This window comes from Fluviispira vulneris (assembly GCF_014281055.1).
Taxonomy (GTDB): Bacteria; Bdellovibrionota_B; Oligoflexia; order Silvanigrellales; family Silvanigrellaceae; genus Silvanigrella; species Silvanigrella vulneris.
In genome coordinates this window covers 230,686-692,058 of record NZ_JACRSE010000001.1, presented here as the reverse complement: position 1 = coordinate 692,058, position 461,373 = coordinate 230,686, and the positions used below count along the sequence as shown (strand labels likewise).

Genomic DNA, 461,373 nt, shown 5'->3' with positions numbered 1-461,373 from the left:
TCATAGATGTTTGCGAAACGGAAGAAACAAGCATACTTTTTGGATGCCGCGACGGTGCTTGTGGGGCTTGTATGATTCGAGTTCTTGAAAATCCAGAGAATTTGAGTCCCATGGAAGAGCATGAACGTGATTTCTTAGAGACCATGGCTGCACGTGAAGATGAACGTCTTGCTTGTCAGTGCAAAGTTCTTGGTGATGTGACTGTAGAAGTTTCCGAGTGAATTTTGGTTAGATTTCCACTCATTGTTAAGAGGAAATATGGCAAAAATTTTAGAAGAAATGCATTTCGAAAAAATGCATGGTGCTTCAAACGATTTTATTTTTTTAGATGTCAATCTCTATTTAAAATTCGTAGAAATATCATTTGCTAAATCAAGTGCTAAAGTAACTAATAAAACATTATTTTTAAGAGAATTTGTAAAAAATATCTGTCACCGTAGCCAAGGCGTAGGTGCAGATGGAGTGGTTTTCTTTCAATATCCGCAAAAATCAACCAAAATAGCAAAAAAGTCTAATTATAAATCAGTAATTCAAATATTAATAGTGAATTCCGATGGCAGTTTTGCCGCCACATGTGGAAATGCCTTGCGTTGCTTGGGACTTAAACTCATGCGGGATAAATTGTGGAGCGGATTAGAAAAATTAAAGATAGAGCGTATTCATCCAAGTATTTTTAACTTCAAAACATCAGAACTGAATAAAGACGAAGAATTTATATCAGACCAATCTCCGTTTGCTGTCCTAATTTCTGGGAACTATACAAAAAAGCTTGATCAGGCTTTAATCAGCGTTGCTATGGGCTCTGAAAGAAATGTATTTTTAACACCGTTGGTTGAAAATTCATTGATTCATTTTGGCAATGATATTGATTTTCTCACACCCGTTTTTGTCCAATTATCGAACCCACATTGGGTCTTTATTTCTTCTCGCTTTAATCATTTTTCTGATAAGCAATTTGAAGAATTCGGGCAATTGGCCCAAGGAGAATTGCGAAAGAAAGTATTAGGTGAACAAGTTCCTTTAGCTAATATTGGCATGTTATCAATGAGTGATAAGAATAATTTAGAGAATTGTACTGAAAAAAATATCTTTGCTAAGAACACTGAAAAAAGCACTCAACTAGCAGCACAAAACTGGAATTTACATGTATATGAACGTGGTGCTGGTTTGACTGCATGCTGTGGATCGGGTGCGACTGCTGCTCGAATTGTGCTTGAGTTTTCAGAACGCATAGCTAAAGATCTTTCACATGTTTATTTTAAAATGCCAGGTGGGATAGTTAGTATCGAAAATAAAGTTATAGAAAACGAAGAACAAAGAATTTTAAGTGGAGAAGCTCAATTTGTCTATCAAGGTCTTGGTAAACTCACATCTTTTTCCAAATGATTTTTGTCTCTATAAGCTTTGAAATTTATATTTATGTCTTGCAATAAATTTAAAATATTTCTCTGAGATTTTTCTTGAATTTCTATAAATTCAATTGGTCTTTCGGGATTGATAGATATGAAGAAATATTTTGGATTTTCTATAAATTTATTAAATTCAAATATTGCTTTTTCTAGAGGAGTTTTACTAACAAAAATGAGCATAGTATTATTTTGCTGGATTGCTCTTCTTTTTTCTTCTTCAAAAGTAAGATTATCTTCTAAAGATTTTCGCCAGAAATAATTATTTATAAAATTCAAATCTTCAAAAATTATATTCGATTTTATAAATTTAAAATGATTAAATGAAAAAATATCTTCGATATAAAATGAAGCGTTCATAAAAATACTGAATATTTTATGTGTGGTTAAGTTTAGGTTTATTACATAATTATTGTCTTTAGTTTTGTTAAAATTGAAATTAATATTTGCATAAATTGTATCAACTGAGGGGCCAAGAACATCTTTCAGTGCATGATTGGTTTTTAAATTTTCTTTTAACGAAATTGGCATATTTTTAATATTTAAACTTAATTTTTTTATAAAAAATTTTAATGATGAATTATTTCCAACAAATGGTAAATCGTTCGACACCCATTGACAATCTATTAAATCTCTTTCATTCTGTTTTAAGTTTAGTTTAAATTCATAGTTGTTATTGAAGTATTCTCCTTTTAAATCAAAAGTTGATTGATTGAGTAAGTAATCCAAAGTTTCATTAGATATTTTATTGTATTTATCAAGTGATTTTACAAATTCTTTTAATTTATCTAAATAAAAAAACTTAATTTTATTTGCTTCAAAACTTAAAGGTTGAAAATCCGTTCCATTTTTGACAAATCGTTTCACACTTAAGTTTTTTATATATATATTTAAATTATGCTCTTTTGAAATAAATATAAGATCTTTTATATAAAAATTTTTATTGATGAAGAAAATTGGGGAAAGGGTAATTCGACTAAATTCAATATGATCTGGATAAGGTGGTTTTTGTTTTATCGCTTGAATACTTTTATCAAGCCCCACTGTTAATTGGTATTGTGCATATAACATGGCTAGCGAGTATAAAGTGCAGGCGAACACAAAAAAGCAAAGTATCGCTATGGCTTTTTTTCTCATTTCAATGAATTTCCTTAATTTTTTTGTATTAAAAAATTGAAAATAAGATTGCATATGATAATATAAAATTAATCATACACATTAACTTTGTAAGAGTACAGTAGATGAATCCTATGTACAAAAAACTTATCTTGCTTATTCTTTGCTTCATATTCTTAAATATTGGGGCAAAATATTCAAGTTTTTGGGGAGAAGAGCAAGCTCAAGGTTTATCGAATGAAAATACATCCATACCAAATGGTGTTTATGTATTAAAAAAAATTAATATTTGTAAATTAAAGCATAATCATCAGGAAGGTTGTCGGTTTGAAAATATGGTTTTGTCAGGTACAGCAAAAATATCTTTGACAAAAATTCTTGATGGGCAATATTGGTTGGTTTTTCAGGGCTATTCTAAAATAAAATTGGATGATAAAGATATCAGCTTCGGTTGTTTAAAAGGAATCATAGATTCTCATATTTTTTTTAATAATATTGAAAAAAATTCTAAACAAATTGCAGATTCAAAAGAAAATGAAATTTCTGCAATATCAAGTCAAGTGAGAATATTTGAAAATACCTGTGTCGCAAGTCCGCAAGCAAAATCACAGTTTTATGTTTGCGATGGCAATTTTTTGGGACAGTATTCATATTTACAAAGATCAAAAAAACTTTTAATCCAACAAACACGTATGTTAAATGGAAAAAAAGTCAAAATGTTTAGCGTATATGAAAAAACTTAATCAGCTGTTGCCATCGTGTGAAACGATATAAAGATCTTTTCTCAAATGAATATCCATCGGATTTTTAAAACTTGCCCCTTTTACATAGGGTTTTATCAAACGCATACTTGTTCCAGAGGCAATTGGCGCAACGGGATAATCTTCAAGTGCCATTTTGAGTGCTTCTTTCATTAATATTTTCCGTTTGTCGAGATTCAATTCCAAGTTCGTCGCGGCCAGCAGGTCGTCAAAGCGCTTGCTTGCGTAATTGGTTTGGTTTTGAGGATTTTTGCCTTCTATTAAAACTGCGAAGTTATAGGGGTCGTTAAAATCAGCACCCCACAAAGAGAGTGTCACTTCGTATTTTTTTTCATGTAGGTTTGTTAAATGCACTTTCCATTCAGAACTGATCAATTCCACTTTAGCACCCAAGCTTTTCTCCCACATAGAAGCAATTGCGGTGGCGTATTTTTTACTCGTATCATTGACATCGAGACTGTATTTGATTTTGAGAGGATTTTTCTCTGAAAAACCTGCTTCTGCATAAAGTTTTTTGGCTTCAGTTATGCGTTTTTCGCTGCTCCACTTGGCCCACTCAGGCTCATAGGGGCTGTAGTTGGCTATGCCAAGCGGAGGAAGATCATAGTGAGCTTTTTCCCCTTTGTCCATAATGTGTTTGGCTAAGGCATTGCGATCAACAGTCATGGAAAGTGCTTTGCGTACGCGCACATCGCTGAGGGCAGGGACTTTTGTGTTAAACATAAAGTAATGGGTGGAAAGAGATGGAGACGCGTGAATTTCGTTTGGATATTCTTTTTTGAGTTTTGCCGATTGTCCTGGAGGCAAGCCATAAGTCCAATCGATTTGCCCAGCTTGGTATAAGCGCAGCGAAGCAGTTTTGTCGGTGACGACGAGAAAGTTCACATTTTCTATCACGGTGTTTTTGTCGTCCCAATATTTTTTATTGCGGACTATGCTTATTTTATCTCCTACTTTCCATTCCTTTAAGACATAAGCTCCATTGGTGACGAGGTATTGGGCTTGTACCCACTGATCGCCGTGTTTTTCTATCAAGTCTTTCCTTAACGGAACGAGCTGGGGTATAGCTACTAACCCTAGGAAATAGGGTGTAGGAGTATCTAGTGTCACTTGGAAAGTGTGTTTGTCGAGTGCTTTGACCCCAAGGCTTTCGGGTTTTAATTTCCCTTCGAGTATCTTATTCGCATTTTTAACCATATTGAGCATAAATGCATATGTTGCAGCTGTCTTTGGATCAACTAAGCGGCGAAAACTATAAGCGAAATCCTCTGCCTCCACAGGTTTTCCATCCGACCAAAGAGCATTTTTTCTGAGGTGAAATGTATAAGTGAGGCCATCTTTGCTCACATCCCAACTTGTAGCAGCACCAGGCACATATTTTCCTTCGGAATTGTTAACGATGAGCGGTTCATAGAGATCGAACAGAATATTATTAGCTAAATTGTCAGAACTTTTGTTTGGGTCGAGTGAAGTAATCTCACTCTGATTGTCTATATTAAGAACTTGATTTTTTGCTAACTTTGTACCAGCGGGCACGACAGCAGCAAAACTTTGTGAGCAAAGGAGCAAGGACAAACCTGTCCATAATGATAATTTAAAATGCTTTTTTTGCATAAGAAAAACCTCGAAAAATCATAAAATGAGTTTTTTAATACAGAAACTTTAATGAAAGACTGTTCGAGGCTAGCAAAAATTATATAATTGTCAATTAATTCCTTGTGATAAAGGACATGAATTCATTGCGTGAGGCAGGTGACTCTCTAAAGAGACCAAGCATGGTGCTTGTGACCATTTTTGCAGATTGTTTGCGAACACCGCGCACGCACATACAACTGTGCATTCCTTCAAACACGACAGCAACACCCTGTGGTTTTAAATGGGTTTGAATGGCTTCTGCAACCTGTTGAGTCAGTCTTTCTTGCACTTGCAGGCGTTGGGAAAACGTATCTACTATGCGAGCAAGTTTAGACAGTCCCACAATACGTCCTTCAGAAGGAATATAAGCCACATGGGCTTTGCCGCTAAAACTTAAGAGATGATGTTCACAGGTTGAAGTAAACTCAATGTCTTTTAGAAGCACCATTTCATCGGATTGGGATTCGAATGTCGTGGAGAGAATTTCTTCGGGATTGGCACTGTATCCTTCTGTGAGTTCTAAAAGAGCACGGCAGTAGCGATCTGGGGTTTCAATTAATCCTTCCCTATTAGGATTTTCTCCAATATAACGTAACAAAGTGCGCACTGCGTCCGTTGCTTCTTGTGCTGTTACATTATTTGAAGAAACTGCCTTTTTAAAAAATGGACTCATTGCTTGACCCTCTCATAAACTTTTTAAAGTGATTTTTGCCTCACTGGGTTCTTTTTCAAAATAAAGAATAAGACTTCTGCCAATCCTTCCTATCACATGTGTATGCTTTGGCAACAATTGGGCAATTTCATCTTTCTGAGAATTTTTAGCTTCTGCATCACTGTTTCCTGGCAATTGCACTTTTATAAGCTCATGTTTTTCAAGAGCCAAGAGGATTTCCTTGACAACGGTTTCTGAAAACCCTTGGGAACCAACTTGCACAAACGTCTTTAAATGGTGGGCTTTTCCCTTCAGTTTGGCTTTCTGCTCACTGGAAAGTATCTCACTGAATTTATGTTGTTTATTATCTCTAGCCATGCTCAATCGCTCCCTTCTCAAACGTAAAAAATGTAGCTTGCCCCAAAACTTTCTGAAATGCCATACTTTTTGCATGCTCATAATTATAACAAAATGCCTTAATTTCTAAATTGAGTTGACGATAAACACTCTGCAACAGGGAGGATGGCAATGGCCAAGAAAATACTCATCGTGGATGATTCTCGTACGATTCGTCAGCAGGTGGGTTTCACCTTGACTAAGGAAGGTTTTGAGGTAGTCGAAGCCGAAGATGGTCAAGATGGAATCAACAAACTGCAAAGTTCTGGTGAAATCAGCATGATCATTTCCGACGTAAATATGCCGAATATGGGTGGACTCGAAATGGTTGAAGCCATTCGCCAAATTGAGCAATTTAAATTCCTACCAATCATTATGCTTACGACCGAAAGCAGCGGCGACAAAGTCGAACGCGCTAAGAAAGCAGGAGCAAGTGGATGGCTTGTGAAACCCTTTAATCCAGAGCAACTTGTCGGCGCCGTTAAGAAATTAGCGCGTTGATGAAAGGATAGATACATGGCAAACAATCCTAATGATGCAAAAGGGGGTAAGGGAGCGAAGCTCGACGCACTTCATAAATTAAAGCATGACAACTCCGGTGTGAGAAAAAGAATTGCTCCTACCATTGAAACTTATAAATTAATTGGCTTTAAATTAAATGAAGAAGAATTTGTAATTGAAATTGAAAGAGTCAAAGAAATCGTTCGTGTTCCATTAGTCACGCGCGTTTCTAAGGCTCCTCATTTTGTTGAAGGTGTTGCAAATCTTCGCGGAGATATCTTACAAATAGTTAATTTTCACAAAATAATGGGTCTTGAAAATCCTGTTATTTCTGAAAGAAGTCGAATCATCGTATTGGATGATAAGAATGTTTTAGCAGCAATTATTGTTGACGGAGTCAGTGAGGTTATTGAAGTTGAAAAAGAAGCTGTTCAACAAACTCCAGATATTGTTGCAGGGGAAAGATCAAAATTTTTAAAAGGAATTATCAAACCACACAAGCATAGAAATATTCTTTGGCTTGATTGTGGTGCTATTTATTCTGAATTCAGTGCACAGAATCAAAAATCAACAGCTTAATTTAGAGGTTTTTATGTCATCATTAGTTACTTATGCAAATAGAACATTTACCTTTACAGGCAAACTCACTATTTACAAAGTCTCTGAATTGAAAAATAAAATACTCGAAGGTTACAATGGTGAAGCTACAAAAGCAGGGGATTTTTTCCTTGATTTATCTGCAGTAGAAACTGTTGATGCAGCTGTATTGCAATTATTAATTTCTTTTAAAAATATGCTGGTAAAAGCTCAAGGGAATTTAAAATTGAAAGCCAGTGCTCAAACATTTGATTCTTTACTTGATTTATTTGGAATGCCTGCAGATACCTTTCCTAAAGGAAAGTAAATGGATTTTTTAGGATTATCTCAGTGAAGAGGTGCTAAGTCGTGAGTTATAATGAAGAACAGATGCAAGAAATATTCTTTCAAGAGATGCGAGAAGTCTTCGAGCATATTGACAGTTGTATTCTTGTGCTTGAAAAAACTCCAGGTGATTTAGAAATCATTAAAAACCTTTTTAGAGAAGTGCATACTTTAAAAGGGTCAAGCGGTGTTTTTGGTCTGCGTGAAATTGCCGATCTAACCCACCATGCAGAAGACCTTCTTGATAGAATGCGCGAAGGAAAACTTGATCCAACTGAAGAAGTGTTTTCCGCATTGCTACGTTGTTTTGACCGCTTAAAAGAAATGATGAGCGGAGCACAGAAAAAGCAAAACTTAGCAAGCTTTGACAATGCCGATATAGTACGTCAATTATGTGATTTTAAAGAAATAACGGGTGAACAACTCCAACAAAAAGTGGCTGCTGGAGAGGTGGCTCCAACTCCTTCAGCTGAAAATATCAAACCAGGGGAATGTCCATACCACATTTCCATTACAGGTGCTGATCAATTCTTTTTAACAGGAATAGATCCAATTACTTTAGTATTAAATTGTCGTGATATATCAACAGGAACATTTTCTTTATTTACTAATATTTCACGTATACCATCATTGGCAGAACTTGAGCCAGAACGTTGCTATTTTGAATTTACTTTCAATTTTGTTTCAATGGCTGAGTTTAAAACAGTGCAAGATATTTTCGAATTTGCCATAGGATCAAGTAATGTAAAAATTGAAATGGATGGAGTCGTCGCAGGAAAAGGAGATGCAAAAGCAAGTGAGGCGAAAGCAACTGTCGTACAAGCTCCTGCTCCTTCGGCTCCAGGAGCAAAAGCAGCTCCGGCCGCGGCGGCAGCTCCAGCAGCAGCTGCCGCAAAACCTGGTGCTCCCGCTGTTGCAGGTAAACCCGGTGCCCCTGCAGCAGGTGGAAAACCAGCTGATCCTGCGCACGGTGGAGGCAGTGATGCCAATGACTTTGTCCGCCTTAAGAAAGAGAAACTTGATCAATTGATGAATCTCGTAGGTGAGCTCATTACGGTTAAAAACCTTTTTGTTCACCTTTCAAATAGACTTGAAGAAGTCCTTCCAGAAAACGAAATCACTAAAGGATTTAAAGAAGGAACAGGACATGTCACACGTCTATCTGCACGTTTACAAGAAAGTGTAATGAATGCACGGATGGTTCCAGTGGGAAGTGTATTTACAAAATACACACGACTTGTACGTGATGTTGCTAAGAAACTAAATAAGAAAATTAATTTTGTAATAGAAGGTGAAGATACAGAACTTGATAAAACTGTAAGTGAAGCCATTTCCGATCCAATTATGCACCTCATTCGTAACTCAATTGACCATGGAATTGAAACACCCGAAGTTCGCAAAGAGCGCGGGAAAAATGATACAGGAACTTTGTTACTTAAAGCGGGTTATGAAGGTAACAATGTGAAATTAGTTGTGCGTGATGATGGTAATGGAATTGATTTAGAAAGAGTTAAAAATAAAGCTGTTTCTTTAGGAATTGTTACTCAAGAACAAGCAGATATGCTTGCGAAAAAGGATATTATCGAATTTATTTTCCACAGTGGATTTTCCACTGCAGCTGAAATCACTGATGTGAGTGGGCGTGGTGTGGGAATGGATGTGGTGCGTAATAATATCCGTAAATCAAGTGGATCTATTTTTGTAGACACTAATCCTGGTCAAGGGACTGAATTTAAGATTATTTTACCACTGAGTTTAGCCGTTATAGAAGCACTTTTAATTGGTGTTGATGGAGAAACTTATGCGCTTCCGCAGGAAGTGATCACCGAAACGGTGCGGGCAGAGAAGAAAGATGTTGTTAATTTAAATAATCAACCAAGTATTAACTTACGCGGGGAAGTGATCCCACTTTTACGTTTAAATGAAGTTGTTAACTTAAGACCTTCCATACTGGATGATTTTATCCATGCTGAAAAGAAGAAAATGAGTCAGGCAGGGGAAGAGGCAGAGGAATCTGAGAATAACTCTGCTGATCAAGATGATGGTTTAACAAACCCAGTTGTGATCGTACAAATTGATGGCTTAAAAGTAGGAATTCTTGTGGATGTCTTGTACTGGCAAGAACAAATAATGATCAAACCACTGGGTGGTTTTTTGGCAAATATTCCCGTATTTACAGGGGCTTGTATCATGGGGAATGGCTCAGTTGTGCTCGTGCTCGAGCCAAAAGAGCTTTATTATGCGGCCTGTCATGTCGATGCTAAAGCAGCATGAGAAATGATCCGGTCCATATAGGAGATATGCAATGGCAATTTATATCGCCAAGAGCAAAAAAGAAGAACGAATGCTGCAGATCGGGAGTAACAAGTTTGAACTTGTTGACTTCAGATTGAAAGATTATCCTATTGGCGCTGAAACCACCGGACCTGCTCAATATGAAGGTATTTATGGGATAAACATTGCAAAGGTTCGTGAAATTAACAAAATAAGTCAATTTACAAAAATGCCAAACTGTCATGAGTGTATTGAAGGCTTACTTGAACTGCGTGAAGAAGCTATCCCAATTGTAAATTTAGCAAAGTATTTAGGCTATGCTAATCATGCATTAAGAGCGACTGATAATATTATTATCTGTGAATTCAATGGCTTGGTAACTGGGTTTGTTGTTCATCAGGCTATGCGTATCCGTCGTATTTCTTGGGAAGCAATCTTGCCACCAACACGTCTGATCGGGCGTGAAGGGGGATGCGTCACTGGTATGCATAAACTCGCAAAAGGACAGGACAACGAGCGTGACCTTATGCTTCTTATCCTTGACTTTGAAAAGATTGTGGCTGAAATCAACGGCGAAACCGATGCCCTCAACCGCTTTACAGAAGATAAGTTGAACAACCGTGTTCAAGGCTCAAACGACGAAACAAAGACTGTTCTTGTTGTTGACGACAGTATGACTGCACGTACGCAAGTTGAACTTTTCTTAACGCAACATGGCTATCGTGTGATCACGGCAACGGATGGTGAAGAAGGCCTCTTTACATTGGCTGCACTGTACGAACAAGCACAAAAAGATGGAAGAGAACTCACAGATCTTGTGCAAGTTATTGTGACAGACGTTGAAATGCCTCGTATGGATGGCCACGCATTTACACAGACTTTAAAGAAAGATCCTCGTTTCAACTCTCTACCGATTATTATGCACACTTCACTTTCTGGTAGAGCAAATCAAGAAACAGGTAAGAGTTTGGCGGACGAATATGTTGTCAAATTCAATGGTGAAGCATTGATTGCGACAGTTAACCGTATTTGGAAAAAATTAATGGATAAATTAGAATCGAATAGAACCGATGAATTAACAGACGATGAAGATATGGCATCTTAGCTAATGGAGTTTTTCTCATGGCAGTAAATGTTCTCATCATTGATGACTCAACTACAGTGTGTGCAATGTTAACTCAAATGTTGACAACAGCTGGATTTACTGTTGTGGGAGTTGGCAAAAATGCAGATGAAGGCTTACAACTCGCAGGGAAACTGAAACCGGATGTCATTACATTAGACATCGAAATGCCAGGGAAAAGCGGCTTACAAATCCTGCCACAATTACAAAAAGTGTGTGATGCAGCGGTCATTATGTGTTCTACATTAACCAATCAAGCCGCTTCTGCAACGCTCCAGTCCTTGGAAAAAGGTGCGTTTGACTACATTCCTAAAACAGAAATTGGTAAATCATTTACTCCAGATATGTTAAAAGAAAGAGTAAATAACGCTTATGTTTACGTGATTGGCAAACGTAAAGGGGAAGTTGCACAGTATAAGCCCACAGTGCCTGTGACTTCATTGCCATTTATGGCACCAAAGGCAATTGTGATTGGTGTTTCAACAGGCGGGCCTGCTGCGCTGCATAAGCTTTTTACGATGCTACCTGTTATGCCAGTGCCAATCGTTGTTGTTCAACATATGCCCGCAGCTTTCGTTGCTTCTTTAGCGGAACGCATTGCTCAACAATCCAAACACAAAACTTCAGTGGCGAAAGATGATCACACCTTTGTTCCAGGCGAAGTTTGCTTTGCTCCAGGTGATAAACACGTTGTTTTTAAGAAAATTCAAAATAGACTTTACTGCGATCTCAGCGAAGAACCCAAGAATATTCTCCACAAACCTTCTGCAGATGTTTTGTTTCAAACAGCCGCAGAAGTCATGGGCAAAGACCTCTTAGCAGTCGTTTTAACAGGTATGGGTCGCGATGGTGCCGATGGTTCAAAAACAGTGCGTTTGCGCGGTGGGATGGTCTTAGCTGAAAGTAAAAGCTCCTGTGTCGTTTATGGCATGCCAAAATCTGTGATTGACGCAAAAACAGCGAATTTTGAATTCGATTTACAAGATATGGCTGCAGCAATTACAAAAATTGTAACAGGCAAAATACTTCCGCCGCAGTCGACTTAATTTACATTTATCTGTGTTTCGCAGTTTACTGAAGAAATATTCTTTTAATTAAAAACAATAACATCTTGCTTTTATTATATATTTTGCTTCAGATATATGCCTGCACATTCATTGCAAAACTCTTTCCACTCTTGCTTCAATTCATAATTCCATTTCAAACTAGCAATCAATTAAGTTATGATTTCGAAAATAAGTTACTTAAAAAATAGCAAAGAAAATTAGCTCGTTAAAAAGGGATCTATACAATGATAGAAATACCTATTCTAACCATATAAAGAAATTAAGAAGATCGCCTGAAGAATAAAACCAATATCTAAGCTGTGAATAGTTAGCTTATTTTTTACAAAATCGTTTTATTTGAAAGAAAAAAAGATAAGAAAATAGTTATCTAGCTAACCAAAAGTTGTAATTTTTTTTGACATTCATGGTTTTTAATGATTATTATTTTAATAATATGCTAATATTTATGGATAAATATATATATAATATACTTAAAATGAGTAAAATAAATTTACAAAAAATAAAATCGTGCCTAAATCAATAATCAGGATTTAATAATTTATCATCTCTATTAAGAGGTGTATTAGTACTTTTATAAGGAATATAGAAATGACAATGCAAAAATATAGTAAAATTATTTCATTGCTTGGTATTGCTTTTTTTTCTGTTACATCTTCAAATCTTGCATATTCAGTGGAATTAGCTCATACAAGTCAATTACAACATAACACTCAAGACAATCAAAATGGAGTTTATAATATTTATGTAGGTAATAATTTAATAAAATCAAACAATAAGAATAGACTGAAAAGATCTTTATCGAATGATTATTATGCACAAAACTTATTAAATGGTTACCAGCTACCAAGTTTAGAGCATATTCAGGAATATGTTACTGAACATAATAATGCGTTACCAGATACGTGGGGTGCTGAAGAAGGTAACAAAAAAACCTGGGCTCAGCCGAAATTATTAACAGAATTAGGCAAAAATATTTCTACTGAGCTTCTTTGCACGAATGTAAGCGGTTGTAATGGCGAAATTGCCTTTTCAATGATTGGTGGTTTCTTTTTAAGCAATTATGAAACTCAACAATCTTTCTATGCTTCATTAGTGGCTAAGACTTCAGATGGTTCAGATTTTAAATTCATATCTGATGCTTATTTAGCAGATCCAAGAAAGCCAGGCAGCTATTTCAAAGCTATTATTCCTAACAATGATTGGTCGACGCATTATAGTTACAAAGTAAAATATGGGGATCCAATTGCTTATTTCATGATTGATCCGAAACTAAAAACACTTTCTGTTAACGGTAACAACAATCAAATCTTTGATGGTACCGAAACACAAAGTGCTGGTACTTTCTGGAAACTACAATGGGATAGCTTGATGGGCGCTGGTACACAAATTGACAATACTTATTCTATTTCACACGGGCTGACAACCACCGACACAGCAAGTTTAGGCTACCAACTTGGAGTGTCAATGGGAACAGATGAAGGTTTTTTTAATGCTAATATATCTACGACTATTTCTCAGTCATGGCAGCATTCAGCATCTGTACAAGACATTAAAACCTATTCAACACATTTGATCTTTTTGCCAAAAGAGTATGATCAGGTCGTTGGTTATTATAATTTAATGCTTGGTTTTTATACACAAGCACCTTTACTTGAGCATTTTTTAGATCCAAATAATTCAAATGGATTTAATTACCTCTTAAACAATTCTTCTTTAGGTTCTTCTTTTGCAAAATTAGAACTTGCAAGAGCAATGCCTGTTACAGACAAAGGTGTTCAATCTAATATTGATGCACAATCTCCTTCGGGCGAGTTTATACATGCAACAGTTGAAGAAAAAGCAATATAATATTTAGAAATTTTATTTAATTTGATAATATTTATAATACAAACGCCACTTGAGATATAGTATTTATCTATATCTCATTCTTGCATATTTAAATTTATTACTGTACATTTCTCACTTGGTTACATTAATAGAAAACAATCATATATTTTATTAAGTGAGATTAAGTGGTATGTTAAAACATATTCTAAACTTTTCTTGTGCTTTTTCAAATAGTACAGTTAATTTGAAGTATAAGATTAATACATCTACTAATATACAAAGAGCGGAATTAATATATAAGAATACAAGAATTCCATTGGCATCTGCTGGAATATTTGGTCGATATACTTTTTTAAATCCTGATATCCCTAGTATATTTAAAGATACTATAAGAATTATTTTTTTTACATTAGATAATAACTTAAAAAGTGGTGAATCTACTCTCATTTTTTTAAACAAAGACCCAAATTCAAAATATCAGTGCATTTTAAGTAGTTCTAATTCATAAATAAATATGTTTTGAATTTCATACTTGCTTAATTTTTTAGAAATTGTAAATGTCAGATATAAAAAGGTGAGTCAATTTCTTTTGGCTAATTTATTATTTTATACTGACATTTAATTGAGATTGAGGCTTTTTTTGTAATTCAATTTTCAATTCTTTACCATTCACAAGTCCGGAATCTTTATCTTTGCCTTTATTAATAATTTCTTGTGCGATTTTATTTTCTATTTCTGTTTCGAGTAATCTACGCAAAGGTCGAGCGCCATAAATGGGATCAAAACCTTTTTCTGCCAAGAATACTTTTGCATCATCATTTATGATTAAATCAAGTCCTTGGTGTTTTACTTTTTCGGATAAATGCTTAAGATTGAGTTCAAGAATTTGCAAAATATCTTCTTTGTTTAATTTTTCAAAGACAATCACTTCGTCCAGTCGATTTAAAAATTCGGGTTTAAAAGATTTTTTAAGTTCAGCCATGACTAGATCGCGAACTTCAGAATTGCTTAGGTCTTTATTAAAATCACCGAGGCCCACCCCTCTTTTATTTTCACTGATATATTCGCTGCCAATATTACTTGTAAAAATAATAAGTGTATTTTCAAAACTCACATATTGGCCTTCGGCATCGGTCAGGCGTCCATCGTCTAGAATTTGTAAAAATAAATTGAACACATCGGGATGCGCTTTTTCCACTTCATCAAATAATAAAACGCTGTAAGGTTGACGTTTGATTTTCTCGGTCAATTGTCCACCTTCACCATAGCCAACATAACCGGGAGGAGAGCCGATCAATTTTGAGGTTTCATGTCTTTCCATAAACTCCGTCATGTCAAAACGTAACAAACGGTGCTCATCGTTTAATACATATTCAGCCAAGGCTTTAGCTAACTCTGTTTTTCCCACACCCGTTGGTCCTAAAAAAAAGAAACTGCCGATCGGTGCTTTGCGCTCGCGCAAACCAATTCTATTTCTACGCAACGCATTGGCCACGGAATGTATGGCATGTTTTTGTCCGATCAGTCTTTTTGCCAGTTCATCTTCTATATGAGCTAATTTTTCAAGATCCTCTGCTTGTAATCTTTGAACAGGTATTCCTGTTACCTTAGAAACTAAAGTTGCAATGTCTTCAGCAGTGACCATGCGATCTTCGTGTTTCATTTCGAGACCCCACTGCCTTCTGCGTTCAGTTATTTTGTTTTCTAAAGTGAGAAGTTCCATTTGTGCATTGGCAACCATAGCAAAATCTTGGCGATTAAAATAATCACTACGCTCCAATTCTTTTTTACTTTTTTCTCTTTCAAGTTTTTGAATGTCAGCAGGGATACTGACGACTTTAATTCTTTTGAGAGCTCCGGCTTCATCAATTAAATCGATTGCTTTATCAGGTAAGCTTCGACTGAAAATATATTTGTTACTTAATTCAACTGCAGCGTCGAGAGCATCGGGACTAAAATGTATTTGATGATGTTTTTCATATTTTTTTGCAATAGATTTTAATATTTCTTTTGCACTTTCTAATGAAGGTTCTTCAACTTTGATGGGTTGAAATCGACGTTCAAGTGCTCTGTCACTTTCGATATATTGCTTATATTCTTTAAAAGTTGTTGCGCCAACACATTGTAATTGCCCTGTTGCCAAGGAGCCTTTTAATATATTCGAGGCATCAAGGGAACCCATCGTCCTTCCTGCTCCGACCACTGTGTGAATTTCATCGATAAATAAGATGACTTGTCCTTCGAGCGCAATGATTTCTTCTTTTATTGCTTTTAATCTTTCTTCAAACTCTCCATGCATTTTACTGCCAGCAACAAGATCAGCCATTTCTAAACTGAGAATTCTTTTGCCAACAAGATGATCGGGAACTTCGAGGTCGACGATTCTTTGTGCCAATCCTTCAATAATGACTGTTTTTCCAACCCCAGGCTCACCGATAAGAACGGGGTTGTTTTTCTTGCGGCGAGAAAGCACTTGAACGACTCTTTCGATTTCATTGTCCCGGCAGCTTACGGGATCGAGTTCTCCACGCCGAGCCATTGCTGTGATATCACGGGTATATTGACTTAAAGCACTTTGTTTAGCTTCGTCATCCCGATTCGTAACGCGGTGATTGCCGCGCAGGTCAAGCAGTGCCTTTCGGGTATCTTCATAAATAAGACCTGATTTTAATAAGATATCTCTAGAGTTTAAGCGCGTATCAAAAAATGCCAGAAATAAAGTACCTGTGCTGATATAAGCATCACCAAAATTTTTTCTCTCGAGATCTGCTCGTTCAAGGAGATATGCAACTTCAGGTGAACCATACATACCTGTTGCATCGCGCATGTGTGGAAAATGCGTTTCTTGTTTCTTCTGGAGTTGGTTAATACTGTCGTATATTCCGTTTATTATTGATGTTTTAACTAAAACTTCATCTAGTTTGCATTCAACCGCAATTTTTAATGCAATGGAATCCTTTTGCTCCATCAGAGCAAATAAAAGGAATTCAGGAATTAGCATTTTTACTTGTGCATTGAGAGCTTCTGTTATGCCTGCCTGAAAGATTTCATTTACACGATGGGTCGAGTTTTTCAGAAATTGTTGAGCCATATAATATCACTCCGCATTGTTTGATTCTTTTAACATTTACGGAAAGAGCTTGGTGTCAATCTTTTTTGAGTTTTCTTAATTTTCTTGCTTGTAATTCTTCACGCACAGTATCGATGAGAAGAATAATCACCCCAATCGTTACACAGCAATCAGCAATATTAAAAACAGGATAATCGTATTGCCAACTCAATAAACTCCATTCTACATGAATCCAGTCTATTACATAATGTAACCACATACGGTCTATGAAATTTCCTGCAGCCCCGGCAAAAATAAATGCAATACCTAGGCGTGTGAATGTCAGATCGGCTTTTGTTTTAAAAAAGAAAATCAAGATAACAATCATAGCAACTATTGTTAAGATAAAAAAGAAGTATGGTCGAATATTTTCTGGTAAATTTCCTAGAAACCCCCATGCTGCGCCTGTATTTCTTACATAAGTTGTGTTAAAATCGAGCCAATTTATAGGAGAGCCCAGTGTAAAAATATGCTGTGAGCTTGGTGAATAAGTGCGGATATCAGTAGCAGATGAGCTTACCAAAAAATGTTTTTCAGACCAAAGTTTGGTAGATTGATCCAATAAAATAAAACCAATGCACAAAAAGAAAAAACCAAGCAAAGAACGTTTAGGAGACTTTATCGTAACAGGAGCTGAGAGGATGTCTGAGGAATCTTTTTGCATTTATAATCCTTTGAAAAAAAAATCAAACAAGCATATAATTAATGCAAATTGCATATATAGGCAAGTATTCAAGTCAAATAAATAGAGAAAGGTTACTCTTTCTTCCTTGAACAGAATGAGATATTAATAATTAATCTTTAATGAGTAGGTCTAAAATGAGTGAATTTCTTAATGCCGATATTTTGAAACTTATGGTCAAACAAAAACAAGCCCTCATAACCGTCAATCCAAAATTGCAAAGTTTTTTTATTGATATTTATTTTTCGAATCCAAATATTAAAAATAATTTACCTTTTTTACCAATTCGCTGCTTTCGCGATTTTAATTTGCATGTTGGCACTGAACTAGATGAAAATACCATTTTTTACTCAAGTGGTAGCACAAATATAATTCAAGCCAAACATACTTTTACTCCTCAGAGATTAGATTTGTATGCTAAACATTCTCTTGAAGGATTTAAGCGCTTTTTAAAAAAGCAAAATCTTGATAAAAATATACCAATCATCAGTCTTATTCCTCCAAAGGAAATTTGGAATAAAAGTTCATTAGCAGCAATGATTTCTATGTATAAAAGCTATGGAGTTAACATAATATATTGTGATGTAGAAAAAGATTGTACGAATCTAATTAAGTTATTATCGAATAGCTCTGCATACAATCAGGTGGTTATTTTTGGTACAACATTTCATCATCTGCTTGTGACAGAATATGTGCAGAAAAATAAAATAGATAAATTATTTAAAGGAAATAAATTGGTACTTATAGATACAGGAGGTACCAAAGGAAGAACACAACATTTTTCTCTTGAAGAAGTAAAAGTTATTTTTAAAAAAACTTATGGATCAGTGAATGATTTTTTATTTTTATCTGAATATGGTATGTGTGAATTAGCTTCTCAAGCTTGGTCATATAAATCTCCGCATGATGGAACATTTATATGCAATAAGACTCTAGTGCCAATAGCAATTAATTTAAAAGAAAGAAAAATTTTAAAAGTAAATGAAGTTGGTTTTTTAGGTTTCATTGATTCACTGAATATGGAGTCATGGCCTTCTATAATAACAGAGGATATAGGTTCCGTTATCGATCAAGAAGAAGGAGTTTTTAAATTAAATGGAAGATCTCCTGATGCGACTTTAAAAGGTTGTAGTTTAAATGTGAGAGAATCATTTTTCTTTTCTGAATTTGACTTTGATACAGAAGCTCCTCAGGCACAACCAATAAAGACAACAGCTTTAGAAAATTTTTATTCACCTTCAGATGTATTTAGTTTTATTGAAACTTTAGATTCAAAAGCTTGGACTTCTTTTTGTTGGGCCGATTTATCCACGACTCTATTTTCTTGGAATGAATCTGAAATAAAAAATCATGAGAAATTAAAAGGTAAAAATATATTAATTATATCTTCGGCAAATATACCGATCACGTGGGTCTATCCAGCGCGTATTGCTCAACTGTTAGGAGCAAATTCAGTGCATATTAAATTGCCATCATTGCGCAACGATGATCTCGCTGCGAATCGAGTGAGGGCAAAAATTGAAGATTTAGCGAATAAATTGGCAGCTTATTTATATCCAACCCAAATTGTCGTTGAAAAATCAAGAAATTTATCGAATGACCTCTCTTATTTTGATGCTGCTATTGTTTTCGGCACAAATATTACCATAGAAACATTTACAAAAAAATTAAAAAATTCTAAAACTTATCTAATTCCTCAGGGCGATGTAAAAAACAGTTTGAAAGTTGGACTGCAATACTCTACGGAAGAAGTTGCAAAACTTTGTAGCCTTTGGTTAGGAAGAGGATGTTTAACTCCCATCTGCCTCTTTATGAGTGGTCGATCGGAAGAACAAACTCATGATTGGCTTAAAGAATTTCAGCAAGTGCTTGAGCAGAATTTTATGGAACGCTTTCGATTAGAAGGTTTACCTAAAGATTTTATTCATTCGACTCATCTTCTCTATACCGAGTCGATCGTAAAAAACCTAGGTCTCGACCCAAATGAAGCAGTTTTTTCAGGGAAAATAGCTCAAGTTATCAATCTGACAAAATTGAGTGCGGAAGAGATCCTTCGCAGTCGTCTTGATTTTTCTTTTGGTGGATGTGGATTCGTTTTTGCATTAGATGAATCACTGAAGTCAATATTCCCTCAGTTTGCTAGTGAGAAAGTTGTACCAACATTGACTGATAAGCATGGGGGCAAAACTTGGGAAGAGTGGTTTGATTTTTAAAGAATAATTTTTTAGCAGTAAGGATTTGCATGTGAAAAAAAATCCAAAAGGACATTCATTTAAAAAGTTTGCCTCTTTTTTTCCAACACTCAACGAAGAAGAAATTGAATTATTATACCAAAGTTCTTCTGAGCTCTCTGTAAAGAAAGAGCAAAATATTTTTATTGCGGGAGAAAAATCTTATTCAATATATTTGATTGTTTCTGGTTGTGTAAAATTTACCCGTGAATTTGAAAAAGATAAAACAATTATCAGTTCTCTCGCAAAAGAAGGTGATAGTTTTGGAGTGCTCGAAATATTTTCAAAATCGCCTTATTTTGAAAGAACATGTACTGCAATAACTCATTGTGATTACTTTGCAGTACCGAACGTTGCCATTTTTGGCATTGCGGAGAAAAATCCCTCCTTATATTTTGATTTCTTAAAACGTTTAAGCAGCGTTTCTTCTCGCTTATACAATAGAATTGAAGGTGTACGTTACAAATCTGCAAAACAAAGGTTAGCTTCTTGTTTTCTAGATTTCTCGCCCTATTTGAAAAATAAATCGCTCTATAAAAAAGCCCTGCTGAGTCGCAGTGATTTTGCCGATTTGGCAGACATGACACCCGAAACAGTGAGTCGCGTGTTTGCAGAACTCAAACGTTTGGGGGCAGTTGAAGGTAGTATTTCTGATTTTAATATTCTTGATCAAAATATATTGAAAGAAATATCTGAATTTAATAATCTAAGAAATTAGATAAAAAATAAGGTATATTTATTACAACGGTCCCCAATTCATTGGGCACATATTATATTTGAATTTTGATTCTGTACAGGACTCATAATTGCAAGTTTTGAATGAAGTGCACGATGCTTATAATCGTAAAACTGATCATCAAAATGTTCGAAAACCCAATCCTATTTATTTTGTAAAATACTTTGAATTACTAAGAATTGCTGTGCAAAAATATTATTATCTTCTAGAATTCTTGACTGAATTAATGCGCCTTGTAATAAACTTAATGCTGTTTGTGCCTTTCTTGCAGCATTTTCTTCACTATGTCCAAATTCTTTTGACATTTTATAAAAAATATTGGTTAAATTTAGGAGAATATTTTTTGACTCTATGAAAAAATTATTATTTGAACAGTTATCAATCGTCATGACATCAAGTAAACAAGCATTTTTTCCATTTTGATAAAATTCTGATAAAATATTTACCAGTTTTTCTAATTTTTTCTCAGGAAGAAGATCTGAATCCATCAGAGAGTCTAAATCATTTTTTATCCATTCACTTGCTGCTTTCATAACTTCTAATGCCATTTCTTTTTTACCACTTGGAAAATAGTGGTAAAGACTGGCTTTACCTAAACCAGTTGCTTCTGAAATTTGCCTCAAGCTTAAGCCTTCATAGCCAAACTTTCGGAATTCATTTATAAGTTTCTGTATTATCTGATTTTTCAACGTCTTACCATCCTTACTACAAGTGCACCAAATATTTGGTTCAAAAAACTTGACCAATTATAATTTCCATGTCAGAAAAAAATTGCACCGAATGTTCGGTTCATTTGCGAACTATATATAATTTCTACGTTGACGTAAAGTATTTTTCAATATTTTAAATTCAATATATTAATTTGTTAAATAAATTTATTAAATTAAAGGGTTAATAGATGAGAGGATTTTTTAAAATTATTTTCAAATCAACAGTAATATTTTTTAGTACGACTTCATGTGTTTTTGCTGCGGAAAAAAAATCTCCAATTATTTTAATCCACTCTGAATTCTTAGGACCTTGGTCTATGGAGCTTGTTGCTAAAGAATTACGCAGTAATGGTTATAGCGTTATTATACCTGCATTGCCTAATCTCAAAAATGATAGTCATATTTCTTCAGTTAAAAGCATAACCTTTGATGATTATGTCAATACAATTGTAAATGAATTGGACAAGCAGAATGGAAAGGCTATTTTATTAGGTCAAGGATTTTCTGGAACAATAATTAGTGAAGCTGCCGAAAAAAGACCAGAAAAAATAAAGACATTAATATATTTGGCAGGAGGTTTACTACCAAAAGATACATCCTATTATGATATTATTATAAATTCAGATTCTCTTTTAAAGAGAAATTTAATAATAAATGATGCCAATGGAACTATCACAGTAAATAGTGATAATTTACAAGAGACATTTGCTCAAGATTTTTCTAACGAAAATTTAAAACTCATTGAAAAATTTAATATTTCTAGTCCAATGCTACCTTTTCTACATAGAGTCGTAATGAGTGAAGAAAAATCTGGTAAAATACCAAAATATTATATTCAGACATTAAGAGATAATGCTCTTCCTCAAAGTGAGCAAAAATATATGTATTCTAACACCCAAGTGAAACAAGTATTTTCAATTACTTCAGGACATTTTCCTAATTTGTCCCAGCCTCAAAAAGTAGCAGATATTATTAAAACTATAAATATTATAGAAAATAATCCTGTTGCGAAGAATACTGAGCTCAAAGTCACAAAAGATATTATTGCTGCTACAGATAACTGGGAAAGAGGTTTCAATCTTGATGCAGAAAATAAAATTGCAAAAAATACTATCAGTGTTTACTCTGAAGATGCAATACTTCAGTCGATTCCAGTTTCCTTTGGAAATGCTGAGGGTAAAGGTAATATTCAGAAATATTGGCAAACTGTTTTAAATACTGGCGCTAATAATATGAAATATCTTGATAGAAAAGTTATTGTGGTAGATGAAAATACAGCATTATTAAGCTCACCTTGGTCTATGAATAAATTTAAAGGTATAATAACTTTGGAAAAATGGATTAAGAAGAATAATAATTGGACTCTAGTTGAAGACAATTTTGAGGCTACCGAGTTTTTAAATTAATTTTCAAGTATTCTAAAAAAGTCAAAGCAAGAGCAAAACCTTTTGCTTTTGCATTAGATGTTTAACTTTTCATTCCTTTTAATTGATATTGTTGTTCGTGGATGTTTGAGCTACTAAATTGTTTTTACTATAGATATCAGACAGTCATCCAAATTAAAATTCATTTAAAATATAGGTAATTCTTTTAAAATCACCAATTATTTCATCAAAATAAAAAAATATTGGTAAAATATTTTGAATAGAAATAAGCTCTATTGGTATTTAATTATATAGAAAATATATCTAAAATAACCAGTATTTTATAATTTGACAATTTAAAAAAATAATTTTAATATTTTTTTGTTGGAAAAAATATTGTAAATTTATTTTCTGTATTTTTCTAAATATAAAAAAATATATATCTTCCAGGTTGAGAATTGCAAAGTAAATTAAGGCTATGAAAATATAATCAGTCATTATTTTCTATTAGAGATTCTTTTTTAGTTCGATGATATATATATTATCGATTTTAAGTAATTTTGTATCCTTAATTTATAATTTTTGGAATTCCAATCTAAGATTTTTTGTTACTTAAAATTTTCCAATAAATATTTTTAGACATATATTATTTTAGGGAGTATTGTTATGAAAAAAACTCTTGTCTGTTTCTACATTTTTATTTTTTCAAGCGCACAACCGTTATATGCTAGAATAGGGGATGCTAGTGAAGACATAAAATTTAAACATGCTTTAGATCCTGAAGTAGACGAAGAAGCGCAAATTCCACCTCCACAAAGACACATACCAAATTTAGTTTATAGAGCTTCTATAACACCACCAAGTCAAATTGCTATTAATGGTGGATTCCCTTACCCACCAAATAGTCAAAATATTGATTTATCAAACTATGTGAACCATCATTATTTGTATTTAACAAATATAGTACCCCCATTACAATATTCTTACTTAGAATATAATTTCCCAGCAGCAAGCAGCAATAGCGAGCGTTTAATTAGTCAGTTTGAAATTGATAGAGAATATTTGCGTACAACACCAACTGTTCAATACCCTATAGTAGACTACTACAATTACTTTAATGCAATTAATTTTGCTTCAAGAAACCCTGCGCATCCTGCATTCACTGCAACTTATTCAAACCCGGCCTATGCATTAAGAGATGCTTTTTATTATGTTGCCGCATATAGTCGTTACTTTATGAACAGCCCAACAATAATGACAATTTACTTATATGCTATTAGACCCAATGAAAGCTTTGTCAGTGTCACAGATACTTACCGAAGAGAATTAGAAAACTTAAGAAATGATCCAGCTCGAGTGAATGATTTTGAGCATTTGGAGCGATTAAATGATTTATACACACAAGAAGATCAATATTTGGCTTTGGGTAGAATTTCGACAAATCAAATTGCGTATGTAGATTCATACTATTATGATTATTCAAGCCGATCTTATAGATATAGATATTTAGATGGCTCTGGAAATATTAATAGAGAAACGTTTGAAACATTTAGTAATACACCAGCAAACCTATATCCAAATGATTTTCCAATTGGCACTATTCCAAATATTGTTCCACAACAAAATGTGAGTGAACCTGTTTCTGTTTGTTACATTGAACCACAATCATCTCATAATAACACAGCTGAGCGGCAACGCAGATATGCGATTTTATCAATTACTGATAAGGAACTATTAACTAGTAATTCATGCTTAAATGAACCACTTGCAAATTTCAAAAATATATTTGATGAAAAAAGCATTCACATCGCTATCAGCGACATGCAGGGAAATAAGTACTGTTTAGATACAAAAAACTATTATTTATCCTTTAATGCTAAATGTGATGATTCTGTAAAATGGTTATACACAGAAGCAGGACAATTAATAAGTGGTGTCTTTGATGGAAAAAACCAACAAATTTATTGTTTAACTAAACCATTATCAACTGATACCAAGAATACAAGACCACGAATGGAAATCTGTGATTTAAGCAAAAATGAGCAGAGATGGTATTTAAACCAAGATAAAAATAATAATTATATTTTCAATACAGAATTAGCAGATAATTTAAATTTAAATGATTCTGAAAGCTATCTTAATATCTCAGAGAATAAATCAAATTATAAAATACTGAATTATGATACAATTTCTAAAAATATCTCACCAAAATATACTCAGTTCAGTATTTCATTAAGTCTAAAAGATGAACATGAATATGAAATATATCCCACTTTTAATGGATATTTAAAATTGGATAAAAAAGAAAATCTTTTAAAATCTGGTTATATAAATTATTATAATGCACATAATAACGCCATATTTTCAAATTACGGATTTTCAAAAACGGTCGGTCCCCAAGTTTGTTATGCTTCACTATTAATTGAAAACGAAGGAAGTAGTTGGGACTATGCTGAAAATAAATATTGCTCAACAATAGGTGAAGTTGAGCATGAATTTAAATGGTTCTTTGCTTTGAAAAACGATGAATTACTCATTCATGATTTTGGCAAAAATACATTGAGATATAGTACATCTCGATACTTCTATATCGGTGGTAAGAATTGGTACGATTCTTCAAGATATAAAGTGCCTAGTTTTGCTAGTGCTGGCTCCTCAAGCAATTTGAAACAAAATTTTTCAGTTGCCAATTTAAATATTCATTAACTGAATAATAACTCACCGGCCTTTTATTAATTATGCAATCATTTATAAAAATATTTTAAATATTTAAAATATTTTTATAAATTTTATAACAATGATAAAGTTAAGCATTAATGTTTTATGTTAAAAATAATTAAAGTTAAAAATTAAATAAAATTAATGGACGAATTATTTTAAAAAAAATTTTCATCGCTTATTTTTTGTTATATTCTCTTTTATTGTATTTGGAGGGGATTAAACATGACTCAACATGAAAAATTTAAAATATTAAGAGAGCAATTTGCTGAAATAACAGATTTGCGAGCAGCATCGTCGGTTTTGTATTGGGATCAAAATACTTACATGCCTCCTCAAGGAGCAGAATCAAGAGGGCGACAAATGGCGACTTTACGTAAGGTTGCCCATGAAAAAGTTGCAAGCGCACAAGTTGAGAAATTATTAGATGATTTAGATGGTTTTGAAAAAGATTTTCCCTATGAGTCAGATGAAGCTTCTTTTCTTCGTCTGGCACGGAGAGAATTTGATTTAGCAACAAAAGTTCCTGCCGACTTTATTTCGGAAATTGTTCAGCATTTTTCTATATGCTATGAGGCTTGGATAAGAGCAAAAGATGAAAGTAATTTTAAATTAATAGAGCCATTTTTAGAAAAATCTGTTGATCATTCTCATAAGTATTCTCAGTTTTTTCCGCATAAACACGTTTTAGACCCCTTAATTGCAGAGCATGATTATGGTTTTACTACAGAAAGTATCACAAATATTTTTTCTGAATTAAGATCAGAACTTGTACCATTTGCTAAAGATATAATATCTGAAAAAAAAGTGGAGTTTGAATTTTTAAATAAAATGTATCCAAAAAAAATTCAGCAGTTGTTTGTAGAGAAAATCTTAACTGAGATAGGTTATGATTTTTCACGTGGGCGCCTTGATCTTACTCATCATCCTTTTATGATCTCTTTTTCACGTGGAGATATTCGTATTACCAATCGGTATGATGAAAATAATTTTAACGATAGTCTTTTTGGTGCAATTCATGAATTGGGACATGCATTTTATGAATTGGGTAATGCAAAAGAATTGGATGGTAATATTCTTTTTGGAGGAACCTCTGCAGGAGTCCATGAAAGTCAATCGCGTCTATGGGAAAATATAGTTGGGAGAAGTAAGGAGTTTTGGGAATATTTTTATAAAGATTTTCAAATGCTTTTTCCAGAACAATTAAAAAATGTTTCGTTGCATACTTTTTATGCTAGCATTAATAATGTAACACCTTCTTTAATACGTACAGAAGCCGATGAAGTAACCTACAATTTACATGTGATGATTCGTTTTGACCTTGAAAAACAACTCTTAGAAGGGAAACTTAAGGTTAAAGATTTACCTGAAGCATGGAACGCTCGTTATTTAAGTGATTTGGGAGTTAAAGTCCCTAATGATTCACATGGTTGCTTGCAAGATGTGCATTGGTTTGCGGGATTGGTTGGTGGTTGTTTCCAAGGATATACTTTAGGTAACTTAATGAGCGCACAATTTTTTGATGTTGCATCCGCAGCTCTGCCAAATCTTAAAAATGACATTAAAAATGGAAATTTTGCCGAACTGCAAAAGTGGTTGATAGAAAATATTTATTGTCATGGAAAAAAATTTACAGGTCCTGAGATCTTAAAAAAGGTAACAAAGAAAGACTTAAATATCGCAAATTATATGAATTATCTTAAGAGAAAATTTCCTATCAAATAATTGACGATCCAGAAAGTTTTAATTGTTTAAAAATTTGCTAAACCGTCGAAAGTATGTGTAGCGGCTCACAGTCGTCAAGCAAACGACCTTCAGGAGGAAGGTGAAAAGGAAACCTAATTTGTGCCATTGTTTAGCAAGGCACTTTGGACATCAGCTTTGAAATCAGTTGATTTGCCTAAGGATGGGTTCAGATTCTCAGGATGGAATCTTGGTTGCGGTTTGCAAGAAAACTGTGCTCCGCTTTTTTTATAATCGGTTGCATTTAGATGATTTTGCCGTTACAGAGTAAAGGTCTATGTGTCATTATTTTACTCTATTTTAGCGGGTTAATCATATGGAAAGTGAACTCCTTATATTTTCAGGCAATGCAAATCATGAATTGGCTCATAAAATATGTCAATATCTAGATGTTCCAATTGGAACTGCTCTCATTGGTCGGTTTTCTGATGGAGAAACTCGTATTGAAATTGAAAGCAATGTGAGAGGGCGGGATGTCTTTATTATTCAGCCTACTTGTGCACCGACGAACGAAAATGTCATGGAACTTCTCATCATGATCGATGCCCTGAGACGAGCCAGTGCTCAGCGTATCACTGCGGTTATCCCATATTATGGGTACAGTCGCCAAGAACGCAAAAGTGCTCCAAGAACGCCGATTACGGCAAAATTGATTGCCGATCTTCTCGTCAGTGCTGGTGTAAACCGCATTCTTACCATAGAGCTCCACACGGGAGCTATTCAAGGCTTCTTTAACCTTCCGGTCGATCATCTCTTCAGTAAACCCGTCTTTGTTGAACACTTTAGTAAAATGAATTTACAAAATGTCATCACAGTTTCACCCGATGCAGGTGGTGTTGAGCGTGCAAGAGCACTCGCTAAAGTTTTGGGTTGCGGACTGGCCATAGTCGATAAGCGACGTGATCGCCCGGGAGTTTCACAAGTAATGAATTTAATTGGAGATGTTAAGGATAAAACCGCTATCCTCGTCGATGATATCTGTGACACAGCTGGATCATTGACTTCAGCGGCTGCCGTTCTAAGAGAAAGAGGAGCTATTAAAATTTATGCAGCCATAACCCATGGAGTTCTTTCTGGCCCTGCCATTTCCCGTTTAAATGATAGCTGTATAGAGAAACTTTATATCACCGATACCATTCCTTTAAGTGCTGAGGCTAAAAAGTGCCCTAAAATTGAAGTGTTAAGTGTATCTGAGCTTTTAGGTAAGGCAATTCGTCGTATTCACAACTCAGATTCTATCAGCAATCTTTTTATTTGAGGGCAGAGAGTGGACATCGACTATCTTGAATTTTCTTCCTTGCCTCTTTCCCTATTCGATGTTTGTCTGAAAGACGAAGCAGGTCTTCAGTTTTTAGAATTTGAGGGAGCTCGAATTGCGTTTGACTTTATACCTGCGCAAGAAGCCTGCCATCGGCTGCTTATTTTGGTGAATGGCTATCAGCGCACGCGCCAAGATTTTAGAGCTTTTCGTAAAAAAATTGAAAAGATATCTCCAAACACGGCGACCCTTTCGCTCGACAACCGTTTTTCGGGTGAAACACTAGATACTGGTGACGACAAACTTACAGTTGAGAGAATGGCACGAGATGTCAGCGCGTTAGCTGCTATTTATTGCAAAAAACTCAATCTCACTGCCTTTTCTCTTCTTGGTATCAGTATGGGTGGAATGATTGTCCAAACCTTAGCTGCTTACAATGGAAATGTGGATAAGCTTTTTCTTGTAAGCACCACTGCTGGGGGAAGCGGTCGTAAATGGCCAGTTCAGGTAACAGATCCGAAAGAGCTTAAGTATAAGAATCCTTATGTAACTTTAGAGTCTACAAAAGAACAGATGGCTCGTTACTTTGGCAAAAGATTTTTGCAAGGATCACCATTGCTTTTTGATATGATGTGCAAATCTATTTTAAAAGCTCGAGCAGAAAATGAAGCTAGCAGTGATAAATCTGCAGAAATTCAATTTTATACATCAGCTATTTTTGATGGGACATCTTTTCTTACAAAGATAAAAGCAAAAACTTTTATTATTTCTGGAGATGAAGATCATATTATTCCATTAGAAAATTCTCTTTATTTAAAGTCGAATATTGAGAATTCTGTTTTGAAAGTCTATGAGGGAATTGGGCATCTTATTCTCATAGAAGAAGCCGATAAATTTGTTCAAGATGTGAGTGAGTTTTTAGTTTAAGGGTATTATGAATAAGAAAATTGCTCTTTTGATGAGCGAAAAAGATTGGGCTGAATGGTTTATTTCTAAAGGTGACAAGGGCTTTAGAGCACGACAATTGATCGATTGGTTGTTCTTGCGTCATTGTTTTTCTCCCCAAGATTTTTCAAATATTCCTAAATTATTACGTGATTTATTGGCTCAAGAATTTGATTGGTCTATTCCTGAAATAGATACAATTTTAGCATCTGAAGATGGCAGTGAAAAAATATTACTTAAATTATACGATGGTCGGTTTTCTGAATGTGTACTTATGCCATCTGACAATAGAGTAACATTATGTATAAGCAGTCAAGTGGGCTGTCGCATGGCCTGTACTTTTTGCCAAACGGGTAAAATGGGTTTAAGTCGTAATTTATCGATGGGTGAAATATTAATTCAAATTGTCATTGCCAATAAGAGACTTATAGAACGCAATATCTTAGAAAGAAAAGTAACTAATATCGTTTTTATGGGGATGGGTGAACCGCTCGATAATTATGACAATGTGGTTGCTGCTTGTAAATTAATGGTCGATCCAAAAATATTTGGTCTTTCAAAACATAAGGTCACAGTTTCAACTTCAGGACTTTTGCCTGAAATTACTCGTTTGGGTCAAGATGTGCCTGTGGCACTTGCTATTTCTTTGCATTCACCTGATGAAGAACAGAGATCATCTATGATGCCTGTTAATAAAAAATATTCATTGGCTGAAATGAAGAAAGTCTTGCTTGAATATCCGGTGCAGACACGTCACGGAATTACTTTTGAATATGTTATGATCAAAGGAGTCAATGACTCAATGACACATGCAAAAAAATTGGTTAAATTTCTGCATGGGATGAAAGCAAAAGTAAATCTTATACCTATGAATCCACATCCCGGAGCAGATAACATGGTTGCAACTGATTATGACCGTATGCGCGATTTTCAAAAATATTTATCTGATAGATCCATTCCAGCACCTGTTCGTTACAGTCGTGGACAAGATGTCAGTGCTGCTTGTGGACAATTAGCTTCGAAAAGAAAAGAAGAACTCGATTTACCTCCAAGAACCGTTGCTCTCGCTAGAAGACGGGAATATCTCGATTCAAAACAAAAATAAAAGATCGAATATATTGTTGGAAGTTGACTTTCTCTAGATATGACTCGCTTGTCGAAAATATATTCTCAATGATAAAGGCCTGTTGGTTTTATATTTTGTAATTCTCCTTCGTTTGAGTCAGTCTGCTCTTGCTCTGTTTTATTTTCAAACATATTTTCAAGCTTACTTTTCCTAATATCTTCAGCTTCTTGTGCTGTCGTTGCAACATCAAGTAAATTTACAAATTTCTCTAATATTTTATAATAGAGTGGAAGATTAACTATTCTTAAATCAGAACGATTGAGCATTTTCAAAATACCGATTAATTCACTTTGTAATAAATCACTTGTAGAATTTTTCATTTTGATACCTTAAAAAAAATTATTTTTAGACATTGAAAGTACCTTATCCTATAGATCGAGAATCGTCAAATTTTTTATATCAATTATTATTATATGTTAGTGGTCTTGGTTAGAGCAATTATCTGAATAAATTTTAATTAAAATAAATGGTTAGGCGCTATTTTTTAAGAAATCAAGCTTTTTTTTAAGTTACTGAAAAAGAAAGGTTATTTTACACGAAAAAAAATGAAAAATGAATGGAGAAAATATTTGTTAGCACTGTTAAAAAGTACAAAATGCAATTAAATATTTTATCCAAATTTTAAAATGTTTTGCTGATTTAATAATAGGTACTTTTTTACGCAAGCAGAAGCAAGGACATCATAAGAATCTGTAATATGAGCAAAGAGCTCACTTCCTTCATATTTTAGACAGTGAGAGATCTCGCTATTGGTATTAATAATGCTATCGCAATTGTTTTCTATGCAATAATTACAAATTTTTTTCCAAAGTTTTAATGAATGAGAAGATAAACCTGTTTGTTTTAATGAAATAATAAGTTGTGAAACATTATCTTGTAATTCATCATTATGAAAAAAATGTATATTATTTTTCTCTAATTCTATTTGATAAGATCCATTATCAATTGTTGAGTTAGCTGCAAGTAAAGCTAATTTATGATTATCTCTTGGCAGTGATTCAATTGTCTCATTTACAATATTTAATATTGGAATATTTATTATCTCTTTTATATAGTCAAAATAATGGTGAATATAATTGCTTGGTACTGCAAGAATATGAATCTGAGCATTTTTTAATCTATCAATTCCTCGATATAAGTGTTCTTTGATAATTTCGTTATCGCCTGTTTTGTTTGAGAAAAATGGAATTGGCAAAGAATAGATCAGCATATGTGGTAGATCGGCATCAAGCTTTGCACCATATAATTTTTGACAAAAAGTAACTATTCTATCTAAAAACGGCGCTGTGGTTCTGGGGCCATGGCCAGTGAGAATACCTAAAACGATTTCAGTTGTCATAAGAATTTCCTCTTAACTTTTATTCTAATAGAATTTTGCTAAGATTAAAATGTCAAATTATTATACGATAAAACATGTGGAATTGTTGAATCTGAAAATATTGTAATTAAAATATTATTTAATCTATTGGGATTATATTCTATGAGGTATTTGATTCATGTATAAGAAAATTTTATATACCATTTTCTTAGTTCTATATTTAATAGCAACAGATCAGATTACATCGGCAAAGCAAAAAATTTTGATCTATGCAGATGATGGTTATCAACCCTATTCATATATTGAAAATGAAAATCCAGCTGGAATTTATTATAATATTTTGAAAGAGGCTTTTAGCAAACTAAAAGACTTTGAAGTTAAAATTGAAGCTGTTCCCTGGAAAAGAGGGTTGGCTGAAGTGGAAAAAGGAAATGTTTTAGCTATATATCCACCATATTATAGACCGGTAGAGAGAGCTTGGATGAAATACTCTGAAAAAATTTTAAATGAACAATTAGCATTATTTTGCAGAGCAACAAAGAGCATTTTAAAGAAAAAAAAGTGGCCAGAAGATTATAAAGGATTAACTGTGTCAAAAAACTCTGGCTTTGCTATGCCTAAAATTATCATGGATGCAGTTGCAAAAGAATATATATTTTTAAGTGAAACAAAAGAAACATATCAAAATTTAAGAAAAGTAATTGCGCATCATATTGATTGTTATGTGAATGATGATATTGCTATAGAAATTGAACTTGAAAAATTGCGAAGAGGTGGATTCTATAATCCTAATAGTCCTGAAGAAAAGATAATAAAAATAATGGATCTAAGCAAAGAGTTTGGATATATTGGTTTTTTGAAGACTCAACAAAGCAAGTTCCCATTTAAAGATAAATTTATTAAAGACATTAATGTTATAATTAATGACATGAAGAAGAATGGGAGGATTGAAGAAATAAAACAGAATTATATAAGTAAATTATCAAGTAATCTTTAAAAAATCCATCGCAGCGATAAAGGAAAAATTTTAAAATCAACAATATTTCTCCCAGAAGCAACACCTACTGAATCATAAGTATAGGCATAATAAATAGATACATGTGGTATTAAAAATAAATGTGAACTTAATTTCTTTGCATAAAGTTCTTCAAAATAAAGACTGATTCCTTTTTGTTCAGTTATAAGAGTGTTGGCTCCATTTGTTGTTGTTCTTTGATCATAATATAAATAAGATATTCTTGTTGTAAATTCAAGATCATTATCTTCTAATAGTGTGTGAAATATTTTAAGGTATGGCCCTATTAGAAAATTTGAAGAAATGAGTTTATAAACAGAAGAACCATTTCCTGAAGATTCTTCTCTTCGATTTAAGGAAAGAAATATACCAAATTCATTGCTTTTATTTAGTAATTTGCCAACAGAGAAGGAGCCATTTGTTGAGTTTTCATATACATTAATTGAGATTGAAGGACGAAAAATAAAATTTTGACTTGCAAAACAAAAATTAACTGCTGGTCGCCCAGTGAAAATTTGGTAACTTTCTCCAGAGTTGTCGCTATTATCAGCAGAAATTGTTTGGTAGTCAAAAAGAAATGTATCTAACTCAAAATAATCACACAAATGGGAGTGATCTTTGACCTGAGAATGTGAAGGCGGTGTAAATAAAAAAAATAATATTAAAATTACTGTATTTTTCATATATTTTCCTTATTATATATAAAAGCAACAGGTCAACGAAGAAAAATAAGTTACTGGCTAGATTTTTTAAATTGTCTCATATATGTGTAGGTAAAAGCAAATCCCATATTTTTGGGAGATTGGCTTAAAAGATGTTGTACGTATAAGGCTAGAGGAGTGTGTTTCTATGGAAACCAACCGCATTATAAAGACTCCCAATGGAAAATATTCATTCACATACGAAGAAATTTTAAATGATTATCGCCTCGCAATGCGAAGTCGACTGACCAGTCTTTTGGGAAGGAAAGAAGTTCTGACTGGCAAGGCGAGTTTTGGTATTTTTGGAGATGGAATCGAATTGCCACAAATTGCGGTCGCAAAATCTTTTCAAAAAGGAGATTTTAGAACAGGTTATTATCGTGATCAAACATTTGAAATGGCAATTGGCAATGTTAACGTAACGCAGTTTTTCTCTCAGCTTTATGCCGATCATAATTTAATAAATGAGCCCAATTCTGGTGGACGTCAAATGAATTCTCATTTTGCGAGCAGATTATTGGACGAAAATGGAAAATACAAAAATCAATTAGAAACTAAAAATTCGATCTCTGATATTTCCCCCACTGCTGGTCAAATGAGTCGAATGCTTGGTCTTGCTTATGCATCTAAAATATATAGAAACAATAAAAAGCTTGAAAAATTTTCGAAATCATTTTCAAAAAATGGCAATGAAGTTGTCTTTGGTTCTATCGGAGATGCTTCTACTTCAGAAGGAGTCTTTTTTGAAACGATGAATGCTGCAGGTGTTTTGCAGGTTCCTATGGTCGTTTCTGTTTGGGACAACGGTTTTGGTATCTCAGTTCCACGTGAGTTACAAACTGTAAATAACTCAATTTCTCAAGCTTTGGCTGGGTTTTGTTCAGAAAATGCCAACCAAGGAATAACTATTTATCAAGTAGAAGGTTGGAATTATTTAAAGTTATGTGAAACATATTTAGAGGCAACTGAAAAATCACGTAATGAACATAAACCAGCACTTGTCCATGTCACAGAATTAACTCAACCACAAGGGCATTCTAGCAGTGGAAGTCATGAAAGATATAAATCTAAAGAAAGACTTGATTGGGAAAAGGAATATTGTTGTTTAAAAAAATTCCGCGAATGGATTATTCAAAATAAAATTGCAAAATCAGAAAAGCTTGACAAAATTGAAGAAGAAGAAAAAAAATTTGTTGAAGAATCAAGAAAGAAAGCGTGGAATTTATATTTAGATCCCATTAAAGAAGAAAGAAATTCCGTTGTCCATCTCTTATCGGAAATTAAAAAAACATCTCAAAAAACCGAAAAAATAAATTTATTAATTCATTCTTTAGAAAACTCTATTTCTTTAAATAGAAGATATATTCATTCTATACTTTTTAAAACTCTTCTACTTTTAGCAGATGAAGATTCGAAAGAAAAAGAGAAACTTGTAAAATTCTATGAAGAATATTCTGCTAAATTCAGCAATGTTTATGAAAATAAACTTTACAGTGAATCTGCTGAATCACCTCTAAAAGTAAAAGAAACTAAACCCATATATTCTGAAAAATCAGAAACTGTTGATGGGAGAGTTATATTACAGCGCTGTTTCGATCATCAATTAGCATCGAATCACTTATTTTTTGCTATTGGAGAAGATGTTGGAAAACTTGGTGATGTCAACCTCGTTTTCGAAGGACTAAATGCTAAATATGGAGATTTACGAATCACTGACACTGGGATACGTGAATCGACGATTTTAGGGCAAGGAATAGGTTCAGCCATTCGGGGGTTACGTCCGCTTGTTGACATACAATACCTCGATTATTTTCTTTATGCGCTACAAACGGCTTCAGATGATCTAGCAACCTTGCATTACCGGACTGCTGGCGGGCAAAAAGCTCCTGTTATCATCCGAACGAAAGGACACCGCTTAGAAGGTGTATGGCACACAGGCTCGCCCATGGGTGTGCTTCTCAATGCTTTACGTGGAATTTATATCTGTGTGCCGCGAAATATGACCCAAGCAGCTGGTTTTTACAATACACTTCTTCAATCAGATAACCCAGCAATTGTCATTGAAGTGCTCAATGCTTATCGTTTGAAAGAAAAAGTGCCTGATAATATTTCTTCATTCACTGTTCCTTTAGGTATTCCTGAAGTTCTTCGGGAGGGTCGTGATTTAACCGTGGTCACTTATGGTGCTTGCTGTAAAATTGCACTTGAAGCTGCTGAAGAATTAGAAAAAATTGGAGTGTCTGTGGAAGTGATCGATGTGCAGACTCTGCTACCTTTCGATATCACTGGAATCATAACAAAATCGATCCAAAAAACTAATGCAGTGCTCTTTTTTGATGAAGATGTACCTGGTGGAGCAAGTGCCTATATGTTGCAGCAGACAATAGAAAAAAATAATGCATTTCATTATTTAGATTGTATGCCACGCACTTTAACTGCTAAAGAAAACCGCGGAGCATTTGGGCGAGATGGAGATTTTTATTGCAAACCTCAAAGCGAACATGTAATTGAGGCATGTTATAAAATAATGCGTGAACGTGAACCTAAAAAATATAAGAATCTATTTTCATCGCAAATGAAAATCAAAGGGGCAAGCTCACTTGAAAGTGAATTAATTCTTAGCAGTGATTCCGTATTAACGTCGACTAAATGACCTTAATAAAAGAAATCTTTTGTAAGCAATTATAAATTTTAATTATATAGGGTATATAGAGTGAAAAAAAAATAGTATTTATTTTTTTAATTTGCATAATTTTTAAAGGTTGTAAAAAAGACGATCAAGTTAATTCTAATGACAACATTCAAGTTTACCCAGAAAGTTTTGAAATCAATAATATCAATGGAAACTTTGGGCGAACAATCATAAATAAAAATATGAAATTAAATTTTATTTTATTAAACAACCATTCTGGAACGGCGGAAAATATTAATGCTACTTTTGATAATAACAAATTTAAATTTTTAAATGGCTATCCTGGTATAAAATATACAAGTTCAAAATCAATTAAACCTCCTTGCACTTTCAATTTATCTAGCAAAAGCGAATGCACTCTTGCTGTGTCGTTTGTTCCAGATGATGAAGATTTTGTATTTGGAAATTTAATTATTACTTATGAGGTCAATTCAAAGAAATATGTCTTTAAATTTCCCTTAAAAGGGGTAGGAGTAAAGCAAACCAAAGCTCAAGAGCTATTGGGAAAATTAAAAAAAAGCTTTTCGCCTGTTGAAAAACTGACAAATCTTAATCCACATAAAGATACATTAATAGAGACTATTTTAGCAATTGGACATTCTCAAAAGTTTGCTTATGATGATTATTTTAAATCCTTTCCAAATAAGTATATTGAGGTTATAAATAAGCAATTATCATTAAAAAGAGTAATAGGATTTACTTTTCGAGGAGATACTCGAAGTCCAGTAATAGACTATAAAGATTGTGATAATGATTGGAAAGACGGATTTAATTTAATTGATCCAAAAACAGGAAATGAAATAAGTTACCCAGGACATCCTGGCACTGGTTGTGGAATAAAAGATGTTGGCGGATTTTTTCCGACGTTTACAAGGAAAAAAGATATTGAGAAGATAAATGATTTATTTATAAAATACAAAGAAGAAAATGGAAAAGATTTTGATCCAACAATTGATAATTTTAGAGTATTGACTTTATACCCAACTTCTCCTTTTACTTTTTTTTCTAAAATTTCTAGGACTGATGAACTGAACTGGTGGCTTCAAAGTACTCTAAATCTAGCAGCACATGCAGCTGGATTTTATCAATATAAAGGATTTATATCTACAACAACTAATATATTTATTGCAGATAAATATAGTAAAAAAGGAACTGTATATGCATTGTATCAAGAAGGAGGCTATTTATTGCCTGAGTTATCAGATCCTAAATATCAATTGAGCGGAGGAGCAGCATTTACGACAGATAATGAATATGAAATCGCTGTTCCAGGTGCAGTTGATTGGGATGATATCGTCGCTTACTATAATAAATCAGAAAAAATTCTTATGGTCAGAGATGGGTTAAAAGAAATGGATTCAAAAGCATATGATGAAATTATTAATGCATTTTCACATATAATGTAATCTTATTTCTTGATCTATACGACTTTTCCTAGCTTTTAACTTCTTTCTCTCTTAATTCTTATATGATGAATGTAGATTGTATATTTTAGTATAAGCAATTGGATCCTTTTATTTATATTCTTTCTAAAATAAATTTCTTTATTAGATAATACACTTTTTCCGCTCAGGGTAACAATCTATGAACGAAACATTTGGAGTTCTTGTATCTGTTCTATATACATAGCCAATAACTCTTGGTACTTTAAGATGAAGTTGCTAGACTTTATAGCCATTATTGGAAGGTGCATTGAAAAAATCATCGTAATTGAATGTTTCAGAATGAAATATTTCTAAAGAACATTTTATTAATGCAGAGTCACTCTATTGCTTTCCTTTATGCATTGGATCAAGCTGTATAGCAATAAAATTGTAGTCAAGTTTTTCAAATGCATCTTGAACTGGGTTAGATTCTTTTCCCTTTCCTTTTAACATATAATTAGTATCCTTTATTCTGTAATCTTTCAAGTGAGGAAAATATTTATATAATAAATAAAAGATGAAAATAATAATTTTTTCATCACAAATGAAAATCAAATGGGTAAGCTCACTTGAAAGTGAATTAATTCTTAGCAGTGATACCATATTTGTTTAATATTTTTTTATATTCGCTCGTTCTCTTCAAATTAATAATTCCTTTGTCATAAATATCTGCCAATTTTTGGATCATAGAGCAGAAGTCTACTTCCTGAATCATTTATGAAAAAAATCCATCTTATTCTAACCTATGTCTTATTTATAAAATAAGCAATTTATGTCAACCAAATGACATAATTAAATAAAATCTTTTGTATGATAAAATAATTTTTAATTATTATATTTAGGAAATATAGAGTGAGAAAAAAAATAGTGTTCATTTTTTTGCTTTGCATAATTTTTAAAGGTTGTAAAAAAGACGATCAAGTTAATTTTAATGACAACATTCCAGTTTACTCAGAAAGTTTTGAAATCAATAATATCAATGGAAACTTTGGGCGAACAATCATAAATAAAAATATGAAATTAAATTTTATTTTATTAAATAACCATTCTGGAACAGCAGAAAATATTAATGCTACTTTTGATAATAAAAAATTTAAATTTTTAAATGGCTATCCTGGTATAAAATATTCAAGTTCAAAATCAATTAAACCTCCTTGCACTGTCAATTTAGCTAGCAAAAGCGAATGCACTCTTGCTGTGTCGTTTGTTCCAGATAATGAAGATTTTGTATTTGGAAATTTAATAATTACTTATGAAGTCAATTCAAAGCAATACGTCTTTAAATTTCCTTTAAGAGGGGTAGGAGTAAAGCAAACCAAAGCTCAAGAGTTATTGGGAAAATTAAAAAAAAGCTTTTCTCCTGTTAAAAAAATGACAATTCTTAATCCACATAAAACTACATTAATAGAGACTATTTTAGCAATTGGACATTCTAAAAAGTTTGCTTATGATGATTATTTTAAATCCTTTCCAAATAAGTATATTGAGGTTATAAATAAGCAATTATCATTAAAAAGAGTCATAGGATTTACTTTTCGAGGAGATACTAGAAGTCCAGTAATAAACTATTATAATTGTGATAATGATTGGAAATACGGATTTAAATTAACTGATCCAAAAACAGGAAATAAAATAAGTTACCCTGGTCATCCTGGCGCTGGTTGTGGAATAAAAGATGTTGGCGGATTTTTTCCGACGTTTACAAGGAAAAAAGATATTGAGAAGATAAATGATTTATTAATAAAATACAAAAAAAATAATGGAAAAGATTTTGATCCAACAATTGATAATTTTAGAGTATTGACTTTATACCCAACTTCTCCTTATTATATTTTATCGAGTACTGATATACTGAATTGGTGGCTTCAAAGTACTCTAAATCTAGCAGCACATACAGGTAGCTATTATCAATATAAAGGATTTATATCTACATCAACTAATATTTTTAAAGCAAATAAATTTAGTAAAAATGGAACTGTATATGCAATGTATCAAGAAGGAGGCTATTTATTACCTGAGTTATTAGATCCTAAAAATCAAATGAGTGGAGGAGAAGAAATAACGAAACATGCTGAAAATGAAGTCGCTGTTCCAGGTGCTGTTGATTGGGATGATATCGTCGCTTACTACAATAACTCAGAAAAAATTCTTATGGTTAGAGATGGATTAAAAGAAATGGATTCAAAAGCCTATTATGAAATTATTAATGAATTTTCACATATAATGTAATGTCATTTCTTGCTCTATGCGACTTTTCCTAGCCTCTAACTGCTTTCTTGCTTAATTCTTATATGATGAAAGTAGATTGTATATTTTAGTATACGCAATTGGATCCATATATTTAAACCCTTTTCTAAAATAAATTTCTTTATTAGTAGCATCACTGCTTGTATAAGCTATGACATCCTCCCATGGAACACCCCCAGGAATAGTAATCTCAAAAAAATCAATATGAGTAAAAGTAGTCCAATTTTGAGGTTTGTTCTTGCTTTTAGCTTCAGATTTTAAGTTGAATGTCGGATCTGTACTTTTAGGTAATTGAAATCCACCTTCTTGATAGATGACATATATCCAAGATTTACTTGAAAGCGTCTTTGAAAAGTCCATAACCGCCTTTAACTGTGAAGATGTCGAGATAAAACCTTTAAAATCATACCCTACATGTGCATGTGCAGACGTGTTTAAAATATTTTGTAGATACCAGTTTAACTGTAAAGTCATTAGAGTTTCACTTGGGGGAATGTATGAGTTAAAAGTCTTAGGATTTCCAGGTTTGTGTCCTGGGGAATAAGGGAAATCATCTAAAGTATTTTTGGTTATATCAAATTCATGTCCCGTTTTATTTTTATATAAAAATTCCATTTCATTAATAAATTTAAGATCTTTTGGCCTTGTTGCAGTTGGCCAAAATCCTCCAACGTCTTTTACGCCACAATTTATTCCATTCCCATATTTATCAATTTGAGCATTGTAATGGATTATTTTTCCAGTTTTTATATTTTTAAGATTATACCCATTTTTCCACTCAGGGTAACAATCTTTGAACGAAACTTCTGGAGCTCTTGTATCAGCTCTAAATACATAGCCAATAACTCTTGGTACTTTAAGATGGAGTTGCCAGACTTTATAACCATTTTTGGAAGGGTCATTGAAAAAATCATCGTAATTGAATATTCCAGAATGAAATTTTTCTAAAGAGCATTTTATTAATTCTGAGTCACTATATTGTTTTCCTTTATGCTTTGGATCGGGCTGTTCAGCAATAAAATTGTATCCAAGTTTATCAAATGCATCTTGAATAGGGTTAGATTTTTTTCCCTTTCCATTTAACATATATTTAAATGTATAATTAGTTTCCCTTAATTTGTAATCAATTATTAATGCGCCTGACTCGTCATTTTCAGAGTTCGGTTGAAATGTTATAGCAAGTAAGCAGACTTGATTTGTTTTTAAATAATCCGAACATGGAGGATAGACATTTGCATTTGTACTTGCAGAAGATATTCCGGGATAAGGAAGATCAAATTTGAATTTATTATTTTCAAATGTAGCTTTAATTTCAGATATATCTTCGGAATGGTTGTTTTTCAATTGATAAGTTAGCTTAAATTTTTTGTTAAACGTGACGAGTCCAAAATTCCCGCTTAAATTTAAAATTTGAAGTTGAGATTTGTTTTCATTTGTGGAATTTGTACTTTCTTTTTTACATGAAATTAATATTATTGAGAAAAGTATTATTAAACTTTTTTTTCCCATACTATTTTCCTTTAAAATAAAATCTTGAGCCATATCGGCTTATTTTATAAGAGAGTTTATAAAATTGAGAATAAAAATTGACATGTAGGTTGCATTAAATGGCTGGACTCGCAGTTTTTACAAAAAAACAAATCTTTCAAGTGAATTAATTCTTAGTAGTGATTCCATATTTGTTTAATATTTTTTTATATTCGCCCGTTTTCTTCAAATTAATAATTCCTTTGTCAAAAATATCTGCCAATTTTTGGGAATTGGGTTTCTCTTTGGGGAAACCTAAATAGAGACCTGATTTTTTACCCAAGTCACCTACGAATTTCATTGATTTATTAAATTCCATTTTATTTAGATGATACACTAGCACATTGTGTTCATCTAAGTTTGCATCAATTTCATTGATATTTAAGCGAACTAAGTTCTTTTGGATGGCGTTTTCACCTCCAGATTCACTTATTTTTTTTGCGTATTTTTTTATATTTGCTAGGTTTCCTCCGTATATATAACCCAAAATGAGACCGAGATGAATATTTTTGAGCGATTCAAAGTCTTTATATTTCCATGTAGAATTATTTTTAACCAAAAAAGAATTTATGCTTTGTATAAATGGTTCTTTAGGAAATATAAATTGTTCTCTCCCTTCTTTATAGGCTCCAACAATTCCATCTATCTCTCCTTTTTCACCCCGTTTTAAAACACGCGCCCAGGGCATCAATTCAAAGTGGACATTGTAATTTTGATTTTTAAAGATTTGTTCCGCAATTTCTACAAAAATTCCTTTCCCAATTTCGGATTTTTCGTCACAGGTATAAGGACACCAGTCGTCACTTTCAAAATTTAAGACTTTTTTTTCTTGAGAAAAAACTTTGTTTATAAAAATTAGATTTATTAAAAAAAATAAAAGAATAATTTTATTATCAATTTTCAATGTGACCCCTTCCTTCTTACGATTTTGCTTTAATCTCACTTCATAATGTTATATCTCTTTTTTAACTTTTGAGAGTGTTAAAAAATTGGCTTTTCTTTTTATAAGAGGTTGGAAATGCTTAATGTTGTGAGTTTTATTGTATTATCTATGTTTTTTTCTTTTGTTTATTTTGTTACGATTAAATTGCAACCATATAGACTTCATTGGCTGATAAAAGGGTGCTCTATCAGCTTTCTCGCAGCTTTTGCTTTTTTTAATTTTCCCAATTCAATAGCTCTTGTTTTTACAGCTGCTCTTGTCTTCTCAAGCGTAGGTGATATTTTTCTTGCTTATTCTGAAGAAAAATATTTTGTTCATGGCCTCGTTTCTTTTTTATTATCACATATTATTTATTCTTTTATATTTATTAAATATGCAGGGAATATATCTGAGAATTTTTGGCAAAAATTAATATTAGTAATCACTATTTCTATTTATTTTGTTGTTATGCTTAGAGTTCTGTATAAAAGATTAGGTAATTTGAAAATTCCAGTCTTTATATATATGGGTGTTTTGGCTTGTATGGTTATTGGTTCAATTTTTGTAATAAATTTTAATTATATTTTAATAATTGGTGCTTTCTTATTTGCTATTTCTGATTCAATTTTAGCGATACAAAAATTTGTTAAGACTATTAAAGGAAGTGCATATATGATTTGGGCTAGCTATTATCTAGCTCAACTTTTTATATGTTATGGAATGCTTCTTGCCCTCATCCATTGACTTATTTTATTAGATTCTTGTATGCCTCACTGACACCTATGATGATAAATTCTACTGCAATCGCTGCTATAAGAATCCCCATAATTTTGCCCATTAAATTGAGACCGGTTTTTCCTAATAAGCGATAAAGATATTGACTGTATTTGAGAAAGATAGCGGTGACCCACATAACTAAAATAATAGCGATTAAAAGCAGTAGAAAGTCTAGCCAAGATTTGCCACGTGTGGCTTGGGTCACAATTGTTGAAATGGCTCCTGGTCCAGCAAGCAGTGGCATTGCTAAAGGGACAATTGAAATGTCATCTTTTGTTAGGCTTTCATTTTCTTCATCGCTTTTAATTTTTTCTGAATCACCTTTCAAATGATCGAGGGCAAATTTTAGGAGTAAAATCCCTCCTGCTATGCGCAATGCTGAAATAGAGATACCAAAAAAGTTTAAAACGCTCATACCAGTTATGGCAAAAGTGAGCAAAATTGCTGAGGCAACAAGGATGGATTTGCGTCGTGTTTTTTTGACATCGGCAGGGGTGAAACGCTCTGTCAGAAGAAGATACACTGGTATTGCTGCAAAAGGATCCACCATTACAAAAACGGAGACAAATGTGCTAAAAAGATAAGTAAAGGAAGATCCAATTGTAGAATTTTGTTCCATCAGTGCCGTGATGAAGCTCATAATCTTTTCCTGTCTTTGTTTCAAGTTTGCAAAGTTGCGAAATATGCTTTGCAAAGGAGGATACTAGTGAAATTTCTTGCTGTGAGTCAAGACAAGTCTTTATTAAAATCGATGTGCACTGAGTTTGAACATCAAAAATACGCTGTTTTTAGTGCGAGTTCACTGAAAGAAGCAGCAGAAGTCTGTGAAAAAGAAAAACCTGAAGTTATCGTTGCAGATCATATTCAAACTGATGGAAATTTCTTTGATTTTTATGATTCATTAAAAATGGCAGCAAAAACAGAAGCCCCACCTGTGGCAATTCTTTTAGTTGATCAAAAGAGCACTCTTACGCCTGAAGTGGCCATTGCTATGGGGGCTTGGGCTTTGTACACAAAGCCATTTAATATAAAATCTCTTTACTATTCTGTGGAAGATGCGGTCTTTTCACGTAGAGCTGGATATACAAAAAGATTGGATGAGCGGGTAGAACTGATTTCGCGCTTAGAAATTAAACTCGAGTCAGCCTCTGAATATATCTCAACTTTTTCGACAAATATCAGTTTTGGCGGTTTCTTTGCGGCGCTTACTTCAAATATTCCTGAGTTAAATGAAAAAGTAGATTTTAAATTGAAGTTTACAAATTCTGATGTGATTGAAGGAAAAGGCAGAGTTGCTTGGGTGCGTAAAACCCCAAAAGTTGGGGCACAAATGGGTTGTGGCATACAGTTCAGCGCGGGTCGGGAAAAATATGTGAAAGTGTTGGTACCGATTATAAATGAAGCAAGGACAAGACAAATTGAAACAGCATCTTTTCAAATAGAAGATTTAAAAGAGCTATTAGCTTTATCCATTCAAGCAGCAAAAGAAAAAATATCTAAAAAATTATCGGAAATAGAATATATCCCTCCTGCAGAAAAAATAACAATTATGTGTCGACTTCCGCAAATACACAGCGCATTCACTGAACTGATGTATGAACTTATTTATCCAATGCGTGAGATTCCAAACTCAAAATGCACAGTGGAAATAAAAAATCTAGATGAGAAAAATGTACAAGTTATATTTACTTGTATACCAAGCGGAACTTCACTGTATATCGATCAACTCATTGCAGAAAAAGTTCAACCAATTCTAGATTTACATAAAGCTTCGATTGAAAGTGAATTTAATTCTATAAATTCAACAGTTACAATAACATTGCCAAAGAATTAGTTAAAAAACTTTTTGATTAATAATAACCTTTTCTTCATACTCAAGGTTTCTTTTTGGGGTAATTTCCTTAACGATACTATCATCGATCATTGAAAAACTCATAAATGTTTGAAAAGCAGCTTGCAAGTGTGTGTATGTATGAGGAGATGATTTCTTTTTAAATGAAGGATCATTAAGTACTAAAATAAGATCTTTAATTGCCTTTTCTTCAAATAAATTTGTTTCTTTAGCTTTTAATAATATATTTTGTTGACTTTTTTTTATTTCCTTCTCTTCAAAGAGAAAAGGGGCACCAAATTGTTTTTTAGGAGCCATAGCATAATGTGAATCAATTTTGCTTTTATAGCTTCTGCGTAAAATTGATTTGTTTTCAAAACCTCTTATAAGCATATTATCTTTTAAATTATAAATAAAATTTTTCATTTCCATAGATAAAAATGGAGTACGTCCTTCTAAAGTATTTGCCATTTCCATTCTATCCCCAACCCAATTAAGAACTTGCACTGGTAGATGGGTTCTTGCAAAGTAATTTTGCCAAAGTAACAAGGAATTATTCGGATCTGTGAGAAATTCATCACTATTTTTTAGACCAAATGCAAACCAAGAAGAGACAGATTCCCTCTGTTCTTTTAAAAATTTATCTGCTTCATCTGCGCCTAAAAGGGATGTTGCAATAGTTTTTATCTGAGTGAAAAGGGGATGAGGAACTCCCCAAACAGTAAGACTTTCAATAAAATCTTCTCCCAATCCTTCTGCACTTGAGCCTGCGGCCCAAGGATCTTTACTTTCATTTAAAAACTTCTTTGCATAAACTGAATCGCGCCAATTTTGACCTAAAGGCGTTTTTGCAATTTTGTCGAATAAATTTTTTTCTTCACGATTGTGTAAAGCAAATTTCCACCAATTCACATATTGGAAACTTGGATAACCACAAAGTAACTCATCGGCTCCATCACCGGTTAAAACACCTTTAACATATTTAGCTGTAAAACGGCTTAACCACCATTTTGCAGCTCCATTTGTATAGGGTTGAATATTCTCTGAATGATATACTGCATGTTTATAAGAATACGCTAAATCTTGATCATGAATTTGAAGCACATGTGGGGTAAAATTTAACTTATGGGCGTAAGCAAGAGATTCATTGGCCTCATCAAAGACTTCGTTTTTAAAACTAATTGTAAATGATTTTAATTTTTTATTAATTTTATTTTTTAAATAATATTGTGAAGCCTCATAAGCTATAACTCGGGAATCTACTCCTCCGCTTAAATAAACTCCGAGTTCTGTTTCGGATAGCATTCTGTTGTGTACTGAACGGCTTAATCTTTTTGAGAATTCACCATACAATTCATTATCATTTTTTTCTTCTGTAATAAAAGCATTTCGAATAGGTTTATTATTAATTTGAATTTTTGTATTGAATGTATTACCGCTTTTTTTTGCGTATAAGAAAGAATTTGGTGGCAATTGAATAATATTTTGAAACGGTGTTCTAATTGGTTCATATAATCCAACAAATTGCTTGATAAATCCATTGCGATCCCATTTTTTTTCACACATCAGTCCTTTTATTTCACTGGCAAAATGAATGGATCTCGTGTCAAATAAATATACTTCTTGTGCATTGGCAAAAATTTTGCTGTCGACACCTTCAAGGGCTAAAAAAAGAGGTTTCACTCCATAAGGGTCACGCATAGCAAAGATCTCTGTACCATCTGTTCGACTGATCACGAAACTGTATTCACCTTCTAAGAGATCTTTTATTTGTTGACCATAATTTAAAAAACCAGCAAGAATGGCTTCAGTATCGCCTTTTGTTTGAAAATTATATTCAAATTCTGTTTGGATTTTTTTTCTCAATTTTGGGAAGTTATAGATCTCACCGTTGAAGGTAATTACCCATTTTTTATTTTGATTGAACATGGGTTGAATATTTGTGGCAATTCCTTGGAATGCCAAGCGAAAATGAGCTAATAAAAGGTTATTAAATGCTTCTTTGCGCATAGGTTCATTGCCACGATGCTGCAAACGTGCAGCTGCAGCAAAGAATTTTTCTTTATTTTGTGAATCTTTTGCATAAGTACTGCTAGGAGAAAAAATAAGACCAGAATAACCACACATATTATTTTCTTATTTCTTTGAAGTTTCCTTAGCGAGCCTTGCAAGCACAGCAAGTGCTCTCGTTATGGGATTGTTACCTAAGTTTTCTTCAATGTTCGGGTTGAGAATTATTTCTTTCCACATAGCAAATTCAGCAGAAATCTCATGATTATTGTGTGAGTTTGCGAGCTGCGATTGAAAACGTGCTTCGGCACTTGCATATTGCATAGCTTCTGTTCGTGTCAATCGAGAGAGTAGATGAAGCGCATAGAGAGATTCTGTTCTACTGGCAAAAAAGGGTGATTTTTTGCGCATTGATCGTGCAATAAATTCGACATAGTCATAATGCTGTTGAGCAGGTTCAAAGTTTTCAACGAGAGTTTCTTGGTAAACTTTTTCAAGTAAACGGAATGAGTGCTCTTGTAGCCATTGTGCAGGTGCAGTTTGAAATATTGTTGCACAGTATTGGCTGCCACCCTCAATCACCCAATTTGGTGGTTCACGTAGGCTTGCATCCCAAATATGCGCCGCGAGTGTTCGAATCCAACGCCAATGAATTCTTTTAAAGAAACGACTTTCTTCATTTTGAATAGGAATTTCAATAGCCCAGTTTGCAATATATTTTGCTGTATAATTGTTATCTTTTTCGGCTAACGTAACAATTGATGGAAAGATATTTTGCGCAAGACTCAAAGCCCTTTCAAGTAAACTTGGTTTATATTCTTGTATCTTTTGCATAGGATGAGATGCTAAAAAAGAAAAATCTTTTTGTATGGCTTTAATAAGTCCACGAAGAATATGGAGTTGATTTCCCATATTTATGCTGATCATTTTAATTAAATTAATATAACTAGTATGATTTTCTTCGTGTAAAATAGCTTCCACTAAAGCTTTATCAAAAATCCATTCAACGATAAATCCGGTTTTAAAATCCGATGCCTGAGTTGATTTTAAAATATCCATTGCTGTATTAAAATGCTTAATTCGACCCGATGTTCCTTGGCTCGTTGGCTCCGTTTTATAATAAGAAGTGCCATTGCGTAAAAGATGATCGTCCGCAGTTTTTAAAATGATATTTAACATTTCTAGTGGTTGAGGGCGAACGGATGCTACACTCGTCTCATTCATATAATCATTAGGAGACATGAGCATAAATCTAAGGTGCTGAAAATGCGGAGAATTTCGCATAAGTTTAGCAAGGGTGGGATTTGTTGTTTTTATTAAAATTGTTAAATTTGCTTTATCATCTAGGTCAACTGGTTTGCGTGCGTGGAAAAAAGATAGGATTCTTTCAGAAAGTAATTCAATGATGGAATCTATTCTGATATTGCCTAACAGTTCTTGCGACATATTTTTTTGAAGGTAGCGCAATAAGGCACGAAGAGAACCAGAAGCCGCTTTAAAAGACAAAAACTCAGGAAATTGAGGATGTGACGAAAGATAAAAGACGAGATCGCTACAATCTTCTGTAGAGTTTGCTTGGGTAACGGCTTCTAAGATGCCATTGCATGTAGCAATATTTAAGAGGTGTGCTGGTACGTGAGACTCAAAAATTTGAGCACGTAAAACATCAGCAATTGTTTGCGGAGAAATTTTTCTTTCCACAAAGCCCATTAACATATGAGAAACAATTCCATCTGTGGAATGATTTTCTGCAGTCATTTGAAATTGGCTGCGTAGATTCTTCATTGTTATCTTGACTCCTGACCATTAGTTAGTGTTACTCTGTGTTCCCGTGTCGAAACAAGATTATCGAACGGAGTAAGTATAATGCAACATCATGATAGTAAATCCCCCAAACGTTTCTCTCAACACCCTGTAAAATATATATTTGTTACTGGTGGCGTGGTCTCAAGTATCGGAAAAGGGCTCGCTGCGGCCAGTATTGGCGCACTGCTCGAAACCCGCGGATTGCGTGTTTCAATGACAAAAATGGATCCTTACATAAACGTTGATCCTGGGACAATGTCTCCTTTTCAGCATGGAGAGGTTTTTGTTACAGATGACGGAGCAGAAACGGACCTTGATTTAGGGCATTATCAGCGTTTTACCAAAGCGAATTTAGCGAAACGCAATAGCTTTACCTCTGGCCAAGTCTACGACACAGTCATCAATAAAGAACGCCGTGGAGATTACCTTGGAGGAACAGTTCAAGTAATTCCTCATATCACAGATCAAATTAAAGCAAACATCGTGACAGCATCAGAAGGCGCGGATGTTTCGATCGTTGAAATTGGCGGCACCATTGGCGATATTGAAAGTCTACCATTCCTTGAAGCTATTCGCCAGTTCCGCAATGATGTGGGTAAAGAAAATTCTATTTTTATTCATGTTACCCTTATTCCATATATTCGTGCTGCGGGTGAGTTGAAAACAAAGCCCACGCAGCATTCCGTAAAAGAATTGCGTTCAATCGGTATTCAACCTGATATTTTAATCTGTCGTGCCGATCAGCCTATGTCACAAGATGTGCGCATGAAAATATCGACATTTTGCAATCTCCCTAAGGAAAGTGTCTTTGAAGCTCTTGATGCCGATAGCATTTACAAAATGCCTATTATCTACCATGAGCAAAGAATGGACGCTCGTATTGTCGAGCTTCTTGGCATTTGGACAGCTCAACCAAATTTAAGTGAATGGAATAGAATCATTGAATGTATAGAAAGACCAAAACATTCTTTAAAAATTGGCGTCGTTGGTAAATACATGGGTACACGGGATTCTTATAAATCCGTGTATGAAGCTTTAACTCACGCAGGCATAGCAAATGAAGCGCATGTTGAAATTATCGGAATAGATTCAGAGCAACTCAGTGTGGCAAATACAAAAGAAATTTTGAGCGAATATGATGCTATTTTGGTTCCTGGAGGTTTTGGCGATCGGGGTGTCCTTGGGAAAATGGCAGCAATTCAATTTGCTCGAGAAAATAACATTCCATTTTTTGGTATATGTTTAGGTATGCAGCTCGCTTGTCTTGAATATGCTCGTAATGTTTTAGGTATTGCAGATGCCACTTCCGAGGAGTTCGACACCAATGCGCGCAATAAAATTATCCATTTGATGGAAAGCCAACAAAGTGTGGATAAAAAAGGCGGGAGCATGCGCTTAGGCGCTTATGACTGTATTGTGCGCAGAGGTAGCAAGGGCTTCCAAGCTTATGGGAACGATCGTATTAGTGAGCGCCATCGCCATCGCTATGAATTCAATCCAGAATTCCGCTCACGCTTTGAAGCGTCTGGCTTTATCGTTTCAGGAGAAAGCCCAGATGGTACGTTAGTTGAAATGATGGAATTAAATAATCATCCATGGTTTTTAGGTTGTCAGGCACACCCTGAGCTCAAAAGCCGTCCGATTGCACCTCATCCCTTATTTAAGGACTTTGTTGCGGCTGCTTTGGAAAGATCTATCCATAAATAGGAGAATTAAGCTTTGAAAAATAACGAACTCAATTTCTCTCACTCAATTTCTGTTATGGAAAGAAGCTATCGAGTCTTTCCAGGTGGAGTGAATTCTCCAGTGCGATCCTTTCGCTCGGTTGGAGGGACTCCCATTGTCTTTTCTGCTGGGAAAGGCAAATATCTGTACGATGTCGATGGCAATGAATTTATAGATTTTTGTTCATCTTGGGGACCACTCATAGTTGGTTATTCCAACCCTGCGATTATTGGAGCTATGCAAGAGCAACTTTATAAGGCTGTTACTTTTGGTGCTCCATCCGATCTCGAAGTGAAATTGGCTGAAAAAATTATGGATTGGGTGCCAGGGCTTGAAATGTTGCGCTTTGTCAGCAGCGGTACAGAAGCAACGATGAGTGCCGTGAGAGCTGCACGGGCGGCCACCAGAAAAAATAAATTTATTAAATTTGAAGGCTGTTACCATGGACATGCGGATCAATTTCTCGTGAAAGCAGGTAGCGGATTGGCAACTTTAGGCAATCCAAGTTCAGCAGGCGTGCCAGTTGGCACAACTGCAGACACATTAACTGCTATTTATAATAGCGAAGAAAGTGTGCTTGAATTGTTTGAAAAATATGGAGACGACATTGCAGCTGTTATAATTGAGCCTGTTGCTGCAAATATGGGATTGGTTTTACCTAAGCCTGGTTTTTTAGAATTTTTGCGTAATGTAACAGAAAAATATGGTGCAGTTCTAATTTTCGATGAAGTTATGACAGGATTTCGCTTAGCACGTGGCGGATGTGCTGAAATTTTTTCAGTTGAGCCAGATATGTGGACTTTTGGAAAAATAATCGGAGGTGGAGTTCCTGCTGCAGCATATGGGGGGAAAAAGCAAATAATGCAACAAGTCGCTCCTTTGGGAGCAGCGTATCAAGCAGGTACCTTGTCTGGTAATCCACTTGCTATGGTTGCAGGATATGCTACACTTTGTGAAATAGAGCAACAAAATGCTTTTACTAAGCTTGAAAATTTAGGACAAAAATTAGATTCTATAGTTGATGCAGAATTAAAGAGCTTTATAGAAAAGTCAAAAGTTTGTTACGTTCGCATAGGCTCATTTTTTTGTTTCTTTTTTGGAACGAATAAATTGCCGACTCATTTCTCTGAAGTTGCTTCCACAGATATGAATCTTTTTAATAAAGTTTATCATGCATGGATTAAACAAGGGATTTATTTGGGTCCAAGTGGATATGAAGTTGGGTTTTTAAGTACATGTATCGAGGAAAATGATCTGAAAAAGATGGTGGAAGTCGTTAAGAACGTTTTAATAACCGAAGAATAGCTCTTCGGTTTTTTTAAAGGATCTATTCTTATGCTGAGTACCAATCTCCTTTTTGCCCTTGTTTGTTTATCTTCTATTTCTCTTTGGTTTTTTGTGAAACCAATTGTCCCAATTGCAATTTCTTATATTTTTCTTTTTGCTTCCTTTTACGAAGGATATATTTCTTATCAGTCATTGATTTTTGTCCTGTTATTTACATTTTTCTGTTTAGTTTATGAAAAGAAAACCAGTTTATTTATTAAGAATTTTTCTTTTATAGTTTTACTTTGTTTTATGTATATTTTAGTTGCAGAAGATTTTCCTTATTCAACTGAAATTCCTATATTTACAGGGGTGAGATTTAGTCCTATTTCGAAACCATTTTGGCTAGATATCAATGTCGAGAAATCAGTTTGTGCCATTATTTTTGCAGCTATATTAATTAAAAAATCAGATAAACTTTCAGATTGGAAAAAGGTATTTAAAGATTTACTTTTACCTTTAGCAGTTATTTTAGCCATTATAATCCCTACAGGACTAATAACTGGATATATTAAATTTGATTTTAAATTACCAAGCGGTTCGTTTTATTTTCTTTCGATAAATTTATTTTTAGTGTGTGTTGCAGAAGAGGTCTTTTTTAGAGGTTTTTTACAACGAAAAATCTTTGAATTCCTTTCGAAATATTTTAAGGCAAAAGTTTCTGCCCCTGTTCTGGCCAATGTTTTCGTTGCTGTATTATTTGGGTATGCACATCTTTATTCAGGTTATCTCTTTGCTATTTTTGCATTTATAGCAGGATTAGGATATGGTTATGCCTATCAAAAGTCAGGGAAGATTGAAGCAGCAATTCTTGCCCATTTTGGCTTAAATTTAATTCATTTTATCTTTTTCACTTACCCTGCGTTTCAAAGCTTGCCTTAATAAGGAAAATTAAGAATGCATGAAGAGCTTCTTGTTAGGTGTGTTGTGCAGAGAGCCACTCATGCTGAAGTTGTGATCGAAGGAAAATCCCAAGGCCGCTTAGAGAATGGTTTGGTGATATTGTTTGGAGTGGGTAGCTATCAATCCCTCCCAGATATACCAGAAACAGACATACCTATTCTGTTAAAAAGTTTTTATCCCAGTCTTGAAAAACTTGCAGAAAAACTAATATCACTGCGCATTTTTAATGACTCCAATGACAAAATGAATTTGTCGGTACGTGATATAAAAGGTGGTTTGTATTTAATCAGTCAATTCACTGTTTTTGCAGACTGCAAAAAAGGCAATAGGCCAAGTTTTACTCTATCAGCTAAGCCAAATTTAGCAAAAGCTATTTATGATCTTTTCTTAGAGACACTTAAGAAAAAAGCAGAAGAACTTAAGGTTTTAAGTGGAATTTTTGCTGCTGATATGAAAGTTACATTCTGCAACGATGGTCCAGTTACTTTAATAATCGATGCAGGTGTGAAGGGGCTTTTGTGAATTTAGAATCAAAATTCACAAGAATAAAAGCTAATCTTCGCCCGCTAATTTCAGTATTTTACCCAAGTACAGTAAAACAAAGAATCTTTCTAGGTATTATTTTAGGATCATTTGTTTCAATTTCTCTAGATCAATTCTTTCCAGTTATTTTTATTTTACCAGGGTTTTTTATTTATTGTTATTATATTTTATATATTTTGGTAGACAAACCAACCCATTCTTTATTGCAATTGACCCGACATGGTGGTTTCGATGCAGGCATTGATAAATTGCGCATCGTTGGAAATGATGAATTTTCAAGGATAGCGCGCGCTGTGCAAGATATGGCGAAACGCATGCGTTTTAGCATTCTCGAAGCTCGTGAACAAAATACACGTCTTGATGAAATATTTGGTGCCATTGGCGAAGGGGTCGTAATCCTCAATTCAGAAGGCAAAGTCATAAAAATAAACAACACGGTGAGGCGATGGATAGGTTGGTACAGTGAAGTTGTTGACCGTAATGTCCTTGAAGTTCTTAGAAATGTTGAAATATCTGCAATCATTCAAAATATGATTAGGGATATGAATGAAAAGTCTCACATACCTGCTCAAATCATTGAGTCCATTCACCTTGATGGCCCTGAAATCCGCCGCGTGCGGGCAAAAATTGTGGCCATTCAATCGGAACAGCAGAATCCTGTTTTTATGATATTTTTATTTGATCTCACAGATATTCACAAAGGAGAAGAAATACGTAGAGAGTTTTTCGCTAACGTGAGTCATGAATTAAAAACACCCATTGCGGCTATTCGTGGTTATGCTGAAATCATTCAAGATATGCCCGACCTCCAAGCAAATGAACGAGCACAGAATTTCCTTTCAGTTATTGTGCGCAATTCTGAAAATCTCACAAAATTAATCGATGAAATGTTGATATTAACTGGGCTTGAATCAGGTGCTCTAACTCTCGTAATAAAACCTTACGATGTGCATGCGGGATTTAACCGTGTGATAGAAAATATTTTACCAAAAGCCAAACAAGCGGGTGTTGAATTGCTGGCAGATGTCGACCCAGATATCCATGAAATTTTGGTCGATGCCCAACGGTTTGATTCCGTCTTGGTGAATTTGGTCGACAACGCAGTCAAGTACAATCGCCCTGGTGGCATAGTCAAAATCAGTTTGCGGCAAAATGAAACTCACCATATTATTTTTGTAGAAGATTCAGGCATAGGTATCCCAGACAATGCCCGTATTCGTGCTTTTGAACGTTTCTATCGCGTTGATAAGTCTCACAATCGTCTCGGCGGTGGTTCTGGATTGGGGCTGGCAATAGTGAAACATGTGGTGCAAGCACATGGCGGAAGTATTTCCCTGCGCAGTGAATTGGGCTCTGGCAGTGTCTTTACAATTATGTTACCTAAAACTCCAAGTAAAAAGAAAATAGATCTTTTAACTCCCCTTTAGGAAGGAGTCATATGAAGGTTGCTATTATTGGCGCTGGAGTGGGTGGACTGACAGTTGCGGCTCATTTAGGGAAAATGGGTTTAGAAGTAGATGTCTTTGATATAGGTGAATATGTTGGTGGTAAAATGTACAAATACACCAATACAGAAGGACTCAATTGGGATACTGGACCAACACTGATTTCGTTACCTAATCAGATTTATAAAACTTTTTCTGAACTTGATTTTCAAGCTCCAGAACTTCTTCCTTTGACAGATGGTTGTAGACTTTTATTTGCTGATGGAACAGATTGGCAACTGCCCTTTGGAAAAGATAAACTTATTTCTTATTTTAAAGAGAGGGATTATAAACTTTCTGAACAATTGTCTAATTCATTGGATATCGCAAAAGATATTTTTGATTTTGCCGAAAAATTTATTTTTAATGATGAGCCTCCCTCTGCTTTATCTATTGGTCTAAAATCAATGGCATCAGGTGTTGTTTTTCAGCATCCCAAAACAATGTTAAAAAATTATGCAAAGGTCATTGAAGAGCTTTTTAGCGATCAAAATATGCGCGAGTTTTTCTTTCATTTTGCAAGTTATATTGGAGTGCAACCTACAGTTGCAGCTGGGGCTATTTTAAGTATTGCCCATGTCGAGCTCGGTTCTGAAATTGTCTTTCCACGAGGTGGAGTTCATAATATTGCAAAGTCTTTATATGAGGCGGGCTTAAAATATAAAGTAAAATATCACTTTCAAACTAAAGTAACAAATGCAGTCTCAATTGGCAGCGATTTTAAAAATAAAGGTTGGGAACTTGAGTTTGAACAAATTCAAAAAAAAGAAAAAAAAATATTCGATCTCATAGTAGCCAATGGAGATCCTTATGTTGCCAGTCAAACATGGATAAATAGTGATTACCTTCGCAACCATTTTAACAATCAATTAAAAAATAAATCGTTGAAACCATCAGAAAGTCAATTTGTCATTTTATATGATTGGCAAGATGATATAAATATATCACATCATTTGAAAATTTTTCCTAAAAGTTGGAGTGAAAGTTTTTATAAAGTGGGTGTTGAATTAAAAATTCCTGAAGATCCTTGTGTTTATTTGGTTTGGCCGCATGCAACAGATAAGAGTATTTCTAAAAGAGTTTTATTTATTTCAGCAATGGCGCCTAATATAAATTCCGGCCATATTTGGGACAATACATTTGCAAAAAAATATGCTGAGAAAATTTTGCAAATCTGTCGAGAGAGATTGAACATACCTTTCCAAGGACAAATATTTAAAATGGTAACACCGCAAGAATTAAACGATCGCACCCAAAGCCTCAAGGGCGGTTTATACAGTGCTACCAATGAAAATTTTCAACCACTCTTTTTCCATTTTTCTGGAGAATCAAAAGTTGAAAATATTTTTTTTGTGGGAGGTGGCGTTCATCCAGGTGCTGGTGTTACAATGGTCATGAAATCTGCTGAAAGAATTATAAGGTGTATTAAAAAGAAATACAGACTAAGTTAGGAAAACAAAATGACACTCGAAATTGCAAGTTGTATTTTCCTAGTTATTTTTACTTTAATTGCAACGATTGACGGGCTTTATTTTCATATTTTTAAATACCGGCTCTATGAAAGAAAAGAATCACAAAAAGAGCACTTGTTGCATTCATTTAATTCATTATTTTTTCCGTTTACGACTTTTTTGCTTTTTGCAGAAAACTTTTCTGGAGTTTTACTTTGGCTAGCGCTTATTCTCACCTTAATCACTTTATTTATTGAATTTTGGGATGTATTTGAAGAAAGGAAAAGTAGATCATCTTTGGGAGGTTTAACCAGTTTGGAATATTCTATGCATTTTGCTATGGCAGGAATGCGGGCTGTTTTCACATCGCTTATTTTAGCAAATAAGCCTTGGTTTGCGTGGTCTTTATCTGGTCCGATTATGCTATATAATTATGCAGATTATACGCGCTATATTGGATATTCAATCACTTTAGCAGGAATACCAATTTTTATATTGCATTTTTTCTTAATATTTAAGACAAAGAGAAATATTTTAAATTCTTTACCTTCTTAGGGTTTTGTCATTTCTGGAGTCAGCAATTGTCGCATAATAAAAATCAAAGGCAAAATGTCTTAAAAGATTTTAATTTTTTTAATACAAAATTGAATGAATATTTAAATAATCTTGAGAAACAAATGTCAGATCAATTTTTTTATAATAGTTATATAAAAGATTGTATAAAAGATAGTCTTTTAGTCTTAGCTAGAGATTCGCTCAATGCAAAAGCAAAAAGAATTCGCCCTTTATTGTGTTCATGGATTTTTAGAAATTATATTTTGGCGCATGATTTTTCAAAGGAATATCGAAGTTTAGTTAAGAAAGATAAATCATCTTTAAATAAATGTTTAAAAGTTTTGTTTTGTATCGAAATTCTTCATTGTGCGAGCTTAATTATAGATGATATTGAAGATGGAAGTCTTGAGAGAAGAGGACAGCAGGCGCTTTACTTGCAGTATGGCATTCCAAATACCTTGAATACAGGCACTTGGATGTATTTTTTAGCAATTAAAACTTTGCCAAAATCTCTTCATTCCATTGCTGTCAATACTCTCTATGACTGTCATATAGGCCAAGCGCTTGATTTAAGCAATAATAACCCCAAATTTATCGAATCGCTTTTCTTTGGGAGTTCTGAACACAGGTGGGAATATTATAAAAAATGTGCAGAATTAAAAACAGCACGGCTTCTTCAATTTTCCATCGACTGTTTAGAACAAATTCTAGATATTGATAAGAAAACAATAATTGCTCTTAAAAAATTATTTATGTATTATGGACTTTCTTTTCAAATGTTTGATGATATTAAAAATATTTTACCAGATTTAAGTGGGCATAAATCATATGAAGATTTAAATTCTGGATTACGTAGTTCAATTTCATTAACATTTCTGGATTTATTATCGTCACAGGAAAAGAGAGACGCTTATAATGAATTTATAAATTCAAAATATTCTGAATTTATGTTATCACATAATTTATATAAATATTGTCTTAAAGAATGTTATAATAATGCGCAAAATTATCTAGATCAGTCCTCACTTTTACTTGATGAAATTTCTTGTCATTCTGAATCACGAGAATATATACATTTTATTTTAGAGAACCCAATAGAAAATATTAGATATAGCATAGCCAACTTAATAGCGGAATCGCACATAAGTTTTAATGAATTACAGAGCTCAATTTTATGAAAATTCTAGAAATCGAGAATTCAGAAATTGCAAAAATTGAATGCCAAAGGCCTATATTGTTATCGAAGGTTATGAACAATATTCAATATGAGTGGTTGTACTTTGAAATCACTTATGAAAATCAGCATATTTTATGTATTATTTCACTATTGGATCCATTTTCTATTGAGAAAAATTTACAACAGAATTCTCCTACGATATATTTGACTTGGTATGATAACAAGAAAATTATTGCGTATTCTTATGCGGTTCTTTCATATAAAGATCGAGGAAATTTAGAAAATAAAATAGAAAACTGGCTCAATGGCATATCATCCAATCTTGAAATTGTACTCCCTTGTCATTCAACTCAGAAAATTATTCATCTCACTCTAAATAATCCTTTTCCTAAGGCAAATATTGATGATTTTTCAAGCGAAGGAATAAATAATTGTTCAAAGAAACATTTTTGGCAACTTTTATTGAAATCAGTAAAGGTTCAAGGATCTATTGAAACGATAGAAATACCTAGAGAAAAATTTTCAGAATTTTTTTCACGCTATTCATTATTTTATGACAAATATTTAGAAAAATTACTTAAAAATAAATCACCATGTCGTCTGCAATTCAAAGATGCTTCTTATTATTTAGATCACAATGCAGGTGTTGAAAAACTGTCTGAAATAAAGAATCATTGGTTTTGGTGGCACTCAGAACAAAATGGACTGTGGGAAGTTTGCTACTTCTTCCCAAATGCAAAGCAAATGTTTTATTGTCATAGCAATGCAAGTGAGCAAGCAGCAGAGATCCTATCAGTCGAGACAACTAAAATTGTCAAGAACTATAAATATTCCAATTTCTTTTTGCAATATCCTGCTTTGATGCTTTCCAGAATGTTTGGGACCATCTTAGTCGATTTTAAAATTGAATCAGCACCATTTTATTTACGTGCACGAAGTTTAGGAAAAGTAAATCTTACCCTCGAGTTATTGAAACCAAAAAATATAAGCAAAAAAATTACGCAATTTTTAATTGGCTCGCGCAAAATTAATTCAAAATATTTTAATATTGAATTAAACGATTTTGAATCTTATTTGGATTTTTTTAGTATCTGTAAAAATATCACAAAAAATAATGGTAAGTCATTCTTTTTGGCTTCGCATGTGCTTTCGAGAGAACAGAGAGAAGCGTCTTATTTTGTTTATACCTTATGCAGATTAATTGACGATGCTACAGATGAATTGGTTAATATTCCAACTCTCGATGGTGCATTGCAGGGGTCTTGTTTTTCCAATAAATTTTTAAATGTCTTATGGGGAAAAGATTTTTTGGTCGATGCTTATTTTTTAATTCAAATTAGAGAACGTATCTCTTTTTGTTTATTTAGAAATATTGATTTAAAATCAACTGAAAACTTTATTTTCGATGCTCGGCGTAAAATCAATGAATTTTATTTAGAGAAGAGGCATTTTGAAGAATTGATTTTTGGACAAAAAATGGATGAGAAGTTTTGTCAACCAAATAATTTTAATGAATTCTATTTGTATTGTTATCGAGTGGCAGGTGTTGTCGGCTTGCTCATGGCTAAAATGTTCAAAACACAGCAAAGTGAAGAAGCAGAAAAAGCGGCAGAACATTTAGGCATTGCTATGCAAATTACAAATATTTTAAGAGATATTAAAGAAGATTTTGAGAATGGGAGAATTTATATACCTAAATCATTTTGTCAATATTATAATTTAAATATTGATGAAAAGATTTTTTTTAATGGTGTGCAAAATAGAAATATTGATTTTATTGATAATCTTGCAAAAAGAGCTATAAAATATTATCAAAATGCCAATCAAGGAATAAAAACTATTCCATCTTTGCGTGCACGTTTTTGTGTTCGACTTATGCTTGCTATTTATGGTTCTATTTTAGGGAAAATTTTACTAGATAAACAGATTGTTTTTAAAGAAAGGGCGATTGTTTCAAAATTTGAAAGAATTTTAATTTTTTTCAAAGTCATTCTTGGATTTTCTCCTTTAAAGGTTGCAAAATTAAATAGAAATTTTACCATAGATGAAACTCTTATTTTGTAGAGAAAAGGTATTTTATGAGATCATTTGACATAGCGGTTGTTGGTGCTGGTTTTGGTGGTTTGTCTGCAGCATTAACCATGCAAAGCATGGGGATGTCGGTTGTATTAATAGAAGCTCTCGATAAAGTAGGAGGGAGAGCCTATGTCGAAGTGCAACAAGGTTATCGCTTTGATAGAGGACCTTCAATTATTACAGCTCCCTTTTTAATAGACGATATTTTTCAAATGTCAGGCGCAAAAAGAGAAGATTATTGTCAATTTGTTTCTGTCGATCCATATTACAATGTTGTTTTTAATGATGGCTCAAATATTGCACATTATAATTCAAAACAAAAATTGTTAGAAGAAATTGTCCGCGTCAGTCCAAATGATGTCGAAGGCGTGATTGCTTTTTTTGCGCATGCAGAAAAAGTTTTTCAAAAGGGATTCATAGAACTTGGAGATAAAGATTTTTCAAACCCAATGAGTATGCTTGGGGTTGCGCCACATTTATTACGTCTCGATGCCATACGTCCAGTGTATTCACTTGTCTCGCGTTACGTTAAAAGTGAAAAAGTCAGACAGTTTTTAAGTTTTCATCCTCTTTTAATTGGTGGCAATCCATTCCGCGCAGCTGGGGTTTATTCTTTAATAAATCGTTTAGAAAGAGCTTATGGTGTTTTTCATCCTATTGGAGGAATGCATGCGCTCGCTAAAGCATTTCAAACTCGATTTATGGAACTGGGAGGCGAGGTATTATTATCTTCCCCTGTAGAATCTATTCATAAAAATCATAATGATCAATTTGAAATACAAATGCCCTTTCAAAAAATTCAAGCAAATAAAATTGTAGTGAATGCGGATATGAACCGTTTTGTCCAAACAGTTTTAAAAGGAAATGTTCAACCTAAAAGACTTGCACGTAAATTAACAAAAGCAGATTATAGTATGTCTGCTTTTCTAATGTACTTTGGAACGAATAGACAATGGACGCATTTACCTCAGCATACAATTGCTTTAGGACCACGTTATAAAGAATTGCTTGAAGATATTTTCACAAAAAAAATTGTCTTCGATGATTTTAGTTTGTATTTACATATTCCAACGCGCACTGACTCATCTTTGGCTCCAGAGGGTGGTGAGGTAATTTATGCTCTGGTCCCAGTGGCAAATTTAGCAAGTGGTACGGACTGGGAAAGTTACAAAACGACTTTCGCTGATAAAGTAACAAATATGCTTGAAGATAAATTTTTACCAGGATTAAAATCTTCAATTGTAGTAAAAAGTATTTTTACACCTGATGACTTCGATCAGACATTACAAAGTCATTTAGGCAATGCATTTGGACTTGAACCATGGATTTTGCAAAGTGCTGGATTTAGGCCATCCAATAAATCAAAAGAAGTTGAAGGCCTTTATTTTGTGGGAGCAAATACCCAACCTGGTGCGGGTCTGCCAGGTGTATTATTGAGTTCAAGAATTACTTGCCGATTAGTTGCACAAGATGAAGGATTAAAATCCATGCCTGCTCTTTTATCGAATATTAAAAATGCATTTTCTTATGTAAATCCAAATTGATTTAGTTTCCGTCTCTTTTTATTTTTTCTTGCATAATCCTGTTTTGAATTAGAGTAAGTTTATTTAATTTTATTCTTTGTAGACCTGCACTGATTTAGATTTTGTTCCTTTAATATTTTCTAAGGAGTCATTATGACAGATCAAAATGAGACTGGTAAAGATGGACAAATTGATAGACGTGATTTTGTTGTTAAAACAGCTTTAACAACGGGTTTTGCCTTAGCCGTTATGCCTATTGCTCATTCGGCAATTTCGACGAATTTAAGTGGAATTGAGGCAAGTGATGTGCAAGTGCCCGTTGGGAAAGATAAAATACCAGCTTATCAAGTTATACCGACAGGCAATGGACCATTTCCAGTACTCGTAGTCTGCCATGAGATTTTCGGCTTACACGAACACATTCGCGATGTATGTCGCAGATTTGCTAAAGAAGGTTTTTTTGTTATTGCTCCAAATCTTTATTACAGACAAGGCGATGTTACCAAGTTAAAAGATATTCCAGAAATCATGTCTAAGGTGGTATCTAAAGTAACAACTGGACAAGTCAATGGAGATATTGACGCTACTTTAAATTTTATTAAAAACTCTAAAAAAGCGAATTTAGCTCAAACAAATATTGTTGGTTTTTGCTGGGGTGGAAAGACAGTATGGCTCTATGCAAGTCACAATCCAAAAATTAAAACAGGAATTGCCTTTTATGGACCTCTGTCGGGGACGTCTCCTGTGCAACCGCAATCCGCCATAGATATTGCACCAACATTAACTGTACCCGTGCTTGGACTTTATGGTGGCAAAGATAAATATATCACTTGGGATCATATTGCGCAGATGGAAAAAGCCTTAGAAAAAGGCAAGAGCGGATCGAAAATAATAGTTTATCCTGATGCGGACCATGGTTTTTTTGCTGATTATAGAGAAAGCTATAATAAAAAAGCTGCCACTGAAGCTTTAGAGCAGCTTATGCTTTGGGTAAGGAAACACAAAGGACGTTAAAGAAAAAGAATTAGGGCATTAAGGGAACAGACTTGGAGAGTAATGAACCATGGAAATTTTATTTTAAGCAATGCGAATAATAAACATATCCCTTATGGTGAATGGCTTTCTTCTTTAAAAGAGGAATTATTTTTAATCTGTGACAATGAATACAATGCCACTCATACAAAATTTACAGAAATAAAAAAGTTTTCTCAGTATGAAGACAATGAGAAATTAATGGAATATGCCCGTCCCATTATTACGGAATATAAGATTAAAACCATTCTGGGGAAATCAGAGTGCGATATATTACGCTGTGCACAATTAAGAGATGAATTTATTCTCCATGGGCAAAGCTATACGCAAGCTTTGCCTTATAGAAATAAAGTTGTTATGAAAAATATTTTGCACAGTCAGAATATTCCTGTTGCGCATTATTGTGAACCGAAGGCATTAAATGATGCTATTGCATTTGCAGAAATACATGGATTTCCTTTAATCTTAAAACCAAAGGATGGTTCAGGTTCCTTAAATACTTTAAAATTAAATAATCCAAGTGATCTTTTTCAAGTCAGTTCTTTCGCAAATACAATTTTAGAAGAATTCATAGATGGAAAGATGTATCATGTGGATGGGTTGTACTTAAATCATGAACTTATCTTTGCATCCCCATCTGTTTATGAAACAGGTTGTCTCGAATTTCAAAATAAAAAATCACTCAAAAGTCACACATTGCATATCGATAATAAACTTTTTACCAGACTGATAGACTTTACCCAGAGAGTTATAAAAGCTCTACCCTCGCTTAAAAATATGGCATTTCATGCTGAAATATTTCATACACTAGATGATAATCTTATATTGTGTGAAATTGCAAGCCGAAGTGGTGGAGGAAAAATAAGACAAGTTATTGAACACTCATATGGAATTAATATTGATTAATTCTGGATTCAAAGTCAATGTGGGATTGATTCCTATAAAGAAATGCAATTTCCACAAGGAGCAAATAAACTCTCAGGATTTATATTAATTCCTCCACAAAATGGAATAATTAAAAAATTTGCCAGCCTCGATCTACCGGAATGGGTTGTAGAATATAACGTTACTGGAAAAATTGGCCAAAATTATACTGCTGCAATGAAAAGTACAGATAATATTGCTTCTTTTGTAGTTGAAGGAGCAACTGAGAAAATTGTAAAACAGCGATTACTTGATATTGAAAAATGGTTCAACTGTGGAAGTGAGTGGATTTATGATGTGTTTTGAGTAAATTAAAGTACATAACGTGAAACAATTTCTAATAAATGAAGTTCCATTCTTTTAGATGGTATTGCTTATAGCTGTAGCAATACTCAGCTAGCTCTTTAAGGTGATCTTTCTCTTGTGCGTCCTGCAAGAAGAATTGACTTCTTTAACTATATCTTTAATATAATATTTAAATTTATGTTTTTTGTTTACTTGGTATATATTTTTAAAAATTTGCTTAAATTATATAAAAAATTTAAGCAAATTTTTAAATAATAAATTTTTTGCGACAAAATTAATCATGCATAACATATTAATAAAATAGAAAATATATCAAGAAATGCAAGTATATAAATAAAATTTTAAATATATATATTTGATATTTTAAATTTTTATAAATATAAAAATCATTTGCTAAATATTTATTATAGGATAAAAAATGAAAGTTCATATTAAAAAAATTTCTTTCTTTATTGCACTACTATCTTCTCCATCAATCGCTTTTGCTGGATCATACTTATTTTGTTCAAATGATAAATCAGAATGGCATTGGGCTTATAAACCAAGTTCACAACAAAATCATCAAGAAAAAGAATATTATTGGTTGCATGGGTCTTTAAATATCGTAAATGCTCCTGTCATGTTGCACAGTGCTTTAAAATTAGATTTTGCAGAAGATAATATGCATCAGACGGATGAAAATATTTTTTATGGTATAAAAATTAAAGGATTAAATCGCAAAAAACGTGCCAGTCTGAGTCAGCATAATAATAATTATGACTTTTTTCCTTCAGACGCAGCTTCGCAGAGAGGAATTTCTAAATGTCGTGAATTGGTGAATCATTGCACAAATTCTTTTGGACCATCTTTTCATTATGTTGGTGCTGCTGGCTATTCAATAGCTATCACGGATTGGGGATATGTCATTGCCGATAATATAATTTGTCCAAACTGGCATTATCCCTCGGGATTAATAACTGACACAATGTCAGTAGGCAGTCTTATTGGGCAAATAGCTTTAGATACATTGACTTCAGGCCCCATAGAAAAACCAGGAGTTCTGGTAGGAGAAAGTTCTGCAGGCGTTGGTGAAATAGCAATGGGAGCAGTGCATTCAATTGAGCAAACATCTATTGGTGAAGGCTTAACACCCGAAGCTCATAATTCGGCTCAAGGACCACAAATGCCATCTTATGCGAGCATGGCAAAAGCAGTCTCAATGTCCGATTTGAATAGCGGTGGAAGCGAATTCCATCGCACTGGAAGTTTAAGAAATAGTACAATTCGGAAAATGGGAATTCCTGCCCGTGCTTATAACGCTTCTGAAAAAATTGACTTTAAAACCGCTAAAAGATTTATGAATTATGAAAGAAGAATAAATGAAACTGGAGAGTTTTATGAAATCGACATCCCACTTGATCCAAGAGATAAAGATCAGTCTAGAGATGCAAAACGTGTGGTTGTAAATAAATTAAACGGAAATCGTTGGTATACAAATGATCACTATTTAACATTTAGAAATATGGGTCCAATCAGTCCTGAATTATTAGCTCAGTTAATAAAGTAAGTTAAATAATATGTGTTTTTAAAACTCCTGGAAATTAATCGTTTGTATTTTCTTTTCCTTATAGTTATGAATTCAGTTTTTTATAAATATATAGGAGTTTTTTGAACGCACAGATAATAAATATACATTTTAAATAGAAATGAAGAATTTTTTGATTTAAGATATTAAAATTATTAATAAAAAAATTAAAAATTAATAGATAGTAAAAAATATCAATTTATGTTACTTTAGAAAAGATTTATAAGTTGTTTACAAAGCATATTTTATATTTACTTTGTAATATTGAGGGCTTATATGAAAAACAATCTTTGTAAATGTATTTTGGGAATGTTTTTTGTTTTAATTACAGTATCCTGTGGCGATAAACAAGGGGGAAAGAATTTATTTTCTAACTGGAACAATTCTATTAATAAAGACACAGGAAAAAAAATTAACACCGGTGTAGTCGAATTAAATCTCTCGCAAAATAAGTTCAATAACAATGAAACTTTTGCAATTGTTGCTTCAGCCACAGGTTATGACAAAACTATATGTTCTATTTCAGCAGATATTAATGGCGAGCAAAGTTCTGGAACAATTACAAATGTAAGTAAAAGTAACATTGCAACAAAAGATTTTATTAACTTGTTCCGAGTATTCTATTTTGAAGATCCTGTTGCTGCAAGCAGTTTATTGAATACAGGAAAAGCATTTGCAATATGTAATGTTGTCTTATTAAAAAGTAATTATAAATATCAAAAATCAAGTGACACTTTAACATTATGTCCTATTAACAGCATTAATCCAGCGGACTGTTATTATTTTAAATAGTTTTATTTAATATTTTTCCATAAATAAAGAATTTGAATAAGATCCATTCCATCGAGTTTAAAAGGGCGTTCTTCGGTCGGTTCGGCGCCAATCATTTTATAAAAATCTGTGAAAGGATTGCCTTTTAAAATAAGGGCAGAAGCAGAGTGATAACCTTTTGATTTAAAGTATTTGACAATTTCTTTGATGAGAAGCTGTCCTCCCCCCATCCTTCTAAATTCTTTTAAAATATAAATACAATAAACCTCACCATGACCTGCAATAGGAGGATCCCTTTGTGGTCCTGCATTGGCAAAGCCAAAAACTTCTCCTTCATTTTCGAGGACCCAAGTGATGCCTTGACCATTTGGATAATCCAAACCCAACTTTTGCCATTCGAGTTCTTTATTTTTTTCAGATAGGCTTTCGAGATATTTTTTAGGGAGAATGCCCTTATAAGTGGTTTGCCAACTTTTGACATGAATTTGAGCGATGCGAGGAATATCTTCAGGTTTTGCTTTACGGATAAGCATAGAATTTCCTTCATGAGATAAATTTTGTGCCTGCGTTTTCTCAGCTATGAGTATTTTAACGAATGTCTACTCAATAATCACTATATTGCCGTTTTTTAAAAAAAAGCTTTATTTTTATAATCTTGCAAGGAGTTTCAAGCGATATTGTAATGAAGAGATCCCACTTTGAACTCCCGATTGTTAACACGCAATTTACGACACATCTTTGTTGTGTTAGAGCTCAGAAATCAATGAACATAAATAGATAGCGTTATGGACTCAACGAACACAAATGGAGAGGAGGAAAACGATGTAAGCATTATTTAAGCAATCCATGTTGGGATTCTTTGGTGTGAGTCTCAGTGACAAATCTTTAATTAAATAGATAGAGATATGATGAAAACAATAGCTTTTGTTGAAACAACGGCCTCGGAATTAGGTCTCTCTAATGTACATAAAGCAGTCGAACTTGGTTACCAAGTGATATTTGTTACGGAATCCCTAGACTTTTATTTAGAAAGGTCTGGCTCAAGCGGAAAAAAATATGTTGATGGTTTTCATGATATTGTGCTGTGTGAGAACACATATGATTGGATGAAAATTATAAGTTGTCTTGCCTGCAAAAACATCGATGGATTAATAACCTTCGGTGACTATCACTTAGAGGCGGTCTCAAAAGCTGCCAAACATCTTAAATTGCCTCATTGCGATGTGGCAGCGATTGTCAACTGCCGTGATAAATATATGGTAAGAAAAGTCTTGAGTGAGAATAGAATAACAATGCCTTTTTTTCAGCGCATTTCCAGTGTGAGTCAAATAGAATTTAGGAACTTGCCTTATCCTCTTATAGTCAAGCAATTAGCAATTCCAAGCGAGAAGTTTGAATTTTTTGTCTAATTCTTTGGTAAAAATAGCAATATGTTTGTCTTTGGGACAAACGATATAACGCTCATTTGAACGAATGAGCATGGGAAGGTCTGCTATATGATCGCTCCATGCACTGTGCCAGACGAATTGTTGGCCAAGTGCTTGGTGAATACGCTTGATTTTTTCTTCTTCATAACAATTTCTTGATTTCAGTACGACGCCGCCGGCAAAAAAGGTGAGTTTTGAGCCAATCACAGTTTTGCATTTTTGCCCGTTGGCGCTGAGCATAGCGCGCACCCAAGTCTGACCTGAGGCTGTCACAACAACGATTTCAACACCTTCTTTGCGTAATTTTTCAAATGTGGGATTGACTTCTTTAAACCAAATATTTTTGTTTTCTTCAACAATAGTCGAGCGTAAAAAGCGCACGGCATTCCGTTTGCTTTTTCCAACCGTGAGACTCCAGAGCAGAGCCGATTTTGCAGCCGTTTTGTTGAGTTTAAATATAAAAGTGAGAATAAGTATCGGAGAGAGTGCGACAAGGAATAAAATTCTCCATGGCTCGTGCTTGAGACCTTTGTGTAAAAGTGTCAGGAAAGAGTCTTGGCAAATGAGAGTGCCGTCGAAATCGAAAAAAGCGTAGCGTGGTAGGTTCATACAGTCTCCGGGTAAAATGGGAGTTCGCAGAGATTTCCCAAAGTGATGCTAGGAATAGTTATCCTTGTTTTATCTATTCTGTCAAAATTGAGATGAAAAGATGTTGAATGCAGAAAATGAAATTAAATATGGAAAATTTTTAGTTGTTGCGCAAACGGGGTTGTTGTTAACTTATTCTATTCCACAAGAATATATTTCCTTAACTAAAGGAACATTTTGTCTTCTCACTGTGCGAAAAGGGGGAGTCGTTAAGAAATATGTTGGGGTTTTTTTAGAGTTTTGTGTAAAACCAGAATTTAATTGTGTTCCCATTTTGGGTATTCTACCATTTATGAATGTATTGAGTGAAAATTTATTTTCTGTTTTGCAATGGACAGCAGATTATTATTTAACTTCAATTGAAAAAATAATTTCTATTGTTGCGCCCAGTTTTATTTGGGATGTGGCAAAGCATCAATTGTTAGAAAAAAGATTAGAAAAACTCAAATTAAATGACAGTCAATTAAATAATAAAAAGAATATTCACAAAATTAAAGGTGAAATTTTATTAGCAGAACGCAGTGAAATTCTTTTAAATGAAGAACAATATAAAGTATATGATTCTATATTAACTGATTTATCCGCTATCTATGTTTTGCACGGTGTAACTGGGTCTGGAAAAACTGAAATTTATTTAAAAATTGCCCAGTATATTATTCAACAAAATAAAAATGTACTTATTCTTGTGCCGGAAATAGTTTTGACCCCCCAAATGAGTGCAAGATTTCGTGCTGTGTTTAAAAGTGATTTAGCAATTCTACACTCAGGTCTTACCAAAGTAGAATATGAAAGAGATTGGTTTCGTGTGCATTATGGATATGCAAAAGTTGTTTTAGGTGTACGCACCGCTGTTTTTTGTTCATTGGAAAATATTGGTGTTATTATTGTGGATGAGGAACATGATGGCAGTTATAAATCCCATGAATTCCCAACTTATCATGCAAGAGATATAGCTGTTGTGCGTGCGAAAAAGGAAAATGCCTTGTGCATTTTAGGATCAGCAACTCCATCCATAGAAAGTATGTATAATGTAAAAAAAGAAAAATATAAATATTTAAGCTTAAAAAATAAATTTTCTGGCAATCAAGTGGAAAGCTTAATTGTTGATAGCAAAAAAGAATTATTAGGAAGTTATTCGCAAAAAAGATTGAGTTATGCAACGAAGTCAACCCAATTGTCCTTTCAAAATAATGGAATTTCTCAGGAAGTATGTTCTCTTCTCAGAGAAAATAAGGAGTTGGGTGAACAAAGTATAGTCATAATCAATCGACGTGGTTATGTTAATTTTGCAATATGCACTCAGTGTTCTACACCACTCAGTTGCCCTCGGTGTTCTGTTAGCACAACGTTACATGAAGGGGGGCGTACTGAAATATGTCATTATTGCAATTTTAAAGTGACAAGAAGAAAGACTTGTCTCAGCTGTAATGGAACAGAGTTTCTCGATCACGGGATTGGGACACAAAATATTGAAGAGCGTATTGCGGCCATGATTCCAGCCATGCGCATAGCACGATTGGACCGTGATGTTTTGACCAGCAATAGCAGAGTAACTGAAATAATTGATGACTTCCGTCTTGGCCACACCGATTGCCTGGTTGGAACTCAAATGCTTGCCAAGGGGCATGACTTTCCTAAAGTCACACTGGTGGTTATTTTACATGTAGAAGATGCTTTGTTTCTTCCAGATTTCCGGTCATCAGAGAGAACCTTTCAGCTTCTCACCCAAGCCATGGGTCGAGCTGGGCGTGGGAGCAAACCAGGTAAAGTTGTCTTGCAATCGCTTATCCTCGGCCATCCGATTATAGAAATGTCTTTAAAAAATGATATAGAAGCTTACTGGGAGCGGGAAATGCATTTGCGCCAGTTGGGTTTTCACCCACCTTTTTCTCGCCAAATACTGTGTGAGATTCGTCACAAAAATAAAGAAACAGCCTTTTCAATGATAACGAAACTTAAAAATTATTTAATTAAGTTTTGGGCTGAAAATAATTACACTGAAAATGAAGTGCGCTTGGCTGGTCCTTATATTGCAGCCCTTGAAAAAATAAATAACGAATTCCGTGTTCAACTTTGTATCTCCTCTCAAAAGAAATTACATCCTGCACATTTATTTCCAACCGAAGTCTTTCTGGATAAGGAAATCAATCGGCAAATTCTCCGGATAGATGTTGATCCATATACTTTTCTCTAGAGATTTAATATTCTTAGCCGATAATCGAAAGACGCTTCAGAAGGGGGCTTTTTTACTTATTTGGAGAGGAGAATGGCTGACGGGGAGGCAAATACAAGTGGCGGGGATAAGGTCTGTGTTCTTATCGTTGAAGAAAAATCCGATTTGCGTACTTTCTTTATGGGTGTGTTGACTAAAAGTGGAAATTTTGAGGTAAAGAACTCAGCATCCGCCAAAGAAGCTCTTGAGATTCTAGCAAAAGAGTCTGCAAGCATTCAAATTGTTGCATTTGATTGGCAAATGACAGATATGTCAGGATATGTTTTTATTCAACGCTTAAGACGTGATCCTCTTTATGATCACATTGAATTTGTTGTTTGTTCACAGGTGATCACTCCTGAAGATTCATTTTTAATGGTTGAGCTTGATGTTTACCACAGCATTATTAAACCTGTGAATGCCAATGATTATTTAAAAATGATGGAAGTTGTGAGAGCGGATTACAATCAGTCGAAATCAACCACTTTAAAATTAAAAGAATTGCATCATTTATTAAATGAAGAAAAAATTCTTGAATGTGATGAACTTTTAAAAACTCCTGGGATAGAAGACGAAATCAATAAAAATCCTCGCTATGTTTATTTAGGTGGTGAAATACGAATTTTAAAAAAACAATATGGAGAAGCCGTCGAGTTTTTAAAAAACTTTTTCAAAAATAAACAAGAGAATCCAGCGGAAGAGAATTTAAAATCTTTAAATACATTAGGAAAAGCTCTTTGCATGGTGGGGCGTTTTGATGAGGCATTGTTGATATATCAAAAATTAGAAAATAAAAGTCCAAACAACTTAAATCATAAAGTAATGGTGGGAGATGCGTTGCTGGGTTTAGATGATATTGCTGGAGCTGAAGAAAAATATAATGAGGCTTTAGATGCAGATCCTGCCCATAAAGATGCTCTCATAGGTATGACAAAAGCCAATTCTGTGAATGGAAATTTTGATAAAGCCAAATCTTTTTTTGAAAAAATAGAAGGAAATTTTGAAAGCCGCACGCTCGCAAGTTTTTACAACAACAAGGGCGTTGCATTGGTGCGAAATGGAAAAGTAAAAGAAGCAATTTTATTTTATGAAAATGCTTTGCAATTTTTTGATAAATTCAAAGGGCACGTTTATTTTAATCTTGGAATGGCGTACTATCGAGACGGCAATATTGCAAGTGCATTAAGCTGTTTTCAGGCTGCTTTAGCAACCGATGAGCTCGATCTGCTTGCTGAGAAGAAAATATTAAAAGAATTTCAGGAAAAAGGCATTGAAAAATTTACAGCTGATTACAAAGATAAAATGGCAAGAAAACAAAAATAAATATCGAATTGTGACTCTAATCTATATTTTAATAACTATATCTATAACATGGTGTGCACAAATTTATCTAAACGATAACTTAACAAAACAAAATTATATTTTAACTGTATTTTTACTTATATCTTTGATACCTTTTATATTGGGTTTTTTTATTTCTTTGTTTTTAAAAATTCCTATAAAAAATTATTTATTTATTCCAAATTTTTCTAAAAAAATCATTTGGGCTTTTCTAATTCCATCCATAGTGGCTTCAATTGCTTTATATATAAGCCAATATTTACTTACTATTAATATCGATGAACCAACTCTCGCTTTGCATATGGAAGGCGATCATATTGCATCAGCATTATTTTTGCTTTTTTCAGCGTGGTTACCTGCTGTTTTTTATTGCATAGTGGTTTCATTTGCTTTTGAAATCTCATTGCGTGGCTTTTTTATTGAAATCGCTAAGAGTGCATCTCTTCCATTTCCATGGTTGCTTGCTGGCCTGCTTCAGTTTATTATTTTGTTACCTTTTTTATGGTTTGGTTATTTAGGAGGTGGTCTCCAAAATATAAGATATATTTTATGTTGGTTGGTTTTGCTTATTTCATTGTCTGCATTTTATTTTTGGCTTTCGTTGCCTGAAAGAAAAAGTGAAGCTATGCTTACAAATGAATTGCAAATAAATAATGCAAATAGATCTCTTGTTCCAGTATTGCTTGCAGCATCAATTCAAAATATAGTCTATTATGTCATTGCCTCACGTTTTGTTATAGAATCTGGTCATTGGTGGATGTCTGGTCCTGCAAATGTTATAGCAGTTGTTTTGTATTTTCTAATTACTATTTTTTTGCTAACAACGAAAAGGTTGAAATACGAATATGTTTGGATTTCATAAAAAAAACTCTTGGTTTGTATTCGTTAAAGATTTTATTTCTGCAAAAAATTTAGATTCTACAGATGATATTTTTCGAAAAGTAGAGAATAGTAAAAAATCTTTTTGGTGGTTATTTTTTTATACATACAGACGGCAGATATTATTTGTTTCAGTTATACAAACATTTTTGTTATCATTTATATTATGTTTTCCATATGCAATTGATTTTTATTTGCAATTCTTTTTGCGTTCTACATCCCCTATTGCACAGGCACGTTTGTTCACGGCTTCTGTTTATTTATTGTTATTCATTGTGTTATTTTCCTTTATCTTGTATGTAAAAAATAAAGTTTTAATACAATGGGCTCGAGTGATTAAATATCATTCATTATTATTAATTGCAAAAATTTGTGAAAACTCAGAAAAAAACTCCAGTCAGTTTTTATATAGAAATTTTATCAACGGAAATGATGAGCAAATAATTGATAAATGCGCTTTTTTTCCTAAGATTTTAATAGGATTCTTTTCTATTCCAGCTCTTTTTGTTGCATATTATTTAATTTATAAGATAATGGGTAATATATTCTTTGTTCCACTTGCTTTACTTCTTTCTCTATTCGTATTTCAGTATTTTAGCAATAGTAAACTTACACATATTTTTCAAAAAATTTCTCAGCTATCCTTGTTTAGAAGTGAGTTGCTAAAGAAAATTTTTTCTTATGGAAATAGAGTGCGCTATTTAGCTATGGAATCCTTTTTTTTAAGGAAAATAAATCTATCACAGGAGTATGCACAAAAGATTAGTAAGGGTATACTTAAAAATATCGCTTTTTCTCGCGTTATTTATTATGCTTCAGGTTTTGTTATTGCAATACCAAGTTTAGCTATTTTTGCTTATCTCAATAAAAGTATGTCGTCTTCTGATTTAACTAAACTAGTCATACTTTTTATTTTAGTCGCACATTTTTATGCAAATACTCTTTATCTTCTTTCAACAAGTAAAGAATGGAAAAATCTTTTTGAAAAGTATCGTTTTCCTATTTTATTAAAGCAAAACTTTTCGAAAGATTCAAAAATACAAGAAAATTGGGAGCAAGAGTGGGAAAATATTCTTAACGATCCAAAAAATAAAAAAACAAATTCTTCTAAACTTTATTTACAAAATGCGTCTTTTTTTTCCCCAGAGGGTCTGTGTCTTTATAATTTGTCCTTTGAGACTAAACCAGGACAACTTATTGCCGTTGTTGGACATAAGTCAGCAGGAAAGTCAGCATTCCTCAATGCCTGTGCTGGAGAATTGCATTTAGTCAGCGGTGAAGCTTCATTTGCGCAGAATTTTGAGATTTTATCCAAAATGAATATTTTGTTTGAAGGAACATTGAGAGAAAATATTATTTTAGGAAGAGAATTTGAAGGTCGTAGATATATTGAAACCATACGTTCCTGTGCTCTAGAAGAAGAAATGAATGCTTTGGAAAATGGTGATGAAACAGTTGTTTTTCCTTCGGTGAATATCTTTACGAAAAGTTTCATTAAAAAAATATGTATTGCACGAACTATTTATGGAAAAGCTGATTATTATTACTTCAATGATCCTTTTCTTGATCTCTCTAAAGAAGATGCCTCACATATTTTCAATGAAGCTTTACAAAAACAACTAGTAAATTCAGTGCGTATTTTTGTGACAGAAAAATTAGAATTCGCTTCTCTTTGTCATCAGATTCTAGTTATGAAAGATGGAATTATTGTTGAACAAGGAGCGCATAGCTCGCTCGTAGAAAAATCTGGTGCTTATGCTCGATTGTACTATGCAAGTGCAGATTCTCGGCGCTTTGAATTTTCTCAATATCAGCAAATAAAGAAAACGCAAAACTTTAGATCTCCTTTATTAAATGTATCTCAAAAGCTAGACGATCCTGCTGAAAATGCCGAAGGCAAAAAAGTTGAAAATATTTATTATAAATCAGTGTTTAATTCATTAAAATATTTTGTAAAATATTTTTTTAAAGATAAAAGAGCTTGGCCGAGTTTTGGTTTAGCTCTTTTATCACAGTTTTTTCTCTGTTCTGCTTTCTTTATTTTGTTTTCCGAATATTTCCAAGAGAGAATGACACATTTTTGGCAAGTATCGTTATTTTGTACTTTCGCAATTTTTTCTTTAGTCAGTTTTTTCTATTTTCACTTAAAAAATGCTGGCATCAATAGTTTCTTAGGTTCTTCATTAGAAAAGAAAGTTTATGATATTTTAATTAAAGATCATAAACACGAAATATCTTACACTGCTCAATATATAGAAGAGTTTTCTCTGGTAAAAGATAAACTTTTTTCCACTTTTACCTCCTTGCTTGTGAGAAGTGTGTTTTTTTTAGCTGGTTGCTTTCTCTTAGCAATAACTAATCTATCTGCACTTTGTCTTATTTTAGGTATGATTGCTTTTGTTTCAGTCTTTATTTTGATTAATAAAAATAAGTTTTATCATGCCCTAACGAATATAAAATTGGAATTGAATAAACTATCGCATTTTTCAAAATATTTTTTCTCACTTTATACCCAAGCGCATTCCTATTCATTGCGCAATTATCTATTAGAAAAATTTCAAGCGGATATTAATAATACCCAAAAAATTGAGAGTGAAAAAGATAAAATTATTGTAAAGTTTTCTCTTTTTATTTTAGCCTTTTTTTGCTTTTTAGTCTGTGTTTCATTGGTTTATTTTGTGTCTTTTTATGACGTAATTTCTGCGGGGACAGTGACTTTAGTTGTTGTTGCTACTATATTATTTTTTCAAGCAATTTTTAATATAACAAATGAAATGAATACATTTATTGCGTGCTTGCCGCATTTCGAAAATCTAATACGCACTTCAATTATGCACGAAGAAAATGAAGATATTCGTTATTCTACTTCTGAGTATTGGCCACAAAAAGGCACATTGCGTATTATGTCGTTAACTTCACAGGGTACTGACTCATATCCTAAGCCGATTAAAAACTTAGATCTCTTTATTTCTCATGCGTCTCGATTGGCGATACTTGAATATGGAGATAATGCTAAATTATCTCCATTTTTTGCAACTTTATTGCAATTTGTTCCTTTTCAAGAGGGAACAATATTTTTAGATGATGAGGATATATTAAAAATAAATCCAATTGAGTTACGCAATCGTTTTGCATATATTTCATTGAATTCATTTTTTCCCTTTTTAAGTTTAAGGGAAAATTTAGATCCTTTCGAATATTTTGACGACTCAGAAATTTGGTCTGTGCTGAATCGTGTTGGTATGGCACAATCTGTAGCAATTTTGCGAAATGGTTTGAATTCAAAAATGGATGAGTTTCCCAATCAACTGCTTTGGTCGGGAGAACTCGTTCTTATTTCGTTTGCGAAAGCATTGTTGCATGGAAATAAAATTTTATTATTAGATAATGTTTCTGTTCCAGAAGAGATAGAAATGCGGATTATTGATCTTATTGAACGGGAATTTGTTGACTCAACAATTCTGATTTCTACCGACGCAAAGTCTCCATTAATACAATTGTGTCCTGACGTTATTTGTATAGAAAATGGGGAAATGCATCGAGTAAATGCAGAAAAAGGAAATTATCATATACCAATTTCTTATGAAGATATTGAGTATCATAAATTTCAATAATTTGTGTTAAAAAATATAAAATACACCACCATCATTTGGGAAATCAGGGTAATTCATATTTGGGCAGGTAGTTGATCTTAAATTTTTTCTAGATGTGTCAAATGTGTCAGGATTATTTTTGTCTCCTAGATAATAAGAAAAGCTGATATAGCCAAATTTAAACGGCAAATATTTAATTCCTTTAACGTGAACACTGGTATATTTAGTACCTAATTTTTGGCATTGCAGTTTTAATTCATTACAAAACAATTCTACAGTTTTTAGATCAAATTTTTCAGTATTTACATTGGCACTGAGTCCTGTGTGCCCTCTTTTATTGATATAGTGATCACCGTTGATCCAAGTACCTTCGTGGTTGATTGGTATAAATTGATTGCCAGTGCCCCAACGAGCATGTTCCATTTCAGTGATAGGTGGAGCCCAGCCCCAATCATCTTCATCATTTGGATTAACACAAGCTAAAAAACCACCGGCAATGGCATTTAAAGGGACTAAATAAGCAGCAACTAAGAACAGTTTGAACACAATCAATCTCCCTTAAAAATATATAAAATTGTTAAAATACCAAATTTATATTTTAGGGATTTATAAAAATATGTCAAATTATTTATTAAATTATTTTTAATAAATAATTATAAATGCTTTTCCATATTTGGGATTTTTTCGCGCCAAAAGGCATCAAAATCACTTTTATTCGGGAAAGCATTTTTCATTTTAAATTGTCCTTGACCACTTCCTTGTATAAAATATTGTTTAGTTAAATAAGCTGGAACAATTCGGACAGATGGGGATTGGATTGCACCGCTTTCCAATCTTTTATTTTTGTAATTTTGTGATGCCTCCATCATCAATTCATCAAGTAAACATTGTATCTGAAAATGAGAAATATTTTTTAGATTATCAGAACATAAAATCCATTCATAACGAGGTTTTTGATCATATATTTTAGGGTAAACAAAGAAATGATCGATTACTTTATTGAGTTTTTGTTGTAAACCTGCAATCACTTGCAAAATTGAATTTTGTGATACTTTCTCTGAAGCTATATTAAGTACAGCGTCTTTGCGACCTAAGACTTTGTAACAAATTCTTGGATCTATACTGAGAACTTTTATACTGTCTTTCATCGAGTATTGTAACAAACCACACATATTTGAAATATTAACATTGTACTCTCCTCCTGCTTTTAATTCATCGAGGGCCAGAGGAGTAGAATTCGGATGATCGACGTCGGTAAAAGAGAAAACAACATGCTCAGGAGTTGGTGTAAAAGTATGATTACCATGAGAATATTCAGGTATTTCATAACCCATTGGTCCTTCTGTTGCTGCATAAGCTCCCACGCAACTGACTTTATGTCCAATGGCATTAAACAAAGCTTGTTCATAATTTTCAATTGGAGTGCCCGAATAACCAAGAACTTTTAAGTTTGGCCATATTTCATTTAAACTTTGTTTTCCACTAATATTTAAAATATCGTGAGCTAAATTTAATATATGACATGGAAGTCCAAAAATCATTTGAACATCTTTATTTTTTGTTTCATTATAAATTCTCAAAGAGCGTTCACTATAATCTTCAATCATAAATGCTTTTTCCGAGGGATATCGCCCATTTTTTAATTCATCTGGAGGATTAACACCAAGAATTCCGCTTAAATATCCTTGGGGGATAGAGTCGATGTTTCTTAAAAAAGGTCTTGCTCCTAATGAAATATTAATAGAATTCATCGATATATTTGGTGAGCATGCAGACATAATTGAAATCAATTCACATTGAAAAATTTTAAAAATTTCAAACATTTCATTGCTGCAAGGAATGATTTTACTGACACCTGTTGTTGCTGAAGATGTCAAATAGAAAACCGGACGACCTCTAAAGAGTTGCCCAGAATGGCCATCAATTGTTTTTTTAATATAAGGTTCAAAAAAAGAGAATTCTTGTATTGGAATCTTTTTGATGAATTCTGAAACATTATCTATTTTATCTAATCTAAGAGCTTTATTGATTTCAGTTCCTTCGACTTGTGCTTTAATTCTTTTGAATGCATTCTGTTGTGCTAGCATAGGATTTTCAATACTTGAAAAAAGTTTTTTTCTAAAGCTATTGATTTTTTCACATTGGATATTATTAAATGCTGTATTGTTATTTGCATTATTATATAAGTTTTCCAAAATAAACTCCTCTAATTTTTTAATCTTAAGAACTATACTATTTAAATAATTAATAGCAGAAAATTTAAAAATAAAAAATATAAAATGAATTTTTTTGAGAGTTAAAAATAATTATTATTTTCTTCTGCCAAAAATCGCAGTACCGATTCTTAACAGAGTGCTTCCATGCTCAATTGCAATTTCGTAATCGGAACTCATGCCAAGTGATAAAATATATTTTTCTTTTGGTCGATTTGAAAAAGATTTCCAAAGATCTTCAGCATTCTTTGCAAACTCAGCATATAAATCACGGAGGCGGCTTTTGTCATTTTCTTCTGGTCCAATGCCCATAAATCCAGAAAAATCCATTTTTTGTGAATGTGCAAGCATACCACAAAGTTCTTTTGCATTTTCAAATGGAATACCAGATTTATTTTGATCGCTTTTATCAACCTGCAACTGAATAAGAACCTTTACTTTATTTTCTAAAGGAGATTTTTTTTCAATTTCTTTCGCTAAATTTAATTTATCAAGAGAATGTATACAATGTATGTGAGAATTGATTGATTTTGCTTTATTTGTTTGAATATGGCCAATTAGATGCCACTTTATATTCGGTAAATTGCTTAGAGCTTGGCTTTTTTCTTGCCACTCTTGAATATAATTTTCTCCAAAATTTTCTATTCCACATTTATAAGCTGCTTTTATACTTTCTAAGGTATGATGTTTGCTGACTGCAACCAATTGAATATCATTTGGATTTCTTTTATACTTCTGAGCTAAATATTTAATTTTATCTTGAATTTCTTTTATGTTTTTCTCAATATCATTTTCCATTTTAATATCTCTCTATTAAAATATTTAATCGTCGATTTGAGTATAGGTTTCAATTCCTGCAAAGTCTTTGAGATCAAGCAGCACTTGGCTTAAAGGGAGACCCATGACATTTGTATAACTTCCTTCAATTTTTTCAATAAATCCCATTGCACGCCCTTGAATCCCATAAGCTCCTGCTTTGTCAAAAGGTTCACCTGTTTTAATATATGCATCAATTTCTCTTGCACTTAAATTTCTAAAAGTAACAAAAGTTTCAATCACTCGAGAAACGATTTCTTTTTTATTTTGAAAAAGAGAATACCCACTTAAAACGAGATGTGTGCTGCCAGAAAGTGCTTCAAGCATTTTTTTTGCATGCTCTTTATTTTGTGGTTTTTCGAGAATTTTATCTTCATGTGTGACTACAATTGTATCTGCACTTAAAATAAAATCAGCACTTAAAGTTTTTTCCGAAACTGCTAATGCTTTCTCACGTGCATTTCTTTTGACATAGTCGTGTCCCCCTTCGTTTTCTAAAGGTTTTTCTTCAATATCAGCAATCACAATATAAAATGGGATACCGCTTGCTCTAAGCATTTCCTTACGACGTGGAGACGCACTTGCAAGAATTAATTGTTCATTTTTAATCTTTGTCATAATTTACCGCCAAATCCCTAACTCTAAAAAATGCATATACATATAATGCGTTTAAAATACGAATATATGGCATAAAACGCTTATGCCCTTAACGGGTATACATACGGGGGACAATGTGTTCTACGGTAACAAGAAAGTTTTTATCCAAACACCTGATGATGCATCATCTGACAACAGTCTTGCCGAAGAATTAAAAAACGAAGCCACTGAGCTTGTGGAACGATTAGCTGGTCTATGCCAAGGTTTTCAAGAGCACCTTATTGCCAATGAAGAAGTTCCTTTAGAAGAAAGCCAAGAACTTTTTAGGACTTTGCACACTCTAAAAGGTCTTTCGCAAATGGCCAACCTGAATGAAATGGTGGCCACAGCCCATGCTGTTGAAGATTATATCGAACTTGTCCGTTCAGAAAAAGTAAAGCTTGTTAAAGAAATTATTGAACTTGTCTCCGATGCTCAGAATGTTTTTGAACAAGTTTTTAAAGCCTTTCCAAAGGCGATCGATCCCGATGTGTTGATGGAAGCAGAAAGGGTTGCTCACGAATTTCACCAACGAACTGAAGTGGTTAAAGGTGGAGGTGCACCAGCCGCAGCCCCTGCAGCCACACCACCTGCGGAAGCTGCTCCTGCTGCAGCGGGTGGAGGAGATACTCTTGCTCTCACAGCAGAGGAAAATGCCGCCTTTGAAAAATTTAAAACCCGTGCTGAATTTTTATTTTCGTTGGTTTTACCTGCTGATAAATATAAAAGTTTAGATGAATTAAAATCAGGAAAGCATGTAGATGATATTTCTCGGGTGGGTGATTTCATTATTATAAAACACTCCCCACAGGGTTCTCTGCTTGTCTTTGCCGCTGAGCTTGATGAAAAATCTTTGTCAGGTATGGCAGAAGCTGAAGTTAAGAAACTTGAAAAAGATCCTAATTGTTTAAAAGCCTTAGGAGCACCTTGGGACACTTTGGTTTTTTCAGGATCCGCAGCACCTGCTACTGCGCCTGCGGCCGCTGCCCCACCCCCACCTCCAGCCGCTGCAGCGCCCGCTGCTGCCGCTGGGCATGGTGGTGGGGGAGATGAAGATGAGCAACCCGAAGATTTTGATACGAAAAATCTTTCAGGAGCCAATGCCGTCGACGTTCCCGATCTCGATCCTGAAATGCTGCAAGATTTCCTTTCGAATGCAGACGAACTGCTTGAGAATTTAAGTCAAGCCATGCTGGATTTGGAAGGCAATCCAGAAAGTAAAGAAGCGGTTGAAAACATTTTCAGAAATGCCCATACAATTAAAGGGACTTCTGGGATGTTTGGTTTTCGGGCGATTGAAAAAGTCACCCATAAAATGGAGAATCTATTTGATCGCATTCGGAAAGGAAATCTTAAGGTAACACCCGCTTTAATGGATGGACTTTTCTTTGGTCTAGACCGCATTCGTAGCATGTTTGAAGCTGTAAAAGCGAATAAATCTTCTGAGCAACCGATCAACGATGCGTTGGAGAAAATCCGGCTTGCCGTGTCAAAAGGGGGAGGAGCATCTGCTCCGGCAGCAGCCCCAGCCGCCGCACCCGCAGCAGCCCCTGCTGCAGCCCCGGCCGCCGCACCCGCACCCGCTGCGCCCGCTGCAGCGCCTGCAGCAGCACCAGCCGCCGCAAAACCTGCACCCGCAGCAAAGCCCGCCGCAGGAGGGGATAAGAAAAAACCAGACGAGAAAAAAGCTGAAGGAGGAGAAGCCGGAGGAACCATTCGTGTGGACCTCAAACGTTTGGACAGTCTTGTGAACTTAGTAGGTGAACTTGTTATTGATAGAACACGTTTTGCTCGTATTGAAGAAGAATTGCGTGGCAATGGAAACAGTGAACTTGGCCACTCGATGAGTGAAAGTGTGCTGCTTTTCGGGCGGCATATGAATGAAGTTCAAAGCATTATAATGAAAATTCGCATGGTTCCTGTTGGGAATGCATTCTATAAATTTACTCGAGTTGTTCGTGATTTGTGTAGACAAATCGGTAAAGAAATAGACTTGCATATAATCGGTGGAGAAACTGAGCTTGATAAAACACTGGTTGAAGAAATAGGAGATCCTCTTGTTCACTTAATCCGTAACAGTGTTGACCATGGGGTAGAACTTCCTGATGATCGGGAAAAACTAGGTAAAGCCAGAAAAGGAAATATACATTTAAAAGCAAGTCAAGATGGAAATATGATCGTAATTACGATTCAAGATGATGGAAAAGGGCTTCAGGTTGAAAAGCTAAGAAGTAAAGCAATCGAGAGAGGACTCATAAAAGAATCTGATCATCTGACTAATAAAGAAACATTTAATTTGATCTTCGAGCCAGGATTTTCGACTGCTGAAAAAATCACTAATATTTCAGGTCGTGGCGTGGGAATGGATGTTGTTAAAAAAAGTATTGTTAAGTTAAAAGGGATTATTGAGCTCGACAGTGAAATAGGAAAGGGTACAACAACCACAATTAAACTTCCACTTACATTAGCAATTATTCCTAGCTTAATGGTAGAAACACGAGGAGAAAGTTATGCAATTCCACTGGTAAATGTGATTGAAAGTATTCGCATTCGTCCAGAAGATGTGCAGAAAATGGGCACCGCTGATTTTGTTAAACTAAGAGATCGGGTTTTGCCTTTGTTACGTTTAACCGATGTATTTGAATTGCAAATGATGTCTGAGTTACTTTGGTATTCTGTTTCCGACATACAGAGAATAAAACATCATGATGATGAAGAAGTAAAAACAGATAAAGATAGCTTAGGTAATCCAGTAGAAAATAAAGAGAAAAAAGTAGAAGCTCCACCACCAAAAACTCCTACAGTTATAAATAATGCTTCATTTCGAGCGCGACATACAAAACCACGCATTATTTTTGTTGTCGTAGGAGTTGGAGAAAAACGTGTTGGTGTGATCGTTGATCAGCTGCAAGGTCAACAAGAAATCGTTATTAAATCATTGGGTCAATTGATGGGTAAAAGAAGAGGTGTTGCCGGTGGCTGTGTGCTTGGCAATGGTCGAGTCGCTTTGGTTCTCGACGTAGGCGAAATAATAGACGATTTTTCACAAACAAAAATGGGGTACTCAAACCGTGCTGCATTATCGAATTAAAAATATGCATGCATCAGGAGGAGATGCATCACAAGTTCAGTTACCTTATCAAGATGACACCACTAACAGTCAATATATCAATGACGTTACAGACGAAGGCGCCATTCAGACTCCTGGTGTACAACATATTGGTTTTAAATTGCACACAGAAGAGTTTTTGCTCCCAATGTCCCTTGTGCGTGAAATTATAATGCTGACAACAATCACTTTTGTGCCAAAGGCGACATTTTTAGTTGAAGGAATAATAGCGCTGCGTGGCGAAATCATGCCGGTGCTCAATTTAAGAAGGTTTTTAAAATTTGAACGTGGCAAAGCAGCTTCGACCACCCGCGTAATCATTTTGCAATGTGAATATGGTGGCTTCGGTGTTATTGTCGACGACATCACTGAATTTGTCCGATTGCAACAGACAGAAGTCGAATCTATCCCTCAGAACTTTTTCCCTGCTGAATATAAAATTTTAGCAGGTGTATCTAGGGTTGGCGATCGTATCCGTGGTATCATCGATATTAATAAAGTTGTAGATGAAATGACAGCAGATTTACAGAAGGAACAAGAGGATGAAGAGACTTCTTCACCTGAGCATTAGTTTTATCTTAATAATAAATTTGTTGGGTTGTGAACGGCGAGCGCGTCTGGTTGAAATCAAATTGCTCTTGCTGACGCCTGATGGATATTTTAATCAACCGATTGTTCTTTCTGGCAAGGTAAATGATATTGGTCCTGGTGGATTGTGGTTTATTTTAGAAGATAAAACAGGATACATACAAGTTACAACTGAAAATATTCCGCATCATAATGCATGTATAAAAAAAGGCAATGAAGTTTCATTGGGTGGTCATTTGGAACTATATGAGAATCATAAATATTTTTCGTTGAATACTTTGTTGAGGTGTTCGCATTGAAAAATAATTTATGTTTTTTTATTTTTTTTATTTTACTTTTATCTTCCTGTCGAAAAATTTCTTCAGACAATGAGCGGCAGTATTTTGTTTTTCAAGGATTAGCAAATAAAGATGTTATTTTATATAAAATAACTAAAGATGATAAGAAAAATAAAGTATATTATCCTATTATGAAAGTTTCAACCAATACGAAAGTTTTATTGCCAAAAGGAAAATATTTTTTAGCCAATGAATGTAGTTCTTACGAGTTCAATAATGAAAGTGAAAAAGAAGAAAAAGTTGTCTTAAGTCGTGTGAGTATAGTTTTAGGAAGTAAAAATATTGAGAAAAATCCTCTTGATCAAAAAGAAAATATATATAATAGTTATTGCATCGATCCCTTAGATGGAAAAGAACATTGGTTTATTAATAGAATGAATTTCGATATTCTACCTGGTAAAAATTCTCTGACTATTTCAGGGAGAAATATAGATCTGAATTTTCAAGCAGGATTATTTTCAGATAAAAAAATAGAACTTTGGCCTTTAAAACTTTCATCGCCAATAAATACGGATTCCAGTAAATTTTTTTCTTTGCCACTTGATTTAAATAAGAAAGATAAAAAATTCGTTATTTCAGCACCTGTGAATGGAACACTGTGGTTACAGGCAGGGCGATATCAAGTCGAAGTTAACGGTAGTAAGGAAGATATACAAATAAATTCAAATCCGTTAAATATAAAACTCGGAGTTCTAAGAATAGGATTGCCGCGGAATTTTCCAATTGAAGAGCGTTTAAAGGCAGGTGGACAACCTATTTTTGCCTATATAAATGAAAAAGTTTTATTCCGTTTGAATACTGATTATCCTGTGTTTCCAGGAAAGTACAGAGTGACTTTGGAAGGGACGGAAATTGAAAAAAATATCCAAGTGAATGAAGATGAATTAATCTCCGTAAAAACCCAAGGGGCCATGGTTGTATCACCACCATGCAGTGAAAAATATGAAAAATGTCGCCCTCCTTCAAGAGTCACAATTCATATGAATAGAATGCCTTTTGTTTTGATGACTGTTCCTGCGGATATGCCGTTTTTGGTATTTGATCAAAAATATGAATATGGAATTGAAGGGATCAAAGGGATATTTAAAAATCTTTATGCTTCAGAAGATTCTGTACGAGTGGATAAATTGGGACGGGTAAAAATAAAATGGGAGACACGCTACACAACTGGAAATACCAAAACAGATTTTGTCCGATTTGAGTCAAAGAGTATGAATATGTTTGGTAAGTCAATAGATATTATGTATTTTAAACCCGATGAAATTTATTTGCCGGAAGGAGATTATTGGCTCAGTTACTTTGTAGGGGATCAAAATTTAATTTTACCCAAAACGCGAGTAGATGTGTCACTTGTGGGTGGTATGACAAAAGAAGTTACAGTCCCTATTTATATGGAAAAGACTTCAGAAAATTTAACTGCAGAAAAAAATAAAGAAAATTCATCAATGAGCACGAAGACGACGTTATCTCCGATTAAGAACTAAAGACTTTAATTATTCTATGAAAAATAAAAATTTTTAATGTATTTTTAGGCAAAAAAATTTCTCAGTTTGCCCATATTTTGATACACAAATGGAATAAGTTCAAATGTAGTGTAAAATTGTATTTGGAGGTGAGTGAGGATTTTATGAAATTTCAAAAGATTAAAAATGATTTACGTACCCGTTGGACTTTACAACTTTATAAAGAATATGGAAATATTTGCTATCAATATGGTCTCTATCTTAAGAAACCTCTTATATTGATTGAAGATTTAAAGAGTACTTGGGGGAACTGGAATTCCCATGCAAAAATTATCACTTTGTCTACATTACTTATTGAAGAGTACCCATGGGAAGTTGTTATAGGTGTGCTGAAGCACGAAATTGCCCATCAAATTGTGACAGATGTGTTTTTTTCAAATGACAAACATGGAAAAGACTTTCAAAAAGCATGTGATTTAATAGGACTTCCCAAAGAGTTTTGTAAGTGCACCTTAGAGATTGAGCACAAGATATTGCATATTCGTAATGGGAAAAATGGCAGTGAAGATGAAAATATTCTTAGGAAACTAGAAAAATTATTAAGTCTAGCTCAATCTGCCAATGAAAATGAAGCGCTTTTAGCTATGGAAAAAGTTCAAGAACTTTATGCAAAATACAATATTAAAAGAATTCAAGAAGGAAAGGATTCAGAATTTTATTCACTTGTTGTGAATATTAAAAAGAAAAAAGCTCCAAGCACCTATGTTTATGTTACTTCTCTTTTGCAAGCTCATTATTTTGTCAATGTTATTTTTTCACAACTTTATGATCCTTTAGCAGATGATTCATTTCAGACCCTTGAAATATTAGGCACACGGCACAATGTGCTTATGGCAGAGTATGTCTTTCATTTTTTAGTTGAGCGGATGGAAGCATTATGGAAAAATTATCAAATAGAAAAAAAAGCTACTGCTCGACATAAAATGTCATATCAAAAAGGTCTTTTAGTTGGCTTTAGAGAAAAACTAGATCAATTGCAAAAAGAAAAATTAAAAAAGCAAAAACAATCTAAAAATAATTTAGATCCAGAGAGTGTGAATTCATTATTAGTTTTAGAAGACAAAAAATTACAAGATTTTACAAAAAAAATATTTCCACGTATTGTGCAGAAAGTCTCAAGTTCAAATCAAGTCTTCACAGAGCATTATGATAAAGGAAAAAAAGAAGGTGAAAAGATTATTTTAAATAAAGGTGTCACTCAACAAAATAAAGAAAAGCGTTATTTGAACTCTTAAGTACGAGAGTGGACTATAATTCATAATTTTTCGTGAAATATCTTTAACTAATTTCTTTTGGGTAATTTTTTATATTTCTTAATAAGAAAATAAATAAAATTAAGAATAAAATTCCAGAAAATATTTCAAAATAAGCTGCCCCGCGTAAAACTTTCACTGCCCCTATCTGGTCAGCGACTGCGGCTGCTCCAGCAGCAAGGGCCGCTCCGATCGAGTTCTTTGCCAATTGTATGATAGAAAATGCAAAGGGGCTGTATTTTTCTTCAAGGTCATTTTGCACTTTAGTTTCTACAAGAACGATGGCAATCGATCCCATCAGTCCCAAAATTGTGAATATTGCACAACTTAAGTAAAAATTTGTGCTTATCGTAAATAAAAAGACAAAAAGACCATCAAATATAACAAGAAACAAAATGGCTAAAGCCTCATTTTTTATTTTAATAAATATGGGTATAAGTGCCCCAATAACACCGCCAATTCCACAAACAGAAAAGAAAACTCCTGTGACACTGTTGTCACCATTGAATTTTTCTTTGACAAAAGGAAAGGTTAGTGGAGTTTGCATTTCGAGTATGATGACGACTAGACTATAACTCATTAATAAAAAAAGTACGATTTTCTTTGAGCATAGGTATTGAATATTTTCCTTAAAGCTAGCGCCTTTTTGTTTAACGACTTCTGCATAATTTCTTTTAATATTCTTAAAACTCAATAGGAAAAAAATTGGAACAGTGCTGAGAAGAGCTAAAATAAGACAGATATTTTTTAAACTAAAATAAGCTGCTGTGAGGCCGCCTAAAGCAGGGCCTATAATTAGAGCAATCTCGTTTAAAAAAGCTTTTTTACTGTTAAACTTTGTGCGTAAAGTGGGTTCAATCTGAGTTGCATCAAATGATTGCTTTGAAACAGCTATAACTTGATTGAGAATACCATTTAGGACAATTAAGCTGATTAAAAAATAAATATTCGTGTATAAAAAGTATAAAGAAAGAAGGGCTATTATTTTAATAACAGAGCAAGCATAAATATTTTTAAGTAGATTTGCCGATTTAAATAATTTTCCTGAGAAGAAACTGATTGCAATTGAAGGCAAAGTGATTGCCATAGCGATAAAACCTATTTGTCCAGCATTGCCATTGGCGTTATACACACCACCAATGATCGCTATATAATACAGAAAAGTGCAGATAGTTAGAAAACAATCTAAAAATATAAGTTTGTAGTACATGATATCCTCAACTTCAACAAATCAAAACTTTGTTCTTTATACAGGTTTTTATTTAAAAGGAAAGAGTATTTCCTATTATTAAAAAAATTAAAGCATTTTAGAGTTAAGTTTTAAACATTGCATTTTAAAAAAAATATTATATACTGAATTCAGACTTTATTGCAGGAGCATTTAAATATGTTAAAGTTTTTATTTGCGCTTTTTATTATAATGATTTTTCCTACCCAAATATTTGCATCAGAGCTGCCAAAATGTTTTAAAAAGTTTAATTTCTCCTATTTAGACTATGGTTTTATGTATGATATGAAAAAAGGAACCGGTATAGAAAAAGATTTACTGGATGAGATTAAAAAGCGTACACATTGTCAGTTTGAAAATGTCAAAATGACCCGTGCTCGTATGTGGATTTCATTTGCACACGGGGATCTGGATATCATGTTAGGTGGGATAAAAAATCCTGAAAGAGAAAAGGTTGCTTATATTTTTCCTTATGTAAAATTAAAAAATATGGCTTTAATCCGAAAAGATGCTAATGCGACAAGTATGGAAGATTTTATTGCCAATAAAAATTTACGTTTTGGAATTGTGCGAAGTTTTAAACATGGAAGTCAAACGCTTGATGATGACTTTCTTAAGAAACTTCAAGCAGCGAATAGAGTCGAAGAATTTGTTGATCAAGAAATTCTTTTCTTATATTTAAAAAATAATAAGATACAAGGAATTTTTTCTTCTAATATAATTTATAAAAAGCAATTTAAAGAAGATAAAAATCTGAATGATATTTTAAAGGTCGTCGATTGGATTCCAAAAGAAGAACCCTTTCATAGAGGGCTAATGTTTTCTAAATTAACATTTAATCAAGAAGAAGCTGATAAATGGCAAAAACTTATTAAAAGTGTGGTTCAGGATAAAACAATTTATAAAATATTTATAAAATATTTATCAAAAGAAGATACAAATAATATGATATTACAATAAGATAATTTGTATGACTCGTAGAACATTTTCTTCATTCTTTCCTTTTTTTGTCAACTTAAAAAATTCTCGTACACATACCAGTGTGATAAAAATGATCTTAGAAATAAAAAAACCCAAACAGAAGAAAATTCTAAACCAATTTTGACAAATACGGATCCACTTGCCCAGAGAAAAATAAAAATAGGAGGTATTTAGTATGTCTCTATCTTTTTATAATTACTCATTTTTTACCTTTTACGCTTTAAAACAAGCAGAGAAACTAAAAAATATATATCTCAACAAAAAAGTGATGGCAAATTTTTTTAGAGAAATTAAATCTACTCAATAGGACTAAAGATAGAAATAATATTTAATATTTTACAAAATATTCTAACTGAGGTCTATTTACTTTTTTTTAAACTTGACATATATTTCATGCGGGTATTCATACTCAAAGCTCTTTGTTTTATTAAAATAAGCGCCTTTTTTCTTTCAACAAATTTATATATTTACATTCATCTTTTCTATGGTTGAATAACTTTTTAAGTTATTTTTTGTGTATATTAATAGTAAAGGAAGAGTTTAATTATAGTGAAGAAGGTTTTTTAAATGATGAAAAATATGTTATTGATGTTTTTATTTGTTGTATTTATGGGTATGTCTTTAAATCTCTCTGCACATATAGCTAATAAAGAAGAATATAAAAAATATTCAGCCTATATTACAAATTATTTAAAAAATACAGTGGAACTTTGTAAAGTGAAAAAGGATGGCGTTTTTGCGCATTGTGAGTCCACAGGCAGTGGATTTCAGATGCCATATGCTATTGCCTTGCATAATAATTATGCTTATATTACAAATGATAATAATAGCGTAACTGTTTGTCATATTGAGCAAAATGCTAAGTTAACTCGGTGTGTATCCACAGGTACGGATTTAATCAGCCCTTTTGGCATTGCAATTTATAATAACTATGCTTTTATTTCTAGTTATCATAATAGCGTGAGAGTTTGCAGAATATTTGTTGATGGTAGTTTAAAAGAATGCCGAACCGAAGGTTCAGGTTTTAAAAATCCTTTTTCTATAGCTCAAAATAATGGATATGCTTATATCTCAAACTACAATGACACTGTTCCAAATAACTATCCAATAAGCTTTGGAAAAAACTCTATAAGCTCTTGCAAAATCAGTCCAAGAGGACATTTGACAGATTGTCAAAAAAATTCTGGTTTTCGCCTGCCAAACGGAATTGCTTTTTCTAAAGGCTATGCTTATGTAACAAATTTTTTAATCAACGAAGTGCGTAAATGTAAAGTAAATTTAAATGGCACACTCAGCGGGTGTGCTTCTACTGGTGAGGGGTTTCACCATCCAAATGGTATTGCAGTTCATGATGGATTTGCTTTTGTCTCAAATTATTATAAGAATACCGTACGCTCTTGTAAAATTGCTGATAATGCAGAACTGGTTGATTGCAAAACAAGCGAAAGCATGAATGGGTTTCGTAATGAAGTGCAGTACAATGGATTTAAATATACTGTGAATTATTATGAAAATACTGTTGATATTTTTGAAATTGGTAAAGATAATCTCTCTCATAAATCAAAAGAATCTGTCGGTGGGTTTCAAGGCCCAATAGGCATTGCCTTTTATAAAGACAATGCCTATGTGATAAATAATAACAATACGATTCGCTCATGTAAAATACGACTTGAAGATGGATATTTAAGCGCTTGTACCTTACGACCAAGAGAAAATCGCACGATGGGTATTGCTTTAAATTAAAAAATTTACATTTCGACTTGCAAGAAATAGTTACAATGATTATCTATAAAAAACTAAAATTTTAAAATTCTATTTTAGCAATTTTCATTGAGGATTATTTAAAATGAACAGCTCAAGATTTTCTGATATTCCTAAAAGAATTTGCATTGAAAGTTGTGCACTTTCATTGAAAGATATATTTATCAAAAATTTTGAAAACGAAGAACATATCAGAAAATTGCAAAATATAAAAAGAGAACCCAATTCATATGGCGTGTCAATGCTAAAATGGAGCGATAGTTATTTGTATTCAAATATCTTGTCTCTACTTTCCATAGAGTGCATTTTAGTAGATGGTTATGAGTTTTCTTATCAAGCAAAATATAAAAGCAAATTATCAATAGATTTAAATAAACTCAATCTCAATTACACAGAAAAAAATTATGTTTATCTTACAGTTATAAGCTTAACTAATGTTTTTAATAACAAAAAAAAAGAGCAAAATGACAACATACCTGTTTATTCGTTAGATTTTGTGAGCTCAGGAGATTTCACATATCAGTTCTATACATATGCTGACCATGCATTCTTAACGGTAGGTCAAAATATTCCTTCATATGGCTCTAGCTTACCAATTGCACTCTTGAAGAATGAAAATGGAAAAATACTTTTGGACGATTATGTTCCTCCACTTTTAAATATTAAGAACAATGATCTTATTATAGATTCAAGTTATAAAATATTAAGCAGTCTCAATAAAATTCTTTTTCAACTTAATGAAGATATTTCATATGTGCATAAATATAATGATATTTTGTATTGTAATGAATGGCAAAATAAAAAAAATATATTATTAGAATGTATTTCTGCTTTGGAAAATATATTAAACTCTCCTAGCACTAAACCGTGTGATTTTTACTTGGAATGTTGCAAAATACTTGCACAGTTGTCGGCAATAAATCCTACAATACCACTTCCTTTGTTTAAAAAATATGATCATTCAAATTTATTAGAATTGCATTCGGATCTTTACCATATAATGGAAAATATTTTAGAAAAAGAATTTCCAGAGAATTTTAAGCTCTATAAATTTAATCGAAAAGAAAATTATTTTTATTTTACTATTCCCAAAAAAGAAAAGAAAAATTATAAAATTGCTTTAAAAAAACCTAGCAATGGACAAATCGATGGTCTGCTAAGATGGATGCGCTCTGCTCTTATCTGTGAAAGTTCTGAATTAAATTCTTTAAAGGAAAAAAGAGCGCTTGGTTTTGAGAGAAAACTTGATGAACGTTTTTTGGGAGTGAAATTATCAGAGTATTATATTACATTTGAAATAGAAGTTACTACTGACCAAAACGACTTGTCTGAAAAAACTTTAATTATTTGTCAGACAAGCCGGAATTTGCATGATTTTGAACCTGAGGAAATTATTTTATGTCTTACTCAGGATTAAAAGTTATCTTTTATGAAAGATAACTTTATGCTCACTGTTTTCATCAGCCAGTATCGTGTCGCCTTCGCTGAATTTCCCATCCAATAATTCTATAGAAAGAGGAACTTCTATCAGCTCTTGTAAAGATCTTTTCAAAGGACGTGCACCAAAATTAATGTCCCAGCCTTCTTGTGCAACCCGTTTGATAAGGGCTGGTGAAACGTTTAATTGCATATTTTGTTGAGATGACAAGCGAGCACTTAAACGTGCTACTTGGATGCTAACAATTTTCTCAATCACATCTTCACCAAGAGCGTTGAAGATAACAGTTTCATCGATACGATTTAGCAATTCTGGTCGCATATGATTGAGCAGCTCTTTCATAACAGCTTGCTTTAATTTTTCGCCGTTGCGTTCATTTGCTGGTTCTTCAAGTATCCGATGCGCACCGATGTTGCTTGTCATAATAACAATGCAATTTTGAAAGCTGATTGTGCGACCTTGGCCATCGGTTAAGCGCCCATCGTCGAGCATTTGCAACATGACATTAAGAACTTTGGGATGAGCTTTCTCGATTTCATCAAATAAAACAACGCTGTATGGCTTTCTGCGAATGGCTTCTGTCAACTGTCCACCATCTTCAAAACCAACGTAACCAGGTGGCGCACCAATTAAACGAGATACGGAATGTTGTTCCATATATTCAGACATATCTATGCGTATGATAGCTTTTTCGGAATCAAATAAGCTTTTTGCCAGAGCTTTCGCTGTTTCCGTTTTACCTACCCCCGTTGGCCCTAAAAAGAGGAATGAACCCATGGGTTTGTTAGGATCTTTTAAACCGCTGCGGCTGAGGCGGATGGCATTTGCCACCGCTTTCAAGGCATGATCTTGGCCAACTACACTTTCGCGTAATTCATCTTCTAGTTTTAATAGGCGTTGGCGTTCAGCGGCAAATAATTTATTCACTGGAATGCCTGTCCATGTCGAAACAACAGCTGCAATATCGTCGGCATCGACTTCTTCTTTGAGTTGGACAGAAAGTTCGTCCCGTTTATTTTCATCGTTACCTAAGGAATTTTGAGTGAGATCACGCAGGCGCTGTTGAAGTTTAGGCATTTCACCGAACTTAATTTCGCTTGCACGAGCATAGTCCGCGTGGCGTTCGTATTCTTCCATTTTGACACGCGCTTGTTCGATTTCCTTTTTGAGCAAGTTAATTTCATTGACACTGCCCTTTGCAGATTGCCATTTTTGATGCAGTTTTTTTGCTTCTATTTCAAGCTCTTTTAGCTGATTTTCAATATCTGATTTGCGTGTGAGCGCTTGAGAATCTGTTTCCTTAGAAAGGGCTACCAATTCAATTTTATATTGAGAAATGCGTCTTTCAATCGTGTCAATCTTTTCAGGCACGCTGTCGAGTTGTATTTTGAGACGGCTGGAAGATTCATCAATTAAGTCGATAGCTTTATCCGGCAAAAAACGATCGGGAATATAGCGATCGGAAAGGGTCGCTGCTGCTACTAAGGCATTGTCTTTAATACGAATTCCGTGGTGGATTTCATAACGTTCTTTTAGCCCGCGCAATATTGTGATTGTGTCTTCAACGCTTGGGGGATTGACCATAACGGGTTGAAAACGGCGCTCAAGAGCTGGGTCTTTTTCAATAATACGATATTCATCAAGAGTTGTTGCACCTATGCAGCGTAGCTCTCCTCGAGCAAGAGCTGGTTTAAGCATATTTCCAGCGTCCATAGCGCCGTCACCACCGCCTGCTTTTACCATGGTATGAATTTCATCAATAAAAAGAATTATTTTGCCAGAGGCATCTTGAACCGCTTTTAAAACAGCTTTGAGTCTCTCTTCAAACTCTCCACGGAATTTGGCGCCAGCAACCAAAGCTGAAATATCAAGGCCTAACAGTTTTCTATTTTTTAAGGTTTCAGGTACGTCACCACGAATAATGCGTTGAGCAAGTCCTTCGGCAATTGCGGTTTTACCCACTCCAGGCTCACCAATTAAAATAGGATTATTTTTAGTTCTACGTGATAATATTTGAATAACTCGTCTGACTTCACTGTCTCGGCCAATAACAGGGTCAAGTTTATTTTCTTCAGCAAGTTTTGTTAAATCTCGAGCATATTTTTCAAGCACACCTAGTTTATTTTCTGGATTTTGATCTGTCACTTTATTATTGCCTCTTATACTTTGCACTGCTTTTTTGAGAGTATCTAAATCAAGATTATATTTTTTAAATAAGTTCGATACAGATGTTTGTTTACATATTGGAGCAGCAATTAAAAAATGTTCTACCGAAATAAATTCATCTTGGAATTCTTTTTTAATTTTTTCAATTTCATCAAGAAATGAAGATAAAAAAGAACTTGTTTGTGGTTCTGCCCCACCAGAAACTTTAGGTAAATTGTCTATAATTTTTTTAAATTCATTGGCAAAAAGTTGAGTTTTTAGACCAAGATGTTGAAAAGTCATTTTGACGATTTCTTCATCACTAAAAAAAATTGAGTAGAGAATATGTGAAGGGGTGAGTTCAGGATTTCCATTTTTGCGAGCAAGAGAATGGGCTTCATTGATTGCATTTTGAGCGTGGGTTGTAAAATTGTAAGCCATGAGCAAGATCTCCTTATATTTTGTAAAAATCACAATAAGTTAATTAGCTAAGCGCTGACTATCGTGTTTTCTCACAACATAAAAGATTTATCTCTGTGCTGATTTGTCAAGGTCTGGCCGCCGCGCTAAGCTCAAAATCTTTTTTAGTGTGATGTGGCTTCCTGTCTGAGAAGAATATGTTAAGCCTATCTGGATGATGTGTGTCCCAATAAAAAAGTGGATGGAAGTTGATTGTCGCAAGAGGTCGAAAATAGTGAACTTAATTACAAGATTAGCTTTTAATTTTATTTGTAAAAAAAATTCAAAAAAGTTGAGTTTTACTTCCCTTGTTTCTATTTTAGGAATAACTTTTGGAGTAGCTGCTTTTTTGGTTGTTATTACTGTGCTAAATAGTTTTCAAGCAGAAATTAAAAATATAATTTCGATGGTCAATCCAAATCTTATCGTATTTTCTCAATATGGAATTCAAGATGTAAAAACTACAGAAAAAGAATTAAAAAAACTCATTAAAGTACCAATAGAAGGTATGAGTCCGTTTATTTATCAAGAATCAGTTATGGGTCTGGGTCGACAAACATCATCTGTGTATATAAAGGCAATGAAAGGAACAGAGTCTGCCTCAATAAAAGAATTAAATAAGTTTATTTATCCAAAAAACGCATTGGATTCTATAAATATAGCTAGTAAATTGATCGATAATTTTCGTAATACACTTGACCCTGGTAGCAATCCTTCTTTATTACCTCATGTCATTTTAGGCAAAGAACTAGCTGAAGAACTCGATGCCAAGGTTGGTAGTACTGTTACTTTAATGACTTTTGGAGCCGGAAAAAGTGCATTGGGTGTTCGCTATAATAAACTATATGTCACTGGAATAGCTGCAACAGGACTATCAGAGTATGATCGAAAAAATGTTTTTATGAATTTTCAGGATGGTGTAAATTTATTTGGCAACGAGGGGTGGGCAAGTGGAGTTGAAATTAAATTAAAAGATCCTGCTCTTGCTTTGCAGGTTTCAAAAGATTTACATGGAAAAACTCCTTATAATGTTGTTGCATGGCAAGAAATAGACACCGGTCTTTTTGAACAAATTGAGCGTGATGGAACTTCAATTAAATTAATTGTTCTTATTATTTCTTTTGTTGCGGGTTTTAATATTATTGTTGCATTGAGTTTAACAGTTATCGATCGATCAAAACAAATATCTTTATTAAGAGCTCTAGGGGCTAAGAAAACTTTAATAATAAGTACATTTGTTTATTCTGGGCTTTTTCTTGGGATTTTAGGATCCACTTTAGGTGTGCTTTCTGGGCTTATCCTATTGAAAGTATTTTCAGGAATATCTCTTGGAGATTTTCAAAAATTTTACTATCTGGAAAAAATCCCAGTGCAAATCGACTCGCAACTCATCATATTTGCATTTATTACATCTATATTGTTATCATTTTTTGGTGCGCTTTACCCTGCATGGAAAGCATCTAAAGTTTCCCCCATGCATGGTTTAAAGCAAGGAAATTAGTGGAAAGGAATTTGGAATGGCTTTACTCCCTGGATATGCAACTGCAATAAATACAAAACCTTCAAAAAACTCGCTCGGAAGATTTTTTGAGTCGCGTAGAAGGACATTGTATAAGGGTGGTCCAAGCGTTACTCCTGTGGGTTTTGGTTCTTATCGCATAGGTATGTCGAAAGGTCTAGGTTATCCAGAGTGTGGCAATGCTCTTGAATTGGCTTTAAAAAAAGGTTTGAATTTAATCGACACAAGTACGAATTATGGCGGTGGGCAATCCGAAATGCTCATTGGGAAAACCTTAAAGAAATTGATCTCAGAAAATATAATTTTGCGTGAGAATATTGTTGTCGTATCGAAAGTGGGCTACATACAAGGCAGTAATATTGAACTCGCAAAAGCAAAAGAATTACAAGGTAATGGTTTTAAAGAAATAAGTAAATTTGGGGAAGAGACTTGGCATTGCATACATCCTGATTTTATTTTGGATCAAGTCGAACGTTCAAGAAGTCGCTTGGGATTAGAAACTATTGACGTGTATTTGTTACATAATCCTGAATATATGTTGAAAAAATTTGAGCTTGAAAAGATGGAACAGCAAGAAGCTCTTACAGTATTTTATTCGCGTATACGCGAAAGTTTTCTTACCCTCGAAAAATTAGTCAGTGAAGGCAAAATACGTGCATATGGTATCAGCTCTAACAATTTAGGCGCACCCCAAGAGGAATATTCTTCTGTCTCAATTAAAAAAATGCATGAAATTGCTCTCTCTATTTCGCCAGAACATAATTTTAGAGTTGTACAAATGCCAATGAATTGGCTTGAAGTTTCCCCTGCATTTTATGATGTCGAAGAAATTGGCGAGTCAACTCTTTCCTATGCGCAGAAAAACAATATTGGTGTTATGCTGAATCGACCATTTAATGCCATGTTTAATGATGGACTTATTCGTTTAACGCGACCACAAATTTCACAAGAGGACTATGAAAAACTTGATGACGGAATGAAAAAAGGTCTTGAAAACTGGACACAACTTTCTTCCGACCTAGAGCGGCTTGCAAAAGAACAGCTTGCCGATGTGCCTGGCTACGATGATGCCACTCTTTCTCAATTTGTTGTTTCAACGCTTGCATGGGTTCCAGGAGTAACGAGTGTATTGTGTGGAATTCGAAAAGAGAAATATGTGGATGATGTTGAGCAAGCTTTGGCACGACCTTCTTTGCCAAGGGCGCGGGAACATTTAAGAGGTATTTATGAAAACTTGGAATTTAAGTGTTAATAATATTTTTTTAATCCATTGTTTAAGGTGTGATATATGAATCTCACTCAAGAGTTTTTGAAATTTGCTCTCGCGACTGGACCACAATGGGTCATGTATCTTTTAATTCTTTGCAGTATAGTTAATATTGCAATTATTATTGATCGTATTTTATTTTTCCAAAAAATGAAGGGTGATTTTTCCGATTTCATTCGCAATTTAACTGATAGGCTCAACTCATCAGAATCACTCGAGAAGACATCGGCTTGGTGTTCAGGACAAAAAATGCTCGAAGCCAGTGTAGCTGCCGTAGGACTCGAACGGGGGATGGACAATATAAAAGCCGCTGAAGAGTCCATGCATGCCACGATGATTGCAGCAAAAATGCGTCTTGAAAAAGGCACAGTTGTTCTTGGGACTCTTGGGAGCAACACTCCTTTTATTGGTTTATTTGGTACGATCATAGGAATAATCGAAGCATTTCATGCATTATCCACTGCTGCCAATCCTGGGCCAGAAGTTATTATGGCATCTATTTCTGAAGCATTAGTAGCGACAGCTCTTGGACTTCTTGTTGCTATACCTGCAGTTATTTCTTATAATTTTTTCAACCGAGCAATTAAAAAGAAAATGGCAAACAGCGATGCAACGGCTCGAATTATATTGACACATATTGGCACTAAACGCTGAAAATTTGGAGTTTAAAATGGCAGGTGGAAGTAATTTGGGTGGTGATGATGAACCTATTGTTGATATTAATATCACACCTTTCGTAGATGTGGTGTTGGTTTTATTAATTATTTTTATGGTTACTGCTCATTTTATTGTTAATAAAGGAATGAAATTGCAACTACCAAAAGCAGCAACTGCGGAGAAACTGCAAAATCAAAAAAATTTTAATATAATGATCAATAAAAGTGGAGAATTTATGCTTGATGGGAAATCAGCAAGTCTCGACTTTTTAAAAAACTCTGCACGCAGTGCAATCACATCAAACTTAAAAGTTGTGGCCATGATCAGCGCCGATAAAGATGTCGTTTATAATTCCGTTGTACTCATAATGGATGCTCTCCGTTCAGAAGGGGTTTCAGATTTTGCCTTACAACTTGATCCTGCTCCACAAAAAAAATAAGGTGTAAATCCTTTGTCCTTTTGTTTGGAGTTTCTATGTCATTGCAAAACTCAACTGATATTGAAAATATATGTTCTCGTGTATGGATTAAGCCGATCAAAGGCAACCGTGCTGGAATCGAAAAAATGGGTCTTGAAATGGAAATGCATGCATTCGATTCTAAGACTTTAGCACCTATAGGCACTGAAAATTCAAAAATAAATATTCAAACTCTTTTAAAAAGAATTGGGGAAATTGCACCTGATGCTAAGTTAAAGTTTGATAAAGCTACAGGTCTTATCACCACTGTGTTTTTAAAATCAGGAGGAAATTTTAGCGCAGAACCGGGTGGGCAAGTTGAATATTCCTCAGATCCCTTTGAAAAATTATCGGATTTGAGTGCAAATGTAGCAGATGGATTAAAATTACTTGAAAAAGCATCAGCGGGTGATTTGGTTTTTTTATCGCATGGTACGAATCCAATATCAGCAGATGATCATCCTCTTCTGTTACCTAAAGAACGTTACAAGATTATGACCCGCTATTTTAATTCTGCTCCCCAAATTCGTGGCATTGATATGATGCGTCACAGTGCTACTGTACAAGCAAATGTAGATATCTTTGGTGATGAGAATTGGGAAGATGCAGTCAATTTAACTTTAGTTCTTATTCCTTTGACAGCAAAATTATTTGCAAATTCTAAATATTTTAAAAATAAAAAAAGCCAATTTTTTTCAGAACGACAAGAAATTTGGCAGAAAATGGATCCCAGTCGTTCAGGTATTCCTGCCAATTTACCTTTTGCAGAAAATCTTGAGTGCGAATATGCTACTTGGGGCAAAAAAGCTTTTGTCTTTTTTGTAGATGGTTTGCCAATAGAAGAACAACCTTTATTTGGTGAATTGACTTTTGAAGATTGGTTGAAAAACGGTTACAAAGGGACAAAGCCAACTGTTGAAAGCTGGGAAACTCATTTAGGTACGTTATTTCCTCATCTTCGTCTCAGGGATTTTTTGGAAATCAGACATATCGATGCCCAACCTTTTGAACATACATTTGCTCCCATCGCATTTTTCTCTGCAGTATTGAAGAGCAGTAAAATTCGCAGACAAGTTTGGGAAATTATTAACTCAGAAAAAATAGATTTAAAAAATTTATTTCATTCGCAGGAAGATTATTCAAAAATTCATTTTCCATTGCTCGATTTTGCATGTTCTGTCCTTGATGACCTGAATGAAAAAGAAGGCGTGCAAGCCCTTCAAGCTTATAAGAAATTTGTGGTACAAAAAAATGATTACTGGCAGGCTGAGAAAGCGCTTGAATTTGTGCAAAAGAATAAAACTCTTTTTCCTTCAGAAGAATTTCTCAAGCATTTAAAATAAATAATTTTTGTTTGCTTTTTAAAGGATTTTATGGAAACTGAGAATAAAAGAAATTATCTTATTGGCACATTGGAAATTGCCTTAGCTAATTCATTTGTAGGCGTAAATATAGTTATCAATAAATATTTGGTTGAGAAAGCTTCGGTTATACAATTACTTGAACTGCGCTATATATTTGGCACTCTTATTTTAGCATTTTTTTCTCTTTTTCTAAAAAAGAAAATTTCCTTTTATTTGACCGAAGAAAAGTTCGATTTTCGCAATTGGATACTATACATACTCATGGCTTTGAGTGGTGGGGTTCTATTTAATCTTATTTATATGTCTGGAATTGATCGAACAACTGCAACGTCTGTTGGAGTTATAAGTAGTGCAATTCCTACACTTATAGCAATTTTTTCTTTTTTTATCTTGCGTCAGTCACTTAAGCAAATTCATTTTATTTGTGTTTTGTTGGTTGTGATTGGTGTCATAATTCTTAATTTATCGGGTAATCAACTGCATAATACTTATAATCATAAAAGTTCATATGATGTATTTATTGGCAACTGTATTGTGTTTTTAGCTATGATTCCCGAAGCACTATTTACTATTTTAGCAAAGTTAATTAAAGTTAAAGTCTGTCCTGTCGTGTCTGGGCTCATAATTAATTTTATCAATATGCTTGTTTGCCTTCCCTTTGTGCTTTTTGCAGAAGCAAAAATTGGTTTTTTTGCCCTCGATGTATCTATTTGGATTTTCAGTTTCTTTATCGGTTTATTCAATGGCGCGCTTTTTTATACATTTTATAATAGAGGTATTGCAAAAATTGATTCCCAAACAGCAGCTATCATGACTGGTATGGTGCCGATTAGCTCTGCCATATTTGGCATAGTATTTTTAAAGGAACCATTTTACATGAATACAATTCTAGGAATTGTCTGTGTTTTGACTTCCATATATATAGGTGTGCGTTTTGGTGAAAGTTCGAAAGTAATACTTGCTCGCAGGATAAGACAATCATCAAAGTGATGAGTTATATAACAAAATTTAAAAAAATGACTTAAAAATTCGCATTAATATTGTAAAAAATATAAAATCTTAAATTTTATTAATAAAAACTTGATTGTTACTTTTAAAAATTATAATAAATCTATCTGAAACAATAAATAGAGTAAAAAGGTTTGAAATTATACAAACCTGACGCACTTGATTTTCTACTTATATTTTCAATCGCTTTTTATACATTTAAAGTTGGAGAAATTCATGAAAAAGTTGATTTTATGCTCTTCACTTATTCTGCTTTCAGCCTGTGGAAAAAAAAATAATGAGTTTGATGTGAACAGCGTGATAACAAATCCGGATCATGGTAAGGTCATAAACACTGTTGCTTATATGTTTGATAATTATTATGTGCATGACAAAGGGGGTAACAGTGCTGCAGATATTAGAAAAGTAAATAATTCATTTGGCAAAGAAATGTTTTACAATAAAATTGAAGAAGTATTTTTTAAACAAAAAGATGCTCACACAGTATTTTATAAGCCGAGTAAGTGCTTTTCAAAAGGTGTGCACCCCAATAACTTATCATTAGAATTAGCCGAAGAAAATGGGCAGAAAAAAATTGTAGTTGCTTCTTTAAATACGACAATGCATTCCGTTAAAAATTTTGGTGATAAAGATTTTATTAATTATATTCTATCGTTGTCGCAATTACGAGTTGGAGATGTCATAACTGAAATAAATGGAGTCAATGTTCTACAAGCTTTGAATAAGATTAAGACAATTACTTATGGTGCAAATTCAAACGCAGAAGAATTAAGAAGCTTAAATTATTTAATGTATAGAAATGGTGCCATTCATGAATTTCCAAGTGAAGATCAATTTGTCCTTTCGCTTGAAAGGGGGGGTAGAAAAATTCGCATACCATCACATTCATTTATAGATCCAAATTGTAATAGAGATGAAAAAGGCATAAGATTGCAGTCTGATTTTACGGATGACGAATTACCGAGTAAACCTTCACTCAATTTTTTAAAAAAAGGGTATAATCCAATATTAGACAATGATATTGTGAAAAAATATTCTAATATTGAAAAGTTTGAAAATATCGCTTATTTTAAAATATCAACTTTTGATTTAGATATAAATGATGATGATAAAGCGAGGGAAGAAGAAAATAGGATACTTTATGGACTCGATACAAAATTAAGCCAAATAGACTTAGACACGATTGTAATTGATCTAAGAAATAATGGTGGGGGATCGATTCGATTTGCTGATAATCTTGCTAGGCTATTTTATGACAAAGATTCGAAATACCCTTTTTATCCAATGGAATTTAGATTAAAAAATACCAAAGGTAACTTAGAACTAGTGAATAAATTCTTGGCTTATGAAAGGAATGTATTATTGGATTTTGCGAGTGAATATGCATTCTGGAAACAAGATTTAGAAGATGCTGCGCAAAATGGATGGCAATACACAAAGCCAAGAGCTTTAACTCAAGATTACGAAATCAATAAAGTATACAGAAGTCGCTTTACGAAATTGAATAACAAAAAAATTATTATTTTGACAAATGCTAAATGTTTTTCAGCCTGCGATCAATTTGTGGCAATTATGAAGGATCAAAATCTTGCAACGAAAATAGTTGGTGAAAACAAGTTCACAGCTGGAGGTGGAGCCAATGTTATATCTTGGGAATTGTTAGTAGAGAAAAATTTTGTCGAAAGATTACCAGGTAATACGGAAATGACCTTTTCCTGGCGAGATATGCAAAGCAGAATTCATAATGGCACAGCGCATCGTGCAATTGAAGGAAATGGTACCCAGGCAGATTGTGTCATCCCAAAAACGATAGAAGAGATTAAAGAAAAGACAGACAGTTTAAATTCAAAATATATTCAAAAAGTTATTTCAGCAGTAAAGGAAAATAAATGTTAAAAATGGAATAAATAAATACTAAGAAAATAAAAGAGCAATCAATAACTTTTGCAGTTCTTGAATCGTTATGATTTATCACAACGAATCCGCCAATAGTAAGAGCATTTCACTCATTTGTGCAACCGATAAAGTTTTTTCATTGCCAGCACGTACATAATTGTCGTCAATAATCCTAAATTCTTCAATAACATCACTTTTAAGAATAAATAGCTCAGGCCGGCTGCTTTCCCCCATTTCATTGCTCAATTGTTGCATGACTTTTGTAGCGCGATAAAGAAATATTTTATCAATATTAATTGATGGCTCTAATAAAAAACCTGCATGATTGGGAATATGGAGAAATAAATATTTTTTTTCATAGCGGATATATGGTTTATTTTTAAATTGATCTAATGACATAGATCCGAATGTTACTTTTATTTTTTCGAAAAAATATTTTTTTGGGAGATCTTTTTGTCCACTTAAATAAATAAGATCTTTGTCAAGTTGTTTATACAGGGCATGTAAAAATTGCAATCCAATTTCTTCTTGCGAATACGTAGGATTAGAAATTTCGGGTTTCTGTTGTTGCCAAAGTTTCGTCAAAACCATATGCCCGTCTGTCATTCCCAAGTGAGTCAAAAAAAGACTTATGTGGTCTAAATAATGTGCGTGGAACTTCAATAAATACTAGGTTAGTCGTTGCTGAATTGCCAATAAGTTCATGCAAGACAGTTTCATGATAGCACACAGGTGTGCCTTTGTATTCACGCTTGCTCAATAGCCAAAAACGTTCGTCAAAAAGTTTGGAAAATTCAACTTTTTTGCCCACAGAGGGTGTGTTTTCAAATGCACGCGTATGTGTTTTGAGTTCAAAAAAGGCGAGTACAGGATTAAAATGTGTTGCATTCCCACGTGGGCCAAAATATTCACTAGCGTCTTCTTCGTTGGCGTGAGGCATTTCAAGACAAAGTTTTATTGTTGTCCCATCAGGAAGGGCGGCAAAAACAGGACCTCCACCCACATCCGCCACTTCTTTGCGCACAACCCCGAAAACAGAAATAGGATTGTCGAGCCATTGCATGGTTTGTTCCCATGCCTCAAGTTCTGTGGTGTGATTTTCTAAAGGTTGCCAATGAAATAAATTGCCAAGTACTTTGTAGAGTGACTGATGTGCCAAGCCAATAAATGTTGATTGAGCATCGAAACAAGCATCAAGCGCTTCATTGGCAATACTCTCGTCGATAAAGTGAGCAAGGTAACTGAGCACTTGGAATGCTGTTTCATTATGCAATCTGCTGTCGGATTTCTTTTTTTGTTCATTAAATAAATAGTCTTCTACCTGAGCGCGTAAATATTCAATACAGTCGCGTATAATCTTAAAAAACTCTGCTGGAATATTAAGCTCTGCAGTTCTGTCGAGAGAGGAACCGATTACGTTATCAATATTACGGATATGCAAACACTCAGCTTCTGGAAACTGTTTGGTGAATTCATCAAATAAATGGATGAGTTCACCGTGACCTGCGGAAACGGGTACATATTTTCCATTTTCATCCGTATAGGGGGTGCCATCCATATTAAATCGAATGGTGGAAAGATTTCTACCTTGCTCAAAAACAACCCATTCTCCATTTATTTTGCGATTTTCTTTTAACCACTGTGGGGCAAATGGTGAATTGCGTAGTGCAAATATATCACTTATATTTTCTTGTAATATAGGTTTTAATCTATCAATTTCTTTTTCAAATTCACTTTTCATAAAAGCAGGGACGACAAGAATATTTCCAAGAGAAGGTAACAGACCAATTTGTTCTGCTAATTTGAGCATGAGAAAAGAATCACCTTCTGTAGTTGTTGGCACAAGTGCTTTTGGAAGGTGTGCATATTTTTGTAATAATACACAGCATGCAGCATAAGTTTTTAATATGGTTTTTTCTTGTGTACCTAAATATATAGAAGGGTCATGCGATGCGGTTGTTTCTTTATTTAAAAATAATGTTTGAGCCGAAATTCTCTCCATCCAATGGGAGTTGCTCAAGTTTTTATTTTTATTAAATGGCGTTTTAAAATTTGTAGTATTATCCTGACTTTTTATTTTTGTTAAATTCTTATTGTAGTCCCATGGAGTGCGGATACTGCTTTCCGATTGAGAAATTCTTTTTATATAATCTTTTTTTCTATTCTCTATGTCGCATAAATTTATTAAATTTTCATATTTGTTTATAAATTTTTCATCTGTTTTTCCTAATACAACAAATTGACTTAAAAAATTATAAAACTGCTCAATACATACTTTAATATTTTCTTTTTCTTGTTCATGCATGCCTTCATAAAGCGAAGACATTTCTGTTGTTATTTTTACATTTGCTAGGATGCTTTGTATTTGTTTTCTATTTTCTAATGAAAGCTTCTCTTTGAAATTGTGATTTAGAAATAGATTTAAAGAATTTTTAAACTCAGGGATTTTTGATTCAATTGCGATTGTAAATTTTTGTAAATCACTAAAGAAACGGGATGCTGCTCCTGCTGCTGGAATACAAGTTAATAAATAATTTTCTCTCCAATAGCGCATAGAATTTTTTTGAAATTTGCGTAAACTAGAATGAAACGTTGTTGATAATATTCGTGTAACAAGTTTCCAAGAAATGATCCCACCATTGTTGGTTGTGCATGCACCCATGATAGGAATAGTTGTATTTATTTCGTTATTAAGTGCCTGAATAATTCTAGAATGATGAATATTTATTTTATGAAAATCGAGATTATTTTCATTTATCAATTCTTTATTCAGCGAGCAGTTATGACTTGATTTCTTTTTTGAAGTCTTATCACTTTCAACTTGCATTGCATTTCCCCTTGAAAATCTTTAGATGCAGCCAAATAGCATAGAATGCAATTATTAGCAAAAAACTTCTTGACCACACCATTATACTTTGTTTGAAAAAAGATCACCTATTTTAGGTGGTATTTAAGGAAAAAAAAACAATGAATTCATTTTTCGGGACGGAGCGTAAGGAACTTGAGGGAAAAATTGCTGAATCATTTGGCGTTCCAAAAGCAAAATTACGGGCTGAAACCTTATTTCGAAAAGTCTATAAACAAAATCCACTCGCAGACTATGATTTTTCTGAACTGAACCAAGAAGTCATTGCATGGTTTAAAAACAATTACTTACTTTCTGTTCCCTTAGAGATCTCAGAGATTCAAACGAGTACCCATGATGGGTCGGTTAAGTTTGCAATGCGCCTAAAGAGTGATGGTAGATGGGTTGAAAGCGTGCTTATTCCAGAACGGGGGCGTTTGACGCAGTGTATATCAACCCAAGTTGGCTGTGCACAAGCCTGTCGTTTTTGTCAGACAGGTCGTATGGGACTCATGCGCAGTCTTTCGAGCGAGGAAATAGTAGGACAGGTTATTCTCGCTGAAAAATGGCGGCGTGAGAATCCCGATTTTCATGTGGCAAGTTACCAAAGAATCTCAAATATCGTTTATATGGGAATGGGTGAACCTCTTGATAATATAGATAATGTAATTAAAAGCACCCAGATTTTTTGCGACAATTTGGGGCTTAATTTCTCACCAAATAAAGTCACTGTCAGCACAGTTGGTCTAATGCCAGCACTTGATAGGATTTTAAATGAAACGAAAGTAGCTGTTGCTCTTTCACTCCATTCTCCCTTCGAGGAGGAGCGCTCAAAAGTCATGCCTGTGAACCTGCGCCATCCGTTGACTCAAGTGATTGATACACTGAGAAAGCATGCTTTATCTGGCACGCGGACTTCATTTATGATACAATACACACTCTTGCGCGGTATAAACGACAGCGAACAGCATGCAAAGGCATTAGTTTCCTTATTACAAGGAGTTGGGGCCAAAATAAACCTTATTCCTTTAAATGAACATGAAGGAGCTGCGTTTCGTAGACCTGACTTAGGCCGCGTATACCAATTTCAACAAATTCTAAAAAATTCTGGAATGGTTGCGACAGTACGTCTGTCAAAAGGCAGAGATATTCAAGCAGCATGCGGACAATTGATAAAAAATAAGGTAAAATCATGAGTTTTTTTAATCAACCTATTCAGTTGGGCAATCTAACCCTGAAAAATCGAGTGTTCTTAGCACCGCTTGCGGGAGTTACAGATGTGCCTTTCCGCCGAATTTGTCAGGAATTAGGAGCAGGATTAACATATGTCGAAATGCTTTCTGCCACTGCAATTGCTTATAAAAATAAAAGAACCTTCGAAATGATGGCGCGGCATAGCTCGGAAAGTATTTTAGGTGTGCAAGTCACTGGGCCTAGTGCTGAGCAAGTGGCACATGCCGTTTCGGTTCTTGATCAGCAAAGTTTTGATACTATTGATATAAATATGGGTTGCCCCGTCCGCAAGGTGGTGACTGCGGGCTGTGGCAGTGGTATTTTAAGAGAACCTGAAAGAATCAGCAAAACGGTTGAACTCGCTCGGAACGCAACATCTCGTCCCCTTTCCGCAAAATTTCGCTTGGGTTACACACGTGAGGAAGTTAATGTTGTGAACACTGTTGAACGAGTGTTGGCTGAAAACGTTGACATGTTTACAATTCATGGCCGCACCCGCTCGGAAAGTTATTCCACTCCCTGCGACATAAAGGGAATTAAGTTAGCCATGGATACCGCTCTCAGTAAGGAAAAGTCTGTTATTAAAGTTGGTAATGGCGACATTTTCGACTATGTCTCAGCCCATAAAATGCACGAAGAAACAGCCTGTGATGCTGTGATGGTGAGCCGCGGTGCACTCGGCAATCCTTGGATATTTAAAGAAATTTTACTTGGTCAAACTGTACAGCCAGAGTTCGCTGAATGGCTAGACCTTGTCCTCAGGCATTTGGCTTATCAAGAAGAGTTTTTTGGAAAAACAAAATTGGCTGCTATATTGGCCCGTAAACATTTGCTTTGGTATACGAAAGGTTTTCCTTCAAGTAAAAGCTTACGCGATGTACTAAATAGAGTTGAAGATCTCGATGAAGCCCGCACACATCTTAAAAATTATGCTTCGAATATTGCAAAAGACTGCATCCGCTTTGCAGGCTCTGCTTCAGAATTAACTAGTGACTATGATCCTAAATATGAAATGGATAGAAAACTCGATCGCGGAGTTGGGGATGAAGGAATGGAAGAGCAAGTGAATTCTTAAAATTGCTCCTTTTTGAGACTCTAGTAATCACTCTCTTGCCATTTACGTATATCTGTTTAAATTTTAAAGTGAGATTGGAGTTTTCCATTTGCTTTTTGAATCTTCATGAGAAAGGAATTTACACATGAGATTTAATCGATTTCAAAAGAGTAATGATAATTGGATGAATGTAGCGGTAAAAAATGAAGTTGTTCAATCTTCTGCAAGCAAAACGATTGCTGGGGTTTATGGTTGGATGACTTTAGGTGTGTTCTTAAGTGCACTTTCTGGGGTTGGGCTTATTCAAACAGGCGCTATTCAATCCATTTTAAGTTTTGGCAGTGGTGCTGTAATAGGTTTGTTCATCGTCCAAATGGCTCTTGTTATGGGAATGAGTTTTGCGGCAGAAAAGTTGAGTTCGCAAGCCTTAAAAGGAATGTTTTTGCTTTATTCCTTGCTCACAGGTGTTACATTTTCCATCATTATGGTTGTTTACCCAATTGGTAACGTTATTTCCCTGTTTTTTGTTGCCGCACTCGGTTTTGCAGGCTTAGCTCTATTTGGGGCTGTTACCAAAAAGAATTTAGGCTTCATGAGCACATTTCTTTTTATGGGACTTTTAATGGTCGTAGGAGCAAGCGTTGTAAATGTCTTTGTGCAGAGTGAAATGTTAAACTCCTTTGCAGGTTGGGCAGGAATCCTCGTTTTTTCCGGCTTAACTGCCTATGATTCCCAACGTATACGCGAAGGTTCTTATGCATTGGCAGAGCAAACCTCAGGCAACAACGAAGCTATGAGTAAATTCATGATCTTTGGTGCTTTGACCATGTATCTTAACTTTATCAACCTTTTTCTCAGTTTGCTCAGAATATTTGGCGGCAGAAGAGATTAAATTTATATTTAAATTTATCCCCAGAAGATTTTTTCTTCTGGGGATTTTTTTTATTTCTTTTTTGTTGTAGCGTAAATTTTTTAAACAGGCATATTTATTTCTATGAGATGAGAAAATGAAAAAGTTAATTCATAAGAATAGAATAAAATTTATTATCTATATATTAAGTGGTCTAGCTATTTTATTTTTTATCTTAGAAGATAAGGATATTAAAATCTTTATGAATACAAATAATTTTCCCCGCAATGAGACTCTGACAATTTCTTTGAGCGATGTGCAACAAATCCCTTGGGCAACTGCCGATACATATACATTTGAACTTGAAACATTTGGAGCAGCTGTTTTTGGCTCTCTTGTTGAGCTTAACGAAACAGGTATGAAAAGATCAACTCAAAATGATATTTTATTAAAAGAATATGTTTGTGATAGGAATATCTGTCACTTAGAATTAAAAAAAGGAATTTATTTTCACAATAGCCGTGAAGTCAATGCATATGACCTTGAATTCTCCCTCGTGCGTGAGCTTTTTTCTTACGAAAACGATTCCTTTGCTTATTCCATGTTAAAAGATATAGATGGAATAGAGGAGTTTTTTAAGCAAAAAGCAGAAATAAAAAATTATAAAGAATTTGAAAAAATAAAATATCCAACTGGCTATATTAAAGGTATAGAAGTTATAGATAAATATAATATTAAATTTTATTTAAAAAATTATAATAACTATATTGTTCAGACTCTTTCAACTGCATTTTTACCTATTGTGCCGATTGAAGAATTGAAGGAAGATGGTCTTGAGTGGAAGAACTTACCAATCGGTTTTGGACGTTATAAAATCATAAGTTCCGACCTTAAAAAATATCAATTTATGCTTGAACGTGTGAACAGCAATGATGATATTTGTAAATACATCCGTATAGTTTTTGGTCAGCATAAAGATATTGATATTCGAATTGCCACCCAGGATATTCCTTATAACAAAGAACATGAAGATATTTTTAAACTACCCGGTGTGTATGGCAATGGTGGCTTTCTGTTTAATTATAAAACCCGTCTGGGTCAAAATGAAAATTTTAGAAAAGCAATTCATTATGCATTAGATAGAAAAAAAATTGCACAATCGTCTTTGTTTAATGAAATTACTCCTGAAAATCAACTTATTCCTAATTATGGTTTGTTTGTTTTTTATAGAGCTGATGTTCCTATTTCAGAACAAAATATGCAAAAAGCTCTTTATCATTTGAGTCTAGTGCCTAAAGAACTTTGGCAAAATAAAGTTTTTACGGTTCATTCTTTTTGGACGGCAAATAAACATTTAGCTAAAACCCCTTATTTTATTGAGATGAAAAATCAACTAAAACAAATTGGTTTAAATATAGAATTTGTTGACACAGATATGGCTTATACAAAATTTAAAGAAAATGACGAAAATGTTTTGTGGTGGACAGGTTTTGATCTGCAAACACATCAGCCGAACAGTAATTTTTCATATTTCCATGAAGGTTCATTTTTTAACAATATTTATCCTGACGATCCTGAGTTCAGGCGTCTATATTCATTAACTGAACAAGAAACATTTTCAAATCCAAAACCAACACAAAGGTTAAGTCAATACTTTACAGAAAATAATATTATGGTTGTTGTTTTTAATTTACGTAATACTTTTTTATATAATAAAAATAGAATTCAAACTTTTGGAGAACAAAAAAGTTCTGTGAAACTTCAGCTCACAGAACTCAGATTAAATGAAAATAATTTATTATAAATTATTTTAAACTAAGCTTCTTTCACATCAGCGAATAATTTATTTACTTCTTTTAAGTAGACTTTTTTGTTACGATAAGTTTGACAAGTTTGAAAGAAATAAATAAATATTTGTCTATTGCTGAACATCAATTCCTTCGATTTTTGAATATTTAACCGACAGAATTTTTTCATGCCATTATAAAACTCTGGGTGAAATTGAACTCCCAAGACGAGTGAACCCATTTTTGTTTCTATAGATTTTACCACATAAGCATTGTCAGCAGAAACGGAAGTTACAGTCAGTTTATCGCCCAATTTTTCAATACACTGGCGGTGTAAAGAAACACCACTGTGCAGAGAATTTTCATCGAATATCTTAAAGCGGGTGTCTTCTTTGGCTACGACATTAAAATTTTTGGTATTGATAAGACTGTGTTCGTCATTGACACTTTCAATCGTTCCCCCAAAATAAACATTTATAATTTGACAGCCTCGGCAAATGCCAAGCAAAGGAATTCCCTTAGTGACACACCGGTGAATGAGAAAAAGGTCAGCCAATGTTCTTCTAATATCCAGGTATGGGTCACAGGTTTTATTCACATGGGAATAGACATAATCTTCAATATCACTGCCTCCGGGAATAATAATTCCATCGGATTTATCGGCATTTTCATAACAATATTTTTTTATTTTATTCACTTCAGGTAAGCTATTGGAATGTTCAAGCAAATACTCAAGAAATTCATTGGTGCTGAGTGAGCCTGAGCGTTTAGGAATAGATTTTATTTCTATTTCAAGTGCTGTGACATTGACCGACTTTAAAAATTGATCAATCAAGAGTGCATTGTAGAAAAATTGATTTTCTATTATATTCCGAACTTTAGGAGTCGTATAGCCATTGACTTCGAAATTCCACAGGAGACCAATGGTCATGGCATTTTTATTTTTGTGATATTCGAATTGGACTTTATTACAAAACTTTCGCCCTAAAGAGACTTTATTTTCTGTGTTTAGAAATATATTGCTGATATAATGTTGCTCAATAATATTTGTATAGGTCTTTTCCGAAAGATTGAGGTTCTCTTTCAGCCAGGCTTTAAAGGATTTGATATTGAGCAATTTAATATTGAGCAAGGATTCCTTTGGTTTGTCAAAAGTATTGCGATTGGACTCGAAGGTGATAAAGAGAAAAGCTAAAAATTTCTGTAAACTGCGCGGAAAAATTTTCTTAAATATAAAATTTTCATTTTTGTTCAGCTCTGTGATATTTTTTATAAAGTTTTCGCTAAAAATTTTTCTGTCATCTGTTTTTTTACACACACATATTCTTAAAATGTCTTGAATATTACGAGTGTGGATAGCTCCTTTGACAATATGTTCGTTGACTTCATTGACACATTCCTGCAGAGCTGTTTCTTTGCTTTTGCCTTTTTCAAGTTTCCGCCCAGTTAAGTACTGAGTGTAAGAATTTCGTATGGGTTGCATGCCTCTTCCTTTTCTTTATTTATTGGATAAATACTTAAATATTTTTAGGGTATTTAAGTATAAGACCATCAAAGCAATATATGTACCACTTTTTTTTTAATTAAAAAAGATTAAAAATGATGCGGATTCTAAATAAATTGATTAAAAGATAAATTCATATATAAATTTACTGAACAAGAAAAATTTTTTCTTAAATAAAATATTTTTTAATTATGCTTATTCAAGATGAAGTCTGAAGGAAAGAATAACTCGACTCGTAATTTTTGCTCTGCTTAACAAAATATTAAATAAAAGTTAAGTTGTTATAACGCTTTGCTTGTGACATCCTCTGCCAAGAAGCAGCCATTTCCTGACGGTAAAGGCCTAAATTGTTCATACTTTTATGCAAAAAAGCTTGATAGGAATGCGAATTCTCTGCAGCTATTTTTAATTCAAATTTACGCTCCAATATCTTTGTTAAGATTTTTAGATGCAATGATTTATTTTCTGTTTGTACAGCTTGATTGGCTAGTATCTGATACAATTCCGAAGGAGTGTTGATAATTTTAAAGATAGATTCACATTGATATTTCATCAGTTCATCATGATGTTGTGCAGAAAATGGAAAAAAATGCAACAGACGGAGATCGTAGGTTGGAAAAATGCTAGGGATAAACTCTTGAGATTTTATATAATTGATTCCATATTTTCCTTGAAGAAAGACCAATAAAAATTCATCTAAAAATTTTGCAGTTATTTTGTATTTTCGGAGAGTTCCTAGGTTGATTTTTCTATAGCCTTTTTCTTTGTAGGAACGATGCTGATCGTGTTTTGCATAATAAATTTCGTCATAATATTTAACTTCAGCAAGACTTAAGGAATTTAACTTTGACTTTTCTATGCGCAGAGTATTGAGAGATTGACCGTGGTCTATTTTCATCAATTTTCCATCGGCTGAAAAACCAAAATTTCCGTCGTGGAGATCGTTTTCTTCCAAAAACAAAGATGAAATTAAAATATTGACAAAACCTTTATAATCCTGTCTGAATTTTTGGATATATTCTTGATTTGTCCCTTTTTCGTAATAGTCGCGAATAGAAAAGTAACTGACTTTTTCAGAGATAATACCGAAACAGGGGGCTGTTTTTGTTTTCGGTTGGGAATTGCCAATGAGATAACGATAGATTTCCCCAGTTATCACTTCTATCATAGACTCTTGCTCGTTGTTTAATGGCTTATAAACAATTTCTTTGCTTATGTTATTTTCTTTCTTTTTTTCAATAAAAAAGACAGGATTAACTCCTTTACGCGCAGTGGGTTTCGTGTCAGAGTAATCTTTAAGACTGATATCTCCAAGATGTTTATAAATTTCATTTTTGCATTCATCGAGTGTTCTAAGTTTCACTGAAGAAGAGAAATTTTGAACAGGATCCTTTATAACAGTGATTTTTTTGTTAAAAACTAAGAGCTTGATTTTTGCATAAGGAGTATCCTTGCACATACGAATGGAATAAGCATTGTGTCCAATGGATTGATTGTTGATAGAAAAGAGAGAAATGCTGTTTAAGTAATTTGTATTGATACTTTTAAGAATCAAGTCATAGTTTTTAGCAGATTGTGTGTGGGTTATAAGAGATAATTTATTAAAATTATGACAACACTCTTCTAGCCATTTTTTAAAATGTTCAACATGAAAAAGGGGTACTTGATAAAAAACTTTTTCATGCTTCAGAACAAGAAGTTTTTTTTCAAATGTAAAGCAGTTAGATAAAATATGTGTTTGTTTTGAGTTGTTAAAGTTCTTATATATTTCTTTTATCATAAAAACAGCTGCAAGAAGTTTGGCTTGTCCACAAGTTATAGTGCGGGAAAAAAAATAAGATCTATTTTTACATAATTGAGTTATGTTTGCAGAAAATGCAGATGTAGGATTTAATATAAAATAGACAACTTTTACAGTATTTAAATCTATATCTTGTAAATTATTTTTATGATTATCATAAAATAAAAGAGTGTCTTGAATAGCACCTAATAACAATTCTTCTTTTGATAAATTTTGATTTGTCATAATTAATCCTTTATTTTAATATTAAATTTTTAAATTGCAAAAATAAATTGCAATTATTCTACGATTTAATCAGAGCAATTAATATGCCAACTGTGTTGATAATCATAAATATTTTGAGCAGAATAAATTCAAAAGTTTATACGTTTTTTTCTATGAAAAAATCTAGTATGAATTAAAATATAATTTTTTTCTTCTTTTTAAAGACGAAAAAAGTCAAGGGACAATCATCCATGTAATTCGTTTTATAACACCAACGCTGTGTTTTTCTCGCCATGCTGGGCTACAATTCAACTCTTTTGCTGCAGCTAAAGCCACTTGATCCACTTTGTATCCAGTGCCTTTTATTAATTTTGCTTCTGTTACTTTACCTTCGCTGTTTATTTGCACTTCAATTACTACAGATCCGCTTGTAACACCCGCATTGGCGGCATCGTCTGTGATATTGATTTCAGGTAAAGTGCATTGTGCCGTTTTGTCGACAGTGGATTCTGCAGAATAAAACTCCTTACTTTCATTAGTCGATTGTCCTGCTGGTGTGACTGAATCCATTTGCTTTTGTGGAGTTGTTACTTTTTCAGCAGGAATTTCACTGGGGGCTGCCATCGACTTTTGAGACGATTTAATTAATTCTTTTTTGGGTATAATTTTCTCACGATGTTTTTGCAGAGTGGGCTTATTCGAATTTGGTGTTTTGGATGAAATCTGCACGGTGTTGGTTGTCACTCTTAATTCAGTCGTATCGACAGGATTGGGGGTAAGAAAACTGAGACTCAGTGCTAAAAGAATATGAAATAAGAGGCTGTACCCGAGAACGAGAAGAAAGTTTAGATCTTTTGTGTTTTTGTTAAAGTAGAGAATATTTTCCAAGCCTTCTCCAGCATCAGTTTATGAAATAATTTATCATTTTTGAGTTTTTTTGCAATTGAGTGTGCAATTCTTGCTTCTCTCTCTATACTTTGGCAACTTAACAAAATATCACAGCCTGCAACTAAGGCATCAATCGCTGCTTGGTCAAGAAAAGAATCTTCCTCAGTTAACGAAACAGGATTTGTCTCTGTGATGGAAGATTCTACTGCACGTGCCTGTTGGTAAAAATTTGCAATAGCATTCATACGCAAATCGTCACTGAGCACGAGGCCCTTAAATTTTAAATTCTTTTTTAATTGTTTCGTTAATATTTCATAACTTAACGTAGCTGGGTATTTAGGATCGAGTTCAGGGATGATCACGTGCGCTGCCATAATAAATGGTACTTTTTCGCCAATTAAATTCTTAAAAGGAATCCACTCGCGGGTTTTAAGTGTGGTTAAACTCACATCGCTCACACTGAATTCTTTGTGAGAATCTGTTTTTGTATTGCCATGTCCTGGAAAATGCTTGGCACATGAAAATATTTGTTCACTCAAGAGTGTTTTATTTACGAGAGAGGAATATTTTAAAACCGTGAGGGCATCTCGGCCGAAGCAGCGATCACCTATAACGGGATTTGTTGGTTCGGTTAAAATATCGGCGACGGGACTCAGTATGCAGTTTATTCCCAATCCTTTTGCAACAAATACTTGATGAAGTACTTGATTGACTAAACCAAGTTCATCGTTATTGTCAGAAAATTCGAGTGCGGGTTTCCCTCGCAAAAAAGGCAGTGGCAAACGTGAGACTCTACCGCCTTCTTCATCGATTGAAACAATAAAAGGCATGCTGTATTTATGATTAGCTCTTTCACAAGATTTCTTTACATTTGCAATTAATATTTTTCCTTGTGCGAAATCAGTAAAATTTCTTCTGAAAAGAATACAACCCGAAGGTTTAATTTTTTTGAATAATTTAATTTCATTTTTATTGAGTTCACTTTTTCCTATGGAGGGCCAAAGAAAAAAACCTGCTTGTTCAATAAATGGTAAGGAATTAAAATATTTTTTAAAAGTATTTGGAAATTTTTCTTGCGCAACTAAACTCACATCATTATCCTCCGTAATTGTAAAAGATACATTGAAAAGCTTAAAAGGAGTAAACCTATGACCGATTTTATTCTATCCATAGACGAAGGCACCACAGGAATTCAAGCATCTTTTTTTAGCATGGATGATTTTTCTATGCTAGGTAACAATAAAATTGAATTTCCCCAGATTTATCCACGCCCCGGTTTGGTTGAACACAATCCTGAAGATATTTGGAGCACAACTTTAAGAGCCATTGAAAACAGTTTGAAATTTGCTGAAGGTGAAAAGAGCTCTTTTAAACAGAAAAAGATTGCAGCAATCGGCATAACCAATCAAAGGGAAACCTGTCTTGCATGGAATAAAAAAACTGGTGAAGTTGCAGGCAATGCTATTGTTTGGCAGGACAGACGCACAGCGGAATTTTGCGATCATTTAAAGCGTAACGAAACAGTGCGCAAAATGATTTTACAAAAAACAGGATTGGTTTGTGACCCTTATTTTAGTGCATCGAAAATGCACTGGATTTTAGAACAGAGTATGAAAGCCAAACAATGGGCGTTAACTGGTGAGCTTGCCCTTGGCACCATCGACTCATTTATTATTTGGCGCCTCACGGGCGGGCAGTCTTTTGTAACGGATCACACCAATGCCAGCCGCACTATGCTTTATAATTTACACACAGGATCTTATGACCCAGAGCTGTTAAAACTATTTTCGATTCCAGAAAGTGCGCTGCCAGAGATCAAACCGAGTATTGGTCGCTTTGGATTTACCAAAGGGGTACCAGGTTTGCCCGATGGCATTCCGATCACTGGAATATTGGGTGACCAACAGGCAGCGCTTTTTGGTCAAAATTGCGTGCAGCAAGGCGAAGCGAAAATCACTTTTGGTACCGGTGCGTTTTTACTTATGAATACTGGAGAAAATGTTGTTACTTCCGATGAAGGGATCTTGACCACGGTTGCTTATAGTACTGCGCAACGCAGAACCTTTGCTCTCGAAGGATCTGCTTTCATCGCAGGTGCTGCAGTGCAGTTCATGCGAGACAATTTCGGCTGGGTGAAGAATTCCTCAGAAAGTGCTGAACTTGCAATGGGCTATCCTCGTGATGAAGACGTTCTCTTTGTTCCATCGTTAGCGGGATTGGGAGCGCCTTATTGGAATCCAAAGGCACGGGGTGTTCTCTTTGGACTGTCCCGAGGTACGCAAAAATCACAGATAATTAGAGCTGTCTTAGAAAGTATTGCATTGCAAAATGTTCAGCTTCTACGCCTGATGGAAAAAGTCAGTGGACAAAAGATTGTGCGCGTAGGGGTGGATGGTGGAGCATCGCGCAACGATTTTTTAATGCAGTTTCAAGCAAATATTTTACAAACACTGCTCGCGCGTCCAGCAAATATTGAGACAACTTCGTTGGGTGCAGCGATGGCCGCATGTGTTGGAGTGCTCGAAGAAGACGTAACATTCAATAAAATAGAAATCGCCAGAGAGTTTCGTCCTGAAATGCCTGAAGCATTGGCAAATGCAAGCTTGTACAAATGGTTAAAAGCAGTTGAATGTGTCAATTTATTTTACAAGAGTTAATTTTTTGACATTAAACTTGATCACTTTTTTAATATTGAGAGCAAAAAAAAATTGCATTTCGAGTTTTATAGCTTTTATTCTCTATCCAGTGCACACTCCTTAAATTCTTAAAATTTTTAGTATTATAACAATATTTTTTTCGATTCTTCCTTCTCCTGTCACTAAAAATATTTTAATTGGCAAAAAAATAACAATTGATCTTTTATAAAAATGAAATCAGAGTCTTTGGCAGAGAAATCTTAAAATTTGACAAAAGAATGAATGACTTGAAAATTTTTTTGAAAATCGATTAAGTTAAAAAATTTTCTTTTTAAATTTCATTTTTATTTTTGTAAAATTCTTAGTTTTCTATAAAAATATTTCTTATACTTAGTCTGTTACTATAAAAAAGATCTTATATTATGCACTTAAAGATAAAAATTTATTTTAAAAGATCACCAAAAAAATTTATTTTATGAAAAAATTTGGAAGTATTGCTCGGAAAAATGCTCTCATGAACTTTTTTTGGGGATCTTTTGATGACAAAGGTGTCATTTTATTTTACATTAATATAAGAGTTAAATAATTAAAATATGTATTTATTTTGCGATTAAATTTGCTTTTTGGTAAGTTTATTTACAAGAAATTTATCTTCCTTTTCTTCTTCTCTTAGTTGTATTTTTAGTAATTATTTAATTGTAAATAAAACTTTCTTATATTTGTGTTTTAAAAAAAACTTCATATAAAAAAAATAATTTTTCTAAATAAATGAATGGTTAAATTGTATTCTCATTGATTAAGTATGAATCGAGGCGTATTAACGTTTTTATAAGTTCGAGATTTAGTTAGAACAGAAAAATATTTAACTCAATAATATAATTAAAAATAGATGTAAAAATTAATTATAAACTTGCTTTCCAAAATTTATTTAGTTATTCGACGCTAAGTTGTTAATCCTATATTAATTTATTGTGCTTTTATAAATATCATCTGTGATAATTTTATTTCTAAAAAAAAATTTACAATTATCGTTACATTAATTTATATTCCCCGGATTGCGGAAATATGGTTCTTGTGTCTGCAATTTTTGATAGTTATCTAATGTTTTTGTAATGTTTAGGAGAAAAATATGACGATAAGTAAGTCTTTAAAACTCACTGCTCTCGGCCTTGGTCTTGCATCAATTGCAATTACTGGTTGCAAAAAAAATGATAATAATAATAATGCGAGTGGAACTGGTAGTGATAAAAAGATCGACAATGTTTTAAGAACTGATCAAGAATTAACTGTTGAAATTGGTAATGGTAAAATGAGATACGGAGGTTGTGCACATTATAAAGTGCAAGTGAAACAACCAAATGGTAAATTAATAGATGTTACAACTGTTGCTTCTACGGCTGGTGGTGGCCTTAATTTAAATATTCAAGAAACGAATGTTAAAAAAAGATTTTCTTTAAATCCAGATAAACATGAAATCTGTGCAGTTGAAAATAATGGTGTTTTAAATAACAAAGATCCTGGTAATTCCACACATCAACAAATGGCAGCAGTAGGTGATAAAGTTACTTTAGTAGCTAAGTATGATGGTTTAACGGGTCAGGCTCAAGCAGAAGTTGTTGCTGATGCAGAGTATGCTGATTTAAGACTTACAAACAGTTTGAAAGATAAATCATCTGAAGAATTTGAATCTTTTATTGATGCTAAAACAAAGCTTGAACAAGCTGAAAAAGAGTATGCTGATGCAGATGAAGGTTCATCCAAAGAAACAGCTAAAACTAAACTTGATGCAGCTAAAGTAGAGTTTGAGGCTGCAAAAGCTCCTTTAGAAGTTTATCAAATTGCAACAAAAGATAATAAGATAGCACATTATGCAATGAAGCTGATCCCTGGATCAAAATCTCCATTGTTTCAAATTAAATATACGTCAAAAGTTGACCTATTAGATGAAAAATATGCTGAAAAAAAGATTGAGCAATCTTTAACTTCTGCTGAAGATGTTCAATTGGTTTATAATAGAGAAGTAATCAGCAAAGCAAAAACTGAAATAATAAATAAGGAAGTTTATTTTTATTTTGATGTGCCAAAAGACTTTGGAAATTTCATAGGAAAAGAAGTTACTCTTCTTCTTGAAATTACCAACAAACAAGGAGAAGCACTTCCTAATACTAAGGTCATATATGTTAAGCCAGAAGTAACTAAACTAGGTGCGTTAACAGATATTAAGCTAACTTCAGACTATACTTCTAAGGAGTCCATAGTAGATAATAATATTTTAGTGTCTGGCAAAAATTATGATGCTGATATTTCTGTTAAGTTTTCACATTTAGATGATTATATTGATATCACTCATTTATATGAAAACGTAAACAATAGATCTAATGGCTATAAAATTCAAGCAAAAAAGACGTTAGATACTAATAGTAAACTTACTTTAGAGTTATGGAACTCAAATGTTTCTGAAGATCTTACAAAAGAACAAGAAGCGTTTGACACACGTCTAAGAATGAATGCTACAAGAGGTGCTAAAGAATATCCTTATTTACCAATTAAGGTAAAATTTGAAGTAAGTAATTCTTCGGCTCATCTTGACGATTCTATAGATAAAACATATTATGTAGATCATAAGCCTGTTCTTACGGGTGCTACTTTTGCTAAAGTGGGCGCTACCGATAAAAATCCTGCGACAGTATTAACTGTTGGTGCGAAAAAATATCTTGAAGCCGATCTAACTAAGCATTGTGCTGAATTGACTGGAGTTAAGTATAAGTTTGGTGATGTTAAAGATCTAGACGCTACTGTATCAGACTTTAATGTTGTGTTAACTCCTGAATCGGCTCAATATTTTGAATTTGTGACAAATACTACTGATAAAAAAGAATATCTTTGTGCAAAAGAAAATGTTGTAGTTGGTGCTAAAGCAGCTGTTGAAGTTCAGCTTAACGCAGATGAGTCTGTTAAATATCCTGTGAATTTCACAGTAGGCGCTGCTGTGGAATCGAAATTTTTTAACTTTAGTTATGATGGTAAAACCCCGCTATTGGCTATCAATCTAAAAGGTGAAAAAGTTAAAAGTGATTGGTTCAGAGCTTATTTTGTAAATTCAGATGGTCAAGTTTCTAAGAAAGTGGTTCCATCTACTGAGTATAAAGTTGATAAGCTTTTAGGTGATTCTAATCTTGAGTTAGATGAAACAGGCACTGGAGATAATGTAAATTCATATAGAGTATCTGTAAAAGATCCAACTAAGATTAAAGTAAATGAAAAACTCTTAGGAACTCTTCAAGTAATAGAAGATAAAGATAAAACTGTAAAATTTGCTAATCAAAATGCTCACAGAGACATCCCAGTTACTTACACTAAGTAACAATGCAATTAAAAACTTAGGCCTTTGTGCTTGAGTTTTTAATAATCTTTATTTCGAAAAAAAGTCCTAAACATTCGAAGCTGAAAATAACGACGGAAAACCCCTTCTTGTGAAAGAAGGGGTTTTTTGTTTGGGAAGTTTTATTTTTGGGGTGGTAAATATTAATACTTATATTTAGTGAAGCGATTATGTTTATATAAAACTTGAAATAAATTTATTACTTTTTATTAGAAAAAAATTCGTTAATTTTTGAAATTTGCTCTGCATTGGAAATAATGATTGTGATGCAAATAATTAGAAGTAACAAGGAATGGTTCTGTATCTTTTCAAATAGGTCTCTTCTAGACGCAATTATCTAGGCAGGAAAATATAATGCTCCCAAATAAGCAAATGATTATTAAATTTATACTGCTCTTTGTACAGTAAAAAATGAACTTCTATTCCACATATGCTAACTCACGCTGATTTTAATGAGAAGAAACCAAGCATAGGCCTATCAATCTTTTTTTATAAATTGATGGTATTGTTCCATAAGGTTATTCAAATATTTATTTTGTTTAATCAGGATCTTATTTTTAGAATTAAAACCTTTATTACGGCCTTTAAAGCAGCAGTATTGATAAATAATCGTGTGGTCTAAGAAAATACCACTTTCTGCTAAAAGTTATTCTGCTCGTCGGCAACTCAAAGAGTCGCTTACAATCCCACATAATGCCATTATTATAATCATCTGATCGGTCTAATACCACTGGAATCCAACTATCAATGTTAATAAAACCTGTCAGAAGACTTTGACTATATTTTTCATGTTTCCGCCATTTTAGGAATTAATAGAGTTAGTAAAAAATCTTTAAATGCGTTAGATACGAACATTATTGGAACCAAGTCAGCTCTTGATTTTCTTAATAACAATACCTTAATAAATTCATATTTTTTAGTACAAGTAAAGTCTATAGACAAAAAGCAAATTCAAATATAACTCTAGATCACAAGGAATTAGCTTATAACCCTCAAGTGCAATTTGATGCAAGTATCAAATTGCTCGTTCAGTAGGCGGCAGGAATTATTTAAACATTGGAAAAGTTTAGTTATGATAATTCGCAAAACAAATAACCTTAGTTTAAAAAAGAGTTACATAAATAGAATCATCGAAGATTTAGGTTTAACTCAAGATGGCTCCCCAAGATCCATTTATGAGGGACGAATTGCATCAAATTTTACATTGCTAACTAAGGAAAAAGGAGAAATACTAGTTCGTTCTTATCCAGCTGGTTATTCGCAAGATCAAATTTCCTTAGAAATAGAATCACTTTTATTTTTTTCAAATCAGAAGGTACCTGTTCCTAATATTCTGTTGTTCCAAGATGGAGAGATACTTAAGTGCTATAAAAATCAATGGGTTTTTGCTTATCAAATGATTGACGGAAAAAGCCCATGCCAAGCAGATTTATCTAATGATTTGTCTAAACAAACTGCAGAGATTCTTGGCAGATTTTTCACAGCTTCGTCTCAATATATATCAAAAGATAAGATTGCTGTGAATGACCAAAAATTTATTCAAAATCTATTTTTTAAATTTAAAAAAAAATACTCTTTCCTTCTTAAATATCTGCCTATCCAAGAAATGGACAAATTACTTAAAAATAAAGACCTTGAAAATTGGCTAGATAAATCTAAAAAAGGCCTTGTACATGGTGATTACTTTTTTGAAAATATTCTTATCAAGAATAATAAAATAGTTGGAATAATAGATTTCGGTGATGTTTATTATGGTTCTATAGTAACTGATCTTATCATCGGCTCAATAGAATTTTCGGTAGATGCAACTGAAACATTCCGTATCGAATGGATGAAAACATTTCTAGAAAATTTGCATTCGTGGTTAATAATTTTTGAACTTTCAGCTGCAAGATTTGTGGATCTGCTGCGAATAAATTGCATTCGTTTCATGATTTATACCATACCCTTTGATCTGGCTGATGGTTTCCCTCCTGAAAATAACCGATATCTTACCCGATTTGTCACCTTGAATAGGCCAGAATTAACGACTGCTATAAACGAAATTTTTTCAGAATTAGGAGTAACTAGTTTGTGAGATTCTCGTTTCCTTTCCTCGCTACACACATTCAGCAAATGCCTCTGCGTGGATCTTTTAAAAATTTTGGCGTTGAAGTAACAGTTTTCAATAGAAGTGATCTAGAAAATGAATCCTTGCAATAATTCAGCTTGATTGCCTGTAACACCTAAAAAAAGTTAGTCTTTCTTTCAAACTAAAAGCAGATTTATCCTAAAATAGTTCATTTTGATTTGGGATAAGAAATATATTTGTATTATGATTTTCTAAAAGAGTTCGTTTAAATGAAATTATGGAAGTAATTTATGTGCTCATCATGCCAATGAAATTTTTTTAATCCCTCACCCAAACAATTTCTGAACACCCAACCCAAATAATTGAACACACCGCTCATCCTCTATTTATTAATATAAAATAAGTTTTACTAAATTATTACAGAACAATTTTGTTTTGTAATAATTTAGGAGCGTATCGTTGAAAAAATTGGATCTTCTCGATATTAAAACGGATTATGTTTTTAAAAAAGTTTTCACTCACAATCAAAAAACATTTATTGACTTTATCAATTGTGTTCTCAATTACCCAGAGAAGCAAAAAATAAAAAGCATAGAGTTTCTAAACAATGAACTCACAAAAGACTCTGAAATGGATAAGGAATCTAAGCTCGATATCATTGCTCGTCTAAACGATAATTCGTACGTGAATGTCGAAATGCAAATTCAAAACACCGGAGAGTACGAGAAGCGATCATTATATTACTGGGCAAAACTGTACGAAACACAATTACAAAAAACTCAGAATTATAAGGTTTTATATCCTGCTATTTGTATAAATATTTTAAACTTTAATTTCTTTAAGAATTCTGCGGATTACAACAGTGAACTTGCAATTTTCAAAGTGCAGACAATGGAGCGAATATATAGTGATTTTAAAATTATCTTTTTAGAAATTCCCAAAGTGAAGAAAAAGTTTTATAATGACTTAGACAAGTGGATGCAGTTTTTTAACGGAGCATCGAAAGAGGAAATAAATACAATGAACAACTCAGCAATCAAACAAGCATACGAAACATTAGAATATATCAGCCAAGATCCCGCAGAGCGTGCACGCTACGAAGCCCGTCGGAAATACCAACTCGACTATAACACGGGTATGCTCACTGCGCGTGAAGAAGGTAAAGAAGAGGGTAAAGAAGAAGGTATAGAAATTGAAAAAAGAGCAAATATTAAACAGATGTTAAAGCTCAATTTGCCCATTGAGCAGATAGCAGAAATCTCTCGCTTGAGTGTGGAAGAAGTTTGTGCATTGAAAAGTTAATTTTCTATTTTTATTTTTTGAATGATTTATTATTTCAAAAATAAGTGAGTTTTTAAATGTTTAATAAAGAAAAATATTTCTTTGTTTTTTCTTGGCAGTAAGTTTTCTTGAATTTTGGTATTAAAACGATAATTTTAATTATATATTATTTATAAGTATTTTAAAATTATTTTTTTAGAAATTCCCAAAGTGAAGAAAAATTTTTTATAATAAACGAGCAAAGTGGATGCAGTTTTAAAAAGGAGCAGCAAAAAAGAATTATGCGCAAAACAAAGCTCAAGTTTTTAGAATTAAACTTAGAATATAATAGAGAAGATCCTGCAGAGCGTGTGCGCTACGAAGCCCGTCGGAAATACCAACTTGATTACAACACAGCTTTGCTCACTGCATATGAAGAGGGATACAAAATTGGTTTTAAGATTGGTTTTAAGATTGGTTTAGAAGAAACATTTGCAGAAGGAAGACTCATTACAAGAAATGAAATTGCTAAACAGATGTTAAAGCACAATATCCCTGTTGAACAGATTGTAGAAGTCACTCGATTGAGCGTAGAAGAAATCTGTGTGCTGAAAAGTTAATTGATCCATTTTTTCCTCGTGAAAGCATAATTCCTATATATTGTCATATCGTTTAAGCGTAATTGTGATTTGCAAAACAAAAAAATACGCAAAAAACAAACACAACTTCTATGGCGGAGAACCTGGGGTGCGAAAACTATGCGGAAATGGGCTTGAACTGAGAATAGGAGTGTAAGGATTCGAAGATGAAGTATTCGAAGCCAAAAAGTTTTCGCTGTCCATAAGATATGCATCAAGGAAATAATAAGTTCCAGTCGTGAGTTGTGTAAAATAGGTATAAATATTTGGAATATTTAATGGACAGGTCTGATAAGGAACAACAACAGCTCCGTGACTTCCTGAAGTGTCTAAAGTTATTTGGCACTTGACCACATAGGAACGATTGCTCCCCGAAGTCTGGTTCGCTGGATAAAAACTTGTCATTCCAGTGGAAATATCAGGAGGATAAAAAGTATAAGTGTTGATGTCGGCATAACGTGGATTGCGATTCATAGAATCACGCCGATAGGCAATGGGATATCCATCATCTAAAAAACTATCTGTACTTTCATTCATGGCTGTCACTGCCCCCGAACCAAACTGCATAAAATAAAATTGAGCATTCGCCGCACCTTTTGGAAGTGTAGGGGTAAAAACTTGAGTTGTTCCATCCGCTGCAACAATACGAATACGGAACTGACTTGTGCTGCTGTAAATCGGAATATCTATAGGCAACCTTCCACCCGAGTCTATATTTTCAAAAAGCGGTGTGTTTTTACATGGGTCGACAATGGAACTTTTACTTATAACATCTTCAAAGTAGGCAACGGCATTGGCTGCGGGCGAGCCCGATGAGGTTTTAACTTTAAAACCAAAATGATCGAAATTCACCACCGTAAAAGGATTTGGGAAGTTAATATTGACTGAACTGGATGCCTCATCAATGGTAAATGAAGTTGTGTATTCTGTATATAAAACAGCATTCGGACCATTGTTATTTTGTGAACACTGCTGTGCAAGCGTTTGCCCAGCAGTTAAACCGTATGCCAAATAACCAATTTGCACTGTGAGAGCAGTTGCCACCGGGAGTGAGATGGTATTCGCTCCTGCTTTTAATGCGCCTGTGTATGAAAAGCCTGCATTGCTTGTGATGGAAACGGGAATATGAATTGGCGAAAAAGAAGTGTAGGTGATACCGTTGCTTTGAAATTTAGGTAGAGCAGGGCTCCGCAATTTAATACCTAAATTATGTTGTTTTAAATCGCCACAGCTTGCGATTAATACCGAGTAGAGAAAAACAAATAATATTTTAAAGTAACTACACATAGGTTTCCCATTCTTTATTTGAATTTAATTTCGATTTTTAAATATAAATATTAAGATGGGAAAGATTTATCTGACAAGAAAATGTTGGTTGGTAATTAAATTCTATTCGTCAATGATATGGAGAATATATCGTTTATTCATTTTGGCTGCACCGCAATTTAAGATCGTACGGATGGCGTCGGCAGTTCGCCCACTTTTACCAATTATTTTTCCAACATCTTCTTTTGCTACTTTGAGTTCGATTACATTTGTCTGAGCGCCGTTGATTTCGTTTATTTCGACTTTTTCTGCATTGTCTACAAGTGATTTGGCAACGTATTCAATTAATTCACGCATGGAGGCCGCTGCGGCAATGGACATGGACAACTCCCTTCCCAGTATTAACAAGTTCCACAAGAGCAAAAATACCACAAAGTATTGACTCGGTTTCTGGCGTTCGATGCTTTAGTAACCAAAAAAAAATTATATTTCAAGCAATCTATGCCGTCTCAAGTTCTCCTGCAAGCCTTACGATACCCAAGAGTGACGTAGTTTGGGGGAAAACAGTGGCTTCTGAGCAATTTGAACTTAAAAATGGAAATTTATTTGTCCTTGCTGAAGCTGCTGGAGGGGTTTACAATGGCGGGCAATTGCGCCTTATCTGCGAAGTTGCCGAAGATGTATCGGCTTTTTTAAAAGTCACAGAAGACCAACGCATTGGTTTTACCGTACCAAAAGAAAAAGTCGCTGACATTCAAGCTCGTCTTTCTAAATCTGGAATTTTAGTCAAACATTATCGAAGTTTTTCTACCCTCTCTCCCAAAGCTTGCCTTGGTGAGCTTTGTCCAAAATGTGAACAGGATGCTCTCGGCGACGCTATTGAGATTTCACCATTTTTGAACGAAAAGTTTAAATCCACTTTTTCGACTTTAAATATTGGCATGAACGGGTGTGCAACAGCGTGTGTGGCATCTGCAACCGATGAGGTTCATATCGTGGGTGATAAAGATGGGTATAAAATATATATAGGAGGACGAGCTTGCGAACCACCCCAAGTTGCTCAACTGGCCGTTGAGAAAGTCCCCCGTAAAAAAATTGGATTGGCCATCGCCGATATTTTAGATGTTTATTCAAAAAACAAACAAGATGAAGAAAAAATAGTCGATGTACTAGCAAGAATAGGGATGGAAGCTTTTGCCAGTGTTCTCATGAAGCATGTTGAAGGAGGGACCGAAGCGTCCGCAAGCGATAGCGAAATGCCAGCAGAGAGTGCAGTAGCTCTTCCTGTTGAAGCAGCACCTGCAGAAAGTGAAGCCCCAGTAGCTGATATGCCAGCAGAAGGTGCAGAAGCCCCTCCTGTTGAAGATGCTCCAATGGATGCAACACCAGCAGAAGCGGCTCCATCCGATGCCCCACCTGTCGAAGGCGAAGCTCCCGCGGCAGAAGTTCCTACAGAAATGCCGGCGGAAGGAGCGGAGGCTCCACCCGTCGAAGCGGCACCTGCAGAAGAGGAAGCATCTGCAGCCGAAATGCCAGCGGAAGGAGCAGATAATCCCCCCGCAGATGTTCCAGGAGAAGAAGCTCCCATAGCAGATGCTGCAGCCCCTGTCGAAATGGCAGGCGAAGCTCCAGCCGAAGCGCCTATGGAAGCTCCTGCAGAAGGAGAAGCGGAAATGAAAGAAGGAGAAGCACCTGTAGAAGCAGCAGCAGAAGGTGAAGCACCTGTAGAAGCAGCAGAAGAAGGTGAAGCACCTGTAGAAGCAGCAGAAGAAGGTGAAGCGGCGACTGATGGTGATGCTCCACCAGCGGAGGCCTCTGCAGAAGGAGCCAGTGCTCCTACTGAAATGAAAGAACTTGAAATTGTCGATGACACTGCTGAAGGCGATGCCGCCCCTGTTCCAGCTCCCGAACCGATAGACCATGGGATGGAAGAATCTGAAAGTCCTGCCAGTGGTTCTGAAGCGCCTGCGGCTGGTGGTGAGGACATGGGTGAGGCTGGTTTAGATGGTGGTCCATTGCCTGAGACGACTTTGCGGAACAGCCGCAAGACTCGAATTCAAATTCGCGGGGCACATTTATCGATCACTCTTGGTGATGGTTCAGACTTTATGGTTCCATTTAAGTCTTTCGAAGAAGGACGTATTATCGAGATGGAAATTGAAGATGAAAATTTTGTTATTGAAACTATAGATGGAAAACTCTGTGTTAAATCGGGCGAGTTCGAGATGCATATTCCTTTGACCCACGGGACGACTTCAGAGTTTGAAGAAGATGAAGTGGCTGCCACCGCTGCTTAATGCGTTTGAGTTTGTTAATTTCTACACATATAACAGGCAGAAGATCGTTACACTCTTCAGTCATAATTAATTTTTTTGGAAAATTTTTATCATACCAAATGATTTTATTTTTTGTTTTTTGCAGATAGTCTTCGTTGCTTAACATGCCAAAATGCTCCCAATAAAAAACTTTCTTACCGATGTAAATAGTAAAGTCAGGGAAATAAGTTTTTCCTTCGGCGGACAAAGGGATCTCATACCTAAAATCAATTTTGTGTTCAAAAAGCTTTTCTGCAATAAAAACTTCACTTTTACTCCGAACTTTCAATCCAAATGAAGTCAATATCTGTGGTGAGCCAAAAGAAGAATTTAATTTTGTTTGAGGCAAAGGGAGTGTTGAAGAAGATGTATTTAATAATGCTTGTTGTGTTGGAGTCATTGAGGTTTGAGAATATTTTTCTTTGTTTTTATTCCATGAAAATATAGATTTTATATTTAGTAAAAAAAATTCAATATTTTGTTTGAGCCAAGAGAGAGAGTATTGGAAAAGCCATAGGCAAAATAAAAAAAGAGAGTATTTAATAAAATACAATTCATTTTTCTGATAGATTAAGTATACAAAGATAAGATAAAAATTAGCAAATAATAAAAGAATCTTTATGCGTTTAAGCGTACCTTTAAAGAAAAATAAAGCATAAAAAATAATTGTGATAAAAGAACCGAAAGCAAACTTTATTATCAATATTTGATGTGCATGATAAATATTTTGAAGAGTCTGAGGTAACATCCTTGTTTCCTAACAGTTCTAATCACATTATATTAAAAAAGGGACTTATTTATCCCTTTTTTGCAATTTCACTCAGAGCAGTTTATCCTTTTTTGTAAGATTTTACCTACAATTATTTATTTCTTTTTGTACGGTCTCACAAGAAGCAAACCACCCACGCAACACAGTATGACTGCTGCAAACACATCATGAGGCCAGTGAGCAAAAGAATATATTCGGCTAAAACCAACAAAAGCTGCAAGGGGTACAGCTATAACAGCATACTTAATTCCATAGCGAATTGCTAAAAATACGGCACCCGAAAAAGCGCCTGCCGTATGTCCACTTGGAAAACTCATGTGCCCGCCGCGCGGACGTAGGTCATCAATTCCGACAAGATTGCTTAAGCCTAATTTAAATGCCCAGGTGATTCCAATTACAAAAATAAGGATTTTAATCATCTGCACAGCACCATCCTTATCCTTTTTCCATAGGACAGGCACAATTGCGTACATAGGAATGGCAATTTGAAAAACAGTGCCGACGATTTCTATCCAAGTATCAAATGGTTCTCTGTAATTGAGAAAAACATTTATCAGCATGACAAGGCCAAGACACACAAAAAATGTCAAGTTTGTGTTGTGTGGAGTGGACTTTTCAATAATCCTTTTCGAACGTTTAACAAGTGGAGACATAGCTTACCTTAAATTTAATTGATTGAGTACAAAGGAACAAAATGCTTCAGGTGTAAAACCAAAATGCTTTGCTAATACAGACGCAGGTGCTGAGCTGCCGAACGTTTTCAAACTGAAAATAGCACCATTTCTCCCGACAATCTCTCCCCAACTTTGTGGAGAGCCTGCTTCAATTGCGTAAATCGGAATTTCTTTAGGAACAAGTTTATTTAATGTCAGAGGATTTTCAACTAAAACCTGTGGACATTGAGAACTGACAACTCTGACGGACAGTTTTACTTTCTCGCCCGCAGTGTTTTCAACTGCTTTACTTTCTAGCAATTGACTTGCAGTTAAAGCTATTGAAACTTCAGATCCCGAAGCGATTAAAACAATTTTTTGTGAATTTTCTTCTACTGAGAATTCCTTCAATAAGTATGCCCCTTTGCTCAACCCCTCTTTAACGACTTCTTTGCTTCTTTGTGCAGGTAGAAGAGTATCGAGGTCTTCAAGGTCTTGGCGTGTTAGAAGTAAAGCCGAAGGCTTGTTTTCACAGAGCACAGCACTTTCCCAAGCAGCATAAGTTTCAAGGATATCCGCAGGGCGATAAACATTGAGTTCTGGAATAGCACGTAAAGCTGCTGCATGTTCGATTGGCTGATGGGTGGGGCCATCTTCTCCGACTGCATAACTGTCATGCGTCAAGATAAATAAAGTAGGAATTTTCATAAGTGCTGCAAGGCGAATAGCAGGGCGCATATAGTCTGAAAAAACTGCAAAAGTTGCACAATAAGCACGCAAGCCACCATGTAACGTGATTCCATTACAAATAGCAGCCATTCCGTGCTCACGCACTCCAAAATGGATATTGCGCCCCGAGAAATCTTTTGCATTGATAAATGTGGAATTTGGTAAAGTGGTCAAGTTGCTACCAGCAAGATCGGCTGAACCACCCACTAACCCAGGATTTTCCTGCGCAAGTTCAATAAGAGCCTTGCCGCTCGCTGTGCGCGTTGCCATTTTGCCCTTGGCTTGAGCAAAACTTTCTTTGCGCATTTCATTGTAAGTTTCACTTTCAAAAAGGTTCTGCCATAGTTTAGCTTTTTCTGGTTGTGTTTTTTCCCAGTGGATTTTAACTCCATCGAAGAGTTCAGACCATTTTTTTGCTTTTTGTCCACGGATGTTTGCTAATTTATAGGCTGATTCTAAACAGGCATTGGGCACATAAAAAGGTTCGGTGTGAGTTACTCCCAAATGCTTTTTGGCATCGATAACATCTTCCGCACTCATAGGGTTACCATGAATTTTAGGTTTGCCTTCCCACTTCGGTGAGCCTTTACCGGGGATTCCTTTGCAGATGATTAAGGTTGGACCCGATTCGCCGTTTGGCATGGAAGCAAAGTGATGAGCTTTGTCCATAGCTTTTGCAAGTGAAACAAAATCGTTGCCGTCTGCTTCGAGAATATTCCAACCATACGCTTCGTATCGTTTGCCAACATTTTCGCTAAATGCAATATCGATTGTGCCATCAATTGTAATATTATTTGCGTCATAAAGGACGATCAGACGGTTGAGTTTTAAATGACCCGCAAGGCTGCACGCTTCTGCACTCACACCTTCCATCAAGCAGCCATCACCCGCGATAACGTATGTTTTGTGATCTATAACTGAATGATTTGAATCATTAAAACGTGCTGCGAGCATCCGTTCAGCGAGTGCCATTCCCACAGCGTTTGAGATCCCTTGCCCCAAAGGTCCTGTTGTGCACTCAACGCCTGCGGTATGGCCGTATTCGGGATGGCCTGGGGTTTTGCTACCTAATTGACGAAAATTCATTAAGTCTTCTTTGCTAAGATCGTACTGAGCAAGATGCAAAAGTGCATACTGAAGCATGCTGCCATGACCTGCAGATAAGACAAAACGATCGCGATCGATCCATTGCGGCTGTTTAGCACTGTGATTCATCACAGCAAAATAAAGAAAAGTTCCTAACTCAGCTCCACCTAAAGGCAAACCAACGTGCCCGGATTTTGCTTTTAAAACGGCATCCATGCCGAGAAGTCTAACTGCGAGTGCAGTATTTTCTAAGTCATTTTTGTGCTCTGAAACAAACTGAGTAAACATAGGCGCCGTCTCCCGCTTGAGGTGGTGATTCTTAAAACGCCCCAAACCTACATTTACTAAGCTTATATTTCAACATTTCGCCGCATTTTTTTCACAAAAAGCTTATAAACTGTAGGAAATTTAATTTGAAATTGTGTTTTTTTGTTGCATAGATTTGAAGATAGTTTCTTGCACATCATTGGCAATAGCGTTGGAAAAGGCTTTTACAGCATTGTCAACGGCCTCCTGATACCGAAGGGCATGTAAGTCAGGTGACTGCTGCATATAATTTAAGGTTCTACCATCAGTATCACCAATTTCGTTAAAAACAGCTGGTGAGATATTACTGGCAGAGTAGCGTTTTGCCCACATTATATTGCCGGTATTGAGATCGATAGCTTTGACTTCAACGACAAGTGATAGCTGTTCGGTAGAAGGAGAAACAGTCGGCTTGTTAAAGTCAAAGGGGAGATTGGTTGTGGGATTGAGGCTTTCGGGATGAATTTTTGAACAGGAATAAGCACCGCTTGCCACATTTGGTGTGGATGGATTTTTACAGGAATCAACAGCTGTGATGCTTTGAATGCGATCGAGAATATTTACTTGTAAAGCCCAACGGGCATCTTCGAGTTTGCTAAAAACGAAATCCGTCCGTTCAGATAATTTGCTGCGAATGGCAAAAGACAAACGGGAGGAATTGCCACCGTAAATAGAAAAGTCATTTGCAGCTGGAATATAAACTTTTGCATATTCTTCTGGAACATGGTTGTGCATATTGGCAAAACCAATCACACAACCATTTAATGCAAAAGCCAATAATAGAATAAAGATTATGTGCATGAGATACTCTACAGCCACATTCTGCTAAATAAATCTAATTTAGCTTAATAATTTAGAAAGCTCGCCACTTTTATAAAGTTTATTGGTATCGTCGAAACCACCTATAAATTTATCGCCGATAAAGATCATAGGAACTGTACGCCAGCCATTATTTTCTTTTGAGAGCTTAGCTCTTAAATCGGGATCATTGTCCAAATTGATTTCTTCGTAATTTACGCCTAAGCTTTTAAATAAACTTTTAGCAGCATTGCAGTATGGGCAAACAGTTGTGGTATAAATCTTAACGACAGGCAATTTAAGACCCCTTATTTCTTGTAGTTCGAGGAGAGTCATAAAAAGACTCTCTTTAATGGTTATATTAATACATAACACTCAAGAATTGTCACGTATTTCTATTTTGAGTGTGCATGTGTTTTTAGCTAAGTTATGACTTGAGTATTTCATATGTCCTTGTATTATCACTCGTTATGACATGCCTGCGCGGTGTGTTGAATTATTTTTTTGTGCTCGAGAGGTTTCAAAACATGCATGTAATCTGGAAAAGACCTGACGGTTTTCAAAATGCTTTGCCCGATGATTTCAGGAGAATTGCTTTAAGTAACGGTGCACATTTGTGGCTCCATCGCCATGAACTCGATTGGTATCCGTTTCAAGTCAGTGGAGATTGGGAAGGTCAAGATCAAACAAAAAGATTGAATCGTCTCGTCAATATGCTCGACTCACCTAAGTCATCTTGGAAGTCTTATTTAGAGCATATGTCCGATGATGATCTCGATATTAAAGAAGGACATTCTATCAAAGATGTCACTCGGTCCATAATTGCTTGGATAGAAAACTTAGAAAGATTCGCTAAAGGACACACATGGGAAATTGAAATAGTACGCTGTGCTCTGCATGATGTTCTGCAAATTTTAAAATCATTTAATTGAGTTAAAAATTGATTTCATTTTTGCTTTTTTCATAAACCTCTTGAAGAATTTCTTTATTTTTCATTGTTCCTTTAATCAAGACTATTTTCGTATCGTCAAAAGGTGACAAATAAAAGTTTTCTAAATATTCTATCTTCATCACCTGCTCAATTTTCTTTTCATTATAATGACTTAAACTTCCGAGCACAATAAATTTACAACCAGCTAATTGAGTAAGATCGTCTCGCCATGTGTAAAATGAAGAGCTTGTGAAATCAAAATTATATATTTTGGGTTGTTCGTTAAAATGAAAAGCCATCTGAGCAGTCCAGTACCATCTAAGCGAAGCTATTTTATAACCATTTGCACACGAATCCATTTGTGGAAGTTTAGGATACGCTTGGGTTTTGATTTTAATATTGAGTTGATTTCTGAGCTCTGTTTGCAGATTTTGCCATAAAAAAGCTTGAGTCAGAGGATCGGCATTGCCAGTAAAGTACACAAAAGATTTTATGAGAAAATTGTTAAATTCTTTGATACTGAAAAGTGTTGGTAACACTGTGGATAGAAAAAGTGAGATAGAAATATATACTTTCCATCTGCGGGCTTTTGCTCCTGTAAAAGGTTGCCAGTTGAGGGCAACACATGGAATGAGCAGATAAAAACCAGGCATTGTCCAGTGGGGCAGGGCATCTTTGCCAAGTGCAGAATAGGAAATAATGCCGAGCAATATAAGAAACGGTAGAGTGCTTATCATATAAAATGAGTTATTCTGAATGCGTTCCTTAAAACTTTTAATAATAAAAGCTAAAAAAAGAACAAAAAACCAAGGTAACAAATAAAAGATTGTGCCCAAAATAAAGCGAAAGAAATTTTTATAACTTAACGAGAAATCAGCAAAGCCATGTTGGCTTTGAAAGTGAAATGAAGCAAAATTATTTTGATAATTCCAGATAAAGACTGGGCTTGCTACACAGATCGAGACAACAATTGCTACACACCAAAAGGTGAAATCAAAAGTTTTATTTATTTTAAGTTTAATATAGGCAGCAGCTAGAAAAAAACCAATTGCAATTGGCAGAGCATGGTATTTGGATAATGCAGAAATTCCTAAAAATAGACCAAAAAGAAATGCATTCTTGATTGGGAATTTATATTTTAATGAATTTACTTTAGTATTAAATGAACTTAGTAAAAAATAAAGCGCTCCTGAAATACCAAGTAATAAAGATGCATCTGGTAAAAGAAAAATACCTTCTAAGTTAAATACAGGAATAAGTTGTGTTAAAATTACGAGGGTGAGAGCAGATTCATTGTTAAATTTTTTTGCTGTTAATTCTGCATACTTTTGCCCAGATAAAACTAAAAATAATGTTGAAAAAACATGAATGATAGGTAAAAGAAAGCGTGCACCCAATGACCCAGAAAACATGAGTGAACCGAGATAGGAAATCCAAGCAACAAAAGGAGGAGCATCGAGATAACTTAGCTGTATGTTGCGTGACCAATCCCAATAATAAACCTCATCATTGCCCATAGGAAAATACGCAATCCAATAAAGTCTAAAGCATAAGAAAATAAGGATTGAGCCGATAAACCATTTGCTTCTAAACTGGAATTCTTGTTCTAAGTTTTTTTTTAAGAAAAAGTCTTTTGCAGGGAGTCGCATAAATGTGATTTTACCTTAGTTTATTAGTTTGTGGATTTTGTTAAAATCCAATAAAGATACCCTACAAAATAAGATCTGCAGGATTAAAGTTTTTTATTCTCTCCTATCTTATTTGTAAATTGCTAAAATTAAAATCTACATGGAATTGGCACTGATTTGATCTGATATTTGCTTAAAAATTTATCATTTTACGTGGAGGTGGATGTGAGTTTTTTTTATATTGGTGTTTTGGGTATGCTAGGGGTTTTTTGTCGATATTTCTCTGGTTATTTAATAAATAAAATATTTTCATCACCTTTTCCTATGAGTACATTTTTAATCAATGTGATTGGTTCATTTTTAATCGGTTTTATCTATGTCTTAGGGGTAGAAAAACTCCAGATTTCCCATGAGCTAAGGTTGGGAATTATGGTCGGTTTCTTAGGTGGATTTACAACTTTTTCCTCATATACCTTAGAAGCTGTAAAGTTATTGGAAGAAGGGAAATTGAGTTATGCATTTTCCTATCTTTTTTTAAGTCCTTTTGTAGGAATTATTCTTACATTTCTAGGAATATTATTTGCTAGGAAATTAATTATATTAAATTAAAAAGAGCCTATAAAAATTTTCCACAAGAATTCTTTAAAAAAAAAAATTCGTGCTAATATAAACATCATTTTTGTAACAAGCACAAAGAGAAGAGTTCTATGAAAAAATATTGGTTTTTAATCATAGCTATGCTCATAACCATAAATCATTTTAATGTATTTTCACAAAATAGAAATTCTGAAAAAGAAAGCAGTGCTCATGATATCATTCTCACAGGACAAGTGCGCCCACTCGGTAATTTATCACCAATTGAAAATGCGCTTATTATAAATTCAGATAATAAATTGAATTTTGTTCGCACAGATAAAAAAGGATTTTTTTCTATTAAGGTGCCAAAGAATTGTAAAGGACTTATTATACGTGCAGAAAACTTTCAAGATCTGCAAGTTCCTATTGAAAATGGGCAATTAAAAATGTCGTCTCCTTATATGCTTGAACCTTCAGCAGAATATGGTGGAACAGGAATTATTCGTGCTCGGCGCAAAAATGAAATTTCACAAAACACTTTTGATCAGGAAGAAATGGCGCATGTTGCTGGTACCGGCGGCGATGCAGTGAAAGCCCTTCAAACTCTGCCTTCCGTTCTCCCCGCAAACCCTGGCAGTGCTGACCTCGTTGTGCGCGGGGGAGCACCCGGGGACAACTCCTATTATTACGATGATTTATTGTTACCTTTTGTTTTCCATTTTGGTGGGGTGCAAACCATAGTTCCGACTCGAATGATTGAATCAATGGATTTTTATCCAGGAGCATTCAGCGCTTTTTACTCGGACTCAATTGGTGGGGTTATACAATTACGAAGCTTCGGCAATGTACCAAGCAGACTTTCCGGTGAAATAGAAGTGGGACTGCTCCAAAGCGGAATATTCTTAGAAGGAAATATGTTTGGCAATGAAGAAATTAATAATTCAGGAAAAATCGAAAATGTTTATTCTGAAATGAAAGTCGCACAAAATGATCAAAGTAACGGGAGTGAAAATAAGCTGAATAAAAATGATCAAAGTAACGGGAGTGAAAATAAAGCTGGACAAAGTCAATCGAATGACAACAGAGATATCATAAATAAAGCGACAGACAACCCTAATGACGCAATTGGTTATCGAGTAGGATTTCGCAGAACTTATTTAGAGTTATATAAGCCTCTTATAGCAAAATTATCAAATAATACAAGTTTTATAGCGATTCCTCAAGCAACTGATTATCAATTGATATTAAATGGCAATCATTCGCGCGGCACTTGGCAGTTGTATTTATTAGGAGCTGATGACTCTGCTTCACTTGCTGCGCCGATAGGAAATAGCACAACAGCTTCTGGACAAAACAGTTTTAGTTTTGAAAACTATATGGAAACAACAGGCTTAAGGTACAGCTTTAATTTAGGCAATGGTTTAGGTTTTCGTTTCACTGCACAACAACGTTATTATGTCTTAAATCAATCGATTTTTGGAAATAGTATTGATATTGCGAGTCAGTATTATGCACTCGGTTTTATTTTAGAAAAGAAGGTACATGAAAGCTTTTCCTTTACTGTAGGAGTTCGCCCTAAATATCAGCATTATGAAGTGACGATAGATGCCATTCAAATTCCAGGTGGTGGTTTTACACCATCATTTGATCCAGAGTTAGCTCCTACTGTGCAACAGACATTAAAAGTAGACAGTTTTTATGGAGATGCTTTTGTTGATATCACCTTTTCTCCCTTCAAAAAATTTATTATAAATCCAGGTTTAAATATGATTATCGGCTCGCATAGAAATGAGTTTGCCATCGATCCCCGCATTGGTGTGCGCTATGAGTTTATGGATGGCCACACATTGAAAGCAGGGGGAGGCTATTACAGTCAATACCCACAACCTCAATACATTGCCGAAGGCTATGGCAATACAAATCTTTCCCTCGAACGCAGCACACAGTATGTGCTTGGATATGAAGCTAAGTTTTGGAATGATTTCTCAATGGATGTACAAGGTTGGGTGAAATCGAGTCATTCATTGGTCGGTCCAGCAGTTATGAATACAGCCAATAAATATGAAAATAGTATCGAGTTACAAGCTCAGGGCTTAGAATTCTTTCTTAAGAAAAAGGCTTCTGGCATCTGGTTTGGTTGGTTGAGCTATGGTATCAGCGAAGCAAAAGAAAGAGATCCGGGTAGCGGTATCTGGCGGTATTCAAATTATGATAGAACGCACTCTATCAACTTGGTCTATGGTCAAAAAATAACCAGCCGTTGGAACGCAGGGACACGTGTTCAATTTATTTCAGGCACGCCTTATTCAACGATTCCTGGTGGTACTTATGATCAGAATACTGGGAAATATTCACCTGCGAGTGATGGGAATACCTATTTAATCAGTAAAAATGATGCACGCCTGCCTTATACTTTTCAAGTAGATTTTAGAACTGAATATGATTTTCTCTTTCCGGATTGGACTCTGACTTCTTATCTAGATATTTTAAATATATTCAATCGCAGCAACGTGGCTTACAATGGTTATAATCGAGATTACTCAAAACAAGTCTATGTTTCAGGATTGCCTATTCTGCCATCTATAGGTGTAATTGCTAAATTTTAAGAATTAAGAAAGAATTTTATAGCAAATGTTAAGAGAGTATTCAGTAAATGAGGTGTCTAACAATGATAAGATTTCTTTCTATATTTTTTATCATACTTTTCATTAGCAGTTGTAAGAAACCTGACTCAACTTATTACACCATAAACCAAGTGCGCGTGGTGGCGGTTCTCATGCAGTCAACCGCTCCCTTTACGGGAACAACTTCGCAAACAAGTACGCAGCAAATGCCCAATCGCCCAGGCTGCACAGCAACAGATTTATATTTTGTCGTGATTTCTCCTACAAATGAAACCCCAACCATGACAATAGACAGTCTCAAAATAGCGCCCATTGGTTTTTACTATTTAGCGAAGGGGGGAGGGGGAAGAGGGTTACCAAACGGAATTTCGGGCACAAGTCTTTCCTTGTCTGCAGTTTTTACGGGAGGTTCATCAACACCGACAACAACGACTAACGTCTTAACTTCACCCTTTAGACTAACAGTTTTTACTTACCCACTGAATTGCGCAGCTCTGACAGTTGGAAATTTGCAAGCCAATGTTACTCAAGTCAAAGATATTCCCGCTTTTATGATCAACTACACAGCCACCTCAGGCGTAAGCTCGGATAAAGGTTTTTATACATTTTACTTTTTGCCTACGAAAGGGGATGCTTTCTGGTCATCAACCGACGTTGAAGCTGTAACGAGTCAAGCTAAAAGAGATTCTATACAAAATGGCCTCGCCGTTACCAACAATCCAAGCCAATTCGGCACGCTTTCTCCTATTGCTAACAGCACCATCAATGCAAACTCTGACAATACAATCTCTGCGCCCGTAACTATTCCAAGTGTTCCAACAGGTCGTGATGCAAATAGTTCACTTTTTCAAGCGTCGACCCGTATTCAGTGGTATGTGAGCAGTGGCTCACTCGATCTCGATACGGCTTCAACCACGACTTGGAATCCAGAAACCACAGCTGGAACTTCTGTGGGGGGGGTGGTTGTAGTAAGAGATTTATTGGGTGGAGTTGATTTTAAAATTTTTGGCCCCTTTACAACTCAGTAAAAGATTTCATATGACCCTTTGGTGTTACTTAATTCTGCTATTTAGCAAAGACATAGGATTTATAAGATATGCTTCAGAACTCTTTTTTTTCAATAGAACAATTTAATCATCGATATGATGTGGTCGCAATTGAAAATGCTCTTATAGATATGCTTGTGAGAGCTAATGATTCTGACCTAAAATCCTTTGGTATGACCAAAGGAGTTATGCAGCTTGTTGATGAAGACACGCAAAAAAATGTCTTGAAAAACTTAGGCAATGCAAAGCCTGAAATTGAATTGGGTGGAAGTGCATCCAATGCAATTCGTGGATTGGCAGTTTTAGGTGCAAAAACGAGTTATAGCAGTTCTGTGGGCAATGACTCTTACGGCAAAGCATTTGCGAGTCGCATGAATGAACTCGGAATTCTCAATCGTTTGACGGTTGTCGAGAATGTTCACACGGGAACTTGTCTTGTTGTTGTTACGCCAGACAGTGAGCGTACCCTCAATACTTATCTAGGTGCGTGCCGTAGCTATACTGTAAATCACGTCCCTTATGATGATATTGCGAACACAAAGATTTTCTTTACCACAGGCTATATGCTCGATACACAAAATCAAATTGACGCCCTTCACTCAGCGATCGATCACGCTTTGAATAATAATGTTAAAGTTGCTTTTGATGTTGCTGATCCCTTTGTGATTGCTCGTCATGGTCAGAAAGCAATTTTGAGTTTGCTCGAAAAAACCCATCTTGTCTTTTTGAATGCAGAAGAAGCTAAAATGCTCGTCGGTTTGAGTCCAGATAAAGCAGCGCTCGAACTCGCTAAAACCATTCAGCTTGCAATAGTAAAGGATGGGGAAAAAGGAGCATATATTGCCCATGATGGAAATTTAACATTTATTCCTGCACTAAAAGTAGAAGTTGCCGATACTACTGGTGCAGGGGATATGTTTGCGGGTGGTTTTATGTTTGGTCTTTGTAAAGGGCTAACACTCGAGCAAGCTGGCCAAATTGCTACAGTTTTGGCAGCTGACACCGTTTCACATATGGGCGTGCGGCTTTCATCGGGAATCCGTTCACGAGTGGAGACTCTGCTAAGGTAAATACATCTGATCTTACGGGAGCTTGTGTATTGTGAAGACTAAATCCTATCGTATGTTCATCAAGTTTATTGTCATTCTTTTTAACATATATGTAGGAAATTTTGCTTTTGCAGAAAAGCCTTTTGGCCAAGCTTCAGTCACTGCGCTGAATGGAATTCCATCGTCATTTATTAGTTTAGGTGCTTATCATCCTACCTATGCCATGGTGGTTGAAAAAAACTTTCATAGACTGAGTGTTTTTAAACTTCTCCCAGATGGCAATTACACATTAGTTCGTACGTATTTGGCAATCACTGGAAAAGAACAGGGTGATAAAAAACACAGGGGTGACAATAGGACACCTGAGGGTATTTATTTTATTGTAGGCCAAAAAGACAGTTCAGAACTTTTGCGGCAGATGGGGCCGAGTGCACGAAAATATGGACCACGGGCATTTATGCTCGACTATCCAAATATTTTTGATAAACGGCAGCGTAAAACAGGTTCAGGAATCTGGATTCATGGCGTTGACAGCGATGCTCGTATGCTTCGTCCGTTTGATACCGAAGGTTGTGTGGCCTTAAAAAATGAAGATATTATTGATATCGCTCAATATGTCAGTGCATTTCAAACACCTGTTGTCATTGTTGACGAAATGCAGACGATCAGTATGGCTGCCATTCAAAAACAACGGCAAAATGTGATAGAAATGGTAGAAGCCTGGCGAAAAAGTTGGGAAAACTCAGATTTTGCAAAATATATCAGCTTTTATTCTGATCACTTTCAATCACTTGGTAAAAACAAAGAAGACTGGCGTGAATTTAAAGCAAAACTATCTGAGACGCGTAAAGGCTCAATAACTGTGCAAATCAGTGAACCCAAAATTCTAGCTTTCCGCAATCAATTGCTTGTCGAATTTTTTCAAAAATATTCTTCGCCAGAAAAAGATGATTTTGGCCGCAAGTTTCTCTATTTGCGCCAAGAAGATCATGGATTTAAAATAATTGCTGAAAAATGGTACAATTCACAAAAAGGGAAGACCGATCTCACCGTACTCAATGACACAAAAAAAAGGCAAGATTAATTCTTTTTATTCATATTTTTTACTACCCAAAAAATTTTTTTAACAGTGAACTTGAATTTTCTCTCTTTTCTTTGTCACATTTTATTTTGAGTGATATTGAGGGGACATGAGCTTTAAGAGGCGAGATTTGTCACTTAGAGTTTTTGCTTTTTTATGTTAAAAAGCTATATTTGAAGGTGAGTTTCATTTACAACAAGCTGTACTCTTAAAAAGAGTTAGGATAAAATTGTAAGTATTTACTTTCCCATGTTCCCTAATTCAAAAGGAATTGTCGCATGTCTAAAAGTTCTTGTCCTGCTCAAAATGCTCGCAGAAAGGTCTTTCTTTATGCTGCATCGGTTGTTGCTCCTGGAGCATCCAATTTGAATGAATTTCTTGACATGATAGCTAAGGGAAAATCTGTACTGTCATTAAAAGAGTCATTATCCAATGCATTTTTAGTCGGTGCGCCCAAATTCGATTTCTCCGTTTATAAGAATTGGTTGGAAGAAAGACATGGACCGAAAAGATATTCCTTATTAAACGATAAAAGTGGTGATTTAGTTAAATATGGAGTCGGTAGTTTAATCGATGCTATTTCTGCTAATCCTGCTTTAGAAAAAGCAATTAAAATTCTCGATCCAAAAGTAACAATTCAATATGCGACAGGACTCGCTGATCTACCTGTTAACTTTCAAGCAGCGCGTGAATTTGACGAGAGTCTTTTTAAATGGAATTCTTTTTGGGCAGATCCTAAACGCAATCAAGCGTGTGCTGATCATTTAAACAAAAACGCAATCGATCCCCATGCGCCAGAATATCCAGCATCATTTGCACCCGACTCTTACGAGCGAATAGCTGCTTTAAAAAATTGGAATGCATATTGGTGCAAAAAATCGAGCTTATTTGAAGAATATTTAACGGAATTAAAAGCAATTGAAAGTCAACCTGTTGTTGGCAACGATATTGAAAGTGCCAAACTGGGTTTGATTCGCGGAAAAACCAAAGCCCGTAAAGAATTATATGAAAAATATAAATTTCCTACTCCCCCTTGGGAAAGTATATCGCCAAATTTACTTTGGAACATCCCAAATGTAGCTGCTTCTCAGGTTTCTATGCTGTTAAATTTACATGGAACATCGAGTGGATCTAGTGCAGCATGTGCTTCTTTTGGAGCTTTAATAGACAATGCCATGCTTGAAATACAAAGTGGGCGTACTGACCTTGCTATTATCGGTGCGGTGGATGCAAATCCAACCAATGAATTGGTTTCCGCATTTTATGCAGGACGCCTTGCAGTTTTAGGTGACAGTCATGGGGTTCCATTTTGCGATTTGAGAGGCACACATATTTCTGGTGGAGCTTGTACTTGGATTATTGCAGCAGAAGATGCTATGCAAAAATTCGAAATACAACCTATGCCTGTTGAAATCTTAGGAGCTGGGGTCAGCAGTGATGCTGAGCACATTATCACTCCGTCTAAAGAAGGACCAAAATTAGCTATTCGCAGAGCTTTTGCTCAGGCGCAAATTGACCCGAGCCAAATTCAGCTTTGGGATATGCATGCAACAGGAACTCCAGGGGATTGGAACGAATTTTGTCTAATTGACGAATTTGTACCAAAAAAAGCATATATCTCTGCAAGAAAAGGCATCTTTGGGCACGGAATGTGTGTCGGAGGGGGATGGGAGTTGACCGCTCAACTTTTAGGCACAATCAAAACAGGAGCGAAAACATACAATGTTATGCCTTCTGGAATAGATCCTGCAAAAGTAAATCCAAAAATTGCTTCGCTGGATCGCAATCTCTTACTCGATAAAATAATTAACTTAACAACGGATAGCCAAGGAATTTATTGCGGTAAATTGAGTATGGGTCTTGGGGGAACTTCAAGTTGTGTGATTGCACGAGTCAACTAAGATATGCAAGCAATCTCTCAATACTGTCCAGAACTTGGATTTTTGGCTTGTTTATTTGAAAAACCAGTGGCTGTGATCGACTTTGAAACTTCAACTCATCCTACATCAACTTTAGGAGGGATTTTCGAGGTTGCAATTGCAAAAGTTGATTTGAACGGTAACGTTTCTATCCACTCTTCTTATGTGAATCCAGAATCTGAGATAACAGAATTTGTTAAAAAATTAACAGGAGTGGTTCCAGAAAAGTTAGAGACATTTCCCACATGGGGAGACACTTGGGCAAAAGAATTTATTGAAATAGCCAATGGCTGTGTCGTTCTTGGCTATAATATTTTAAGCTCCGATCTCCCTGCTGCACAAATTCAAAATAAAAGATATAAATTCCCCTTACCACAATTTCAAAATGCTCTGGATTTATATGAACTGCATAAGAAAATAAATAAAACCAATAAAGGCAAATTGCATGAATTGGCGAAGCAGTATGGTGTTAATTATGTTGGAAAAGAACATAGAGCTCTCGATGATGTTTTTATGACTTTATATTTAGCAGAGTCGATGATAGCTAAGCATGGTGTAGATGTTTTTGTATCTTCAGTCTGTCGGTATGTTACTTTATAAACAGGGCAATTCTATTGTAAAAGTAGTTTTTTTCTCATTTGATTGAAAAGTTATTGTTCCATTCATTTGTTCTATTATATTTTTTGCAATATTTAAACTGAGACCACTGCCCTTACCTGTTGGTTTTGTAGTAAAAAATGGTTCAAAAATTTTATTTTTATACTCTTCTAATATTTGTGCTCCATTGTTAGATAAATCTATAGATATTCTTTTTTCCTTTTTAGAAATATTTATTTCTATAAGTCTATTTTCATTTGTTTGGCTAATTATGATAGAGTCAATGCTGTTTAAAAATAAAAATCGAAAAGCAATATTAAAATTTATTGGCTGACATGATATTTCTTGTTCTTCAAGCCCTGAATAATTTATGTTTAGTTTAATATCAAATGCTTTGAGTTTATCGATTAAGACATTAAGAGTGTTTGATATTAAATCACTTATTTTTATATTTTCAACACGCACAGAAACATTGTTTTTGGCAATACTTCGCATGACTCTGAAGGATTTTTCTATTTTTTCTATGAAACTATCTATAGTTTGCAACGATATCTGCACAGTATCCAATTCAAGCGTATTGATTTCATTTTTATTTTGTCGCACATTATTCATGAAGTTCAGAATTAAAGTTAAAGGATTACGAAGATCGACTGCTGTTTTCGCAAGGATTTCTCCTAAATATGAAATTTTTCGATAATAATCTAAAACTTCATGGATGTCTTCGAGTTTCTTTTCTGTAACTTTCCATTTAGTAAGATTTTTAGAGATTATCAATTGCACCTGCTCGCCAAATGGCAATTGTATTGGAACTTTAGTGTTTTCAAACCAGATTGGATTGCCAGAGTGATCGGTGGTGAGCTCAACTTCTGAAATGGGATTTTGCACGATTTCTTTATCGTGTAAATCGTTGCCTGGTAAGGATATTTCTCCCTCTTCTATTAATTTATTGAGTTTCTCTATATTATTTTCATTATTTTTTCCAGCAAAATCATAAAGAGCTTTGTTAACAAATAAATAGTGTCCAATACGATTCACAATCCCAATTAAATTGGGATCGCTGTCAAAAATAATACGCATGAGTCCTTTGTGCAAAAGGAAATCTTCTGGAGAATATTGATGCAATTCTTCACAAGAAAAGGCGAAGTGTTCTGCATCTAAAAGTATGACTTTCCAAGAAGTTTGCAAAAGAAAATTGGGAAATGATGAGAAATCAATTTTTACGGAAAGACTGAGCGGCTCTTCATTTTCAAGTTTTTTTAATTTTTCTTTTGCTTGCTGAGCCTCTAATTCAATGACAAATGCAAATAAATCCGTATTTTCTTTTAAATTGTATTTATTTGCTGCCGAGTTTGCTTTTAATATAATGCCATTTTTTTTTAGAATAAACAGAGGATATTTTGAATTTTGAAAAAAATAAAAGAAATTTAGGTCATTCTGATTTGAGTTCTCAAATGTCAGTGTATGACCCATTCCTTACCTCATCGGGTTAAATTCCATTGCAGGACCTTGTCGGATTTTTGTGGAATCCAAGTTTCTTTTGGTCCCACAATACTTATGATTGGTAAATTTTCACATATTAAAGACTTTAGCACGTTACTGACCATTTCAGGAGTGACCGCATTGACACGTTCTGCAAAGCGCAAAAAGTTATCGAAAGTCAAACCGTATACGTCGCTCATCGCAAGTTGTGATGTTTGATAGTTATAGTGCTGAGATTCTATGCTTTGTGACCCTAAAACAGAATGTTGTGCACGCAATAGCTCCTCTTCACTCGGAGGTTCACAGGCAAGTCTTTCAATATGTTCCTTTAAACCTTCAATAGCTTCTTTAGCTTTGTGAGCAGAAGTTGCTATATAAGTTGTAAAGACTCCTGCAAGTAGATTGGGTGTCTGTGACGCACTGACGGCATACGCAAGGGAGCGCTTGTCACGCAGGTCTAAAAAGAGCCTACCACCTTGTCCTGCCAAAATATTTGCTGCAAGTTCAAGAGCTGTGCGTCTTGAGTCGGAGAGAGAAAAAGAACGGAAGGACAACATGATATGCGCCTGTTCTCTTTTCAACTCGTCAAAGCCAACTTGTTCAGCTGTCTCTTCAGGATGTGGGGCAAAAACAGGCTCAGGCCTACTTTTTTCTACATAATTTAAATCTAAGAATGTTTTAAATTCAGACTCAATTAAGTTAACAAAAGAACGGAGATCGAACTCACCCGAAATAGAAAAAACGAATTCCTTGGCGTGAAAAAGATTTGCCCAAAATTCCTGTGCATCTTCGCGAGTGACATTATTTAGTGATTTCTCTGTACCCATTCCTGATAATGCATATGGATGATTTGGAAATAACAGAGGTTGAGAAATACGTGCCAAACGTGCAGATGGACTGTCTTTTTGTGCAACAAGAATTTCAAGAGTTTCTTTATGAATGCGTTGCCATTCGGTTGCTGAAAATTCAGGACGGAACAGACAGTCAAGCATCATTTGTGCAGTGCGTAGGCTGTTTTCACTAATGGAATCAAAGCGCATGCCAAAGAGATCCCGAGATGAAAAAGCACTGATGCTCGAGGCATTGTCTTCGAGTTCATCAATAAATTTTCGATAATTTTGTCTTTTAGTTCCTCTTGTCAGCATGCTTGCGGTCAAGCCACCCACGCCATTTTTATGTTGTGGTTCATATACAAGTCCGCCTTTAAGCACCAACATTGCGCTGGTGATGGGCAATCTTTTTGATTCGCGATAATTGATTTTGAGAATTTTCCCAAAAGGCAATGGGATTTCAATTTGTTTTACATCCGTGTTCAATTTAGACACTTTTAAGTCGTAAGTATCTATCCAGTTATCTTTACTGAAGTCGGGACTGTTGCTCTTTTGTAAGCTTGTTTCAATGGGTTCAGTATTGTGATGTGTCATATTGACAGCATGTGTCACTGATTCTATAAAATCTTTTTCAGTGACATCAGGAAGAGTTTCATTGCCCAAAGCAACTGATATATGAAAATGTCCTGCTTCTAACTGATTGACAACTTTTTGAGCTATTTCTTGAATGTTTTTTGTGGTTATTTTCGAAACAGAATTCATATAAAAGTTTTCAAATTCCATTTTTTGTGAAGTTTGCAAGCTCATACCAGCACTTCTTGAAATACCATCCATACTTTCTCGCGAATAAATACGCTGTGCTTTGAGAGTATTGAGTACGCGATTGAGCTCTTCGTGGGTCGGTGGAACTTCAGCCAAGCGGCGAATTTCCTGTACGATTGTTTTTAAGGCTGCTAAGCAGTTGTGTGCCATGCCAAAAAAGCCAACTCCCAAAAGACCGCTGGGGTATTTTGGTGTGTAACAGGAGCAATCAATACTTGTGACAAGCTGAGTTTCTTCTCGTAAAATACGGATCAAACGAGAGGAATCAGATTCGCCCAATATCGAAGCAAATACATCCCAGCTTGGCATGTCAAAGTTTTCTAAGTTAGGAGCCAAGGTTGCCAATTGGACACGCGCTTCTTGCCAAGGGCCACGCTCTATTTTTGCTGTAGGATTCTTTTTTTGTGTATGGCTTAACTGCGCTGGTCGAGTGCGTTGTGGCACAGTTTTGGGTGGAAATTCATAACTGAGTTTTTCAAGATAATTATACATATCTTGAGAGTCAAAATCACCAGAAGCAATAAAAATCATGTTGTTGGGTGTGTACCATTTTTTATAAAAATTATGGACCGTTTCTCGTGTGAATTTTTCAACAACATTTTGATAGCCAATCACCGGCCTAGCCATATTTGTTCCCTCATAAAAGAGGGAAAATAAATTGTGGGAAACGACGGCATTGGGATTGTCTCTACTTCTTCTTATTTCCTCGATGACAACTTCGAGTTCTCGGGACAGTTCATCTTTATCGAGTAAGCTATTTTGCACAACATCGAGTAAAAGTTCAGCGCCTTTTTTAGCAAATGCAGCAGGTGCAGTGAGGTGGTAATTTGTGTGATCGAATGTGGTATAAGCATTGATATCTCCACCTTCAAATTCGACAGTGGATGCTATTTGTCCTGTTTCAGGAAATTTTTTTGTTCCTTTAAATAACATATGCTCAAGAACATGCGCTACACCTCCTTCAAACTCTTCTTCATCCAATGAGCCTGTTTTGACGAGCACTTGTATAGAAACGATGGGAGCAAAATCCGAAGGGTGTAAATAAATTTCCATCCCATTGGATAAATAGCGGTGAATAATCTTGTTTTTTGAATTGAGCATTTTTCCTCGTTATTCTTTTATTGTTTTTAAATAATCAATTGCGAGTCGAGTTCTTCTTTGGACAATATCTTTGCCTAAGACTTCAATGCATTCAAACAAAGGTGGAGTTTCTTTACTACCAGTCACAGCAACACGCATTGGCATAAAGACATCTTTTGGTTTCAAACCTTTTTCAGCAAGATATTCGTTAAATATGTTGTGGATCTCATCATGTTTCCAATTTTCACAGACATCAAGTTTTAACACAAGGTCATTTAGATAGCCCATGACTTCGGCTGCAGTGCGGCCTTTCGGAATAAGTGGGGCATTGTTATAGCTGAGATCGCCTTGAAAGAAAAAAGCAGTATTGTCTATAAAATCTTCAAATTTTTCAACTCTCTCTTTGATAAGTGGAATTATTTTTAATAAATAATCATCATTAAAAACAACTTCTTTTAGATTAGCGAGCCACTTTTCGTTACTATCTTGTTTTAAATATTGTCCATTTAACCAAGCTAGTTTTTTAAGGTCAAACACGGGGCCGCCCAGGGTCATTCTGTCCCAGGTAAAGCCTTCTATCATTTCGCTGGTGCTGAACATTTCGCGGTTGTCACCAAAATTCCAACCCATGAGCGCAAGAAAGTTGCGCAAAGCAGAAGGAAGAATTCCCTTACGACGGTAATAATTGATCGACGTAGGATTTTTTCGTTTCGAGATTTTTGATTTATCGGAGTTTCTTAAAAGCGGTAAATGACAAAATTCAGGTTGTTCCCAACCAAACATTTCATACAACATTACATGCTTAGGAGTTGAAGATATCCACTCTTCACCTCGAATAACATGGGTTATTTTCATTTGGTGATCGTCAACAACAACGGCAAGATGATACGTTGGAAAACCATCGGTTTTTAAGAGGACTTGATCATCAACACCATCGTTTTCAAACTCGATATTTCCACGTAATGTGTCTTTAAAAATAGTTTTACCAGTCATAGGCATCTTCATACGAATGACATGGGGGAGATTTTGCGCGAGTTTTTTATCCGCATCTTCTTTAGGTAAGTCGCGACAAAGTCTATCATAACCAGGGGGTAATTTTTGTGCTTGTTGCGCTTTCCGCAATTCGTCAAGGCGCTGAGGCGTACAAAAACAACGATAAGCATGGCCTTTATTGACCAAAACTTCAGCATATTCTCTGTAGCTCTCTTTTCTTTCACTTTGCTTATAAGGTGCGTAGGGTCCACCAATGTCAGGACCTTCGTCCCATTGAATTCCTACCCATTTGAGGGCACTGAGGATCATGGCTTCACTGTCAGCACGATAGCGTTTTTGATCGGTATCTTCAATACGGATAATGAATTTTCCGTTGTGCTTTTTAGTAAATACATAATTAAATAATGCTATATAAGCAGTCCCAATGTGCGGATCTCCAGTTGGGCTAGGTGCAATGCGAACCCGCACTTCTTTGTGCGCTTGTGTCATGAAAGAACTCCTGTATACGTGGGAAAAATGTGTCCCTGTTCCATATGGCTTTACAACATGTTGAGTTCTTTTGGCAACGACTTAAATAAATGGTTTGTTTAGGATCTCAGAAATAATTAAGTTGCAAAATAAGAAGCTCTCCTTATACTGCAATTGGAACATGAGCTTTTGAGTACATCTAAATTCATTTCCCGCATGGAATAGTGCGAATTTATAATGAATTAAAGTGAGTTTGAGTATTGTATTTATGGGTTATCAGAAAATTAAAACAGGGCATTATTTTTTAATTTTGAAGCAAGATTTTTTTAAAAGAGATCTGTGGCTCAAAGAAGCGGTTGTCTTCGCCTTAAACTCACAACAAGCAGCAGAAATTTATACTGAAGCCTATTGCCAAGAAACCGACCAAGTTCACAGTCTAAAAAAAGTTTCTGAGCTGGATTGTGAATTTATTTTAAAAGGCAATTATAACTATGAATGTAAATATAAAACGGAATTGGTGAAAGAGCTTGAAACAGAAATACCCGCCTATTTAAGAGAATATCAAAAGCGTTAAGCATTTTTTCTAAAATTAACATCTCTAATCAAACACTGAGAGTCAAAAAAATGACGCGCGGTGTCTTTTTTATTAATTACAATTTAAAATAAAATAATATGATATTTATTTAAAAAAATAAAGGAAAAACTATGAAAGAATTTTACACAAAAATTTCTTTTTCTTTCTTATGTATATGTCTTTTTCTGTCAGGCTGTGGGCAGAATGATAATTTATTTAAGCAAATTAATAGTAATATATCGTCAGCAAGATATAGTTTTTTAGAGCAAGAAAATTTAAATTATTCTATATTTAATGGAATATTAGATAAATCTTTTGCAAAAAAAGGAATTGTGCAAACAACTATCAATACAAAATCACAAATCTCATCACATGTGGTACTTGCCGATGGTTCGGTGATAGCAGGTGGGTTTTCAATATTAAACAATGGCACAAGTGTTTTTACCTTAGCAAAATATAATAAAGATGGTTCTTTAAGCAGCAGTTTTGGTACGGGTGGTATTGTGCAAACGGCCATTGGCGGAGAAGCGGCTATCAATGCACTTGTGGCAATGCCAGATGGATCTATCATTGCGGGTGGTTATTCTAAAAATTGTGCAAATAACTCTTTATTTACATTAGTTAAATACAAACCGGATGGCAGAATCAATCCTACCTTTGGTTCACGCGGAATTGTGCAAACATTAATTGGCAATTCTACTTCCATGATCCGCAGTCTCACTTTGTTAAATGATGGAAATATTTTAGCTGCAGGATATTCATTGCAGGACGATAAATCGCCAATAATGACTCTAGCAAAATACAATGGATATGGAACATTAGTTGAAGAGTTTGGTGATGATGGAATTGTTCTCACTCAGTCGGGACTTTCAAGTCAATTTTTCACTGCGATCACTTTGCCAGATAATTCTATCGTTGCTGGTGGCTATGTAAATATCGATCTATTTACTAAAGTATATGCACTTGCAAAATATAACTCTTTAGGCAAACTTGACTCAAGTTTTGGTGCGAATGGTGTGTCATTGACTCCGATAGGTATGGCATCCTATGTGCTTTCTTTAGCAGTGAGTGCAGATGGAGCCCTTATTGCGGGAGGATATTCAGAAGGTGTAGAACGTATTAGTTTCTTTACGATTGCTAAGTTTGATAATAAAGGTAATTTACAATCAAATTTTGGTGAAAATGGTTTAATTTTAAATCAAATTATCCCAAACTCAAATCGTTCTGCCTACACTTGTTCTGTGATTGTTTTACCTGAGGGGGCGATTTTAGCCGGTGGTTATGCTACAGGACCAGATATATCTTCTGTATTTACTATGTATAAATATGATCTAAATGGCAACGTGCACAATAATTTTGGCAACAATGGTATGGTACAGACTAAAATAGGAAATTATTCTTATTTACAGAGTTTGTCTTTACAAAAAGATGGCACAGTTGTTGCGAGTGGTTATGCAGAAAAATTGGGACGAGTTGCTTTTGCACTTGCTAGATATAAATAAATTTTTAAAAAATTTCGTCGAAATTAAGGCCAAAAGATAAACAAAAAATAAAATAATTACTAAAATCTTGATTGGCATGACCAAAATCAGCTGAAAAACCAAGATTAATATATTTCAGTTTGTTAATAACCCCAAAAGTCAAATGTGGACGTGACAGTGTATTATCTTGGGTTGCAGGCTCAAGATAGGTGCCAACGAGAAGTTTATAACTGTATTGTTTAGAATATTCTTTTAGCAAACGAAGGCCAATTTTCGGCACAAAGCGAGGAGAATGTGAATAACGCGAATTATTATCAGACAAAGTAGTTGAAAGTAATTGAGTGTTTAATGTATTTTCGTTTAATAGTGAGTAGGGTGAAAAAATAGTAAATTCAGTATTATAATAATAGAGTTGCAATTGAGTCATCAAATCCAACTTTGAAAAATAATTAAAATTAATATTTGGTGAATACATAGCACCAATTTGCAATTTTCCAGGTTCAATAAAAGAAATATCTTCATTTGGATCTATATTATTACTAAAGTAATCCGTAAAATATTCACCAAGTTTATTTTCTCTCGTTAAATTTTTTTGAACGTATGAGAATCCTAAACCAAGACTCAAATTGTCATTGATTTTATACCCTGCATTTAAATTTAAAAAACCAGTTCCAACAGTGACAGTGTCCACTTTAAAATTGCTAGAATATCCTTCATATTCTGCAAAATACGAAATAGACATGCCCAAACGCTCTGTGAATTTTGCTGATATACCAATACCAACACCATAAATATTATTTGCACCATTTGGAATAGAGTTATTCACAACTGGTAAATTATCATCCCCCTGATAAAAAATAAATTTTGGATCAACGGTATCTGTTTTCAAACCTAAAATGGACGGATTATTGTAATAAGTGAAGCTGACATCTTTTGATGCTTATGAAGTGCCTGCGAGACCAATAAATTCAGGATCTCCACTGTTTGTGTATCTATCGGATGCATAATAAATAGCAAACGAGTATTGTGTCCAAAAAAATAAATATAGTAATATTAAAATTTTAATAAATTTTGGCATTTTAATCCTGAATAATCTTTTATATTGCTATAAAAAAAATTAACAAAAAACTCATTTGCATTTTATTATATATTAGAAATTTCTCATAGAAGAATCAATTATAAAAATTACAAAAGTTGACGAAACATTATAAATATATTTTGCAATTTTTCTAATTTTCGGCAAGCTTTTCGAGTAGATTTACAATTGTCCGCGCTCCATAGGCTGCTGAAGAGTTTGGTGCCAAATATCCATTGTCTTTGGAGTTTTCGGATACATTGGCAATATCAAAATGTACCCAATCTGTATTATTCGGAACAAATGCTTGCAAAAAAGCGGCCGCATGCATTGTAGCTGCTCCTTCACTCCATTTGTTATTCATATTTGTGAAATCGGAAACAGTGCCTTTAATATTTTCAATTGCTTCCGGTAATATTTCGAGGTGGACAAACTTTTCTCCTGCTAGGGCAGAAGCTTCTTTCACCTGTCCAATCATTTGTTCATTATTTGAGCAAAGAATAGCTGCTAAGTTGCCTGCAATTTGGCTCGCACCCCCAGTTAATGTAGCAATATCTACAATTAAACTCGGTGCAAACGATGCTGAAAACGCAATAGCATCGGCTAAAATCAATCGTCCTTCTGCATCCGTGTTAAAGACATCAACTAGTTTACCATTCCAAGCTTTGTACACATCGCTCGGTCTTTGCGCATGATCGCCAATAGCATTTTCGACACAGACAATCATACTGATCACACGGATGGGTATTTCTTCGGCTGCTGCGGTATATGCGGCAGAGAATACGTTTGCAGCGCCAGACATGTCATATTTCATCTCATTGTGATGCTTTTTCCCTTTGATCGAATAGCCACCCGTGTCAAAAGTAACACCTTTGCCAATCACCACGACGGTTTTTTTTGCGTTGGGTGGGTTGTAATCAAAAATGGCTAAATAAGGTTCATGAACACTGCCTTTGCCAACAGCAATAATTCCTCCAAAACCTTGTTTTTCAAGTTCTGATTTATCTAACAAAGTGGTCTGAATATTTTTGAATTTTGAAAGCTGTTCACTTGTTAAAGTCACTAAATCTTTTGGTCGTAGTTGGTTAGCTGGTAGGTCGCTTAAATATCTGGCGAAATTTAAACTTTGACCTCTATTTATTCCTTTTGCAATTGAATTTAAAATAGTTTCTTGTTCAATGTTTTTAAGGGAAAACTTTAATTTAATATTTTCAACAGAAATCATTTTCTTTTGTGGAAAAGATTGATTCGAATAAATATGTTCAAATGAATAAAGAGCTAAAGTAACAGTTTCTGCAAAAACATAAGCAATATAATTTATATCTGTATTACGACTCGGAATAATTTCGACAATTATTTCGTGTAAATTTTGTTCTTTTGCTTCGCTAATAACTTTACCAATAGCTTTGCGGAATCCAGATAAATTATCGTTTTTTGCAGTAGAGCCAGCTCCAAATGAAATATAAGTTTGATTGTCTTGAGATAATGTTTTTTTATCTCCTACTTTACCAATGAAGTGGGCTTCTTTGTATTTCTCAATTATTTTTCCAAAATCTATGTCACTATTGCTGTCTTCACAAAAAATATTAAATACTGTTTCGCAGTTTACAGGAATTTTATTTAATAAATCGATAGTCACTCTTGTCTTCATTTTCTCACACTTCCTTAAGATTGAACACCCTTAAGCTGTTTTTTATAATTCACAGAGTAATATTTTTCTGCCATTCTGGAAAGACGCGCAAATGGTAATCCTATTAAAAAATACATTGCTGCTGTGAGAAGTCCAATTCCCAAATAATCAAAATAAGTTGATGCAAGTTGTCCGTACACAGTAGTCAGCTCAACCAATGTGATGACAGAGACTAGGGAAGAATCTTTGATCAGAGCAATGAAATCATTGGTAACTGGAGGAATTACAACACGCATTGCTTGTGGAATGACAATATGACGGAGAGATTCTAAGCGTGACATTCCGAGCGCAAAGGCTGCGTCCATTTGGCTGTGCGGAATAGAAGAAATTCCTGCACGATAATTTTCTGCTTCGCTTGCTGCGTAATTCATGCCAAGTCCAATAACTGCAGCTAAGAATGGATCTAATTTAATTCCCAAGTTTGGTAAACCATAAAATATAAGGTAAAGCTGAATTAAGAGAGGAGTTCCTCTTATTATTTCTACATAAGTTAAGGCAATTTTTGAGAGTATAGGATGTGCGTAAAGTCTTATCAGTGCAATAAAAAGGCCAAAAACGACTGCTACAACCATTGCTAATATTGAAATTTCCAAGGTACGCACAGCACCTTTAGCGAGAAGTGGAAGAAAATCGACATAGAGTTTTACTTTATCGATAAATGTACGTTCAAGATTCATACTTCTAAGGTAATCTTTATAGCCAATATCTTCGCTTTTGGGTTCAGGATCGACTCCCCAAGCTTCCGCAATTTTGCTATTCCAAAGGCCCCATTTTTCAAGAATGCTTTGAATTGTGCCATCTTTAATTAGCGCATCGAGGGCTTTATTAACTTTGTTTTTTAAGACAATATTATCTTTTTTAAAGGCAATTCCATATTTCATATAACCAATGGGTGGCCCAACAAACTTAAGTTTTGGATTGTGTTTTGCATAATACTGCGCAATAGGTGCATCAAGTAAAACTGCATCGAGACGATCTCCTGCTGCAAGATCTGCATATGCATTAACCTCTTCACCATATTTTTTTATGTTAACACCACCTACGTCTTCGAGAATTTTGTATGCTAAAGATGCAGGGAGAGTAGCGACTCTTTTTCCTTTTAGGTCATTTAATTCCGAAATTTCGTGATTATTTTTATTAACGACAAGTTGTTCGTAAGTGATATAATAGGGGCGTGAAAAGCTGATTGATTGTTTTCTTTCTTCGATTATTTCAAGACCATCGATCACCAAATCGTAATTGCCCGCATTGAGACCAGGAATAAGTCCATCCCAAAGATTTTGCACGAAAACAGGTTGCATATTGAGTTTTTTAGCAACTGCTTTAATAATATCAACATCAAGTCCAATTATTTTTTCAGGATTTTTAGCATCGCGAAAAACATAAGGGGCGCCGCTGTTCGCATCGCTGCCCCAGCGAAGAATTTCCTTTTCTTTACAAAATGCTTGAAGCGAAAAGAAAAAACAAAATAAAGTAACAAAAAAGTTTCGATTTTTCAGCATGTGCACTTAATCACCTTTCTTTTAAAGGAAATTTCTTAGAAAACGGCGTGTTCTTTCATCCTTTGGTGATGAAAAAATCTCTTCAGGGGTTCCCATTTCGACGATGCGGCCTTCTTGCATATGGACAATATGGTCTGCAACATCGCGCGCAAAACGCATTTCATGGGTGACCACGATCTGAGTCATCCCTTCGTCATCTAATGTGCGCATAACTTGAAGAACTTCGTGGACAAGATCGGGATCGAGTGCGGAGGTTGGCTCATCATAAAGGATGGCTTTAGGTGACATAGCCAAAGCTCTTGCGATAGCAGCTCGTTGTTGCTGTCCTCCGGAAAGTTGGCAAGGATAATGATCGGCATGACGTTCTAAACCCACTTTGATCAGGAGTTCTTTAGCTCTTTTGCGTGCCAAATCAACATTCATTTTCTTTACAACGACAGGAGCTTTTGTAATATTTTCTAATAAAGTGAGATGAGGAAAGAGGTTAAAACTTTGAAAAACCATTCCAACATTTTCACGTATAGCACGAGCTTTTTTATCAAAATCTCTCATATTAGATTTTGTATTTTCACTTCGTTCAAGTGCAACGCCATTTATAACTATGGACCCAGAGTCAAGCGTCTCGAGCCCGTTTAGACATCGGAGCAAAGTGGATTTACCACATCCAGAAGGACCAATTAAAACAGTAAGTTCTCCAGGTGTGACTTCGAGATCGATTCCACACAACACATCAAGATCACCATGTTTTTTTTTCAGATTTTTTACTGAAATATATGCGCCAGTTGCACTTATCATGATGGTATAGCACCCCCTAAAATCTAAAAGACGAACGAAGTAAAGGTAACAATAGGAAGGCATCAATTGCCGAGCATGCAGGTAACATATAATAATAAGATTTGGAAATAAAAGAATGACAAAATTGAGGGGCAGCCTCATTTTTTTTGTCTGGCAAGAGAGTCGATTGACAACTCAAATGCAGTGAGAAGCAAAATACCGTTGAAATTTAATGTAGGTTAGGCCTTATATTTTTTCTGAAATCAGTGTATCTATAACTTTTATAATGAGCTTCCAAAATGTCTTGTAGGAAGTAAAAATTGTGTCTAGAAATTCTTAATTTACATGAATAAGTGGGGGATTAATGTCAAAAAGATATATCCTAATATTAACTTGTGCCAGCGTCATTTTGCTGAGTTTGTTTTTTATTTTCTTTAAAAATAAAAAGCCTACTGCAAGTTTAGAGCGTGGGGCTCAGTCTGTTACTTTGCTATTGGATTGGATGCCCAATACAAATCACACTGGATTTTATGTTGGGAAAATAAGGGGTTTTTATGAGAAATTGGGAATAGATCTGAAAATTTTAAATCCGACTCAGACAACTGCGACGACATTGGTCGGAACTGGCAAAGCCGATTTTGGGATCAGCTATGCAAACAACATAATTTATGCTCGTAATATGGGCGTTCCTGTTGTATCGATAGCAGCTATTATTCAAGCGAATACGTCTTGCTTTGTCTGGAGAAAGTCAGCGAATATTTCTGATATTAAAGGGTTTGAAGGAAAAAGATATGGAGGTTGGGGGAGTCCAGAAGAAAACGCAACTTTAAAATATGTGATGGAAAATAACGGTGCTGATTTTTCAAAAGTGCAAATGCTCACAACTGGTACGCAAGATTTTCTCCAGGCTACAGTTAATAATGTCGATTTTACCTGGGAATATTTAGGTTGGAATATCCTTGCAGCCCAATTAAAAAACGTAGAAATAGAGACCTATTGTCCTGCCGATCAATTTCCTGTGTTTGACAAACCATCTCCACTTATTATTACCAGTGAAAAAATGATAAAAGAAAATCCGGAAAAAGTAAGAGCTTTTCTCAAAGCTACAGCTGAAGGATTTAATATTGCTATCGAAAAACCAAATGAAGCGGCTGAAGATGTGTTGCAATCCGTACCTGAGCTAGATCCAGTATTGGTTAAAAAATCTGCTGAATTTTTAGCTAATTTATATAAATCTAATGCGGAAAAATGGGGTTACCAAGATGTTAAAAAATTTAATTATTATGCTAAATGGATGAAAGATGTCGGACTTATTAAAGAGATCCCAAAGGCAGACAGCTATATAAATAATAAATTTTTACCCTAGAAAAAATATTAGTTTAATATTTTTTCTAAATGAATAATTTGTTTTTCAATTATTTTTAAGCTGCCTCGCCAGAACTCAGGTTTTTTAATATCCTCATTAAGGTGAGTTTTAACTAAATCTTCTGCTGTCATACGGCCAGTATCTCGTAATAAATTTATATAATTTTTATAAAAATCCTTGCCAAGTTTTTCCCTTTGCGCGTAAACACCTAAACTAAATAAATAACCAAATGAATATGGGAAATTATAAAAGCTTAAATCTGAAATATAAAAATGTAATTTACTCGCCCAAAATAATGTATTCATTTCACTAAGTGTATCGCCATAATAAAACCTCCAGGATTTATCCATTAGCTGCTTAAAATCATCTACGCTTAAGTTTTGATTGAGACGCATTTCATAAAATTCTTTTTCAAAGCGGAAACGTGCAGGGATATTGAGTAAAAAGGTAGCTGCATTTTCAGCATCATTGAAAGCTATTGGGAATTGCTCTTCTTTGCTTTTGGCTTTTTTCATCAGAGCATTGCTAACGACCGTTTCTGCAAAAAGACTTGCAGTTTCTGCAAGATTCATAGGGTAAGCGGTTTGAACCTGTGGCAAATCACGCATGACCCAGCTATGAAAAGCATGGCCGAGTTCATGGGCAAGGGTCGAAATATCTCCCAGCCCCCCCATATAAGTCATATAAACACGTGGTGTCGCTGATTTTTCAAAAGTTGTGCAATAGGCTCCTGGGCGCTTATTGTCTCCCACACTGCCTTCAATCCATTTGTTTTTATGCATCATTTCAGCAAATTCACCCATTTTGGGATCGACATCAGAAAAAGCATCAATGACGATTTGCAGTCCTTCTGCAAAGGTGAACTTTGATTGTGTTTCTGCTTCTGCAAATTTAGGAGGGGGAGCAAAAAGATCGCTTGGATGCAACTGTTTGAGTCCTGCAGCTTTTGCTTTTAGACGTAAGGCTTTTTGTCCTAACTCCTTGCCTTCGTGTATGACAGAAAACAAGGTGTCCAGGGTTTCAGCCGTCATTCTGTTTTCATGAAGAGGGGAACTGAGAAAGTTTTGAGGAATTTGGGTTGAACGTTTTTTACAAATTGTATGCCGCCAACCCGCCAGGGAATTGAGCGATTGGGCACAGACTTCGACGTTTTTTTCCCATCCCTCTTGAATTGCTTGGTACGCAGCACTTCTCACTTTGCTGTCAGAGTCTTGTAAAAGAGCCGTGGCTTTGGCAACGCCCATTTTCTCTCTGCCCGTAGGCAAATGAACATCGCATTCAATAAGTGATGCTATATTATTATATAAATTGTCCCAAGCTGTGTGCCCATCGATGGCGAGTGAAGTGATCAGAGTTTCTTCTTCGAGACTTAAAAGTGTTTCCTTTGTTTTTCTCTCATGCTCAATTTGGAATTTTTGTTCCTTTGTTTTTTCATTTTTTAAATACTCTTCAATCATATTATCAGGAGCTAATATAAGAAAAAGTGCTAAAGGTTTGTATGCCTGAGCAAGATGTGCATACAGCCCTTGGCATTTTACCATCATTTGTTTTGCTTGTTCATCTTTGCCATTCACAGATAAAATACATTGAGTAAAAGTGGATAAATTCATCGCCAGTTTGTTGGCCATGTCATAAATTTTGTATATTTCTTGGGCAGTCTTGATAATTTCTTTTGATTTTTCTGTAGCAATTTTTTCAATATTTTTTAACTGAATAGAAATAGTTTTAGATAATTCTTCAATCTGTGTGATTGCATGAAGAACAGACTGCATATCGTGGTCAAATTCTTTACTTTTAATGGCTGGATATTCTTGTGAGTTATCCCAATTTGGTCCTTGAATCATGTTTTGCACTCCAATTAAAATTGCCTGTTTTAAAACATTTATTAATTTTTATAAGACATTGGAAAAATACGTGCAATAAATGCAAGAAATTAATTTGCATTCACTATAGAAATATCCAAAGCCCAATATCCGTTGCGTAAATTGATATCACCTTCTTTTAATATAAGATTTTCTTTAAAGAAAGGAGCCTCATGCAAAATTGTTTGAAATTCCCCATTTTCACCCCAAATATCTATTTTTCGATTGCGAAACTCTTCAATTATATCTTTGTCTATATTCTTTCCTAGGAAATCTCTCGTTAAATTTTTTTCATTGATGGCAATGATTTTAGCTTTAAAACCCAATTCAAGCAATTCAGAAAGAGCTGCTTCCTTACTTTTTTGCCACAAAGGGAAAAAACTTTTCATTTTTTGTCGCTCGCAGATAATTTCATTTATATGTTTGCGCTCCTCTTGAGTTATTTCACTATAAAATCCACCTTCAATATTATGTTTTTTTAAGGATGCTATTGTCATTTCGTAATTTCTTTCAAATTCTTGAAAAGATGTATTAAAAATGAGCAAAGGTATTCCGAGAAGATCAGCTTGCGCCCGTAATATATGTGGAGACAAACCTTGTGATCGATAACCAACATTTGTTTCCATAATGGGTGTAATTATACATTTAACATGATTTGTTTTTTGTGCATAATAGAGTGCTAAACAGCTGTCATGGCCTCCAGACCACATACAAAAAAGGTTTTTTTGTTCCAAAACGGCATTTCCTTTAAAAGACAAAGTGAAAAAAGAAAAATAGAAAAAAGCAAATTAAATATAGCAAAAATTTCAATTTTGACAATCATTGAGATTTTGCTGAAAATTACTACTTTTTCTGTGACATTTATGTGTCTTTTTTGTTTCACATTTTATAAATTGGCACATTTTAGCCAAATTCTTTTAACAACAAACAAATATAAATTCCGATAAATTTATACTATCTCTTAAAAGGTAAGGCGCTTGAGTTTAAAACTCTCTAACAGGCTCATTCATTTTTTGTGAGGTTTATTTTTTATGAGACCTATTTTTTCTAATGTAACTCGTTTAATTACTTTGTCCGTTGCCTGTTCGAGCGGATTCTTAGCACATGCTACAAATTTAGTTACAGGAGCCGGCTCAACCTTTATTGCTCCAGTTTTATACAAATGGTCATCCGATTACAACAAAGAAACAAATATTAAAATCAATTATCAATCCACAGGATCTGGTGCTGGTCTTAAACAAATCGAAGCAAAAATCGTCGATTTTGGTGCATCGGACATGCCTTTAAAAAATGAAGAACTTGAAAAGAAAAACTTATTGCAATTTCCTGCAGTCATTGGTGGCATAGTTCCTGTTGTCAATATTGATAATATTACAAAAGGGAAATTGGTGCTTGATGCTAAATTGCTCGCAGAAATTTACAGCGGTAAAATTAAAAAATGGGATGATAAACGTATTCAGGAACTCAACCCCAGCCTAAAATTGCCTAGTAAAGCTATTACTGCAGTGTATCGCTCCGATGCATCTGGTACGACTTTCAACTTCACGTATTTTCTTGATAAAGCAAGCGGAGGCGAGTGGAAAGCAGGAACAGGAACAGCGGTCTCTTGGCCTGCGGGTGTCACTGGTTTTGGTGGTAAAGGCAATGAAGGCGTGACCTCAATGGTAAAAAGAGCTCCTGGCTCAATTGGCTATGTTGAATATGCTTATGCATTGCAAAATAAACTCGCTTGGGTTCGACTTAAGAATGCTCATGGAAATGTTGTGCCACAGATTGAAGCAAATGACCTCGAGAATCCTGCAAAAGTAAGCGAAGCCTTTAAAAAATCTTTTCAAGCAGCGGCTCTCAATGCTGAATGGGAAACAACCCCAGGGATGTATATTTTGCTTGCCAATCAAAAAGGTGAGCATTCTTGGCCTATCACAGCTTCCACATTTGTACTCCTTCACAAATATCAAGACAATGTTGATACGGGCAAAGACGTTTTAAAATTCTTTCATTATGTCTTTCATCATGGATCGAAATCAGCAGAATTATTAGATTATATACCAATTCCAGAAAAGACTAACAAATTTATTGAAAAAAAATGGTCTGAAGAGATAAAAGCGAGTAAAGACAAATCACCTATTTGGGTAAAGCAAGGAACTTAATTCAAGTTCAAAACTTGTTGTCTTTTTGCGTTATAAAAATGGAGATTGAAATTGGGCGATCTGGTTTTCTCTAACTTAACAAAAGCTTTTTCCTGGCTCGCGTTTTTGTTGTTAATTTGTGTTTTTTTGTCTTTAATAGTCGCAAGTGCTCCTGCTTTACATGCCTTTGGCTTTCAATTTCTAATCAGTGATGTTTGGGACCCTGTTAATGGAGATTTCGGAGCTCTCAGTGCTATCAGTGGCACACTCATGACTTCTATCATTGCTATGTTTATAGGTGTGCCTCTAAGTATTGGTATCGCTGTATTTATTTCGGAAATTTCCAAAGGGAAAATTGCGAAGATAGTGAGAACGCTGATTGATCTCATGGCTGGTATCCCAAGCATTATTTATGGAATGTGGGGCCTTTTAGTTTTAGCACCTTTTTTAGCCAATCACATTCAACCTCAAGTGATTGATTTTGTTCAAGATATTCCATATCTTAACATTCTGTTTGGAGGACCACCGCTTGGAATAGGTATTTTTACAGCGGGTCTTATCCTTGCCATTATGATCATCCCATATATTTCTTCTACTCTTATTGAAATGTTTCGTTCAGTACCTCCTGTTTTGAAAGAAGCAGCCTATGGCATTGGTGCAACCCGCTTTGAAGTTGTGCGGAAAGTTATTTTCCCATATGTGCGCAAAGGAATGATTGGGAGTCTAATGCTCGGCCTTGGCAGAGCACTCGGCGAAACGATGGCTGTTACTTTTGTTATTGGTAATGCAAAGCAATTAACAGCTTCTTTATTTATGCCAGGCACAACAATCTCAGCTTCTATTGCCAATGAATTTAATGAAGCAACGGGTCGTTTGTATCCTGCATCTCTGCTTGAACTTGGTGTTATTCTTTTTATATTATCTTGCCTAATCTTAGGTTTTGCGAGACTTTTTTTGTTAAAAATCAATAAAAAAAGTGCAGGAGCGTAAATATGAAAAGAATTCTGATTTTAAGAAAAACAAAAAATAATACTTTTAGTATTTTATGTATCCTAGCAGTGCTGTTTGGCATTACGATATTAAGTTCTATCTTCTATGCTTTATTGATAAAAGGATTACCCGCACTAAATTGGAATTTCTTTGTGGTAGATACCCCTCCACCGGAACACACAAGAGGGGGATTGCGCAATGCCATTGTAGGCAGCTTTATGATCACAGTTTTAGCTGTGGTAGTTGCAACTCCTGTTGGTATTTTTGCGGCAACCTATTTATCCGAGTATGTGCGTGGTAAAAAAATTGCTTCGACAATTCGTTTTGTGAATGATGTTTGGTTAAGTGCTCCATCCATTATCGTAGGATTATTTGTTTATACTGTTTTTGTGCATCCGATGGGTAATTATTCAGCACTAGCAGGGGCTATTTCCCTAGCTATGATTGCATGTCCTATTATTACCCGCAGCACTGAAGATATGCTCAATCTCGTACCCAATGAACTGCGTGAAGCTGCGATTGCCCTTGGCCTACCAAAATGGCGTGTCATTATCCACATTGCTTGGAAGGCGTCAAAACAAGGAATTTTAACAGGGATATTGCTAGCTGTCGCACGTATTTCTGGAGAAACGGCACCTCTGCTTTTCACATCCTTAAACAACCAGTTCTGGAGCACGAGTCTCGTTCAACCCATCGCAAACTTACCTGTGACAATTTATCAATTTGCCATGAGTCCATATGGTAATTGGCAAGAGCTCGCATGGGGGGGAGCGCTCCTGATTACTGTCTTAGTTTTATTTTTAAATATCTTAACTCGCTATTTTGCAAAACCTGGGGGAAATCGTTCATGAGTATTTTTTCTCGAAAGTCGAAACAATTAGAATTTGCAGGGCAAGCAAGTTCAGCTCTGACAAATTCACCTTCTGACTTAGACAATATTGTCGTATTGCGCGACAGTGCTCATATTTCACTTCAAGATGTTAACTTTTATTATGGTAACAAACACCGTTTAAAAAATATAAATATCGCTTTTAAGAAAAATAAAATTACTGCTCTGATTGGTCCATCTGGTTCTGGTAAATCCACTTTATTGAGAACAATTAATCGTATTTATAGCCTTTATCCTGAGCAAAAAGCTTATGGAACAATTCTTATCAACGGTAAAAATATACTTGATCCAAAAGTCGATCTCATTGAACTGAGAACTAAAGTGGGCATGGTCTTTCAAAAACCAACTCCATTTCCAATGACTATTTTTGAAAATATTTCTTTTGCAGTTAAAATGCACGAGAAATTAAATAAAAAAGATCTTGCAAAAAGAGTAGAATGGGCATTGCGAGCAGCGGCTTTATGGGATGAAGTAAAAGATCACTTACATACTTCTGGACTTGGACTTTCCGGTGGTCAACAGCAGCGTTTGTGTATTGCACGTACCATAGCAGTTAAACCCGATATTCTTTTACTCGATGAACCTTGTTCAGCACTCGATCCTATTTCGACACAAAAGATTGAACAGCTGCTAGCAGAACTCAAAAAAGATTTTACCATCGTTATGGTCACACACAATATGCAGCAAGCTATGCGTTCAAGTGATGACACTGTCTTCATGATTGGTGGGGAAATTGTAGAAGCTTCAGATACCAAAACATTTTTTTCTAATCCAAAAGATAAAAAATCTTTGGATTATGTGCATGGTAAATTTGGTTAAGGAACAAATTGGATTCTTTGTTCTGTTCGATGTATTCTTTCTAATTCTTTGCTTTCACTCGAAATCCAATCTTTATAAGCACCAATTCTCATATTCAAACTTACTTTCTCAGAACATTCTCCAGAAGAAGCATGCACAACTCCTGCACCTAAAAATTCATTGTTTCGTTTGATAAAAATAACTCCCCCTGAGTCACCACTGCAAATTCCTTCTTCATTTTTATAACCGTTGGTAAAAAGAAAACTTTCAGCAGGTGATTTTGTTTTATATTGCCCAGAGATATATTTAGACAAATGTTTGTTCCAGTAATCAATGATATCCCAAAATTTATTATTTTTATCTCGGAATCGTTTTTTATTTATATCCAAATTGTAGATTTGAGTCGTATAAGCTGTGCCCCATTTTTTTTCTTTAATTTTTGAATCATCATCTGTATCGGTCAATTGACCGTATCCTACGAAATACACTCTTTCATTGGCTTTTGTGGATTCACTTAGTGAAATTATTTTTGCATTTAATTCAGTGGCACTGTAAGTCGAATAAATAAGTGCAAGATCTGCAAAATCACTTATATCAAATGGTTTTGAATTATTTTTGTTTTTTGTTTCTTTGACGTATTTAGCATTGGCACTATAATGCGGATGAACAATATAAACAGGGTCATCTATCTGTTTTGCCATATAATGGGTATGCACTGTTTTTTTATTGTCGATCGCTATTTGTACTACTTTTAAAATTTCATTTTCTTCGTTTTTCTTTATAAGGCAATGGCCTGCCGTTAAAATTATATTTTCTGCAATAAAATTACCTGTACATATGCTAGCACGTTCAGTTTCTTGATAACTCGTTCTAATTAAAACACTTGATGATATTTCGGGTAGTTTATTCTCGACTTCTGCAGTTATTTCACATCCAGCGTATATGCCTTTTTCAATATTATTTGGATCACATTTTTTTTCAGTGCGTAATTTATACAATATTTCTCCACATCCAACAAGAGAAACAGAAACAATTGAAGCAAACGTAATTAATTTAATATGATGTTTCATGTGTTACCTTATATTATATAAATGAGAGTTGATCAATTTCTCAAAAATTATTTTTTGAGAAGTTAATCTAAATATTTAATTATAAAAAAGCAAGTGAGATAGAATTGAAAAAATCACAAAACTAAAGCGTAATATCTTTTAAAATCCTTGAAAGGCTTTCGAAAACAACTGTTTTTTGTAATTTATTGGTCGAAAAATTCACATTATTGTCTTTTTCGCTTAATATTCCATGCTGTATTAACTCTGAAACGATAAATTCACCATCTTCACGTCCAAGTTCTGTTTGTAATAATAGCGCTAAATCAGAGCGTTTAAAATTTTCTTGATTGTTATTTTTTTTGCTGATTCTTGCAACAGCACTCATCCAAGGATAAAATTTTTGTGAGAGAAATGTAAGCGATCCTTTTTTTGCAATATTAAGTGAAAATGCTGCAAATTCTTCCATTAAACCAGGGTTTGGTTTCATCAATATCTTGCCATATTTTTTATCATCCATTTCTTTTATCAAACCACATTCATTAAATGCTTTAAATATTTGTTCCAAATATGAATACTTTTTCATTAGAATTAATTCTGCACAGGTTATAAAATCTTTCGTTGGGTAAATAGAAACCTGAGTATCATTTAAAATAGCGCCTTTGCGCACTAAAGATGCTAATAAATAAGCAAGTTGTGCAGAATGGTGATGAGAAGAACCTACGGTGCGCAAAAGTTTCTTTTCATTTAATTTTGCTTCTATGAGTAATTCATTGACATGTTTAACTCGCCCAATGGCATCTTTTATAACAGCTTGGCTCCAGAGAGGAATTTCCTTAAAAGATTCTTTAAGACCTTGGCTTTGAAAAAAAAGGACTGTGCATTTTGCTGTCGCGCGTGCCGATGCTGTTCTGGGTTCTTTTGACAAAACAGTGAGTGTGCCTAAAACATCGTTTTGTTTTAAGGTACCCAGATTAACTTCTGTTCCTTCACGCACACGAAAGATTTCAACAACACCTTCTTGAATTAGATAAATACCATTACTCTCTTCACCTTCATTAAATATAATTTGTTGAGGGGCAAAGGTTAAGGTATCTGGTTTCATGCTGCGCCAGTCCAAGTGGGTGGGAGTGCTGCTTTGAGGGCTTCCACAATTTCTTTGCGATTCAGTTTACCAACATAAGCATCTGCTCCTGCTTGCTTAGCACGATCGCGGTTAACATCTCCTGTTAAACTGGAGTGAAGAATAATTGGCATTTTCTTCAGTTTTTCGTTGCCGCGGATACGTTTTACTAGAGAATAACCATCTAGTTTTGGCATTTCCACATCACTGACAATGAGTTGCACTTTACTCAGATCTGAGCCTTCTTCAGCGTTCAGCAAGTCTTTCCAAGCACTTTCACCATTTGTATATTCTATTATATCAAGCTGCATACCCCGCAGCATATCACAAATCGCACGCCGAGCGGTAGGCGAGTCATCGACAACCAGGATAAGTGGTTTTGTTCCTTTCCCTGCCGGTGCTCCTCCTTGCTGAGCGGGTGGAGCTTGTGCTCCTCCTCCTGCAGGTTGGATCATTCCTTCGTTTGCACTGTAACCAGAAGATCCTTGGCCTGTGCTGCGTCCTTCTATGTCTAAAAGAATGCGTTCAAAATCGAGAATAAAAATAAAATCTTGATTTTCGATCAGCATCATTCCTGTGATTGTATTAAACGCATCGCTTGACGGAGGTAAAACTTTATCCCAGCTCACCCGCCGAATCCTTCGAGTACCTGCAACAACGAAACCCGCACGGCGGCTTGAAAACTCTGTCACTATGACTTGACTTGTAGGTGTCACGGGTTCTTCATCATAACCTAAAGCTTTTGCCAGATGGATTGCGGGGATAGGCAGTCCTCTGAGATTAAAGACTCCTAGAACTTCTGGCGCATTGGTTAAGCAGGGTACAATAGTGGGAAGCCTGATAACTTCTCTCACTTTAGCAACATTGACTCCATATAATATCGGGGTTTTGCGGTCAGAAGCACCAGGAACACCTGTCTTCGTCGCAGTGAATTCAATCAGTTCAAAAATGTTGCTACCCACTTGAAACATGGGTCTGCCGATATTTACCACTTCAACTCCCTAAAAGTTTCACTTTTCTAATTCCTATCGGGATTTTTCAGGTAATCTTCACTCAACTCCGAGTAGAACCTTTTTTCTCCTCGGTTTTACCTCCTTCTTTTTTCTCAACAGCTTTGCCACTGTCGAGGTCGTTTACGGCCCGTGAAATGCTTTCAAAGATAATCCTTTTCTGTAATTGAATGGCATTATAGAAAATTCGTTTGCTGCCTTCATCTGCGCCTTTTTCTGTAATGAGCTTATAACCCATCAATTTATGCATTATCTCTTCACCATCTTGTCGACCGAGTTCACGATTGATCATATTTGGAAAATCTTTCTTCGGAAAAGCACCGTTGTTATCTTTATTTCGTTTGTGAATGCGTATAAGTCCGCTCATCCAATTATGGCATTTGATAGGGACAAATGCAGCAATGCCTTTTTTTCCTACATTTGTTGAGAATATGGCGAAATCTTCGATCAATTGTACATTGGGTTTTAGAATAATATTTCCATATTTTTTATCGAAAACAACTTTAATCAACCCACTTGTTGAAAAGGCTGTAAAGATTTTTTCCAAATAATCAAACTTTCTAAATAGAATTATTTCACCATTAATTAAAAATGATTTGAGTGGGTAAATTTTATTATCATCATGTTCTATAGTTCCTTGTCTGACAAAAGCAGCAAGTAAATGAGCAAGTTGTGCAGCATGTTGATGAGCAGTACCCGAATTTTTTTCGAGTTTTTTTTCATTCATTTTTCCTTCAATTGCTAGGTCACTTAAATAATTGACTCGTTCACAAATTGCTTTAATGAATGTGCTGACAATTGGATTTGCATCATTAAAAAACGGAATAATGGAATCTGTCGAATAAAAAAGAGCGACTGTCTGAACGATCGTTCTTGCAGTCAAGACGTGCCTCTCACGGCTCATGAGAGTGTTCATCCCAATTATGTCACCGCGTGATATTTCACCTAAACTGATTTCAAATCCTTCAACTGTTTTGATTAACTCGACTTTTCCTTCTTGGATCACATAAATACCTTTTGTCTCATCTCCTTCTTGAACTACTGTTGTTTTGGGTGGTAATACAATACTTGCTGTTTTCACTTTTATTGAGTCCATTCTTTAAGTGACTATGATCTAAATTGCTTTTCGGAGTTATCGATTAATTCTAAATTGAGAAGAATTTGACTCTAAAAGTTTTTCATTGTCTTTAAAACTAATTATAATTTTTTTGACTGCTCTTTATTTTGGGGAGAATATGCTTTTAATCGAAATTATTTTTAAAATAGCTTATTATTTACTCTATTTTTATATGCTTTGTTTAGTTATTACAGGTGTGTTAAGTTTAGTAGGCGCAAATCCTTTGAACCCAATTGTTGGTTTTCTCAATGCAATTACAGCTCCACCCTGTCGTGCTTTAGTCAAAAAGTTTCCAAAACTTTTAGTGAGGAACCAACAGGGTTATTACGATCTTTCACCTATGGTTCTCATCCTTGCTGTCGGTTGTTTAATGATTGTGATTCAAACCGTGGGAAGCTCGCTCGGGTTCTATATTTAACTTTAAGCTCCACTCTTATTTTTAGAATTTTTTTAATATTGAGCTTTTGGCAATTCGGATTTTTTCTCAGTGTTTATGATAAGACTTTTAGCAGTTTCACTTAGAATTTTTGAAGTACCACCGATAAATTTTTGCGAAAACAATTCTGAAAATGGTTGAATATTTTCGTAATAAAATAAATTAGGGGTCTTTTTCAGTTGAGCAATTTTTGCAATTTCCTCAAGCGCAGTCTGTTTTGTACCAATTCCATCGATTAATTTTAATTTTAAAGCTTCATTCGCTAAAACAACCCGTCCATCGGACATATAGCTAAGAGTGGAGTCGGGCATTTTGCGCCCCGCTTTCACATCGGCAACAAATTGTGAGCGCATATTTTCAATTAAGGTTTGCAAATATTTTTTATCGTTTTCATTCATAGGGCGAAGAGGTGAGCCTGCATCTTTGAGTGCACCCGTTTTTAAAGTCACTGGATTCAACTTAAGGAATGAAATAAGTTTATCTGTTTCAATATTGCTGAGAATCACTCCAATACTGCCAATTAAACTTCCTCTATTAGCAATGATTTTATCTGCTGATGCGCTGGAATAATAGGAACCGCTTGCGGCCATATCGCGAACATAAACAACCACAGGTTTTTTGCTGCGCACTTCACTTATTGCGTCATACATTTCTTGACTTGCGACGACAGCGCCACCAGGACTGCTCACTTCAAACAGAACACCCACTGCATTCTTGTCTTCTTTGGCAGTGTTAAGTTTTTCGAGCACTTCATTGGCAGTTTCTGCAGATATTTCACCTGTGAGTTTTACTCCTGCGATATATTCTGATGTTCCTGCGGGAACAGTAAAATTCGCACCTGAGCTTGCAGAAGAGTTATTAAAAGAGCTCGATAAATTTTTTACTCCACCTGATATAGAATGAATAGTATATGCTAACATTGAAATAAATAAAATAACAAAAATAATAGCAATAGAGCCTATTGTCGCTAAAACTGTTAAAATAATTCGAGGGCGTTTATTGTTTTGGTTCTCATCCATACTCGTTCTTTCTATTCTTGATTTAAAATAAAAAGCTTAAAAAAAAGCTCTCACAATCATGTGAACATAGCACATTCATGTGAGAGCTTTAAAGACTGGAACAAGCAAACTTTTTAGTTGCTGTCTTTAGTTGCCTTTGCGCGAGCAAAAGCTTCAGCAAAACTGTTTTGTGGAGCAGCTTCGTTGTTGAGAGCAGCTTGAATAGCCTTGTTGTGAGTTTCGTCAAGGCCGCGAGTTGCAGCTTTTTGTGAAAGTTCAAAACGGCGTTCTGCAAAGTCTACGCTGAGAACAACATAGTCGATTTCAGTGTCAACAGTTGCATTTGGATTTTCAAGTTCACTTGTGTGAATGAGTCCTTCTACGCCTGGAGCAATTTCAACAAATGCGCCGAATTCAGCGATGCGTGTGATTTTGCCTTTGCCTTTTGTACCAGGAACAAATTTCTTAGCAGCCAATTCGTATGGATCTTCGCCAAGTTGTTTGATTCCAAGGGAGAAGCGCATGTTTTCAACGTCGATTTGGAGAACCTTAGCTTCCACTTCGTCGCCTTTTTTATAAAGGTCTTGTGGGTGCTTAATGCGTTCTGTGTAGCTGATGTCAGAAACATGGATAAGACCATCAACACCTTCTTCAATACCAACAAAGATTCCGAAATCAGTGATGTTGCGGATTTTGCCGCGAATAACATCATTAACTTGGTATTTTTGTGTCACGATTTCCCAAGGATTTGGTTCAGTTTGTTTCATACCAAGAGAAATGCGGTGGTTTTCGAGATCAACAGCTAAAACAACAACATCAACTTCGTCACCGATGTTAACGATTTTGCTTGGGTGTTTGATACGACGGTTCCAAGTCATTTCTGTAACGTGGATAAGACCTTCAACGCCTGGTTCGAGTTCAACAAATGCGCCGTAGTCAGTTAAGCTAACGACTTTTCCACGAAGGCGTTGTGCGGAAGCATATTTTTCAGCAACAGAAACCCATGGATCATTTTGCAATTGTTTTAAGCCGAGAGAAACGCGGTTGCTGCCTGGGTCAAAGCTGAGAACTTTAACGTTGATTTCATCACCAACGTTGAGGATTTCAGATGGACTGTTGAGGCGTCCCCAAGACATATCTGTGATATGAAGGAGTCCGTCGATTCCGCCAAGGTCAATAAACGCACCGTAATCTGTAATGTTTTTAACAATACCGATCATGGAGGAGCCAACTTGAAGACCTTTGAGTGTTTCGCTTCTCATGCGTTCACGGTCTTGTTCAAGAAGAACACGACGGGAGAGAACGATGTTTCCACGTTTTTTGTTAAATTTAATGATTTTGAATTGAAGAACTTGACCAAGAAGTTTTTCAAGGTTGCGCACAGGGCGAAGGTCAACTTGGGAGCCAGGAAGGAATGCCTTCACACCGATATCGACAGAAAGACCACCTTTAACGCGACCAACGATTTTACCTTCAACAAGTTCGTCTTTTTCAAATGCTTCAGAGATACGATCCCAAGCTTTAAGCATGTCTGCTTTGTCTTTAGAAAGAACAAGCTCGCCTTCGTCGTCTTCAAAAACGTCAACAAAAACGTCAACAACATCACCAACTTTAAGTGAGAAAACAGCGTTTTCTGCTGTGAATTCGCTCTTTGGGATTTCGCCTGCAGATTTGTGACCAATGTCGATAACAACATTTTCGTCTTTGATTTCGATAATACGGCCTTTAACAACTTGGCCTTCTTTAACAACATTTTGTGACTCTTCTTGAGCTTTAAAAAGAGCAGCAAAACCATCAGGAATTTCTTCTTGAGATAAGAAATCTACGTCTTCGTCAAGCCATTCGAGGGAGTTGTAATTAACTTTTTTCTTTGAGACGTCGGAGTGAAGACTTGCCATATGAGCAAAATACCTTTCTATGGGCCGTATCAACTGAAGTTTGAAACTTTCAATTCTACGGGAAAAGCCAATAATTTGGCTATGTTAAATGATAAAAAACTGTGCGAGTTTCGAACCCGCACAAACCTAGCATGTTTATGTAAAACTGTATAGGATTTGTTACTTTTTCTTACTTGCTTTGTTGAAAGCAGCAGCAAAAATACTTGTATCTTCTCTATTCGCAGGTGTAAAGACTTTTGCTTCGTTTGCTCTATAATCTTCCCACTGTTTCATAAGATTTTTTTCTTCTTCGCTGAGTGAAGATTCATCGCGCTTTTTGCCTTTGAATTTATTTGCAAGTTCTTCAGGCATTGGACCCTTAATAGAAAGACTTAAACGATGAGCTCCCAAGTCCGCTGTGAGGACATGCACTTTTACAGCTTGGCCAATTTGCAAGATATCTTTGGGATGATTAATCCTTTTTTCCCAAGTAATCTGGCTAATTGGAACAAGACCATCCACACCTTCAGCCACATTGACAAAAGCACCTCCGTCGATCATGCGCACGACGGTCCCTTGTAATACCTCACCTGGGTGCAAACGTGTAGCATTGGCAATCCAAGGATCTTCGCCTGCATCTTTGAGACTTAGAGCAATTTTTAATTTCGGGCTGCGTTCAATTTTAATGATTTTAACTGTGACTTGTTCACCTAAACGAACGACTTCATCGGCTTTTTTAACGCGTTTCCAACCAAGTTCACTCAATGGTATGAGACCTTCTACCCCATCGATAGATGCAAAGGCACCAAAATCGACAAGACGCGTGATAGTCGCAACATGGCTTTGACCAATTTCAAGACCTTGGAGAACAGTTTGAATTTTGCTATCCATTTCTTCGCGTAAAATTGCTTTACGTGTCAATACAACATTACGGCCTTTGAATTCTGAAATTAAAAATTTAAAGGTATTGCCAACATAAACTTCAGGATTGTCAAAATGCATTATGTCCATTTGTCCAAGTGGAATAAAACAACGTTTTGCCCCAATGACTGCTTCAAAACCTCCTTTAATTGCTTTTTCCACTTTAGCTTCCACTGGAATGCGGGCTTCGTAAGCATTTCTTAACAAAGAGTCATCTGCTTCATTGCGTCTCAATGTGCGTGTCAATAAAATCTCGGATCCATTGTCGGAACGTACAAATGCGGAAATGTTTTCACCCACTTTTGGGGTAGAAAGACCTGCACTTGTGAATTCTTCTGTTGAGAGGGAGCCAGAGCTTTTCCCACCAAGGTCGACAAATATAAATTCAGAACTTGCTGAAATCACTGCGCCTGTAACAGACTCGCCCATACGGTAGCGACGGGCTGTTGGAATATTTTTGTCATCTTTAAGCAATTCTTCGAATTCATTGGTTGTGTCGCTTTCACTTGCGAAAGGATCACGGCTATTTTCTTCTGCATCGATATATCTAAACTTTGCCATTTCTCAATTTATCCTTGTTGGTTGCTTTAAGCTGTTCATCAAGCATCAAGAGTGCTTTTGTGCCATAATGTCACAGTAAGATCAATTGCAGATGAAAGGAGAAGTTATTTTGTTTCGTTTATATTTCATTGCAGTTTTATGTCTTGTCTCAAATATGAGTTGGGCAGTTGCTTATAAACCTGTTCTCAATATTCTTGCCCCAATTGGAGTTTTAACACCTAAGATTATTGCACAATTCGAAGAAGAGAGCCACTCAAATGTGCGAATGGAATTCATAGGGAGTCGTTTTGAATATGATTCCAGACTCAAAGCAGGATTAAGAAACTACGACGTGGTCATTGCAGATGAAAGAATTCTCCAAAGTCTATTTCTTCTGCGTCTTCTCCGTTCCATAACAGATGAAAGTATCGTTGCAGTGAAGTCACAATACCCCCTCGATCAGCGATCAAAGTTAAATGCAGATGGAAGATCCTATATAACCATGCTCATTGATCCCATGGGTATAGCCTACAATCGAAAATCTTTAACAATAAAAGGAAATGATTATAGCTGGGATTTATTAATAAATCAAGATGAAAATCCTTATTGGCGGCAAAGAGTATTTGTTTCTAATTCACCAAAACATCAACTTTTACTTGCATTACTTGCAACTGGCAAAGAAATCACGAGCACCTCTTGGTTTATTCCAGAAGCAAGTCTTAAATGGTTACAAAGTTTAAAATTGCAAAGTGCAAATATAGATTATCCATTAGAATTAGCATTTTTAGGCAATAAAATAGAAGCAGCAGTTGTCTTTCGATCCGATTATTTAAAGTATAAAAAAGTAGTGCCTGACTTGAAGTTTATAATACCGAAGCAAATCACATTTTATGATCGCATAGGTGCAGCTATTGTAGCCGATACTGTGCAGGATAATTTAGCACAAAGTTTTATTAAATTTTTAAAAATAAAAAAGGATTTTTTGATTTCAAATGATAATTATTTGAGTTATAAGACTCAAAGCTATGAAGGTTCATCTGCTAAAAATTGGGTTCTATATGATGATGATTTTCCTCTGCCGAGAAGAATTGAAAATATTCTCAATGATTTTTATAAAAAATAAAAAAAGGTTCGAAAATGCAAATAACTGTTTTTAGTCTACTTGTTTCTATATTTTTTATTCTAACATTTTTTTATTTGGTTCGTTGTTTCCTTATAGTCTTTAAACCAAAAAATAAATTCATCGTTTGGTTTAGTGTGTTTTTTTATATTCTTTTAATTGCGTTCGGATTTTTTGGTAATCGCTTAACAAGGATGCAAAAAATAGCTTTACCTGAATATTTTCCACAGATAGAGTGGATAAGTTATGTGCTCTTGGGTTTATTATTAATTCTAGTGACATTATTCTTCGTTGCAGACTGTCTTAATATTATTAGACGAATTGTTTATTATTTTAAAAGAAAAAACTACATAGATGAATTAAAAAAGCCAAGTCTAGAAGGAAATATTCATAATGAGAGAAGACGTTTTTTATTTTCAATAGCTACAGTTGTTGCTTTTTGCCTTTTTGGGCGTGCTTATAATAATGCCCGTCGCACACCAAATGTAAAAAACGTTAAAGTACCAATTGAGAAACTTCATCCTGATTTAAAATCATTTAAAATTGTTCAATTAACTGATTTTCATATTGGCATAACGATTGATAAAGAATATGTTGAGCGGGTAGTCGAAAAAGTTAATGAATTAAATGCTGATATTATTGTAATAACAGGTGATCTTGTTGATGGATATGTTGCTAAATTGAAAGATTGGGTTTCTCCCCTTGAGCGCTTAAAAGCAAAGCATGGTCTGTTTTATGTAAATGGTAACCATGAATATTATTGGGGTGCATCTGGCTGGGCTCGTTATATGGAAGAAATTGGTTTTACATTTTTAGAAAATGAACACCGATTATTAAAAATAGGCAGATCTCTCGTTGTCATTGGGGGAGTCACCGATCTCCAAGCAGAACGCTTTAATCGCTCTCAAAAATGCAGTCCTAAAAAGTCAATCATTGGTGCGCCTAAACTTGCAGATTTGAAAGTATTGTTAGCGCATCAGCCTGTGACTGCATATGATTCCGCTGAACTTGGTTACTACAACTTACAATTATCAGGACATACCCATGGTGGACAGCTCTGGCCTGGAACCTGGCTGATTCACCTTATACAGCCTTTTCATCCGGGTTTGACATTGTATCGAAAAATGTGGGTTTATGTCAGTCGTGGAACAGGATATTGGGGGCCGCCTGTTCGCTTGGATGCCGATTCTGAAATCACATTAATTTCTTTTGAGCAGGCTTAATTTTAAATTACTATGCGTAAAATCTTTTAAATTAAATTAATAATGAAATATAATAATTTCGTCTATTATAAGGTTTTAAGACTATATTTTCCGACATCATCGTCATCAATTGTTGGTTTTGTCACTTTAGGTATTCCAGGGATATCAAGCGATTTATCAGTTCCCATCTCATATACTTTTATTGGGTCGATGTGTTTGTAACGATAACTTCTTATTTCGCAGTAAGCGAGACCATGGAGAAGAGGTAACACATCATAAAATGGAGTCTCTGGAACAAAAGGAGAGATTTCCTCTTGGGTTCCCAAAGCCATGACAAGATTGCGAGAACTTATTATGCGAGGCATTTCTGCTAATTTTTTTGTTACGTTCAATAAATCAATTGATTTTTTTCTTTCGGCATTCTGAATTTGCAGCTTTTGTTCAGTCACAGAATAAAGTAACCCATTTCTTCTTCCGAGTTCTTCCCGCCAATCAATTCTATTCTTTGCTTGGCAATAACTATTGCCTTTTAAGAATTCATTTATATTTTTTTCAATAATATGCTTTACGAGTTTAGAATGTAAAATAAAAGCTTTGGTAAAATAATTTACATTGTCAAATGTGATTAAACGGCCTTCAAAAATCTGTTTGATATCAAAGCCTGCGAAGGAATATTCTGGCAAAGGATATACGACATCAATTCGATCCGCTAGTAAATCTGTTACGATAAGTGATTCATCTTTATGCGACTCTACTTGAAATAAGGAGTGGCGGAACGTTCTTAGTTGTTCATATTTAATAATATCATCCAGATTAAAACAGGACTGACCATTGTATAAAAAAGTTTCGAAAACGGTTGAACCAGAAAATCCCTCAGACAGTCTATATTCAAAAATAAAAAATTCTTGAAATGATGCCATTCTTTGTTCAAAAAAAGGATCATCATCGTTGACCTTGCCCGTGGCAATTGAAAAGAGTTCGCGAGCAATTTGTCGTTCGTGCTGAAATTCAGCTTTTAACGAGTATTCAGATAATATTCGAAGAATTTCTTGGCAGCGCAAAGCGGACATATTCAACCTCATTCTTACGAGTTTATAGCTCATAGTAAGCGATAAGCGATGGCAAGGAAAGGGGCAAAGAATGCTTAGATCACTCTGGTTTTTCTCTTCTCATCTTTAACAGAAGTCCAAATGAAATGAGCATTATGACACAGATAAAAAATGTAAATGAAAACATTTTTCCGTTATAAATTTCGCCATAAATTGCACATGTAGATGAGCCAATAGCAAAGGAAATAAAATAAAATAATGCTGAGGCTATGCCTTTAGAATGATGGGTTGAGTCTAGGACAATTCGATTCAGTGGAGCAGCAAGAATACCATAACCAAAGTCAAATATTGCTATAGAAATAATAAGAAGCAATATGCTTGTAGGATATAGGAAAGTCATGCCAATTAAGGTTAAGAAACCAAAAGAACATATAATCAATCCGATAAACATACATCTTTCGATTGTGAGTAAATTCGTAAGGTAACGAAGAATAAAAGTTCCTAAAATAAAAGATAAAAAGATAGGAATTTGTACCAAACTAAACTCAATGGCATTGAGACCCAGCATATCTTGTAAAATAAGTGGAGAGCTTGAGATCCAAATCATCAAAGCTCCGAATAAAAATCCATAGCTTAAACTGCCATATAAAAATCTTTTTACTTTTATTATTTCAATATAGTTTTTCAGAATGCTTATAAGATGAATAGGTCTCGCTTTTGTTTTGTTTAAGGTCTCTGGCATATAAAACCAAAGCCCCACAAGCCCTATAAAACATAGAATAAATGTGGTGTAAAATATCATCCGCCAGCCTTCGAATATCATAATAAGGCTGCCTAAGATGGGACCCATCATGGGGGCCAATAAAGCAACAGACGCCATCCACGAAATCACATGCACAGCTTCTTTTTCTTCATACAATTCATGCACGCACGCATATCCTGCCACGCCGATAAAACAAGGACCCATGCCTTGCATTATGCGGGCAACAAAAAAGAGGGGCATATTTGGTGCAACTGCTCCAAGAATATTACCAATTAATACAATTAAACCACCAAAAAACATTGTGGGTCTTCTGCCATAACGGTCAGAAAAAGGGCCCACAATGAGTTGGATAGAAAGGGATCCTACTAAAAAAATTCCGAGAGATAGAGGTATCAGACTCGTTGGCGCATTAAAATCCTTCACAACATTTGTCAATGCAGGAAGGATCATATCGTTTGATAAATAAACAGCAAATTCGAACAATACTAAATAAATAAGAAAGAAAATTTTTTTGCCGTTCTGTTTCATCATTCCACATCTGATAGGTTAAGTATTGCCATAAATGCTTCTTGTGGAATTTCAACACTACCAACTTGTTTCATACGCTTTTTGCCCTCTTTTTGCTTATCGAGCAATTTGCGCTTACGTGAAATATCTCCACCATAGCATTTTGCAGTGACGTCTTTACGCATTGCACTCAATGTTTCTCGGGCGATCACCTTCGAACCTATAGCTGCTTGTAAGGCTACTTCAAACTGTTGACGTGGAATCACTCCTCTTAATTTTTTAACGAGCAAGCGTCCTCGCTCAAAAGAATTGCTCCGGTGAACGATGCAAGAAAGTGCATCAAGGGGTTCACCATTGACAAGGATATCGAGTTTTACCAATTCACTCTCTCTATAGCAGAGGAATTCATAGTCCATGCTAGCGTAGCCTCTGGATATACTTTTTAAGCGGTCAAAAAAGTCAAAAACCATTTCATTTAAAGGCAGTTCATACTGAAGCATGACGCGACTTTGGGTCAAATATTCCATTTTTGTTTGCACGCCTCTGCGCTCTATGAGCAGGGACATAACAGCGCCTAAATGTTCTTGTGGCATATGGAAAGTCGCTTTTACAACCGGTTCTGAGAATTTAGCAATGTTCGTTGGTGGAGGTAAATTTGCAGGGTTATCGACTTTTAATTCTTCCCCTTTTGTTGTTTCCACAATGTAAACGCAAGTGGGTGCCGTGAAAATTACGTTCATATTGTACTCACGTTCAAGGCGCTCTTGAATGATTTCCATATGAAGAAGACCTAGAAAACCGCAGCGGAAGCCAAAACCTAAGGCCACAGAAGTTTCAGGTTCATAACTTAACGAGCTGTCATTTAACGTTAACTTTGCAAGGGCATCTTTCAAAGATTCATATTGATTGGTTTCAACTGGGAATATCCCTGCAAAAACCATTTGTTTTGCTTTTTTAAATCCAGGCAAAGCATCGACTTCGTCATTGGCATGACAGATCGTATCACCAACACGAGAGTCTTTAACGTCTTTAACATTTGCGATGATATATCCCACTTCACCTGAACTCAGGCTTTCTCTAGGAAAGGCTTTGACACACATAATCCCAAGTTTTTGCACTTCAAAGGTTTTTCCTGAGTGCATCATTTTTATTTGGTCACCGATTTTGACTTGTCCATCTACAACGCGCACAAGAACAATTACACCTTGATAGGTGTCAAACCAGCTATCAAAAATAAGCGCTCGTAAAGGCTTTTCACGCGTATCATCTGGTGCAGGAATATTATGTATAATCGCTTCAAGAATGTCTGGAACACCCATACCTGTTTTTGCACTGCATTTAATTGCATTTGTTGTATCTATTGCAAGTTCTTCTTCTATTTGTAAGCAAACTCTTTCATAATCTGCGCTTGGTAAATCTGCTTTATTAATGACAGGAAGAACTTCAACGTTGTTATCTGCAGCTAAATAAACATTGGCAACCGTTTGTGCTTCAACACCTTGAGTGGCATCTACGACAAGCAACGCACCTTCACAGGCTGTCAAACTCCGACTCACTTCATAAGTAAAATCCACGTGACCGGGGGTGTCTATGAGATTTAATGTGTATATTTGTCCATCTTTTGCTTTGTAATCAACAGTTGCTGTCTGAGCTTTGATGGTAATGCCTCTCTCGCGTTCGAGATCCATACTATCGAGAATTTGAGCTTGTTTTTCTCTATCAGCGACAGCACCCGTCATTTCGAGGAGGCGGTCTGCAAGGGTTGATTTACCGTGGTCGATATGCGCAATTATACAAAAATTTCTTATTAAATTCGGTTCTGCATTTGCTGTTTTGCTCATTCTGTTCTGCCTTAATTAAATTCGTTTCAATCCGATAGCGCAAAAGGGTTCCCAAGCGAGGTCATCACAAAGGTACTATGTGCATACGATACCATCCATCATTAGCAAAATTTTTGACTTATATGCTACTTTCATTTTTTATTTCGTGCCAATCCACAAAAAACCAAGGAAATACAGGAAGAAACAAATTTATTCAACCGATATTTATTCCTTTAAAACGCACGTGGTTTGAATATTATGATTTGGAAAAATGGCGTTTTGTCGTTCAAGAGGTTGAATATATTGATGGAAAAAAATTACGCTCCCTTGCAGCCATCTGGTATATGGATTTTATGCCTGTAGAAATTGTTGTTTTAGACAACCCCAACCCAAACGAATCTTTGCCATTTACTTTTAACAAAGAAGATAGAGTGGCTTTTCGCAATACAGACGTTTATTTGCCATTTAAATCTTTAGCAAAAGCGGAAGACTATATCGATCTCTTGCCAACCTGTGGTGGCGGAGAGTTTCGTGCCATTGCGAGAATTGTAAATAATATGCAATACGTTGGAGTCCCGAAAGAAACTTTCGAAGAATTCGAAAGTGTAAAACGCCCTTGGTTTGTTCTTGGCAACGTCATTTGCTTAAAAATTATAAAAAATTAATAATTTAATTAAAGTTCCGATAGTGATGTGGCATTTAATCAGTTTGGAATAGCTGATGAGCCGATCCGAGGGTGATATGTTAGATGGTTTTATTAAATTAATAAAAAATATTTTAATTTTATATTTTATTAGCTTTATCCCTGTTTACTCAGAAGAAGTTTGGAAAGGTGCATGTGAAGCAAATTTTCCACCATACAATTATATTAAAGATGGAAAAATGGTTGGGATGGATACAGAAATTGTAGAATTAGTTATGCATAAAATAGGAGTTAAATACACTAAAGAAACTTATCCTTGGCAAACTGTGGTCAATTATTTAGAAGATAACGAAATCGATTTTGTTTGGCAAATGGTAGAGACCAAAGAGAGAAGAAATAAGTTTATTCTTATAGGCCCAATTCGTGAAGGAATCATGGTCTTTATGGTGAGAACAGATTCAAACTTAAAAGATTGGAAAAAATTAGAAGACTTTAAGTTACAAAAAATTGGAGTGGTAAAAGGCTTTAACTATACAAAAGAATTTGATCAAAATAACAATTTAAACAAAGTTGAATTCACAAATAATCACAAACTTATACAGAAATTGTTAGAAAAAGATGTAGACGTTATCATAGGAGATCTTGCTACTCTAACTTACGAAGCAAAGGAACATGAGGTTTTTGATAAAGTGCGCTTTTTACCAAGTTCTATTAAAAAAGTTCCTCGCTTTGTTGCTTTTTCTAAGAAAAATATAAATAAATCGATTCTTTTTCAACAAGGACTTAATAATGTTATTAAGAGTCAGGAATACAAAGATATTATTGATAAATATTCAAAACTAAAGATTAAATAAATTTTAATAAATGCTCTTTTCCTAAGGGAGAAAGCATTCGTCCTCTTGCCGTTCTTAAGATAAATCCACGATAAACTAAATAAGGCTCATACACATCTTCTAAAGTGCTCTTTTCTTCATTGAGTGCTGCGGAAATAGCTTCTAGACCGACAGGTCCACCATTATATCGTTCATGCATTATTCTGAGAAAATCTCTATCCATATGCGAAAGTCCTTCGCAATCTACTCCCAATCGCTCAAGCGCTCTATCAATAATTTCCACATCGATAATCGTTTTATTAGCAACTAAAGCAAAATCAAGAACTCTGCGTAAAAGTTGGTTGGCAATACGAGGTGTTCCACGGCATCTTTTCGCCAAGCATTGCGCAGCGCTTTCTTCAATATTTGTATGCATAATACGCGCACTACGCATAATGATTTTGCAAAGAGATTCATTGGAATAATAATCTAGATGTTCTTGTATACCAAAACGATCTCTTAAAGGAGCAGAAATAGAACCGGCCCGTGTCGTGGCTCCTATTAAACAAAAAGGTGGAAGGTCGAATTTTACAGTTCGTGCAGTTGGTCCTTGGCCGATTAAAATATCTAAGCGCATATCTTCCATTGCAGAATATAAAATTTCTTCAACATTTGCTGGTAGGCGATGGATTTCATCGATAAATAAAATTGTTTTGCTTTCTAGACTTGCAAGAATACCCATAAGATCGGCAGCACGTTCAATAACAGGGCCAGAAGTTATTTTTATCTGACATTCCATATTTTCTGCAATAATACCTGCTAGTGTTGTTTTGCCAAGACCAGGTGGTCCATGAAAAAGGCAATGATCAAGCATTTTACCCCGCATTTTAGCGGCTTTGGTATATATTTTTAAATTTTCACAGATGCGCTCTTGTCCAGGATAATCTTCAAAACTTTTTGGTCTTAAGTTTAAATGTGGCTCAATGATTTCTTTAGCAAGTTCTTGCATAGTAAGAGCATTTTCCAGGTTTGCATGAACACTTGTTTCCATTGTTTATTACCTTAGTTTTTTTGGAGTATTCTTTCAGAAAGTTTACAGAGTGCTTCTTTTAATGCAACTTCTAAGGTGATTTCTTCGCCAAGTTGCATTCGTTGTTCGAAACTATTCACAACTTCAGTAAATTGCTTATCTTTATAACCTAAATTTGTCAGTCCGCTTTTGAGATCTTCAACAATTTGTCTGCGAATTATTTTTTGTTCAATTTTCTGGGTGATTTTATTTTCAGTTATTATTGAACCTGCAATGTTTTTAGTGATATTTGATTTTTGAATCTCCACATCATCTTTATGACGAGCCAATAATTTTTGCACTTTCGTTTTAAGTTCGAGAATGAGGCGTTCAGCTGTTTTTGGACCAATTCCAGGGATGGCTGTTAATTTTGCAATTTGTCCACAGTTGATAATTTCACAAAGATCGTGTCCATCCACAGAACCTAACAGGGCAAGTGCTGCTTTCGGTCCGACTCCTGAAACAGAAATGAGTTCTTGAAAGACTTTTTTATCGAAATGAGAAATAAATCCAAATAAACGAATAGCATCTTCTCTAACGTGTGTTAATACATAGATATAGGTTTCTTGGTTTGAGGGAGGAAGTAAGCACAATGTAGATGCAGGAACTTCTAATTCATAGCCAACTCCATTTACATCCAAAAGAATACTCTCTGGATTTTTGTTAATTAATATTCCACGCAAAGAACCTATCATTTATTTGTTCCTTTCTTGTATTACAATGATCTCTCATTTATACAATGCTGAATAAGTTTCTTCAGCTTTCATCATACATAAAGCAATCATTTTTGTATTAACTCTTGTATTTGCCATGTGTAAAGTGTGTGATGGAAAGATTAATTTTTTAAATGTGTTATAGACAAATAATTTAAAATAGTGTTTTTTAGAAACACTCATGAATTTTAAATCATGCTATAAGAATGGTTCCGTTTGTATCCATTGGTATATTTTTTTTTAGAACAGCAGGAGGTTCATATCATGGAAGATATTGTACTGGGTGAATTTTTAGGGTGCATTTTTTTAATGCTTTTTGGCGGAGGTGTCGTTGCGAATTGCGTGTTAACAAAATCAAAGGGTTTGAATACTGGGTGGCTGGCAATCGCGATAGGTTGGGGTTTTGCTGTCATGGGTGCTGTTTTCGTGGCTAAATCCACCGGTTCTGTCCAAGCAGATCTTAATCCTGCTGTAACACTCGCTAAGTATTTATTAGGGGGTATATATACATTAGAGCAACTCACACCAATCATTCTCGCTCAATTTCTCGGTTGTTTCGTTGGCTCTGTCATCGTTTGGCTTGCCTATTATTCACACTGGAAAGAAACAAAAGATCCTTCTACAATTTTATCCGTTTTTTCGACAGGACCTGCCATCCGTAGCTCAGGGGCAAATTTTATGAATGAAGTGATTGGCACCTGTGTCCTTGTTTTCGGTATAGGAGCGATTTTCGGCAAAGCGACAAACAATGGTGCGATTTCACCTGCTATGGGCCCATATTTTGTCGGTTTACTTGTTTGGGCTGTGATTCTTTCTTTAGGCGGGGCTACAGGTTGTGCAATCAATCCCGCACGTGATTTAGCTCCGCGCATAGCTCACTCTCTCCTGCCCATTTCAGGAAAAGGGAAATCAGATTGGGGATATGCATGGATTCCTGTTTTAGGTCCTCTCGTTGGTGGTATTTTTGGTGCTTTGCTTTGGAGAGCATTTTTGTAATTTGCTAAATTGAGCTAAGCTGCTTTTTCTGCATTGAGTGTGGTATCTAGCATTTATTTTCCTGAGGTTGGAAATGCTGTAGTTATCTGCAGTGGGTGAGAAAGTGAGTTTATGTCAAAGAAGTTAAATGAATCTCTAATTATGAAGGCACTCGATTGGGCTTATAGCAAAGCAATAACACAATCGTTGCCGGGGTTGGACAGCGCTTATTCGCTTGCAGAAGATTATTTAAAAGAAAAAGGGACACTTGCCGAGAAAGTGGATTCCCTTATCCGGTGGCAGAATACAAAAGCTGCGGCTTTTGGCTTTGCCTCTGGACTTGGTGGCTTTGTCACTGTGCCTGTAGCTATACCAGTAAATTTAGCGAGTGTTATGTTCGTTCAAGTGCGGATGATAGCAGCAATTGCGATTATGAACGGCTACGATGTGAAAGATGACAGAGTGAAAACGATGATCTTTGCTTGTATGTGCGGATCAGCGGGTGGTGATATTTTGAAAAATGTAGGGATCGACATTGGTTCAAAGTTATTGCATACAGTTATTCACAAATTGAGTTTAGAAACAATTCAACAAATAAATAAAGCCGTTGGTTTTCGTCTTTTGGCTAAATTTGGTGAAAAAAGCGCTGTCAATATGGGTAAAGCCGTTCCATTAATCGGAGCCGTTATTGGCGGAACATTCGATGCAGTCACGACGAATATCATTGGTGAAGTTGCAAAAAAAGCTTTTTTAAATGTAGATCCTGATATCAAATCTGAATAAAACCATTTGATTCATGCAAGATTTTATTCTGAGCTATATAATTTCGAACATGATTTCATTTCTGCGAAAAAAGGGAAGAGTCCATGGAGGATTGTAATATGCTAAGAAAAATGGCCCTTTTATTTTAATATTTTTTTCTTGCGCATATAATATAATTTTATCTAAATGAATTTGTATATTTTTTTTAGTATTTCTGCCTTTATATCTGACAACGAGAAAATTTTGTATGTCTCTTTCAATCAATTGAACCCTTGAATTATTAGGAATTGGAATGTTTTCTAAATTAAAAAAAGCGGGCATAATGAATTCAATTTGCCAATTGACCTCACCCGATCTTTTTTGGATGACTGGAATGGTCATTGGAATTTTTTCACTGCGCCGGCTGATGGGTGCTGTCATTGGAATTTTTTTCTGGGTCGTATTGTTTCCAAAAATATAATTTGCCAAAAGAAAAAAGCCTTCCTGTAATGCATCTTTTTGTTCACCCGAAGTTTCGACTTGTGCCACGATCATTTCTGCATATTCGCGGATTTCAAAAGCACCATCTGAGACAGTGACTTTATACTTTGCTTCTTCGCTTTTTGCCATAGAAACCCCCAATACTCTTTAAGAATAAATGGATTGTGATAAACATTCAATTGAAAATCCTCAAAGGATTTTTGACTGATTGGAAAACTGGTATGAATTATGTTGTACCTGAACTTGTTATTTTGTGATTTGCAATTTTTTTTATATTGACGCAATCTTTGAGCTACATTTTTATATAAGTTTTTTGAACTTATATAGAGTCATTTTTTCAATTTAAGTATTATTTTCGGAGTGAGTATGAGGATTCAGTTTATATGTTTTTCATTATTAACTTTTGTTTCTTGTATTTCAATAAATAAGAATAATCAGCAAAAAATTCTAAATGATCAAGCAATAATATCAAAAAACGGGATTATCACTTGTTTTCCTGAAGGAACAAGAACTGCCGATCATAAGGTTGCTCATTGTGAAGCTTCCGCCGTCGTCTTTTATGATAATAAATTGGTTTTTGGTAATGACAAACCTTTAAATCCTCCTCTTTCTCCTGTTTTTTCTATTGACTATAATTCTCTCTGGCATAAAAAACCACAAAAAGTAACATATCACACTCAGAGACATTTTATTCAACCAAGAAAAATTGAAGACATTACGGTTTCTTTTGACGAGAAATATCTTTTTGCTATCACTGCATTTGATTACCAGAAAGATGAAAAGTTCGATACAAATGGCACGCTTATTTATTGGAAATCACATGATTTCAATAAAGTAAATTATATGCAAATAAAAACGAGTGATGGTGAATCCAAAGATCTGCGTAAATATATTTCCAAAGCACTTGGCAGTCCTAATTATTTTAAAATTGAAGGTTTAGCTATCATGCCTACGAATCAATTTTTAATCGGTGTGAGAGAACAAGGTAACAGTTATAAAGATTTTAATTATACAATTAAATTTATATCAGTGAGTTACTGCGAAAATAATGATGAAATTTATTTAAATGATGATTTTAAATTAGTATATGAATTCAATGAATCAAAGAAATTCGTCAATGAAGAGATAGGTCTATCGAGTATTGAATGGGATAAATACAACAATAGACTTTTATTATTGACAAGTTTTGAATCGAAAAGTGGAAGTATTGGTGCTTATCTGTGGACGCTCAATCAAGATGAAATCAATCAAGGAAATGCTCCTCATCTTGTTATGCAAAATTCTGTTCCCTTAAAATTCAATAACAAATCAGAAGGTTTGACCATTATTAATGGTCAAATAGTTTTTATAATTAATGACGATGATAGATATGTTAAACCTGTAAACATAGATGGTTTTCAATATTATAAGAAAGCCAATGAAGCCGTTTATAATATCGTTCAATTTCAATCAGCCGAAAGCCAGTGACTTTTATATTTATGAGTTTATCACTTAGCAATACAGAGAGATAAACCTTCTTCTAATACTTCTTTTGGCAGATGTCTGCCAATAAAGACCATTCTTGTTTTTCTTTCTTCGCCCGCTCCCCAAGGTCTGTCTTCATTGCTTCCCATCGTCGTATGAACACCTTGAAAAACGATACGGTTTGGCTCATCTTTTACGTTTAAGACACCTTTATAACGTAAAACTTGATTACCTAATTCAGCAATTACAAGCTGCATAAATCTATTTAAGCGCTCCATGTCGAGAGGACGTTTTTCTTCAAGATAAATACTTTGAATAGCATCATCATGATTGTGTTCATGATATTCTTTTGTTATGTCTGGATTGAGTTCTGCTCTTGCTTGCAAATCGAATGCATTAATGCCAAGAACTTCTGCTATTTGAATATTGGAATTTACAGTTTTAAAAATGCGAGCAATTGAGTTAATATGTTTTATTTTTTTCTCAACTTCTGCAATTTCTGTTTCTTTAATTGTATCTATTTTGTTTAATAAAATAACATCTGCAAATCCAATTTGATCTTGCGTTTCTTTAATTTCAGATAAATTTTGATCGATATGTTTTGCATCTACAACTGTAATAACAGCATCGAGAAAGAAATACTTGCGCAGATTTTCGTCCATAAAAAATGTTTGTGCAACCGGGCTTGGATCAGCCATACCAGTCGTTTCAATGACAAGATGGTCAAAATCAATTTTTTTAGCAATGAGATCGAGGCAGATTTTTGTGAGATCACCACGGACAGTGCAGCAAACACAGCCGTTATTCATGATTTTAAGTTCTTCACCAATACTCTGCACAACCAATTCTGAATCTAAATTGACATCACCGATTTCATTTAAAATCACCGCAATTTTCTTTCCATGGTTTTCAGAAAGCATACGGTTAAGAAGTGTTGTTTTTCCTGAACCAAGGAATCCGGTGACAACAGTGACTGGATATTCTTTGTGACTCATAGTGTTCTCCATCAATTAATATAAGTGCATCAAGCAGCAAAGCTCTTTTATATCAAAGTCTCTTCCCATGGAAACACTATTTTACCCTCATCTTTCAAAGACAATGCTTTTTTTACAAGCAAAGAAGCCGCCTCTTCAGCCTCTTTTTTGCTAACTTTTCCTTCATTCAGGCTTTCTTCTAGCAAATGCCTCCTTTTTTTAGACACGGCACTTAAATATTTCTCTTTAATATCAGTGGGCTCGAGTCGGAGGGCTAAATTCAAAATTTTATCTGAGAGATTGCTGCATAAAATACCTAAATGCAGAGCATCCAGTTCGGAAATTTTTGCAACTGATATCAGCTCAAATTGTAGTTTTTGGGCTAGGTCTGGATCCCTTAAGGTGATTCCTTCAAGCAGTTTTTGTCTCTGCTCAACGGGTGAAGCTTGGAGGACTGCCAAAATTTTTTCGAATCCGCCTGCTGAGGTGATGACAGTTTTAAAATTCTTATTTAATTTTTCGAGTTCTTCATGCAAGTTTTCAAGTTCTAAGGTGTCAACGTGATTCATCTGACTGATGCGTAATATGAGTTCTGAGCGTATAGACTCAGGCATAAATTTAAAAAGTGCAGATGATTTTTCAGGTGTACATATAGACAAGACGAGAGACATGGTTTGTGGAAGTTCATTTTTGAGCCAATTTGACAGAGATCTATTATCAATTATTTCTAGGAGTCTTCTAATATCATCCACAATAAAAGCATCGGAAATACTCTCAAACCAATTGTCATCTTTTAATGTTCCATTTGCTGATTTTAATATTTTTTTTACTTTTTCAATAGAGAAATCATGTTTCTCAGAATTTATTTTTTTTATAATTTCTAAAAATTCTTTAGCAATTTTATCGATGTCTTTGTCTGTCATTTGTGGCAAACGGCTAAATGCTCGAAAAATTCTTTTTATCTCATGTTTTGGTATGTTTTGTACAAGTTGACTGGCGTTTTCTTCTCCTGCTAAGGCAAGAATTGCTGCAGCTTTTTGCTCTGGAGTCATTTCTCTGCTTTCTAAATAAATTGATTTTTCTACATTATAGCTCTATTTTTAACTTTTAGTACAACTATCCTAACGAAAGAGGATTTTTTATGTCAACTGTAGAACAAATCGAAGTCAAAAAACAAAGTGAAATTAAAATCAATGAAAACAAGTACACACGCGTAACATCGCATTTGGTATTGAGTGCACATCTAAATGCAGCAAATACACTTTTTGGTGGTTTGCTTATTCAGTGGGTCGATGAATGTGCTGGTATTTTTGTAATGGAAAAATTAAAAACACATCTTATTGTAACAAAAAAAATATCCGAGGTTTTATACAATGAGCCTTCTCGATTAGGCGATGTTCTTGAGCTATTATGTCGTGTAAAAAAAGTAGGTAAAACATCAATTACAGTGGAATGTGTGGCACGAGCAAAACAGATTGACAGCGATGACCGTCTCCGTATTATTCTAAACTGTGATCTGGTCTTTGTAAAAATAGATAAATTTGGGAAGCCCTCCCCGCATAATTTTATATTAGAGGATAATTAGCTTATGCTCTTGAGAAAAGCATTTTATTATTTGTCGAGTGATGAAGCCACTTGTTTATGGGAACCATCTAAAGAAAGATTTGAGTCTTCTAATCTTGTTCGATTTATCAAATATATTAACAATAAATATTCGCTTAATCTTTCAAATTATGAAGAACTTTATAATTGGTCTATCTCAACAAATACGAATGACAATGGGTGTGAAAAATTTTGGTCTAGCCTTTGGGATTTTTGCCAAATAAAAGCAGAAATAAAGGGTGAAAGCATTTTACAAAATGCGGATGATTTTATAAATGCTCAATGGTTTTCTCAAGCACGACTCAATTTCGCAGAAAATTTACTTAGAAAAAAAAACAATGAAACTGCTCTCTATTTTCGGGCAGAGAATATTTTTTCTCGGAATATTTCGTTTCAAGAACTTCAAATACAAGTTTCTAAATTACAACAGTTTTTAGTTGAAATTGGTATAACAGCAAATGATCGAATTGCTTTATTTGTGCCCAACTCAATTGAAGCCGTTGTTTTCCTATTAGCTGCTGCAAGTTTGGGAGCTATTTGTTCCTTTTGTTCACCAGATTTTGGAGTGCAAGGGGTTATTGACCGCTTTGGGCAAATAGAACCTATTTTATTTATTTACACAGATAAATGTGTTTATAACGGGAAAGTTATTGATAGCCAAGATAAAGTAAGTGAGATTATAAAAAATCTTCCTTCTCTTAAAAATATTATTTGTATTTCATATTTTAATGAAAAAATTTCTTTAAACATGCAGAGAAATATTCAAAATTATTCTCTGCATGTTTATCCCGAAATAATAGAGTTGTATAAAGAAAAAGAGCTTATTTTTAAGCAGCTGCCTTTTAATCATCCACTCTATATTATGTATTCTTCTGGTACGACGGGGATCCCTAAATGCATTGTCCATGGGGCTGGAGGTACTCTTTTACAGCATTTAAAGGAACATATTCTTCATTGTGATTTTAAAGCGAATGAAAAAATATTTTATTATTCGACTTGTGGTTGGATGATGTGGCAATGGTTGGTCTCTGCATTGGCGTCCGAATGCTCTTTGTTACTTTATGATGGATCGCCTTTTTCACCTGATTCGCAAGTTTTATTAAAATATATTGATGAAGAAAAAGCTCAATTTTTTGGAACATCTGCAAAGTATATTGATTCCCTTAAGAAATCGCATTGTCAGCCAAACACGATTTATGAATTTAAAACATTAAAAACTATTGGTTCAACGGGATCGCCGTTACAAGCAGAAAGTTTCGATTATGTTTATGAAAGCATTAAGAAAGACATCTGCCTCTCCTCTCTTTCAGGTGGAACAGATATTATATCTTGCTTTGTATTAGGAAATCCCATTGGCAAAGTTTATCGAGGTGAGATTCAAACCCGTGGGTTAGGAATGAAAGTTGAAGTATTTAATGAAAATGGAGAAAGTGTTGTTCAACAAAAAGGAGAAATGGTTTGCTCATTTCCATTTCCATCCCAGCCGATTTATTTTTGGAATGATCCGGAAAAAATTAAATATAAAGCGAGTTATTTTGAGCGCTTTAAAAATATTTGGCATCATGGTGATTGGATAGAAATTACACAACACAATGGGATTATTATTTATGGGCGCTCTGATGCCACTTTAAATCCTGGTGGAGTGCGGATTGGAACGGCTGAAATATATCGACAAGTAGAGCAATTTGAAGAAGTATTAGAATGTATAGCAGTCGATCAAAACTGGAAAAACGACAATCGAATAATTCTATTTTTGCGTTTGCGTGAATCCGTCACCTTAACAGAAAAATTAATAACTGATATTAAAAGTGCTTTACGGAAAAATTGTTCACCGAGACATGTACCTGCAAAAATTATAGCAATTCCTGACATTCCAAAAACGAAATCAGGAAAAATTGTTGAAATAGCTGTGCGTAATACAATTCACAATATTGAGATAAAAAATAAAGAGTCCATGGCTAATCCTGAATGTCTTGCTTTTTTTAAAAATATAATAGAATTAAATATGGATTGATGATTGATATTTTATTTTTTGGGAAATCCACTGAACTTAGTTTTATTAAATATATCTATAGCATTTAATTTAAACGATAAACCCTGAACGTTTGTCTGATCGCTTGAAAATAGAATAAAAAATAATCCAGGTTTTAATGAAACAGCATTGATATAGAAATTATACCCAAAAGCGGTTTTATATTGCTGAGGTTTATTTGGTAGGATAAAATCAAGATTCTTAGAGACATTTAGAGTTAATTCTTTTCCACTTTCTGGTAAATATTTGTTTTTCACAGTACTGTGACTGCCTAAATCAATTTCTTCAATTTTAACGGTGCAGGCTTTGTCTTTCACAACTTTTAGAATTTTTGGTCCATTGCTAATAGTTATTTCTTTGAAAGATTTTCCATCGCAGTTAATATCAAATTTTATAACATAATAGCTTAAATCACGACTTGTATTTGTGAGTCCGTCAGTCGGAAAAAAATGATAGAGCTCTATCCCAAAAGGAATTGGATGTTGAGGTGCGACAGTGGCGCTTTTCTTTCCACATGATAGAAAAAGAAAAGTGCAAAGTATTATGATAATAAACTGTAGTAATTTATTCGACATACATTGAGTCTCAAAGATAATTTTGAACATCTGAAATCTAACAAAAATAATAATTAAACGCTTCTTCTTAAATTTCGTCAAAATTTTAGCAAGCTTGAGCAAAGTTTATAGTGATCTTTAAGTTTTTAACCAATTGAGTGGATGAATAAGAGTCGGTTCTGCAATGACGTAAATCTCTCCTGGCAAGGGCAAAGATGCTTCGCCTAAGCTGTTTCGTATGGGATATTTTGGGAATAAAATATACCCATCTCTTGGGCATTCTAAGGGATTCTGCTTTTCATCCGCGCCTACGATCATATTTTTAGAAAGCTTGTGAAAATTACGGAACCCAGTATTTAAACATTTCTTAGGGGAGTCAAAGGGCTCTCTATGCGAAATAGTTAAAAACTCAAAGTCGCTATTTTTTCGACTCAGCTTTTCGATGGGGATACCACTTTTAAATACTTTATCCATGCAATTAAGAGCTCTTTTCAGAACAGAAAACGCAAGAATTTCTGCTGATTCTGAAAAACCCTGTTCACCCAGTTCAAGGGTAATGCCTACTTTATTCAAACTGCGGACATATTCGTCACTGCACATTCCAACTTGGGAAAAGGAAGCTCCTTTTTTACGAGTGACCAGTGTGGATGCTCCTCCCAGTGCCCGTGCCCAATGGTAACTATCATGATTCATTTCGAATATATAGAATGGTTTGAGGCTAGGCATTATGGTTTGATGGAGATCTATAAAAACATCTGCACTTTTTAAGAGTGGCATAAGTTCGATTGCGCGTTTCCGCTCATTGGAGAATTCGCCTTTATAGCTCTCACCGAAGCTACGGTTGAGATCGCTTTCAATATAACGCAAATCTTTTTGGGCAGCCTCAATATTGCCAAGGAGAAAAGTAACCTTTCCACCATAGCTGAGATCTTTATCTAAAAGTTTTTTTATACATTTAAGAACTGCGGGAAGTGAACCTGTTTCGTTACCATGGATAAGTCCAGCAATTACAAGATGTCCTTTATGCTTATTAAAATTTAAAGTGAGAGAGTTTGATGGATCCCCATGAAATTTTTTTTCTAATTGCATAAACTCTTTTAAATAAAAATCTAGTTTTTCTTTTTTAGAATTCAAAACAGGTTTTCCTTATCGTAAATAAAGAACGAAGTATGAACAAATAACCTACACATAATATATTTAATTTGCTAGAAAATCAATTTTTAAAATCTGAATTTTTCTATTGATATCAAAATAAAAAAAGCTATAAAATATATTAAATAGAATATGATTTGACAACTATTCATTCTGAATTTATATTTTTTTGTTTATAATTGATTTCAAATTTTATTTTGGAATCATACTCGTTTTCCTATATAAAATTATTTATTTAAGAGGTTAACTTTGCCAATATATGTTTACGAACCTACAATTTGGTCCGAAAATGAGCTTGTTAATGATTGCTGTTTTTTCGACTCCTTACAATCACTCAATTCCGAACCACTAAAAACGTGCCCAACTTGCGGTCACGCAGTTCATCGAGCAGTCGCTGCTTTTAATATTAACTCTCAAGCACAGACTTCAAGCGCTGTAGCAAATAATTATTCGGTCTTTGACAAATCCAAAGGAGACTCCCCGGCTGCAAAAGCTGCGCGCTTAGCTATGCGGCATGTCTGTGGGATGGGATGTAAACATTAATTCTATCCAACTGATTAATTAATTTCTTGCCCTATTATTTTAATTCTAATTCCTTTCATTCCGGCATTCAAATAAAAAAAATCGAGCGTCTCATTTTCGTATGGTTCTTTAGTGCTATTTAATATCGTTACTTTCCATAAACCTTTAGATGACTCCTGATAAAAAGCATTTGATAAGTAAGATAAATTTGATTCATCGTTCTGTGTTAATTGATGCATATAGAAAATTGGATAGTTAAGAGCACCTAAATTGTTATTTTTTTGCTTAAACAATGAATTTCCTGGATATAATAATATACTTTTAGTTTGAGAAGGAGATTCTATTTTTATACCAATCCCATCTGCTTGTGCAATATCAATAACAGGTGTAACTTGTATTGATTCAATCTTAATTTTTTTTGGTACATTAATTTCAAAAACTTTGCTTTCATTCGGTCCGATATATTCAGAAAACTCTTTTTCAAAAACAAATTCCTCTGCTCTTCCGATAAATTTTGGATATTCACTTATTTTACGAGCTTCCTCTATTGCTCTATTCGCATCGATTAGACCAAATCCATAATAATAACTAAAATGAAATTTTTCTGCTGAATGATTAACGATCCATTGATCTTCATCCCAAAAATCATTAAAATTATCATGAAAATGTTTCAGATCTTCTAAAACTTTTATACAGTATGGCTTTGGTTGAAATTGGGATACTTTGGAATGATTGGCTGTCTTTGCTAAAATATATTTTACATCGCGTAAAGATAAATTTGGATTAGCTTCTAACATAAGTGCAATCACTCCAGTCACCATAGGTGCTGCTGCAGAAGTACCTGAAAAACTTATTGTATAATTATTTCTCATTTCAGTTGGTAATTTACGAGTATCAAAGATGAAATCATAATTAAAAGGATTATTATGGATTCGCGTTGTGAAAATTGCAGGTAAATTTTTTTCCTCATTTAAATCACTTTTTGCCACAGCTGAGCGAAGATTGTCATTTTTTTGCGCACTTTGATTATTACCACCAAAGGCTGTTATCCAAAGGTTTGCGCCAATACTAGAAGAGTTATTTATAATTCCATGCGACATAGCATTTGCAACAGAAATAGTATACGGATTTGAACTAATTAAATTCACTTGAGACATAGTAGGACGTAACGATTTAAAGTATAACTTTTGCTCTTCAGTTAATGTTGTAACTCCATTATAAATCAGATACTCATCCATATTTTTTGAATTTAAAGCTTTATCAGAATTGCAAGTGTAATTCCCTCCAGATTTTACAATGATAAACCCTTCAGAACTGTTTGATAATTTATAGCTGTTTTTTATTGTATTATTTATAATAAAATTTTCTTTTTTATCATTTTCACTGTAATAACCTAAAAATGAGCCACCAAAGCTTTCATTAATAATATTGTATTTTTTTTTCAAAGCATAATCATAGGTTTTTAGTCTATCATTGATTAAAGAAACCGTGTTTTTATTGTTTAAAACACTTATTAAGTTTGCTGAACCTATTTTTACTCTAGGCGCTATACCTGTAAAATCATTTCCAAGTGGCCTTGCAGCAATAATGCCAGCGACACTGGTTCCATGGTTAGATTCTGTATCCTTTTCAGTGAGGCCGATATGGACTTCTGGATTCATATTTTCAGCAATAGGTGTTTGCAAAAAATCAAGTGAGCTGTCAGATAATAGACTATCTTGCAAGTTTGGATGATTAAAATCGACACCACTGTCTGCAATTAAAACTCTTACATTATTGCCAGTAATTGTGTTAGGTATAGATAGATTTATATCAAATCCAGCGCTTGATTTTGTATAATCTATCATAGTTTGTCCTGTATTTTTTAAATACCATTGTTGTTCAAACAGAGAAGAAATAATTATTGGTTTTTGTTGAAATGGTGGAAATTTATATGGATCTGAATAATTTAGAGTGCTTTTTTTTTCTAATAAATCACCACATGCTAAAATAAAAAGTATCGTTATAAAAAAATAGTAATTTTTTTAAAATAAAACATAAATTAGATCCTTCTATAACATTATTCTTCTTTTGGAAAGTGAGTTATAATCTCAATACTCAAGTTTTTTATCTTCTTATGAGTTTTTAAGTTCTTATATATATTCAAAATATTTGAATTTTTCACAGCTCTAGCAATTAGTACTTTTCCAATTGGATAAAAGGAAATTATTTTTATTTTATATTGCCTTTCAAAACGTTTTTGATCAGCTATATCTTCATTTAATAAGATTATAAAGTAACCATTTACAACACCTATTAAAGAATTTTTTTTATCATAACTAACTAAAGAATATTTTGGGTTGAAATGCTCATAAGAATTACGGATTTTATCGGAATAATTTGATAAATAATAAAAATTTTCATCTTCCCAAAGAACTTTTTTTGTAAAATTTTTGAAATAAATTTTATCAATTGCTAAAATATTTGAGGCAAAATACCATTGATATTCATTTGGCACCTTTTGATGAGAGGAATTGTTTAGAAAATCTTTAAAATTTTTTTCATCATATATAACTTTCAAATTAGATTTTTTTTGTTTTAAATTTTGAGTTTTTTGTTTTTCTTTTTCAATGAATCCCAGTTCAATACTTTTTTCTTTCTGTACAATGCTTTTGTTTTCTTGTTGTAATTGCTGCTCTTTCATCTCTTTTTTTAAATAAATAACAATAAATATTGTGACGATTGTGAGCAAAATTAGGAAGATAATTTTATTTATATTTTTCAATCAAGCCCCCAAGTATCATATGTTAAATAATGTCGGTATTTTTTTAATAAAATTTTTAAAATAGACATTTTCTTGGTAAAGCTGAAATAAGTATCTATAAGATATGTCTATTTTTTCTATTGTAAGTCATTTTTCTTAGCAGATAGTTACTAAAATAAAGCAAAGTTTTAATTTAGGATGTCTCCGAATTCTTTACACAAATTTATATTTAAAAATTGAATTAAGGTTATAAGACCCGTTCATGTATAATTTGATAATGTAACACTCTGATACTGAAAGAATTTCTTTCTTATGCTCTTCAGATTTGAGTGCACTTTCAGCCATACTAAATAAAGCCCCTTTTCCTTCAAATTAGTCTCATAGGCAGGATTAGATTCTTACGCGAAAGCATCTATAAATACAAATTTTAAAGCAAATAATTTTTAAATTTTCACATAATATTTAAAATATTTAATTCAATCGCTTAGTTCTGATTCTCTATCAATTAACAGGTGTTTTCCTATGAAAAAAGGGCCATCTTGAAATGGTTTAGAATCGCTTCTTTAGCCAAAACTTGCAGTTCTTTTATATAGGTGCAACTGCACAGCTGAAGTTCAATTCCGCTCAAAAAATAATATTGTTTTTGGTTTTTTCTGTAAATCGCGCATGGTTTGATCTCCTCGAGCAATTGCGGTTGCTCGGGTTATTTTCCCTTTTTCAACTTCAAAGATAAGGACGCCGATTTTTTGCATAACCATAAAAATACCGAGACCAGCACCAGCTGTATTTTGGCTGATACCGACTCGTGGTTCTTTTAGACCAAGGGCATGACAGATATATTTTTCAATCACCCCACCGTAAAAAGTACCAAATTGATCACTGACAGAGAGTATAAAATTTAATGTGTCGAAAATGCAGAGTAAATCAACTTTTTCATCTTCGTTTAAAGCAATTGGTATGCTTCTGTCCGTGTCAGCACGTTTGGGATTTGCATCCCAAATCGCATTCATCAAAAATTCATCGAGGATATCCCCCATGCTCTTTGCATAGGAACTTGTGCCGGCAACAAGTTTATCTTTATTTTTTTGAATTTCTTCTTGGAAAAAATCTGTAACTTTTTGTTGCAGAGTGCTTCTCTCGGAAGAGTGCATAACTTCATGTTTAAAATAGACATTATTTTCTTTATCAAAATAGGAACAGATCCCTTTTTTATCGGATGAATTTTTATAAGCAAATATATGCGTTAAGAAGATTTTCAGAAGATCATTTGGAGGATTTCCAATAATAAATCGGATCTTCTTTAGTTCATCTTTATGACTTTCGAGCTCAAAGGACTCTTTTTCCTGGGGCATTAAGATAAAGTTTTCATTTACCAAAGTATTATTTTTTTTAATAAAACAAATAAAATCATCCACATCTAGAATAAGGAAGGATTCAGGTTTTGCTTTGAGCTGGTTCATAATCTCAATATTGTTGAGATTTTGTTGAAGGGTAACTTTTGATTCATCACACACACTTTGAAAAGCATTCATCTGTGCAGGCGTAATCCGCTTATTCAGGTTTTCAGCAATATAGAAGAGAGTGGTTGATGTCATCATAAGCCTTATAATACAGGTTTAAAAAATTGTGACTCTTTTTATACCCTTGGTCAAAGTGATATGTCGGTTTTATTGAGAGAAAAGTTTACTATTTAAACAAATAAAGTGATTCTCCTGTCGCCAATTGACGCTTTGGCAAATTTAGATCCTCCCAACAAGATTCCTCTTTTTCATCGACATTTTTATTGTAGCAAAGAGCACTCAGGATAAGGTATTGGCGGTCTCTTTTAGATTTGACATCAATACGGGCAAGGGAATTTTTGTCTATAATATTCATATAGTTACGGATTTGATGAAGATGCTCTGGGTCTTTTTTTCCTGTTTTAAAATCGACTATCAGAGCAATGGTGGTTTCGGGAGAGCTTTCACGAATTGCTTCTTGCACTTTTAGACTTTTTTCAAGAGCAAAATCATAAACATATTCAAAGTCCGTCTTCACAAAATCCGCGAGCTTATACAAAGAGAGAAAATCGAGGATATTTCGCGCTGAATTTAAAAAATGCATTTTATCTTCACGTTTTGACCAAATTTCAAGTTCATGAAATGTTTGGTAGGAGTTTCTTTCTAAAAAGTTTAAAAGTGAAGATTTTTTTGATTTTTTATTTTCAGCAGCGGCATGATAAAGAATTCCTTTTGTAATTTGCATTCTTTGCAATTTTAATTGAGCTAAAATTGTATGTAAATCTTCCTTTTCAGGAGAAAGTAAAGATTCAGAAAAATTTGCTTTATTAATTGTTTCGAGTTGTGCCTCAATTTTAGGGCCTAATATATAGCTGACAGAATGTGGTTCTTCATTTTTCCTGTTGGGTGTTGAAATTTCATTAAGGAATTTTAATTTCTCTTTATAAAATGAGTAGAAATTTGGACCAAATTCATAATAAGATATATTATGACACTTAGATAAATATAATTTTGGTGTATTTTCATTTTCTTGATACCAAGGTTCTGGTGGAATGGGGGCAGGTAAATTTCTCGAGCCTTTTCCTTTTAATTTTTCAGGAGTTCTTAGCATAAAATGACTGTCTAAATATTTTAAGAAAACCTCTGTTTCCAAAAAACTTTGTACAGATGTTTCATTGCTTTTTAATTCATGAATATTATCACGAATTCCCTTTTTCTTGCCGCGAATGGGTTGAAATAAAATAAGATGACACTGTGCTCGAGTGAATGCTGTGTAAAAAACTCTTTGACGTTCAAAATCTTTTTCAACTTTATTTCTTAATTTTGCAAACCAATGAATTTTATTTAAGCTACCGTCTTTTTTATATTCAATAGAGTGATCTTCTTCATTGAAGTAAATATTTTTAATTCTCTTCATTACTGAAAGAGAATTATCATCGTCTTGTAACCAAGATATATCAAGTGTTTTTGATGATTGTGCGACAGTAAATTTCCCATAGCTTTTATCATTAGAACAATTTGGTAAGAAACAAACAATTTTCCACTGTAACCCTTTTGCGGAGTGGACAGTTTTAACTTCCAAAGCATCGGTTGATTGATCGATTTCTGTATTGAATGCATGAATATCCCAATTTTCAATAGAATCTGGAAAAAAATGATCGAAATTTCTAGCAGTGTTCTGCTTCAATTTTTCATCTATTTTATTCAAGAGTGATCTATTGAATGATGGAGAAGAAAGTTTAATAATGAGAGTTTTAGCAAAAGGATCCATTTTTGCACAGAACACAGAAGCAAGTAATTTTTCAGATTGATTCTCATGTAAATCAACAATACTCCATCGCAATAATTGCCAGGCTTTATAAAAATTCTCTTTCGCGATTTTTTGATAAGAATGAATTAAACTTAAAATGCGATTTTCAGGGTTAAGTCCATATTTAAATTGGACAAAATAATTTTCTGTTTCAATATGCGTATATGGAGAAAGTGAGCTTTGCATGATTTGATATAAATCATATGAATCACTTTCAAATGCCAAAGTTTTTGCTAAGGCCAAAGCTACATTTAGCTCTTGCTGATCCTGTTTAGCTTGAGTGTTTTTTGCTTTGCATTTAATAGGTATATTTAATGCTTTCAGCTTTTCGGTGATATAAATAACATCATTATTTGTTTCACATAAAAAAACAAAATCTGACCATTTATAAATTGAATTATCTTTGAAAGATTTTAAATAATGAGCGTAATAAGTGATCGCATAATCTTTGAGAGATGACTTGTCGGCATTCAATATTGCAATATTTTCAGCGTTACTTAAGCGTGCAGTGTTCAGTGACGCTGAGACTAAGAATACAGAGGATGAATAATCAATAGTATAATCCTCAAAAGAATTAATGTGAAATAATTCTTTGGTAGGATTCGTTTGTAGTCTAGTATCACCAACTTCAAGTGGATTGTCTTCAATGAATTTATTTAAAGATTCTTTATAAAAATATGAATTGATAAAAGTATTGGAAAGCTTTGGATCAGTCCAAGAGAATGTAATGTTTGCAAGTTTGTTAATTTCTTTTAAAAGGGCTGGTGTTGAGCGGAAATTCTTTTTAAGCTCAATGTGTTTCCAAGCACGATTCTTTTTTAAATTTTGAAAAACATCAACACTTGCACTACGGAATCCATAAATACTTTGCTTTGGGTCTCCTACGACTACCATTCGTGCTTGGCATTCATTGACAAGGTGAGATAAAATCGTATGTTGGATATGATTTGTGTCTTGATACTCATCGACTATGAGTTCCTGTATTTGTATTGGAATATTACTTTTTAAATTTTCTTTTAAAAAAACTGTTTTGTCTGCATAAGTGAGCTCACCTTTTAACAATCTTAATAGGTATTGATCTCTGGATATTTTATGCATATCTAATAATAGAAATAGTGTTGCTGGATGAATTTTTTGAGCTGAAATTCGGATTTCATTTTCACTTGCCGATAGGAAGTTTTCACTGCACATTGTTGATAATAGATTTTCTAATGTACCTTTATTTTTTTGATAGCCTTTTTTAAAACCCCCAGATAAAATAAAATCAATAGCAGAAAATTTTTGAAATTCATTAAATGAATTATTTTTAAAATAATTTGATAGCGCTCGATCAAGCTCTTGGCAAACTATATTTTCATTAACGAGTTGAAGTTTAGGAGGCATGGAGTTTATTTTATGCAAAGAAATTTGAGTACCCCACCAGGTAGGGTAAATACATTGTACAAGTTCTGCAAAAAAACTATCTATAGTAGAAATATGAATAAGAGGGAATAGATCTTTTGATTTCTGCTCTATTCGCAATTTATTTTCAACTCTCTCCGAAATTTCTTTTGCTGCATCCTTTGAAAAAGTTACTACAAAAAGTTTACTTGGATTGACAGCTATTGCAGGATTTTTATGATTCAATAACCAAAAAATCCGTTCTGTTAGAACTTGGGTTTTCCCTGCTCCTGCTCCGGCTTCAATAATGAGATGTTGTTGTTGATCAGATTTATTTGGATAAAATTCTATACAACTTTTTTGTTCTAAAGTGAGTTCAGCCATCGTTTTCGCTTTCTTCATTTTCAGCAATATATTTGTTTGAAACGGGGCAGATGCTTTTATAATCGCAAAATGTGCATTGTGCAGAATTAATTGGATTTGGGAAGAAATTTCCTTCTGCTAAATTAGTTGCATATTCGCTATATTCTTCATAAAGTTGAGTATAAAATGGTCCATCTTTTACCATCGGTGGAGAAAACTCATATTCAAGAATGATATTTTTATCTTCATCTAAATTTTTAAGTTGAAAAAGAGAAAAAGACTTTATACAATGATGATAATCTTCTTCTTCATTTAACAGCTTTTGTGCTGCCCATGCCAAAGAATAAAGTCCTCCTTGTACACTTAATTTATAACCTGATTGAGTGTGTTTAAATTTTGAGGGCAGTAAAGTTAATTTTTGTGTTTGCTTCGAGGCCTTTGAGGTTTTATAGTCAATAATATGCAAGCCATCCGGAGTTGCATCGATCCTATCAATTTTTCCAATAAAAGTTAATTGTCCGAGTTTAAGTTTAATATTTCGTTCACGTTCCACTCCTGTTTTTTTATTAGGAATATTTTCAGTAAAGATTTTTTCGAGCATAAGAAAACGATAAAATGTTCTCTTTACTGTTTCTCTTTCCACATTTTTTTCAAACAGACTTTTTTTGGATTCGGGAAATTGCCAGAGAAGATCTATTATATCTTTAAAAATTGTTATAATTTGTTTACCAGATTTACTATTTGTTTTGTCAATTGCAGATATAAATAAATTGTGCCATATTTCTTTATCAGGACTTATAAAGAGATTTTCGTCCTTTAAGTTTTCAAGAATATTTTTATAAATTTCATACATAACAGAGCTATAATTTTTGTTACCTAATGTTATAACCAACTTTGTAACAATCTGCTCAGCAATACTGTGCATTTTGCTACCAATAGCCATATTGTCAATACTTAAATTCTCATTTTTTATTTTTTTTATTGCTAAAAAATCTGAGAGAAAATATTGGAAGGGACACAATATATAACGCTCAAACTCTGTGATTGAAATAGAATCTTTTGTCTTGAAAAAGCGAGTTTTCCAATCCGGTATTAAAAAGCTTGGATTTTGACTCAATAGGTTCAATCGTGAATATAGATGTGAGTGCGAATAAGTAGGAAGCTTTTCACCCAAGGCTAAAATATTCTTCTCTGGTTTTAAATAACTAGGAAAATTTGCGAGTTCTTCACTATTTTCAAGCCAAAACTCGATTGGAATGTTCTGTGTGCATAAATTTTGCCAAAAACCTCGATACATGATTTCACTAGCTGGAAGATCAATAATAACACCTTGCCTGCGTAAAATAGAAATTGCATTGTTAAGGACTTTGACATGAAAACTTGAAGAGGTAGGGGCATGAGCGCGTCCAGCAGCGATAATTTTATTCGGAAGGTTTTCTCCATTAAGATAGGAGAGAGCTCTTGGACACTCTGCAATAGGGTGAGGACTTTCTAAGAAGATAGTTTCATTTTCAATATTTTTTTTGAAAAAATAGAGAAGAGAATTATTGTTGATTTTTTCATATTTTAAGCCATAATTATTAGAAATATAACTTAGGGTGTCTTCTTTGGAAATCAGAGAAATGGCATTTAAATAATTTTTAAATAAATCATTTATTTTTGGAAAAATTTTATCTGAATCGGTATAATTTATATTATTATTTTGCCATGCTTCAATGTCGTTGCATGTAATTGCATAGGATCCTCCTGCATCGGATCGTGTTTCTTTAAAACTTCCTGGGTCAAAATCAGCTAAGAGCGTGAGATTATTTTTATCTGCAAGAGTCAATTTTAACTGATCAAAATAGCTGTGTTTATTATCTGCAACCCAATATGAGATATTTGTTCGATTTATATCTTGTGAATTATTTTTTGCAAATTCTTGCGCATTTTGTTTATGAGAAATAATAGTCCTTGAATTGTAAAAAACACTTGTATTGAAATTTAAAATTTCGCGAGCTTCAAGAATCGCATTTTTAAATTCATGGACAATAATACTTTGGAAATTCCCAGGTTTGATGCAATCGTGTTCAGGGATTTCTTCTTTAAGACTTTTTTCCATCCCGGTATATTCTGGTGCTGATACCCATAATATATGACCTTTTAAAAAATGAATTGGCAATTCTAATTCAGCTTGCGTTTCTTTATTCATTAGGTGAGAACGAAAAGTTATTTGTAAATATTCATTTACTAAACTTTGCAACCTGGCGTAATTTCTTAACTCTAAAGTTGCATATTGGTAGACAGCCATTATTTGGCGGAGAGCTAATTCATTGATTTCTTGAATGGAACGAATATGTTCTTTTTCTTGGGTGTTGATCATCAATTGAATAAAATTTAAATCTTTTGGCCAACATGTATCGATGAGCGAAAGTATTTGTTTTGCAAGGGGAAGCGTATCACTGCTGGTGTAACCAAATAATTGTAGAATAATTTCAAGAAAATTTTCTTGAGTTACGACATCTATATAAGGTTTATTTATAAATTCTGGAAGTTCTGATTGTATTTTTTTATTATTTGTTGAAGCTAGAGTAGCACAAAAATTTCTTGCTAGGCTATCAAGTGTGTACATAGAAATACCCATCACGGAATTCGTTTTTTCACATGCTGGATTGTACTTTTCAATTTGATAAAATAATTGATTACGGATCACAATGAGATCTTCTTTTCTTTCGCAAACAACAGACCAATTCACATTTTCATCAACTTGTTGTTTCGCACAAAAATTCATTGCAAATTCTTTTATGCTTTTATGGCGACACAGAAACATTGAATCTTCATAAAAATTTTTCTTCACTCTGATTACCCTTAACTTATAAAATGCACAGTTCAAATGCGCATATCTAAGAAAGCTAATAGAATAGCTTAGACTTGACAATTAAAGCTAGTGTTTTTTTATTTTAATTATTTATTTTGATTCTTTGTAAAATATCTTGTGGTTTTTGAATACAAAAAGCACCATTTTTTATGAGCTCATGACAGCCTACGCTATTAATACTGTCAATGCTTCCAGGAATAGCACCAACATCAATTCCAAGTTCACATGCAGCATGCGCAGTGATTAGACTTCCACTCGTTAGGGTTGCTTCAATCACAAGAACAAAGTCAGCCATCGACGCTATCGTGATATTTCTTTGTGGGAAATTCCATTTCTGGGCACATTCTCTTAGGCAAAATTCACTTAAAATAAGTCCCTGAATTGATTTTTTTAAATCTAGAAAAAGTTGGGTATTGCTAGGGGGGTAGGGATTTAAAAGTCCATTTCCTAAGACACAACATGATTTTCCATATTGGAGGCCGACTGCTTGAGCTGTTGTGTCTATGCCAATAGCACCGCCCGAAACTATCGTACAGCCTTTGAGTGCAAGTTCTTTTGCGAAGCGATAGGCTTGTTCTCTTCCATATAAAGTGGGTCTGCGTGAGCCTATAATAGCAATTTTTGGCGAATTTAGGATCTCGGGATTTCCAAGATACTGTATTGCTAATAAATTCGGGTGTGGGATCTTTTTTGATAAAGTGCTCTCGAATTGAGCACGGGTGAACAAATGAGGTTCATTTGTAGAAGATATATTTGGTAGCAATTGATAATTTTGTAAGAGTTTTTTTTGTTTTTCTCTACTGGAACAACAGTGTGAAACGAGGGATGTGAAATCAATTGGTGTTGATTTATTTAATAGATAGTCGAGAGCATGAGCCCTTTCCAAGGGAGTTAAATTGACCTGCAATAGCCACAGATCTTGAGGACTTAGTTCTTTATTAGTGGAGTTTTTTTGCATTTAAACAGACCTTTTTAAAAAATAGCGACAAATAATTTGTCATATTTTTTATAAATGGATTAAATTGAAAAAAAAGGATATAAAAAATCGGATCAATTTTTTAAAAGAAATGATCATATATTGTACTAATATACTTTCACTTCATTAAAACTGCTTTAAGAAGCAGATATCTCAGAAATTGTAGATTTATAAATTTTAATATCCTTTTACCTAGCATTTACTTGTTTAGTTAATATAGAACCGCAATTCCATATTCTTTAAAAGCTAAATGAATAGATTCAAGGTTTCAAATCATAATTTCCTTATAATATTTAGTAATATTATTATGTTAAATGTTTTGGGAGGTTTGAATATTTAAATTGTTGGAATTTCTATTAAAAAAGCGATTAGAAAAATGACAAGAGGATAAAAGTGGTCTTACAAAACAAAGAATAATATAAATCGTTCATTTTTTTTATTTCATTTCCATTATTTTGTCATTTTTAAAAATATAAAAATCATTTTTTTTCTGAAAGAATCCATATTTTTGACTCTTTCAAAATAATGACATATGAGTAATAAGATAAGCTTCCCAAATTACATAGGAAAATATTTGACTGGTGATATGCAATATGATTTACTCTGTTTAAAGCCATGAAAGCTTAAATAACTGTCAATTTATATGTGTTTAAAAAATTTACACATTTAGCTTCTGTTTGTGATTTTTAGCTAAGGAGGGTAAAGAATGAAGGAGAGTCGTTGTCCTTATCATGTTAAACAAGGTTTGGTCGATGCTCAGGGGAAACTCGTTCTGAGCGAAGTCTGTGGTGTGAAATCAGCTTGCGGTGCGGCTTGCCCCTTTGCCCCATTTACAGAAAGTTCTCATAAAACTTGTCCAAGGTATCTTGCACATACTAGAGGTGGTGAACGGCAAGTGCTTGTGCCAAAGAACGATATAGAGTATTTGCCTGAAGTGAGTGGAATGGGTAACTTTAGTGAGATAGATCTTTTGTGAACACTTCTTTCGATATAAATAGCAAGAAAAGTCAAATGCAAGCAACGATTACTTCTGATATATTGGGAAGTGAGGTTGAAGCTTTTGATATTGGTACAAATGCTCTCTTTAAAATTGCTTTATATGTAGGTGTTCCTTCTGGTTCATCCGATGTGGATGATGTTTTTCTCGATATTTTGAAAAAATCTCTGACGCAAAGTTCTAAAATTTCATTTCAAAGATTATTTACCTTACTTTCTTTTCATTATTTTAAAAAAAGATTTGTCCCACAAGCTATCTATGAAGTTAAACTTTTAAGAACAGGCTGGTTGCTCACTCAATGCAATGTTGCAGAACTTTCAGGATTAGATTCCAAAGCAGCACAACATTATTTTAATACACTCGAGCAAAAAGTTTTTGTCGACTATATAGCGGGCTGGTCATCGCTCAATAATTGGCTTGAACTTGAGTTTCAAAAGGTACGAAAGAAATTCTTAATTTCGTTACTTAAAAAATATAGCAATTTTATATTATTTTGGTGCCTTATTCTTCTGGCTATTTTTATAGGCCTGCATATTACATCGAAAGAGAATTCTTTAACGATGTGGGAACAAATTCAAGGATGGTTTGGTTTTATCACACAGCGCTTGCATTAAACAATTTTTAAAACAAAATTTCTATGCTATGGATTGCAAACATTTTTTGGAACTAAAATAAATATATTGCCATTTTGTTGGGTTACTCCAGCAATTTCTCCAGCATGATTGCCTTCCCCCCAGAAAACATCAATTCGTTGAGCACCTTTAATAGCACCACCTGTATCTTGGACAAAAGCTAATTGTCTAAATTGCTCAGGTTGGAGATCTTGTAAGTTAGTTTCTGTTTTTAATGAAGGTGGCATTTTGAAATCGAGTAAAGTTAAAGTACCAGCAGGGTAAATGCTTTGATCAGCTGCTATGCTTCTTTCTTCTGTGAGTTTTACATTAATATTTCCATATGGCCCATCATTTTCTAGTGAAAAAAATACAAATGATTTATTATAATTTAACACACGACTTTTTTCATTTGGATTTTTTTCAAGCCATTCACGAATGCTTTGCATAGTGATTTTTGATTTCTCTAAATGTCCTTCTTTGAATAATAAAGCACCTATTGGACTGTAATCTCTTCCATTTTGTGAAGAGTAATGAATGTATTTTTTCTTACCATTTTCAAATGTTAATAAACCAGAACCTTGTATTTCAATAAAAAATAAATCAACTTTGTTCTTGACCCATGCAATTTCTAGATTTTTTCTTGATAAAACTTCCTTATCGACGATTTCTTCTCTTGTCCAATAGGGTATGAGTTGGTTTTTTTGTACACGCCCTCTTAATACTTTCCCTTTATAAATAGGGTTAAAGTCTTGTAAATACACTGAAACTAAATCAGGTGGCGTTTTATAAACTGGCGTTTGATATATTTTAGAATGTTTTTCGGATGCTTCTGCAACAGGAATATAATAACCAGTATATAAAATATCTTGGTTATCATCAGAATATACTTTATATAAGTCAAAATTATTTTTTAGAGATAAAAGTATATTTTCATTATTTTTGAGTGATTCTAGTAATTTTTTACTTGAACATAAATAACTTTCAGTAGAGAATTTAATATCTTTTAATTGAAAATAAGAACTGTTACTTTTTTTAGTAAGCCATTGTATATTCTTTTCAAGAGAAGTGATAAGAGTTTCTTTTTTATTATCTCCTTCATTAATAGGGGCATCATCCCAATCTTCTTTTTTAAAATAATATTTATCTTTTTCTTGAACAGTTTTGCAAGAATTGAATAGTAAAATAAAAATTATTATTATGGATATCTTTCTGTATTGTAGCATATTTAGGCCATTTTTCGCTAGAGTGAAACATAAAACAAAGACGGTTATAATATATCTCATTTTATATTTATTAGAAAGGATTTAGCAAGAATTAGAATTAATAATTATTTTTTTGTATCATTTAATTATTGTTTGTTCTATAAATTCAATCTATTTTTAGAAAGAATCAGGAGGGTTTGCATAAAAGAGTGGTTTGGGTTTTTTGCAGCATTTTAAATCAGGCTCTTGAAAGCCAATTTTACACGCTGGTACTGTAATGCAATATTTTAATGATTCCTTAAAGAATTCAAAACTTGGCATTTCCGAAAAATTATCTTTATTAGTAATAATTGGGCTCAAACTACTATCAGCTTGACTGTCGCTTTGGACAGTGCTGGTTTCTTTTTCTTTAATTTCCGGCGTTATCGCTGTTTTATTTTCCTTAGCAGGAATTGCTTTTGGGTTTTGTGGTAATGTGCTTTCATCGATAAAATTATTTTGATATTTTTTATCAACTTTTGATGAATTATTTTTATCGACAAATGTGCTTTGGGTTTCGTTACTTTTTTGTGGAAGCGGTGCCATTCCTACAGGCTTAACTTTTTGCGGTGAGGGTGCATCAACAACAGGCTTTGCTTTTTGTGGTGAGGGTGCATCAATAACAGGTATAACTTTTTGCGGTGGAGGAATTGTTGTCACAGACTTTCCCTGCTCTGGTTTTTGCACCATAGGCTTGTCAATTGATCTTTTCTTTTTTTGTTCCTTGGGTTGATTATCCTGAAGAGAGTCTGCAGCAATATCTTCTGGAGGACTCATTTGTTTTTTATGTGTCGGATCGTTATTTGAATATTCATCGTTTATATTTTTTTGGCGTTTCGAAATCTGTGTATTTTTCCAATTGTCAAAGTTGGGTAATTTTATAATCTCGCCAATGTATATTAAATCGCCATTGTGTTTCTTTTTTTCAGGATTTAACTCAAGAGTTTCAGCTAGAGATCCATTTGGTCCAAAAACCGGACGCAAAGAATGCCTTTTTAGGATGTGAATGAGAGTGTCATTTGCTTTCACTTTATATTCGTCGAATTTAAGTTCTTGAGAATACAACAAAAAACTCTTAACTAAACAAAATGTTACAACAAATAGTTTGACTATTGTTCTCAAGAAGGAAGACTGAATAACCCTCATTTAGGTCGATCTCCTTCATATCCAAGAATGTATCTGTCATTCTTTCGGTAGGAGATTTAGTGTTTATTAACAAAATATTAATAATTATTTAAAATTAATTTGTTAAATGTGTTTTATTTTTGATTTAATTAGAAAAACCCCATCCAAATCAGAAGTATAGAGAGGGGTTTGACTGTTGCTTAATGACTGTGAAAAGTACACTTTTGCGCATGCATTGGTTTGATGAGCCTGCCTTCGAATTGAACATCATTTAATTCAGTTCCACAGCTTGGACAAAGTCCTTTACAATCTTCGCGGCATAGCGGGAGTTCAGGGAGTGCTAAATAGAGAGAATCAATAATAAATTCATCGAGTTCAATCATATTATTGCTAAAAGAATATGTCTCCAAATCAGTTTCAGATAATTCAACTTCATCACTGGGATCAGAGTTGTTTAAGTATCTAGAAATATTTGAATTTTTATATACTGAAGACGTTTCTTGGACAAAAAAGGCATTGACAGGTGTTATTATTTTTTCTCTGAATAACGTTAATGAACGTACACATTCGAGCATCGGGGAAAACTCAATTTCACCTTCTACTCGGTACATATTGTGTTCTTTTGAGATTTTCAGCTGACCTTTTAAATTTGTATATTGATCTTCTTGTGTTGCAAGTGAAGTCGATTTTAGAAACTCTTGGGTCCACTCAGTTAAAATATCATCAAAATGTATTGAATTTAGGCTGTTAGATGGAAATCTACCAAAAGTTATATTTAAATTTTGTCCAATTTTTGCAATATTGATTGCAAGGGATTTTTTCATCCTTTTCTTTTCCTTTAACTCTTTATACCTTGTTTTCTTTAGGTAAAATGAAAGTGCTGCGAATTTTACGGAGAGTTTCAAAACTCACAATGATCCCAGTAAAAAGAATAAAGGCAGAGATGTAAAGAGATTTTTCACCTTTTAATGTATGGATTGAAAAACCACTTTCATAGGCAATGCCCATAAATGCTGGTCCAATTATTCTTGAAAATGCACCTATGGACTGAGATAGACCAAAGGCAAATCCCTGTGAAGAAGTGGGAGAAAGTCGGCTTACAAGAGCATTTATTGAGGGATTAGAAATACTTGTGCCCATACATAAAAAGCTAAGAGCAGTAAAAAGTACGTAAGGATTAGGGGCTAGAATGGGGATCAAAAAGATACCAAGAGTTAAACTCAGTTGACCAAATTGTAGAGTGATGACTTCCCCAAAGCGTCTAAGGAAATAACGTGCCAAAAATGCGTTCCCTAATAATGTCATAACACCAATAAATATATAGCTCTTATAGATCAGTGTTTCTTTAAAATGATAGGCATCGTTCAAAAGAATAGGAAGCAGCGTTTCCACTCCTGCAAAGGCAAAAACTTGTAGGAGCATGCATACCATAACCCCTATAAAAGGCCTGTTTTGTAAGTAGATTTTTAAGTTTTGTCTAAAAGAGAGATTTTTTTCAACATCAGACTCTTTATGTTCTGGATTATGATGAAACTCAGCAAATAGATTGCGAATATAGGGTTTTGCAAATTTTGGATGAGTTTCGGGTTGAAGCTTAAGGAGCAAAATCAAGTTTAGACAATTTAAAGCACAAGCTGCGATTCCGATCGCCTTAAAGTGACTGTTTGTAAAAATATTCAATGAATCGCACAATAATATCACGAGTGTACCTATTGCAGGACCGAAAGAAAAACCACCACCAAAAGCCAACCCAATAATAACCATGAACTTAGCTCTTTCTTTCTTATCCGTGATGTCAGCAATACATGCTTGAGCAGCTGACAAATTGCCACTGGCTAAACCGGCTAAGACCCTTGCTCCCACCAAAAGGAGATATGAAGTTGAAAAACCTGTGAGTAACTGAGCAATAGATGAGACTACTATAGTAGAAATCAGAACTTTTCTCCGGCCATAGCGATCCGAAAGATGTCCTATAAAAACGACTGAAAGAACTGTTGCAAGGGAAAACCATGTGGAAAGCAATGTAATCTGTGAGTCTGATGCATGAAAAGTGCGAGCAATTTGTGGCATGATAGGAATAAACATACCAAATCCAAGAAGATCGATAAAAATAATTAAAAAGACAGATAGCAATATTTTTTTTCGAACGGATTCAATATTTTGTGACATATAAATTTTCCAAAAAACTCGGACTGTTATAGGTTGAAAGAAGCTGTTACAATCTATGCTGTGCACAATAGATCTAAAATCTCAGCCTTGCAATGCAGCTTTGGTTTTTGCGGAGGTTCTTGCTATGATACGTGTGACTCGGCTTGATGGTTCGGATGTTTATATTAATGAAAATAATATCCAATGGATAGAGAATTTACCGGATACTACCATTACGTTTTTAAACGGCGCTCGCTTACTTGTTCGCGAACGTATCGTTGATCTTGTGGAAAAAATGGAACTGAAACTAAAAAAAGATCTACAAATGGAATCTCCTTCAAACTTAACAGAAATGTCAGGTAAATTGTAACCATTTTTTGCACTTTCTCCCTAAAAACTTAGGTCGATAAGTTTAAAAGGAGGTAAAGTGTGAAGAATTATTTAAAGCTGAACTATTTATTAACATTAAAATATTTCTACATTTTACTTATAATAACATATCACTTTTCTTGCTTTGCTCAGAAATGGCCCAGTCTCTTTGATAATGAAGATTTCATACCTTTAAATGCGACTGATTTGAAAAAAAATAAGAATATCACTCCTTATGATTTTAAAAAGATGGAAGAAGCTGATGTACGTAAAAAAATATTTGATTCATTTTATTTTATTGCCGATTTTGCAAGTAGTATTAAAGAAGAAGAACCAAGAAATTGGTTTGATTCTCATAAAAACCCAGCACAATCACTGATCGTCGGGTTTCCACCAACTATAAAAAGACCTACTGTAAAAATTCATTTTCCAGTTTATAACTTAACTAAATTAGCATATTTTAAGGCCGATGATAAATACACATCAAAGTTAAATATGTGCCAAGAGTTTTGGCTACAAAATCGTTTGCAAAATGCTTATGATTGTTTTTTCTTTTTGCAATTGGAACTGGCTAACGATAAAGTTTCGATTGAATCTATTATACGCATGAATGTTAATATTTTACATGGATTTTTTCTCATATTTTTATCATCTAATGACGAAACTAATCTACATATATGGAACGCAAACACCGTTCCTCCTTCAGAAAGAGAATACAGCGATGGAGATCATTATTCCATTGCACGTAGTTTATTTTCATATATTACAACACGAATGGATGATACAGTCTATTTTCCAACAAATAAAGAAGATGTGATCGATCCAATCTATAAAAGTATATTTAATTCACCGACATACTTTAAACTTTTGGCAAAAATATCAGGAGAAAAGGTAACTGTTTCTTTATTACCTGAACCTGTTGACCCGCTTGCCTGGATAAGAACGGTAATGCCGATCGTATATGCTGATGCAATGGCTATGAATCAAGGTTGGTTAATATGGCAACGAGCATTTACATCAGCCGGAAAAATGGAAGAATTTATTAAAAAATTTAATTATCCTTCCCCTGAAATATCTTCTCCTCTCATAGTGGGAAAAAATGCAACTGCAAGAACAGAAATATTTATGGCTCCTAAAAATAATACCGATCTTTTAGCAACAATAGATTTATTTAGGGCAGTTGCAATGGTTTCTTCTAAAGATCCCACAAAGGCAATCGAATATATTGCCAGTGGTATTTCTAGACAATGTCATCCAGATCTTGTTTCGTTATTGTTTACTTTATCAGGAGATATTTATTTTGATTTAGATATTTTGAGATGGGCTAGAAGATCTTATTCATGGTCTGAGCTTTACAATAAAGATTTTATTGAAAAAGCTCCAGCGTCGATATTTTTTGGAGCTGAAAGTGCCTATTGGCAAGGACAATATGACATCGCAAAACGAGGTTATGAGCGTTTTATTAAATCTGTTGGTGATCCAGAATTCGGACCTTGGGCACGTTTGAGAATAGCAGAAATTGCTGAATTAAATAAAAATATGGATTTGGCAAGAACAATTTATGAAGTGATTTTAAAAAATTTTGATAGACATCCGGCATCCCAAGATGCGCAGGTGAGACTATTTTGTATGTATGAAAAGAAACTCACGCGCAATGTTAAAAAAGTAGAATACAAAAAAGTTTTAGATAAAATAAAAGATGGGAGGGATGTTCTGAAAAAACAGGCAAAAGCCTGTTTATTAAATTCAGATTTAGTTGATATGAGCGAAAAATCAAAAGAAGAAATGAAAAAAACTGTGGTTGAAAAAGCTCAGGAGCAAAAAGATAGAATAGAAATTTATCGAAACGAATTTCCGAATAGTGAATTTTTAGTTCTTTTTTCTCAACGCCTAAAAGAGCTTGAACTCGCAGAGGGCACTCTTCTCGCAGAAAAAAACGAGTGTTTAAAACTTATTGATTATTATAATAAAAATAGAAAACGGCTGCTTAGTTTAGAAAAAAATAATCACAAGTATGTCTATGGATTAAAATGGGACGATAAGGATAAAACTAAGTTGTTACGTTGTAGCGCATTTTTAACTGATTTAAAAATATGGAAAGAAATGCGGAAGACAAATATTGGTCACGATGGAAAAGCCATGCACGAAATATTTTACAGCTTGACCACCCATCCTTCGGTTGAAAAAGCGATTGAAGGATACCAAATGCTCAAATCTACCAGTGCAGATTGGGGTAAAAAAGTGAAATTTTACGAAGGATCAGCCTTCGAAATGACGGATCGAGAGGACTTTTGGGAACTTTTAACGTTACAAAAATTATTAAAATATGAATTTGTCTCATCTGTTTCTGTGAAAAGTATTATTAATTCTGTTATTTCACGCGATTTATTGAGTCGACCCGAAAAAATATTTGAAACTCAAGTCTTTTGTAATTGGATGTTGAGAATGAAAGAACAGTTTAATGACGAGGAATGGGATACAATTGCGACAGCTAAGACAACGGAACAATGGATAAATTTAATTTTTAATGAAAAGGAGCAAAAAAGTCATTTGTGTGACGCAACTTTTGCCAAAACACTTTTGGCCGTTTCTATCACTCGACCAACACTTTTACGAGATAAATCAATCTTTTTACCTTATCTTGATAAAAAGGGGATTGCGAATGGTTCTGAAGAATGGCTGCGCTACGTTCAGCGGTTAGAACGGATGAGAAGTTCTCAAGATATTGAAGTACAAGGGATTTATAAGAAAATTGCCAAAGAGGCTAAGGACAAATTTGCTAAAGAATCCGCTCAGGCATGGATTAATAAGAATATTGATAAAGAAGTCGATAAATTACTATGGTAGAATATATATAGAAAAACCATAAGAGGTGTTTATGAATAATGTCGTAAATTTATCTCATAAAAAGATCCAGATGCAAAAGAAGAAAGAGCAAGAACAGTTAAATAAGCCAGATGCACTTACTGTTAAACTTTGGCGTTTCTCTATGGAAGTTGATGATTTGATTACAAAAGGGGCAATAGATGATTCCTTACCGCCCGATGAAATTGCGGCAATTCTTGCCCACAGACTTGGAACTCTCATCTCATGTTCCGATAAGTCGGTTGAACTCTCCGAGTTTTGTTGCCATATTATTGAAAGAATGAATTCTAGACGCGAAACAGGTGAACCTGCATGACAACAGATTTATCAATACAGTGGAAACGAGATGATTACGTATCTATTTCTGGAACTATTGATGAACATTCAAATTTTGATGCCTTACTGACTAAAAGAACAGACATACTTTTTATTGATTTAAAAGATATCACTCGAATTAATAGCAGTGGTGTGCGTAAATGGGTGAATGTTATTGAAAAACTTCAAGATGTTGAATTGCATTATATCAACTGTGCTTGTCCCGTTGTTGATCAATTATCAATGGTACCCGAATTCATTGGAAAAAAGTGTACAGTAGAATCATTTGATGCCGAATATGTATGTGAAACATGCAATAATACACAGATTTTCACCTTAGTGGTCGGTTATGACATCGAACCAGGTTTAAAAAGTTATATTGATGGTCCCGAAAAGTTCTGTCCAAAATGCAAAAATAAACTTGAATTTAACCATAATCCCGATAGCTATCTCTTTTTTTTGAGCAAACTATCTAAAAAACGTAAAAAATAACATCCACACTGTTCTTGTCTCACATACTCTCTCAAGCTATACCTAGTAGTTCCAAAAAGTGTATTCTATGTGAGGTCTTATAAATGAAAATAACTGAATTAAACTCCTGGTTACTTACACTTAAGCCATTTGCTTTGACAAAAAATGAAGATATAAAAGAAAAGCTCACCGCTCAGGGTATAGAAGTTTTTGATTTCACATTAGGTGATCCAAAAGAGCCCACACCTCAATTTATTAAACAAGCGCTCATAGAGGGTGTCGCTGACGTCAGTCAATACCCACAAAATCCTGGCTCACCTACATTGCGGAGAGCTTGTGCAGATTGGGCTAAAAAGCGGCTCAATGTTGATTTAAATTATCAAACAGAAATAATTTCTTCCAATGGCAGCAAAGAAGCAGTCTTTCATATACCGCAGTTATTGTTAAATTCTTCATCTATGAGAAGAATTGTCATATTCCCAGAACCAGGCTACCCGGTTTACAAAGCAGGAACTCTGTTGGCAGGTGGTATTCCTTATGAAAATCCTTTGAAAAGAGAAAAGAATTATGTCTTCGATCCCCTTGAAATTCCAACTGAACTTCTTTCGCAAGTGGCAGCAGTATGGTTATGTTACCCTCACAATCCCACTGGAGCTGTGATAAAACGAGGTGAAATGGAAAGAATTTATGAATGGGCTCTCAAAAATGACATTATGATTCTATCCGATGAATGCTATATGGACATGTTCTATGAAGGTAAAGAAGTGCCGATCTCATTTTTAGAAATTGCGAAAGACCAGCAATTTAAAAATGTTCTGTCTTTTTTCTCATTGAGCAAGCGCAGTGGTATGACAGGATATCGTTCTGGCTTTGTTGCTGGACAGGCTGATTTTATTGCTCAATTTGCTAAATATCGTCTCAATGTCGGACTAGGAACTCCAGATTTCGTTCAATCCGCTGCGATTGCAGCTTGGGGAGACACTGAGCATGTATATGAAAGAAACAGAATTTTTGCTGAAAAAAGAAAATGGGTCGATGCATTTATGCAAAAAAATAAGATCAAAGTGCTTCCCAGTAATGCCACATTTTACGTTTGGGGAGAAATACCTGAAAGTTATCAATCGGGGCGTGATTTTATTCATACACTTATGAGCACTACAGGGATTATGGCGACACCCGGAGAAGCATTTGGTAATTCATGTGATCGAAATTTTCGTTTAGCACTTGTTCCGACAGTTGATAAGATTAAACATTGTTTAGAAATTTGGCAGAATAAAATCGATTCTGGAGAGTTTAGGATATAATTTGATTTTTTTAGATCGACTTCCGCCAAGACAAGCTTCTTTCTAACCATCGGCTTAGACTTGTAAATGCAAAACAAATGATAAAATAAATAATTGCTAAAAATATAAATATTTCAGCTGAGTATATTTGAGTGCGATTGTTTATTTGCATGGCAACTTGAGTGATTTCCGACACACCTACAATGTATCCAAGTGATGTGTCTTTAATCAATGACACGAATTGATTTACAAAAGAGGGGATCATATTGCGCAAACCCTGCGGCAAAATGATGTAACGCATACTTTGCCAGTAGGTGAGACCTGTCGACATGGAAGCTTCTGACTGACCTCTTGGAATGCTCGCTATTCCTGCTACAACGATTTGCGAGATATAGCAGGATGTGAAAATACTGAGAGCACAGACCACAGTGGTATTTTCAGGAACCTTTCCTCCTGTTAGAGATGGAAGTATAAAAAACATCCAAAAAATGACCATCAGAAGAGGCATCGCACGAACGGTGTTCACAACAGCTGTAACTGGCAAACTAATCAATTTATTTCTTGAAATACAAAGCAAACCGAGAATGAGGCCACCAAAAATGGATAAAATCACGGAGATAAAAGCTAAAATAAGAGTAAGTGCAAGACCACCTAAAGGACCATGCGGATAGCGTCCAATTAAGAGTTGCAAAAAATTATTAGATATAACTGAGAAATCAAAAATATTATCCATTTTAATGTGTTCCTTTTCCGAGTGGATTAAGAACTTTTCTGTCATACCAGGTCACAAGAATTGTTATAAAAAATGATATACAGACATAAACAAAAGTGGCCGCAAAGAATGCTTCAAAACTTTTAAATGCTTGGCTTTCAATTTGCCGAGCTTGGTAAGTGAGTTCACCGACCCCAATCACCATTGCCATCGATGAGTTTTTTGTTAAGTTCAGGAACTGATTGATGAGTGGTGGAATCGTATGGCGCACGGCTTGTGGCAAAATAATATAATGCATAGAACGTATATATGAAAAACCACTGCTGCGAGAGGCCTCCATTTGCTCTTTTGGAATGGCGGTGATGCCCGAGCGAATATCTTCAGCAATAAAGGCTGAAGTATAAAATGTCAAAGCAATCACTGCCGCTACAAATTCAAAATTATAATTGTTTAAAAAAGCATTCACGGGTTTTGGGAGTATTTGATATGAGCCAAAGTACCAAAAGAAAAGTTGGACTATGAGTGGAGTATTTCTGAAAAATTCTAAGTAACACTGCGCAAACCAACGCACAGGAGAAAAAGCTGACATTCTCATAATGGCAATATTTAGCCCCAAAAAAAATGCCAAGACACAAGATATACTTGATAGCTCAATGGTTGTTTTTAAACCTTCCAATAACCAATCTGCATATTTTCCTTGCAGAACAACGGAAAGGTCAAATTGAGTTGCAGACATTCAATTCTCCTGAGTAGCTCTTATTTAGCAAATTTAGGGAGCGATCTTAAAATCACGAACGAGAGGTACTTGTGATTTAGGACCAAACCAATTGGTAAAAGTTTCTTTTGCTTTACCATTTTTTTCCATTTCCAACAGAGTTTCATTTACAACCTTAAGTAACTCGGGATTTTTTTTATTCACACCAATTCCATATGGTTCTTTAGAAATGTCGAAAGTAGACAATTCAAACTCTTTCTTTTTAGTAGATCTAGATAATATACCTGCAAGAATAGATTCATCTGTTGTGATGGCAAAAACTTTATCTTGTTGCATTGCTAAAAATGCTTGAGGATAGTCATCATAAGAAATTATTTTAGCATTTGGCAGTGCTACAGAAGCATTTTTTTCAGAAGTCGAACCTTTGGTTGTGCCTATTTTTTTATTATCTAGATCTTTTAATTCTTTAACTGTACCTTTTTTAACAATAAACTTTTGTTTAGAAATAAAGTATGGATAACTGAAATCAATTTCTTTTGCTCTTTCAGGTGTGATTGTCATTGTACAGATCAGTAAATCTACATTTTGTTCCGTTAAAAGAGGAATGCGATTAGCTGAAGTCACAGCTTTCAGTTCAACTTTAACTCCTAGTTTTTTTGCAATTTCATTACCGAAATCAATGTCGTAGCCTTTGAGTTTGCGAGATTTTTCATCAACAAAACCAAATGGGTACAATGAATCTTTCACACCGATAACGATTGTTCCTTTTTTCTTAATATCGGCAACATCTGCTTGCGCAGAATTTGTAAAGTTAAGAAATGCGAGGGAAGAAAAAGCAAGTAAAAAAAACCGTCTGTTCATTTTCATATGGAATTCCTTTCATTCGAATTGCATGGGAGTAAGAACTTGTTTTAAGAATTTTTGAGCGCGATCTGATTTTGGATGATTGAAAAAATCTTCAGGTGGAGCCTCTTCAACAATGCTACCTTGATCAATAAAAATAACGCGATCAGCTACTTCGCGCGCAAATCCCATCTCATGAGTTACAACCATCATTGTGATGTCACCCACAGCTAAATCCTTCATCACTTTTAAAACTTCACCGATCATTTCTGGATCGAGTGCTGAAGTTGGTTCATCAAACAACATAATTTTGGGCTGCATAGCAAGCCCACGTGCAATTGCCACACGTTGTTGTTGGCCACCTGAAAGTTGTGAAGGATGAGAAGTTTTTTTATTTTCCATCCCAACTTTTGTTAAAAGTTCCATAGCAAAGTCTTCTGCTTGCTTTTTTGGAATATTTTTAACTTTACGCGGCGCTAAAGTAACATTGTCAAGAACATTTAAGTGGGGATAAAGATTAAACTGTTGAAAAACAAACCCAACTTCGGTACGAAGTTTATTGATATCTGTTTTTGGATCTGAAACTTTGACTCCATCAACAGTAAGGATTCCATCACTAATCGGTTCCAGTGCATTCACTGTACGAATGAGAGTAGATTTTCCTGAGCCAGATGGACCACAGACCACAACAACTTCTCCTTTTTTTACAAGAAGATCAATGTTGTTTAAGACGTGGAGTTTTTTAAACCATTTGTGAACACCTTTAAACTCGATCATATGATCTGCCTTTTTGAAAGATTATTACTTTTATGTATATTAACACATCTTACTAGGAGGATATGTCTTGTTAAAAATTTTTTTTGACAAAGGAACTCTGATTGCTGAACAATGCATTGGTGAATTTAACAAATATTTTAAATTTTTCAAGTGGGACGAACGAATTCAGAAGTATAGAGCATGTGCATATCACTATCGCGAATTGATATTATCATTGCGAGAGAAGAAGATCTCTTATATTGATCATGCAAAAAATTTTTTTCCATGTACATTTATTTTGCAAGAAAAGATTATACCAAGAAGTTATCAAGTGGAAGCTTTGGAAAATTGGCTCCATAACGGTTCTCGCGGAGTTGTTACTTTACCAACCGGAGCTGGGAAAACAATTTTAGCAATTTTAGCTATTGAAAGAATTGGTAGACCAACATTAATTCACGTTCCAACTATTGATCTTATGCATCAGTGGTATCACATTTTAACGCGTTTTTTTAAAATTGAGATTGGATTGTTAGGAGGGGGTTATCACAATTTGCAAACCATAACCGTTTCAACTTATGATTCAGCTCTGTTGCATGTTCCCTATAGGGGAAATGATTTTGGTTTTCTCATATTCGATGAGTGTCATCATTTGCCTGGTGAGCAGTTACAATTTACTGCCATGAGTTCAATTGCTCCTTTTCGTCTCGGCTTAACTGCCACTCCTGAGCGTTCAGACGGCAAAGAAAATATTTTATATGATATCTGCGGCCCCATTTGTTACCAAACTGAAATTCGTGAATTAGAGGGTGTTACATTATCTCCTTATGAGGTCATAACTAAAGAAATTGCATTATCTGAAGAAGAAAAAGTTCTTTATGACGAAAATAGAACAAAATATTTAGATTTTGTTAGAGCAAACAATATTCAATTTTCACAAAAAAATGGGTGGCAGCAATTCTTAAGAATCGCACATAAAAGCCCTTCTGGAAAAGAAGCTTTTCAGGCTTATTTAAAGCAGAAAAAACTATCTCAAGGATCTTCTAATAAGGCCCACACAGTCTGGGAAATAATCAGTAAACATCGAAACGATAGGATCTTAATTTTTACACAGGATAATGAAACGGCCTATAATTTAGGAACAAAATTTTTCTTACCTGTTATCACACATCATACAAAAGTAAAAGAAAGAGAGCATTTTTTAACATCTTTTAAAAGTGGCCAATTTAATATTTTAGTCACTTCCAAAGTTCTTAATGAAGGAGTTGATGTTCCTGATGCAAATGTCGCAATTATTGTCTCAGGCAGTGGCACTGTCAGAGAGCATGTGCAGAGACTTGGTCGAATATTGCGAGCAAAAGAGGGGAAAAAAGCAATTCTTTATGAATTGATTTCCAAAGGTACCGGCGAGTATTTTGTTAATCAAAGAAGGAAACAGCACAGTGCTTACGAAAAAAGAACTGCTTCGTTATAAGAAGAGTAAAGGTAAAATTATTCCCCAATTTATCGATATTAATGATATTGTATTGTATGAATATGCTGAAAATCTTATTAATATATTTTTAAATGCTGTCGATAAAAAAAGAAAAGAAATTGAAGATGAAGTATTGCATTTAAATTCAGCATATGAACTCCCAGTAGAAGTGCAAAAAGGTTTTATAAAACTTTTGTTTGATAAAATTGAATTTAAATCTACACTTGGCGATGAAAATTCTGAATTCAGAAAAAAAATATTTCAAAAATCCTGTGAGTATTTTAATTCATCGAAACCTCTAGATATTGAAGAATATTATGAAAGTATTGCTCATGAAATGCACTTGACAATAGGTGAAATTAAAGAACACTTATATTCCGATCTCCCTGAATTTCATGTGGCAGTTAATTTCAAAGTAATGCCTGTAAGTGAATTTTTAAATTATTATAATTTGTCTCTTGTTCAAGGGTTATTATTTTACAGTGCAGGTATTCATATTAGAATACCTATAAAAGATCACGTTAAATTAGAAATTAGATACTTATTAAAACAAATGCGATTTTTTCAACTCGTTGCTAATATCCAAATTGTAAATGACCATTATGAAATTAGTTTGGACGGACCTCTGTCGCTTTTCGTTCATACACAAAAATATGGTTTTAATTTAGCCTCTTTTTTTCCTTCACTTGTGCTTCTAACAGAATGGGAATTATCTGTATTTGTAGAACTAGGTCACTCAGAGCGTTGTAAAGGAGAGCTTAATATATCACATAAAAATAAATTAATATCACATTATAAAAATTTTAGTGCTTATGTTCCAGAAGAGTTTCAACTTTTTTCAAATCTTTTTACAAAAAAAAATACAGAATGGTCCATTTCTCCTTATTTAGATGAAATATTTTTTGATGGTTCCCATTATTTTTTTCCTGACTTTGAATTTAAGAGACAAGATAAAAAAATATATATTGAATTATTTCACCCTTGGCATAAGAAAGCCTTAAAGCAGAGGATACGCAATTTAGAGAAGAATAATCAGTACAATCTTATACTTGGAGCTGCAAAAGTCCTTCTCAAAGATAAGGAAATACAAGCTTGCATTGATCAATCTCAATATTTTACAAATTTTGGCTTTGTTTTTCGAGAAATGCCAACGGTTTCGCAGGTTTCTGAACTTCTTAAAAAGTTTGAATGAAAACATTAACCTTTCTTAAATCATATCAATTACAAAAAAGTATAAATATTTAACCTTATGAATATGTAGATATATATACGCTTATTAAAGAAAAACTCAAAATAACTCGATCTATCAATTGGTATTGGAATGAAAGTTCTAATATGCAGGAGGATTTATGAGTTTTATGCAAACTATTTTTAAAATAGTTTTATTATTTCTGCTTTTATCTCAAAGCTCTGCTTATTCAAACAGTGATTCGAAGAAGCCGCATTGGGGTTATACAGGAGAAAATGGTGCAGATAATTGGGGTAAACTTGATGAAACTTATAAAATATGTTCTACAGGAATAAATCAATCTCCTATAAATATCCAGATGAAGCAAGCAAAAGAAAATGAATCTTTGCCAAAATTAGATTTCTCTTATTCAGGAATACCTCTTACCGTTTTAAATAATGGCCACACGATTCAAGTGAATTATCCTAAAGGAAGTAAAATAGAAATTGGTCGCAAACAATATGGCTTGCTTCAATTTCATTTTCACACACCGAGTGAGCACGCTTTTGATGGCAAAAGATCAGCAATGGAAGTTCATTTTGTGAATCAAAATGAAGATGGAAGCTTGGCTGTTATTGGAGTTTTAATGAAAAAAGGGAAGAAAAATAATGCCCTCGCATCAATTTTTGATAACATGCCTAAAAAAGAAAGTACATTGACCAATGTTAACAATGTTAATTTTGAAGCAGAAGACGTTATTCCAAAAGGGAGTAAATACTTCACCTACAGTGGTTCATTAACTACGCCTCCCTGCTCGCAAATTGTGACATGGTATGTGCTTAAAGAGCAAATCGAAGTGTCAATTGAACAAATTAAAAGATTCCAAAATATATTCAATATGAATGCTCGTCCAATTCAAGCATTGTCGAATAGAGCAGTTGAACGCAATGATTGAATAAATTTGAAATGCATCATTTTAAAAATTTCAAGAGTGACTGTAAATCGCTCTTGAATTTAATTTGAACTTTATTTTCGGAAAGTTTAAATATGCAATACCTAAATAGTGGAGCAGTTTCTAAATCAAAAGGCTCTGCGACTACTTTTTTTATTGTGTCTTTGTTATATTCTTTGTTATATTCTTTGTTATAAATCTTTTTTGATACATATCTGGAAGAAGTTGACAGCTTTCTCTCTTTCCGAAAAGGTATCTATTTTTGCTAAATATATCGTATATAAGATTGTGAAATATTTTGGGTGTGTATTTAAATAATTTAAATAGACTAAGTGGGAATTTTAAATAATTTGCCAATTCAATAATTGCGTCAAATTGAGTGTATATCATTTCGTTATGATATAAGATAATACTTTTGTTTCCGCCAAAATAAGCTCTTTTTTTTAAAAACTCTTTGCTTAATTCTAAATTGAGATCGGAAAAATAGAAATTTGCTCCATCGCGTTCAAATTTTAAACAGAGCAATGAGAAGCGAGTGCAAAATGCACAGTCTCCATCAATAAAGACAATGATTTTTTTCATAGATCTATTTCTTGAATAAGTTAGGTTAATAGTCTTCAATTCAATCACTTGTTATTAAATCTCTATTCGGCTCCATTTCAAGTAGTAAAAAATCTAGATATTTGACATGCTCTCTGACAAATGAAGCGCGCAAATGATTTGCATCTTTAAAACAATACTTTTATGACTTATTGCTATTTAAATTTTGCAGCATTTTTTTTAATTATTATCAATGAGTTTATTGCTATAATAAAAGAAAAAAATTTTAAAATCTTTAAGTTATTCCTGTTTTTCAAAATATTTCAGTTTTATTGACCAAGTTTTTTAGCAACATCTTGCCCACAAAGCCAAGCACCTGTCCATGCATTTTGAAAATTAAACCCACCAGTAACACCGTCAACATCTGTCGCCTCTCCTGCAAAATAAAGGCCGGGGTGGATTTTGCTTTCCATCGTGCGGAAGTCAATTTCTTCTCGTGCTACACCGCCTGCTGTGACGAATTCATCTTTAAATTCACCTTTACCTTTAACGTTGAGCTCATATTGGGTCATTCTTTGTGCAATTTCTTGCAGTTGTTTTTTTGTAACGTCACCGTAGGTGAGGTCGTCGTTCAGCCCAGATTCCCGTAAAATTGCGTCCCAGAACCGTTTAACGCATGGAAAAGGGTTCTCATTGCTTAGTTTTTTCTTAGGAGAATGAGTTTTGCAGACCTCAAGCAGAGCGAGAGCATCGTGTGGCTTGAGAGATTGTGTCCAGTTCATGATTAAAGTTGCTTTATAACCACTGGCATGCAGTTCTCTTGCTGCAAATGCAGAGAGTTTTAAGATAGCAGGACCACTGAGTCCCCAATGGGTGATAAGACACGGACCTTTTTGGATAAAATCCTGAGCAGATCCTTCCATTTTTAAGGTTGCTGTCACTTCACTAAAACTTATACCTGCTAAATCTTTGAGTAGAGGATTTTTAATTTGAAACGTAAAAAGGGATGGAACAGGTGTTACAAGTTTGTGTCCCATTTTGCCCGCGAGACTGACACCATAGGGCATACTTTGAGCTCGACTCCATGTGCTTGAAACCATTCCACAGTGTCTTTGGGCTGAAATTTGTGAAAGGAGCCAATCAATTCTTTTTGTCCCCTTGGGTAAAAAGAAATAAGCTGTTTGGGCTCATAAAGATTGTGAGTGACGTTGCAGCGCCCTCCTCCAGAAACTTTGACTTTTGTTAAAACTCTTGCTGTAGCTTCGAGTATAAGAACGCGTGCCCCTGGAAAAGCTTCAGCGCATGCAATTGCTCCAAAATATCCTGCTGCGCCGCCACCAATGACAACGAGATCCCATTCTTCCATGCTGATATATACTCCAAATAACCGTATTCTTTTAGCTTTTATTCAGCAGACACCGAAGCGCCTGCGCTGCGCCGGCCTGGCTTAGTTGGAGTGCTTGGTAAAGCTTGGCTTGCTCCTGGCAAAGACTTGATAGAATCTTCGCTGGTTTCATCTGCTGTAGCTGGTGTGCGGATGAGATTGGCCCGAGCGCGCACAGCCGCTTCGATTTTTGCCATGGTTTCGGGATGCTCACGCAAATACTCTTTTGCATTTTCGCGTCCTTGGCCAAGGCGTTCGCCATTATAAGTGAACCATGTTCCGCTCTTTTGAATGATTTCGGCTTCAGGAGCAGAAGCGAGATCGAGAATATCTCCTTCTTTGCTAATGCCTTGACCAAACATAATGTCGAATTCTACTTCTTTAAAAGGAGCTGCTACTTTATTTTTAACAACTTTGACTTTCGTGCGATGACCAATGGTGTCATTGGCATTTTTGATAGCGGCAGCTCTACGCACTTCAAGGCGGACTGAGGAGTAAAACTTGAGAGCCTGTCCACCCGTTGTGGTTTCAGGATTGCCAAAAACAATTCCAATTTTCATACGCACTTGGTTGATAAAAATGACACAGCAATTGGTTTTTGAAATACTTCCTGTCAGCTTGCGCAAAGCTTGGCTCATAAGGCGAGCTTGTAGACCCATATGGCTGTCACCCATTTCTCCCTCAATTTCCGCCTTTGGCGTGAGAGCTGCAACGGAGTCCACAACAATCAGATCCACAGCTCCACTGCGTACTAACATGTCTACAATTTCAAGAGCCTGTTCGCCGTTGTCCGGTTGGGAAACGAGAAGGTCTGAGGTGTTCACCCCAATTTTACGCGCATAGCTGACATCGAGAGCGTGTTCGGCATCGATAAAAGCAGCAATGCCTCCTTTTTTCTGGCATTCCGCAATGGCATGTAAAGTTAAAGTGGTTTTACCGCTGGACTCTGTTCCATAAATTTCAACCACCCGTCCTTTAGGTAAGCCTCCTACGCCCAAAGCAACGTCAAGACTGATAGAACCTGATGGAATAGCTTGAATTTCTTGTGCAATTTTAGAATCGTCGGAAAGACGCATGATTGTGCCTTTGCCGAACTGCTTTTCAACAGATTGGAAAAGTGTTTCTAGAGCTTTAAATTTATTGGTATTTGTATCTGCAGCTGACATGAGAGTCTCCTTTTATTGCAAAGATATGTTGCACGTGGTTAGATAAAGGTATGTGTTCAGAAATCGTGCAACCCATAATCGTATATAGACTCTTCCCAATGGAAGAGCTACCATACATTTGTACTGTCTATTCTTTCATAGCCCTTGTTCAGTTTCAATTCAAGTGAAGCTCGTGTATTTTCCTTTCCGGTCGTTATTGGAGAAAATTAGATGACTCAAAATCAAAAATCTGAAAATACAATTGCTGTTCTATTTGGCGGGCGTTCAAGTGAGCATGAAATATCTCTGCGCTCTGCGGTTTATGTTTTTAAAAATATTCCTGAAAAATATAATATTATTCCCGTTGGGATCAATAAAAATGGAAATTATTTTAGTTTAGAAGGCACCTTTAAAGCTAAGGACTTTTCAAGTATTACTGTTGAAGATCTTGTGGACATTGTTAATGGACAGGCTTTTAAACAAATGCCTGAACGTAAAAATCAAAAATGCGTTTTTCTACCTTATTTACGCGAAGAGATTGAAAAAGATTTTAAATCATTCCCTTACCGCATTCTCAATTTAGAAGCATCCTGTTTTTTTCCTGTTTTGCATGGACAAAACGGGGAGGATGGACGTTTGCAGGGGCTTTTTGAGCTCGCAGAGGTGGCATATGCGGGGTGCGACCTTCGTGCCAGTGCGGTGGGGATTGATAAAGACATAGCCAAACGGCTTGTCCGCGATGCAGGAATATCAATTGCAAAATATGAACGGGTTGACGCTGAAGCGTATTTAAAGAATCCGGATGAAACTATCAAACGGATAGAAAATGCAATAGGTTACCCATGCTTCTTGAAGCCCAACTCTTTGGGATCTGCTGTGGGGACGGGGCGGGCAAAAAGCCGTGAGGATCTAAAAGTTCTTTTAAGAGAAGCGCTTGTTTTCGATCAAAAGATATTGATTGAAGAACCTATGCGAGGCACTGAAGTCGAATGTGCCTTTTTAGGAACCTCAGTCTTTCCAAAAATAACGATCGCAGGGGAAATCATAGCCAAGGATTTCTATTCATATGAAGAAAAGTACTCGAGCACCTCTGAGGCGACGACCCGAATCCCAGCAGATATCAGTGCAGACAGAATGGATGAACTAAAAAATATAGCAAAAAAAGTTGCGCAGGTGACTGGTATATCAGGACTGTGTCGGATCGACTTTTGGAATTGTCAAGATCCCAATCGTTTTGTTTTCAATGAGATAAATACACTTCCTGGCTTAACATCCATAAGTATGTTTCCAAAACTTTGGGAACAAGAAGGTATTGTTGGTACAGTTTGGATAGAAGATGTGATTGGGCAAGCTTATGAGCGGCGCAAATGGGCGGCAAAAAGTCAGTATGGGATAAGAGCCTCAATTTAGAAGCTTCTCCCAACAAAAGCATAAAAAAGGCTATTGAAATTCAATTCAAAATCAGATAGCACAGAGCGTGTTTCCCGTCCTCTGGTTTGGACTGAAGTTTTAACCATTTTTATGTTGAGTTGGATCAAATATGACAATCAAAGACCTCTCCCGCGTTAGAAATATTGGTATTTCTGCTCATATCGACTCTGGAAAGACCACTCTTTCCGAGCGTATTCTTTTTTATACCGGTAAAATTCACAAAATTGAGGAAGTAAAGGGCAAATCTGGCGTTGGCGCGACTATGGATCATATGGATCTTGAGCGTGAAAAAGGCATTACAATTCAGTCTGCGGCTACATTTTGCCAGTGGAAAGATACTTGGATTAACCTTATCGACACCCCCGGCCACGTTGACTTTACAGTTGAAGTTGAGCGCTCTCTACGCGTTTTAGACGGCGCAATCCTTGTGCTTTGTTCTGTTGCTGGTGTTCAGTCACAGTCCATCACAGTTGACCGCCAAATGCGTCGTTACCGTGTTCCACGTATTGCATTTGTAAACAAAATGGACCGCCCTGGTGCAAACCCTTACCGTGTTTGCCAACAATTGCGCGAAAAATTAAATCACAACGCTTGGATGGCACAAATGCCAATCGGCGCTGAAGATCGTTTCCAAGGTGTTGTTGACCTTCTTACTATGAAGGCTTTCTATTTTGATGGTTCTAACGGTGAAAATATCCGTGAAGAAGAAGTTCCAGTAGATATGATCGACGAAGCAAAATCACGCCGCAGTGACCTTATTGGCGCTCTTGCGGACTTCGATGATGCCGTTGCAGAAAAATTCCTATCTGACGAATACGTATCTGCTGAAGAAGCAGCAAAAGCTATGCGTAAAGCTGTTATTAGTCTTCAGTTTACCCCAGTATTCTGTGGTTCAGCGTTTAAAAACAAAGGTGTTCAAGTTCTTCTCGATGCAGTTACTTCTTACTTGCCTGCACCAAATGAAGTTTCTAACGACGCTCTTGACCAGTCAAATAACGAAGAACGTGTTGTTCTCAAGTCAGACCCAGATCTTCCACTTGTTATGCTTGCGTTTAAGCTCGATGAAACACGTTATGGTCAGCTTACATTCATGCGTATTTATCAAGGGACAGTGAAAAAGGGTGAGATGATCACAAACATGTCCTCTGAAAAACGCGTTAAAGTTCCACGCATTGTCCGTCTTCACTCTGATGAAATGGAAGATATTGAAGAGGCATCAGCGGGCGACATCGTTGCTCTCTTTGGTGTTGACTGCGCATCGGGTGACACATTCACAGATGGTAAAATCAACGTAACAATGGCTTCAATGTATGTACCAAATGCGGTTATTACTTTGGCGATTGCTCCAAAGGACAAAGCTGCTCAAACTAACTTCTCGAAAGCTTTGAACAAGTTTACGAAAGAAGACCCAACATTCCGCGTTTCCCGTGACGAAGAATCCGGCGAAACTATCATTGCCGGAATGGGTGAGCTTCACCTTGAAATCTATGTTGAACGTATGAAACGTGAGTTTGGTTGCGAAACTATCGTTGGAAAACCACAAGTTAACTTCCGCGAAGCTCTCACTTCACGTGCAGAAATCAACTACACTCACAAAAAGCAATCCGGTGGTTCTGGACAGTTTGCGCGTATCATTGGTTATATGGAACCTTTGGCAGATGCTGGCGACAAAATCTATGAATTCACAGATGAAACTGTTGGTGGATCCATTCCAAGACAGTTTATCCCAGCATGTGAAAAAGGTTTTGCTGAGCAATTGAAAACAGGACTTCTTATCGGAGCTCAGGTTGTTGGCGTGAAATTGGTTGTTAATGATGGTTTACACCACCCAGTTGACTCGAACGAAATGGCGTTCAAAACATGTGCGATGACCGGTTTCCGTGAGTCCTATATGAGCGCTAAGCCAGTGATTCTTGAACCAATCATGAAAGTTGGTATTGAAGGACCAGAAGAATTCCAAGGAACAATGATGGGTCTTATCAACCAACGTCGTGGTGTTATCATGGGAACTGCTGGAAATGGTGGTTATTGCCAAATCGAAGCTGAAGTTCCACTCACAGAAATGTTTGGTTTTTCAACTGACTTACGTTCAGGAACTCAAGGAAAAGGCGAATTCTCTATGGAATTTGCTAAGTACGCTGCTGTTCCACGCAACGTTCAAGAAGATATGGTTGCTAAATACAAAGCAAAGAGAGCTGCTGAGAACAAATAATTCTCTCTGTCTTTCTAAATTTAAGCCACATGCAATCTAAAATTGTATGTGGCTTTTTTTCTGTGTGATAGAGTGATTAAGTCGCACAAATAGGTATAGTAATCTTTTTGGAGTATAAAGTTATGAAAATCACCGGTGAGTTGGCTATGGGTTTGGCTGCTCTTGTGCAAGTGCATGCGACTATATTGCAGCAATTACGTGTGCATAGAAATACTTGTAAACTGTGGGGGTATCAGAAATTATTTGATAAAATCTCTTCTCATCGAGAGGATGTTTCAGATCACTTAGACTCACTTATTTTAAGAATGCTCAGTGCTGAAATCAATTTTGATTTACAGAATATAAATAAACTCAATATTGGTCAAACTGTCGAAGAGATATTTGTCAGTGATCGTGAAATGGCTGAAAGTTGTAAAGAAGTTGCACTTAAATTATCAAATATTGCGAATCAAAATATCGACGTTCGACAGTTAACTGAAAAGATTGTTCTTTTACAGACAGCGCATATCAATTTTACAGGGCAGCAGCTTGAGCTTGTTCGGCAAATGGGCACTCAATTGTATTTAGCGACACGTTGTTGAACGAGAAACTCTGTATTTTGGTTTTTTTTGTGACCAATTTTTAGATTTCTGTATGTTTATCATATTTTTTTTCAATAGTTCTTTTAATTCATTATTTTCTTGAGATATTTCTGTTAATTTATTTTGAAGTGTAAAAATAGCATATTTAAGTTTATTTATTGAGTAATTATTTTCTCTTATTTCCTGCTGTTTTTTAAATTCTTCTTTTTTGAAAAACTCATTTTGACTAGATAGATTCTCTTCGTGCGCAAACATCTTTTGTTTTATAGACTCAATATCCGCCAATATTTTTTTATCATTCTCTAATTTTTTCTCTTGCTCGAATAACGCGGTGGCACATGACTTAAGGAGAGTTTGATTTTTTTTACTGTGTTTATAGGGAATACGAAGTTGTTTTTTTTCTTGTTCTAAGTTTTCCTGTAACAAATCAATATTTATCTCGCGCATAGAAGGTGATCGAAAAGTATTTTCTGCATTGTGGGTTTGAATAAACTCATAGGCATTACCAAGCATTTGAGCTCTTTGGTGTTGCAAGAGATCGTTTAATCGATAGAACAGTCGATTTCTTGTCTCAATTTTTCTTTTTTCATATGGAAAGACACCTTTACTGGTCAATTGTGACAAACGAGAGCGGTTGACCCCGAGTATTTTTGCGGCTTCTTCAACGCTGATCGTGAAGCTCTCCATGTTTTCTTGATTATTATCGTCTATTAAGTTGATTTTACTTGGGTAAAAGTTTTTATCGCTCAATTGTGTTTCGTTCATTTTAGACTCCGTTCACTGCGCAATTTTAGAGCAGCATATTCTATATTATTATATTAACACGAAGGTTTTAAAAATTCACAATCTATAAGAAGGTCTTATTTCTATTTATTATAATTAAAGTATTCAACTATTGAGAATTTTTTTTTTCAAATGTATAAATCCTCAAATTATTCTTTTAAATAATTTGAGGATTTTTAATTTATGAATGCTCAAGATTTTTTTCTCTTATTCTTCTTTATGATTGTCTTATTTATTCTTTCTTACCCACTGGGTACTTTTATCAAAAAAATTATGCTAGGGGAGAAAACATTTATCCATTTCATTTTTTATCCAATAGAAAAACAAATTTATAAAATTGCAAAAGTTGATGTAGGTGAAAATCAAACCTGGCAGAAATATACATTTGATGTCATTCTATTTAGCATTCTATTATTTTCGATCACATTTTTAATCTTGAAATTCCAACATATTTTGCCACTTAACCCACAAAACTTTCCTGGACTACCAACGGATCTAGCAATCAACACCTCTGTGAGTTTTTTAACAAATACGAATTGGCAAGCCTATTCTGGCGAAACTACAATGAGTTATTTCTCACAGATGGTGGCTTTGACTGCAAATAATTTCTTATCGGCTGCTATAGGATTTGCAGTTTGTATCGCTATTATTCGTGGTCTTAACCAAGAAAAAGCCAATGGTCTAGGTAATTTCTGGGTAGATTTAACTCGTTCGTCTCTTTATGTGCTCCTTCCATTGTCTTTTATTTTTGCAGTATTTTATATTTCCCAAGGTATGATTCAAAATTTTCAAGCATATATCCATATTAAACCATTGGAAGGCGGAGAACAAATTCTGCCTCAAGGTCCGGTCGCTTCGCAAGTTGCGATTAAACTTTTGGGTGTGAATGGTGGTGGTTTTTTCAATGCCAATGCTGCTCATCCCTATGAAAATCCAACCGCTTGGTCGCATTTCTTTCAGATGATTTCTATTTTTTTAGTACCAAGTGCGCTCGTTTTTACTTTTGGAAAAATGACAAAATATATGAAACATGCAGTCACAATATGGCTGAGTATGGCTCTATTATTTTTAGTTTCTGCTTTGCTCATCGCCTATTTTGAATACTTGGGGAATCCAAATTTTATCGATAAACTTGGTTTAGCAAATTCAATCAATATGGAAGGCAAAGAAACACGGTTTGGTATATTTGCCTCATCTCTTTTTTCAAGTGTAACCACTGCAGCTTCCTGTGGTGCGGTTGCAAATTCTCATAGCAGTTTAACTCCGATGGGTGGGATGTTTGCCCTTATTAATATGCTTTTAAATGAAGTTATTTATGGAGGCGTTGGTTCTGGGTTATATGGTATGATTTTATTTATTTTACTTGCAGTGTTTATTGCTGGACTTATGGTCGGTAGAACTCCCGAATATTTAGGGAAAAAGATAGAAGCAATAGAAATAAAAATTGCTATGATTCCTGTTATTGGTGTTTCCACAGTTATTTTACTTTTACTCGCTATCTCTTCGACTTTGCCATTAGGTTACTCTTCTATTGGAAATCCGGGGGCCCACGGATTTAGTGAAATGCTTTATGCTTACACATCTTCCGCACAAAATAATGGCAGTGCATTTGGCTCATTAAACGCCAACACACCGTTTTGGAATTATACGACTTCGTTTGCAATGCTTGCGGGACGTTATTTAAATCTCATACCCCTTCTTGCCATAGCCGGTTTGCTTGCACAGAAAATGAAGAAGCCCATAACCGAAAATACTTTTCAAGTGCATGGTTTCATCTTTTTATTGTTACTGATTGGGACAATACTTATTCTTGGACTTTTAGTTTATTTACCGGCTCTATCAGTCGGGCCAATAATAGAAAATATGCAAATGCTCAATGGAAAATTTCTTGCAATAGGTGGTAAATAAAAATGAAAGGAAATAATGTTTTTGTTTCAAATGAACTTGTTTTTTCAGCAATTAAAGAATCATTTGTCAAATTAAATCCATTTATTCTTTATAAAAATCCTGTGCTTTTTATCGTTGGATTGGGCGCCATTGTCACCACAATTGTTACGGCATATGATTTTGTTGTGAATAACATGAGTACTGTGAATTTTTCACTGCAAATATCTATCTGGCTTTGGTTTACTGTGATCTTTGCAAATTTTGCTGAAGCGTTGGCTGAAGGTAGAGGGAAGGCACAAGCAGAAAATTTAAAAAAAACCAGAAGGGACACTCAAGCAAAGCGCCTCAATAAGCAAAGTAATGAATATGAAATTGTATCTGCCTCGAATTTATTAAAAGATGACAGAGTTGTCGTTGTTGCGGGTGAAGTGATACCTGCCGATGGCACTGTTGTCGAAGGAATGGCCTCAATTGATGAATCAGCAATAACAGGTGAATCTGCCCCTGTTATACGCGAGTCTGGAGGGGATCGTTCTGCTGTGACTGGGGGTACGGTGGTGCTTTCCGATCGTATCGTCATCCAAGTTACAGCAGAGCCTGGTAAATCGTTTCTAGATAAAATGATTTCCCTCGTTGAAGGAGCAGAACGGAAGAAAACTCCTAACGAAATTGCGTTAAATATTCTTTTATTTGGCTTAACAGCTGTTTTTCTATTGGCAGTTGTGACCTTAAAACCATTCACTCTTTATCAAAACTTAAATATTTCTGTTGTGGTGTTGGTTGCCCTCCTTGTTTGTTTGATTCCCACCACAATTGGGGGGCTCTTATCAGCTATCGGAATTGCTGGAATGGACAGGGTTTTGCAGAGAAATGTACTCGCAATGTCCGGTAGAGCTGTCGAAGCTGCGGGAGATATCGACGTTTTATTGCTCGATAAGACGGGCACCATAACCGTAGGGAATCGAATGGCCAGTGAGTTTTTCTCCTCTGAAGGAGTCTCTGTCGATGAGCTTGCCCTTGCAGCACTGATCGCTTCGACATTTGATGACACTCCAGAAGGACGCTCCATTGTTAAATTAGCAAATGAGTTGCGGATCCACTATGTGAGAGAAAAAAACTCTACACCGATCCCATTTTCTGCAGAAACGCGGATGAGTGGGATAGATACAGTAAGTGAGAGCTATCGCAAAGGAGCATTGGAAGCGATTTCAGCTTGGGTGCGATCACTTGGTGGTGATGTGCCTAAGTCTGTGCATGAGCATTTTGTAAAAATTTCTAAAATGGGTGGAACTCCTTTAGCTGTAGCAAAGGGTTCAAAAATTTTAGGAGTTATATATTTAAAAGATATCGTGAAGCCAGGTATTCATGCACGTTTTGCCCGTATAAGGGCAATGGGGATACGCACTGTCATGATTACCGGAGATAATAAATTAACCGCCGCAGCCATTGCGCAAGAAGCGGGTGTCGATGATTTTCTTTCGGAAGCAAAACCTGAAGACAAATTGATGTTGATAAAAACTTTAAAAAAGGAAGGGCGGATGGTCGCGATGACAGGTGATGGGACCAATGATGCACCTGCACTTGCCCAAGCGGATGTAGGTCTTTCTATGAATACCGGTACGCAAGCTGCGCGTGAGGCTGGGAATATGATCGACCTCGACTCAGATCCAACAAAAGTTATTGAAATCGTCGAAATTGGTAAACAGCTATTGATCACAAGAGGTGCTTTAACCACATTTAGTATTGCCAATGATGTCGCAAAATATTTTGCTATTTTACCTGCTATGTTTTTAGATGTTTTCCCAGATTTTGCCAAATTTAATATTATGCATTTAGAAAGTCCAAATAGTGCCATACTGTCTGCAATTATATTTAATGCTTTAATAATAATTATTCTTATCCCGCTTGCATTGAAAGGGGTAAAATATAGGCCTAGAAATGCATTGAGTTTGTTAAGTTATAATTTATTTGTTTTTGGGGTAGGTGGGGTTATTGTTCCTTTTATAGGCATTAAAATTGTAGATATGATAATAAACAGTTTAAATATTATTTGAAGATATGAAGGATTATTTATGGGGCGTTCAATATATAGATGCATTGTTTTAACAGGACTTCTATTTATTATTTTAGGGGGAGTTTATCCTTTATTTGTAACTTTAGCCGGGAATATTTTTTTTCCTACTGAGAGAAATGGTGGGATTATTTATAAGGACAATATAGCAGTTGGGGCAAAATTAATTGGACAAAATTTTTCATCAGCAAAATATTTTCATGGTCGACCTTCAGCTGCGGGGGAAAAAGGGTATGATGGTTTAAGCTCATCTCCCTCAAATTTAGCTAGTACAAATATAAAATTATATGAAAATATAAAAAGCGAGATACAAAAAACTTTAAAAGAGAATCCAGAGATTAAAATTTCCGATATCCCAAATGATCTTGTCAGTTCATCTGGAAGTGGACTTGATCCACACATTTCATTACAAGCGGCTTTATTGCAAGTTCCACGGGTTGCGCAAGCTAGAAAAATGAGTGAAGATAAACTCAAGACCTTAATAAATTCTTTGCTTGAAAAACCTGCATTAGGTTTTATTGGCGAAGAAAATGTAAATGTGCTCCTGTTAAATATTCGCGTTGATGAAGTTAAAAACGAAGAATAAAAATGAAGACATTTGAAGAAATTCTTGAAAGCAAGCGAAGAGGCTCTCTCAAAATTATTATTGGATATGCTGCAGGGGTTGGAAAAACCTATTCGATGCTTAAGGAAGCACAGACTCTTAAGCAAAGGGGGTTTGATGTTGTCATTGGCTATGTTGAGCCTCATAAAAGACCTGAAACACAAGCTCTTGTTGCAGGACTTGAACAAGTCGAACTAAAAAAATGCATAATTGGGAGTAATGAATTTTTGGAGATGGATGTTGAAGCGATCATTAAACGTGCTCCACAAATTGTTCTGGTCGATGAGTTGGCCCATACGAATGTTGTTGGCAGTAAAAATGCAAAAAGATATTTAGATGTGCTTGAGATTCTTGATGCTGAGATCAACGTGATATCGACTCTCAATGTACAGCACTTAGAATCTGTTTCAGATAGAGTGGTGTCAGCAACAAAAGCACCTGTATTTGAGAGAATTCCAGACAAAGTTTTACAGATAGCACAGCAAATTGTCATGGCAGATATCAGTATGGAAGATTTGCGTGAGAGGCTCCGCCTTGGGAAAGTTTATGACAAAGAAAAGGTAGACAATGCACTCTCTAATTTTTTCTCATACAATAATTTAGCATTTTTACGCGAGATCTGCTTGAGAGAAGCTGCTGGTAATCAATTTCAAAAAATGCAAGAAAGCGAATTTGGCGATAATAAAACCTTTGCAGAAGAAGCCGTGATGGTTGCTTTGAGTTCTGATCCGACAAATGCTGCTATGCTTATACGTAAAGGAACAAAGTTGGCTGCCCGTTTATCAAGTCGTGTTTATGTGACTTATGTGCAAAAAAAGTCTGAAGATCCTGCGCATATTGACTCTCAATTGCAACGAAAAATTCAACAAAATTTCGATCTGGCAACAAAATTAGGAGCAGAGGTTAAAATTCTTTCAGGTGAAAGAATTTCAGATATTCTGGTTAATTTTGCATTAGAAAATAAAATCAAACATGCTGTTTTTGGAAAGTCAAGACTAACTCCTTTGAGAGAGAGAGTTCGTGGTTCAATTCTTTTAGAATTTATTCATGATGCTGTTGGTGTTGATGTGCATATTATCAATGTAGAAAGTGGAGGAAAGTAGAATGAATACTTTGCCTCCTATGCGACGAGGTATTCTAAGAGAAGTTTTAAAAATTGTTTTTCTCTTTGGCTTTTTAGGTTTTATTTTAATTATAATAATACATTTTAGCAGTAAAAACCCAAAAAATTTATATTTACTTAACTTTAAAAGCACAAGTTCAATTGTTACGATGTATGAAAATTGGGATACTCTTTATACGAAAAGATTAAATCATAGTGAAACAACTGTTGAGCATGTAAAAAATTTTCAGATATCTCTAGATTTTTTGCAGAATTATTATAGTACAAATCAATCTTATATTGTTCTATATGAGATTAAAAAGATATTCAGTAAATATAATAACAATGAAAATGCTATTCGTGTGGCAGATTATAATAAAATGAAAGATTTATTGAGAAAAATTATGCTTGAAAATCAATATAAACTTTCAAAATTTATTGTAGATCGTGATAGTTTCTCAAATAAAATGGTTTTATTGGCTTGCTTTATATTTCTTGTTGCATTGTTATTTTCTATATATTTTTCTGAGCGTTTGTCGAGTAAAATTGCATTTCCAATTAAAAAAATATCTGAAGTTTTACAATGTAAACCAGATTTAAATCATAAATTGAAATTTCCTGAACCTGAAACCCTTGAAATAAAATTTCTGACAATTGAATTGATATCTTTGTGGAAACGTCTTTCCGATCTGCATAAGAAAAATTTAAAGAATTTACGCATTCAAAGAAGTGCGATGAATACTGTTTTTGATGCGATGGAAGATGCTGTTGTTGTTGTTGATAGCTATGGAAAAATTGAGCATTATAATAAACTTTTTTTAAGTGTGATTGGAGCAAAGGATTTATCTCTTCTTTTTCAGATCTGGTACGATGTTTCATTGTCTTCACAAGCTTATATACATTTACGTAATCTTGTGAGGAGGGAAAACTTTGAAGAATCAAATTTCTGGGCGATTGTTGATGGTAATGAGTGTATATTTCGCGTAAGAAAGAGATATTTTTATGATGAAGATATGTCAAAAAGTGGTTTTATAATTGTCTTGCATAACCTTAATAATCGATTTTCTTCTATGCAATTTAAAGAAACCGCAATCAAACTCAAATCTGAACAAGGTTCTCATAGTATTTAATTAAAATATCTTGCTAAACATTTTCATATATAAATCACATTATATTTTTTTATTATTGTTTTTTTATTAAAAATGTGCTTTGTATAGTCGTCTGTGACTTTTTGTATGTTGGTTGCTTCTGTTATATCCTCTGTTACTTCTCTTCCTCCGTTTGTAGAAAGGTTCACATTTATGAGAAATATTATTATCTTGTCTTCTATTTCGTTTCTTTTTTGTGCATGTATCGTCAATTTGGATGACACCAACCCAAAGCAAAAAAGCTCAATTGAGCAGTTAGAGGAAGCTTGCAAAACAGGAAATCAAGAAGTTTGTGATCTCTTGGAGCAACATCAGAAAAAGATTGACGCAGAAAATCGCAAAAAACTTGAGCTCAGTGGGGCTCATGATAAAGGTCGAAAATAATTTTAATTAGTTATTGAGGATTTGCATGAAGTTTTTACTAGTTCAAAATAGAATTTATTTTATGTTATTTTGTCTCATCAATGTTTTATTGACTCTCTTCTTGTCTTCTTGCAGTACATTTCATACACAAACGGCAAAAACTACTCCACAAAAAAAATCGCAGCAAAACTCAATTTCCTTACAAAAAGCTCTTATTTTTTATGCGTCAGATGACCCTATTTTATTACCCTATTTTTCAAGCTCTTTTACCCGCCGTATAGCTGAAGATGGGATTTATCACGCGGTACAAAATAGAAATTTAAATAAAGAATGGATGGCTAATAGCAATGGGAGCAAAGCAGATATCGATGTAGAACATAGGTTTCAGCTTTATGCACAAAATATTAAAACCCATTTTTTAAAAAAGCGTACAGCCAAAGTGAGTTTTATGGCGCGTTCAGCTATGAAAGAAGCCTTGGTGCTTTTGTCAAACAATCCTTCTTCAGTGGGTTTTACTTATGCTGAACTTGCTTTTTGGGCGGCTGTAGCAAATTGGGATATTCCACATGTTGCTCGTTCATATGCTCTTATCTATGAGAAATATGCTACTTTTGCACTAAAAGATAAATTAGAATCGCAAGTCGACGTGTTGATAATTAATAAACTTAAAGACCTAACAAATCCTTATCTTGTAAAGCAAAAAACCGTAAAACTATTAAATACAAATAAATGTGCTGTGTTTTTAAATGGGCAGGAATTAAAAACAAAAATATTCCAACTTCCTGCTAAAATGACGAGTGTTATCTCTGCAAATTGCATTAATGGTTCATTTTCTCAAACTTTTTCAGCAGATAGGCAATCAGTGGTAAAAATTTCTCCATATTTTCCCACATCTTTTTACAGTATGCCTGATCCGCAAGGATTGCCTAAAGAAGAAATTTTAAAAGAGCGTGCTGCAGCTGTTATTTTGATCTACTGGTCTCATTCTGAGCGTTATTTAGATTCCCTTTTAATCGAACCAAAAGCATTTTCAATTGTCAAAAAAACAAGAATATCTTTGAGCACTCGTGAGGATCTCGATCAGGCGGGTGACAATCTAATGGCGTTTTTAAAATCTGCATCTGATAAAATTAGTAAAAATAAACCATCCCATTTGACGGCGGGGAATTAACTCTATAGTGTCCCCCCTGCGAATAAGGTTGGGCAAAGAGCATATTTCCATACAAATTTATGGTAGATGGTTTTCTCAAAGCCGTCGCTTGAAAGTACCTCTTTTTTTTATGTTTTTTTATCCATTTTATCTGCTTATATATTGAGCCTTTTATTTAAATACTAAAATAATTCGAGAATTTTTAGAGCAGCAAAATTATTTCCCACACTATTGACAGTGTCTTTCATTATAGGATAGCACTATATATGATAAGTGCAGACACTTTACGTTATCCAATTATGGTGTCGCAACTCCTCTTTTGTGAAGATTTGCGGCAGATGTGAGGTTATGCGCTCTATGCCATTCATTTGTATGGTATACTTATTCGCTTCCTATGTTTCAGAAAAGACAATGCTTTGTACTACCAGGAGAAATATTTCATGGCAAAGAACTCTTATAAACCTTTTCACCCGAAGGTAAATCTCACAAATCTCAATTTTTCCACGGTTGATTTCACCACAACTTTGCAAAATATTATTTTGAATGTGAGACCGCTCATAGAACAAGGAAGAGAGTATTCTTATATCGCAGCCTCCTTACTTGCAGAAGATTTACGTATAGAGGTTTTAAAAACAATTGGATTAGAAGCAACTCTCAGTGAATTGCCAGAACAAGAAAAGCTTTATCCAACATTGTCTGAGTATGTAAAATATGGAACAGAGCACGGACAGCTTTCCCCGAGATTGCGTGAACTTGATCTCGAATATTTAAATTCTTGTATTCGTCATGAAAGAAATTATCTATTTGATTATCTAGGTGCACATACACTTTATGATCGCTATTTATTGCATAAACAAGGACAGCGTTATGAGACTTTTCAACATTTTTGGATGCGTGTTGCGATGGGAGTCGCTCTTGCTGAGGAGAATGCTGCTGCTGCTACGAAATGTGCAGCAGAGTTTTATGAAGTCATTTCGCAAATGCTATATGTACCAAGTACTCCTACATTATTTAACTCAGGTACGAAGCACTCACAAATGTCATCTTGTTTCTTAACTACAACACAAGATGATCTACTTGATATTTATCGTCAGTATTCAGACAATGCCATGCTATCAAAATATGCAGGAGGACTTGGCAATGACTGGTCAAATATCCGCGCAAGTGGCAGCTGGATTAAAGGGACAAATGGTCGTTCACAAGGTGTTATTCCATTTATTAAAGTGCAAGACTCTTCAACAATTGCTGTTAATCAAGGTGGTAAAAGAAAAGGCGCCGTCTGTGCATTTTTAGAAACATGGCATTTAGACATAGAAGATTTCCTCGAATTGCGTAAAAATACGGGTGATGAACGCCGCCGTACCCATGACATGAACACAGCAAATTGGGTGCCTGATTTATTTTTAGAACGCGTAGAGCAAAATGCAGAATGGACTTTATTTTGCCCATCTGAAGTTAAAGATCTACATGACTCATATGGTGAAAACTTCAAAAAATTGTACGAAAACTATGAAAGAATGGCTGAGCGTGGAGAGTTACAAAATTTCCGCAAGGTTTCTGCAGTACAATTGTGGCGCAAAATATTGACAATGATTTTTGAAACAGGACATCCATGGGTAACTTTTAAAGATCCATGTAATTTAAGAAGTGCACAACGCCATATAGGTGTTGTCCACAGCAGCAATCTTTGTACAGAAATCACATTAAATACCAATGCCGAAGAAACAGCAGTTTGTAATTTAGGTTCCATTAACTTAAAAGCTGTTTTTCAATCTGAAAATCCAGCAAAAACATTAGCACATGCTGTGAGTGTTGGAATGCGGATGCTCGATAACGTGATAACAGAAAACTTTTATCCAATAAAATCGGCAGAAACTGCAAATCACAGACATCGTCCTGTTGGAATGGGCTTTATGGGCTTTCAAGACGTTCTTTATATGAAGAAAATCCCATATTCTAAGCCAGAAGCTATGTGGTTATCTGAAAAAATCACAGAATTTATCAGTTTTCATGCTATCAAAGCTTCTGCAAATTTAGCGCAAGAACGTGGTTCATACAGCTCTTATCCAGGATCCACTTGGTCAAAAGGAAAAGTGCCAAAAGACACTGTGTGTGAATTGGGAGCACACGTAAATTATCCTGTAGCACCAACAGAATATAAAGATAAAAATGGCGAAATGAGAGCATGCTCAGAAATTTTAGCCGCTGATGGATTTACAGAAAATCTGAACTGGGATGAAGTGCGCGCACAAATTGCACAGGGAATGCGAAATAGTTTGTGTTTAGCAGTGGCACCAACAGCAACTATTTCAAATATATCGAATTGTACACAGTCGATAGAACCAACATATAAAAATTTATATGTGAAAAGTAATATGGGTGGAGATTATACAATCATCAACGAGTATTTAATTGATGATTTAAAAGAACTTGGTCTTTGGAATTCCGAATTATCCCGTGAATTAAAGAGAGCTGATGGTGATTTAAATACCTTAAATGTTCCTCAAGATATTAAAGAACTTTATAAAACAGCATTTGACATAGAGCCTGAACAATTGATTCGTTGTGCAGCACTGAGACAAATATATATCGACCAGTCTATGAGCTTAAATCTTTATATGTCTGCACCGAGTGGCAGAAAAATAGATGAGATGTATCGCTATGCTTGGCACTGTGGCTTAAAGACAACATATTATTTAAGAACTAAGGCAGCAACAAGTGTTGAAAAATCAAGTCTTTCATCTAGGAAAAATGAAATCAAATTGCCAGTAGAGGCAAAAGCATGTTCGATTGACAATCCTGAATGTGAATCTTGTCAATAAATAATTGCTAAAGGAGAATTAAAATGTTGATTAACGAAACAAAAACTCAACTTATGCCTTTTCAATACCCTTGGGCTTGGGATGAATTTAAAAATCTATGCAAAAATCACTGGCTTCCACAGGAAGTTTCGATGGCGCAAGATATAGCTCAATGGAAAAATCAAGGTTACCTTACCAATGACGAGCGTCATTTGATTAAAAAAATTCTCGCATTTTTTGCCAATACCGATGTGTTAGTTGGCGATAATATTATTATGGCCATTTATAAACACATCACAAATCCAGAATGTCGTCAGTATTTAACAGCACAGGCATTTCAAGAGAGTATCCACTCATGGAGTTATTCACATATTGTCGAATCACTTTCGATGGATCAGCAAGAAGTATTTAGTGAATTTAAAAAAGTAGGAACAATTAAAGATAAGCATGATTTTCAAGCGCAATTTCTTGAAGGTATTTTAAATGCAGATTTCTCTACTCAAACAGCAGAAGGACGTTCTTTATTCTTAAAAAATCTTTGTGCTTATTATATAGGCATGGAAGGAATGCAGTTTTACAGTGCATTTGTTTTGTTACTTAACTTTAAGCGCCGTAATTTACTCGTGGGCACATCAGAACAACTTGAATATATCGTGCGTGATGAGAGTTTACATTGCCGATTTGGCACTAAGCTTATCAATCAATACATATCGGAAAATGCAGATATTTGGACAAAAGAATTGCAAGAAGAAGTCAGAAAAAACATTGAGCATGTGGTTGAACTCGAAGATGCTTTTGTTTCTGATGCCTTACCACGTGATGTGCTTGGCCTTTCCTATACGCAGTTTGCAAAATACATTCGTTATATTGCAGATAGACGTGTTGAGAGCATTGGTCTTGAACCCATTTATGGTGAAGAAGAAACTCCTTTCCCTTGGATGAATGAGATTATGGACCTTCCCAAAGAGAAGAATTTCTTCGAGACACGGGTGACAGAATATCAAACAGGATTTGGTCTTGAGTGGTGATCCTGCCACCGAGTGCCTTTGAAACAGAGCAAAAAAGAAGTAAGCTATGTAAAGTATCAATTTGAGGATATAAATATGTTTTTCAAAATACTTGCAGGAGCTTCTTTTCTTATCACAGCTCTTACTTTTGCTTCTTGTACAAAACAAGAGCAAATAGATTTCATTGTCGAAAATCCTGAAATGTTAAAAAAGGATAAAATTGCTACCTTTTATGGGGCAGAAGCTATGAAAAACTGTCAAGTCTATCGTAAAATCTATGCAGGTTTTTGTGATACCATCAACCAACCTTTCGTAAAATGTTTTGATCTCAATGATAAAAAATACAAATCGACGCTTTGTGAATAAAAATCTAATTCCAATCACCTAAATTTATTATTTCCAAATCATATGTTAAGACGAATAGGCATAGCCTTTTTTTATTATAAAAAAGGCTTTCTAATAAAACATATAATTGAAAGGAATTAAATAAAAATGGGTGATGCATCTATTATTTCCGAATGGAATTTAACCCTAGCAAGGATAATCAAAGAATTTACTTTTGATGCCGGTTTACCAACAATTATATTAGTAATTGCATGCATTATGTTGTGGTTTTGTATATTTAAAAAAGTTGTTAAATTATTGTTTACGTTTGCAAGTCTTTTTATTATTATATTAAGCTATAAAGAAACACCAAAGTTTTTATTATCACCATTATTAACTCGATCAGAAAGAAATCAACAAGAAAATATTAGTGAAATATTTAATAAAAGTCTTGTTGATGTTCCTTTGCCTGATTGCATAAAAGAAGTTGCTGGAATCGTTGTACTAGGTTCTGGTATATATCAGAAAAATATTCCAAGTTCAGTCGCACAAACCCGCTTAATGGGTCTCAGTCATTTGATAAAAAACTCAGGCTATGAAAATGCTTGGAGCAGACAAAGATTGCCGATTGTCTTTTCGGGCGGAAGAACAAACATAAACGTTGGGCAAAGTGAAGCAGAAGCAATGAAAAACTTTGCTTCATATACCTACGGATATGATATAAATAATTTTAGTTTAATAGCAGAAAAAGAAAGTAAAAATACTTATCAAAATGCCTTGTTCACCAAAGAAATATTTGAAAAAAAGAATTATGGAAAAAAAATTATATTACTAACCAGTTCACAACAAATGTTTCGTGCAAAAAGAGTTTTCAGAAATCAAGGATTTGAAGTCTGTCCTGTTCCGGTCGCAACCTTAGAAGGGTATGGTGAAGGGGTCTTTAACTTTGCCAATGCAGCAAAATCTGTATCAATTTTAAATGAATATTTTGGTGTGGTTGGCTATGCCCTAAAAGGTTGGCTTTCACTCTGAATAGTGCAAATTACCGAATAATTTGTCTTTTAAGCAAAATGCTTTTAATTGCAATTTTATATTTTAGGTGTTAATTCCTGCTTCGTCTGAAAAAGGAGTGTGCTTTATGAGTAGTATGTATGATACACGTGAGTTTCGTCGCGGACTCAAAGTTTTAATAAACAATGATCCTTGGGTTATCGTTGATTTTCAACATGTTAGCCCTGGAAAAGGAGCAGCATTTACCCGCACTAAAGTGAAAAACTTACGTACAGGTCAAGTGGTTGAGCAAAATATTAAGAGTGGTGATAAATTAGAAAAACCAGATGTGGAAGAAAGAAATATGCAATTTCTTTATGCAGATGCAGATGGTTTTAACTTCATGGACACAGCAAACTACGAGCAAATATCACTCACAAATCTGGAAGTTGGTGATACAAAAAATTATCTAATCGAAAACTCTGTGATTAAGGTTGTCTTTTTCAATGGCAAACCAATCGGAGTAGAAACAGACACTTTTGTAGAGCTAAAAGTTGTAGAAACAGCCCCAGGAGTGCGCGGCGATACGGCGACAGGTGGAAGCAAGCCCGCAATCCTTGAAACAGGTCTTGTTGTGAGCGTTCCATTTCATATCAATGAAGGCGACGTGTTACGTATAGATACACGTGAAAATGTTTATGTTGATCGCGTAAGCAGAAAATAAGTTTAGTAAAAACAGATTCTTCTGTATAATAGACACCGGTCCCGTCGCAAACGATGCCGGTTTTTTTTTTCAAAGAAATGATACAAATAAGCTTTACACGCGCTTTTATAGCACAAGGTCTTGACTTTGTTCTAAGAATTAGAGAAATCTGAGAGTGATTGACAAAGTGTTAAAATTATCATTTTAATCTGTCTTGGTACATTATATCTTAGCCCATGTTTTTTAGGCAAGGTATATATTTAGAGGAAAATAATAATGATTGATGTATCTAAAATTGAAAAACTCATGAATCTTATGGCAAAACACGGTTTTGATGTCGTGCAAGCTGAATCATCTGCAGAAAAAATATCTTTAGCACGAAATGTGGGGCAAACTTCACTTTTCCAACCACAAGCATATGCAGCACCATCGGTGGCTAAAGTTGCATCTCCGGCGCATGCACCACAGGTTAATTTAGAGAATATAGCATCTGCAGAAAATATGAATGAAAATCCATCTGCAATTGTGAAAACAGAAGATAAAAATGAACCTAAAAAGTTACCAGAAGGGATAACAATCACGAGTCCATTTGTCGGTACTTTCTACAGATCGCCCGGTCCCGATGCTCCTGTTTTTGCTGAGCTCGGTGCAAAAATTAAAAAAGGTCAATCACTTTGCATTGTCGAAGCTATGAAACTCATGAATGAAATCGAAGCTGAAATTGATGGGGAAATTGTTGCTATTCTAGTAGACAATGCAAAACCTGTTGAATTTGGCACTCCGCTTTTTATTGTTGCTCCATCTAAGTAAACAAATTAAATATTGCGAGTAAATTCACATGAAAAAAATTCTTATCGCCAATCGTGGTGAAATCGCAGTGCGTATTATTCGTGCTTGTCGAGAACTCGGTATTAAAAGCGTAGCTATTTATTCACAGGCAGATGCTCACAGCTTACATGCAAAATTAGCTGATGAAAGTATTTGTATTGGGCCTGCAGAGAGTAAGAAAAGTTATTTACATATACCTGCTATTATTGCAGCTGCTGAAGTCAGTGGAGCTGACGCAATACATCCGGGCTATGGATTTCTCTCAGAAAATGCAGGTTTTGCTGAAATATGTAGAAAATGTAATATAACTTTTATTGGGCCAACTCCTGAGCAAATGCGCCAATTAGGTGAAAAAGTGGCTGCACGTGATGTCGCACGCAAGGCTGGTTTGCCTTTTTTACCAGGATCAAAGTCAGCGATTGAAAATATCGAAGTAGCTAAAAAATCTGCAAAAGAAATCGGATTCCCCGTTATTTTAAAAGCCAGTGGTGGTGGGGGTGGACGCGGTATGAAAATCGTTCACAAGATCGAAGATCTCGAAAAGGCTTATTTAACTTGCCGCCAAGAGGCCTCAGCTGCATTTGGTAATTCTGAAGTTTATCTTGAAAAGTATCTTGAAAATCCGCGGCATGTAGAAATACAAATTATGGCAGACAAGCATGGTAATATCGTTCACTTAGGTGAAAGAGATTGCAGCGTTCAACGTCGCCATCAAAAGGTCATAGAAGAAGCTCCTTGCAATTTATTAAATGAAACTGAACGCAATCGTATAGGCGCATATGCAGTAGCACTTGCAAAAGAAGTGGGCTACCATGGCGCAGGAACAGTCGAATTTCTAATGGATGACGATAAGAACGTTTATTTCATGGAAATGAATACGCGTATACAAGTGGAACACCCTGTTACAGAGCAGATTACAGGTATTGACTTAGTCAGAGCCCAAATTCTTGTGGCAATGGGGGAATCACTTCCGTTCACTCAAGAGGATGTAAAAATCCGTGGCCACTCCATCGAATGTCGTATAAATGCCGAAGATCCAAAGAGTTTTGCTCCATGGCCGGGAAAAATCACGGCTTATTCGAGTCCAGGCGGACTTGGCGTTCGGGTAGATGGTTTTGTCTATCATGGTTATACAGTTGTTCCTTATTATGACTCCATGTTGACTAAACTTATCGTTACAGCTGACACCCGAGAACTGGCTATTAAAAAAATGGAATGTGCTCTCAAAGAATTTGTTGTAGACGGAATTCGTACCAACATTCCTTTTCATTTAGAAGTGTTACAACATCCAGATTTTATTCAAGGAAAACACTCAACACGATTCTTAGAAAGAGCTGGGTTTGTTAAGTAATATATTTAATAAATATTAATTTCTAAAAAGGATAACTGTGGCCATCGCATAATCGATGTGATGGCTCAGCGACACGTCAAAATCATCAATATTTTGTTCTTTAAGTTTGGCTTTAATATTGTCATTCAAATTCAAGAACGGCCTTCCATTTTCTTCATTTTCTATCCAAATATCTAAAAAAGAAACCCCCTGTGCATAAAGACCTGTGCCTAGAGCTTTTGCAAAAGCTTCTTTCGCAGCATAACGAGCAGCATAAGAAGCTGATTTTTGGGTAACTTTTTTCTCACAATAGAGGATTTCATCAGGGTGAAATATTTTTTGAATAAAGTTTCCCACAAGGAGCGAGCGCTCAAAGCGAGGAATATTTACAAGATCGTTGCCAATAAGAATTTTTTTTGTCATTTCTAAGCTTGTCTCACTTTCTTATTAGAATTATACTTATAGCTATGAATGTTTCTCATTTTGAAACACAAAGGAGTCCGAAAAATGTCGAATCTTGATGAACTCTCTTCTTTAATGGAATCAACAACCCACAAAAAATTATTTGATCAACGTCTTATCGTGTTGTCTGAGGCAATCACTTCAAAATCAGCAAAAAAAATAATTGAGCAATTGCTAGCTTTAGAAGCTGAAGATCCAGCAAAAGATATCTGGATATTTTTAAATAGTCCAGGCGGAGAAGTCAATTCTGGATTCGGTATCTACGATACAATTCGTTTTATCCGACCTGAAGTAAAAATTATAGTAACAGGCTTAGCTGCAAGTATAGCAACGGTGATCTTACTTGCTGCAGAGACTAAGCACAGATACTCACTTCCAAATGCACGTCTTTTGATTCACCAACCCTTGATTGGTGGAAATATACAAGGACAGGCTTCCGATATTGAAATTCACGCAAAAGAAATTTTAAGAACGCGTGAAAAAATTGCAGAGTTATACAATAAAGAAACAAAACAACCTTTGGAGCGTGTGCGGAAAGATATTGAGCGCGACTATTGGATGACGGCTCAAGAAGCCCAAGAATATGGACTTGTAAATAGTATTATTTCTTCTTGGAATGAAGTTCGTTAAATTTTGTCTAGATATTTCATAACTTTTTCTGAAGTTTCATTTGCTTGAAGGATACAATCGGGCACAGCAGGACCTTTTATATAATTTCCTGCAAAAAATAAACCAGGAATGAGTGCTTCAAGTTGCCAAATGGATTGTAGCACCTTATCTTGTAACTCAGTCGAGAGCGGAATATAATTATCCCATTTAATAACGTCAGTAAAATCAAATTCTGTTTTATCAGTTATGATATTTATTTCTTTTAGGCGTTGTTTTGTCAGTTCTATTAATTGCTCATTCGTTAGTAAATTAATATTTGGATGTCTATCTCCCCCTAGCATAACTCTATAAAAAAATGATTTTTCAGGAGCATGTTGTGGGTATATAGAATGAACAAATAGGACACCAAGAATATCTTTTGACCATTCACCAGCCAATGCGCCAAAACCTTGAGGTGCTTTATTTTCTATATTTTTTCCACCTAGTCCAACAACTGCAATGCTATGCGATTCAATATTTTTTAAAATTTGATAGGCATTGCATGCGACAGGACACTGAGGAGAAGTTAATATACCATTTTCGCGCCAGGGTTGTCCTGTGTAAATTACACTATCAAATATTGCATAGGAAGAATCATTATTAATAGTTGACACATAAACCAATTTAATTTTATTTTCCTGTTTACTTATTTCATTAATTTTTGTTAAAGATTTAAAGCTTAATTCGATATTATTTTTTGCACAATTAAGCTTTATTTCTTCGTATAAATTTTGAATTAAATAAGGAAGACCTTCAGAGAAACTAGCGAGTTCAAGACCTTTTTTCTTAGTTTTAGTAAATAATTTTTTAAATAATATAAAAATACTGGCCTTAAATAAACTACCATAACCGGATTCAAATTTTATTAATTGTGGAAAGGTATACCGAACTAATAATTTACGTGAACTTCCTCCCCAAATACCAAATGAGAGTGGGACAAGAAAAGTAGAGGCAAATTTATTACCAAAACGCCGAGAAAAAAATTCATAAAGAGATTCATTCGGATTATGTGTTTTAGGTTTTTTAATAAATACTTCAAGAAATATTCTTAAAATATCACGTATTCTAAGAAGTCCCTTTTTTTTATATTTGAATAAATTAGGAGTAATAGATATGATTTCTGAAGGAGTGATTAAGAATCTTTTTAATTTTGTTTTTCCCGGCAATAATATTTTATGATTGAGTTTTAGCTCATCGACGCAATTTTTAAAAGAATCTTTTGAGAGAAGGACTCCTTGAGCACCATGTTCAAGGCTATAACCATTTTGTTTAGTATTTTTTAAGACACCACCAATGGATTCACTTTGATCAAATAAAGTAATGCTTTTTATTTTTTTGTCTGTTCTTTTGCTTAAAAGGTACGCTGAGCGTAAACCTGAGATACCTGTTCCTATAACAGCAATATTGATTTCTTTTTCACTCATAAGCTGTTCTCTCCTATAGCATGGAATCGAGTAAATAGAAAACTATCAGATATCTTGTTAACACTTTTAAAAAGCAATAAGCGAGGGATCTAAAAAAATTTCTAATTAGATCTCAGAACATGGTATGAAAGCAGAGTCGAACTCTTGGCATTATTCTTAGTTGTTGTAATTATTATATTTTATTTTGATAATGAGAATAGTTATCAATCCCTCTTGAGAATTGTTCTCATATCATGTAGCTTTTAACCGATGCTTAAAAAAGCCGAATGAAAGGGAACTGATTATGCTCATGTGCTTGTGTTATGGGATTTCGTGTCATGAAATTAAAAAACTTATGGAAAACGGAATAACCACAACAGAAGACATACAACGGGAATGCAATGCAGGACTTGGTTGTGGATGCTGTCTCGACGCTCTCGTATCTATGGTGGAGTCAGAGGGATCGAAACAGGATAAACATTCTATGAGTTCTTCTCATGCAACTGTTGAGCTAAATAGTTCTCTAAACCGATGTCTTTGATAAGGCCAAGTTGAGCTTCGAGCCAATCGACATGCCCTTCTTCTTCTTCTAAAATATGCTCAAGAATTTCACGACTGGTGTGATCTCGAGCTGTGACACATATATCGATTCCTTTTTTAAGTCTTTCAAGTGCTAAAAATTCGAGAGCTAAATCGGCTTCAAACTGCTCTTTTACTGTTTCGCCGATATTAAGTTTATCTAATTTTTGGAGATTCGGAATTCCTTCGAGGAATAGAATACGATCGAGTAATGTTTGAGCGTGTTTCATTTCTTCGATGGATTCTTTATAAGTAAAATCAGCTACACGATTGTAGCCCCAATTTTTACACATTCTCGCATGTAAAAAATATTGGTTAATTGCTGTAAGTTCACCAGTTAAAACTTCGTTTAAAGCTTTTATAACTTGAACGTCGCCTTTCATATCTTTCTCCTTATTTTGAAAAACAAGACACCAAAAATAATTAACTAACAATTTTCATATCTTTTGTCTATGTTACTCATGAATATAATCTAGTAATTTTAAGTATTTGTAATTATTATTTGTTTATGCAATGATTGCCAATTTCATCTTGTCACACCATTATTAGACAGATTTAGAAAATTAGGTTAAGTCATATGTTGCTTTTACATTAGTGTTTTTTTGGAATGGAGACAATTTATGCAATTTAAGCGACAGATAGGAGCAGGGGGCGTTATGTTTGCCTCCATAGGGGCGATGGTGGGTTCTGGATGGCTATTTAGCTCTCATTATGCTGCCCAACTTGCTGGTCCTGCATCAATCATCACTTGGCTAATTGCCACAGTTATAATTATTGTGATTGCTCTTCCCTTCGCTGAGTTAGGAACTTTATTTCCAATCGCTGGTGGTATAGCCAACTACCCATTTTTTACACATGGAAAATTAGCTGGATTTCTTCTAGGCTGGATATCTTGGCTTTCTTTTTTGGTGCTCACACCTATCGAAGTGCAAGCTACTATTCAATATATGAGCAATTTTTTTCCTTCTCTCACTCGAGTTGAGGATAAAGTATATCATCTGACAGGTATCGGTTATGTTACTGCAACCTTTCTTATGCTTGCTTTAGTTTATGTCAATTCCAAGGGCGTAAAATTTATGTCCGACACTAATAAATATTTTAGTATTTGGAAACTTATTATACCAGCCATTGCGATTATTATTTTCTTTTTAGCATCATCTGGCACCAAAAATTTAAATTTAGAATCTGCGGGTGGATTTGCACCTTATGGCTGGCATGGAATTTTATCTGCACTTTCTTTAGCGGGTGTTGTATTCTCTTTTAATGGTTTTCAAATCGGTATAATGATGGCAGCGGAAACTAAAAATCCGCAAAAAAATATTCCAAAAGCTATTATTGGTTCAGTTTTCCTAGGTGCACTTTTGTATATTTTATTACAAATTTCATTTTTAGTCGCAGTTCCAGAAGCCAATTTAGCGAATGGTTGGGGAGCTCTCACATTTTCTGGTGATGCAGGACCTCTCGCTGGCTTAGCTTTAGTATTGGGTTTCAGCTGGGTAGCATGGTTATTGTATATTGATGCAGTTGTCTCTCCATTGGGGGCGGGAATCGTATATGCAGCCTCGAGTACACGAGTGCTTTATGCATTGAGTGCAAATGGTTATATTCCTGAGCAGATTAAAAAAATTGACAAAAATGGTATCCCAAAAGTCAGTTTGTGGGTGAATTTTGCCTTCGGAATGCTCGCCTTTTTACCCTTCCCCGGATGGCAAAGTATGGTTTCCTTCCTTTCATCCACTATGATTGCAGGCTATGCAATTGTGCCTATTTGTCTTGTTGCACTCAGAAAACAAGAACCTAAATTGGCAAGGCCATTTCGTTTGCCAAAATATATTTTTGTTTCGTTTATAGCCTTTTATTTTTGCAATTTAATGCTTTACTGGTCTGGATGGACAATCATGAGTAAGCTTTTTCTTGCAGTACTCCTTGGTTTTGTTATTTATGTTTCACGACTTATTTACCGTAGAGAGCTTAAAGAAAATATCAAGACATGGAAGAATTCATTGTGGATTTTATATTATTTGATTGGACTGTGTGGTCTCGCTAAGTTTGGTCAGTTTGCAGGAGGAAGTGGTGATATTACGGAAGGATATGACTTTTTACTCGTTGGAATATTAAGTATTATCATTATGTATATTGCTCAAAAATCCATCCTTACAAGCAAAGAAGCTAAAGCAAATATCAAAATGATTCTTGATGAGCACAATCAAACAAACACACATTAAAAAGAATATCCAACAGTGATACCATAATCAAATAGCACTTGCGACAGATTTAAATTCAATTTACGTTGAGCATCTGTCCAATCACTGTTAGATTGCTTCGCAGCTGGAATATTATCATACGGAAATCTATTATCTTTCGATTTTATTCCACCACCAATATAAGCAGAAAATGATAAATTGTTATTTGCTATAAACCGATAGCCAAACTGTAGGGTTGGGGCGACGTAAAAAATATCGTATTCAGAAGATGTATACCCGTCTGATATATAACTTTCAGAGGAAGTAAAATAAATTTTAATTCCAATAAATGGACCTGCTATATCTTTATCTATGAAATAATATCTTAATTTAGGGGCAATCGTATAAATGTTTCTTTTAGCAACAACAGCATTTTTGTTGTAGGGATTTTGCACAAATATTTCAAAATCGATTCCTTGTGATAACCAAAGCTTATCGTTTTTGTATTCAAGATTTAAGCCAATTCCTTGATTAATAAATAAAAGTCCATTCCCTTCGATTAAAAGGTGATCTTGTGAATAAATTTCATGAGTGTATAAGAGAAATAGGAACGGAATAAACTTAATCAGCTTTAATAAATTCATTGAAGGAGCTTCCTATAACTTTTCGCTAGATAAATTCTCTATTATAGAATGTATTATTTAGATAAAAAGAATTCAATAAAGAACTGTGTTTTATTTATGGCGAAGTATTTTCTTGCTATAGAAAAATTTTAAGATGTGATTTATTTTCATATCGATGGAAACGAAACAAAAAGTGATGAGGAAGAACAATGGATATATTAAAGAGTGCAAAAAAGTATACTTATGCAATTACTATTAAGGAATTTCATTTAGATACATTTGGGCATGTCAACAATGCCGTTTATTTACAACTTTGTGAAGAGGCACGTTGGGAGATAATAACTGAAAATGGTTTTGGTGTGCAAGATATACAAAAATTAGGGATAGGCCCTGTTATTTTAGAGGTTAATATTAAATTCCAAAAAGAGCTTAAATTAAGAGAAAAAATAAAAATTCAAACTCAGTGTGTCGCTATTCGGGGAAAAGTTTTAGATATTTATCATGAGATTATAAATGAAAAAAATGAAGTCTGTTCAACAGCTTTGTTTACTTTAGCAATTTTTGACACAAATAAAAGAAAAATAATATCACCCATTCCTCTTTGGTATGAATCCATAGGTGTTGAAGTAGAAAATAAGTAATAATATCAAGTCTACATTTAATAATTAATTTTTTTATTAAATTATAAAAATTATGATTGACAATTATTTTTTAATGAAATATTTGATAAACCGTAATGGATTTTCCGTACAAACAATTTGGAGAAATATAAATGAAATCAGCTAAATTTTTATTACCTCTTTTGGTATGCGTATCCTGTTCAAAACATGAAGAAAAAAAACCAGAATCAAAATTAAATGAAGTAATTGCAAAATCATCTTTCACGTGTGTAGATACTGATAATAGTGGATTATTTAACGACTGTAGATATAGTGTGAAAGACATAGAAAATGAATATTTTACAGCTAAAATTAACTTTTTGCCAGCTCAAACTGAAATTAGTTCCCTAAAGCTAAGCGATTTTGTCAAGAAAAAATCTGTAGAAATTATTGAAAAATTGAGTGAAGAGAATAAACTAAGTGCAGATGAATTAAAAGCAGTTAAATCATTGAGTGAAAATATTATCACACAGTTGCAATCTATTTTTGAAAAATATAAATTCATTTTGCAACCTAATAGATTAAAATATGAGTTTTTATTAGATCAGGATTTAATAGATACTTTTAAAGCAAGCAAAAGCAATTTCGAAAATGCACTGAAATATTTTAAAAAAGGTACAGAAAAATATAAAACATTAAAAAATATTATTGAATCATATGATGAACTCATCACTGAGTTGGAAAAAATTCCTGGTTCTGAATTAAATAAATATCATGATTTTAAAGATCTACTTATGAAAATGAATAAGCAAGAAAATATTGAATTAATTGATATGCTTAAGGATTTTGAAAAATCAAATATCACAATAAACAAGGATACTGTTGGAAATATAAATGTTAATTTTTATAGTTATGGCGCAATAAATACAGAGAAATTCACATTTAAACTTGAAAATGGAGAACGTGTTTATAAGTTAGATTAAAAATTATTTTACTTTCTTGGCCGCCAATTTCTTAACAACAAAGAATTGGAAACAACACATACGCTGCTAAAAGCCATTGCTGCGCCCGCTATCATTGGATTTAATAAACCCAATGCTGCTAGCGGGATTCCTATTATATTATAAATAAATGCCCAAAATAAGTTTTGCTGAATTTTTCTAAAAGTTTTATTGGAAATTTCTATTGCAGCAGAAACTAAGATTGGATTTCCTCTCATGAGAGTTATTCCTGCTGCCTGCATAGCTGCATCTGTACCAGAAGACATAGCAATTCCGATATCAGCAGCTGCTAGGGCAGGGGCATCATTTATTCCATCTCCGACCATAGCAACTTTTGTAAGCTTGTTTTTTAATTTATTTATACATGCAACTTTATCTTCTGGCAGAAGGTTAGCATAGACTTCATCTATATTTATTTCTCTTGCGATCACTTGGGCACTGCTTAAATGATCGCCCGTAAGCATTATGGTTTTAATTTCTAGAGCTTGTAAAAACGCAATCGCTTCTTTTGTCGTTTCTTTAAGCGTATCGCTGAAAGTGAGGAAACCAAGTACTTTTGCATACAGCTCTTTTTTTTCAAAGAGCCAAGATACACTTTGTCCCATATCGGCGTATTTTTTTGCAATATTTCTCGAATCATCACCAATTTGCACTGCAAATTCACTAACCAGCAGTTCACTGCCTAAGTAGTACTGCTTATCATTTAGAGTAGCAGTAATTCCTCTGCCAGAAATTGCTTGAGTATTTGTTACTTTAGGGATTGGAATATTTTTTTCTCGAACCGCAGATAAAACTGCTTTTGCATACGGATGCTCGCTGCCTGATTGTAAAGCAGCAGAAATTGCTAGCAATTCTTCTTCAGGTATTTCAATTGAATTTATTTCCATTAATTGAGGTTTTCCTTCAGTAATTGTACCTGTTTTGTCAAATGCTACTATTTTAATCGCATGCGCAGTTTCAAGAGCTTCTGCATCTTTTATTAAAATTCCATGCTTTGCTGCGGCCCCAGTGCCAACCATAATGGAAGTGGGAGTGGCAAGTCCCAACGCGCAAGGACACGCAATAATCATGACCGAAACTGAATTTATAATTGCTTGTTGCCAGTCACCCAAAAGTATTCCCCATAAAAGAAAAGTAATTATTGCAATTGCTAAAACAAATGGAATAAAAATAGCACTGACTTTATCAACTAGTTTTTGAATGGGAGCTTTTGCCATTTGTGCTTGTTCCACAAGTCGGATGATTCTAGCTAAAGTGCTTTCTGCACCGAGAGCATTTATTTTAACTTTAATCAAGCCATTGTAGTTAAGTGAACCACCAGTAACTTTATCGCCTGTTAACTTATCTATTGCTAAGCTTTCACCTGTTATTAATGACTCATCTACCTGAGAAAATCCTTCAATAATTGTTCCATCAACTGGAATTCTTTCCCCAGGTTTTATAACCACGATATCATTTAATTTTAAATTACTTAGTAAGACTTCAACTTCTTTGCCATCGGAAAACACCCGAGCCTTTTCTGGTTTAAGCTCTTGAAGAGCACGAATGGCTGAGGTTGTTTTTCTTTTTGCGCGCCCTTCAAGCCATTTCCCAAAGAGTACTAAAGTGATTATGACTGCTGAGCTTTCAAAATATAAATGAATTTTTCCATTTAAAACATCAGTGGGATGGCTGATAATCTGATATAGGCTAAGCCCATATGCTGAACTTGTTCCAAGAACAACAAGTAAGTCCATATGCGCTGATTTTGTCCAAAGTGCTTTCCAAGCAGAGATATAAAATTTTCTTCCAATAAAAAACTGAATAATACTTGCAAGTATGACTTGAGTCCAAACTGGAAGAGCAAAATCTATAGAAAAAGGTAACAAAAGCATGGGTAGAATAAGTGGCAAAGAAAGCAGCGCTGAAAAAATAATTAACCATTTACCGTCCTTTTGCTTTGGCGGCATTAAAGAATCCTTTTGTTCTTCTTCTAAAATTGGGATAGCTTTATACCCAGCTTTCTCAACTGCAGCTTTAATAGTAGCACTTGAAATTTTTTTTTCGCTTTGAATTTGAGCTTTTTCGCTAGCAAGATTAACGGACACTTCTAGAACACCTGGTATTTTTCTGAGCGACTTTTCTACATGGTTGACACAAGATGCACAATTCATCCCTTCGATATGATAGTTACTTTCAAAGTTTTTTATTGATTTTTTATTATTAATAAAATTATTCATATTTTGTGACATAAAATTCCCTTGCAATAAGCTCATTTACTATAGATGCATTTTCTCATATCATATTTAGATTTTAAAATCTTCTGAAATTAATTTTTAGAAAAACTTTTTATTATAGAGTTTATTTTTTCATTTTATGATCATGATACCAAATCACGAGTGTTGTTAATATGCTTTTAAAATAGTAACAAGATACAACCAAATTGGATGTGGTAGAGAATTGACTCCTTCGATACATATTTGGAGTAAGCCATGTTGATTATTTGCATATTGATTTAAAATATTTATTCCATCTTCAATTTCACTCATTGTAAATACATGATCATTGCTATTTTTCTCAAATGAACTTAATGATCTTATATTTGCTTTTAAATTATTTTTATTTGGTTTAATTTTCATCAATTCTAATTGCCCTTTATATAATAAATTTGAAAAATTCGTCCGCATTTGCTCCGAGACAGATTGTTTGATTTTATATTCTTGGGTTGCACTCGGAAGAGCCCAACTACCTACATTATTTAAGTGAAAATATTCGACATTTGCAGCAGTTGAACTAGACATTAAATATAAATAACACATAGGGCAACATGAAGCGGCTTGTTTGCCTCTAAGATAAACACTTTGGGAGTGAACCTCTCCACCCAGAACAGTAGCATTTTGGGCGAATGCAAGGCATTCTACGTGCATCATAAAATGTTCTGCATTAGAAATAAAACGATTAGGATTTTTATTAGTTGGAGATATTTCTCCAAAATATTGAATATTATTTGTTTGTGTTCTAAATTTTTTAGATGTATCAGACAATGGCCTATCTACATTTTTTAATACTACTTCGTCAAAATCATTATCGCATGTTGAATAAAATGCCATGAAAACATTTTTTTTACTAAAGTCTCTCAAGTCAGGGCTTATTCTATTTTCCTTACTTTCTGGGCGTAAATTAATTCTGATTCTTTTCCTCAATATTATATCATTCTCATCATATTCAATATTTGGCTCAATAAAAATTTTTGAGTTTAATTTTTTAAAAAATAAATCTGCAATGTCATAATTTGTATAATCCCAATCATTATTTAATTCAATGGTTTTATATTTCAAAATATTATTTGCCAGTAAAACCCTAGGAAATTTTAAGTTTTTATTTCTATTATTTATATATAATATTCCACCTAAAATTAAATGCATTGCGGCAAATGTAACTCCTGATGATTTTTGAGGCATTATGAAGTATCTTTTAGTATAGTAAAATTTTAAACAAAATAAAATTTATAAAATTACTACAATTCATTTTATAAATTAATAAAAATTATTTTTGATAAAAATCTAAAAAAAATCAATATAAAATTTAAAAATTCTAATAAAAAATTGATTTACTTGTTTTTTATATTAAAGAAGCAAGAATTAGGAGATTCATAATTTAAGAGAATGCTAAAATTTTTTGACGTGAAAATTTAGATATAAACTAGTTAACTTATTATGACACGTGATGAAGTCTTATTTGATTATCAGTTAAATCTATGATTGAGCTAAGGAAAATATCTATCACCAGAATTGAGTTTGGATATAAGCCCTTGGTTTAGATTTTGTATACAGATTTATTTTAGCGTATGAAGTTAAAAATTCTGGTTGTTTTGGAGCTAAAATTCCTTGCCATAAATCTGCAACTATTGACTTAGAGTTAAATTCAATTCCCCAATTAATTAAATTACTACTTCGATAAGTATTCCGTGAAAGCAAGACCATGGCTTGATTAGAGTCTGGCATTTGAAATGTATAAATATTCAGCTTATAATTTTGAGAAATTAAAGCCAATTTACTCGCTGCTAAAGCTGCCATTTCATTACATTGACCAAACCCATTCTCTTCAGCAGCTGCGGCTAATTTCATTAAATATTCTTTGTTACCTGGGCCGTCTGTAAGAGCTATTCCCATTTTTTTTGCGATCATCAGACGTGTGTTCCTAACCTTAAACCTAGAAAATAAATATTAAATTTCATAACTAATCTCATTTTTAATTTTAAGTCATTGCATTTATTTTATGCATCCCTTGAATTTGAAATTATGGGGGATAAATACTAAGTTTCAAAATATATTTCATATTCAATTTTTGATAAATAATCAAGGTGAGAAAAGTTTTCTACCGGAAACAAGCGCAGTGCTCCATCTATAACCGCTTGCGCAGCATAAGGATTAGATGGAGCTGAATTGGACGAGTTGTGGTAACAACGAAGTCCAAGTATTGTGAGCCTGTTATCAGCGCCAACTGAGCACGGCTTTGCCGCGCGGAAATTGAGTGCGATAACGGCGATATTGTTCCATTAATCCACGCCAGCTTGTTGTTCAATATATTGTTTAATAACAGAAAGAGGAGCACCTCCGCAAGTTAAAATACAATAAGATCGACTCCAAAAAATAGGATTTTTATAATAAAATTTTGAAAGATGATTAGAAAATTCTTTTCTAATGTAACGACTAGATACCGTTTTCAGGTTATTAATAAATGCTGAAAGTGTAATTTTTGGCTTCAGTTCAAGAAGCAAATGTATGTGATCAGGCTCACCATTAAATTCAATTAAATTGCATTCCCATTTTAGACAAAGCTCTATAAAAATTTCTTTCAAACGTATTATGATAGGATCTGTAATACATTTTCTGCGATATTTTGTGACAAGAACTAAATGATATTTTAAATTATAAACACAATGATGTAGCTTCTTAAAATCTTGAATTTTTACTCCGAACGAAGTACAATAATAAATGTACTGTGGGTAAGGATGAAATACATGCAAGACGTTGTCAATAGAAAAGTGAATTATAAGCTGTATCCAAGTAAGGCACAAAAGCTGTTGCTTGAAAATATGTTCAATAATCACCGAAAATTGTACAATGCGCTTCTTGAACAAAGAATTTATGCATGGAAAGGAATACAAAAAAGTCTCTCTTATGCTGAGCAATGCAAACAAATTACATTTTTAAGAAAAGAAATTGAAGAATTTAAAAATATAAATGCACAGTGTTTACAAGAAACAGCAAAACGTTTGGATAAAGCATACAAAGCTTTTTTCTCCCGTGTAAAAAACACGTGGCGGTACTGTACGCATTTCTGGAGTGGGCAAAATTCAAATTCGAGGAATGTCAAGAAATGGCGGTACCCCAAAAACAATGGAAGTTCTTAAAAAAGGTGAAGACTGGATTATTTCTGTAACATATCAATGTGTGCCAGAAAGAAATTCTGGCGAACATATCCATGCATTAGACTGGCGAGTAACAACTTTTTTAACCATAGCAAATGAAGCGCAGCAAATAAGTGCAGTTGAAAACCCTCGTTTCTCAAGAACAGCATCAGAAAAAATTGAAAAAGTTCAACAAAAACTTTCAAGAAAAAAATTAAGATCAAACAATAGAAAAAAAGTCAAAATTAGCCTTTCTCGTATTCATAAAAAAGTAGCAAATAAACGCCTTGGTTTCATACATAAAACTTCCTGTAAAATTGTTGAAAGCTCAAAAAGAATTATCACTGAAAAACTGTCAATTAAAAATATAACAAAAGCACCTAAGGCAAAAATTGATGAATTAACAGGGGCGTATCTTCCAAATTTGTAGATTTTCAATATCTCGTGATGTAAATAGTGCACTTGTTATGCTTAAATTTGCACTGGGTACTTTAAAAATAGACGAAAAAATTGAAACAAGATGCCGGGGACCGGCTCTGTGCAGAGGAACGCTGTCAAGCGTTCTGAATCACGAAACTCAATCCATAATTAAGCAGTAATTTGGTTGGAGCAGTTCATTACAAAGTTATCAAAGTAGCAGTAAAGAATTTTAAAAATAATTTTGACAAAATTTTTCAACGAAGGAGAATAATTTTTCCAATTTGATAAAAACCTTAAGAATTTTTGTTACCTTTTAGGAAACTTGTGGCACTTCTATTACACTTATACATGCTATAGCCGGTTTCAATGAATAGAAACCAAGAATTGGTTCTTATTCTAATTTATAAATAGAAGATCTTACCATATAGCTGGAATTTTGAGCTAAACGCTTAAAGCATTTGCAATAATTCTTAAAAATGGTATTGTTTTCAATGCCTATTGAAAATTATTTTTAATAAATTTCAATAAATTACTAAAAAATATTAAATTAAAAGGTTCTTTAATGCAGAATAAACTTTTTTCAGTGAAAAATAAAAAAATACTTATTACAGGTGCGTCAGCAGGTCTTGGCAAACATTATGCTCAAATCTTGGCAGAAGCTGGAGCGCATATTATTGCTTGTGCTCGGAGAGAAGAATTGTTAAATGACCTTGTCCAAGAAATTAAAAATAAAAAAGGAAGTGTCCAAGCGCTTGTTTTGGATGTGACAGATTTCAACGGCGCAGAGAAAAAATTAACACAACTCTATTCGCAATTAGAAGGAATAGATGTCCTTATAAACAATGCTGGAACGACAACGAAAGTAAAACGCCCCGTTCTTGATCTCACCCTCAAAGACTGGGATGACGTAATAGATACAAACCTAAAATCAATGTGGCATATTTCTAATATCACAGCAAAATATATGCAAAAATTCTCAATCAAGGGAAGTATTATAAATATCTCTTCGACAGCGGCAAATCGTGCAAGATCAGGTAATCCTATTTATGGTATCTCAAAATCAGCAGTTATTGGCTTGACTGAAAAACTTGCGGGCGAATATGCACAGTATAACATCCGAGTGAATTCCATTGCTCCAGGTTTTTTTGAAACAGATATAAATTCCAATTTTGTTAAATCAGAATCAGGGAAAGAATTTCTTGCAAGAACAATTCCTCTCGGGCGTAAAGGGGAATACGAGGAACTTGATGGTGCGATCTTTTTGTTTTCATCGAATGCATCAAGCTATATAACTGGGGAATGCTTATTTGTTGATGGTGGGTATATAATTAATTCCCTAGTATAGTTTAATGATAGTGATATAAGTATTCTTTATGTTCATAATTTTTGTTTTATATGCTTGAATTTTAAATCATAATTGTGGAAGAGCAACAAATGCAAACTTACAAATTTATCGTATTGCTGTTGGGTCTGTTTACTGAGTTTTTAGCCTTTTCACAAATGGAAAATATGAATCATAATTATAATTTAAACTTAGTGAAGAAAGATGAAGTTTTTTCAAATGCGACCATAGGGCTTCCATTTGTTAAAAATGCGCAAGTGATAAAACTATCAAATGGGCAAAACTATACTTTGATTGCTAAGCAAGTTAAACAAAATATAAATGGTAAAATAGTTAAGCGATTTGCGTATAATGGATCTATTCCTGGGCCGATAATTGAGGTGCAGAAAGGATCTAAGGTAAAGATTAAATTTATCAATCAAACTGAAGTGGATCAAACATTACACTCACATGGTTTACGCTTAAATTATTTATTTGATGGCACTGTTGGGTTAGGGCAAAAAGCACCTGTTAAACCAGGAGAAACTTTCGAGTATGAATTGTATTTCCCAGATACTGGAGTGTTTTTTTATCATCCACATATTCGAGAAGATTATGCGCAAGACATGGGTCTATATGGGAACTATCTTGTTAGTTCTGATAAAAAAAATGCAATTATTCCTGTAAATAAAATGGTACCAATCATTTTGGATGATATTTTATTAACTGATGCGGAAAACTCTTATTTTAAAGGTTATGCAAACTATGCAGCTATGGGGCGTTTTGGCAATATAATGCTGATAAATGGTGTCGAAAATTATAAAGAGAAAGTCACTCAGGGAGAGATAATACGGTTTTTTATAACAAATTCTGCAAATACACGAACATTCAATTTCAATATTCCTGGAGCTAAAATAAAGTTGATTGCAGCGGATATGAGTCCTTTTGAAAAGCAAGAATGGATTGAAAGTTTAATCATTGCTCCCTCAGAACGCTATATTGTAGATGTATATTTTAAAAATAAAGGTATTTATAAAATTCTTAATTCCAATTCTGAATCAAAAACACAATTAGGACTAATAGAAGTCTCTGAAGGAAAACTCGAAAAATCATTTATTGATGATTTTATGGTTTTGCAAGAGGATAAGATACAAAAAAGTGAAATGCAGAAATTATCTAAGCATTTCAATAAAAAAGTTGATAAAAATCTAATCATATCAGTAAATATGAAAATGGATCATTCTCAGCATGGAAAACCTCCTGAAATAGAGTGGGAAGATAATATGCCTAAAATGAATGAACACATGACATCACAAGATGTGGAATGGTTATTAATTGATAAAGAAACAAATAAAAAAAATATGGATGTTTTTTGGAAATTTAAAAAAGGGAATTATTATAAAATTATAATTTTTAATGATCCTAAATCAAAACATCCTATGCAGCATCCTATTCATTTTCATGGACAACGTTTTTTAGTTTTAACAGACAATAAAGTGAAGAATAATAATTTGGCTTGGAAAGATACAGTCTTGGTCAAAACAGGTCATACTGTTGAAATCTTGTTAGAAGCATCAAATGTCGGAAAATGGATGTCACATTGTCATATTGCTGAACATTTGAGTTCTGGTATGGCAATTGGCTATTCAGTGGATTAAGACAGAGCCGCTATTTTGTTTGGATCAAATTAAAATCTGTGAAAATTCCCAAAAGTACACTCTAAGAAAATGTTTTTTCATATAATGCACGCATGATATTATCTCGATTTATACATATAGTATTTTAAATAAAAATAGGTACAATTATAGTAAATGGTAAGTTCGAATTAAAATATGACCCTTCAGAAGATATGGTGAAAAATATGAGACAAACGAAAAATATTATTTTCATAATACTTTTTTTTATAAATTTTAATTGCATTTCAATGTCTAAAGTCAATGTTAAAATGGCTTATTTTGATAATTTCTACCCATTTTCTTTCTCGGATGAAAATATAACTAAGGGAATTTTTGTAGATTATTTGGAATATGTGTTTCATAATTCAAATAAATATAATGTCACTTCATATAGTTTTCCATGGGAAAGAGCGCAAGATTTTGTCAGAAAAAATCAATATGATGGACATATTACATTAGTGAACGAAAAACGCAATTTGTTTCTTTATCATAATAAAAATCCTATTTTCACTGACCGCCTTCTATTAGTCTATTCAAAAAATAACAAAAATAAAAATCTGATTAAGCAAATTAAATCGAAGAATGATTTAAAAAAATTTACAATAAATGATTACATTGGGAATAGTTTATCAGATCTCTATTATCCAAAGAAGGATGGATTTGATATTGATTTCTCAGCAAGTATTGAAGCATGTTTTAAAAAATTATTAAATGGAAGAGGTGATGTAATCTTAGCAGATCGATCCATAATTGATATGCTTGTCTCTCAGAAAAAAAGAGCAGATATTGGATTCATAGATGCATCATTTATTGTACAAAAATATGAATATTTCTTGCATATAAGAAAAAACTTACCTTACGCAAAAGATTTTATTGATGAGTTTGATAGACTCAGTAATACAAATGAAAGTAAGAATAAATTCGATGAGTTGTATAAATATTATATAAATAATGTCAGTAAATTTAAAAAGTACGAAAGCAATATAAATAAATAGATCGATAATAATTTTTCAATTTCAACGTATGGTCTTTTTCCTTTGTGCAAGAATATAAGTGGTTATTTCTTTTAGAAAAGATAAGAAAGATACTATCTTTAAAATTGATTTTCTACATATTCGATTTCAGAAATATTTAAATAAATCTTGTCACAAATAGTTTCTAAAGGTAAACAACTTAAACTTTTCAATGAAAATGGGTTTTGCAAATGAACACCTATTTCATCAAGCGATAATAATGGATATGATACTAGACCTACAATAATTGCTGAATACATATTTGTTTTATCGTTCATGCAAAAGGGGAGTAAAAGAATAAACATTAATATAAATCTTCTAATCTTAATAGCTAAAACAAATGGGATGGGAGTGGATGCAATCCGTTCACATGCACCAACTGAATTAAGTAATAATAATCGCTCATTTTGCAAAAGATGATGTATATATGAGTTAATTTCATGACTTAGTGTTTTTTGAAAGAATTCATCTAATTTAAAAGCAATAAATGAAGGTCTGTGAGGATGTTGACTTATTTGTAATAAATCTTCTTGAGTTAAGAATTTATTGATTTTTGTTGTACTCAAATCATTTCTTAAACTGTTCATAATAACATAGGGCCAAGCTGCAATATAATTTAAAATTATCTTTTTATCTTCCTCATTTTTACAATGAACTTTTATTATTATGGCTAAATTTCTTGATTGATTAACAATATTTCCCCAAAGTTTTCTCGCTTCCCACCAACGATCAAGACCTGCATTTATTCTTAAAACAAGCAAAACACCTAATGCAAAACCGGTGTATTGAAAAGGGCTAATAGGAAATGTAGAAATTGGAAACAACTTTTCTACAGAACTTGCTATATATGCATAAAGCATTAATAAAGCGACTCTATGAATTACAACAGGAGTAACGGAGCCATTCCATGTTAAAGCTGTTTTAAAAAAAGATTTTTTTTCGTGTTGATTTATAAAGTTATACTTTTCATAATTCAAATCTACTTGGTTCATTGAGAACCTCTTCCTTTACAGCAACAGATTTTACAAAGCACTTTTGTTTGTGATCATAAATATTTACTTCACCGGTTTCAAATTGATAAACCCATCCATAAAGTCTAATTTTATTTTGTCTCAGAGCACAAGAAACTGAAGGATGCGTTTTCAAATTGTCCGTCTGAGTTAATATATTTTCTTCTATGACATTCATTAAATTAATTTCATTATTTTTGCTGCAAGCTAAAATTCTTTTTTTAGTGGTTTGAGCATGTCTTAGCCAGTGTTTTACAGAAGGAAGTGTTTCTAAATCAACTTTGTCCATAAGTGCTGCCATCGCACCACAGTGCGAGTGACCACATATTACAATATTACTTATTTTTAAACCATCGATTGCAAACTCTATAGAAGCTTCCTCTCCTCCACCAGATGCTCCAAATGGAGGAATGATATTTCCTGCATTGCGGATGACAAACAGTTCCCCAGGTTGTGTTTGTGTTAATAAATTGGGATCAATTCTTGAATCAGAACAAGTAATCAGGAGAGTATGAGGTTTTTGACCTTGCGATAAAGTTTCAAAGAGATCTTTTTGTTCTGGAAAAATATTTTCAGTGAATTTTCTTAATCCAGGCATTAAATTTTTCATAAATTTATCCTTTAGACTTTTGAGCTATATTATCTAAAAAAAAATACATTATCAAGAATTTATTTTTTTTGAAAAGAAAAGTTATTTTATGCATTTTTTATTTATCGTCAAAAAGATAAACAATTTGGATTTTAAAAAAACAGCATAAAAGTTCTGAGTGTTTTTAGTAAGAAATTATTAGCCTTTTAGGCAGAGTTATCTGTTTTTTTATATAAGAGGATTTTCTAATTTAAGCGGATCTAATTTAGATGAGAGAAATTTCCACGCTCTCAAAGTCTCAGCAATACTCCATGCTTGCGCAATACATCCTCTTGCTATGAAGGGTGCATCACCATCAAAAATTTCGCTGATAAAGCCGATTCCATATTCATTTATATGCTTTCCTAGGGGCTCTAAAAAGCTAATAGCAACCGATGCATTTTGGGTTTGCTTGAAATAAGCAATTGCATAAACTCCTAACAACCAACTCCAAGCAGTTCCTTGATGATATGCCGAATCGCGAGCAAAGTAATTACCATAGCAGCGGCCTTTATATTGATTTGAACTTTTTGCTAAGCTACGTACTCCAAAATAAGTAACTAATTCTTTTCCACAAATATCAATAATACATTTTTTTTGCTTATATTCTAGAGGACAATATTTGAGTGATAAAGCAATCAATTGATTTGGTCTGAGACTTATATCATTTCCATTGGGGCCATCAATTACGTCGAAGCAGTATTGAAAGTCTTCATTCCAATATTTATTAAAATTATTTTCAACTTGCCTAATTAATTCAGAATAAAAATTATTCTCTTTACAGAGAAGTAAAGCGTATTGATTCATATTTTTTAAAGCATTGTACCAGAGTGCATTTATTTCAATTGGTTTACCAATTCTGGGGGTAAAAACAATTCCATCTGCTTTTGCATCCATCCACGTCAATTGTAAATTTTCTTCTCCAGCATAGATAAGACCATCTTTTAAATCGCATTTAATATTATAGCGAGTGCCATAAAAATAGGATTCAATTATTTCTTCAAGTGTCGAAAAAATACTCTTTAAAAAATCCAAATCTTGAGTGTGTTTTAAGTAGTTTGCAACAGCTTCAATGTACCAAAGAGAAGCATCTGCTGTATTATAATCAGGATTTTCACCATAATCTGGAAATCGATTTGGAATCATTCCAGCATCTATATATTTAGCATAATTTTCCAATATTGATTTTGCAGTCGAATACTGGCCTGTTGCGCAGCAAATGCCGTTTAAGCTGATAAATGTATCTCTCCCCCAGTCACCAAACCAGTGATAACCTGCAAGAATACTTTTTGCATTTTTATCAGTTTTACTTTCTCGTCTTACGATAAAATGATGAGCTGCATAATGAATTTGCCTAATCCAATGTGGTGTATAATTATTTTGAGAAAATTTAAATAAATTTTCTCTATTTTTATTCCTTAATTTTTGTAGAACATTTTTCCAGTTTTTATCTACATCTTTTTCTGTGCTAATGATAATCTGTAAATTATCATTAAATTTAGATATGTTTTCAGAAAAAATGGCGGCACATTTATGATTTTCTACAAACGAAAATCCTCTTTGTCTTTCTTCTTCGAGTAAATAATTATAATATATAGTATCATCAACAGAAGAATTGCTAAAATTTGTATAAGCCGAAAATAAAAGATTACCATTTTTATTTAAAAATCGTATACTTTTATCTTCAATCTTTGAGAAAACATTTATCTCGCGATTTAATCCATGAAAATCACGATTATTAACAAATACTTTACAAATAATTTTTAAATCATTGGGGGTGTTGTCACTTAGTATCTTATAAGTGATATAGATCGAGTTTTTTTCATGTTCGAAAAAAATTTTCTTTTCTAAAAGAACATCTTCGCATTGATAAAGCCAAGTAGGAATGTCTTCATCTAAATAAAAACTATTAATATGCAGATAACCATTTGGAAAAATATTTTCACTGCCACCCCATTTGTTTGAACTTAATAAAAATTTTTTATTTGAAAAAATAATTTCTTCTTCTATTTTACTGACAAATAGAATTCGACCCAAAGGAGGAGTTTGCGCAACTACAAAAAGTCCATGGTAACGTCTAGTTAAGGTGCCAGAAAGTGTGCCAGAAGCGTAGCTACCTAAGCCATTTGTTATAAGCCATTCTCGATTTAAATCCAAATCAATCTGCGTTTTATTTAAGTATGAAAAATTATGAAGCTCTTTTTTTTCAGGGATATTCAACATTTTATATCCTATCATATTATTTTAAAATCTATGATAGTTTATTTTATAATTTTTGTCAGATAAAAATGACATAAGATTAACTTTTAATAACACCACAAAGAATTCTTTTACCTGCATTACCAGCTGGAGCTGATTTTTCATCATCCTTATTTTCATGTACAACTAAAGATCGATTTAAGAGTGAATATTTATTTTCATCATTTAAGGTAAGAGCAGGGGCTTTTATCAGAATGTCAATTTTGGCTTCACCATTCTTATCTGCAAGAATATTGCCTAGATCACCAGCATGCTGTTTGCCATATTCAGTATTTGCAATAGATTTTCCATGAATATGATTTTTATCTGGATTAAAATGAGCTCCTGCCTTTAAAGCCTCATTGTCTGAGCAGTCTCCATTCTCATGAAAATGAAAACCATGCAGTGAGTTTGAGGAGAGACCAGAAATTTTACCCGTAATTTGAATTTCCCCATTCGCATATTCAGAGATCATCACAAGTCCGGAAGCATTTGAATTGTTTTTGGCTTCAAGTTTTACCTCAACTTTCTTTTCAAGTGTATTTTGAGAAGTTGATTGGCAACCAATAATAGGAACAATTGTTGCAAAAATGAATACGAATGAAGCAATTCTTTGCATGGCTTTCTCCTAAAAAACTCAATTTGTATTTTTACTCAAACGCTTTTCTTTTTTTTCCTTAATTTCCATGAGAGTCGTAGAATGCATTGGTTGTGCTTTTTCTTTTGGATTAATGAAGACTTTAGCAAATGCAACCGCAATAGCAGCTTCAGAGAAGCCAGTGGCAATAAGATCGAGTTTAGCTGAATGCTTTGCAATATCTCCAGCCGCAAAGACCCCAGGCAAGTTTGTTTCCATTCTTTCATTAACGCAGATACCATTGCCAGAAAGTTCGAGTCCCCATTCCTTTATTTTTCCTAAAGAACTATTAAAACCAAACATAATAAGGGCATCATCCACAGAAATTATTTCATCTAAATCGTGATCAATTCCTTTAATATGAACACTTTCTAATTTATTCTCTCCATTAAACTCAATGATTTCAGAATTTAAAATAACTCGAGCATTCGTCTTTTGCAACTTATTCACAGAATCATCATGCGCTCTAAACTTATCAGAGCGATGTACTAAAGTAACTGACTTAGCTATATTGACCAATTCATTGGCCCAATCGAGTGCAGAATCACCACCTCCAGCGATGATAACGTTTCGATCTTTGAATTTAGTTTTTTCAATTACAGCGTAAGCAATTCCATTTCCTTCAAATTTATCAGCCCCAAGAGCGTGATGCTTTTTGGGACTATAAGAACCAACACCTGCAGCAATTATTATAGTTTTTGCTAAGTGAGTTCCTATATTTGTTGTTAATTGCCAAATTCCATCTTCATTTCTATTTAACGTTTGTGAAGTTTCATTTAAACAAATTTCAGTATGATAAGGTTTAATTTGTTCTATTAAATTATCGACAAGATCCTTTGCAAGGATTTTTGGAAAACCAGCAACATCATAAATATATTTTTCAGGATATACGGCAGTGAGACGTCCACCGAGTGCTGGCATTGAATCAATTATTTTGCAACTTGCATTACGCATACCAGCATAAAATGCGGCAAATATTCCTGTTGGACCTCCTCCAAGAATGAGGATATCATGTATTTTTTGATTCATTGAACAAACTTTCTGTATTATTTTTCTTTAGCATTGAAAATTACAGATGAATTTGCTTACTCTTAAAATATGAATTTGTGTTTGCAATGGAGTCAAATTCTACTGAGAGCAGCCGATTCATCTGAGCCAATGAGAAAAGAATTATTACTGTTTTGAGTTAAAATCAATAATTTTAGAGCTGTCGAGGAGGATATTTACTGCTTCTTTAAGAACTACATCATTTTTACGAATAACTTTTCCTGAAAAATCAATTTCTTCTTCTTCTTCGTTTATCGGATTCAAATCTATATCTTTTTTGAAAGAATTCGATTTCTCATTGGCTTTTTTCTCACCATCTTTAGTTGATTCTTTTTTATTTGCAGCTATTTTAGCAGAATTTTTCCTTAATTCTGATTTTTCTGACTCTTTTAAGGAAACAAGAGTATTTTTGTCATTTCGTGCTTTATTTATAGCTTCAATTATTTTCTTAAAATCAGCAGACTTTTCTATTCGATCAGAGCTTAACTTTTGTAATTTTGGAATATATTCTTTGAGATCTCTTTCGGGCTTAAAATCGCGTGAAGGCTTTATAGTTGTGTAGGGAAGGGCGTAGTCATATTCGTTTTCGCCAATATCTGTTGCATCGATTATATCAGGAATAACGATATCAGACAGAATTCCTTTTTCTTGATTGCTCTTACCGCTTGGTCTAAAAAACTTAGCAATTGTTACATGAATAGCTCCGTCCGAAGATCGGCCATTTGAACCAGGAACATCAAAAATTGTTTGCACAGTGCCTTTCCCAAAAGTTCTCGAATCTCCTACAATAAGTCCCCTTCCATAGTCTTGAACAGCTCCAGATAAAATTTCTGATGCAGAGGCCGAATATTTACTTACGAGAATTGCAAGAGGACCAGTGTATAAAGCATCTTTATTATCAGACTCTATTGCTCGAACTTGTTTTTCTCTATCTTCAACTTGTGTTACAACTGGATCTTTAATAAATAAGCCAACTATTTTTTGTGTCTCAGATAAATCACCACCGCCATTACGACGCAGATCGATCAATATACCATCCACTTTTTGCGATTTTAGTTTTTTAATTTCTCTTGCCATATCATTTGAAGAACTTCGACATGTTAATGGAGAGTCTTGGCATTCTTTATAATCTATATAGAAGTTCGGTAAATTAATAACGCCTATTTTTTTATTTTCTAAAATTATAGTATCACTTTTCGCTTGATAATCTTTTAATTGCACAACAGCTCTTTTAAGAGCTATTATAATACGATTCATTTTACCATCAGCTTCTTTTCGTAAGATTGCCAATTTGACAATTGTGCCTTCTTTACCTCTGATCAATTGCACAACTTTATTTAGATCCATTTCGATAACATCTTGCATACCTGCACCATCGCCGGCATCAACTGCTGTTATTTTATCATTCTTTTTTATTCTACCATCTTTTGCGGCTGCTCCACCTGGTACAATTGCATCAATTACGGTATATCCATCAATGCTTCTTAAAGTTGCACCAATGCCTACAAGTTTTAAGCTAAAATCAAATTGAAACTGAGCATTGTCAACAGGAGTTAAATAACTGGAATGTGGATCGAGAGATAAGGCAAACGCATTTAAAAAAAGAGAATTGATATCATCACCTGAACGGCTATCGACGTCTTTCTTAATCATTTCATAGCGACGCATCAGTCTTTTTCTTATTTTTTCGACATCATCAGTATCTTTCATGTTTAAAATTATAAATTTTATAGTTTTTTTCCAGCGATCCATTAATTCTTTAGAGTTTTTGGCCCAATCGATTTTTTTTCTATCCGTTTCTATATATTCATCGATAGTGAAATCTAGCTTTTCTTTTAAAATATTATTGGAGGCGATCGTTGCTTCATTTATTCTCTTTTTGTATCTTTCATATACGCCTTTTTCTCCATTTATGAAGCGACAATCGATACTTGAAATATTTGTCAATAATTCGCTTTCTTGTTTTTTAAATTCATCAATATCATCTTGAATAAAATATAATTTTCCTGGATCGAGTAGTTTAAAAAAAGTATCAAATGTTCGAGTAGCAAGATCTTTGTCAAAATTACGATAAATATAATGATTTTTTAAAAAATCTTTCATTCTTTCAGATAAAGAAGAGCATGTTAAATATCCTATATTTTTTTTAGGTATTTTTTTAGATTCTTTAACAGAAACTTCATCTGAAGGAGATGATGGAAGCAAAGGATAAATATTTAAAAATTGACCTAAAGAAACAGCTGCTGCAATAGCTGATATAGTATAAAAAATTTTTCTTTTTGCTGAATTCATTGAGAAAACTCACTTTCGTGTTGGAATTCTTAAATTCCTTCTTGAAAACCTAGATGATACAGGTGAACTCATATCATCATCATCTTTATCTGTGTACACAATTGTTTTTTCGCGTGCACGAAAAGCTTTAGAAATATTTGTTCTCTGATTAAACTCGCTTAAATTTTCTTCACTGTATGCCAAACTTTCATTTGTTTCAACAAATCTTCCATTGAACCAGCAAAAAATTTGTCCTTGATGAAAACGGATTCGTGCTTCACCAGCTGCATCGACTTTTTCATGTATTTCATCGAGGCGGGCCTTTATTCTTTCATAATTGTCATCAAACATAGCAATTGCTAATGATGTCTCATCTTCATCTGCACGTATCGTAATACGGTGTGTAAATTTTTGCTTTAATTTTTCACGAAGAGAGCGTAAAAGACGATCGCGATCGGAAGGTACAACTTCAGGATCAAGGTCAATAACGATATAAAGTGAGGCTAAATACATGGCACACCCTAAGGAATCAAGGGTTGAAAAAAGAGAACACAGCAGTTTCCAACCTATAGAAAGAAGTTGGAATCCGCAATTTTTACTATGCTCTGAACTGTTCTTTCCAATTATGCCATATGCTAAAGTTTTTTCAAACTTCATGGATTGGCCTTCCCTTAAAGATTTAAATGCTAAAATCCCTTATTCAATTTACAGTTGGAGCGGTCAAAAAATTAACTTTGTGCTGCAAAAGGGGATGCGCTCACAAGTTGGCTTCGAAAGTCTCTATGAACCTAGAATATTTTTATTGGGTGAAGTGAGGACTCGGCTCGAGAATTGGCATGATTTTTTTAATGCCCAAATTTGGTATTCATTTCCTAGGACAAAGGCAGCATTAAATATGCGTCAATTTTTTGCTTTTGATGAATTGGCAGATTTTCCTTGGAATAAATCACCGCTAAAAAGAATGCGTGAACAGGATTATATGACAATGTTTGATGAAGGAGGATGTATCATTGCAAAAATTAATCAAAAAAAAATACCATTTATTTTTGGTCATGCAATCTATGAACGTATGATTTTAGGTGATCGTGATTTATCTATGTGCGCTATAATTATTGAATGTGAAGAAAAATTTCTCAGTTTAAATTTAAAGGAAAAATTGAGATATTTAGATATGAAATCTGCGAAATTATTAGCTAATAGAGAAATATATTATACAAATAAACCATTCTTCACTTATTCGCTAGAACATGCTATAAGTTCATTTAATAATTGAAGCAACAAATAAACCATCTGACAATTTTTTGACTCATTTCATATTCCTCTTTAATCATTAATATACATAATGGCATAATTCCTCAAGGTGGTGCTAAAATATGTATATAAATACAAAATTAGTTTTAATCTTTATTGTACTTAATATTGTCCTTGGAATTTATGCAAAAGATAAAGAGAAAATAACTATTGCTACTGAAGCATTTTTGTTTCAAACTGATAAAATAAATACAAATGAAATAGGTGGTTTAGCAGGAAAAATTGTGGTTGAGTCTCTAAAGCGCGTAAATATGGATTATGAGATGATGTGGGTTCCTTGGAAAAGAGCGCAGAATGAAACTTTACTAAATTCAAATAACTCAACTTTCATAATTCCTTTAACGCGCAATAATGAAAGAGAATCAAAATACAATTGGGTATCTCATTTATACAATAACGATACAGCTTTTTTCACTTTAAAAGGGCAAAAAAAGATAAATGATTTAAAAAGTGCAAAAAATTTGAAAATTGGTGTTCTTAATGGTTCATCGTACGAAATCACAATTAAGGAAGCACAGTTAAATTATGAAACAACTACATTAGATGAATCAAATTCTAAAAAATTAGTTCTTAAAAAAATAGATGCCTGGTATACTTCTAAAATTAATGGTTTAATGGCTTTCAAAATAAATAAAGTAAATGTAAATCATATTGCATATGGTCGTTCAATTGATTCAGAAAAAATATATATAGCTACTGCAAAAAGCACTCCACAATCATTGGTTGAAAAAGTGAGGAAGGCTATCGAGGATTTCAAGAAGACGGAGAGATATAGAGTTCTTATTGATAATGCAATTAAAAATAACTAATAAATTGAAATATTTTTAAATTATTTAATTAATTTATCGATCTCTTTGGAATTGCTTTCTTATTATATAAAGATATTAAACTATCAATTCCATCTTTTTGTTCTGAAGGATTAGAATAGGTAACATAATTTTCTAAAGTTTCATCACCTTTATATGTTCTCATAAAAGCAAAGTTTGAAGTAGTGCCATAACTAGAGACGCAACGTATATCACCAATATTTTTTAGACTTTTAACATTTTGTAATGCAGCTATTAATTTATCAGATAAGTTTACTGGCTGGTTTTTTGACTCATTTTCAAAACCATCACTTAAAGCTTTTATAACATCATTTTGGGTTGAATTATCTTTCTGGGTTAAATAGTTACCTGCTATAACATAAGCAAATCGTTCATTTGCGCCTGTCAAATCCCCTGAATGAGAATTTACATCCATTCCTGTGTAAGCATTTTTATAAACAATATTTTTCGTTGAATCAAATGTTAACGCAAGAAATTGTCTGAATTTTGAATAATTATCATTCGCTGTCAATACCGTTTCTTCATAGTTAATAAGATCATTTATAATCTCTTTTGCATTTTTTGCATTATAAATTAAATCTTTTGCTTTTGAATTTAAAAGATTTACATTGATTACAGCACCTTGCAAGTTCATAATTCCTTTTCCTGGGACATAAACATGTAATTGATCTTCTATAAAGCTTTTAATTTTTTCATCGCTTTTTTCACTTTCTTGTAATGAAATGCAACTTGCAAAAGCAGCACCAAATTTACCTTCCATTTTATCTATAGCTATTATAGAAAAAGTTGCATTTGCTTTTGTTACACTTGTAAGAGCAAGGAGAGAAAAAATAAATTTAGACAAAATATGCATTAAGTATACCTTATAAAATAGATAATTGGGAATATTAGTTTTACAAAAACGACTGAGTGTTAATTTATTAAGCAAAATAAATTTATAAAAACGCACTCAAAACAGGATATATAATTGAATTAAATTTTTGGCAAGATTTTTTTATTTATGCACTTCTATAGAAATTTAAGCAACTTCTAAAAGTGCATAGTAAATTTAGGTAAGATCATATTTATTTTGTCTTTTGAAGTGTTTTTGAATAGTAAATATTAATCATTAAAAATAATTATAGTGAATATAATAATTCTAAATGTTTTTCATATAACTCCTTAACTTTCCAATATGGCTTCAGTGGGTTTGGAATTGCACCAATTATTTCAAGATGATCCCAACCATGGCGCACACCCATATCATTCCAAATTCCCTTATGAGCTGTTCCTGTATAATACATTCTTTTTCCTTTAAATGGGGATGCCATACTGATTGTATTAACCACTCCATCGTTTGCGAGCCATTGATCATCAATATTTATATTCCCATTTAGCTTACGCTTAAAACAACCAATTGCATTTGCGGGTAAGCTTAATAAAGTTAAAATTGTAATTTGGCAATTAGTAAATGGAATATCTATTGATGTTGATTGTGTGCCGTATGAAAAATAAAATACATCTTTGTATTCTTTATCGCTATCGTTAAATAAATGTGCTCCTTCTGGGCTTAAATCCCACTTACTTATATCTTTTGTATTCCAGATATAAGAATTATATGCTCTAGCTAAAAAATCTTTTAGGTTTTCATCTTTTCTTTTTGTTAGATTCCACTGTTCAAGTTTGAAATCTAAAAAAGGTTCAACCCCGACTGCATTTGCAGCCGTTACTGTAGATACTATAATAAATTGTGACGTAGGTAGGAAAATATCTGCTAAATGTGTCAGTGATGTTCCGTTATTTGGAGTTGCAATCGTAGTTATACTTGTTACCCAACTTTTATTTCCTCTATATAGTTCAGCAACATCATTTTGACTAGTAAGTATTTCTTCTTGAGATCCTTCCTTTAAAAGGCTTAATAACGCTCGAATTGTTTGACCACCTTGACTATGTCCAATAAAATGAATTTTATGATTTTCATCCCATTCTGGATATAGGGGTTGTGTATAGCAGCGACCGAAGCGAGCATGTTTAAATTTTTTTGCATGTGCTTCACCATAATCAGCGCAACCTCCTTTTATCTGTGCATAAAGATCAATTGCTCTGTCGTAATTTGAACTGAATTTGCCAACAGAAGCAGTAAAAACTTTACCCCCTTGAGATTTTAGATCTTCTTGTAAATCGTTAAAACCTCCCCAATATTTATAGCCGAGAAGCTCTTGTCTCCCCCATCCAGAAAATCCATGCACAAGGACAATCGGGTCTCGATTCTCTGCCATGCAGCAGAATGATAAAAAAGTTGAAAAAATAAATAGACTGATTCTTATGAAAGTCATAATAATCTCCTTAAGCAAGGGTCAATCCGAAATGGACTGGCTGTGTATTCAATTGTCAAATAACTGAGTTTTATTATATGATTTCAAGAGAATGAATTTCAAATATTTTTTTATATTATTTTGATTATTTCGTTTGAGTGGTACTTTAACAAATGTTTTTTCAAATAGTATATTTTTTAATATTTGAAAATACGACTAGAGTAATTATGGAAATAGAGTTTAAGAAATACTTTTTTTCTTCATTAAGTGAAGATAAAAAAATTAAAGAAATAGCAGTGACTCATCGAAACAATATCATGCAAATAGATATGTCAATTTTTGGTTCAAAAAGTTTTACGAATCGAGCCATAATTCTTTCTGGCATGAGCCCAAAAGCAACAAAAATAGAAGGCTTTTTATTTTCAGAAGATTCCTACTGGGGACTCAATGCTTTGAGTATTTTAGGATTTCGTATCAAAATAAACTATACTGAAAAAAGTGTACAAATATTCCCACCAATTGAAAATTTCCAAAAGGATTTCAAAATATTCTTAGGTAAAGCAGGAACATTAGCGCGTTTTTTTCCATCTGTAATATTAAATTGGCAAAAAACATTTCCCAGTTTCGGTAAAATAAATGTTTTTGCTGATGCAGACGTGCAACTCATAAAACGACCCATGCAAGAACTTGTACAATCCTTAAAAGAGCTTAATGCAAATATATCGAATGAAAATTTACCAATGCACATTTCATCATCGGATTTAAAGGGTCAATGTGCAATTGGCGGACAAACATCTGGACAATTTTTGAGTGGATTGCTCTTAGCTTCTTTCGGAGCAAAATCACACATTGAAATCAGACGTATAAATAATCTTGTTCAACCAGATTATGTGAGAATGACTTTGCAGTCGATTGAGTCTTTTGGTGGTCAAATCTCGTCTGATCATGATCTTTACCAATTTAAAATATCGCCAACTTTTAATATTGGAATTGAAAACTATGCAGTAGAAGCCGATGCCTCTACTTGCTGTTATTTTATAACTCTCGCGTATTTGCATAATTTTAATTTGCGAATAAAAAATTTAGGCAAATTAACTTTACAACCCGATTTTCAATTTATTTCAATTTTAAAAACGCTTGGTGCACATATTGAATGCACAGACACAGAGATTTTTGTCTGCAAAAAAGAAACTTTTACAAGGCCAACTGGTAATATTTCCTTTGATTTATCAAAACTAAGTGATCAAGCTTTAACATTAGGAATAATTGCTTTATTTGCTGAAGCTCCTTTCGAAATTAGGAATATTTCTCATATTCGTATGCATGAGTGTGATAGAATTTCTTGTTTTGTCGCAAATTTAAGATCTTTGCATATTCGGTGTGATGAGTATATAGATGGATTCTGTGTACACCCTTATAAATATGATTTTAGTAATTTACAAGCTTTATGGAAAACGTATGATGATCATCGATTCGTAATGAGTGGTTTTATTCTTGCTTCTTTTGCAAGTAATTTATTTATCGAAAATCCAAATTGTGTTGAAAAAACAGCTCCTCTGTTTTTTCAACAAATAAAAGATCTTGGCTTTCAGACAAAATTAATTGAGGAATAAATGGGAAACACATTTGGATCGTTATTTAAAGTTACTACATTTGGCGAATCGCATGGGGCAGCTATAGGTTGCATCATCGATGGGTGTCCAGCAGGATTAAAACTCAATGAAGAAATTATTCAAGAATTTTTAAATAGAAGAAAACCTGGTCAGAGCGATTTTACTACGAGTCGAAACGAAAATGATCTTTGTGAAATCTTATCTGGCATAGAACAAGGTAAAACTTTAGGCACGCCAATTGCAATTATTATTCGCAATAAAGATAAAAATCCACTTGATTACACCGAGCTGAATAAAGTTTATCGACCCGGGCATGCTGATTACACGACGCAACTCAAATATGGTCTGACTGCGCAAAGTGGTGGTGGACGTGCCAGTGCACGAGAAACTATAGGACGAGTTGCTGCAGCAGCTGTTGCAAAAATATATTTAACAGCAAAATTTCCAGAATTAAGTTTAATGGCTTGGGTTCAGCGTATTAAAGATATAGAAAGCAAACTACATTATCAAAATTTCTGTTTTGCAGATATTGAAAAAAGTGTTATTCGTTGTCCCGATCCTATCGTTGAAGAACAAATGAAAGATGCAATATTAAATGCAAAACAGCAAGGGGATTCTCTCGGCGGTTGCATACGTTGTGTTGCACAAAATATTCCTGCAGGTCTCGGGGAACCTGTTTTCTACAAGCTTGAGGCGGCATTAGCAGGAGCTATGCTGAGTCTACCTGCTTGTAAAAGTTTTGAAATTGGCAATGGATTAGAATCAACCCACCTTTTTGGCAGTGAAAATAATGATCATTATTATTTAAATGAAAAAGGGAATATTTATACAAAAACAAATCGCTCAGGTGGTGTTCAAGGTGGTATTTCTAACGGTATGAATTTGGAATTTAGTGTCGGTTTTAAGCCTATTTCAACAATTTATAAAGAACAAAATACAGTTACTAAAGTTAAATCACAAGAAATAAAATTTTTAATTCCAAAAGGGAGGCACGATTCTTGTGTTTTACCTAGAGCAGTGCCAATAGTAGAAGCAATGTGTTGGCTTGTCTTAGCAGATCAATTTATGCTGCAAAGCACTCGGAAAAGTTATGATTGATATTTTTTTAAACAAAGAGAAAAAGTTAAAAGATATATTAAATGATTTTTTTAGAAAAAAATATCATCGCAATTCTGTTCCTGAATTTTCATTTGAATATGATAAAGATGTATTTCAAGTTGCCTGTCAAATTTATAAAAGAGGTTTTATAAATTTAGCAAATCAAGTATTTGAAGTTTATCACGATGTTCCTTTGCAAATCATAGATAGATTGCGGTTTGAAAAAATTATATTGGAGATAAATAATAATCAAAATTTTTATATTATTGATATGAATATAAAAAAATATTATGAAAATCTAATTTCGTCTGAAAATGTTTTTTTTTATGAAGCTAGTGAATTAAATAAAAATATCGATACTGTCATTGCAATTTTAAAATATCTACCTAAAAATTGTTGTGAAATTATTGCAATAGGAGGAGGAAATACTCTTGATGTGTCTGGTTTTGTAGCTGCAATAGCAAAGAAACCAATTAAATATTTTGCAACAACTCTCCTTGCTGCAGTGGATGCAGCAACGGGAGGAAAAACTGGGGTAAATTGTCCATCAAATGGTAAGAATCAAATCGGTCTTTTTTATAATGCAAAAGAATTTTATTGTATTCCAGAATTATTTCAAACACTTCCTTATACAGAAGTAATATCTGGTTTGTGTGAAGCATTAAAGCATTCTTGGTTATTTGGTGCATTTATTGAGAATAAGAAACATTTTGAAGACATTTTAATATCGAATTGTTCTGTTGAGGAATTAAAGATTTTTTTATTAAAAAATATAGAATATAAAGCTAATATTATTAACCAAGATCCTTTTGAAAGAAATGGCATTCGTTCAGCTTTAAACTTTGGACATACCTTAGCCCATCTAATTGAAGCGCTTGCTGAAAACAAAAAAATAGAACATATGTCACATGGTATTGCGGTTGCTCATGGGATGTATTTTTTGATTAATAATAGTATAGTAGAATGTCCAAGTGATAGATTCTTTGACTTTTTAGAAAAAATAATAAATTTATTTCCTATAATAAAACTCTCAGATATTAAAACGAGTGACATTGATCATTATATAAGACAAGACAAAAAAAATGTTAATTCTTTCCAATGTTCATTAAGTTTGCCAGCTTATGGTCAATTTTCATTGAGTAAAAAATATGTTCCTAATACTGATATTTTAACAAACTATTCGCATGAACTTTTTGTATTTTTAACTTCAAAATATTTAAATGGTTTTTAACATACATTCTTAATTATTTTTATAATCAAATGTATAATAAGCTTATGAATTGAGTTTGCTATTGCTTTTTTTTAAGAGTTTCTTTAGAATAATTATACCTCAATTATGTTTTATACTACTCTTTTCATTCCATAGGGAGAATGTATGTTGTTAAATTTAAAGAGTGAAGAAAAAATTCTTTTCAAATTTTCAATTCATTGGTTTGATATGATTCCAAATATTTTTCTTGGTTTTATATTATTTCTTATGTTTCTTCCAAGTTTTTCAGGTATTAAATCTACATATGCTTATTTATTTATAATAATTTTTTGCTCAGCTCCCATGTTAAGTAAATTTGTTTCAAATTTTAATAAAAAAATATTACTTACAAACCAAAGATTATATATTGAAAGTGGTTTCCTAATTAAAAATGTTCAAGAATTTCCAATTCAAGAAATAAAGAATGTTGAAATTACTCAGAATTTATTACAGAAATTTCTTGGTGTAGCAGATGTCAAAATATTGTTTCCTAATACCCAACCACTTATGATTCAAAGAATTATTTATCCAGCAAATTTAAAGGAAGAGATTTTTAAATTATTAAAAATTAATTTGAATAAAGTGTAATTTTATAAAATTTTCTAAATTCTATAATTAAAAATTTATTAATTTTAATTAAAATTTAATAATTATTCAAAATGTAGCATATTCTTTCATAATGCTCTTGACTTTTTTTTTGAGTTTTCATAGGTAAAAAATGATAATGAAAATCATTCTCATATTAAGAGTTAAAAGGAGTTAGTGATGAAAAAAATAATAGCAACAACTATTTTATGTTTATGTTCTTCTTTAAGTTATGCGGTTCAGTTTCCCTTATCTGTAAAAGCTGAGAACGGAACAATCATTTTACCAAAAAAACCAGAAAGAATCGTTGTCCTTGAATTTGGTTTACTTGATGAGTTGAAACTTTTGGGGGTTAAGCCAGTGGGAGTTGGGAAAAGCGATAGCAGTGAAGGACAAGATCCTGCGTATCTACAAGAATTTTTAAAAGATATACCGGGAGTAGGAACTCGGGATGAACCTAGCCTAGAAGCTATTGCAAAATTAAAGCCCGATCTCATTCTGGGTGAGGTTTCTTTTATTTCTAAATTAGCCCCTCAACTTAATAAAATTGCTCCTACCGTTCTGTTAAACGGTATTCTTGGTGATACAAACGTGCAAAAAAAGAATTTACAAATCTTGTCTGAAATCACTGATAGAGAGAGTCGTGTTTCAGCTATTGTTAAAAATCATGATCAAATTCGCAACAATGCAATTGCAATCGCTCATAAATTTCCCCAGCAAAAAGTTTTGATCGGATATATAACACCAAGTGGAGTTTTTAGAGCTCTTTCTTCCAATGCAATTGCGACACCGATATTAAAAGATTTAAACAAAATAAACTTGATTCAAGATAAAAGTTCTTTGCATAGAGTTGAAGTTACAGTCGAAGGGATTATTAATATGAATCCTGATCAAATTGCTATTCTATTGACTGATGGTGATATGTCACCTTATAAAAAGTTACAAGAAAATCCTTTATGGAAAGATGTGCGTGCATTTAAGGGAAATCAAATCTATTTCCTAGATAGAAATGTCTGGGCAAAAACTCACGGGATTGAAGCTATGCAGATTAAGTATCAAGAAGCAATTGAATCGGGATTCTTAGCGGGGACACCAAATAATAAAAATTCGGTAAATTGATAAATCTACTTAAATTAAAAAAAAAATTATTATATTTAATTTGAATTATTTAAAAAATAGACTACCAATTATTTTAAATATAAAATTTTTATAAAATCTCAATCGTTAAATCAAATACATTTGAAACTTTCTTGACAAAAAAAATGAGTTTGTCTATCAAACATATTATTGAGAATGAATTTCATTATCAATATTTTCTTTTATATTTTTAGGAGCTTCGTATGAAAAAACTTCTTGTCTCTGCTCTCTTAAGTTTATATATGCCTATTTGTGGCGCAGCTGAATTCCCATTATCTGTAAAGGCAGAAAATGGAGTTGTTAAGTTAGATAAAAAACCTGAGAGAATTGTTGTACTTGAATTTGGCTTACTCGATGAATTAAAATTGCTGGGCGTTAAACCTGTCGGTATGGGAAAAAGTGATAATACAGAAGGGCAAGATCCAGCTCACTTGCAAGAATTTATAAAAGATATTCCTGGAGTCGGAACCCGAGACGAACCGAGTTTAGAAGCAATTGCGAAATTAAAGCCTGATCTTATCATTGGTGAAGTCACATTTATATCAGGTTTATTGCCACAACTTAACAAGATTGCTCCAACTATTTTATTGAATGGTATCCTAGGCGATCCCGCTGAACAAGTTAAAAACTTAAAAATTCTTGCGAGTATCACAAATACTGAAGATAAAGTTGATGGAATAATTAAGCATCATGATGAAATCCGTAATAAAGCCATTGCAATGTCTATGAAGTCAAAACCAAAAACTGTTTTGATGGGCTTTATTACTCCAAGTGGTATTTTTAGAGTTCTTTCCTCAAATGCGATTGCGACCCCAATTTTAAAAGATTTAAATAAAACAAATCTTATTAAAGATACAAGTGTTATGCATCGTGTAGATATCACGGTTGAAGGTGTTTTACAAAAAAATCCAGATCAAATCGTTATTTTATTAACAGATGGAGATCTTGCTCCCTATGAAAAATTAAAAGCAAATCCATTGTGGAAAGATGTTCGTGCATTCAAACAGAATCAAGTCTATTTCCTTGATAGAAACGTATGGGCAAAAACCCATGGAATCGAAGCGATGGAAGTTATGTATGAAGAAGCTATGCAATCTGGCTTTTTAGATGGTAGACAACAAAAATTGAACACAAATAAAAATAATATTTAACTAAATTTTATTATGAAAGATGTAAAAATGAAAAAAATTGCTGTCATTGGTTGTGGGCATGGCGGACAAGCTTTAGCAGGACATTTTTCTATATTGGGGCACTCTGTAAATTTATATGCACATCCTCGACATCTCGGTGGTTACGAAGCTGTGAATAGAAATGGTGGGGTGCAATGTCAAGGGGTTGTTCAAGGATTCGGGAAATTAAATCTTGTAACCACGAACATTGAAAAAGCATTAAAAAATACAGAATATATTTTTATTGCTTTACCAGTGCCAGCTCATGAAGCCATTTTTATAAATATGCTTCCATATATAGAAAGCAACCAAATTGTTATAAATTTATCTGGACATTTTTCAGGAATTTTTCAATATGATATTTTAAAAAGATCAGGGTGGGAAAAAGAAATTTTGATAGCAGATATCACTTCTTTTCCATATGCTTGTCGATCAGAAAAACCTTCATTTGCAAATATATTAGCAATTAAAAATAAAATGGGTATTTCTTCTTTAAATTATTCCCATGGACAAGAAATTAAAACAGCAATTCAAGATTTCTTTCCGTGTGAATTGGTTACAATGTCAAGCTTTATAGAAACAGGTTTATACGATCCATGTGGTATAAGTCATCCTCCATCTGTTTTATTCAATGCAGGCAGAATTGGTAACAAAGAAGAATACTATTTCTATAAAGATGGTGTTTCAATTGAAACTGCTCGTTTTTTAGAAAAAATAGATGAAGATCGCATAAATATTGGTAAGAATCTAGGTTTTAAATTACCGCCTTATTATCAAGTAATGAACGATTATTATGGTTTATCGCATAAGAGTATTTATGATTTCTTTAAAAACTCTCCTATCCATAATAAAAATAAATTAAATCCAAAATCATTAAATGATCGCTATATTTCAGAAGATGTCCCATTTTCACTCGTTCCATGGTATAGCTTAGGTCAAAGCGCTGGGTATGAATCTTCAGCAATGAGAAATATTATTGATATTACGTCTATCCTTAATCAAGTGGATTATTTAAGTGCTGGGCGTATCATCACAAAAGATCATTTGAAAGCTTATAAAATATGTGGATAACGATTGCTATTTTAAGTTCGATTATTTTTGGGATAGCAAGCGTCATTATGAAGTCGGCTTCTATAAAAAAATGTTCCGATCACTATGTTCTTTGGGGCCTGTATTTTACAGGTTCTCTCGTCTTTTTGATAACTTCATTTGGAAATTTGTCATTTAATTTCGATTTTGCAGTTTTATTTGCTGCTCTCTTAATAGCTATAGGATCTTATTTTGGCAATTGGCTCTTTATTAAGGCTCTTGAAGTTGGACCTGCCAGTTTAACTGCATCAATGTTAAATATAAATCTCCCAATTATAATTTTAATGTCAGTTTTTATTTATGGCGAAGAGTTAAATAATATAAAAATTGCTATTATATTTCTTCTTCTTATAGCAGTTTTATTAGTAAAGCTTGATCCAAATGAAAAAATGGTAATAAAAGATAAAAAATGGTTTATTTGGGTTGTTTTGAGCTCAGGTTTTCTTTTTTTACGAGAAGGTGGATTAAAAATAACATTAGAGCTTGGCTTTAATAATCAAATTATTTTATTCTATTCGTATATTATATGTCTATTATTATCAAGCATAGCAATTGTATTGAAAGAATATAATATCCTTAAGCAAAACAACAACAATATTGATGCTATGCAAAAGTTAAAATCATTAAATTCTTATTTAAGAAAAAGTAATACCTATGGTCTTTATTTTGGCTTGATAACCGGAATTTGTTCAGGGGTTGGACTTTGTTTATATTCTGAAGCCTTAATTATTGGCCCAACCAGTTTGGTGGCTTTAATATTTTCTGCTAGAAGTATGGTTATTGTTGTTATGTCATATTTGTTACATAAGGAAAGGCTTTCTATGTTTCAAAAATGCTCAGTTTTATTCTTATGCATAGGACTTTCTCTTGCAAGCTTTATCAAATAATCCTAATTTCATAGCAAAAAAAAATTATTTAATTTACATTTTTAGTTTATTAGTGCTTTTTATCTTATTTCTTTATTCCTTATCTTTGGGACCAGTAGAACTTTCTTTTGATAAAGTTCTACTTTCTTTTTTGCACTCAAGTGACACATTTGAACGTCGGCTTATTATTGAAACCAGACTTGCGCGAACTTTAATGGCATGTCTTGTAGGATCAAGCTTTGCAGTTGCTGGCGTTATGCTGCAATCTGTTACTAAAAATCCAATGGCCTGTCCTAGTTTATTAGGTGTTACACAAGGAGCAGGTCTTGGAATAGTCATTGTACTCGCTTTATTTCCATTTTGCCCTTTGCCTGTTTATTTAGGTTGCGCTGTCATAGGCGGAATTTTAGCGGCTGCAATAACGTATTTCATAGCTATTTCGGTTGGTATTTCACCATTAAGATTGATTTTAGCAGGTCAAGCAATCAATGCTTTATTATATGCTCTAACTCAAGCAATTCTCATTTTTTTACCTACTCGCTCTGGAGTTATCCTTATAAATTTAAATGGCTCAGTTGCAGGAGCTAATTGGCAGCAGTTAACTTATGTTTCGCCAGTTCTTATTTTATTAATTATAATTGCTATTTTTAATATTAAAAATCTCCAGATTCTATCTTTTGGAAAAGATATTGCAAGTTCACTTGGATTGAGCACAGAATTTTTGCTTGCCTTTTTTTTATTTATTATTGTACTTCTTTGTGCAGCATCTGTGAGTTTAGCAGGACCCATTCTTTTTTTTCCATTAATTGTTGTTCATTTTAGTAAGTTTATTGTCGGGGAAAATTTATCCAAGCAACTTCCATTTTCAATTTTATTTGGTGCAATTCTCATGTTATTTTCTGACTGCCTCATGCGGGCTGTTTTTTCAAATCAAGAAATTCCTGTAGGATTTTTTATTGCTTTAGTGGGGGCGCCTATTCTTATACTATCTTCCCGTATGAAAAGGCTTTTAAATAATGGATAAAGCAATATATAAAAACGCACGCCTGCTTTCTCTTCTTATATTTCTTTTACTTTTGAGCTATGCTTACTTAATGATTGGAGTTACATCTTTTTCAATATCAGATGTTTGGAATGTTCTTGCAAAAAAAGTAGATCTTGTTGGTGCAGATTTCATTGTTGGCGATGTCCGAATGCCGCGGGTGATTATTGGTGTCCTTAGCGGTGCAATGTTCGCTCTTTCTGGAAGTTTATTGCAGTGCGTTTTACGCAACCCTATGGCAGCTCCAGATATACTAGGAGTGAATTCTGCTTGTTCTTTGTTTATTTTATTTTTCACCTTTCTTTTTCCAAATAGTTTTGATTTAAACAATATTATATATGCGATATTTGGTGGATGTGTAGGTTTTTTTATAACAATTCTTGCATCATTAGAAAATAAAAAAATAAATCAAACAAGATTAATTATTGTTGGAGTTGCTGTCGGTGCGCTTTTTAAAGCATGTTGTCAGTTTGTGATTATGCAATCAGATGAAAGACAAAGCTCATTAATTTCATTTTTAACTGGTACATTGTATCATTCAAGCTGGAACTCAGTTCATCAGATAATTTATCCTGCTTGTTTACTCATATTCATAACTTTTTTCTTTTATCGACAATTAGATATTTTGCAATTAAACGAAGAATCAGCAGCAAGTATAGGATTTAAAGTTACAAAATGGAAAATTATTATCATTCTCCTGGCTCTTATGCTTGCGTCAATAGCTGTTTCAGGTAGCGGAAGTTTAGGATTTATTGGATTAATTGCTCCCAATTTAGCGAGAATTTTATTTGGTTCTTCACACAAATTCAATTTAATTGGTTCTTGCTTAATTGGCGCTACTTTGACTTTATTTTCAGATCTTATTGGGAGAATTGTTTTTCCTCCATTTGAGATACCTGCAGGTCTTGTTTCTATCATAATTGGTGCCCCTTATTTTTTATATCTTATGAAAAATATTGGAAGTTATAAATAATTTTCCTATCCATTTCAAAAAATTGTTATTGACTTTAAAATATTTATTCTATAAATGTGCTCTTTTGTTATATAGGAGTATAAATTATGGAAATTTCTCAACTCATCAAATCACTACCAAAAGCAGAACTGCATTTGCATATTGAAGGAACTTTAGAACCAGAACTTATGTTTGAATTAGCACAAAGAAATAATATTCAACTTCCTTATTCTAGTGTTGATGAAGTTAGAAAATCATATGAATTTCATGATCTGCAATCCTTTTTAGATGTTTACTATTTGGGAGCAAGTGTGCTTCGAACTCGACAAGATTTTTTTGACCTTACGTATGCATATTTAGAAAAGGCTCATGAAGATGGAATAACACATACAGAAATATTTTTTGATCCACAAACACATACAAAAAGAGGAGTTTTGTTTGAAGATGTGATTATGGGGATAGCTGATGCATTAGCTAAGGGTAAAGAAGATTTTGCTATTTCTTCATTTATTATTATGTCTTTTTTACGGCATTTAAGTGAAGAAGATGCTTTTGAAATTCTAGAATTAGCTAAACCATTTTATAATTATATTAAAGCTATTGGACTTGACTCAGCTGAAGTTGGGAATCCTCCAGAAAAGTTTAAAAATGTTTTTGCTAAAGCTCTCGATTTAGGTTTTTTAACAGTAGCACATGCTGGAGAAGAGGGACCTGCTGAAAATATCAAAAATTCCCTTGAGCTTTTAAAGGTTCAACGTATCGATCACGGTGTAAATTGTGTACAGGATGAAAAACTTGTTGAAGAACTCATTCATAAAAAAATACCTTTAACTGTTTGTCCCTTATCGAATATCAAATTAAAAGTATTTCAGAATATGAGCGAACACAATATAAGAGATCTATATCTAAAAGGTGCGTGCGTGACTATTAATTCAGATGACCCTTCCTATTTTGGCGGCTATTTAGCAGATAATTATCTTGAATGTCAAAAGCATCTTAATTTTTCTTTTATCGAGCTCATTCAAATCGCCAAAAACTCATTTCTGGCTTCATTTTTAAGTGAAGAAGAAAAACTTTTAAAAATTGAAGAATTAGAAAATTTTGTAAAGAACTTGAGTGGTCTTTATTCAGCAGGAAAATAAATAAGATAATGCGTACTTTAAGTGCAAATTTAGGTTTGCTCTTCTGATTCTTAATGATAAAGTTTATTCAAAATATTAGAAAATTAAGGTCTTTTCTTTTAAATTTATTATCACCTATGATGAAAAAAATATTTTAAAGTATTTTAATTTATATTTATTAATATATAAATAAAAGTAAATTATTTATTATTTTTTGTTTACAAACTAAAATTAATATTTTATAAAATTTTCGAACAACAACACTGCTTTTTTTTAAAAAGCAATAATAAGAAGGAAATTGTATGAAAAAAAGTTTTAGCTACTTATTTATTGTTTCATGTTTATCTATAAGTGCTCATACCAATAATTTATACGCAGAACAAAAAAATAGTGCTTTTATAAAAAACTCTGGAATATTAAAATGCTTTCCAGAGGATACTTACACGATAAAAAAAGGAAATCCAGTGCAAGCACATTGCGAAGCTTCTGCAGTCGCTTTTGTAAACAATATGCTCATCTTTGCCAATGATAAACCAATTCTTAAACCTTATTCACCCGTATTTTCAATTAATTTTTCGAATATTTTTTCTCCAGTTGCGGAGCAGCACATAACTCCTCATACACATCCAAATTTTATGGAACCCAGAAAAATAGAGGATTTTTCTGTTTCTTTAGACAATAAATATATTTTTGCAGCAACAGCTTTTGATTGGGAAAAGCCTGAAGAAGCCAGAGATTACAATGGAATGCTCATATATTGGCATGCAAATGACTTTAATAATGTAAAAACGATGTCAGTTTTAGATAATGGCATTGAAAATGAAAATATCCGATCATATCTTAATTCAGTTGTAGGGCACCCTTATTACAAAATTGAAGGACTAGCTATTTTACCAAACAATAAAATTCTTCTGGGCATACGTGAAAAAGGAGAATCATATAAAAATTTCTCATATACAATAGAAATGATTTCTGTTACATATCAGGAAAAAGACGATAAAATTTATTTAAATAATGATTTCAAGTTAGCTTATTCGTTTAATAATAGTAAAGATTTTGTGTCTGAAAATGTTGGACTCTCAAGTATTGAATGGGATAAATACAATGATAGATTATTATTGCTAACAAGCTATGAAGATCAAGAAGAAAATATAGGTGCTTACTTATGGAGCCTTGATCGTAAAGACCTAGAGAATGGCAATGCACCAGTACTTATTAAAGATAATTCTAAACCTCTTAATTTAATTAATAAAGCCGAAGGATTAACAGTACTAAATGATCATGAAATATTTATTATCAATGATGATGACAGAGTCATAAAAAACTCTGTTGTTAATGGAGTCGAACTGACAAGAAAAACAAATGAAGCTATTTATAATATTGTTGAATTTCAAAATAATTAAATTTAATAAGAAAAATCAAAAGAAATAAAATTTTTGCAATGCTTATATTCTTCATATTCCTAATTCACAAAAAAAAACATTCTTGAAGGGCATTTAAGGCAAGCAACTCTGCCCTGAAGGGATGCTATTTCTTTTTCTGAGAATTAAACTAAAAACCTAAAAATTACATAATTTAAATCCCCCGAAATAAATTTTCGAATATTTCTACTCGACATTATTATATATTTGTGTATTATTTACGTAGGATATTTTTTAAATTTATTATAAGGAGCACTATTGTGGCAAAAATATTATGTGTATTATTTGAAGATCCAATAAGTGGCTACCCAAAGAATTATGCCCGTGATGACATGCCTTCTCTATTAAATTATGAAGGAGGTCAATCACTTCCTAATCCCAGTAGCATAGATTTTCAACCAGGGCATTTGCTTGGAAGTGTTTCAGGTGAATTAGGATTAAGATCATATTTAGAAAAATTAGGACATAAATTTATTGTTACAGCTGATAGAGATGGCTCAGATTCTGTTTTTGCAAAAGAACTTAATGATGCTGACATTATTATATCGCAACCTTTTTGGCCAGCTTATTTGACCAAAGAAAGATTGGCGCAGTCTCATAACTTAAAACTTGTTATCACTGCTGGTGTTGGATCCGATCATATTGATTTAAGTTCAGCAATTCATAAAAAAATCACAGTTGCTGAAGTAACAAATAGCAATAGTATCAGTGTTGCTGAACATGCCGTAATGATGATTTTAGCACTTGTCAGAAATTACATTCCTTCATACAAATATGTAGTTGAAGGTGGTTGGAATATTGCGGATTGTGTCTCAAAATCCTATGATTTAGAAGGAATGCATGTTGGTACACTAGGAGCGGGTCGCATTGGTTTAGGTATATTAAAAAGACTCAATCCATTTGGAGTTAAATTACATTATTCTGATAAGTACCGCTTAACAAAAGATATTGAAAAAGAATTAAATTTAACTTACCATGAAAATATATATTCTTTAGCTCAAACTGTTGATGTTTTAACTATCAATTGTCCTCTTCATCCAGAAACAGAAGGAATAATCGATGATAAATTGCTTAAAAAAATGCGGAGAGGATCTTATATTGTAAATACTGCGCGCGGAAATATTTGCAATCAAGAGGCAATTGTAAATGCTCTTCAAACGGAACATTTAGCTGGATATGCTGGTGATGTTTGGTATCCTCAACCAGCACCTAAGAATCATCCTTGGCGGCATATGCCAAATCATGCAATGACTCCGCATATATCTGGAGCAACGCTTTCTGCCCAAGCACGTTATGCAGCTGGGGTAAAAGAAATACTTGAAGCTTGGTTTGCAAATAAACCTATTCGGAAAGAATATTTAATAGTACAAAATGGTGAACTCGTAGGAACTGGAGCTCACTCATATACAACAAGAAAGTCATAAAAAATATGATCTCTTTTAATTTAATGCTAGATTTTTTTTAATATTAAGACATTTTCTTTGTAAAATAATTTTTAAAACAACACCTTTGTTTTTTTCCCAAGAGGCTTCTCCATTCAGCTGGTTGATTAAAAATTTTATTAAATCAATATCTGACGATGCATTATTAAATTGATTGAAGAAATCACTATTGTCATGCAATGTGATGAGTGTGTAGCTGGCATTTTCTTGCCATTTAATTGAAATAATTCGATTTTCATTAACAATTAAAGAATGTTTGTTTAATAAATGGATAAATTCAAGAATAATAAGTGCTATGGTGAAAATTTGATTTATTGGAAGAATTGATTTTTCAGAAATATCTAAATTAAAATTAATATTTTCGAAAAAACTTTCTTTTATATTGTAAGATATATTTTCAGATAAATTAATAAGAAAATTTATAATATCTACTTTTTCCAAAATAAAACCTTGAAATAATTGATTGTCAATTTGTGAATTTTTTTCTAATGTTAAATATTTTGATCGACTCCAAGTAAAAGTAGAATTCACAACTAAAAAGATATTTTTCAAACATAATTGATTTCTAGTTAATAGTATATCTTTTTGTATAATTTTTCGATTTAGATACCTATTTATGAGCTGAGATTTTGCCAAGTAGTTTGAACGTAAAGAAATGAGTTTAGTTTGCAGTTCCAAGCCCAAATCAAAATCTATGGAGGACCATGGCTTTGACTTGCAATACGTTTCTTGATACCAAGTGGCAAATGAGCTTCTTGGATTCAAAGTTCCATCTTTTTCTAAATTATAACTATTAGGATTTCCACTCCACTTGATAGTCTGAATATACTCAGGCCTTAAAAAGACGATAAATGATGAAAAATCTTCGTTTAATTTTATAACAATAATACCAGCTGCGACTTCTTTAGACCACTGCTCAAAAATAGGGTCTAAGTCAATAAGTTTATCAATTAAAATTAAATCGTTTCTGACATAATTATTTAAATAACCAAGTATTTTTTCAGCAAACTCATAAGGAACTGATATATTTTTTTCGAATTTATTATTATATCTATAAAAGAAACTTTTTGCATCAAAAGTTTCTTTTAATTCTTCAAACTTATCATTTGGGATTTTTTCTAAGTTGCACTCTGCATTTTCATACTCTTTAATAAAATTATTAATTTTCGCATTTCCTAAACTCTTTGTTTTTTTTGACTTTCTATATCTAAAAAGCAATATTTTTCGAGAGAATTCATCAATTAAAACTTGAATTTTTGACAGAATTTCCACAGAAGTATAATTTTTTGTTTTCGAATGGCATCCAAAAATACCATAAAGTTTACCATCTAATACGATTGAAAAAGATGCAGATGATTTCAGTTCCATATTTTTTAAATAAGTTAAATGACTTTTTCCGATATCTCTGAAAAAAGAAAGTGTTAAATCAATATTTTCTTTACATCCTTCAATAGGGACTTGAAAATAATCTATGTTTGAAATTAATCTGAACTTATTCTTCATATAAATATTTCGAACAGTTAATGGTAAATCGGATGCAGGGAAATGGTGGTGAAGCAAAGATTCTAATTCTCCATTTTGAAAACTTGCACTAACATAGCCATGGTTATCTTGTAAAAATTCACATAAGTAAGCTCTTTCAAAGTTCAAAACTTCAGAGATATATTTACAAATATAATGCGATATTTTATGAATATTTCCTGAATATGATTTAATATATTGGAGCGTATCTTCATAATAAATTTCATCAAAATTATTTTTATAAGAATCGAATTTACTTTGAAACTCTATACATAAGACAGAATTTGAGATATATATTGCACATGGAATATCGTAAAGACAATTAAAATATTTAATCTGAAGAAACGATATAATTCTTGGCTTAACTTCTTTTTTATCTATTCGAGCAATAAAGTTTGTAATTTTTATGAGTGAAATTTGAGTAAAAAGAAGATCTATTGAATTTCGATAAATTTCATAATTGAAAATCCTTGGAAAATTTGTAGAAGCATAAATGGTCTTAAAACTTTTCAAATCGATACCAAGAAAAATTCCTTCCGATTGAATCATATTTGTATAGTTAACATTTAAATTTTCACAATTTTGAAATATTTCTGCTTGCTGCATTTTTTAATCCTTTGATTATACATATTTTTAGATGACTTATATCGTTATCTTCATTAAAGATGATTTAATATTGAATTAGATTGTATTTTCTATGATAATTATAATAATAAGAACATATTATAATAATTTGTAGGTTATGTTAATAAAATAGTATTTGTCAAGGAAATTAGGATTTAATTATTAACTTTAATTGTTAATATAATATAATTTTTATTAAAAATCTATTATTTCATCCTCTTATTATTTTTAATAAATGTATTTAAATGCATAGAAAACTTACTTAAGAATTCAATTTTTAAATAATATTCAAGAAAATATGATAGAAACTCATTTTTTATATTGTCTCTATGACTTTTAAAATATGAAGCAGAAGTGTAACTTAGAAATCTTTGCTTGATACTGACTTCTAAAGAAAGAATTTATTATAATTTAATTTTTGCAAAAAATAAAAAATTTTGTTCTTATAAAAAAAGAAGTTTGCGCCTTATGACAACGATTAAATAGAGTAAAAAATGAGTCGTAGATTCTTAATTTAAGGAAAGATTCGTTTTTGCATTTAGGATTTTTCTTTGCAATAGAATTTTTAAAGAAACACCATTATTTTTCTCCCAGCTTCCCACACCATTCAGCTGAGAAATTAAAAATCTTATTAAGTCGATATCTGAAGATGCATTTTTAAACTGATTAAAAAAATCGCTATTATCATGCAGAGTAATAGTTGTGTTATTTGAATTCTCTTGCCATTGAATTGAAATAATTCTATTTTCTTTAATAACGAGGGAATGCTTATTAGATAAATGAATAAACTCTTGAATAATAAGGCCGAATGTTATGCTTTGACTTATTGGCAATAATGAATTTTCTGATATTTCAAAATTTATTGTAATATTTTCGAAAAAACTTTCTCTTATATAATTTACTATTTTGTCTGTTAAATTTAATAAGAACTCTTTGAGATCTTCTTTTTCTAAAATAAAGCTTTGAAATTGAGCATTATTGTTAGTCTGATTTACTTTCCATGGATTGTATTTATATTGACTCCATGTAAAAATTGAGTTTACGTTTAAAAAACAATTTTTTAAACATAAGTGATTTTTAGATATTAGTAAATCTTTTTGCAATATTTTTCTACTTAAGTATCTATTTAATAGTTGTGATTTTAGTAGATAGTTTGACCGAATAGATATCAGTTTTGTCTGCAATTCTAATCCTAAATCATAATCTGTAGAAGACCATGGTTTCGATCGACAATATGTATCTTGATACCAAGTGGCAAAGGAGCTTCTTGGATTTAATGTTCCATCTTTTTCTAAAATGTAACTATTCGGTTTTCCACTCCATTTTATTGTTTGGATGTACTCAGGTCGTAAAAAAACAATAAATGATGAAAAGTCCTCATTTAACTTTATTACAATTAGACCAGAGGCTACTTTTTTTCCCCACTGCTCAAAAGTAGGATCTAGATCTATAATTTTATCAATTAAAATTAAATTATTTCGAACATATTTGCTTAAACAACTAAGTATTTTTTCTGCAAATTCGTACGGCACAGACAAGTTTTTTTCAAATTTGTTATTATATCTATAAAAGAAATTTTTTGCTTCAAATATATCTTTTAATTCTTCAAATTCATCATAAGGAATGTTTTCGAGATTGCAATCAGATTTTTCATATACTTTAATAAAATTATTTATTTTTGAATTTCCTAAGTTCTTAATTTTTTTTGATTTTCTATATTTATAAAGTAATATTTTTCGAGAAAATTCATCTATTAATACCTGAATTTTTGATAATATATCTAAGGATGTGTAGTTTATATATTTTGAATGACATCCAAAAATTCCGTATAATTTTCCATCTAAAACGATAGAGAAAGATGCTGCCGATTTAAGTCCCATATTTTTTAAATAAGTTAAATGACTTTTTCCAATATCTCTAAAAAAAGAATGAGTTAAATCCAGATTGTCTGTACAACCGTCTATTGGAACTTTAATATAATCAATGTCTGTTATCAATCTGAACTTATTTTTTATATAAATACTTCTTACAATTAAAGGTAAATCAGAAGCAGGAAAGTGGTGATGAAGTAAGGAATCTAACTCTTCATTTTGAAAACATGCTCTTACGAAACCATGATCATCTTGCAAAAATTCACATAAATATGAACGATCAAAATTCAATACTTCTGCCATATATTTGCATATAGTTTGAGATAAATTGTTTACATTTCCTGTGAATGATTTGATATATTGCAAAATCTCCTCGTAATAGATTTCATCAAAATTATTTTTATAAGAATCAAATTTACTCTGGAACTCTATACATATAACAGAATTTGAGAAATAAATTGCACAAGGAATATCATATAGGCAATTAAAGTATTTTATCTGAAGAAACGAGATAATTCTTGGTTTTACTTCTTTTCTTACTATACGTGAGACAAAATTTGTAATTTTCACAATTGAAAATTGTGTAAATAGAAAATCAATTGATTTTCCTAGTATTTCATAATTAAAAATATTTGAAAAGTTCTTGGATGAGTATAATATAGTAAAATTTTTTAAATCAATCCCAAGAAAAATTCCTTCTGATTGAATTATATTTGTATAATTTACATGCAAATTTTCACAATTTTGAAATATATTTTCTTTCATTTTTTTCTCACATCTTAAGTTGTTATTTAATTTAAATAATGAATTAATTTTGTGTTTTTTGATTGATATTTAATTAGATAAATTAATGCTCATTTAAACTGGATAAGAAAATATTATTCAGTCACTAGACTAAATTTTTATTAAAAAAAAGTGATCTTGTAAAGTTAATTTGTAAATTATTATATCTATAAATTTATATAATTAAAAAAAAATATTAAATCTTTATTTTTATCAATTTGTTAGAATAGCATTGACAAATATTTGACAATTTTTAAAAAGACTTTGTTAATAATGCAATTTTTAAATATTATTCAGTAATATATTAAAGAAACTCTTATGCAAAAGAGGTTAGTATGGTTACTAAAATAGTCAACAGGGATTTGAGTCGACGCAAATTTTTTCTCATCGGTGGTATAGCAGCAAGCGCTCTCTTCATAAATAAAATTGCCTGGGCAGAATCACAGTTTACATTAAGTCAACCAAAAGATTATGGGCAAAAACGAGCACATTTAAGTGATACTGAGTTTTTGCTTTTGTCAAAACTTCTCATGCATGAAGACTCTTTAGATATTGAAATGTCTAAAAAAATATATTTATTTTTAAAAAAATACAAGGCAGAAATATATTTACTTTATGAATATATACGCAGTCATTCACCTTTAGATAATCAATCTTTTAAAAAATATTTATTAAGTAATAAAAAAATACTGATGACTTACTCAAATATTATGAAAGCTTGGTATTCAGGTGTTCTTAAAATTGGTAAATCTGCTATGCGTTTTACTTATTTTGATTCTTATATGTTTCGTTTGATGGCAGGCCTTGCTCCGACTCCAGGTATCTGTGGTGGTCAAACAAATTACTGGTCTGAAAAACCTAATGTTTAAAAATACAACATGCATAAAAAATGAACTCTTAATCAAAGTGAGAATTGTATATGAGCATCGAAACTATATCTGCTGATGTTGTTGTTGTTGGTTCAGGAGTGGCTGGAGCGTTGGCAGCCTATGAGCTTTCAAGAAAGGGAATAAAAAATATTATAATGCTTGAAGCTGGTCCAAAAATAGCGCGTCAGGCGATTGTAAATAACTTTTATAAGTCAATCGATTCACACAATTATATGGAACCTTATCCGATGGCTATGCATGCTCCACATCCAAATCCAAGCCATCCAGAAGGTTACATTATTGAAAAAGGAGCAAATAGATACAATACCCAATATATGCGTGTCGTAGGCGGAACAACATGGCATTGGGCAGGCTGTACATGGAGACTCCTACCAAATGACTTCAAAATTAAATCTTTATATGGAATAGGTCGAGATTGGCCATTGGAGTACAATGAACTTGAACCATTTTATGAGTTAATGGAAAAAGAATTGGGAGTTTCTGGTAATGATGATTTAGGCTCACCCCGTAAAGCGGATTATCCAATGAAGGGTCTAGCTTTTACATATATGGATTCTTATATAGAAAAAAAACTTGCACCAAAATATAAAGTCATTTTAGAACCTCTTGCAAAAAATAGCATCGAATATGACCAACGCCCACCTTGCTGTGGCAACAATAATTGTATGCCAATTTGCCCAATCGGTGCGCAGTATAGTGCAATTGTTCATGTAGAAAAAGCTGAAAAAAATGGTGTAAGACTTATGGAAAACTCTGTCGCATATTTTATCGAGACAGATAGTAACAAAACAGTAACAGCTGTCTATATTAAAACACCAAATGGACAAAAGAAAATAGTAAAAGGGAAATATTTCGTTTTGGCAGCAAATGGTATAGAAACCCCAAAATTATTGTTACTTTCTACTTCTGAAAAAAATCCTCACGGTGTTGCCAATAGAAATGATCTCGTTGGACGTTTTCTAATGGATCATCCAGGTATAAATAGAACTGTTACTTTAAAAGAACCTATTTATGGTGGAAGAGGCCCTGTAGAACTATCAGCAATTTTAGAATATAGAGATGGAAACCTGCGAAAAAAAATGGCTTCAAAGAAAATTCATTTTGGCACACAAGTGAATTTTAAAGAAATTTCAGATTCGCTCATTGAGCAGGGTTATTCTGGCAATGAACTCAAAGAAAAATTCAAATATAGAGCAATTCGAACTTTTGGCATAGGAAGTTTTCACGAACAGCTTCCTGATTTTAATAATAGAGTTACAGTGAGTAATAAACTAGATGCAATTGGTATTAAAAGGCCTCTTATTCATTATTCGATAGAGGATTATGTAAAGAAAAGTGGAGAAGATACTATTATTAAAATGAATGAAATTGCGAAAATGCTTGGAGCTGAGGAAATTACAAAAGCCAAAGGCTTTGACCCCAATAATCATATTATGGGGACAACAATAATGGGAAGCTCAGATAAAGATTCTGTCGTCAATAAAGATTGTCGAACTCATGAAAATAAGAATCTGTATATTGCATCGAGCAGTGTCATGCCTTCATCTGCATGTGTTAATCCAACCGGTACTATCGCTGCGTTGAGTTTAAGGATTGCCGATACAATTTATCGGCAAATGTCAAAGTAAAATAATTTTTCAATTCATCTCAACCTGCTCTATATGGTATTTCCTTAAATTTTCTTCAATCTCATATTTCATTTTCTTATTAAAATTTTTTGCAAAAGCCATATACACGCTTACTTTTTTACTCGGTACTTTTACCATCTTTATTGATGAAATAAAACCCATACTCTTTGCTTCAAAATAAAGGGCTTCAGGTAAAAAAGCATAAGCGACAGTGATCCTTTTGTGGATTAGCTTATTGACAAGGATTGGAATGAAATTTTCATTAGCGGTTTCGTCTATCCTCAATAATTTTTTATTTGTTGTAATAAATTCACAGTAAGCACTATTTTGGACAATACCAATAGTTTCATCTTTTAAATCTGCTACTGAAGTTATATTATTTAATTTTGAAGTTTTTAAAACCATTGCATAATTATCAGTTGTGTAAATAGGATTTATACTAAAATCGATTAATTTTTCTCTTTCTGGATTTTTTCCTAAAATTGCCACAATATCTAAATTTCCTAAACTCACTTCTTTTAACACACGCGAAAGTGGATATTGTTGAAAACTCAAATTATATTTATCGAATTTAAGTATTTTTTTTCTTAAAAGATCTATTATAATGCCAGTTTCTTTTCCGGTTTTTCCGTCTAAATAAGTAAAAGGTCTATTATTAAAAAAACCAATCCTCAATGTCTTTTTTTCTTCTGATGAAGATATTTGATTATATAAAAGTAAGAAAATAATTAAAATTATACGCATGTTTTATTCTCACTCTAATTATTTAAACTATTGTGATATAATTATAGATTAAAGTCAATTTTAGAGAATAATTTTTAATATTAATTAGTATTTAGAGAGCTATAAAAAGCTAGGGTAGCAACAAATGCTGACCAAGTTTATTAATTATTTCAATGCTTTGTTCTCGGTTAAGCCTTGGGTCACAAAATGTCAAATAATTGGTTTTCAGCTGCTCTTCAGTGATGTTTGCCGTTCCACCAACACATTCAGTAACGTTGATCGGAGAAATTTCGAAATGGGCACCCGTTAAAATGGATCCATATTTTTTATGAATACCAATAGTTTCATTGAGTTCTTGCCATATTTTTTTAAAATATCTTGTTTTTATATCATGCTGAGTTTTTTCGGCATTGCCGTGCATAGGATCACAACTCCAAGAAACCGATAAATGAGCGTATTTAATTTTATCAAGGAGTGAAGGCAATATACTATGCGCTACATTTGCACCAAATCGAGTTATCAAAGTTATGCGTCCCAACTGATTTTCTGGATTTAATATTTTAACTAAAGAAACAAGTTCATGTGGGGATGTATGAGGCCCCACTTTAATTCCGATTGGATTTGAAATTCCTCTTAGATATTCAACATGCGCTCCATGAATATTTTTAGTTCTTTCACCAAGCCAAAGAAAATGTGTTCCATAATTAAACCACTTTCCTGATTTTGGAGAACAACGGGTCAATGCTGATTCATAATCTAGGTGCAATGCTTCATGAGAGCAGAAAAATGAAGCATTTTTATACTCTAAATTTAATTTTAAATGATCTTTAATCCAGGAAAATGTTGATCTTGAACACTCATATGCCCGGATCAAGCGCAATGGATCGGCTTTTCTTGCATCTAAATTAAAGTCGAAACCATTTATAATATCGCCTCTATAACAAGGAAGAGAAATATTATTAATTGTTTCAAAAGAATGTGATCGGGGCTTAGCGTATTGACCAGCTATTCTTCCTATAATAACGATAGGTTTATCTATAATGTTTTTTAAATTTTCAGCTAAGTTTTGTAAATGTTGAACTCGGGTTTTCACATTAAACTTATTGCAATCTAAAAATGTTTCTGCGCAATCTCCAGCTTGTAAAATAAATACATTTCCTTTAGCTGCTTCTTGAATATAATATTGAATAGAATTTATTTCTTCTTCAGTAACTAAATTCACACTGCTTTTTAAATTTAAGAGGCACTGCTCTAAAAGAATTTTGTTTTCATAGATGGGTTGTTGAACTGTTTCATAACTTTTCCAACTATTGGGGTGCCATGTAGAATCGTATTTGCTTTGTAATTGCGCAGATTGCATGTATAACCTTTAATAAAGCGTATATGTAAGAAACAAAAATCAATGTATCAAGCCAAAATATGTTCCTACAATAAGAATAAACCCAAGAAATAATCGATACCACGCAAAAATGAGGGTTGATCGTCTTTCCAGATATTTCATTAAAGCAAAAACAGCCAAAAATGCAGCTATTGAGGCAGTTATTAAGCCGACTGCAAGAACACTCCATCCTTGGGCAATCATTCCTGCATTATACATTTCATGTATTTCTTTAAACCCAGCTCCAACTATAACAGGTACGCCTAAAATAAAAGAAAATGCCGCAGCTGTTTCTCTTTTCAATCCGAGGAATAGTCCCGCAGTGATAGTTGAGCCTGATCGAGATACCCCTGGAATGAGTGCTGCAACTTGAGCCAATCCAACAATTAAACAATCTTTAAAAGTTAATTTACTAAAATCTCTTTTATGTTTACAAATTTTTTCTGCAACAATAAATAAAACTCCCATAATTATACATGCGACTCCAATAACATATAATGATCTTAATGGAGAATTTGGTGAGTTAAGAGTTGATTTTAATAAAAGCCCCATAATACCTACAGGAATCGTTCCGATAATGATACCCATGCCTAATCTAAAATCAGGTGATGAAAAATTCCTCTCTTTAATGCTTAATAAGGTGCCAAAGAATATTTTTGCAATTTCTTTTCTGAAATAAATCATTACTGCAAAGAAGCTGGCAAGTTGAACAGCACCTGTAAAAGGAGTCCCCGGATCTTGCCAACCTAAAAATGCTGGAATGACTCTTAAATGGGCTGTGCTACTTATAGGTAAAAGTTCAGTTATGCCTTGAATAATTCCTAAAATTATTATTTTAAAATATCCTAACTCTGCAAAGCCACAATCGATTAAATGATCATGTACTGGAATTGGGCAAACAAGACTCATACTGATTCCCTCATAGAAAAAAGTTGCACAAAGGAGGTAGATACCATATCGTTTGCTCTTGGCCACTGAGTGGTGCCTATATTTTTTTAAAAGAGCCCGTCTTTTTTTTATACTAACACAGACGAGTTCTTTTTTGCGTGTATTGTATTAGGAGTGAAAAATGAGTGAACTTCAACGGTCTTCACTTGAAGAAATTCGAGAAAAATTTGAACCTATTCGGAGGTATCTTTGACACTCCATTAAAACGCAAAAGGGTTCTTGAAATCGAGTCAGAAAGCAATACAGATATTCATTTTTGGAACGATAGAAAAAAATCTTCAGCCTTATTAAAAGAAAAAAAGAATATTGAAGATGGGATCTTATCTTGTGAATCACTTCTCAAAAAGTTTGAAGATATTCTTGTTGCGATCGAGTTTGGTGAAGAAGGTGACGAACAATCAATCAAAGAAGCTGATACAGGGATTGAAGAACTTGCTAAAGAAGTGCAAATCTTAGAAACGAGAAGACTTCTTTCAGGTGAAACAGATAGAAATAGTGCAATTGTGACAATCAATGCAGGGGCCGGTGGAACAGAAGCCTGTGACTGGGCAATGATGATTATGCGCATGATCTTACGTTTTGCAGATAGAAAAGGATTTAAAGCTGAAGTTGTTGATGAGCTGGAAGGTGATGGCGCAGGTATTAAAAATGCTACTATCACTCTTGATGGCGAATATGTTTACGGGCTATTAAAATCAGAAAATGGTGTCCATAGACTTGTACGAATTTCTCCTTATGATTCAAATGCACGAAGACATACGTCATTTTGCTCTGTTTTTGTAAGTCCTGTTATAGACGATGACATCAATGTTGAATTAAAAGAAAGTGATTTAAAAATTGATACATATCGTGCTGGTGGGGCAGGAGGTCAGCACGTGAATCGTACAGATTCAGCTGTGCGTATGACCCACTTGCCAACAGGAATTGTTGTGCAGAGTCAGCAACAAAGAAGTCAAATTCAAAACCGTGAAACTTGTATAAAGCTTTTAAAAGCGAAACTTTATGAACTTGAACTAAATAAGCGGCAGGCAGAATCTAAAGCAATTGAAGATGCAAAAATGGAAAATGCATTTGGTTCCCAAATTCGTTCCTATGTTTTGCATCCTTATAAACTTGTTAAAGATGTGCGAACTCTCGCACAAAGTAGTGATCCTTCTGTCGTTTTGGATGGAGATATCGAAGAATTTTGTGTTGAATACTTGCGCCAACTGGCAGCAGGGCAATTTAAAGGCAAAGGCGGAGGAAACGATGATTTCGATTCCTAATGCATTTATAAATTAACTCTTTAGTGAGTGCGATCAATTGAGATAAGGATATCTTATGAGTATTCAAAATGAGCTTCTTTCAATTATTCAAGACGTACCTAATTTTCCAAAAGAAGGTATATTATTTAAAGATATAAATCCTTTGTTAAGAGATCCTATTGCAATGAAAAAGGTCATTGCAGAAATGATGGGATTTGCGCGTGAATTACAGGTGCAAAATATAGTCGGAATTGAAAGTCGAGGTTTTTTCTTTGGTTTGCCTCTTGCTTTGGAAATGAATCTTCCTTTTGTTGCAGCGCGAAAAAAAGGAAAATTGCCAGGTATTGTGGTCAATGAATCTTATAATTTAGAATATGGTACCGATTCGATTGAAATTCAAAAGAGTGCATTAAAAATAGGTGAACGATATTTGATTGTGGATGATGTGATAGCAACAGGCGGAACCGCTAAAGCTTGTAGCAATATTATTGAAAAAAGTGGTGCTCAAGTTGTAGGTTTTTCCTTTTTGATCGAACTTGCTTTTTTGCGTGGAAGGGATCTCTTACAAAACGGATTTTCCAAATTTCCAATCCAGTCGCTTATAAATATAAAGTAAGTCCATATTTTTATAAATATTTCATTCTTTTTAAAAAAAGAATGAAAAATACTAATTAACTTTTATATCACATCTATTATAAAAATAAATAAAATTTGGTTGAATATATTTGTTTAAAATTGTAAATAATTATATCATGTATGTATTAAATTATTTACATGATATAAATTTAAAAATTTATTTTTCGTATCGCTCAAAATTCTTAAAATTTAAATATTAATAAATAATTATTAATATTTTTCATTCTTTTAAATGGATTTAATATGAATAAAAGAAATTGCGCAAACTTTTTTTTACTATCACTCATACCATACTCCTGTAGCAATGAAACAACTCTATTTAAGCAAGAAGAAGTAGTTCCATATAAATCGATTGTAAACAGAGACAGTAGTATACTCACACCTCTTGAATCACCGATAGACATTTTGCAAGGTTTTAATAGTTACGTACATTCGGTACAAGGGAAATGCATTCAAGCAGAAGTATTAAATCCAAAGCAAATCAATACGTCTCATGTTTATAGACTTGAAAATCAGGATTACAAAGAACTCTTAAAAACGATAACAAGCACTCTTGATTCTGCTCTGCCTATAAAAATTTCAGATTCATCTGTTGCAATTCAATTTGCCAAACAATCTGAAGCGCATTCATTAAGTTGGAATTATATACTCGTAAATGAAATCAGACCAGAAAGTAGAAAATTGGATGAAAATATTCCAAAACGTCTTATAAAAGGTTTAGAAAAATATTTTGATGAAAATGGTAGATTGATCGATTTTTATGGATTTATGGATAAATGTGGGAATGAGTTTATAGTAAAGCAAGATTTAATTGCAAAACTTGTTATAACTATTAAGCTAGATTTTGATTCTCTTCAAGATAAACTGGAATTTTCAAAAAAGATTGGAACTTCAATTTCCAATTTAATTGGTGCACAAATTCCAAAATCCATTTCCTTTGCTTTTGATTCATATTTTTTAAATAAAAAAATGAAGAAAAAAACCCATATAAGTATAGATGCTATTCAATTTGGGGGGGATCCTCTAAAATTATCTCAAATATTAAAATCTGAAGTGTCATGTGATATTAATAATATTAATAAGTGTGATAAAACTTTTTCAAATTTGATTGAATATCTTGAGGACTTTAAATCACAAATAGATATAAATAATTTAAGCAATTTAGCTGTTGTCAATTCAGAAGCAAAGCGATATAGCAAAGAGAAAATTTTAAATAGTAGTGATAATTTACTTAATTTTTCAATACTTGATCGTAAGAGTGATGAATTAGAACTCACAAATGTATTTAATGATATAAAAACATATTTTAATAAAGAAAAATACAATAGAGATTTAGCTATAAAATATAGAAATATGGAATTATCAAAACCTCAAGAGAATCAACTCGCAGAAATAATTAACAATGCCGAAGCAAATATAAATATATTGGATACATTGAGTAACTTAGCGCCTGAAACTTTAAAATATATCAATTTAGTTAAACGAGCAAAATTATCTGTTGAAGGATTGAACGATCAAGAAATTATAGAAGAAAAAGATAAGCTTTATGATATTAAAGCAAGATATGAAATGTTTAGAAAGGATTATAGTACAGATATCCTTGAAAATTTCTTTATAGCAAGTGGAAACTTTAGACCAAACACGAGAAAGCATATTTTCAACGTAAACTTTATTCAAAGAATAGATAGAGTTTCTGAAGATATTGCGCAGTTTAAAATATTTTTTAATAAAATTGATAATGAACACTTTAAATCATTTGAATTTAAATTTCGAACTAAAGATGATTTAAATTTAAATAAAGCATATGTAGATATTTACTGTAATATTCCAAATGCAAGAGATAAATTATTATTTAAAAATGTTCGCTCTGGTTTTAATACGCATTTTAGTGCATTTGAAGGATTTAAACACAAAGGCTGTTTACCTGAATATGGGTTCTATATTGCAAATCCAAAAGGCTTTGAAAATGTAGAAGAAGTTTTTGTCGAAGTGATAGGTAAAACTTAATAAGGAATGGTAATTACTAACAAATCAAGTCAAATGCAACTTTTTTGCAACTGACTTGATTTATCAAAGCTCTCATTGTAAAAGCTTATTGCAAAATTTTTGCAAATGTTTCAAGAATGAGGATCCTTAATGAATTCAAGTAAATTACCAGTAACTCTTCTCTCCGGTTTTCTGGGGGCAGGGAAAACAACTCTCCTGAACCATATATTAAATAATAGAAATAATTTAAAAGTAGCTGTAATCGTTAATGATATGAGCGAAGTTAATATTGATGCAACTTTAGTCAAAGGAACTGCTGCCTCGCTTTCGCGAACTGAAGAAAAGTTAGTTGAAATGACAAATGGCTGTATTTGTTGCACACTGCGTGAAGATTTATTAGTTGAAATTGCAAAACTTTCACTATCAAAAAAATTTGATGCATTAATTATAGAATCTTCCGGAATTTCGGAACCTATGCCTGTGGCAGAAACTTTTACTTTTGAAGACGAAAGTGGCAAAAGTCTAACAGAAATTGCAGAACTCGATGCATGTATAACTGTTGTTGATGCTTCTCAATTTTTAATTGATTACTGCTCTTCAGAATTCCTAAATGAAAAGAAAATTGGCTTAAATGAAGACGATGATCGGAATATTTCAGACTTATTAGTAGCACAGATTGAATTTTCTAATATTATAATTATTAATAAAATAGATTTGGTAAGCAAAGAAGAATATGAAGAACTCAGTTCGATCATAAGAAGTTTAAATCCAAGTGCAAAAATAATGACAGCAATCAATAGTGATGTTCCTCTAAATGAAATTTTGTCTACTAATCTTTTTAAGTTTTCTGATGCTGAACAAAACGCAAACTGGTTATTAGAGGAAAGAGGAACTCACACACCCGAAACTGAAGAGTATGGGATTTCAAGTTTTGTATATAAGGCGGATAAACCATTTCATCCAAAAAGATTTTGGGATTTTATAAATAATGAATCCGAAGGAATTATTCGCTCAAAAGGCTTTCTATGGTTTGCAAACTCACCAAAAACTTTAGAATATTGGTCACAAGCAGGGAGCTCGTGTCGTGTTGAACAATATGGTGAATCTGATGACTTGTATCAAGAGGTAGTGTTTATCGGTCAGAACTTAAAGAAAAATAAAATTATGGAAAAGCTGAACCGATGCTTATTAAGTAAAGAAGAAATGTTTATTCCAGAAGAACTTTGGCCATTGATTTATGCTGCTGATGATATGAATTCATAAAAATTATTTTAATGGTACTTTAGGTTGCTCGGTATAAGGACAATGTTTACATCCATTATCACAGCAGTAACCTCTTTTTAAATGATAAAATTGAGTAAAAACCATGTAGCCATTTTCGTTGATATAAAAATCAATTCCTTCGATTAATTCCAGATTATTTTCATTTTCATTCATAAAAATTGACTTTACTTTTTAAATTAAAACGTACTGATCTAGACACCTTTAACTAGATCACGTTAAAATAGAATCTAGATATTGTAAAGGAAATCTTATGAAGCTTTATTTTTCTACATTTTATCATACTTTAGATGCTCAAATTTTTCTGATAAAGCTAGTTATTCAACATATTGAGAGAGTTTTTAAGCTTTTCAAAAGTAGAAAGAGAGAGACATATTTTTTTAAAATAATTCATTTTTTAATATTAGCTATTTCTGAATGTAAAAATTTAAATTATATTTATGATAATATAAAAAATGTTACATTTTTTAGGAATGATTTAAAAAATTAATGCATTATTTTGTCTGCTCTAAATGCATAATAAAATATCTGAAATAAAAAAGAAACAATTATAAAAAATGAAAATATAAAATTTTATTAAAAATGAATTTATATTTTATTAAAATATTTTAGTAAAAAATTAATTGACATAAAAAAATATTATAATAAAGTAACAGAGGTCTTGTTGATTAATTGCATTTACGAATTTTAGGAGGATATATGAAGATAAGCCAATTTAAACATTCGATAATTCTATCGGTATTGACTGTTTCTCTTATTTCATCAAATTCAGCAACGGCAAATAAAATCTACAATTCACAATATTTATCTCAGTTTCTAGCAACTTCATATGCAACACAAACCGGAGAATTAGATGAAACTTTTGGTGATAAAGGCGTTGTAAAAGTTAGTTTTGGTACAAGTCATAACAAATTTAATAAATCAATTGTTTTATTAGATGGAACAATTTTAAGTGCAGGAAAATCTGTAACAGAAGACAATTTTACTGCGTTTACTCTAGTTAAATTTAATTCAGATGGTTCACTCGATGATTCATTTGGTAACAATGGAGTAGTTCATACTAAAATAGGAATTTCTTCTGAAATACTTTCTATATCAGTTTTGAATGATGGAAGTATAATAGCTTTTGGTAAAGCAGCATTAGCACCAGATCAGTACCAAACAGTACTTACAAGTTATTATCCAGATGGATCTTTAAACACTGCCTTTGGTAACATGGGAATTCTTGTTGTTGATCCTTCAATTATCTTAGCATCTGCACATACAATTTCAAATAATAATGCAATTATCCTAGGAGGTTCTTCAATTGCAAAAACAGCGCGAGGAGCAAATGCAAAAGTATTTACTATTGCAAAATATGATTTAACAGGAAACATAGTTACAAAGTTTGGCTCACAAGGAGTTACTAAAACTCAAATTGGGGTTTCTGCTAATGTAACAAGCATCCATGCCAAAAAAGATGGATTAATTATAGCTGCTGGGGTGTCACAAAATGCAGATTTAAATAATCAATTTACCCTTGCAAAATATTTTTCTGATGGTGCTTTAAATAAAACATTTGGGCAAAATGGGATTGTACAAACTAAGATCGGTAACAATGCAAATATCACTTCTCTTTCTGTTGGTACCGATGGATCTTTGTTTGCAGGAGGTTTTTCTATCCAGAAATATCTAAGCGAAAGTAGCTATGTCATTACATTAGCTAAATACAATCCAAATGGAACGCTTTCAAATTCATTTGGTACAAATGGTATTGTATTTACAAAAATCTTGCAAAATGATTATTTAAATAAACAAATCTTACAAGATGATGGTTCTATATTAGCAGTCGGTCTCTCTAAGGATAAAGCAGCCAATAATCAATTTATTATTGCAAAATATGATCCAAATGGCTCTTTAAATACTTCATTCGGTCAAGAAGGAATTGTACTTGGTGATTCTCTTGATTTAGATGCGAATTTTGTTAATGTAACATCAACAAATGAAGGAAGTATTTTTGTTTCTGGTGAATCAGCAGGAGAAGCTCAAGCTGTTTTGGCTAAATTTAATTAGAACTTTCTGCCAATATCCTAGCTGCTTCTTCATCGTCAAGCAGCACAAATCTTCTTTTTTCATCGTTGTAAGAATAAACATCTGCAGTTGCTATATCAAACCACCAGCTGCAGATTCTTAAATTTCCACTTTTAATAAGATCTTGAACCATAGGATATGACTCTAAATGAATTTTTTGTTCAAGGACATTAATTTGAGAAAGTTGATTGTGTGGTTGTAATCCTGGATTTATTTCAAATCCATCGAGCATTTTTTGCAAAGCGGGTTCGCCATATTGCAGCCATGAGCGCAAATTTGGAGAAGAAATGGCATTTCTATTTTTAACCAGTGATTGCATAGCACCACATTCAGAATGCCCACAGATAATGATACTAGAAACTTTAAGTTGCGTGATAGAAAATTCAATAGCAGCTGCTTCAGATTCATCACCAACGGAGAAACCATTGCGACTGCATGGTGGAATCAGATTTCCAACATTTCTGACCACAAAAAGGTCACCTGGGTCGGTTGACGCAAATAAGTTTGGCACCACTCTGCTATCCGAGCAAGCAATAAATAAAGCATCTGGTGATTGTCCCAAAGCCAATCTTGCAAATGTATCTCTGTAACCAGGTAATACTTTTTTTCTAAATTCGGTGATGCCATTAATGAGTTTTTTCATAGTTTTTCCCTTAGTCAATCCATACTGTTCGGAATTTTTATTTTGGAATTAATAAAAACCCTTGACGAACAAAAACAAGATACAAATTTGAAGCATCTCGATTCAATGGATTTTTACAGGATAGCATGGAAAAATACAAATAGGTGACAAAAGGGCTAGGGGAGGACAAAATTGAAATATATTTTAATTTTAATTTTTTTTATGCAACTCAGTGCATATGCAAAACAAGAAGTAATAAAAGTTGGTTATTTTGAAGCCATTCCATTTGTTTTTAAAAACAAATATAATAAACCAGATGGAGTTTTATATGATAAATTATTAAATAATTTGAACTTAGGAGAAAATTATAAAGTTGAGTTTTATGAGTTTCCTTTAGCACGAGCTTTTTTTGAGTTGAGCAAAGAAAATATCGATATTTTATCTCTTGTCACTGAACAGTCATTTATAGAGATGAAAGTTACGCATCGTTCCATAGCGATATGCAATATTCAAGAATATATTTTTGTACCGAAAGAATCTAATATTAATATTTTTGTTGATTCAAGAATTTTCAAAAATAAAGTAATTGGCTTAAGAGCTGGAGTAAATTTACCAGACTATTTTGACAGCAAAAAAAATAATATTACTTATGCAGAAACGTCAGGGGATAAGCCAATAGAGAAAATATTAATGAAATTAATAAAAAATCGAATTGATATAGCTTATTTCACAAATCCTAAGGTTGGCTACTTAGAGGCTAAAAAACTAGGCATTCTTAATAAAATCAAGGTTATAAAGCTAGGAAACCATTACTCTTCACTATATTTAGGATTTTCAAGAAAATTTGATAAAAAAATGATTTTACAAATTAATGAAAAGATTCAAAGAGAACAGAAAAATCTTGAAGTTATATGTTCTTTAAATTGATCATAAGTTTGTATATTTATTTTATCTTTTCTTTCCGATAAGAAGAATACGCATAAAAATATTTTTTGTTTATATAAAGGGCATTATGAGAAAATCAACAAATCTTCATCGAGTGTTATATAGGAGTGAACAAACTCAAAAGTTTGGCGAAGGTGAGCTTGAAAAGATAATAAATTCTGCACTTAAAAATAATGCAAAAAATGAAATCACAGGAATATTAATTACAAGGGGAGTTTTTTTTCTTCAACTTTTAGAAGGTGATATAAAGAATGTTGTAGATATGTTTAGTAAGATTAAACGAGATCCCCGTCATAAAAATATAGAGGTTTTATTGAATGAAGAAGCTGATTTTAGAGTGTTTACTAAATGGACAATGGGCGTGATTGAAGATTCGTCGCTGACAAATTTACCTGAAATGCTAAAAACTATAGATGCTATTTTAAAGCAGAAAGAAAAGGAGTCAAATGTAAAAGTGATCGAAATATTAAAAATATTCACTGCAAACATAAAAAAATGAAAAAATGATCTACGGCTTTTTTGCAATAAGTCCTATAAATACAGAGTCTTCTCCTTGGATATTATAATCTGGAATGACCCAATGCAAAGTCTCAATATGCTCATAACCCGTCTTTTGAATTTCTTGAATAAGAGGAAATGGATTTGAAACAAACAAACGTTTAATTTTATCTTTTCCCATATAGATAGGTCCAGCGTCTGTATGTTCTTGTAAAGTACCAATTTTTTGTAAAGAATCCCCAACACCTTTAAAGGATACAGCTAATATACTATTTTGAGTTTGGATCCGTATAAGATTTTTATATAACTTTTGTCGCTCAGTTTCTGTCAAAAAGTGTAGCACAGCATTTGCATAAATTCCAATAAACTCATCACGAATATCTGTTTTTAAATAATCAAAAATATTCATATCAATAATGTTAAGATTGATATTTTCATTCTGCATTCTTTTTTTCATTAAAGATACAGCTGTTTGGCTGCTTTCAATGGCTGTGACTGTGAAACCCTCTTTTGCTAGTGTAATGGAATGTGCACCTGAGCCTGCGCCAAACTCAATAATTTTTGCCGGATCTTTATTGATTTCTTTGACAAGCTTAATAAATGCATCGAGAAATGGAGTTGTATGAGCTCCTATTGTGCAAAGGCTAAATCCTCTATAGACCCCTTTGCTCCAAACTTCTTCATAAAGATCAACTGTCTTTTCATGTTTTAAATAAGATTTTTCGCTAGTTTTGCTATTCATCTGAGGATTTTTACTCCAAATTTAAAGACAAATTATATTCTTATAATTTGTCTTTATCTGAATGATGATTTTTTCTTCTTGATTCCATTTTTTTAAAGAAATTTTTTCTTTGTTCCGAAGTTATTACGCTTCTTATTTTTAGCATTAATTTAAAGTGTAAACTCGAAGAATATTTTTGTAATTTATCAAGATCATCATGGATTTGATATAAATCTTTTTCACTTTTTTTCTCATCAATTATAGCGTCCCTAAGAACTTTTCTTTTTTCCCAAACTTCATTACCTGCTTTTTTCATTTCAGCCTTACTTTCTGAGAATATTTTTTTTAATTTATCTTTTTGCTCTTGAGTAAGCGATAAAATTGGGTCTTCTAAGAACTTTTCATGTCTCATTAATGTGTAATCATGAGCTTCTTCATGATTATAATTTGAGGGTTGCGCATATGTAAAAGGCGAGGAAAATAAAATGCAGATTAATTGACTCGCAACCAGAAAATTCTTTTTCATGAATACCTCATTAATTGAATTTATAAATTGCATTAGCAATAATTTAAGTGTTTATTTATTTTAAGTAAATGTCATTTTTATGGTCTTATTTTGTATATGTTATTTATAAATATAAAATAAAATAATGATTTTTATTTTATATTAATTATATTTATTTGTTTAATAATTCTATTATTTTTTTCTTAATTTCAACAAATTTAGAGTTATTGCTATTTGGAATTTTGCCCACATCAGAAGCGCCTGTAGCAAAAATATCATCAAATATTTTTAGAATATCTTTTTGTCCCTCAATATATCCGTCATTGTGCCCTTCTTTATAATCGTGGTTGTCTTTATGTGAATGTCCATGTTTTTTGCTCATATTCAAATCCCCATAAATAATATTTTTGCTATGTATAGTTGCTATCGTTTTACTATCGACATATTTAAGGGAAATATGAATAATTAAAGTAACCTTTCTCGTAAAGCCCCCTGTATGTTTCACCTGAATAATCAATTGGGCGAGGAAGATTCTTCTTACAAGCTGTTTTTATTGTGTTTTTATGATTCATTTCTGCAAAATAAAATTTCCAATTTTTCCCAGTTTGTATGAAACTTAAGAGTTCATCACGTCCTACAGCTCCTCCTCCAATAGCTATGACTTGATCGCTTGTATTGACGATAACCTCAGAAGTCGGAGAGAGTGTAGAAGGGTTTCCAGGTATAAATCCTCCCCAAGAATTATCTTTTACGTAAATGACAGTATCAACTGAATTTGAAAGTGATTCTTTGTATTTTATAGCTTCTGATGAAACTATGCCTAGAGTTTTAAAACCCATAGATTTCGCAAGAGGATAGATTTCTCCTATACCATCTGCAGTTGCGCCAATACAAACATGAGTATCTTCCAGACGATGGCTGATTAAAAGTTCTTCAAGTTCTGTTTTAGCTAATGCAAGCATAGCCGTTTTATCTTCATATCCTGCTCCTGAATAACCAATAAATGTTACGATAAACATATTTTGCTTTTTAATAAAATTGGTAGCTTCACTAACATCCATTTTATATAATTTGCTTTTGCGAGTCGTTTGAAGAATAAGCTGAAGTAAAAGGTATAAGAAGAGTTAAAACAATAAAATTTTTCATAATTGATCCTTTCTTAGTAAAGTAATAAAATTATTCTTACTTTTTTATATTTATCTTGTTTTAATAAGTTGAGTCAAACTTACATAAATATTTTTTAATGAATTCTAAGATTGATTTTATACAAAAAAAATTATTTTAAAATGATGATCCAAAGCTGTCAGCCATCCTTGTTGGGCATTCTTATGGAGGTGCTGTTATTGCTAAAATGGCAACTTTTCTGGATCCAAGAGTGAGATCTCTTGTCATTCTAGCTGCTTCGATCGATCCAAACTTAGAGGATACGAAATGGTATCAAATTCCGGCTGAATGGCCCATTATCTCATGGATGCTGCCAAAAGATTTGGTGGTTTGTAATTGCGAAATTCGTGCTCTTAAACTTGAATTTGAAATTCTTGCCAAGCAGTGGTCACATATGCAATCTCGAATCACAGTTATTCAATTTTATGAAAATGAACTAGTTGAAAGTGTTTTAATAAATGAATTATTTAGCATAAAAAAATAATTTAATGTTTCTTTTTTTTTCTTAAGAAATAAATCTATTAAATATATGTTTGGAAAATAAACCAATATTCTATAAATAGAACTAAAAATTTCCCACGTGATATAAATAGTATCTATAAGATAAATTAATGCGACAAAACTAAATATAATAACTAGAAAGTCGATAAAAGAAAATTCAGTCTCTGAAAAATCTCCCACTCCATTTAAATTAAAAGCACCCTCAGTATAACTATAAATTTTTTTTCCTGCTCTTCCTGAAGAAGATGATCGACTGCTGTGACCACTACGACCACCATGCCCACCTTTAATTGTAATCTTGTCGTAAAAATTATCTGTTACATTTTTAAAAGAAGAGAATTGAGTGGAAAAATAATTTTTATTTGTATTGAGTGGCATTGATTCTGCATTCTTTAATATACTAAAAATCATCATAAATTTTAGAATAGCAATAATAAAACTCCTCATAAATAACCTTTACCATATAAAAATTGAAAATTAATCAACTTCTTATCTATGCAATTAAAACTTTAAAAAAGTCTTTGATAGAACTTTTAATCAAGCTTCAATTGTAAGTTAAAAATACAAAAATCTTTTAGCACATTGTGTTGAATTATGAAATAAAATGAACTAAAACTTTTTGTCTAAGATATTTTTTAAAAATTTGGAGTCGATATGAAAATACTTTCTAAAAGAATCGTTGAGAACTATAAATGGGGGAATAATTGTGATGGTTGGAAATTTATAGACAGGAAAGATTTAGCTATAATTTTAGAAAAAATTCCTGTAAACTGCTCAGAAAAAGCTCATTTTCATAAGAATGCAACGCAATTTTTTATTATTCAGACTGGTAAAGCAAAAATTATTGCCAATCATAAAGAGTATATTTTAAATCCGCAGGAAGGTCTTGAAATAGAAAGCTTCACCCTTCACAGTGTGCAAAATTACGGTGATACAGATCTTGAATTTATATTAATCTCTTCTCCTAAAGCGCATGGTGACCGAATTGATGTCTCTTATAGACTCAGAAATGCTACGCTCGAAGATATCTCTCAACTCACAGAGCTTGCTTTCTTATCCAAAGCATATTGGGGTTATCCTAAGGAATGGCTTGATCTATGGCAAAATGATTTGATTATTTCGGAGGAATTTTTAAAAAATTCAGTTTCCGTACTTGCAGAGCTAAATGGGAAAATAATTGGTTTCTGGTGCAGAGAAGCAATACAAACTGACAGAATTACAAATGGCAGTCTATTTATTCATCCAGAATTTATGGGGCAAGGACTTGCTAAAAATTTATGGCGAGCTTTAAGCGTTGAATTAAAGGAAAAGGGAATAAATTCATTTCTATTAGAAGCTGATCCTAATGCAATCCCATTTTATTTATCAATAGGAGCTGTGCAAGTTGGAGAAGTGTATTCTAAAATTATTAAGGAGAGAAAGATTCCAATTTTACATTTATACCTAGAATAATTCAATTATAATATATCTAGTTCATGTAAAAACTCCATTGCATTCTTTTTCGCTTTTATGCTATTGAGAGGTCCACCGCTTTTATTATCTTTTATCTGGCTGACAAATATGTATGAGTTTTTATCTTTTTCAACCCAGCCAATAAACCACCCATGTGCGACTCTATTTTCTAAATAGCCCGCACCAGTTTTACCATATAAAGAAACATTCTGATTGTTTTGTTCAAGAATTAAAGAACTTTTTGTCATCTGTTGAGCATGTTTCGTAACAGGAAGCTCTTCTTTTACCAATTTCTTTAAAAATTGCACTTGATCTTTTGCGGTAATTTTCAGAGATGAGTCAATCCAAGCGCTCATTAAAGCATCATTTTTCCCTGGTGTGCCTGAGAAATCTTTATTACCGTAATCGAATAGATTAAGATAATTTTCGATTGCTTTTGTACCCAATGAGCGAGTCAGTTTTTGACTATACCAGACAACAGAATATTTTAACCAACTTTTGGGAGTGTTTTCTTCTTTCCACTGAACGGGCATCCAACTTTTAAATCCTTCAGTTAAATATTCTTCCTTAAATTCCCATTTTGGGGTGTTTTCATCTTTTAAAATGTTTTTATCGAAACCCATTATGCTGAGAGGAATTTTGAAAGTGGAATTGGGTGGCATTGGTATCTGACAAAATTGGTCATTATATTCTTCGATTATTTTATTTTTATTTAGATCGTATAAAATAAAACATCCAGTAGACTCTCTATAATAATCTTTATAGTTTAAATCTTTCGCTTGTGCACTAAGCGTGCTTAACATCATTATACAAAAAACTCTTTTCATATTTTCTCCATTCTGAAAGAGGCATATGAAACGTAAAATAAAAACTAGAATTTTCCAATATGCAAAGCGTTTTAAAATATATCTTTTTGACATTCGGAGGATTACTATTTAACATTACTAATATAAATTATGGTTTATTATAACTCATGTGGAAGTGATAAAATTGCAATGGACCCCAATTCAGTTGACACATGATTAATGTGAATTTTGATACTGCACAGGACTCATCATTGCAAGTCCTGAATGAGGTGTGTAATGATTATAATCGTAAAACCATTCTTCTAAATGCTCTATAACCCAATCAGCAGAATAACAATCATTGACATAAACATAATCTCTTTTAAATGTTCCTAAAAATGCTTCAGCCATTCCATTGCTAGAAGGGCTATATGGAGCAGTATAGCAAGGTTTTAATCCAAGTGTTCTAGCTATATTTTGAACCGATTTATCTCTTTAAATCGAGCCTCGATCACTGAGCCATTCTGTTTGCCGCTGAGCCTTGTAACTTTTAAATCTTTTTTCCACCGAGCGTATCATTAATTTTTGAATAGATTTTCCTAATAATGGTTCCTTGGACGCAACGTAACTAATCGCTTCTCTATCTTTACAGTCTAAAGAAAACGCAACATAAACTTTTTCATCGTTAAAACAACGAATTTCAAATGTGTCTGAACACCATCTAGTATTTGAATGAAGAGTTACAATTTTTCCTGTGCCTGTATGATTTGTTCTTTGCACTTGATTTTTAGGAAGGAGGAGACCATTTAATTTCATTATCCGATATATTCTTTTTTTATTTATTCTCTCACTTTTTGAGACTTTAAAAACATTATTGACCATGGCTGTTACTCTTTTATAGCCATACGTAGGCCTTCTTTCTACGACCTTTTTTATAAGAGATAACATTATTTTATCATTTTTTTTAAGATAATTTTTCATTAAGACCACCCTGTATTTATGTCTGTAAGTCGATTGTCTTGAAATGTTTAAATTTCGACTTACAGAAGATACTGAATATATATTTATTTTGATGACTTCATTTGCTGTTTCAACAAGGCTCTTTGTTGGATCTTTTTTTTAAGAATTTCAATAGTATCAGTTAATATAGCTTTATCCACAGTTAAAGTTGGAACCGCTCTAGCCAAATGCTTATTTTCTTTTCGCAATGATAAAGCTTATATAGAAAATAACAAAACACGATTTAGAACTTATATGGTCTGAAGTTCACACTCCGATTAAACTCTCAAAATCAAAAAAAGAACTTTCCCACGATGAAGAAGTATACTCAAAAATTGTTAGTTCCTTTCTACAGTCAATTGAAATCCTTATCAACTGGTAAATAGAATCGAGTGGAATTTAAATTGCATCAAAAGTCCGATCTACTAAGGGACTAATGGTCCATGTTTTCGGACGATTTTCCGCATGTCTTTTTAAGTACATGTTTTTATTTTAATTTAACATTCTCTACTCTTAACTGGCAATAGTATATGATCTGCTAAAACAGATCATTAAAAATAATAAATATTTGTTATTATTACATAAATGATTTCTTTATTAGGGTGTGTTCTAAAATTTATCCTCAAATGATACAACACCTCATGTATACCATAGGAACAAAGTTATTTTTACTTTTATCCTAACGGTTAGCATTCCTATTTTTAATCAACGATTAAATTTATTAAATATTGATGAATGTGAACCAAACTCAGTTTGAAGATCTCACCATGGCACTGCTGCGCGTAGCTTTTAAAAAGCGGTTTCGATAAAAATCCTAATTCTATTTGAAAATGAATTTTAAATTATTTAAGTAATTAATTATTTTAAGGAAATTAAGCATCCGTCCCACCATATTTGACGCAATAACATTCCACTAATAGTCGCTCAATCAGTAAGTATTAAAATTTATTAATATTACAAAATTTTAAAATATTATTTGACAATTTTGTAATATTTGATAATTTCTAAAAGCAATCTTTTCTAAAGATTGCTTTTAGAAATTTATTTAATAATTTTACAGTTTAAAATAAAAACACTTTTAACAAGGAAGTTATTAATGTCATTTATATTTAGAAATTCTCTGCTATTTATTTCTGTAATTTCATTTCATTCCACTTTATTCGCAGATGGATCTTATTTATTTTGCTCAAATGAAAAATCCGAATGGTATTGGGCAGCTAATCCCGATATTAGTAATGCAGATTCAAGTAACCAATATTTTTGGCTAGAAGGGAATTTAAATATAATTAATGCCCCAATTTCACTGCATGCAGGCTTAAAACTAAATACAAATGATCTTCTTAGTAGACGGGATAAAAGAAGTACTCATTCAGAAAATGACTCAATTCAATCATCTTACAATTCAGCAATCCCAATTTTAAATATAGACCTTGAAGCATTCGCTAACAGCAATGAATGGAGCGAGTTAAATGAGTGGGAAAAACTTGAAAATTGGCACTCATGGGAAACATATTCACAAGATAATCTAAGTCGCACAAAAAGAGCAAGTATATCACAACATAATGATCAAACTTCAATCTTAAAGAGCCAAATCTCATCAGAGAAAGGAAAAAGGGCTTGTAGCATTCTTGTAAATTATTGCACAAAAACTTTTGGAGAACCATTTCGCTATGTAGGAGCAGCTGGGAATGCACTTGCAGCATCTTATTGGGGATATATTGTTGCAGACAACGTTATTTGCCCTAATTGGGATTACCCCTATGGATTAATTACTGACTCTCAATTAACTGTTGGTAGCCTTATAACAGAACTGACTGTAGATTTGATAACTTCAGGACCAATAAAAGGCTCTGCAAAAGCTGGAAAAGTTCCAACATCGCTCAATTCAAGACCAGACTCACTTGCATTATCTAATAGCAACGGGGTTTCAAGAAACGTTGTTTCAGTTGAAAAAGCAATCTCAAATCTGAGTACCCCTTCCAGCGAAAGAGCTATGTCTCCTATTGATCCATTTGGTAATAGAATGAATGAAATCACCCGTTCAGCAAGTGAACTAAATATTCAATCAAATAGTCATCATGCTGAAGCTGCTCGTAGACCGTCACAAATTGCAGAAAATCTAGTTTCATCCAACACACAAACAAGTGAAGGAATGGGGCAAAGGAAATTCTCCTATGCAGATATTGCTAAAACTCCTTCAACTGAGGGAGTGAATGAAGCTACAAATCCTTTTCAAAGAGCTGGAAGCTTAAGGATTGAAATGTATAAAATTGGGGGGATTAATTCAAAGCCCAAAGTACCATCAAGAGCATATAGTCTTTCTGATCTTATAGATTTTAATACAGCAAAGAGGTTTAGTAATTTTGAAGGACGTATCAAAGACTTATCACCAGATTCTCAACTTTATGAAATCGATATTCCATTAGTTGAAGAACATGTAAGAGTAAGAGATGCAAAACGAGTCATAGTTGAAAGAAAAACAGGTAGACGCTGGTATTCTCCAGATCATTATGAAACTTTTATCGATATGCAAGCTCCAATTGATCCGGTCAAATTAGCTGAAAAAAATAAACCTATCATTCAATCCAAATTATAGCTAACAATCATCTCTATAAACTCATAGCTAATCTCTACAACCTGAACGGATCCGGACACCATACAGTATCAGTTACTTTAGTTATTATCCCATATCTACGATTGTAAATTCGTTCACTTGCAGAGTTATCACTCATTTTTTTATTTCCAAAGCTATTTTTTTGAGTAAATTCTAAAATGCATACAATTAGGACTAAACTTGATAGAGCTATTTTTTTCACAATTTATACCCATAATAAATAAGTTGATTCTTAAAAGTCAAAGATCAAGGTAAAAAGCATTTGCTATTTTGTCAATGCTGAGCAAGGAACTTTGCAAGCGAAGACAGCATTATTTGAACAAGTTTCGACACTCGCGATACTTGTAAATAATAAAATATATATTAAAATTTATAATATTTAAATATAATTAAAAATAATTTGATAAAAATACAAATAAAGTTAATATTTCCTTTGATTATAAAAATAAAAAAACTTCAATTTTTATAATCATATTTAGAAATTTTAAATCAAAAGGATTTTATTATATGAAATATCTATTATTAAAAAGTATTTTTTTAGGAATAGCTCCAGGAATTATTCAAAATAATGCACATGCCAACTCTATTGCTTGGTCATGGCTGTATTGTGTGAGTAATAGCTCTATAGCAGTATCAGCAACTGATAATTACTGTACAGGCTTAAGTTGTATTAAAACAAATTGGCAATATGCTCATAAAGAAAATATAGAAACACTTATCCCTTATATTGAAAATAAATCGCTCGGAGTTTCAAATGGAGTCTATATCTATAGCAAAGGCTTTAAAACTTTTAATAATCTTGAATTTGCAATTGTCAATCAAGAGTTTGACAATGAAGAAGATGCTAGAATATTTTGCAGTACTATAGAAGAAAAATGTCGTAATGATAACCTTAACTTTGGGAAAAACTACAGTGCTGTTGGTTACGGCGATACTTTTTCAATTTGGCGCGGGATTAGAGCTGAGTTTCCTGGTGGCGGTGTGAATTGCAAATCTAACTTTCCAAGAAGATATATTAAATAATATGTAACAATCTTATGAACTATAGAATCTATTTTAAAATTTTATGCACGTATATCGAAGAGTATTTTTATTTATAAAAATACTAAATCCTTCTTTTTTATAAAACTCTATAGCATCATCATCCGTTTCAGCTTCTATTTTTTGGCAAAATGATTTTGAAGAAATTGAATCATTTGTTTTCCAATGCCTTTATTACGAAACTCCTCATTTGCTGAGACATAATGGCTAATAACTCTATCAATTGCTGTCTCTATAGCCATTAGCTCAACTAATAGCATATTGAATTCATCTGATATGTAATTAGTTGGGAGTATTGCCAGAATTAACATGCGCTCTACATTATCAATATTTGTGAAATATTGATAAACAGTTTCAATTTTCTTCACGGTAGGAAGAAACATAGCACACTGAAGAAGTGATTTTATATCTTTTTCCAACTTTGAGTTTATATTTTTTTCTATTCTAAAAGTTATTTGCAAATTAAAATCCTTTTTTATCTTTTAAAAAATAGTTCGTTAATTTTTAAAGACAGTGAAGATTGAGAGATAATAACTTCTTTATTTTGAAAAGTTCTATTTTCTTTCTCGGAAAGTTTATAACAGATTTTGTGGCAAAGAATAATCACGCTTTTATATTCTTTAGATGTTAAAATTTTTTTATCTGTTAGCAAACGATAATTAAGAAAAAAAATGCTTCAAAATTTAAATATTTGGTCCGTGAAGATATCACAGTTAATGCTGCTTTTTTAATTTGCTCCTTAATTTTTCCGTCTGTATAAATCAATGAATAATATGGAAGAAATTCTAGCTGAAATGGAGCGATTGCGAAAAGAAAATAAGCATTTAGCTAGAGCTGTTTCAACTTTAACAGTGGATAAGGCTATATTAACTGATGCTATTAAAATTCTTAAAAAAAGATGATAAAATAATGTTATCTCTTATAAAAAAGGTCGTAGAAAGAAGGCCTACATATGGCTATAAAAGAGTAACAGCCATGGTCAATAATGTTCTTAAAGTCTCAAAAAGTGAGAGAATAAATAAAAAAAGAATATATCGGATAATGAAATTAAATGGTCTCCTCCTTCCTAAAAATCAAGTGCAAAGAACAAATCATACAGGCACAGGAAAAATTGTAACTCTTCATTCAAATACTAGATGGTGTTCAGACGCATTCGAAATTCGTTGTTTTAACGATGAAAAAGTTTATGTTGCGTTTTCTTTAGACTGTAAAGATAGAGAAGCGATTAGTTACGTTGCGTCCAAGGAACCATTATTAGGAAAATCTATTCAAGAATTAATGATACGCTCGGTGGAAAAAAGATTTAAAAGTTACAAGGCTCAGCGGCAAAATTTTTAGGAACATTTAAAAGAGATTATGTTTATGTCAATGATTGTTATTCTGCTGATTGGGTTATAGAGCATTTAGAAGAATGGTTTTACGATTATAATCATTACGCACCTCATTCAGGACTTGCAATGATGAGTCCTGTGCAGTATCAAAATTCACATTAATCATGTGTCAACTAAATTGGGGTCCATTGCAATATCTGATATTTTTTAAAATAGGATAAGAATATGATAAAAAAAAATCTTAGAAGGATTATTAAAATTGTTGTTGGATCCGTTTTTATAGTGTCTTGTTTTTTATCATTTAGCGAAGAAAAAAAATTAATAAGTCAACAAGATGAAGAAAAAATCATTTCAAAATTGATAAAGACGATAGCTGAATCGAATTTAAAATTTATAAGAAATGGATCAACTTATAATGCTAAAGAAGCGGCAAAGCATCTGCAATTGAAATTAAACTTAGCGTCCAAAAATAAATTTAATGGCCAAATAACAGTTTGTGAATTTATCAAAAATGTTGCAACAAAATCAAGTTTATCTGGATTGCCATATCAAATTGAAGTTGAAGCTGGAAAAAAAATTCTTCTACAAACTTGGTTAATAGAAAATCTTAAAAAACAAGATATGGCTCTGGCTGAACGATGCACTGAAAACTCTATTGACTAGTTAGTAATTGTTAATTCATTATTTTTTCAACCTTCAGGAAACTTGGGCAAGGGCAATCAATGAGTTCAGTTATGAAGAATGAACCTTGGTGGGCATCGACAGGGTATTTAAGCGTTCTTAGATAAGATTCATTCTCAAAGATCTTCCATGAAACTGTTAGAACGTTCGTATCATATTTTTTCTACAGTCAAAAAACCAGACAGAATTTTGAGGTATTTGAACAAAAAACGTATATTCTTATATAAGTTGATCTAATTGAAGTTTTAAAATAAAGGCTATGGTATGTCAAAAATATATTTGATCTTTATCTGTTTATTTGTTTATTCATTTAATCTATATGCCGCAAGTATAAAAGATATTATTATTTACACTGATGAAGATGTTCCCTATGTCACAGTTGATGAGAAAGGTTTCATAAATGGGGGAATAACAACAACAGTTATATTTAAGGTTTTAAAAAAGCTTAATCTTCCAGAAAAAACCATTGTAAAAGCGCCTTGGTCTAGAGCATATAACGATGCAACGACAATGCCGAACACCATCATCTATCCAATTGTGAAGACAAAGGAAAGAATGGAAAAATTAGATTATTTATTTAAAATAATAGAATCAACGGTGTATTTTTATAAATTAAGATCAAGAAGCGATATTCAAGTAAAAAAATTTGATGATGCAAAAAAATATAAAATTTGTGTGCAGAGAAATGATTATAGATCTGACTTTCTAATGGCAAAGGGTTTTACATCACTTGAAGCAGCAACAAGTTCAACTCTCAATGTAAAAAAATTTGTAGAAGGACGCTGCGATTTGATCGTTTCAACAGAAATAGGATTGCAAAGTAAATTGAAAGCAATTGACTTTGATTATAAAAATATTCAAAAAATCTTGCCATTAAAAGAATTAGATAGTGCTCTTTATGCTGCTATCAATAAAGAAACAGATGCGAATATCAAAGATCAAATTAAAAAAGCTGCAGCATCGGTGATATCTTCACGAACTAAATAATTTTTCATTTTAGCTAATGAGTTGCAAAGCCTAATCCAAATTTTGATAAAGTTTTTGCAGTATCAAGAACTAAAAAAAACCAAAGTAGCTTAATCCCACTTAAGCCCGCATGAAATCGTTAAAAACTTAATATATTTTGCTGAATTTTCGCACAGATCAACAATTCTTTCTAAGAAATAATCTGAAGTGACATCCTTTTGTTTTAGCGCATGCATAATAACGAAGTTTTTTCTTATTATATCTTCAATATTTGGGTGACTAAGATCAAAACCTTTTGGAGGCTTTTTTAAAGAATCTTTATCCATCTCAAATAAACTTGTAAATCTTTTACTATTTCTTATTGTACTCCATTCTTTTGTGTTTTTAGCAATCGCTGTCCGAATTTTTTGGCATGTCTGTGAATCAGGCTGCCATATTCCTCCACCAAAAAAGCATTTTTTGGGTTCTATATGCAAATAAAATCCCGGCGAATGAACATCTTTACTTTTTTTATGCTTAAATTGGGCGGCAATCCATGTTTTATAAGGCTCATCACGATTTGCAAAACGTAAATCCTTATTGATTCGAAAGAGGGAGTCACCAGTTTTTTTTGCAATTGCTTGATGATTGGGAGCAATTTTTTCTAAGTGAGGCGCAAAATCAGAAATAAATTTCAGAAACGGTTCCCGTGCAATACTTTCATATTTTTCTTTATTTTCTAAAAACCATTCTTTATTATTGTTTGACTTTAGGTCAGTTAGATATTTAAAAATAGATTTATCAAAATATCTCATTTTATAGTCCCATTTTTTATTTTTATAAAAAATAAATTATTGAATTATTATTCTAAGTCTTTATTACTGAATAATCAAGTTATAGAGCTTGAAAATTATTTTAAGTATAAAATAACTTACATTGTAATAATCAAAACCGTGAAATAGGGTATAATAAACAAAATTATTGATAATATTTTTAAAAAAACTAAAGCTGAAAAAATTACAACTGATATTTTATCTTCTGGAAGTTTAATAAATATTTGCATTTTTTGAATTAAATGTTTTTTAAAAACGAGCAATATAAAACTATAAAAAATAAGCAGAGCAACACTCAATATAGTGGACCACATAAAGAAAATTTTTAAAATATCTAAGGACATGTCTTTTTCCTCTTTTTTAATAGTTAAAGAAAATATTAGCTTGAATTTTGTTTGTAAACAAATCTGTTATAATCTTACTGAGCAAGAAAATGCCACCTTTCGGGGCTATGAAATTGATATTACTCAATCTTCACTTGTTTAAAATAAAAGCATATTATTCATTTAAACAATAAAAAGGAATTTAATTTGCAATTAATATTTAAAATAACAAAAAATATAAATCTGCACTTAAAAGCAGATATAAAATCTCTTCTTCAATGTTCAATGTATCTTCCTACTGAAGAGAAAATTGAGACTGTTTATCAGCAATTCACGAGTACTAACAATGAAGAACGTATGTTAATTCTTGCAATATCCCCCGATGATAAAGTTACAAATGAATTTAAAGAGTTGTTAGTTGGTTTAATGGCTATCGAGATAGAAACTGATAGAGTGCTTATCCGCTATATTTCGACAAAAGAAGAATTCCGCAATAACGGTATTGGAAAACAGATGATACAATTTCTTCAAAATCATTTTGCCAAAAAAATAGAAGCAGAAACGGATGATGATGCTATAGAGTTTTATAAAAAAGTAGGTTTTAAAGTTTTTATGAATAAAAAAAATTCTAATAATATTATTCGTTATACATGTGTTAAACTTTAAGTTAGATTCTAATATCTTAAGGAGTTTTCTTTATTTAAATTACGACTGCTTGGTTAATGGAAAATTAGCAGCATAACAAAGAATTTATAGCTAAAATAAGATGCAAAACTCAACAACTCCCTCTTACTCATCCCTTTATAGAAAATGCGTACCATTGCGAAGCAGAATTATCTGCAGGCTGAGTATGCTCATCACTTTTACAAAAACTTGAGACTCTATTATATTCATTGGGTGTTATAACAAAAACATATGAAAATGGTTTATATGTAGCAACATAATTTTTTTTAATGTTGTAGTTGACTAACTTCCAATAGCCACTTGCAATAACATAATTATTATTAGTATCAACCGCCCATCTCCAATTCTTTCGATCGCTATAAGGAGAGCAATATACGTAAGTTGTAGTCAAAGGCACTTTAGACTCTCTGGAAAACGCTGGAATCGATATTATCGTAGATAATATTAGAAATACTTTTTTAAGCATAATAATTCCTTCCCAATAAAGATGAGTTGTTGATTTATTATAAATCAACATATTTTATTTATATGAAATATTCAATTAAATTTAATATAGGTTATGAAATGCTTTTAATTTTAATATCTTAAAATATTTTAATTTATATAAATATTTTCATCATCTTATACTTCTAAAACAGAAAATATAGGCATAGCTATTTCTCAGAAAGAAAGCATCGAGTTAGAGAAACAGGATGATCTTTAAAACTCAAAGCTTATATTTTTAGAAATTATAGAGTGACTTGTTCTCAAAATCGAGAATACTTTTTCAAAAATTATGTTAATTTATGCTTGCAAAAAATAAATGAAATCTTTTCTTTTATCTTAATGAAGAGTTAATATATGAAGCAATTTTTTCAAAGCACTTCAATTTCTATTTGATAAAAAATTCTTTACTTTTTTGTAAAAATTTTTATAATAATTAATTATTTTATATTTAACTTATACTATAAGATAATAAAAAATAATCTAATTATTTCATATACTAGGACTGAAAAATGAGAATAGATTTTATTCATGAGTTAATAAACAATCATAGAGATCTTATAGCAAAAGAAGATAAGGACTTTGTAGATAGTATTAACTCATTTTTAAGAAAATATAAATATTACAATATTCACTTAAATAGTAGTATCTTAGATGAGTTAAAAAAAATTCTCGTTAAAAAAGGAGAACTTGTATCTTTAAAATATATGAATTCGCGTGCTAAGAAGCCTTATATTTTATCATTTACTTACATTGTTATAAATAAAATAAAATTAAAGTTAAGGTATGAAGAAAACGTGAACAAAATTGATTTTAATTTAGATGAAAATCATAAAACATTCTCTTGGGCTGCTTTTGATTACAAGCTAGCAAAAGACGTTAATATGATAGCATATAGGGGTGATAGTCGAAGTTATTTAGATATATTTAATAATGGTTTTAAAAGCTTTTTAAAAGCTGAAGGGCACAATCCATTTATAGAAAACGAGTTTATTTCTGGTGGAGCCTCTGTTGCTCTCACATCAGATTTTAAAGCCAGCTCATATTTTCCTATATCAGATGACAGACAGACATTTATCTATATCTGTAAAGTAAGAAGAGCATATAATACTATGGGTGAGCATTATAAGAGATTTGTTTTAAATAAAAAGAATGTAAGACAAGAATTTTTGCATTCATTGAACATACAAGAGCTGAATACAGACATTATTGCTGCCAGTGATATTTATGCAGCATTTTCAATTTCAAGAACTTATTTTGGAGAAGTACGTTATTATCAAAATGAACGGCCACTCCCCAAAAGTGTAAAATTTACTATAAAGTCATTTCATTATAACTATAAAAGTAGAAATCAAAAAGAAAATGAAGAGTTTTTGATTGTTTTAAATCAGTTAAAATCTTCAGAAATGAGTCTAATAAATAAAGAATTTTGTTTTGCTATCAATGAGATCAAATATTGACATTTACTTATTCCTCTAAAAATTAGACTCAGTTCACTTTCATGTATTTATAAAAATTTGCCAATACTTTGAAACTGTGATATCCACGATCTTTATCTACTGTGTGAAGGTTATAATTCCCCAAATCTTAGACAAGGTTACAATGAATTTTGTTTGCGGATTAATGCTGCAAAGAGAATATTTGGGAACTTATCGGATGCTGGGGAAAGTATTCATTGCCGAGCTTAAAAGTTAGATTGCACTCGAAGCGATAAAGGAACAGAAAGAAGACTGTAGAACAGGTATAGCACTTGAATTTTTTCTTTAAACTGCCAAAAAATCAATATTCTTCTCGTGAATTTTCAAAATTGAACCAGCAGGTTCCGACTGAGCTTAGAAGGGCGTTGGAAACTTTTGAGATGCAGAAGGGATTCACACTTTTTTCTTCAAAATTGAGTATTATTAAGACTTTCCTTTATGAGTATAAAGGATTGCTAATAAGCACCATTGGACTTCAATTTGTCGGCCGATTATCATTTTTAGCCACTATATATATTAGCAAAATATTAATTGATCTTGTCCAGATCAATTTTAAAACAATTTTTATATTATTGTTATTTGGACTTGTTTTATTTATTGCTACAATTACTGGCAGCTATACTAAGAGATGTCTTATTTTTATTGGTTCTGGAATTAGCTTATATTTCTATAGCTTGCTTAACAATGTACTTCTTTATCACGTTGTTAACAGGAAGGAAATGGAGAGTCTAGTTAGCCAGATTCGCACCCTAATTGCCTCCGACATCAAACATATCCAGTCTTTTGTGAATGGATTGATGAGCAACTTCATTCCTACTTTGTTTGCCGTAAGTATTTTTTTCCCATTACTTTATACAGAACTTGGCCTAGCAGGCCTTATAGCTGGTTGCTCTACTTTTTTGTTCCTTCCATTATCACTCTATATTTCAAAACGTATAGGAAAATATCAACACCCAATCCAAACCAGAGAAGAATCTCTAAATTCACATATTGATGAATGGATTTCAAATATTCGAGAAATTCGATACGAAGGAACATCGGTCAATTACGAAGAACGAATTGCTTCTGATTTAAAGTCTTACCTTAAAATTTCGTCGAAACAGCATATACTCGTTGCCGTGAATTTCACGTTTGCAATGATATGGCAACTTATCCCCATTATAATCTTGTTTGCAATTTATTCCTTTAGCAACCAAAATAGATCAATCGGTTCCATCTTTGCCTCAATTTGGATGCTTGCAATATTAAACTCTAGCATCCAATACATCCCATTTACATTAGCTGCCGCAAGCAGAGCAAAACATTGTTGGTTTCGAATCACGAATCAGCTTAGTGAATTAGCAAAAGAAAAGAGAAATAAACTCAAACTCACTATACCGGATTTTTGTGCTATCCAATTTGAGAGCGTCTCTGTTAAGTTAGGTAATACAACTTTGCTTTCTGCATTTAGTGCGATTATAGACCTAGAATCAAACACCTTCATTGAAGGAAATATTGGATCTGGTAAATCTACATTATTGCGCCTGCTTTCTGGACAGATAAAACATACGAGTGGCACAATTTTCTTAATTAGCAAGAGTGGTGCACGACAGGAAATAGCATCATTAGCCGACATTCCCTCTTATAGAGAAATGGTATTTTATGTTGAAACCATACCATTCTTAACTGCAGACAGTATTGTTGAAAATATCGCATTTGGTTCAAGCTATAATAGAAATAAGGCAGATGAGGCGCTTCGAATCGCTAAATTAGACAATGAATTTTGCGATGAAGAATACGTTTACAGAGAAAAACTTTCAGAAAATGGAAAAAACATATCAGGGGGGCAAAGGCAACGAATCGGAATTGCCCAAGCAATATACTCAAGCCGCCCAATAATATTATTAGATAACTGTTTTTCATCTTTGGATCAAAATACCCGAAACGAAATCCTAAAACAGCTTCATGGAAACGGCTTAGTTTTGGTTTATGCTTCGTGCCAAAACTTCAGCTCTGATTACTTTAATCATACGATCACGATCAACTCGACTAGAAACATGGTGGCTAGCACGCATGAGTAATACCCATTTGGTTCGTCACGACAATCTGAATTCAGCCTCAAAAAATTTTCTTAGGTTTATTTGCGATTTAAATATTATACGGAAATATGCACTCCTTTCTCTATTACTAACATTTATAGCTTCAATTATACCATATGTTTTTTATTGGATAATTAGTAAGTCCTCAACCTGTACAACAAATTCAGAATGCTCAATAGAACTTAAGCTACTTGTTCCAATTTATTTCAAGATTTCAGTAGCTTTACTAATTGCGCTTTTTGCCATTGCATTCATCAGTAAGATATTTTCTCTTGTATTAATCGAAATTGGCGGAATGTGGGCCTCAGCCAGCATACACCAGAAAATGGTACTTAGTATTTCCAAGACTAGGGTGACTTATTTTGATAAGATACATTCAGGCCAAGTAATCAATCGGTTAATTTCCGATTATACTTTTATTCGCGTACGAGCGATTGGATATTTAGCAGATGGCTTATATGCCTTTGGCGAACTTATTAGTGTTTGTATAGTTGTGGGCATCGCAAATCCGCTTGCAGCAGTGGTAGTTGTTCCTGTAGCTATTTTTTATATTCTGATTCAATTATCTGTTGGGCCTACTGCTGGCTGTATAAGCGAAGAAGGATCAAGCCTATTAGCTAAACTTCTCAATCGTCAAAAAGAAATGATTCTTGGTCTAAATTCATATATTTGGTCAGGTAACGAAATAACTTTGATAAAAAGGATAAAGATATTAGTTGAAAAAAACCTAATGCTAGAAATAACTTTAGCGAATATTAATGCATGGGCATATTTCTGGATGGGTATTGTTACCTTATTATTCAATGTTGCTGTCTATTGCTTTGTTGTTTACGCGCTAAATGCCAACATAATCACAAAAAGCACTTCTGGTGTTGTGCTTACAGTTATATTTTCAGTTGATGCTGCCGTTATGTGGTTATCAATGACAACACTGAATATCTTCAACGCTTCCAGCATCCTAAAACGTATTTACCAACTCGTTGATTTAAACGAGCCTGAAGCGCTATACAAACCTGTAGTTAAACATGGAAATCCCATGGATGGAATACATTTCGAAAATTTTTCAATGTCATACATCCCCGGAAGCAACCAGATATTAAAAAATATCAACTTATACATACCAAACTCACAAATAACTGGCGTAATTGGCAGGACAGGCTCTGGAAAAAGCAGTCTAGTTCAATCCTTATTTAAGATGGTAACGCCTTTAAATGGGAATATCTTCATTGACTCTGAGTCTATTTACTCAATTGATTTAAAAGAAATAATAAACAATGTTGGTATTGTATCTCAAAATATACTCCTTAGAAATGGAACAATCTTAGATAATATTTCTAGTTATGGCTCATCCAAAGAGTTGATTTTAAAAATAATTCATGATCTCTCTATACCGCTAGAGTTAGAAAAAGTAATTGAAGGAAATGGAGTCAATCTTAGCTCAGGTGAACGACAACTGATAGCGCTCATTAGAATTTCATTGAGTAATAAAAAATTTATTATTTTAGATGAGCCAACGAGCACGCTTAGCTCAGAAATGGAGTCAGCCTTTATTTCTGCAGCGAAGAGGCTTCTTGCTGGAAAAACAGTTTTAATGATTACCCATAATCCAGAACCACTCCGATTATGTGATAACGTATATGAAATGTCGGGTGGGTATGTAATTTCAAAAAAACTAAAAGCTGAGGAGTGCGCCATTAAGTATGAGGAGAGTCATGGCCCAACGAATTGTTAAAGTGTCTGTTACAAAAAATTAGCACCACCCTAATGAAGCGCGTGTAAAATTATCAGCCATCATTGTTAAGAAGAATATTCCAACAAATATTGGGAAGGTTGGGATTTTGAGTGCCTCAAAAGCTTGCTTTTTATTTTTTTCTTCCAATGCATTTTCATTTATTGTCCGTTTATTTTTTTAAGTGCATAAAATTTGAAATAAAAATATTAAATTTTTTTAAATTAAAAATTTCTGAGAACCTTCCTACTTCTAAAATCAGGGTCTTTTTTAAAACTCACATATAAAATTAATAAATTTATATATAATATTAGTTAATTTATTATAAAATAATATTATTAAAATTAATAAAATAACTAAAACAACTCATTCAGCAATTTCACTTATGATAACCTGCATTATGGTGTGTGAGATTGGAATATTTGAGTAATATGAAACTGAAATGAAAAAAGTACCCAAAAATAAGGGTAGGGACGCACAAATAAGATTTGATTCGAAAAAAGATGGATGGATAAATTAATTTGATATGCGGTAAGGATCTGATCCAAATAGACCCATAGTTGTTTTTTATTATTTGATATTATTGCTTAATTTAGTTTTTTTAGATATTGGTAGGCGGTAAGAATTCGTACAGAATCGGGCCACTTTGAATTTTTAGCTCAATATTTAAGCATTATGCGTATGCAAATAACCATTTTACATCATTCAAACTTTTAGTTCAAAGTCAATATCATCTAGTTTTCGATCCTGAATTTCATAAACTCCAAATCTGCTTACATGGCCAGTTCGATACGGATTAATTTTTGAAATAAGAGTTGGATTAACTTTGATACCTTCGGAAGTAAGCTCTTTAACTGATTTTGTTATTGCATATACATTATAAAATGTAAGAACAACGGCTATTAAATGGTTATATTTTATAACTCTCAATTGCTCTTCCCTGTCGTTCTTTGTAATCATATCTTCACCAAAATAAATCCATTTTACAAATTTATTAAAAGATTCACATTTGTTAGTTGAAGATTGGACTATTCTTCTAAGATCTTGATCGGATAAATAATGGAGGAGATAAGTTGTTCGAATAACTCTGCCTAATTCTCTAAAATCATAATACAATTTATTTTTTCTAGAACTAGTGTTTAATCTTTTTAATATTGTTGATGGATTTATTTTTCCAGCCTTAATTGATTGAGCAACCCTGATCATATCATATAAATATTTTCCAATTAAATCCCAATCAATTTTTTCTTTTGTAAACAAGGAATCTATATGTTTAAAAATTTTTTTTGAAGATGGTTTGTAAAAATTTAAATCTTTCCAATTTTTTATTCTTGGCATTAATTTTATACCTAGAAGATACGATAAACCAAATCCTGTGAGCATTTGAGCGTGAGAATCTCCATGGATTGTATCAGGCTGGATATCTGATTTATTTTTAGAAAGTCCGTCTAAAATAAATATACCTTCTCTCATACCGCAAGATATGAAATGAGAAAATAATGCAATATAAGTATCACTAACATGATAATATCCAATTCCTCCAAACTGACCATATCTTATATGATATTCGGAGAGTAAATTATTATCATACATATCCCAATGAGTTCCATCAGCAGCAGCTCTTGAGCCATTTCCCCAAAGTTTAGGTAAATCAAATTTGTTATAAATATTTATAACACTTCTAATACAATTATCAATTTTATCAACGGAAGTATGCCTTAAATTCAAAAATGAAATTTTCCTTCTATTTACTTCAGGAACAGCTTTTGCTGTTTGAGTAGGGCCAAGACCCGTTCCATAAGCAAAAACCGTTAAAATATAACGCATTTCTTCATCTTTAATTTTTGCTGCATGTCCACTATTTGGCCCGAAGAACTTTGTTAAATTTAATAAATTATTTCCAGAAATTAATATATTTAATAATGACATAGAATGTTTTTGCATCTTTTTATCAAGCATGCTCTCTAATTCTTTTAGTTTTGCTTTATCTTTTTCAATAGGAATATATTTCTTTAATTTAGGTTCTCCATTTTGAATTTTAAAATCTGGATTTTCTTGAAAAGTTTCATCAGTAAAATTGGCTGATTTTTCTAAATTATTTTGAATATCTATAATAAATTGTTTCTTATCTGAGGAAAATCCTATTAATTTTCCATAATCATCTAGCGTTCTTAGTGACTCTTCTTCAGAAATAAGTTCCTTTCTATAATCAGAGAAATCAATGCTATTATTTATGCACAAATCTCCAGCTTGTTACCTCAAAATACCTGACAAAAACCTTGGTTTTTGGCAGTAGAAATGTATTATCGGGTAAGTATGCTTTTTCGCGGATATTTTTGTGCCAAAACAGATGCCAAATTCATTCTGCCATTAACTCTCACAATAAATGAGTTATGACATAATTTTAAATTTTGCAAAATATCTAGGAGACTTTTATGCACATTGGTTATGCAAGAGTTTCAAGTGCAGATCAATCTTGCAATTTGCAAAACGATGCACTTACTAAATCTGGATGTGAAAAGATATTCTCAGATATTGCTAGTGGAGCAAAAATTGAGAGAAAAGGTTTAAATGATGCAATAAATTATATGCGACCAGGTGATACTTTAGTTGTATGGAGATTAGATCGTCTTGGCCGAACTCTTTCTAGCTTAATCTCATTTGTCAATGAACTTAATAATAAACAACTTTGCTTCAAAAGCATTGTAGAAAATATTGATACAACAAGTCCAACTGGAAAATTCTTTTTCCATGTGACAGGTGCATTTGCAGAGCTAGAACGCAATATCATCAAAGAAAGAACAAAAGCTGGCCTTGAAGCTGCGCGTTCAAGAGGTAGATTAGGAGGAAGACCGAAAGCGATTTCTCCAGATAAAATTAAAGCAGCTATTGCTTTATATAATAAAAATGAAACATCTATATCTAGCATATGTAAATTATTAAATATTTCAGAAAGAAGTTTTTATCGATATAAATTAATGGAAAACAATTAATAAAATAATAGGAGATTCATAAAAGTGAGTGCCAATAATAATTTCAATTTGTTGATTTTTGATAAAAAAAATAATGACTATAATTCTTCATTAAGCAATTTTGAAAAAGAATTTATTTCTGTAATTAAAAGAATGGGACTTCCTGTAGATAATATATTTGTCCCAGCAAATCAGAGACTCATTGTATTTAAAAATGCTAATGAAGTATTATCTAATCTCAAGGAAGATATAATTCATGAATCAAATTATATCTCCAAATTTTTTGCTGCAGTAGCTGCAGGATTATTTGATGCAGCACTCAATTATTTATGGAATGAAACAATTATTGAACTTAGAAAAAGAATTTCTAATTATGATATCAGCTATTTTTTTGATAATGCTAATTTATCTTCAGATGAAAAAAAATCATTAAGAATTGAAGATGACCTTTGTAAATTAGATGATTATAAGTTAATTCAAGGTGCAAGAAATATAGAAATTATATCTGAAATTGGTTATAAACATCTTGATTTTATAAGATATATGAGAAATTGGACAAGTGCTGCTCATCCAAACAATAGCACTATAACAGGTTTAAATTTAATTTCTTGGCTTGAAACATGTATAATAGAAGTAATTAAATTACCATATACAGATAGTAAAATTAAAATAAAAAAACTTTTATCAAATATCAGAAGTAAAACTTTATCAGATCAGGATGCGATTGAAATATCGTTATTTTTTAATACTTTAAATCGACATGAGGCAAATACGTTAATGCTTGGATTTTTTGGAATATATACTAGAGAAGATACTTCACAAGAAACAAGACAAAATATTAACTTATTAGCATTAAGTTTATGGCAATATATTGATATTGAGACAAAACACCAGATTGGTCGCAGACACGCATCATTTGCAAACTGTGGTGAAATTGAGTCAAAAGATTATGCTCGCCGTTTTCTCGATCTTGTAGATGGCCTTTCTTTTATTACAGAAGGGATGAGATCTGTTGAAGTTTCTCTATCACTTACAGAGCTCAAAGATGCTCATAGAGCTTCAAATAATTTTTATAGTGAACCTATTTTTGCAAAAAAATTATTAGCTTTAGTTGGAGAAAATGGAAATTCTATTAAAAATATTGATTATGAATATGTAACTACAATTATTGAGTGTTATATAACAAACGGCAATGGAAAAGCTTGGAATGCAGAACCATATTATCTATCCTTAATTAATAAATTTAACGAAGAACAAGCATTAATTGCTTTATTATCTTTTAAGAATGAGATAATAGCAATAAAATTGCAGCATGAATTGTGTAAAAATTACTTTATCATGATGATTGAAAATTTACTTCTTATTAAATTTACAAATGAATCTTTAAAAGACATATGCAATAAAATAATTAGACTTAAAAATTCTTTGAATACATTAAAAGATGACTCCAGTATAAACAAGTCCATTAGGAATATTTCACTTATTTTACCAAATTTAAAAGATATAATACAAACATCTGGATTTAATTGAATAAATATTTTATTAATTTAAGGAGAATTTTTAAAATATTAGACAATTATTTTTATTATAAAAACAATATTATATCTAACTTATTATAATTAAAAGGATCTACTATGAACAAGTTTATTGTGATGAATGGAAGTAATTATGCCGAAATAGAAGAAAGTAAAATAACTTTTCGTGGAGGATATACAGGACAAAAAATAATTGGGAGCGATAAGGAAGTTGTAAATAGCTCTAATTTAATTTTTAATGAAAAGTTTATATCTGGTGAAATTTCGTGCAATGTAATCTTTCCAAATGACATTCCAGAAAGTTTTTTTTTAGATATCACGTTTTCTTGTAATATACAAGACGGATCTTTTTATTCATGTGCAATAAAAACTTTCGGTCATCAAATTAGAAAATTTTTTAAGAAAGGTGAGAAGTATGAATTCGAAACAATTTCTTCTTCATATTCATATAATCCTAAATATAATAAAAATATATTATTAAAAATTTTGAGAAAAGGATCTAATGTAGAGTTTTATATTGATAATATAGCTATGTGTTCTGCAAATATAAATTTTGAAACACTGAGTTCAAACTGTGGTTTAACTTTAGGTTCTAATAGTGATATCATATTAGAAGAATATAAAGTTATAAACAATAAAATCAGGGCTTTTTGTATTATGAAGTTTGGAGATCCATATGATAGAATATATGCTGACGTAATTAAACCAATATTTAAAGCTAAAGATATTAATATTACTCGTTCTGATGAAATTTTTAGTAATAATTATATTATTGATGATATAAAAAATCAAATAAATACATCAGAAATAATTATTGCTGAAATTTCTGAATCTAATCCCAACGTATTTTATGAACTTGGGTATGCACATGCACTTAAAAAAGAAACAATAGTTTTATGTGATAATGACATTTCATCGGTATTGCCATTTGATGTTCGTGGATTCAGAACTGTTTTTTACAAAAATTCAATTCCAGGAAAAACAGAGCTGGAAAAAAATATTCAGAATCATCTTAATCATATTTTTGAAAAATATGGAATTGATACGACAATTTTTACTCAGACAAACTAGAATCTAAAAATTCAGTAATATAACTGATTTTTTAGTTTTTCTTGAAATAATTTAATAAGAGAAATTAGGAAAAATTGATGATTAATGCAGATTATGATTTTCTTGAAAAATCTTCGATTAAAAAAATTGATTTAGAATTATATTTAAATGGAATTAAGAAATTATCAGAGTTTTCAGGTGTTGCTGAAGATTCTATATTAAAAGGATGGAAGTTTTACTTTACCGATGATTTAGTGTGGAAATCAGAGTTTTCTCAAGAAATAAAAAGTAAATCAGAAATTGTTAAATTTGATAGATTACCAGATTTGATTACAATAAAATCTGGGGAAAATTTATTAATTATTAAGAATTTGTACAATATAATAGTTAATACAGAATTTAAAAGTGACAAAATAAATTATCATATTTCAGGACTAGCATTAAAAATAGTAATTAAAAATTACAAGAATGAAGAATATAACGCTTTAAATAATTTTATACTTAGGAAATATATTTCATATAAAAAAGATTTTTATTTACCTGACGACTTACATATTAGAACAAATAATTACTATCATTATCTAAGGTCTAGTTACTCAAATATAGTAATTGATCATAATCCAGAAATAGAATTAATTAAATTAAATCAAGAAAAAATATTAATATTTGAATCGAAATATAATACCGATAATGTTGATATGTTTTTAGATGTAGCTAGTAAATTAAAAGTTTTTTTGTCATATTTGACAGGCTGTTTATCTATGTCAAATTATTTTATTACAATAAGTGACCACAAAAATAACATTTTAAAACAAATTTTCATAAGAGGAAGTAAAGAGTTAGATTCCAATTTTCATCCAGTACCAATAAGCTTAATAAGAGAAGAAAATGAAAATTCTGAAATTATATGTCCATTAGATTCAAAAGTAATTAGTGGGTGCTTTAATAAAATTTTATCTAATATTAGGATCTTGTACGCAATCGAATACATACTATTAGCTATGAGTGAACAATCTGCAATAGATGTTAGGGGCTCTTTACTGTCAGTTTCTTTAGAAATTATTACTGATATCATCAAGGAAAGTAATGAGAATAATTATAAAAAAGTCATTAATGATAAAATGATATGGATAAAATTAAAAGAAACACTCATAAATAAATTAGATGAATTTGAAATATCTAATGAAAATAAAAGAATAATAAAAAATAGAATTGATAATTTAAATAGTCCTACTAATAAAGAAAAACTTAATAAACCATTTGAATTATATGGTATAGATCTTTCTAAAGAAGAACAAAAATGTATTGCAACAAGAAATGATTATTTACATGGGAATGAATATCTTCGTCTTGATGACAAAAAAGTTAAAAAATCTGACAATATTAACGAATGTTTTTTTAATGAAAAAATGATGTATAATCTTGTTAATAAAATTCTATTAAAATATTTAGGATATAAAGGTTATTTAATTAATTGGACAAATCCAATGATTAATCCTAATAAACCTAATATATTTAAGTTCTAATATTTTTTAGCTATAAAAATTATTAGAACGCCTATTTTATACGCATTTTTTTAAAGTGGCCCGATTCTGTACGAATTCTTACCGCTTACCGAGTTCATCAAATCCTATATTTTTTTGATTCATGTAATTATTCAAAGCTTGTGCTATAACGTTTTGTAATGATTTTAATGCTTGAACTTCAATTTCTTTTATTTCTTCAGGACTTATTCTTGTTTCAAGATAATGTTAAAAATTTTTGATTTTCATTTTTCAATTTCCTTTAGACTAGTGAACATACAGGCGTTTCATTTTGCAATATTAGTTACAATTCATAGTCTATTGGTTTAGCCTCCAAGTGAGTTAGTTAACCAGCCTTATCTTTTTTCTTTGTATGGAACAGGATATCCACCATCATCAATGCATTTAGGATCTTCAGCATCTTGGGCTCCTTTCTATCCTTATCACAACATTGGAAAGAAATACCGTAAATGTCGTGATTTAGTTAATACAATAGATAGTTTAAACGTAAAATGGGATGAATTTTGTCATAAAGCCTTATATAAAGAATGAAAATCTTGGAAAAAATATCTAGTTTAGGCAACGTTAATGGAAGACATCATAATTCTTTAACTTCATTTAAATACTTCATGAGAGATGTTCCAGAGTCCTATAACCAATTTTTACTCTCCAATCCAATGTCCTCTTTTAAAGCATCAAATTTAATTCTTGATGCTTTTACGATTCAAAAACAAGCAAGAAATCATATATTAGAAACATTAATTTTGATATAATTATATAAACCAAAAGTTCAAATATTGCTCTATTAAAACTTCCTGAATACTTGTGGCGTCGACAAGCAGACTTTAGAGAGGAGTTGCTTCCTCTGAGAACTCGTTTTCATTTAAATGTTTTAAGTAATCTAATAGATCGAGTTTATACGCTCTTAGTGTTTGGGAAGATGCACCTTTCGTTTGCAGGCTTTTAAGAAAGAGCTCTAAAATATTTTCTAATGTCATAGGTGAATGTCCTTCTAAAAATTATTCTGCCAATTTTCCCTGTGCTCGCATGTGATCTCAATTTTTGTGCAGTATGAAATTGTTCCTTTAATTTCAAGAGTGATTGAAACAAAACCGTCTCTTCCACTTTTGCAAAAGGTAACAGAAATTTTAGAGATTGGCAGGATATTAATGACTACTCCCTAGCTTGCGAGGCTAGAGGTATGTGCTTAATAAATCCAAGTCTTTCTTTTAACTTTTGTAGGCTTCTCGATAACCTTTTGCTCTCAGTCTTAAACTCAATGACGGACTTCATCTTAACTTTAAAGTAACTATGAATTAAAAAAAACCAGGAATTTAATTACAGGGTTTCTATTTTCACTATTTACTTTGAATGTATAAAGGCTTCCTAACTGTCACAGAGTACAACGTATGTTTTTCTTTGAAAGAATAATTTATTGCTCTTCACTTCCCCAAGTAGATGGTTTTCCCGTATTAACCAGTTAGCAGTGCCCTGCAATGATACAAAAAGTGGGATCAATATGTCCTAAATATATCCAATCATCATTATCAGTTTGATCCGAAGGAAAGTACCAATACTCTCCATTATGTTTAGCTTTAAAATAGTCAACAGTTCGAGTGTAAGGGTTTTGATATACATATATATCATCTTTATTTGCTACATTGTCTGGAGCATCTTTCCATTCATTAAATTTTGATGGAGGAGGAGGAGGCAAATTGCCACAGTAGATTCCGTTTGCTGGTCCTTCGTCTCCATAAAAATGAGCACAAACATTGTACTTTATAGTAACTGTTTGGTATGAATTGTTTTTAATGTAGATATTATATCGATAATTATAATTACCTCCTTCTGCTAAGGTGGTAACTGCCGCGTTTGACATATCTGCTTCTGATGAAGTCCATTCTCCTCCAATACCATTTGATAAAGTGCTTTTAACGTGAACTGTGCCGTTAAAAATAGGGCTTGTTGAGGTAAAAACCATTTTTGGTACTGGTTTTAAAACACCTGCTCCAACTAGGAAGTAACCTGTATCATGAGAAAATGGGCTCATGGTATACCAATAGCTATGGTTGCCATTACTTCCATTGTCACAATGCTTTTCTTCACCTGGTTGGATCGTGCATGTGTTTGTATATCCACAATAGTTATGAGTGGTAGGAAAGCTTTGTGAACAATCATCTGCATAAGCTTGAATAGCCGTTCCACATAAAATAGGGACTATGAGTACTCTATTAATGTTATTTAATTGAAAAGTCATAAATTTCATTTTTTATCTCCTATCAAGAAAAATAAGTTTTTATAAATTCTAAAACATTTATATTTTAGAAAGATTTCTCAATCGGATTGAGAAATCTTTCCTAAGCATATGTTAAAGATCTTCTTCGAATAAATTACTGTTTTTCTGATTTTAATGAACAGAAATCAAATATTTTTTTACATTAATATTTTTGTATCAAGCTACTTAATAGCAGCATAAAATTCATATGTCAATAAATAAAATAGATACTTTGCTAAATAAAGAATAGAGCGAATATATTCTTTAGGTGAGCTTAAAAATAGTTTATTGTAAGATATTAATTAAAAAAATACATAGTAATAATTATCTTAATAAAGATCTTCAATATAGTAGAAAACTACTTTTTAGCATAATTTCTGAATCTAAATAAAATAATAATGCTCTTTCTATTCAATTTATGAAATCAAGTAACAATTACATTATCAGTTCAAAAAAGAAATAATTATTCCTTATTAAATTTATATAAATTTAGAATGTTTTTGTGCCTGCTCTTTATCACAGGTTACAAGAGGGCAATTTTTTTTATCGGCAAGTCTCACATACAGAGAGTCCGCTCCGCATGTATTATATTTACATTTGATATGAATTCATTTTTCTTTGTTTTTGGTTTTTTCAGCCAATAATTTGCCCATAGAATTTCTAGCTATTAGGGCAATCAAGCTGGATGGTTACCAAGTATTTCTCCATAATCGCTGTTCATTATTAATTTAATTTCAGCGTTAGAGGTAATTTCTATAAAATAAAAACTACGAAACTAGCGTTTATCGTATATGATCTTAGAAATATCAAAGCCAAATTCTTTAGCTGAATTTATGAGTTTTTCCAATGCCTCAGAAGGAATCGTTTTTTCTCTTGTTAAAATCCACAACATGTCTTTTTGTGGGGTGCCAACTATTGCATATTTATAAGAGTTATCAATATAATATATTGAATAGTTCACTCCTTTAAAAAAATTAATAATATCTGTAATAAAATTAAAACTAACAATTAAATTTCGACCACTAGGATCTTTAGAATCAATTTTTGCTTTTCCAATAATTTCGTTACTGCTTCCATCTATTCTGTTGCATATGTTTAGTACTTTAATTGTACCATCATTATTTAAAGTGTATTGTGCTGAAGAAGAGTCGCATTTTTTTTGAAAGGATGTTGGTAACCGAACTTGTTCATACCAAGTGCCTAAATATTTAGTAATATCAAAATTAAACTCCGATGATTTCAAATCATTTTTAACAACTTCTTGAGAGTGAATAAATTGTGAAAAAAAAGTAATGAATAAGTATAAGGTAATTTTTATGCATTGAATCATAAGTTCTTCTCCTTTGTTAAAAAATGCTCCCTGTGGCTACCCACAAGCGAAAGAATTTCTATTATTGATAAAGTACAAAAAAAATCTACTAAAAAATTTTACTATTTGTTCTTATCTCAAATTGAGGAGAATTGATCTTTAATAAAAAAGAGTTAGCAGTGATTTCCTCTTCAGGACTTTAGATGGGTCTAGTTTCTGCAAATTCTTTCTTGTATCTTTTTAATTCAAAATATTTCTAAAAGTCATTCTTGTTCTCCAATGCACATTTTTTTGTATGAAAATCATGCAGAAGAAGTTGCCAAAATTCTTCCAAGAAATATAAATATATTTTTTTTATGATACATTTGCTTTATTTAACGTAATAATAACTTTGCAATTTATTTGTAACTCCCATTTCAACTTGACATTTTTTCAGCAAAAAAAGTTCTTACGATCATCTTTCAAAATAGATGGAATTAAACTAAAGACTAAATTGATTCATTGCAGCAATAAAACGGGATAATTCCACATCATAAAAATCCATCGGAATAACTCCATTTGGAAAGTATTTTATATTTCCGTTACTTCCGGATGAAGTTTCTGAGTTTTGATTTATTGCATAATTAACATGAGGCATGAAACTATTTTTGCATTCTTTGGGTTTATAGAAGCAGGATGAAGTTGATGAAGACATAAAATTAAATTTTAGTTCGGTATTCGGAGATTTAAAATGATTGTACATAAATCTTAAAATTGCAGCAGATTTGTCACTGCCACCAGAAGTATAGGAATCTTGCAACCAAACTGTAAAGTTATTTGCTGTAAAAGTACCGTTGGCAACATCGTCTGGCCAAGCTTTCAAATTAACGCCTGGTGTTTCATTAAAGCGATTGAGCAGTATTAATCTTCCACGAGCATGAGCAAGAGTAGTAGAATCATTTACATCAAGCAGCCATTTAATTTTATTGGCATAATCATTTATATATTTTGATAAAATATCATTATTAGAAGGAGCTCCAGTATTGCTTTGATCTTCTTTTATACTGACAAACAGCGTCTCTGATGGATGCTTATTTAACCATTCACTGACATTGTCCAAAAATTGATTGAACGAAATGCCTAAATAAAACGATGAATGATACAAAGACCATACATAGTCTTTCTCTGGTTTTACGCGAATATCAAAAAAGCGGATCCCTTCATCTAATTGAACGAAAAAAGTGGAACTTGTTCTCTGTGTCCTGACAAAAGAATTCATTATGAAATTATTATAATGCCATGTACCGGAATCATGTGTCCCAGGGATACTCATTTTTGCTATTGGCATACTATCTGGCAAGTTAGTTGTCCAATTTTGCAAATCGACATGGTTTATAACATCTATATACACATCATTTGTTTGGCCATAACTCACAACATCATATTTATTTCCAATATACAAGGTTCGCCAGTTTTGGTTTGTCCAATCTGAATCCAAACAAACTCTTATATTAGGAATCTCATCTTTCATATGTATATTCAAATTAAAACAATGTGTATTTTTATAAGTGTTAATTTCTTCCCGTTCAGATAATTTCTGACCCGAAGCCAATGATTTTCCATTTATATTTTTGTCTGGTCGAGATACACCATCCCAATCAGAATTATCAACATTTTCTGTTAGTAAATTAAAAATATTTGTATTAGAAAAATTGTTTATATATAAATATTTTGTTTTAGAAGCTGCAAATAAGGTATTAGAATATAATAAAATTGAAAAAGAAATAATTAAATTATTTATAATTATTTTGAACATAAAAACCCTCCGAATTAATATAAGATCTAAATCTTAAAATTATTTTTTCATTTTTATCTAATGCTTTTCTAAAGTCAAAGAAACTATAGTAAATTATTTTTTATATAATAGGAAAGTGTAGATTTTTTAAAATATAAGAGTATTTATAGTGATGATTGTATGAAAAAAAATAAAAAAAATTTGATAAAAAATATATCTATAATAAGAATAATTAATTTTATCATAGAATAAAATAATCTTTAGTTGAAAATTACGCTTTCAAAAAAATATTATCAATATATTAATTTATTGTTTAATTTTATAATCGATTATTAGCATTTTATTGAACCTGAAAGAGATTCAACACAGATAAAAAAATATTTATTTAAATTAACGGTATTTAGAAACTTTTTCAGAAATAGTTACACCTGAAGGTCGATAATGTATTTTAACAAAAGTCATAACTTCAAGTGCTCCATTTTTAATACACTCGTCTTGAGCTTGTTTAACAATATTAAATAACTCATCTTGCTGACCTTCCATAGTAGTTTCCATTGGTCCCACTTCGAACTTTACGCCTGAGTCTTGAACAATCTTAATTGCTTTATCCACAATATCATAAGCATTTAGGCTACCTGAGACTTTTGGTATCACTTGAAAAGCTACGCTAATAATAGGATTACCATTTTCATTATTCATGTTTATATCCTTAAGTGCTTGTAGGGTTAAAATGAGCTGTTGTATAACTGTTACTTTTTTAAATTTTGCCAGTCCAAAAAATAAGAATTTCTTTTCTTCAACATCCATCCTAAGTCATAATCTGACTTAGGCTTCCAGACTAGCTCATAAACTTTTTATAGTCATAAGTAAATGTTTTAGGAGTTCAGGAAAATATTTATAAGTTAATTAATTTAAAGCATTCATTAAGAGACTTCTTTGATTGTTTTATTGCCTCTTCCATGCTCATTGATGCCAACTCGTCATTCCAAGGTTCGATAGCAACAGGACCTCTATAGCCTTTATTATATAAAGTCATTAAAAATCCTTTAACATCGTTAACACCAGTTTTTAATGGCAAAGTTCTTTTAAACTCTGGAATTGTAAATTGATTATATCCTGTCAATCCATCATTTAACTCTAAATATATAATATTTTCTAAGTCCAAATGCTGCAGATCTAAAAGCGAGGCTCCGCTATGCTGCCAATGATGTACATCTAGTTTAAAACCAGCATTTTGATATAGATCAGCGGCACTTATTAAACATCTCACACCATCAATTGTATGAATAAAATCATATTTTGTATGTACTCGTGTTTCAGTAGGTCCAATAAATTCAAAAGCAATCTTTATATCATTATTAATTAAAATATTTTTAACCAGATTCAACCTTTTTACATATAACTTAAATAAGGAATCAAAATTTAAATTATTTGAAAATGGAGGAAGATAATTTAATGCAATTTTACATCCTATTTTTGCAGCATTTTCAGATTGAATCGAGAATTTTTTTAAACTATTGTAAAACTCATTATCAGTCCCTGTTAATTTAACAGTAAAATGAAAAGATGTAGGAATTAAGCCAAAATCATTTAAAATGCTTTTCATTTCATAAATAGAATATTTTGGCTGTTCTAAATCTACATTAATTCCCATGTATTCATATTTGTACGCAAATTTACAAGACTGCAAAAAATCTTCTTCTTCATGACCAATTGTTGAACTCATTTTGCTATTGTCTGCATCATAGTCTTTTGTGATATTTAAAACAGAATACATATTTTTCTCTTTATTAAATATATTGTATTATTTTATTGAATTTTATTTTTTAAAATATAATTATCTAAAACTTTTTTTACTATGTTTAGATCTACAGTCACAAGGTAGTCACCTTCAGGGTTATAGCATTTTCCAATTTTTTCGAGTAAAACAAATCGCAATTCTCTACCTGTTTTTTTATTATCATTAATCATTGCTTCAATCAGCATATCAGAAGAAATTTCAGCTGGAAAGGGATCTTTATATCCTAACTTATTCTCAATTATATCATAATGCAAATTGACCTCTTCTTTTGAAAGTAAACCAATCTCATTCGATAATTCAGCTGCTATTCTCATACCAAAAGAAACAGCATCTCCATGCAAAATTTTACCTTTCATGAGCCATTCAAGAGCGTGTCCAAAAGTATGTCCATATTCTAATATGATTCCATAATGCTTTTCAGATGGGTCTTTCCTCAATATTTCAAGTTTAGATTGAATTATTTTTAACGCGAGATCGTTATTCTTAAATGCATTTTCTGCATTATAAAATGCTAAATTTTCATATAAATATTCAAAAAAACACTTATCTGATATCAGACCATTTTTGATTCCTTCAATAATACCTGCTCTTCTGGCGTTTTTAGGTTCAGTATGAAGATAATATGTATCTCCAATTATGAAAATAGGTGAATGATAGAGGCCAAAATGGTTTTTTCCTCTCTTGCCATTGACAGCTTGCTTATTGCTTAAAGTACTGTCAGTTTGCCCAGTAAATGTTGTAGGAATTTCAATAAACCTTATGCCTCTATAAATCAGTCCCGCAGTTAGGCCAACTAAGTTGCCGACACCACCACCTCCAAAACCGATTAAAATGGATTTTTTTGAAATATTTTGTTCAATCAATAGCTCACATAGTTCTTCAAGATTTTTAAAATATTTATTTTGTTCTCCAGCAAGGAGTATATTCAAAAATGTATTTGGAAACTTATTTTTTATTTTTTTATATAACGACTCTCCATAGATCTTAAAAACAGACTCTTCAGTTAAAAAGAATAATTTATCAAATTCAAATTTTTCTAAATTTTTCAACAAAATATTCTCTATTTTATATCCGAAATAGTATGGAGAAGGTACGTCTAATTCAGTAGAAAATTCAATTCCTCTGCCAGGCACTAAATTGTTATTAAAATAAATATTCGATTCTAAGTTAGATTCAATATAAGCGTAATTTTGCATAAATAGCCCCCAATTTATATAATAAATTAAATAAATGTAATTAAAAATTTTTAAATTTAAAGAATAAATATAAGTTAACTTGTGTTCGATTTTTTTAGATTCAATTGTGGTTTTATTAATAAAACATAGCCTATTAGAGAAATAACACCACAGAAAAATATAGCACTCGACATTGGTAACGCTGTTCCATTATGAAAGTAGCTAACTAATAGGGATGAGAAAAAAGCCATACTCCACTGCAAGCTTCCATATAATGCTGAAGCTGTTCCAGCTTGATGTCCATAAGGAGACAAAGCAATCGCTATTGAATTAGGGCTAATTAAATTCAACATACTTATAAAAATAAATAATGATATAAGAAAAGGAAATACTAAATTTATATTAAAAGAAAAGGCCAAAATTAGAGAAGCAGCTATGAAAGAAACTTTGACAGATTTAGTACAAATTGTTTCTGCATTCCATTTAATAAGAAGTTTTTTATTAACTTGTGAAGCTATTAATATTCCCAATCCATTCATTCCAAAAACTAACCCGTATTGCTGCGGTGTCATTTTAAAAAGTTCAATAAAGACAAATGGTGATCCTGCTATATATGCAAACATTCCTGCTCTTATTGCTATATCAGGAATAAGATAACCAATGAAGTGTTTATCTTTAAGTAACATTTTATACGAGTTAATTACTAAACTTAATTTTATATTTTCATGTTTTGTTGAGTTTGTCTCTGGAAGAAAAAAGGTAACTATACAAATACAAATTAAATTTAATATAGCTAAGGTATAAAATATAGACCTCCAGCCAAAAATCGAATTTAAAAATGCGCCAATTGATGGGGCTATAATGGGAGCAATTCCTAAAACTAAGGCTATATTTGATAAAAAAATTGCAACATGCTTTTTATCAAATAGATCACGAACGACAGCCCTGCTTATCACCATACTGGCAGATCCTCCAAAAGCTTGAAGAATTCTACAGATGATAAACAGATAGATATTTTCAGATAATGCACACCCAAATGAAGCTAAGAGATAAAGATACATTCCTCCAAGCAATGGCTTTTTCCTTCCAAACCTATCAGATAAAGGTCCGTAAATAAGTTGGCCTATAGCCATCCCTATGAAAAATGTAGAAACAGATAATTCAACAAAAGAGATGTGAGTGTGTAAATCTTTTTGAATAGCTTGAAAAGCAGGCAAATACATATCGATTGTTAAGGGATCAAATGCTGTCAATACACCTAAAAGGATAACAAGCCACTTGCTTTTTCCCTCGGTAAGCAAAATATCATTTTCATTTTGATGAGTCTGATTCATTCTTTTTCTTCCACTTTAAAATTCCTTATTGATAATGATTCTCAAATTCAAGAAGAGAGCGCAAGGGGATCGTCAAAAAAAAATATATTTTGTGTATTTATCAAATTTTTATAAATTTATTTTAAAAAATCTCTTTAACGTTACTGATATTTTGCTTAATGGTGATAGAGTGCGGATAGTCAATTGAGTAATATGAAAAATGCTTAGCTGGATCACTATGTCAAATACTAAACAAATAATTTATCAGTGAGTCCATTAGAAAGAAGGTTTAATTGTAAAAATTAGTTTCATTTTACCATGCAATACTCCACAATTGTTGAATATTATTATTACAATCCCAAAGTTGTATATAAATGCCATTAAAAGTATAGGCATATGGAATATCAAGGCATTTACCTCCCACACCTACAATATGGCCATTTTTTAACCCCCATTTTTGGTTCTGAGCATCAACGCAGTCCCAAAGTTGAATGCGATTTCCATTAAAAGTATAACCATAAGGAACATCTAGGCACTTTCCACCAATACCTACAATATGGCCATCGATAAATTCCCAATTTTGACTTGGGCTACCGTTACAATCCCACATTTGTATTTGGTTTCCATTAAAAGTATAGCCATATGGTACATCAAGACATTTATCCCCTACACCTTTTATTTGAAAAGCATTTGCTATTAACGGGAAAGATAAAATAGTCAAAATATAGGAAATTTTGGATAATAAATTATGTTTCATTTTCATATAAGATCTCCTTCTAAAAAATTTTAATTTATAAACCATATAATTGAAGGACTTTTAAGATATTTTGTCTATTGCGATTCTGTCAAAATAATGAACAAAAAGAATAAAGACAACTTGTTCTTCTTTAGTTATAAATAATTTTTCAAAGAAATCACGGTTTGCTTTATTAAAACTTAATTGTGCTGATTTAATTTAAGAAAATTGTCTTATTATAAAATTTAGATTAAAATTAACGACTTTTCAGTGACGGTGAGGTTTAATATAATTTTATGGTGCCGATATATAAGAAGTATGGTTTAAATTTTATATCTTTAAGAAGCTGGTTTTTAGTATGCTTTTAATAATTAAGAGTCAATTATTAATTCATCAATAAAATTTTAAAGCTTTTTAAAGATTAAGAATTTTAAATCTAATTTTATACTTAAATATTTTGATATTTTAAAGGTAACAAGGCTAAAAATGTTTACGATATTTTTGAAGAATATGATATTAATTTATATTTTATGTATAACTTGCTCTGCATTTTCTGCTCCAGAAAGAGAGGTTTTAGCTTGTTGGGATGTGGCGAATAGACCGCCTTTTACATATTCGGATCCTGCTGAGCCAAATTTGAGTAAAGGTTTTGTAATTGATTTAATAGAAGAAATTGCTAAACGAAAAAATTTTAAGCTCGTTATTGAAGGTTTGCCTTGGAATAGATGTTTGGATTTAACCAAAAAGGGAGTTTATCAAATCGTATTGGGTGCGACTGAAAACAGTGAAAGACGAATAGATTATTTATATTCAGAACGCATTTTTTCAACGAATACTGTATTATATTATAATAAGAGTAAATACCCTCACAAACCAATTATTCGAAATAATAAAGATTTAGATGCATATACTTATTGTGGTCGATTTGCTAGAAACTATTCAGACCTTAGTTTTAAAAATAATATTTTAATTTATGCAAGAGATGAGCAACAATTATTCAAATTGTTAAGAGCAAAACGATGCGACTTTATACTTGGGGAAAAGGAATTTTTTGCAATCCAAAAGAAAACTGGAATTTTAGATTTTTCTGGGCTTGAAGAATTAGAAATAGTTGGGCAAAAACCAAAGAAATACTTTTTTTAATTGCAAAAAAGAAAGAAGGAAAAATAAATAATAATTATGGGATTAAGCTTCTCGAGAAAGTTCATAGCGGTTTGTTAGAATTAAAGGAGAATGGTATATTACATAACCTCAAAAATAAATGGGGTATTCAAGATAATTAGTTTAATTTTTAACTTTATTAAAACATATATTATATAAAAATTTAAACTTAAATATAATTAAATTTATAAATTACTTTAAAAGTTTTCAGAGATACGTTCAATTATAATCTTATATTCGCTTGTACGCTTATATGATTCTAATGCATCTCTCACTTTGTTAATTAAATCTGGTGAGGTTTTTGAAGTCGTTCCAATGTATTTTTGTTGGATAGATACACGATTTCCGATAACAAAATCATTTTTTGTTAATTTTTCCTCTTTAGCAAGATTTTTGATTGCATAATATGCAACTAACTCAATTGTAAACCATGTATCAATTCTTTTATGTACGAGTTTTTTAAAGTTTCTGATATCTATAGGCACTTCTTCAATTTTATCAAGATTAAGTCCATTCTCAGGTCTTTTAAGGATAGCACTATAAGAAGATGAAGCGAGTACTCCGATTGTTGAGTTTTTCGCTTCGAGTATTGAATTTATTCTTTTTCCATTTTTCAAAGTAATAAATGTTGTATAAGCACCATAAATTTTGGAGACCCATACAAATTTTTCTTCTCTTTCAGGAATTCTCGTTAAAGCTATTATAAATGTTTTACTATCAATATTATCTAATGCTTCTTTGTATGCGCGAGTCCATGGACGCCATTCGATGTTAATTTTAATATTCTTTGCTTTTAAGGCATTTGCAATAATACTCCCACCTAATCCTCCTAAAGTGTGTTCTGGAGTTTCTTCTACCTCGCCTGTAAAACTTGAATCGGCGACTAAGGTGATTTCTGTACAAAACCCCATTTGAAAGGAAAGAAATATAAGTAAAATAGTGACTTTACAAATTTTTTGAAGCATCCTAGATACCGCCACCGTTGAAATTGCTTATATTGATAATATCAAATATTTCAGCACATGATCTTTTGAAGCAGGTGTCAAATGAATGAAAGCAAGTTTATTTGAAATAACTAATTCGACGCTGCCCATATAATTTTTAGTGGAATTTTATTCCATAGTTTTCAAATATTTATAAAAAAAGTTGACACCACTAAATAAGAAAATATTTTAAGAACTTTGCATATCTATAGAGGAGTTTAAGCTGAGAATATTCACTGAAAAGTTCTTGCCACTAACTGTTTATAAAGAACTCAGAGTAGGATGCATGGAAAGAGTGCCCACCACATCTTTTTAAAAGGTCTAAAAAATAGTTAAATATTCTCTTTGAATAATTAACTATCTATTGAATTTATTTATTTCATCAATAATAAATGTTTCTTCTTGTATAATTGACAAATGTGTTGCTGAATTTGCATGAACAATTTTAAATTGATTTCTACTCGATAGAATGCTTGGTATATTATTTTCTTTTAAATTTAATAAATACTCTAAATACAAATCTAATTTTCTATTTCCAGAATTTCCTTTATTTTTCATCGCTTTAAATAAGAGAACTTTTGAAAATTTTAAAGTTGAGCTTATTTTTTGATCTAAGAATTTATTTTCTATATCATAATTCTCAACTACTTTATCAAAGTCTTTCTTTATAAATTCATGCTCTGCGTATTCCATAAATACATCTAAACTAAGTTTATTATCGATAATATATTTATCATAACAAAATGAATCTAGTAAATAAACATATATATTTTTTTCTCCTCTTTTTTCTAAAATACTTGCAATTTCGAGAGAAATATATCCACCTAGTGACCAACCGAATAAATGATATGTTTTCTGTTTACTTTTTTCCATTACTTTTTGTATCTTACTAAGATAATATTCGGCTAATACATATAGATCTTCAATTTTATTTTCATGGTGAATATTGAAATAATCAACCCCGTAACAATGAAAATCATTACTCATAGTCCTTGCTAATTCAGCATACACTTCACAACCAGCTCTGGCAGGATGCACCATAAAAAGTTCAGGTTTATGTATGGATTTATTTAGTTGAATTATAGCTTGATAACTATCATTTTCTATATAATCATAATCCATCAATTTTGTATCTACATTATTTAAATGAGATAAATTAATGCAATGCGATATGCTTTCTTGCAAAGACTCCTGAAAGTAGTAAGCCAAATTCTCTGTAAATTCTTTACTAAAACGTGTTTCTATTAAAAAAGAAAGGCAACCATCTATTATACCGCCATTAGCTGTTATATAGTTATTTTTTAAATCAAGTGAATACATAGAAATACCACTTGATTCATTTACGATTTGCCAATTGCTTTGACTTTTCTGCTTTAAATGAGAGCTATTAAATTGTCCAAGGTAGTTAAAGCTAATGTTTGGCAATTTATTTGGATCATAATTATACAATGCTCCAAAGCCAATTCCTTTATTCGGAATTTTTCTTAGATTTACTTTTATATTGTTAATTTGTTTACCAAGATCTTCATTTGCTTCAAAACATGCTGGATACATAGTTGTAAACCAGCCAACAGTTTTTGTTACATCATAACTACTGTCGAATTCTTCCCTACCATGTCCTTCAAGCAAAATGTGATGTGTGGAGATACCCGTTAATTTTTTCAGGGCACCGATGAAACTAGATAGTAAAATATCATTTATTTGAGTTTTATAAATTTTATGACAATCGGTGAGCAACTTTTGTGTTAGCTCTTGATTTAAATTTATTTCCTTTTTATTTTTGATTCCCTCTGGTGACAATAAGTTTTTAATATTTTTTTCTAATGTCAAAGACATATCTTTAAAATTAGACAGGACTTCGTCCCAATAATTTCGTTCACTGAGATGTGATGCCGCATATCCTTCTATATTTTGATACCATTGGCGGTAACTTGTTCCTTTTTTTCCTAAATTTTTATCTTCATACAATGACTGTAAATCTTCAGTTATAATGCGCCAACTTACAGAATCTACGAGCAAATGATGAAGTGCAACAAATATTCTTGCGCTTTTATCATCGAAACCATTTATATAAGCAAAAGAATAAAGAGGGCCTTTTTCAAGACAAAAATTATTTTGCCAACTTGTAAAAATATCATCCAATTTAGAAATAAATTCCTTGCTTCCTTCTTTCTCTTGAATTATTTTTATATCTAAGAATTTAATGTCTACTAACGGTGCATTGATATCATAATATTGAGTCCACTCTTTTTCGCATTTTTTGTAACGGAGCCTGAAAGCATCGTGGTGATCAACCAGTTTATGGATTGATTTCTTCAATTTTTCAAAATTAATTTCCGGAGTTTTTATTAAAAATGAATGATTCCAATGCTCAGGCTTTATAAAGTCATTAGAAAAGAACCACTTTTGAATTGGCATTAAAGGAAAAGAACCAGAAAGTTTTCCCTGTTCACTTTTTTTAGTATGCAATCCATTTTTAGAACTACTTTCTATAAAATTTGCTATTTTAGAAACATTTTTACATTTAAAAATATCTTTTACACTAATATCGACACCCATTTTATTGCGCATATTAACAACAACTTGTATGCTCATAATACTATCGCCACCTAAACTAAAGAAATTATCTTGAATACCAACAGAATTTGTCGGTAAACCTAAAATTTCTTCCCAAATAGCACAAATACCTTTTTCCAGTTCATTTCTTGGCTCAAGATATTTTTCATTTCTCTGGAATTCAGGATCAGGAAGAGTCTTTTTATCGAGTTTTCCGTTTACATTTAAAGGTAATTCACTAAGTTGGACAAAATAACTTGGCACCATATATTCTGGAAGTTTTTCAGATAAGTGATGCTTAATTTCTTCTTCAGAAATTTTATTTTCTGAAACATAGTAACAAACTATTGTTTTATTGTGACTAAAAGAATTTCCCTTATGTTCAAATTCTTTTGCTATAGCAACAGCTTGTTTGATATTTGGAATCCCCAAAAGAGCACTTTCTATTTCTCCAAGTTCAATTCGAAAACCACGAATTTTAACTTGGGAGTCATTACGACCTAAATATTCTAGAGCACCATTGGGTAATAATCTTACTAAATCTCCTGTTTTGTATATGCGAGCATTACACCTTTCGAGTTCTTCTTCTTTTGTTTGAAAGGGATTGCTAAGAAATCTATCTAAAGTTAAATCGTCTCTATTTAAATAACCACGACTGACGCCTACACCACCAACATAAAGTTCTCCAACTGCTCCAATAGGCAAAACATTTAAATTTGAATCTAAAACGTACCCTCTGTCATTTGCTACAAGGGTTCCAACCCAATTTACTTCATTAGAGTTTTCGTATTTGTGTGTATAACAAATTACTGTCGTTTCTGTTGGTCCATAGGCATTCACCACTTTTACGTTTTTATTTAAGTAAGCATTTAATATCTGTTTATTTGTTTTATCACCAGCAACGAGAAGCAACTCTAAGTCTAACAAATTATCTTTATCTAAAAGAGAAGGAGGGAGCATTGCAACTTGAATCTCATTAGTAGTGATATAATTTGATAATAAATAAATATCTTTACGAGTATCATTATTTGAAATAAACAAACAATGCCCATGAAAAATACTTGCACTTAATTCCCATACATGGGCATCAAAGACATAGTTTGCAAATGACAAACAATTAATCAATCTATTACCAAATTCGTGAGAAATAAATTTTCTTTGGCTTTCTATAAGATTCACAACACTATTGTGTTCAACCAAAACGCCTTTTGGCTTGCCTGTTGTTCCTGATGTGTAAATAATATAGGCAAGATCATGACTTGTTGCTTGTGAGTTAAAATTATCATTCTTTTGTAAAAATATGTCTTGTTCCGTTTTCTTAGAATCTACAAAAACAATTTTTAAATCATGCAAAGAACTATTAATCTCATTATTCAAGCTTATTTTGTCATTTATCAGCATATTTTTATATATATCATTTGCGAGTAGCACTTTTGCTTTTGTGTCTTGAAGAATATATTCTATTCTTTCCTTCGGAAATTCAGGATCAATTGGAACATAGGCTCCCCCTGCTTTTAAAACAGCTAGAATGCCGATTAACATATGTTCATTTCGTCCTAAACAAAGAGCAACAAATGTATCAGCTTGTATTATAAAGTTTTCTCTTAAATAATTTGCTAACTGATTAGCTCTTTGGTTTAGCTCTCTATATGTAAGTTTATTTTTGTCACTTACAAGAGCAATATGAAAAGGTGTTCTTTCCACTTGTTCTTCAAATATTTGAGAAATCGTTTTGTTTTTTTGATAAAATACAGCGGGTGTTTTCCAAGCAGAGGATATTTTTTCAAAATGTTCATTGGGCAAATAATTTATTTGATTTAAACAAAATTCTTTATTCAAATTATTGTTATTTAATAAACAGAATTCTTGTAATATTTTATTATATACTGCCAAGTAATTATTTATTGTTTCTTCATGAAATAGCTTTGTGGAATAGTTAAAACATACTAAAAAACTATCTATATTATCATCAATAAAGAGACTCAGATCAAATTTTGCAGGACTGTATAAACTATTTAATATATGGTTACATTCTTGTTTATTACAAAATAAATCAGATTCAAATTTTTTAACTTGTTTTGCATTTAAAGTCTGCATACTAAATAACACTTGGAATAAAGGATGCTTACTTTGATCTCGTGTTGGTAAAATTTCTTCGACTAGTTTTTCAAATGGCAAATCCTGATTTCTTTGTGCTTCAACAACTTCATTTCCTATTCTTCTAATAAAATCTATCAGGCTTATTTCTGGCTCAATGACTACACGTAAAGCAATGGTATTGACAAAGAACCCTATTAAATCTGATATCTGATCGTAATGGCGATTTGAAATAGGCGAGCCTACGATAATATCCTTTTGTCCGCTAAAACAACTTAGCATTAAATAATAGGCTGAAAGGAAAAGACTATAAAGAGATACATCTAGTTTTTTTGCAAGAGTTTTTAATTCATTTGATAAAGCATGGTCAATTTCAAAATAAACATTTTTACCTTCATAACTCACTTGGAGTGGTCTTTGTTTATCGGTATGAAGATCCAAAGTTTCATAACCTATGAATTTATTTTTCCAATATTCAAGCTGCATTTTTAGAATATTGTTTTTAAGATAATCTTTCTGCCAATATGAAAAATCCTTATATTGAATACTTAGCTGTGGTATTTTCTCTTTTAAATTTTGAATATCTATTTTGTTTTCATAGTACTGGTATAAAGTTGTAAGTTCCCTTAGAAAGATTTCAACAGACCATCCATCAAATGCAATATGATGAATAATAATATTTAAATAGTGATCTTGGCTACCACTATTATCGGTTATTGTATATAAGAAAATTCGAATTGGAATTTCTTGGCTTAGATCATAAATATGATTCATCTCTTTTTTTAAGATACTTTTAAATTCTTCTTTTGATTTACATTCAAATTTATAGATTTGAAATAAATACTCACCTTCTGTCAGGGGATATTGATAAGCTATGCCTTGAGAAGTCTCTTTAATCACTGTTCTTAAAATTTCGTGCCTTGAAATAACTTCTTGTAAAGAACGACTTAACGAATCTAAATTTATATTAGAGTTAAGTTGGTACAGCATTGGAACATTATAGCTATTCATGCCTTCGCTTAATTTTTCAATAAACCACAGACGTTCTTGAGCAAATGAAAGACGTTGCTCTTCAATATTAACATTATTTTGTTTTTTTATCTCAACCTTTTTTGCTTTATTGTATCCTGAATTTTTTAATATATTATTAATATTTTTAAATTCTAGTACATCTTGTAAAGAGATATTAATATCTAGTTTTTTGTTCATTTGATTCACAAGTTTAATTGCAGAAATGCTATTGCCACCCAAACTAAAAAAATCATTTTGAATTCCAACTGTTCCCTCTTTCAGCGACAAAATATTTTCCCAGATAGAGCAAATATTTTTTTCAAATTCATTTCGTGGAGCTATATAATTATTTTTCTCTTGAAATTCAGGTTCAGGCAGGGCTTTGTGATTAAGTTTGCCATTAACAGTCAGTGGCAGGTCTTCCAAATGAATAAAAGAGCTTGGTATCATGTAATCAGGAAGCTTTGAAGATAGATAATGAATAATTTCTTCTTCATTAAGCTTATTTTTTGAAAGATAGTAACATACGATAATTTTGTTTTGATTAGATGAATTATCTGTATTTCTAAATTCCTTTGCTATAGCTACGGTCTGCTTGATGCCTTGAAATCCAACAAGAGTATTTTCAATCTCGCCAAGTTCTATACGGTAGCCTCGAATTTTGACTTGATTGTCATTGCGCCCCATATATTCTAGCTCACCATTTTCTAGCCAACGAACTAAGTCACCTGTCTTATAAATTTTCTCAATGTTATTAATTTTTTTATCCTCTTCACTTTGGAAAGGATTATCTATAAATTTTTCTATATTCAATTGTTGTCTATTCAAATAACCTTGAGCGATGCTTATCCCACCGACATGAAGTTCTCCTACAGCTTGAATAGGCATTGCTTTTAAATTTTTATCTAAAACATACATTTTAGATTGTTCAAATGCTTTACCAATGAATGATCTACTTGAATTAAGCATTAACTTAGAATTATTTATTGAATATTTTTTAAGTGTCACTTCACCTGTTTCGGTTGGACCATAGTAATTTAAAAATATTTTATCATTTTTCAGAAATTGGTTTATTAATTTAGGTTCAAGAGATTCTCCGCTGAACATTATTTTATTTAAAGACTTTAATTCATTTAAATTTACTTCCTCAGAAAATATTTTAAACTGTGATGGAACGAAGTGACAAATGCTTATATTATTTTCTTTAATAGATTTTTCTAGCTCATTTATATTGAAAACATTTTCAGTAATAAAGAGTTTTGCACCAGATATTAAAGTACAAAAAATATCTGAAAATGAAACATCAAAAATAATATTAGTTTTAAATAGAAATGAGTCATATTGAGTCATTTCATTTTGTTTTATCATATATAAAATACGAATTACACAACTCTCGTGACCCATCATTACTCCCTTTGGCATCCCTGTGGTGCCGGAAGTATAAATAACATAAGCCAAATTATTTCTGCATAAATTTTCAGATAAATTGCCTTTTTCTTGTTTTAAAACTTGTGAAACTATATTTTTTGAATTTATAGGGATCGTTTTTGTCGGATAAATACTTTCGATACGGGTATTATTTTCTTCATCTAAAAGCACAACACTGGGCTTAGCATCCTTTAAAATATATTGAATGCGATCGATTGGAAGATTTGGTTCAATTGGGATATAGGCTTTACCAAGTTTTAAAATAGCTAAAATAGCAATTATCATTTGTTCACTGCGATTTAGACAAAAAGCAATGAAAGGGCTCTCATTTATTTCATGGTTCATTTTTAAAAAATGAGCTAATTGATTTGCCTTCTCATTAAGAGTTTTATAATTTATTTTTTTATCTTTATAAACTAGTGCTATATTTTCTTTAAATTCAGAAGATTTTTCTTCAAATATTTGAATAATTGTTTTGTTATTTGAAATATAATTTAAGTTACAATTCCAAGTATCTATTATTTTCTTATACTGATCACTATTTAAATAGCAAAGAGATTTTATTTCAATATTTGGAGTATTAGAAATCTGAACTAATATTTCTTTCACTACAGATAATAAGTTTTCTATAATTGATGCACTAAATAATTCACCTGCATATTTAACCTTAAAGCAAAGTGATAAACCTCGCTCATATGCAATTACGCTCAAAGGATAATCAAGTTTTTCAAAAATATCTTGCATTCTTACTTGAATCCTAATTCTATTCTCAAACTCCTTAGGAATCATATTTGGATAATTTTCAAAAACAAAAATGCTTTCGAAAAGTCTTTTCCCATTTTTTTGGATGTCAGTAAGATTAATGTTACTTCTCGTATTTATCTCATTAATTTGCTCTTGAATTTCTTTAATACAATCTATTACTTTTTTATTATTATTAGTATCGTGTTGGACAATAAGAGGTAATGTATTAATAAAAAGACCGACCGAGTTTTCGATTCCATCAACAGGCAGGTTTCTCCCTGATACTGTTGTTCCAACTGTAGTTTGAGAGCTGTTGGAATAAATACTGAGCACCTTATGCCAAGCAAATTGCAGTAAGGCATTTAAATTAACTGAATGATTTTGACATATTTGCTTTAAGGAAAGATACATTTCGCCTTCAATGGAAAAGGAACTTTCCATCGGAAGTTGAATAAAGTTATATTCAGTGCAAGAAAAATTTTGGGCTTTTGCATTATCAGATAACAAATTGCTTAAATCTAAGTTATCCTCTATTTGAGAAACATAATTTTTCCAATAGGTCATATTTTCATTTTTATGTGTACTAAGATATTTTTGTGTCTCACTATACGAGGTATCAGGTGTCGTATCAATAGGCTTATTATCTATTAAATTTAAATACACGGTATGAACATAGTTGAGTAAAATAGAATTACTCCAGCCATCGAGGATAGCGTGATGATTGCTAAATACGCAAGTATAGTTATTTTCTTCAAATTTTAGCAAATAGACTCGACTTAAATTACCATCACCTAAATTAAATTTATGAGTTCTATCTTTTTTTTGTAGCTCATTTAAAAAATTATTTTTTTCACTTTTATTCTGACTTAAATCAATAAAGCTCCATTGAAGTTTTGATTTTTTATCAATAATTTGAACAATTTCTTCTTCCCATGCAAAGCGTAAACGAAGATTTTCATACTTGTGGATAGCATATTCCCATGCTGTTTTTAATTTTTCAACATCTATCTCATTTTCATATTGCCATACTATTTGTTCTATGTAAGCTTCATCTTTTTCACCTTGTTTTAAAGAATGATATACAAATCCCTGTTGCAGACTATTCGCTAAATAAACATTTTCAATTTCTTTATCTTTTTGCAAAAAATCCAAATACTCTTGGCTAAGCACATGATTAATGTCACTACTTGTTAAAAAATTTCTATTTAAACTTTTAATAAAATGAATATGTTCTTCAAGAGATTCTTTAAAAAAGTGAGAGAAATTTTCTGCTGCATTTTTGTTAAACTGAGTCTCTAAAATAAAGAAAAGATTTTCCCCTAAAATTCCTCCATTTGCGCTTATAAAATTGCTATTTAAATTCGATGGATGAACTGCTGTTCCACTCTCTTCGGGTGCAATTTGCCATACGGATTTTTCACTTATATTATCTAATTTACCTAAATAATTAAAGCATATGAGCGGTATAGTATCACTATTGTAGCCATAAAAAGAACCATATCCTATTCCATTATTTGGAATATTTCTAAGTTTTTCTTTAGTTGCAACAATTTGTTGAGCAAAATTATTTTTTTTCTCAAGATGGACTGGGTACATACATGTAAACCAGCCGACAGTTTTTGTAATATCAATATTTTGATCGATTTCCTCTCGACCATGCGCCTCTAGAGCAATGCAATGAGTGGTGTTGCCTGTTAATTTTGTAAGCGCATCAAAAAAACTTGCAACTAAAATATCATTTACTTGTGTGTTATATGCACTGTGACATTCATTTAACAATAGTTTGGTCATATATTTTGATAATTTAAATTCTACCCGATTCCTTTCTTTATTTGAGGCAAGAAATTTAGATAGGCTTTCATTTTGCGATGAAGATATCTCTTTGATATCTGCATGAACTTTATCCCAATATATTTTCTCATCTTTATGTGAAAGATGATAATCTTGAATGACATCTACCCATTGCCTATAGCTAGTGCCTTTTTTATGTAAGCTTTTACCTTCATACAATGATTGAAGATCTTCTGTAATAATACGCCAACTTACGACATCGACGAGTAAGTGATGGAGCGCAACAAATATTCTTGCACTGCCGTTTTTAAATCCTTCTACATATCCAAAAGAGTAAAGAGGAGATTTCTCAAGTGAAAATTGGCTTTGCCAGCTTGTAAAAATATCGTTTATTTTATTTAAAAAATTACTACTACTTTCTTCTTCACACAATGTATTTACATCTAAATAATTTATACTGTTGATTGGAAACTCATTTGAATAACTTTGACACCAATACTCATTTTTTTTAGTATAAACGAATCGGAAAGAATCATGTTGCTCAATTAACTTTTCAATAGACTTCTGTAATTTAGCAAAATCTAACTTCGGCGTTTTTATTAAAAATGATTGATTCCAATGATTGCTTTTTGGAAATTTATTTTCAAAGAACCATTTTTGTATTGGTAATAACAACGACTCTCCAACTATTTGTCCTTGTTCACTCTTAAAAGCAAATTTCTCTTTATTATTTAAAGATTCATTTGATAAAAACTGTGCTATTTTTTCAATTCTCTTATATTTAAAAATATCTTTTACACTTAGAATAATTCCGTGTCTATGGCGTAATCTAGCCACAATTTGGATACTAATGATACTATCCCCACCAAGCTTAAAGAAATCATCATGAATTCCAATAGTATTCTTTTCTACTCCTAAGATTTCCTCCCAAATGGAACATATATTTTCTTCAAGAATGTTCCTTGGTGCTACATAGTTTTCTTTGCTTTTAAATTCTACTTCTGGGAGTCTTTTTGTATCTACTTTTCCGTTTGCGTTTAGAGGTAACTCAGGAAGGCATATAAAAAAACTTGGAATCATATAATCAGGAAGATTTTCTGACATATATTGAACTAGATCTTTATCAATAATTTTGTGCTGAGAAACATAGTAGCAAATTAAGGTTTTATTTTGAGTAGAATTTTTATTTTTTTGTTCAAAATCTTTTGCAATAACGACTACATGTTCAATGTCTTGATATCCTAGTAATACATTTTCAACCTCACCCAGTTCAATGCGAAATCCACGGATTTTAACTTGAAAATCATTACGCCCAATGTATTCAATATTTCCATCTGGTAAAAAGCGAGCAAGATCGCCTGTTTTATAAATATAAGAGTTATTTTTAGATTCTATATAGCTATTTATCTGAAATGGATTATTTAAAAATTTTTCCGATGTTAATTCTTTTCTGTTCAAATAACCTCTGGCTAAATTTTCTCCTCCAATATACAATTCTCCAATAGCGCCAATTGGCATTGGATTTAGATTTGTATCTAATATATAAATTTTACTATTTATAATAGGCTTTCCTATGATATTTGCTTCATCAGCACTATTATAAGCATAAATACTTGATTCGACTGTTGCTTCCGTTGGGCCGTAGGCATTTATTACTTTAATATTATTTTTCAAATAGAAATCAAGAATTTCTTTATTTGTCTTGTCTCCTCCAACAACTAATAACTTTAACTTTAAAATATTTTCTTTGTTTAAAAGAACGGGAGGTAAAACAGCAAAATCGATTTTATGTTCAAGTATATAATCTGATAATAAATTAATATCTTTACGAATTTCGTCGGATAAAAGATGCAAACTGTGTCCATGAAAAATACTCGAACATAATTCCCAGACATGTCCATCAAATACATAGTTTGCATACCATAAGCAATTTATGTTTGTATTACCAAAATATGAAGAAACTATTTTGGAGTTTTCATTTGCAAGATTTACAACTCCCTTTTGCTCTATTAAAACCCCTTTTGGTTTACCTGTTGTTCCTGATGTATAAATAATATAAGCCAAATTATTTTCTGTTATTTCGACTAAAGGATTTGAATCTTTTTGGGTGCATAAATTCTCTAATATTTCTTCTGAATCTATTGAAATAATTTCTAACACAGAGGAATCTCTTTTGTTAGAAAGATTGTTTTTGCTAATTTTATTGTCAATGCAATAGTTTAACAAATTTTCTTTATGGATTTTATTTGTCAATAGTATTTTTGCATTTGTATCTTGCATTATATATTGAACTCTTTCTTTAGGAAACTCGGGATCAATAGGAACGTAAGCTCCTCCTGACTTTAAAGTTGCTAAGATCGCAATAAGCATATGCACATTGCGATCTAGTGCAAGAGCAATTAATGTTTCTGGTTTTATTTCAAAATTTTCAATTAAATAATGAGCTAATTGATTTGATTTTTTATTTATTTCACAATATGTGAATGTATGATTTCCGCAAACTAATGCAATATGTAAAGGTGTTCTTTCTACTTGCTCTTCAAATAGTTGAGGTAAATTTTTTTTATTTACTAAATCAACTTTTGTATCATTCCAGTTATTAATAATTTTTTCGTATTCTTCTTCTAAAAATACTTTATATTTTTGAATTGGTTTGAGTAAAAATTCTTCATTATGATCATTTAAAAGATCATCAACTATTTCAGAATAAATATGTTGATAGTTTTTAGAGAAATTCTTAATAAGTTCATCGGATATAATATCATTTTTATAATCTACTCTAAAATTAATTTCTTGACTTGTTGTTTCTAATTCAAAAATGAATTCATTAGTCAAAGCAATATTTGAATTTTCACTAATTGAAGATTTTATTCCATCAAGTTCAAGTAAAATATTCTGAAAATTTGCACTAGAAAATGTAGCTGAATTTAAATTCATTTTAGTATGATTAATAATATCATAAATGGGGAAATAACTATACCTTATTTTATCTTCTTTTAACGACTTAAAAAAAAGCTTACATTGTGAAATAATATCTTCCACTGTATTATAATCTTGCAAATGAAATGGCAAAATATTTATGTTTACGTTTGCGCCAAATATAAGATCAATGCCTTCCTTAATGGCAATTGGATAGGAAATGCAAAATTTTTCTTGCTTAGTGTATTTAAAAAGAGTAATTGCAAAAATAATTTTAGAAAAGAGATAAGGTGTTATTGCATATTTCTTTTTAATTTTGTTTACTTTTAAAACTACTTCCTTGTTCAAAGAAAATTTGATTTCACTTATTCCAAAATACTCTTGTATAGTTTCTTTTTTAACACGTTTTTTATTACTTTTTAATCTAGGATCTTTTAAAAATGATGTATCTAAAGATTCACAATCAAGTAGTTTTTTCTTCCAAAAATTTATATTATTATCTTTATTTTTATCAAGTTCATTTCTTAAACTGTGTGTGAGTTTTTCAATATTTTGATATTGATCAGAAAGACTTAACCCAATAGAATGATTTTCATAGTTATAAAAATTTGAAATTTCGGAATAAATTTGTTGGGTAGAAGCTCCATCAACCAAAGCATGGTGCTTAATATAAATAAATCTATATTTTTTTTCATCTACTTTAAATAAACCATATCTATATAGAGGACCATTTTCAAGATCAAATCCTTCTTCAATAAATTTTTTTACTTCAGAAAAATTTATCACATTTTTAAAATATGATAATTCTGAAATTTCATTATTTTTTACCCAATAGTATTCATCATTATCTTCTTCAATATGCGAGTTGAGAATATAATAATTTGAGATTATTCTTTTTAATGCGATATTTAACCTTAAAATATCCAAATCACCTTCTAGTACTTGATCTAAGACCATATGATAATCAGTGCGAGTTGGATCAAGTTTCCATTCAAAATAAAAAGTTTTTTGAAATGGAGTAAGAAGTATCTTATTATTCATATTTTTTAATTCCTAATGTTTAGAATCCTTGAAAAAAATTTTGATTGATATTTTTTATATACTTATTTTTTCCCAAATGAAAATTTTAAAGCATAATAATTTATTTCTCCTTATAGAGCGAAAAAAATTAAATTTCAAGTAAAATGAACAATTATTGTTCTTATAAAGCAGACTATATTAATAATTAATTTTCTAAGTTTAATTCAAAATTATTTGGTAAGTAACAATAACTATCTCATATGAATATATTGTAGTATAAATTATAAAATATTATTACCAGCTTTATTTTATTTAATAAATAAATCTTAATTAATAAAAGAATGAAAAATATTGAATTTAAATATATGATGATCATTGTATAAAATTTATTTATTTATTTTATATCATAATGTTTTTATATATAATAAATAAATATTATTTTATATTTAAAATTATAAAATTCTGTTGTTTTTAACTGATGAATTAAACCAAGTATTTTTTTACATATCTAAAAAATATACATTATATTTTTTAATTATTTCAAATAAGAAAATTTTTGGTTTTTTTGGATGTATTAAATGAATTAAGTTTATCTCTCTGGTAAAAAAATTAGATATCAATGAATGACATTAATTTTTTTCTAAAGATAGTTTATGTATCGATATAAAAAGATTGAGTTTTAAACAGCCAAAATAAATTAAACCCTTTTAAATACTGCGCTCCCTAAAGTTAAACCGGGGCTCATGCCAATAGCAATCACATATTTGCCTTTTAAATTATCGTCTTTGACAATTCTCTCGAGTACATGAGGTAAAGTGGCGCTTGCCATATTTCCATAATTTTCAAGAACCCAGTAACTATTTTCTACTTGCCAAGGCTTTAAACTTAATTTTTTAGTAATGCCATCTAAAATCTTTGGTCCTCCAGGATGAAGAGCAAAAACAGCATTTTCTTTCATATCATCGTAATTCAACATAGCTTTACTGCATAATTCTTTTAAATAATCATCGATATTTGTTATAACTACATCAGCTAAATGTTTTGACATTACATTATGGAATGAAAAATCATTTATCCAAAATTTTACTATATCAGTCGTATTAGGAAGAATTTTATCAAACGTATACATTAATTTTAATGCATTTTGGCAATTATGTTCATTTTCAAATTCGACTTTATATTTAATTGCACCATCGCCAAATAAACTGTGATTTATAAGCTGTGCCGTATCATTTTGGCTTGGATTATAATGAAGAAAATTTGCTTCTATATGCACAATTTCTGCAGATAATGCCTTACCTTCAGAAAGTAAGCGATAAGATAGTTGTCCAGCAGCTATATTAATGGATGGAAATGCTCCGTAACAACCAGTATGTGAAACTTGAAAAACATTTGTATTTAACCACCCCCTATTTGATAAAAAAGTTTGTACAGGAGATGGAGCTATATAACCTGAGCTAGTCGTAAAGCATAATATATCTGGTCTATAACTTTCTTCGACATAAAACTCGTTGAATAACTTTAAAGAGATTTTTTCGAATACCTCCATTCTTTCTTTTAAATTTGCCCCAAAATGGTGACGATTTGTATTACTTATTACTCTCAAATTAGGATCTTCATTGAGCATATCAGGAATGAAAAAAGCTCTCTTTTTTATTCGATCAGATTTACACATATAGTGTTTTATTTTTTGAAAATTTAAATTTTTGAATTCAATATTTTCTTTATCGTTATTTTCTTTTAAATACGCCTGATATTGTATTGTATTATTCATTTGTGCATAATTATTCTGATCAATTTCGAATTCAGGTCTAATTTTCACAAAACCTTTTAGAAGAATATTATTCTCCATTAAGTCTCCCTTCTATATTTAATTCTTATTTTAGAACTCAGAGAAAGTAGTTTGTTTTTTATTTAAAATCAAGTCAATCAGCTTAAAATATTTTTAACTTAAAATTTGTTTTATTTTACTCAGAGAGATATATTGATGCAGTTTTTAACGTTATTATATATAAGGAGATTTCTATGAATATTCATGAGCACTATAATATATTGTCTCATAAGAATGTGCAAAATGATAATTTTAATAATACATATCAGGAATTATTAAAAAAAATTAAAAATAATAATATCGATGTTATCCTGCAAGATGAATTGATTAAAATTCTTGATAAATTTAAAAGCTCTGAAATGGGAAGATTTTTAATTGAAAATAGTGGTTTTAATGGTTTTTGGACTGAATATATGTGCTCATATCCTGAGACAAAAGGACTAGGCTTTAATGTCTCAGAAAATAAAGATGAAAATTATCTCATGGAAAATTTACCAATCGCCATTGCTACCCAAAGTCGATATCAAATTTTCAAATCTGAAATACAAAAACGTTTAAAGGATAATATAAAAATTGCCTCTCTACCATGTGGCTTGATGAATGATATTTTATCATTAAATTTCCAAGATTATAAAAACTTTATGCTTCATGGAATTGATCTTGACTCTTCTAGTCTACAACAAGCAAGAGCTATTTCATTGACGAAGGGATTAACTTACCATTGCAAATTTACAAGAGAAGATGCTTGGGAAATTAATTATAAAAATGAATATGATTTATTTATTAGCAACGGACTTAATATTTATGTAGATAATGATGAAAAGCAAATCGAAATGTATAAAAAAATACATAATTCGTTGAAAGAGAGAGGTGAGCTTATAACAAGTACAACTGTCCCACCCCCAGATTATAATGTGGACTCAACTTGGAAAATGGATAAAATAAACTCAGAAGGAATTAGATTACAGACTTTATTTTTCAAACACTTTACAAATTTTAATGAAAATACTTTAAGAACACCGAAACAATTATGCAGTATATTAGAAAAATCTGGATTTTCAAATTTCAAAATTCTACCAGATGTATTAGGAGTTTTTGTAACTATCGTTGCAACAAAGAGCTAGTTTAATTTCAGCACAAGCAAAAAATAGAATTTTAAATTATAAGTAAAAAGTAACATCACTCAAGTCGACTTGAGCGATGTTATTTATAAACTAGGAAACAAATACTGCCAAATTTTAAGCAACTCTAGTTACTTTATGTCATACTATTGTTGTAAAAGCTTAATTGACTCGTTTGTTCTTGAATTATATAATTATTAGAAATTTCATCGATTATAAAAAGGAGTGAAACTTGACTTCTCATTCAAAGTGTCCTCTTTCAACAATGGCTGTGACGAATTCAATAGCAAATTGGTGGCCAAATCAAATTAATTTAAATATTTTGCATCAACATTCTTCTCTTTCTAACCCGATGGAAAAAAGTTTTAATTATGCCGAGGAGTTCAAAAGTCTTAATCTTAAAGCCGTCATAAAAGATTTGCACTTCCTCATGACAGATTCACAGGATTGGTGGCCGGCAGATTATGGTCATTATGGGCCCTTATTTATTCGTATGGCATGGCACAGCGCAGGAACATATCGCGTAGCAGATGGCCGTGGAGGAGCTGGTTCAGGCTCTCAACGCTTTGCACCACTTAACAGTTGGCCAGATAATGGAAATTTAGATAAAGCGCGTCGTTTACTTTGGCCTATCAAGCAGAAATATGGGCGTAAAATATCATGGGCTGATTTAATGATTCTTGCTGGAAATGTTGCCTTAGACTCCATGGGATTTAAGACTTTTGGTTTTGGTGGTGGACGTGAAGATGTTTGGGTACCTGAGCAGGATATTTTTTGGGGTCCCGAACGAAAATGGTTAGGCGATGAACGTTACAGCGGGAATCGTGAACTTGCCAATCCTCTTGCTGCAGTTCAGATGGGTCTTATTTATGTGAACCCTGAAGGACCTAATGGCAAACCCGATCCGATTGCTTCAGCTAGAGATATTAGAGAAACTTTTGCACGAATGGCTATGAACGATGAAGAAACCGTTGCTCTTGTTGCTGGTGGTCACACTTTTGGTAAAACCCATGGTGCTGCAGATCCCAGTAAATATGTTGGCCCTGAACCAGAAGGAGCCACTCTTGAAGAACAAGGTTTAGGTTGGAAAAACTCATTTGGCAGCGGAAAAGGAATTCATACTATAACAAGCGGCCTCGAAGGTGCTTGGACCCCTACTCCCATAAAATGGGACAATAGCTATTTCGAAACTCTGTTTGGCTACGAATGGGAATTAACAAAAAGCCCAGCTGGAGCTCACCAATGGATTCCAAAGGATCCTTCTGCTGGAAAAACTGTTCCAGATGCACACGATCCCACTAAACGTCATGCCCCAATTATGACAACAGCTGATCTTGCTATGCGTATGGATCCTATTTATGAAAAGATTTCACGTCGTTTTATGAAAGATATGAAGTCATATGCCGACACTTTCGCTCGCGCGTGGTTTAAGTTAACCCATCGAGATATGGGTCCCAAAGTGCGTTATCTAGGACCTCTTGTGCCTAAGGAAGATCTGATTTGGCAGGACCCTATTCCAAAAGCAAAGCATAAACTGATTGGTGAGAAGGAAATTACAGTTTTAAAAGCTAAGATTTTAAAAAGTGGCTTGAGTGTCTCGCAACTTGTCAACACTGCTTGGGCATCTGCTGCAACTTATCGTGGCAGTGACAAACGAGGAGGAGCAAATGGAGCACGTATTTGTCTCTTACCTCAAAAAGACTGGGAAGTGAATCAGCCTTTGGAATTGGCAAAAGTACTTAACAAACTTAAAACAATTCAACAGGATTTTAATACCGTTAAAGGAAGAAAAACAAAGGTCTCACTTGCAGATTTAATTGTTTTAGGAGGCTGTGCTGCTATTGAAGCTTCTGCGAAGATAGCTGGCCACAAAATTAAAGTTCCTTTTTCGCCAGGACGCATGGATGCTTTGCAAGCGCAAACAGATGCGGATTCCTTTTCAGTGCTTGAACCCATTGCAGATGGGTTCCGTAATTATGTCCGTAAAGGGCAAGAACAATTTGCAGTGGAATTACTGATAGAAAAGGCCAATCTTCTCACTCTAACAGCTCCTGAAATGACAGTTTTAATTGGTGGAATGCGTGTTCTAAATGCTAATTTTGCTCATACAAAACATGGTGTCTTTACAAAAAAACCTGAAATTTTAAGCAATGATTTCTTTGTTAACTTACTTGATATACAAACAAAATGGCAGAAATCCGGCACAGCAGGTCTCTATGAAGGACGGGACAGCAAAAAAGGCGTAGTGAAATGGACGGGAACCTCGGTTGATCTTATTTTTGGTTCAAACTCTCAACTCAGAGCAATTGCTGAGGTTTATGCAAGCTCCGATGCAAAAAGTATATTTATCCATGATTTTATAGCCGCTTGGCACAAGGTTATGAACTTAGATCGATTTGATCTGATCGAGAAAAAGAAAAATAAATAGAGTAAATATTAAATCAATAATTTCTCCACAGACATTTTAATATCTTTTAACTCTTTTATTTTAAATTAAATATTTACAAGTATTGACTAAATTAAAATAATATCTTTTTTTAATTATGATTAAAAAAAGATGATTAAAATTGTTTTTATATTTTATAAAAATATGTATTTTATTTATGTTGATATATTATGAGTCAATATTGTTTTCTTATTTTATAAATTTAATTTTCTTTATAAAAATTAGGCCTTATTATACGAAGAGACCCCCAAAAGATGGAGACTGAGTAATGGCAAATTCTTTAGATTTTAAAAAATTGCTTGCAGAATTTATAGGTACTTTTTGGCTTGTTTTTGGTGGATGCGGAAGTGCTGTGCTTGCTGCAGGTTTTCCGGGCTTAGGAATAGGTTTTGTAGGTGTTTCAATTGCTTTTGGTCTCACTGTTTTAACAATGGCATACTCTATAGGACCTATATCTGGATGTCATCTCAACCCCGCTGTTACGCTCGGTTTAGCAGTCGCTGGAAAATTTAATTGGAAAGAACTTCCGTATTATTTTATTGCTCAAGTTTTTGGAGCGATCATTGCAAGTGCAGTTTTATGCATTATTTTAAGTGGAAAAGCTGACTTTATAAGTATTGGAGACTTTGCAAGCAATGGATTTGGAGATCACTCTCCTGGTAAATTTTCATTTTTATCTGGTTTTATCACAGAAATCGTAATGACTGCTGTATTTTTATTTGTCATTCTCTCTTCAACCGATGCAAAAGCTCCAGCAGGTTTTGCCCCCATAGCAATTGGTTTATGTCTGACTCTCATTCATCTTGTATCAATACCTGTGACAAATACTTCAGTAAATCCCGCACGGAGCACAGGCCCCGCCTTGTTTGCAGGCGGTTGGGCAGTTGAACAGCTTTGGATGTTCTGGCTTGCTCCTTGCCTTGGAGCGGCTCTAGGCGCAATTACTTATATGTATATATTTAACATCCCATTTAAAAAACCAAGCAAAGGGAAATGAGCAATTCCTAGAATAATTTTTCTTTGCGATTAAAATTTTTATTCGCAAGTGTGATCGGGTACTGACCATTCTCCCCACATATTGATACCGCTATGATTCCGACATGCTTTAGGGTGAGGAAAATAATAACCGTTAATATATGCAGGTTGAGCTGCGCATGCTGTTTCCCAATCATGCCCTCTTGGAATATTCCACAAAATTGCTGCATATTTTGCTTGGCCAGTTCCATAGCATCCATACTTTGAAAATGAACCCCAATTGGCAGCATTTGCTGAAAAACTGAAGGATGAAGCTAAAAATGCAAGTAAAGTAGCGACTTTAAACTTTTTCATACCGATCCTTTCGTTGTTAGGGAGGTGCCCAAAAAACAGTAACAGATTTAAAAAATTAAAAACGGTTTTAGACTTTTTTTTTTCACAGTATGCTAATCTTACTTTTTTGTAATGAATTTCTTGTTCTTATTTTTAAATTCTCATAAAAAAATATTTTAAGGTAAAAAATGAATTGGAATGACACTCTTTTTAAAATTGAAGATAAAAACATTTATACTCTTGCGCAAAGTTGGAATGCTGAGGAAAATTCTTTGTGTTTAATATCTAAAGGTATCAATATAATTTATAAGTTTAGGGCAAATAATACAAATGAATATCTAAGAATAACTCATCAGAATATTCGTAATTATTCTGCTCTTGAGTCTGCATTGAAATTTCAAAAGATCTCCTTATCCAATGGGGAAAAGAACTCGCAAAATTGCATAGATCAACTCTGTCTTTTAAACCCGACTCAAAGAGTAATTATTTATCTGTATTTGATCTTCTTAAAGAAACTGAAGAATATTTAGCGAATGAAGATGAAAAAATACGACATATTTTTAATGAGATTAAGACATGGTTGTCAAGTCTGTATAAGAATATGCAAAATTATAAGCTTACCCATGGGGATCATCGTGAGGCAAATGTGCTTTGGGATGGAAAGAAAATAACTTTTATAGATTTTGATGAGCCTGTTTACAATTGGTTCTTGGCAGATATTGTCAGACCTTTTATAAACCTTTTTGAATGCAACAAAAAAATACCTGAAGAATTGACATTTTTTTTAGAAGGATATCAATCCGTTCATCTTATTGATAGTGCAAGCAATACAAATCTTTTTTATTTTGCAAGAATGAAAGCAATGGAAATGTATTTATGGACAAAAAATATTTGGAAAAGTGAGACAATTCCAGGTGGTGAGACGCAAGACATTTGGCTTAAATCCCTTAGAAGAATTATCTTTATCGAATAGTATTAGAAATTTGTGTGTTATTTCAATTTTCTTTTGCTATAGATATACCCGAGTAATATACAATCTCTCCATTTATAATTGTTGCATAAAATGCCCAATCGTTATTAGGAGAAATATGCGGCTGAACGAAATAATCACTGGGACATGATTCTTTCATTTTTAAATACTCGGCAGGTTGCATAAAAAATGCTTTATTTATAAAGGGAGCTGAGCTTCTCTTTTTTAAAATATAATATCCTTCAATTTCAATTTCTTTATTATTATTTTTAGCGATATATAAATCTCTATTGTCAGTAATGTTAATGCAAAGTACATTTGCACTGATTGCATATGAATTTTGCCCTATAAGAAATGGAAGGAGACCAAAATATTTAAATAATTTTCTTTTCATAACAGCTAAACCTCAGATAAGAAAATTTATAACTTTTTTTTCTTGCGATATTGAATGCCATTAAACATAGCTTGAGTCAAGGGGGACTTAGCTTTTATTTCATGAATACGAAGCATAATAATATGCACTGCTGTAAATACCATGGTAAGATAAAAAACAACTTCGTGAATTTTGCTAAGAAGCTTAGCAAATGGGGTTTTGATTGCACTGTATTCTACAAAATAATGAAAAAAACTCATTTCATATTTTTGCGCCGCAAGATAAAGACCTGAATATGCCTGATAGAGCATCAATATGAAAAGACATATATATGAAAAACCTGCATATTTATCATGCCCCCAATTTTCACTAGCATCGTATTTTCGAGTGCTTAAAAGTTTAAGATACGCTTTCCAATTTATCATGTTTTTAAACAGAGCATGCTCTGGTCCAATAAATCCCCATATGATTCTCAGAATAACACCAATAATTAAAACATAGCCTATTAGGATATGATATCTATATAAAATTTCTTTCCAGTTGTCATAAGGCTTTAAAAAATTTTTTAACCATATAGTGAGCATTAGACTGAATATGGACAGAGCATTGACCCAATGTAATATTCGCAAGAAGGGATCGTAGACATACTTTTCTACAAAAATATATTCACTTTCTTTTTTATTCTCATTATTCATCCGCACTTCCCTTTTTAAAGAAAAATTAAATTGAAATTTTACTGAACCTCAAGCTCTCCTGTTGCAAATTTTATATTCCAATTTAGCATTAACTATGCAATTTTAATTATCAACAAATTTTGTCACTCTTTTATGTAAAAATTTGTTTTTATTTTCATTATTAATCTTAAATCATTCATTTTTTAGAATCAATGTCTGAAAAATGAATGATGTTGATATGTGTTTATTCTTAATCATTCTTTATTTCATTCTAAAACGAAGTCTTTGTTCAAACAAAATTCTTTATATTCATTCATAGATAGACTTGTTTTTTTTATAAGTTCTAAATCCTCAAGCTTTTTTTGTATTACGTAACTAAGCCAACAATGACTTAAACTGGTTGGGTGGGGAGAATCCCAAAAAATTGTATTTTTATCGACTTCTTTATTAGAGTTTTTACATGCATGTTCTAACGATGATTTATAATAGCTTTCATTACTCAATGAGGTAATAAGTGCAACTTTTGTATATCCTCCAGTATAGCAAGAATTTTGAATAAATGTATCTTTTTTTCCTGCAACTGGAATGTTGGAGTTCAATAACGTATAACCATAATCAAAAATATCATCAACATAGAAATGTTTATTATTTATATAAGAATCAAAATCTTTTGCTATGTCAAAATAGATTATTTTTATCTTTCCTTGTAATTTTTTGTTCAATGCATCTATTGATTTTTTTAACTCAATATTATGCTTTTGAATGACAGCTGAGAATTTTTCTGAGAATTCTTGTTTATCTTTAATTTCATCATTATATTTAACATATTTTGCCGATAAAACAGCGGGTGATTTTCCAATATCTGGTATGTTCATGACAAGAAAATAATAGGCATCTTTTAGATATAAAGTTTTGATTTGTGTCATGATATTACGAACAGTATTTTTCACTATAATATTTATTTTTTTCTCGCTATCTTTATCTTTTAATAATAAATTTGTAATTTTGCGAAACTCAAAATCTGCGACATAATCATTTGAACCTATCCAAACAATATATAAAGCCTCTTTTGGTTTATATATTGTTTTTGTTTTGCTTTTATACGAGTTCACCGTTAAATAATTATTTAAATAATCTGAGATTGCAAGTTTCGAATTACCAGAAACTAATTTTGCAACTTTGGCATCTACTTTATCACTAAAATTATTGATTAGTATTTCATTTGACCCTGAAGTTTTTGCCCCCCCATAGGAAAAATTAAAAATAGGTATCTGGGTGGTATTAGTAAAATAATCTGGCCAGATAAAGCCATTGGAAAATCGGCCGTACCAATAAGGATAATAGGGAATAACTTTTGTCCATCTTTTTAAATTACCTGTGTCTGAAAGGCTGTCTCCAAAGACGATAATCTGTTTAATTTTAGATTTTTTAAAATTATCTTTAATAAAACGAATAGGATATTCATAGGCATGAAAATTGGACATTGAAGCTTTGAAATCATAGAGTTTATAACTCTTTTTGCTTGGCCAGAGAACAACACCTTTTTCAATTGCTCTTTCACAACTTTTTATAATATCATTGCGCGTATATATTTTTTCTACAAAAAATCCATCTTTAATATTGCCATGCAGTGTTAATTTTTCAGAACTTTTGTTATCTAGTGCCCAATAATAGTTGGAACTTGCGCCGATATAAATTTTGCTCGGTTCCATAAGCGAAGGATTGGAGCTATTTTCGTCTGTAACCGTGTCATAATAATAACAAGCAACATAATAATCTTCTGCAAAAGCACTGATAGATAAACACAAAAAAAACAATGTGATAATAAAATTTCTCATATTAAAGTACTCTAATGATTTATGCAAAAATTCATCAGTGTGTTCATTCATTTTACTTATTAAAAGGTCATCTTCTCTTAGAATACAACATTTATACTAAGATATGTCAAAAAACTGAGTGTTTTTATCTTTTATGTATTTTCTAATATAAAATAAATCGAGATTATTTACAAAACGGAGCGACCTATGAAAAATAAGCTTGTGATGATTGTTCAGATTCTGCTAGGTCTCATTTTTTTTGTTGCTGGTTTGAATGGTTTTTTTCATTTTTTACCAGCTCCAACAAGTATGCCCCCTGCTGCAGGGTCTTTTATTGGGGCTCTGATAGCGACCGGTTATCTATTTGCACTTGTTAAAGGAGTAGAAGTTGTTTGTGGATTTCTCCTTTTAGCAAATATGTGGACACCTTTAGCGTTGGCTGTTTTGGCACCAAATGTGGTTAATATTTTTCTTTTTCATCTTATTCTTGCTCCCTCAGGTTTGCCTGTGGCTATTTTTGTTTTAGCAGCGGAATTGTTTTTAGCATTCTCTTACCGCAAACGTTATTCTTCTATGCTCACAAGAAAATAAATCACAGATATTGAGAACAAATGTGTGCACAATTTCAAGTCGAATTGATTAAATTTCAAAAATCCTTAGCTATTTTTGCCTTGGATCTGCAAAGTTCTTCATGGAAAAGCCGAATTTTACCACACTTGGATGCACCCGTTATTTTATTTAAAGATGAAAAATATGTTATTGATTTATTCCATTTCTCGCTAATCCCTATCTGGTCTAAAGTTCGTAAACCCAAGTTTGCAACGCACAATGTACGTTTGGAAACAGTGCTTGAAAAACCGACTTGGCGACGTCCATTTTTAAAGAATCACTGTCTTGTTCCCATGACTGCTTTTATTGAACCAATTTATGAAGGAAAATTTGCAGGCAATATGATTCGCTTTGAATTGGCTGAATGTGTTTTTGTGCCCGCAATTTTTGACAGTTGGGAAGATAAAAGTACAGGAGAAGTGATTCACTCTTTCTCAATTTTGACTTCAGAGCCTGGTAAATTCGTAAGAAAAATAGGACATGAAAGATCTCCTATATTTTTAAAGCAAAATATAAAAAATTTGGGAAATTGGTTTGACTTTAACAAGCATGATGGCAATTCTTTTATTGAGTTACTTAATAAACAGTACGAACCTAAGATGTCAGTTATTATTGATAGACCATTAAAAAAAGGTTGGGAAAAGCGTAAATAGACTTTGACAAAAGCACAAATACCATACAAATATATGGTTGGAGGGCTTATGTATTGCTTAGCATCTTTTGAAAAAAAACTGTATCTTCCATTTGCTTTTAACCCTGTTTGCGCTGGTTTTCCTTCACCTGCAACAGATTATATGGATAAAAAAATCGATTTAAACGAGTTTATTGTGAAACATCCTGCAGCAACTTTTTATGTGCGGGCAGAAGGCAATTCCATGCTCGGAGCTGGTATTCACAGCGGCGACCTCCTCGTTGTGGATCGCTCACTGAAAGCAGTCAATGGCAGCATTATCGTGGCTATTGTTGATGGGGAATTTACAGTAAAGCGCCTTTGTTTGAGAAATAATAGTATTGTTTTGCAAGCAGAAAATGATTTGTATAAAAGTATTGTCATAAGTGAGAATATGGATTTTGAAATTTGGGGCGTAGTTACGACTGTTATTCACTCTGTTTAAAAAGAATTTTACACAATAAGACACAAAAAATGATTTCATTGATCGATGGCAATAACTTTTATGTATCCTGCGAAAGAGTCTTTAATCCAAAATTGCGCAATAAACCTGTAGTTGTTCTTTCAAATAATGATGGCTGTGTTGTTTCAAGAAGTGATGAAGCAAAGAAACTAGGAATAAAAATGGGCCAACCTTTTTTTGAAATAAAGCCACTCATAAAGAAACATGACATAAAATATTTTTCATCTAATTATAGTTTATATGGAGATATGTCTGCTCGAATTATTAAAACTTTGGAACAATTTTCGCCAGAAATAGAAATCTATTCCATTGATGAGGCTTTTATTGATCTCTCACATGTCAGTCAAGAAAAGTTACATGAATTTGGTTGGAAAATTAAAAATACAGTTTATCAGCACACAGGAATTCCTTGTGGTATAGGTATTTCTTTTACAAAATCTCTCGCAAAAGTTGCCAACAAAATTGCAAAAAAATCGGCAAAGGCCAAGGGAGTTCTTGCTCTTTATGAGCAAAATCATATTGCAGAAGCATTAAAACGAACAGAGGTCGGAGATCTCTGGGGAATTGGCAGAAAGTATGCAAAAAAACTGAAAGAAAATGGAGTGCATTCCGCACTCGAATATAGAAATTTAGAGATAGACTGGTTAAGAAAAAACTTAACAATCAATGGAGTGCATCTTGCGCAAGAATTGCATGGTATTTCTCGTATTGAGCTCGAACTTTTTCATGAACCTAAAAAAAGTATTACGGTCTCTCGCAGTTTTGGCCGTGCCCAGAGCGATTTCAACGACATTTTTTCTGCTCTTGCAAACCATATTGCTGTCGCTTGCCGGAAACTACGACAAGAAGGACTCGAGGCACAATATTTTTGTATTTATCTAGCAACTAGCTATCATAAAGAAAATTTTTTTAGCGATTCTATCAATATTCGCCTTCCTTATTATACAAGTTTTACCCCAGAATATTTAAAATATGGATTGATAGCCCTTAAAAAAATATTTAAGGAAAATAAAATGTATAAAAAATGCGGCATTCTCCTTTTTGATTTAAAAAGTAAAAGCACACTGCCCTCTCATTTATTTGATTTTCGTAACCTTGAACAGGAGAATGCTCTTATTTCAACTATCGATCAAATAAATGATCGCAATGGATCCTCTGCCATCAATTTTGCCGATCTTTTTATCAACAAAAATTGGGCTCCACAAAGGGCTCATGTTTCAAAAAAATACACGACTAATTTAAATGAAATTATCAAAGCAAGATAGGAAGTATAAATTATAATTTTCTTATTATAATGAAGCTTAAAATAGATAAAATATTTAATTTGGCATTGAAACGATTGCTAAGCTTGAACCAAATAAATCATCATTAGATAAAGCAATACCGTCTACTTCCAATAAGTTTTTATTTCTACCGCCAATAAGTTCTATGCAGTTACTTCCATCAAGTTGACATCTAAAAACTGCACCCGTTTTTAATCCAGTTTCACTTTTTCTCCCAATAGCTCCGATATAAAGATACTCTTTTGAAAGAGCAAGACTTGTTGCAAAATAATCTCTGAAAAAAAGCCCGAGATTTTCAACACTTTTTGTGTTTTCACCGCCAATAATTTCTTTACAATTATTGCCATTTAAATCGCATTTAAAGACAGCGCCAATATCGTAAAGATAAGGGGTATGTGGGGGCAAGCCATTTCGTCCCATCGAACCGATATAAAGACTTGAAGCATTTCCTACTAAACTACTGCCAAAACAATCATTCTCATTTAGTTTTAAATTCGGTCCTTTCAACTGACTGCATTTTTCCCCTTCTAAATTACATTTGAAAACAGCTCCACTCATACCTTTCTTATTCTTTGCCCCAATAAAAAGTGAAGAGTTTGTAGCGAAAATACTTGATCCAAAGGCATCATATTTTGCTAAACTTGCTGATATTTTACTTGCTTTGTTTTTTCCGGCAATTGCTTCGACACAGTTTTTGCCATCTAATCCGCACTTGAAGACGGCACCAATTTCATCTTTTTCGGCACTGTTTCTGCCAGCTGCACCAATTAAAAGTTTGTCCTTCAGGGCAAATAGACTCGTGCCAAAATAATCACTTGTAAATAAACTTATTTTCTTAAGATCTGAGTTTTTAGGCTTTGGAAATGGAATTTCCCCACCAATAAACTCAACACAATTTGAACCGTCTAAATTACATTGGAATACAGCGCCTATATCTTCTTTAAAATTGGGATCAGAAATACTTGCGGCATCTGACACTTTTTTATTATCTCTGCCTAAAGAACCAATTAACAGTTTGCCATTGCTGACAAGAAGACTCGAACCAAAACGATTTCTTGGGTATAAAACAATCGAATGCTCCGTCATATCATCAGGCGCTTTAAATTTTATATTCCCCCCTAAGAACTCGATGCAATTTTTTCCATCTATATTGCATTTAAAGACAGCACCTTTACCTGCCCGCCCTTGAGCGCCAATCAGCAAATAATCTCGAGTTGTGCTGATATTTGTTTTCTCACTATTCGTGAGCTCTGCCAAAGTTTTCCCATGATTCTCATTAGCAGAAGTTGCTTTACATAAACTTATGGAAAAAAGAAAAAAGGGAATTATAAATTTGCAGCTGAATTTCTGCAAGAGAGGAAAATTGACGATAGATTGAAAAATCCGTTTTTTCATGACTTACCTCACTTAAAATTATTTAACACAAACCTGTTACATTAGATTTATCTGATTTATATTGATTATACACAAAATTGAAGCGTCAATAAAATACGTCTATTAAATTAATTTGTATGTCTTGAACAAGAGGATATACAATGTAATTAAGATATACTTAGATAAATGAAATAAATGTTCAAAAATCAAGTGCTTAAACTCTAGGAGCATTTATTATATGCTAAAGAATTTAATAATCTATCCGTTGCTTTTAATTTTTTTTATAAGCTGTAAAAGTTTAAATAATTCACTCAGTGTAGTAATTATTGAACGATCAAAGCCGGATGAAGAAAAAGAAAAAATATCCTTGGATGAATCGTATAAGTATGATGTCGATGAAGACTTTCTAACTGATATAAAATACCCTTTTCGCTTTAAGAAAGATGCAGTAAGCTCTATAGTATTTCACTATACAGCGCAAAAATTTAAAAAATCTCTTCGTTCATTAACCAATGGTGGGAACAGTTCGCACTGGCTCGTGCCAGAAAAGGGTGATACCATATATAAAATTGTGAATGAAGACAGAAGAGCTCGCCACGCAGGTGAAAGTCGATGGAAATATCGAAAAAATTTAAATGTGATCTCTGTTGGAGTTGAAATAGTTAATTTAGGATTTAGATGCAGAGCCCTCCGAAAATATTGCCCTAAAAACTCGTTAGAATGGTTAGAATATCCTGAAGAACAACAGAAATTAATAGTAGCTCTCGCGAAAGATATTCAAAAGCGTTATAATGTTGACCCGATGTGTGTGGTTGGTCATGCAGATATTGCTCCTGAAAGAAAATTAGATCCCGGTCCGCTTTTCCCATGGAAGCGCTTAGCTGACAATGGTGTTGGTGCATGGGTTACAGAAGAAGAAATTCAAAGAGAGATTCAGAATATTAAAAAAACCATCACAGGAGAAATATCAAGATTAATCGTACAAATTAGATTTCATGAATTTGGCTATGACATAAAAAAAGAAGGCACATCAGATAAATCATTGCATAACAAGATCTTAAAGTATCAATATAGTATGCGAAAATCACCTATTGGTGAATTAAGTGAACTCAATAAAGTTAATGATTTTGGGAACAAAAAGCCTGATAACAATATTTTTGATGATAATAAAACAAACTTCGCTATCCAAGCATTTTTAATGCACTATAGACCAAAATTATATTTAGCAAATGAAAATAATGACCAATTTACAGACCACTATGATAAACACAAGCTTGATCATAATCCAGATCACGAATCGGATAATGATGTGAATAATAAAGCAAAATATAACGTAGCAAATATCGAAATTCTCGCTACTTTACAAGCACTTCTTATTAAATACCCCAATAAAACAAGAGTAAGCTGTGAATTTGATCTAGCAAAATAATTTATTAAATTCTTTTTAACTTCAGGAATTTTTTCCACGAATGAGAAATTCAATTTTATTTGAAGTCTTTGCCAGTTTTTCACTTTGTTCAGAGACATTCTGTGATGATTCAGAAGTGAGCAATGATGTTTCTTGACTTTTTTGTGTTACATTATCAATTTGAGACATTGCTGTTGAAATCTGTTTGACACCAATTTCCTGTTCTTTAGTTGCATCCGATATTTGTTCTAACACTGACGATAAAGATTGAATGTTATCCGATATAAAATGAAAAGTTTCCTGAGCTAATCCCGTAATTTTCTTGCCTGAGTCGATACGTTCCTTCGTAATTCCTAATATTTTATTCACTTGTTCTTGGCTAGAAGTAATGAGTTCCTGTATTTCCAAAGCAGACTTTCCGCTGATCTTAGCTAAATTTCCCACTTCTTCAGCTACCACTGCAAAGCCTTTACCATATTCACCGGCACGTGCAGATTCAATTGAAGCATTTAGAGATAAAAGTTCAGTTTTTGTGACTATTTCATTAATCATGGCTGTTTTTGCGTGAATTTGTTTAATTATATCTGATATATTTTGCAATTGTGTGTTCGATTCTTGAATGCTCTCCATGGAAAGAACAAGATCATTCATGATCTTCTCACCTTCTTTTGCTTTTTGAGAAGAGTTTTTTGCAATATTACTAGACTCCTTTGAATTTTCAGTTGTTCTATTGACCATACTGGTAATTTCATTGATAGCTGCGCTCGTTTCATGAACAGATGATGCTTGCTCCGTAACTGAATGAGAAAGATTATGAGCACTCTCTTTTAAAATGACACCTATAGCTTTCATCTTATTGCTCTGTTCTTTTAATTCAAATATAGATTTTTCAATGGATAATGTTGTTTTCCGAACAATTTGTATGATAATAATAAGAATAAGCAATGACAGTATTAAAATTGAACAAACAGTTATCGATGTATAAAATGTTAAATTTTTTCCTTTTTGAGTAGATTCGATAGCTCCTTTATTATTGACCTCAGTTATTTGATTTAAAGCGCCTTCAATTATTAATTGAAATGGACGTCCTTTAACATTAAAGACTTTAAAAGCTTCGGAATTTAGTCCTTTTTTAGATAAATCCAGAGTTTGCTCAATAATTATTGAAAAATCATTCCAAGCAGAACTTAATTTTTCATAAGCTTCTTTTTCATCTGGTACTGAAATTAATTTTTTATACAATTCTTTCTCTTTGACAAATTTTTCTATAGCTTTTTTTAAGATTTTTACTCCCTCTTCCTTTTCTTTTTTATTATCTTCTAAAATAATTCGAAGAGGCCTTCTGCTAATTGAAGAAAATGTCGACTGCATTTTCTGAGCAGACACAATACTTGGCAACCAATTTGTTTCTGTTTCAGCTGAATAGACCTGTGTTTTATTGATCATCATTATAGAAAAAATAGAGATAAATAAAATAAAGCTAAAGAGAATTATCATAGATAGGTTTAATTTATATGAGAAACTTTTAGTATTCATAAATTTTTAGCTTTCTCCATTCAATGAATATTAAAAAAATTATACCTTGAACATTTAAGATAATATATATTCGACCAAATTTCAAAATGAGCTAAGACAATCTTGTCAATGAGAATTTCTAAAATTAATAGTTAAAAATTGAAACTATTATAAATTTATTTTATATATTTTATAAAATCAACACTCGGAACGTTTGGACAATATGGACAGCTCAACGCGTATAGAGAAATCAGGATTACAAATAACATCCTATAATTCTAATATAATAAGCATATCTAAACTTTATAAGCAATGTTACTTTAAGCAATCCGCTAAAGTGATTGTAATAGAGATCTGGCAAGATAGATATTCTTAAAGTTTAAAATAGCTTTTTTTTAAAATGCGTGTACTCTATTTTCAATTACGTAATTGCTTCTTGTTCTGAAATTAAATTACACAGATATGCTTATTAAAGGAGTCTTTAATATGTTACTTTATGCAAAAATTATAAGAATAAGTTTTAAAAAAATAGCAATATCAATAATAGGTTTTTCATTATTAGCATCATGTGGAAAAAATAGAAATAATAACTCAAATTTGAATGATGTTAACAAGTCTACTTTAGATCAAACAGATGATATTGAAGCTACAGTTGAAAAAACATATATTGATAATGATATTTATGGGAGTCGTGCCAATGACTCTGTTACTAATGCGAGCGAAGGAGTTTCTAAAACTCAGCATGCTATTACTATAAATGGAAAAAGAATAAAGTACACAGCCACAGCAGGGCATCTCGTTACGGTAGATCCAGATTCTTCTATGCCAAATGCAAAAATGTTTTATATTGCATATACCTTAAATCAACAAAATAAAGAGAAGCGACCAGTAACCTTTATTTATAATGGAGGTCCGGGCTCATCTGCTGTGTGGCTTTTGCTGGGTTCATTTTCACCAATACGCATAAAAACTTCGATGCCTGACTACACTCCACCCGCACCTTATACAATTGAAGAAAATCCAGATAGTTTACTTGATAAAACAGATCTCATTTTTATTAACCCTGTAGGAACTGGTTATTCTGTCGCAATTTCTCCTGCAAAAAATAAAGATTTTTGGGGAGTGGACCCAGATGCTAATTCCATAACTGCATTTATTAAACGATATTTAACGCTTAATAACAGATGGAATTCGCCAAAATTCTTAATGGGAGAATCTTATGGTACGCCAAGAAGCGCGGTCACATCTTATATTTTGCATCAAAATGGAATTGATTTAAATGGGATCACTTTAATCTCATCTATACTTGACTATAGCAAATTCGGAAATACAGAGGGACTCTTTCCATCTCTTGCAGCAAATGCTTGGTATCACGTACTTTCTTCTGGTGAAAGCAAACTAAGTCTTGAGAACTTTGTAAAAAATGCTATTAGATTTTCAAACGATAAATACGGGCCATATTTAACTGATTGGCGAACAAGCTATTATGAATTCAACCGTTTAGTATTTCACAATCCAAACTATTATTTAAAATATCGTTTAGAAAAACTATTAAATGAAGTTAGTAGTTATCAAGAACTCATTGAAAATCTAGCGACAGGATATCCTGACGAATATGAACTATCTGTTAAACTAACTGATTTAATAAATAATTTAACACCCATGGATCTTAAATTAGTTCAAAAAGCATCAAAATTTATTGGTATAAAACCAGAAGCTATCCAAGCACAAACGACTCTTGTGTTTAAAAAAACTCCCCTTTTGGATATGACTGATTATTTCTTAAACAATTTACTTGCAGATAAAGGAAGAGTCATTAGTATTTATGATGGGCGATCTACTGGCTTAAATACAGGCATAGCTCGCAATATTCGTGATTTTTTAAGTAAAGACCCTGCTGTTGTCAATGTACAAGGAGCTTATACCGCAGCATGGAATCACTATTTAAATAACGAATTAAAATATTATTCCAGATCTAATTTTCAAAGCATGAATAGCTTAGTGGGAGATAATTGGAACTATAGTCATATTGACCCGACTGGTCGTCAGAGAGGAGGAAACTCTGAAAATACAGGAGGTCTTTATACTGCAGGGGATCTTGCTGCAACGATGAGTTTAAACCCAGATCTCATTGTTTTTCAAGCGAGTGGTTATTACGATACTATAACTCCTTTTTATCAGTCAGAACTTGATATTAAAGCAATGGATATGGACCCAGCTTTGCAAAAAAATATAACTATAGAAAAGTATCCATCAGGCCATATGATTTATTTAGATAGTAAATCACGTACAGCAATGAAGGAAGATTTAAGCAACTTTTATAATAAAGCATTAAATAATACCAATGCAATGAAACGCATTTTGATTTTGCAAAATAAAACTATGAAAAGTCTTTCAAATAATAAAATAAATTAGATAATGCATGTGCAAAACTATTCTCTTGTGGAAAGCAAAATTTGCATGTATCTTCTCTCCTCTTAATATTTTTTTCCTTAGCAAGGATTTAATTTTACTTGCTCTTTAAATTAATTTTAATGAGTAAAAATATAAGAAATATATGGAGTTATTGGAGAGAAAATATGAAAGTTGGAATTTTTCACACAGCTTTTATAGGTGATATAGCATTGAGTAGTCTTTTAATTGAAGCTTTATTTCAAGAAAAGCATGAAATTTATTTGATCACTCGAAAAGCAAGCATTTTGTTATATAAAAATGACCCAAGAATTAAGGGTTTTGTATCTGCCGATAAAGCAAAAGGAATAAAGAAAATAAATTCATTAAGAACTATAGCAAATCAAATAAAAGCATTGAACTTAGAAGTCTTACTTGTCCCACATAAATCAACAACATCTGCTCTTTGCGCATATTTGAGTCATGTTCCAAAAAGAATTTCTTACAATGACAGTTCTCTGAGATTTTTATACACAGAAAATCTTCCTTTTCATAAGGAAAAACATGAATGTATTAGATGCCTTGATATTGCGCCCAGATGGCTTGTTTCTGAAACAACCTATCAAAATGCAGTTAAAATTGCTCGCCCAATTTTAAAACCAGCTCAAGATATGCCTACATTTAATTTAAAAAATCCTCATTTCTTTCAAAATAATAATTCTTTTTTTATAGTAAGTCCTGGCTCTGTTTGGGCCACAAAAAAGTATCCTCCTCAGCATTTTGCGAAGGCTATTTTTTCATTATTGAGTAAAAATAAAAATATAAGATGCATTTTAACAGGAACTCAACAGGATAAAATGGATATAAACACTATTTTATCTTTCTTTGCACCCTTTTCTGAATTATCAGCACGTATTATTGATACTTCTATGTACTTGCCTTTAGATGAATTTGTTACATTAATATCTAAAGCTCAATTTGTGATCGCAAATGATTCAAGTCCGATTCATATTGCTTCGGGTTCAAATATTCCTGTCGTTTCTATCTTCGGCCCAACAACATGGAAATTTGGCTTTTACCCAACTTCAGACAAAAATGTTGTCCTTAATTACAAAGATGAAAATGGCAATACACTGGCTTGTCACCCATGCACTCCCCACGGATCACAGACCTGTCCACAAAAACATTTTCGCTGTATGCTAGAATTATCGCCAGACCTTTTAGCAAATTCGGTTGAAAAATTATTACCTGAGTTGTTCATTTCATAAATTATTTTTTTAAGCTTAAATAAATATTTACTAAACTGTGCTGGCCATTCTTTTTTTCATTAGTATAAACTTCAAAATCAGTGTGAAATAATCGTTCTCCACCTAATTGTTTAGCATTCATTTGCCATATTTTTTGCCATGTGTTGTAAGCTACATTTTCAGAAAGCTTATGAATTGGTGAGATAACTGAATACTTGCCAACCTCTATCTGTTTAACAGCGTATCTATCATCATTTAAATATTTATCTGGATCAGCAATTTCATAACCAATAAAGTAATCATATTGACCATTTTCATCACTCTCGTAGTTTGAATAGACAGCATAAATATCATTGGAAATTTTTCTATCGAGTTTAAAAGTATTTAAAAATTCATTCCATAGAGAAGGAATTTTGCCTTCACCCTTTATTTCTAAAGAATTTTGAGTGCGTGTTTCAATTCCTACTAAAAATTTTGGGCTTTTCATTTCAATTACATTCATAAAAAACTTCCAATGTATAAAAGAAAACGTTCATAAAAACTTAGAAACCATAACTGAAGAATTAGTATTTATAAGAATTCTTGTCAAGAGCACTGGAACACGGTTGTCAGAAAAATATAATTTTTTTTAATTTAAAATTCGGGCAAATGAAACAAAATTGCATTCTTATGATAAATTTTGACAAAGTTGAAGGTAGAATAAAATTAGCGTATAGTTTCTTAAATATTAGGTTTGTGTTGGAGAAATGTGTGGTAAATTTTTTACTGAAAATTAAACATTTATCATTACTAGCAAAAATTTTTACACTTAGCATTGGCAGTGTTATTATTACTGGTATCACCTCGCTTATACTGGCAAAAAGTAACTTTAATCAGCAAGAAGAATTTTTAAAAGGAAAGCTTTCACTTGCTACTCAAGATCTGTCAAATGCTATTCAAGATCAATTTTATGATAGATACACAGATATAAGAATGTTTTCTCAGCATTTTAAAAATTTAAATTATCCTCAAAATGAAAGCACTGCTTATTTAAATCAAATTATTAAGCTTTATAAAATATATGATTTGATAACTGTTTGTGATTTAAATGGAAGATTGATAGCGGTAAATAATATAGGAAAAAATGGATCTTATATTAATAGTGATTTGTTTTATAAAATAAACTTTTTAAAACTCAAATGGGTTCAAGAAACAATAGAAAATAAGTATCTTGAAGATAAAACAAAGAATTTGGAAAATGTAAATTTCCAAGACGCCCAATTTGATACACAACTGGAATCTATTTTAAAAGAAAATGTCTACACAAGTATATACTCTACATTAATTTATAATAGTAAAAATGAACCTATTGGGGTAATAAGTGCGCATGCAAATTTTGCATGGGTAGAAAATATTATTAAAAGACTATATGCCGATTTTTCAAAAAGCGGACTTAAAACTTTAGAAATAAATGTGTTGGATAAAAAAGGTTTTCTATTATTAGATTACAATCCAATGTTAAATAATGGTAAAACAGAAGTAAAACATAATGAAAAAGTTTTAAATAAATATAATTTATTTACTTCAAATAATTTTTCAGGCGAGGAGGGAGTGATTGAAGCTCTCCATTCAAGAAGAAAAGTAATGCAGATAAAAGCATTTAAAAATATTGCAGGTAATAAAATCGTAGACAGTCTAGGTTGGAAAATTATTGTAAAAATGGACAGCAGTGAATTTTTTGCTGATATTTATCGAGGGGAAATAATCTATTTATTGTCATTTATATTGATAATGATTTTAGTTATATTGATTAGTTATATATTTAGTTCTCAATTGAGCAAATCTTTATCAGTTGTGGCAAACTCTTTAACTCTTGGCAATCAGTTGCTATATAAAACTTCTGAAGAAACCTCAGCTGAAAGCCAGAAACTTTCTGAGGCTGCTATCAATCAATCAGACTCCCTGCAAAAAACTGTTTCAGCCGTCAATGAAATCAATTCCATGATTAGTAAAACAAAAGAGATGACTGTTATTTCTCAAGAAAAAGCTGGAGAAAATAAAGTAATAGTCAATCAAGGAAAAGAAATAGTTCATAAAATGCTAAAGTCGATCGAAAATATAAAATCTAGTAATGAAAATGTTTATCAAGAAGTTATGCAAGGTAACAATCGTATATCAGAAATAGTTAAACTAATTTCAGAAATTGAAAATAAAACTAAGATAATTAATACGATTGTGTTTCAGACAAAGTTACTGTCCTTTAATGCTTCTGTAGAAGCTGCTCGTGCGGGCGAAAATGGAAGAGGATTTGCAGTTGTTGCTGAAGAAGTTGGGAACTTAGCACAGATGAGTGGAAGTGCTTCAAAAGATATTTCGGTCATGCTTAAAGCAAGCATAGAAAAAGTAAAAAGCATAATTGCTGAGACAAAACAAAATATTGATAATATTCTTGAAAGCTCTAAGTCTGCAATGCAAAGTGGGGAAAAAGTCAGTTCAGATTGCTCCAAAATTTTTGAAAATATTTATGAAAAAACCGAAGAATTTGCAACAATAGTTAATGAAATTGCAAACTCAACAAAGGAACAAGCAAAAGGAATTTCAGAAATAAATGTAGCTATGAACGAATTGGATTCTGTTACAAATAACAATACAGCAATCGCAAAAAAATCTGCAGAAAATGCTACAGAGTTGCTGAAACAAAGTTATGAAATAGAAAAAATGTCAAACTATCTATTAGCCATAATATCAGGAAAAAATAATTAAATTTATAGATAATAGAAAAAGGGTATCAGGAAAGGAACAAGTACGGTTAAAACAGCCCCCGATATTAGCGCAAGCGGAATAAAATCATTGCCACAATGTTTTTCAATCATAGGTAATGCAACGTCCATTGCAGCGCCACCCGAAGCAGCAATGGCTTCATGATTTCTGCCAATTTTAGAAAATATAGGAAGAAGAATTAAAGCGAATATCTCACGAAATAAGTCACACAAGAAAACTGTGGAAGCCAAAATAGGTTCATCCATTTTAGATAGCAAAACTCCAGATAAAGTATACCAGCCAAAACCAGAAGAAAGAGCAAGTGAATTTTTTAATGATAAATCTAAGAATAAAGAGGAAAAAGCACCTCCACTTAATGATCCTAGGACAGTGATAAGTGCAACAATTAAACTTGATTTCTGTAAAAATATTTTTTTAAAACAAACTTGAGAAAAAGCAAGTTTTATACCAATAAAAAACACCATAAAACACAATAAAATAGTAACAATAAATTCATGCTCAAATGATGGAATAATTTTTAAATATCCCAATAAAAAACCAAAAACAACAAAAAGGCATAAAACAATAGGATCTTTTACAAAGTCTAAGAAATGAATATTTGACTTTCTTTTATCTGAAACTTTTATATTTTTTTGAGTTTTTATACTAAAAATTTTCTTGTAAATCACAATAAAAAATATAACAAAAAAAGAAGTGCAAAGAGCCAAAACAAAAGCATTAAAACCTAAAGTGAATAATTTATGTAAGATATTAGGAACATAAGAGATACTGAGTCCCATAAAAAACAACAATGCAAAAAGGCAAATATTTGTAAAAATAGAGATTAATTTAGAGGAAAATTTTAAGCAAAATCTATGAAAATTAATTCCAATGAAAAACGAAAGGAATAATGGAATTAAACTCTCTAAAGCAAGAATCATATATTAGCCTATCTATACAAATATAATAATAATTTTTTACAGATTAAAACTCATTCAAAGGAAGATTTAATTTTATTTGATCTTTGTCTTACTGGAATGGATATTCTTAAATCTGAGTTCTGGAACAACCAGAATCATAAACTCAACTATTACAACTAACCTCACAGAAGGTCAATATGGAATAAGCTCTATTTATTGCATTAATTAAGGGCTCTTTCAAGATCTTTTTGTATAGAAAAAAACTATAATATTTAAGTACTTACAATAAAACCTCCATTTTGATGATTTTCTAGTATTTCTAAGAATTTATCAGATCTGGCTCAATCTTTACTCAAATTAGACCCGAAAGTTCGATTTTTTAAATTCAAATCTTCAATAGAACCAAGGAATCAACTTGAGTTTGTGAAGCAAAAATTTTTGAGCAGAAAATTTTCAATCGTTTATATTTTTATTAATATGAAAATATTAATCAGATATTCTCATTAAAATTAACAAATATAGAAAAATAATACCGATTTTTTTAATAATAAATTCAGTATTATTAAAATTTTTAAACGAGGTTAAACTGCAAAGATTGCCTTATAATAATTACCCTAGAATAAAACCTACTCAAAAAAATCTCCTTAACTCTCTTTACTTATAAAAATTATTCTATAACATATAAATAAACCATAAAATTTATGCTTTTATTGATAAAGTTTTTAGGGTTTTAACAATATGAGTGTGCAAAATTTCTCTAATCATATAAAAAATAAATGGCGCTTCTATGCAATTTTAATTGGAACTTTATTTGCTTTTATTTTTACAATAGTGTTCTTGATAAAATTTAATTCAATTACTAAAAATAATGATGAAAAAAAATTAATTTCTGAGCATACCGAGAAATATAAAAATTTAAAAAAAAATAATACGCCATCAGTCGTAGTCGCAGAAGCAAAAACTAAAGATATTCCTGTCTATTTCTCTGCATTGGGAACTGTTACACCAATAGAATCTGTTACGGTCAAAACACAAATTAGCGGGAATTTATTAAAAATCTTTTTTCATGAAGGACAAATTGTAAACGCTGGGGATCTAATGGCAGAAATAGATTCAAAGCCACTTCAAGCTCAATACACACAATTTGAAGGTCAATTATTAAGAGATAAATCTTTTCTGACAAATGCTCGTCTTGATTTAAAGCGTTATAAAACTCTATTTTCATCGGGAGGTGTTTCACGTCAAACACTCGACACTCAGATATGGCTTGTCAAACAATATGAAGGAATAGTTTTATCAGATCAGGGACAATTAGATGCTGTCAAAGTCAATATAAATTACTGTAAAATAAAAGCTCCTATTGCTGGCCTCGTAGGGCTCAGGCAAGTAAATGAAGGGAATTATATACAAGCATCAGATGTAAATGGTATTGTTGCAATAAATAAATTACAACCCATATCTGTTTTATTTTCTATACCTGAGGATTATTTGCCAAAAATAATAGATAAAATAAGAGAAAAATCAAAAATTACAGTCTATGCTTATGATCGAGAACAAATAAATTTGCTCGCAACAGGTGATTTATTATCAACTGATAATCAAATCGATTCAACGACAGGAACAATTAAATTAAGGGCAGAGTTTAAGAATGAAAATAATATTTTATTTCCGAATCAATTTGTAAATATAAAATTATTAGCAGATACGATTTACGACGCAACGGTTATTCCAACAGCAGCGGTCCAGCACGGAACAAAAGGCGATTATGTGTTTATATTAAATAATAATACTGTTAAATATCAAAAAATAACTGTAGGCCAAATTAATGAAAATGAAATCGTTGTTAAAGAAGGATTAAAACCTGGAGAAAAAGTAGTCATAGAAGGTATTGATAAACTTACAGATGGAGCAGAGGTCTCTATATGATGGGTATATCGGAACCTTTCATAAAAAGACCGATTGCAACCACATTATTTATGGTTGCAATATTTCTTATTGGTACTTTATCTTATCAATTATTACCTGTCTCAGCATTGCCCGAAGTTGAATATCCAACAATACAAGTTTCCACCTTTTATCCTGGAGGAAATCCACAGGTAATAGCATCGGCCATTACGGCACCACTTGAAAAGCAATTCGGTCAAATGCCTGGTTTGAAACAAATGACTTCTGCAAGTTCAGGCGGTTCTTCTATTATTACCCTACAATTTGATCTCAATATGAGTCTCGATGTGGCTGAACAGCAAGTGCAGGCATCGATAAATACTGGATCAAATTTTCTTCCAAAAGACCTTCCCTCCCCTCCAGTTTATAATAAAGTTAATCCAGCAGATGCCCCAATTATGACTTTAGCAATCGTATCTGATATTTTGTCACTTCCTCAATTAGAAGATATAGCGGACACACGCATTGCACCAAAAATATCACAAATAACGGGCGTAGGTTTAGTAAGTATCAGTGGAGGACAAAAGCCTGCAATTCGCATTCAAGTTAATCCAAATATAGTTTCATCTTATGGCTTAAATATGGAAGATATCCGAACAGCAATTAGTAACGCAAATGTTAATATTGCTAAAGGAAATTTTGATGGCCCAAGACTTTCATATACAATTAATTCAAACGATCAATTATTGACTAGAGAAGCATATCAATCTCTAATAATTGCCTATAAAAATGGAGCCCCCATTCGTTTAAAAGATCTCGCTCAGGTGATCGAAGGAGCAGAAAATACAAAATTAGCAGCATGGATGAATAAAGATCCAGCAATTATTTTAAATATTCAAAAACAGACAGGATCAAATGTTATAGAAGTTGTGGAAAATATAAAAAAACTTTTACCTATTCTCAAAGCAAATATATCAAATCAAGTGGAAATTAAGATTTTAAGCGACAGGACAAAAACGATTCGCAACTCTGTAAAAGATGCACAGTATGAACTTATTCTTTCAGTTATTCTTGTTGTGCTAGTCATTTTTATATTTTTAAACAATATCCCAGCTACTTTTATTCCAAGTATTGCTGTTCCTTTATCACTCATAGGGACTTTTGCTGTAATGTACGCGTTAGACTTTAGCATTAATAACTTAACAATTATGGCATTGACAATAGCAACAGGATTCGTTGTTGATGATGCTATTGTCATGATAGAAAATATTGCAAGATATATCGATGTGGGAGAATCTCCATTACAAGCAGCACTGAAGGGTGCATCGCAAATTGGTTTTACTATTATTTCACTTACAATATCTTTAATTGCTGTTCTCATCCCATTGCTTTTTATGGGAGATATTATTGGTAGATTATTTAGAGAATTTGCAATTACATTATCTGTTGCAATATTAATATCTGCAGTTGTATCTTTAACATTAACCCCTATGTTATGTAAGCTATTACTAAAACATGATCTCTCAAAAAGAAAAAATAAGTTTGAAATATATATTAAGCATATTTTTGATAATATTATCATGCATTACACTATTTCATTAAAATGGGTTTTAAATCATCAAAATATAACTTTAATTATTACAATTTTTACTTTAATTATTACTGGATTTCTCCTAATATTTATCCCAAAAGGTTTTTTCCCAATTCAAGACACGGGTGTGATTCAAGGTGTGACAGAAGCAAGTCAGTCAATTTCATTTGAAGAAATGTCTCGAAAACAACAAGAGATTGCTGCTCTAATATTAGAAGATCCTGCCGTTGAAAATATTTCATCTTTTATTGGTGTTGATGGTGTAAATACAACTTTAAATAGTGGTCGAATACAAATCATCTTAAAATCAATTGAAGAACGTAAAATAAATTCTACAGATGTGATTCATCGTATTCAAGAAAAATTGCATAAGATATCAGGAATCACTTTATATATGCAATCTGTACAAGATATTTCAATTGATGACCGTGTGAGCCGAACACAATATCAATATAGCTTAGGTTCTGCGAATGCAAAAGAAGTGGAAAAGTGGAATGATTTATTTATTGAACGTTTAAATAATTTAAAAGAAATAAAAGATGTTACAGATGATTTACAAAGTACAGGATTAAATGCAAATATAGAAATAGATAGAAACACAGCATCCCGTTTTGGAATCACTACAAATCAAATTGATCAAACTTTATATGACGCTTTTGGTCAACGACAAATATCAACCATGTTTACAGATATCAATCAATATCACGTAATTTTAGAAGCAAAACAAAGTGAAAATTTAGCTCCGGAAAGAGTTCTGGATAATATTTTCATTCAAAGCTCACTTGGTATTCCTATTCCATTTGGATCATTTTCAAAATTATCTGTTAGCAACGGACCATTGACAATCAATCGGCAGGGTCAATTCCCTGTTTCAACAATTTCATTTAACTTAGCTAAAGGCTATTCATTAGGTGATGCATTAAAAGCAATTAATAGAGTGAGAAGCGAACTCAACTTACCTGATAGTTTACAAACAAGTTTTGAAGGTTCTGCAAAAAGTTTTGAAAACTCGTTAGAAAATGAAGGATATTTAGTTTTAGCTGCAATAATTGTTGTTTATATTATCTTAGGTATCCTATATGAAAGTTATATTCATCCAATTACGATTCTCTCAACTTTACCTTCTGCAGGAATGGGAGCTCTTTTAGCATTATATATTACACGCTCTGAATTTGATATTATAACATTAATTGCAATAATATTGTTAATAGGAATTGTGAAAAAAAATGCCATCATGATGATAGATTTTGCTTTAGAATTGGAAAGAAAAGGTAACAAATCGTCCTACGAAGCTATTTATCAAGCCTGTTTATTAAGATTCAGACCCATATTAATGACAACTTTAGCTTCACTATTTAGCGCAATTCCACTTGCTTTTGGCACGGGTATGGGATCGGAATTACGTAGACCTCTTGGAATTTCTATAATTGGCGGACTTGCCGTCAGTCAATTATTAACTCTTTATACGACTCCAGTCATTTATTTAACATTTGACAAAATTATTCGCTATTTCAAAAAAATTATAAGGGATAAAAAAGATAGAAATAAAAAAACTATTCCTGCGGAGGAACCGCAGTGAAAAATATTTCAGAACCATTTATATTAAGGCCGATTGCCACCTCTTTAATAGTCTTACTTATTACTTTAGCTGGCATTTTAGCATTTCGACTTTTACCAGTATCTCAGTTGCCACGAATAGAATTTCCAACAATTTTAGTCCAAGCGAACTTGCCTGGGGCGAGTCCTACAATCATGGCAAGCTCTGTTGCAACCCCCCTTGAAAGGCAACTGGGTCAGATATCAGGTATAACTGAAATGACATCAAGCAGCTCTTTGGGCAATGTGCGCATTATTCTCCAATTTGATTTGTCAAGAAATATCGATGGTGCTGCGCGCGATGTACAAGCAGCCATTGATGCAGCCATAGCACAACTTCCAACAGATTTACCTAGTAATCCTACTTACCGAAAAGTGAATCCTGCTGACGCCCCTATCATGATTATTTCTTTGACTTCAAATATATATTCAAGGCGTGAAATGTATGATGCGGCTACTACAATTTTGCAACAAAAAATTTCTCAAGCATCTGGAATTGGGCAAGTGGTTGTAGGCGGTGGCTCTCTTCCAGCTGTTCGAGTGGAGTTAAACCCATTAGCGCTTAATAATTATGGAATTAATTTAGAAACTGTAAGAAAAACAATTCAAAATGCTAATTCAAATATTCCAAAAGGTCAGTTGGTTTCAGGCGCTAAAAGCTATGAGATCGTTACAAATGATCAGATTTTTAAAGCATATCAGTATAAGCCACTTATAATTTCTTACAAAAATGGTGCGGCTGTTACATTAGAACAAATAGGAGATGTGGTGGATTCTGTTGAAGACCTTCGCAATCACGGTTTAACCGATGGTAAACCTTCTATAGTTTTAATATTATTCAAACAACCTGGCGCGAATGTTATTGAAACCGTCGATTTGATAAAATCAATATTGCCACAATTAAAAGCTTCCATACCTTCAGGTATGGATTTAACTGTTACTTTAGATAGGACGACAACCATTCGCGCTTCACTGCGCGATGTGGAAAAAACGCTTGTAATTGCAATTGCTCTTGTTATCTTTATCGTTTTTCTATTTTTAAAGAATTTATATGCCACTTTCATACCAAGTATTGCAGTTCCTCTTTCATTACTTGGCACTTTTGCTGTTATGTATTTTTTAAATTTCAGTTTGGATAACCTTTCTCTTATGGCATTAACAATTTCAACTGGATTTGTAGTTGATGATGCAATTGTTATGCTTGAAAATATTTCACGCCATATAGAAGCCGGAATGTCACCAAAAAAGGCATCATTACTTGGAGCAAAGGAAGTAGGTTTTACTGTATTGTCAATGAGTATTTCATTGATTGCGGTTTTTATTCCAATTTTACTTATGGGTGGAATAATTGGGCGATTGTTTTTTGAATTTGCCATGACCTTATCTATAGCTATCATAGTTTCTTTAATAGTTTCTTTGATTATCACACCATCAATGTGCTCTCAATTATTAAAACCAAAAAAATCATTAATAAATATCTCTCATAGAAAATCCTTTTTAGATAATTTAAATAATATATATGCTAAAAGTCTGCATTGGTCCTTAAATCATAAACGAATATTGCTATTAATAACGATTACGACTATTTTTCTAAATATATTTTTATTCATCTTTATACCTAAAGGATTTTTCCCCCAACAAGACACTGGAAGAATAGTAGGTTCAATTCAAGCCGATCAAAATATTTCATTTCAAAATATGAAAATTAAATTCGAAAATTTAGTAGATATAATTAAAAAAGATCCTGCTGTAAATCATGTTGTTGGTTATGTTGGAGGAAATTCGAAAAATTCAGGATTTGTATTTATCAGTTTAAAGACACTTGAAGAAAGAAGAATATCAGCAGATTTGCTTATATCTCGCTTGCGAAAAGCAACTTCACAATTAACAGGTGTACGTATTTATATGCAAGCTGCTCAAGATTTAGTCATTGGTGGCCGGCAAGGTAATGCTCGATTTCAGTATACGCTGTCTGCTGATAACTTGAATGAATTGAATAATTGGAGTGAGAAAATAATGCATCGATTAAATAATTTGCCGGGAATCGCAGATATCAATACAGACCGGCTCGATCATGGTTTAGAAACTTATATAAAAGTAAATCATGATCTTGCTTTACAGTACGGAATAACAGCTTCGAGCATCGATAATATTCTTTATGATGCCTTTGGGCAAAGACAAGTCTCTCTTATGTTTAAGGAGATGAATCAGTACCATGTAGTCATGGAAGTTGCCCCCAAATTTTGGCAACATCCAGATTCTTTAAATAATATTTATATACAAGCTCATAATAAAAATATTCCTCTCTCTAGCATTGCACAATTCTCAAATAGAGCATCTTTATTAGCGGTGAATCATCAAGATCAATTTCCTGCTGCCACCCTATCCTTTAACTTACAGCCTGGTGTTGCTTTAGGAGATTCGGTAAGTTTGGTTGAAAAAACTGTGAAAGAAATGAATCTACCACCTAATATTAAAGCATCTTTTCAAGGAGCAGCAAAAGCTTTTAAGGCCTCTTTATCTTCTGAACCTTATCTTATCTTAGCTGCTATTATTACGATTTATATTGTATTAGGTATTCTTTATGAAAGCTTTATCCATCCAATTACTATACTTTCCACACTTCCTTCTGCAGGAGTTGGAGCATTTTTAGCTTTAATCTTTACTGACACCGAGTTTTCTCTTATATCACTTATCGGAATTATTTTATTAATTGGAATTGTTAAGAAAAATGCTATCATGATGATAGACTTCGCATTGCAATTAAAAAGAAATGATAATAAAAATTCTCAAGATGCAATTTATGAAGCAGCTATTATTCGTTTTCGCCCTATAATGATGACAACTTTTGCTGCTATATTAGGAGCTGTTCCTTTAGCATTTGGCAGCGGTGTAGGATCAGAAATCCTCAAACCATTAGGAATTTCAATAATTGGTGGACTTATTATCAGCCAAATTTTAACTTTATACACAACGCCTGTTGTATATTTATATTTTGAAAGACTTTCAGATTGGTTTCGCATAAAAAAGTTAAGCATAAAAGGTGATAGAAACAATGAAACAGAAATTTATAAAATATAAATTGTTTGAGCAGAAACTCATTATACATATATTATTTATTGTTTTTTTAGCAGCATGCACTGTTGGCCCCGATTATAATAGACCTAATTTTTCCATGGCAGATCAATTTAAGGAAACAGAATATAAAAATTGGAAGATAGCTGAACCAAAAGATGAAAAAGATAAAGGCAAATGGTGGGAAGTTTTTTCAGATCCTGAACTCAATGAATATGAAGAACAACTTATAATAAATAATCAAACAATTGCGTCTTCACTCGCTCAATATGAGCAAGCTCTTGCTCTAGTAAACCAAGCAGAAGCAGGTTACCTGCCAAGTGTAACTGGCTCGGGTTCTGCGGCTCGCCAAAGAACCCAAGCCACTTCAAACATATCTCCTACTTATTCTACTAACTACAGTACATCCCTCAGCGCATCCTGGATACCTGATCTGTGGGGAAGTGTAAAAAGAACAGTCGAAGCCAATAAAGCCAACGCAGAAGCCAGTCTTGCCCAACTTGCAAATGTTCAGTTGACAGCACAAGCTTCGCTTGCACAATATTATTTTCAACTTCGCACTGCAGATATCAACCAAAAATTACTTGATGAAACCTTAGAAAATTATAAAAGAACTTTAGAATTAACGGAAAGAAAAAGAATTGCTGGCACAGCGACCTTAGCTGATTTTTTACAAGCTGAAGCACAAGTATCACAAGCAGAAGCACTCGCTTTAGATAATAATATAATACGACAACAATATGAACATGCAATCGCAATATTATTAGGAAAAAATCCCTCTGAGTTTTCTATAACAGCAAAACAAATTAAAATGCAGCCTCCAGAAATTCCATCGATCATTCCATCAGAACTTTTAGAAAGACGACCTGATATTGCCCAAGCAGAGCGTCTTGTTGCTCAAGCAAATGCACAAATTGGAGTTGCGATATCAGGATATTTTCCGACTTTAAATTTAAATTCTAGCGCAGGTTATACTAATTCTAATAATACAATTATCAATCTATTTTCTTTTCCAGCTCTTTTTTGGTCGCTTGGCACAAGTCTAAGTCAATCTATTTTTGATGGAGGATTGCAAGAAGCTAAAGTAACTGCTGCTATAGCAAATTATAAATCTATTGTTGCACAGTATAGACAAACGATATTGGTTGCTCTGCAAAATGTTGAAGATAATTTAGTCGCCTCTACATATCTAAAAAGAGAAGAGCAAGCGCAAAAAAATGCTGCTTTATTAGCTCAGCAGTCTGAAAGTTTAACAGTCCAAAGCTATGAAGTTGGTACTCAAACTTATTCTAATGTGCTAACTGCACAAATAAATACTTACACAGCGCTTAAAAATGCAAATAATGTGCTTGGCAGAAGAATGATAACTGCCGTCAGTCTTATAGCAGCTTTAGGAGGCAGTTGGAAAAATGAGCTTAGTTCAGATTCAATAACAAAAAAAAATAAAAGTAATTAAATCTATTTATTTTTATTTATAAGTTCAGGTAATAATCTAATATATGGTAAAGTCTGTGAGTTTTCATTTAAATACTTAGTGCACATTTTGTTAGGATTTTTTAAATGTGAACATAAATATTTTAATAATTTTCTTCTGTACTTATCGTCTTTATGAACAAAAGCTGAAACATGTCCATCCCATTCCACATCCCAAAATTCTTTAGGTTCAAGTGCTGTATCAAAGAGTTCTTTCCCAGATTCAAAAGGAACAACGTTGTCATTTTTACTATGAATAAAAACTAATGGAACATGAACATTTTTTATATAATCGATTGGACTCAAATTATCTGAAACTAGAAAACTGAGAGGCCATTGTAACGGCCACGTCAGCCATATACTTGCTAACTTTTGCCTCGCAATTCCACGATAGGAAGCAAATGTGCTGTCTAAGATAATAGCTTGCACATTATTTTTTTCATTATCAGCAAAAGCAGGTATTACGACTGCTCCTCCTAAACTTTGTGCAATAATAAAGTTATCTTTAGTGCGAGAATTCTCATAAGCCCATTGCAAAAAACTGACACTGTCTTGATAAATTCCAGTGCGCGAAGCTTCTCCTGTGGATTTGCCATATCCACGATAATCAAATTCTATAACATCAAAACCATTTTCTGCTAACCAAGCACAATACATAAAATGCGTTGTTATATTTTGAGCATTGCCATGAAAGTGTAATATTGTAGCGATAGGAATTTGTCCTTTTGCTTTTATTTTCCAACCATGCAGTTCTTCGTTGTCGGCAGTTTTTATTGTAAAATCAGTAAAAGCTAAATTCAAACGATCGGGAGTGATTTGAATAACAGAATCAGGATAATAAAAAAGATTATTGCAACCCGTTAAGAAAATTGCAAATAAAAATAATTGTATAAATGTTTTTGCTTTAAAAGTTTTCATTTCAAAATCCTCAAGAAAAATATTGTAATACCCTCTCATATAAGATTATTTATAATCAGTAATTAAAAAAACAACCTTTTTATGGAGATCATTATGAACCATTCTCTGTTAAAACAAAATAAGATTTCGAGAATGAACAGAGCAAATATTTTTATGGATGGAAAATGGATTAATGAAAATAAATTAACTGAATGCCTAGAATGTTTAATTGAGCCATATGATAAAATCTGCATTGAAGGAAATAATCAAAAGCAAGCATTGATGCTCTCTGAAGCTCTCTCAAAAGTAAATATTGAAAAAATAAATAACTTACATGTATTACAATCCACTGTACTATTTCCAACTCATATGTTGATATTTGAAAATGGTGTAGCAAATAAAATTGATTTTTCTTATGCTTCTATTTATGGCACACGTTTTGCAGAACTTGTACAAGAAGGTAAGCTGACTATAAACGGAATGCACACTTTTTTAGAACTTTATTCACGCTATTTTATAGATTTAACACCAAGAGTCTGTCTTATTTCAGCAGAAAAAGCCGATTTAGAGGGTAATATTTATACGGGAGCCAACACGGAAGAAACACCAACTATTATCGAAGCAACAGCATTTAAAGATGGTATTGTCATTGTCGAAGCTAAAGAAATTGTGAAAAAACTTCCAAGGATTGATATCCCATCAGATTGGGTCGATGCGCTTGTTTTAAATCGAAACCCTTCACCTATTAAAGCATTGTTTACACGAGATCCTGCTAAAATTTCAAATACAAAAATATTGATGGCGATGATGGTGATAAAGGGGATTTATGGCAAATATGGGGTAAATCGTTTGAATCATGGAGTGGGTTACAGTACGTGTGCCATTGAGCTATTATTGCCAACATATGCTGAAAGTCTTGGGCTTAAAGGAAAAATATGTGAATATATGGTCGTAAATCCATTACCAACACTTATACCTGCCATTGAGGCTGGATTTGTCAAACAAATTGTATCACCTGGTGGTGAAGTTGGAATGAATGAGTATGTGAAATCACGTCCAGATATTTTTTTTACTGGAAGAGATGGCTCTCTCCGATCAAATCGCTGCTATGCACAAATGGCTGGACTTTATGCTATAGATCTTTTTGCTGGTGCTACGTTACAGATCGATATTTATGGTAATAGCACAACTATAACTGCTGAAAGAATGCCAGGTTTTGGTGGTGCGCCTAACTTTGGCAGCAATGCAAATGCACGCAGACACTGCTCTGAAAGTTGGCTTTTAGCAGGACGAGAAAATAAAAAACATATCAATCAAATCCCACAAGGTAAAAAACTAGTTTTACAGATCGTAGAAACTTTCCAGCCATCAGGCATTTCATCTTTTGTTGAGACATTAGACGCATTTGAAATTCAAAAGAAAATGCAGTTACCCTTAGCTCCTATTATGATATATGGAGAAGACGTAACACATATCGTAACTGAAGAAGGAATAGCCAATTTGTTACTTTGTCAAACAGCATATGAACGGGAACAAGCCATACGCTGCGTGGCAGGTTTTACTCCAGTTGGTTTAAAAAGAGACAAAATGTTAATTGATGAGCTCAGAGAAAAAAGAATTGTTACATATCCAGAAGATCTTGGCATCTTGAAAGAAAGCGCTACCCAAGATCTATTGGCTGCAAAATCAATCCAAGATTTAGTAAAAATGTCAAATGGTTTATATGAACCACCCGCTAAGTTTTTGAAAAAATTTTAATGAACTAATTCATTACAAACAATAAAAGGCTTCTTATTTTCGTCGTAAAGAACTTTAAATTTTACTTTAAAAGCACTTTCAAGAATTTTATTTTCAAGAATACTTTCTATAGAGTCATGGGCATAAATTTTGCCATTTTTAACAACAACAATATAATCTGAATAATGTAATGCGTGATTAATATCATGCAAAACCATTATAATAGTCTTCGCACTTTCTGTGTTCAGCTTTTTCAATAAATTTAAAATTTCAATTTGATGTCGAATATCTAAATATGTTGTCACTTCATCTAGGAATAAGCAATCACTATTCTGCGCAAGAGACATAGCTATCCAAGCTCTTTGTCTTTGCCCTCCTGAAAGATCACTGATAGAAGTTTGAGCCAGTTGCTTTAAATTTGTCGCAGAAAGAGCCCAGTCTATAATTTTTTTATCTTCACATTTTGTATTTTTAAAAATGGCTTGATGGGAATAGCGTCCATAAGTTACAAGTTGTTCAACAGTGATGTCTTTGGGAGTCTCAGGTGATTGTGGCAAAAAGGCAAGAATCTTAGCAAGCTCTTTTCTTTTAAAATCTTGTATAAGGCGATCATTAATATGAATAGTTCCACTTTCAGGTTTTAATGAGCCAGCTATTGTTTTGAGCAACGTTGATTTGCCAGAACCATTCGGCCCAACAATGGAAGTCACTTTATTTTGAAAAAACTCGACATCAATTTGCTGCAGAATTTTAACTTTTGCATAAGAAGCTGTTAAACCCTGCACAGAAATACAAGCCATTTATAAAATTCCTAATTAAGAGTTGAAAGAAAAACAAAAATTAATGATAATGAAATTTATTATCAATAGATTTAAAATACTAAATTTTCCATTAAAAGCAAGTTCACTCAATTTAAAAAGCTCTTTTTATAAATACACACAAAAAACTACATTATGCTTTAAAAATTTTCAACTTCTTTTCTTCATAAACAAGCAGCTATCGTTGTGTCAAATAACTGGAGAAATTGCCTATAAAATTTCTTCACAATATAATATTTATAAGATAAAGCGATTGATTATAGTTTAATATTTTATACAGATTACAGTACTGAATAAATTAAATTTCTAAGAGTAACAAAATATGCAAGACACCCCCTACCCGTCTGATTTTTGTGAACAATTCCATGTACAGAACACGGATAGTTTTCAGCCTTGTGGTGTATTACTAGGAATTGATTTAAATGGATTTATTATTAAATTTGCCTCTGAAAATTGTAAATCTCTCTTCAATTTTTCAGATAATAATTTTTTTAAAAAAAAACTCGCTGATTGCATCAGCGAAAGCTCATTCCATTTTATTAAACGGCATGTAAAAAATTTACAGAGTCTAGCAAATGAAATTAGAGTTAATATACAACTCGATGTAAAAAGTGAAAATAATTTTATCAAATATCATTGTTTAAGTTTTTTGACTAAAGACATACTCTGTCTTGAATTTCAATTAGAATGCCCAATAGAATATCAAGTTAATCAAGAATTATTTGACGCCGCTTATCAAGAAATTACCCTTTATCAGGGAGATTTAAATATTCTTGCAGCAAAATTATGTCGATTTATTAGGTTCGTGACAAATTTCGATCGCATCTATTATTGCCGTTTTGAGGATGATGGAACTGGATATGTACCTGCAAATGATGCAACAGAACCTTTAGAATCCATTTTACATCATCATTTTCCAGCGACTGATGTCCCTGCAATTGTTAGACAACTATATTTAAAAAGCCGCTATCGTTTGATTACTGAGGCTACTTACACACCTATAAAAATTATTGGCTTGCATGAAAAAATAGATCTCAGCATGTCTTTATTTCGTGCGATTGGACCAACCCATTTGCAATATTTAAAAAATATGGGAATCATGTCATCTGCTTCATTTTCAGTTGTTGAAAATAATACTTTGCGAGGTTTAATTGGCTGCCACTCTGTTAAGAGAAAAGCAATACCTCTAGAAATTTTACCAAAAATTCAACTTCTTGTAGAACTTTTTGCCACTCGCTTACTTGATGAAAAACTAAATGAACTGCAAATCAAAGCACCTAAAATAAATAAAAACATATTTGAATTTTTAAAAATGTATGAAAATATGAACTGTGATCTTCAATCATTACCCAAAGAGAGTTTTGCTCTTTTAAGAAATACTTTTATGTGTGACAATGTTCTGTACAAATATGAAAATAAAAAAATAACTGATTCTAATATCCCCGATGAAATGATTGATAAAATTGATTTCTTTGCCAAGAAAAAATTTGATAATAATGAAATAACTATACTTAATTGCTTAAGTGATCTGCATCCAAAGTTTAACAAATGGATGAAAGAATATTCAGGAATGATTTACATACCATTGGATCGAGATCATATATCCTATATTGCGCTTTTTCGGCCTGAACAAATTCAGACAATAAAATGGAGCGGAGACCCTAGTATACAAAATATAAACTCTGATGGCTCTTTAAATCCAAGAAATTCATTTGCAATTTGGTATAACCAAATTAAGGGAGCATGCGTTCCTTGGAGTAAGGTAGAAATATCAATAGCAAAAGAAATCAGAATTAAATTAATTGATATTCGATCAAATTTCCTTGAAAAATCGATAAGGGAGAATTTGATTTTAAAAGAAAAAAATGACGAAAATGAACTTCTCTTAAGTGAAATCCATCACAGAGTCAAAAATAACCTGTCCATTGTCAGTTCAATATTTGATTGGAAAATGAAAGAATCAAAAAATTCCGAATTGATTTCAGATCTAAAAGAAATGAAAAGCAGAGTTCATGCCATATCTGCTCTGCATGAAACGCTTTATCAAGGTGGTAATTTTGGCTCGTTATCTATAGAAAAATATTTAAAATCAATAGCACGGGAAGCTCTTTCCTTAGTTAAAAATAACAACACACAGATAGATTTTACGTTTTCAATCCCATCTGATTTAGTCATTCCAATCCAAGAAGCATTGCCGTTAGGTTTAATAACTCATGAATTTATTACAAATTCAATAAAACATGCATTCAACGAGAAAGACAAGGGTTTAATAAATATTGAATGGAATGAATATGCAGATACACCAATACTCACACTCAGTGATAATGGCAAAGGCTATGTAAATATTGAAAAAAAACAAAATAAATCGTTAGGGCTAGAGCTTATAAGATTACTCGTCGGTCAACTCGATGCAATACCTTCTTGGGATGGTTCGGTAGGTGTTAAGTTAAAAATTAAATTTGATAGGAAATTTGCATGAACGCAAATAAAGCAAAGCAAAAAAAAATTCTTATTGTAGAGGACGAAGCAATTTTAGCAAAATCACTTGAAGATTCTTTAATCTCTATGGGATATGCAGTTACTGGAATTGCCGATTCTGGAATCAAAGCTATTATGCTCTTTTTTTCTACGGAGCCCGATCTTATTTTAATGGATATTAGAATTAAGGGAGCAAAAGATGGAATTGAAGTAGCTGATAATATACGCCAGCAAAAAACGGTTCCAATAGTCTTCTTAACTGCAAATCAAGATCCTGCAACTTTTGAACGGGCAAAAATTGAAGGTGCTTATGGCTATGTTTTAAAGCCTTATCAAGAAAGAGAATTGCAAATCGTAATAGAAATCGCTCTGAATCAATTTGAAATGCAAAAGAAAAAATCTGAATTGGAAATGGCACTTTTAAATGCCGAAAAACTTGGCACAATTGGGTCCCTTTCTGCTGGAATTATTCATGATATAAATGCCCCCTTGAGTAATATATATGCCTCTTTAGATTTAATTTATAAAAATATAAAACAATTAGATCTCGCAAATGATCCTAAACTTACGAAATCTCTTAATAAAATCGAAAAGGGTGCGAAGGCAATAAAATCAACTGTACAAAACTATCGAGGTATGATCGATAAAAATGAAAATGAAGAAAGAATAATGATAAATGTAAAAAATATTTGCAAAGATGCCTTTGAAATTTGTTCATATCTAACTTCAGAAAAAAAGATTAAATTTATTGAGTTAAACAGTTCTCCAGATTCTTATGTTTTTTTTGGGAAGGTTTCTCTTTTCCAAGTATTAGTAAATTTAATTAGAAATGCAAGTGATGCAATTGAAAATCTACCTGACCCTTGGATAAAAATCACTTGGGAAGATTTGAATGCGAAGTTTTTAAAATTACTTGTTATCGATAGCGGAACCGGTATACCAGAAAATATTCGTGAAAAAATATTTGATACTTTATTTACGACAAAGGAACCTGGAAAAGGAACCGGATTAGGCCTAAGTTTAAGCAAGATTATTCTTGATAAATATGGGGGAAAAATAGAATTAGATAATAATTATCCAAACACATGTTTTGTTTTAACTCTACCTAAAGAAAAAATAAACTAATTTTTATTTTGTAAAAACATTTGCTCAAAGCATTCAAATGTATCTATCGCTGACTGGATTATAATTTCGATTTCAGAAGGGTGTTGGTCAGAATAATCTTGTATAAAAGTTAAAAATTCTTTCCAATATTTAAAAGTGTCAAAGCCATTTCCATATAAAAAACTCAAGGAGTGAGTTATCTTATTTCCATGGAGAGATTTTAGTTTTTTATAAAGAAACTGACCACCTAAATTCGAACCTTCTAAGACATACAAAACACCTACAGCATTTGCTGCAGAAAATATTATTGGCGTTTTAATAACAGATTTGAATTCAATATTTTGAAACATTCCCAAATTTTCTAAATCATTTTTTAGTAAAATAGATCTTTTAATAGATTGATCTGATTTTGGAAATGAAAAATTTACATAAAATTTACTTAAATTATTTTCTATAGGCTCTATTAAATGAAGAAAAGCACTTAAATAGAAGAAATAATCTTCTAGACTCGGCTCTTTTTTGCTTAATGGATTTATGAGTTCCACTCTTTCGTGCAGTTGACAAGTTGCTGACCTGAGCATTTCATGAATATTTTTTACATGTTGAATCGTTGTCATTGAAAAAGTATTCCTCCCTAAATTCAATAAATATAATCATTTACTATTAAATTCTAAATCAAGACTGTCATGTTGCAATAGAGATAGTTTTTCTTCATCTTGTTGCTTTTTCGGGTTAACATAGTCTTTATATTGCTTTTTAGCAAAGGATGAGAGATCAAAGCCAAAAGCAAAAACACCTGTGCCTAAAGAAATTAAGCCAAAGTTAATCGCTTTATTTATATTATACTCAAAACCTTCAATATTGCCATTCGCTCGCTCACGAAATGCTTCATCTTTGTAGGCTAAACTCGTAATACCTGCAATATCTGAAGTTTTTCCAAGAACATTATGAGAAATAAATTTTGTTTTCTCAAAATGTGAGGATTTTTGAAACAATTCTTTCGTTGTCAAATATGCATTTGGCATAGATAATACAGAAGCTCCTAATCCTAATCCAATGGACGCCCAAGTCAGATTTGAAGAAACTTTTAAATATTGTTCTTGTGCATCTTTTTTACCTTCTGCAGCGGCATCTCGTGCAAATTTATTATAGACTGAGCCAGCAATACTTGTTGATGTTGCAGCTAAGCTTATCGCAAATACACTGCTTTTAACTGCTAAATCTGCAGCAACAGTTGCAGTAATAATTGAAGGTAAGGCTGCTAGAGTCGTTCCAAAAGTAAATAATGAAAGCATAATACCAAGGAAAGAGATTGTTAAACCAATACCAAAATAAACTTCAGGGTTTTCACCTGATGGATCGAATTTCATTATGGGATTATTTGCAGCAAATATATAACCATTTATTCCGCCTTTTTCATAAGGTGATTGATGGTTATCATATTGCATAAAGCGGCCAAGAACTGGGTTATAGGCGCGATATCCTTTTCCTAAAAACTGAAAGCCAGTCACGGAATCGGAGCGATCACCATTGAAGCCGATCTCATTTAAGCTTTTAGTATCTAAATGCTCAGTTTCAGAATTATTTGATTGATATCCATATGGTGTATAAGAATAACTTATATTTAAAAGATTTTGACCTTGCTGAATTTTAATAATACTTTTAGCGTGATCTGTTAAGTAAAAAAGCTCTTCACTCCCAAAATTTATTTTTGCAATGAGATTATTACCGTCAACAAAGTAGCTTGTTGATTTATTCTCAGAAATTTCATTTATCAATTTATTTTCATGATAATAAAAATTAACTGTAGCTGAGTTATTATCTTTTTGTGCGACAAGAATCCCTTCACCATTATATAAATACTCTGACTTTAATTGAGAATTTTCAAAGGCTATCAGACGATTAAACGCATTATAAGAAAGCATGTTTCCATTTTCATCTTTAATAATATTTCCATTCGCATCATAAACAAATTCTTGACTCATGGTATTTCCTGTTAAGGAGTTCGAATTTGCATAACTGATGAGCTTATTTTTATTTTCCTCTGAATAGAAATATGTTGTAATATTTTCAAAGTTTTCAATAAATTTTCTCGATACAGTTTTAATATTATTCATATCATCAAATGTATATTCTTCAGATTTTATGGCATAACCATTTTGGTCTTTTGGACAAAGTTGTCCTGAACATATATATTGCAGCAAATTATTCATATCATCATATTTATATTGCTCAAAGGATGTTTTATTCTGTCCTTCTTTTCTTAGCTTTGATTTTAAATTTGAATCTTTATAATACTCATACGAATAAGAAAGAATCAATTCGTCTAAATTATTTAAGTAATTTAATTCTTTCAAATTTCCTATTTTATCGTATGCATATTCGACTAAGGTGTCATTTGCTAATAATTTACTATCCATTCTGCCAAAAACGTCATAATGATATTTTTCACTCATTACTTTATCATTATCAATTCTTTGATATGTTATACTTTCTTTTTTTCCTGTAATTTTATTATAATTTGTAAAAATTTTATTACCCATAACATCTTTAATATATATAAATTTTCCTTGCAGGTCGTATTTATAAAAAACTTCATTATTATTTGGATAAACAATACTTTTTTGTTTGCCATTCGCATAATAATGATACACAGTCATACCAGATTCATCTATCATTTGAGTAATGAGAGAGGTTTTAGAATCATAAGTATAAAGTGTTTTAATATTTGTAATTCCTTCAACAGATTTCTCAATCAGACGATTGAGATCATCATATTTAAAATGAATTATTTGACCATCACGGTTTACTTGTCTGATTATTTTGCCTGATTCATTATATTTATAGGATATTGCCCTGCCTTCAGGATCGATCTCAGCTACCAATTGGCCAAGAGAATTGTATTTTCGTTTGCCAATAACATATTTGGTACCGTTTGATAAGGTAATCGATTTCTCAGTAATTTTATCTTTAAATAATGCATCATAAGAATAATGAATTATTTTTTTATTATTATATTTTTCAGAAACTTTATTACCAATTTCATTATATATATATTTAATCGTCACACCATTCACATCTTTTGACTCGATTAAATTACCAAAACCATCAAAATAATTATAACTCTGCGTGTGAATTTTGTTGTCACCAAGGACTATTTTAGAGCTAACTGGCTGCTGATTATTATTAAATACAGTGATATTTATTGGTGAAGATTCATTCGTTGAAGACAAAGTATATCGAGTTTGAGTGTTATTTGCATCATCGTATTTTATGTACTTCCTTGTCCCATCTGGAAGTTTAATCAAAATATTTCTATTATAAATATCGTATTTATATGAAATTCTCAAATTATACAGAGATCCGTTTGCATCAATGTTATAAAGGATTTCTTCCGATTTTTGTGATGCCATATCATAATTATATGAAGCAATCTTTACAAAATTATTTTGATCTTCATCTTGAGACCATTTTTCAATTTCTCTCCCCATAGAATCATAAATCACTTTTGTTTTATGATTATTTTCCCAGGTTGTTAATAATGTACTTTGACCTTTCAGTGGTGAGTTTAAAATGTATCTAAATGATGTCGTCCTAGGTGTTGTTGTATTTAAACCAACAGTCTCTTTTGTTAATCTCCCAATTTTATCATAATGATATGAAATTTCATGCGAACTTTCTAATTTTTTTTCTTTAATTTTTTTCTTTGAATTAGCATTATAAATTACATATTCAGTAGCGATATAATCTATATCATCAGCGTTTTCTGAAACGATATGATTCTTGTAAATAGAATTTTTCCGACTATTTATCTCATATTTGTAAGTTGTACTTGATGTTTTTTCTTTTCCATCCACAATTGCAGTTGTCTGAGTAGTTACTGGCAAAGATATGATCTTATCATTTAAACCACTTAAATTTGTTGGACTGTAAGAATTTATTTGCGTTTTATAAATTGTTCCACAATTGCTATTATTGACATCACAGTTGGAAGCACTGTATTTATTTATTACTTTTATAGCTCTTTGATATTTTTTCCCATTTTCTAATTGAACAGTTTCGTATTGATATTCGACAACAGTGCTCTTCTTTTCATAAATTGAACTCGTCACTTCACGTTCAATTAGATGAGGAATATTATTAAATGTCTCGGCAGCAGACAAATACTTATAATTTTTTACCAAACCTGACGAGTTTATGCTTGTGATTAAATTCCCATAGTCGTCATAAGTATTTTTTGTGATTTCTTTTCTTGATTGGCCTTTTCCATCGTAATATATAACTACAGTTTCAATTGGAAGATGATAAGCAGTTTCTAAGTTATTAAAATCTCTATCCTGCCAGGGCAAATATTTATATTCTTTTCTTTGCTGCAATTCATTGTTAAGAAATATTGATTCACTTATAAGCATATGAAAATGATTATAAGTTCTATTGATCTTTAAATGTCCTCGCGGATGTTTACGTTTTTCAGTTGATGTGTATTCATAAGTATTTGCTGTTGAGAATAATGCATCAGCATTTTCTATGAATTTAGCGACTCCATAACCCAAATAATTATTTTCACTTGAAAAACGATAACGAATGTGATTGATATTTCCATCTTTAACACCTGGAAAATTGATTGTGGAAATTCGACTCACCGCAGGAACTGAGATACCAGGAATCAGAGTCTTCAGACCATTGTCTAAATATTCGATAGCATATTCAAACTGTGAAGGATATTTTATATGACTGAGCAATATATGTTCTCTATTTTGCAAAAGCATTGAACTATATTTAAAAGAAATGATTTGATTTACTGGATTTTGAATTTCCTTAAGTGTTCCAAATGGTTCAGACTTAAAATTTAATAAAGTCTCAGCTTTTTGTCCCCGCCCATCAAAATGCTTTATAGAAACAGAGTCATTTAAATAAAACACTTCAACTCTTTTAGGATGCTCTTTATTGAAAATACTTTTATATTCTATTGACTGGAGCTTTATATTATCCTGATAGAAAAACTCAACAGAAAAACCTTCTGCATTCGTCATTTTTACTAAGTTACCATAAACCTTTTCTATAATTTCTTCTCGACCGTCTTTATAATTTATCGTGATTATATTTTCATCTTTTGTGACTTTTATGTCTTTTAATTTGTAGTATTGTAAAATATTTTCAGAGCCATATTGAAGTTTATAACTTCCTCCACTCGATAAATACAAAGTCTCTGACTGAACATCATAACGAGTTAAATTCCATGACCACCCTTTGCCAAGTCCAAAGATATCACTTTGTGATAGTGAATTATAATTAATTTGCAATGGGAACACTGGATCTTCGATACTGACTCCAGAAACATCAACAATTTTGTATGATACGGAGAATGCACCTGTTCTAGGATCAACCTGTTGGGTGAGATCTTTAAAATTATATGCATCACTGACAATATTATTTGAACTTGAAGAGTTTAAATCTCTTTTAGTTCTTTTTTTTGGATATGTTTTATCCACATTATGAATATTCTCAGTACGGGCTTCACTTCTAATGTTTTCAAAAGATTTATTTAATAATGTTGCTTTAGCAGAGTATTCTAAATCTGTATTTGCACTTTTATTTGGTAATTTTTTTTGTGCAATAAATGATGAATATCCATAAGAACTTTGATATGTCTGAATAAACATAATAAAAATGCAAAAAATAGAAATTGTCTTTTTGGTAATACCCGCTCTCATTACAATCCTCTGTATTTTTATTGAATGAATTTGAAATAATATTCTTTTTTACCAACGATTTCAATTATTATATATTAATTAATATTTGTCAAATAGAGTTGGTAATTTATAAAATATTGTATTATTTGATATATATTAAAATATAATTGAAATTATTCGATATTTTTTGTAATCATTATTTGCTGAGCAGTGATATTTGTTTGCGCAAAAATTGATAGCGAGAATTAAATGCAAATGGTAAAGAAATTGAATTTAATTTGGAAAATTGTCTAAACCATTCTTGGGCATTGAATTGTGAAGGAAAATTAGGAATATTTTTAAATGTATTTTTCTCTAAATTATATTTGAATCCACCATGCGTAATTTCTTTACCAGATTGGGGATCAAATGTCAAAACAACACAGGTGACTTCGTTGCAATTGCAAGAAGGATTCACACAATAAAGATCATCTAATGCATACATTTGATGATCAACTACTCTTTCAATGCTACCAGAAAATGGAAATACAGCTTGAAAAGGCATTAAAGCAGATTTGTTTTTTTGCTTTGGCAACCTGTCTGTCCACTGCTCATCTAGTAACTCTGGATAGAAACTCGTAAATGGTTGCCTTAAATGCGGTTTTAAATTTCCTTCAATCAGTTTTTGCAGGGATTCAACCAGAGCATTTTTTTCGCTTTCATTGATTAGCATTTTTGTGCTTTCCGATGCATTTAGGCTACCGGATCCAGCACCATCTAATGTGGCATCCGTTTTGCGAATATCAAGAATATCTAAAATATTATTTTTTAAAATATTCAGGCTGACAGTCAAACCAATTATTTCTGATTTTTCTATATTATCTTGTTCCAAAAGGCTTGCGAGCATTTTGGCCCGAAATTGACTTTTAAATGGTGTTAATTTTAATACTAAAGTTGAATTTTCAAGATATGAATTCACCTCTTCGATTGTTGCTAATTGAGTTGGAAAAACAAGAACGACCTCAAGGGAAAAGTACTTTCCATTCCAAAAAAGGCGATTTGCTTCATTCGCTTCAACATTCAATTGGTGGTACATAGGATTTTGCATTTATTTGCCTCCATATCTTAAAATAAATCAAGCCCTGTCGGCGTAACAAATTTACTTGTCTTAAGCAAGAGTAAGAATTTTAAAACTCAAATAATATATTTGAAATGAGAAAATTTTTTAATAAATCTTGTAATTTTTTATAATTGAAACTATTGTATATGAGGATTTATTTAGCTCTTTTGAAAATTTAGACTGTTGCTGACGCTCCTGATCTTATTGCTGCCTTTTGCTTCTTGCGCAAATGAGGAGGTACATCTGTTAAGTCAACAGAAACTAATTTTGACACTCCCGGCTCAGACATTGAAATTCCGTAAATAGTATCAAGCACTTCCATAGTTCTACGATTGTGTGTGATGACTACAAATTGAAATTCTTCACTCAAAGCTTCTAAAACATCATTAAATCTACCGACATTTGCTTCATCCAATGGAGCATCAACTTCATCAAGAAAACAGAATGGAGCAGGCGTTGTTTTTAATAAGCTAAATATAAGAGATATCGCTGTAAGAGCCTTTTCTCCACCGCTAAAAAGGCTCATATTTTGCATTTTTTTTCCAGGCAACCGTACGAGTATCTCAACTCCAGTATTTAATAAATCATCGTTTAACATATGAAGCTCTCCATGCCCACCTGGAAATAGGACAGGAAAAATCTTTTGAAATTCAAAATTTACTTTGTCAAAGATTTCTTTGAATCGAACTTTAGTATTTTCTTCAATCTCTTGAATAGATATATAAAGTTCTTGCATAGAGCGTTCAATATCTTCTTTCTGTGTCACTAGAAAATGCAGACGTTCCGAAACATCTTTAAATTCTTCAAGCGCTCTTTCATTGACAGCACCTAAATCGATAATAGCTTGCTGGATTTCTTTGATCCTCTGCTCGAGTGATAGGCGATATGCAGCATCATTTTCTGCACTTTCTGGTAATTCATGTGCTGATAATTGATATTTATCGAAAGCATCTTTTAAAGCTGTCTCTATAATTGTATCGTAACGAGCAAGTTCGAGTTGCTTTTCATTAATAAATTTTTGTTTTGATGCAGCAGAGTCTTTTTGTGATTTTAATTTACCTTCGACTATTCTTAATTTTTCTTCTGTTTCGCTCTCTTCTTGAACTAAATATTCAAGTTTATCTTCAAAAACCTTAACCTGTTTATTTAAAATATTAATTTCGTTATTTAAGTGAATAAAATCATTTTCAGCATTGTTTATTTGAGTTTTTAAATCCTCAATTTGTGCAATTGATGTATCAAGTTTTTGTTGCATTCGCCTGAGTTGGAACGTCATTTCCTCATAATTTTTTCGATTATTAGCTTGTCTTTCTAAAATTACAGCTCGCTCAGATTTTTTATTTTGAAACTGCAATAAAATCTCATCGCGGATTTCTTTTTTATTGCTGTATTCACTTTCAAACTCTTCAAGATTTGAATTTAAAGAATTATATTCTTTTTCAAGTTTGTCATTTTCTGTTTGATTTTTAGCGAACGATTCTTTGGCATCTGATATTTCTACTTGAAATCTTTTTCTTTCATCATCCATACGAGCCAAATTTTCGTCGATATGCCTTAATTGTAAGTCAAAATTTTCGAGCTGACTTGATAACTTTACAGATTCAACTTTTTCCTTTTCGAGTACCGAAGCCAATTCTGAGACTTTAAACTCTAACTTCTTCTTTTTATCGTTTATAATATATAAAGCGCCTTCACTATTTGCAAGTTTATCTTGCAGTATGTCTTTTTTAAGAAGGGCTTCAGAAAATTCTCTTTTACGCTGCAAAATTCCATGAGAAATTCCGTCCGAAGGCGTGCCAAAACTCATTTCATTGGATGTTTGACAAACAGTACCTCGTTCAGTAACAAAAATAAAATTTTGTAGTTCATAGCATAATTTTTTTGCTTTGTTCAGTAACCATTCATCTTTGCAAATAAAAATTCTTTCAAAAATACATTTTGCTGCGGGTATGGAACAGTTTTCTAATCTATCACCTACACAGCGAATACCATTTATTTTTAATATGTCATTTTTAATATCGCTTTCACTTTGCGATAAAGAATTTAGCATATCTTTAACAAATAAGGACACTTTAGAAAGTGAAAGCTCTTCTATTTTATCAATAACATCTACAAAATTATCAAAATTATCAAGAATTGCTGATTGAAAAAGCTGTGGCATGCTATTTTCTAAAATAGCTTCATCATCTTTATGAAGAGACACTACATCAAATAAAAAACCTGATATTTGTTGACTAAATTTTTCTTTTAACGAGAGTGTTCCATCGGAGAGACCGCTATTAGAATCTATGAGTTTCTGTAAACTTGTAACGTAACTTGCAAGTTCTAAATGCTCTTGCTTAGCTGAATCCCTATCTTGCTCAGCTAATAGGCATTGTTGTTTTAATTTTTCAAGATCGGACTCTATGATATTTCTATTGCTGACTACTTCATCAAGACCTGCTGAGACTTTACTTAAATTATTTGTAATTTCTTTTCTATCTATTGCAATCTGACTACGTGCTTCTAATTGAGATAAATAATTTTCTGTTACTTTCTGTATTTGGATATTATATCGAGATATTGTATCTAGTAAAGATTCATTACGCGCTCTTAAAGAACTACGACTCGATTCTATAGCTCTCATTTCTGAGCGATACTCATCTCCTCGTAAACGTTGAACTTGAAGAGACTCGTCGATTTCATCTAATCTTTCTTGGAAGGTTTCTTGCTCTATATCTATTTTTTGTAAAAATTTATCAGCATTTTCAACTTCAACAACAAGATTTTTTTGTCTTACTTCTTCTCTTTCTAAATTGAGCCGCTCTTCAATCAATTCTTTTGTCAATCTCTCTTTTTGCAGTATTCTTTCTTCATGCCTACGCTTGTAATTTTCACTGCGTTCTTGGTACTTTGTTAAAGCAATTTTTTGATCATCTAATTGATTTTCTGTAGATTTAATTTGTTGAGTTAATTCGAGGTGGGTTGATTTGAGATCGTTTGCTTCAGATTCCCATTCACCCGCTTCTAAACTTGATTTTTCAATTTGAGATGAATAATGATTGACTTCTTTTTTAATTTTATTCGCAACTGATCTATAAAAACCAACATGATTCTTAATTAATAAAATTTCTTTTTCTTTAAGTTCTTGAGACAGGGCAAGCTTTTGTGATGCTTTCTCAACTTGTTCGCTAAGTGACTCCTTCTGTCTAGCTAACTCAATTTCAATTTCTGCAAGATTTTTCATTCTTTCGGCAGTTGAATTCAAGCGTTTTTCTGCTTCTTTTCTTCTCACTTTAAAAACAGTGATCCCTGCTGTTTCTTCTAGAATTTCTCGAAGATCATCAGGCGAAGCTTGTATGATTCTATCACGTTTATCTTGCTGAATAATAGCGTAGCTTTTTGAACCTAAACCAATCGATAATAGAAAATCTACAATATCTTTTAACCGACAAGGCTCTCGATTCATAAAATATTCGCGTTCAGCTCCGCGATTGATTCTGCGACCAATTGAAATTTCTGGTAAATGCATATATTCTGCCGGACAATGCAAACCATCGTTGGAAAAAACCAAGGTCACTTCAGCGAGACTCAAGGGTTTTCTATTTTGCGAACCTGAGAAAATAATATCGGTTGGATCATCAGCGCGTAGACTTTTAGCAGTTTGCTCACCCATCACCCAACGAACAGCGTCAATAATATTGGATTTACCTGACCCATTTGGACCAATAACTCCTGTAATTCCATTATGATACTGAATATTGACTCTATCTGCAAAACTTTTAAAACCTGATATATGTATAGACTTGAGCTTCATTTTAACCTTGTTGATAAACTTAAAAGTAAGAAAGAAAAATCTTTCTACCCGATCCTAGCTTAATTTTTTGAAGTTTGGAACTTCGCTCCAAAAAAATGTCAAGGTGTAATTTAAAAATATTGAGTGAATATAAAATATTAGTTTTGATTTATTTCCTTAAAACATGGTAAAGGAAATTGCATACTTTCAAGACAGAGTTGCTAACCACAAATGTTCATAGAAGCTCTATCATTCTAAATGCGTGTCGAAATAAAGACAAAACAAATTGACAATAAATACATCACCTAAAGATGCTTCTTTGATTTGTACCCGTCGAAGTTAAAACAAAAACAACAGATAAATTTTATGCCTCAATGCATTTTAAAACTTTATTCTAACGTAGTTTGCAGAGTCGCACATTAAATGTAATAAAACATAATGTGCTGTAAATATTTCTTATTCATGAGGAAGGACACTTATTATGGCAACTCTTGGGGTAAATATAGATCATGTAGCTACACTCCGTCAACAACGCGGGACTAAATATCCAGATCCAATTGATGCAGCTGTACTTGCACAAATGGCAGGTGCCGATCAGATAACAGTTCATTTAAGAGAAGATCGCAGACATATCCAAGATAGAGATGTAAAACTTTTGCGTGAAATCCTACAAATACCATTAAATTTAGAAATGGGCAATACAACAGAAATGCTTGAAATTGCATTGGCAGTTAAGCCTGATATGGTCACCCTCGTTCCAGAAAAACGTGAAGAACGCACAACAGAGGGAGGATTAAATTTAGAAAAATCTTTTGATTCTTTAAAAAAGACCGTAGATATTTTGCAAGAGAATCGTATCCCAGTTAGCTTATTTGTCGAACCTACTAAAAATGATATGTTACTTTGTAAAAAAATGAATGCTCAAATGGTCGAATTACATACAGGAAAATATTCTGAATTGATCGGTGAATTTGCTGATAGAGAATATGAATGTATTTTACAAGCATCAATATATGCACAAAATTTAGGACTTATAGTGCATTCTGGGCATGGCCTTAATTATAGAAATGCGCAAAGAATAGCAAAAATTCCAGGTATGAGAGATTTAAATATTGGACATAGTATAATTTCATATGCTGTTCTGGTAGGACTGGAAAGAGCTGTTAGAGAAATGAAAACATTAATCTCCTAAATTAAATTGTTTTTTGTAGAAAATATCATTGAAAGGACGCTATGAGCTTCTTCAAAAGTCAAATATCTACGCATTCTGATGGTTTTAAACAAAACCAAATTTACAATCAAGAAATTTGTAACGATCTTGAATCGCTCTATGAAAAAATCCGCATGGGTGGCGGTGAAAAGGCGCGCGAAAGACATCAATCTCAAGGAAAGATGCTCGTACGCGATCGCATTCAAAATTTATGCGACGCTTCTTCACCATTTATTGAAATATCACCTCTTGCTGCAAATGAAGTATATGAAGACTCAGTTCCTTGCGCAGGAGTTGTTGCAGGTATAGGACAAATATCTGGAAAAATGTGCATGATAATTGGTAATGATGCCACGGTGAAAGGTGGAACTTATTATCCCTTAACAGTAAAGAAACATTTGCGTGCACAAGAAATAGCGTTAGAAAATAAGTTACCTTGCATTTATTTAGTGGATAGTGGCGGAGCTTTTTTGCCTATGCAAGCTGAAGTTTTTCCTGATAAGGAGCACTTCGGAAGAATTTTTTATAACCAAGCAAATATGAGTGCAAATCAAATTCCTCAAATCTCTGCGGTTATGGGCTCCTGTACAGCTGGTGGAGCGTATGTTCCTGCCATGAGCGATCAAACGATAATCGTAAATAAAACAGGCACTATTTTTTTGGGTGGCCCTCCCCTCGTAAAAGCAGCAACGGGTGAAGATGTCACAGCGGAGTATTTAGGAGGAGCGCAGGTTCATACGGAACTCAGTGGAGTTGCGGATCACTTTGCGCACGATGATGAACATGCGATTGAAATTCTAAGAAATATTGTAGATAACCTTGGCAAAACCAAACAAGCGCAGATAGATATTCGTTCCCCTGAACTACCGGCGTATGATCCTTCAGAAATTCTTGGAATTTGGCCAAAAGATTTGCGCAGACAAGTTGATATCCGCGAAGTTATTGCACGCATCGTTGATGGCAGCCGTTTTTTTGAATTTAAGGAACGTTACGCAACGACAATTGTTACTGGTTTTGCTCATATTGAAGGAATTCCATGTGGGATAATAGCAAATAATGGAGTGCTTTTTAGTGAAAGCGCACTTAAAGTAACACACTTTATCGAGCTTTGCACAAAAGAAAAAATTCCATTGGTATTTTTGCAAAATATCACTGGCTATATGGTCGGTTCTCAATACGAAAGATCAGGTATAGCAAAAGATGGTGCAAAAATGGTACATGCTGTTGCAACTGCTAAAGTTCCAAAAATCACCCTTCTCTTAGGAGGATCCTATGGAGCAGGAAATTATGGTATGTGTGGAAGAGCTTATTCACCACGTTTTCTTTGGACATGGCCATCAAGTCGAATATCTGTTATGGGTGGAGAACAAGCAGCACAAGTTATGGTAACTGTAAAAAAAGATCAACTTTTAAGAGAAAATAAGAAATTAAGCGCACATGAAGAAGAGGAAATTGCAAGTCCAATTCGCAAAAAATATGAAAAAGAAGGTCATCCTTATTATGCCTCAGCCAGACTCTGGGATGATGGAATTATTAATATGATTAAAACAAGATCTATGCTTGCTGCCAGTTTATCTGTTACCTTAAATACACCTATTTCAGAAACTTCAACTGGTGTTTTTAGAATGTAAGAATTTTATTTCTGATTTTGGAGAAAATTTTATGTCAAAGAAAGACTTCATTCGTATTGCAAATGCTGGCGGTTATTGGGGTGATGATCCATATGCTTTACGTAGACAAGTATTTGGTGAACTTAAATTAGATTATATTTCCATTGACTTTCTTGCAGAGATAACTATGAGTATCTTGCAGAAGCAACGCGCTAAAGATCCAAATGCAGGATATGCAAAAGACTTTATTCATGCGCTTGAACCAGTTCTTGAAGAATGTCTTAAAAGAAAAATTAAAATAATAACCAATGCAGGTGGAGTAAATCCAAAATCTTGCGCTGAGGATTTATTTAATTTAGCGCGAAAAAAGAATTTAAATTTAAAAGTTGCCGTTGTCGATGGTGATGATATTTTTTCATTAATTCCATCGCTCAGGACAAAAGGTGTTGCTTTTAAAAACATGGAAACCGATGAGGATTTTTCCAATTGTGCAGATAGAGTTTTATGTGCAAATACATATTTCGGAGCTTTGCCAGTAGCTGAGGCATTAAAACATGAGCCTGATATTGTATTATGCGGTAGAGTAACAGATACAGGTATAACACTCGCTGCTATGATGCATGAATTTAATTGGAAATTAGATGATTATGATAAGCTTGCACATGGCATTGTTGCAGGTCATATTATTGAATGTGGAGCACAAGCTTCGGGCGGTAATTTTACCGATTGGCAAAAAGTACCGAGCTTTATTGATATAGGTTTTCCCATTGTTGAATGTCATCCAGATGGAAGTTTTTATGTAACTAAACATCCCAATACTGGTGGATATATAAGTTGCCAAACAATTCGTGAACAACTTTTATATGAGATGGGCACTCCGCAAAGTTATATCACCCCCGACGTCATTGCTGATTTTTCGACAATTCAAATTTCATCTGAAAAACCAGAAAGAGTTAAAGTAACAGGAATCAAAGGACGTAAGCCTACAGATCTTTTAAAAGTCAGCATAGCATATGAAGACGGTTATAAATGCTCGGGTTCCCTTATCATTTCTGGACCAGATGTCCGTGCTAAAGCTGAAATGTTTGCAAAAGTTTTTTGGTTAAGGCTCGAAAGTGAATTAAAAAACGCAGGTTTTTCTTCTACCGTTAAATTTAAAAATACAGAATATGTGGGTGATGACAGCACACACAAAGGTATGCTAAATAAGCATGAAGCAATCGAAATTTTATTAAAATTAACAGTGCGTGACCATGATAGAAATAAGTTAAATATTTTTAGAAAACTTTTACCAAGTTTAATATTGAGTGGTCCATCTGGTGTTGCAGTGACTGGTGGCGCTCCTCTTATTTCAGATGTCGTTAGTTACTGGCCAGCATTGATACCACAAGATTGTGCATTACCAAATGTTCATATATATGAACAAAAATCGGGTGAGGATAAGTGCCATTTATCTTATGAAAAATTAAAAATGAATTGGCCAATTACAGGCGGAAGTTCATTAATAGAGACACCTATCCATGATCCGTTTAGTCCTGCTTTAGTGAGTGTTATGTCAACATCAAAAGCTATTTGCGTAAGCCTAATGGAAATTGCTCATGCACGCAGTGGAGATAAAGGTGACACCGTTAATATTGGATTGATTGGCCGCAGTCCAGAATGTTATGTCTGGTTGAGAGAAAATATTACAGCTGAAAAAGTGAATGATTGGTTCCATAGCCTCTGTAAAGGAAATGTTCATAGATATTTAGTACCAAATTTATGGGCTTTGAATTTTCTTCTTGAGGAATCACTTGGTGGAGGAGGAACAATGAGTTTACAAATTGATGCTCAGGGTAAAACTTTCAGCCAGGCTTTATTGCGATGTGAAGTAGATATACCCGAAATACTTCTATCGACTATTTCTCCAGAATTCAAAGCTTGTGCAGGAGAACTCGTAAGGAGAAGTGTTTAATGAATAAAGTTCATTATTCTGGACAAAATATAAGAGTTGAAAAATATCCTTATGGAGTTAAGAAATTAATTTTTACTCGACCTGATATTCGCAACGCTTTTCATGCTGCAATGATAGAAGAAATAAATTTAATTTTATTGCAAATGAAAGCAATAAAAGATGAAAATGAAATGCGTCTTCTCATTATTGAAGGTGAGGGAAAAGTATTTTGTGCGGGTGCCGATCTCGCTTATATGAAAGAGCAAGCAAAAAATACGGAAGAACAAAATCTAAATGATGCTCGAGCACTTGGAAAAATGTTTTATAATTTAGCAGATTTTCCCTGTCCTGTGCTCAGTCTCGTAAAAGGCGCAGCGATCGGTGGAGGATTAGGGCTTGTTGCTTGTTCAGATTATGTTCTAACGGAAGAAAATACTATATTTGCCACAAGTGAAGTTTTATTAGGTATAGTTCCAGCTGTTATCAGTCCATATATTATAAGAAAAATAGGAGTAGGAAATGCAGCTCCTTTTTTATTAACGGGCAAAAAAATGTCTGCTCTAGATTGTGAAAAAATTGGCCTAGTCTCTAAAGTAACAGATGCTCTTGAGATAAATAAAGAGCTAGAAAAAGTAACACTTGAATTTATTATGGCTGCTCCATCAGCTGCAAGAAGAACCAAAGAGCTTATAAAAAATGCTTCTCCATTGCCAAACCCGACCCAATTTGAATTCACTGTTCAACAAATTGCAAAAGCAAGGTGCAGTGATGAAGGAAAAGCGGGACTAAGTTCTTTTTTTGAAAAAACCACTCCCTTTTGGTGTCATGGAATAAAAAAATGAAAAAATTATTAATCGCAAATAGAGGTGAAATTTCGAGAAGAATATTGAAAGCTGCTAAAGAACGAGGATTTATTGTCGCAGTTATTGCTACACAAGAAGACTCTGATTCTCTAATTTGCCAAGAAGTTGATCATGTGATCGAAGTATCTAATTTTTTAAATGCTGAGGAAATTGTTAACAAAGCCAAATCTTGGGGAGCAAATTTTATTCATCCTGGATATGGATTTTTATCGGAAAATGCATCATTTGCAGAATTAGTTGAGAATGCAAATATTTCTTTTATAGGACCCACATCTCAAAATATTAAAATGATGGGAAGTAAAGAAACAGCAAAAAAAATTGCTCAAAAAAGCAATGTTCCAACACTCGATGCATTATTTTCAAGCGACTTAAAAAAAATCCCCCAAGATAAATGGGAAAATGAATTAAAAAATAGAAAAATATTTTCCCCTTTTCTTGTAAAAGCCAGTGGTGGCGGTGGTGGAAGGGGTATGCGCATTGTTGATGATGTTCATGAACTCCCCCAAGCAATTAAACGTGCTTCAGAAGAAGCAAAAGCATCTTTTAATGATGGTACGGTTTTTGTGGAGAGATATTTAAAAAATCCCCGTCATATAGAAATTCAAGTCTTTGGAGATGGAAAAGGTGGGGGTGTTTTCTTTGGAGAAAGAGAATGTTCTCTGCAACGCAGACATCAAAAAGTTATTGAAGAAGCACCTTCTACTCAGGTTAATGAACAACTCAGAGCAGAAATGGGTAAAGCATCTTTAGCATTGGTTAAAGAAACAGCATATAAAGGAGCTGGTACTTTAGAGTTTTTATTAGATGATGCAGGTCGGTTTTATTTTTTGGAAATGAATACGCGCTTACAAGTAGAACATCCAGTAACTGAAAATGTTTATAAAGTTGATCTTGTCCAAGCCCAGATAGATTTAGCAGAAGGAATATGGCCAAAAAGTTTTCCTGACCCCAATCAGTTTCATTTGCTCTCTCCTCAAGCAGTCTCCATAGAAGCTCGTATTTTAGCTGAAGATCCTAGAAATCAATTTCTTCCGACTCCGGGTAGAATTTTATTTTATAAAGAACCTGAAGGAGAAGGTATAAGAGTAGATAGTGGAGTCACTGAAGGATCGCGCATAAATTCCAATTTTGATTCCTTAATCGCAAAGTTAATTGTTACGGCACCAACTCGAGCTTTAGCTGTCCAGAAATTAAAAAATGCTTTGGAAGATTTTTCTATTTTTGGCTTTACAACTAATATTTCATTCTTACACGCGATTGTTTTGCAAAAAGATTTCTTATTAGGTAATGAATCGACTCATTGGATTGCAAATAATTTAGAGTCATTGACATGTTATAATCTTCCACAAAATTTAATAGAAATATTTCAGAATAAAAAATTCAGAGAGCAACTATCAAATTTGCTCAGAGGTGAAAGAAAACCTACGCAAATAAACAATGTTTTTCTGAATCAAGGAAAAAATTTACTCAACGTAAATACGAATTTTGCTGCAAATTCAGAATTTAATTTTATCATCACAAGATCACATGAAAAAAATAAATTTTTTGTTTCTGGGGCATCAATTGACAAAATCCTAAACGAGAAAAAAGGTCAAAAAGAAATTTATTCTGATTTATTGCAACATTTATCACATAAATCTCATTATAATAATGATATTAAAATACCTTTTTCAGCAGTAAAAACTTCACGTAATGAAATACAAGTCAATTTATTTGGCGAGTATTTAAAACTCGAATGTCCATATTACAATGAAAGCAGGATTCATAAATCAGCTAAAGGCAGTGGCGAAATACGCGCGCCTATGGCAGGTAAAGTATTTGAAGTGCTTGTTTCAGAAGGACAAGAAATTTCAGCTGGTCAAGTGCTTTTTATTGTCGAATCTATGAAAATGCAACTTGAAGTAAAATCTGCAGAAAAAGGAAAGGTAACAGAAATCTTTGTCAAACAAGGTCAAATTTTGTCAGGCACAGATGTCATGGCTATGGTACATTCAAATATATAGTTATCTAATAAAAGAAAGAATGATCATAAAATTTTTAAAAAATAATTTAGTATTTTAAGATGTCAAATAATTATAGAGGATTTACTCAAATGACAAACTATCATAGCAATGCCCAAGAAATTAGGGAAGTCATTCAAACTGTTAGAGCATTTGCGGCTAAAGAACTTGCTCCCTATGCAGACGAACTTGATAGGGAAGAGAGACTCGCTCCTGGTATTTTCCGTCGTTTGGGTGAACTCGGAATATTAGGCTTAACGTGTCCCGAAGAGTTTGGTGGAGCAAAATTAGGTGCTGTTTCTGTTGTCGCCGTAATGGAAGAGTTGAGTTATGCATGCCCTGGCACTTGCTTAAGTTATCTTGCTCACACGCTTCTTTTCACTCATAACTTTGCTCAAAATGCTTCACCCGAGCAGTTGGTTCGTTATCTTCCAAGTTGCATTTCTGGAGAAATGGTTGGTGGTATGGGTATGACTGAACCTGGTGCAGGATCCGATGCCATTGGTTTAAAAACAAGAGCAGTGCGAAAAGGAGATCATTACGTAATCAATGGTTCAAAAATGTTTATAACGAATGGTCCTATTGCTGATGTTTTTCTTGTGTATGCACGGACTGGTGACAATCGCAATGATATATCAACTTTCATTATCGAAAGGGGATTTCAAGGATTCTCCGTTGGAAAAAAACTATCAAAGATGGGAATGAGAGCAAGTCCAACGGGTGAATTGATTTTTAAAGATTGCATAGTCCCAGTTGAAAATTTAGTGGGTGATGAGGGTTCATCTGTAAAACATATGATGAAGAATCTTGATATTGAACGGGTTGGTTTAGCAGCCATGGCGCTTGGAATAGCAAGAGCCTGTTTAGATCACTCTTTAAAATATGCACAAGAACGTCAACAATTTAATGAAAACATTATTAACTTCCAATCTGTTAGCGAAAAAATTGCGAATATGTATATTGGTTACCGTGCTGCACGTGCATTTGTATATGAGGCTGCGCAAGTTATTGAAGAAGGACGTAGAGCAAATCAAGAAGCTGCTGCTGCAAAAGTTTATGCTTCCGAAATGGCGACTAAAGTTGCGCTCGATGCCATCCAAGTTCTTGGCGGTTATGGTTATATAAGGGAATTCCCTGTTGAGCGACTTATGCGTGATGCAAAATTATTAGAAATTGGCGGTGGTACAAGTGAAATATTACGTAGTATTATTATAAAGGAGTTTGTTCGTAAAAGTAGCAAATAAGCATTTTTTCTTTTACATACTCTCTGTATTGAAAGTTTTATAGTATACGCCTACAATTTAAAGAATGAAGTGAGATAACCAATCTTTACTTCGTTTTAATTAGGGAGTGTGTGTTTTGCAGGACAGTTCAAATAACCTTGTTATAAAAAGTTTGGCACCATCAACTGAGCGTTTGCCCCTTTTTATAGTAGGTGATGTACATGGATGTGCGCGTGAACTTGCTGAACTTATTGAAACTGCTAAAAAACATATATCAAAGTTTCAATTAATCCTTGTTGGCGATCTTTTTACAAAAGGCCCAGATCCTGTAGGAGTTTTTGAATTAATTCAAGAACATTCTGCAATGTGCATAAAAGGAAATCATGATTGGGCACTTTGGTCAACTATCCAACAAGCTCAAAAAAGAAGTTTTCATACTTTAGCTGAGCACACTAAGCAAACTCTACACTTAATTCGCTATCACAAAAGAGCAATTTTTGATTTACTTTGCTCATTGCCACATGCATACACAACAACGGTTGTATCTCAATTAAAAAGAAGTCATTGGGAAAAAGAATATCCACTGATTATAGTTCATGCTGGAATTGATTCAACAAAAGGTTTGCTTGGTACAACTGAAAGAATGTTATTAACAGCACGCTATGTGCGCTGGGATTCCAAAACTAATGAAAAAAAGTTATTGGTTGTTCCATCAGGCTACCGCTCAGAAGTTTTAAATTCAATGAATCAAAATAATATGAGTCACGAAAATAATGAAAATAATGTTTTACGAGAAAGGTTTCGCTGGCATGAATTGCATAATGGACCAGCACTTATAGTTTTTGGACACGATGCAAAGCAAGGATTATTTCGCAAAACTCTGCCTTCAGGTAGACCTATTTGTGTCGGGATAGACACAGGTTGTACCTACGGAAATAGCTTGACTGGTTATTTTCCTGAGGTAGATTTAGCTATTCAGGTAAGGTCACAAAGAAAATACTTTGATATCAAAAAAAATATTATTCTTCTTAAACCTCATCAGAACAAACATGCTGCGGTTTAATATGTAAGAGATTGGATAGTTTTCTATGCATGCTCATGATTCTGCTTCAACTGCCTCAATGCTACAAATATTTAAAGGGAGTGAAGCTTTCTTTGATTTATTACTCAAACAATCAATTCGAACAAATTATGTAACAATTCGTACTTACTGCAATGGTGCTTGGCACCAATTATCAGGAAAAGATTTTTGTGCTCATCTTGGGAGAGCAAGTGAATATTGGACAAATACACTCCCGATAGAAGAACGTCAAAGTGGGCAAAGTATAATTTTAATTGGTAGGAATTCTTATAACTCTTTTGTTGCTACATGTGGAGCAATTCTTGCAGGTTTAGATGTTATGTGTGCTCCACCACATATGTCCAAAAATGATTTAAAATGGTGCTTAAATTATTTTAAAGGAGTTGCAATTGCAACAGATATTCATGAATTAGCAACACAGTTAGATGGTTTTACTGTTCCTGTTTTAAATATTTCACAAGCAGCTTGGATGCCACAAGATAAGCACAATGAACCAATTCTTTTAACGTTATACCGTGAATATAAAATAGCAAGAGAAGCTTCTCTTCCTAAAAAAGTTGCAGATGAAAATAAATCACACGATCATAACGAAACAAAAGAGCATCCCATTAAAGCTTCTATTATTCGTGAGGATTCTCCTTGGAGAAAAATTAAGCCCGGAAATTTTGCATTTGTTTCTTTTGGACATGATGGTTTTCAAAAACCAGAAGTTATAAAACCAGATGCACTGGTTGTTACAGCGCAAAACTTTATTATACATGCAGAATTTCCTAAACAAATTTTTTGGAAAAGCATAGAATTAATGCCTCCAAGTAATCCATTTTCTCATCTAAGTCGATTTTGTGCTCTGCTTAAAAATGGAATTATTGGTTTTCCAAATCCGAGTGCTGACTGGGAAACTAATATTAGAATTCTGCGACCAAGTTATATTTTTGCCAGTTCGAACGAAATGGAACAAGTTTGTTCATTTATCGATCAAGTTTCGAAGCGTTCTATCAATAATTCACGCTTTAAATTAAGTGAAAAAATAGACAAAATTCAAAATTTAATGGCTTCATCGAGAGCAATGAAGATTCCTGAAGGTGCTTTTGATATATTAAAACGTTCTTTACGCAAAGCTTCACGCATTCTAGCAGGTCATTCTTTTTTAAAAGAAGCTGTTGAAGACTTAGCATTTATTGTCCACGGACTCGCCCCAGCACAAGAAGCCTATGTCCGCAGTTTAGAAAAGCTCGGTATACCTGTTTTAGAATCCTATGGTACGACCCACGCTGCAGGTATGCTCTCCTGTAACCTTTTCCATGCAGCTCATTTTAAGGTCATTGGCACCCCGTTACCACATGTAAATTTTAGATTAGGTGCTCATTCTACACTTGAGTACCGTCTTTCCTTCTCTGAATTTGAAAATGCAGGAAAATGGGAAGAGACAGGTGATGTTGCCCAAATGACTCCTTTTGGTTTTATAATAACGGGCCGAAAAAAACATTTGTTTGTAACTTTGGGTGGGACTGTTGTTTCTCCTGTTCGTTTGGAACAACTTTTAAAAGAAGATGATATAATTGCAGATGTTTGTGTAATCGGTGATAAGTTACCTTATCTTTCCGCATTGATTGTTTTAAATCACAATGCTCTTGCAGATTATCGTGCTCATCCTGAAATGATAAAAGATCAAGTGCAAACAATTGTAAATAAAGTGAATGAAAGTTTACCTCGTAATGTAACATTAAAAAAGTTTTCAATACTCGATAAACCTTTTACCGAAGCTACAGGCGAAAAGCTTTCGAATGGTGAAATCAATCGTCTAAAAATTCAAGAGACTCGAGCAGGACTTATAAGCTCTCTTTATCAATAAAAAATCATATACTATTTAATTTGCGACTGCGTTTTTTTTGAGATACTCTTAATATATAAATTCCATCACACTCTTTGGAGGTCTCATGCAACTGCATACTGAAAAAGTTTTCGAGCTTGTGAAAGAGGTTTATAGTCCTTCGCTTTTTAATGAGCTTAATTGGGTAGGAACTTATGTAGATTATTTAGCTATGATTGAAAAAAATCCCAAACTTTGTCGAACAGCATTTCAACGTATTTACGATCTCATCATGCACTTTGGCTCTTATGAATATGTTGAACACAAAAAGAAACTTATTCATTATAAATTTTTTGATGATCCTCTTAATAACGGAAAAGATGCGGTTTTTGGATTAGATGTTCATATATCAAAATTAGTTAATTTTTTTAAGGCCGCTTCGTTACGTTATGGCCCAGAAAAAAGAGTTTTGTTACTTCATGGTCCGGTGGGGAGTGCAAAGTCAACGATAGCACGCATGCTAAAAAAAGGTGTCGAATGGTATTCACATCAAACTGATGGTGCTTTATATACGTATGAGTGGACAAATTTACATGATAAGTTAAAAATGGAAGACACAATGCCATGTCCTATTCATGAAGATCCCCTCCGTATTATTCCAGAAGAAGCACGAATAAAAGTTTTAAGTTTATTAAATAAAGGAAAAAACTTCCAAGAAAGAATTCATATAGAAGGTAGTTTATGTCCAGCATGTCGATATGTGTATAATGATTTAATGCGGCTTTATAACGGTGATTGGGATAAATTAACAAGAAATCATATCAGTGTTAAAAGATTGCTTTTATCTGAAAAAGATCGTGTCGGCATTGGCACATTTCAACCAAAAGATGAAAAGAATCAAGATTCAACGGAATTAACAGGCGATCTAAATTACAGGAAGATTGCTGAGTATGGATCAGATTCAGACCCCCGCGCATTTAATTTCGATGGAGAATTTAACATTGCTAATAGAGGTATTGTTGAGTTTGTAGAAATGCTCAAACTTGACGTAGCATTCCTATATGATTTACTTGGCGCTTCGCAAGAACATAAAATAAAACCAAAGAAATTTGCCCAAACTGATATTGATGAAGTGATTATCGGTCATACAAATGAGCCTGAATATAGAAAACTGCAAAATAACGAATTTATGGAAGCTCTCAGAGATAGAACTGTTAAAATTGATGTACCTTATATAACAAAATTAAAAGAAGAAGTTAAAATTTATAGAAAAGATTTTAATCCTGAAACAGTTCCACATATTCATATTGCACCACATACAATTGAAACTGCTGCGATGTGGGGAATATTAACCCGCCTTGAAGAACCCAAAAAAGCAAATTTAACTGTTATGCAAAAGATGAAACTTTATGATGGCAAAACCTTATCTGGATATACTGAAGATAATATTAAAGAGTTAAGAAAAGATGCTCTGCGTGAAGGCCTAGACGGTATATCTCCTCGCTATATTCAAGATAAATTATCTAATTCTCTTGTTGAAGACAGAGGCAATGGTTGCATAAATCCTTTTATTGTTCTCAATGAACTTGAAGGTGGACTAAAAAATCATAGCCTTATTCGCGATGAAGAAACCAAAAAAAGATATCGTGAACTTCTTGCAGTCGTTAAACAAGAATATGAAGATATTGTAAAAAACGAAGTGCAAAGAGCTATTTCTGCTGATGAAGAAGCTATTGCAAAACTGTGTGGTAATTATATTGATAATGTGAAAGCGTATACACAAAAAGAGCGGGTTAGAAATAAATATACAGGTATGAGTGAAGAACCTGATGAAAGACTCATGCGCAGTATAGAAGAAAAAATAGATATACCTGAGAGTCGCAAAGATGATTTTAGAAGAGAAATCATGAATTATATTGGTGCTCTCGCTTTAGAAGGTAAAATATTTGATTATAAAACCAATGAGCGCTTGCATAAAGCACTTGAACTTAAATTATTTGAAGATCAAAAAGATACAATTAAATTAACAAGCCTTGTAAGTAATGTAGTTGATAAAGAAACTCAAGCAAAAATTGACGTTGTTAAAAATCGTCTTATTAAGAATTATGGTTATTGTGATATTTGCGCTACAGACGCACTTCATTTTGTTGCAAGCATTTTTGCTCGAGGCGATGTTAAAAGAAATTTAAATTAAAAAATTTTTAAAAGGGTTATTAAATTCGTTAATAACCCAAGTCTCATGAATATATCTTCTTCAAGGAGAGGTTCATTAAGATGAAAATGGAAACAGATGTAAATCGCTTTCGTAAAATAGTTAGAGGAAAAATAAAAGACAATTTAAAAAGATTTATTTCATCTGGAGAATTAATTGGTCGTCAAGGGAATAAGCAAGTCACAATTCCCTTACCAAGAATTGATCTTCCGCGATTTGAATTTGGGAACAATCAACAAAGAGGTGTTGGGCAAGGTGAAGGCGAACCGGGTGATGCCGTCAGCCAAGGGCAACCTCAACCGGGTGAAGGTGAAGCGGGTCAAAATCCTGGTGAACATAGCATGGAAGTTGATGTGAGCCTTGATGAACTTGCTGGTATTTTAGGAGAAGAATTAGGGCTTCCGCGCATCGAAGATAAAGGTAAAAAAAATATTACCCAAAAGAAATACAAATACCAAGGCGTGCTCAGAAATGGACCTGAAAGTTTACGCAACTTTAAAAGAACTTACAAAGAATCTTTGAAACGGCAAATTAGCATTGGTGATTATACTCCTGACAGACCTATTATTATCCCAATTAAAGAAGATAAACGCTACCGTAGTTTTCGCATTGAAGAAAAACCAGAAGCAAGCGCTGTCATTATTTATATGATGGATGTGTCTGGCTCGATGGGAGATGAGCAAAAAGAAATAGTCCGCCTCACATCATTTTGGTTGAATGCTTGGTTAAAACATAATTATGACAATCTGGACACGCGATTTATTATACATGATGCTATTGCTAGAGAAGTAGATGAACACACTTTTTATCACACAAAAGAGTCTGGCGGTACCTTAATAAGCAGCGCTTATAAATTATGTGAAAAGATTATCATGGACAGCTACCCCTCTGCTGAATGGAATATTTACTTATTTCATTTTTCAGATGGTGACAATTGGAGTGGCAACGATACGAACGAATGTATGACCTTGCTGGATAATTTTTTGTTACCTTCAAGTAATTTATTTTCATACGGTCAAGTTGAAAGTCGTTACGGCAGTGGTCAATTTCTCAAAGATCTTGAAAAGCATTATGGGGAGCAAAACGAAAAAGTCATTATTCATCAAATAAAAGATAGAGATGGAATAATGAATGCTTTGAGAGCTTTTTTAGGAAGGGGTAAATAAATATGGTTATGGATCCTAGATTAACAAGTGATCTGACCCCAGAACTGAAAGATATTGTATTAGAAATAGAAAGTCACGCAAAAAACCTAGGCCTCGATTTTTTCCCGACAATATTTGAAATGGTCGATTATCAACAAATGAGTGAAATTGCTGCGTACGGAGGCTTTCCCACTCGCTATCCTCATTGGCGTTTTGGGATGGAATACGAGCGAATTGCGAAAAGCTACGAATATGGACTTTCCCTTATCTATGAAATGGTTATTAACAACGACCCTTGTTATGCTTATTTATTGAGAAGCAATTCCTTAGTCGATCAGAAAACCGTGATTGCGCATGTTTATGGACATTGTGATTTTTTTAAAAATAATTATTGTTTTGCTCATACAAACAGAAAAACTCTTGATGAAATGGCGAATCATGGAAGTCGTGTTAGACGTTATATAGAAGAAGTTGGTCATGATGAAGTAGAAAGTTTTATAGATATTTGCTTATCTCTCGAAAATTTAATTGATCAACATGGCCCTCATATTCGTAGAGAGTATAAACCGAAAGATAAAGACAATTATGATGAGAGTTTGATTTCTCCAGATAAACTTCCAGTTCCTAAATTGCCATCATTGCGTGGATATATGGAAGGTTATATTAATCCTGAAAGTTATTTAAAGGAACAGCAGGCAAAAGTAATTTTAGAAAAAGAAAAAGAAAAAAAATTTCCTGAAAGTCCTGTGCGAGACGTTCTTAAATTTCTCCTCGAATATGCTCCATTAAGTGCATGGCAAAGAGATGTTCTTGCTATTGTAAGAGAAGAAGCATATTATTTTGCTCCACAAGGTCAAACGAAAATCATGAATGAAGGTTGGGCTGTCTATTGGCACTCAAAAATACTGACCCAACTTGTTCTGAAAGATTCTGAAGTCATAGATTATTGCGATCATTATGCTGGAGTTGTGCAAATGTCTGGGCAAAGGTTAAACCCTTATAAACTTGGGGTAGAACTTATGCGACATATCGAAAAAAGATGGGACAAAGGTCAATTTGGTTTAGATTATACTTTGTGCGATGACCCACTTGTGCGAAAAAATTGGAATAAAAATACAAATAAAGGAATGCAAAAGATATTTGAAGTGCGGAAATTTCACAATGACATCACTTTTATTGATGAATTTTTAGATGAAGATTTTTGTGAAGAAGCCAAACTATTCACATGGGTGCAAGATAGACGTTCGGGTCAAGCCATTATTCATGACCGAGATTTTAAAACGATAAAAAGAGAACTGCTCGACGCTATGACGAATTTTGGCCACCCATTGATTGATGTTGTGGATGGGAACTTTCGCAATAGAGGTGAACTTCTTTTAAGGCATCGCCATCAAGGAAAAGATCTTAAAATTGATTGGGCAGTAGAAACACTGAAAAATATTCATAAAGTTTGGAGTCGGCCGGTAAATATTGCTACAGTTATAGAATCCGAAAATAAAATAATACATTTTGATGGATCCGAACCTAGAATTGAAAAAGGTATTCAATTTGAGCATTAATAATTATTATAACATCAGATTATTTCAAATCAATTAATTTCATAATTTTCAAACGGAATTCGTCCACTTCAAATGGTTTAATTATAAATCCATCTGCTTTTAAACTCATTCCTTGCAATATATATTTTTTTTCTTTGATAGACGTGAAAAACACAATTTTAAATTTCCGTCGTGGAAAACGATCTTTAATATTTTGAATGACAAGAAAACCATTTTTTTCAGGCATATATATATCAAGCAAAACCAGTGCCAATTCACGCGTGTTGTTTATGATTCCAGCTAACAATTCTGCTTCTGTTTTACAAGAGATAAAATTTACATCTAAAGTTTCTAAAGCTTTCTTTGTAATTAGATGCATTTCAGGGGAATCATCCATTAGTATAATTGCTTTTCTCATACATATCCTCATCTTGGCATGCTCTTAAATCGGTTTTATTTAATAAATTTTAATATTTTCAATTGGTTCAATATTTTGACACAAAGTTTAGAGTTTCGCTCTCTTAAGAAAACTACAATTATTTCAAATAATCTTTCTTATATTAAAATCTTATTTTTTAAATTTTCTAAAAAACCAACCGATATAATGTTTAAGCTCATTTTCATGTACGAGGATGAAATTTATGCTTAGAAGAGTAATCTTCATACAATTTTTATTGCTCCTATTTTTCACTTTTTCATGCTCTAAAGGAGGTGGAAATAATTCTGACCCCTTAATGAATTTAGGTAGTTTCTATTCCCTTGATGACTTAAGTAATTTAGCAAAAAATTCTGGAAAAATTCCGACCTATACAACTTCAGGCTCAGAAAATGGACTAATAAGTATGGGAGATTTAACGGCCTGCGTCGTTATGACATCGGGACAAATAAAATGTTGGGGATACAATCAATCCTTTCAACTTGGTAATTCCAGTGCTAACACAAGCAATCAAGCCGAACCTGTTTACGTAAATATTTTAACAGAAAAAGCAGTAGCTGTATCAGCTGCTCTCAACCACACTTGTGCTTATTTAATATCAGGTATGAAATGTTGGGGTTCGCAGAACAATGGTAAATTAGGAAATAGAATCAATGATTCCTCTTATGCAAGTAAACCACAAGATATTTTAAATATAAATAATAATCCAATAAAGATGATGGTTACAGGTGATGAACATGTCTGCGTTTTATTATCAGGTTCACAACAAGTTTTATGTTGGGGATTCAATGATAGAGGACAAATGGCTCAACCTTTTTCAAAAAATCCTGTGATAAATGGAATAAATATTCAATTGCCTGAAAGTATAAAACATATAGCAACTTCAGATCACTCGATGTGCGCAATAACAATTTCAGGAAACTTATATTGCTGGGGCTCAAATATAACTTCAAACACAAATCCGAATCCAGTACTAATAGATTCTGGTGTAAAAAATATTTCGAGTGGAGAAAAAGATCATTTCTGCTATATAAGCGCAAATGATTTTGTCAATTGTTTTGGAAGAAATGATAAATTACAACTTGGGAAAAAACCTGAGCACTCAGATTATAAATTACAAACTAATACTGTTCAAAACTTAAATAATGTTTCGGCTATCGTTGCAGGAGAACATCATTCATGCGCTATTTCAGATAATAACTCTTCTGTTTACTGTTGGGGAGACAATAGTAAAGGACAGCTCGGAAATGATGATATAACGATTGACCAATCCAATATACCATTAAAAGTTATTGGTCTACCTAAGCAAAAAATAATAGATATTGCCGCATCTGACAAAGTAACATGTGTTCTTTTAGAAAATGATGATGTTTTTTGCTGGGGAAATAACAATGCTCCAGTAGATAATTTAGGTGACTTTTTAGGCATTAAAAACCCACCAAGTTTCTCAAATAAAGCAATCAAAATTCTTAATAGAAATGATCTTTAATTCATGAAAGGAGAAGTGATATGAAATCGATGATTTTAAAAATAATTACTCTTATCATTATTTTTGAAGTTCTTTACTCTTGTTCAAAAGGAGGAGGGGGAACTAACGATGCGATTGTTTCTTTGAATAGCTTTTATTCTTTAGATGATCTGTCTACTGCTGCTACAAATGCGGGGAAAATTCCCACATATACAACATCAGGCGCTGAAAATGGACTGATCAGTATGGGGGATTTGTCTGCTTGTGTGGTTATGACATCTGGAGCAATTAAATGCTGGGGTTACAACCAATCCTTTCAGCTTGGTAATACAAATGCGGGCACAAACAATCAAGTGACGCCTGTTACTGTAAATATTTTAACTGAAAAAGCAGTTGCAGTGTCTGCGGCACTCAATCACACATGTGCTTTTTTATCAACTGGATTAAAATGCTGGGGTTCACAAAATAATGGGAAATTGGGAAATAGAATTAACAATAATTCCAACGCAACTCAGCCACAAGATGTTTTGAATTTAAATGGCAATCAAATAAAAATGATGGTCACTGGCGACGAACATGTCTGTGTTTTATTCTCAGCTTCACAACAAGTTTCTTGCTGGGGTTTAAATAATCAAGGACAAATGGCACAATCCGATTTTACAAATCCATTTATTAATGGCGTAAATATACCACTGCCTGAAAGCGTAAAATTAATAGCGACTTCAGACCATTCCGTTTGTGCAGTAACGATTTCAGGTGGTTTATATTGCTGGGGTTCAAGTATCACAACAACTTCTAGTCCAAACCCAATACTCATAGACACCAATGTAAAAAATATTTCAAGTGGTGAAAAAGATCATTTTTGTTATATAAATTCAAGTGATGCTATAAAATGTTTTGGAAAAAATGATAAATTACAACTTGGGAACAGCACTTCCTCTTCTGCATTTAATAAAACACCAAATCTTATTTCTGGAATATCCAACGCAAAAGCTATCGTTGCAGGTGCATTTCATTCATGTGCAATCACAAATGACGGAGCATCTGTTTATTGCTGGGGAGACAATTCAAAAGGCCAGCTTGGTAGTGGATCAATGACTCCAACTCAATCAAGCGCACCTGTTTCAGTGGTCGGTTTGCCCTCAGCAAAAGTTATAGACATTGCGGCAGCAGACAATAACACATGTGCATTGCTTGACAATGATGATGTTTACTGCTGGGGAAGTAACAACAATTCAAGTAGCAATGTTTATGGGGATAATTTAGGTATTAAAAATCCACCAAGTTTATCGAATACAGCAATAAAAATTCTTAACAGAAATGAACATTAAGTTAAGCAAGGAGAGATAATATGAAGTCGATGATTTTTAAGATTATTGCTCTTATCATTATTTTTGATGTTCTTTACTCTTGCTCAAAAGGAGGAGGAGGGGGAGGAACGGATGCTGTGGTTTCTTTGAATAGTTTTTATTCTTTAGACGATCTTTCAACTGCATCTAAAAATTTAGGAAAAGTTCCTACATACACGTCTTCAGGTTCGGAAAACGGATTAATCAGTATGGGAGACATCTCAAGCTGTGTCGTTATGAGTTCAGGAAAAGTAAAATGCTGGGGATTCAACGCAAACTTTCAGCTTGGTAATACTGCAGCAGGCACTACTAATCAAAAAACACCTGTTATTGCAGATATTTTACAAGAAAACGCAGTTTCCATTTCTGCTGGATATCTTCAAACGTGTGCTTATCTATCTTCAGGGATGAAATGCTGGGGGGCACAATCTAAAGGGATATTAGGTAATCAAGTTGACTCACTTACGCCTGCTCAAACTCCTCAAGTTGTGCAAAATTTAGGGGGGCAACAAATTAAAATGATGGCAATCGGTGACTTACATATGTGTGTGCTTTTTTCAAGCACACAAAGCGTTTCTTGTTGGGGGCAAAACACTCAAATGCAATTAGCCCAACCTACTAGCACTCCTTTTAGTCTTGCAGCTGTGCCAATAAACTTACCAGAACCTATAAAATCCATAGCAACATCTGACTATTCAGTCTGCGCTGTGGCAGTGAGTGGAAATTTATACTGCTGGGGACAAAAAATATCCACCGTTGCAAACCCAAGCCCTGTCCTAATTGCCTCAAATGTTAAACATATTTCAAGCGGGGAACAGTCACACTTCTGTTATACAGATACAAGCTCAAACGTTTACTGCTTTGGTACGAATGATAAACAGCAGCTTGGCTCCTCAACAGTATCAGCTGTATTTAATAAAACTCCTCAACAAGTCACAGGTATTTCCAATGCAACAGCAATTGTTGCTGGTAAAGTTCACACGTGTGCAATCACGAATAATGGTTCATCTGTCGTTTGCTGGGGTGATAATTCTCTAGGTCAATTGGGTACAGGTTCAGCTAATCCTGCTGTGTCTGCAACTCCGATTGCTGTAGTGGGGCTTCCCGCAGTTAATGTTGTTGACATTGCAGCTGCCGACAATGACACGTGTGCTCTGCTCGAAAATGATGATGTTTATTGCTGGGGAAACAACTCACCACCGAGCGCAGGGGCTACATCAGACTTCTTAGGTGTAGCAAATCCAGCCGTTTCCTACACTGCTGTTAAAGTTTTAAATAGAAATGATCCGTGATTCATAGAATACAACTGCTCAGTGGGTTTATTTATTAAACCCACTTTTTTTGTTCCTTAATAAACAATATAGTAAAGATCATTGCATTTATTAAATCTGAAATATACAAAGTTCTACCATAGACATTACATAATTAAAATTGTATTTAAATCCTGCGTCTTTTTTTGAGTAAATGAGCAAGGAATTAAAATGACAAACAATCGAAGTATTTCATCCGGTATAATAAAAAAACTCCTAAACTGGGGAGTTGCTGAATTTTATGTTTGTGCTGGGGCTAGAAATATTCCTTTAGTTGAAACATTAATAAATCTATCTACAACAAATAAACAAATTATATTCAACCATTTTGACGAAAGATCAGCTGGTTTTTATTCATTAGGTCGGATTAAATCCATAAATAAACCTGTTTGTGTAATAACAACATCTGGAACAGCAGTCGGTGAACTTTTAGCACCCACTATGGAAGCTTATTATTCCGGATTGCCTCTTGTCTTGCTAACAGCAGATAGACCAAAATCTTTTCGTGGAACAGGTGCACCACAAAGCGCAGAACAAAATAACATTTTCGGTAAATATGTCTCTGCATGTTATGATATAGAAGCAGATCATGAGTTCGAATTATTGAATTGCCCTAAAAATAAACCATTACATATAAATGTATGTTTCAACACACCATTGCAAACGGGTACTATCGAAGAGATAATTCATATTGCAAAGCTAGATACTTTTCCTACTCCTTATCGAATTCCTGAACAATTTATGCAAAATATTTATCAAAAAATAGACAATGCTGAGAATTTAATCGTTATTGTCTCACAAATCCATCCTAAATATAAAGAAATAATTATTGATTTATTATGCCACTTTAATTTACCTGTTTATCTTGAAAGTATTTCAAATTTAAGAGAGGAGTCAAAACTCTCGGCATTGCAAATCAAATGCGCAGATAAAATCTGGATAAATGCAAAAAAATCGGGATACAAAATCGATTCTGTGATAAAAATTGGGAACACACCAACCCATAGGATCTGGCGGGACCTTGAAGAACTCAATAAGAATATAGAAGTTATTTCTTTATCAGACAATATTTTTCCTGGGCATTCTAGAGCAAAGCATTTTTGTATAGAAGAGAATAAAGAAGGTATAATAAACAATACAAAATATAACAGAAAATACTCAGAAGAGGTTCTTAATTTTTTAAATTTTGATAATTCGTTTTTCTTAAAACTACAAGAATTATATAAAAAGTATCCAAACTCTGAACAAGCCATCATGCATACATTATCAAAAATAATTCCTCATTCTTCTCGCCTCTATTTAGGTAACAGTTTGTCGATTCGCCATTGGGATTTAGCCGCTCAGTATAATCAAAAAAATTTCTACGTTGAAGCTTCACGTGGTCTAAATGGAATTGACGGACAAATTTCAACTTTTTATGGATTCTCTGCAATCGACTCACAAAATTTTGCCATAATAGGCGATCTTACGGCTCTATATGATTTAAGTGCGCCTTGGGTCTTACAATATCAAAAAGCTTTATACACAAACCTTATTGTAATAAATAATAGCGGCGGAAAAATATTTGGTCGAGTCCTTTCAGGAATGGCTGGTAATTTCTGTCAGAATTTCCATAATTATAAATTAGAGCATTGGTGCAAAATGTGGAATATGCACTATCACGCTCTCGATGAAATAAAAGAATTTAAATTACTAGAAACACAACATAATGTTTATGAAATATTTCCCAATCAATATCACACGGATTCATTCAATGATGAATTCAATCAAATGGATGTATAAAAACTTCAAAATCCAAAACTATTCATGGAATGATTAACGATTTTTATCAGCTCTACAATTTTATCTTTGGATATCCCCAGTCTATCTATTAACATCATATTGACTCTGATATCCCTTGTATATCCTTCAAATCCACAAGAAATTCTATGAGCTAATATATCAGCAAGTTCCAATACAATAAACTCTTTCTCTAAATAGTCTGTGTCCGATGATCTTACGCTCTCTTTGGTATGATGATTCCTAACGAGCAAAATAATATTTTTATTTAGGCCCCATTCGCTTAGAATATCTGCACCAATAATTTCATGAGAAGTGATGTTCAGTTCCATTTCTGCTTTATGAAAATGAATTTTATCTTGAGTGCATTTTTCAACTAAATTTTTCATAATATCTTTGTGCAATATAGCTCGAGCAAGCAGCCCTAAATCATGAAAAGCCGCAGCTAACGTCACATCGTGTAAAGTTGGTAAATTTATGATTTTTGCAATTTCAAAAGCGAAACGAGAGACACAACTTGAATGGAGATTAAATTGTTTTAAATTAAAGAAACCGATTTCTTCTATCGATGTATATTTAGTATAATATTCCGAAGTCAAAACTAAAGTTAAATTGATAATACCAATTCGCACTATAGCTTGTTTTAAATCATTTGTTTGAACGCCTTGACCATAACGTTGTGAGTTTGCAATCAATAATATTTTATTAAATAACCCAATATCCCTAGCTATTTTCTCAACCATATTATCGATAATAAATTCATTCTTATAAATGGAAGAAAGACAGCTCACAATATTTTCAGTTAACGGAGGTATTACAAATTTATTATATAGGTTTGCCATAGATTTTTATTCGTCTTTAAGACATATTATTAAAATTGTTTTATTTTATTAAAACTTAAAATACTGTCTAAAGGCAGTCTTGGTTTTCTAGGCCAATTCCCTTTACTTAGATATCCAACAGCAATGAGCATAACTGGCACATAACGATCTGGAATTTGAAATTCTTTCTTAACACCTTCAGGATCGAAACCGATCATCGCACCACTTGCATAGCCTTTTGCTTGAGCAGCAAGCATGAGCGTCATAGCCGCCAATGAGGCTGAACGAATCGCTTCGTCTCTTTCGAGAATTGGATTTTCTTTATACATCCCATTTGCCATTTGCTGCCAGGCATCAAGTATTTGCTGATCAATCAAATTGGTTTTCTTTATCGATGATAAAATTTCTGGCATTTTTTCAATACCTTTCATATCACCTAACACAATAAATGTAACGGCTGCATCAGTGATTTTTTCTTGGTTGAATGCCACGGCTTTTAATTTTTCTTTTTCAGTCTTATTTGTTAAAGCAATAAAACGCCAATGTTGAATATTAAACGAAGAAGGAGCTTCACAAGCATAACTTACAAGATCTTTTATTTCATTCTCACTTATAGTTTTTGTAGGATCAAATTTATTTACTGATGTCCTTTGTTTGATAATATCAAGTGTTGAATTCATAGTTACCTCATCAAATAAAATTATTAAACAACTCAAAATTAAAAATCATTCTCTTTTTCAAAAAAAAATAGTGAAATTCATTTAGTTAATTGTACTGCAATGGGGTTAAAATTATCAATCTGAAATGCAGAAAAAAAATTTATGATCTTATTAACATATGTACGACAAAATAATGACTTTGCTTGCACAATACAAAAAAGAGTCCGAAATAATGCATCTATTTCGGACTCTTAACAAACCCAATTCGGACTCTTTCTGCCTAAAACTATGAGATGGATGGGATCTCAACCTTAATTTCAACATCTGCTTTATAATCAACTTGTGGGAGGCCAAAACCAAAAAGTTTATAAAAATCATTACGATATCCAGATAAATCGGAAAAATCGTTGATATTTTCTGAATTCACTTTTTCCCAAAGCTTAGAAACTTCACCCTGCACATCATCTCTCATTTCCCAATCATCAATACGAATAAGACCTTTTTTATCCGTATTGATATTTTTTCCGGAGTATAAATGCTCATTAAATAATCTATAAGCTTGCTCTATACAGTCTTCATGAATATTTTTATTTTTCATGATACGGAAAAGGAGAGATATATACAAAGGAACGACTGGAATAGCAGAACTCGATTGAGTGACAACCGCTTTATTCACAGAAACAAATGCTTTGCCACCAATTTTATGCAATTTATCTGAAATAAGACCAGCTGTTTTTTCTAAATGCTCTTTTGCTTTACCAATCGTTCCTTCACGATAAATAGGATAAGTTAAAACGGGACCGATATAAGAATATGCTACAGTTAAAGCATTATCTGCTAAGACACCGGCATTTTGCAGAGCATCGATCCACATTTCCCAGTCTTCCCCACCCATAACACGCACAGTGTTTTCAATATCTCCTTCACCTGCTGGTTCAATACTCACAGATTTGATTTCCCCTGTCATAGGGTTAATAGATTTCTCTGAATATGTTTTACCAATAGGTTTAAGTGCAGAAGAAAAGTTTTCGCCTGTCGTTGGGTGGGTCCTTCTTGGTGAAGCTAAGCTATAAACAACAAGGTCAACTTTTCCTAAATCTTTTTTAATAAGCTCAATCGTTTTTTGTTTAATTTCATTCGAAAAGGCATCACCATTGATACTTTTTGCATAAAGACCTTCGCTGTGCGCTGCCTTTTCGAAGGCAGCGGTATTGTACCACCCAGCCGTCGCTGTCCGAGCGCCATCTGCAGGTTTTTCAAAAAAGACACCAATAGTAGCAGCACCATTGCCATAGGCTGCCGCTATACGACTCGCAAGCCCATAACCAGTTGAAGCACCTATCACGAGAACTTTTTGCGCACCTTTTATTTTAGCATTGCTTTTAACAAAATTTATTTGATCTTGCACGTGCTGAGCACACCCAATTGGATGAGCTGTTGTGCATATAAATCCACGGATTTTTGGTTCAATAATCATTATATTCCCTTTCTCACTAGCAGAATGAGTCACCTGCATTTTGGTAAACTCTATAATCATTCTTAAAACACTCTAAAAGAAAAATGCAACCCTAAGTTCATAGGACTTTATTAAGCTAGCTTATTTGGAAAGATAAGTCATTTTATAAAAAGAGAGGACTCCGAGTTAAAGAACACAATTTATTAAGATGCATGCTTGTTTACATATTCATAAAAATTAAGCAATGGAATTTAATTTTACTAAAAAACATTATAATACCTTGAATTTCAATTTTAAATAAATTATAAATTTAAACTCTCTTCAAGTTCTAAAGAAGAGAACATAAAAAGACAGAAGTAAAAAATTAGAATTTATTACTTCAAATGCGGTTTCTTTGAAAGGTGTTAATTATGAAGTCTTCTGAGCCGATATTCTTAAAAGTGCGAGCGTCTTTTAATTATAAAAAAATTTCATCAATTAAAAACACCCCCATTACTTTCACCACGCATACAACAATCACGTTTATTTAAGCAAAAATTAAAAAATAAATATCAATACTATTTATAAAATTATTTTAATAATTTTATATTATAAAAATATTATCATTAAAGGGATATAAAACATGAATAACGATATCATCGTACATAAATTTGGTGGTTCAAGTATAGCCAATGCTGAAAGATTTCTGGCCATTAAAAAACTTTTAAACAATGGAAAAGAAGTAATTGTAGTTTCAGCAATTAAAGATGCAACTTCGACTTTACAGATGGTCTTAAACAATGCTGCACATGGGAAAAATTTTCTTGCGCTACTTGAGTCTCTTGAAAATGCACATTTAGAAATAATTGACTCTCTCCAATTCAATGTTTCTACATCTAATTTAAAAAATAAAATAAAAGATGATTTTCTTACAATCCGAAATACACTACTTGCAGTCATGCATATATCTAGTTATTCAAAAGAAATACAAGATTTTATTTTAGGATTTGGTGAGCAATGGTCAGCACAGATACTTTCTCTGTATTTATCGCAATTCTATAATTCAAGATATCTTGACGCCACTGAAGTTTTAAGAACGCAATATGCTAACAATATTATTTCTATTCAATGGGAAAAAAGCTCTGAACTACTAAATAATTTTTTACAAAATAATAATTTTGATAAATTAATAGTCACTGGATTTATTGCCGGTAATGAATCAGGTAAAAGAACAACTTTAGGTAGAAATGGAAGCGACTTTTCTGCTTCCGTTTTTGCTAAACTTTTTAAAGCAAAAGCATTATATATTTGGAAAGATGTCGATGGTATATTAAGTGCAAATCCAAGCAGAGTAAAAGATGCTTTTCCTATTGAATCACTTTCATACAAAGAAGCTCTTGAATTAGCTTATTTTGGTGCTAAGGTAATCCACCCTCGCACAATATCACCTGCACAAGAAGAAGGAATTCCTATTTATATTAAAAATAGCTTTAATTCTTTAGTTAAAGGAACAGAAATTTCGGATAAACCTCGCACATCTGATCACCTTATAAAAGGTGTTACAGGTATAGATGATGTCGCACTTATAAACATTGAAGGTGCTGGCATGATCGGTGTTTCAGGAATTGCTGCACGTATTTTTTCAATTATACAACAAAAAAATATCTCTGTTATACTTATCTCTCAAGCAAGTTCTGAACACTCAATCTGCTTTGCAGTTGCTCGTGAATATGCTGAATTGACACTTGAAACACTTTCAGAAAACTTACAATTTGAGATCGAAAAAGGGCAAATTGAAAATATTTCAGCTGAATATGAATGTTCAATTTTAGCAATTATTGGCGATGAAATGATAGGCTCCGTTGGAGTTGCAGGCAAACTTTGTTCTACACTTGCAAAAGCTAATATCAATATCAATGCCATAGCTCAAGGTTCGTCAGAAAGAAATATTTCAGTAGTCATTAATAAGAAAGATATAAATAAAGCACTCAATGCCGTTCACTCAGGTTTTTATCTCTCCCATAAAACTCTTGCTATTGGTTTGATCGGACTTGGCTCTGTCGGAAAAGCATTTTTTGAGCAATTAAGAAGCGCATCTGTAGAATTAAAATCTAAATATCAAATTGACTTATCAGTACGTGGTATTATGAACTCTAAAAAAATGTATTTATCTGATAAATCAATGGATATATCATCCTGCCAAGAGTATTTAGCAAAACATTCTGAAAGTATAAATATTGAAAAATTTTCTTCTCACCTTGCCTGCGATGAATCTGCGCATGGAGTGCTTATCGATTGTACAGCAGATATAAATATTGCACAGAAATATCTTTCATTTATAAATAAAGGTTTACATATTATCACTCCCAATAAACATGCAAATGGTGGTGATTTAACTTATTATAAAACTTTAAAATCTTTTGCTAAAGAAAAGAAATGCCATTACTATTACGAAGCTACAGTTTGTGCAGGTTTACCCGTTATTAGCACTTTACAAGATTTTATTAAAACTGGAGATGAGATCATAAGTATCGAGGGAATCGTTTCTGGTACTTTAAGTTATATTTTCTCTGAATTAGCTAAAGGCAAAAAGTTTTCAGAGGTTGTTTATGCAGCAAAACAACAAGGTTTTACAGAACCCGATCCTAGAATCGATCTCTCGGGTCAAGATGTAGCGAGAAAATTAATCTGTTTAGCCCGTGAAATAGGTTTTGATATTTCCCTTGAAAATATTAATATTCACAGTTTAATTCCTAAAGAACTTGAAGAGTGTAGCGTTAATGAATTTTTAGAAAGGCTGCCAGAATTTGATCATAAAATGAAACTATTTGTTGAGAAAGCAAATGCAAAAAATGAAAAAATTTGTTACGTAGGCTCAATATCAAAGTTAGGAGAAGTCAAAATTAATTTAAATTCATACGCACAAAGCCATCCCTTTAGTCGCTTAGAAGGCACTGACAATATGCTTATTTTTTATACTCGCAGATATTCTAAGCAACCTCTCATTATTCAAGGCCCAGGCGCTGGAGCAGAAGTAACTGCATCTGGAATTTTTGCCGATCTATTAAGATTAGCCTCGTCACTTGCGTAAATAAAGGAAAGTAAAATGCTAAAAGAAAATTTAAATTCTGTTACAGCATTTGCGCCTGCAACTTGCGCGAATGTTTCAATTGGTTTTGATATTTTAGGTTTTTCATTTGATGGAGTCGGAGATTTTGTTACATTAAAAAAAAGACCTGATACTAAAATAATAATTGAAAATATTGACTGTGAAGAGAAACTACCATTGGATCCAAATAAAAATACGGCTTCAGTTGTGATCAAAAAGTTATGTGAAGATTTAAAATTACAAAATGGTTTTTCTATTTCAATTAAAAAAGGTATTGCGCTTGGCTCTGGTATGGGTGGCTCTGCGGCTTCTGCCGTTGCGGCTCTCACTGCATGCAATGCTTTCCTTAAGAAACCGCTGTCATTACAAGAATTATCAAATTACGCTCTCCTAGGAGAAGAAGCTGCGTGCGGACAACGACATGCTGACAATATCGTACCGTGCCTCTATGGTGGAATCACCCTCATACAGTCGACCGATCCGATTCATGTCGTTGAATTGCCCGTACCCAATTTACATTGTGTGCTAATACATCCTTACTTAAAGGTCGAAACCAAGTATGCTCGGGGGGTTTTAAACACCAATGTTTCGCTGAAAGAATGTATTAAACAATCTGCAAATACTGCTTCTTTTATTGCGGCACTTTACCAAAAAAACTATGCATTACTCAAAAAATCAGCCCAGGATTTTCTTATTGAACCACAAAGAGCCCATCTCGTTCCTGGATTTTACGAGGTGAAAAAGGCAGCACTTGATTCAGGAGCTCTTGTTTCTTCTTTCTCCGGTTCAGGACCTACGTTATTTGCGCTGGCAGAAACAAAAGAATTAGCAATATCTATTGCTGAAAATATGCAAAAGGCTTTTCAAACTCATGAAATTAAATCTGAATTTTGGATTTCTAAAATGAATTCGAAAAATGCTTTTGTTGTTGAATCTCATTAAGGATTAAATAATTATGCACTATATTAGCACCCGAAATAAAAATAAACTCTATTCTTTATCTGAAGCTTTACAGAAGGGTCTTGCGGAAGATGGTGGATTATTTATTCCAGAATATTTTCCAAAAGTAAATTTAACAGATTATAATTCACAAATGTCTTATATTGATTTTGCTGAAAAACTTTTACAGAATTTTTTTAAAAATGATATACTTGAAAAGAATTTAAGGGAAATTTGTGCAAATGCATTTATTTTTCCAGTTAAAATAGAAACAATTGATAGCAACACACAAATGCTTGATTTATGTCAAGGCCCTACCCTTTCTTTTAAAGACTTTGGAGCTCGCTTTTTAGCAGAATGCTTAAATAAAATTTCGCATAAAAACAAATCAACAATTATGGTTGCAACTTCGGGTGACACAGGTTCTGCAGTTGCAAGTGCATTTTACAAAAAAGAAAATACACAAGTTATAGTCTTGTATCCAAAAGGAAAAATATCTGAAAAGCAAGAAAAACAAATCACGTGTTGGGGAAAAAATATTTTATCGCTAGCAGTGCTTGGCACATTTGATGACTGTCAGCGTCTCGTTAAGCAAGCTTTCAATGAAAATTGGTGGCAAAATGTCATGAATATTAGCAGTGCTAATAGCATAAATATTGGAAGATTGCTTCCACAAATGATCTATTATGCCTATTCAAGCTTTGCTTACTTTAATAAAAATAAAACGTCGGTTGGTTTTATTATCCCAACAGGTAATCTCGGCAATGCCACAGCAGCTTATTGGGCTAAAGAAATGGGTTTTCCAATTCGTGAAATCTCTTTAGCTACAAATGAAAATAGAGTCATAAATGATTATATTGAATCAGGGGTTTTTAGCCCTCGTAAAAGTGTTCTAACCCTTGCCAATGCCATGGACGTTGGAAACCCAAGTAATTTTGAAAGACTTTCTCAGTTGTTTCAGGATTATTCCATCTTTAAAAAAAATGTTTCATCTATAAGTGTTAGCAATGTGGAAATTAAACAGACAATAGGAAATTTTTACAACAATTATAAAAGAATAATATGTCCGCACACTGCAACAGGTTTTTTTGTGAGAAAAAATAAATCAGCGCACAGTTGGATAGTGGTTTCTACAGCGGATCCATGTAAATTTGATGACATTATTGAACCCATTATTCAAGAAAAAATTCCGATTCCTGAACAAATGCAAAACTTACTGAATAGAGAATCTATGCATTGGGAAGTAAAAGCGGAATTAAGTGATATAGAGAAAATTGCAGCAAAATATTTTAACATTTAACTTTAAATAGATACTCTATCTATTTAAAAATGCTGTGATGCTTACGGCAGCGCGGTTCATAACTTTCAATAGCTCCCACAAAAACTGTTTCATCTGAGGGAAAAAGTCTCTGAGTGTATTGAGCATCTTCTGCGCAAACTGAACAAATAGCTGATAATTTTGTCACCTTATTTGCCATTGCTAATAATTCAGGCATTTTTCCAAATGGTCTTTTTCTAAAATCCATATCTAAGCCCGCTATAACAACTCTAATACCCATTTCAAGAATTTTCTCTACGTCGCCTATGATTTCATCTGTAAAAAATTGAGCTTCATCAATTCCTACCACATCAATGTTATCTAAATTATAATTAAATATTTCTGCTGTTTTTTGAATGAGAATGGATGGAATTTTAACTCCACTGTGACTGCATATGCTTTCATCAGAATATCTTATGTCAGATGAGTGTTTGAACACGAGTATTCTTTGTTTTGCAATGGTCGCTCTTTTTAAAACACGGATCAGTTCTTCAGTTTTGCCACTAAACATACATCCACAAATAACTTCGACAGTTGCCCCTGATAACTTATGAGCCACAGCACACTCCTCTTCCATAGCCAATTGTTTGCGCCTTGCTTGGGCTATTATAAAATAACAGTAATTGCAACTTTACATGATTTAAAGTTATTATTTTTTTGTGGTAATAATATGTATGAGGTTCCTATGAATAATAAAATGACATCGGCACATATCGTAATTGTAGGAGCTGGTTTTGCAGGAATTAATGCTGCTAAACAGCTTGGAAAATATAAAGAAATTCAAGTGACATTATTAGATAAAAAAAATTATCATTTATTTCAACCATTATTATATCAAGTCGCTATGGCAGGTTTGAGCCCCGCAGAAATAGCATCGCCTATTCGATCGATTTTAGCTAAATACGAGAATATCAATGTCACATTAGGCAAAGTAACAAAAATTAATTTACAAAATCAAAAAGTTAAAACAGAATTTACCGAATATAAATATGATTATCTTATTCTTGCGTGCGGCGCAACCCATAGTTATTTTGGGCGAGATGATTGGGAAGATTACGCACCAGGATTAAAAAGCATTGAGCAAGCGACTGAAATTCGCAGAAGAGTGCTCACAGCTTTTGAACTTGCTGAAAGAGAAAATGATCCTAAAAAGATAAGAGAATATCTCACTTTTATCGTGGTTGGCGGAGGACCGACCGGTGTTGAACTCGCAGGCTCACTTTCAGAAATGGCTCATTATACTTTAAATAAAGAGTTTAAAAACATTGATTTAAAAAGCACAAGTATCATATTAATTGAAGCAGGTGAGCGTATACTTTCAAGTTTTTCTCCAGAACTTTCGGAACAGGCTAAAAAAGATCTATTAAATATTGGTGTCACGGTTAAAACTGGCACGCGAGTGAGCTCAATTGATAGCCAAGGAGTGCACATAGGCAATGAGTTTATTCCTTCAAGAACGGTAATTTGGGCTGCAGGAGTCCAACCTTCATCTACAGGGGCTCTGCTTGGCAGTGAACTGGATAGAGCGGGCAGAGTTATCGTTACCCCATTTTTACATTTGCCTGAATACAAAAATGTATTTGTGCTTGGTGACCAAGCAAGTGTCTTAGGCAAAGATCATCGTCCCCTTCCCGGCCTTGCACCAGTTGCAATTCAACAAGGGATTCACACTGCTAAAAATATTATGAGAAGCTGTGAAGGCAAAGAGCTCTTAGCATTTTCGTATTTCGATAAGGGACAGATGGCTACAATCGGAAGAGGTCGAGCAATTTCAGAGTTTTCTGGATTTAAAGCTCATGGGAAAATTGCATGGATAGCATGGTTGTTTATTCATATATTGTATTTAGTTGGATTTCGTAATAAAGTTTTTGTATTTTTTCAATGGCTTTGGTCATATATTACATTTGGCAGAGGGGCTCGTTTGATAACGAAACAAGAATGGAAAAATCACGATAATTAAGATTTAAAGTTTTTCAAACATTGAGTTCCCTAGTGATTTCAAGTTAAATGCTTTTGCATCAACACTGTCACTGTGACCAATAATTAATATTCCACCTTTTACAAGTCTTTCAACAAGTTTTCCAATTATTTCTTTTACTTTATCTGGTGTAAAATAAATAAGAACATTGCGACAAACAACAGCTTCGAAAGATGGTGGCAAACTTTGTAATTTTACTAAATTATCAGTAAAAAAACGGGTTTTAGCTTTAATATTTGCGTCAGGTGCAAAGCTATCTTCATTAGCAATTTTTTTCACTAAATTTTGATAATTTGCAGGAATTTTATTAAAATCTTTCATTGGATAAACAGCTTTTTTTGCTAAGTTAACAGAAACAGGATCTATGTCAAAAGCCTGAAATTCAAAATCAAAACCAGGATGCATAGATTTAAAAGATTCGAGCACTATGCTAAATGAATAGACTTCCTCGCCTGTTGAGCAACCACCTGATTGCATCCTAAATTTCTTTGTTCCTTTAAATCTTTCAGACAGTATAGTCTCAAATTTTTTATAATGGGGGAGTTCTCGAAACCATTCTGTTGTATGAATGGTAAATGCACTGAGCAATTGGGCAAACTCTTCATCATTTGCTATGGCTGCTTGTAAATATGCTTGTAAATTTTCTGCCTTTTTAACTTGAACTCTTCTTAATATATTTGAGATAATAATATCTCGTCTATAAGATCCCTGCTGACAGTTTCCAGTCATGTTTTCTGCCATGGCATATATCTGTTCTCTTTCTTCAGGAGTAAACGAATCGACACCCATAGCTCAGTTTCCTTTTGTGTTAAGAAGAGTGCAACGCAGCTTCCGTTTCTAATGCAGTTTTCACTATTTCTTTCACATCATCGGCAGTGAGTCCCATTCTCTTTAGCATGGAAAGTTCAATACGAGTGTCACGTTTATATTCTTTAAAACCAAAACCATAACTGTGCGCAAGGATGTCTGATAAAATCAAGATATCAAGTAATTTTGCAGTTTCTGGTTCAAGATCTTTTCTATCTTCTGGTTTTCTCGAATCATGTAAACTTACAATAAGTTTGACACGGTCAGGGATTTCCCAGGTAGCAAGAGCTCTTGATCCAAGCTTTGAATGAGATTCAAGTCCTAATTGAGACTCTGCTGTGGCAAAATCAATTTTATTTTCAAAACAAAATTTTACCATCATGGTTAAATTTTCATGAAATAAACTTCCCATAATAGCCAAACCCACATCATGCATTAGGCCTGCCATTTGGATATCAGCAATAGAATCTGGACTTATCTTTTTTGCAAAATCAGTACACAATAAGCTTACAAATGAGCAATGCTTCGTAAAACTTTTAAAATCAAAAAACATGGAGTCTTTAAAAACAAAAGTCTCCTCAAGAGCATGAAGGATCATAAGTTGTCTTAAACTATCATGACCAATTCTCATAATAGCTGTATTTAAATCACTGGTTGGCGCGCCTTTTCCTAATAGAAATTGCGATGAATTTGCGAGTTTTAAAATACTTGCTGAAATTCCAATATCCCGTGCTAATGACTTTGAAAGAACACCCGTATCTGCGTTAGGATTATACAAATAAACAAGGCATTCTCTTGCTATTTGAGGCATTGCAGGGAGCTTAAAACCTTCAGGAAGATGCATTTTCATAATAAAGGTCTTTCCTAATTAATGATGATGCGAGCTACCATTACTTTCATTGTCATTTTTTAGTAATTGTCTTAAAGAAAAAATTGCGACGAGAAGCATGCAAAACACACTTACCCAAAGATGTAAGTACAATGCAGCTACGATACTAGGTACCGTTAATACAAGGCTAAAAGCATTGGGAGAAACCGACTTTGATTCTTCATCAGTCCCTGCGATTGAATAAATTAAAGTCATTAAAGGACAAACTGTGATTATTAAAAAAATCCAAGTTTGATCGGGTGAGCCTTTTTGAAAATGGGGAAATAATTTTAATACCCCTATAACAAGAGCAATAAAACTAAATATTCCTGCTAAAATGGAAAAAATATTTTTTTGCATTTTTTTCTCCATAAAAAAAAATAAAGGAACACGCCGGAGCGCGTTCCTTTAATAATACTCTAAATCAATAAAGGTCAGATGTCAGATATTCTCTATCACATCAACTGATTATTTTGCACAATAACGTCAGCTAAATGAGTTGTGCTATAGTTTGGAATTTGATAAGAGAGGCAAGTTCTCTTAAATTTCTTATATGTCACCCAAGCCGTCAATCCCTGTTGCTGGTAAACTTTAAAAGCACATCTGGCATTCATGAATGGATTTTGCAAATCTTTTGCCGACATTTTACATTTTGCCATCCAAATATCATTAATTTGAAATAAACCATGATCTTTGGTGTTATTCGTGTTGTGTTTATTAATCGCTTTAGGATTAAAATTTGATTCAAATTCAGCAATACAGGTGACAACTGGTACTATTTCACGAGGAAAACCAGCACGTTCCAATGTATTGGCCACCTGCTCTTTTGTTAACTGACGATTTGTTTTGATATCTTTTCTTTTTAATGGCATTGCAAAAGAAGAAAAGCTCAATAAAATCGAAAATATAGTAAAAAACAATTTCATTTAATATCCTTTATGAGGTTTTAAAATTGAGTGTTAAATGCTTATAAGCTTAGGAAGCAAGCTTATGCTTATTTATATAGCAAATATTGTGCCATTGATAAAGCTATATTTATATTGTCTTTTAAAGGTAATTTTTCAATAAAACTGTATATACTCTAGACACTTTAATGTTATCTGTCTAAATATTAATCATTGAGAGTCTAAAAGACAACGGTGTTGTCCTTACAATAATTTCTCTGTAAGCTTCAAAAGGTTGAATCGTTTAATTTTTTTTAATTTTCCTGAGTGAAAGAACCGACAATGAACGAAGATCTACTTAAAAATAATGACATAAAATACTATGGGAAAATGTCACCTTTTATACGGGCACAGGAGCGTGCTCTAAACTATTATAATAAACTCAAAACCTTAGACAATCGCTTCGCGCTCTTTCGCCTTATCAGCACCATCACAATTTTAGCAATAGTTGTAAATTATGCTCAAAAATCGAGCTCTACGACGATTTTTACTCTTATTATTCTCTTTCTTTTCTTTTGCTTAATAACTTCATGGGCACACAATGCTATCCAAGCTAAGCAAAAAAAATGGAAAGCTTTAGCATTAAGCTACAATCTATCCGAAGCTAGGTCACAAAGAGATTTTGCATTTATTGCATCTCATAAGTCGCCTTGGCATGATGAATGTATAAAAGTTCCAAATGCCCACGTCTATTCCTCTGATCTTGATATTCACACCCAACTCTATTCCTTGTTAGACACCTGCTCAACTAAAAGTGGTTCAGAAAAGCTATTTTCCCTCTTATTAGAGTCAGGTATTCAGCCTGAAGATGCTAACACTGTTATAGCACGCTCAAATAAAGCTCAAACTTTAACAACAAAAACAAAACTTTTAAGACATTTTGAAGCAATGAGATTAAATGAATCTTTTTTACAAAATTATTATAAATTGAATGAAAAAAAGATTGAAAATGAAAGTGATGAACTAAATAGAAAGTCAGAAAATGATACTTTCTTTTTAAATTCATTTCGTATTCTTTATGCACTTGGAAGTATTCTTGCATGGTTTGTCATTCTTTTACCTTCTTTTAAGCAATTTTTAATGACTGGGAATACCGAAGCATTTTTAAATCCAATTTTTCTCTATACTGGATTTCTTATTTTTGGAGCAATAATATTTTCTCCCATAACTCAATTAGCAACAAAAGTTTCTCAATCCTCAAAAACAATTCAAGAAATAATAGCAAACTTAAATAAGAATGAATCTCTAGCTGAAAAATTGCAATTTTCATTTCTGAAAAAAAATGCTAAAAGACAAATAAAATCCTTAAATCTATTACTAGATATTGTTTCATTACGAGGAAATCCTATTTTTTGGGTGACATTACATATTTTTCTCCCTTTTGATGCTCTCGTCTGTCTTATTTTACAATTTAAAATTAAAGATTTCATTGCTAAACTTAAATTATGGGAAAATGAATTGAATGATTTTGATCTCATAGCAAGTTTTGCTCGCTTAGCAAGTGAAAATCCAAAAAGCCGTTTTCTCTCATTATTTGAAAGAACACAGGCAAATAATCAGCAGATTGAATGCGAAAATATTGGACACCCTTTAATTGCGACTCATAAGCGAATTTGCAACTCAATAAAATTAAATAAAAACTCTCCTGTAGTATTGCTCACCGGTAGTAATATGGCTGGCAAAAGTACTTTTTTAAGAACTCTTGGCACAAATATTGTTCTTGCAAATATGGGGGCTCCTGTCTTTGCTGATAAATTCATTTTCCCTGCCTTTCGACTTCTCTGCGCAATACGCATTGATGACTCTCTGTCCGATGGTACGAGTTATTTTTATGCAGAAGTGAAAAGATTGCATTTTATTTTAAATTCTCTTACAGAAAACAATAAAAATCCTGGTTTTTTCCTAATCGATGAAATTTTTAGAGGAACAAATAACAAAGAACGTTATATTGGCAGCTGGCATATAATACATGCATTATTTGAAAAAAATTCATTTGGTTTTATCTCGACGCATGATTTGGCTTTAACAGAACTCGATAAAAATGATAATCGTTTAATCAATATGCACTTTAGAGAACATATTGAGGGCGAAGCACTTGCATTTGACTATCTAATTAAAGAGGGACCATGTCCGACAACAAATGCCCTCTTTATTATGAAACAAAATGGTTTGCCTGTTCCTTAACAGTCAAAATATTGATTAATAGAACTACAAATATCCAACTTTTTAATATTATATTTTTTTGTTAAAATAAAATATTAAAAAATAGGATGTTTTATGAAAGCATACAAAGTTTCTTTCACGCTCATTAGCTTAATTTCTTTTTCTTGCTTTGCCCAAAATTCTTGGGATTTAAAAAAATACCCACTTGGAACAAAAATCACTCAATTTGCAGAAGCTAAAAAACTTATTGAAATGACTGAGAAACGGAAAAAACAAAACTGGGTTGAACCGAATAAAAATGATATTCCAAAAGGAAAAGAAGGCGAGCTCATTCGTTATGGTATCAGTTTAGTAACAGATACTTCACAATTAATCGGACCAAACGCTCAAAATAAGAATTTAAGAATTTCTGCAAATAATTTGAACTGTGTGCACTGCCATCAAATAGGACCAAGTGGCTTACCTGGCACTAAAAAGTTTTCAATTCCTTGGATAAATAGTAAAAATGAGTTTCCGCAACTTGATATTAAATCGATGACTGTAAAATCCATTGAAACAATTATACGCGGAATGCTTGGAACAAACCCACAAAAAATGCCAGATAATTCGAAAGAAATGGTTGCTATAGTCGCATATATAAATTGGCTTGGAACGAAAACAATTCCAAATATGAATATGAACTTTACTAAGTTGGATAATAATATTCATTTGCCTAAGAGAGCAGCAGATCCTGTGAAAGGCAAAGAACTTTATAACATGCACTGTTCAAGCTGCCATGGTTCTGAAGGTTTGGGCATTAAAAAACCCAATTTTGACAAAGGCGAAGGATATATATTTCCACCGATCGCTGGCAATGATACTTACAGTGATGGTGGACATATGTATATGATTCCACTTTTAACTTCTTTTTTATACACAAATATGCCAAATGGTGCGACGCATGAAAACCCTTTACTTAAAATAGATGATGCTTACGATATATCTGCATATGTAAATCATAGTTTATCACGAAGAAAAGAAAAAAACCGAGAATTATTATATCCACTTAAAGAATTTAGACCAGAAGGATTTGCTATTCCTGAAAATTTTAAAGACAAAAATGAGTATAGCAGAGCCAAATTTGGCCCATTTAAAACTCGTTTTTGGTGGTAACTTATAAACTTTTTTGTTGTATCTTAGCAATTTTTGCAGGAACTATTTTTATATAATCGTGACAAATATCATTTAATAAATCTTTATGTAAGTTTGAAGATTTTTTTGCTAAAAAATCTTTGCAAATTTTCTTATCGAATGGGTTGCCATCTATTTTAACTTTAACATCCATTCTTAAGTTAAGGAGAGGTGAAATATCAATAATATCATTATTTTCTGCTGTAAAAACTTTCATATTTTCGAGTTTTGTTATCGCATTTATTTTTGTGATATGATTTTGATTTAAAAATACCCAACGAGAATTTTTTAAATATTTTATCGATTGAATACTTGAAAGTTTATTATTTGATAAGCTTATAACAGATAAGTTTTTTAATGAAGTCAAAGGGGTTATGTTCGAAATTAAATTATCATTGAGCCAGAGGGCTCGTAAATTTGTAAAACTCCCTACAGGCGAAACATCAACAATTTTCTTATCAGCTAAATTTAACATCTTTGCTATAACTAAGGACTTTTTAACAGAATAATCATTGCAACACTTCACGTGAAGAATATCTAGAATTGCATCTACAGTCTTTTTGATTTCAAAACTTGAAGTGTCTTTTTTTCTACACCATGAGCGAAATGTCCTATTTAAACCAATCCTTAAAAATACGGACTGCTTTGTTTTATTATTTGTAATTTTATATTTACATTGAGTATAGGTTTCTAATAATTTATCAGGATCATGAAATGATATCGTTTTTTTATGAAATTCAATTGCTTTATCACAAACCTTAAATTCTGATATATTTTCTATGCGGACTTTAGAATCATCAAGGGTAAAATTTTTATGTTCAGAAAAAACAGCAAAGCTTTCTCTGATGGTTTCTTCATTTACTGGCACAAGAAAATCACTCTCTGATTTTTCTATGAGCACATTTTTATCATTAAAAAAAACATTGATTAGAATATCATTCGTCTTAGCAAATACAGGTAAACTCATTAAAAATAATAGCGCGGTTTGAATCCTGACTAATTTTAAAATATTCCGGTTACTTATTTGATCCACTCCAATCATGGTTCTTCCTTACTCAGTAAATAAGACAAATTTTCTATACGACAATAGATTTTTAATTACAATTTTGATTTTGATTGTCTTTTTATTTGACAGTAAGCAGAAGATCATGAACTCATTCATAAAGTCATGATTTTAAAATCTTTATAGTTTTAATCAAATAATTCAAATTTTTTGATTGCAGCTTGTAGCTCTTCATTCGTGTTTTTTAAATAAATTGCAGTCGTAGTCACTAATTTATGATTTAAAAGATTTTTTATTTCTATTATGGGAACACCATTTTGATGTAAAAGCGATGCAAGAGTTGCACGGCAACTATGTGGGCTCATTTCCTTAGAAATTCCGGCATTTTTTACACTAATTTTAACCATATCATAAATTGATGAACGACTTAATCTTGTCAATTTTTTAGTTGCCTGTGTTCTTATCAACAGGGGCTCATCATATGTAGCTCCAGAACGAAATTCTTTTATATAATCCATTAAAACAACCGCTGTTTCAGAATGGATAATGGGACTATGTTGGATATTTCCTTTTGCTAACATATTTAAACGCCATACATCTCCAATTTTTTCTAAGGAGTTTATTTTTAATAAGCAAAGTTCATCAACTCGCATTCCAACAGTGAACAACGTATATAAAGCTGTATAGCGTAAGCGCCAATTTCCATAAAGGCGAAAATTTTTGTGTTTGTATTCAGAGCATTTTGAATGAAGGTGATTTATGACTTGTATGACTTCATTTAAAGTCAGTATATTTTTTTTACTTTCTTTACTTACATTTGATCTCTTAACTAATATCATTATATTTCTATCATAAAATTTTCTTTTGACTAGAAAATTAAAAAACGAAGACAGTGATGATAATTTTCTTCGTACAGTCGCAGGTTTTAATTTTGATATATCATATTTCCACAATAAGATAATCCGCTCTGTAATCTGGTTTAATTCAATTATTTTGCAATTTAAATTAAAAAAGCAGAAATAAAAAAAATCTTGCAGATCATTTTCATACGATTCTCTCGTATTTTTACTTCTAAAAGTTGAGAGGAACCAAATTACTTTTTCATATATATCTTCACCAATAATTTCTTTTTTTTCGCTTGTATCTTCTATTATATCTAGCAATTGAAAATATTCTCCAAAATACCAACCTATTGCAAAGGAGGTAATTTATTATTGATTATTTTTATTATTTTTCCATCCTTTATGAATATCTCAGATGGAAGTTTTCTTAAATTATAGTTATTAGCCATAGAACGACAATATGCTCCTGCTTCAAAAAATGCAATTACGTCATTTTTTTTAAGATCTGGTAATAATGCATCACTCGATAAGAAATCACCACTTTCACAAACAGGTCCAACAATTTTCCAATGAACTTTATTTTCAGTTTTTTCTATTTCATGAAAATCGATCACTTCACAATGATGTTTTGCATTATAAAGACTTGGTCGTGGAAAATCATTCATAGCACCATCAACATAACAAAAATGATGAGCTTCAGAATTATGCTTCGTATATAGCACTTTAGTTATGAAAACAGTTGAGCTCGCAACGATGCTTCTTCCGGGTTCGAAACATACATTGAGGTTTTCACATTTTTTACCCCATTTATCTTGTAATATTTCATATTTTTTTATATTATTTACTAAAATTGTACTAAATAATTCGATATGTTTCTTAATATCATCTCCGCTAGGATGAACCCCTTCGTATGGAACTCCAAGCCCTCCTCCCAAATCCAAATGCATAGGATGCATATTTTTTGAAAACATGAAAAGTGCGCACTCAAGGACTTTATCAATAACTAAGGAAAAAATTTTATTTTCCATCAGCTGAGAACCTACGTGCACATGAATTCCCTTTAATGGAGAAAGCCAATTTGCAAACTCATGTTGAGACGAAAAATTCTGTTGGACAGTGTTTATCCAGTTTACAAAATGCTCAAACAAAATGCCAAATTTTGAATCAAGAGCACCTGTTTTAAGATGGGGATGCGTTCTGACTTCAACACAAGGGTTTAAGCGCAAGGATAGAATAGGAAGAGTCGATAAATTCAATTTATTTGTGGATATGTAATTAAGAATATCTTGAAGTTCTGTTAAATGTTCAACATTTATATACCCAATTCCTCCTTCGATAGCTTCTATCCACTCCTCTTCTTTTTTACCAACTCCCGCAAAACAAATTTTTTGGGGAGAAAAGCCTGCATGCCGCGCAGCACGCCATTCTCCAATTGAAACAATATCAACCCCAGCGCCTGTTTCTTCTATATGCTGCAAAATCGTTTCAGCATAATTTGCTTTCATTGCATAAAAAATAGAATGATTTATAAAATAATTTTCCAATGATTTTTTATAAATGCTAATTCTTTCTTCTATAGCATTTAAACTTGTGACATAAACAGGAGTTGTGCTTAAACCTAGAATTTGTGACAATGGAACAGAGTCTATGAAAAAGCCTTGACCGGAAGTCCGTTCAGAGACAGCTTTGAGATTAAAAAAAGGACGCATTTTTTTACCTTTTTCGATTTGAATTAAAAGTAAACTCATCTTGAGTCTATCCATCCACATTTTTAACAGTATGCATTTCTATGTGTCCAGTCTAAAGGCGAATATAGTATCTAGATTGGGGTTATAAAATATAGATATTATATCTTTTTGAACATTTTAAAGGTTTATTATTCATGATTACCAATTAATTTTTCTATAAATTGAAAGTATAAACCATATAAAAAATATAAATTATTCTTGATGAGAATTAAAAATTTTGCTAATAATAAATGACTCACTGATGCTAAAAATCATATGAGCTTCTTTTTTTGGCAGGATTGATTGATAAAAAAAGGTGAGAAAATGCGAGAGAGACAATGCTAGGTAGGTGTA

371 protein-coding genes and 1 pseudogene (1 of these 372 only partly in view) are annotated in these 461,373 nt (G+C 33.0%); 214 read left to right on the top strand and 158 right to left on the bottom strand.

The genetic code is table 11. The annotated features are described in order from the left end of the window. Both H7355_RS02715 and H7355_RS02710 read left to right on the top strand, forming a co-directional pair. On the top strand, nucleotides 1–221 hold the 3' portion of the coding sequence (locus H7355_RS02715; protein WP_186644882.1) for a 2Fe-2S iron-sulfur cluster-binding protein. The gene continues 61 nt to the left of window position 1, outside the view; only the last 221 of its 282 coding nucleotides appear in the window; its start codon lies beyond the left edge, outside the window; the stop codon is at nucleotides 219–221. 37 nt (nucleotides 222–258) lie between these two features. After that, nucleotides 259–1,386: a hypothetical protein gene (locus H7355_RS02710; protein WP_186644880.1), complete on the top strand. Its 1,128-nt coding sequence runs from the start codon at nucleotides 259–261 to the stop codon at nucleotides 1,384–1,386. Here H7355_RS02710 and H7355_RS02705 read toward each other — a convergent pair. Then, nucleotides 1,350–2,543, bottom strand: coding sequence for a hypothetical protein (locus tag H7355_RS02705; RefSeq protein ID WP_186644878.1), 1,194 nt, complete (start codon nucleotides 2,541–2,543; stop codon nucleotides 1,350–1,352). The two genes, H7355_RS02710 and H7355_RS02705, sit on opposite strands and share 37 nt — an antisense overlap. A gap of 113 nt (nucleotides 2,544–2,656) precedes the next feature. Here H7355_RS02705 and H7355_RS02700 point away from each other — a divergent pair, with 113 nt between their 5' ends. Further along, nucleotides 2,657–3,265, top strand: coding sequence for a hypothetical protein (locus tag H7355_RS02700; protein ID WP_186644876.1), 609 nt, complete (start codon nucleotides 2,657–2,659; stop codon nucleotides 3,263–3,265). Here H7355_RS02700 and H7355_RS02695 read toward each other — a convergent pair whose 3' ends face one another. The 3 genes from H7355_RS02695 to H7355_RS02685 form a co-directional block, all read right to left on the bottom strand. Beyond that, a complete protein-coding gene (locus tag H7355_RS02695) occupies nucleotides 3,266–4,897 on the bottom strand; it encodes a peptide ABC transporter substrate-binding protein (RefSeq protein WP_186644874.1) in 1,632 nt (543 codons plus the stop codon). It lies immediately after the preceding gene. 94 nt (nucleotides 4,898–4,991) lie between these two features. After that, the gene (gene folE / locus H7355_RS02690; RefSeq protein WP_186644872.1) at nucleotides 4,992–5,591 is read right to left on the bottom strand and encodes a GTP cyclohydrolase I FolE; all 600 of its coding nucleotides are present in this window, start codon (nucleotides 5,589–5,591) and stop codon (nucleotides 4,992–4,994) included. Nucleotides 5,592–5,603: 12 nt separating this feature from the next. Beyond that, the gene (locus tag H7355_RS02685; protein ID WP_186644870.1) at nucleotides 5,604–5,948 is read right to left on the bottom strand and encodes a YhbY family RNA-binding protein; all 345 of its coding nucleotides are present in this window, start codon (nucleotides 5,946–5,948) and stop codon (nucleotides 5,604–5,606) included. A 150-nt stretch (nucleotides 5,949–6,098) separates the two neighbouring features. Here H7355_RS02685 and H7355_RS02680 point away from each other — a divergent pair, with 150 nt between their 5' ends. The 7 genes from H7355_RS02680 to H7355_RS02650 all read left to right on the top strand — a co-directional run bounded on the left by H7355_RS02680 (nucleotide 6,099) and on the right by H7355_RS02650 (nucleotide 13,700). Beyond that, nucleotides 6,099–6,467, top strand: coding sequence for a response regulator (locus H7355_RS02680; RefSeq protein ID WP_130609049.1), 369 nt, complete (start codon nucleotides 6,099–6,101; stop codon nucleotides 6,465–6,467). A 15-nt stretch (nucleotides 6,468–6,482) separates the two neighbouring features. After that, a complete protein-coding gene (locus H7355_RS02675) occupies nucleotides 6,483–7,046 on the top strand; it encodes a chemotaxis protein CheW (protein ID WP_186644868.1) in 564 nt (187 codons plus the stop codon). Nucleotides 7,047–7,059: 13 nt separating this feature from the next. Beyond that, nucleotides 7,060–7,371: an STAS domain-containing protein gene (locus H7355_RS02670; RefSeq protein WP_186644866.1), complete on the top strand. Its 312-nt coding sequence runs from the start codon at nucleotides 7,060–7,062 to the stop codon at nucleotides 7,369–7,371. Nucleotides 7,372–7,412: 41 nt separating this feature from the next. Continuing rightward, a complete protein-coding gene (locus H7355_RS02665; protein ID WP_186644864.1) occupies nucleotides 7,413–9,662 on the top strand; it encodes a chemotaxis protein CheA in 2,250 nt (749 codons plus the stop codon). A 31-nt stretch (nucleotides 9,663–9,693) separates the two neighbouring features. Further along, nucleotides 9,694–10,767, top strand: a complete 1,074-nt coding sequence (locus H7355_RS02660) for a chemotaxis protein (RefSeq protein ID WP_186644862.1) — start codon at nucleotides 9,694–9,696, stop codon at nucleotides 10,765–10,767. A gap of 17 nt (nucleotides 10,768–10,784) precedes the next feature. Next, nucleotides 10,785–11,831, top strand: coding sequence for a chemotaxis-specific protein-glutamate methyltransferase CheB (cheB, locus tag H7355_RS02655; protein ID WP_186644861.1), 1,047 nt, complete (start codon nucleotides 10,785–10,787; stop codon nucleotides 11,829–11,831). 609 nt (nucleotides 11,832–12,440) lie between these two features. Next, nucleotides 12,441–13,700 carry a hypothetical protein gene (locus H7355_RS02650; RefSeq protein WP_186644860.1) on the top strand — a complete coding sequence of 420 codons (1,260 nt, stop codon included), beginning with the start codon at nucleotides 12,441–12,443 and terminating at the stop codon, nucleotides 13,698–13,700. 580 nt (nucleotides 13,701–14,280) lie between these two features. Here the strand turns inward: H7355_RS02650 and H7355_RS02645 are convergent. Together H7355_RS02645 and lspA are read right to left on the bottom strand one after the other, a co-directional pair. Next, nucleotides 14,281–16,770 (bottom strand): ATP-dependent Clp protease ATP-binding subunit, encoded by a 2,490-nt coding sequence (locus H7355_RS02645; RefSeq protein ID WP_186644859.1) that lies wholly within the window; start codon nucleotides 16,768–16,770, stop codon nucleotides 14,281–14,283. 55 nt (nucleotides 16,771–16,825) lie between these two features. Beyond that, entirely contained in the window at nucleotides 16,826–17,452 is a 627-nt protein-coding gene (gene lspA, locus H7355_RS02640; protein ID WP_186644857.1) for a signal peptidase II, read from the bottom strand. 155 nt (nucleotides 17,453–17,607) lie between these two features. On the opposite strand from lspA, the gene H7355_RS02635 reads away from it, so the two are divergent. Beyond that, nucleotides 17,608–19,683, top strand: a complete 2,076-nt coding sequence (locus H7355_RS02635; RefSeq protein ID WP_186644855.1) for a hypothetical protein — start codon at nucleotides 17,608–17,610, stop codon at nucleotides 19,681–19,683. Nucleotides 19,684–19,714: 31 nt separating this feature from the next. After that, on the top strand, nucleotides 19,715–20,419 hold the full coding sequence (locus tag H7355_RS02630) for a Crp/Fnr family transcriptional regulator (RefSeq protein WP_186644853.1): 705 nt from the start codon (nucleotides 19,715–19,717) through the stop codon (nucleotides 20,417–20,419). Nucleotides 20,420–20,580: 161 nt separating this feature from the next. On the opposite strand, the gene H7355_RS02625 is transcribed toward H7355_RS02630, so the two are convergent. Further along, the gene (locus H7355_RS02625) at nucleotides 20,581–21,126 is read right to left on the bottom strand and encodes a TetR/AcrR family transcriptional regulator (protein ID WP_186644851.1); all 546 of its coding nucleotides are present in this window, start codon (nucleotides 21,124–21,126) and stop codon (nucleotides 20,581–20,583) included. Nucleotides 21,127–21,335: 209 nt separating this feature from the next. On the opposite strand from H7355_RS02625, the gene H7355_RS02620 reads away from it, so the two are divergent. From H7355_RS02620 to rlmN (H7355_RS02595), 6 genes are all read left to right on the top strand, one after another. Continuing rightward, nucleotides 21,336–22,553 carry an alpha/beta fold hydrolase gene (locus H7355_RS02620; RefSeq protein WP_186644849.1) on the top strand — a complete coding sequence of 406 codons (1,218 nt, stop codon included), beginning with the start codon at nucleotides 21,336–21,338 and terminating at the stop codon, nucleotides 22,551–22,553. A gap of 624 nt (nucleotides 22,554–23,177) precedes the next feature. Then, entirely contained in the window at nucleotides 23,178–25,217 is a 2,040-nt protein-coding gene (locus tag H7355_RS02615) for a hypothetical protein (protein WP_186644847.1), read from the top strand. Nucleotides 25,218–25,454: 237 nt separating this feature from the next. Then, nucleotides 25,455–26,954, top strand: coding sequence for a carboxypeptidase M32 (locus H7355_RS02610; RefSeq protein ID WP_186644846.1), 1,500 nt, complete (start codon nucleotides 25,455–25,457; stop codon nucleotides 26,952–26,954). Nucleotides 26,955–27,288: 334 nt separating this feature from the next. Beyond that, nucleotides 27,289–28,230, top strand: coding sequence for a ribose-phosphate pyrophosphokinase (locus H7355_RS02605; protein ID WP_186644845.1), 942 nt, complete (start codon nucleotides 27,289–27,291; stop codon nucleotides 28,228–28,230). Nucleotides 28,231–28,239: 9 nt separating this feature from the next. Beyond that, nucleotides 28,240–29,157, top strand: coding sequence for an alpha/beta fold hydrolase (locus H7355_RS02600; RefSeq protein WP_186644844.1), 918 nt, complete (start codon nucleotides 28,240–28,242; stop codon nucleotides 29,155–29,157). A gap of 7 nt (nucleotides 29,158–29,164) precedes the next feature. Continuing rightward, nucleotides 29,165–30,280, top strand: coding sequence for a 23S rRNA (adenine(2503)-C(2))-methyltransferase RlmN (gene rlmN, locus H7355_RS02595; RefSeq protein ID WP_186644843.1), 1,116 nt, complete (start codon nucleotides 29,165–29,167; stop codon nucleotides 30,278–30,280). A gap of 65 nt (nucleotides 30,281–30,345) precedes the next feature. Here the strand turns inward: rlmN (H7355_RS02595) and H7355_RS02590 are convergent, their stop codons facing one another. Further along, on the bottom strand, nucleotides 30,346–30,621 hold the full coding sequence (locus tag H7355_RS02590) for a hypothetical protein (RefSeq protein WP_186644833.1): 276 nt from the start codon (nucleotides 30,619–30,621) through the stop codon (nucleotides 30,346–30,348). A gap of 290 nt (nucleotides 30,622–30,911) precedes the next feature. Beyond that, nucleotides 30,912–31,640, bottom strand: coding sequence for an aspartate/glutamate racemase family protein (locus H7355_RS02585; protein ID WP_186644831.1), 729 nt, complete (start codon nucleotides 31,638–31,640; stop codon nucleotides 30,912–30,914). A 157-nt stretch (nucleotides 31,641–31,797) separates the two neighbouring features. Between H7355_RS02585 and H7355_RS02580 the strand changes: the two genes are divergently transcribed. Beyond that, nucleotides 31,798–32,616, top strand: a complete 819-nt coding sequence (locus H7355_RS02580) for a substrate-binding periplasmic protein (RefSeq protein WP_186644823.1) — start codon at nucleotides 31,798–31,800, stop codon at nucleotides 32,614–32,616. Here the strand turns inward: H7355_RS02580 and H7355_RS02575 are convergent. Beyond that, nucleotides 32,613–33,317 carry a hypothetical protein gene (locus H7355_RS02575; RefSeq protein WP_186644821.1) on the bottom strand — a complete coding sequence of 235 codons (705 nt, stop codon included), beginning with the start codon at nucleotides 33,315–33,317 and terminating at the stop codon, nucleotides 32,613–32,615. The genes H7355_RS02580 and H7355_RS02575 overlap by 4 nt on opposite strands. A 166-nt stretch (nucleotides 33,318–33,483) precedes the next feature. Here H7355_RS02575 and H7355_RS02570 point away from each other — a divergent pair, with 166 nt between their 5' ends. The 3 genes from H7355_RS02570 (at nucleotide 33,484) to H7355_RS02560 (ending at nucleotide 39,680) form a co-directional block, all read left to right on the top strand. Then, nucleotides 33,484–35,988: an alpha-ketoacid dehydrogenase subunit alpha/beta gene (locus H7355_RS02570; RefSeq protein WP_186644819.1), complete on the top strand. Its 2,505-nt coding sequence runs from the start codon at nucleotides 33,484–33,486 to the stop codon at nucleotides 35,986–35,988. A gap of 221 nt (nucleotides 35,989–36,209) precedes the next feature. After that, nucleotides 36,210–37,433 (top strand): hypothetical protein, encoded by a 1,224-nt coding sequence (locus H7355_RS02565; RefSeq protein WP_186644817.1) that lies wholly within the window; start codon nucleotides 36,210–36,212, stop codon nucleotides 37,431–37,433. Between the two features lie 870 nt (nucleotides 37,434–38,303). Beyond that, the gene (locus H7355_RS02560; protein WP_186644816.1) at nucleotides 38,304–39,680 is read left to right on the top strand and encodes a hypothetical protein; all 1,377 of its coding nucleotides are present in this window, start codon (nucleotides 38,304–38,306) and stop codon (nucleotides 39,678–39,680) included. 51 nt (nucleotides 39,681–39,731) lie between these two features. Here the strand turns inward: H7355_RS02560 and H7355_RS02555 are convergent, their stop codons facing one another. Next, complete coding sequence (locus tag H7355_RS02555; RefSeq protein WP_186644814.1) at nucleotides 39,732–41,207, bottom strand: hypothetical protein; 1,476 nt, start codon at nucleotides 41,205–41,207, stop codon at nucleotides 39,732–39,734. A 145-nt stretch (nucleotides 41,208–41,352) separates the two neighbouring features. Beyond that, on the bottom strand, nucleotides 41,353–42,129 hold the full coding sequence (locus H7355_RS02550) for a substrate-binding periplasmic protein (protein ID WP_186644812.1): 777 nt from the start codon (nucleotides 42,127–42,129) through the stop codon (nucleotides 41,353–41,355). A 114-nt stretch (nucleotides 42,130–42,243) separates the two neighbouring features. Here H7355_RS02550 and H7355_RS02545 point away from each other — a divergent pair, with 114 nt between their 5' ends. After that, the gene (locus H7355_RS02545) at nucleotides 42,244–42,891 is read left to right on the top strand and encodes a lysoplasmalogenase (RefSeq protein WP_186644810.1); all 648 of its coding nucleotides are present in this window, start codon (nucleotides 42,244–42,246) and stop codon (nucleotides 42,889–42,891) included. Between the two features lies 1 nt (nucleotide 42,892). On the opposite strand, the gene H7355_RS02540 is transcribed toward H7355_RS02545, so the two are convergent. Then, entirely contained in the window at nucleotides 42,893–43,564 is a 672-nt protein-coding gene (locus H7355_RS02540; RefSeq protein ID WP_186644808.1) for a MarC family protein, read from the bottom strand. Between the two features lie 66 nt (nucleotides 43,565–43,630). On the opposite strand from H7355_RS02540, the gene H7355_RS02535 reads away from it, so the two are divergent. Further along, nucleotides 43,631–44,758, top strand: coding sequence for a PilZ domain-containing protein (locus H7355_RS02535; RefSeq protein WP_186644801.1), 1,128 nt, complete (start codon nucleotides 43,631–43,633; stop codon nucleotides 44,756–44,758). Here H7355_RS02535 and H7355_RS02530 read toward each other — a convergent pair whose 3' ends face one another. After that, entirely contained in the window at nucleotides 44,759–46,882 is a 2,124-nt protein-coding gene (locus H7355_RS02530) for an asparagine synthetase B family protein (protein ID WP_186644792.1), read from the bottom strand. A gap of 9 nt (nucleotides 46,883–46,891) precedes the next feature. Beyond that, nucleotides 46,892–48,550, bottom strand: a complete 1,659-nt coding sequence (locus H7355_RS02525) for a hypothetical protein (protein ID WP_186644790.1) — start codon at nucleotides 48,548–48,550, stop codon at nucleotides 46,892–46,894. A gap of 81 nt (nucleotides 48,551–48,631) precedes the next feature. On the opposite strand from H7355_RS02525, the gene H7355_RS02520 reads away from it, so the two are divergent. The 15 genes from H7355_RS02520 to H7355_RS02450 all read left to right on the top strand — a co-directional run bounded on the left by H7355_RS02520 (nucleotide 48,632) and on the right by H7355_RS02450 (nucleotide 65,952). Then, a complete protein-coding gene (locus tag H7355_RS02520) occupies nucleotides 48,632–50,278 on the top strand; it encodes a CTP synthase (protein WP_186644788.1) in 1,647 nt (548 codons plus the stop codon). Between the two features lie 12 nt (nucleotides 50,279–50,290). Further along, on the top strand, nucleotides 50,291–51,601 hold the full coding sequence (gene hemL, locus H7355_RS02515; RefSeq protein WP_222435642.1) for a glutamate-1-semialdehyde 2,1-aminomutase: 1,311 nt from the start codon (nucleotides 50,291–50,293) through the stop codon (nucleotides 51,599–51,601). Nucleotides 51,602–51,631: 30 nt separating this feature from the next. After that, entirely contained in the window at nucleotides 51,632–52,504 is an 873-nt protein-coding gene (locus H7355_RS02510; RefSeq protein WP_186644786.1) for a CPBP family intramembrane glutamic endopeptidase, read from the top strand. 15 nt (nucleotides 52,505–52,519) lie between these two features. After that, a complete protein-coding gene (dtd, locus tag H7355_RS02505) occupies nucleotides 52,520–53,047 on the top strand; it encodes a D-aminoacyl-tRNA deacylase (protein ID WP_186644784.1) in 528 nt (175 codons plus the stop codon). After that, a complete protein-coding gene (locus H7355_RS02500) occupies nucleotides 53,044–54,495 on the top strand; it encodes a sensor histidine kinase (RefSeq protein ID WP_186644782.1) in 1,452 nt (483 codons plus the stop codon). Before dtd ends, H7355_RS02500 begins: the two co-directional genes overlap by 4 nt. An 11-nt stretch (nucleotides 54,496–54,506) precedes the next feature. Further along, nucleotides 54,507–56,003: a phytoene desaturase family protein gene (locus H7355_RS02495; protein ID WP_186644780.1), complete on the top strand. Its 1,497-nt coding sequence runs from the start codon at nucleotides 54,507–54,509 to the stop codon at nucleotides 56,001–56,003. 9 nt (nucleotides 56,004–56,012) lie between these two features. Beyond that, the gene (locus tag H7355_RS02490) at nucleotides 56,013–56,558 is read left to right on the top strand and encodes a hypothetical protein (RefSeq protein WP_186644778.1); all 546 of its coding nucleotides are present in this window, start codon (nucleotides 56,013–56,015) and stop codon (nucleotides 56,556–56,558) included. 26 nt (nucleotides 56,559–56,584) lie between these two features. Then, nucleotides 56,585–57,736, top strand: coding sequence for a polyprenyl synthetase family protein (locus H7355_RS02485; protein ID WP_186644775.1), 1,152 nt, complete (start codon nucleotides 56,585–56,587; stop codon nucleotides 57,734–57,736). Continuing rightward, nucleotides 57,733–59,799, top strand: coding sequence for a phytoene/squalene synthase family protein (locus H7355_RS02480; protein WP_186644773.1), 2,067 nt, complete (start codon nucleotides 57,733–57,735; stop codon nucleotides 59,797–59,799). Before H7355_RS02485 ends, H7355_RS02480 begins: the two co-directional genes overlap by 4 nt. Before the next feature lie 14 nt (nucleotides 59,800–59,813). Further along, nucleotides 59,814–61,355: a phytoene desaturase family protein gene (gene crtI / locus H7355_RS02475; RefSeq protein WP_186644771.1), complete on the top strand. Its 1,542-nt coding sequence runs from the start codon at nucleotides 59,814–59,816 to the stop codon at nucleotides 61,353–61,355. Between the two features lie 132 nt (nucleotides 61,356–61,487). Further along, nucleotides 61,488–62,348, top strand: a complete 861-nt coding sequence (locus tag H7355_RS02470) for a dienelactone hydrolase family protein (RefSeq protein ID WP_186644769.1) — start codon at nucleotides 61,488–61,490, stop codon at nucleotides 62,346–62,348. 42 nt (nucleotides 62,349–62,390) lie between these two features. After that, on the top strand, nucleotides 62,391–63,272 hold the full coding sequence (locus H7355_RS02465; protein WP_186644767.1) for an ATP-grasp domain-containing protein: 882 nt from the start codon (nucleotides 62,391–62,393) through the stop codon (nucleotides 63,270–63,272). A gap of 42 nt (nucleotides 63,273–63,314) precedes the next feature. Next, nucleotides 63,315–63,596, top strand: a complete 282-nt coding sequence (locus H7355_RS02460) for a hypothetical protein (RefSeq protein WP_186644765.1) — start codon at nucleotides 63,315–63,317, stop codon at nucleotides 63,594–63,596. Between the two features lie 418 nt (nucleotides 63,597–64,014). Beyond that, entirely contained in the window at nucleotides 64,015–65,142 is a 1,128-nt protein-coding gene (locus H7355_RS02455) for a ribonuclease domain-containing protein (protein WP_186644763.1), read from the top strand. 294 nt (nucleotides 65,143–65,436) lie between these two features. Beyond that, nucleotides 65,437–65,952: a hypothetical protein gene (locus H7355_RS02450; protein ID WP_186644761.1), complete on the top strand. Its 516-nt coding sequence runs from the start codon at nucleotides 65,437–65,439 to the stop codon at nucleotides 65,950–65,952. A 2-nt stretch (nucleotides 65,953–65,954) separates the two neighbouring features. Here H7355_RS02450 and H7355_RS02445 read toward each other — a convergent pair whose 3' ends face one another. Further along, nucleotides 65,955–66,464 carry a GNAT family N-acetyltransferase gene (locus tag H7355_RS02445; RefSeq protein WP_186644759.1) on the bottom strand — a complete coding sequence of 170 codons (510 nt, stop codon included), beginning with the start codon at nucleotides 66,462–66,464 and terminating at the stop codon, nucleotides 65,955–65,957. A gap of 375 nt (nucleotides 66,465–66,839) precedes the next feature. On the opposite strand from H7355_RS02445, the gene H7355_RS02440 reads away from it, so the two are divergent. After that, nucleotides 66,840–67,340 (top strand): hypothetical protein, encoded by a 501-nt coding sequence (locus H7355_RS02440; RefSeq protein WP_186644751.1) that lies wholly within the window; start codon nucleotides 66,840–66,842, stop codon nucleotides 67,338–67,340. On the opposite strand, the gene H7355_RS02435 is transcribed toward H7355_RS02440, so the two are convergent. Next, the gene (locus H7355_RS02435) at nucleotides 67,302–67,967 is read right to left on the bottom strand and encodes an HAD-IB family phosphatase (RefSeq protein WP_186644749.1); all 666 of its coding nucleotides are present in this window, start codon (nucleotides 67,965–67,967) and stop codon (nucleotides 67,302–67,304) included. The two genes, H7355_RS02440 and H7355_RS02435, sit on opposite strands and share 39 nt — an antisense overlap. A 100-nt stretch (nucleotides 67,968–68,067) precedes the next feature. Between H7355_RS02435 and priA the strand changes: the two genes are divergently transcribed. The 4 genes from priA (at nucleotide 68,068) to H7355_RS02415 (ending at nucleotide 76,052) form a co-directional block, all read left to right on the top strand. Beyond that, on the top strand, nucleotides 68,068–70,200 hold the full coding sequence (gene priA / locus H7355_RS02430; RefSeq protein WP_186644747.1) for a replication restart helicase PriA: 2,133 nt from the start codon (nucleotides 68,068–68,070) through the stop codon (nucleotides 70,198–70,200). Nucleotides 70,201–70,272: 72 nt separating this feature from the next. Beyond that, nucleotides 70,273–71,541, top strand: a complete 1,269-nt coding sequence (locus H7355_RS02425; RefSeq protein ID WP_186644746.1) for a tetratricopeptide repeat protein — start codon at nucleotides 70,273–70,275, stop codon at nucleotides 71,539–71,541. Next, nucleotides 71,489–72,421, top strand: coding sequence for a hypothetical protein (locus H7355_RS02420; protein WP_186644742.1), 933 nt, complete (start codon nucleotides 71,489–71,491; stop codon nucleotides 72,419–72,421). The genes H7355_RS02425 and H7355_RS02420 overlap by 53 nt, the downstream gene beginning before the upstream one ends. Beyond that, a complete protein-coding gene (locus H7355_RS02415; protein WP_186644741.1) occupies nucleotides 72,405–76,052 on the top strand; it encodes an ATP-binding cassette domain-containing protein in 3,648 nt (1,215 codons plus the stop codon). Before H7355_RS02420 ends, H7355_RS02415 begins: the two co-directional genes overlap by 17 nt. Nucleotides 76,053–76,058: 6 nt before the next feature. Here H7355_RS02415 and H7355_RS02410 read toward each other — a convergent pair whose 3' ends face one another. From H7355_RS02410 to H7355_RS02395, 4 genes are all read right to left on the bottom strand, one after another. Then, nucleotides 76,059–76,577: a hypothetical protein gene (locus H7355_RS02410; RefSeq protein WP_186644733.1), complete on the bottom strand. Its 519-nt coding sequence runs from the start codon at nucleotides 76,575–76,577 to the stop codon at nucleotides 76,059–76,061. 107 nt (nucleotides 76,578–76,684) lie between these two features. Further along, complete coding sequence (locus H7355_RS02405; protein ID WP_186644731.1) at nucleotides 76,685–78,226, bottom strand: GH3 family domain-containing protein; 1,542 nt, start codon at nucleotides 78,224–78,226, stop codon at nucleotides 76,685–76,687. Nucleotides 78,227–78,340: 114 nt separating this feature from the next. After that, entirely contained in the window at nucleotides 78,341–79,042 is a 702-nt protein-coding gene (locus H7355_RS02400; RefSeq protein ID WP_186644729.1) for a YggS family pyridoxal phosphate-dependent enzyme, read from the bottom strand. A 24-nt stretch (nucleotides 79,043–79,066) separates the two neighbouring features. Continuing rightward, a complete protein-coding gene (locus H7355_RS02395) occupies nucleotides 79,067–79,678 on the bottom strand; it encodes a Maf family protein (RefSeq protein WP_186644727.1) in 612 nt (203 codons plus the stop codon). Between the two features lie 115 nt (nucleotides 79,679–79,793). Here H7355_RS02395 and H7355_RS02390 point away from each other — a divergent pair, with 115 nt between their 5' ends. The 5 genes from H7355_RS02390 to H7355_RS02370 all read left to right on the top strand — a co-directional run bounded on the left by H7355_RS02390 (nucleotide 79,794) and on the right by H7355_RS02370 (nucleotide 86,489). Continuing rightward, a complete protein-coding gene (locus H7355_RS02390; protein WP_222435641.1) occupies nucleotides 79,794–82,787 on the top strand; it encodes a chemotaxis protein CheA in 2,994 nt (997 codons plus the stop codon). Then, complete coding sequence (locus H7355_RS02385; RefSeq protein ID WP_130608880.1) at nucleotides 82,768–83,376, top strand: chemotaxis protein CheW; 609 nt, start codon at nucleotides 82,768–82,770, stop codon at nucleotides 83,374–83,376. Before H7355_RS02390 ends, H7355_RS02385 begins: the two co-directional genes overlap by 20 nt. Then, entirely contained in the window at nucleotides 83,348–83,692 is a 345-nt protein-coding gene (locus H7355_RS02380; protein WP_186644725.1) for an OB-fold nucleic acid binding domain-containing protein, read from the top strand. The genes H7355_RS02385 and H7355_RS02380 overlap by 29 nt, the downstream gene beginning before the upstream one ends. After that, the gene (locus H7355_RS02375) at nucleotides 83,689–85,215 is read left to right on the top strand and encodes a hypothetical protein (protein ID WP_186644724.1); all 1,527 of its coding nucleotides are present in this window, start codon (nucleotides 83,689–83,691) and stop codon (nucleotides 85,213–85,215) included. Before H7355_RS02380 ends, H7355_RS02375 begins: the two co-directional genes overlap by 4 nt. Before the next feature lie 143 nt (nucleotides 85,216–85,358). Further along, the gene (locus H7355_RS02370) at nucleotides 85,359–86,489 is read left to right on the top strand and encodes a DUF2786 domain-containing protein (RefSeq protein ID WP_186644723.1); all 1,131 of its coding nucleotides are present in this window, start codon (nucleotides 85,359–85,361) and stop codon (nucleotides 86,487–86,489) included. Between the two features lie 43 nt (nucleotides 86,490–86,532). Here H7355_RS02370 and H7355_RS02365 read toward each other — a convergent pair whose 3' ends face one another. Further along, nucleotides 86,533–87,717: an MFS transporter gene (locus H7355_RS02365; RefSeq protein WP_186644722.1), complete on the bottom strand. Its 1,185-nt coding sequence runs from the start codon at nucleotides 87,715–87,717 to the stop codon at nucleotides 86,533–86,535. A 177-nt stretch (nucleotides 87,718–87,894) separates the two neighbouring features. Between H7355_RS02365 and H7355_RS02360 the strand changes: the two genes are divergently transcribed. From H7355_RS02360 to tssK, 3 genes are all read left to right on the top strand, one after another. Beyond that, nucleotides 87,895–88,695: a substrate-binding periplasmic protein gene (locus tag H7355_RS02360; protein WP_186644721.1), complete on the top strand. Its 801-nt coding sequence runs from the start codon at nucleotides 87,895–87,897 to the stop codon at nucleotides 88,693–88,695. Nucleotides 88,696–89,283: 588 nt separating this feature from the next. Beyond that, nucleotides 89,284–90,459 carry a hypothetical protein gene (locus tag H7355_RS02355; RefSeq protein ID WP_186644719.1) on the top strand — a complete coding sequence of 392 codons (1,176 nt, stop codon included), beginning with the start codon at nucleotides 89,284–89,286 and terminating at the stop codon, nucleotides 90,457–90,459. Between the two features lie 103 nt (nucleotides 90,460–90,562). Further along, nucleotides 90,563–91,894, top strand: a complete 1,332-nt coding sequence (gene tssK / locus H7355_RS02350; RefSeq protein WP_186644717.1) for a type VI secretion system baseplate subunit TssK — start codon at nucleotides 90,563–90,565, stop codon at nucleotides 91,892–91,894. A 3-nt stretch (nucleotides 91,895–91,897) separates the two neighbouring features. Here tssK and clpB read toward each other — a convergent pair whose 3' ends face one another. Further along, nucleotides 91,898–94,501: an ATP-dependent chaperone ClpB gene (gene clpB / locus H7355_RS02345; protein WP_186644712.1), complete on the bottom strand. Its 2,604-nt coding sequence runs from the start codon at nucleotides 94,499–94,501 to the stop codon at nucleotides 91,898–91,900. 253 nt (nucleotides 94,502–94,754) lie between these two features. Between clpB and H7355_RS02340 the strand changes: the two genes are divergently transcribed. The 7 genes from H7355_RS02340 (at nucleotide 94,755) to H7355_RS02310 (ending at nucleotide 102,687) form a co-directional block, all read left to right on the top strand. Then, complete coding sequence (locus tag H7355_RS02340; RefSeq protein WP_186644711.1) at nucleotides 94,755–96,020, top strand: ABC transporter permease; 1,266 nt, start codon at nucleotides 94,755–94,757, stop codon at nucleotides 96,018–96,020. Between the two features lie 16 nt (nucleotides 96,021–96,036). Further along, complete coding sequence (locus H7355_RS02335) at nucleotides 96,037–97,290, top strand: aldo/keto reductase (protein WP_186644710.1); 1,254 nt, start codon at nucleotides 96,037–96,039, stop codon at nucleotides 97,288–97,290. 36 nt (nucleotides 97,291–97,326) lie between these two features. Continuing rightward, a complete protein-coding gene (locus H7355_RS02330; RefSeq protein ID WP_186644709.1) occupies nucleotides 97,327–97,959 on the top strand; it encodes a MotA/TolQ/ExbB proton channel family protein in 633 nt (210 codons plus the stop codon). A 16-nt stretch (nucleotides 97,960–97,975) separates the two neighbouring features. Further along, complete coding sequence (locus H7355_RS02325) at nucleotides 97,976–98,401, top strand: ExbD/TolR family protein (protein WP_186644707.1); 426 nt, start codon at nucleotides 97,976–97,978, stop codon at nucleotides 98,399–98,401. A gap of 35 nt (nucleotides 98,402–98,436) precedes the next feature. Further along, complete coding sequence (locus H7355_RS02320; protein WP_186644705.1) at nucleotides 98,437–99,762, top strand: glutamate-cysteine ligase family protein; 1,326 nt, start codon at nucleotides 98,437–98,439, stop codon at nucleotides 99,760–99,762. Nucleotides 99,763–99,792: 30 nt separating this feature from the next. Next, the gene (locus tag H7355_RS02315) at nucleotides 99,793–100,773 is read left to right on the top strand and encodes a DMT family transporter (protein ID WP_186644703.1); all 981 of its coding nucleotides are present in this window, start codon (nucleotides 99,793–99,795) and stop codon (nucleotides 100,771–100,773) included. A 234-nt stretch (nucleotides 100,774–101,007) separates the two neighbouring features. Continuing rightward, on the top strand, nucleotides 101,008–102,687 hold the full coding sequence (locus H7355_RS02310; protein WP_186644701.1) for a S41 family peptidase: 1,680 nt from the start codon (nucleotides 101,008–101,010) through the stop codon (nucleotides 102,685–102,687). Nucleotides 102,688–102,762: 75 nt separating this feature from the next. Here H7355_RS02310 and H7355_RS02305 read toward each other — a convergent pair whose 3' ends face one another. Together H7355_RS02305 and H7355_RS02300 are read right to left on the bottom strand one after the other, a co-directional pair. After that, complete coding sequence (locus H7355_RS02305) at nucleotides 102,763–103,278, bottom strand: hypothetical protein (RefSeq protein WP_186644699.1); 516 nt, start codon at nucleotides 103,276–103,278, stop codon at nucleotides 102,763–102,765. Continuing rightward, the gene (locus H7355_RS02300; protein ID WP_186644697.1) at nucleotides 103,232–105,514 is read right to left on the bottom strand and encodes a DUF4301 family protein; all 2,283 of its coding nucleotides are present in this window, start codon (nucleotides 105,512–105,514) and stop codon (nucleotides 103,232–103,234) included. Before H7355_RS02300 ends, H7355_RS02305 begins: the two co-directional genes overlap by 47 nt. A gap of 140 nt (nucleotides 105,515–105,654) precedes the next feature. Between H7355_RS02300 and rlmN (H7355_RS02295) the strand changes: the two genes are divergently transcribed. The 4 genes from rlmN (H7355_RS02295) (at nucleotide 105,655) to H7355_RS02280 (ending at nucleotide 110,473) form a co-directional block, all read left to right on the top strand. Next, a complete protein-coding gene (gene rlmN, locus H7355_RS02295; RefSeq protein WP_186644682.1) occupies nucleotides 105,655–106,728 on the top strand; it encodes a 23S rRNA (adenine(2503)-C(2))-methyltransferase RlmN in 1,074 nt (357 codons plus the stop codon). Continuing rightward, nucleotides 106,725–107,840: a tRNA dihydrouridine synthase gene (locus tag H7355_RS02290; protein ID WP_186644674.1), complete on the top strand. Its 1,116-nt coding sequence runs from the start codon at nucleotides 106,725–106,727 to the stop codon at nucleotides 107,838–107,840. The genes rlmN (H7355_RS02295) and H7355_RS02290 overlap by 4 nt, the downstream gene beginning before the upstream one ends. Nucleotides 107,841–107,964: 124 nt before the next feature. Further along, a complete protein-coding gene (locus H7355_RS02285) occupies nucleotides 107,965–108,711 on the top strand; it encodes a Bax inhibitor-1/YccA family protein (RefSeq protein ID WP_186644672.1) in 747 nt (248 codons plus the stop codon). Nucleotides 108,712–108,826: 115 nt separating this feature from the next. After that, nucleotides 108,827–110,473 (top strand): ABC transporter substrate-binding protein, encoded by a 1,647-nt coding sequence (locus tag H7355_RS02280; RefSeq protein WP_186644670.1) that lies wholly within the window; start codon nucleotides 108,827–108,829, stop codon nucleotides 110,471–110,473. Nucleotides 110,474–110,484: 11 nt separating this feature from the next. On the opposite strand, the gene H7355_RS02275 is transcribed toward H7355_RS02280, so the two are convergent. The 4 genes from H7355_RS02275 to H7355_RS02260 all read right to left on the bottom strand — a co-directional run bounded on the left by H7355_RS02275 (nucleotide 110,485) and on the right by H7355_RS02260 (nucleotide 115,944). Then, nucleotides 110,485–111,939 carry a gamma-glutamyl-gamma-aminobutyrate hydrolase family protein gene (locus H7355_RS02275; protein WP_186644668.1) on the bottom strand — a complete coding sequence of 485 codons (1,455 nt, stop codon included), beginning with the start codon at nucleotides 111,937–111,939 and terminating at the stop codon, nucleotides 110,485–110,487. 283 nt (nucleotides 111,940–112,222) lie between these two features. Continuing rightward, nucleotides 112,223–113,986 (bottom strand): hypothetical protein, encoded by a 1,764-nt coding sequence (locus tag H7355_RS02270; RefSeq protein ID WP_186644666.1) that lies wholly within the window; start codon nucleotides 113,984–113,986, stop codon nucleotides 112,223–112,225. A gap of 213 nt (nucleotides 113,987–114,199) precedes the next feature. After that, complete coding sequence (locus H7355_RS02265; protein WP_186644664.1) at nucleotides 114,200–114,853, bottom strand: energy transducer TonB; 654 nt, start codon at nucleotides 114,851–114,853, stop codon at nucleotides 114,200–114,202. Further along, nucleotides 114,811–115,944, bottom strand: a complete 1,134-nt coding sequence (locus H7355_RS02260) for a glycoside hydrolase family 3 protein (RefSeq protein ID WP_186644663.1) — start codon at nucleotides 115,942–115,944, stop codon at nucleotides 114,811–114,813. Before H7355_RS02260 ends, H7355_RS02265 begins: the two co-directional genes overlap by 43 nt. Before the next feature lie 57 nt (nucleotides 115,945–116,001). Between H7355_RS02260 and H7355_RS02255 the strand changes: the two genes are divergently transcribed. From H7355_RS02255 to H7355_RS02235, 6 genes are all read left to right on the top strand, one after another. Next, nucleotides 116,002–117,510, top strand: coding sequence for an FGGY family carbohydrate kinase (locus tag H7355_RS02255; protein ID WP_186644661.1), 1,509 nt, complete (start codon nucleotides 116,002–116,004; stop codon nucleotides 117,508–117,510). Between the two features lie 1,108 nt (nucleotides 117,511–118,618). Then, the gene (locus tag H7355_RS02250) at nucleotides 118,619–120,853 is read left to right on the top strand and encodes a hypothetical protein (RefSeq protein ID WP_186644659.1); all 2,235 of its coding nucleotides are present in this window, start codon (nucleotides 118,619–118,621) and stop codon (nucleotides 120,851–120,853) included. A 1,090-nt stretch (nucleotides 120,854–121,943) separates the two neighbouring features. Further along, nucleotides 121,944–122,948 (top strand): aminoglycoside phosphotransferase family protein, encoded by a 1,005-nt coding sequence (locus H7355_RS02245; protein ID WP_186644657.1) that lies wholly within the window; start codon nucleotides 121,944–121,946, stop codon nucleotides 122,946–122,948. Then, nucleotides 122,945–123,073: a hypothetical protein gene (locus H7355_RS15980; RefSeq protein ID WP_286190604.1), complete on the top strand. Its 129-nt coding sequence runs from the start codon at nucleotides 122,945–122,947 to the stop codon at nucleotides 123,071–123,073. Before H7355_RS02245 ends, H7355_RS15980 begins: the two co-directional genes overlap by 4 nt. A gap of 328 nt (nucleotides 123,074–123,401) precedes the next feature. Beyond that, nucleotides 123,402–124,244 carry an Rpn family recombination-promoting nuclease/putative transposase gene (locus H7355_RS02240; RefSeq protein WP_186644649.1) on the top strand — a complete coding sequence of 281 codons (843 nt, stop codon included), beginning with the start codon at nucleotides 123,402–123,404 and terminating at the stop codon, nucleotides 124,242–124,244. Between the two features lie 260 nt (nucleotides 124,245–124,504). Next, on the top strand, nucleotides 124,505–124,822 hold the full coding sequence (locus H7355_RS02235) for a hypothetical protein (RefSeq protein WP_186644640.1): 318 nt from the start codon (nucleotides 124,505–124,507) through the stop codon (nucleotides 124,820–124,822). Between the two features lie 108 nt (nucleotides 124,823–124,930). On the opposite strand, the gene H7355_RS02230 is transcribed toward H7355_RS02235, so the two are convergent. Continuing rightward, entirely contained in the window at nucleotides 124,931–126,127 is a 1,197-nt protein-coding gene (locus H7355_RS02230) for a hypothetical protein (RefSeq protein ID WP_186644638.1), read from the bottom strand. Between the two features lie 102 nt (nucleotides 126,128–126,229). Beyond that, nucleotides 126,230–126,463: a KH domain-containing protein gene (locus H7355_RS02225; RefSeq protein WP_130612833.1), complete on the bottom strand. Its 234-nt coding sequence runs from the start codon at nucleotides 126,461–126,463 to the stop codon at nucleotides 126,230–126,232. A 209-nt stretch (nucleotides 126,464–126,672) separates the two neighbouring features. Here H7355_RS02225 and H7355_RS02220 point away from each other — a divergent pair, with 209 nt between their 5' ends. Next, a complete protein-coding gene (locus H7355_RS02220; RefSeq protein ID WP_186644635.1) occupies nucleotides 126,673–128,403 on the top strand; it encodes a hypothetical protein in 1,731 nt (576 codons plus the stop codon). Here H7355_RS02220 and H7355_RS02215 read toward each other — a convergent pair. From H7355_RS02215 to grxC, 5 genes are all read right to left on the bottom strand, one after another. Then, a complete protein-coding gene (locus H7355_RS02215) occupies nucleotides 128,312–129,169 on the bottom strand; it encodes a hypothetical protein (RefSeq protein ID WP_186644633.1) in 858 nt (285 codons plus the stop codon). The genes H7355_RS02220 and H7355_RS02215 overlap by 92 nt on opposite strands. Nucleotides 129,170–129,285: 116 nt before the next feature. Beyond that, the gene (locus H7355_RS02210) at nucleotides 129,286–129,843 is read right to left on the bottom strand and encodes a phosphatase PAP2 family protein (protein WP_186644631.1); all 558 of its coding nucleotides are present in this window, start codon (nucleotides 129,841–129,843) and stop codon (nucleotides 129,286–129,288) included. A 3-nt stretch (nucleotides 129,844–129,846) separates the two neighbouring features. Beyond that, a complete protein-coding gene (gene tkt, locus H7355_RS02205) occupies nucleotides 129,847–131,946 on the bottom strand; it encodes a transketolase (RefSeq protein WP_186644623.1) in 2,100 nt (699 codons plus the stop codon). Between the two features lie 120 nt (nucleotides 131,947–132,066). Continuing rightward, nucleotides 132,067–132,765 (bottom strand): hypothetical protein, encoded by a 699-nt coding sequence (locus H7355_RS02200; RefSeq protein ID WP_186644620.1) that lies wholly within the window; start codon nucleotides 132,763–132,765, stop codon nucleotides 132,067–132,069. A gap of 39 nt (nucleotides 132,766–132,804) precedes the next feature. Beyond that, complete coding sequence (gene grxC, locus H7355_RS02195) at nucleotides 132,805–133,098, bottom strand: glutaredoxin 3 (RefSeq protein ID WP_286190603.1); 294 nt, start codon at nucleotides 133,096–133,098, stop codon at nucleotides 132,805–132,807. Nucleotides 133,099–133,289: 191 nt separating this feature from the next. Here grxC and H7355_RS02190 point away from each other — a divergent pair, with 191 nt between their 5' ends. Further along, on the top strand, nucleotides 133,290–133,694 hold the full coding sequence (locus tag H7355_RS02190) for a hypothetical protein (protein ID WP_186644619.1): 405 nt from the start codon (nucleotides 133,290–133,292) through the stop codon (nucleotides 133,692–133,694). Nucleotide 133,695: 1 nt separating this feature from the next. On the opposite strand, the gene H7355_RS02185 is transcribed toward H7355_RS02190, so the two are convergent. After that, nucleotides 133,696–135,342: an ArnT family glycosyltransferase gene (locus tag H7355_RS02185; RefSeq protein ID WP_186644616.1), complete on the bottom strand. Its 1,647-nt coding sequence runs from the start codon at nucleotides 135,340–135,342 to the stop codon at nucleotides 133,696–133,698. 204 nt (nucleotides 135,343–135,546) lie between these two features. Between H7355_RS02185 and crcB the strand changes: the two genes are divergently transcribed. The 7 genes from crcB to H7355_RS02150 all read left to right on the top strand — a co-directional run bounded on the left by crcB (nucleotide 135,547) and on the right by H7355_RS02150 (nucleotide 144,216). Next, the gene (crcB, locus tag H7355_RS02180) at nucleotides 135,547–135,930 is read left to right on the top strand and encodes a fluoride efflux transporter CrcB (protein ID WP_186644614.1); all 384 of its coding nucleotides are present in this window, start codon (nucleotides 135,547–135,549) and stop codon (nucleotides 135,928–135,930) included. A 98-nt stretch (nucleotides 135,931–136,028) separates the two neighbouring features. Further along, nucleotides 136,029–138,503, top strand: coding sequence for a TonB-dependent receptor plug domain-containing protein (locus tag H7355_RS02175; RefSeq protein ID WP_186644605.1), 2,475 nt, complete (start codon nucleotides 136,029–136,031; stop codon nucleotides 138,501–138,503). A gap of 62 nt (nucleotides 138,504–138,565) precedes the next feature. Continuing rightward, complete coding sequence (locus H7355_RS02170) at nucleotides 138,566–139,549, top strand: hypothetical protein (protein ID WP_186644597.1); 984 nt, start codon at nucleotides 138,566–138,568, stop codon at nucleotides 139,547–139,549. A gap of 68 nt (nucleotides 139,550–139,617) precedes the next feature. Next, nucleotides 139,618–140,637 (top strand): adenosine kinase, encoded by a 1,020-nt coding sequence (locus H7355_RS02165; protein WP_186644595.1) that lies wholly within the window; start codon nucleotides 139,618–139,620, stop codon nucleotides 140,635–140,637. 31 nt (nucleotides 140,638–140,668) lie between these two features. Then, entirely contained in the window at nucleotides 140,669–141,700 is a 1,032-nt protein-coding gene (locus H7355_RS02160; RefSeq protein WP_186644593.1) for a L,D-transpeptidase family protein, read from the top strand. Nucleotides 141,701–141,975: 275 nt separating this feature from the next. Further along, nucleotides 141,976–143,598, top strand: a complete 1,623-nt coding sequence (locus H7355_RS02155) for a beta-ketoacyl synthase N-terminal-like domain-containing protein (protein WP_186644585.1) — start codon at nucleotides 141,976–141,978, stop codon at nucleotides 143,596–143,598. 3 nt (nucleotides 143,599–143,601) lie between these two features. Next, nucleotides 143,602–144,216: a 3'-5' exonuclease gene (locus tag H7355_RS02150; RefSeq protein WP_186644584.1), complete on the top strand. Its 615-nt coding sequence runs from the start codon at nucleotides 143,602–143,604 to the stop codon at nucleotides 144,214–144,216. Here H7355_RS02150 and H7355_RS02145 read toward each other — a convergent pair. From H7355_RS02145 to gltX, 3 genes are read right to left on the bottom strand one after another with little or no spacing between them, the layout of a single operon-like run. Further along, nucleotides 144,211–145,683 (bottom strand): sensor histidine kinase, encoded by a 1,473-nt coding sequence (locus H7355_RS02145; protein ID WP_186644583.1) that lies wholly within the window; start codon nucleotides 145,681–145,683, stop codon nucleotides 144,211–144,213. The genes H7355_RS02150 and H7355_RS02145 overlap by 6 nt on opposite strands. A gap of 8 nt (nucleotides 145,684–145,691) precedes the next feature. Next, nucleotides 145,692–148,445, bottom strand: a complete 2,754-nt coding sequence (locus H7355_RS02140) for a M16 family metallopeptidase (RefSeq protein WP_186644582.1) — start codon at nucleotides 148,443–148,445, stop codon at nucleotides 145,692–145,694. Nucleotides 148,446–148,454: 9 nt separating this feature from the next. Then, on the bottom strand, nucleotides 148,455–149,906 hold the full coding sequence (gene gltX, locus H7355_RS02135; protein ID WP_186644581.1) for a glutamate--tRNA ligase: 1,452 nt from the start codon (nucleotides 149,904–149,906) through the stop codon (nucleotides 148,455–148,457). Between the two features lie 247 nt (nucleotides 149,907–150,153). Here gltX and H7355_RS02130 point away from each other — a divergent pair, with 247 nt between their 5' ends. Together H7355_RS02130 and H7355_RS02125 are read left to right on the top strand one after the other, a co-directional pair. Further along, entirely contained in the window at nucleotides 150,154–150,459 is a 306-nt protein-coding gene (locus H7355_RS02130; protein ID WP_186644580.1) for a hypothetical protein, read from the top strand. 131 nt (nucleotides 150,460–150,590) lie between these two features. Continuing rightward, a complete protein-coding gene (locus H7355_RS02125; RefSeq protein WP_186644579.1) occupies nucleotides 150,591–151,961 on the top strand; it encodes a delta-60 repeat domain-containing protein in 1,371 nt (456 codons plus the stop codon). Between the two features lie 4 nt (nucleotides 151,962–151,965). On the opposite strand, the gene H7355_RS02120 is transcribed toward H7355_RS02125, so the two are convergent. The 5 genes from H7355_RS02120 to H7355_RS02100 form a co-directional block, all read right to left on the bottom strand. Then, nucleotides 151,966–152,766, bottom strand: a complete 801-nt coding sequence (locus H7355_RS02120) for an outer membrane protein transport protein (RefSeq protein ID WP_222435640.1) — start codon at nucleotides 152,764–152,766, stop codon at nucleotides 151,966–151,968. Nucleotides 152,767–152,880: 114 nt separating this feature from the next. Further along, complete coding sequence (locus H7355_RS02115; protein ID WP_186644576.1) at nucleotides 152,881–153,018, bottom strand: hypothetical protein; 138 nt, start codon at nucleotides 153,016–153,018, stop codon at nucleotides 152,881–152,883. 151 nt (nucleotides 153,019–153,169) lie between these two features. Beyond that, entirely contained in the window at nucleotides 153,170–154,666 is a 1,497-nt protein-coding gene (locus tag H7355_RS02110) for a M17 family metallopeptidase (RefSeq protein ID WP_186644574.1), read from the bottom strand. A gap of 14 nt (nucleotides 154,667–154,680) precedes the next feature. Further along, a complete protein-coding gene (locus tag H7355_RS02105) occupies nucleotides 154,681–156,207 on the bottom strand; it encodes an ABC transporter substrate-binding protein/permease (RefSeq protein ID WP_186644572.1) in 1,527 nt (508 codons plus the stop codon). A gap of 21 nt (nucleotides 156,208–156,228) precedes the next feature. Beyond that, the gene (locus H7355_RS02100) at nucleotides 156,229–157,002 is read right to left on the bottom strand and encodes an amino acid ABC transporter ATP-binding protein (RefSeq protein ID WP_186644570.1); all 774 of its coding nucleotides are present in this window, start codon (nucleotides 157,000–157,002) and stop codon (nucleotides 156,229–156,231) included. Nucleotides 157,003–157,345: 343 nt separating this feature from the next. On the opposite strand from H7355_RS02100, the gene H7355_RS02095 reads away from it, so the two are divergent. Next, nucleotides 157,346–158,347, top strand: a complete 1,002-nt coding sequence (locus tag H7355_RS02095) for an ABC transporter substrate-binding protein (RefSeq protein ID WP_186644568.1) — start codon at nucleotides 157,346–157,348, stop codon at nucleotides 158,345–158,347. A gap of 8 nt (nucleotides 158,348–158,355) precedes the next feature. Here the strand turns inward: H7355_RS02095 and H7355_RS02090 are convergent, their stop codons facing one another. Continuing rightward, the gene (locus tag H7355_RS02090; protein ID WP_186644566.1) at nucleotides 158,356–160,191 is read right to left on the bottom strand and encodes a M3 family oligoendopeptidase; all 1,836 of its coding nucleotides are present in this window, start codon (nucleotides 160,189–160,191) and stop codon (nucleotides 158,356–158,358) included. Nucleotides 160,192–160,280: 89 nt separating this feature from the next. Beyond that, nucleotides 160,281–160,943 (bottom strand): Dph6-related ATP pyrophosphatase, encoded by a 663-nt coding sequence (locus tag H7355_RS02085; protein WP_186644564.1) that lies wholly within the window; start codon nucleotides 160,941–160,943, stop codon nucleotides 160,281–160,283. A 306-nt stretch (nucleotides 160,944–161,249) separates the two neighbouring features. Here H7355_RS02085 and pstS point away from each other — a divergent pair, with 306 nt between their 5' ends. Genes pstS through pstB form a run of 4 tightly spaced genes read left to right on the top strand, consistent with a single transcriptional unit; the run spans nucleotide 161,250 to nucleotide 165,036 of the window. After that, nucleotides 161,250–162,359, top strand: a complete 1,110-nt coding sequence (pstS, locus tag H7355_RS02080) for a phosphate ABC transporter substrate-binding protein PstS (protein ID WP_390807796.1) — start codon at nucleotides 161,250–161,252, stop codon at nucleotides 162,357–162,359. 51 nt (nucleotides 162,360–162,410) lie between these two features. Continuing rightward, nucleotides 162,411–163,328, top strand: coding sequence for a phosphate ABC transporter permease subunit PstC (pstC, locus tag H7355_RS02075; RefSeq protein WP_222435639.1), 918 nt, complete (start codon nucleotides 162,411–162,413; stop codon nucleotides 163,326–163,328). Nucleotides 163,329–163,330: 2 nt separating this feature from the next. Continuing rightward, nucleotides 163,331–164,179 (top strand): phosphate ABC transporter permease PstA, encoded by an 849-nt coding sequence (pstA, locus tag H7355_RS02070; RefSeq protein WP_186644558.1) that lies wholly within the window; start codon nucleotides 163,331–163,333, stop codon nucleotides 164,177–164,179. Then, nucleotides 164,176–165,036 carry a phosphate ABC transporter ATP-binding protein PstB gene (gene pstB, locus H7355_RS02065; RefSeq protein ID WP_186644556.1) on the top strand — a complete coding sequence of 287 codons (861 nt, stop codon included), beginning with the start codon at nucleotides 164,176–164,178 and terminating at the stop codon, nucleotides 165,034–165,036. Before pstA ends, pstB begins: the two co-directional genes overlap by 4 nt. Here the strand turns inward: pstB and H7355_RS02060 are convergent. The 4 genes from H7355_RS02060 to H7355_RS02045 all read right to left on the bottom strand — a co-directional run bounded on the left by H7355_RS02060 (nucleotide 165,033) and on the right by H7355_RS02045 (nucleotide 169,275). Then, nucleotides 165,033–166,085 (bottom strand): trypsin-like serine protease, encoded by a 1,053-nt coding sequence (locus H7355_RS02060; RefSeq protein ID WP_186644550.1) that lies wholly within the window; start codon nucleotides 166,083–166,085, stop codon nucleotides 165,033–165,035. The genes pstB and H7355_RS02060 overlap by 4 nt on opposite strands. Before the next feature lie 121 nt (nucleotides 166,086–166,206). Beyond that, the gene (locus H7355_RS02055) at nucleotides 166,207–167,166 is read right to left on the bottom strand and encodes a Crp/Fnr family transcriptional regulator (protein ID WP_186644539.1); all 960 of its coding nucleotides are present in this window, start codon (nucleotides 167,164–167,166) and stop codon (nucleotides 166,207–166,209) included. After that, a complete protein-coding gene (locus H7355_RS02050; RefSeq protein WP_186644531.1) occupies nucleotides 167,163–168,176 on the bottom strand; it encodes a chemotaxis protein in 1,014 nt (337 codons plus the stop codon). The genes H7355_RS02055 and H7355_RS02050 overlap by 4 nt, the downstream gene beginning before the upstream one ends. Nucleotides 168,177–168,237: 61 nt before the next feature. Beyond that, a complete protein-coding gene (locus H7355_RS02045; protein ID WP_186644529.1) occupies nucleotides 168,238–169,275 on the bottom strand; it encodes a cyclic nucleotide-binding domain-containing protein in 1,038 nt (345 codons plus the stop codon). A gap of 154 nt (nucleotides 169,276–169,429) precedes the next feature. On the opposite strand from H7355_RS02045, the gene H7355_RS02040 reads away from it, so the two are divergent. Further along, complete coding sequence (locus H7355_RS02040; protein WP_186644527.1) at nucleotides 169,430–169,729, top strand: YggT family protein; 300 nt, start codon at nucleotides 169,430–169,432, stop codon at nucleotides 169,727–169,729. A 32-nt stretch (nucleotides 169,730–169,761) separates the two neighbouring features. Here H7355_RS02040 and sppA read toward each other — a convergent pair whose 3' ends face one another. The 3 genes from sppA to H7355_RS02025 all read right to left on the bottom strand — a co-directional run bounded on the left by sppA (nucleotide 169,762) and on the right by H7355_RS02025 (nucleotide 174,104). Continuing rightward, on the bottom strand, nucleotides 169,762–170,766 hold the full coding sequence (sppA, locus tag H7355_RS02035) for a signal peptide peptidase SppA (RefSeq protein ID WP_186644525.1): 1,005 nt from the start codon (nucleotides 170,764–170,766) through the stop codon (nucleotides 169,762–169,764). Between the two features lie 113 nt (nucleotides 170,767–170,879). Beyond that, nucleotides 170,880–172,643 (bottom strand): 30S ribosomal protein S1, encoded by a 1,764-nt coding sequence (locus tag H7355_RS02030; protein WP_186644523.1) that lies wholly within the window; start codon nucleotides 172,641–172,643, stop codon nucleotides 170,880–170,882. 159 nt (nucleotides 172,644–172,802) lie between these two features. Next, a complete protein-coding gene (locus H7355_RS02025; protein ID WP_186644521.1) occupies nucleotides 172,803–174,104 on the bottom strand; it encodes a 30S ribosomal protein S1 in 1,302 nt (433 codons plus the stop codon). Between the two features lie 109 nt (nucleotides 174,105–174,213). Here H7355_RS02025 and H7355_RS02020 point away from each other — a divergent pair, with 109 nt between their 5' ends. Beyond that, entirely contained in the window at nucleotides 174,214–175,206 is a 993-nt protein-coding gene (locus tag H7355_RS02020; protein WP_186644519.1) for a hypothetical protein, read from the top strand. A 191-nt stretch (nucleotides 175,207–175,397) separates the two neighbouring features. Further along, nucleotides 175,398–176,426 carry a metallophosphoesterase gene (locus H7355_RS02015; protein WP_186644517.1) on the top strand — a complete coding sequence of 343 codons (1,029 nt, stop codon included), beginning with the start codon at nucleotides 175,398–175,400 and terminating at the stop codon, nucleotides 176,424–176,426. A 65-nt stretch (nucleotides 176,427–176,491) separates the two neighbouring features. Here H7355_RS02015 and H7355_RS02010 read toward each other — a convergent pair whose 3' ends face one another. The 3 genes from H7355_RS02010 to lepA form a co-directional block, all read right to left on the bottom strand. Continuing rightward, entirely contained in the window at nucleotides 176,492–177,475 is a 984-nt protein-coding gene (locus H7355_RS02010) for a hypothetical protein (protein ID WP_186644515.1), read from the bottom strand. A gap of 79 nt (nucleotides 177,476–177,554) precedes the next feature. Beyond that, nucleotides 177,555–178,748 (bottom strand): MFS transporter, encoded by a 1,194-nt coding sequence (locus H7355_RS02005; protein WP_186644513.1) that lies wholly within the window; start codon nucleotides 178,746–178,748, stop codon nucleotides 177,555–177,557. Then, nucleotides 178,745–180,565 carry a translation elongation factor 4 gene (lepA, locus tag H7355_RS02000; RefSeq protein WP_186644511.1) on the bottom strand — a complete coding sequence of 607 codons (1,821 nt, stop codon included), beginning with the start codon at nucleotides 180,563–180,565 and terminating at the stop codon, nucleotides 178,745–178,747. The genes H7355_RS02005 and lepA overlap by 4 nt, the downstream gene beginning before the upstream one ends. Nucleotides 180,566–180,642: 77 nt before the next feature. Between lepA and H7355_RS01995 the strand changes: the two genes are divergently transcribed. Both H7355_RS01995 and H7355_RS01990 read left to right on the top strand, forming a co-directional pair. Then, complete coding sequence (locus H7355_RS01995; RefSeq protein ID WP_186644510.1) at nucleotides 180,643–181,209, top strand: hypothetical protein; 567 nt, start codon at nucleotides 180,643–180,645, stop codon at nucleotides 181,207–181,209. A 55-nt stretch (nucleotides 181,210–181,264) separates the two neighbouring features. Further along, nucleotides 181,265–182,041 (top strand): substrate-binding periplasmic protein, encoded by a 777-nt coding sequence (locus H7355_RS01990; RefSeq protein ID WP_186644509.1) that lies wholly within the window; start codon nucleotides 181,265–181,267, stop codon nucleotides 182,039–182,041. On the opposite strand, the gene ruvB is transcribed toward H7355_RS01990, so the two are convergent. Beyond that, entirely contained in the window at nucleotides 182,034–183,050 is a 1,017-nt protein-coding gene (ruvB, locus tag H7355_RS01985; protein ID WP_222435638.1) for a Holliday junction branch migration DNA helicase RuvB, read from the bottom strand. The two genes, H7355_RS01990 and ruvB, sit on opposite strands and share 8 nt — an antisense overlap. An 11-nt stretch (nucleotides 183,051–183,061) precedes the next feature. Beyond that, nucleotides 183,062–183,763, bottom strand: coding sequence for a Holliday junction branch migration protein RuvA (gene ruvA / locus H7355_RS01980; RefSeq protein WP_186644508.1), 702 nt, complete (start codon nucleotides 183,761–183,763; stop codon nucleotides 183,062–183,064). A 282-nt stretch (nucleotides 183,764–184,045) separates the two neighbouring features. Between ruvA and H7355_RS01975 the strand changes: the two genes are divergently transcribed. Both H7355_RS01975 and H7355_RS01970 read left to right on the top strand, forming a co-directional pair. Then, nucleotides 184,046–184,777 (top strand): MIP/aquaporin family protein, encoded by a 732-nt coding sequence (locus tag H7355_RS01975; protein WP_186644504.1) that lies wholly within the window; start codon nucleotides 184,046–184,048, stop codon nucleotides 184,775–184,777. A gap of 111 nt (nucleotides 184,778–184,888) precedes the next feature. After that, a complete protein-coding gene (locus H7355_RS01970; protein WP_186644503.1) occupies nucleotides 184,889–185,539 on the top strand; it encodes an EcsC family protein in 651 nt (216 codons plus the stop codon). A 33-nt stretch (nucleotides 185,540–185,572) separates the two neighbouring features. Here the strand turns inward: H7355_RS01970 and H7355_RS01965 are convergent, their stop codons facing one another. Then, nucleotides 185,573–186,127: an SOUL family heme-binding protein gene (locus H7355_RS01965; RefSeq protein WP_186644502.1), complete on the bottom strand. Its 555-nt coding sequence runs from the start codon at nucleotides 186,125–186,127 to the stop codon at nucleotides 185,573–185,575. 237 nt (nucleotides 186,128–186,364) lie between these two features. On the opposite strand from H7355_RS01965, the gene H7355_RS01960 reads away from it, so the two are divergent. Continuing rightward, nucleotides 186,365–187,465 (top strand): hypothetical protein, encoded by a 1,101-nt coding sequence (locus tag H7355_RS01960; protein ID WP_186644501.1) that lies wholly within the window; start codon nucleotides 186,365–186,367, stop codon nucleotides 187,463–187,465. A 20-nt stretch (nucleotides 187,466–187,485) separates the two neighbouring features. On the opposite strand, the gene H7355_RS01955 is transcribed toward H7355_RS01960, so the two are convergent. Continuing rightward, on the bottom strand, nucleotides 187,486–188,457 hold the full coding sequence (locus tag H7355_RS01955) for a CobW family GTP-binding protein (RefSeq protein ID WP_222435637.1): 972 nt from the start codon (nucleotides 188,455–188,457) through the stop codon (nucleotides 187,486–187,488). 47 nt (nucleotides 188,458–188,504) lie between these two features. Continuing rightward, on the bottom strand, nucleotides 188,505–189,488 hold the full coding sequence (locus H7355_RS01950; RefSeq protein ID WP_186644500.1) for a FliG C-terminal domain-containing protein: 984 nt from the start codon (nucleotides 189,486–189,488) through the stop codon (nucleotides 188,505–188,507). An 89-nt stretch (nucleotides 189,489–189,577) separates the two neighbouring features. On the opposite strand from H7355_RS01950, the gene H7355_RS01945 reads away from it, so the two are divergent. Next, a complete protein-coding gene (locus H7355_RS01945) occupies nucleotides 189,578–190,021 on the top strand; it encodes an acyl-CoA thioesterase (RefSeq protein WP_186644499.1) in 444 nt (147 codons plus the stop codon). A gap of 3 nt (nucleotides 190,022–190,024) precedes the next feature. Continuing rightward, complete coding sequence (locus H7355_RS01940) at nucleotides 190,025–192,052, top strand: acetoacetate--CoA ligase (RefSeq protein ID WP_186644497.1); 2,028 nt, start codon at nucleotides 190,025–190,027, stop codon at nucleotides 192,050–192,052. An 11-nt stretch (nucleotides 192,053–192,063) separates the two neighbouring features. Here H7355_RS01940 and H7355_RS01935 read toward each other — a convergent pair whose 3' ends face one another. Together H7355_RS01935 and H7355_RS01930 are read right to left on the bottom strand one after the other, a co-directional pair. Continuing rightward, nucleotides 192,064–192,645, bottom strand: coding sequence for a hypothetical protein (locus H7355_RS01935; protein WP_186644495.1), 582 nt, complete (start codon nucleotides 192,643–192,645; stop codon nucleotides 192,064–192,066). A gap of 117 nt (nucleotides 192,646–192,762) precedes the next feature. After that, a complete protein-coding gene (locus H7355_RS01930) occupies nucleotides 192,763–193,758 on the bottom strand; it encodes a succinylglutamate desuccinylase/aspartoacylase domain-containing protein (RefSeq protein WP_186644493.1) in 996 nt (331 codons plus the stop codon). A gap of 267 nt (nucleotides 193,759–194,025) precedes the next feature. On the opposite strand from H7355_RS01930, the gene H7355_RS01925 reads away from it, so the two are divergent. Next, nucleotides 194,026–194,319: an FmdB family zinc ribbon protein gene (locus H7355_RS01925; protein ID WP_186644491.1), complete on the top strand. Its 294-nt coding sequence runs from the start codon at nucleotides 194,026–194,028 to the stop codon at nucleotides 194,317–194,319. A 14-nt stretch (nucleotides 194,320–194,333) separates the two neighbouring features. On the opposite strand, the gene H7355_RS01920 is transcribed toward H7355_RS01925, so the two are convergent. The 6 genes from H7355_RS01920 to H7355_RS01895 form a co-directional block, all read right to left on the bottom strand. After that, nucleotides 194,334–196,145, bottom strand: coding sequence for a S8 family serine peptidase (locus H7355_RS01920; RefSeq protein ID WP_186644489.1), 1,812 nt, complete (start codon nucleotides 196,143–196,145; stop codon nucleotides 194,334–194,336). A 212-nt stretch (nucleotides 196,146–196,357) separates the two neighbouring features. Beyond that, nucleotides 196,358–197,062, bottom strand: coding sequence for a hypothetical protein (locus H7355_RS01915; RefSeq protein ID WP_186644487.1), 705 nt, complete (start codon nucleotides 197,060–197,062; stop codon nucleotides 196,358–196,360). 593 nt (nucleotides 197,063–197,655) lie between these two features. Further along, nucleotides 197,656–198,639 carry a hypothetical protein gene (locus H7355_RS01910; protein ID WP_186644485.1) on the bottom strand — a complete coding sequence of 328 codons (984 nt, stop codon included), beginning with the start codon at nucleotides 198,637–198,639 and terminating at the stop codon, nucleotides 197,656–197,658. 88 nt (nucleotides 198,640–198,727) lie between these two features. After that, a complete protein-coding gene (locus tag H7355_RS01905; RefSeq protein ID WP_186644483.1) occupies nucleotides 198,728–202,114 on the bottom strand; it encodes a UvrD-helicase domain-containing protein in 3,387 nt (1,128 codons plus the stop codon). After that, nucleotides 202,107–204,929, bottom strand: a complete 2,823-nt coding sequence (locus tag H7355_RS16115; protein ID WP_186644475.1) for a RecB family exonuclease — start codon at nucleotides 204,927–204,929, stop codon at nucleotides 202,107–202,109. The genes H7355_RS01905 and H7355_RS16115 overlap by 8 nt, the downstream gene beginning before the upstream one ends. 103 nt (nucleotides 204,930–205,032) lie before the next feature. Then, entirely contained in the window at nucleotides 205,033–205,908 is an 876-nt protein-coding gene (locus H7355_RS01895; RefSeq protein ID WP_186644473.1) for a DNA-processing protein DprA, read from the bottom strand. A gap of 724 nt (nucleotides 205,909–206,632) precedes the next feature. On the opposite strand from H7355_RS01895, the gene H7355_RS01890 reads away from it, so the two are divergent. Continuing rightward, nucleotides 206,633–206,902 carry a hypothetical protein gene (locus H7355_RS01890; protein ID WP_186644471.1) on the top strand — a complete coding sequence of 90 codons (270 nt, stop codon included), beginning with the start codon at nucleotides 206,633–206,635 and terminating at the stop codon, nucleotides 206,900–206,902. A gap of 35 nt (nucleotides 206,903–206,937) precedes the next feature. Then, nucleotides 206,938–207,537: a hypothetical protein gene (locus H7355_RS01885; RefSeq protein ID WP_186644469.1), complete on the top strand. Its 600-nt coding sequence runs from the start codon at nucleotides 206,938–206,940 to the stop codon at nucleotides 207,535–207,537. Between the two features lie 26 nt (nucleotides 207,538–207,563). Here H7355_RS01885 and H7355_RS01880 read toward each other — a convergent pair whose 3' ends face one another. The 4 genes from H7355_RS01880 to H7355_RS01865 all read right to left on the bottom strand — a co-directional run bounded on the left by H7355_RS01880 (nucleotide 207,564) and on the right by H7355_RS01865 (nucleotide 212,072). Further along, nucleotides 207,564–208,760: an MltA domain-containing protein gene (locus H7355_RS01880; RefSeq protein WP_186644467.1), complete on the bottom strand. Its 1,197-nt coding sequence runs from the start codon at nucleotides 208,758–208,760 to the stop codon at nucleotides 207,564–207,566. Nucleotides 208,761–208,916: 156 nt separating this feature from the next. Further along, nucleotides 208,917–209,924, bottom strand: coding sequence for a LysM peptidoglycan-binding domain-containing protein (locus H7355_RS01875; RefSeq protein ID WP_186644465.1), 1,008 nt, complete (start codon nucleotides 209,922–209,924; stop codon nucleotides 208,917–208,919). Between the two features lie 179 nt (nucleotides 209,925–210,103). Next, nucleotides 210,104–210,727 carry a YceD family protein gene (locus H7355_RS01870; protein ID WP_186644463.1) on the bottom strand — a complete coding sequence of 208 codons (624 nt, stop codon included), beginning with the start codon at nucleotides 210,725–210,727 and terminating at the stop codon, nucleotides 210,104–210,106. 22 nt (nucleotides 210,728–210,749) lie between these two features. Beyond that, the gene (locus H7355_RS01865) at nucleotides 210,750–212,072 is read right to left on the bottom strand and encodes an MFS transporter (protein ID WP_186644461.1); all 1,323 of its coding nucleotides are present in this window, start codon (nucleotides 212,070–212,072) and stop codon (nucleotides 210,750–210,752) included. Between the two features lie 124 nt (nucleotides 212,073–212,196). Between H7355_RS01865 and H7355_RS01860 the strand changes: the two genes are divergently transcribed. The 5 genes from H7355_RS01860 to H7355_RS01840 all read left to right on the top strand — a co-directional run bounded on the left by H7355_RS01860 (nucleotide 212,197) and on the right by H7355_RS01840 (nucleotide 217,375). Next, a complete protein-coding gene (locus H7355_RS01860) occupies nucleotides 212,197–212,421 on the top strand; it encodes a flagellar FlbD family protein (protein WP_186644459.1) in 225 nt (74 codons plus the stop codon). Between the two features lie 59 nt (nucleotides 212,422–212,480). Then, nucleotides 212,481–215,267 carry a tetratricopeptide repeat protein gene (locus tag H7355_RS01855; protein ID WP_186644457.1) on the top strand — a complete coding sequence of 929 codons (2,787 nt, stop codon included), beginning with the start codon at nucleotides 212,481–212,483 and terminating at the stop codon, nucleotides 215,265–215,267. Nucleotides 215,268–215,298: 31 nt separating this feature from the next. Continuing rightward, nucleotides 215,299–215,601: a hypothetical protein gene (locus tag H7355_RS01850; protein WP_186644455.1), complete on the top strand. Its 303-nt coding sequence runs from the start codon at nucleotides 215,299–215,301 to the stop codon at nucleotides 215,599–215,601. After that, nucleotides 215,598–216,092, top strand: coding sequence for a hypothetical protein (locus H7355_RS01845; RefSeq protein ID WP_186644453.1), 495 nt, complete (start codon nucleotides 215,598–215,600; stop codon nucleotides 216,090–216,092). Before H7355_RS01850 ends, H7355_RS01845 begins: the two co-directional genes overlap by 4 nt. An 83-nt stretch (nucleotides 216,093–216,175) precedes the next feature. Beyond that, complete coding sequence (locus H7355_RS01840) at nucleotides 216,176–217,375, top strand: aminotransferase class I/II-fold pyridoxal phosphate-dependent enzyme (protein WP_186644451.1); 1,200 nt, start codon at nucleotides 216,176–216,178, stop codon at nucleotides 217,373–217,375. Nucleotides 217,376–217,385: 10 nt separating this feature from the next. On the opposite strand, the gene H7355_RS01835 is transcribed toward H7355_RS01840, so the two are convergent. Genes H7355_RS01835 through H7355_RS01820 form a run of 4 tightly spaced genes read right to left on the bottom strand, consistent with a single transcriptional unit; the run spans nucleotide 217,386 to nucleotide 220,401 of the window. Continuing rightward, nucleotides 217,386–218,087 (bottom strand): amino acid ABC transporter permease, encoded by a 702-nt coding sequence (locus tag H7355_RS01835; protein WP_186644444.1) that lies wholly within the window; start codon nucleotides 218,085–218,087, stop codon nucleotides 217,386–217,388. A 1-nt stretch (nucleotide 218,088) separates the two neighbouring features. Continuing rightward, nucleotides 218,089–218,802: an amino acid ABC transporter permease gene (locus H7355_RS01830; protein ID WP_186644442.1), complete on the bottom strand. Its 714-nt coding sequence runs from the start codon at nucleotides 218,800–218,802 to the stop codon at nucleotides 218,089–218,091. A gap of 33 nt (nucleotides 218,803–218,835) precedes the next feature. Next, a complete protein-coding gene (locus tag H7355_RS01825; protein ID WP_222435636.1) occupies nucleotides 218,836–219,648 on the bottom strand; it encodes an ABC transporter substrate-binding protein in 813 nt (270 codons plus the stop codon). Nucleotides 219,649–219,660: 12 nt separating this feature from the next. Then, nucleotides 219,661–220,401, bottom strand: a complete 741-nt coding sequence (locus H7355_RS01820) for an amino acid ABC transporter ATP-binding protein (protein ID WP_186644440.1) — start codon at nucleotides 220,399–220,401, stop codon at nucleotides 219,661–219,663. 67 nt (nucleotides 220,402–220,468) lie between these two features. Between H7355_RS01820 and H7355_RS01815 the strand changes: the two genes are divergently transcribed. The 3 genes from H7355_RS01815 to H7355_RS01805 all read left to right on the top strand — a co-directional run bounded on the left by H7355_RS01815 (nucleotide 220,469) and on the right by H7355_RS01805 (nucleotide 223,974). Next, nucleotides 220,469–221,851: a DEAD/DEAH box helicase family protein gene (locus H7355_RS01815; RefSeq protein WP_186644438.1), complete on the top strand. Its 1,383-nt coding sequence runs from the start codon at nucleotides 220,469–220,471 to the stop codon at nucleotides 221,849–221,851. Then, a complete protein-coding gene (locus H7355_RS01810; RefSeq protein WP_186644436.1) occupies nucleotides 221,820–223,043 on the top strand; it encodes a DUF790 family protein in 1,224 nt (407 codons plus the stop codon). Before H7355_RS01815 ends, H7355_RS01810 begins: the two co-directional genes overlap by 32 nt. 157 nt (nucleotides 223,044–223,200) lie before the next feature. After that, nucleotides 223,201–223,974, top strand: a complete 774-nt coding sequence (locus H7355_RS01805; protein ID WP_186644434.1) for a carbonic anhydrase — start codon at nucleotides 223,201–223,203, stop codon at nucleotides 223,972–223,974. Between the two features lie 150 nt (nucleotides 223,975–224,124). On the opposite strand, the gene H7355_RS01800 is transcribed toward H7355_RS01805, so the two are convergent. The 4 genes from H7355_RS01800 to recA form a co-directional block, all read right to left on the bottom strand. Further along, nucleotides 224,125–224,553, bottom strand: coding sequence for a thiol-disulfide oxidoreductase DCC family protein (locus H7355_RS01800; protein WP_186644432.1), 429 nt, complete (start codon nucleotides 224,551–224,553; stop codon nucleotides 224,125–224,127). Nucleotides 224,554–224,840: 287 nt separating this feature from the next. Continuing rightward, nucleotides 224,841–225,578 carry an aminoacetone oxidase family FAD-binding enzyme gene (locus H7355_RS01795; RefSeq protein WP_222435635.1) on the bottom strand — a complete coding sequence of 246 codons (738 nt, stop codon included), beginning with the start codon at nucleotides 225,576–225,578 and terminating at the stop codon, nucleotides 224,841–224,843. After that, complete coding sequence (locus H7355_RS15880) at nucleotides 225,530–225,877, bottom strand: NAD(P)/FAD-dependent oxidoreductase (protein ID WP_222435634.1); 348 nt, start codon at nucleotides 225,875–225,877, stop codon at nucleotides 225,530–225,532. Before H7355_RS15880 ends, H7355_RS01795 begins: the two co-directional genes overlap by 49 nt. A gap of 38 nt (nucleotides 225,878–225,915) precedes the next feature. After that, the gene (gene recA, locus H7355_RS01790; RefSeq protein WP_186644430.1) at nucleotides 225,916–227,061 is read right to left on the bottom strand and encodes a recombinase RecA; all 1,146 of its coding nucleotides are present in this window, start codon (nucleotides 227,059–227,061) and stop codon (nucleotides 225,916–225,918) included. Between the two features lie 210 nt (nucleotides 227,062–227,271). Here recA and H7355_RS01785 point away from each other — a divergent pair, with 210 nt between their 5' ends. The 3 genes from H7355_RS01785 (at nucleotide 227,272) to H7355_RS01775 (ending at nucleotide 231,264) form a co-directional block, all read left to right on the top strand. Next, on the top strand, nucleotides 227,272–228,450 hold the full coding sequence (locus tag H7355_RS01785; protein WP_186644422.1) for a D-alanine--D-alanine ligase family protein: 1,179 nt from the start codon (nucleotides 227,272–227,274) through the stop codon (nucleotides 228,448–228,450). Between the two features lie 130 nt (nucleotides 228,451–228,580). Beyond that, entirely contained in the window at nucleotides 228,581–230,683 is a 2,103-nt protein-coding gene (gene fusA / locus H7355_RS01780; protein WP_186644420.1) for an elongation factor G, read from the top strand. A gap of 122 nt (nucleotides 230,684–230,805) precedes the next feature. Continuing rightward, on the top strand, nucleotides 230,806–231,264 hold the full coding sequence (locus H7355_RS01775; RefSeq protein WP_186644418.1) for a ferritin-like domain-containing protein: 459 nt from the start codon (nucleotides 230,806–230,808) through the stop codon (nucleotides 231,262–231,264). Here the strand turns inward: H7355_RS01775 and H7355_RS01770 are convergent. Beyond that, nucleotides 231,247–232,029 carry a helix-turn-helix domain-containing protein gene (locus tag H7355_RS01770; protein WP_186644416.1) on the bottom strand — a complete coding sequence of 261 codons (783 nt, stop codon included), beginning with the start codon at nucleotides 232,027–232,029 and terminating at the stop codon, nucleotides 231,247–231,249. The genes H7355_RS01775 and H7355_RS01770 overlap by 18 nt on opposite strands. A 201-nt stretch (nucleotides 232,030–232,230) precedes the next feature. Here H7355_RS01770 and kdpA point away from each other — a divergent pair, with 201 nt between their 5' ends. The 14 genes from kdpA (at nucleotide 232,231) to accC (ending at nucleotide 248,376) form a co-directional block, all read left to right on the top strand. Continuing rightward, complete coding sequence (kdpA, locus tag H7355_RS01765) at nucleotides 232,231–233,955, top strand: potassium-transporting ATPase subunit KdpA (protein WP_186644414.1); 1,725 nt, start codon at nucleotides 232,231–232,233, stop codon at nucleotides 233,953–233,955. A gap of 2 nt (nucleotides 233,956–233,957) precedes the next feature. Beyond that, on the top strand, nucleotides 233,958–235,988 hold the full coding sequence (gene kdpB, locus H7355_RS01760) for a potassium-transporting ATPase subunit KdpB (RefSeq protein WP_186644406.1): 2,031 nt from the start codon (nucleotides 233,958–233,960) through the stop codon (nucleotides 235,986–235,988). Between the two features lie 18 nt (nucleotides 235,989–236,006). After that, a complete protein-coding gene (kdpC, locus tag H7355_RS01755; protein WP_186644393.1) occupies nucleotides 236,007–236,591 on the top strand; it encodes a potassium-transporting ATPase subunit KdpC in 585 nt (194 codons plus the stop codon). 2 nt (nucleotides 236,592–236,593) lie between these two features. Next, the gene (locus tag H7355_RS01750) at nucleotides 236,594–237,712 is read left to right on the top strand and encodes a kinase (protein WP_186644390.1); all 1,119 of its coding nucleotides are present in this window, start codon (nucleotides 236,594–236,596) and stop codon (nucleotides 237,710–237,712) included. A gap of 1 nt (nucleotide 237,713) precedes the next feature. After that, nucleotides 237,714–238,841, top strand: coding sequence for a PAS domain-containing protein (locus H7355_RS01745; protein WP_186644387.1), 1,128 nt, complete (start codon nucleotides 237,714–237,716; stop codon nucleotides 238,839–238,841). A gap of 171 nt (nucleotides 238,842–239,012) precedes the next feature. Continuing rightward, nucleotides 239,013–239,243, top strand: coding sequence for a hypothetical protein (locus tag H7355_RS01740; RefSeq protein ID WP_186644385.1), 231 nt, complete (start codon nucleotides 239,013–239,015; stop codon nucleotides 239,241–239,243). Between the two features lie 25 nt (nucleotides 239,244–239,268). Continuing rightward, on the top strand, nucleotides 239,269–240,393 hold the full coding sequence (locus tag H7355_RS01735; protein ID WP_186644383.1) for a hypothetical protein: 1,125 nt from the start codon (nucleotides 239,269–239,271) through the stop codon (nucleotides 240,391–240,393). A 419-nt stretch (nucleotides 240,394–240,812) separates the two neighbouring features. After that, entirely contained in the window at nucleotides 240,813–243,194 is a 2,382-nt protein-coding gene (locus H7355_RS01730) for a ribonucleoside-diphosphate reductase subunit alpha (RefSeq protein WP_186644381.1), read from the top strand. A gap of 23 nt (nucleotides 243,195–243,217) precedes the next feature. Further along, complete coding sequence (locus H7355_RS01725; protein ID WP_186644379.1) at nucleotides 243,218–244,201, top strand: ribonucleotide-diphosphate reductase subunit beta; 984 nt, start codon at nucleotides 243,218–243,220, stop codon at nucleotides 244,199–244,201. Between the two features lie 75 nt (nucleotides 244,202–244,276). Continuing rightward, nucleotides 244,277–244,546, top strand: a complete 270-nt coding sequence (locus H7355_RS01720; RefSeq protein ID WP_186644377.1) for a hypothetical protein — start codon at nucleotides 244,277–244,279, stop codon at nucleotides 244,544–244,546. A gap of 126 nt (nucleotides 244,547–244,672) precedes the next feature. Beyond that, a complete protein-coding gene (locus tag H7355_RS01715; RefSeq protein WP_186644375.1) occupies nucleotides 244,673–245,536 on the top strand; it encodes a YdcF family protein in 864 nt (287 codons plus the stop codon). A gap of 115 nt (nucleotides 245,537–245,651) precedes the next feature. After that, a complete protein-coding gene (gene efp, locus H7355_RS01710) occupies nucleotides 245,652–246,218 on the top strand; it encodes an elongation factor P (RefSeq protein WP_186645387.1) in 567 nt (188 codons plus the stop codon). A 255-nt stretch (nucleotides 246,219–246,473) separates the two neighbouring features. Next, on the top strand, nucleotides 246,474–247,007 hold the full coding sequence (accB, locus tag H7355_RS01705; protein ID WP_186644373.1) for an acetyl-CoA carboxylase biotin carboxyl carrier protein: 534 nt from the start codon (nucleotides 246,474–246,476) through the stop codon (nucleotides 247,005–247,007). A 28-nt stretch (nucleotides 247,008–247,035) separates the two neighbouring features. Next, entirely contained in the window at nucleotides 247,036–248,376 is a 1,341-nt protein-coding gene (gene accC / locus H7355_RS01700; protein WP_186644371.1) for an acetyl-CoA carboxylase biotin carboxylase subunit, read from the top strand. Nucleotides 248,377–248,391: 15 nt separating this feature from the next. Here accC and acpS read toward each other — a convergent pair whose 3' ends face one another. Beyond that, entirely contained in the window at nucleotides 248,392–248,778 is a 387-nt protein-coding gene (gene acpS, locus H7355_RS01695) for a holo-ACP synthase (protein WP_186644369.1), read from the bottom strand. A gap of 84 nt (nucleotides 248,779–248,862) precedes the next feature. Here acpS and H7355_RS01690 point away from each other — a divergent pair, with 84 nt between their 5' ends. Further along, nucleotides 248,863–249,447 carry an ATP-dependent Clp protease proteolytic subunit gene (locus H7355_RS01690; RefSeq protein WP_186644367.1) on the top strand — a complete coding sequence of 195 codons (585 nt, stop codon included), beginning with the start codon at nucleotides 248,863–248,865 and terminating at the stop codon, nucleotides 249,445–249,447. On the opposite strand, the gene hemG is transcribed toward H7355_RS01690, so the two are convergent. Next, on the bottom strand, nucleotides 249,444–250,889 hold the full coding sequence (gene hemG / locus H7355_RS01685) for a protoporphyrinogen oxidase (protein ID WP_186644365.1): 1,446 nt from the start codon (nucleotides 250,887–250,889) through the stop codon (nucleotides 249,444–249,446). The genes H7355_RS01690 and hemG overlap by 4 nt on opposite strands. A 283-nt stretch (nucleotides 250,890–251,172) precedes the next feature. Between hemG and H7355_RS16185 the strand changes: the two genes are divergently transcribed. Beyond that, nucleotides 251,173–251,409, top strand: coding sequence for a (2Fe-2S)-binding protein (locus H7355_RS16185; protein WP_186644359.1), 237 nt, complete (start codon nucleotides 251,173–251,175; stop codon nucleotides 251,407–251,409). On the opposite strand, the gene bfr is transcribed toward H7355_RS16185, so the two are convergent. Then, entirely contained in the window at nucleotides 251,351–251,830 is a 480-nt protein-coding gene (bfr, locus tag H7355_RS01675) for a bacterioferritin (protein ID WP_186644358.1), read from the bottom strand. The two genes, H7355_RS16185 and bfr, sit on opposite strands and share 59 nt — an antisense overlap. 237 nt (nucleotides 251,831–252,067) lie before the next feature. Here bfr and H7355_RS01670 point away from each other — a divergent pair, with 237 nt between their 5' ends. Further along, nucleotides 252,068–253,672: an APC family permease gene (locus H7355_RS01670; protein WP_186644356.1), complete on the top strand. Its 1,605-nt coding sequence runs from the start codon at nucleotides 252,068–252,070 to the stop codon at nucleotides 253,670–253,672. Here H7355_RS01670 and H7355_RS01665 read toward each other — a convergent pair. Beyond that, nucleotides 253,669–254,274 (bottom strand): DUF3575 domain-containing protein, encoded by a 606-nt coding sequence (locus H7355_RS01665; RefSeq protein ID WP_186644355.1) that lies wholly within the window; start codon nucleotides 254,272–254,274, stop codon nucleotides 253,669–253,671. The genes H7355_RS01670 and H7355_RS01665 overlap by 4 nt on opposite strands. Nucleotides 254,275–254,462: 188 nt before the next feature. Between H7355_RS01665 and H7355_RS01660 the strand changes: the two genes are divergently transcribed. Then, nucleotides 254,463–254,894, top strand: coding sequence for an acyl-CoA thioesterase (locus H7355_RS01660; RefSeq protein WP_186644354.1), 432 nt, complete (start codon nucleotides 254,463–254,465; stop codon nucleotides 254,892–254,894). A gap of 131 nt (nucleotides 254,895–255,025) precedes the next feature. Beyond that, nucleotides 255,026–255,835: a hypothetical protein gene (locus H7355_RS01655; protein ID WP_186644353.1), complete on the top strand. Its 810-nt coding sequence runs from the start codon at nucleotides 255,026–255,028 to the stop codon at nucleotides 255,833–255,835. A gap of 8 nt (nucleotides 255,836–255,843) precedes the next feature. On the opposite strand, the gene H7355_RS01650 is transcribed toward H7355_RS01655, so the two are convergent. The 4 genes from H7355_RS01650 to tnpA all read right to left on the bottom strand — a co-directional run bounded on the left by H7355_RS01650 (nucleotide 255,844) and on the right by tnpA (nucleotide 260,801). Next, the gene (locus tag H7355_RS01650; RefSeq protein WP_222435632.1) at nucleotides 255,844–258,084 is read right to left on the bottom strand and encodes a heavy metal translocating P-type ATPase; all 2,241 of its coding nucleotides are present in this window, start codon (nucleotides 258,082–258,084) and stop codon (nucleotides 255,844–255,846) included. A gap of 153 nt (nucleotides 258,085–258,237) precedes the next feature. After that, nucleotides 258,238–259,293 (bottom strand): hypothetical protein, encoded by a 1,056-nt coding sequence (locus H7355_RS01645; RefSeq protein ID WP_186644352.1) that lies wholly within the window; start codon nucleotides 259,291–259,293, stop codon nucleotides 258,238–258,240. Nucleotides 259,294–259,614: 321 nt separating this feature from the next. Beyond that, a complete protein-coding gene (locus tag H7355_RS01640; RefSeq protein WP_186644351.1) occupies nucleotides 259,615–260,019 on the bottom strand; it encodes a hypothetical protein in 405 nt (134 codons plus the stop codon). 371 nt (nucleotides 260,020–260,390) lie between these two features. Next, nucleotides 260,391–260,801, bottom strand: a complete 411-nt coding sequence (gene tnpA, locus H7355_RS01635; RefSeq protein WP_186645385.1) for an IS200/IS605 family transposase — start codon at nucleotides 260,799–260,801, stop codon at nucleotides 260,391–260,393. A gap of 54 nt (nucleotides 260,802–260,855) precedes the next feature. Between tnpA and H7355_RS01630 the strand changes: the two genes are divergently transcribed. The 5 genes from H7355_RS01630 to H7355_RS01610 all read left to right on the top strand — a co-directional run bounded on the left by H7355_RS01630 (nucleotide 260,856) and on the right by H7355_RS01610 (nucleotide 265,657). Beyond that, complete coding sequence (locus H7355_RS01630) at nucleotides 260,856–261,248, top strand: helix-turn-helix domain-containing protein (RefSeq protein ID WP_186644344.1); 393 nt, start codon at nucleotides 260,856–260,858, stop codon at nucleotides 261,246–261,248. Further along, the gene (locus tag H7355_RS01625; protein WP_186644330.1) at nucleotides 261,205–261,675 is read left to right on the top strand and encodes a transposase; all 471 of its coding nucleotides are present in this window, start codon (nucleotides 261,205–261,207) and stop codon (nucleotides 261,673–261,675) included. Before H7355_RS01630 ends, H7355_RS01625 begins: the two co-directional genes overlap by 44 nt. A gap of 552 nt (nucleotides 261,676–262,227) precedes the next feature. Beyond that, nucleotides 262,228–263,010 (top strand): SDR family NAD(P)-dependent oxidoreductase, encoded by a 783-nt coding sequence (locus tag H7355_RS01620; RefSeq protein ID WP_186644326.1) that lies wholly within the window; start codon nucleotides 262,228–262,230, stop codon nucleotides 263,008–263,010. A gap of 89 nt (nucleotides 263,011–263,099) precedes the next feature. Then, complete coding sequence (locus H7355_RS01615) at nucleotides 263,100–264,644, top strand: multicopper oxidase family protein (protein WP_186644325.1); 1,545 nt, start codon at nucleotides 263,100–263,102, stop codon at nucleotides 264,642–264,644. 203 nt (nucleotides 264,645–264,847) lie between these two features. Then, complete coding sequence (locus H7355_RS01610; protein WP_186644324.1) at nucleotides 264,848–265,657, top strand: substrate-binding periplasmic protein; 810 nt, start codon at nucleotides 264,848–264,850, stop codon at nucleotides 265,655–265,657. Nucleotides 265,658–265,755: 98 nt separating this feature from the next. Here H7355_RS01610 and H7355_RS01605 read toward each other — a convergent pair whose 3' ends face one another. The 7 genes from H7355_RS01605 to H7355_RS01575 form a co-directional block, all read right to left on the bottom strand. After that, entirely contained in the window at nucleotides 265,756–266,667 is a 912-nt protein-coding gene (locus H7355_RS01605) for a bestrophin family protein (protein WP_186644323.1), read from the bottom strand. After that, entirely contained in the window at nucleotides 266,642–267,295 is a 654-nt protein-coding gene (locus H7355_RS01600) for a carbonic anhydrase (RefSeq protein ID WP_186644322.1), read from the bottom strand. Before H7355_RS01600 ends, H7355_RS01605 begins: the two co-directional genes overlap by 26 nt. Nucleotides 267,296–267,502: 207 nt before the next feature. Continuing rightward, entirely contained in the window at nucleotides 267,503–269,536 is a 2,034-nt protein-coding gene (locus H7355_RS01595; protein WP_186644321.1) for an amylo-alpha-1,6-glucosidase, read from the bottom strand. 76 nt (nucleotides 269,537–269,612) lie between these two features. Beyond that, entirely contained in the window at nucleotides 269,613–270,170 is a 558-nt protein-coding gene (locus tag H7355_RS01590) for a superoxide dismutase family protein (RefSeq protein ID WP_186644320.1), read from the bottom strand. An 18-nt stretch (nucleotides 270,171–270,188) separates the two neighbouring features. Further along, the gene (locus H7355_RS01585) at nucleotides 270,189–271,217 is read right to left on the bottom strand and encodes an NAD(P)/FAD-dependent oxidoreductase (protein ID WP_186644319.1); all 1,029 of its coding nucleotides are present in this window, start codon (nucleotides 271,215–271,217) and stop codon (nucleotides 270,189–270,191) included. 144 nt (nucleotides 271,218–271,361) lie between these two features. Continuing rightward, nucleotides 271,362–273,527, bottom strand: coding sequence for a carboxy terminal-processing peptidase (locus H7355_RS01580; protein ID WP_186644318.1), 2,166 nt, complete (start codon nucleotides 273,525–273,527; stop codon nucleotides 271,362–271,364). 9 nt (nucleotides 273,528–273,536) lie between these two features. Continuing rightward, nucleotides 273,537–274,163 (bottom strand): hypothetical protein, encoded by a 627-nt coding sequence (locus H7355_RS01575; protein ID WP_186644317.1) that lies wholly within the window; start codon nucleotides 274,161–274,163, stop codon nucleotides 273,537–273,539. Here H7355_RS01575 and H7355_RS01570 point away from each other — a divergent pair. Both H7355_RS01570 and H7355_RS01565 read left to right on the top strand, forming a co-directional pair. After that, nucleotides 274,162–274,779: a DUF3025 domain-containing protein gene (locus H7355_RS01570; RefSeq protein ID WP_186644316.1), complete on the top strand. Its 618-nt coding sequence runs from the start codon at nucleotides 274,162–274,164 to the stop codon at nucleotides 274,777–274,779. The genes H7355_RS01575 and H7355_RS01570 overlap by 2 nt on opposite strands. Nucleotides 274,780–274,879: 100 nt before the next feature. Further along, complete coding sequence (locus H7355_RS01565) at nucleotides 274,880–275,626, top strand: substrate-binding periplasmic protein (protein ID WP_186644315.1); 747 nt, start codon at nucleotides 274,880–274,882, stop codon at nucleotides 275,624–275,626. 28 nt (nucleotides 275,627–275,654) lie between these two features. Here the strand turns inward: H7355_RS01565 and H7355_RS01560 are convergent, their stop codons facing one another. Beyond that, nucleotides 275,655–276,497 carry a DUF1028 domain-containing protein gene (locus tag H7355_RS01560; protein ID WP_186644314.1) on the bottom strand — a complete coding sequence of 281 codons (843 nt, stop codon included), beginning with the start codon at nucleotides 276,495–276,497 and terminating at the stop codon, nucleotides 275,655–275,657. A 265-nt stretch (nucleotides 276,498–276,762) separates the two neighbouring features. After that, nucleotides 276,763–277,959: an esterase/lipase family protein gene (locus tag H7355_RS01555; RefSeq protein WP_186644312.1), complete on the bottom strand. Its 1,197-nt coding sequence runs from the start codon at nucleotides 277,957–277,959 to the stop codon at nucleotides 276,763–276,765. A 206-nt stretch (nucleotides 277,960–278,165) separates the two neighbouring features. On the opposite strand from H7355_RS01555, the gene aroA reads away from it, so the two are divergent. The 13 genes from aroA (at nucleotide 278,166) to H7355_RS01490 (ending at nucleotide 292,704) form a co-directional block, all read left to right on the top strand. After that, nucleotides 278,166–279,551 (top strand): 3-phosphoshikimate 1-carboxyvinyltransferase, encoded by a 1,386-nt coding sequence (gene aroA / locus H7355_RS01550; protein WP_186644310.1) that lies wholly within the window; start codon nucleotides 278,166–278,168, stop codon nucleotides 279,549–279,551. Next, nucleotides 279,552–280,649, top strand: a complete 1,098-nt coding sequence (aroC, locus tag H7355_RS01545; RefSeq protein ID WP_186644308.1) for a chorismate synthase — start codon at nucleotides 279,552–279,554, stop codon at nucleotides 280,647–280,649. Continuing rightward, nucleotides 280,642–281,880, top strand: a complete 1,239-nt coding sequence (locus H7355_RS01540; RefSeq protein ID WP_186644305.1) for a 3-dehydroquinate synthase family protein — start codon at nucleotides 280,642–280,644, stop codon at nucleotides 281,878–281,880. Before aroC ends, H7355_RS01540 begins: the two co-directional genes overlap by 8 nt. 144 nt (nucleotides 281,881–282,024) lie before the next feature. Continuing rightward, on the top strand, nucleotides 282,025–282,486 hold the full coding sequence (locus H7355_RS01535) for a PH domain-containing protein (protein ID WP_186644303.1): 462 nt from the start codon (nucleotides 282,025–282,027) through the stop codon (nucleotides 282,484–282,486). Between the two features lie 177 nt (nucleotides 282,487–282,663). Continuing rightward, nucleotides 282,664–283,602 (top strand): ABC transporter substrate-binding protein, encoded by a 939-nt coding sequence (locus H7355_RS01530; protein WP_186644295.1) that lies wholly within the window; start codon nucleotides 282,664–282,666, stop codon nucleotides 283,600–283,602. Between the two features lie 221 nt (nucleotides 283,603–283,823). Continuing rightward, the gene (locus tag H7355_RS01525; RefSeq protein ID WP_186644293.1) at nucleotides 283,824–284,771 is read left to right on the top strand and encodes an ABC transporter substrate-binding protein; all 948 of its coding nucleotides are present in this window, start codon (nucleotides 283,824–283,826) and stop codon (nucleotides 284,769–284,771) included. A 27-nt stretch (nucleotides 284,772–284,798) separates the two neighbouring features. Continuing rightward, a complete protein-coding gene (locus tag H7355_RS01520; protein ID WP_186644287.1) occupies nucleotides 284,799–285,860 on the top strand; it encodes an NAD/NADP-dependent octopine/nopaline dehydrogenase family protein in 1,062 nt (353 codons plus the stop codon). Nucleotides 285,861–285,907: 47 nt separating this feature from the next. After that, a complete protein-coding gene (locus H7355_RS01515; RefSeq protein ID WP_286190599.1) occupies nucleotides 285,908–286,765 on the top strand; it encodes an EamA family transporter in 858 nt (285 codons plus the stop codon). Beyond that, nucleotides 286,746–287,768: a FecCD family ABC transporter permease gene (locus tag H7355_RS01510; RefSeq protein WP_186644279.1), complete on the top strand. Its 1,023-nt coding sequence runs from the start codon at nucleotides 286,746–286,748 to the stop codon at nucleotides 287,766–287,768. Before H7355_RS01515 ends, H7355_RS01510 begins: the two co-directional genes overlap by 20 nt. Next, nucleotides 287,761–288,759, top strand: a complete 999-nt coding sequence (locus tag H7355_RS01505) for a FecCD family ABC transporter permease (RefSeq protein WP_186644277.1) — start codon at nucleotides 287,761–287,763, stop codon at nucleotides 288,757–288,759. The genes H7355_RS01510 and H7355_RS01505 overlap by 8 nt, the downstream gene beginning before the upstream one ends. Before the next feature lie 86 nt (nucleotides 288,760–288,845). Next, nucleotides 288,846–289,880, top strand: a complete 1,035-nt coding sequence (locus H7355_RS01500; protein ID WP_186644275.1) for an adenosine deaminase — start codon at nucleotides 288,846–288,848, stop codon at nucleotides 289,878–289,880. Between the two features lie 281 nt (nucleotides 289,881–290,161). Continuing rightward, nucleotides 290,162–291,262 (top strand): hypothetical protein, encoded by a 1,101-nt coding sequence (locus tag H7355_RS01495; RefSeq protein WP_186644273.1) that lies wholly within the window; start codon nucleotides 290,162–290,164, stop codon nucleotides 291,260–291,262. Between the two features lie 278 nt (nucleotides 291,263–291,540). Beyond that, complete coding sequence (locus H7355_RS01490; RefSeq protein WP_186644271.1) at nucleotides 291,541–292,704, top strand: NAD-dependent formate dehydrogenase; 1,164 nt, start codon at nucleotides 291,541–291,543, stop codon at nucleotides 292,702–292,704. A gap of 15 nt (nucleotides 292,705–292,719) precedes the next feature. Here the strand turns inward: H7355_RS01490 and H7355_RS01485 are convergent, their stop codons facing one another. Then, entirely contained in the window at nucleotides 292,720–294,849 is a 2,130-nt protein-coding gene (locus tag H7355_RS01485) for a GAF domain-containing protein (protein ID WP_186644269.1), read from the bottom strand. Between the two features lie 527 nt (nucleotides 294,850–295,376). Further along, nucleotides 295,377–297,503, bottom strand: a complete 2,127-nt coding sequence (locus tag H7355_RS01480; protein ID WP_186644260.1) for a GAF domain-containing protein — start codon at nucleotides 297,501–297,503, stop codon at nucleotides 295,377–295,379. A 353-nt stretch (nucleotides 297,504–297,856) separates the two neighbouring features. Between H7355_RS01480 and H7355_RS01475 the strand changes: the two genes are divergently transcribed. Together H7355_RS01475 and H7355_RS01470 are read left to right on the top strand one after the other, a co-directional pair. Beyond that, nucleotides 297,857–298,390 (top strand): sugar dehydrogenase complex small subunit, encoded by a 534-nt coding sequence (locus tag H7355_RS01475; RefSeq protein ID WP_186644251.1) that lies wholly within the window; start codon nucleotides 297,857–297,859, stop codon nucleotides 298,388–298,390. A 50-nt stretch (nucleotides 298,391–298,440) separates the two neighbouring features. Beyond that, nucleotides 298,441–300,039 carry a GMC family oxidoreductase gene (locus H7355_RS01470; protein WP_186644249.1) on the top strand — a complete coding sequence of 533 codons (1,599 nt, stop codon included), beginning with the start codon at nucleotides 298,441–298,443 and terminating at the stop codon, nucleotides 300,037–300,039. 9 nt (nucleotides 300,040–300,048) lie between these two features. On the opposite strand, the gene H7355_RS01465 is transcribed toward H7355_RS01470, so the two are convergent. From H7355_RS01465 to H7355_RS01455, 3 genes are all read right to left on the bottom strand, one after another. Beyond that, nucleotides 300,049–300,783 carry a substrate-binding periplasmic protein gene (locus tag H7355_RS01465; protein WP_186644247.1) on the bottom strand — a complete coding sequence of 245 codons (735 nt, stop codon included), beginning with the start codon at nucleotides 300,781–300,783 and terminating at the stop codon, nucleotides 300,049–300,051. 109 nt (nucleotides 300,784–300,892) lie between these two features. Continuing rightward, nucleotides 300,893–302,122, bottom strand: coding sequence for a 3-deoxy-7-phosphoheptulonate synthase (locus H7355_RS01460; protein ID WP_186644245.1), 1,230 nt, complete (start codon nucleotides 302,120–302,122; stop codon nucleotides 300,893–300,895). A gap of 39 nt (nucleotides 302,123–302,161) precedes the next feature. Further along, a complete protein-coding gene (locus H7355_RS01455) occupies nucleotides 302,162–303,049 on the bottom strand; it encodes an undecaprenyl-diphosphate phosphatase (RefSeq protein ID WP_186644243.1) in 888 nt (295 codons plus the stop codon). Between the two features lie 160 nt (nucleotides 303,050–303,209). On the opposite strand from H7355_RS01455, the gene prfB reads away from it, so the two are divergent. From prfB to H7355_RS01435, 4 genes are all read left to right on the top strand, one after another. Then, nucleotides 303,210–304,353, top strand: a protein-coding gene (gene prfB / locus H7355_RS01450) for a peptide chain release factor 2 (protein ID WP_390807654.1) whose coding sequence is annotated in 2 segments (ribosomal slippage) — nucleotides 303,210–303,278 and nucleotides 303,280–304,353 — 1,143 coding nt in all. Because the reading frame shifts where the segments join, the coding sequence is not laid out codon by codon here. Between the two features lie 55 nt (nucleotides 304,354–304,408). Then, on the top strand, nucleotides 304,409–304,948 hold the full coding sequence (locus H7355_RS01445; RefSeq protein ID WP_186644239.1) for an adenine phosphoribosyltransferase: 540 nt from the start codon (nucleotides 304,409–304,411) through the stop codon (nucleotides 304,946–304,948). 263 nt (nucleotides 304,949–305,211) lie between these two features. Next, nucleotides 305,212–306,975: a hypothetical protein gene (locus H7355_RS01440; RefSeq protein WP_186644237.1), complete on the top strand. Its 1,764-nt coding sequence runs from the start codon at nucleotides 305,212–305,214 to the stop codon at nucleotides 306,973–306,975. A 129-nt stretch (nucleotides 306,976–307,104) separates the two neighbouring features. Next, a complete protein-coding gene (locus tag H7355_RS01435) occupies nucleotides 307,105–308,217 on the top strand; it encodes a GTP-binding protein (RefSeq protein WP_186644235.1) in 1,113 nt (370 codons plus the stop codon). 3 nt (nucleotides 308,218–308,220) lie between these two features. Here the strand turns inward: H7355_RS01435 and H7355_RS16180 are convergent, their stop codons facing one another. Beyond that, nucleotides 308,221–308,391 carry a DUF5522 domain-containing protein gene (locus H7355_RS16180; RefSeq protein WP_186644232.1) on the bottom strand — a complete coding sequence of 57 codons (171 nt, stop codon included), beginning with the start codon at nucleotides 308,389–308,391 and terminating at the stop codon, nucleotides 308,221–308,223. A gap of 543 nt (nucleotides 308,392–308,934) precedes the next feature. Between H7355_RS16180 and H7355_RS01425 the strand changes: the two genes are divergently transcribed. Next, the gene (locus H7355_RS01425) at nucleotides 308,935–310,287 is read left to right on the top strand and encodes a hypothetical protein (protein WP_186644230.1); all 1,353 of its coding nucleotides are present in this window, start codon (nucleotides 308,935–308,937) and stop codon (nucleotides 310,285–310,287) included. Here H7355_RS01425 and H7355_RS01420 read toward each other — a convergent pair. Further along, a complete protein-coding gene (locus tag H7355_RS01420; protein WP_186644227.1) occupies nucleotides 310,280–310,948 on the bottom strand; it encodes a carbonic anhydrase in 669 nt (222 codons plus the stop codon). The genes H7355_RS01425 and H7355_RS01420 overlap by 8 nt on opposite strands. A 171-nt stretch (nucleotides 310,949–311,119) precedes the next feature. On the opposite strand from H7355_RS01420, the gene H7355_RS01415 reads away from it, so the two are divergent. Both H7355_RS01415 and H7355_RS01410 read left to right on the top strand, forming a co-directional pair. Further along, on the top strand, nucleotides 311,120–311,854 hold the full coding sequence (locus tag H7355_RS01415; protein WP_186644225.1) for a transporter substrate-binding domain-containing protein: 735 nt from the start codon (nucleotides 311,120–311,122) through the stop codon (nucleotides 311,852–311,854). 85 nt (nucleotides 311,855–311,939) lie between these two features. After that, the gene (locus tag H7355_RS01410) at nucleotides 311,940–312,371 is read left to right on the top strand and encodes a BLUF domain-containing protein (protein ID WP_186644222.1); all 432 of its coding nucleotides are present in this window, start codon (nucleotides 311,940–311,942) and stop codon (nucleotides 312,369–312,371) included. 9 nt (nucleotides 312,372–312,380) lie between these two features. On the opposite strand, the gene H7355_RS01405 is transcribed toward H7355_RS01410, so the two are convergent. The 4 genes from H7355_RS01405 to H7355_RS01390 all read right to left on the bottom strand — a co-directional run bounded on the left by H7355_RS01405 (nucleotide 312,381) and on the right by H7355_RS01390 (nucleotide 314,657). Further along, nucleotides 312,381–313,112, bottom strand: a complete 732-nt coding sequence (locus tag H7355_RS01405) for a class I SAM-dependent methyltransferase (protein ID WP_186644220.1) — start codon at nucleotides 313,110–313,112, stop codon at nucleotides 312,381–312,383. Nucleotides 313,113–313,152: 40 nt separating this feature from the next. Next, nucleotides 313,153–313,617, bottom strand: coding sequence for a Spy/CpxP family protein refolding chaperone (locus tag H7355_RS01400; protein ID WP_186644218.1), 465 nt, complete (start codon nucleotides 313,615–313,617; stop codon nucleotides 313,153–313,155). A gap of 151 nt (nucleotides 313,618–313,768) precedes the next feature. Continuing rightward, complete coding sequence (locus H7355_RS01395; protein WP_186644216.1) at nucleotides 313,769–313,978, bottom strand: hypothetical protein; 210 nt, start codon at nucleotides 313,976–313,978, stop codon at nucleotides 313,769–313,771. A gap of 64 nt (nucleotides 313,979–314,042) precedes the next feature. Further along, nucleotides 314,043–314,657 (bottom strand): hypothetical protein, encoded by a 615-nt coding sequence (locus H7355_RS01390; protein ID WP_186644214.1) that lies wholly within the window; start codon nucleotides 314,655–314,657, stop codon nucleotides 314,043–314,045. Nucleotides 314,658–314,947: 290 nt separating this feature from the next. Here H7355_RS01390 and H7355_RS01385 point away from each other — a divergent pair, with 290 nt between their 5' ends. After that, a complete protein-coding gene (locus tag H7355_RS01385; RefSeq protein WP_186644212.1) occupies nucleotides 314,948–315,244 on the top strand; it encodes a hypothetical protein in 297 nt (98 codons plus the stop codon). On the opposite strand, the gene H7355_RS01380 is transcribed toward H7355_RS01385, so the two are convergent. Beyond that, on the bottom strand, nucleotides 315,184–315,708 hold the full coding sequence (locus H7355_RS01380; protein ID WP_186644205.1) for a hypothetical protein: 525 nt from the start codon (nucleotides 315,706–315,708) through the stop codon (nucleotides 315,184–315,186). The genes H7355_RS01385 and H7355_RS01380 overlap by 61 nt on opposite strands. 207 nt (nucleotides 315,709–315,915) lie before the next feature. Here H7355_RS01380 and H7355_RS01375 point away from each other — a divergent pair, with 207 nt between their 5' ends. Continuing rightward, complete coding sequence (locus H7355_RS01375) at nucleotides 315,916–316,713, top strand: GNAT family N-acetyltransferase (RefSeq protein ID WP_186644202.1); 798 nt, start codon at nucleotides 315,916–315,918, stop codon at nucleotides 316,711–316,713. A gap of 5 nt (nucleotides 316,714–316,718) precedes the next feature. On the opposite strand, the gene H7355_RS01370 is transcribed toward H7355_RS01375, so the two are convergent. From H7355_RS01370 to H7355_RS01360, 3 genes are all read right to left on the bottom strand, one after another. Beyond that, nucleotides 316,719–317,540, bottom strand: coding sequence for a class D beta-lactamase (locus tag H7355_RS01370; protein ID WP_186644200.1), 822 nt, complete (start codon nucleotides 317,538–317,540; stop codon nucleotides 316,719–316,721). Nucleotides 317,541–317,735: 195 nt separating this feature from the next. Next, complete coding sequence (locus H7355_RS01365) at nucleotides 317,736–317,972, bottom strand: integrase core domain-containing protein (protein ID WP_186645384.1); 237 nt, start codon at nucleotides 317,970–317,972, stop codon at nucleotides 317,736–317,738. A gap of 21 nt (nucleotides 317,973–317,993) precedes the next feature. Continuing rightward, the gene (locus tag H7355_RS01360) at nucleotides 317,994–318,479 is read right to left on the bottom strand and encodes an IS3 family transposase (protein WP_186644198.1); all 486 of its coding nucleotides are present in this window, start codon (nucleotides 318,477–318,479) and stop codon (nucleotides 317,994–317,996) included. Nucleotides 318,480–319,593: 1,114 nt separating this feature from the next. Here H7355_RS01360 and H7355_RS01355 point away from each other — a divergent pair. Both H7355_RS01355 and H7355_RS01350 read left to right on the top strand, forming a co-directional pair. Continuing rightward, complete coding sequence (locus H7355_RS01355; RefSeq protein ID WP_186644196.1) at nucleotides 319,594–321,093, top strand: ribonuclease domain-containing protein; 1,500 nt, start codon at nucleotides 319,594–319,596, stop codon at nucleotides 321,091–321,093. Nucleotides 321,094–321,618: 525 nt separating this feature from the next. Continuing rightward, nucleotides 321,619–322,134 carry a hypothetical protein gene (locus H7355_RS01350; RefSeq protein ID WP_186644194.1) on the top strand — a complete coding sequence of 172 codons (516 nt, stop codon included), beginning with the start codon at nucleotides 321,619–321,621 and terminating at the stop codon, nucleotides 322,132–322,134. 134 nt (nucleotides 322,135–322,268) lie between these two features. Here the strand turns inward: H7355_RS01350 and H7355_RS01345 are convergent, their stop codons facing one another. Next, nucleotides 322,269–322,613, bottom strand: coding sequence for a hypothetical protein (locus H7355_RS01345; RefSeq protein WP_186644192.1), 345 nt, complete (start codon nucleotides 322,611–322,613; stop codon nucleotides 322,269–322,271). 412 nt (nucleotides 322,614–323,025) lie between these two features. Between H7355_RS01345 and H7355_RS01340 the strand changes: the two genes are divergently transcribed. The 4 genes and pseudogenes from H7355_RS01340 to H7355_RS01325 all read left to right on the top strand — a co-directional run bounded on the left by H7355_RS01340 (nucleotide 323,026) and on the right by H7355_RS01325 (nucleotide 325,151). Beyond that, nucleotides 323,026–323,490 carry an IS3 family transposase gene (locus H7355_RS01340; RefSeq protein WP_186644190.1) on the top strand — a complete coding sequence of 155 codons (465 nt, stop codon included), beginning with the start codon at nucleotides 323,026–323,028 and terminating at the stop codon, nucleotides 323,488–323,490. Between the two features lie 38 nt (nucleotides 323,491–323,528). Next, nucleotides 323,529–323,645 (top strand): annotated as a pseudogene (locus tag H7355_RS16175) (hypothetical protein); the annotation flags it as partial. Between the two features lie 63 nt (nucleotides 323,646–323,708). Beyond that, entirely contained in the window at nucleotides 323,709–324,146 is a 438-nt protein-coding gene (locus tag H7355_RS01330; RefSeq protein ID WP_186644188.1) for a DUF5329 family protein, read from the top strand. Nucleotides 324,147–324,428: 282 nt separating this feature from the next. After that, on the top strand, nucleotides 324,429–325,151 hold the full coding sequence (locus H7355_RS01325) for a substrate-binding periplasmic protein (protein ID WP_186644186.1): 723 nt from the start codon (nucleotides 324,429–324,431) through the stop codon (nucleotides 325,149–325,151). Between the two features lie 89 nt (nucleotides 325,152–325,240). Here H7355_RS01325 and H7355_RS01320 read toward each other — a convergent pair whose 3' ends face one another. Continuing rightward, the gene (locus tag H7355_RS01320) at nucleotides 325,241–325,924 is read right to left on the bottom strand and encodes a DUF2461 domain-containing protein (protein WP_186644184.1); all 684 of its coding nucleotides are present in this window, start codon (nucleotides 325,922–325,924) and stop codon (nucleotides 325,241–325,243) included. Nucleotides 325,925–326,040: 116 nt separating this feature from the next. Beyond that, nucleotides 326,041–326,286 carry a DUF6868 family protein gene (locus H7355_RS16170; RefSeq protein WP_390807645.1) on the bottom strand — a complete coding sequence of 82 codons (246 nt, stop codon included), beginning with the start codon at nucleotides 326,284–326,286 and terminating at the stop codon, nucleotides 326,041–326,043. 186 nt (nucleotides 326,287–326,472) lie between these two features. Here H7355_RS16170 and H7355_RS01315 point away from each other — a divergent pair, with 186 nt between their 5' ends. Then, a complete protein-coding gene (locus H7355_RS01315; protein ID WP_186644182.1) occupies nucleotides 326,473–326,931 on the top strand; it encodes a GNAT family N-acetyltransferase in 459 nt (152 codons plus the stop codon). Between the two features lie 127 nt (nucleotides 326,932–327,058). On the opposite strand, the gene H7355_RS01310 is transcribed toward H7355_RS01315, so the two are convergent. Then, on the bottom strand, nucleotides 327,059–327,415 hold the full coding sequence (locus H7355_RS01310) for a hypothetical protein (RefSeq protein WP_186644181.1): 357 nt from the start codon (nucleotides 327,413–327,415) through the stop codon (nucleotides 327,059–327,061). A 529-nt stretch (nucleotides 327,416–327,944) separates the two neighbouring features. Between H7355_RS01310 and H7355_RS01305 the strand changes: the two genes are divergently transcribed. From H7355_RS01305 to H7355_RS01295, 3 genes are all read left to right on the top strand, one after another. Beyond that, nucleotides 327,945–328,892 (top strand): hypothetical protein, encoded by a 948-nt coding sequence (locus tag H7355_RS01305; RefSeq protein WP_186644180.1) that lies wholly within the window; start codon nucleotides 327,945–327,947, stop codon nucleotides 328,890–328,892. A gap of 398 nt (nucleotides 328,893–329,290) precedes the next feature. Continuing rightward, entirely contained in the window at nucleotides 329,291–330,970 is a 1,680-nt protein-coding gene (locus H7355_RS01300) for an ATP-binding cassette domain-containing protein (protein ID WP_286190627.1), read from the top strand. Beyond that, complete coding sequence (locus tag H7355_RS01295) at nucleotides 330,879–332,720, top strand: ATP-binding cassette domain-containing protein (RefSeq protein ID WP_186644173.1); 1,842 nt, start codon at nucleotides 330,879–330,881, stop codon at nucleotides 332,718–332,720. The genes H7355_RS01300 and H7355_RS01295 overlap by 92 nt, the downstream gene beginning before the upstream one ends. A gap of 702 nt (nucleotides 332,721–333,422) precedes the next feature. On the opposite strand, the gene H7355_RS01290 is transcribed toward H7355_RS01295, so the two are convergent. After that, nucleotides 333,423–334,958: a Tn3 family transposase gene (locus tag H7355_RS01290; RefSeq protein WP_186644171.1), complete on the bottom strand. Its 1,536-nt coding sequence runs from the start codon at nucleotides 334,956–334,958 to the stop codon at nucleotides 333,423–333,425. A gap of 194 nt (nucleotides 334,959–335,152) precedes the next feature. Between H7355_RS01290 and H7355_RS01285 the strand changes: the two genes are divergently transcribed. The 4 genes from H7355_RS01285 (at nucleotide 335,153) to H7355_RS01270 (ending at nucleotide 339,800) form a co-directional block, all read left to right on the top strand. After that, nucleotides 335,153–335,710 (top strand): recombinase family protein, encoded by a 558-nt coding sequence (locus tag H7355_RS01285; protein WP_186644169.1) that lies wholly within the window; start codon nucleotides 335,153–335,155, stop codon nucleotides 335,708–335,710. Between the two features lie 24 nt (nucleotides 335,711–335,734). Continuing rightward, nucleotides 335,735–337,219 (top strand): hypothetical protein, encoded by a 1,485-nt coding sequence (locus H7355_RS01280; RefSeq protein ID WP_186644167.1) that lies wholly within the window; start codon nucleotides 335,735–335,737, stop codon nucleotides 337,217–337,219. Between the two features lie 104 nt (nucleotides 337,220–337,323). Then, nucleotides 337,324–338,295 carry a hypothetical protein gene (locus H7355_RS01275; protein WP_186644165.1) on the top strand — a complete coding sequence of 324 codons (972 nt, stop codon included), beginning with the start codon at nucleotides 337,324–337,326 and terminating at the stop codon, nucleotides 338,293–338,295. A 77-nt stretch (nucleotides 338,296–338,372) separates the two neighbouring features. Then, nucleotides 338,373–339,800, top strand: a complete 1,428-nt coding sequence (locus tag H7355_RS01270; RefSeq protein ID WP_186644163.1) for a hypothetical protein — start codon at nucleotides 338,373–338,375, stop codon at nucleotides 339,798–339,800. 842 nt (nucleotides 339,801–340,642) lie between these two features. Here the strand turns inward: H7355_RS01270 and H7355_RS01265 are convergent. The 9 genes from H7355_RS01265 to H7355_RS01225 form a co-directional block, all read right to left on the bottom strand. Next, nucleotides 340,643–340,795 (bottom strand): site-specific integrase, encoded by a 153-nt coding sequence (locus H7355_RS01265; RefSeq protein WP_186644162.1) that lies wholly within the window; start codon nucleotides 340,793–340,795, stop codon nucleotides 340,643–340,645. Nucleotides 340,796–341,277: 482 nt separating this feature from the next. Further along, entirely contained in the window at nucleotides 341,278–342,063 is a 786-nt protein-coding gene (locus H7355_RS01260) for a hypothetical protein (RefSeq protein WP_186644161.1), read from the bottom strand. A 784-nt stretch (nucleotides 342,064–342,847) separates the two neighbouring features. Continuing rightward, nucleotides 342,848–343,402: a lipocalin family protein gene (locus H7355_RS01255; RefSeq protein WP_186644160.1), complete on the bottom strand. Its 555-nt coding sequence runs from the start codon at nucleotides 343,400–343,402 to the stop codon at nucleotides 342,848–342,850. 460 nt (nucleotides 343,403–343,862) lie between these two features. Beyond that, complete coding sequence (locus H7355_RS01250) at nucleotides 343,863–345,176, bottom strand: phosphatidylinositol-specific phospholipase C domain-containing protein (protein WP_186644155.1); 1,314 nt, start codon at nucleotides 345,174–345,176, stop codon at nucleotides 343,863–343,865. Between the two features lie 369 nt (nucleotides 345,177–345,545). Further along, entirely contained in the window at nucleotides 345,546–345,854 is a 309-nt protein-coding gene (locus tag H7355_RS01245; protein WP_186645383.1) for a thiamine-binding protein, read from the bottom strand. Nucleotides 345,855–346,050: 196 nt separating this feature from the next. Then, on the bottom strand, nucleotides 346,051–346,932 hold the full coding sequence (locus H7355_RS01240; RefSeq protein ID WP_186644153.1) for a TIM barrel protein: 882 nt from the start codon (nucleotides 346,930–346,932) through the stop codon (nucleotides 346,051–346,053). Nucleotides 346,933–346,964: 32 nt separating this feature from the next. Continuing rightward, nucleotides 346,965–348,152, bottom strand: coding sequence for a 3-dehydroquinate synthase family protein (locus tag H7355_RS01235; protein ID WP_186644151.1), 1,188 nt, complete (start codon nucleotides 348,150–348,152; stop codon nucleotides 346,965–346,967). Between the two features lie 74 nt (nucleotides 348,153–348,226). Further along, nucleotides 348,227–349,465 (bottom strand): multidrug effflux MFS transporter, encoded by a 1,239-nt coding sequence (locus H7355_RS01230; protein WP_186644149.1) that lies wholly within the window; start codon nucleotides 349,463–349,465, stop codon nucleotides 348,227–348,229. A gap of 292 nt (nucleotides 349,466–349,757) precedes the next feature. Then, nucleotides 349,758–350,207 carry a ricin-type beta-trefoil lectin domain protein gene (locus H7355_RS01225; protein ID WP_186644147.1) on the bottom strand — a complete coding sequence of 150 codons (450 nt, stop codon included), beginning with the start codon at nucleotides 350,205–350,207 and terminating at the stop codon, nucleotides 349,758–349,760. Between the two features lie 459 nt (nucleotides 350,208–350,666). Between H7355_RS01225 and H7355_RS01220 the strand changes: the two genes are divergently transcribed. After that, a complete protein-coding gene (locus H7355_RS01220) occupies nucleotides 350,667–351,323 on the top strand; it encodes a substrate-binding periplasmic protein (protein ID WP_186644145.1) in 657 nt (218 codons plus the stop codon). A gap of 215 nt (nucleotides 351,324–351,538) precedes the next feature. Here H7355_RS01220 and H7355_RS01215 read toward each other — a convergent pair whose 3' ends face one another. From H7355_RS01215 to H7355_RS01205, 3 genes are all read right to left on the bottom strand, one after another. Continuing rightward, a complete protein-coding gene (locus H7355_RS01215; protein WP_186644143.1) occupies nucleotides 351,539–352,306 on the bottom strand; it encodes a substrate-binding periplasmic protein in 768 nt (255 codons plus the stop codon). Nucleotides 352,307–352,681: 375 nt separating this feature from the next. Then, nucleotides 352,682–365,911 carry a non-ribosomal peptide synthetase gene (locus H7355_RS01210; RefSeq protein ID WP_186644141.1) on the bottom strand — a complete coding sequence of 4,410 codons (13,230 nt, stop codon included), beginning with the start codon at nucleotides 365,909–365,911 and terminating at the stop codon, nucleotides 352,682–352,684. Nucleotides 365,912–366,587: 676 nt separating this feature from the next. Further along, nucleotides 366,588–367,742: a 3-oxoacyl-[acyl-carrier-protein] synthase III C-terminal domain-containing protein gene (locus H7355_RS01205; RefSeq protein WP_186644135.1), complete on the bottom strand. Its 1,155-nt coding sequence runs from the start codon at nucleotides 367,740–367,742 to the stop codon at nucleotides 366,588–366,590. A gap of 173 nt (nucleotides 367,743–367,915) precedes the next feature. On the opposite strand from H7355_RS01205, the gene H7355_RS01200 reads away from it, so the two are divergent. The 3 genes from H7355_RS01200 to aqpZ all read left to right on the top strand — a co-directional run bounded on the left by H7355_RS01200 (nucleotide 367,916) and on the right by aqpZ (nucleotide 372,285). Next, entirely contained in the window at nucleotides 367,916–368,845 is a 930-nt protein-coding gene (locus H7355_RS01200) for a class I SAM-dependent methyltransferase (RefSeq protein WP_186644134.1), read from the top strand. A gap of 229 nt (nucleotides 368,846–369,074) precedes the next feature. Beyond that, complete coding sequence (gene katG / locus H7355_RS01195; protein ID WP_186644133.1) at nucleotides 369,075–371,270, top strand: catalase/peroxidase HPI; 2,196 nt, start codon at nucleotides 369,075–369,077, stop codon at nucleotides 371,268–371,270. 286 nt (nucleotides 371,271–371,556) lie between these two features. Then, nucleotides 371,557–372,285: an aquaporin Z gene (gene aqpZ / locus H7355_RS01190; RefSeq protein ID WP_186644129.1), complete on the top strand. Its 729-nt coding sequence runs from the start codon at nucleotides 371,557–371,559 to the stop codon at nucleotides 372,283–372,285. 38 nt (nucleotides 372,286–372,323) lie between these two features. Here the strand turns inward: aqpZ and H7355_RS01185 are convergent, their stop codons facing one another. Continuing rightward, the gene (locus tag H7355_RS01185; protein WP_186644127.1) at nucleotides 372,324–372,617 is read right to left on the bottom strand and encodes a hypothetical protein; all 294 of its coding nucleotides are present in this window, start codon (nucleotides 372,615–372,617) and stop codon (nucleotides 372,324–372,326) included. 367 nt (nucleotides 372,618–372,984) lie between these two features. Here H7355_RS01185 and H7355_RS01180 point away from each other — a divergent pair, with 367 nt between their 5' ends. After that, on the top strand, nucleotides 372,985–373,569 hold the full coding sequence (locus tag H7355_RS01180) for a phosphotransferase enzyme family protein (protein ID WP_186645382.1): 585 nt from the start codon (nucleotides 372,985–372,987) through the stop codon (nucleotides 373,567–373,569). 22 nt (nucleotides 373,570–373,591) lie between these two features. Here H7355_RS01180 and H7355_RS01175 read toward each other — a convergent pair whose 3' ends face one another. The 3 genes from H7355_RS01175 to H7355_RS01165 all read right to left on the bottom strand — a co-directional run bounded on the left by H7355_RS01175 (nucleotide 373,592) and on the right by H7355_RS01165 (nucleotide 376,451). After that, complete coding sequence (locus tag H7355_RS01175) at nucleotides 373,592–373,960, bottom strand: hypothetical protein (protein ID WP_186644125.1); 369 nt, start codon at nucleotides 373,958–373,960, stop codon at nucleotides 373,592–373,594. Nucleotides 373,961–373,986: 26 nt separating this feature from the next. Next, a complete protein-coding gene (locus tag H7355_RS01170) occupies nucleotides 373,987–374,634 on the bottom strand; it encodes a cytochrome b/b6 domain-containing protein (RefSeq protein WP_186644123.1) in 648 nt (215 codons plus the stop codon). A gap of 245 nt (nucleotides 374,635–374,879) precedes the next feature. Next, complete coding sequence (locus tag H7355_RS01165) at nucleotides 374,880–376,451, bottom strand: SGNH/GDSL hydrolase family protein (RefSeq protein WP_186644121.1); 1,572 nt, start codon at nucleotides 376,449–376,451, stop codon at nucleotides 374,880–374,882. Nucleotides 376,452–376,637: 186 nt separating this feature from the next. Between H7355_RS01165 and H7355_RS01160 the strand changes: the two genes are divergently transcribed. From H7355_RS01160 to H7355_RS01145, 4 genes are read left to right on the top strand one after another with little or no spacing between them, the layout of a single operon-like run. Beyond that, nucleotides 376,638–377,021, top strand: a complete 384-nt coding sequence (locus tag H7355_RS01160; RefSeq protein ID WP_186644119.1) for a DoxX family membrane protein — start codon at nucleotides 376,638–376,640, stop codon at nucleotides 377,019–377,021. A 20-nt stretch (nucleotides 377,022–377,041) separates the two neighbouring features. Next, nucleotides 377,042–377,692, top strand: coding sequence for an SOS response-associated peptidase family protein (locus H7355_RS01155; protein WP_186644117.1), 651 nt, complete (start codon nucleotides 377,042–377,044; stop codon nucleotides 377,690–377,692). A gap of 48 nt (nucleotides 377,693–377,740) precedes the next feature. Next, a complete protein-coding gene (locus H7355_RS01150) occupies nucleotides 377,741–378,154 on the top strand; it encodes a LexA family protein (protein WP_186644115.1) in 414 nt (137 codons plus the stop codon). 29 nt (nucleotides 378,155–378,183) lie between these two features. Then, nucleotides 378,184–379,437, top strand: a complete 1,254-nt coding sequence (locus H7355_RS01145) for a Y-family DNA polymerase (protein ID WP_186644112.1) — start codon at nucleotides 378,184–378,186, stop codon at nucleotides 379,435–379,437. 54 nt (nucleotides 379,438–379,491) lie between these two features. Here the strand turns inward: H7355_RS01145 and H7355_RS01140 are convergent, their stop codons facing one another. After that, complete coding sequence (locus tag H7355_RS01140) at nucleotides 379,492–380,850, bottom strand: hypothetical protein (protein ID WP_186644110.1); 1,359 nt, start codon at nucleotides 380,848–380,850, stop codon at nucleotides 379,492–379,494. Between the two features lie 217 nt (nucleotides 380,851–381,067). Here H7355_RS01140 and H7355_RS01135 point away from each other — a divergent pair, with 217 nt between their 5' ends. Beyond that, the gene (locus H7355_RS01135) at nucleotides 381,068–382,258 is read left to right on the top strand and encodes an N-acetylmuramoyl-L-alanine amidase (protein ID WP_186644108.1); all 1,191 of its coding nucleotides are present in this window, start codon (nucleotides 381,068–381,070) and stop codon (nucleotides 382,256–382,258) included. Nucleotides 382,259–382,279: 21 nt separating this feature from the next. On the opposite strand, the gene H7355_RS01130 is transcribed toward H7355_RS01135, so the two are convergent. After that, nucleotides 382,280–383,773, bottom strand: coding sequence for a HAMP domain-containing methyl-accepting chemotaxis protein (locus tag H7355_RS01130; RefSeq protein WP_186644106.1), 1,494 nt, complete (start codon nucleotides 383,771–383,773; stop codon nucleotides 382,280–382,282). A gap of 465 nt (nucleotides 383,774–384,238) precedes the next feature. Between H7355_RS01130 and H7355_RS01125 the strand changes: the two genes are divergently transcribed. Both H7355_RS01125 and H7355_RS01120 read left to right on the top strand, forming a co-directional pair. Next, nucleotides 384,239–386,167: a S10 family peptidase gene (locus tag H7355_RS01125; protein ID WP_186644104.1), complete on the top strand. Its 1,929-nt coding sequence runs from the start codon at nucleotides 384,239–384,241 to the stop codon at nucleotides 386,165–386,167. Nucleotides 386,168–386,331: 164 nt separating this feature from the next. Beyond that, on the top strand, nucleotides 386,332–387,411 hold the full coding sequence (locus tag H7355_RS01120) for a glycosyltransferase family 9 protein (protein ID WP_186644102.1): 1,080 nt from the start codon (nucleotides 386,332–386,334) through the stop codon (nucleotides 387,409–387,411). Nucleotide 387,412: 1 nt separating this feature from the next. On the opposite strand, the gene H7355_RS01115 is transcribed toward H7355_RS01120, so the two are convergent. Then, nucleotides 387,413–387,892 (bottom strand): GyrI-like domain-containing protein, encoded by a 480-nt coding sequence (locus H7355_RS01115; RefSeq protein WP_186644100.1) that lies wholly within the window; start codon nucleotides 387,890–387,892, stop codon nucleotides 387,413–387,415. Between the two features lie 248 nt (nucleotides 387,893–388,140). On the opposite strand from H7355_RS01115, the gene H7355_RS16110 reads away from it, so the two are divergent. Then, on the top strand, nucleotides 388,141–390,132 hold the full coding sequence (locus H7355_RS16110; RefSeq protein WP_186644098.1) for a methyl-accepting chemotaxis protein: 1,992 nt from the start codon (nucleotides 388,141–388,143) through the stop codon (nucleotides 390,130–390,132). 2 nt (nucleotides 390,133–390,134) lie between these two features. On the opposite strand, the gene H7355_RS01105 is transcribed toward H7355_RS16110, so the two are convergent. Continuing rightward, nucleotides 390,135–390,929, bottom strand: coding sequence for a lysine exporter LysO family protein (locus tag H7355_RS01105; RefSeq protein WP_186644096.1), 795 nt, complete (start codon nucleotides 390,927–390,929; stop codon nucleotides 390,135–390,137). Between the two features lie 858 nt (nucleotides 390,930–391,787). Between H7355_RS01105 and H7355_RS01100 the strand changes: the two genes are divergently transcribed. The 4 genes from H7355_RS01100 to H7355_RS01085 are packed head-to-tail and all read left to right on the top strand — an operon-like array spanning nucleotide 391,788 to nucleotide 400,651. Then, nucleotides 391,788–392,975 (top strand): MdtA/MuxA family multidrug efflux RND transporter periplasmic adaptor subunit, encoded by a 1,188-nt coding sequence (locus H7355_RS01100; RefSeq protein WP_186644094.1) that lies wholly within the window; start codon nucleotides 391,788–391,790, stop codon nucleotides 392,973–392,975. Next, entirely contained in the window at nucleotides 392,975–396,103 is a 3,129-nt protein-coding gene (locus H7355_RS01095; RefSeq protein WP_186645381.1) for a multidrug efflux RND transporter permease subunit, read from the top strand. The genes H7355_RS01100 and H7355_RS01095 overlap by 1 nt, the downstream gene beginning before the upstream one ends. Beyond that, nucleotides 396,100–399,201, top strand: coding sequence for an efflux RND transporter permease subunit (locus H7355_RS01090; RefSeq protein ID WP_186644092.1), 3,102 nt, complete (start codon nucleotides 396,100–396,102; stop codon nucleotides 399,199–399,201). Before H7355_RS01095 ends, H7355_RS01090 begins: the two co-directional genes overlap by 4 nt. Continuing rightward, entirely contained in the window at nucleotides 399,176–400,651 is a 1,476-nt protein-coding gene (locus tag H7355_RS01085; protein ID WP_186644090.1) for an efflux transporter outer membrane subunit, read from the top strand. Before H7355_RS01090 ends, H7355_RS01085 begins: the two co-directional genes overlap by 26 nt. 2 nt (nucleotides 400,652–400,653) lie before the next feature. Here the strand turns inward: H7355_RS01085 and H7355_RS01080 are convergent, their stop codons facing one another. Beyond that, the gene (locus H7355_RS01080) at nucleotides 400,654–401,586 is read right to left on the bottom strand and encodes an alpha/beta hydrolase (RefSeq protein WP_186644088.1); all 933 of its coding nucleotides are present in this window, start codon (nucleotides 401,584–401,586) and stop codon (nucleotides 400,654–400,656) included. Nucleotides 401,587–401,679: 93 nt separating this feature from the next. Between H7355_RS01080 and H7355_RS01075 the strand changes: the two genes are divergently transcribed. After that, nucleotides 401,680–403,323, top strand: coding sequence for a malonate decarboxylase subunit alpha (locus H7355_RS01075; protein ID WP_186644086.1), 1,644 nt, complete (start codon nucleotides 401,680–401,682; stop codon nucleotides 403,321–403,323). On the opposite strand, the gene H7355_RS01070 is transcribed toward H7355_RS01075, so the two are convergent. Continuing rightward, a complete protein-coding gene (locus H7355_RS01070; protein ID WP_186644084.1) occupies nucleotides 403,320–404,102 on the bottom strand; it encodes an ABC transporter ATP-binding protein in 783 nt (260 codons plus the stop codon). The two genes, H7355_RS01075 and H7355_RS01070, sit on opposite strands and share 4 nt — an antisense overlap. 340 nt (nucleotides 404,103–404,442) lie before the next feature. Between H7355_RS01070 and H7355_RS01065 the strand changes: the two genes are divergently transcribed. Beyond that, on the top strand, nucleotides 404,443–406,599 hold the full coding sequence (locus H7355_RS01065) for a histidine kinase dimerization/phosphoacceptor domain -containing protein (RefSeq protein WP_186644082.1): 2,157 nt from the start codon (nucleotides 404,443–404,445) through the stop codon (nucleotides 406,597–406,599). Next, nucleotides 406,596–407,723, top strand: coding sequence for a sensor histidine kinase (locus tag H7355_RS01060; protein ID WP_186644080.1), 1,128 nt, complete (start codon nucleotides 406,596–406,598; stop codon nucleotides 407,721–407,723). The genes H7355_RS01065 and H7355_RS01060 overlap by 4 nt, the downstream gene beginning before the upstream one ends. Here the strand turns inward: H7355_RS01060 and H7355_RS01055 are convergent. The 4 genes from H7355_RS01055 to smc form a co-directional block, all read right to left on the bottom strand. Next, nucleotides 407,720–408,319 (bottom strand): biliverdin-producing heme oxygenase, encoded by a 600-nt coding sequence (locus tag H7355_RS01055; RefSeq protein WP_186644078.1) that lies wholly within the window; start codon nucleotides 408,317–408,319, stop codon nucleotides 407,720–407,722. The genes H7355_RS01060 and H7355_RS01055 overlap by 4 nt on opposite strands. 36 nt (nucleotides 408,320–408,355) lie before the next feature. Further along, on the bottom strand, nucleotides 408,356–413,365 hold the full coding sequence (locus tag H7355_RS01050) for an RHS repeat domain-containing protein (protein WP_186644076.1): 5,010 nt from the start codon (nucleotides 413,363–413,365) through the stop codon (nucleotides 408,356–408,358). A gap of 226 nt (nucleotides 413,366–413,591) precedes the next feature. Continuing rightward, nucleotides 413,592–414,482, bottom strand: a complete 891-nt coding sequence (locus H7355_RS01045; protein WP_186644074.1) for a hypothetical protein — start codon at nucleotides 414,480–414,482, stop codon at nucleotides 413,592–413,594. A 187-nt stretch (nucleotides 414,483–414,669) separates the two neighbouring features. Continuing rightward, nucleotides 414,670–418,290, bottom strand: a complete 3,621-nt coding sequence (gene smc, locus H7355_RS01040) for a chromosome segregation protein SMC (protein ID WP_186644072.1) — start codon at nucleotides 418,288–418,290, stop codon at nucleotides 414,670–414,672. Between the two features lie 460 nt (nucleotides 418,291–418,750). On the opposite strand from smc, the gene H7355_RS01035 reads away from it, so the two are divergent. The 11 genes from H7355_RS01035 to H7355_RS00985 all read left to right on the top strand — a co-directional run bounded on the left by H7355_RS01035 (nucleotide 418,751) and on the right by H7355_RS00985 (nucleotide 434,915). After that, nucleotides 418,751–419,461 (top strand): pyridoxine 5'-phosphate synthase, encoded by a 711-nt coding sequence (locus H7355_RS01035; protein WP_186644063.1) that lies wholly within the window; start codon nucleotides 418,751–418,753, stop codon nucleotides 419,459–419,461. Between the two features lie 41 nt (nucleotides 419,462–419,502). Beyond that, entirely contained in the window at nucleotides 419,503–421,110 is a 1,608-nt protein-coding gene (locus H7355_RS01030; RefSeq protein ID WP_186644061.1) for a carboxyl transferase domain-containing protein, read from the top strand. A 31-nt stretch (nucleotides 421,111–421,141) separates the two neighbouring features. Beyond that, nucleotides 421,142–423,043 carry an acyclic terpene utilization AtuA family protein gene (locus tag H7355_RS01025; RefSeq protein ID WP_186644059.1) on the top strand — a complete coding sequence of 634 codons (1,902 nt, stop codon included), beginning with the start codon at nucleotides 421,142–421,144 and terminating at the stop codon, nucleotides 423,041–423,043. Continuing rightward, nucleotides 423,043–423,864 (top strand): enoyl-CoA hydratase-related protein, encoded by an 822-nt coding sequence (locus H7355_RS01020; RefSeq protein WP_186644057.1) that lies wholly within the window; start codon nucleotides 423,043–423,045, stop codon nucleotides 423,862–423,864. The genes H7355_RS01025 and H7355_RS01020 overlap by 1 nt, the downstream gene beginning before the upstream one ends. Further along, nucleotides 423,861–425,888, top strand: a complete 2,028-nt coding sequence (locus tag H7355_RS01015) for an acetyl/propionyl/methylcrotonyl-CoA carboxylase subunit alpha (protein ID WP_186644055.1) — start codon at nucleotides 423,861–423,863, stop codon at nucleotides 425,886–425,888. Before H7355_RS01020 ends, H7355_RS01015 begins: the two co-directional genes overlap by 4 nt. A gap of 89 nt (nucleotides 425,889–425,977) precedes the next feature. Further along, a complete protein-coding gene (locus tag H7355_RS01010; protein WP_222435627.1) occupies nucleotides 425,978–427,129 on the top strand; it encodes an acyl-CoA dehydrogenase family protein in 1,152 nt (383 codons plus the stop codon). A gap of 115 nt (nucleotides 427,130–427,244) precedes the next feature. Continuing rightward, complete coding sequence (locus H7355_RS01005) at nucleotides 427,245–428,171, top strand: metallophosphoesterase (protein WP_186644051.1); 927 nt, start codon at nucleotides 427,245–427,247, stop codon at nucleotides 428,169–428,171. 25 nt (nucleotides 428,172–428,196) lie between these two features. Continuing rightward, nucleotides 428,197–430,041, top strand: a complete 1,845-nt coding sequence (locus H7355_RS01000; RefSeq protein ID WP_186644049.1) for an AMP-binding protein — start codon at nucleotides 428,197–428,199, stop codon at nucleotides 430,039–430,041. Nucleotides 430,042–430,126: 85 nt separating this feature from the next. Then, nucleotides 430,127–432,193, top strand: coding sequence for a PrkA family serine protein kinase (locus H7355_RS00995; RefSeq protein WP_186644047.1), 2,067 nt, complete (start codon nucleotides 430,127–430,129; stop codon nucleotides 432,191–432,193). A gap of 74 nt (nucleotides 432,194–432,267) precedes the next feature. After that, nucleotides 432,268–433,377: a DUF444 family protein gene (locus H7355_RS00990; RefSeq protein WP_186645380.1), complete on the top strand. Its 1,110-nt coding sequence runs from the start codon at nucleotides 432,268–432,270 to the stop codon at nucleotides 433,375–433,377. 8 nt (nucleotides 433,378–433,385) lie between these two features. Then, nucleotides 433,386–434,915, top strand: coding sequence for a SpoVR family protein (locus tag H7355_RS00985; protein ID WP_186645379.1), 1,530 nt, complete (start codon nucleotides 433,386–433,388; stop codon nucleotides 434,913–434,915). 19 nt (nucleotides 434,916–434,934) lie between these two features. Here the strand turns inward: H7355_RS00985 and H7355_RS00980 are convergent, their stop codons facing one another. Next, nucleotides 434,935–435,312 carry a response regulator gene (locus tag H7355_RS00980; RefSeq protein WP_186644045.1) on the bottom strand — a complete coding sequence of 126 codons (378 nt, stop codon included), beginning with the start codon at nucleotides 435,310–435,312 and terminating at the stop codon, nucleotides 434,935–434,937. Between the two features lie 223 nt (nucleotides 435,313–435,535). Between H7355_RS00980 and H7355_RS00975 the strand changes: the two genes are divergently transcribed. From H7355_RS00975 to menD, 4 genes are all read left to right on the top strand, one after another. Further along, entirely contained in the window at nucleotides 435,536–436,819 is a 1,284-nt protein-coding gene (locus H7355_RS00975; RefSeq protein WP_186644043.1) for an RCC1 domain-containing protein, read from the top strand. Nucleotides 436,820–436,839: 20 nt separating this feature from the next. Then, entirely contained in the window at nucleotides 436,840–438,129 is a 1,290-nt protein-coding gene (locus H7355_RS00970; protein WP_186644041.1) for an RCC1 domain-containing protein, read from the top strand. Nucleotides 438,130–438,149: 20 nt separating this feature from the next. Next, nucleotides 438,150–439,439 (top strand): RCC1 domain-containing protein, encoded by a 1,290-nt coding sequence (locus H7355_RS00965; protein WP_186644039.1) that lies wholly within the window; start codon nucleotides 438,150–438,152, stop codon nucleotides 439,437–439,439. 189 nt (nucleotides 439,440–439,628) lie between these two features. Continuing rightward, entirely contained in the window at nucleotides 439,629–441,239 is a 1,611-nt protein-coding gene (gene menD / locus H7355_RS00960) for a 2-succinyl-5-enolpyruvyl-6-hydroxy-3-cyclohexene-1-carboxylic-acid synthase (RefSeq protein WP_186644037.1), read from the top strand. Nucleotides 441,240–441,244: 5 nt separating this feature from the next. Here the strand turns inward: menD and H7355_RS00955 are convergent, their stop codons facing one another. The 3 genes from H7355_RS00955 to fabV form a co-directional block, all read right to left on the bottom strand. Beyond that, a complete protein-coding gene (locus H7355_RS00955) occupies nucleotides 441,245–442,078 on the bottom strand; it encodes an HDOD domain-containing protein (protein WP_186644035.1) in 834 nt (277 codons plus the stop codon). Nucleotides 442,079–442,107: 29 nt separating this feature from the next. Further along, entirely contained in the window at nucleotides 442,108–442,737 is a 630-nt protein-coding gene (locus tag H7355_RS00950; protein WP_186644033.1) for a nitroreductase family protein, read from the bottom strand. Nucleotides 442,738–443,002: 265 nt separating this feature from the next. Beyond that, complete coding sequence (gene fabV, locus H7355_RS00945) at nucleotides 443,003–444,193, bottom strand: enoyl-ACP reductase FabV (RefSeq protein ID WP_186644031.1); 1,191 nt, start codon at nucleotides 444,191–444,193, stop codon at nucleotides 443,003–443,005. Nucleotides 444,194–444,794: 601 nt separating this feature from the next. Between fabV and thrA the strand changes: the two genes are divergently transcribed. From thrA to thrC, 3 genes are read left to right on the top strand one after another with little or no spacing between them, the layout of a single operon-like run. Beyond that, a complete protein-coding gene (gene thrA / locus H7355_RS00940) occupies nucleotides 444,795–447,242 on the top strand; it encodes a bifunctional aspartate kinase/homoserine dehydrogenase I (protein WP_186644029.1) in 2,448 nt (815 codons plus the stop codon). A gap of 15 nt (nucleotides 447,243–447,257) precedes the next feature. After that, complete coding sequence (locus H7355_RS00935; protein WP_186644027.1) at nucleotides 447,258–448,202, top strand: homoserine kinase; 945 nt, start codon at nucleotides 447,258–447,260, stop codon at nucleotides 448,200–448,202. A gap of 13 nt (nucleotides 448,203–448,215) precedes the next feature. Then, nucleotides 448,216–449,499 carry a threonine synthase gene (thrC, locus tag H7355_RS00930; RefSeq protein WP_186644024.1) on the top strand — a complete coding sequence of 428 codons (1,284 nt, stop codon included), beginning with the start codon at nucleotides 448,216–448,218 and terminating at the stop codon, nucleotides 449,497–449,499. Nucleotides 449,500–449,518: 19 nt separating this feature from the next. Here the strand turns inward: thrC and H7355_RS00925 are convergent, their stop codons facing one another. Then, nucleotides 449,519–450,076 carry a thymidine kinase gene (locus H7355_RS00925; protein ID WP_315861820.1) on the bottom strand — a complete coding sequence of 186 codons (558 nt, stop codon included), beginning with the start codon at nucleotides 450,074–450,076 and terminating at the stop codon, nucleotides 449,519–449,521. Between the two features lie 126 nt (nucleotides 450,077–450,202). On the opposite strand from H7355_RS00925, the gene H7355_RS00920 reads away from it, so the two are divergent. Then, complete coding sequence (locus H7355_RS00920; RefSeq protein ID WP_222435624.1) at nucleotides 450,203–451,477, top strand: NAD(P)/FAD-dependent oxidoreductase; 1,275 nt, start codon at nucleotides 450,203–450,205, stop codon at nucleotides 451,475–451,477. 3 nt (nucleotides 451,478–451,480) lie between these two features. On the opposite strand, the gene H7355_RS00915 is transcribed toward H7355_RS00920, so the two are convergent. The 4 genes from H7355_RS00915 to H7355_RS00900 all read right to left on the bottom strand — a co-directional run bounded on the left by H7355_RS00915 (nucleotide 451,481) and on the right by H7355_RS00900 (nucleotide 454,096). Next, nucleotides 451,481–452,284, bottom strand: coding sequence for a CheR family methyltransferase (locus H7355_RS00915; protein WP_186644022.1), 804 nt, complete (start codon nucleotides 452,282–452,284; stop codon nucleotides 451,481–451,483). A 19-nt stretch (nucleotides 452,285–452,303) separates the two neighbouring features. Then, nucleotides 452,304–453,152, bottom strand: a complete 849-nt coding sequence (locus H7355_RS00910) for an HDOD domain-containing protein (RefSeq protein WP_186644020.1) — start codon at nucleotides 453,150–453,152, stop codon at nucleotides 452,304–452,306. A gap of 18 nt (nucleotides 453,153–453,170) precedes the next feature. Continuing rightward, nucleotides 453,171–453,530 (bottom strand): hypothetical protein, encoded by a 360-nt coding sequence (locus H7355_RS00905; protein ID WP_186644018.1) that lies wholly within the window; start codon nucleotides 453,528–453,530, stop codon nucleotides 453,171–453,173. Nucleotides 453,531–453,625: 95 nt separating this feature from the next. Continuing rightward, nucleotides 453,626–454,096 carry a transglycosylase SLT domain-containing protein gene (locus tag H7355_RS00900; protein ID WP_186644016.1) on the bottom strand — a complete coding sequence of 157 codons (471 nt, stop codon included), beginning with the start codon at nucleotides 454,094–454,096 and terminating at the stop codon, nucleotides 453,626–453,628. Nucleotides 454,097–454,396: 300 nt separating this feature from the next. On the opposite strand from H7355_RS00900, the gene H7355_RS00895 reads away from it, so the two are divergent. Together H7355_RS00895 and H7355_RS00890 are read left to right on the top strand one after the other, a co-directional pair. Then, nucleotides 454,397–456,298, top strand: coding sequence for a MutS-related protein (locus H7355_RS00895; protein WP_186644006.1), 1,902 nt, complete (start codon nucleotides 454,397–454,399; stop codon nucleotides 456,296–456,298). A 93-nt stretch (nucleotides 456,299–456,391) separates the two neighbouring features. After that, nucleotides 456,392–457,429 carry a c-type cytochrome gene (locus H7355_RS00890; RefSeq protein WP_186644004.1) on the top strand — a complete coding sequence of 346 codons (1,038 nt, stop codon included), beginning with the start codon at nucleotides 456,392–456,394 and terminating at the stop codon, nucleotides 457,427–457,429. A gap of 1 nt (nucleotide 457,430) precedes the next feature. Here the strand turns inward: H7355_RS00890 and H7355_RS00885 are convergent, their stop codons facing one another. From H7355_RS00885 to lysA, 3 genes are all read right to left on the bottom strand, one after another. Beyond that, nucleotides 457,431–458,489 carry a leucine-rich repeat domain-containing protein gene (locus H7355_RS00885; RefSeq protein ID WP_186644002.1) on the bottom strand — a complete coding sequence of 353 codons (1,059 nt, stop codon included), beginning with the start codon at nucleotides 458,487–458,489 and terminating at the stop codon, nucleotides 457,431–457,433. A 149-nt stretch (nucleotides 458,490–458,638) separates the two neighbouring features. Beyond that, nucleotides 458,639–459,613, bottom strand: coding sequence for a tyrosine-type recombinase/integrase (locus H7355_RS00880; RefSeq protein WP_186644000.1), 975 nt, complete (start codon nucleotides 459,611–459,613; stop codon nucleotides 458,639–458,641). 26 nt (nucleotides 459,614–459,639) lie between these two features. Continuing rightward, the gene (gene lysA / locus H7355_RS00875; protein WP_186643998.1) at nucleotides 459,640–461,040 is read right to left on the bottom strand and encodes a diaminopimelate decarboxylase; all 1,401 of its coding nucleotides are present in this window, start codon (nucleotides 461,038–461,040) and stop codon (nucleotides 459,640–459,642) included. Nucleotides 461,041–461,373: the final 333 nt, after the last annotated feature.

Excerpts from the sequence above, each read along its gene's own strand:
- H7355_RS02710 (WP_186644880.1), top strand. The coding sequence starts at position 259 with ATGGCAAAAATTTTAGAAGAAATGCATTTCGAAAAAATGCATGGTGCT.
- H7355_RS02705 (WP_186644878.1), bottom strand. The coding sequence starts at position 2,543 with ATGAGAAAAAAAGCCATAGCGATACTTTGCTTTTTTGTGTTCGCCTGC.
- H7355_RS02700 (WP_186644876.1), top strand. The coding sequence starts at position 2,657 with ATGTACAAAAAACTTATCTTGCTTATTCTTTGCTTCATATTCTTAAAT.
- H7355_RS02695 (WP_186644874.1), bottom strand. The coding sequence starts at position 4,897 with ATGCAAAAAAAGCATTTTAAATTATCATTATGGACAGGTTTGTCCTTG.
- folE (WP_186644872.1), bottom strand. The coding sequence starts at position 5,591 with ATGAGTCCATTTTTTAAAAAGGCAGTTTCTTCAAATAATGTAACAGCA.
- H7355_RS02685 (WP_186644870.1), bottom strand. The coding sequence starts at position 5,948 with ATGGCTAGAGATAATAAACAACATAAATTCAGTGAGATACTTTCCAGT.
- H7355_RS02680 (WP_130609049.1), top strand. The coding sequence starts at position 6,099 with ATGGCCAAGAAAATACTCATCGTGGATGATTCTCGTACGATTCGTCAG.
- H7355_RS02675 (WP_186644868.1), top strand. The coding sequence starts at position 6,483 with ATGGCAAACAATCCTAATGATGCAAAAGGGGGTAAGGGAGCGAAGCTC.
- H7355_RS02670 (WP_186644866.1), top strand. The coding sequence starts at position 7,060 with ATGTCATCATTAGTTACTTATGCAAATAGAACATTTACCTTTACAGGC.
- H7355_RS02660 (WP_186644862.1), top strand. The coding sequence starts at position 9,694 with ATGGCAATTTATATCGCCAAGAGCAAAAAAGAAGAACGAATGCTGCAG.
- cheB (WP_186644861.1), top strand. The coding sequence starts at position 10,785 with ATGGCAGTAAATGTTCTCATCATTGATGACTCAACTACAGTGTGTGCA.
- H7355_RS02650 (WP_186644860.1), top strand. The coding sequence starts at position 12,441 with ATGACAATGCAAAAATATAGTAAAATTATTTCATTGCTTGGTATTGCT.
- H7355_RS02645 (WP_186644859.1), bottom strand. The coding sequence starts at position 16,770 with ATGGCTCAACAATTTCTGAAAAACTCGACCCATCGTGTAAATGAAATC.
- lspA (WP_186644857.1), bottom strand. The coding sequence starts at position 17,452 with ATGCAAAAAGATTCCTCAGACATCCTCTCAGCTCCTGTTACGATAAAG.
- H7355_RS02635 (WP_186644855.1), top strand. The coding sequence starts at position 17,608 with ATGAGTGAATTTCTTAATGCCGATATTTTGAAACTTATGGTCAAACAA.
- H7355_RS02620 (WP_186644849.1), top strand. The coding sequence starts at position 21,336 with ATGAGAGGATTTTTTAAAATTATTTTCAAATCAACAGTAATATTTTTT.
- H7355_RS02615 (WP_186644847.1), top strand. The coding sequence starts at position 23,178 with ATGAAAAAAACTCTTGTCTGTTTCTACATTTTTATTTTTTCAAGCGCA.
- H7355_RS02610 (WP_186644846.1), top strand. The coding sequence starts at position 25,455 with ATGACTCAACATGAAAAATTTAAAATATTAAGAGAGCAATTTGCTGAA.
- H7355_RS02605 (WP_186644845.1), top strand. The coding sequence starts at position 27,289 with ATGGAAAGTGAACTCCTTATATTTTCAGGCAATGCAAATCATGAATTG.
- rlmN (WP_186644843.1), top strand. The coding sequence starts at position 29,165 with ATGAATAAGAAAATTGCTCTTTTGATGAGCGAAAAAGATTGGGCTGAA.
- H7355_RS02590 (WP_186644833.1), bottom strand. The coding sequence starts at position 30,621 with ATGAAAAATTCTACAAGTGATTTATTACAAAGTGAATTAATCGGTATT.
- H7355_RS02585 (WP_186644831.1), bottom strand. The coding sequence starts at position 31,640 with ATGACAACTGAAATCGTTTTAGGTATTCTCACTGGCCATGGCCCCAGA.
- H7355_RS02580 (WP_186644823.1), top strand. The coding sequence starts at position 31,798 with ATGTATAAGAAAATTTTATATACCATTTTCTTAGTTCTATATTTAATA.
- H7355_RS02575 (WP_186644821.1), bottom strand. The coding sequence starts at position 33,317 with ATGAAAAATACAGTAATTTTAATATTATTTTTTTTATTTACACCGCCT.
- H7355_RS02570 (WP_186644819.1), top strand. The coding sequence starts at position 33,484 with ATGGAAACCAACCGCATTATAAAGACTCCCAATGGAAAATATTCATTC.
- H7355_RS02565 (WP_186644817.1), top strand. The coding sequence starts at position 36,210 with ATGAAATTAAATTTTATTTTATTAAACAACCATTCTGGAACGGCGGAA.
- H7355_RS02555 (WP_186644814.1), bottom strand. The coding sequence starts at position 41,207 with ATGGGAAAAAAAAGTTTAATAATACTTTTCTCAATAATATTAATTTCA.
- H7355_RS02545 (WP_186644810.1), top strand. The coding sequence starts at position 42,244 with ATGCTTAATGTTGTGAGTTTTATTGTATTATCTATGTTTTTTTCTTTT.
- H7355_RS02540 (WP_186644808.1), bottom strand. The coding sequence starts at position 43,564 with ATGAGCTTCATCACGGCACTGATGGAACAAAATTCTACAATTGGATCT.
- H7355_RS02530 (WP_186644792.1), bottom strand. The coding sequence starts at position 46,882 with ATGTGTGGTTATTCTGGTCTTATTTTTTCTCCTAGCAGTACTTATGCA.
- H7355_RS02525 (WP_186644790.1), bottom strand. The coding sequence starts at position 48,550 with ATGAAGAATCTACGCAGCCAATTTCAAATGACTGCAGAAAATCATTCC.
- H7355_RS02520 (WP_186644788.1), top strand. The coding sequence starts at position 48,632 with ATGCAACATCATGATAGTAAATCCCCCAAACGTTTCTCTCAACACCCT.
- H7355_RS02510 (WP_186644786.1), top strand. The coding sequence starts at position 51,632 with ATGCTGAGTACCAATCTCCTTTTTGCCCTTGTTTGTTTATCTTCTATT.
- dtd (WP_186644784.1), top strand. The coding sequence starts at position 52,520 with ATGCATGAAGAGCTTCTTGTTAGGTGTGTTGTGCAGAGAGCCACTCAT.
- H7355_RS02495 (WP_186644780.1), top strand. The coding sequence starts at position 54,507 with ATGAAGGTTGCTATTATTGGCGCTGGAGTGGGTGGACTGACAGTTGCG.
- H7355_RS02490 (WP_186644778.1), top strand. The coding sequence starts at position 56,013 with ATGACACTCGAAATTGCAAGTTGTATTTTCCTAGTTATTTTTACTTTA.
- H7355_RS02480 (WP_186644773.1), top strand. The coding sequence starts at position 57,733 with ATGAAAATTCTAGAAATCGAGAATTCAGAAATTGCAAAAATTGAATGC.
- crtI (WP_186644771.1), top strand. The coding sequence starts at position 59,814 with ATGAGATCATTTGACATAGCGGTTGTTGGTGCTGGTTTTGGTGGTTTG.
- H7355_RS02470 (WP_186644769.1), top strand. The coding sequence starts at position 61,488 with ATGACAGATCAAAATGAGACTGGTAAAGATGGACAAATTGATAGACGT.
- H7355_RS02465 (WP_186644767.1), top strand. The coding sequence starts at position 62,391 with ATGAACCATGGAAATTTTATTTTAAGCAATGCGAATAATAAACATATC.
- H7355_RS02460 (WP_186644765.1), top strand. The coding sequence starts at position 63,315 with ATGCAATTTCCACAAGGAGCAAATAAACTCTCAGGATTTATATTAATT.
- H7355_RS02455 (WP_186644763.1), top strand. The coding sequence starts at position 64,015 with ATGAAAGTTCATATTAAAAAAATTTCTTTCTTTATTGCACTACTATCT.
- H7355_RS02450 (WP_186644761.1), top strand. The coding sequence starts at position 65,437 with ATGAAAAACAATCTTTGTAAATGTATTTTGGGAATGTTTTTTGTTTTA.
- H7355_RS02445 (WP_186644759.1), bottom strand. The coding sequence starts at position 66,464 with ATGCTTATCCGTAAAGCAAAACCTGAAGATATTCCTCGCATCGCTCAA.
- H7355_RS02440 (WP_186644751.1), top strand. The coding sequence starts at position 66,840 with ATGAAAACAATAGCTTTTGTTGAAACAACGGCCTCGGAATTAGGTCTC.
- H7355_RS02435 (WP_186644749.1), bottom strand. The coding sequence starts at position 67,967 with ATGAACCTACCACGCTACGCTTTTTTCGATTTCGACGGCACTCTCATT.
- priA (WP_186644747.1), top strand. The coding sequence starts at position 68,068 with ATGTTGAATGCAGAAAATGAAATTAAATATGGAAAATTTTTAGTTGTT.
- H7355_RS02425 (WP_186644746.1), top strand. The coding sequence starts at position 70,273 with ATGGCTGACGGGGAGGCAAATACAAGTGGCGGGGATAAGGTCTGTGTT.
- H7355_RS02415 (WP_186644741.1), top strand. The coding sequence starts at position 72,405 with ATGTTTGGATTTCATAAAAAAAACTCTTGGTTTGTATTCGTTAAAGAT.
- H7355_RS02400 (WP_186644729.1), bottom strand. The coding sequence starts at position 79,042 with ATGGAAAATGATATTGAGAAAAACATAAAAGAAATTCAAGATAAAATT.
- H7355_RS02395 (WP_186644727.1), bottom strand. The coding sequence starts at position 79,678 with ATGACAAAGATTAAAAATGAACAATTAATTCTTGCAAGTGCGTCTCCA.
- H7355_RS02380 (WP_186644725.1), top strand. The coding sequence starts at position 83,348 with ATGAAGAGACTTCTTCACCTGAGCATTAGTTTTATCTTAATAATAAAT.
- H7355_RS02370 (WP_186644723.1), top strand. The coding sequence starts at position 85,359 with ATGAAATTTCAAAAGATTAAAAATGATTTACGTACCCGTTGGACTTTA.
- H7355_RS02365 (WP_186644722.1), bottom strand. The coding sequence starts at position 87,717 with ATGTACTACAAACTTATATTTTTAGATTGTTTTCTAACTATCTGCACT.
- H7355_RS02360 (WP_186644721.1), top strand. The coding sequence starts at position 87,895 with ATGTTAAAGTTTTTATTTGCGCTTTTTATTATAATGATTTTTCCTACC.
- H7355_RS02355 (WP_186644719.1), top strand. The coding sequence starts at position 89,284 with ATGATGAAAAATATGTTATTGATGTTTTTATTTGTTGTATTTATGGGT.
- tssK (WP_186644717.1), top strand. The coding sequence starts at position 90,563 with ATGAACAGCTCAAGATTTTCTGATATTCCTAAAAGAATTTGCATTGAA.
- clpB (WP_186644712.1), bottom strand. The coding sequence starts at position 94,501 with ATGGCTTACAATTTTACAACCCACGCTCAAAATGCAATCAATGAAGCC.
- H7355_RS02335 (WP_186644710.1), top strand. The coding sequence starts at position 96,037 with ATGGCTTTACTCCCTGGATATGCAACTGCAATAAATACAAAACCTTCA.
- H7355_RS02330 (WP_186644709.1), top strand. The coding sequence starts at position 97,327 with ATGAATCTCACTCAAGAGTTTTTGAAATTTGCTCTCGCGACTGGACCA.
- H7355_RS02325 (WP_186644707.1), top strand. The coding sequence starts at position 97,976 with ATGGCAGGTGGAAGTAATTTGGGTGGTGATGATGAACCTATTGTTGAT.
- H7355_RS02320 (WP_186644705.1), top strand. The coding sequence starts at position 98,437 with ATGTCATTGCAAAACTCAACTGATATTGAAAATATATGTTCTCGTGTA.
- H7355_RS02315 (WP_186644703.1), top strand. The coding sequence starts at position 99,793 with ATGGAAACTGAGAATAAAAGAAATTATCTTATTGGCACATTGGAAATT.
- H7355_RS02310 (WP_186644701.1), top strand. The coding sequence starts at position 101,008 with ATGAAAAAGTTGATTTTATGCTCTTCACTTATTCTGCTTTCAGCCTGT.
- H7355_RS02305 (WP_186644699.1), bottom strand. The coding sequence starts at position 103,278 with ATGGTTTTGACGAAACTTTGGCAACAACAGAAACCCGAAATTTCTAAT.
- H7355_RS02300 (WP_186644697.1), bottom strand. The coding sequence starts at position 105,514 with ATGCAAGTTGAAAGTGATAAGACTTCAAAAAAGAAATCAAGTCATAAC.
- rlmN (WP_186644682.1), top strand. The coding sequence starts at position 105,655 with ATGAATTCATTTTTCGGGACGGAGCGTAAGGAACTTGAGGGAAAAATT.
- H7355_RS02290 (WP_186644674.1), top strand. The coding sequence starts at position 106,725 with ATGAGTTTTTTTAATCAACCTATTCAGTTGGGCAATCTAACCCTGAAA.
- H7355_RS02285 (WP_186644672.1), top strand. The coding sequence starts at position 107,965 with ATGAGATTTAATCGATTTCAAAAGAGTAATGATAATTGGATGAATGTA.
- H7355_RS02280 (WP_186644670.1), top strand. The coding sequence starts at position 108,827 with ATGAAAAAGTTAATTCATAAGAATAGAATAAAATTTATTATCTATATA.
- H7355_RS02275 (WP_186644668.1), bottom strand. The coding sequence starts at position 111,939 with ATGCAACCCATACGAAATTCTTACACTCAGTACTTAACTGGGCGGAAA.
- H7355_RS02270 (WP_186644666.1), bottom strand. The coding sequence starts at position 113,986 with ATGACAAATCAAAATTTATCAAAAGAAGAATTGTTATTAGGTGCTATT.
- H7355_RS02255 (WP_186644661.1), top strand. The coding sequence starts at position 116,002 with ATGACCGATTTTATTCTATCCATAGACGAAGGCACCACAGGAATTCAA.
- H7355_RS02250 (WP_186644659.1), top strand. The coding sequence starts at position 118,619 with ATGACGATAAGTAAGTCTTTAAAACTCACTGCTCTCGGCCTTGGTCTT.
- H7355_RS02245 (WP_186644657.1), top strand. The coding sequence starts at position 121,944 with ATGATAATTCGCAAAACAAATAACCTTAGTTTAAAAAAGAGTTACATA.
- H7355_RS02235 (WP_186644640.1), top strand. The coding sequence starts at position 124,505 with ATGCGCAAAACAAAGCTCAAGTTTTTAGAATTAAACTTAGAATATAAT.
- H7355_RS02230 (WP_186644638.1), bottom strand. The coding sequence starts at position 126,127 with ATGTGTAGTTACTTTAAAATATTATTTGTTTTTCTCTACTCGGTATTA.
- H7355_RS02225 (WP_130612833.1), bottom strand. The coding sequence starts at position 126,463 with ATGCGTGAATTAATTGAATACGTTGCCAAATCACTTGTAGACAATGCA.
- H7355_RS02215 (WP_186644633.1), bottom strand. The coding sequence starts at position 129,169 with ATGTTACCTCAGACTCTTCAAAATATTTATCATGCACATCAAATATTG.
- H7355_RS02210 (WP_186644631.1), bottom strand. The coding sequence starts at position 129,843 with ATGTCTCCACTTGTTAAACGTTCGAAAAGGATTATTGAAAAGTCCACT.
- tkt (WP_186644623.1), bottom strand. The coding sequence starts at position 131,946 with ATGTTTACTCAGTTTGTTTCAGAGCACAAAAATGACTTAGAAAATACT.
- H7355_RS02200 (WP_186644620.1), bottom strand. The coding sequence starts at position 132,765 with ATGCACATAATCTTTATTCTATTATTGGCTTTTGCATTAAATGGTTGT.
- grxC (WP_286190603.1), bottom strand. The coding sequence starts at position 133,098 with ATGACTCTCCTCGAACTACAAGAAATAAGGGGTCTTAAATTGCCTGTC.
- H7355_RS02190 (WP_186644619.1), top strand. The coding sequence starts at position 133,290 with ATGCATGTAATCTGGAAAAGACCTGACGGTTTTCAAAATGCTTTGCCC.
- H7355_RS02185 (WP_186644616.1), bottom strand. The coding sequence starts at position 135,342 with ATGCGACTCCCTGCAAAAGACTTTTTCTTAAAAAAAAACTTAGAACAA.
- H7355_RS02175 (WP_186644605.1), top strand. The coding sequence starts at position 136,029 with ATGAAAAAATATTGGTTTTTAATCATAGCTATGCTCATAACCATAAAT.
- H7355_RS02170 (WP_186644597.1), top strand. The coding sequence starts at position 138,566 with ATGATAAGATTTCTTTCTATATTTTTTATCATACTTTTCATTAGCAGT.
- H7355_RS02165 (WP_186644595.1), top strand. The coding sequence starts at position 139,618 with ATGCTTCAGAACTCTTTTTTTTCAATAGAACAATTTAATCATCGATAT.
- H7355_RS02155 (WP_186644585.1), top strand. The coding sequence starts at position 141,976 with ATGTCTAAAAGTTCTTGTCCTGCTCAAAATGCTCGCAGAAAGGTCTTT.
- H7355_RS02150 (WP_186644584.1), top strand. The coding sequence starts at position 143,602 with ATGCAAGCAATCTCTCAATACTGTCCAGAACTTGGATTTTTGGCTTGT.
- H7355_RS02145 (WP_186644583.1), bottom strand. The coding sequence starts at position 145,683 with ATGGGTCATACACTGACATTTGAGAACTCAAATCAGAATGACCTAAAT.
- H7355_RS02140 (WP_186644582.1), bottom strand. The coding sequence starts at position 148,445 with ATGCTCAATTCAAAAAACAAGATTATTCACCGCTATTTATCCAATGGG.
- gltX (WP_186644581.1), bottom strand. The coding sequence starts at position 149,906 with ATGACACAAGCGCACAAAGAAGTGCGGGTTCGCATTGCACCTAGCCCA.
- H7355_RS02130 (WP_186644580.1), top strand. The coding sequence starts at position 150,154 with ATGGGTTATCAGAAAATTAAAACAGGGCATTATTTTTTAATTTTGAAG.
- H7355_RS02125 (WP_186644579.1), top strand. The coding sequence starts at position 150,591 with ATGAAAGAATTTTACACAAAAATTTCTTTTTCTTTCTTATGTATATGT.
- H7355_RS02115 (WP_186644576.1), bottom strand. The coding sequence starts at position 153,018 with ATGCCAAAATTTATTAAAATTTTAATATTACTATATTTATTTTTTTGG.
- H7355_RS02110 (WP_186644574.1), bottom strand. The coding sequence starts at position 154,666 with ATGAAGACAAGAGTGACTATCGATTTATTAAATAAAATTCCTGTAAAC.
- H7355_RS02105 (WP_186644572.1), bottom strand. The coding sequence starts at position 156,207 with ATGCTGAAAAATCGAAACTTTTTTGTTACTTTATTTTGTTTTTTCTTT.
- H7355_RS02100 (WP_186644570.1), bottom strand. The coding sequence starts at position 157,002 with ATGATAAGTGCAACTGGCGCATATATTTCAGTAAAAAATCTGAAAAAA.
- H7355_RS02095 (WP_186644568.1), top strand. The coding sequence starts at position 157,346 with ATGTCAAAAAGATATATCCTAATATTAACTTGTGCCAGCGTCATTTTG.
- H7355_RS02090 (WP_186644566.1), bottom strand. The coding sequence starts at position 160,191 with ATGATTCAAGGACCAAATTGGGATAACTCACAAGAATATCCAGCCATT.
- pstA (WP_186644558.1), top strand. The coding sequence starts at position 163,331 with ATGAAAAGAATTCTGATTTTAAGAAAAACAAAAAATAATACTTTTAGT.
- pstB (WP_186644556.1), top strand. The coding sequence starts at position 164,176 with ATGAGTATTTTTTCTCGAAAGTCGAAACAATTAGAATTTGCAGGGCAA.
- H7355_RS02060 (WP_186644550.1), bottom strand. The coding sequence starts at position 166,085 with ATGAAACATCATATTAAATTAATTACGTTTGCTTCAATTGTTTCTGTT.
- H7355_RS02055 (WP_186644539.1), bottom strand. The coding sequence starts at position 167,166 with ATGAAACCAGATACCTTAACCTTTGCCCCTCAACAAATTATATTTAAT.
- H7355_RS02040 (WP_186644527.1), top strand. The coding sequence starts at position 169,430 with ATGCTTTTAATCGAAATTATTTTTAAAATAGCTTATTATTTACTCTAT.
- sppA (WP_186644525.1), bottom strand. The coding sequence starts at position 170,766 with ATGGATGAGAACCAAAACAATAAACGCCCTCGAATTATTTTAACAGTT.
- H7355_RS02030 (WP_186644523.1), bottom strand. The coding sequence starts at position 172,643 with ATGGCAAGTCTTCACTCCGACGTCTCAAAGAAAAAAGTTAATTACAAC.
- H7355_RS02025 (WP_186644521.1), bottom strand. The coding sequence starts at position 174,104 with ATGGCAAAGTTTAGATATATCGATGCAGAAGAAAATAGCCGTGATCCT.
- H7355_RS02015 (WP_186644517.1), top strand. The coding sequence starts at position 175,398 with ATGCAAAAAATAGCTTTACCTGAATATTTTCCACAGATAGAGTGGATA.
- H7355_RS02010 (WP_186644515.1), bottom strand. The coding sequence starts at position 177,475 with ATGTCCGCTTTGCGCTGCCAAGAAATTCTTCGAATATTATCTGAATAC.
- H7355_RS02005 (WP_186644513.1), bottom strand. The coding sequence starts at position 178,748 with ATGATGAAACAGAACGGCAAAAAAATTTTCTTTCTTATTTATTTAGTA.
- lepA (WP_186644511.1), bottom strand. The coding sequence starts at position 180,565 with ATGAGCAAAACAGCAAATGCAGAACCGAATTTAATAAGAAATTTTTGT.
- H7355_RS01995 (WP_186644510.1), top strand. The coding sequence starts at position 180,643 with ATGTGCATACGATACCATCCATCATTAGCAAAATTTTTGACTTATATG.
- H7355_RS01990 (WP_186644509.1), top strand. The coding sequence starts at position 181,265 with ATGAGCCGATCCGAGGGTGATATGTTAGATGGTTTTATTAAATTAATA.
- ruvB (WP_222435638.1), bottom strand. The coding sequence starts at position 183,050 with ATGGAAACAAGTGTTCATGCAAACCTGGAAAATGCTCTTACTATGCAA.
- ruvA (WP_186644508.1), bottom strand. The coding sequence starts at position 183,763 with ATGATAGGTTCTTTGCGTGGAATATTAATTAACAAAAATCCAGAGAGT.
- H7355_RS01975 (WP_186644504.1), top strand. The coding sequence starts at position 184,046 with ATGGAAGATATTGTACTGGGTGAATTTTTAGGGTGCATTTTTTTAATG.
- H7355_RS01970 (WP_186644503.1), top strand. The coding sequence starts at position 184,889 with ATGTCAAAGAAGTTAAATGAATCTCTAATTATGAAGGCACTCGATTGG.
- H7355_RS01965 (WP_186644502.1), bottom strand. The coding sequence starts at position 186,127 with ATGGCAAAAAGCGAAGAAGCAAAGTATAAAGTCACTGTCTCAGATGGT.
- H7355_RS01960 (WP_186644501.1), top strand. The coding sequence starts at position 186,365 with ATGAGGATTCAGTTTATATGTTTTTCATTATTAACTTTTGTTTCTTGT.
- H7355_RS01955 (WP_222435637.1), bottom strand. The coding sequence starts at position 188,457 with ATGAGTCACAAAGAATATCCAGTCACTGTTGTCACCGGATTCCTTGGT.
- H7355_RS01950 (WP_186644500.1), bottom strand. The coding sequence starts at position 189,488 with ATGACTCCAGAGCAAAAAGCTGCAGCAATTCTTGCCTTAGCAGGAGAA.
- H7355_RS01945 (WP_186644499.1), top strand. The coding sequence starts at position 189,578 with ATGTCAACTGTAGAACAAATCGAAGTCAAAAAACAAAGTGAAATTAAA.
- H7355_RS01940 (WP_186644497.1), top strand. The coding sequence starts at position 190,025 with ATGCTCTTGAGAAAAGCATTTTATTATTTGTCGAGTGATGAAGCCACT.
- H7355_RS01935 (WP_186644495.1), bottom strand. The coding sequence starts at position 192,645 with ATGTCGAATAAATTACTACAGTTTATTATCATAATACTTTGCACTTTT.
- H7355_RS01920 (WP_186644489.1), bottom strand. The coding sequence starts at position 196,145 with ATGATAGATTATACAAAATCAAGCGCTGGATTTGATATAAATCTATCT.
- H7355_RS01910 (WP_186644485.1), bottom strand. The coding sequence starts at position 198,639 with ATGATGACATCAACCACTCTCTTCTATATTGCTGAAAACCTGAATAAG.
- H7355_RS01905 (WP_186644483.1), bottom strand. The coding sequence starts at position 202,114 with ATGGCTGAACTCACTTTAGAACAAAAAAGTTGTATAGAATTTTATCCA.
- H7355_RS01895 (WP_186644473.1), bottom strand. The coding sequence starts at position 205,908 with ATGCAAAAAAACTCCACTAATAAAGAACTAAGTCCTCAAGATCTGTGG.
- H7355_RS01890 (WP_186644471.1), top strand. The coding sequence starts at position 206,633 with ATGAAGGAGAGTCGTTGTCCTTATCATGTTAAACAAGGTTTGGTCGAT.
- H7355_RS01885 (WP_186644469.1), top strand. The coding sequence starts at position 206,938 with ATGCAAGCAACGATTACTTCTGATATATTGGGAAGTGAGGTTGAAGCT.
- H7355_RS01880 (WP_186644467.1), bottom strand. The coding sequence starts at position 208,760 with ATGCTACAATACAGAAAGATATCCATAATAATAATTTTTATTTTACTA.
- H7355_RS01875 (WP_186644465.1), bottom strand. The coding sequence starts at position 209,924 with ATGAGGGTTATTCAGTCTTCCTTCTTGAGAACAATAGTCAAACTATTT.
- H7355_RS01870 (WP_186644463.1), bottom strand. The coding sequence starts at position 210,727 with ATGAAAAAATCCCTTGCAATCAATATTGCAAAAATTGGACAAAATTTA.
- H7355_RS01865 (WP_186644461.1), bottom strand. The coding sequence starts at position 212,072 with ATGTCACAAAATATTGAATCCGTTCGAAAAAAAATATTGCTATCTGTC.
- H7355_RS01860 (WP_186644459.1), top strand. The coding sequence starts at position 212,197 with ATGATACGTGTGACTCGGCTTGATGGTTCGGATGTTTATATTAATGAA.
- H7355_RS01850 (WP_186644455.1), top strand. The coding sequence starts at position 215,299 with ATGAATAATGTCGTAAATTTATCTCATAAAAAGATCCAGATGCAAAAG.
- H7355_RS01845 (WP_186644453.1), top strand. The coding sequence starts at position 215,598 with ATGACAACAGATTTATCAATACAGTGGAAACGAGATGATTACGTATCT.
- H7355_RS01840 (WP_186644451.1), top strand. The coding sequence starts at position 216,176 with ATGAAAATAACTGAATTAAACTCCTGGTTACTTACACTTAAGCCATTT.
- H7355_RS01835 (WP_186644444.1), bottom strand. The coding sequence starts at position 218,087 with ATGGATAATATTTTTGATTTCTCAGTTATATCTAATAATTTTTTGCAA.
- H7355_RS01830 (WP_186644442.1), bottom strand. The coding sequence starts at position 218,802 with ATGTCTGCAACTCAATTTGACCTTTCCGTTGTTCTGCAAGGAAAATAT.
- H7355_RS01825 (WP_222435636.1), bottom strand. The coding sequence starts at position 219,648 with ATGAAAATGAACAGACGGTTTTTTTTACTTGCTTTTTCTTCCCTCGCA.
- H7355_RS01820 (WP_186644440.1), bottom strand. The coding sequence starts at position 220,401 with ATGATCGAGTTTAAAGGTGTTCACAAATGGTTTAAAAAACTCCACGTC.
- H7355_RS01805 (WP_186644434.1), top strand. The coding sequence starts at position 223,201 with ATGAGTTTTATGCAAACTATTTTTAAAATAGTTTTATTATTTCTGCTT.
- H7355_RS01800 (WP_186644432.1), bottom strand. The coding sequence starts at position 224,553 with ATGAAAAAAATCATTGTCTTTATTGATGGAGACTGTGCATTTTGCACT.
- H7355_RS01795 (WP_222435635.1), bottom strand. The coding sequence starts at position 225,578 with ATGCCCTATGGTGTCAGTCTCGCGGGCAAAATGGGACACAAACTTGTA.
- H7355_RS15880 (WP_222435634.1), bottom strand. The coding sequence starts at position 225,877 with ATGGAAGAATGGGATCTCGTTGTCATTGGTGGCGGCGCAGCAGGATAT.
- recA (WP_186644430.1), bottom strand. The coding sequence starts at position 227,061 with ATGTCAGCTGCAGATACAAATACCAATAAATTTAAAGCTCTAGAAACA.
- H7355_RS01785 (WP_186644422.1), top strand. The coding sequence starts at position 227,272 with ATGACTCAAAATCAAAAATCTGAAAATACAATTGCTGTTCTATTTGGC.
- fusA (WP_186644420.1), top strand. The coding sequence starts at position 228,581 with ATGACAATCAAAGACCTCTCCCGCGTTAGAAATATTGGTATTTCTGCT.
- H7355_RS01775 (WP_186644418.1), top strand. The coding sequence starts at position 230,806 with ATGAAAATCACCGGTGAGTTGGCTATGGGTTTGGCTGCTCTTGTGCAA.
- H7355_RS01770 (WP_186644416.1), bottom strand. The coding sequence starts at position 232,029 with ATGAACGAAACACAATTGAGCGATAAAAACTTTTACCCAAGTAAAATC.
- kdpA (WP_186644414.1), top strand. The coding sequence starts at position 232,231 with ATGAATGCTCAAGATTTTTTTCTCTTATTCTTCTTTATGATTGTCTTA.
- kdpB (WP_186644406.1), top strand. The coding sequence starts at position 233,958 with ATGAAAGGAAATAATGTTTTTGTTTCAAATGAACTTGTTTTTTCAGCA.
- kdpC (WP_186644393.1), top strand. The coding sequence starts at position 236,007 with ATGGGGCGTTCAATATATAGATGCATTGTTTTAACAGGACTTCTATTT.
- H7355_RS01750 (WP_186644390.1), top strand. The coding sequence starts at position 236,594 with ATGAAGACATTTGAAGAAATTCTTGAAAGCAAGCGAAGAGGCTCTCTC.
- H7355_RS01745 (WP_186644387.1), top strand. The coding sequence starts at position 237,714 with ATGAATACTTTGCCTCCTATGCGACGAGGTATTCTAAGAGAAGTTTTA.
- H7355_RS01740 (WP_186644385.1), top strand. The coding sequence starts at position 239,013 with ATGAGAAATATTATTATCTTGTCTTCTATTTCGTTTCTTTTTTGTGCA.
- H7355_RS01735 (WP_186644383.1), top strand. The coding sequence starts at position 239,269 with ATGAAGTTTTTACTAGTTCAAAATAGAATTTATTTTATGTTATTTTGT.
- H7355_RS01730 (WP_186644381.1), top strand. The coding sequence starts at position 240,813 with ATGGCAAAGAACTCTTATAAACCTTTTCACCCGAAGGTAAATCTCACA.
- H7355_RS01725 (WP_186644379.1), top strand. The coding sequence starts at position 243,218 with ATGTTGATTAACGAAACAAAAACTCAACTTATGCCTTTTCAATACCCT.
- H7355_RS01720 (WP_186644377.1), top strand. The coding sequence starts at position 244,277 with ATGTTTTTCAAAATACTTGCAGGAGCTTCTTTTCTTATCACAGCTCTT.
- H7355_RS01715 (WP_186644375.1), top strand. The coding sequence starts at position 244,673 with ATGGGTGATGCATCTATTATTTCCGAATGGAATTTAACCCTAGCAAGG.
- efp (WP_186645387.1), top strand. The coding sequence starts at position 245,652 with ATGTATGATACACGTGAGTTTCGTCGCGGACTCAAAGTTTTAATAAAC.
- accB (WP_186644373.1), top strand. The coding sequence starts at position 246,474 with ATGATTGATGTATCTAAAATTGAAAAACTCATGAATCTTATGGCAAAA.
- accC (WP_186644371.1), top strand. The coding sequence starts at position 247,036 with ATGAAAAAAATTCTTATCGCCAATCGTGGTGAAATCGCAGTGCGTATT.
- acpS (WP_186644369.1), bottom strand. The coding sequence starts at position 248,778 with ATGACAAAAAAAATTCTTATTGGCAACGATCTTGTAAATATTCCTCGC.
- H7355_RS01690 (WP_186644367.1), top strand. The coding sequence starts at position 248,863 with ATGTCGAATCTTGATGAACTCTCTTCTTTAATGGAATCAACAACCCAC.
- hemG (WP_186644365.1), bottom strand. The coding sequence starts at position 250,889 with ATGAGTGAAAAAGAAATCAATATTGCTGTTATAGGAACAGGTATCTCA.
- H7355_RS16185 (WP_186644359.1), top strand. The coding sequence starts at position 251,173 with ATGCTCATGTGCTTGTGTTATGGGATTTCGTGTCATGAAATTAAAAAA.
- bfr (WP_186644358.1), bottom strand. The coding sequence starts at position 251,830 with ATGAAAGGCGACGTTCAAGTTATAAAAGCTTTAAACGAAGTTTTAACT.
- H7355_RS01670 (WP_186644356.1), top strand. The coding sequence starts at position 252,068 with ATGCAATTTAAGCGACAGATAGGAGCAGGGGGCGTTATGTTTGCCTCC.
- H7355_RS01665 (WP_186644355.1), bottom strand. The coding sequence starts at position 254,274 with ATGAATTTATTAAAGCTGATTAAGTTTATTCCGTTCCTATTTCTCTTA.
- H7355_RS01660 (WP_186644354.1), top strand. The coding sequence starts at position 254,463 with ATGGATATATTAAAGAGTGCAAAAAAGTATACTTATGCAATTACTATT.
- H7355_RS01655 (WP_186644353.1), top strand. The coding sequence starts at position 255,026 with ATGAAATCAGCTAAATTTTTATTACCTCTTTTGGTATGCGTATCCTGT.
- H7355_RS01650 (WP_222435632.1), bottom strand. The coding sequence starts at position 258,084 with ATGTCACAAAATATGAATAATTTTATTAATAATAAAAAATCAATAAAA.
- H7355_RS01645 (WP_186644352.1), bottom strand. The coding sequence starts at position 259,293 with ATGCCTCAAAAATCATCAGGAGTTACATTTGCCGCAATGCATTTAATT.
- H7355_RS01640 (WP_186644351.1), bottom strand. The coding sequence starts at position 260,019 with ATGATCGCAAAAAAAATGGGAATAGCTCTTACAGACGGCCCAGGTAAC.
- H7355_RS01630 (WP_186644344.1), top strand. The coding sequence starts at position 260,856 with ATGCAAGACGTTGTCAATAGAAAAGTGAATTATAAGCTGTATCCAAGT.
- H7355_RS01625 (WP_186644330.1), top strand. The coding sequence starts at position 261,205 with ATGTCAAGAAATGGCGGTACCCCAAAAACAATGGAAGTTCTTAAAAAA.
- H7355_RS01620 (WP_186644326.1), top strand. The coding sequence starts at position 262,228 with ATGCAGAATAAACTTTTTTCAGTGAAAAATAAAAAAATACTTATTACA.
- H7355_RS01615 (WP_186644325.1), top strand. The coding sequence starts at position 263,100 with ATGCAAACTTACAAATTTATCGTATTGCTGTTGGGTCTGTTTACTGAG.
- H7355_RS01610 (WP_186644324.1), top strand. The coding sequence starts at position 264,848 with ATGAGACAAACGAAAAATATTATTTTCATAATACTTTTTTTTATAAAT.
- H7355_RS01605 (WP_186644323.1), bottom strand. The coding sequence starts at position 266,667 with ATGAACCAAGTAGATTTGAATTATGAAAAGTATAACTTTATAAATCAA.
- H7355_RS01600 (WP_186644322.1), bottom strand. The coding sequence starts at position 267,295 with ATGAAAAATTTAATGCCTGGATTAAGAAAATTCACTGAAAATATTTTT.
- H7355_RS01595 (WP_186644321.1), bottom strand. The coding sequence starts at position 269,536 with ATGTTGAATATCCCTGAAAAAAAAGAGCTTCATAATTTTTCATACTTA.
- H7355_RS01590 (WP_186644320.1), bottom strand. The coding sequence starts at position 270,170 with ATGCAAAGAATTGCTTCATTCGTATTCATTTTTGCAACAATTGTTCCT.
- H7355_RS01585 (WP_186644319.1), bottom strand. The coding sequence starts at position 271,217 with ATGAATCAAAAAATACATGATATCCTCATTCTTGGAGGAGGTCCAACA.
- H7355_RS01580 (WP_186644318.1), bottom strand. The coding sequence starts at position 273,527 with ATGAATTCAGCAAAAAGAAAAATTTTTTATACTATATCAGCTATTGCA.
- H7355_RS01570 (WP_186644316.1), top strand. The coding sequence starts at position 274,162 with ATGGATTGGCCTTCCCTTAAAGATTTAAATGCTAAAATCCCTTATTCA.
- H7355_RS01575 (WP_186644317.1), bottom strand. The coding sequence starts at position 274,163 with ATGAAGTTTGAAAAAACTTTAGCATATGGCATAATTGGAAAGAACAGT.
- H7355_RS01565 (WP_186644315.1), top strand. The coding sequence starts at position 274,880 with ATGTATATAAATACAAAATTAGTTTTAATCTTTATTGTACTTAATATT.
- H7355_RS01560 (WP_186644314.1), bottom strand. The coding sequence starts at position 276,497 with ATGCATATTTTGTCTAAATTTATTTTTTCTCTCCTTGCTCTTACAAGT.
- H7355_RS01555 (WP_186644312.1), bottom strand. The coding sequence starts at position 277,959 with ATGACTTTCATAAGAATCAGTCTATTTATTTTTTCAACTTTTTTATCA.
- aroA (WP_186644310.1), top strand. The coding sequence starts at position 278,166 with ATGGAAATAGAGTTTAAGAAATACTTTTTTTCTTCATTAAGTGAAGAT.
- aroC (WP_186644308.1), top strand. The coding sequence starts at position 279,552 with ATGGGAAACACATTTGGATCGTTATTTAAAGTTACTACATTTGGCGAA.
- H7355_RS01540 (WP_186644305.1), top strand. The coding sequence starts at position 280,642 with ATGATTGATATTTTTTTAAACAAAGAGAAAAAGTTAAAAGATATATTA.
- H7355_RS01535 (WP_186644303.1), top strand. The coding sequence starts at position 282,025 with ATGTTGTTAAATTTAAAGAGTGAAGAAAAAATTCTTTTCAAATTTTCA.
- H7355_RS01530 (WP_186644295.1), top strand. The coding sequence starts at position 282,664 with ATGAAAAAAATAATAGCAACAACTATTTTATGTTTATGTTCTTCTTTA.
- H7355_RS01525 (WP_186644293.1), top strand. The coding sequence starts at position 283,824 with ATGAAAAAACTTCTTGTCTCTGCTCTCTTAAGTTTATATATGCCTATT.
- H7355_RS01520 (WP_186644287.1), top strand. The coding sequence starts at position 284,799 with ATGAAAAAAATTGCTGTCATTGGTTGTGGGCATGGCGGACAAGCTTTA.
- H7355_RS01515 (WP_286190599.1), top strand. The coding sequence starts at position 285,908 with ATGAAGTCGGCTTCTATAAAAAAATGTTCCGATCACTATGTTCTTTGG.
- H7355_RS01505 (WP_186644277.1), top strand. The coding sequence starts at position 287,761 with ATGGATAAAGCAATATATAAAAACGCACGCCTGCTTTCTCTTCTTATA.
- H7355_RS01500 (WP_186644275.1), top strand. The coding sequence starts at position 288,846 with ATGGAAATTTCTCAACTCATCAAATCACTACCAAAAGCAGAACTGCAT.
- H7355_RS01495 (WP_186644273.1), top strand. The coding sequence starts at position 290,162 with ATGAAAAAAAGTTTTAGCTACTTATTTATTGTTTCATGTTTATCTATA.
- H7355_RS01485 (WP_186644269.1), bottom strand. The coding sequence starts at position 294,849 with ATGCAGCAAGCAGAAATATTTCAAAATTGTGAAAATTTAAATGTTAAC.
- H7355_RS01480 (WP_186644260.1), bottom strand. The coding sequence starts at position 297,503 with ATGAAAGAAAATATATTTCAAAATTGTGAAAATTTGCATGTAAATTAT.
- H7355_RS01475 (WP_186644251.1), top strand. The coding sequence starts at position 297,857 with ATGGTTACTAAAATAGTCAACAGGGATTTGAGTCGACGCAAATTTTTT.
- H7355_RS01470 (WP_186644249.1), top strand. The coding sequence starts at position 298,441 with ATGAGCATCGAAACTATATCTGCTGATGTTGTTGTTGTTGGTTCAGGA.
- H7355_RS01465 (WP_186644247.1), bottom strand. The coding sequence starts at position 300,783 with ATGCGTATAATTTTAATTATTTTCTTACTTTTATATAATCAAATATCT.
- H7355_RS01460 (WP_186644245.1), bottom strand. The coding sequence starts at position 302,122 with ATGCAATCTGCGCAATTACAAAGCAAATACGATTCTACATGGCACCCC.
- H7355_RS01455 (WP_186644243.1), bottom strand. The coding sequence starts at position 303,049 with ATGAGTCTTGTTTGCCCAATTCCAGTACATGATCATTTAATCGATTGT.
- H7355_RS01445 (WP_186644239.1), top strand. The coding sequence starts at position 304,409 with ATGAGTATTCAAAATGAGCTTCTTTCAATTATTCAAGACGTACCTAAT.
- H7355_RS01440 (WP_186644237.1), top strand. The coding sequence starts at position 305,212 with ATGAATAAAAGAAATTGCGCAAACTTTTTTTTACTATCACTCATACCA.
- H7355_RS01435 (WP_186644235.1), top strand. The coding sequence starts at position 307,105 with ATGAATTCAAGTAAATTACCAGTAACTCTTCTCTCCGGTTTTCTGGGG.
- H7355_RS16180 (WP_186644232.1), bottom strand. The coding sequence starts at position 308,391 with ATGAATGAAAATGAAAATAATCTGGAATTAATCGAAGGAATTGATTTT.
- H7355_RS01425 (WP_186644230.1), top strand. The coding sequence starts at position 308,935 with ATGAAGATAAGCCAATTTAAACATTCGATAATTCTATCGGTATTGACT.
- H7355_RS01420 (WP_186644227.1), bottom strand. The coding sequence starts at position 310,948 with ATGAAAAAACTCATTAATGGCATCACCGAATTTAGAAAAAAAGTATTA.
- H7355_RS01410 (WP_186644222.1), top strand. The coding sequence starts at position 311,940 with ATGAGAAAATCAACAAATCTTCATCGAGTGTTATATAGGAGTGAACAA.
- H7355_RS01405 (WP_186644220.1), bottom strand. The coding sequence starts at position 313,112 with ATGAATAGCAAAACTAGCGAAAAATCTTATTTAAAACATGAAAAGACA.
- H7355_RS01400 (WP_186644218.1), bottom strand. The coding sequence starts at position 313,617 with ATGAAAAAGAATTTTCTGGTTGCGAGTCAATTAATCTGCATTTTATTT.
- H7355_RS01395 (WP_186644216.1), bottom strand. The coding sequence starts at position 313,978 with ATGAGCAAAAAACATGGACATTCACATAAAGACAACCACGATTATAAA.
- H7355_RS01390 (WP_186644214.1), bottom strand. The coding sequence starts at position 314,657 with ATGGATGTTAGTGAAGCTACCAATTTTATTAAAAAGCAAAATATGTTT.
- H7355_RS01385 (WP_186644212.1), top strand. The coding sequence starts at position 314,948 with ATGGCAACTTTTCTGGATCCAAGAGTGAGATCTCTTGTCATTCTAGCT.
- H7355_RS01380 (WP_186644205.1), bottom strand. The coding sequence starts at position 315,708 with ATGAGGAGTTTTATTATTGCTATTCTAAAATTTATGATGATTTTTAGT.
- H7355_RS01375 (WP_186644202.1), top strand. The coding sequence starts at position 315,916 with ATGAAAATACTTTCTAAAAGAATCGTTGAGAACTATAAATGGGGGAAT.
- H7355_RS01370 (WP_186644200.1), bottom strand. The coding sequence starts at position 317,540 with ATGAAAAGAGTTTTTTGTATAATGATGTTAAGCACGCTTAGTGCACAA.
- H7355_RS01360 (WP_186644198.1), bottom strand. The coding sequence starts at position 318,479 with ATGAAAAATTATCTTAAAAAAAATGATAAAATAATGTTATCTCTTATA.
- H7355_RS01355 (WP_186644196.1), top strand. The coding sequence starts at position 319,594 with ATGTCATTTATATTTAGAAATTCTCTGCTATTTATTTCTGTAATTTCA.
- H7355_RS01350 (WP_186644194.1), top strand. The coding sequence starts at position 321,619 with ATGAAATATCTATTATTAAAAAGTATTTTTTTAGGAATAGCTCCAGGA.
- H7355_RS01340 (WP_186644190.1), top strand. The coding sequence starts at position 323,026 with ATGCTATTAAAATTCTTAAAAAAAGATGATAAAATAATGTTATCTCTT.
- H7355_RS01330 (WP_186644188.1), top strand. The coding sequence starts at position 323,709 with ATGATAAAAAAAAATCTTAGAAGGATTATTAAAATTGTTGTTGGATCC.
- H7355_RS01325 (WP_186644186.1), top strand. The coding sequence starts at position 324,429 with ATGTCAAAAATATATTTGATCTTTATCTGTTTATTTGTTTATTCATTT.
- H7355_RS01320 (WP_186644184.1), bottom strand. The coding sequence starts at position 325,924 with ATGAGATATTTTGATAAATCTATTTTTAAATATCTAACTGACCTAAAG.
- H7355_RS16170 (WP_390807645.1), bottom strand. The coding sequence starts at position 326,286 with ATGTCCTTAGATATTTTAAAAATTTTCTTTATGTGGTCCACTATATTG.
- H7355_RS01310 (WP_186644181.1), bottom strand. The coding sequence starts at position 327,415 with ATGCTTAAAAAAGTATTTCTAATATTATCTACGATAATATCGATTCCA.
- H7355_RS01305 (WP_186644180.1), top strand. The coding sequence starts at position 327,945 with ATGAGAATAGATTTTATTCATGAGTTAATAAACAATCATAGAGATCTT.
- H7355_RS01300 (WP_286190627.1), top strand. The coding sequence starts at position 329,291 with ATGCAGAAGGGATTCACACTTTTTTCTTCAAAATTGAGTATTATTAAG.
- H7355_RS01295 (WP_186644173.1), top strand. The coding sequence starts at position 330,879 with ATGCTTCGTGCCAAAACTTCAGCTCTGATTACTTTAATCATACGATCA.
- H7355_RS01285 (WP_186644169.1), top strand. The coding sequence starts at position 335,153 with ATGCACATTGGTTATGCAAGAGTTTCAAGTGCAGATCAATCTTGCAAT.
- H7355_RS01275 (WP_186644165.1), top strand. The coding sequence starts at position 337,324 with ATGAACAAGTTTATTGTGATGAATGGAAGTAATTATGCCGAAATAGAA.
- H7355_RS01270 (WP_186644163.1), top strand. The coding sequence starts at position 338,373 with ATGATTAATGCAGATTATGATTTTCTTGAAAAATCTTCGATTAAAAAA.
- H7355_RS01265 (WP_186644162.1), bottom strand. The coding sequence starts at position 340,795 with ATGACATTAGAAAATATTTTAGAGCTCTTTCTTAAAAGCCTGCAAACG.
- H7355_RS01260 (WP_186644161.1), bottom strand. The coding sequence starts at position 342,063 with ATGAAATTTATGACTTTTCAATTAAATAACATTAATAGAGTACTCATA.
- H7355_RS01255 (WP_186644160.1), bottom strand. The coding sequence starts at position 343,402 with ATGATTCAATGCATAAAAATTACCTTATACTTATTCATTACTTTTTTT.
- H7355_RS01250 (WP_186644155.1), bottom strand. The coding sequence starts at position 345,176 with ATGTTCAAAATAATTATAAATAATTTAATTATTTCTTTTTCAATTTTA.
- H7355_RS01245 (WP_186645383.1), bottom strand. The coding sequence starts at position 345,854 with ATGAATAATGAAAATGGTAATCCTATTATTAGCGTAGCTTTTCAAGTG.
- H7355_RS01240 (WP_186644153.1), bottom strand. The coding sequence starts at position 346,932 with ATGTATTCTGTTTTAAATATCACAAAAGACTATGATGCAGACAATAGC.
- H7355_RS01235 (WP_186644151.1), bottom strand. The coding sequence starts at position 348,152 with ATGCAAAATTACGCTTATATTGAATCTAACTTAGAATCGAATATTTAT.
- H7355_RS01230 (WP_186644149.1), bottom strand. The coding sequence starts at position 349,465 with ATGAATCAGACTCATCAAAATGAAAATGATATTTTGCTTACCGAGGGA.
- H7355_RS01225 (WP_186644147.1), bottom strand. The coding sequence starts at position 350,207 with ATGAAAATGAAACATAATTTATTATCCAAAATTTCCTATATTTTGACT.
- H7355_RS01220 (WP_186644145.1), top strand. The coding sequence starts at position 350,667 with ATGTTTACGATATTTTTGAAGAATATGATATTAATTTATATTTTATGT.
- H7355_RS01215 (WP_186644143.1), bottom strand. The coding sequence starts at position 352,306 with ATGCTTCAAAAAATTTGTAAAGTCACTATTTTACTTATATTTCTTTCC.
- H7355_RS01210 (WP_186644141.1), bottom strand. The coding sequence starts at position 365,911 with ATGAATAATAAGATACTTCTTACTCCATTTCAAAAAACTTTTTATTTT.
- H7355_RS01205 (WP_186644135.1), bottom strand. The coding sequence starts at position 367,742 with ATGGAGAATAATATTCTTCTAAAAGGTTTTGTGAAAATTAGACCTGAA.
- H7355_RS01200 (WP_186644134.1), top strand. The coding sequence starts at position 367,916 with ATGAATATTCATGAGCACTATAATATATTGTCTCATAAGAATGTGCAA.
- aqpZ (WP_186644129.1), top strand. The coding sequence starts at position 371,557 with ATGGCAAATTCTTTAGATTTTAAAAAATTGCTTGCAGAATTTATAGGT.
- H7355_RS01185 (WP_186644127.1), bottom strand. The coding sequence starts at position 372,617 with ATGAAAAAGTTTAAAGTCGCTACTTTACTTGCATTTTTAGCTTCATCC.
- H7355_RS01175 (WP_186644125.1), bottom strand. The coding sequence starts at position 373,960 with ATGAAAAGAAAATTATTTAAATATTTTGGTCTCCTTCCATTTCTTATA.
- H7355_RS01170 (WP_186644123.1), bottom strand. The coding sequence starts at position 374,634 with ATGAATAATGAGAATAAAAAAGAAAGTGAATATATTTTTGTAGAAAAG.
- H7355_RS01165 (WP_186644121.1), bottom strand. The coding sequence starts at position 376,451 with ATGAGAAATTTTATTATCACATTGTTTTTTTTGTGTTTATCTATCAGT.
- H7355_RS01160 (WP_186644119.1), top strand. The coding sequence starts at position 376,638 with ATGAAAAATAAGCTTGTGATGATTGTTCAGATTCTGCTAGGTCTCATT.
- H7355_RS01155 (WP_186644117.1), top strand. The coding sequence starts at position 377,042 with ATGTGTGCACAATTTCAAGTCGAATTGATTAAATTTCAAAAATCCTTA.
- H7355_RS01150 (WP_186644115.1), top strand. The coding sequence starts at position 377,741 with ATGTATTGCTTAGCATCTTTTGAAAAAAAACTGTATCTTCCATTTGCT.
- H7355_RS01145 (WP_186644112.1), top strand. The coding sequence starts at position 378,184 with ATGATTTCATTGATCGATGGCAATAACTTTTATGTATCCTGCGAAAGA.
- H7355_RS01140 (WP_186644110.1), bottom strand. The coding sequence starts at position 380,850 with ATGAAAAAACGGATTTTTCAATCTATCGTCAATTTTCCTCTCTTGCAG.
- H7355_RS01135 (WP_186644108.1), top strand. The coding sequence starts at position 381,068 with ATGCTAAAGAATTTAATAATCTATCCGTTGCTTTTAATTTTTTTTATA.
- H7355_RS01130 (WP_186644106.1), bottom strand. The coding sequence starts at position 383,773 with ATGAATACTAAAAGTTTCTCATATAAATTAAACCTATCTATGATAATT.
- H7355_RS01125 (WP_186644104.1), top strand. The coding sequence starts at position 384,239 with ATGTTACTTTATGCAAAAATTATAAGAATAAGTTTTAAAAAAATAGCA.
- H7355_RS01120 (WP_186644102.1), top strand. The coding sequence starts at position 386,332 with ATGAAAGTTGGAATTTTTCACACAGCTTTTATAGGTGATATAGCATTG.
- H7355_RS01115 (WP_186644100.1), bottom strand. The coding sequence starts at position 387,892 with ATGAATGTAATTGAAATGAAAAGCCCAAAATTTTTAGTAGGAATTGAA.
- H7355_RS01105 (WP_186644096.1), bottom strand. The coding sequence starts at position 390,929 with ATGGGACTCAGTATCTCTTATGTTCCTAATATCTTACATAAATTATTC.
- H7355_RS01100 (WP_186644094.1), top strand. The coding sequence starts at position 391,788 with ATGAGTGTGCAAAATTTCTCTAATCATATAAAAAATAAATGGCGCTTC.
- H7355_RS01095 (WP_186645381.1), top strand. The coding sequence starts at position 392,975 with ATGGGTATATCGGAACCTTTCATAAAAAGACCGATTGCAACCACATTA.
- H7355_RS01085 (WP_186644090.1), top strand. The coding sequence starts at position 399,176 with ATGAAACAGAAATTTATAAAATATAAATTGTTTGAGCAGAAACTCATT.
- H7355_RS01080 (WP_186644088.1), bottom strand. The coding sequence starts at position 401,586 with ATGAAAACTTTTAAAGCAAAAACATTTATACAATTATTTTTATTTGCA.
- H7355_RS01075 (WP_186644086.1), top strand. The coding sequence starts at position 401,680 with ATGAACCATTCTCTGTTAAAACAAAATAAGATTTCGAGAATGAACAGA.
- H7355_RS01070 (WP_186644084.1), bottom strand. The coding sequence starts at position 404,102 with ATGGCTTGTATTTCTGTGCAGGGTTTAACAGCTTCTTATGCAAAAGTT.
- H7355_RS01065 (WP_186644082.1), top strand. The coding sequence starts at position 404,443 with ATGCAAGACACCCCCTACCCGTCTGATTTTTGTGAACAATTCCATGTA.
- H7355_RS01060 (WP_186644080.1), top strand. The coding sequence starts at position 406,596 with ATGAACGCAAATAAAGCAAAGCAAAAAAAAATTCTTATTGTAGAGGAC.
- H7355_RS01055 (WP_186644078.1), bottom strand. The coding sequence starts at position 408,319 with ATGACAACGATTCAACATGTAAAAAATATTCATGAAATGCTCAGGTCA.
- H7355_RS01050 (WP_186644076.1), bottom strand. The coding sequence starts at position 413,365 with ATGTTTATTCAGACATATCAAAGTTCTTATGGATATTCATCATTTATT.
- H7355_RS01045 (WP_186644074.1), bottom strand. The coding sequence starts at position 414,482 with ATGCAAAATCCTATGTACCACCAATTGAATGTTGAAGCGAATGAAGCA.
- smc (WP_186644072.1), bottom strand. The coding sequence starts at position 418,290 with ATGAAGCTCAAGTCTATACATATATCAGGTTTTAAAAGTTTTGCAGAT.
- H7355_RS01035 (WP_186644063.1), top strand. The coding sequence starts at position 418,751 with ATGGCAACTCTTGGGGTAAATATAGATCATGTAGCTACACTCCGTCAA.
- H7355_RS01030 (WP_186644061.1), top strand. The coding sequence starts at position 419,503 with ATGAGCTTCTTCAAAAGTCAAATATCTACGCATTCTGATGGTTTTAAA.
- H7355_RS01025 (WP_186644059.1), top strand. The coding sequence starts at position 421,142 with ATGTCAAAGAAAGACTTCATTCGTATTGCAAATGCTGGCGGTTATTGG.
- H7355_RS01020 (WP_186644057.1), top strand. The coding sequence starts at position 423,043 with ATGAATAAAGTTCATTATTCTGGACAAAATATAAGAGTTGAAAAATAT.
- H7355_RS01015 (WP_186644055.1), top strand. The coding sequence starts at position 423,861 with ATGAAAAAATTATTAATCGCAAATAGAGGTGAAATTTCGAGAAGAATA.
- H7355_RS01010 (WP_222435627.1), top strand. The coding sequence starts at position 425,978 with ATGACAAACTATCATAGCAATGCCCAAGAAATTAGGGAAGTCATTCAA.
- H7355_RS01000 (WP_186644049.1), top strand. The coding sequence starts at position 428,197 with ATGCATGCTCATGATTCTGCTTCAACTGCCTCAATGCTACAAATATTT.
- H7355_RS00995 (WP_186644047.1), top strand. The coding sequence starts at position 430,127 with ATGCAACTGCATACTGAAAAAGTTTTCGAGCTTGTGAAAGAGGTTTAT.
- H7355_RS00985 (WP_186645379.1), top strand. The coding sequence starts at position 433,386 with ATGGATCCTAGATTAACAAGTGATCTGACCCCAGAACTGAAAGATATT.
- H7355_RS00980 (WP_186644045.1), bottom strand. The coding sequence starts at position 435,312 with ATGAGAAAAGCAATTATACTAATGGATGATTCCCCTGAAATGCATCTA.
- H7355_RS00975 (WP_186644043.1), top strand. The coding sequence starts at position 435,536 with ATGCTTAGAAGAGTAATCTTCATACAATTTTTATTGCTCCTATTTTTC.
- H7355_RS00970 (WP_186644041.1), top strand. The coding sequence starts at position 436,840 with ATGAAATCGATGATTTTAAAAATAATTACTCTTATCATTATTTTTGAA.
- H7355_RS00965 (WP_186644039.1), top strand. The coding sequence starts at position 438,150 with ATGAAGTCGATGATTTTTAAGATTATTGCTCTTATCATTATTTTTGAT.
- menD (WP_186644037.1), top strand. The coding sequence starts at position 439,629 with ATGACAAACAATCGAAGTATTTCATCCGGTATAATAAAAAAACTCCTA.
- H7355_RS00955 (WP_186644035.1), bottom strand. The coding sequence starts at position 442,078 with ATGGCAAACCTATATAATAAATTTGTAATACCTCCGTTAACTGAAAAT.
- H7355_RS00950 (WP_186644033.1), bottom strand. The coding sequence starts at position 442,737 with ATGAATTCAACACTTGATATTATCAAACAAAGGACATCAGTAAATAAA.
- fabV (WP_186644031.1), bottom strand. The coding sequence starts at position 444,193 with ATGATTATTGAACCAAAAATCCGTGGATTTATATGCACAACAGCTCAT.
- thrA (WP_186644029.1), top strand. The coding sequence starts at position 444,795 with ATGAATAACGATATCATCGTACATAAATTTGGTGGTTCAAGTATAGCC.
- H7355_RS00935 (WP_186644027.1), top strand. The coding sequence starts at position 447,258 with ATGCTAAAAGAAAATTTAAATTCTGTTACAGCATTTGCGCCTGCAACT.
- thrC (WP_186644024.1), top strand. The coding sequence starts at position 448,216 with ATGCACTATATTAGCACCCGAAATAAAAATAAACTCTATTCTTTATCT.
- H7355_RS00920 (WP_222435624.1), top strand. The coding sequence starts at position 450,203 with ATGAATAATAAAATGACATCGGCACATATCGTAATTGTAGGAGCTGGT.
- H7355_RS00915 (WP_186644022.1), bottom strand. The coding sequence starts at position 452,284 with ATGGGTGTCGATTCGTTTACTCCTGAAGAAAGAGAACAGATATATGCC.
- H7355_RS00910 (WP_186644020.1), bottom strand. The coding sequence starts at position 453,152 with ATGAAAATGCATCTTCCTGAAGGTTTTAAGCTCCCTGCAATGCCTCAA.
- H7355_RS00905 (WP_186644018.1), bottom strand. The coding sequence starts at position 453,530 with ATGCAAAAAAATATTTTTTCCATTTTAGCAGGAATATTTAGTTTTATT.
- H7355_RS00900 (WP_186644016.1), bottom strand. The coding sequence starts at position 454,096 with ATGAAATTGTTTTTTACTATATTTTCGATTTTATTGAGCTTTTCTTCT.
- H7355_RS00895 (WP_186644006.1), top strand. The coding sequence starts at position 454,397 with ATGAACGAAGATCTACTTAAAAATAATGACATAAAATACTATGGGAAA.
- H7355_RS00890 (WP_186644004.1), top strand. The coding sequence starts at position 456,392 with ATGAAAGCATACAAAGTTTCTTTCACGCTCATTAGCTTAATTTCTTTT.
- H7355_RS00885 (WP_186644002.1), bottom strand. The coding sequence starts at position 458,489 with ATGATTGGAGTGGATCAAATAAGTAACCGGAATATTTTAAAATTAGTC.
- lysA (WP_186643998.1), bottom strand. The coding sequence starts at position 461,040 with ATGAGTTTACTTTTAATTCAAATCGAAAAAGGTAAAAAAATGCGTCCT.